This window comes from Streptomyces sp. PsTaAH-124 (genome assembly GCF_000373685.1).
Classification (GTDB): Bacteria; Actinomycetota; Actinomycetes; order Streptomycetales; family Streptomycetaceae; genus Streptomyces; species Streptomyces andamanensis.
Genome location: NZ_KB892157.1, coordinates 172,150 through 514,240 on the forward strand (window position 1 = coordinate 172,150; position 342,091 = coordinate 514,240).

Annotated in this window: 250 protein-coding genes, 1 tRNA gene, 1 rRNA gene, 1 pseudogene, 2 CRISPR repeat arrays and 4 riboswitches (1 of these 259 cut by a window edge); of the genes and pseudogenes, 94 read left to right on the forward strand and 159 right to left on the reverse strand. The window is 73.4% G+C overall.

The genetic code is table 11. The features are described from left to right. The 5 genes in view from B086_RS0100685 to B086_RS0100705 are tightly spaced (at most 4 nt apart) and all read right to left on the reverse strand, a layout consistent with a single transcriptional unit that may run on beyond the window. Positions 1-964 carry the 5' portion of an MCE family protein gene (locus B086_RS0100685; protein ID WP_018564493.1) on the reverse strand. 95 nt of this gene lie to the left of the window's left edge, so the window shows 964 of its 1,059 coding nt (coding positions 1-964); it begins with the start codon at positions 962-964; the stop codon falls past the left edge of the window. Further along, on the reverse strand, positions 961-2,214 hold the full coding sequence (locus B086_RS0100690; RefSeq protein ID WP_018564494.1) for an MCE family protein: 1,254 nt from the start codon (positions 2,212-2,214) through the stop codon (positions 961-963). Before B086_RS0100690 ends, B086_RS0100685 begins: the two co-directional genes overlap by 4 nt. Position 2,215: 1 nt before the next feature. Next, positions 2,216-3,022, reverse strand: a complete 807-nt coding sequence (locus B086_RS0100695; RefSeq protein ID WP_018564495.1) for an MlaE family ABC transporter permease — start codon at positions 3,020-3,022, stop codon at positions 2,216-2,218. A 4-nt stretch (positions 3,023-3,026) separates the two neighbouring features. Continuing rightward, a complete protein-coding gene (locus B086_RS0100700; RefSeq protein WP_018564496.1) occupies positions 3,027-3,791 on the reverse strand; it encodes an MlaE family ABC transporter permease in 765 nt (254 codons plus the stop codon). After that, entirely contained in the window at positions 3,788-4,792 is a 1,005-nt protein-coding gene (locus B086_RS0100705; protein ID WP_018564497.1) for an ABC transporter ATP-binding protein, read from the reverse strand. The genes B086_RS0100700 and B086_RS0100705 overlap by 4 nt, the downstream gene beginning before the upstream one ends. Before the next feature lie 742 nt (positions 4,793-5,534). Between B086_RS0100705 and B086_RS0100710 the strand changes: the two genes are divergently transcribed. From B086_RS0100710 to B086_RS0100725, 4 genes are all read left to right on the forward strand, one after another. Next, positions 5,535-6,167, forward strand: a complete 633-nt coding sequence (locus B086_RS0100710; RefSeq protein WP_018564498.1) for a hypothetical protein — start codon at positions 5,535-5,537, stop codon at positions 6,165-6,167. A gap of 99 nt (positions 6,168-6,266) precedes the next feature. Next, a complete protein-coding gene (locus B086_RS0100715; protein ID WP_018564499.1) occupies positions 6,267-7,874 on the forward strand; it encodes a DUF6801 domain-containing protein in 1,608 nt (535 codons plus the stop codon). 100 nt (positions 7,875-7,974) lie between these two features. Further along, a complete protein-coding gene (locus B086_RS0100720; RefSeq protein WP_018564500.1) occupies positions 7,975-8,928 on the forward strand; it encodes a hypothetical protein in 954 nt (317 codons plus the stop codon). A 217-nt stretch (positions 8,929-9,145) separates the two neighbouring features. Continuing rightward, positions 9,146-10,354 carry a helix-turn-helix domain-containing protein gene (locus B086_RS0100725; protein WP_018564501.1) on the forward strand — a complete coding sequence of 403 codons (1,209 nt, stop codon included), beginning with the start codon at positions 9,146-9,148 and terminating at the stop codon, positions 10,352-10,354. 535 nt (positions 10,355-10,889) lie between these two features. Here the strand turns inward: B086_RS0100725 and mgtA are convergent. Further along, entirely contained in the window at positions 10,890-13,574 is a 2,685-nt protein-coding gene (gene mgtA / locus B086_RS0100730; protein WP_018564502.1) for a magnesium-translocating P-type ATPase, read from the reverse strand. Continuing rightward, positions 13,567-13,929: an ArsR/SmtB family transcription factor gene (locus B086_RS0100735; RefSeq protein ID WP_018564503.1), complete on the reverse strand. Its 363-nt coding sequence runs from the start codon at positions 13,927-13,929 to the stop codon at positions 13,567-13,569. The genes mgtA and B086_RS0100735 overlap by 8 nt, the downstream gene beginning before the upstream one ends. A 335-nt stretch (positions 13,930-14,264) precedes the next feature. Between B086_RS0100735 and B086_RS0100740 the strand changes: the two genes are divergently transcribed. Beyond that, a complete protein-coding gene (locus B086_RS0100740; protein WP_018564504.1) occupies positions 14,265-14,531 on the forward strand; it encodes a GlsB/YeaQ/YmgE family stress response membrane protein in 267 nt (88 codons plus the stop codon). 125 nt (positions 14,532-14,656) lie between these two features. Here B086_RS0100740 and B086_RS0100745 read toward each other — a convergent pair whose 3' ends face one another. Beyond that, positions 14,657-15,379 (reverse strand): lytic polysaccharide monooxygenase, encoded by a 723-nt coding sequence (locus B086_RS0100745; RefSeq protein WP_018564505.1) that lies wholly within the window; start codon positions 15,377-15,379, stop codon positions 14,657-14,659. Between the two features lie 271 nt (positions 15,380-15,650). Between B086_RS0100745 and B086_RS38835 the strand changes: the two genes are divergently transcribed. Genes B086_RS38835 through B086_RS0100760 form a run of 3 tightly spaced genes read left to right on the forward strand, consistent with a single transcriptional unit; the run spans position 15,651 to position 21,084 of the window. After that, entirely contained in the window at positions 15,651-16,493 is an 843-nt protein-coding gene (locus tag B086_RS38835; protein WP_018564506.1) for a TetR/AcrR family transcriptional regulator, read from the forward strand. Beyond that, positions 16,493-19,324 (forward strand): ABC transporter ATP-binding protein/permease, encoded by a 2,832-nt coding sequence (locus B086_RS42335; RefSeq protein WP_018564507.1) that lies wholly within the window; start codon positions 16,493-16,495, stop codon positions 19,322-19,324. The genes B086_RS38835 and B086_RS42335 overlap by 1 nt, the downstream gene beginning before the upstream one ends. Continuing rightward, the gene (locus B086_RS0100760) at positions 19,321-21,084 is read left to right on the forward strand and encodes an ABC transporter ATP-binding protein (RefSeq protein WP_018564508.1); all 1,764 of its coding nucleotides are present in this window, start codon (positions 19,321-19,323) and stop codon (positions 21,082-21,084) included. Before B086_RS42335 ends, B086_RS0100760 begins: the two co-directional genes overlap by 4 nt. A 124-nt stretch (positions 21,085-21,208) precedes the next feature. On the opposite strand, the gene B086_RS0100765 is transcribed toward B086_RS0100760, so the two are convergent. From B086_RS0100765 to B086_RS0100780, 4 genes are all read right to left on the reverse strand, one after another. Further along, positions 21,209-22,750, reverse strand: a complete 1,542-nt coding sequence (locus tag B086_RS0100765) for a DUF4874 domain-containing protein (protein WP_018564509.1) — start codon at positions 22,748-22,750, stop codon at positions 21,209-21,211. A 124-nt stretch (positions 22,751-22,874) separates the two neighbouring features. Next, positions 22,875-24,008 carry a bifunctional 2-methylcitrate synthase/citrate synthase gene (locus B086_RS0100770; protein ID WP_018564510.1) on the reverse strand — a complete coding sequence of 378 codons (1,134 nt, stop codon included), beginning with the start codon at positions 24,006-24,008 and terminating at the stop codon, positions 22,875-22,877. A gap of 15 nt (positions 24,009-24,023) precedes the next feature. Next, entirely contained in the window at positions 24,024-24,929 is a 906-nt protein-coding gene (gene prpB, locus B086_RS0100775) for a methylisocitrate lyase (protein ID WP_026251976.1), read from the reverse strand. 2 nt (positions 24,930-24,931) lie between these two features. Next, a complete protein-coding gene (locus B086_RS0100780) occupies positions 24,932-26,440 on the reverse strand; it encodes an MmgE/PrpD family protein (protein WP_018564512.1) in 1,509 nt (502 codons plus the stop codon). A 177-nt stretch (positions 26,441-26,617) separates the two neighbouring features. Between B086_RS0100780 and B086_RS0100785 the strand changes: the two genes are divergently transcribed. Next, on the forward strand, positions 26,618-28,102 hold the full coding sequence (locus tag B086_RS0100785; RefSeq protein WP_018564513.1) for a short-chain fatty acyl-CoA regulator family protein: 1,485 nt from the start codon (positions 26,618-26,620) through the stop codon (positions 28,100-28,102). Positions 28,103-28,106: 4 nt separating this feature from the next. Beyond that, complete coding sequence (locus B086_RS0100790) at positions 28,107-28,688, forward strand: histidine phosphatase family protein (RefSeq protein ID WP_018564514.1); 582 nt, start codon at positions 28,107-28,109, stop codon at positions 28,686-28,688. A 15-nt stretch (positions 28,689-28,703) separates the two neighbouring features. Here the strand turns inward: B086_RS0100790 and B086_RS45240 are convergent, their stop codons facing one another. The 11 genes from B086_RS45240 to B086_RS0100850 form a co-directional block, all read right to left on the reverse strand. Beyond that, positions 28,704-29,054: a hypothetical protein gene (locus B086_RS45240; RefSeq protein WP_018564515.1), complete on the reverse strand. Its 351-nt coding sequence runs from the start codon at positions 29,052-29,054 to the stop codon at positions 28,704-28,706. Between the two features lie 167 nt (positions 29,055-29,221). Next, positions 29,222-29,974: a CbtA family protein gene (locus tag B086_RS0100800; RefSeq protein WP_026251977.1), complete on the reverse strand. Its 753-nt coding sequence runs from the start codon at positions 29,972-29,974 to the stop codon at positions 29,222-29,224. A gap of 21 nt (positions 29,975-29,995) precedes the next feature. Then, on the reverse strand, positions 29,996-30,217 hold the full coding sequence (locus B086_RS0100805) for a CbtB domain-containing protein (RefSeq protein ID WP_018564517.1): 222 nt from the start codon (positions 30,215-30,217) through the stop codon (positions 29,996-29,998). Positions 30,218-30,279: 62 nt separating this feature from the next. Then, positions 30,280-30,352, reverse strand: a riboswitch (cobalamin riboswitch). A gap of 137 nt (positions 30,353-30,489) precedes the next feature. Then, complete coding sequence (locus B086_RS0100810) at positions 30,490-31,290, reverse strand: enoyl-CoA hydratase (RefSeq protein ID WP_018564518.1); 801 nt, start codon at positions 31,288-31,290, stop codon at positions 30,490-30,492. Next, positions 31,287-32,207, reverse strand: a complete 921-nt coding sequence (mmsB, locus tag B086_RS0100815; protein ID WP_018564519.1) for a 3-hydroxyisobutyrate dehydrogenase — start codon at positions 32,205-32,207, stop codon at positions 31,287-31,289. The genes B086_RS0100810 and mmsB overlap by 4 nt, the downstream gene beginning before the upstream one ends. Next, positions 32,204-33,280 carry an enoyl-CoA hydratase/isomerase family protein gene (locus B086_RS0100820; protein ID WP_018564520.1) on the reverse strand — a complete coding sequence of 359 codons (1,077 nt, stop codon included), beginning with the start codon at positions 33,278-33,280 and terminating at the stop codon, positions 32,204-32,206. The genes mmsB and B086_RS0100820 overlap by 4 nt, the downstream gene beginning before the upstream one ends. After that, entirely contained in the window at positions 33,277-34,425 is a 1,149-nt protein-coding gene (locus tag B086_RS0100825; RefSeq protein ID WP_018564521.1) for an acyl-CoA dehydrogenase family protein, read from the reverse strand. The genes B086_RS0100820 and B086_RS0100825 overlap by 4 nt, the downstream gene beginning before the upstream one ends. 6 nt (positions 34,426-34,431) lie before the next feature. Further along, positions 34,432-35,955 (reverse strand): CoA-acylating methylmalonate-semialdehyde dehydrogenase, encoded by a 1,524-nt coding sequence (locus B086_RS0100830; protein WP_018564522.1) that lies wholly within the window; start codon positions 35,953-35,955, stop codon positions 34,432-34,434. A 264-nt stretch (positions 35,956-36,219) separates the two neighbouring features. Further along, a riboswitch (cobalamin riboswitch) is annotated at positions 36,220-36,348 on the reverse strand. A 160-nt stretch (positions 36,349-36,508) separates the two neighbouring features. After that, entirely contained in the window at positions 36,509-37,051 is a 543-nt protein-coding gene (locus tag B086_RS0100840) for a DUF4430 domain-containing protein (RefSeq protein WP_018564524.1), read from the reverse strand. A 138-nt stretch (positions 37,052-37,189) separates the two neighbouring features. Further along, a riboswitch (cobalamin riboswitch) is annotated at positions 37,190-37,260 on the reverse strand. A 72-nt stretch (positions 37,261-37,332) separates the two neighbouring features. Beyond that, positions 37,333-37,746 (reverse strand): hypothetical protein, encoded by a 414-nt coding sequence (locus B086_RS38840; RefSeq protein WP_086024141.1) that lies wholly within the window; start codon positions 37,744-37,746, stop codon positions 37,333-37,335. A 123-nt stretch (positions 37,747-37,869) separates the two neighbouring features. Continuing rightward, positions 37,870-40,554, reverse strand: a complete 2,685-nt coding sequence (locus B086_RS0100850) for an AfsR/SARP family transcriptional regulator (protein ID WP_018564526.1) — start codon at positions 40,552-40,554, stop codon at positions 37,870-37,872. Between the two features lie 285 nt (positions 40,555-40,839). Here B086_RS0100850 and B086_RS44425 point away from each other — a divergent pair, with 285 nt between their 5' ends. From B086_RS44425 to B086_RS0100865, 3 genes are all read left to right on the forward strand, one after another. After that, positions 40,840-40,986, forward strand: coding sequence for a hypothetical protein (locus B086_RS44425; RefSeq protein ID WP_018564527.1), 147 nt, complete (start codon positions 40,840-40,842; stop codon positions 40,984-40,986). 287 nt (positions 40,987-41,273) lie between these two features. Continuing rightward, complete coding sequence (locus B086_RS0100860) at positions 41,274-42,035, forward strand: hypothetical protein (protein ID WP_018564528.1); 762 nt, start codon at positions 41,274-41,276, stop codon at positions 42,033-42,035. Next, positions 42,032-42,313 (forward strand): helix-turn-helix domain-containing protein, encoded by a 282-nt coding sequence (locus B086_RS0100865; RefSeq protein ID WP_018564529.1) that lies wholly within the window; start codon positions 42,032-42,034, stop codon positions 42,311-42,313. The genes B086_RS0100860 and B086_RS0100865 overlap by 4 nt, the downstream gene beginning before the upstream one ends. 86 nt (positions 42,314-42,399) lie before the next feature. Here B086_RS0100865 and B086_RS38845 read toward each other — a convergent pair whose 3' ends face one another. Then, complete coding sequence (locus B086_RS38845) at positions 42,400-44,526, reverse strand: N-6 DNA methylase (protein ID WP_158690339.1); 2,127 nt, start codon at positions 44,524-44,526, stop codon at positions 42,400-42,402. 121 nt (positions 44,527-44,647) lie between these two features. After that, positions 44,648-45,973, reverse strand: coding sequence for a serine/threonine-protein kinase (locus B086_RS38850; protein WP_018564531.1), 1,326 nt, complete (start codon positions 45,971-45,973; stop codon positions 44,648-44,650). A gap of 109 nt (positions 45,974-46,082) precedes the next feature. Here B086_RS38850 and B086_RS38855 point away from each other — a divergent pair, with 109 nt between their 5' ends. The 25 genes from B086_RS38855 (at position 46,083) to B086_RS0101000 (ending at position 83,629) form a co-directional block, all read left to right on the forward strand. Then, the gene (locus B086_RS38855; protein ID WP_018564532.1) at positions 46,083-47,750 is read left to right on the forward strand and encodes a PD-(D/E)XK nuclease family protein; all 1,668 of its coding nucleotides are present in this window, start codon (positions 46,083-46,085) and stop codon (positions 47,748-47,750) included. Further along, positions 47,747-48,925, forward strand: a complete 1,179-nt coding sequence (locus B086_RS38860; RefSeq protein WP_018564533.1) for an HU-CCDC81 and SPOR domain-containing protein — start codon at positions 47,747-47,749, stop codon at positions 48,923-48,925. The genes B086_RS38855 and B086_RS38860 overlap by 4 nt, the downstream gene beginning before the upstream one ends. Next, a complete protein-coding gene (locus B086_RS0100890; protein WP_018564534.1) occupies positions 48,918-52,502 on the forward strand; it encodes a hypothetical protein in 3,585 nt (1,194 codons plus the stop codon). The genes B086_RS38860 and B086_RS0100890 overlap by 8 nt, the downstream gene beginning before the upstream one ends. 44 nt (positions 52,503-52,546) lie before the next feature. Further along, complete coding sequence (locus tag B086_RS0100895) at positions 52,547-55,483, forward strand: pPIWI_RE module domain-containing protein (RefSeq protein WP_018564535.1); 2,937 nt, start codon at positions 52,547-52,549, stop codon at positions 55,481-55,483. A 468-nt stretch (positions 55,484-55,951) separates the two neighbouring features. After that, complete coding sequence (locus B086_RS0100900; RefSeq protein ID WP_026251979.1) at positions 55,952-57,430, forward strand: sugar transferase; 1,479 nt, start codon at positions 55,952-55,954, stop codon at positions 57,428-57,430. 73 nt (positions 57,431-57,503) lie between these two features. After that, positions 57,504-58,823, forward strand: coding sequence for a nucleotide sugar dehydrogenase (locus B086_RS0100905; RefSeq protein WP_018564537.1), 1,320 nt, complete (start codon positions 57,504-57,506; stop codon positions 58,821-58,823). Continuing rightward, positions 58,813-60,093 carry a glycosyltransferase family 4 protein gene (locus tag B086_RS0100910; protein ID WP_018564538.1) on the forward strand — a complete coding sequence of 427 codons (1,281 nt, stop codon included), beginning with the start codon at positions 58,813-58,815 and terminating at the stop codon, positions 60,091-60,093. Before B086_RS0100905 ends, B086_RS0100910 begins: the two co-directional genes overlap by 11 nt. Beyond that, complete coding sequence (locus tag B086_RS0100915; protein ID WP_018564539.1) at positions 60,090-61,625, forward strand: Wzz/FepE/Etk N-terminal domain-containing protein; 1,536 nt, start codon at positions 60,090-60,092, stop codon at positions 61,623-61,625. Before B086_RS0100910 ends, B086_RS0100915 begins: the two co-directional genes overlap by 4 nt. Continuing rightward, a complete protein-coding gene (locus B086_RS0100920) occupies positions 61,622-63,136 on the forward strand; it encodes a Wzz/FepE/Etk N-terminal domain-containing protein (RefSeq protein WP_018564540.1) in 1,515 nt (504 codons plus the stop codon). Before B086_RS0100915 ends, B086_RS0100920 begins: the two co-directional genes overlap by 4 nt. A gap of 3 nt (positions 63,137-63,139) precedes the next feature. Then, positions 63,140-65,080, forward strand: coding sequence for an asparagine synthase (glutamine-hydrolyzing) (gene asnB, locus B086_RS0100925; RefSeq protein ID WP_018564541.1), 1,941 nt, complete (start codon positions 63,140-63,142; stop codon positions 65,078-65,080). Between the two features lie 33 nt (positions 65,081-65,113). Next, complete coding sequence (locus B086_RS0100930; RefSeq protein ID WP_018564542.1) at positions 65,114-67,309, forward strand: bi-domain-containing oxidoreductase; 2,196 nt, start codon at positions 65,114-65,116, stop codon at positions 67,307-67,309. Further along, the gene (locus tag B086_RS0100935) at positions 67,306-69,261 is read left to right on the forward strand and encodes a heparinase II/III family protein (RefSeq protein WP_018564543.1); all 1,956 of its coding nucleotides are present in this window, start codon (positions 67,306-67,308) and stop codon (positions 69,259-69,261) included. Before B086_RS0100930 ends, B086_RS0100935 begins: the two co-directional genes overlap by 4 nt. 8 nt (positions 69,262-69,269) lie before the next feature. Then, entirely contained in the window at positions 69,270-70,802 is a 1,533-nt protein-coding gene (locus tag B086_RS0100940) for a right-handed parallel beta-helix repeat-containing protein (protein WP_026251980.1), read from the forward strand. Then, the gene (locus B086_RS0100945; RefSeq protein WP_026251981.1) at positions 70,792-72,024 is read left to right on the forward strand and encodes a membrane protein; all 1,233 of its coding nucleotides are present in this window, start codon (positions 70,792-70,794) and stop codon (positions 72,022-72,024) included. The genes B086_RS0100940 and B086_RS0100945 overlap by 11 nt, the downstream gene beginning before the upstream one ends. A 2-nt stretch (positions 72,025-72,026) precedes the next feature. Then, on the forward strand, positions 72,027-73,268 hold the full coding sequence (locus B086_RS0100950; protein ID WP_018564546.1) for a glycosyltransferase: 1,242 nt from the start codon (positions 72,027-72,029) through the stop codon (positions 73,266-73,268). Further along, positions 73,265-74,500, forward strand: coding sequence for a class I SAM-dependent methyltransferase (locus tag B086_RS0100955; protein WP_026251982.1), 1,236 nt, complete (start codon positions 73,265-73,267; stop codon positions 74,498-74,500). The genes B086_RS0100950 and B086_RS0100955 overlap by 4 nt, the downstream gene beginning before the upstream one ends. Continuing rightward, positions 74,497-75,291: a sugar phosphate nucleotidyltransferase gene (locus B086_RS0100960; protein ID WP_018564548.1), complete on the forward strand. Its 795-nt coding sequence runs from the start codon at positions 74,497-74,499 to the stop codon at positions 75,289-75,291. The genes B086_RS0100955 and B086_RS0100960 overlap by 4 nt, the downstream gene beginning before the upstream one ends. Continuing rightward, entirely contained in the window at positions 75,288-75,935 is a 648-nt protein-coding gene (locus B086_RS0100965; protein WP_026251983.1) for a PIG-L deacetylase family protein, read from the forward strand. Before B086_RS0100960 ends, B086_RS0100965 begins: the two co-directional genes overlap by 4 nt. Positions 75,936-75,938: 3 nt before the next feature. Beyond that, on the forward strand, positions 75,939-76,964 hold the full coding sequence (locus B086_RS0100970) for an NAD-dependent epimerase/dehydratase family protein (protein WP_018564550.1): 1,026 nt from the start codon (positions 75,939-75,941) through the stop codon (positions 76,962-76,964). Next, positions 76,952-78,235 carry a DUF4910 domain-containing protein gene (locus tag B086_RS0100975; protein WP_018564551.1) on the forward strand — a complete coding sequence of 428 codons (1,284 nt, stop codon included), beginning with the start codon at positions 76,952-76,954 and terminating at the stop codon, positions 78,233-78,235. Before B086_RS0100970 ends, B086_RS0100975 begins: the two co-directional genes overlap by 13 nt. 5 nt (positions 78,236-78,240) lie before the next feature. Continuing rightward, entirely contained in the window at positions 78,241-79,551 is a 1,311-nt protein-coding gene (locus tag B086_RS0100980; protein WP_018564552.1) for a membrane protein, read from the forward strand. After that, positions 79,548-80,495 (forward strand): glycosyltransferase family 2 protein, encoded by a 948-nt coding sequence (locus B086_RS0100985; RefSeq protein WP_018564553.1) that lies wholly within the window; start codon positions 79,548-79,550, stop codon positions 80,493-80,495. The genes B086_RS0100980 and B086_RS0100985 overlap by 4 nt, the downstream gene beginning before the upstream one ends. Beyond that, positions 80,492-81,721 (forward strand): polysaccharide pyruvyl transferase family protein, encoded by a 1,230-nt coding sequence (locus B086_RS0100990; RefSeq protein WP_018564554.1) that lies wholly within the window; start codon positions 80,492-80,494, stop codon positions 81,719-81,721. The genes B086_RS0100985 and B086_RS0100990 overlap by 4 nt, the downstream gene beginning before the upstream one ends. Then, positions 81,718-82,269: a dTDP-4-dehydrorhamnose 3,5-epimerase family protein gene (locus B086_RS0100995; protein ID WP_018564555.1), complete on the forward strand. Its 552-nt coding sequence runs from the start codon at positions 81,718-81,720 to the stop codon at positions 82,267-82,269. Before B086_RS0100990 ends, B086_RS0100995 begins: the two co-directional genes overlap by 4 nt. 7 nt (positions 82,270-82,276) lie before the next feature. Continuing rightward, a complete protein-coding gene (locus B086_RS0101000; protein WP_018564556.1) occupies positions 82,277-83,629 on the forward strand; it encodes a glutamate-1-semialdehyde 2,1-aminomutase in 1,353 nt (450 codons plus the stop codon). Between the two features lie 63 nt (positions 83,630-83,692). On the opposite strand, the gene B086_RS0101005 is transcribed toward B086_RS0101000, so the two are convergent. The 17 genes from B086_RS0101005 to B086_RS0101095 form a co-directional block, all read right to left on the reverse strand. Continuing rightward, the gene (locus B086_RS0101005; protein WP_018564557.1) at positions 83,693-84,358 is read right to left on the reverse strand and encodes a phosphatase PAP2 family protein; all 666 of its coding nucleotides are present in this window, start codon (positions 84,356-84,358) and stop codon (positions 83,693-83,695) included. 103 nt (positions 84,359-84,461) lie between these two features. After that, positions 84,462-85,481: a hypothetical protein gene (locus B086_RS0101010; RefSeq protein WP_158690340.1), complete on the reverse strand. Its 1,020-nt coding sequence runs from the start codon at positions 85,479-85,481 to the stop codon at positions 84,462-84,464. A 167-nt stretch (positions 85,482-85,648) separates the two neighbouring features. Further along, entirely contained in the window at positions 85,649-86,044 is a 396-nt protein-coding gene (locus B086_RS0101015; RefSeq protein WP_018564558.1) for a Rid family hydrolase, read from the reverse strand. A 20-nt stretch (positions 86,045-86,064) separates the two neighbouring features. After that, positions 86,065-87,732: a bifunctional aspartate transaminase/aspartate 4-decarboxylase gene (locus B086_RS0101020; RefSeq protein WP_018564559.1), complete on the reverse strand. Its 1,668-nt coding sequence runs from the start codon at positions 87,730-87,732 to the stop codon at positions 86,065-86,067. Positions 87,733-87,785: 53 nt separating this feature from the next. Continuing rightward, positions 87,786-89,468: an aspartate-alanine antiporter gene (aspT, locus tag B086_RS0101025; RefSeq protein ID WP_018564560.1), complete on the reverse strand. Its 1,683-nt coding sequence runs from the start codon at positions 89,466-89,468 to the stop codon at positions 87,786-87,788. Positions 89,469-89,898: 430 nt separating this feature from the next. Next, the gene (locus B086_RS0101030; protein WP_018564561.1) at positions 89,899-90,099 is read right to left on the reverse strand and encodes a DUF397 domain-containing protein; all 201 of its coding nucleotides are present in this window, start codon (positions 90,097-90,099) and stop codon (positions 89,899-89,901) included. Continuing rightward, on the reverse strand, positions 90,096-90,962 hold the full coding sequence (locus tag B086_RS0101035) for a helix-turn-helix domain-containing protein (protein WP_018564562.1): 867 nt from the start codon (positions 90,960-90,962) through the stop codon (positions 90,096-90,098). Before B086_RS0101035 ends, B086_RS0101030 begins: the two co-directional genes overlap by 4 nt. Positions 90,963-92,229: 1,267 nt before the next feature. Further along, positions 92,230-92,746: a CRISPR direct-repeat array (repeat unit 29 nt; unit sequence GGGACCATCCCCGCGGGTGCGGGGAGCAG). A gap of 92 nt (positions 92,747-92,838) precedes the next feature. Further along, positions 92,839-93,201 (reverse strand): type I-E CRISPR-associated endoribonuclease Cas2e, encoded by a 363-nt coding sequence (gene cas2e / locus B086_RS0101045; protein ID WP_018564564.1) that lies wholly within the window; start codon positions 93,199-93,201, stop codon positions 92,839-92,841. Then, the gene (gene cas1e / locus B086_RS0101050; RefSeq protein ID WP_018564565.1) at positions 93,198-94,163 is read right to left on the reverse strand and encodes a type I-E CRISPR-associated endonuclease Cas1e; all 966 of its coding nucleotides are present in this window, start codon (positions 94,161-94,163) and stop codon (positions 93,198-93,200) included. Before cas1e ends, cas2e begins: the two co-directional genes overlap by 4 nt. Next, positions 94,160-94,948, reverse strand: a complete 789-nt coding sequence (gene cas6e / locus B086_RS0101055; protein WP_018564566.1) for a type I-E CRISPR-associated protein Cas6/Cse3/CasE — start codon at positions 94,946-94,948, stop codon at positions 94,160-94,162. The genes cas1e and cas6e overlap by 4 nt, the downstream gene beginning before the upstream one ends. Continuing rightward, complete coding sequence (cas5e, locus tag B086_RS0101060; protein WP_018564567.1) at positions 94,948-95,688, reverse strand: type I-E CRISPR-associated protein Cas5/CasD; 741 nt, start codon at positions 95,686-95,688, stop codon at positions 94,948-94,950. Before cas5e ends, cas6e begins: the two co-directional genes overlap by 1 nt. Then, positions 95,685-96,881: a type I-E CRISPR-associated protein Cas7/Cse4/CasC gene (cas7e, locus tag B086_RS0101065; RefSeq protein ID WP_018564568.1), complete on the reverse strand. Its 1,197-nt coding sequence runs from the start codon at positions 96,879-96,881 to the stop codon at positions 95,685-95,687. Before cas7e ends, cas5e begins: the two co-directional genes overlap by 4 nt. 9 nt (positions 96,882-96,890) lie before the next feature. Next, the gene (gene casB / locus B086_RS0101070; RefSeq protein ID WP_026251986.1) at positions 96,891-97,565 is read right to left on the reverse strand and encodes a type I-E CRISPR-associated protein Cse2/CasB; all 675 of its coding nucleotides are present in this window, start codon (positions 97,563-97,565) and stop codon (positions 96,891-96,893) included. Next, positions 97,562-99,313: a type I-E CRISPR-associated protein Cse1/CasA gene (casA, locus tag B086_RS0101075; protein WP_026251987.1), complete on the reverse strand. Its 1,752-nt coding sequence runs from the start codon at positions 99,311-99,313 to the stop codon at positions 97,562-97,564. Before casA ends, casB begins: the two co-directional genes overlap by 4 nt. A 235-nt stretch (positions 99,314-99,548) precedes the next feature. Beyond that, positions 99,549-102,365 (reverse strand): CRISPR-associated helicase Cas3', encoded by a 2,817-nt coding sequence (gene cas3 / locus B086_RS0101085; RefSeq protein ID WP_234029229.1) that lies wholly within the window; start codon positions 102,363-102,365, stop codon positions 99,549-99,551. A gap of 337 nt (positions 102,366-102,702) precedes the next feature. Next, a CRISPR array of direct repeats spans positions 102,703-103,402; the repeat unit is 29 nt; unit sequence CTGCTCCCCGCACGCGCGGGGATGGTCCC. A gap of 402 nt (positions 103,403-103,804) precedes the next feature. Beyond that, a complete protein-coding gene (locus tag B086_RS0101090; RefSeq protein WP_018564573.1) occupies positions 103,805-105,217 on the reverse strand; it encodes a class I SAM-dependent RNA methyltransferase in 1,413 nt (470 codons plus the stop codon). A gap of 104 nt (positions 105,218-105,321) precedes the next feature. After that, positions 105,322-107,400: an APC family permease gene (locus tag B086_RS0101095; RefSeq protein WP_018564574.1), complete on the reverse strand. Its 2,079-nt coding sequence runs from the start codon at positions 107,398-107,400 to the stop codon at positions 105,322-105,324. Between the two features lie 429 nt (positions 107,401-107,829). On the opposite strand from B086_RS0101095, the gene B086_RS0101105 reads away from it, so the two are divergent. Then, positions 107,830-108,501, forward strand: a complete 672-nt coding sequence (locus B086_RS0101105; protein WP_018564576.1) for a potassium channel family protein — start codon at positions 107,830-107,832, stop codon at positions 108,499-108,501. After that, complete coding sequence (locus B086_RS0101110) at positions 108,501-109,181, forward strand: potassium channel family protein (RefSeq protein WP_018564577.1); 681 nt, start codon at positions 108,501-108,503, stop codon at positions 109,179-109,181. Before B086_RS0101105 ends, B086_RS0101110 begins: the two co-directional genes overlap by 1 nt. A 121-nt stretch (positions 109,182-109,302) precedes the next feature. On the opposite strand, the gene B086_RS0101115 is transcribed toward B086_RS0101110, so the two are convergent. The 8 genes from B086_RS0101115 to B086_RS0101150 all read right to left on the reverse strand — a co-directional run bounded on the left by B086_RS0101115 (position 109,303) and on the right by B086_RS0101150 (position 117,108). After that, entirely contained in the window at positions 109,303-110,112 is an 810-nt protein-coding gene (locus B086_RS0101115) for a DUF3159 domain-containing protein (protein ID WP_018564578.1), read from the reverse strand. Positions 110,113-110,115: 3 nt separating this feature from the next. Further along, a complete protein-coding gene (locus B086_RS0101120) occupies positions 110,116-110,514 on the reverse strand; it encodes an OB-fold nucleic acid binding domain-containing protein (RefSeq protein WP_078509722.1) in 399 nt (132 codons plus the stop codon). Between the two features lie 43 nt (positions 110,515-110,557). Then, complete coding sequence (locus B086_RS0101125; RefSeq protein ID WP_018564580.1) at positions 110,558-111,244, reverse strand: response regulator; 687 nt, start codon at positions 111,242-111,244, stop codon at positions 110,558-110,560. After that, positions 111,241-113,961 carry a sensor histidine kinase gene (locus B086_RS0101130; RefSeq protein ID WP_018564581.1) on the reverse strand — a complete coding sequence of 907 codons (2,721 nt, stop codon included), beginning with the start codon at positions 113,959-113,961 and terminating at the stop codon, positions 111,241-111,243. Before B086_RS0101130 ends, B086_RS0101125 begins: the two co-directional genes overlap by 4 nt. A gap of 257 nt (positions 113,962-114,218) precedes the next feature. Continuing rightward, positions 114,219-114,911: an ABC transporter ATP-binding protein gene (locus B086_RS0101135; RefSeq protein WP_018564582.1), complete on the reverse strand. Its 693-nt coding sequence runs from the start codon at positions 114,909-114,911 to the stop codon at positions 114,219-114,221. A 265-nt stretch (positions 114,912-115,176) separates the two neighbouring features. Beyond that, positions 115,177-115,944: a DUF3710 domain-containing protein gene (locus B086_RS0101140; RefSeq protein ID WP_018564583.1), complete on the reverse strand. Its 768-nt coding sequence runs from the start codon at positions 115,942-115,944 to the stop codon at positions 115,177-115,179. A 1-nt stretch (position 115,945) separates the two neighbouring features. Next, positions 115,946-116,527 carry a dUTP diphosphatase gene (dut, locus tag B086_RS0101145; protein WP_018564584.1) on the reverse strand — a complete coding sequence of 194 codons (582 nt, stop codon included), beginning with the start codon at positions 116,525-116,527 and terminating at the stop codon, positions 115,946-115,948. Further along, the gene (locus tag B086_RS0101150; RefSeq protein ID WP_026251991.1) at positions 116,524-117,108 is read right to left on the reverse strand and encodes a PaaI family thioesterase; all 585 of its coding nucleotides are present in this window, start codon (positions 117,106-117,108) and stop codon (positions 116,524-116,526) included. The genes dut and B086_RS0101150 overlap by 4 nt, the downstream gene beginning before the upstream one ends. A 58-nt stretch (positions 117,109-117,166) precedes the next feature. On the opposite strand from B086_RS0101150, the gene B086_RS0101155 reads away from it, so the two are divergent. Further along, a complete protein-coding gene (locus tag B086_RS0101155; protein ID WP_018564586.1) occupies positions 117,167-117,661 on the forward strand; it encodes a DUF3093 domain-containing protein in 495 nt (164 codons plus the stop codon). 328 nt (positions 117,662-117,989) lie between these two features. On the opposite strand, the gene B086_RS0101160 is transcribed toward B086_RS0101155, so the two are convergent. The 4 genes from B086_RS0101160 to B086_RS0101175 form a co-directional block, all read right to left on the reverse strand. Beyond that, positions 117,990-118,943, reverse strand: coding sequence for a hypothetical protein (locus tag B086_RS0101160; protein WP_078509721.1), 954 nt, complete (start codon positions 118,941-118,943; stop codon positions 117,990-117,992). A 13-nt stretch (positions 118,944-118,956) separates the two neighbouring features. Then, the gene (locus tag B086_RS0101165) at positions 118,957-119,253 is read right to left on the reverse strand and encodes a DUF4193 domain-containing protein (RefSeq protein WP_005481602.1); all 297 of its coding nucleotides are present in this window, start codon (positions 119,251-119,253) and stop codon (positions 118,957-118,959) included. Between the two features lie 394 nt (positions 119,254-119,647). Then, entirely contained in the window at positions 119,648-120,880 is a 1,233-nt protein-coding gene (locus B086_RS0101170) for a sensor histidine kinase (RefSeq protein ID WP_018564588.1), read from the reverse strand. Positions 120,881-120,886: 6 nt separating this feature from the next. Beyond that, positions 120,887-121,540 carry a response regulator transcription factor gene (locus tag B086_RS0101175; RefSeq protein WP_018564589.1) on the reverse strand — a complete coding sequence of 218 codons (654 nt, stop codon included), beginning with the start codon at positions 121,538-121,540 and terminating at the stop codon, positions 120,887-120,889. A gap of 415 nt (positions 121,541-121,955) precedes the next feature. Here B086_RS0101175 and B086_RS44895 point away from each other — a divergent pair, with 415 nt between their 5' ends. Further along, entirely contained in the window at positions 121,956-122,129 is a 174-nt protein-coding gene (locus B086_RS44895) for a hypothetical protein (protein ID WP_018564590.1), read from the forward strand. A gap of 73 nt (positions 122,130-122,202) precedes the next feature. Here B086_RS44895 and B086_RS0101185 read toward each other — a convergent pair whose 3' ends face one another. Both B086_RS0101185 and B086_RS0101190 read right to left on the reverse strand, forming a co-directional pair. Next, positions 122,203-123,018: an inositol monophosphatase family protein gene (locus B086_RS0101185; RefSeq protein WP_026251992.1), complete on the reverse strand. Its 816-nt coding sequence runs from the start codon at positions 123,016-123,018 to the stop codon at positions 122,203-122,205. Positions 123,019-123,026: 8 nt separating this feature from the next. Beyond that, positions 123,027-124,154, reverse strand: a complete 1,128-nt coding sequence (locus B086_RS0101190; protein WP_018564592.1) for a ferrochelatase — start codon at positions 124,152-124,154, stop codon at positions 123,027-123,029. A gap of 126 nt (positions 124,155-124,280) precedes the next feature. Between B086_RS0101190 and B086_RS0101195 the strand changes: the two genes are divergently transcribed. Further along, positions 124,281-125,519: an MFS transporter gene (locus B086_RS0101195; RefSeq protein ID WP_018564593.1), complete on the forward strand. Its 1,239-nt coding sequence runs from the start codon at positions 124,281-124,283 to the stop codon at positions 125,517-125,519. Continuing rightward, positions 125,479-126,798, forward strand: coding sequence for a D-arabinono-1,4-lactone oxidase (locus tag B086_RS0101200; RefSeq protein ID WP_026251993.1), 1,320 nt, complete (start codon positions 125,479-125,481; stop codon positions 126,796-126,798). Before B086_RS0101195 ends, B086_RS0101200 begins: the two co-directional genes overlap by 41 nt. On the opposite strand, the gene B086_RS0101205 is transcribed toward B086_RS0101200, so the two are convergent. Next, on the reverse strand, positions 126,722-127,603 hold the full coding sequence (locus tag B086_RS0101205; protein WP_026251994.1) for a hypothetical protein: 882 nt from the start codon (positions 127,601-127,603) through the stop codon (positions 126,722-126,724). The genes B086_RS0101200 and B086_RS0101205 overlap by 77 nt on opposite strands. A gap of 488 nt (positions 127,604-128,091) precedes the next feature. On the opposite strand from B086_RS0101205, the gene sepH reads away from it, so the two are divergent. Then, the gene (gene sepH, locus B086_RS0101210) at positions 128,092-129,132 is read left to right on the forward strand and encodes a septation protein SepH (protein ID WP_018564596.1); all 1,041 of its coding nucleotides are present in this window, start codon (positions 128,092-128,094) and stop codon (positions 129,130-129,132) included. A 70-nt stretch (positions 129,133-129,202) separates the two neighbouring features. On the opposite strand, the gene B086_RS0101215 is transcribed toward sepH, so the two are convergent. After that, entirely contained in the window at positions 129,203-130,054 is an 852-nt protein-coding gene (locus B086_RS0101215; protein WP_018564597.1) for a sulfurtransferase, read from the reverse strand. Positions 130,055-130,297: 243 nt separating this feature from the next. Here B086_RS0101215 and B086_RS38865 point away from each other — a divergent pair, with 243 nt between their 5' ends. Further along, positions 130,298-131,152: a VOC family protein gene (locus B086_RS38865; RefSeq protein ID WP_018564598.1), complete on the forward strand. Its 855-nt coding sequence runs from the start codon at positions 130,298-130,300 to the stop codon at positions 131,150-131,152. 670 nt (positions 131,153-131,822) lie between these two features. Here the strand turns inward: B086_RS38865 and B086_RS0101225 are convergent. The 5 genes from B086_RS0101225 to B086_RS0101250 all read right to left on the reverse strand — a co-directional run bounded on the left by B086_RS0101225 (position 131,823) and on the right by B086_RS0101250 (position 137,811). Beyond that, positions 131,823-133,010 carry a DUF2201 family putative metallopeptidase gene (locus B086_RS0101225; RefSeq protein WP_018564599.1) on the reverse strand — a complete coding sequence of 396 codons (1,188 nt, stop codon included), beginning with the start codon at positions 133,008-133,010 and terminating at the stop codon, positions 131,823-131,825. Between the two features lie 10 nt (positions 133,011-133,020). Then, entirely contained in the window at positions 133,021-134,229 is a 1,209-nt protein-coding gene (locus B086_RS0101230) for a sigma 54-interacting transcriptional regulator (RefSeq protein WP_018564600.1), read from the reverse strand. Then, positions 134,226-136,043 (reverse strand): ankyrin repeat domain-containing protein, encoded by a 1,818-nt coding sequence (locus B086_RS38870; RefSeq protein WP_051115733.1) that lies wholly within the window; start codon positions 136,041-136,043, stop codon positions 134,226-134,228. Before B086_RS38870 ends, B086_RS0101230 begins: the two co-directional genes overlap by 4 nt. After that, positions 136,040-137,176, reverse strand: a complete 1,137-nt coding sequence (locus B086_RS0101240; protein ID WP_018564601.1) for a hypothetical protein — start codon at positions 137,174-137,176, stop codon at positions 136,040-136,042. Before B086_RS0101240 ends, B086_RS38870 begins: the two co-directional genes overlap by 4 nt. Positions 137,177-137,394: 218 nt before the next feature. Then, positions 137,395-137,811: an ATP-binding protein gene (locus B086_RS0101250; RefSeq protein ID WP_018564602.1), complete on the reverse strand. Its 417-nt coding sequence runs from the start codon at positions 137,809-137,811 to the stop codon at positions 137,395-137,397. Between the two features lie 57 nt (positions 137,812-137,868). On the opposite strand from B086_RS0101250, the gene B086_RS0101255 reads away from it, so the two are divergent. After that, positions 137,869-138,630 carry a helix-turn-helix domain-containing protein gene (locus B086_RS0101255; RefSeq protein ID WP_078530945.1) on the forward strand — a complete coding sequence of 254 codons (762 nt, stop codon included), beginning with the start codon at positions 137,869-137,871 and terminating at the stop codon, positions 138,628-138,630. Then, a complete protein-coding gene (locus B086_RS42350; protein WP_018564604.1) occupies positions 138,627-139,151 on the forward strand; it encodes a DUF397 domain-containing protein in 525 nt (174 codons plus the stop codon). The genes B086_RS0101255 and B086_RS42350 overlap by 4 nt, the downstream gene beginning before the upstream one ends. A 34-nt stretch (positions 139,152-139,185) precedes the next feature. Here B086_RS42350 and B086_RS0101265 read toward each other — a convergent pair whose 3' ends face one another. The 4 genes from B086_RS0101265 to B086_RS0101280 form a co-directional block, all read right to left on the reverse strand. Beyond that, the gene (locus B086_RS0101265; RefSeq protein ID WP_018564605.1) at positions 139,186-139,836 is read right to left on the reverse strand and encodes a thymidine kinase; all 651 of its coding nucleotides are present in this window, start codon (positions 139,834-139,836) and stop codon (positions 139,186-139,188) included. A gap of 58 nt (positions 139,837-139,894) precedes the next feature. After that, positions 139,895-141,088 (reverse strand): alkaline phosphatase family protein, encoded by a 1,194-nt coding sequence (locus B086_RS0101270; RefSeq protein WP_018564606.1) that lies wholly within the window; start codon positions 141,086-141,088, stop codon positions 139,895-139,897. Next, positions 141,088-141,684: a DUF5998 family protein gene (locus B086_RS0101275; RefSeq protein WP_018564607.1), complete on the reverse strand. Its 597-nt coding sequence runs from the start codon at positions 141,682-141,684 to the stop codon at positions 141,088-141,090. Before B086_RS0101275 ends, B086_RS0101270 begins: the two co-directional genes overlap by 1 nt. 101 nt (positions 141,685-141,785) lie before the next feature. After that, positions 141,786-144,698 carry a bifunctional GNAT family N-acetyltransferase/acetate--CoA ligase family protein gene (locus B086_RS0101280; protein WP_018564608.1) on the reverse strand — a complete coding sequence of 971 codons (2,913 nt, stop codon included), beginning with the start codon at positions 144,696-144,698 and terminating at the stop codon, positions 141,786-141,788. A gap of 122 nt (positions 144,699-144,820) precedes the next feature. Here B086_RS0101280 and B086_RS0101285 point away from each other — a divergent pair, with 122 nt between their 5' ends. Then, positions 144,821-145,102 (forward strand): HPr family phosphocarrier protein, encoded by a 282-nt coding sequence (locus B086_RS0101285; RefSeq protein ID WP_018564609.1) that lies wholly within the window; start codon positions 144,821-144,823, stop codon positions 145,100-145,102. Positions 145,103-145,282: 180 nt separating this feature from the next. Here the strand turns inward: B086_RS0101285 and B086_RS0101290 are convergent, their stop codons facing one another. From B086_RS0101290 to B086_RS0101305, 4 genes are all read right to left on the reverse strand, one after another. After that, positions 145,283-145,942: a GntR family transcriptional regulator gene (locus tag B086_RS0101290; RefSeq protein ID WP_018564610.1), complete on the reverse strand. Its 660-nt coding sequence runs from the start codon at positions 145,940-145,942 to the stop codon at positions 145,283-145,285. 218 nt (positions 145,943-146,160) lie between these two features. After that, positions 146,161-146,919 carry a M23 family metallopeptidase gene (locus tag B086_RS0101295; RefSeq protein ID WP_018564611.1) on the reverse strand — a complete coding sequence of 253 codons (759 nt, stop codon included), beginning with the start codon at positions 146,917-146,919 and terminating at the stop codon, positions 146,161-146,163. A gap of 12 nt (positions 146,920-146,931) precedes the next feature. Then, positions 146,932-147,093, reverse strand: a riboswitch (cyclic di-AMP (ydaO/yuaA leader). Positions 147,094-147,296: 203 nt separating this feature from the next. Next, positions 147,297-148,685 (reverse strand): M16 family metallopeptidase, encoded by a 1,389-nt coding sequence (locus B086_RS0101300; protein WP_018564612.1) that lies wholly within the window; start codon positions 148,683-148,685, stop codon positions 147,297-147,299. After that, the gene (locus B086_RS0101305) at positions 148,682-150,043 is read right to left on the reverse strand and encodes a M16 family metallopeptidase (RefSeq protein WP_018564613.1); all 1,362 of its coding nucleotides are present in this window, start codon (positions 150,041-150,043) and stop codon (positions 148,682-148,684) included. Before B086_RS0101305 ends, B086_RS0101300 begins: the two co-directional genes overlap by 4 nt. 566 nt (positions 150,044-150,609) lie before the next feature. Between B086_RS0101305 and B086_RS0101310 the strand changes: the two genes are divergently transcribed. Next, on the forward strand, positions 150,610-153,066 hold the full coding sequence (locus B086_RS0101310) for a DNA gyrase/topoisomerase IV subunit A (protein WP_018564614.1): 2,457 nt from the start codon (positions 150,610-150,612) through the stop codon (positions 153,064-153,066). Here B086_RS0101310 and B086_RS0101315 read toward each other — a convergent pair. The 9 genes from B086_RS0101315 to B086_RS0101355 form a co-directional block, all read right to left on the reverse strand. Beyond that, positions 153,063-154,229, reverse strand: a complete 1,167-nt coding sequence (locus B086_RS0101315) for a CobW family GTP-binding protein (protein WP_051115739.1) — start codon at positions 154,227-154,229, stop codon at positions 153,063-153,065. The genes B086_RS0101310 and B086_RS0101315 overlap by 4 nt on opposite strands. A 224-nt stretch (positions 154,230-154,453) precedes the next feature. Next, positions 154,454-155,542 (reverse strand): YncE family protein, encoded by a 1,089-nt coding sequence (locus tag B086_RS0101320; RefSeq protein ID WP_018564616.1) that lies wholly within the window; start codon positions 155,540-155,542, stop codon positions 154,454-154,456. A 71-nt stretch (positions 155,543-155,613) separates the two neighbouring features. Next, entirely contained in the window at positions 155,614-155,874 is a 261-nt protein-coding gene (locus B086_RS38885; RefSeq protein WP_018564617.1) for an MbtH family NRPS accessory protein, read from the reverse strand. Then, positions 155,871-160,100: a non-ribosomal peptide synthetase gene (locus B086_RS0101330; RefSeq protein WP_078530930.1), complete on the reverse strand. Its 4,230-nt coding sequence runs from the start codon at positions 160,098-160,100 to the stop codon at positions 155,871-155,873. Before B086_RS0101330 ends, B086_RS38885 begins: the two co-directional genes overlap by 4 nt. Beyond that, positions 160,097-160,327 carry a phosphopantetheine-binding protein gene (locus B086_RS0101335; RefSeq protein WP_018564619.1) on the reverse strand — a complete coding sequence of 77 codons (231 nt, stop codon included), beginning with the start codon at positions 160,325-160,327 and terminating at the stop codon, positions 160,097-160,099. Before B086_RS0101335 ends, B086_RS0101330 begins: the two co-directional genes overlap by 4 nt. Then, entirely contained in the window at positions 160,324-160,965 is a 642-nt protein-coding gene (locus B086_RS0101340; protein ID WP_018564620.1) for an isochorismatase family protein, read from the reverse strand. The genes B086_RS0101335 and B086_RS0101340 overlap by 4 nt, the downstream gene beginning before the upstream one ends. Before the next feature lie 11 nt (positions 160,966-160,976). Further along, positions 160,977-162,662, reverse strand: coding sequence for a (2,3-dihydroxybenzoyl)adenylate synthase (locus B086_RS0101345; RefSeq protein ID WP_018564621.1), 1,686 nt, complete (start codon positions 162,660-162,662; stop codon positions 160,977-160,979). Beyond that, the gene (dhbC, locus tag B086_RS0101350; protein WP_018564622.1) at positions 162,659-163,858 is read right to left on the reverse strand and encodes an isochorismate synthase DhbC; all 1,200 of its coding nucleotides are present in this window, start codon (positions 163,856-163,858) and stop codon (positions 162,659-162,661) included. The genes B086_RS0101345 and dhbC overlap by 4 nt, the downstream gene beginning before the upstream one ends. Before the next feature lie 419 nt (positions 163,859-164,277). After that, a complete protein-coding gene (locus B086_RS0101355) occupies positions 164,278-164,703 on the reverse strand; it encodes a DUF3291 domain-containing protein (protein WP_018564623.1) in 426 nt (141 codons plus the stop codon). Positions 164,704-164,791: 88 nt separating this feature from the next. On the opposite strand from B086_RS0101355, the gene B086_RS38890 reads away from it, so the two are divergent. Beyond that, positions 164,792-165,499 carry a MerR family transcriptional regulator gene (locus B086_RS38890; RefSeq protein WP_018564624.1) on the forward strand — a complete coding sequence of 236 codons (708 nt, stop codon included), beginning with the start codon at positions 164,792-164,794 and terminating at the stop codon, positions 165,497-165,499. A gap of 168 nt (positions 165,500-165,667) precedes the next feature. Continuing rightward, positions 165,668-166,567, forward strand: coding sequence for an AfsR/SARP family transcriptional regulator (locus B086_RS38895; RefSeq protein WP_018564625.1), 900 nt, complete (start codon positions 165,668-165,670; stop codon positions 166,565-166,567). A 75-nt stretch (positions 166,568-166,642) separates the two neighbouring features. Here B086_RS38895 and B086_RS0101370 read toward each other — a convergent pair whose 3' ends face one another. From B086_RS0101370 to B086_RS0101415, 10 genes are all read right to left on the reverse strand, one after another. Further along, a complete protein-coding gene (locus B086_RS0101370) occupies positions 166,643-167,932 on the reverse strand; it encodes an NAD(P)/FAD-dependent oxidoreductase (protein WP_037872623.1) in 1,290 nt (429 codons plus the stop codon). Between the two features lie 11 nt (positions 167,933-167,943). Beyond that, entirely contained in the window at positions 167,944-168,678 is a 735-nt protein-coding gene (locus tag B086_RS0101375) for a 4'-phosphopantetheinyl transferase family protein (RefSeq protein ID WP_018564627.1), read from the reverse strand. 30 nt (positions 168,679-168,708) lie between these two features. Further along, positions 168,709-170,520, reverse strand: a complete 1,812-nt coding sequence (locus tag B086_RS0101380) for an acyl-CoA dehydrogenase family protein (protein ID WP_018564628.1) — start codon at positions 170,518-170,520, stop codon at positions 168,709-168,711. Between the two features lies 1 nt (position 170,521). Beyond that, positions 170,522-172,219: an acyl-CoA dehydrogenase family protein gene (locus B086_RS0101385; protein WP_018564629.1), complete on the reverse strand. Its 1,698-nt coding sequence runs from the start codon at positions 172,217-172,219 to the stop codon at positions 170,522-170,524. Then, positions 172,216-173,841, reverse strand: a complete 1,626-nt coding sequence (locus tag B086_RS0101390) for a PfaD family polyunsaturated fatty acid/polyketide biosynthesis protein (RefSeq protein WP_018564630.1) — start codon at positions 173,839-173,841, stop codon at positions 172,216-172,218. The genes B086_RS0101385 and B086_RS0101390 overlap by 4 nt, the downstream gene beginning before the upstream one ends. Positions 173,842-174,024: 183 nt before the next feature. After that, on the reverse strand, positions 174,025-181,674 hold the full coding sequence (locus tag B086_RS0101395) for a beta-ketoacyl synthase N-terminal-like domain-containing protein (RefSeq protein WP_018564631.1): 7,650 nt from the start codon (positions 181,672-181,674) through the stop codon (positions 174,025-174,027). Between the two features lie 127 nt (positions 181,675-181,801). Further along, the gene (locus B086_RS0101400) at positions 181,802-188,794 is read right to left on the reverse strand and encodes a type I polyketide synthase (RefSeq protein ID WP_018564632.1); all 6,993 of its coding nucleotides are present in this window, start codon (positions 188,792-188,794) and stop codon (positions 181,802-181,804) included. Positions 188,795-189,590: 796 nt separating this feature from the next. After that, positions 189,591-189,857, reverse strand: a complete 267-nt coding sequence (locus tag B086_RS0101405; protein ID WP_018564633.1) for an acyl carrier protein — start codon at positions 189,855-189,857, stop codon at positions 189,591-189,593. A 323-nt stretch (positions 189,858-190,180) separates the two neighbouring features. Beyond that, positions 190,181-192,718 (reverse strand): BTAD domain-containing putative transcriptional regulator, encoded by a 2,538-nt coding sequence (locus tag B086_RS41785; RefSeq protein WP_078530932.1) that lies wholly within the window; start codon positions 192,716-192,718, stop codon positions 190,181-190,183. A 246-nt stretch (positions 192,719-192,964) separates the two neighbouring features. Then, positions 192,965-194,512, reverse strand: a complete 1,548-nt coding sequence (locus B086_RS0101415; protein WP_037872560.1) for an MFS transporter — start codon at positions 194,510-194,512, stop codon at positions 192,965-192,967. Positions 194,513-194,832: 320 nt separating this feature from the next. Between B086_RS0101415 and B086_RS0101420 the strand changes: the two genes are divergently transcribed. Then, on the forward strand, positions 194,833-195,531 hold the full coding sequence (locus tag B086_RS0101420) for a TetR/AcrR family transcriptional regulator (RefSeq protein WP_018564636.1): 699 nt from the start codon (positions 194,833-194,835) through the stop codon (positions 195,529-195,531). 287 nt (positions 195,532-195,818) lie between these two features. Here B086_RS0101420 and B086_RS0101425 read toward each other — a convergent pair whose 3' ends face one another. Beyond that, positions 195,819-200,957, reverse strand: coding sequence for a type I polyketide synthase (locus B086_RS0101425; RefSeq protein WP_018564637.1), 5,139 nt, complete (start codon positions 200,955-200,957; stop codon positions 195,819-195,821). A gap of 569 nt (positions 200,958-201,526) precedes the next feature. Further along, entirely contained in the window at positions 201,527-202,837 is a 1,311-nt protein-coding gene (locus B086_RS0101430; protein WP_018564638.1) for a phenylacetate--CoA ligase family protein, read from the reverse strand. Between the two features lie 608 nt (positions 202,838-203,445). On the opposite strand from B086_RS0101430, the gene B086_RS0101435 reads away from it, so the two are divergent. The 9 genes from B086_RS0101435 to B086_RS41790 all read left to right on the forward strand — a co-directional run bounded on the left by B086_RS0101435 (position 203,446) and on the right by B086_RS41790 (position 213,719). Further along, on the forward strand, positions 203,446-204,498 hold the full coding sequence (locus tag B086_RS0101435) for a ketoacyl-ACP synthase III family protein (RefSeq protein WP_018564639.1): 1,053 nt from the start codon (positions 203,446-203,448) through the stop codon (positions 204,496-204,498). Continuing rightward, entirely contained in the window at positions 204,491-206,110 is a 1,620-nt protein-coding gene (locus tag B086_RS0101440) for a (2,3-dihydroxybenzoyl)adenylate synthase (RefSeq protein ID WP_018564640.1), read from the forward strand. Before B086_RS0101435 ends, B086_RS0101440 begins: the two co-directional genes overlap by 8 nt. Before the next feature lies 1 nt (position 206,111). Then, positions 206,112-206,381: a phosphopantetheine-binding protein gene (locus B086_RS0101445; RefSeq protein ID WP_018564641.1), complete on the forward strand. Its 270-nt coding sequence runs from the start codon at positions 206,112-206,114 to the stop codon at positions 206,379-206,381. Beyond that, positions 206,381-207,865 (forward strand): amidohydrolase family protein, encoded by a 1,485-nt coding sequence (locus B086_RS0101450; RefSeq protein ID WP_018564642.1) that lies wholly within the window; start codon positions 206,381-206,383, stop codon positions 207,863-207,865. Before B086_RS0101445 ends, B086_RS0101450 begins: the two co-directional genes overlap by 1 nt. Next, complete coding sequence (locus B086_RS0101455) at positions 207,862-208,686, forward strand: 2,3-dihydro-2,3-dihydroxybenzoate dehydrogenase (RefSeq protein ID WP_018564643.1); 825 nt, start codon at positions 207,862-207,864, stop codon at positions 208,684-208,686. The genes B086_RS0101450 and B086_RS0101455 overlap by 4 nt, the downstream gene beginning before the upstream one ends. Before the next feature lie 347 nt (positions 208,687-209,033). After that, entirely contained in the window at positions 209,034-209,726 is a 693-nt protein-coding gene (locus tag B086_RS38905) for an isochorismatase family protein (RefSeq protein ID WP_018564644.1), read from the forward strand. Beyond that, a complete protein-coding gene (locus tag B086_RS0101465; protein ID WP_018564645.1) occupies positions 209,723-211,633 on the forward strand; it encodes an anthranilate synthase family protein in 1,911 nt (636 codons plus the stop codon). The genes B086_RS38905 and B086_RS0101465 overlap by 4 nt, the downstream gene beginning before the upstream one ends. Beyond that, positions 211,630-213,012 (forward strand): 3-deoxy-7-phosphoheptulonate synthase class II, encoded by a 1,383-nt coding sequence (locus tag B086_RS38910; RefSeq protein WP_018564646.1) that lies wholly within the window; start codon positions 211,630-211,632, stop codon positions 213,010-213,012. Before B086_RS0101465 ends, B086_RS38910 begins: the two co-directional genes overlap by 4 nt. Beyond that, positions 213,009-213,719 (forward strand): 4'-phosphopantetheinyl transferase family protein, encoded by a 711-nt coding sequence (locus tag B086_RS41790; RefSeq protein WP_018564647.1) that lies wholly within the window; start codon positions 213,009-213,011, stop codon positions 213,717-213,719. The genes B086_RS38910 and B086_RS41790 overlap by 4 nt, the downstream gene beginning before the upstream one ends. Positions 213,720-213,870: 151 nt before the next feature. Here B086_RS41790 and B086_RS0101480 read toward each other — a convergent pair whose 3' ends face one another. Further along, positions 213,871-214,467 (reverse strand): TetR/AcrR family transcriptional regulator, encoded by a 597-nt coding sequence (locus B086_RS0101480; protein ID WP_018564648.1) that lies wholly within the window; start codon positions 214,465-214,467, stop codon positions 213,871-213,873. Between the two features lie 263 nt (positions 214,468-214,730). Between B086_RS0101480 and B086_RS0101485 the strand changes: the two genes are divergently transcribed. From B086_RS0101485 to B086_RS0101500, 4 genes are all read left to right on the forward strand, one after another. Then, the gene (locus tag B086_RS0101485) at positions 214,731-216,899 is read left to right on the forward strand and encodes an MMPL family transporter (protein ID WP_018564649.1); all 2,169 of its coding nucleotides are present in this window, start codon (positions 214,731-214,733) and stop codon (positions 216,897-216,899) included. 178 nt (positions 216,900-217,077) lie between these two features. Further along, the gene (locus tag B086_RS38920) at positions 217,078-218,904 is read left to right on the forward strand and encodes an ABC transporter ATP-binding protein (protein ID WP_018564650.1); all 1,827 of its coding nucleotides are present in this window, start codon (positions 217,078-217,080) and stop codon (positions 218,902-218,904) included. Then, positions 218,904-220,643, forward strand: coding sequence for an ABC transporter ATP-binding protein (locus B086_RS0101495; RefSeq protein ID WP_018564651.1), 1,740 nt, complete (start codon positions 218,904-218,906; stop codon positions 220,641-220,643). Before B086_RS38920 ends, B086_RS0101495 begins: the two co-directional genes overlap by 1 nt. A gap of 451 nt (positions 220,644-221,094) precedes the next feature. Then, complete coding sequence (locus B086_RS0101500; RefSeq protein WP_158690341.1) at positions 221,095-223,902, forward strand: helix-turn-helix transcriptional regulator; 2,808 nt, start codon at positions 221,095-221,097, stop codon at positions 223,900-223,902. A gap of 124 nt (positions 223,903-224,026) precedes the next feature. On the opposite strand, the gene B086_RS0101505 is transcribed toward B086_RS0101500, so the two are convergent. The 4 genes from B086_RS0101505 to B086_RS0101520 all read right to left on the reverse strand — a co-directional run bounded on the left by B086_RS0101505 (position 224,027) and on the right by B086_RS0101520 (position 228,037). After that, positions 224,027-225,202 carry a thioester reductase domain-containing protein gene (locus B086_RS0101505; RefSeq protein ID WP_078530934.1) on the reverse strand — a complete coding sequence of 392 codons (1,176 nt, stop codon included), beginning with the start codon at positions 225,200-225,202 and terminating at the stop codon, positions 224,027-224,029. 36 nt (positions 225,203-225,238) lie between these two features. Then, on the reverse strand, positions 225,239-226,480 hold the full coding sequence (locus tag B086_RS0101510) for an aspartate aminotransferase family protein (RefSeq protein WP_018564654.1): 1,242 nt from the start codon (positions 226,478-226,480) through the stop codon (positions 225,239-225,241). A 15-nt stretch (positions 226,481-226,495) separates the two neighbouring features. Further along, positions 226,496-226,915 carry a type II toxin-antitoxin system RatA family toxin gene (locus B086_RS0101515; protein WP_063746739.1) on the reverse strand — a complete coding sequence of 140 codons (420 nt, stop codon included), beginning with the start codon at positions 226,913-226,915 and terminating at the stop codon, positions 226,496-226,498. Between the two features lie 120 nt (positions 226,916-227,035). Next, positions 227,036-228,037 carry an AfsR/SARP family transcriptional regulator gene (locus B086_RS0101520; protein WP_018564656.1) on the reverse strand — a complete coding sequence of 334 codons (1,002 nt, stop codon included), beginning with the start codon at positions 228,035-228,037 and terminating at the stop codon, positions 227,036-227,038. 257 nt (positions 228,038-228,294) lie between these two features. Here B086_RS0101520 and B086_RS0101525 point away from each other — a divergent pair, with 257 nt between their 5' ends. Further along, positions 228,295-229,437, forward strand: coding sequence for an FAD-dependent oxidoreductase (locus B086_RS0101525; protein ID WP_026251996.1), 1,143 nt, complete (start codon positions 228,295-228,297; stop codon positions 229,435-229,437). Between the two features lie 79 nt (positions 229,438-229,516). Here the strand turns inward: B086_RS0101525 and B086_RS0101530 are convergent, their stop codons facing one another. Beyond that, positions 229,517-230,359: an SDR family NAD(P)-dependent oxidoreductase gene (locus tag B086_RS0101530; RefSeq protein WP_018564658.1), complete on the reverse strand. Its 843-nt coding sequence runs from the start codon at positions 230,357-230,359 to the stop codon at positions 229,517-229,519. Positions 230,360-230,768: 409 nt separating this feature from the next. On the opposite strand from B086_RS0101530, the gene B086_RS0101535 reads away from it, so the two are divergent. Then, positions 230,769-231,761: a sucrase ferredoxin gene (locus tag B086_RS0101535; RefSeq protein ID WP_018564659.1), complete on the forward strand. Its 993-nt coding sequence runs from the start codon at positions 230,769-230,771 to the stop codon at positions 231,759-231,761. Between the two features lie 64 nt (positions 231,762-231,825). Continuing rightward, entirely contained in the window at positions 231,826-233,454 is a 1,629-nt protein-coding gene (locus B086_RS38925; RefSeq protein ID WP_018564660.1) for an ATP-binding protein, read from the forward strand. A gap of 88 nt (positions 233,455-233,542) precedes the next feature. Here the strand turns inward: B086_RS38925 and B086_RS0101545 are convergent, their stop codons facing one another. The 3 genes from B086_RS0101545 to B086_RS0101555 form a co-directional block, all read right to left on the reverse strand. After that, entirely contained in the window at positions 233,543-234,601 is a 1,059-nt protein-coding gene (locus B086_RS0101545) for an ABC transporter substrate-binding protein (protein ID WP_018564661.1), read from the reverse strand. 96 nt (positions 234,602-234,697) lie between these two features. Continuing rightward, complete coding sequence (locus B086_RS0101550) at positions 234,698-235,561, reverse strand: ABC transporter permease (RefSeq protein WP_018564662.1); 864 nt, start codon at positions 235,559-235,561, stop codon at positions 234,698-234,700. Continuing rightward, the gene (locus B086_RS0101555) at positions 235,551-236,366 is read right to left on the reverse strand and encodes an ABC transporter ATP-binding protein (protein WP_018564663.1); all 816 of its coding nucleotides are present in this window, start codon (positions 236,364-236,366) and stop codon (positions 235,551-235,553) included. The genes B086_RS0101550 and B086_RS0101555 overlap by 11 nt, the downstream gene beginning before the upstream one ends. Before the next feature lie 161 nt (positions 236,367-236,527). Here B086_RS0101555 and B086_RS0101560 point away from each other — a divergent pair, with 161 nt between their 5' ends. Continuing rightward, positions 236,528-237,220: a response regulator gene (locus tag B086_RS0101560; protein WP_018564664.1), complete on the forward strand. Its 693-nt coding sequence runs from the start codon at positions 236,528-236,530 to the stop codon at positions 237,218-237,220. Positions 237,221-237,344: 124 nt separating this feature from the next. On the opposite strand, the gene B086_RS0101565 is transcribed toward B086_RS0101560, so the two are convergent. The 6 genes from B086_RS0101565 to B086_RS0101590 form a co-directional block, all read right to left on the reverse strand. Then, positions 237,345-238,943: a cation acetate symporter gene (locus B086_RS0101565; protein ID WP_018564665.1), complete on the reverse strand. Its 1,599-nt coding sequence runs from the start codon at positions 238,941-238,943 to the stop codon at positions 237,345-237,347. Beyond that, on the reverse strand, positions 238,940-239,539 hold the full coding sequence (locus B086_RS0101570; RefSeq protein WP_018564666.1) for a DUF485 domain-containing protein: 600 nt from the start codon (positions 239,537-239,539) through the stop codon (positions 238,940-238,942). Before B086_RS0101570 ends, B086_RS0101565 begins: the two co-directional genes overlap by 4 nt. Positions 239,540-239,608: 69 nt before the next feature. Then, positions 239,609-240,292 carry a response regulator transcription factor gene (locus tag B086_RS0101575; RefSeq protein WP_018564667.1) on the reverse strand — a complete coding sequence of 228 codons (684 nt, stop codon included), beginning with the start codon at positions 240,290-240,292 and terminating at the stop codon, positions 239,609-239,611. Then, complete coding sequence (locus B086_RS0101580) at positions 240,289-241,440, reverse strand: sensor histidine kinase (RefSeq protein ID WP_018564668.1); 1,152 nt, start codon at positions 241,438-241,440, stop codon at positions 240,289-240,291. Before B086_RS0101580 ends, B086_RS0101575 begins: the two co-directional genes overlap by 4 nt. Next, entirely contained in the window at positions 241,437-241,961 is a 525-nt protein-coding gene (locus B086_RS0101585; protein ID WP_018564669.1) for a CcdC protein domain-containing protein, read from the reverse strand. The genes B086_RS0101580 and B086_RS0101585 overlap by 4 nt, the downstream gene beginning before the upstream one ends. 410 nt (positions 241,962-242,371) lie before the next feature. Continuing rightward, complete coding sequence (locus tag B086_RS0101590; RefSeq protein WP_018564670.1) at positions 242,372-244,495, reverse strand: DNA gyrase/topoisomerase IV subunit B; 2,124 nt, start codon at positions 244,493-244,495, stop codon at positions 242,372-242,374. A 442-nt stretch (positions 244,496-244,937) separates the two neighbouring features. Here B086_RS0101590 and B086_RS0101595 point away from each other — a divergent pair, with 442 nt between their 5' ends. Beyond that, positions 244,938-245,168 carry a DUF7455 domain-containing protein gene (locus B086_RS0101595; RefSeq protein WP_018564671.1) on the forward strand — a complete coding sequence of 77 codons (231 nt, stop codon included), beginning with the start codon at positions 244,938-244,940 and terminating at the stop codon, positions 245,166-245,168. 102 nt (positions 245,169-245,270) lie between these two features. On the opposite strand, the gene B086_RS0101600 is transcribed toward B086_RS0101595, so the two are convergent. The 8 genes from B086_RS0101600 to B086_RS0101635 all read right to left on the reverse strand — a co-directional run bounded on the left by B086_RS0101600 (position 245,271) and on the right by B086_RS0101635 (position 259,448). Then, positions 245,271-246,131: a S1 family serine peptidase gene (locus B086_RS0101600; protein ID WP_018564672.1), complete on the reverse strand. Its 861-nt coding sequence runs from the start codon at positions 246,129-246,131 to the stop codon at positions 245,271-245,273. Between the two features lie 146 nt (positions 246,132-246,277). Then, entirely contained in the window at positions 246,278-247,828 is a 1,551-nt protein-coding gene (locus B086_RS0101605) for an RNA polymerase sigma factor (protein WP_037872632.1), read from the reverse strand. A gap of 658 nt (positions 247,829-248,486) precedes the next feature. After that, positions 248,487-249,374 (reverse strand): FadR/GntR family transcriptional regulator, encoded by an 888-nt coding sequence (locus B086_RS0101610; RefSeq protein WP_078530935.1) that lies wholly within the window; start codon positions 249,372-249,374, stop codon positions 248,487-248,489. A 162-nt stretch (positions 249,375-249,536) separates the two neighbouring features. After that, the gene (locus B086_RS0101615) at positions 249,537-251,903 is read right to left on the reverse strand and encodes an ATP-binding cassette domain-containing protein (protein ID WP_026251997.1); all 2,367 of its coding nucleotides are present in this window, start codon (positions 251,901-251,903) and stop codon (positions 249,537-249,539) included. A gap of 81 nt (positions 251,904-251,984) precedes the next feature. Next, positions 251,985-252,743 carry an NUDIX hydrolase gene (locus tag B086_RS0101620; RefSeq protein WP_018564676.1) on the reverse strand — a complete coding sequence of 253 codons (759 nt, stop codon included), beginning with the start codon at positions 252,741-252,743 and terminating at the stop codon, positions 251,985-251,987. 130 nt (positions 252,744-252,873) lie between these two features. After that, positions 252,874-254,979: a glycogen debranching N-terminal domain-containing protein gene (locus tag B086_RS0101625; RefSeq protein WP_018564677.1), complete on the reverse strand. Its 2,106-nt coding sequence runs from the start codon at positions 254,977-254,979 to the stop codon at positions 252,874-252,876. 315 nt (positions 254,980-255,294) lie between these two features. Continuing rightward, positions 255,295-256,887 (reverse strand): DUF4192 family protein, encoded by a 1,593-nt coding sequence (locus B086_RS0101630; RefSeq protein WP_018564678.1) that lies wholly within the window; start codon positions 256,885-256,887, stop codon positions 255,295-255,297. 401 nt (positions 256,888-257,288) lie between these two features. Then, a complete protein-coding gene (locus B086_RS0101635) occupies positions 257,289-259,448 on the reverse strand; it encodes a RecQ family ATP-dependent DNA helicase (protein ID WP_018564679.1) in 2,160 nt (719 codons plus the stop codon). A gap of 478 nt (positions 259,449-259,926) precedes the next feature. Here B086_RS0101635 and B086_RS0101640 point away from each other — a divergent pair, with 478 nt between their 5' ends. Further along, positions 259,927-260,541, forward strand: a complete 615-nt coding sequence (locus B086_RS0101640; RefSeq protein ID WP_018564680.1) for a hypothetical protein — start codon at positions 259,927-259,929, stop codon at positions 260,539-260,541. Between the two features lie 312 nt (positions 260,542-260,853). Here B086_RS0101640 and B086_RS0101645 read toward each other — a convergent pair whose 3' ends face one another. The 5 genes from B086_RS0101645 to B086_RS38930 form a co-directional block, all read right to left on the reverse strand. Then, complete coding sequence (locus B086_RS0101645; RefSeq protein WP_078509711.1) at positions 260,854-261,483, reverse strand: hypothetical protein; 630 nt, start codon at positions 261,481-261,483, stop codon at positions 260,854-260,856. Positions 261,484-261,551: 68 nt separating this feature from the next. Further along, positions 261,552-262,253, reverse strand: a complete 702-nt coding sequence (locus tag B086_RS0101650) for a ribonuclease HII (RefSeq protein WP_026251999.1) — start codon at positions 262,251-262,253, stop codon at positions 261,552-261,554. Between the two features lie 502 nt (positions 262,254-262,755). After that, entirely contained in the window at positions 262,756-263,664 is a 909-nt protein-coding gene (locus B086_RS0101660) for an ADP-ribosylglycohydrolase family protein (protein ID WP_018564684.1), read from the reverse strand. 34 nt (positions 263,665-263,698) lie between these two features. Continuing rightward, entirely contained in the window at positions 263,699-264,358 is a 660-nt protein-coding gene (locus B086_RS0101665; protein WP_018564685.1) for a histidine phosphatase family protein, read from the reverse strand. Between the two features lie 62 nt (positions 264,359-264,420). Beyond that, positions 264,421-265,026, reverse strand: coding sequence for a YdbC family protein (locus B086_RS38930; RefSeq protein WP_037872563.1), 606 nt, complete (start codon positions 265,024-265,026; stop codon positions 264,421-264,423). Positions 265,027-265,183: 157 nt separating this feature from the next. On the opposite strand from B086_RS38930, the gene B086_RS0101675 reads away from it, so the two are divergent. Then, complete coding sequence (locus tag B086_RS0101675) at positions 265,184-265,714, forward strand: TerD family protein (RefSeq protein WP_018564687.1); 531 nt, start codon at positions 265,184-265,186, stop codon at positions 265,712-265,714. 83 nt (positions 265,715-265,797) lie between these two features. Here B086_RS0101675 and B086_RS0101680 read toward each other — a convergent pair whose 3' ends face one another. Beyond that, positions 265,798-268,686: a vitamin B12-dependent ribonucleotide reductase gene (locus tag B086_RS0101680; RefSeq protein WP_018564688.1), complete on the reverse strand. Its 2,889-nt coding sequence runs from the start codon at positions 268,684-268,686 to the stop codon at positions 265,798-265,800. Positions 268,687-268,850: 164 nt separating this feature from the next. After that, complete coding sequence (gene nrdR / locus B086_RS0101685; RefSeq protein WP_018564689.1) at positions 268,851-269,405, reverse strand: transcriptional regulator NrdR; 555 nt, start codon at positions 269,403-269,405, stop codon at positions 268,851-268,853. 590 nt (positions 269,406-269,995) lie between these two features. Between nrdR and lexA the strand changes: the two genes are divergently transcribed. Continuing rightward, positions 269,996-270,775 carry a transcriptional repressor LexA gene (gene lexA / locus B086_RS0101690; protein WP_018564690.1) on the forward strand — a complete coding sequence of 260 codons (780 nt, stop codon included), beginning with the start codon at positions 269,996-269,998 and terminating at the stop codon, positions 270,773-270,775. A gap of 226 nt (positions 270,776-271,001) precedes the next feature. Here lexA and B086_RS0101695 read toward each other — a convergent pair whose 3' ends face one another. From B086_RS0101695 to B086_RS0101715, 5 genes are all read right to left on the reverse strand, one after another. After that, the gene (locus B086_RS0101695; protein WP_018564691.1) at positions 271,002-272,993 is read right to left on the reverse strand and encodes an ATP-dependent DNA helicase; all 1,992 of its coding nucleotides are present in this window, start codon (positions 272,991-272,993) and stop codon (positions 271,002-271,004) included. Between the two features lie 70 nt (positions 272,994-273,063). After that, a complete protein-coding gene (locus B086_RS0101700) occupies positions 273,064-273,816 on the reverse strand; it encodes a GNAT family N-acetyltransferase (protein WP_018564692.1) in 753 nt (250 codons plus the stop codon). Between the two features lie 64 nt (positions 273,817-273,880). Next, the gene (locus B086_RS0101705; protein ID WP_026252000.1) at positions 273,881-275,923 is read right to left on the reverse strand and encodes an IucA/IucC family protein; all 2,043 of its coding nucleotides are present in this window, start codon (positions 275,921-275,923) and stop codon (positions 273,881-273,883) included. A 185-nt stretch (positions 275,924-276,108) separates the two neighbouring features. Then, positions 276,109-277,593, reverse strand: coding sequence for a diaminobutyrate--2-oxoglutarate transaminase family protein (locus tag B086_RS0101710; protein ID WP_078530946.1), 1,485 nt, complete (start codon positions 277,591-277,593; stop codon positions 276,109-276,111). Positions 277,594-278,030: 437 nt separating this feature from the next. Then, positions 278,031-278,621, reverse strand: a complete 591-nt coding sequence (locus B086_RS0101715; RefSeq protein WP_018564695.1) for an isochorismatase family protein — start codon at positions 278,619-278,621, stop codon at positions 278,031-278,033. Between the two features lie 170 nt (positions 278,622-278,791). Here B086_RS0101715 and B086_RS0101720 point away from each other — a divergent pair, with 170 nt between their 5' ends. The 3 genes from B086_RS0101720 (at position 278,792) to B086_RS0101730 (ending at position 282,634) form a co-directional block, all read left to right on the forward strand. Next, positions 278,792-279,805, forward strand: coding sequence for a GlxA family transcriptional regulator (locus B086_RS0101720; RefSeq protein ID WP_018564696.1), 1,014 nt, complete (start codon positions 278,792-278,794; stop codon positions 279,803-279,805). Positions 279,806-280,039: 234 nt separating this feature from the next. Further along, positions 280,040-281,278: a trypsin-like serine peptidase gene (locus tag B086_RS0101725; RefSeq protein WP_018564697.1), complete on the forward strand. Its 1,239-nt coding sequence runs from the start codon at positions 280,040-280,042 to the stop codon at positions 281,276-281,278. A 144-nt stretch (positions 281,279-281,422) separates the two neighbouring features. Then, positions 281,423-282,634 carry a trypsin-like serine peptidase gene (locus B086_RS0101730; RefSeq protein ID WP_018564698.1) on the forward strand — a complete coding sequence of 404 codons (1,212 nt, stop codon included), beginning with the start codon at positions 281,423-281,425 and terminating at the stop codon, positions 282,632-282,634. 100 nt (positions 282,635-282,734) lie between these two features. On the opposite strand, the gene hflX is transcribed toward B086_RS0101730, so the two are convergent. The 6 genes from hflX to miaA form a co-directional block, all read right to left on the reverse strand. Next, positions 282,735-284,234, reverse strand: a complete 1,500-nt coding sequence (gene hflX / locus B086_RS0101735; RefSeq protein WP_026252001.1) for a GTPase HflX — start codon at positions 284,232-284,234, stop codon at positions 282,735-282,737. Positions 284,235-284,445: 211 nt separating this feature from the next. Then, positions 284,446-285,993 carry a M1 family metallopeptidase gene (locus B086_RS0101740; RefSeq protein ID WP_018564700.1) on the reverse strand — a complete coding sequence of 516 codons (1,548 nt, stop codon included), beginning with the start codon at positions 285,991-285,993 and terminating at the stop codon, positions 284,446-284,448. A 172-nt stretch (positions 285,994-286,165) separates the two neighbouring features. After that, on the reverse strand, positions 286,166-288,334 hold the full coding sequence (locus B086_RS0101745; protein WP_037872566.1) for a RelA/SpoT family protein: 2,169 nt from the start codon (positions 288,332-288,334) through the stop codon (positions 286,166-286,168). A gap of 302 nt (positions 288,335-288,636) precedes the next feature. Next, on the reverse strand, positions 288,637-289,506 hold the full coding sequence (gene dapF / locus B086_RS0101750) for a diaminopimelate epimerase (RefSeq protein WP_018564702.1): 870 nt from the start codon (positions 289,504-289,506) through the stop codon (positions 288,637-288,639). Positions 289,507-289,579: 73 nt separating this feature from the next. Next, a complete protein-coding gene (locus B086_RS0101755) occupies positions 289,580-290,077 on the reverse strand; it encodes a hypothetical protein (RefSeq protein WP_018564703.1) in 498 nt (165 codons plus the stop codon). A gap of 106 nt (positions 290,078-290,183) precedes the next feature. Then, positions 290,184-291,122 carry a tRNA (adenosine(37)-N6)-dimethylallyltransferase MiaA gene (gene miaA, locus B086_RS0101760; RefSeq protein ID WP_018564704.1) on the reverse strand — a complete coding sequence of 313 codons (939 nt, stop codon included), beginning with the start codon at positions 291,120-291,122 and terminating at the stop codon, positions 290,184-290,186. A gap of 183 nt (positions 291,123-291,305) precedes the next feature. Here miaA and B086_RS0101765 point away from each other — a divergent pair, with 183 nt between their 5' ends. Together B086_RS0101765 and B086_RS0101770 are read left to right on the forward strand one after the other, a co-directional pair. Next, positions 291,306-291,626, forward strand: coding sequence for a hypothetical protein (locus B086_RS0101765; protein ID WP_018564705.1), 321 nt, complete (start codon positions 291,306-291,308; stop codon positions 291,624-291,626). 24 nt (positions 291,627-291,650) lie between these two features. Next, positions 291,651-292,001, forward strand: coding sequence for an antitoxin (locus B086_RS0101770; protein ID WP_018564706.1), 351 nt, complete (start codon positions 291,651-291,653; stop codon positions 291,999-292,001). Between the two features lie 149 nt (positions 292,002-292,150). Here the strand turns inward: B086_RS0101770 and B086_RS0101775 are convergent, their stop codons facing one another. Further along, a complete protein-coding gene (locus B086_RS0101775) occupies positions 292,151-292,891 on the reverse strand; it encodes a class III extradiol dioxygenase subunit B-like domain-containing protein (protein WP_026252002.1) in 741 nt (246 codons plus the stop codon). 611 nt (positions 292,892-293,502) lie between these two features. Then, complete coding sequence (miaB, locus tag B086_RS0101780) at positions 293,503-295,023, reverse strand: tRNA (N6-isopentenyl adenosine(37)-C2)-methylthiotransferase MiaB (protein ID WP_026252003.1); 1,521 nt, start codon at positions 295,021-295,023, stop codon at positions 293,503-293,505. 344 nt (positions 295,024-295,367) lie between these two features. On the opposite strand from miaB, the gene B086_RS0101785 reads away from it, so the two are divergent. Beyond that, positions 295,368-296,627, forward strand: coding sequence for a glycosyltransferase family 87 protein (locus B086_RS0101785; RefSeq protein WP_018564709.1), 1,260 nt, complete (start codon positions 295,368-295,370; stop codon positions 296,625-296,627). A 165-nt stretch (positions 296,628-296,792) separates the two neighbouring features. Here the strand turns inward: B086_RS0101785 and B086_RS0101790 are convergent, their stop codons facing one another. Beyond that, a complete protein-coding gene (locus B086_RS0101790; RefSeq protein ID WP_018564710.1) occupies positions 296,793-297,206 on the reverse strand; it encodes a MazG nucleotide pyrophosphohydrolase domain-containing protein in 414 nt (137 codons plus the stop codon). A gap of 143 nt (positions 297,207-297,349) precedes the next feature. On the opposite strand from B086_RS0101790, the gene B086_RS0101795 reads away from it, so the two are divergent. Next, positions 297,350-298,348 (forward strand): TAXI family TRAP transporter solute-binding subunit, encoded by a 999-nt coding sequence (locus B086_RS0101795; protein WP_018564711.1) that lies wholly within the window; start codon positions 297,350-297,352, stop codon positions 298,346-298,348. 43 nt (positions 298,349-298,391) lie between these two features. On the opposite strand, the gene B086_RS0101800 is transcribed toward B086_RS0101795, so the two are convergent. Then, positions 298,392-299,834, reverse strand: coding sequence for a sensor histidine kinase (locus B086_RS0101800; protein WP_018564712.1), 1,443 nt, complete (start codon positions 299,832-299,834; stop codon positions 298,392-298,394). 9 nt (positions 299,835-299,843) lie between these two features. Then, positions 299,844-300,530 (reverse strand): response regulator transcription factor, encoded by a 687-nt coding sequence (locus B086_RS0101805; RefSeq protein ID WP_018564713.1) that lies wholly within the window; start codon positions 300,528-300,530, stop codon positions 299,844-299,846. A 293-nt stretch (positions 300,531-300,823) separates the two neighbouring features. Between B086_RS0101805 and B086_RS0101810 the strand changes: the two genes are divergently transcribed. From B086_RS0101810 to B086_RS0101840, 8 genes are all read left to right on the forward strand, one after another. Next, positions 300,824-301,600 (forward strand): amino acid ABC transporter ATP-binding protein, encoded by a 777-nt coding sequence (locus B086_RS0101810; protein WP_018564714.1) that lies wholly within the window; start codon positions 300,824-300,826, stop codon positions 301,598-301,600. Positions 301,601-301,868: 268 nt separating this feature from the next. Beyond that, a complete protein-coding gene (locus B086_RS0101815) occupies positions 301,869-302,702 on the forward strand; it encodes a glutamate ABC transporter substrate-binding protein (RefSeq protein WP_018564715.1) in 834 nt (277 codons plus the stop codon). Between the two features lie 76 nt (positions 302,703-302,778). After that, positions 302,779-303,444: an amino acid ABC transporter permease gene (locus B086_RS0101820; protein WP_018564716.1), complete on the forward strand. Its 666-nt coding sequence runs from the start codon at positions 302,779-302,781 to the stop codon at positions 303,442-303,444. Next, positions 303,441-304,328, forward strand: coding sequence for an amino acid ABC transporter permease (locus tag B086_RS0101825; RefSeq protein ID WP_018564717.1), 888 nt, complete (start codon positions 303,441-303,443; stop codon positions 304,326-304,328). Before B086_RS0101820 ends, B086_RS0101825 begins: the two co-directional genes overlap by 4 nt. Before the next feature lie 175 nt (positions 304,329-304,503). After that, the gene (locus B086_RS0101830; RefSeq protein ID WP_018564718.1) at positions 304,504-306,102 is read left to right on the forward strand and encodes an FAD-dependent monooxygenase; all 1,599 of its coding nucleotides are present in this window, start codon (positions 304,504-304,506) and stop codon (positions 306,100-306,102) included. Between the two features lie 136 nt (positions 306,103-306,238). After that, positions 306,239-306,310, forward strand: coding sequence for a putative leader peptide (locus B086_RS46045; RefSeq protein ID WP_309544753.1), 72 nt, complete (start codon positions 306,239-306,241; stop codon positions 306,308-306,310). Between the two features lie 77 nt (positions 306,311-306,387). Further along, the gene (locus B086_RS0101835; protein WP_078530947.1) at positions 306,388-307,014 is read left to right on the forward strand and encodes a cysteine dioxygenase; all 627 of its coding nucleotides are present in this window, start codon (positions 306,388-306,390) and stop codon (positions 307,012-307,014) included. Positions 307,015-307,048: 34 nt separating this feature from the next. Then, entirely contained in the window at positions 307,049-307,528 is a 480-nt protein-coding gene (locus tag B086_RS0101840; protein WP_018564720.1) for a rhodanese-like domain-containing protein, read from the forward strand. Positions 307,529-307,556: 28 nt separating this feature from the next. Here the strand turns inward: B086_RS0101840 and recX are convergent, their stop codons facing one another. From recX to B086_RS0101860, 4 genes are all read right to left on the reverse strand, one after another. Then, entirely contained in the window at positions 307,557-308,435 is an 879-nt protein-coding gene (recX, locus tag B086_RS0101845) for a recombination regulator RecX (RefSeq protein ID WP_018564721.1), read from the reverse strand. A gap of 3 nt (positions 308,436-308,438) precedes the next feature. Further along, positions 308,439-309,566, reverse strand: a complete 1,128-nt coding sequence (recA, locus tag B086_RS0101850) for a recombinase RecA (RefSeq protein WP_018564722.1) — start codon at positions 309,564-309,566, stop codon at positions 308,439-308,441. 212 nt (positions 309,567-309,778) lie between these two features. Then, positions 309,779-310,114 (reverse strand): hypothetical protein, encoded by a 336-nt coding sequence (locus B086_RS0101855; protein ID WP_018564723.1) that lies wholly within the window; start codon positions 310,112-310,114, stop codon positions 309,779-309,781. Positions 310,115-310,569: 455 nt separating this feature from the next. Further along, on the reverse strand, positions 310,570-310,929 hold the full coding sequence (locus tag B086_RS0101860) for a hypothetical protein (protein ID WP_018564724.1): 360 nt from the start codon (positions 310,927-310,929) through the stop codon (positions 310,570-310,572). Positions 310,930-311,200: 271 nt separating this feature from the next. Here B086_RS0101860 and B086_RS0101865 point away from each other — a divergent pair, with 271 nt between their 5' ends. Beyond that, on the forward strand, positions 311,201-312,007 hold the full coding sequence (locus B086_RS0101865) for a hypothetical protein (protein WP_018564725.1): 807 nt from the start codon (positions 311,201-311,203) through the stop codon (positions 312,005-312,007). Between the two features lie 40 nt (positions 312,008-312,047). On the opposite strand, the gene B086_RS0101870 is transcribed toward B086_RS0101865, so the two are convergent. Next, positions 312,048-313,376: an AI-2E family transporter gene (locus B086_RS0101870; protein ID WP_018564726.1), complete on the reverse strand. Its 1,329-nt coding sequence runs from the start codon at positions 313,374-313,376 to the stop codon at positions 312,048-312,050. A gap of 60 nt (positions 313,377-313,436) precedes the next feature. Then, a complete protein-coding gene (locus tag B086_RS0101875; protein ID WP_018564727.1) occupies positions 313,437-313,631 on the reverse strand; it encodes a DUF3046 domain-containing protein in 195 nt (64 codons plus the stop codon). Positions 313,632-313,711: 80 nt separating this feature from the next. On the opposite strand from B086_RS0101875, the gene B086_RS0101880 reads away from it, so the two are divergent. After that, positions 313,712-314,680, forward strand: a complete 969-nt coding sequence (locus tag B086_RS0101880; RefSeq protein ID WP_026252007.1) for a hypothetical protein — start codon at positions 313,712-313,714, stop codon at positions 314,678-314,680. A 37-nt stretch (positions 314,681-314,717) separates the two neighbouring features. Here B086_RS0101880 and B086_RS0101885 read toward each other — a convergent pair whose 3' ends face one another. The 3 genes and pseudogenes from B086_RS0101885 to B086_RS0101895 form a co-directional block, all read right to left on the reverse strand. Beyond that, positions 314,718-315,026, reverse strand: coding sequence for an AzlD domain-containing protein (locus B086_RS0101885; protein ID WP_018564729.1), 309 nt, complete (start codon positions 315,024-315,026; stop codon positions 314,718-314,720). Continuing rightward, on the reverse strand, positions 315,023-315,919 hold the full coding sequence (locus tag B086_RS0101890) for an AzlC family ABC transporter permease (RefSeq protein WP_078530938.1): 897 nt from the start codon (positions 315,917-315,919) through the stop codon (positions 315,023-315,025). Before B086_RS0101890 ends, B086_RS0101885 begins: the two co-directional genes overlap by 4 nt. 113 nt (positions 315,920-316,032) lie before the next feature. Next, positions 316,033-316,983 (reverse strand): annotated as a pseudogene (locus B086_RS0101895) (AraC family ligand binding domain-containing protein); the annotation flags it as partial. Here B086_RS0101895 and B086_RS0101900 point away from each other — a divergent pair. Together B086_RS0101900 and B086_RS0101905 are read left to right on the forward strand one after the other, a co-directional pair. Then, entirely contained in the window at positions 316,871-321,916 is a 5,046-nt protein-coding gene (locus tag B086_RS0101900) for an ATP-dependent helicase (protein WP_018564732.1), read from the forward strand. The pseudogene B086_RS0101895 and the gene B086_RS0101900 sit on opposite strands and share 113 nt — an antisense overlap. Positions 321,917-321,969: 53 nt before the next feature. Next, positions 321,970-322,815, forward strand: a complete 846-nt coding sequence (locus B086_RS0101905; RefSeq protein ID WP_018564733.1) for an Fpg/Nei family DNA glycosylase — start codon at positions 321,970-321,972, stop codon at positions 322,813-322,815. 50 nt (positions 322,816-322,865) lie between these two features. Here the strand turns inward: B086_RS0101905 and B086_RS38935 are convergent, their stop codons facing one another. The 9 genes from B086_RS38935 to B086_RS0101950 form a co-directional block, all read right to left on the reverse strand. Further along, entirely contained in the window at positions 322,866-323,312 is a 447-nt protein-coding gene (locus B086_RS38935) for a hypothetical protein (protein ID WP_018564734.1), read from the reverse strand. A gap of 302 nt (positions 323,313-323,614) precedes the next feature. Further along, a complete protein-coding gene (locus B086_RS0101915; RefSeq protein WP_018564735.1) occupies positions 323,615-323,992 on the reverse strand; it encodes a helix-turn-helix domain-containing protein in 378 nt (125 codons plus the stop codon). Between the two features lie 109 nt (positions 323,993-324,101). Further along, positions 324,102-324,647 carry a CinA family protein gene (locus B086_RS0101920; protein WP_018564736.1) on the reverse strand — a complete coding sequence of 182 codons (546 nt, stop codon included), beginning with the start codon at positions 324,645-324,647 and terminating at the stop codon, positions 324,102-324,104. Continuing rightward, positions 324,644-325,408 carry a CDP-diacylglycerol--glycerol-3-phosphate 3-phosphatidyltransferase gene (gene pgsA / locus B086_RS0101925; RefSeq protein ID WP_026252008.1) on the reverse strand — a complete coding sequence of 255 codons (765 nt, stop codon included), beginning with the start codon at positions 325,406-325,408 and terminating at the stop codon, positions 324,644-324,646. The genes B086_RS0101920 and pgsA overlap by 4 nt, the downstream gene beginning before the upstream one ends. After that, a complete protein-coding gene (gene rimO, locus B086_RS0101930; RefSeq protein ID WP_078530939.1) occupies positions 325,405-326,877 on the reverse strand; it encodes a 30S ribosomal protein S12 methylthiotransferase RimO in 1,473 nt (490 codons plus the stop codon). Before rimO ends, pgsA begins: the two co-directional genes overlap by 4 nt. 113 nt (positions 326,878-326,990) lie before the next feature. Continuing rightward, positions 326,991-327,836: a helix-turn-helix domain-containing protein gene (locus B086_RS0101935; protein WP_018564739.1), complete on the reverse strand. Its 846-nt coding sequence runs from the start codon at positions 327,834-327,836 to the stop codon at positions 326,991-326,993. A gap of 333 nt (positions 327,837-328,169) precedes the next feature. Beyond that, positions 328,170-331,022 carry a DNA translocase FtsK gene (locus B086_RS0101940; RefSeq protein ID WP_026252009.1) on the reverse strand — a complete coding sequence of 951 codons (2,853 nt, stop codon included), beginning with the start codon at positions 331,020-331,022 and terminating at the stop codon, positions 328,170-328,172. Positions 331,023-331,203: 181 nt separating this feature from the next. After that, entirely contained in the window at positions 331,204-331,884 is a 681-nt protein-coding gene (locus B086_RS0101945) for a response regulator (RefSeq protein WP_018564742.1), read from the reverse strand. Positions 331,885-332,209: 325 nt separating this feature from the next. Continuing rightward, positions 332,210-337,735, reverse strand: coding sequence for a HAMP domain-containing protein (locus tag B086_RS0101950; RefSeq protein WP_078530940.1), 5,526 nt, complete (start codon positions 337,733-337,735; stop codon positions 332,210-332,212). Between the two features lie 447 nt (positions 337,736-338,182). Between B086_RS0101950 and B086_RS0101955 the strand changes: the two genes are divergently transcribed. Continuing rightward, complete coding sequence (locus B086_RS0101955; RefSeq protein ID WP_026252011.1) at positions 338,183-340,951, forward strand: SpoIIE family protein phosphatase; 2,769 nt, start codon at positions 338,183-338,185, stop codon at positions 340,949-340,951. An 88-nt stretch (positions 340,952-341,039) separates the two neighbouring features. Here B086_RS0101955 and B086_RS0101960 read toward each other — a convergent pair. From B086_RS0101960 to rrf, 3 genes are all read right to left on the reverse strand, one after another. Next, positions 341,040-341,112 (reverse strand) — tRNA-Thr (locus tag B086_RS0101960). A 41-nt stretch (positions 341,113-341,153) separates the two neighbouring features. Beyond that, positions 341,154-341,849 carry a DegT/DnrJ/EryC1/StrS family aminotransferase gene (locus B086_RS0101965; RefSeq protein WP_026252012.1) on the reverse strand — a complete coding sequence of 232 codons (696 nt, stop codon included), beginning with the start codon at positions 341,847-341,849 and terminating at the stop codon, positions 341,154-341,156. A gap of 99 nt (positions 341,850-341,948) precedes the next feature. After that, positions 341,949-342,065: ribosomal RNA gene (gene rrf, locus B086_RS0101970) — 5S ribosomal RNA — on the reverse strand. Between the last annotated feature and the right edge of the window lie 26 nt (positions 342,066-342,091).

Consider the following 342,091-nt stretch of genomic DNA (forward strand, 5'->3'; position numbering starts at 1 on the left):
AGAGGTTGAACCAGGATCCGTAGGAGGACAGCCGGGCCAGGGCGGTCATCTTGGCGGGGCTCTTGGCCAGGAAGTCCTGGATCTGCCCGGTGGCGTCGCCCAGGGTGCCGGAGAGCCGGCCCAGTTCGCGGATGTCCTGCTTGAGGGGGGCGCGTCCGTCCTGGAGGAGTCCGGCGGTGACGGTGGTCAGATCGCCCATGGCGGCGACGGCCCGGCCCAGCGGCTTGCGGTCGTCGTTGAAGCCGCTGACGAGCCGGCGGAGGGTGTCGACGAGGGTGTCGAAGCCTGCCTCGCGTTCGTTGAGGGTGGTCAGCACGGTGTTGAGGTTCTTCACCACGGCGCCGATGACCTGGTCCTTGGCGGCGACGGTGGTGCTGAGCGAGCCGATGTGCCGGATCAGGCTGTCGACGGTGCCGCCCTCACCCTGGAGGACCTGCACGATCGAACCCGCGAGTTCGTTGACGTCCTTCGGGGAGAGCCCTTCGAACAGCGGCTTGAAGCCGTTGAAGAGCAGCGTCAGATCGAGGGCGGGCGCGGTGTGGTCGAGGGCGATGGTGTCGCCGGCCCCGAGGGTGCCGCCGAGGTCGCCGCTGCCCTGGTCGAGGGCGATGTAGCGCTGGCCGACCATGTTGAGGTACTTCACGGCGGCCGTCGTGGAGCGGGGCAGGGTACGGTCGTCGCGGACGCTGAAGGTGATCTGGGCGGTGCGCCGGTTCACCACGCGGATGTCGGTGACCTCGCCGACCTTCACCCCGGAGACACGCACGCTGTCGCCGTCGACGAGTCCGGTGACGTCGGTGAACAGTGCCTTGTAGGAGCGGGTGCCGTCGCCGACGCCCCGGTTGGCGACGCTCAGTCCGAGGACGGTGGTGGCCAGCGCGGTGACCAGGACGAAGACGAGGGACTTCAGCACGGGGCCGGTCAGCGGGCGGCGCCGGGTGTGCGCGCTGCGCGGGGACGTCATTTCAGGGTCACCTCCGCGCCGCGCAGGGCGGGACCGGCGAGCAGGCTGCTCCAGTCCGGCAGGTCGGCGGACGGCTTGCCGGTGGCCGGGGCGAGGAGCTCGTTGACGAGGTCGTTCTCCTGCGGGGAGTTGGCGGGTCCGAGGTCCTGCCGGGCGGTGGCCGCGACCTGTGCGGCGGGCCGCGCGGGGACGCCGAGGTAGGGCACCGGGTAGCAGTGCGGGCCGCCGGAGGCGTCGTAGGAGGGGGTGTCGCGGCCGGGCACGTAGGCGCCGCGCGAGGGGACGGTGGTGACGTCGACGTGCAGGCCGGGCCGGTCGGTGCCCTTCCCGAGGGCCTTGTCCATCCGGGGCACGAAGTCGGCGAGGGTGCGCAGGGTGCACGGGAAGGACGAGGAGTACGCGGAGAGCAGCCGCAGGGTCGGCTTCGAGGTGGCGCTGAGCCGGATGATGTTGTCCTTGTTCTGCCGCAGGAAGGAGGTCAGGTCCTCGGCGGTGCGGGTGGTGGCGCCGAGGGTGCCGGCCAGGTCGGCGTCCTTCTCGGCCAGGGTGCCGGTGGTGGTGGTGAAGTCGGTGAGCGCGGTGACGATGTCCGGGGCGGCGTCGGCGTAGACCTGGCTGACCTTGACGAGTTCCTTCAGGTCGCGGTTGAGGGCGGGCAGTTCCGGGTTGAACTTCTTGAGGTGCGCGTCGAGTTGCGTGAGCGTGTCGCCGAGTTTCGCGCCCCGGCCCTGGAGCGCCTGGGAGACGGCGGACAGGGTGGCGGAGAGTTTCTGCGGCTGGACGGCGGTCAGCATGGGCAGCACGTTGTCCAGCACCTGCTGGAGTTCGACGGCGTTCGCGGAGCGGTCCTGCGGGATGGTCGCTCCGGCGGTCAGCGGGGTGGAGGAGGGGTGCGCGGGCGGGACCAGGGCGACGAACCGGGCGCCGAACAGGGTGGTCGGCAGCATCTGCGCGCTCACGTCGGAGGGGATGTCGCCGAGGGCGCCCGGTCGCAGCGCGAGGGTGAGCCGGGCACCGTGGTCGGTGGGTTCGATGGAGCGGACCTCGCCGACGACGACGCCGCGCAGTTTCACCTCGGCGCCCAGGTGCATCTCGTTGCCGACGCTGCCGGTCTCCACGACGACCGGGTCGGAGTCGGTGAACTGCTTGTCGTAGACGGCGACGGCGAGCCAGATCAGCAGGGCGGGCACCACCAGGAACACCACCCCGGCCAGCCTTCGGCTCAGCGTCTCGGTGCTGGGTCTGCTCATCTCACCCCGCCACCTTCACGGTCGTCGTGGCGCCCCACAGGGCCAGCGAGAGGAAGAAGTCGGTGACGCCGATCAGCACGATGGCGTTGCGCACCGAGCGGCCCACGGCGACGCCGACACCGGCGGGGCCGCCGGTGGCGCGGTAGCCGTAGTAGCAGTGGGCGACGATCACCATCACGCTGAAGATGAGCACCTTCAGCACGGACAGCAGGACGTCCGTGGGCGACAGGAACAGCCCGAAGTAGTGGTCGTAGGTGCCCCGGGACTGGCCCTTGAACAGGACGGTGACGTAGCGGGACGCCAGGTAGGAGGAGAGCAGCCCGATCGCGTAGAGCGGGATGATCGCGACGACCCCGGCGATGATGCGGGTGGTGACCAGGTAGGGCAGGGAGCGGATGCCCATGCCTTCGAGGGCGTCGACCTCCTCGTTGATGCGCATGGCGCCGAGCTGGGCGGTGAAGCCGGCGCCGACCGTCGCGGACAGGGCGAGCCCGGCGACGAGGGGGGCGATCTCGCGGGTGTTGAAGTACGCGGAGACGAACCCGGTGAACGCGGCGGTGCCGATCTGGTCCAGGGCGGCGTAGCCCTGGAGGCCGACGACGGTCCCGGTGAACAGGGTCATCGCGATCATCACGCCGATGGTGCCGCCGATGACGCCGAGGCCGCCGGTGCCGAAGACGACCTCGGCGAGCAGCCGCTGCACCTCCTTGAGGTAGCGGCGCAGGGTGCGCGGGATCCACAGCAGGGAGCGCAGATAGAACAGGAGCTGGTCGCCGGAGCGGTCGAGCCAGACGAGCGGGGAGGCCACGGCCTCAGCCTCCCTTCGGCGGGACGATCTGGAGGTAGACGCCCGTCATCACCATGTTGACGAAGAAGAGCAGGAGGAAGGTGATGACGACGGACTGGTTGACGGCGTCGCCCACGCCCTTGGGGCCGCCGCGCGGGTTGAGTCCGCGGTAGGCGGCGACGATGCCGGCGATGAACCCGAAGACGAGCGCCTTGAGTTCGCTGACATACAGGTCGGGGAGTTGGGCGAGCGAGGAGAAGCTGGACAGGTAGGCGCCGGGGGTGCCGTCCTGGAGGTACACGTTGAAGAAGTAGCCGCCGAGGATGCCGACCACGGAGACCAGTCCGTTGAGCAGGACGGCCACGCCCATGGCGGCCAGCACGCGCGGGACGACCAGGCGCTGCACCGGGGAGACGCCCATGACCTCCATGGCGTCCAGCTCCTCGCGGATGGTGCGCGAGCCGAGGTCGGCGCAGATCGCGGAGCCGCCGGCGCCGGAGATCAGCAGCGCCACGATGAGCGGGCTGGCCTGCTGCACCACGGCGAGCACGCTGGCGCCGCCGGTGAAGGACTGCGCGCCGAGCTGCTGGGTGAGCGAGCCGACCTGGAGCGCGATCACCGCGCCGAACGGGATGGACACGAGCGCGGCGGGCAGGATGGTGACGCTGGCCAGGAACCAGAACTGCTCGATGAACTCGCGGAACTGGAAGGGCCGTCTGAAGATGGCCCGGCCGACCTCCGCCGCGAGTGCGAAGAGCCGGCCGGTCTGCCGCAGGGCACCGGTGATCACGAGCCGCTCCCGCTGGTGGGCAGCGTGAGGCCGGCCGCGCCCGAGGCGGCGTAGGTGCGCTCGATGGCGGCGCGGGCGGCGGGCGGCAGCCGGTCGAGCATGCCCAGGACCCGTTCGCGGCGCCGCATGACGGCGCGGCGCGGCGGCATTCCGGGGGACGGTTCGAGCTGCGGGACGATCTCGCGCGGTCCGGCCGGTTCCGGCAGGGCGGCGGCCTCGGCGGCGAGGGTGGCGGCGTCCTTCTCCTCGGACATGCCGATGGGCCCCTCGCGCCGGGCGGCGAGGAACTGGGCGACCACGGGTTCGTCGCTGGTGAGCAGCACCTCGCGGGGCCCGAAGGTGACCAGTTCGCGCCGGAAGAGCATGCCCATGTTGTCCGGGACGGTGGCGGCGATGTCCAGGTTGTGGGTGACGATCAGCATCGTCGCGTCGATCTGGGCGTTCAGGTCGATCAGCAGTTGCGAGATGTAGGCGGTGCGCACCGGGTCGAGGCCGGAGTCCGGTTCGTCGCACAGGATGATCTGCGGGTCCAGGACGAGCGCGCGGGCCAGTCCGGCACGTTTGCGCATGCCGCCGCTGATCTCGCCGGGCAGCTTGCCCTCCGCGCCGAGCAGGCCGACGACCTCGATCCGCTCCATGACGACGCGGCGGATCTCGGACTCCTTCTTGCGGGTGTGCTCGCGCAGCGGAAAGGCGATGTTGTCGAAGAGGGACATGGAGCCGAAGAGGGCGCCGTCCTGGAACATGAGGCCGAAGAGTTTCCGGGTCTCGAAGATGTCGCGTTCCGGTCCGTTGACCATGTCGACCCCATTGATGAGGACACGGCCGTGCTCCGGCTTGAGGAGCCCGATGAGCGACTTCAGGAAGACGGTCTTTCCGGTTCCGGAGGGCCCCAGCATCACACTGACTTCCCCGGCCGGAAGGGTGAGGGTCACATCCTGCCAGATGTTCTGCTTGCCGAAGGACTTGGTCAGACCCTCGACCACCACTTCGATTCCCATATCACCTCCGACAAGAGTGGGTCAGGTGTGCACCGAGGAGCGCACGTTAAGTCGGTGCACGGTTCACTGACAATAGGCGGGCACCGGGTTCCTGCCGCGCTTCCCGTCTTTGTCACCGCGCAGACAAAAAGCGGCCCGGCACTTGTCTCCGACAGACAGGGCAGGGCCGCGCGCCTCCGGGGGGACTGGATCCGCGGGCCCTGCCTGCGGACGACCGGACCCGAAGGAGGGCAAGGGCCGGAAATCGCCCGTCGTGTCTCCGGGCGGCGGTGGGCCACCGACCTGGAGATCAGCGCCGTACCCGGCACGTTACGGCCCGGTAACCTCGGCAGGCAAGAGCGGATTCTGACTTTTCGACGACATTCTCTTCGGCCATCCCCGGCCTGTCAGACCATCTATAAAAAGAGGCCCCCGATTTATCACCCTGCTGCGTGTCGGACGCCCTGGAAGGCGCTCGGCGCGGCACATTCCGGACTTCTCGCCCGCACTCGCGGGGCGGACCGGGGACGAATCGGCCTTAGCAGCGGATGACTAAGGCCGCGCGCCGACTGCTCACCCACTGGACAGATGATTGCCCTTTTCAAAGAATCATGGTCGGCGGCATTGTTCGGCCAAGTTTCCCGCAAGTAACGTCGGTGCTCGCGATCGAGGTTTCCGATCCCCCGGACCGCACGACTCCCGCTCCATCCGTTCCGCGGCGGTCCGTCTCTGCCGGTCAATCCACGAGGAGAGTCCCAGAGCCATGAAGAAGTCCATCAGAAGGATCGCCGTCGTGGCGGGCGCGGGCGCGGCAGCGTTCGGCATCGCCGTCGCCCCCGCCTCCGCCAACGCGTCCACCGTCTGGACCGTCAGCCCGTCGCCGTCCAACTTCACGGCGACCAACAGCGGGAACATCGTGCTCACCGCCAACATCCCGATGACGTGTACGACGTCGGGCGCGTCGGGCACCATGGCGAGCGCCACCGGCAACCCCGCGTCGGTCGCCGACATCACCGCCATCAACTTCGGCACCACGGCGTCCCCGTGCACCAGCATCCTGGGCGCCGTCACGGCCACCCCGATCGGGACCTGGCACGTCGTCGCGCAGGACTACAACGCCTCGACCGGTGTCACCTCGGGCTACGTCGGCAGCGTCCAGGCGAACGTGGTCGCGGGTGCCTGCCACTTCACCGTGGCGGGCAAGGCGTCCGGCACCTACACCAACTCCACCGGCATCCTGGCGGTCAACAGCGTCTCCGGTGACCTGGCCGTCACCGCGGCCACCGGGTGCGGCACGGTCGTCACCACCGCGACCAAGCCCACCTTCAAGGGCAACTACGCCGTGAAGGTGACCGGCACCAGCACCATCCCGACGATCGTCGGCTCCAACCCGTAAGACGCCCGCCGTTCGCAACCGCCCGTCCGGGACACCCCCGGCCGGGCGGTTGCGGCCGGTTCGGCGCCCCGTCCGTGAACGACCCGAGTGGAGCAGCAGATGACAGGCCCCCGTGCAGCCGAACGGTGGACCCGGCGGGTCCGGGCCCGGGGCGCGACGACCGCCGCGTTCGTCGTGCTCGCCGCCATGGTCCCCGCCGTCGTCGCCGCGGCCGGCACCCAGCAGGTGGACACGGCACTGCCCTATGTCTGCGCCTTCCCGTCCGGGCACCGGCAGCCCGCGACGGTACGGGTCACGGCGGTCTTCCCGGACCGGGCGGCACCGCGCCGCACGATCCGGCCCACGGACGTCACCACCACGGTCGAGCTGCCGCCCGCCGCCGTGGCCGACCTGGGCGCGCCCGAGAACGCCGAGGTGCGGGCCGCGACCCGGCTGAGCGTCGGCGTCGCGCAGAACACCGCCTCGGCACAGGCGACCTGGCGCGGCACCGCGCAGCCCGCCACCGTGCCGGGGTCCGGGCCGCTCACCCTGACCGCCACCGGCGACGTGCCCTCGATGACCGCGCAGAGCGCAGGCGATCTGACGCTGACGGCCCAGGGTCTGGACATCGACCTGGCGGTGTCCCCGGCGGACGCCACGGCCACCGCCCCGCCCCCGGTCACCCTGCGGTGCACCCTGGGCGAGGACGCGCCCGGCAAGGGCCTGCTGGCCACCGTGCCGGTGGACGGCCCGACGGCGGATCCCTCCGGCGCGCCCTCCGGCTCCCCCGGCGGGCCGCCCACCGGGGCCGCCGGATCCGGCGTGCCGTCGGCGCCGTCCTCGGCCGCCGGACGCTCCGCCGCGCCGGACGGGAACCCGCAGAGCGACCGGGCCCCGAAGCTCACCGGCAACCTCTCCGGCGCCACCACCGGCGGCACCGACGCCCCGCCGTGCCGCTTCGACGCCGGGCACCCCGCGGACGAGATGTCGTTGAACGGCTACATCACCGGCTACGCCAACGTACGCAAGCAGAAGGGCGCGTCGCTGATCCCGGTGTCCTGCGCGCTGATCGAGCAGGGCCAGCCGGACTTCCAGTTCCCCGAGGACGGCGGCCCGGCGGTCATCACCCAGCACTCCGACGGTCAGCTCTACCACCAGGGGAAGCAGCAGACCCCGCCGTTCAAGGCCACCTTCCTGACCTTCGACTTCGCCCCGGCGACGGCCACCATGGTGCTGGAGGAGGCGGGTCCGCTGTCCATCGACTCGCGCGGCGAGATGGACATGACGACCTTCTACACCACGATGGACACCTACATCCGGGTCCCGCTGGTGCTCAGGGTCACCTCCCTGACCGTCAACGGCACGCCCCTGGACGTCGGTTCGTCCTGCCGGACCCGCACCTCGCTCAGCTCGGCCGACCCGGACCCGGCCAAGCACCCCGGCGACCACCTGGTGCTGCGCGGCAGGGGCGAGTACGCCCTCGGCGAGCCGGCCACCGGCTACATCCTGCTCTCGGGCGGCCCGCTGACCGGCGAGACGACGATCCCCGCGTTCACCGGCTGCGGCGCGGGCGGCGAGAACCTCGACGGTCTGCTGACGGCCTCGGTCTCCGGGCCGGGCAACTACATCAAACAGATCCAGGGCCAGACGTGCGGCCAGGCCAATCCGGTCGAGGGCCAGTGCACCAAGGACCTCCAGCCGGCCCAGATCCCGGTCCCCGAGCGCTGACCCGCCCTCCGCCGCCGCTCCCCCGACACCCCCGTCTGCCTGAACTCCTCTCCTCCGCTCCTCCGCACTCGTTCCCCGTACTCCCATGGAAGGCCATGCCATGAACCGGTTGTCCCGCCGCACCAGACTCGCCGCCACGACCGTCACCGTGCTCGGCACCGCCCTCGGCTCCTTCGCGGCCATGGGCACGGCCACCGCCGCGACCACCCAGCTCAACGGCGAGTGGGGGCCGTTCACCCGCTGTCCGGTGGGCGCCTCCGCGATGCTCGCCGCCGACGGCCTGGTGCAGACCCCGCAGTGCGTGGTGTCCGCCTCGGCCGGCGGCTCCATCAAGCTGGGCAACACCACGGTGACGACGGGCCGCACCGAACTCCAGATCGGGGTGGTGCAGAACGCGGACGGCACCAGCTCGGTCGTCGCCCCGCCGGCCGGGGCGCTCATCGCCGACTCCGCGACCGTGCCCGGCGGTCTGCTCGGCCTGATGTGCCCGAGCAACATCCCCGCCGTCACGGCCATCTGCAACCAGATCGCCGACAGCAGCCTCAACAAGATCACGGCCACCGTGGAGTCCGTGGGCGCGCCCCACGACTTCAACCAGACCGCGGGCATCCTCACCGACGAGCCGATCGTCGCCATCCCGGTCCGCATCCACCTCCAGAACCCGTTCCTGGGGTCCAACTGCTACATCGGCACCAAGTCCAGCCCGATCGTGCTGCGCCCGCACAACGTGAACCTGCCCGACTTCGGCATGACGTTCTTCAAGGGCGACGGCACCCTCGCCGACGACGGCGACATGAGCCGGATCAACCTCACCGGCGCCACCCAGAACGACAGCACCTTCGCGGTGCCCGGCGCCAGCGGCTGCGGCCTCGGCCTGCTCGGGCTGATCGACGCGGCCGTCAACCTCAAGACCGGGCTGCCCTCGGCCGCCGGGAAGAACAGCGTCACCCTGAACAACGCCCAGACCTACCTGGCCGGTCTGAACGCACCCGGTGCCGCCGCCCCCGACGCGGGCAAGATCCTCTCGCAGAACTGGAACTCCGCCGTCAAGTAATGGCCGTACGGCGGCGATTATCAGCCGTCCCGGCCGGCCGTGCCCGTGCCTCGGCACCAATGTGTGTCCAACCTGTGTACGGATCAAGGAAGTTGATTTAGCTTCACCTTTCACACAGGTCTGCACCTGACCGGCCGCCTGTCACGCTCCGCGACGGCGGGTGACAGGCGGCCGGTCCCCCACCGGGCGCGTCGGAAGAGCAAGGGACGACCAACTCATGCCTTCACCCGTACGGACACCGGAGGTCGGTGAACCGCTCGACCCCCTGCCCAAGGAGTTCGCGGCCTTCATGCGCCCGGAATTACCCGGACTCATGAAGGAGATACGCATCGAGGTCACCCGCGCCTACCCGGTCTACGGCCGGCTGCTCAACGGCCCCAACGCGGACGCCATCCGCCAGGGCGTCGAACAGGCCCTGTCCGCGTTCGTGGACCGGGTCGCCGAGCCCGGCAAGAACTCCGCCCTGCGCGACCAGCTGCTGCGCAAGTTCGGGCGCGTCGAGGCGTACGAGGGACGCGAACTGGACACGCTCCAGGGGGCGTACCGGCTCGGCGCCCGGATCGCGCTGCGCCGGGCCAAGGCCGTGGGCCGCCAGTACAACCTGTCGCCCACGGTCATCCTGGCCTTCGCCGACGCCCTGTTCGCCTACGTGGAGGAGCTGGAGGCGGTCTCCCGCGAGGGCTACGTCGAGGTGCAGTCGCGGGCCTCCTCCGAGGTCTCCGCGCTGCGCAGACAGCTGCTGCACCTGATCCTGGCCGCTCCGCCGCTGCCCCAGTCGACCGTGTCCGGGCTGTGCGAGGCCGCCGCCTGGACGCTGCCCTCCCATGTCACCCTGGTCGCCCTGCGCTCCCCCGCGCCCGACCATGTGGAGGCGGGCCTCGCCGGGGACGTCCTGGCCGATCTGGACATCCCCCAGCCGCATCTGCTCGTCCCGGGCGAACTGACCCCCGAGCGCCTGGCGATGCTCGACTCGGCGCTCGGCGGCACACACGCCGTGGCGGGCCTGACCGTGCCGCTCACCCAGGCCGCCGACTCCATCCGCTGGGCGCGGCGGGTGCTCCAGCTGATCGACGAGGGCGTCGTCGCCGACGCTCCGCTGGTCCGCTGCGAGGACCATCTGGTGACCCTGTGGCTGCTGTCCGACCCGCCGCTCGTCTCCCACCTGGCGGCCAGGGAGCTCGCCCCGCTGGACGGGCTGCCCGCCAGCCGCCGCGACCGGCTCGTGGAGACGCTGCGCGTACACGTCTCCACCCGGGCGCCCGCGGAACAGGTCGGCGAGATCCTCGGCGTGCACGCCCAGACCGTCCGCTACCGGCTGCGGAACCTGGACGCCCGCCTCGGCGACCGCCTGGCCGACCCCGGCCACCGCTTCGCCCTGGAGGCCGCCCTGCGCTCACTGCACCTGCGCGAGGGCGCCAAGGAGTGACGCGGGCGCGGCCGCCCGTACGGCACGGGCGGCCGCGCGCGGTGGGGGCGGTGGGGCGCGGGCGCCCGTGGGCCGTGTCGTACGCCGGGGCCGACTGGGCGGGGACTCACACGCCGTGACGCGCAGCGGGCTCGGCGGGGTGAAGTCCCACGCGCCCGCGCGCACGCGCACCCACCCAACGGGGCGCCGCGCGCCGCCGCGCACACCACGCCCGCCCAGCGGCAAGCCGCGCCCCCTGCGCGCCGGTCCGCCCGGACGGCACGACGGGTACCGCCGCACACCGGGGCCGCCGAGGCGCGGGACGTCCGTCGCCGCGCGCACCGGGGCCGGACGGGCGGAAGACCGGACGCCGTCACGCGCCGGGCCGGAAGGACCCCGCGCACCGCCGTGCGCGCCGGGCCGGGCCGGGGGAATCCCACATGCCCTCGCACACGCCAGGGCCGCCCGGCGGAGAGCCGCGCTCTCGCGCCCGCCCGCGCCCGCCCGCGCCCGCCGCAGCCCAGGACACCCCCCGTCGCGCCCCGATCCGGGACGGTCAGGCAGGAAGACGGGCCGGAGTGGGGTCCGGGCCGCGGGCGTAGCGTGCCCTGGCTGCCAGGAGGGCCGCGGCGTAGAGGGCCAGGACGGCGGTGAGCAGCAGGTAGTACTCGCTCGGCAGGGCGGTCAGGCCGAGCGGCGGGCCCAGCGGGGAGGGCGGCAGGGCCAGGCCGATGGCGGCGAGCGCGCCCGCCGCCCACACGACCGGGCCGGGTCGGCCGGCCCCGGCCGTCCGGCGGCCGACCCGCAGCAGCACCATCACCAGCGCCTGGGTGAGCAGGTTCTCGGTGAACCAGCCGGAGTGGAACACCGCCTCGTCGTCCCCGGTCCCCGGGCCGTGCAGGGTGAGCGCGAGGACGGCGAAGGTCGCCAGGTCGGCGACGGCGTTCAGCGCGCCGAAACCGGTGATGAAGCGCAGCAGGTGCCGCGGGTCCAGCACGGCGGGGCGCCGCAGGACCGCCGGATGCGGCCGGTCGTGGGCGAAGGCGAGCTGGGCCGCGTCGAAGCACAGGTTCTGGATGAGGACCTGCGCGGGGAGCATCGGCAGGAAGGGCAGCAGCAGCCCGGCCGAGAGCATCGCGAGCACATTGCCGAGGTTGGACGACAGGGTGACGCGCAGATAGGTGGCGATGTTGTCGCCCGCGTGCCGCCCGGCGGCGACGGCGTGCGCGACGGCGGTGAGGTCCTTGCGCGCGAGCACCACATCCGCGCTCTCCCGGGCCACGTCGGCGGCGTCCCGGGGCGCGATGCCGACGTCGGCGGCGCGCAGCGCGGGCAGGTCGTTGACGCCGTCGCCGAGGAAGCCCACGGTGTGTCCGGCCCGGCGCAGCGCCCGGGTGATCCGGGCCTTGTGCTCGGGGGTGCAGCGCGCGAAGACGGTCGTACGCCCGGCCGCGGCGGCGAGTTCGCCGTCGGTGAGGGCGTCGACGCGATCGGCGGTGAGCACGGCGTCCGGCTCGACGGGTATCCCGAGGTCGAGGCAGGCGCGCACGGCCGTGCCCGGATGGTCGCCGGTGAGCACCTTGACGGTGACGCCCCGGTCGGTGAGGACCCGCAGCGCGTCGGCGGCGGTGGGCGCCAGCGCGTCGCGCAGGGTGACCAGACCGCGGAAGGTGAGCCCGCGGACGTCGGCGGGCGTGTAGCCGCGCGAGCGGGCCGGGCGTTCGGCGGTGGCGACGGCCAGCACCCGCGCCCCGCGGCCGGCGTGCCGGACGGCGAGGCCGGACAGCTCCGCGCGCTCCTCGTCGTCGAGCGCGCAGCGCTCCAGGACCGCCTGGACGTCGCCCTTGACGACCAGGGTGTGGCGGCCGAGCCGTCCGGGGGTCCGGATGACGGCGGTGGCCAGGCGGTGCACGGGGGCGAAGGCGAGGGCCGCGGTGCCCTCGTACGCGGTGAGCGCGTCCTCGTCGGCCGCGTCGAGGATGGCCTCGTCGAGGGCGTCGGGTTCGGGCAGGTCGGCGAGTTGCAGCGTCCACCAGGCGTTGACGGCGGCCCAGTGCAGCACCTCGGGGTCGTCGCGGCCGTCCGGACCGAGGGCGCGGTCCAGGACCGGGCGGTCCTGGGTCAGGGTGCCGGTCTTGTCCAGGCACAGCACGTCGACGGCGCCGACGTCGTGCAGGGCGGGCAGCCGCTTGACGATCACGCCGTGCGCGCGGGCCAGCCCCGAGGCGCCTCTGGCCAGGCACAGGGTGACGAGCACCGGCAGCATCTCCGGGCTCAGCCCGACCGCCACCGCCACCGCGAACGGCAGGGTCTCCAGGCCGCGTCCGCGCAGCGCCGCGTTGGCGGCCAGCACCAGCGGCGGGGTGAGCAGCATGAAGCGGATGAGGATCCAGGAGATCCCGTGCACGGACCGGTCGAAGGCACTCGCGGCGGGCCGGGCCCCGGCGCGGTCGTGGGCGGCGGCGAAGCGGACGTGCGGGCCGGTCGCGGTGACGACCGCCGTGGCGCCGCCGGAGGCCACGCTGCTGCCCAGGAAGCAGAGCTGGGGCTGCTCCAGCACCCCGCCGCCCGGTTCCGGCGGCAGATCGTCGGCGGTCTTGGCGACGGGCGCGGACTCCCCGGTCAGCGCGGCCTGGTGCACGGTGAGGCCGCTCGATCTCAGCAGCCGTACGTCGGCGGGGACGACGTCGCCGGGCCCGAGCCGGATGATGTCGCCGGGCACCAGCTCGGCCACGGGTGTCTCGCGGGCGGCCGGTGTCCCGGCCCCGGCCCCGTCGCCGTCGTCCCCGTCCCCGCGCCGGACCACCGTGGCGGTGGTGGCGACCAGTTCGCGCAGCGCGGCGGCGGAGCGGTCGGCCCGGTGCTCGCCGGAGGCCCGCAGGGCGCAGCTGACCACGACGAGCAGCAGGATCACCGCGGCGGTGCTCCAGGCGAGGACGGCGGCGGAGACCAGTCCGAGGCAGCCGAGCACGGCGGTGAACGGATCGCGCAGGCTGCGGACGAACAGGCGCGGCCAGGACGCCTCGCGCCGGGCCGGGACGGTGTTCTCGCCCAGCAGCGCCAGCCGCTGCGCGGCCTGGGCCTCGGTCAGCCCGCGCGGGCCGCTGTCCAGCCCGCGCAGCACCTCGAGGACGGTGGGCACCGGACGCCCCGGCGCCCATCCGGGCGGGGCCGCCGTCAGGACCGGCCGCCCCGGGGCCCCGTCCTGCCGCCGGCCCGGCGCCGCGCTGGTCTCAGCCACCGGTCCCGCGCAGCGCGCGCACGGGCGCCGCGGAGGTGCGGGAGCGCGCGGTCAGCTGCCCGACCATCACCCGTACGACGGTGACGACGTCCGGGTCGTCCACGTAGTACACCTGTCTACGGCCCTCGCGGCGCGAGCGCACCAGACCGGCGAGCTTCAGCTTGGCCAGGTGCTGGCTGACCGCGGGCAGCGCGCCGCCCACCCGGTCGGCGAGATGCGTGACGTCGCTCTCGCCCTGGGACAGCGCCCACATCAGGTGCAGCCGCGCCGAGGAGGCGAGCAGCCCGAACGCGGCGGCCGCGGAGGCCAGCACCTCGGCGGGCGGGTCCTCGAAACCCCCGGCGTTCCCCGTCACAGCGCTCTCCCGTCCGCCCGTCACCGTCCGACGCGTATGCGCCCACCAGTGTAGGTGTCCGCCGGGCCGCCGCGGGCCGCCGCTCCCTGAGGGCCCGGTGCGCGGTACGGCGTGCGGGCGGTTCCAGAGTTGCGCAATCCGCGTACCGAGGTGACCGGGCAGGCTCTGTGCGGGCTTGTTCCAGGTGCCTGCCCGGAAGCGCTGTTGGCGGCAGTTCGAGCGTGCCTCTAGGCTTGCGCAATCACGCAAGCAGAACATCTGGAGCGGAACAGCGGACCGTGCGGCCACCGGGCCGGGCGGACCGCCGCGACCCGACTCGTCTGGAGGACGACAACGTGGGCGTCATCAGCTGGATCATCCTCGGCCTGCTCGCCGGGGCGATCGCCAAGATCCTGCTGCCCGGCCGCGACCCGGGCGGCCTGATCGGCACCACCCTCATCGGCATCGCGGGCGCCTTCGTCGGCGGCTGGCTCTCCGCCCGCTTCCTCGACCGGCCGGTGGAGAAGCACTTCTTCGACCTGCCCACCTGGGGTGCCGCGATAGGCGGTTCCCTGGTGCTGCTGGTCCTCTACCGGCTGCTGTTCGGCAACTCGCGGGACTGACCCGGGGGTTCACCGGGCTTCACGGGATTCACCGGGCCGGGGCGCCCGGAACGGTACGACAAGGTGGGGCGGCGCGTGACGCGCCGCCCCACCTTGTCGTGCTCAGGGCCGCCGGGGCCGAGGGCTCACGCCGGGCAGGCGCCCAGGTCCTCCCAGACGCCCCACTGACCGGTGGTGCCGGGCTTGTCGCCGGTCACCCACCACTTGGCGCGCCAGGTGTGGCCGCCGTAGGAGACGCTGTCGCCGCCGTTGTAGACGTGCGCGGCGTCCCAGGCCGGGGCGGTGCAGGTGTCACCGCCACCGGGGTTCCCGGGGTCACCGCCGCCGGGGGTGCCGCCGATGTTGACGTCGACGCAGGAGTAGAAGGCGTTGCCGGTGTCCGCGATGTTCCAGACGGCGAGGACCTTCTGCTTGCCGGTGTAGCTGCCGAAGTTCACCTGCTGGCTGACGTCGGCGGGCGGCTGCTGGCTGTGGCCGTCGAACTCGGCGATCTTCTGGCCGCCGATGAAGTACTGCCAGTTGGCCGTGGCGTGACGGGCGGTGTTGTGCCAGGTGAAGGTCGCCGAGCTGCCGACCGTGGTGACCTTCCAGCCCTTGCTGTCGTCGTCCAGCTCGGCGTACTCGGCGTGCCCGCCGCTGCAACTCTGGAGGCCCTTGGGGCCCTCGACGCTCTGCGGCTCGTACTTGATCTGACCGCAGTCGACGACACCCTCGGCGCACTGCTCCTGACGGCTGGTGGGCAGGGTGACCCAGCCGTGCGCGCTGGCCGAGGCCGCGGGAAGGCTGACGGCGAGCACCGGGGCGACCAGGGCCCCGATCGCGACAGCGACTCGTCTTTTCGTGTTCATGCCACATCACTACCTTCGATGTACGGAACCGGCGCGCCGCCGGAACCGACGCCTGCGAGGCCACGTCGATGTAGGTCTAGACCTACGAAACTTGGTCTAGACCATACTCAGGGACCGGGGCTGGTCAAGGGATCGGGCGATAACCAACTGGCAAAGCACGGAGCCCACTTCACGGACAGCGGCCCGAAAGGTTGCCCTGACCCCGTCCGGCGATTAAGTTAACGCCCTAACTAAGGGCACCCTAAGTTCGACGGGTGTCCGGTGCTCCGGCATGACGGGTGGTGACGGCACGGTGGGCAGCACAGGCCACGCGGGGCGCGAGGGACGGCCCCCGCGCATCTCGACGGCCGACGTGGAGCGGGCCGGACGGGAGATCGGGCTCGCCGGGCTGACCCTGCAAGGGGTCGCCTCCCGGCTCGGCGTCGCCGCCGCCGCGCTCTACCGGTACGTGGACGGCAAGGCGGGCCTCGACCGCCTGGTCGGCGAGAGCCTGCTCGCCGAACTCCGCGTCCCCGACCCGCCGGAGGACGCCGCCGCCCATCTGCTGCGCTTCGCCGTCACCCTGCGGGAGTTCGTCCTCGACCGGCCGGGCATGGCCCGCTACCTCCAGGAACTGTTCCCCCGGGGCGCGTCGGGCGCCCGGCTGCTCGCCGCCGAGATCACGGCCCTGACCGGGCGCGGCTATCCGCCGGACGTCGCGGCGGTCGTCTGCTCGTCGGTGGCCGGGTTCGCCATCGCGCAGGCCGCCGCCCAGGAGCGGCAGACCGCCTATCTGACGGGCGATGCGGGCGGCGCGGGCGGGGCCCGCGGGGAACGCCAACTCGCCGAGTCCCGGGCCCTGCTGTTCTCCGAGGAAGTGCTCGCGCGGGCGCACGCGGGCCTGCCCGAGGTCTCCCCCGCGGACTACTTCCGCCTGGTCGTCACCGCGTACATCCGGGGCCTGGTCGCCGCGGCGCCGCCGGGACGCCCGCTGCGCGAGGTCATGGCCGTGCTGGACGTCGGACCGGGCGCGCCCGCTCCGGCGTCCCCGGCGACCGGCACGACCGAGGCGACCGGCGCGACCGAGGTGTCCGGCATGTCCGCCGTGACCGGCTCGTCCGAGGGGAGGCAGTAGTGGCACGGGGTTTCCAGGGCGCGGTGCTGCGCGGGTTCGGAGCCCGCGACCACGAGGCGCGGGTGGTGGAGAAGGTGCGGCTGGCGCCGCACTTCGTGCGGGTCCGCCTGGTCTCGCCGACGCTGTTCGAGGACGCGGTGGCCGGACCGACCGCCTGGCTGCGGTTCTGGTTCCCCGACCCGGACGGCGGCGACACCGAGCACCAGCGCGCGTACACGATCACCGAGGCGGACCCGGCAACGGGCGCGTTCGCGGTGGACTTCGTGCTGCACGAACCGGCGGGTCCGGCCTCGCGCTGGGCGGCGCTGGCGGAACCGGGGGCGCGGGTGCCGGTGATGTCGCTGGGCTCGTCCCCCTTCGAGGTCCCGGCCGAACCGCCCGCCGGATACCTGCTGTTCGGCGACGCGGCATCGGTCCCGGCGGTCAACTCGATCCTGGGCGTCGTACCGCACGACGTGCCCGTCGAGCTGTATCTGGAGGAGCACGGCGCGGACGACCGGCTGATCCCGCTGGCCGCCCATCCCCGGCTGCGCACCCACCGGGTCCCCCGGGGCGACGGCACACGGCTGGCCGCGGCCGTCGAGGCACGGGACTGGTCGGACTGGTCCGCCTGGATCGCCGCCGAGCAGACCTCGTTCCGGCTGGTCCGCAAGCGGCTGCGCGAGGAGTTCGGGTTCCCCAAGCAGGAGGTGACCGGCCGGGCGTACTGGATCCAGGGCCGGGCCATGGGCAGGCTCCGGGACGGCAAGGAGGGCGAGGCCGTCCCGGTCCCGGAGATCACAGCGGCCCGCCCGCCGACCGCGGCGGAGGCCGCCGCGGCAGGACGCCCGGCCACCGGACCGGCGCAACCGGGAGCACCGAGGCGGCCCGACGAACCGACCGCGGCGGACCGACCGGTTGAGCCCGATGGACCAGAAGGGCCGGAAGGGCCGGAAGGACCGGAAGGACCCGACGCGCCCGGAGGACCCGGCGGGCCGGGCGTGCCGCCGCCCGCCCGGTCCGGGCGGTGGCGGTCGCAGGCGGCGGGCCGGCTGCTCGCCCCGCTGCGCCGGACGCTGCTGCTCGCGGGGGCGCTCCAGGCCGTCGTCACCCTGCTCCAACTGGCGCCGTTCGTCCTGCTGGTGGAGGTGGCCCGGCTGCTGCTCGACGGGGCGCCGTCGTCCCGGCTGCGGGCCGTGGGGACCCTCGCGCTGGTACTGCTCGGCGCCGGTACGGTGCTCGGGGCCGCGCTGACCCTGTGGCTGCACGCGGTGGACGCCCGGTTCGCGCGCGCCCTGCGGACCCGGCTGCTCGACAAGCTCGCCCGGCTGCCGCTCGGCTGGTTCACCGCGCGCGGCTCGGCCGGGACCAAGAAGCTGGTGCAGGACGACACCCTGGCCCTGCACTACCTGGTCACGCACGCCGTGCCGGACGCCGTGGCCGCGGTCGTCGCCCCGGTGGGCGTCCTCGTCTACCTGTTCGGCGTGGACTGGCGGCCGGCCCTGGTGCTGTTCGTGCCGATCCTGGTCCACGTCGTGACGATGTCGGTCATGGTGGTCCGGTCGGGGCCGCGGATCGCGCAGGCGCAGCGGTGGGCCGAGCGGATGGGCGGCGAGGCCGGGGCCTACCTCGAAGGGCAGCCGGTGGTACGGGTGTTCGGCGGTGCGGCGGCCTCCGCGTTCCGCCGCCGCCTGGACGCCTATCTCGCGTTCCTGAGCGACTGGCAGCGGCCGTTCATCGGCAGGAGGACCTTCATGGACCTGGTCACCCGGCCCGCGACCTTCCTGTGGCTGATCACCGCCACCGGGACGCTGCTGATCGTCTCCGGTCGCATGGAACCGGTGGACCTGCTGCCGTTCCTGCTGCTCGGCACGACCTTCGGGACCAGGCTGCTGAGCATCGGCTACGGGCTCGGCGGACTGCGCGAGGGACTGGTCGCGGCCCGCTCCGTGGCGGTGGCGCTCGACGAACGGGAACTGGCGACCCGCCCGGACACCGCGCCGCTCGCCCCCGAAGAGGGTTCCACCGCGGAGGACGCCGGGAATGCGCCGGGCACGGTCGTCTTCGACCGGGTCACCTTCGGCTACCGGCCCGGCGCCCCGGTGGTGCGGGACGTGTCGCTGACGCTGCGGCCGGGGACGGTGACCGCGCTGGTCGGGCCGTCCGGCGCGGGCAAGTCCACGCTCGCCGCGCTGCTCGCCCGCTTCCACGACGTGGACGGCGGCGCGATCCGCGTCGACGGCCGCGACCTGCGCTCGCTCACCTCCGACGAGCTGTACACCCGCGTGGGCTTCGTCCTCCAGGACGTCCAGCTCGTGCACGGCACCGTCCGCGAGAACATCGCCCTGGCCGACCCGGACGCCACCGACGAGCAGATCGAGGCGGCGGCCCGGGACGCCCGGATCCACGAGCGGATCACCCGGCTGCCGGACGGCTACGCCACCGTCCTCGGGGACGCGGCGCACCTGTCGGGCGGCGAGCGGCAGCGCCTCGCCGTGGCCCGCGCGCTGCTCGCCCGCACCCCCGTCCTGGTCCTGGACGAGGCCACCGCCATGGCCGACCCCGAGTCCGAGTACCTGGTGCAGCGGGCCCTGGACCGGCTCACCCGGGACCGTACGGTGCTCGTCATCGCGCACCGGCTGCACACCGTCACCGGCGCCGACCGGATCGTCGTCCTGGAGGACGGCCGGATCGCCGAGTCCGGCACCCACGCCGGGCTGCTCGCGTACGGCGGCCGCTACCGCGACCTGTGGGAGTCCGGCGGCCGCCCCGCCGCACCGCCCGCGGAGACCACCGCAACCGCGGGGACCACGGCCGGTCCCGCGCCCCGCACCGAAGGAGCCGTCTCGTGATCCGCTCGCTGCTGCGGCTGCTGCCCGACGACCGGCGCGGCAGAACCGCCGCCTACGGCGCGCTCTCCCTCTGCTCGGTGCTGCTGCGGGCCGCGGGCGTGGTGCTTCTGGTGCCGCTGGTGCGGGAGTTGTTCGCCGACGACCCGGACGGCGCGCTGCCCCTGCTGCTGGTGCTGACCGCGGTGACCGCCGCCGGGTGGGCGGTCGACACGGTCACCGCGCGGCTCGGCTTCGACCTGGGTTTCGCGCTGCTGGAGCGCGTCCAGCACGAGGTCGCCGACCGGCTGACCCGCGTCCGGCTGAGCTGGCTGACGGCGGGCAACACCGCCACGGCCCGGGGCGCGCTCGCCACCGGAGGACCCGAACTGGTCGGCCTGTTCGCGAATCTGCTCACCCCACTGGCCGGTGCCCTGCTGCTGCCCGCCGCCCTCGCGCTCGCGCTGGTACCGGTCGCCTGGCAGCTCGCCCTGGCCGCCGCCGCGGGTGTGCCGGTGCTGCTCGGCGCGCTGTGGGCCTCCGTACGGATCAGCGCCCGCGCGGACGCGCTGGCCGCCGAGACCAACACCGCGCTGACCGAACGGCTCATCGAGTTCGCCGCCACCCAGCAGGCGCTGCGGGCCGCGCGCCGCGCCGAGCCCGCCCGCAGCCACGTCGGCCGGGCCCTCGCCCGCCAGCACGGGTCGACGATGCGGCTGCTGCTGTTCCAGGTGCCGGGCCAGGTGCTGTTCGCGCTGGCGGGCCAGGTGGCGCTGGTGCTGCTGGCCGGGGTCACCGCCGTACTGACCGTGCGCGACGAGCTGTCGGCGCCGGAGGCGGTCGCGCTGATCGTCGTCATCGCCCGCTATCTGGAGCCGTTCACCACGCTGGCCGAGCTCGCCCCGGCCCTGGAGACCGTCCGCACCGCCCTCGACCGGGTCCGCACGGTCCTCGACGCGCCCACCGCGCCCACCGGCACCGCCGCCCTGTCCGGCGAGGGCCGGGCGCCCCGGATCGAGTTCCAGGACGTCCGTTTCGCCTATCCCGGGGGCGCGCCCGTGCTGGACGGGCTGAACCTCACCCTGGAGGCGGGCACCACCACCGCGATCGTGGGCCCCTCGGGTTCGGGCAAGAGCACGGTGCTCGCCCTGCTGGCCGGGCTGCACGCCCCGACCGGCGGCCGCGTCCTCGTCGACGGCGTGGACGCCTCGACGCTCGACGGCGCCGCCCGGCGGGCGCTGACCAGCATGGTCTTCCAGCACGCGTACCTGTTCGAGGGGACCGTCCGCGAGAACGTGCTCGCTGGTGACCCGGGAGCCGATAAGGCGCGTCTGGCGCGGGCGGTCGCGCTGGCCCGGGTGGACGAGATCACCGGGCGGCTGCCGGAGGGCGCGGACAGCGCCGTGGGCGAGGGCGGTACGGCCCTGTCCGGCGGCGAGCGGCAGCGCGTCGGCATCGCCCGCGCCCTGCTCAAGCCCGCGCCGCTGCTGCTCGTGGACGAGGCGACCAGTTCCCTGGACACGGAGAACGAGACCGCCGTGGCCGACGCCCTGACCGCCGACCGGCACCGGCGCACCCGGGTGATCGTGACCCACCGGCCGGTCACGGTCCGCGGCGCCGACCGGGTGCTGTTCCTGGAGGACGGCGCGGTGGTGGAGGACGGGAGCGTGGACGCGCTGCTGGCGTCCGGCGGGCGCTTCCACGACTTCTGGCGGCACCAGGAGCGCAGCGCATCCTGGCGGCTGCGGGCCGCGGAGACGGCGGGCGATCCGGGCGCACCGTGACCGGGACGCCATGAACAGGCGCCGTGAGCGGCGGGCGGTACGGCACCCGCGCCGCACCGCCCGCCGCCCGGGGCCGCGCGGCCCCAGGGCCTCACGGCCTCACGGCCGGGGCCGTGTTCCCCCCTCAGCGCCCGCCGAACGCCACCTCCCCGAGCACGTTCACCCCGTCGGCCACCGGCACCCCGGCGTTGGCCAGCCGCAGGCCGTATCTCCCGTCCCGGCCCTCGTCGGTGACGAGCAGTCCGAGGCGGTACGTGCCCGGGTGGCGGGGCGCGGGCAGGGTGGCGCGTACCCGGGTGACCGGGACGGTGCGGTCCTCGCCGTCGATCTCGGCGCGGCCGGAGGGCAGCCAGGTCCGCCAGTCCGTGTCCGCGCCGCCGGCGGAGGCGACGCGCCCGGACCGGTCGAGGAGCACGAACCGGACCGGGCGCGGCCGCTTGGGCGCGGCGAACCCGGTGTTGGCCACGTCCAGTTCCACGTCGAGTCCGGCCCCGGAGCGCCGCCAGCGGGCCTGCCGGGCCTCGATGCGGTAGCCGAGGTGGTCGCGGAGGTACTCGAAGGCGGTGCGCTCGACCGCGCGGCCGTCGCGGCGGCGGAAGTAGCCGGTGGCGGCGGGCAGTCCGGCGGCCGCGACCTGCCGCTCGGTGAGGCGGGCGGTGCGCCAGCCCGGGATGGTCACGGTCGCGTTGTGGACCATCGACAGGGTGTCGAAGCGCAGCGTCTGGAGCCGCCGGGCGGCGGCGATCGGGTCGATGACCTCGCTCCAGGCGTACGGGTCGGCGCTCTGCCCCTTGTCCCAGGGCATCTCGCCGTCCACCGGGTGGTTCGGGGACACCGCCAGGTAGTCGGGCCAGCCGGGGTTGCCCGGGACGTAGTAGTCCCACAGCCCCTCGCCGAGGGTGATGTAGTCGTTGTGGTAGCCGATCCGGTCCCGGGTCTGCGGGTCGCCGACCAGCTGGCGCTTCTCGGCGTAGCGCACCTGGGTCTGCACCATCGGCGGCAGCGCCGCGACCAGGCTGCGCATGATCTCGGTGACCGCGTCCGGGTGGTCCTCGTGGTCGTAGTAGCTGCCGTGCCACTCGCCCCAGGCGCCGAGGAAGCCCGCCTGCCAGACGGTGACCACGTCGCTGTACCGGCCGACCAGCGGCGCCAGTTGGCGCAGATGGGCCTGGATGTGCTGGACGGTGTAGCGCCGCCCCTCGCGGACCCCGTCGTCGTAGGCGAAGCGCAGCACGGCCGTGGTGCGGGCCCGGCGCAGGCCCGCGAGGACGCGTTCGATGTTGGCGAGCGCGCTGCCGGGGAGCGCGGTGGTGGCGAAGTCCCAGAGGTAGAAGTACAGCTGGGTGACATGGGCGCCCTCGCCGTACTCGGCGCGCAGGGTGCGCAGCGTCTCCTCGACGTCCGGGCTGTGGTTCTGCTCGTTGGCCCACGGGCTGGTGAGGTCGATCGCGTTGTACGACATCTCGTAGCGGAAGCCGCGGTGCGGGGCGGCCAGGGCATCCCGGCCGCCGGGGTCGTCGGCGCACAGGCCGCGGTAGCGCACCGAGGTCCAGTCGCCGCGGCGGAGCGGGGCGGCGACGGAGGGGGCCGCGAGCACCGGCACGGCCGCCGCGGCGGCGGCACCGGCGAGCAGGGTGCGGCGCGTGATCCTGGAGGGAGGAGTCATGTGCCGCACCCTAGAGAGTGTTCTTTTCTGCTCGCAACGGGTGAGTAGCGATCACTTTTGAGCATTCTTGAGCCGTCGCCGGGCTCACCGGGGCCTTCGTGAGCCGTTCGCGGGCTCACCGGGCCTAGTGCGCGACCGGCACCGGCCGCTGCTCCGGGCCCGCGTAGGCGGCCAGCGGCCGGATCAGGGCGTTGTGGGCGAGCTGTTCGGTGATGTGGGCGGTCCAGCCGGTCACCCGGCTCATCACGAACACCGGGGTGAAGACGGGGGTGTCGAAGCCCATCAGGTGGTAGGCGAGCCCGGCCGGGTAGTCCAGGTTCGGGTGGATGCCCTTGCGGGCCCGCATGGCGCGGCGCAGCGCCGCGTGCAGCGTGGCCAGCCGGGTGACCTCGGGGTCGGCGGCGCGGGCGACCAGCCGGTCCAGGGCGTCCTGCATGATCGGGACGCGGGAGTCGCCGTGCTTGTAGACGCGGTGCCCGAAGCCCATGATCTTCCGCTGGGCGGCCAGCGCCTCGTCCAGCCACTCCTCGGCGCGCGCCGGGTCCCCGATCTCCTCCAGCATGTGCATCACGGCCTCGTTGGCGCCGCCGTGCAGCGGTCCCTTGAGGGCGCCGATGGCGGCGGTGACCGCGCTGTAGAGGTCGGACAGCGTGGAGGTGACCACACGGGCGGTGAACGTCGAGGCGTTGAAGCTGTGTTCGGCGTACAGGACGAGGGAGATCTCGAAGCAGCGGACCACGTCCGGGTCGGGCACTCCGCCGAAGCACATGTGGAAGAAGTTCTCCGCGTACCCGAGGCCGGGGTCGGGCGCGATGGGGTCGAGCCCGCGGCGGCGGCGCTGGTCGGCGGCGACCACGGTGGGCAGCTTCGCCAGCAGGTTCAGGGCCTTGGCGTGGTGGGCGGCCGGGCTGCCGTCGTCCTCGGTGGGGTCCTCGGCGCCGAAGAAGCTGACGGCGGTGCGCAGCACGTCCATCGGGTGGCAGGTCTCGGGCAGCCGGGCCAGCAGTTCGGCGGTGGTGCGGTCCAGCGGGCGCAGGGCGCGCTCGGCGGCCCGGAACTCGGCGAGCCGTCGCGCGTCGGGCAGTTCGCCGTACCAGAGCAGGTGCGCGACCTCCTCGAAGGAGTACCGGGCGGCGAGGTCCTGCACCGGGTAGCCGCGGTAGGTGAGGGAGTTGGTCTCCTGGATGACGGTGGAGATCTCGGTGGTGTCGACGACGACACCGGCGAGTCCGCGGTGGATCTCGGCGCTGGTGGTCATGGGTCTGCCTTCGGGTCAGGTGCCGGGCGGGAGGGTGAAGTCGTAGACGGCCGAGTCGAAGGCCGCGTACTCCTCGTAGCCGAGGAGCTCGTAGAGCCGGGAGCGGGTCTGCATCCGGGGCAGCAGGGACTCCTGGGTGCCCTCGGCCGCCAGGGTGCGCAGGCCGTCCTCGACGGCGCCCATGGCGAGCCGGAGCAGGGTGACCGGGTAGAGCGCGATGTCGTAGCCGAGGTTCGACAGGGTGCGGGCGTCCAGCAGGCGGCTCTTGCCGAACTCGGTCATGTTGGCGAGCAGCGGCACGTCGACCGCCGCGCGGAACGCCTCGAACTCGGCCTCGTCGGCGAGGGCTTCGGGGAAGATCGCGTCGGCGCCCGCGTCGACGTACGCCTTCGCCCGGTCGATCGCCGCGGCCAGGCCCTCGACGGAGCGGGCGTCGGTGCGGGCCATCAGCAGGAAGTCCGGGTCGCGGCGGGCGTCGACGGCGGCCCGGACCCGGCGGGTCATCTCCTCGCGGGGCACGACGGTCTTGCCGTCGAGGTGGCCGCAGCGCTTGGGGTTGACCTGGTCCTCCAGATGGAGCCCGGCCAGTCCCGCGTCCTCCATCAGCTGGACGGTGCGGGCCGCGTTCATCGGCTCGCCGAAGCCGGTGTCGGCGTCGATCAGGACGGGCAGGTCCGTCACCCGGGTGGTCTGCCGGGCGCGGTCCGCGATCTCGGTGGAGGTGGTCAGGCCGATGTCGGGCAGGCCCAGGTCGGCGGCGAGGACGGCACCGGAGAGATAGGCGGCCTCGAAGCCGGTGTCCTGGATCAGCCGGGCGGAGAGCGGGTTCAGCGCGCCCGGCACGGCCAGCAGCCGGCCGCTCGCCAGCCGCTCGCGCAGCGCGCGGCGGCGCCGCTCGGGCGTGGTGCGGGTGTGCAGCAGCATCAGAACAGCCCCTTCGGCAGCCGGGCGTCGTATGCGGCGACGGCCTCGGTGTCGACGGCCGGGAACAGCCCGTCGAGGTCGGCCGGGCCCAGGTCGGCCAGGTGCTCGGCGGCGCTCAGGAAGCGGTCCTGGTCGGCGGGGGCGACGACGCCCTCGGCGAGGGTGCGGAACTTGGCGGCGTAGGCCGGCCGGTCGAAGGGCCGGGCACCGGCCGGGTGGGCGTCGGCGACGGCGAGTTCGTCCTCGACGACCGTGCCGTCCTCCAGGGTGATCACCGCGCGCCCGCCGAAGGCCCGCCGGTCCGGGTCCGGGTCGTGGTAGCGGCGGGTCCACTCCGGGTCCTCGACCGTGCTGATCCTCCGCCACAGCGCGACCGTCTCCGGGCGGGCGGCCCGCTCGGGGGCGTAGGAGCGCTCGTGGTGCCAGGTGCCGTCCTCCAGGGCGACGGCGAAGATGTACGGCACCGAGTGGTCCAGCGTCTCGCGGCTGGCCGCGGGGTCGTACTTCTGCGGGTCGCCCGCGCCGGAGCCGATGACGTGGTGCGTGTGGTGGCTGGTGTGCAGCACGACCGAGCGCACCCGCTCCAGCGGTCCGGCCTTCTCGCGCAGCCGCCGGGCCAGGTCGATGAACGCCTGCGCCTGGTACTCGGCGGAGTGCTCCTTGGTGTAGGTGTCGAGGATCGCGCGGCGCGGCTCGTCCGGCTCGGGCAGCGCCACGGTGTAGTCGGAGTCCGGCCCGTCCAGCATCCAGGCCAGGAAGCCGTCCTCGCCCTCGTAGACCGGCGAGGGGGAGGTCTCGCCGCGCATCGCCCGGTCCACGGCCTCGATCGCGGCCTTCCCGGCGAAGGCGGGCGCGTACGCCTTCCAGCTGGAGATCTCGCCCTTGCGGGACTGCCGGGTCGCGGTCGTGGTGTGCACGGCCTGCTGGACCGCCTGGTACACCGTCTCGGTGGGCAGCCGCAGCAGCGCGCCCAGTCCGCACGCGGTGGCCGCGCTCAGGTGCGCCACGTGGTCGATGCGGTGCGCGTGCAGGCAGATGCCCTTGACCAGGGCGACATGGATCTCGTACGCGGCGACGGTGGCGCGCAGCAGATCGGCGCCGCCGCGCCCGGTGTGCTGGGCGACGGCGAGCAGCGGCGGGATGTTGTCGCCGGGATGGGAGTAGTCGGCGGCCAGATACGTGTCGTGGTAGTCGAGTTCGCGCACGGCGGTGCCGTTGGCCCAGGCCGCCCACTCCGGGGAGACGCGGGCGCGGCTGCCGAAGACGGCGGCGCCCGGGGCGGCCCCGCGGTGGGCGGTGGCCTGGGCGCGGGCGACGGCGACCGGGCGGCGCAGCAGGGAGGCGACGGCGACCGAGGCGTTGTCGATGACCCGGTTGACGGCCATCGCGGCGCTGCCGGGGTCCGGCTCCCCGGTGGCGGTGGCCACCGCCGCGAGCTTCCAGGCGAGCTGCTGCTCGCGCGGGAGCCGGTCGGCGCTGGGACGGACGCGGACGTGGTGCTCGATCACAGGACTCCTCGGAGGGCACGCCGGGACGGACATCCCCAGCCTTCCCGGCGGCGGACCGCCCGGCCACCGCTCCACGCTGTGTAATCCGTACATCCGCGAGCTGCGGATCTGCGGAATCTGCGAATCCTGCGGATGTTATGTTCGCAGCGGGGGCAGTCGGGACCGGGAGGTGCGCGCATGGCCAGGGGACCGGCCGGCCGGAAGATCTACGCCCATGCCAAGCTGCGCAGGCTGCGCCGCGAGCACGGGATGAACCAGGTCGACATGGCCCGCGCGCTGGGCCTGTCCACCAGCTACGCCAACCAGCTCGAACAGAGCACGCGCCCGCTGACGGCGCCGGTGCTGCTGCGCATCGCGGAGGTCTTCGGGGTCGACGCGGAGTTCTTCTCCGAGGCCGCCGAGGACCGGCTCGCCGCCGAGCTGCGGGCCGCGCTCGCCGACGAGGCGTGCGGGGTGCCGCTGCCCGCGCCCGAGGAGTGCGCCGAGGCCGCCCGCGACCATCCGGAGGTGGCCCGCGCCCTGGTCGCCCTGCACCGCCGCTACCGCGACGCCGCCGAGCAGGCCGCCGCCCTGGCCGCGCCCGGCGGCGGCCCGGAGGACCTGCTGCCGCCCGGCGAACCGCACGACGAGGTACGGGACTTCTTCTACGCCCACCACAACCACTTCGAGCCGCTGGACACCGAGGCCGAGCGGCTCGCGGCCGAACTCGGCCTGCGGCCGGGCCGGGCCGCCGACCCGCTCGCCGTCCGGCTGGCCGAGCGGCACGGCGTGCGCGTGGTGCGGGCCGCCGCCGCGGGCCGCTCGGTGGACGCCCGGCGCTACGACCCGGAGACCGGGCTGCTGTTCCTCTCCCCCTGGCTGAGCGACGGGCAGCGCGCCTTCCAACTCGCCACACAGGTCGCGCTCCTCGACCACGGGCCGCTGCTGGACCGCCTCTCCGAGGGCGCCCTGGGCACCGCCTCGGCGGAGTCGGCGGCGCTGGCCCGCATCGGCCTGGCCAACTACTTCGCCGGTGCGCTGCTGATGCCGTACACCGCCTTCCACCGGGCCGCCGAGGAGACCCGCTACGACATCGAGCTGCTGTCCGCCCGCTTCGGCGTCGGCTTCGAGACGGTCTGCCACCGGCTGAGCACCCTCCAGCGCACCGGGCGGCGCGGCGTGCCGTTCTCCTTCCTGCGCGTGGACCGGGCCGGCAACATCTCCAAACGGCAGTCCGCGACCGACTTCCACTTCTCCCGGCTCGGCGGCACCTGCCCGCTGTGGACGGTGTACGAGGCGTTCTCCGCGCCCGGCCGGATACTGACCCAGGTCGCGGAGATGCCCGACGGCAAGCGGTACTTCTGGGTGGCGCGGACCATCACCCGCGGCGGCTCCGGGCACCACGCCCCGCGCGCCGAGTTCGCCGTCGCGCTCGGCTGCGAGCTGCGCCACGCCCACCGGCTCGTCTACGCCGAGGGCATCGCCCTGGACGATCCGCGGGCCGCCACCCCCATCGGCCTGGGCTGCCGGATCTGCGAGCGCCGCGACTGCGCGCAGCGGGCCCGGCCCCCGGCGGGCGGCCGGCTGGCCATCGATCCCGACCGGCGCACGTACGTGCCCTACCCGGTCGAGTCCCGTACGTCCGATCCCGCCCGCGGCCCGTGGGCCGTACCCCAGGAGTGACCGCGTGACCAGCCGGGTCCTGCTCGTCTCCCCCGCCATGAACGCGTCCGTGCGGCAGGCCCGCTTCGACGACGGCGAGCCGCTGGAGGAGGGCGGCGCCGCGGCGGCGCGGTCGGCGGCCGGGTCGCTGCCCGCCGCCGCGCGCGTCCTGGTCTCCCCCGGCGCGCGGTGCCGGGAGACGGCCGACGCGCTGGGCCTGGACGGCGTACGCTCCCCGGCGCCCGCAGGTCTGGACGTGGGCCGCTGGCGGGGCCTCGCGCTGGACGAGGTGGGCGCCGCCGAACCGGAGGCGCTGGCCCGCTGGCTCGGCGATCCCGCGAGCGCGCCGCACGGCGGTGAGTCCGTGGCGGACCTGTGCGGCCGGGTGGCGGAGTGGCTCGCGGAGGTGGCCGGGGCTGAGGGGCGCAGCGTCGCCGTGGTCGAGCCGGAGGTGGTGCGGGCGGCGGTCGTCGCGGCGCTGGGCCTGGACGCCGCCGTCTTCTGGCGGCTGGACGTGGCCCCGCTGACGGTGACCGAGGTCAGCGGCCGGGCGGGGCGCTGGAACCTGCGGCTGGGGCGGCCGCTGACCGCTCCCGCCGCGCCGTAGCGCGCCCCGGGCTGTTCAGGACACCGTGTCCCGGTGGGCGCGCAGCAGGGACTCGACGTCGCCGCACAGGCAGCGGCCGGGGACGTCCTCCGAAGGGGTCTTCGGGGTGGTCCCGTCCTCGGCGCGGTCCGCCGGGGCCGGGCGGGTGTGCCCGGGGCAGCCGGCCCGGTGCGCGGCGATCAGCGCCTCCAGGTCGTCCAGCAGCTGTGCGGCCTGCTTGGCCCGCTGGGCGAGCACCCGGACCCGGGCGCTCTGGCCGCCGATCTGCCGTCGGCTGGCGATCAGTTGGTCGTACTCCTCCACGGTCAGGGCGACCGCCGCGCGGCCGCCGAGGGTGATGTGACGCGGCCGGGGGGCTCTGGCCACTCGGCTCCTCCGCTCCTGGCTGGGGTCCTCCGCACACGGTCGGCGGGCGGCGGTGCCGGGCCGGGCGCGGTGCCGGGCCGGGGCCGCGTGCCGTGCGGGTCGGTGTCCCGGAAAACGTCAGAGGGCCCCCGGTGGTTCCGAAGGGCCCTCTGGTGTCCAAAAAAGCGTCAGCGCGCGGCCGGAACCGCCCGCCCGGGGCCGGATCCGGCCGGTGCGGGGGCCAGCAGCCGCTGGGCCAGCTCGCCGAAGAGCAGGCCGAAGCCGCCCCACAGCACGGACTGGATGGCCAGGGCGGAGAGCCGGAAGCGCCACAGCAGATCGGCCGGGAAGTCCTTCGGCACCTCGTTGATGACCGGCAGGAAGGCGTAGGCCAGGCCGATCACCACGGCGAAGGCGGCGACGGCGGCCACGGTCGCCCACCAGGTGCCCACCGTGGGCGCCAGGCGCTTGCCGAGCAGCGTCGCGGCGACCGCGAGGAGCACACTGAGCACCATCATCAGGAAGTACAGCGAGGTCCGCTTGCCGATGGTGTCGGGGTCGCCGACCGACGGCGGGTTGGCCGGGTACTTCAGGAACGGCACGACGTACACGGCGAGCAGGGCGCAGCCCGACAGCAGCAGCGCGGTCGCCCGGGGGCTGAAGCGGCCCACCCGGCCCAGTGCGAAGCAGAAGGCGAGCGCGGCGATGCCGCCGAAGGCCACCCCGTAGACGAGGACGCCGGTGGCCAGGCCCGCCGTGGACTGGAGCGAGCGGGAGACGACCTCCATCTCGTGCTCGTGGGAGTGGGCGTCCTCGAAGGCGATGGCCTTGTCGACACCGGGCTCACCGAGGAGATAGGCGACGACCAGCGCGAGCACGCCCGCCGCCAGGCCCGCGAGCATGCCGCGGACGAGGAGGTTTCTCACAGTTGCGGAGTTCATGAGTGTGCGGCGTCCCTCGCGTCAGTGGCAGGGGAAGCCGAGCAGGTGGCGGGCGTCGTGCACCCACTCGTGGACGTCCGTGCCGCTGAACACGGAGGTGGCGCCCTGCTCGGCGCCGACGAAGTAGAGCAGGATCAGCATCAGGATGCCGAAGAAGACCGCCCAGGGAGCTATCGCCTTCAGCGGCAGCTTTGCGGGCAGGACAGGTGCGTCGGCGGTCGGCTGGGCGACATGCTGCGCCATGGCAGGGGCCTCCTCTGGGAGTTCGCGTCCCATCTCGGTGGTGCACTGGACGACGGCCACGGGTCTGACTCGCGAGCGGCTCCGGGGAGCCGTCGCACACAGTGGCGCGACCGTGCCGGTTTCCCACCGGCTTCCGTCTCGCCGTCGTCGATATCGAACAGACGGTACCGCGTGCCGCCGCCCCGGCCAAGACCGCGTCCGGGAGGTGATCCCCGAACGTGATCTCCCCTCCCAGCAGGCAGGACCGGGCGCGGCGGCCCGCGGTCCGCCGCTCAGCGGTGGCGGAACTCGGGCGCTCTGCGCTCGACGAAGGCGCCCATGCCCTCCTTCTGGTCCTCGGTCGCGAACACTGCGTGGAAGAGCCGCCGTTCGAAGCGCACGCCTTCGGCGAGCGTCGTCTCGAAGGCCCGTCCGACGGCCTCCTTCGCCATCATCGCCACCGGCAGCGACATGCCCGCGACGGTCTCGGCGACGGCCAGCGCCTCGCCGAGCAGATCGCCGGCGGGCACCACCCGGGAGACCAGCCCGGCCCGCTCGGCCTCCGCCGCGTCCATGGTGCGCCCGGTCAGGCACAGCTCCATGGCCTTGGCCTTGCCGACCGCGCGGGTCAGCCGCTGGGAGCCGCCGATGCCGGGGATCACCCCGAGCTTGATCTCGGGCTGCCCGAAGACGGCGGTGTCGGCGGCGAGCAGGATGTCGCAGAGCATGGCCAGCTCGCAGCCGCCGCCCAGGGCGTAGCCCGCGACGGCGGCCACCGTCGGGGTGCGCAGCTGCCCGAGCCGGTCCCAGGCCGCGAACCAGTCGCTGAGGTACATGTCCAGGTACCCCTGGGGCCGCATCTCCTTGATGTCGGCGCCCGCCGCGAACGCCTTCGCCGACCCGGTGATGACGACGCAGCCGCACTCCGGGTCCCGGTCCAGCGCCTCGGTCGCGGCCACCACCTCGCGCATGACCGTCAGATTCAGGGCGTTGAGGGCCTCGGGCCGGTTGAGGGTGAGCAGGGCGGTGCGGCCCTTGCGTTCGACGAGGATCGTCTCGTACGCGGGAAGCCCGGCGCCGTTCTGCGTGCTCATCGCTTCTCCCCCTCCCCTTCTTGTTCGTGCCGGGTGCCGCGGTCCCGGATGGTGCGGACGATGCCGGAGAAGTCCTCGGTGGCGCCGACGTGTTCGGCGTACTCCTCGTACAACCTGGCCGCCGCGAGGCCCAGTTCGGTGTCCACCCCGCTGTCGCGGGCGGCCCGCGCGGCGAGTCCGAGGTCCTTGGCCATGAGGGAGGCGGCGAAGCCCGGCCGGTAGTCGCGGTTGGCGGGGCTGCCCGGGACCGGCCCGGGGACCGGGCAGTTGACGCTGAGCGCCCAGCACTGCCCGGACGCCGTGGACGCCACGTCGTAGAGGGCCTGGTGGGACAGGCCCAGGCGCTCGCCGAGCACGAACGCCTCGCTGACGGCGATCATGGAGACGCCGAGGATCATGTTGTTGCAGATCTTGGCCGCCTGCCCGGCTCCCGCGCCACCGCAGTGGACGGCCTTCTTGCCCATGGCCTCCAGCAGCGGCCGGGCCTCGGCGAACTCCGCCTCGCCGCCGCCCGCCATGAAGGTGAGCGTGCCGGCCTCGGCGCCGACCACCCCGCCGGAGACGGGGGCGTCCAGCGACCGCATCCCGGCGGCGGCGGCCCGCTCGTGGGCCGTACGGGCGTCGGTGACGTCGATGGTGGAGCAGTCGACGAAGAGGGTGCCGGGCCGGGCCGCCGCCAGGACGGTGCCGTACAGGCCGAGGACGTGTCGTCCGGCGGGCAGCATGGAGACGACGATGTCGGCGTCCGCGACCGCCGAGGCGGCGTCGGCGGCGGGCTCGACGCCCGCGCGGACGGCGCTCTCCAGGGCCTCGGGCACCAGGTCGTGGCCCCGTACGCGATGCCCGGCCCTGACCAGGTTGGCGGCCATGGGCGCGCCCATGTGCCCGAGTCCGATGAACGCGACGGTCAGGCTCACCAGGCCACCTCCACGGTGCTGTCGGATCCGGCGAGCCCCAGTTCGCGGTCGCCGAGCGGGGCGAAGAAGCGGTCCACGTCGGCCGCGGTGACCTCGGCGAGGGTGCCGGGCGACCAGCGGGGCCTGCGGTCCTTGTCGATGACCTGGGCGCGGACGCCCTCGACCAGGTCGGGGGCGGCGAGCGCGGCGCAGGAGACGCGGTACTCCTGGTCGAGGACCGCCTCCAGCGGGCCCAGGTGCCGGGCGCGGCGCAGCGCGGCAAGGGTGACCTTCAGCGCGGTGGGCGACTTGGTGAGCAGGGTCTCGGCCGCCTCCTTCGCGGCGGGCTCGCCGCGGCCGAGGAGGCGGTCCAGGATCTCCTCCACGGTGTCGGCCGCGTAGCAGGCGTCGATCCACTCCCGCTGCCCGGCGAGGTCGCCCGGCGGCGGCGACTGCACATGCCGGGCGAGCGCGTCGTGCACGGACAGCACGGCGAGGTCGGCGGTGAAGGCGCCGAGCGCGGCGGCGGGCACATGGTGGTCGGCGAGCCCGCACAGCAGGGCGTCCCCGGCGCCGGTCTGCGCGCCGGTCAGCGCCAGATGGGTGCCCAGTTCGCCCGGGGCGAGGCCGAGCAGATAGGTGCCGCCGACATCGGGGACGAAGCCGATGCCGGTCTCGGGCATGGCGACGCGCGCGCGTTCGGTGACGACGCGGACGCTGCCGTGGGCGGAGACGCCGACGCCGCCGCCCATGACGATGCCGTCCATGACGGCGACGTACGGCTTGGGGTAGCGGGCGATCCGGGCGTTGAGCCGGTACTCGTCGCGCCAGAACGCGGCCGCTGCGGTGCCGTCGCCGGTCTTGGCGTCGTCGTGGATGGCCCGGATGTCGCCGCCCGCGCACAGGCCGCGCTCGCCCGCGCCGCTGATGACGACGGTGGCCACCGCCGGGTCGTGCTCCCAGGCGGTCAGGGCCGCGTCGATGCGGCGGACCATCTCGTGGGTGAGGGCGTTGAGGGCCCGGGGCCGGTTGAGGACAATGTGGGCGGCCCGCCCGTCGGTGCGCAGGAGGACGGGGTCCTCGGTGCCGGTCACCGGAACGCCTCCGTCAGGCCGCGGGCCACGATGACGCGCATGATCTCGTTGGTTCCTTCCAGGATCTGGTGGACGCGCAGGTCACGGACGATCTTCTCGATGCCGTACTCGCTGAGGTAGCCGTAGCCGCCGTGCAGCTGGAGCGCGCGGTCGGCGACCGTGTACCCGGTGTCGGTGGCGAACCGCTTGGCCATCGCGCACAGGTACGGCGCCTGCGGGTCGCCGGCGTCCAGGGCGCGGGCGGCCTGCTGCACCAGGGCGCGGGCGGCGGCGAGTTCGGTCGCCATGTCGGCCAGCCGGAAGCGCAGCGCCTGCGCGTCGAGCAGCCGCTGCCCGAACGCCTCCCGGTCGGCGAGGTGGGCGAGGCTGCGGTCCAGGGCGCTGCGGGCGCCGCCGAGCGAGCAGGCGGCGATGCCGAGCCGGCCGCCGTTGAGGCCGTTCATGGCGATGCGGAAGCCGTCGCCCTCGCGGCCCAGCAGCCGGTCGGCGGGCAGCCGTACGCCGTCCAGGATCACCTGGCGGGTGGGCTGGGCGTTCCAGCCCATCTTGCGTTCGTTGGGGCCGAAGCCCACCCCGGCGTCGTCCTTGTCGACGACGAAGGCGGAGACGCCGTCCGCTCCGGTGCCGCCGGTGCGGGCCATCACGATGTACAGCTGGGAGGCGCCCGCGCCGGAGATGAACTGCTTGACCCCGTCGAGCACATAGGTGTCGCCGTCGCGGACGGCCCGGCTGGTGAGGGCCGCCGCGTCGGAGCCCGCGCCGGGTTCGGTCAGGCAGTAGCTGGCCAGGTCGTCCATGGCGCACAGCCGGGGCAGCCACCGCTCGCGCTGGGCCGGGTCGCCGTAGCGGTCGATCATCCAGGCGACCATGTTGTGGATGGAGAGGTATCCGGCGATGGCGGGGCAGCCGGAGGCGAGGGTCTCGAAGACGAGGACGCCGTCGGCCCGGCCGAGGCCGGAGCCGCCGGACTCCTCGCGGACGTAGACGCCGCCTAGGCCGAGCCCGGCCGCCTTGCGCAGGACGTCGACCGGGAAGTGCTTGTCGCGGTCCCAGTCCAGGGCGTGCGGTGCCAGGTGGTCCTGGGCGAAGTCGAGGGTGGTCTCCACGAGGGCCTGCTGGTCCTCGGTGAGCAGGGTGTGGGTCATGGTCGCTCAGCCCATCGTGGGAATGGTGAAGCTCGCGCCCTCGCGCAGCCCGGCGGGCCAGCGGGACGTGACGGTCTTGGTACGGGTGTAGAAGCGGACGGCGTCCGGTCCGTGCTGGTTGAGGTCGCCGAAGCCGGAGCGCTTCCAGCCGCCGAAGGTGTGATAGGCGACCGGGACCGGGATGGGCACGTTGACGCCGACCATGCCGGTGTTCACCCGCCGGGTGAAGTCGCGGGCGGTGTCCCCGTCGCGGGTGAAGATCGCCACGCCGTTGCCGAAGGCGTGCTCGCTGGGCAGGCGCAGCGCCTCCTCGTAGTCGGCCGCGCGGACCACGGACAGGACGGGACCGAAGATCTCCTCCTGGTGGATACGCATGTCCGGGGTGACCCGGTCGAAGAGGGAGGCCCCGGCGAAGAAGCCGTTCTCGTGCCCGGGGAGCACGAAGTCCCGTCCATCCACGACGAGTTCGGCGCCCTCCTCCACCCCGAGGTCGACGTAGGACCGTACGCGCTCCACCGCGTCCCGGGCGACCAGCGGGCCGAAGTCGGCCTCGGGGTCGTCGCTGCGGCCGATGCGCAGGGTGCCGATGCGCTCCTTGAGCCGGGCGACCAGGGCGTCGGCGGTCTCCTCGCCGACCGGCACGGCGACCGAGATGGCCATGCAGCGCTCGCCCGCCGAGCCGTACCCGGCGCCGACCAGCGCCTCCACGGCCTGGTCGAGGTCGGCGTCCGGCATCACGATCATGTGGTTCTTGGCGCCGCCGAAGCACTGGGCGCGCTTGCCGTGGGCGGCGGCGGTGGCGTAGACGTGCGCGGCGACCGGGGTGGAGCCGACGAAGCCGAGGGCGGCCACGCGGGGATCCTCCAGCAGGGTGTCGACGGCTTCCCGGGCGCCGTTGACGACATTGAGGACGCCCGGCGGCAGGCCCGCCTCCAGGAAGAGTTCGGCGAGCCGCAGCGGCACCGAGGGTGCCCGCTCGGACGGCTTGAGGACATAGGCGTTTCCGCAGGCCAGGGCGGGGGCGGCCTTCCAGAGCGGGATCATGGCGGGGAAGTTGAACGGGGTGATGCCGGCGACCACGCCGAGCGGCGAGCGCAGCGAGTGCACATCGATGCCGGTGCCCGCGTTGTCGGTGAACTCGCCCTTGAGCAGGTGCGGGATCCCGGCGGCGAACTCGACGACCTCCAGGCCGCGCTGGAGGTCGCCGTGGGCGTCGGCGACGGTCTTGCCGTGCTCGGCGGAGAGCAGCCGGGCCAGGTCGTCCTTCTCCTGCTCGACGAGCTGGAGGAAGCGCAGCATGACCCGGGCGCGGCGCTGCGGGTTCCACTCGCCCCAGGCGCGCTGCGCCTCGGCGGCGACGGTGACCGCCGCCTCGGTCTCGGCCCGGTCCGCCAGCGGTACCCGGGCCTGGACCTCTCCGGTGTTGGGGTCGTACACGTCGCCCAGGGCCCCCGAGGTGCCCGGGACGTTCTCACCGCCGATGAAGTGGGTCAGTTCCCGTACACCGGCGGGGTGGTTCGGACGGATCATGGGTGCCTGCTCTCGTCAGGTGGGGGTGATCCAGGACGGCGCGCGCGACCGGCGCACGGCCCGCTCAGGTACGCGGGCGTGCGCGAGGGTGGTCGGCGCGGAACGCTGAGGACGCCGGACCGTCAGGCCGTCGGGCCGGGGCGGGTGAGGCCGGTGGCGGAATGCGGGGAACCCCCGCGGCGCAGCTCGCCGGGATCGTGGAAACGCACCGGTGCCATGCGTGTCAGCTCCATCCTCGTGGACCACACGGAACATCCCGCGGCCGGTATCCTGACTCCCGGATCAGCGCGCGCCGTCCGCCTTCCCGACATCCAGCTCGTCAGTGGCGTCCTGCTCGACGGCGTACTCCCCGGTCACAGTGGCGGGACCGTGCCGGAATCACACCGGCTTCCCTGCACCGCGGGCCTACGCCCCCAGAATATAGTTGGACGTCCTAGTAAATCCAGTGCCACGGGTGGAGCCGTACCGGATTCCCGCCGGAGCGGGCCTCCGCCGGGGCGCCGGACCGGCCGGAGGAGCGGCGCTCCCCCGGCCGCCGGGCGGCGGGCGTCCGTCAGAAGGCCGTCCAGGTGAACGCCACCGTGTCCCCCGCGTTCAGCTCGAACTGGCAGCCGCCCACCGGGGTGGGTGTGCCGTTGACGGAGATGTTCCAGTACGCCGAGCCGCCGCCGCTGACGTTCTTGATGCTGTCGACCGAGTAGTCGTCGAACGACGCGTACCAGGCGCCGTCCCAGCCGAAGTGCCGCTTGCGGGCGGCGTCGTCGAGGGCGGCGGTGGGCGTCGGCACGGCGGAGGCGTGGGCGCTCCCGTTCGTCCCGTCGCATCTGTGCGTACCGCCCGTCGCCGTGGTGACGTCGTGGCCGCGGGTCCAGACCTTCCCGTGGAACAGCGGCCCGTCGGGGCCCTGCACGGTCAGCGTCACCCTGACCGGGGCGTTCGTGCCGTACGCGCCGTGGGCGCCCGGTGCGCCGTGGGCCTGGGCGGTGGCCGGCGCGGCGGCCAGGGCCACGCCGAGGGCGGCGGAGGCGATGAGCGTACGGCGTATGCGGGTACGGGAGGCGAGCGAGGCGCGTGAGGTGCCGAAGGTGTGCTGCACGGCGGGAGCCTTCCTGGATGTGGGCGGCCCGCAGCCCCGTCACCGAGCGGGCGGGCCGGACACCGCCGCCGCCTCGGGCAGGACTCTCGGCTTCGCGCTGCGGACCATGACAGGGGGAAGCGGTTCACGGCGCGCCCCGGGTGTCCCGACTCGCGGCCCACCGGCCGCACACGGTTGCAGGTCAGCGCCGGACTCCCACCGGCTTCCCCCAGTCACGCGCCCCTATGCAGTTGTCGTACACGCGGTCCATCCGCCGAACGCGCGGGCGAACCGCCGCCATCCTAGGGCCGGTTGAGCCGGCCCGGGGGGCGTTTGCCCACTCCTCGTCCGGGCGGGTCGAACGCGTACAGCTCCAGGATGTCCGGCAGCGGGGCCACCCCCGGGCCACCGGCCCGCACCCAGCCGACGATGTCCTCCGTGGCCTCCGGGTCATTGACCAGCCCCAGCCAGACCGGCCGCGCCCCGGCCGCCCGGCCCGCGGCCGACGGCTGCACGACGACCACATTGGCCTGATCGCACACGTCCAGGCACGCGGAGATCCGCACCGGCACCCCGGCCCGCAGCCGCGCGGTCTGCGCCGCGTGGTCGACGCCGGTCACCTTGGGCGTACCGCAGCAGCAGTCCCGGCAGACCACGACCCGGCACGGCACGGGCACGGGTACCGGCTCCGGCTCCGGCTCCGGCTCCGGCCGCACGGACGACGACCGTGCGCGCGGTATGCCGCCGGACGGGTCCTCGGACACCGCGGTACCTCCCTGATCGGCCGACCGTCGCTCACGCCGGGACCGAGTATGCCTGTTCCCCCGGGGCACAAGCCCTCACCGCAGCTCTTCCAGTCGGTCCCGTACTTCCTGGGTGTCGTGGCCGCCCATCAGTTCGCGCAGCACGAGGACGCGTTCCAGCGCCTCGACGGCCTCGGGTGAGCGGCCTGCCGCCACCAGGACATCGGCACAGAGCCACAGGAGCTTGGCCTCGTCGTGCCAGTGTTCGAGGTCACACAGAATTCCGCAGGCCCGCCGGAGCAGCCTGAGCGCCTCCTCCCCCTCCGACCTGGAGAGGTGGATCTGGGCGAGGGTGTACAGGGCGTCCGCCCCGCACCTCCGGTCCGTCGTCCCCTCCGCGATGCGCAGCGCCTCGCCACAGGCGCGGAGCCCTTCGTCGTACTCCCCGCGGTCGCGGTGGAGGGTACCGATGCCGTTCAGCGCCGCCGCTTCCCCGCTGCGGTCGCCCAGCGCCCGGTACAGCTCCAGGGCTTGCCGGTGATGCTCCTCCGCCGCCGTTCCGTCCCCCTGCTTGCGCAACGTGAGCGCGAGCGTGTGCAGGGAATGCGCCAGGCTCAGTCTGCCGGTCTCGGTGTCGTCCTCCTTGCTCAGCCGGACGGCCCGGAACAGATGGCCCGCCGCCCGCTCGAACTGCTCCTGCCGCCAGTAGGTCCCGGCCAGCATCCGGTGCACCATGGCGCACTGAGCGGGCTCGGCCACCTTCTCCGCCACCTCCCGCGCCAGCGTCAGCCCTCGCAACGCGTCGTCCAGGCGGCGGCGCGACCACTGATAGGTGACGAGAGCCATCGGCAGCAGCCAGACGTAGCGCTCCAGCCCTTTCCGGTGGGCCAGTTGAATACCGAGCTGCACGGTGTCGTACTCGTCGTCCAGCACGGCCAGCGCCTGTTCGAGGTCCACCGGCTCGAACACTCTCACCCCGGCGGGGTCACCCACGGGAAGTGCCCGCTGCTCATGGAGGCGGCGGTCACAGGCGTGGACGTTGTGCAACTGGTGGTCCAGCACCCGCCGTACGGTCGCGTCCTCGAAGTCCTCCGGGACGCCGTCGGCTTCGGGGTCCACCTCGTGGCGTGCGAAGGCGCGCACCAGATCGTGCAGGCTGTAGCGGTCGGCCCGGAGTTCCACCAGGCTGGCCGCCACCAGTTCCTCCAGGGCGTGGTCGGGGCGCAGTGCGTCGCCGGCCGGACCGAGGTCCATCACGGCGTCCCAGCCGGCGCTCGGGCCGGGGTGCACGGCGAGTCGCCGGAGCAGCCGACGGGCGGCCGGGGACAGCGCGCGGATGGAACAGGCCAACGCCATCCGGACGGACAACTCCTCCTCGGGCAGGTGCAGAACACCCAGCTTCTCCTTCTCCTCCCGGAGATCCCGCACAAGGTCGCTCGTGCCCCGGACCGACCGGTTCTCCAGGCGCCGGGCGATCACGGTGAGAGCGAGCGGGTGCCGGCCGCACAGCTCGACCAGGGCACGGATGAGCGGCTCACGGCCTCTCGGGTCGCCCTTCGGGAGCTTCTCCCGGAGGATGGCGGCGGCGGACTCGTCGTCCAGGAGATCGACCTTGCGGAAGTACGGGTCCTGTCCGGCGCCCAGACCCCTGAGCGTGTTACGGCTCGTGACGATCACCGCGCTGGTGCCGTTCCCGGGCAGCAGCGGACGCACCTGGGCCACGTCCACCGCGTCGTCCAGCACGATGAGCACCGACTTGTCCGCCAGGACCGAACGCAGCGCCGCGCTCTTCGCCTCGATTCCCGCCGCTCCCGAATAGGGCGGGAACTCGGCCAGGAATCCGTCCAGGACGTGTTCCGGTTCGGCGGGCCGCACTTCGGCGCCCGCGAACCCGCGGAGGTTCGCGTAGAGGGCGCCGTCCGGGAACCTTTCCCGGAGGACCGCCCCGAGCCGGTACGCCACCAGGCTCTTTCCGACGCCGGCCATTCCGCTGAGCACGATCAGCGTCGGCCTTTCCGCCTCCTGCCGCGTCCGGGCCACCCCGGCGAGTTCATCGATGAGTCCGGCACGCCCGAAAGGACGGTGCTTGCCCGCGGGGAGCTGGTCCGGGACACGACGAAGAGAGGTACCGCGTGAACGCCGCGGGGTGGAACGCAGTTCGTCGACGATCTCCTGGAGTTCCGGGTCCTGTTCCGTCTTCCCGTGGGCCGCCTCCCATTTGTCGATCAGCCTCTCCAGTACCCCTCTCGCCATCGCCTGTCCGTGGGCGATCAGATAGAACCCGAAGATCCGGGACCGTTCCGGCATGCGCTCATACCATTTCTTCGTTTCCATGCGAAGCCATGTGTCTTCGCCGGCCCGCAGTGCGGCCTCCATCCGGTCGCAGACGGCGGCCATCAGCTCCTCCCGCAGCTCGGCCCTGCGTCCGCCGAACGTTTCCTCCGGCAGCCCGCGCAGCGGTTCGTCGTCCTGCCACTCCGCCAGGGCCGTGCACAACTGCGCGAATTTCTCCGGCCACTTGAGGTGAGCGGCCTTCCGCACCCCTTCGCGGAAGCGGAGCAGATCGACACTTCCTTCCGGAAGGTTCATCACACAGACGCTCGATCTCAGATCGGGGAGGACCTCATCCCCCAGCACGCCCCTCAGCAACGAGGCGACCTTGTACACCCGTTCTCGCGGGCACTCCTGGCCGGGCCAGAGGTGCTCGGCGATCTCGTCGGTGGTACAGCGGTACTGCGGCGATGTCACCAGCAGTCCGAACAGCGCGGTCGCCTTCTTCACCCCACAGATCCCCTTTCCGTTCGATCCCCTGACACTGATCAGGCCGAGTACACGCGCCTCCACTGCCTGTCCTCCCTCACGCACCGAAGCAGCAGCCATGACGAGAACACTCCTGCATTCGGGCGCACTTGGGCGCTCGTCGACACGCTCCACCGCTTCAGACCCGCGTCAGGTTTTCGTCAGATCCGGTGCCGCGGCGGACCCCGCCGTCCCGGCACGATGGCGTCAGCCGCTCGCCGGACAGGGCGATACCGGCTCCGTCTTCGTCCGAAAGGATCGATTGCCATGAAGAAACACCTCCCCAGCCACCTCAGGCGGTCCGGCGGCTTCCCGCCCACCCCGCGGCGCACCGGCCGCACCGTGCGGCCCGAGAGCCTCGCGGCGCCGCAGACCGCGGCGCCGCACGAGGCACCACCGGCCAAGACGGACTGAGGCGGTCCGCTCCACAGCCCAGCGGGGCGCCCGCCTGCGGGCGGGCGCCCCGCGCCCGGGAGCACGCCGCCCGTCCTCCGAGCCGGCCCGGTACACGTACGGGCCGGCCGCTCCGCCACTCGGCCGAGGACCCGACACGACAGCACGCGTGTGTAATTCTGAGGCAGGTGGGACTCATGACCGCTTTGCCCCTTTTTCGGGGATGAGCGGTCGGGCGTCCGCGCCCACCACCCGGCCTCTGTTCACCTGGCCCCGGCGTCGGTCCGCGGGCCCAGAGAGGACGTTCCATGGCCCTTATCGCCCCCGGCGGCCTGTTCGCCGCGGTCACCCGGCACTTCGAGAATCCCCGCGCGGCGGAGGAGGCACGTCTGTGTGTCCGCACGGAGGAAGGCGAGGCCCCGGTCCCGCTCTCCCCCGCCGAAGCCCGTGAGGCCCTGTACGGGCCGGCGGCCGTCCCGGCCCTGGCCTCCTCGATCTGGCAGGAGGCCCTGGGCGCGGCGCGCGCCGAGACCGCACCGGGCGGTCCCTGGCGGCTCCTGGTCATCTGGCTGGCCCTGCCGCAGCTCACCGGCACCGTCTGGCGCATCAGCACGCGGCTGGGTGTCGACCGGTCCGACGTGGAGTCCGAGATGGCACTCGCCCTGCTGGAGGGGCTGCGGAGCGGGGAGTCCGGATCACCGCCCCCGCTCCGGGCCTGGCTCGGTGCGGCACGCAGCAGCGGGTGGCGCCTCGCTCGCGCAGGGCTGCGGGAGATTCCCTGCACCCTGCCGGAGAACATCGCGGACGACGACGAGCAGACCGCGCCGGACGGACCGGCGGCGGACCCGTGCGGGCGGGAGGACTTCGCGCTGGAGATCCTCCGTCCGGAACGGGCCGAGCTGCACGCGCCGCTCCGTTTCCGGATCGCCTCGCAGCAGGCGCGGAAGGAGATGCTCGGCAAACTGACCGGGCACCTGGAAGCGCGCCCCGGCTCGTACCGCGGGGCACCGTGCGACCGGAGGCGGCAGATCGGCACCTTGGCGCTCCGGCGCGGGGCGAGGCAGGCATGAAGCAGGCGCTGTCACGTCAGCTCGGCTTCACCGAGATCTTCGAACTGCCGGTCACGGTGGATCTGCGGACGGCCGCACGAGCGCTCGGCATCTGCCGGGGAACCGCGTACCGGCTCGTCTACGAGGGCACGTTCCCCTGCTCCATCATGCGGGTCGGACGCCAGTACCGGATCCCGACGGCCGAGCTGATGCGCCTGCTCGGAATCGACGAACGGCCCATGTACGCCGTGGATCTCGACACCGTCCCGGAGTCACAGCAGAACGCCACCCCGGCATGACCCGGTCCGGTCAGCCGTCCCGCGCGACTCAGCCCTCTCGCGCGACTCAGCCCTCCCGCGCGACTCAGCTCTCTCGCGCGACCGGATCAGTCGTCCGGCGCCGCGAGCTTTCCGTCAATCAGAGCCGCGGTGAAGGCGCGGGCGAGCGCCTGTCCGGCCTCGGCGGTACGCGTCAGCTCCGCCCCCCACCGGTCGAGACCGCGCAGCACGCTGCCCCGGCGGCGTTGCACGTCGACCGGCAGGAGCGGAAGGCGCAGCCGTTTCACGTCGATACGCAGGGCACCGCTCGCGGTGACGGACGGACGCGCGGCTCTCGCCGCGTTGTCGGGGTGGGTGACGGCACCCGCCACGAACCACGGGTCGAGCAGGTCCGGGTCGACGCGTACGGCATGGACGCCGGGGCCGAGCCGGGCCCCGATCTGCTCCTCCGTCGCGACCTTGGCCACCAGGTCTCCGGCGAGCGACGGGACGAGAATGTCGTGGGCCTGTACCCGGGCAGCCGGCTCCGTGCCGGTGCGTACGGGAAGGGATCCGCTCGCGGGTCGTCCGGCGGCGACGTCCTGTCCTGTGAGGGCCGGCTCCAGCCGGTCGGTGCCGGGAGATTCGTGGCCCGCGGCACGGGCCGGATGGCGGTGCAGGGTGAGGGCTCCGGTCCGCGAGAGCTCTCCCAGCGTCGCCGTGGACACGTCCTCCGGCTCGGGCCGAGGAGCGCGGTCCGGCCGGGGCAACGCGACGCGGAGCGCCGCGAGTCTGGCCTCCAGCGCGGCGGGCATCCTCAGCACGGCGTCGAGCGCGTACGCCCCGCCCTGCCCCGGCACATGACGCCGCGGAGTGAGGTCGGCGTCCTCGTCGAGCAGCTCGGCCCGCGGTACGCGTCGGGCGATGACCCCCTCGGTGCCCGATGCCCCGTGCCCGGTGCGGTGACCGGCCCAGAGGTCCCTGACTCGTCGACGGAGCACGTCGAAGGGATCGCCCGGCGACGCGTGCCGGTCTCCGCGCACGGCCTCGCCGGTCACCAGCAGCACCGCCGCGTCCGGGACACCGGCTGCTTCCGGACGTTGCAGTACCCACAGGTGGGCGCCGTTGCTGTTCCCGACCGCCGTCGTCGGGGGCAGTCCGACGACGGCCCGGAGCACACCGCGCCGGACGAGCTCGCCGCGGATCCGGCGCCCCGTGGACCGTCCGGCCACGGCCGCGGGCATGAGCAGGGCGGCCCGGCCGCCGGGCCTGAGGCGCGCCAACACCTGCTGCGTCCAGGCGAGTTCCGGCTCGGAGCGCGGCGGAGGACCCCCGTACAGCCACCGGGAGTCAAGGGCGAACCGGTCCTGGGTCCAGTCCTGGAGGCCGTCCGGCGGAGGACCGCCGACGACGGCGTCGACCGTCTCTTCGGCGAAGGCGTCCTCCGGGAACGGACCGCCCACCCCCAGACGCAGCCGTCCGTCGGCCTCCGGATCGACTCCGGCTCCGGCTCCGGCTCCGGCTCCGGCTCGCGAGCGAAGCAGCAGAAGGCGAAGGAGCGCGATGCGCACGTACTCGGGACGGCGGTCCTGTCCCAGGATCCGTGGTGGGCTGCCGGGCGGACTCCCCTCAAGGGCGGGACGCAGGAACGTACCGGTTCCGCAGGCGCTGTCGAGGACCGAGTCCGCCGGACCGGTGAGGTCCAGCATCAGACCGGCCAGGGCGGTGGGGACGTCCGTCGGCCCTGCCGTGCCCCGGGCCGTCGCGTACCACACGTGGAGGTGCTCCAGGACGCGGACACGATCCTCCTCGTACGCCACCAGCCGGGCGGCTTCCAGGAGTTCCCGCTGGGCCGCCGACCAGACGGCGGGCAGCCCGGTCAGGAGCAGGCCGGCATGCCGGGGCGACACGACCGCCCGTACCGCGTCGCCGAGCCGGGCCGGGGTGGGCGTCTCGGCGGGTGCGGTCAGCAGTGCCAGCCCGGCCAGGGCGAGGGCCTCCGCGGGCCGTCCTGCCGCGCCGAACGTCTCGGCGCACCGGGTGAGGCGGCCGAGCGGTGCGAGGGGGCGGAGCTTTCCCTGCCGGTCGAGCCATTGCTCCACTTCACGCAGGTCGAAGGCGGGACTGGCGGACGTCCCGGCGACCGGCCGGGGGAAGTCCTGGTGGCGGCGGCGCCAGTTGCTCACCGCGGGCCGGCCGACACCGGCGATCCTGGCGATTCCGGTGGCCGTCACCGTGGTCGGTTCTTCTGCCACGCCTGTCTCCCTGCGTCCCGCCGTGTCCCTCGGGGAAGACGTGAAGCGTACCGGCGTTCTGCCGGGCGGCCGGGTCCCGCGCGGTCCGGCGGACACCTCCGCCCGGCTCGGGTCGTCCCGGTCAGTGCGGCCCGCCGTCCTCCGCGCACCGTTCGATGCCGTCGTCGATCTCCCGGACCTCCGGACTCGGCTCCCCGAAGGCCCGTACGGCATCGGGGCGTACCTCGGTGTACGCGGAGTACGCGTCCCGCGGCAGTCCCTCCTCGCGCAGCAGTGCGGCGCGGTCGATGCGCAGCCGTACGACACCCGACTCGATACGGCCGAAGCGGGCCACCGCGCTGTCGAGGCACTGGTCGATCAGCTGGACGGCCCCGCGCAGATCGCCGTCCCTCGCGAAGGTGCCGGCCTCGGCGCGGATGCGGGAGAGGTCGTCCCGCCGCAGTTCCGTGGTGCGCTTCTGGCGGCGTGCCAGGTCGTCGAGGTCGGAGCCCTGCCGACGTCGCACGTCCGACGGGGACGTCTTCGGCAGGGGCGGCGGAGAGCACGGCCGCACCCACGGCAGGGTCGGGTCGTAGTCCCCGAGTCCGGGGCAGCCGGCCGATTCGAGGACCGCCAGGTGCGGCCGGACCAGGTCGAACAGCGCCCGCGCGTCGCCCGGCCGCAGATCCGGGTTCTTGCACAGCAGCCGGTCGACGGTCTCGGCCAGCCACGGCGGTGTCTGCGGGCGTACGTCCGCGATCCTGCGCGGCGGCTCGTCGGCGTGGCAGCGGGCCATCGCGTACGCGGTCTCCGCGGTGAAGAGGTACTCCCCGGTGACGAGTTCGAAGACGATGCAGCCGAGCGAGTAGAGGTCGCTGCGCGGCTCCGCGCGCCCCTCGGTCACCTGCTCGGGGGCCGCATAGGCGACGGTGCCCGGGGCCGCGCCGCCCGTGGTGGTGATACGCGTCCTGAAGGGATCGGTGTGGGCGACGATGCCGAGATCCATCACCTTGACGACGCCGCCCGGCGCGATCATGACGTTGGACGGCTTGAGGTCACGGTGCACGAGTCCGGCGTCGTGCAGCGAGGCGAGGGCGGTGGCGAGCTGGGCCAGGATCGCGATGACGCCGCGGAACGGCAGCGGGTGATGCTGCTCGGCCAGCTCCTCCAGGGTGGGGCCCTCGATGAACTCCATGACGAGGAAGGGCTCGCCCTCGTGCTCGCCGAAGGCGTGCACCTGGGGGAAGTGCCGGGAACGGCCGAGTGTGCCCGTCGTCCTGGCCTCACGTCTGAAGCGGTCCCGGTGACGGCGCTCCTCCCGTTCGACGTTGTTCGGGAGCAGCAGCTTGACCGCCACCTGCCGGGCGAGGTTCAGGTCCTGGGCCAGATACACCTCGCCCATCCCGCCGTACCCCAGCCGGTTCACCAGGTGGTACTGCCCGGCGATGACATCGTTCTGCGAACCCACCTGAGAACCGCCCTGTGCCTGGGATCTGACGGAACGTCCGTACACGGATGGTAGCAGTGAGTAGCATCCCGTGAATGTTGTTCACAGGGGGAACAGATGAGGAGAGAGAGTGACCGACTGGCCGCTGCCCGAAGGACTCACCGGTGACCCCCGCCTGATCAGGGTGTTCGCCGGAGGCGCGAAGGAGGGGGCGGAGGACTGCCCCACGCTGCGCGCCGTCAAGGCCCGGCCCCGTCTCCGAGCCGCGCACCGCACTCCCTACAAGCCGGACGACCTGGAGACGTTCGCCCTCGCCCCCGTGATGCGCAGGCTCGATCTCCTGGAGTTCGGCCGGATCCGCGACGATCCGGCCCGGGTGCGCCCGTCCCACCCGGGCCTGGAGCGCTTCGCCGAGCATGCCGCGGCGCGGTACCTGGCCGCGGCGGAATCGCTGGATCCGGAAGGGCGGTTGCTGCCCGACCACAAATACTGGGTCAGGCAGACGCGTACACCGGCCGGCTCCGGTGGCGGTCGCACGGTGTACGAACTCCGGGCGTGGGGACGGTGCTACGCCGACCGCGAGCGGACGGTGTGCGAGCTGCGGCTCCTCAGGTTCGGGTCGGTGCGCCGCGGGGGACGCCCACGGGCCGGGCGGGATCCGGCGGAGACCGCCATGGCGGCGTACGTCGCCGCCTGCGGCGGCCGTGCGGCGGAGCCCGCCCGGTGGGGGGACGAGCACGAGGTGCAGGACGTCACCGCGCCCCGGCGGATCCGGGTCGTGGAGATCGGGTGCCTGGACGGCTCGGTCGGTGAACCGCTGTTCGACGGGACTCCCGAGGAGGCGGAGGCCGCGTACCGCCGGCTCGCCGCACCCCGGCTGCGGGCCACCGTCGACGCCGTGCACCGGCGACCGGGGCCCGGCTGCGCGGCCTGCCGGCTGACCGCCTCCTGCCCCGACCTGCCGCGTGCCCCCGGCGTCCTCGGCATCACGGATGTCTCCCGCCCCCGCCGCACCCTGTCCGTCACGGATCTGCGCCGGTACGCGAAGTGCCCGGCCCAGGAGCATCTGCGGCGCCTCCATCTGCCGTACGACGAGAACCTCGAGCACGACCGCCACGTGACACGGGGGCACGCCGTGCACGCGTGGCTCCAGCGCCTGCACGAGCGGACGCCCCGGCGCCCCTGCACACCCGCCGACGCGCCCGCCGACCCGACGGACTGGGAGGCCGACGGCTGGCACCTGACCGGCGCCGACGCCGAACTCGGGGCCCGGCTGATCGGCCGCCATGCCGCCGTGTGCCCGCTGCGGCACGCCGATCCGGAGGCGCCGGTGGTCGCGGAACGGCTCATCGCCTTCCAGGACCCGGAGGCCGACGTCGTGCTCGTCGCCAAGCCCGATCTCGTCTACCGCAGCGGCGGAGCGGTGGTGTGGCGGGAGATCAAGAGCACCAGATACCGCGCGCCGCGGGGTGACGAGGACGTCCTGGAGCGGTACCCGCAGGCGGCGCTCGCCCTGGTGCTGCTGGCACAGGGCGTGTTCGGCGGCGACGTGCGCCGCTCGCGCGTCGAGGTGGAGGTCCTGCGGCCGACCGGTTCCGACCTGGAACTCGTCTCGCCCCGCCAGGCCGACCGGGTCGCCACCGCCCGGCGGGTGATCCACGGCCTCGCCGCCCCGTGGCACCGGGACACCGCCTCGGAGCCGAAGCCGGGGAAGCACTGCGCCCGCTGCGAGGTGGCCCGCTGGTGCCCGGCCGTACCACCGTCCTCGGGTGCGGCTGCCTTCGGGGAGCCGCGGTGACGCCCACCGCCGCGGGCGCCGCCCGCTCCCCCCTCGTCCCGCACGACGGACTCACCCTGCTGCGCACCGTGGCGACCGCCGTCCTCGACCTGGACGCCCTGACCGGGCTGGGCACCTTCACCCTCCCGTATCCGGCCGAGGCGCAACGGGCCCTCGACCGCACCGCGCTGGCCTGTCTGCTGCGCGGCGCCGATCCGCCCCTGAGCGTCAGCGACCTGCTCATCTGGTGCCGGCGGCGCCCCGTGACGGAATGGCCGCTCGACCTCCCCGACGGTCTGGCGGCCCCGGAGGACAGACTGATCGACAAGGACGCCTGCGTCCCCACCGACCTGTGCTACGAGTGGGCCGTGGACCGGCCGGACTCGGCCACCGAACAGATCGACCGCGCCCTGATCGCCCTGGCGATGGACCGCTGCCGCCTCGCGAACGCCCCGGTGAGCTATGTCGCCTTCCGGCGCCTGCTCGTCGAACACCCCGTGCTCACCCGGGACAAGGCCGCCGAGATCTCGCTGGAACCGGCCTTCACCCCACTGGACGGGCTCCTCCGGCAGATCTACCTGCCCGCCCCGGTCGGCTGGGTACGGGGCGGCCGGTTCACCTTGTGCCGACGCTGCCGGACCCTGCTCGCGCCGATGCGCGACGGTGGCTGGTGGTGCGAGAACGCGCGCTGCCGGCACAAGGGGGACGCTCCCGTGGGCCACGCGTACGCGGAGGCCGAGGGCGGTGGAGTACTGCTGCTCACCAGGCCGCTGCGCCTGTTCGTCACCGCCCCGGGCTTCGCCGAGCTGCGCCTGGAGCGGGCTCTGACACGCCTCGGCCTCACCCCCGAGCTGTGGCCGGACTACGACGCGTACGACCTGCGGATCACCCTGCCGGACGGACGGGTGTGGGCCGTGGACGTCAAGGACTGGGCGAATCCGGCGCTGCTCGGACGCAACGCCCTGCTCCTGCCGGACAGGCCACCGCACGACCGGGCCTTCCTCGTCGTCCCCGACCACAGGACAGCCCTGCGCCGGGACTACGTGGCCGTGGTCCGCCGCTTCATGGACCCCGGCGTGCGGCGTCGCACGACCGTGGTCAGCCACCGGCAGTTCATGACGAGGGTGCGCGCCGCTCTCGAAGAGGCCCGCGGCGGAGCCGTGGACGACGACCGACCGGAGGACGACCATGCGTGACCGCGAGCAGTGGCGCGGCGATCTCATCCCGGAGTTTCTTCCCCACTTCGCGGACGACGCCGATCCGGAGCTGGGCGCGTCCCGGCTGTGCGAGGTCGAGTTGGGGCTCCACCTGGTGGAGCGCCTGCTGCCGGGCCATCCCGCCCAGGCCGGGTGGACCCTCTTCGGCGGGTATCCCTTCGCCTCGGCGCTCGGCCACGCCCGCACGCCCGAGGAGCAGCGCATGCTGCGGATCGGACGGCATCTGCTGTGGCCCCTGCGGCGGCGCCGGATCTGGGCCCAGTCCCTCGACGCCTATCTGTCCCTCCCGCCCGAGCTGCGCGGATACGACCTCGACAGCGGGGACGCCCCGCCCCGGCGCCGGAACGTGTCGGTCGCGCACGGCCGATGGGCCGTCTACGCCCGCGCGCTCGCCGACGCCCCGCCGTACCGGACACGGACACTGCCACCGGCCGAACCCGGCGGCTGGCGCTTCCTGGAGGGCCAGGCGTGGACCTCGGTGGTGCTCCCCGAGGAACTGCCCGCCGAGGAGAGCGCCGGGCATGCCCTCGGACGAGCCGCGGCCTCGGACGGCAAGCCCCTGGAGGTCCCCTGGGACGAACTCGTCGCGACCGCCGTGCGGATGGAGGAGAAGCTGCGCGGACCCGGGAATCCCGACGGGGGCGACTGGCGCCGCAGGCTGGAGAGGGTCGAACTGTTCGTCCGGGACACCGGATCGGACGACTTCGCGCCGGAGAGGAGGATGCTGCGGATCGACCGGATGCTCCATCTCCTCGGGATGGTCGGGGCCGGGAAGAGCACGCTTCGCGACATCCTCGCGGTCTGGGCCGCCACCCATGACAAGCGGGTCACCCTGGTCGTGGGTGACGTCGCCGAAGCCCTGCACCTGACGTCGCTGTTCTCCGCGCTCGGTCTCCGGGCCGCCCCCGTGCTGGGAGCGACCACACGAGAACAGCATCTCCAGCGCACCCACCGCCGCCTGGCCGCCCAGGACGACGGGACGTCCCTGCTCACCCACGACGCGCTGAGCTTCGACTACCTCAGCACCGCCTGCCCCCTCGACGCACTGCGCGGAGTGGAGGCGGCGGAGCCGCTCGCCCACCGCGACGCGCCCTGCACCCAGCTGTTCCCGCCGAAGCGGCGCCCGCCCCGGCGCCCGCTGACCGCCCTGGCCGTCGACGAGTCGGAGCACGGCCAGACGCCGAACCTGCGCAAGCGCCATGGCTGCCCCCTGTGGAACAGGTGCCCGCGTCATCACGGCACCCGCGAGCTGGTCACGGCGGACATCTGGATCGCCACCCCCGCGGCGCTGGTGCACAGCGCCGTGCCCGCCCACCAGAACGAGGAGCGCGTCCGCTTCCTCGAACTCGCCTGCCGCAGAAGCGATGTGATCATCGTCGACGAGGCCGACCGGGTGCAGATGCAGCTCGACACCATGTTCGCCCCCGCCGCCGTGCTCACGGGGCGCGCGCCCAACTCGTGGCTCGACGAGATCCACCGGCACAAGATCGACGAGCTGGCGCGGGGCGGGCGCATCCAGTTGTCCGACTCCATCGTCATGCAGTGGACCGCCGCCCTGCACACGGTGACGGTCGCCGCCGACCGCATCTATCACATGCTGCTGCGCCACAAGAGCCTGCGCTCATGGGTCGAGTCCGACTACTTCAGCTCCTGGACCCTCCAGTACAAACTGGTCGCGGAATGGTTCGGCAGCCCGTCCGACGCCGACACCGACGCCGCCGACACCCCCGACCGCCCCACCCCCGAATGGGACGAGGAGATCGGCCGGATCGCCGACGAGGACGACGAGGCGGAGGCGGCCGGGGCCCGGAAGCCGGACGTCCCGGGCCCGGAGGGCGCGGCGGGCGGCACGGGCCGCGACGGGGTCGTGACCGTCCTCGACGCGTTCCGGGACGACCCGCTCGGCGACCGGGAGCACGACGACCCCCGGGCCGACGCACTGGTGCGGCTCACCCGCCAGCTCCTGCACACCATGCGCCCCCGCAACGCCCGCCGCCTCGTCGAGCGGGAACTGCTCGCGCTGGCGGGCGATGCCGTGTCCAGGGCGCGGAGCAGCGTCTCGGAGCAGGTGCTGCGCTTCGAGTTCACCCTGCTCCTGTCCGCCCTGCACACCCGGCTCGACCAGCTGACCGAGATGTGGCCGCGGATCGAGGCCGCCCTCAACTTCGAGGCGTCCAGCAACGTCCTGTCCCGGCGTCCGCCGGAGGACTACCGTCCGCTGGTCCCCGAATCCCCCATGGGCAACATCCTCGGCTTCCAGTTCCTCCCCGAGAACGCGGGCCTGGGCCGGCTGCGCAGCGGCGAACTGCGCTTCTTCCGCTGTGCGGGCAGCGGCCGCGAACTGCTCCTGCACCTGCCCGACCTCACCCTCGCCGACGGCCTCCCCGGGCCGAACGTGCTGCTCATGTCGGGGACCAGCTGGGCCGGCCGGTCCACCCGCTTCCATGTGCTCACCGAGGTCGGCGCACTGCTCAAGCCCCCGCCCGCGGAGCGTGAGGCCATCAAGCGGACGGTGTTCCGCACATGTTTCCTGACCGGTCCCGACGGCAGGCCGCTCAGGCTGTCCGGCGCCAAGCCCCATCTGCGTCCCCTCGCTCTCGAACACATGCTGGACCAACTGGCCCGCCGCTCCGCCGACGGCAAGCCCAGTGTGTTCGAGCGGGAACTCGCCGCCCTGGACGACGACGAGCGGCGCGGCCGGCTCCTCGTCCTCACCGGCTCCTACGACGAGGCGCGCCGCGCGGCGGACATCCTCAACCGCATCCCGCGCTGGGCCGGGAAGGTGTGCCGCCTGATCTCCGACGACGCGGAACAGGAGCACGAGTGGCACTCGGGCCCGGACACGGGGCCCGACGGCGGGGCGGTGGTGACCCTGCGCCGCGGTGACGTGGCGAACTTCGCCTCGACCGGGACGCAGATCCTCGTCGCGCCCCTCCTCGCCGTCGAACGCGGCCACAACATCCTCGACCGGGGAGTCGCCGCGATCGGCTCGGTGTTCTTCCTGGCCCGGCCCCACCCGCGCCCCGACGACATCGCCCTGGCCGTGCAGGCCGTGAACGACTGGGTGGCGCGTATGCAACGGGACGGCAGCTTCGCGGAGTTCGTCCGCGCACAGCCGGGTCTTGACGAGGCCGGGGCGGAGTTCCGGACCCGGGCCCGCGCGCGCTGGCGGTATCTCCTCAACCATCCGCCGGCCTGGAGCCGGCTGAACGAGGAGGAGAAGATCTCGTTCACCTGGGACCAGCTCGTCGTCATCTGGCAGGTCATCGGCCGGCTCGTACGCGGCGGTGTCCCGGCCCGGGTCGTCTTCGTGGACGCCCCGTTCGCCACCCGGGCGGCCGCGCGCAAGAAGCTGCCGGACACCTGGCACACCAGTCTGCTCCTCGCCATGCGGCACGTGCTGGACCCGTACCTCGCCCCGTCGCCGGGAGACGCCACCACCGCCGACGGTACTCCGGTGACCGCGCTCGACCGGGCGCTCGTCAAAGCCCTGTACGAGCCCTTGCACGCCGCCCTCACCGGACTCGTCCCCTCCGGCCCGGACCCGCGCGGCTGAGCCGCGGACAGGGCCCGTCACACGAGAACACGAAGGGATTTGCCATGCCCTCCTACTCCACGATCCGGCTCGCGGCCTTCGAACGCGTCCGCGGCGCCGAGTTCGTCCGCCGGCCGTACGGTCTCGCGTTCCCCGCCGCCTGGCGCAGGGAAGTGCTGGACTTCTACCGGATCGGCAGACGCGAACCGCAGAAGATCAACCAGGTACCGGTCCGCCGCCTGAACGAGGTCATCCGCGCGGTGGCTCCCCAACTCCTGTGCGTGGCCCGCAAGGCCACACTGCACGACGACGCCCCCTGGCTGTACGCGTACGACCCGCTGCCGGTTCCCGTCATGCGCCAGTTGATCCACTCCTGGATCCGCGACCTGCACCCGCCCCGCGCACGCGCGGAACATCCGGAGATCACCGAGCGGGCCGTGGAACTCGGCGCGTCGCTGGACGTGGCCAAACTGAGCTGGCAGCCGCAGGAGGTGGACCTCTTCTCGGGCCGTACGACGCCCGGCGGCACCTTCGAACCGGACGCGCTGGTCCACCAGCTCCTGCCGGACGCCCTCGCGCAGGACATCACCCGGCTGGATCCGTACCGCTTCGAGGGCGTCGAGATGGAGTTCCGCATCGCCGCGACCACGCGGGGGGCGGAGCTCGTGTCCTGGCCGCCACGGGACCACCAGGACGACGACGGGACCTGGTGGAAGTTCTCGTTCGTCATCGCGCTCACCGTGCAGACCGTGCCCTTCTCCGACTTCCGCCTCCATGTCGCCACGGGGGTGCGCCGATGGCGTACCGGCGGTCCCGTTCCGATGCCCTTCCGGCGGTCGGTGTCGGCGTATCTGCTCGGCCGGGATCCGTGGTTGGCGCAGGCACCAGGGACCGGTCGCATGGCGGTGAGCCGGATGATCAGCGACCGCCGCACCGACTCGACCGAGTGGGCGCGCGGCGGCCCCGAGGGGATGCTCGGCCGCCTCCGCTTCTCCCACGGGCTGCCGGACGCCGCGACCGTGCGGGAGGACCCTGACGTCTGGATGTCGGGGAAGGACGGCGTCCAGATCGGTGTCGTGCACGCGACGTCCATGGGCGGACACGGCGTCGGAGCCGGCCTCATGCCGCGCGACCGTTCCCCGCTCACCGACTGGGCGGCCGAGGCGTTCGCCCCGCGTCTCACCCGCCTGAACGACTTCACCCGCAGCCGTCACCCCGTCCTGCCGCGGAACCTGCCGAAATCCCCGACGGGCCGGACGAAGGAGGAACGGGCGCTCAAGAAGGAGGAGTTGACGCACGCGCGACGGCAGGACCGGCGCCTCGCCCTGGCACGGACGCTCGGCGGCGCGCCGCTGGTCGTGGAGGCGCGATGGCAGAACCCCCGCACCCGTGACGCGCTGGTCGAGCAGCTGGCGGATCTCCTCGGCCTGGACGGAGCGGGTGGGACGGGAGCGGTGCGCGCGTGGTCGACACCGCACCTGGAGGTGCGTCTGTACCTGGAGGACGCCTCCTTCGTCGCCGCCCGGCTCGACTTCCCGGACGGTCGGCCGCGGCGCAAGCACCTCGCCTCGGCGATCGGCGCACGACGGCGGGAGATCGCCGAGCTGTGCGGGCGGGACGGCCGTCCGGACGTCCAGGCGGTCGTGGTCGAGATCGCCCACCCGGACTCCTACCGGCCCGGCATCGTGGATCCCAAGTTCGCCACGCGCCTCGGCTACGCCGACGCCGGACGGCTGACGAAGTTCATCACCGTGCCCAGCTCGAAGCGGGGCACCGCCACGAGGAAGAACATCGCTCACCGCGCCCGTCAGACCTGGTCGCACGTCTTCCGGCAACTGGGCTCGTGCACCGTCCCGGAGCACAGTGCCGGCGATGTGCCCGACGACCTGGACCACGTCGCGCTGTGGCTGGTGAAGCGCCGCGCCGACGGCCCGACGTACACCCGCCGGACCGTGCCCGTCGCGGTGCGGGTGAGCGCCGCCGACGGTTCGGTCACGGGATGGTATCCGGAGAGCGGGGACTGGATCCCCTACCGGAAGCTGCTGCTCTCCCTGGCCCGCCACGCCGAAGTCCCGGGAACGTACCAGCGGTTCGAGGACATCGATGACACCGACGACGAGGGCCCGGACGCCGACGGGACGGCAGCGGAGGAAGACGGGACGGCAGCGGAGGAGGACAGGGCGGCAGCGGAGGGGGAGGAGACCGAGGACACGGGGATTCCCGCCGCCGGGGCCACGAGCGGCGATGAGCGGCGCACCACGCCCTGGGTCCCCGACCTGGAGGAGCAGCGGGCGCGGACGGCGCAGTTCGTACGGTCGATGCTCTACAGTCTGCGCGACCGGAACGTCCTGCTGCTCTCCCACGCCCAGAACGCGCGGCTGCACTGGCCGTGGCTGACCAACGGCCGGCTGATCCCGGACGCACTTCAGTTCGGAGCCAACCCGGCCCAGCACATCTCCCTGTACGGCGAGCGGCTGTGCCATGTGCGGGTGCGCGACGACATGTCCGACGAGACCCCGCAGTGGTTCGCCCCGGACGACGAGTCCCAAGAGCACGGCTTCGCGAGCGGCCTGTGGCACCGCCCGGACGCCACCGGCGACCACCGCGTCCACTACAGCACCGGCGAGAAGCCCCACACGGCCAAGCACGCCGTGAAGACCGCCTCGAAGATCGCGACCCGGATCCCGGTGCGGAAGAAGCCGGAGGACGGCGACGAGGACCGGGAGCCGGATCCGGTCATCGACACGGGGACCCACGCATGGAACCCCGCGGCGCTGGAGATCGCCGTGCTCGCGGTGCCGGAGGAGGGGACGGCCGAGGCGGGGGCCTGGGCCGCCGTGACCCATCAGCTGCGGCGGGCCCCGGAATACGACGTGACACTGAAGCTCCCGCTCCCCCTCCACCTGGCGAAGAAGACCGCGCAGTACGTCCTGCCGCACGAGGACGACACCGAGGGAGCCGCACCCGAGGGAGCCGCCCCCGAGGAGGAGTCCGGCCGGTGACTTCGGGGCCCCGGTCGGCAGCCGTGACGGCCGGGGCCCCTGAGCCGTCAAGATCCATTTTCAGGCGTTCTCCGGAAAAGATCATTATCGGAACACCAGAACGCCATACCGATCGACGATCATCAAATCTCGCAGCTCACGCACGAATTGCACACACCCTCTCTCCATATCGTTCCCGATGGTCTAGATTGACCGTGCTTCAGCTGTTCGTGCTCGGTACGGCCATTGACGATCAATGGATCCGGCGTCGCGGAAGACCGGCGGCCGTTTCCTCGGTACCAGACGTGAGGTGATCGTTCTCCGGGGCGCGAAAGGAGTCGAACAGCTCTTGAACAGCCGCGATGTGCTGCGGGGGCGGGAGAGGCGGGGGCCTCTCCGGGGGAGGAACAGCGCGGCGCGGGGGGCGGGGGCCTCCCGCGGACAGTGTGCGACGACGACGTCGAACCACTGCGGACCTGGGGGGGTTCTGTGCGGCAAGGGGAATTGGTCAGCCCGTTTCCGTCTGCGCGCGAGCGACTGGCGGACGGGTCACTGGGCCAGTCCGCCATCGACTGGGAACAGCGGTACCGACGTGCCGTGATCGCGGGTGACACCGCGGCCACCGCCTGCGTGGTGGCGGCCATCGGCAACTTCTTCGGGGCCCGGGACGCGGCCAACTGGCACGAGAAATGGGGAATTCTCGCATTCGGCACCGAACTGCTGGTGCTGGGCTCGCTCGCGGTGAGCCGGGCCTGGGCACCGGCGGTTCTCGGCCAGGGAGCCGAGGAATTCCGCCGCCTCGGACGCTCGCTCTTCATGGCGACCGTGGCGCTGGCGCTCGGCGGAATCGCGCTCACCTCGCGCAACATCAAACTCTGGATCTTCGTTGCGATTCCCGCCATCGCGCTGATCACCATGACCGAGCGGTATCTGCTGCGCCTGTGGCTGCACAAGCAGCGCAAGGAAGGGCGCTGCCTGCGGCCGGTCCTGGCCGCCGGAAGCCCCGCCACCGTGCGCGACCTGATCACCCGCACCCGCAAGTTCCCGCACCTGGGCTGGCGGGTGGACGCGGTGTGCACGACTCAGGGCCCCGCACTCGACGGCGACCGGCTGGACGGGGTGCCGGTGGTCGGCCGGCTGGCGGACGTCTCCGGCCATGTCCGGCGCGACGGCTACCGGGTCGTGGCGGTCACCCCGGACCCGCACTGGTCACCGGACCGGCTCCAGCGGCTGGCCTGGAACCTGGAGGGCAGCGACGCCGAGATGGTCGTGGCCCCGGTGCTGATGGAGGTGGCCGGACCACGGCTGCACGTCGACGCGGTGCTCGGGATCCCGCTGCTGCGGGTCAGCATGCCGTCCTTCACCGGCGGGCGGCGCGCGGTCAAGGGCGTCGTGGACCGGCTGGGCGCCGCGGTGCTGCTGCTGCTGTTCGCACCGCTGATGGCGGCCGTCGCACTGCTCGTGCTGGCGGACAGCCGGGGCGGGGCGTTCTACCGGCAGCGCCGGGTCGGCAAGGACGGCCGCGAGTTCACCATCCTGAAGTTCCGCACCATGGTCGCCGGCGCCGACCGCGCACGCGCCGCGCTGGCCGGCCGCAACGAGGGCGCGGGACTGCTGTTCAAGCTGCGCCGGGACCCGCGGGTGACCCGGGTGGGAGCGGTGCTGCGCCGCTACTCGGTCGATGAACTGCCGCAGCTCTTCAACGTGCTCACCGGATCCATGTCGCTCGTCGGCCCGCGCCCGCCGCTCCCGGAGGAGTCCGCCGCGTACGGCCCGGACATCCGGCGTCGGCTGCTGGTCAAGCCGGGTCTCACCGGCCTGTGGCAGATCAGCGGACGCAGCGACCTGTCGTGGGAGGAGGCGGTCCGGCTGGACCTGCGGTACGTGGAGGACTGGTCGCTCGCCCTGGACACGGTGATCTTGTGGAAGACGCTGCGTGCGGTGCTCTACGGGCAGGGGGCCTACTGATGCGCGGCGACCGCCGTCCGGCCGGTGTAGGAGGAGCGGGCCGCCACGGCCTGCCCGGGGGGAGGAACGGGACATGAGGGTCAGCGTTCTCGGGCTCGGCTACGTGGGCTGCGTGTCGGCCGCGTGCCTGGCCCGCATGGGGCACGACGTCATCGGGGTGGACGTGAACCAGGTCAAGGTCGACCTGGTCGCCGACGGCAGGGCCCCGGTGGTCGAGGAGGGGATCGGCGAGCTGGTCGCCGAGGTCGTACGGAGCGGAGCGCTGCGCGCCACCGCCGATGTGCGCGAGGCGGTCCGGGAGAGCGAGGTGTCGCTGGTCTGCGTGGGCACCCCCTCGGAGCCCAACGGCTCCCTGTGCACCACCTATCTGGAGCGGGTCACCGAGGAGATCGGCGCCGCGCTGGCCGAGCGCGGCGGGCGGCACACCGTCGTGTTCCGCAGCACCATGCTCCCGGGCACCTGTCTGAACCTGCTGGTGCCGATCCTGGAGAAGCACCTCGGCGGCACGGCCGGGGTGGACGTCGGGGTCGCGGTCAACCCGGAGTTCCTGCGCGAGGGCACCAGCGTGCGGGACTTCTTCGACCCGCCCAAGACCGTCATCGGCGAACTGGACCCGGCCGCCGGGGACGTGGTGGCGGCGCTCTACGACGGCCTGCCCGGCGAGGTGTTCCGGGTGCCGGTCCCCACGGCCGAGGCCATCAAGTACGCGGACAACGCCTTCCACGGCCTCAAGATCGGCTTCGCCAACGAGTTCGGCGCGGTGTGCCAGGCGCTCGGGGTCGACTCGCACCAGGTGATGGACGTGTTCCTGGCCGACCGCAAGCTGAACATCAGCCCCGCCTATCTGCGGCCCGGCTTCGCCTTCGGCGGCTCCTGCCTGCCCAAGGACCTGCGCAGCCTGGTGCACGCGGCGCGGCGGGCCGATGTCTCGGTGCCCATCCTCGCCCATGTGCTGCCCTCCAACGCCGACCACCTCCAGCGCGCGGTGGAGCTGGTGGAGCGCACCGGCAGACGCCGGGTGGGCCTGTTCGGGCTGTCCTTCAAGCCCGGCACCGACGACCTGCGCGAGAGCCCGCTCGTCGAGCTGGCCGAGCGGCTCTTCGGCAAGGGCTACGACCTGCGGATCCACGACGCCAACGTGAGCCTGTCCCGGCTGCTCGGCGCGAACCGCGAGTACGTGGAGAACCGGCTGCCGCATCTCGCGCAACTGCTCGCGGACTCCGTCGAGGAGGTCCTCGACCACGCCGAGGTGTGCCTGGTCGGCACCAGGGACCCGGCCGTGCTGTCGGCGCTGCCCCGCGGTGGCGGCGGCCCGGTGATCGTCGATCTCGTCCACCTCCCCGACGCCGAAGCGCGCCGGGCCGAACCGGGGTACATGGGCCTTGCCTGGTGACACGTCGTTCGACCACACATCCGCCCACGGCCGGCCGGGGCGGCGCGCGCTGATCCTGGTGGAGAACCTGTCGGTGCCGTTCGACCGGCGGGTGTGGCAGGAGTGCACGACACTGCGCGACGCGGGCTGGGAGGTGCACGTCATCTGCCCCCGGGGCGGCAAGCGGGACACCGAGCCGGAGGCGGTGATCGACGGGGTGCGGATCCACCGCTACCCGCTGCGCGCGGCCACCGGAGGCCCGGCCGGGTATCTGCGGGAGTACGGATCGGCGCTGTGGCACACCTTCCGGCTGGCCCGCAAGGTCGGCCCGGTCCATGTGGTGCACGCCTGCAACCCGCCCGACCTGCTGTTCCTGCCGGCGCTGTGGCTGAAGCGGCGCGGCGCGCGGTTCGTCTTCGACCAGCACGACCTGGTGCCCGAGCTGTATCTGTCCCGGTTCGGCCGCGGCGAGGACCTGCTCCACCGCGCCGTGTGCGCGCTGGAGCGGCTGACCTACCGGGCCGCGGACGTCGTGCTGGCCACCAACGAGAGCTACCGGGACGTCGCGGTGCGCCGGGGCGGCCGGCGACCCTCGGACGTCTTCGTGGTGCGCAGCGCGCCGGACACCGACCGGTTCCGGCCCGTGCCGCCCGAGCCCGAGCTGAAGCGCGGCAAGCCCCATCTGCTGTGCTATCTCGGCGTCATGGGCCCGCAGGACGGCGTCGACTACGCGCTGCGGGCCCTCGCGAAGCTCCGGGACGAGCACGGGCGCACCGACTGGCACGCGGTGTTCGTCGGCGCCGGTGACACCTTCGACGCGATGGTGGAGCTGTCGCGGCGGCTCGGCCTCGCGGACCGGGTGGAGTTCACCGGGCGCGTCCCGGACGCCGATCTGGTGCGCTACCTGTGCACCGCGGACGTGTGCCTCTCCCCCGACCCGCACAACCCGCTCAACGACGTGTCGACCATGAACAAGGTCCTGGAGTACATGGTGATGGGCCGTCCCGTGGTCTCCTTCGACCTCCGGGAGGCACGGGTCTCCGCCGGGGACGCCGCCGTGTACGCGCCCGGCAACGACGAGAGCGAGTTCGCCCGGCTCGTCGCGAAGCTGCTGGACGACCCGGAGAAGCGCGATCTGATGGGCAAGACCGGCCGCGAGCGGATCGACGGGCCGCTGTCCTGGCGGAATTCGCAGGCGGCGCTGCTCGCCGCCTACGCCGCCGCCTGCGAGGGCCGTACCCCGGCGCCGAAGGGCGGCCCGCTCCGGGCGGGGCGGAGGCCGCGCCGTTGAGCGACGACACGATACGCCTGGTCACGGTCGGCCGGATCCTCCGTGGCCGCTGGCGGCTGCTCCTCGTGCTCACCGTGCTGGGCGCGCTCGCCGGTTACGGCGCCTCCCTGCTGTTCCCGCCGCGCTACACGACGTCGGCGTCGGTGCTGCTGCCGGGGGCGTGGGAGGAGCGCGAGCTGCTGACCCAGCAGGAGATCGCGACCAGTTCGGCGGTGACCGACCGGGCCGCCGCCGCGCTGCACTGGTCCGGGGTCGGCGGCAAGGACCTGCGGCGCCGGGTGAGCGCCAGGACCGCCGACGGGAACATCATCACGATCTCGGGCACGGCCTCCACCCCGGAGCGGGCGCAGCAACTGGCCGACCAGGTGGCCCGGCAGTTCGTCGCGTTCGCCGCGCAGGTCGTGAACGCGGGCACCGACTCCGACGCGGCGGCGCAGCTCGACACGCTGCGGCAGATGGTGGTGCAGACCAGCCGCCGTATCACCGAGCTGGCCGACGCGGCCGATCCGGGGCGGACGGTGGAGAGCGTGCAGACCCGCACCGAGCTGGAGAAGCTGCGCACCTCGCTGCGGGAGGCCATCACCAAGCTGGACCAGGCCGACCCGACGGCCGGCAAGGCCACCATGGTCGTCATGGGCCCGGCGGCCCGGCCGTCCGGCGAGGCACCGCCGACCCGGTGGCAGCTCATGGGCGCCGGGGCGCTGCTCCTCCTCCTGCTCGCGGTCCTCGGCCAGCTCGCCGCCGCCCGGATGAGCCGTCGGCTGCGCACCGCGCCGGAGATCGCCGCGGCGCTGGGTTCGCCGCTGCTGGGCACCGTCGACGTACCCGGTGAGCGGTCGGCGCACCGGCCGGGCGGCCGTGGCGCGCGGGCCCGGCTGCGCCGGGTGCTGGGCACCGACGTCCGGTGGGACGTACCGGTGCCGCGGGTCGCCGCCGACGAGGCGGGGCGGCGGATCCGCCATCGGCGGGTGTGGGCCCGTCTCCAGGACCGGCTGACGTCCCCCGGGCGGCTGCTGGTCCTCGTCCCGGACGGCGACGAGATCGCCCGCCGGGCCGCCGGGCTGCTCGCCGCCGAGGCCGGGAGCGGTCCGGCCGCCCCGGATTCCCTGGCTTCCGCGGCTTCCCCGGTGTCCGCGGCTTCTCCGATTTCCGCGGGCTTCAGGGGTTCCTCGGGCCTCACCGGCGCCTCGGGCCTCACAAGCGCCTTGAGCTCCTCGGGCTCCTCGGGCCTCACGGGCCTCACGGGCGGGGACCGCTCCGAGCCGCGGGTGGTGGGGATCTCCGTGTCGCGGCCGCTGGTGCCGGACCGCGACGGCGAGTCGGGCGCCCTGGTCGTGCTCAGCGCGGGCCACTGGACCGCGGACGAGCTGGCGGGCATCGCCGAGGCGTGCGCGGACGCCGAGCACGAGATCGTCGGCGTCGTCCTCGCCGCCCCGGTCCGGTCCCGTCCGGCACGCTCCGCCGGACGTCCTCCGAAGGCCGCCGCGACGGGGTCCGCGACCGGCGACGACGCGAAGGGAAGCCGAGGGTGACGACGAGCAACACCGCGGAGTCGCCGGCCGCCGCTCCGCTGCTGGACCTGCACGCCCTGGTGGTGGCGGTGCGCAGACGGCGCCGCCTGTGGTGCTCCCTGGCGCTGCTGGGACTGCTCGCCGGTGCGGCGGTCGCGGTCCTGCGGCCGCCGCCGCCCACCGCCGTGACCGAGGTGCTGGTCGCGCACCAGGAGGACCAGCCCAACGACCCCGGGACGCTCATCCGTACCGATGTCGCGCTGCTGCACACCACACGGATCGCCGGTGCGGCCCTGAAGTCCCTGCACTCCGCCGAGGCGCCGGAGGACTTCATGCGGGACTACCAGGGGGCCGGTCTGACCAACAACCTGATGCGGATCACCGTGACCGGCGCCAGCGACGCGGAGGCGGTGGCCCGTGCCGGGGCGCTGGCCGACGCGTTCGTCGCCGACCATGTGCGGCGGATCCAGGCGGCCGCGAACGCCGAGGCCAAGGCGCTGCTCGACCAGCGGGACCGGATGCAGGGTGAACTCGCCCAGGTCAACAAGGCGATCGGGGACGGCACGCCGCAGAGCGGGCCGAAGGAGTCGGCCGACCTGGAGTCGCTCTTCGCCCGCCGGGCCGAACTCACCTCGCGGATCACCGACTTCAGCCAGCGCGCCGCCGACGCCCGCATCGGCACGCCCCGGCTCGTCGCCGGTACGCAGATCGTGGACGCGGCGCGTCCGGTGCGGCACTCCCTGCCCCGGGCCGCCGTCACCGACGCCGCGATCGGGCTCGTCCTCGGGCTGGCCCTCGGGCTCGCGGTGGCCGCCGTGGGCGCGGTGGTGGCCGACCGCCCCGTACTGCGCCGGGAGATCGCGGCGCACCTCGGCGCCTCGGTGCTCGCGGAGCTGCCCCACCGCCCCGGACGGCGCCGCAGGACCCGGGCGGCGCACGAACGGCTCACCGCGTTCCTGGCCCGCACCGTGCACGGCTCGCCGGAGCCGGTGTCGCTGCTGGAGCTGGGCTGCGCGCGCACCGCGAGCGCGCTCGCGGTGGACCTCGCCCGCGCGCTGGCGGAGCGGGGGCGGCCGGTGACCGTCGTGGACGGGCTGCCCGGCACCCGGCTCCCGGGCCGCCGCCCGCGCCCGGACGACCCGGCCGTGATCGGCGGCGAGGAGGCCGCCGGACTGCCGCGCCACGAGCGGTGGATCGGCGTGGGCTCGGTGGCGCCCGGCACGGCGTGGACCGACCTGCGCCATCTCGGCACCCGGACCGTGCTCGTCGTACGGGCCGGGCACGCGGGCACCGCCTGGCTGCACACCGTGGCCCGGCACCTCGCCGACCAGCGCGTCCCGGTGCTGGGCGTGGTGCTGGTCGACCCCGATCCGCGCGACCGCACCGACGGCACGCTGTGGGACGGGCCGCACACCGCGCTGCGCGGCGCGGGCGAGCGCACGGCCCGGCTCAACGGAACGGGTCCGCGGTGGACGGAGCTGCCGCCGACGCGGGCGGCACGGGTCCCGGACAGCGATCAGGAGGCGCGGTAGCACATGTGCGGCATCGCAGGCACGTACCGGTGGCCGGACGGCAAGGCCGTCGCCGACCGGCTCACCGAGGTCCTCGCCCACCGCGGTCCGGACGGGGCGGGGCGGTACAGCCACCCCGTGGGGGACGGCGAGGTGCACCTCGGGCACCGCCGGCTGGCCGTCGTGGACCTGTCGCCGACCGGCGCCCAGCCGATGGTCTCCGGCGGCCTGGCCCTGACGTACAACGGCGAGCTGTACAACGCGCCCGAGCTGCGTGCCGAACTGGCCGCCGCCGGGGTGCGCTTCCGCGGCACGTCCGACACCGAGGTGCTGCTGGAGGCGTGGCGGCGCTGGGGCACGGACTGCCTGCCCCGGCTGCGCGGCATGTTCGCGTTCGGGGTGTTCGACGAGCGGACCGGTGATCTGGTGCTCGCCCGCGACCAGTTGGGCATCAAGCCGCTGTTCGTGCTCCGCCGGGGCGAGGGCCTGGTGTTCGCCTCCGAGCTGAAGGCGCTCGCCGCCGTGAGCGGCGGTTCGCTCCAGGTGGACCACGCGGCGCTGGTGGCCTCGCTGCTGTACTACTGGGTGCCGGACTCGCGGTGCGCGTTCCGCGAGGCGGAGAAGCTGCCGCCGGGGAGCTGGCTGAGGTGCCGGGCCGACGGGCGGGTGGAGCGCGGCCGGTACTGGCGGCTGAAGGACGTCGCCGCCGAGGGCGCCGAGCGGGCCCGAAGCGGCGAGCGGCCGGATCTCGCCGCCGTGGTGGAGGAGTCGACGCGGCGCCATCTGCTCTCCGACGTGCCGGTGGCCGCCTTCCTCTCCGGCGGGCTCGACTCCAGCTATCTGACCGCGCTGGCGGCCCGCGAGCGGCCGGGCCTCTCCGCCTACACGATCGGGTTCCGCGCCGAGGACGCCCGGTTCGAGGCGATGCCGGACGACCTGCGCTACGCCCGGCAGGTGGCGGAGCGGTTCGGGGTCGATCTGCACGAGATCGAGATCGCCCCGGACGTGCTCGACCTGCTGCCCCGGATGACGTACCACCTGGACGAGCCGATCGGCGACCCGGCGGCGATCAACACCTTCCTGATCTGCTCGGCCGCCCGCGACGCCGGGGTCAAGGTGATGCTCTCGGGGATGGGCGCCGACGAACTGTTCGCCGGGTACCGCAAGCACCTGGCCAATCTGCTCGCGCTGCGCTACCAGCGCGTGCCCCGGCCGCTGCGGCACGGTCTGTCCCGGGCCGTGGACCGGCTGCCGGTGGCCTCGGCCCGCCGGGGCTACCGGTCGGTGCGCTTCGCCAAGCGGTTCCTGTCCTTCGCCGGGCTGCCGGAGGAGACGGCGTTCCGGCGCAGCTACACCATGTACGACCGGGACGAGCTGCTCGCGCTGGTCGACCCGGACCTGGCCGGGTCGGTCGAGGACGTGCTGACCGAGCACGCGGACGTGTACCGGGACAACACGCTCGACGACTTCGTCAACCGCATGTGCCTGGGCGACGCCCGGATGTTCCTGCCGGGCCTGAACCTCGCCTACACGGACCGGTCGAGCATGGCCGCCTCGACCGAGGTGCGGGTGCCGTACGTGGACGTCGAGGTGGTGAAGGCGGCGTTCGCGGTGCCCGGCGACCGCAAGATCGTCGGGCGGCAGGGCAAGGCCGTCCTCAAGGAGGCGGCGGGCACGGTCCTGCCCAAGGAGATCGTGTACCGGCCCAAGGGCCTGTTCAGCGCCCCGCTGCGGGCCTGGATGAGCCGGGACCTGGCGCCGCTGGTGCGCGAGGTGGTGCACGACGGCGAGCTGGTCCGCTCCGGGTTCCTGCGCCGCGACGCGCTGGCGCGGATGGCCGCCGAGGACGCCGCCGGGCACCGGGACTTCTCCAAGCATCTGTGGCATGTGCTGACCCTCGAACACTGGTATCGCGGCGCGGTCACCGGGACCGGCCCGCACGCTCCTTCGACGTCGACGGCTTAGAGACAGCAGAGACATGAGAGACAAGGGACTTCGGTGAAACAGGTCGTGCAGAACTACCGGAGCGGCGAACTGGCGCTGCTCGACGTGCCGGTGCCCGGGTGCAAGCCGGGCGGAGTGCTGGTGCGGAGCGCCTACTCGCTGATCTCCACCGGGACCGAGCTGATGAAGGTGTCCGAGGCCGGCATGTCGATGCTGGGCAAGGCCCGTTCGCGTCCCGACCAGGTGGCCAAGGTCGTGCAGAGCGTCGCGGCCAACGGGGTGCCGGCCACGTACCGCAAGGTGATGGGCAAGCTGGACTCCTACACGCCGCTGGGCTACTCGCTGTGCGGGGTGGTCGAGCAGGTCGGCGCCGGGATCGACGAGGTGAAGGCCGGTGACCTGGTGGCCTGCGCGGGCAACGAGCACGCGCTGCACGCCGAGCTGAACTGGGTGCCGAAGAACCTCTACGCACCCGTGCCCGACGGCCTCGCGCCCCGGCACGCGGCCTTCGGCACCGTCGGCTCGATCGCGTTGCAGGGCGTGCGCCAGGGCGAGTCGCGGCTCGGCGAGGTGGCCCTGGTCATCGGCCTCGGGCTGATCGGGCAACTGGTGGTGCAGTTGCTGACGGCCTCCGGGGTGCGTGTGGTCGGGGCCGACCCGGATCCGGCGCGCTGCGAACTGGCCGCCCGCCTCGGCGCGGTGGCCTGCGGCGATCCGGCCTCGGCCGCCGTGGAGAACTCCGTCGCCGAGCTGAGCGGCGGCCACGGCGCCGACCAGGTGTATCTGGCCGCGGGCGGCGGCAGCAACCAGCCCGTGGAGCTGGCCGCCCGGCTCGCCCGGGACCGGGGCCGGGTCGTCGACATCGGCAAGTGCCGCCTGGACCTGCCCTGGAACGCGTACTACGAGAAGGAGCTCGACGTCCGGTTCTCCCGCTCCTACGGCCCCGGGCGCTACGACCCGGAGTACGAGCTGGAGGGGCGGGACTATCCGATCGGCCATGTGCGCTGGACCGAGCGGCGCAACCTGGCGTGCTTCCTCGATCTGCTGGCCCGCGGCCGCGTCGACGTGGAGCCGCTGATCTCCCATCTGGCCGACTTCGACGACGCCGTGGAGACGTACCGGCGGCTGGAGGGCGGCGAACTGAAGGCCGTGGCCGTGCTGTTCCGCTATCCGGGGCCGCCCGGGGCGGCCCCGGAGGCGGCGGCGCCGGCGGTGGCCGTGCCCGCCGTGCGGCGCGGCGGCGCGGCGCAGCCACCGGCCCGGCCCGCCGGGACTCCGGTGCGGCTGGCGTTCGTCGGCGCGGGCAACTACGCGACGTCGATGCTGCTGCCGCACCTGGCGGGCCGCGAGGGCGTCGAACTGTCCGCCGTCGTCACCACGACGGCGCTGTCCGCGGCCAACGCCCGGCGCACGTTCGGCTTCGCCCGTGCCACCACCGATCTCGACACGGTGCTCGGCGACCCGTCCGTCGACGCGGTGTTCGTGGTGACCCGCCACCACTCGCACGCCGAGCTGACCCGCAGGGCACTGCTGGCCGGCAAGGCGGTGTTCGTGGAGAAGCCGCTCGCGCTCACCGAGGACGAGCTGTCCGGGGTGCTCGCGGCGGTGGAGGAGTCCGGCAACGACCGGATCCAGGTGGGCTTCAACCGCCGGTTCGCGCCGCTGCTCCAGGAGGCAAGGAAGCTGCTCGGCACCCGGACGGGACCGGCGAGCCTGCGCTACCTGGTCAACGCCGGGCGCCTCGAACACGGCAGCTGGTACCTCCAGCAGGGCACGGAGGGCTCGCGGTTCACCGGTGAGGGCGGGCACTTCATCGACACGGCGAGCTGGCTGCTGGGCGCCGACCCGGTCTCGGTGTACGCCGTCGCCCCGCCCGGCCAGGAGGACCTCCAGGTCGTGCTGTGCTACCCGGACGGCTCCACCGCGACCGTCAGTTACGTCACCGGCGGGGCGCCCGGCTTCCCCAAGGAGACGCTGGACCTGGTCGCGGACGGCAAGGTGCTGCGCCTGGACGACTTCGTCCGGGCCGCCGTCCACGAAGGGCGCCGCAGGCAGTGGGCCGGGTCCCGGCTGCCCCGGGCCCGGGACAAGGGGCAGAACGCCGAACTCGCCGCGTTCGTAAGGGCGGTGCGCACCGGTGGCCCGATGCCGGTGCCGCTGGAGTCGCTGGTCGCGACCACGTCGGCCACCCTCGCCGTGCGGGCCTCGCTGGCGGCCGGCGGGCCGGTGACCCTGGCGGCGGCGCGATGACCATGGGCGCGGGCTGGTACCTGCGGCGGCTGTCCCGGATGGGGCCGCGGGAGATCGGCGGCCGGACGGCCGACGCGGTGCGCAGACGGCGGTGGCGGTCGGCGGCGCCGCCGAGGCGCCCGGAGGTGACCGGCGCCCGGTTCACGGCGGTGCTGCCGGCGGGCACGGCCGCCGCGGTGCCTCCGGACGCCGCCAAGCGCCTGCTGGCCGAGGCGGACCGGCTCATGGCCGGGCACGGCGGCTGGTTCGGGGTGGCCCGCGACGACCTCGCCGACCCGGACTGGTCGTACGACCCGAGGACCGGGCGCCGGGCCCCCGGCGGCTACGCGTTCGACGTGCCGTACCGGGACGAGGACGCGGTCGGGGACATCAAACAGATCTGGGAGCCGTCCCGGCACCAGTACCTCACCGTGCTCGCCGCCGCCCACGCGCTCACCGGCGACGAGCGGTACGCGGAGCGGGTGGCCGCCCTGCTGCGGTCGTGGTGGGCGGCCGAGCCGCCGCTGCGCGGGGTGCACTGGACCAGCGGCATCGAGCTGGGGATCCGGCTGCTGTCGTGGGTGTGGGTCCGACGGCTGCTGGAGGGCTGGCCGGGCGCGGCGGCGCTGTTCGAGGACAACCCGGTGGCGCTGGACCAGATCTGGCACCACCAGCGCTGGCTGGCCGCCTTCCCCAGCCGGGGCTCGTCGGCGAACAACCATGCCGTCGCCGAGGCCGCCGGGCAGTTGGCCGCGTCCTGCGCGTTCGGCTGGTTCCCCTCCTCGCCGCGCTGGCGCGCCGACGCGCTGGCGTCGCTGGAGCGGCACCTGAGGAGCAACACCTTCGGCTCCGGTCTCAACCGCGAACTGGCCACCGAGTACCACGGTCTGGTCCTCGAACTGGGGCTCGCGGCCGTGGCGGAGGCGGACGCCACCGGTGTGCCGGTGCCCGCGGTGGTCCGGCTGGTGCTGCTGCGGATGACGGACGCGCTCGCGGCCGTCGTGGACAACACGCTGCGGCCGCCGCGCCAGGGCGACGCGGACGACGGGCACGGCCTGGTCGTGGACGGCGCGGGCACCGACCGCTGGGGCTCGCTGCTGGCCACCGGGGACGCCGTGTTCGGGCGGCTGGACTGGTGGCCGCAGGTGCCCGGCACCGATGTGCGCACCCCGCTGCTGGCCGCCCTGCTGCGCCCCGGCGCCCCGGCCGCCTCCCGCCCGGCTAGGCGGCCGGACCACTTCGCCGACGCGGGCCTGACCGTGCTGCGGAGTTCTCAGGGAATCTGGTGCCGCTGCGACGGCGGCCCGCACGGCTTCCTGTCCATCGCCGCGCACGCCCACGCGGACGCGCTGTCCGTGGAGGTCCGGCACGACGGGGTCGACGTGCTCGCCGACCCGGGGACGTACTGCTATCACGGGCAGCCCGCGTGGCGGCGGTACTTCCGCTCGACGCTCGGCCACAACACCCTGGAGCTGGACGGCGCCGACCAGTCCGGCTCCGGCGGCCCGTTCCTGTGGACGCGTCAGGCCCGCAGCCGGGTCCTGGCCGCGGACCCGTCCGGCGCCGAGAGCGGGGGGACCGCCCGCTGGTGCGCCGAACACGACGGCTACCGGCCCTCCGTGCACCGCCGCCTGGTGGAACTGGACGGCACCACAGAGGAGTTGCGAGTCGTCGACGAGGTGCGCGGACCGCGCCGCGCCGTACGCCTGGCGTTCCATCTCGGCCCGGCGGTCACCGCGGACCTGGCGGGGCACCGGGCCGTGCTCACCTGGACCCGGGACGGCGAGGACCGCCGTGCGGTGCTGGACCTGCCCGCGCGGCTGGACTGGCGGGCGCACCGCGGCGAGAGCGACCCGCCGCTCGGCTGGTACTCCGCCGGATTCGGCCGCAGGGAGCCCGCCACGACCCTGGTCGGCACCGGATTCACCGACGGCACACAGGAGTTCACCACCGTGCTCGGGTTCGGCGGCTAGGGGGGCGTGTGGGGAACAAGTGGCGGCACCGGAGGCTGCCCGCGGCAGTGCTGGCGCTGGCCCTGTCGGCGGCGGCCGGCTGCGACGGCACGCACACCGCGCGGCCGAAGCCGACCGCCGCGCCGTCCGCGTCCGCGGCCCGGGTGTGCGCCGAGCCCGCGCCCGGTCCCGCGAAGGCACCGGCGGGCGCGGTGACCGTCGACCCCGCCGTCACCGGCGACCTGGCCGCCAAGACCAGGAACAGCCCTCCGCACACCACCTTCTGGCTCCGGCCGGGCACGCACCGGCTCGGCCCGGACCGCTACGCCCAGGTCCTGCCCAAGGAGGGCGACACCTATCTCGGGGCGCCGGGCGCGGTGCTGGACGGCCGGAAGACCAACCAGTACGCGTTCGGCGGCACCGCCCGCGACGTCACCATCCGCTTCCTGACCGTGCGGGGGTTCGCGGCCCCGCAGAACGAGGGCGTCGTCAACCACGACTCGGCCGACGGCTGGGTGATCGAGCACGCCACCATCCGCGACAACTCCGGCGCGGGGCTGATGGCCGGGGCCCGCCAGCAGGTCCGCGCGAGCTGCCTGCGCGGCAACGGCCAGTACGGCATGAACGCCTACAAGGGCACCGGGCGGATCACCGGCCTGGTGCTCGACGGCAACGAGATCACCGGCAACAACACGGGCGACTGGGAGCGGCGCGAACCGGGCTGCGGCTGCACCGGCGGCGTCAAGTTCTGGGACGTCGACGGCGCCGACGTACGCGGCAACTGGGTGCACGACAACCGCGGGGCCGGGCTGTGGGCGGACACCGACAACAACGACTTCCTCGTCGAGAGAAACGTGATCGAGGCCAACGACGGCGCCGCGCTGATCTACGAGACCAGCTACAACGCGGTCGTCCGCGACAACACGATCCGCCGCAACAACCTGGTGGAGGGCCGCCGTTACGCCGACCGCGGCGACACCTTCCCGTTCGCGACCGTCTATGTGTCCGAGTCCGGCGGCGAACCGCGGATCCCGGCCCGCACGGACAAGATCGAGATCTACCGCAACCTCCTGGAGGACAACTGGTCCGGCATCACCCTGTGGGAGAACGCCGACCGGTTCTGCAACAGCCCGGCCAACACCTCCTCCGGCTCCTGCACGCTGCTGGTGAAGGACGCCCGCCGCTGTGCGCGGCCCGCGATCGCCCGCGCGCCGCTCTTCTCCGACTGCCGCTGGAAGACCCAGCGGGTGGACATCCACGACAACCGCTTCGTGCTGGACAAGGCCGCCGTCGGCTGCACGGTGAAGTGCGACCGGATGGCGGTGCTCGCCAACTACGGCACGTACCCGGACTGGTCGCCGTACCAGGGCGAGCGGGTGGCCGAGGCGATCACCCTGGGGCAGCACAACCGCTGGCACGACAACGTCTACGTCGGGCCGTGGACGTTCGTCGCGCACGACCCGAGCCGGACCCTGGACCGGACGCAGTGGCAGGGTGCGCCCTACCACCAGGACGCGGGCAGCACCTTCCCCGCCCAGGGCGGTGACCCGGATGGCGGCTGACCGCACGTCGCGGATCGTCGGGGCGTCCTGGGGCCTGCTGGTCCTCAACACCCTCGGCTCCGCCGGGGCGCGCACCATCGTGCCGCTGCCCCGCTCCCTCATCCAGATGGTCACCATGGGCGCGCTGGTCGCCGCGTTCGCGCTGGCGCTCGCGGTCAACCCCCGGGTGCGGATCCGGCCCGGCGCCTATCTGCTGCTGCTCACCCTGCTGCTGGTGCCGAGCGTGATCTCCAGCGTGCATCTGGCGTCCGGGTTCGGCGCGCTGTTCCGCTGCGGCCGGCTGGCGCTGTTCGTCAGCACGCTGTGGCTGCTCAGCCGCTGGTGGGACGGCGGCACGACGTTCGTACGGCACCACATCCGGATGTATCTGGCGGTGCTCGCCTCGGTGGCCGCCGGTCTGGTCGCCTCGCCGGGCGCGGCCCTGCCCGACCTCTACGGCGGGCGGCTGGTCGGCGCGTGGTGGCCGCTGACCCCGCCGCAGATCGGGCAGTACGCGGCGGTGATCATCGGGCTGACCGTGCTGCTGGTGCTGGGCCGCCGCACCGACCGGACCAGTGCGGCGGTGGTCGTCGTGCCGTCCCTGGTGCTGCTGGCGCTGACCCACACCCGCACGGCCACGCTGGGGCTGCTCGTCGGGCTGGCGGCGGCGATCGGCTCGCTGGTGCTGACCAGCGCCGCCGCCCGCCGGTTCTTCGCCTGGGCCCTGCTGTGCGGCGCGGTGGCCGCGGTGGGCTTCTCCTCGGCGGTGCAGACGTGGTTCCTGCGCGGGCAGAGCCAGGAGAACTTCTCCAGCCTCACCGGCCGCGCCAAGGTGTGGCACGCGCTGCTGACGGCGCCCCGGACGACCACGGAGTACCTGTTCGGCGCGGGCCTGGGCGACAAGTCCTTCGACGGGCTGCCGATCGACAACAGCTGGCTGGCCGTCTACAACGAGCAGGGCGTGCTGGGCGTCGCCCTGGTCGCGGCGGTCATCGCCGTGCTGGGCGGTGTCGCGCTGCTGCGCCCGCCGTCGCTGTCGCGGGCCTGCGCGATCTTCCTGATCACCTACTGCGCCATCGCGTCGTACACCGAGGCCGGGCTGGGCGACGCCTCGCCGTATCTGCTGCATCTGGCCGTGGCCGCCTCGCTGCTGGCGGCGCCCGCCGAGGCCGCCGCGCTCCCGGCGCCCGGCGTACCCCGGCGGCACGTGCCGCGCTGGGCCAAGAGTGGGGAGGTGAGCTGAGCATGCGTGTCCTCGTGGTGCACAACCGCTACGCGTCGGCGCAGCCCAGTGGCGAGAACAAGGTCGTCGACCAGGAGGTGGCGCTGCTGCGCGAGGCCGGGCACCGCATCGAGGTGTTCGAGCGGCGCAGCGACGACATCGCCGCCCGGTCCCTGCCGGGCAAGGCCGCCGTCCCGCTGCTGGTGCCGTGGAACCCGGCGGTCCGCGCGGAACTCGCCGCCCGGCTGCGGACGGCACGGCCGGACGTGGTGCACATCCACAACGTCTTCCCGCTGCTGTCCCCCGCGGTGCTGGCCGCCTGCGCCGACGCCGGGGTGCCCGCCGTCGCCACCCTGCACAACTACACCCAGGTCTGCCCGCCCGGCACGCTGCACCGGGACGGCCGGGCGTGCACCGAGTGCGTCGGGTCCACGCCGCTGCCCGCCGTCCGGCACGGCTGCTACCGCGGCTCCCGGCTGGCGACGGTGCCGCTCGCCCTCAGCCTGGCGGTCAACCGGCGGCGGTGGTGGACGGGCGTGGAGCGGTTCTTCTGCATCTCCGCGGCGCAGCGCGAGGTCCTGGTGCGGGCCGGGATGCCGGCCGAGCGGCTGGCGGTGAAGCACAACTTCGTGCCCGAGCCGGGCGTGCGCCGCGACGGCCCCGGCGAGCATCTGCTGTACCTGGGCCGGCTCGCGGAGACCAAGGGCGTACGGCTGCTGATGGCCGCGTGGGACGAGATCGCGGCCGGCGGCGGTGCGGGTGTGCCGCTGGTGATCGCCGGGGCGGGGCCGCTGGAGCGGGAGGTGACGGCCTGGGCGGCGGGCCGCGACGACGTGCGCTACGCCGGTCTGCTCGACCGGGACGAGTGCCGCCGGGCCGTCGCCCGGTCGGTGGCCGTGGTGGCGCCGTCCACCTGGCTGGAGGCGTTCGGCCTGGTGGTGGTGGAGGCGATGGCGGCGGGCGTCCCGGCCGTCGCCGCCGCACACGGCGCCTTCACCGAACTCGTCGAGGACGGGGTGACCGGGCTGCTGCACCGGCCGGGCGAGGCCGCCTCGCTCGCGTCCTGCCTGCGCCGGATCACCGCCGAGGGGGCGCCGGGCGAGGCGATGGGCCGGGCGGCCCGGCTCCGTTACGAGCAGGGCTTCAGCCCGGCCGTCGGGCTGGAGCGCCTGCTGGAGGGGTACCGCTCCGCGATCGCGGGACGGACGGCACTGGCCCGTGGCGGGGATTCCCGCGCGGGCAGGGGGGATGGGGACAGCGGATGACACGATGCCGACTCTGCGGCTCCGAGGCGATGGCGAGCGTCGTCGACCTGGGGGCGACACCACCGTGCGAGAGCTTCCTCGCCGCGGACCAGCTGGACGAGCCGGAACCGGCGTACCCGCTGCACCTGCGGGTCTGCACCGACTGCTGGCTGGCGCAGCTCCCGCCGCTGATCACACCGGAGGAGACGTTCAAGGAGTACGCGTACTTCTCCTCGTACTCGGCCTCCTGGGTGGAGCACGCGCGCGCGTTCGTCGACGGCGCCGTGCGGCGGCTGGGCCTGGACGAGGACTCCTTCGTGGTCGAGGTCGCCAGCAACGACGGGTATCTGCTGCGGCACGTGGTGGACCGCCAGATCCGCTGCCTGGGCGTCGAGCCGTCGGTGAACGTCGGCGCGGCGGCGCGGGAGGCGGGCGTGCCCACGCTCACCGCGTTCCTCGACCCGGACACCGGAGCGGCCGTCCGCGCCGGGCACGGCCCGGCCGACCTGGTCGTGGCCAACAACGTGTACGCGCACATCCCCGACGTCACCGGCTTCACCCGGGGCCTGCGCGCCCTGGTCGCCGACGACGGCTGGGTCTCCGTCGAGGTGCAGCACCTGCTGACCCTGATCGAGGAGAACCAGTACGACACGATCTACCACGAGCACTTCCAGTACTACACGGTCGCCTCCGCGATCCGCGCGCTGGCCGACGGCGGGCTCGCGCTCGTGGACGTCGAACTGCTGCCCACGCACGGCGGTTCGATCCGGCTGTGGGCCCGGCCCGCCGAGGCGGCCGGTACGCCGTCGCGGCGCGTCGCCGACGTGCTGGCCCGGGAGCGGGCCGCCGGGCTCCAGGAGCTGTCCGGGTACACCGAGTTCTCCGCCCGGGTGGCCAAGGTGCGCCGCGATCTGCTGCGGTTCCTCGTCGAGGCGGCCGACCGCGGCGAGACGGTGGTCGGCTACGGCGCCCCGGGCAAGGGCAACACCCTGCTCAACCACTGCGGCATCCGGCCCGACCTGCTCCCGTACACGGTCGACCGCAACCCGTACAAGCACGGCAGGTTCACCCCCGGCACCCGCATCCCGATCCTGCCGCCCGAGCGGATCGCCGCCGACCGGCCCGACTACGTGCTGGTCCTGCCGTGGAACCTGCGGGCCGAGCTGGTCGAGCAGCTGTCCTATGTGCACGACTGGGGCGGCCGGCTGGTCTTCCCCGTACCGGAACTGAGCATTGTCGAGGTCAGGCCATGAAGGTCGTACTCTTCTGCGGCGGCTACGGGCTGCGCATGCGCAACGGCACCTCCGACGACGTGCCCAAGCCGATGGCGATGGTCGGCCCGCGCCCGCTGATCTGGCACGTGATGCGCTACTACGCGCACTACGGGCACACGGAGTTCATCCTGTGCCTGGGCTACGGGGCCCACCACATCAAGGAGTTCTTCCTCCGCTACGAGGAGACCGCCTCCAACGACTTCGTGCTGCGCGGCGGGCGGACCGAGCTGCTGTCCACCGACATCTCCTCGTGGACGATCACGTTCGTGCAGACGGGCCTGGAGTCGCCGATCGGCGAGCGGCTGCGCCGGGTGCGCCACCATCTGGACGGCGACGAGATGTTCCTCGCCAACTACGCCGACGTGCTCACCGACGCCCCGCTGCCGGAGATGATCGACCGGTTCGCGCGGCGCGACGCGGGCGCCTCGATGATGGTGGTGCCGCCGCAGTCCTCGTTCCACTGCGTGGAGCTGGGCGACGACGGCCTGGTGGGCGGCATCACCGCGGTGAGCGAACTGCCGCTGTGGGAGAACGGCGGCTACTTCGTGCTCCGCCAGGAGGTCTTCGACCACATCCCGGAGGGCGGGGACCTGGTGGCCGACGGCTGCGCCCAACTGGCCAAGCAGGGAAGGCTGACGGCGTACCGGCACCGCGGTTTCTGGAAGCCGACCGACACCGTCAAGGAGCGCGCCGCGCTCGACGAGGCGTACGCCCGGGGCGAGCGGCCGTGGGCCGTGTGGGAGCGGTCCGGCGCCGGGGCGCGGGCGTGATCCGGCTCGGGGCCGGGCCCCTGGACCGGGTCGTCGCGGTCGGCGCGCACTGCGACGACATCGCCATCGGCGCCGGCGGCACCCTGCTGGCGCTCTGCCGCGCCCGGCCCGGCGTCCGCGTCGACGCGCTGGTGCTCTCGGGCGGCGGCGGCGAGCGGGAGCAGGAGGAGCAGGCCGCGCTCGCCGCCTTCTGTCCGGGCGCCGACCTGCGGCTGACCGTGCTCAAACTGCCCGACGGCCGGATCCCGGCGCGCTGGGAGGAGGCCAAGGCGGCGGTCGAGGAGCTGCGCGCGCGCACCGAGCCGGACCTCGTGCTGGCTCCGCGCGCCGACGACGCGCACCAGGACCACCGCACCCTGGCGCGGCTGCTGCCCACCGCGTTCCGCGACCACCTCGTGCTCGGCTACGAGATCGTCAAGTGGGACGGCGACCTCGGCCGTCCGGCGGTGTACCAGCCGCTGTCACCGGAGACCGCCGAGCGGAAGGTGCGGCTGCTCCAGGAGCACTACCCCTCGCAGCGCCACCGGCCCTGGTACGACCGGGAGGCCTTCCTCGGGCTCGCCCGGATCCGCGGCATCGAATGCCACGCGCGCTACGCCGAGGCGTTCGCCGTCACCAAACTCACTCTCGACCTGGGGGAATGAACCTTGCGCGTACTGCTGACCGGCCACCTGGGCTACCTGGGCACCGTGATGGCCCCGGTGCTGACCGCCGCGGGGCACGAGGTCGTCGGGCTGGACGCCGGCCTGTTCGCCGACTGCGTGCTGGGCCCCGTGCCGGACGACCCGCCGGGGCACCGGGTGGACCTGCGCGACGTCACCGCCGAGCAGGTGGCCGGGGTGGACGCCGTGATCCACCTGGCCGCGCTCTCCAACGACCCGCTGGGGTCGCTGGCGCCCGACCTCACCTACGACATCAACCACCGCGCCTCCGTACGGCTCGCCCGGCTGGCCCGCGACGCCGGGGTGCGGCGCTTCCTGTACGCGTCGACGTGCTCCGTGTACGGCGCGGCGGGCGGCGACGACCTGGTGACGGAGGACGCCCCGCTGCGCCCGGTGACGCCGTACGCGGAGTCCAAGGTGCGGGTGGAGGACGATCTGCACGCGCTCGCCGACGGCGACTTCAGCCCGGTGTACCTGCGCAACGCCACCGCGTTCGGCCACTCGCCCCGGCTGCGCGCCGACATCGTGCTGAACAACCTGGTGGGCCACGCGCTGCTGTCCGGGGAGGTGCTGGTGCTCTCCGACGGCACGCCCTGGCGCCCGCTGGTGCACGCCGCCGACATCGCGCGGGCCTTCACGGCGGCGCTGACCGCGCCCCGGGCGGCGGTGCACGACAAGGCGTTCAACATCGGCAGCGAGACCAACAACGTGACCGTCGCCGAGATCGCCGAGCAGGTCGCGGAGGCGGTGGACGGCTCGCGGGTGGTGATCACCGGGGAGACCGGCGCCGACCCGCGCTCGTACCGGGTGGACTTCTCCCGGTTCCGCGCCGCGGTGCCCGGCTTCGACTGCGAGTGGACGGTGAAGCGGGGCGCGCTCGAACTCGCCGACGCCTACCGCGAGCACGGGCTGACCCGGGAGGACTTCGAGCGGCGCTTCACCCGCCTGGCCGTGCTGCGCGCGGCCACCGAGGCGGGCACCGTCGACGACACCCTGCGGTGGCGCCGGTGACCGCCGCGGGCGAGGAGATGTACGCGCTGGTGGAGCGGCTGTACCCGCTGTGCCGGAGCATCACCGGGGACGGGGTGCGCGCCACGCTGGAGATCGTCGGCGAGTACGTCCCGCTGCGCGTGCACGAGGTGCCGACCGGCACGCAGGTGCTCGACTGGACGGTGCCGCAGGAGTGGAACATCCGGGACGCGTACGTCGCCGACGCCTCGGGCCGCCGCGTCGTCGACTTCGCCGCGTCCAGTCTGCATGTGCTCGGCTACAGCGTGCCGGTGGCGGCGACCCTGCCGCTGGCCGAGCTGCGCGAGCACCTGTACACCCTGCCGGAGCATCCGTCCTGGGTGCCGTACCGCACCAGTTACTACGAGCCGAAGTGGGGTTTCTGCCTGGCCCAGGAGACCCTGGACGCGCTGCCCGAGGGCGAGTACGAGGTGCGCGTCGACTCCACCCTGGCCGACGGCCACCTCACCTACGCCGAGCACGTGGTCCCGGGGCAGGTCCCCGACGAGGTGCTCGTCTCCGCCCACGTCTGCCACCCGTCGCTGGCCAACGACAATCTGGCCGGCATCGCGGTGGCGGTGTTCCTCGCGCGGGCGCTGGCTGAGCAACAGCCCTACTACACCTACCGGTTCCTCTTCGCGCCCGGCACCATCGGGGCGATCACCTGGCTGGCCCGCAACGCGGAGCGCGTCGGCCGGGTCAGGCACGGACTGGTGCTGGCCTGTGCGGGCGACCCGGGCCGTCTGACGTACAAGCGGAGCAGGCGCGGCGACGCGGAGATCGACCAGGTGCTGCGCCATGTGCTGACCGGCTCCGGACGGCCGCACGAAATAAGGGAGTTCACCCCGTACGGCTATGACGAGCGGCAGTTCTGCTCGCCCGGGTTCGACCTCGGCGTGGGCTCGCTCAGCCGGACCCCGTACGCCGGATACCCGGAGTACCACACCTCGGCGGACGACCTGGACCTCGTCTCGCCCGAGGCGATGGCGGACACGCTCGCCGTGTGCCGCGAGGCGTTCGCCGTACTGGACCGCAACCGGCGCTACGTCAACCTCAGCCCGTACGGGGAACCGCAGTTGGGCCGCCGCGGTCTGTACGACTCGCTCGGCGGACGCAGCGACGCCAAGGAGGCCCAGCTCGCCATGTTGTGGGTGCTCAGCCTCTCCGACGGCGAGCACAGCCTGCTGGACGTCGCCGAGCGGTCCGGGCTGCCCTTCGACGCCGTGGCCGCCGCCGCCGACGCCCTGCACGGCGCCGGACTGGTCAAGGCGTGAGGCCGATGACCACCGGGGAGGAGCAGACGGCGGCACCGCCGGCCGGGGCCGCGGACGGCGGGCGGTCCGCCAAGCGTGCCCTCGTCGGCAGGCTGTCCTGGGGACTGGCCGACCAGGCGGCCTCCAGCGTCACCAACTTCGTGGTGGGCGCGTATGTGGCGCGCTCGCTGGGGGTGACCGCGTTCGGTGTGTTCAGCCTGGCCTGGGTGACGTACGGCGTGGTGCTCAACGTCTCCCGCGGGCTGGCCACCGACCCGCTCGTGGTGCGCTTCAGCGGCGTACCGCAGGCGTCCTGGCGTGCGGCCGTGGAACGGTCGGCGGGCACCGCGCTCGGCGTCGGCGGCGCCATCGGCGCGGCGTGCCTGGTGGCCGGGCTCGGACTCGGCGGCCGGGTGGGAAGCGCGTTCGCCTGCCTCGGCGTGATGCTGCCGGGGCTGCTGCTCCAGGACTCCTGGCGGTTCGCGTTCTTCGCGGCGGGCGCCGGGCGCAAGGCGTTCGTCAACGACGTCGTGTCCGGTGTCGTGCTCGTCCCGGCCATGGTCGTGGCGGCGCGTGTGGGCAGCGTGGCCGCCTTCGTGCTCGCCTGGGGCGCGGCCGCCACGGTGGCCGCCGGCTACGGCTGCCTCCAGTCCGGCATCCGGCCCCGGCCGGGCCGGGCGCGCGGCTGGCTGCGCGAACAGCGCGACCTCGGCTACCGGTATCTGGTCGAGAACGTCAGCCTCAGCGGCGCCAGCCAGCTGCGGGCGTACGGGCTCGGCGCGATCGCCGGGGTGAGCGCGGTGGGCGCGGTACGCGGCGCCGAACTGCTGCTCGGCCCGTTCCTCGCGGTGCTGATGGGTCTGTCGCTGGTCACCGTCCCGGAGGCGGCCCGGGTGCTGCGCCGGGCCCCGCACCGCCTCGGCTCGTTCTGCCTCGGGCTGGGCGGCGGGCAGGCCGCCGCCGCGCTGCTGTGGGGCGGGGCGCTGCTGCTGATGCCGGACCGGCTCGGCGAGCTGGTGCTCGGCGACGTCTGGCACTCCTCCGCCGTCCTCATCGTGCCGGTCACCCTCAGCGTGGCGGGCGCGGGCCTCGGCACCGGCGCCGCGGCCGGGCTGCGCGCGCTCGGCGCGGCCCGGCGCAGCCTGCGCTGCCAGTTGTTCGCCTCCGCCTGCTACGTCGGCGGCGGCCTCGGCGGCGCCGCCCTCGCCGGGACCGTCGGCTCGGCCTGGGGCGTCGCCGCCGCGACCATCGGCGGCTCGGCCCTGTGGTGGCGGCAGTTGCGCTCCGCCCTGCGCGAGCGGCTCCAGAACCCCGTACCCGAAGTGAGGAACCCATGACCGCCCGTCCCCGGCTGAGCATCGGCCTGCCCGTGTACAACGGCGAGGAGTACCTGGCCGAGTCCTTCGACGCGCTGCTCGGCCAGACCTACGAGGACTTCGAGCTGATCGTCTCCGACAACGCCTCGACCGACGCGACCGAGGACATCTGCCGGACGTACGCCGCGCGGGACCCGCGCGTCCGCTACCTCCGGCTCCCCCGCAACATCGGCGCCACCCCGAACCACAACCGGGTGTTCGCCGAGGCGCGCGGCGAACTGTTCAAGTGGGCCTCCCACGACGACCTGTACGGCCGGGACCTGCTGCTGCGCTGCGTCCAGGCGCTGGACGAACGGCCGGACGTGATCCTCGCGCACACCGGCCAGGCCGTCGTCGACGGCGAGGGACGGCTCAAGGTCCCCTACGAGTACGGGCTCGCCACCGACTCGCCGCACCCGCCGGAGCGCTTCCGCAGCCTGCTGTTCGAGCCGGGCGGCGACGACTTCTACGGGGTGATGCGGGCCGACGTGCTGCGCCGGGTGAAGCCGCTCGACAGCTACCACCACGCCGACCGCACGTTCGTCGCCGAGATCACCCTGCACGGGCGCTTCCACCAGGTGCCGGAGCTGCTGTACTTCCGCCGCGACCACCCGCACCGCGCCGAGCGGGCCAACCCGGGCAAGCGCGCCCGGTGCGTCAATCTGGACCCCCGCCGGGCGGGCCCGCTGCACCCGGTGCCCCGGCTGCTCGCCGAGTACGTCTGGGGCTTCGTCGCGGCGGTCCGGCGGGCGCCGCTGTCCCCGGCCGACCGGCGGGCCTGCTACCGCCATCTGGCCGCGTGGGCGACCAGCCGCATCCGGCCGGGCGCGGGCGAGCGGGTCGAGGACCGCGCCCCGGTCGACCCGGACCGGCTCGACGTGTCGGTGGACGCCCTGGTCGCCGGGCGCGAGGGGAGGCGGGCATGACGTCCGCCGCCCGACGGCCGCCGCGCATCGGGGTGTTCGGCCTGCTCGGCTCCGGCAACCTCGGCAACGACGGCTCGCTCCAGGCCGTCCTCGGCCACCTCGCCACCCGGCACCCGGACGCGGCCGTGGACGCGCTGTGCGGCGGCCCGGAAGCCGTCACGGCCCGGTTCGGCATCCCGGCGACGCGGCTGCACTGGTACCGGGGCGAGTACCGGACCGCGTCGCGCGCGGGCGCGGTCGCCGCCAAGGGCGTCGGCAAACTCGTCGACGTCTTCCGCACCGCCGCCTGGGTGCGCCGCCACGACGTGGTGATCGTGCCGGGCATGGGCGTCCTGGAGGCCACGCTGCCGCTGCGCCCGTGGGGCTTCCCCTACGCGCTGTTCCTGCTCTGCGCGAGCGGCCGGCTGTCCGGCACCCGCGTCGCGCTGGTCGGCGTCGGCGCGGCGCCGATCGGGAACCGGGCGACCCGCGCCCTGGTGCGCTGGTCGGCGCGGCTCGCCGCGTACCGCTCGTACCGCGACGCCCCGTCGCGCGACGCGATCCGGGCGATGGGCGTGGACACCTCGCGCGACCGGGTCCACCCGGACCTCGCGTTCTCCCTGCCGGTGCCGCCGGACGGGCCCGCGGCGGAGCCGGGCCGGGTCTGCGTGGGCGTCATGGACTTCCACGGCGGCGACGACGACCGCGACCGCGCCGACGAGATCCACCGCCGCTACCTCGACGGGACGATCCGCTTCGTCCGCGCGCTGGTGGCGGAGGGCAGGCCGGTCCGGCTCCTCACCGGCGACCGGTGCGACGCGCCGGTGGTCGCCGCGATCCTCGACGCCGTGGACTCCCCGCTGCTCAGCGCCGCCGAGACGGCCTCCCTCGCCGACCTGATGAGGGAGACGGCGGCCGCCGACAGCGTGGTGGCCGTCCGCTACCACAACCTCATCTGCGCGCTGCGGACCGGCACTCCGGCCCTGGCGCTCTGCTACGCGGCCAAGAGCGACGCGCTGATGGCCCAGATGGGGCTCGCCGCGTACTGCCATCCGGCGCGCGAGGTCGACGCCGACCGGCTGCTGGAGCAGTTCCGGTCACTGGAGAAGGAGTCGGCCGGGCTGCGCCGCACCCTCGCCGCACGCAACCGGGACGCCGCCCGGCGCCTGGAGGACCAGTTCGACGCCCTGACCGCGGCCCTGTTCCCGGCGGCCGGCCCCGACCACGCCCTGCGGGAGGCTCCATGAAGGCGATCGACGTACCGGAGATCGACGGCGCGTACCTGTTCGAGCCGACGCCCCACGCCGACGAACGCGGCTTCTTCTGCCGCACCTTCGACGCCGACGTGCTGCGCTCGGTGGGCCTGGACCCGGACGCCTTCGTCCAGGACAGCCTGTCCCGCTCGGCGGGCGGCGTGCTGCGCGGCCTGCACCTGCGCTCCGGCGCGGGCGAGGCCAAGCTGGTGCGGTGCTCGTACGGGAAGGTCTACGACGTCGTCGTGGACCTGCGCCCGCACTCTCCGACCTACCTCGGCCGGGCCTCCTTCGAACTGTCCGGCGAGACCCAGGTGACCCTCTACGTCCCGGCCGGGTGCGCGCACGGCTTCCAGGCCCTCACCGACCCCGCCGACGTCTCGTACCGCATCGACCGCCCGCACGATCCGGCCGAGGACGTGACGATCGCCTTCGACGACCCGGAGCTGGCCATCCCGTGGCCGCTCCCGGTCGCCTCGACGTCCCGGCGCGACCGGGAGGCACCGGGCCTCGCCGAGGCCCTGCGGCAGAAGGAGAGCTGAGGCAGGAGTGCACACCGAGAACACCGAAGGGACCGCGTTCGCAGGGGACTTGGACCTCCCCCGGTCGCGCGCGGCGAACGAACGGCTGCACGCCCTGATCCCGGGCGGCGCGCACACCTACGCCAAGGGCGACGACCAGTACCCCGAGAACCTGGCCCCGGTCATCAGCCACGGCCACGGTGCCCATGTGTGGGACGTGGACGGCAACCGGTACGTCGAGTACGGCTCCGGCCTCCGGTCGGTCAGCCTCGGCCACGCCCACCCGCGCGTGACCGAGGCGGTGCGGCGCCAGCTCGACCGCGGCAGCAACTTCGTCCGGCCGTCCATCGTGGAGGTCGAGGCGGCGGAACGCTTCCTGGCGACGGTGCCGACCGCCGAGATGGTCAAGTTCGCGAAGAACGGCTCCGACGCCACCACGGCGGCGGTGCGCCTGGCCCGCGCCGCCACCGGCCGCCCGAAGGTGGCCGTCTGCGCCGACCACCCCTTCTTCTCCGTCGACGACTGGTTCATCGGCACCACACCGATGAACGCCGGTGTCCCGGCGTCCACCGGCGGCCTCACCCTGGCCTTCCCCTACGGCGACCTGGCCGCCACCGAGGACCTGCTCACCCGGCACCGGGACGAGGTCGCCTGCCTGATCCTCGAACCCGCCACCCACACCGAGCCGCCGCCCGGCTACCTCGCCGGACTGCGCGACCTGACCGACCGGCACGGCTGCGTCCTGGTCTTCGACGAGATGATCACCGGCCTGCGCTGGTCCGAGGCGGGCGCCCAGGGCCTGTACGGCGTCGTCCCCGACCTCTCCACGTTCGGCAAGGCCCTGGGCAACGGGTTCGCCGTCGCCGCGCTGGCCGGCCGCCGCGACCTGATGGAACGCGGCGGACTGCGCCACCCGGGCGACCGGGTGTTCCTGCTGTCCACCACGCACGGCGCGGAGACCCACTCCCTGGCCGCCGCGACGGCCGTGCTCACCACCTACACCGAGGAGGGCATCACCGCCCGACTGCACGCCCTCGGCGAGCAGTTGGCCGCAGGTGTGCGCGCGGCGGCGGCCGCCGCGGGCGTCGCCGATCACGTCGTCGTCCGGGGCCGGGCCAGCAATCTGGTCTTCGCCACCCTCGACGAGAACGGCCGGCCGTCGCAGCGCTATCGCACCCTGTTCCTGCGCGGGCTCCTCGCGGGCGGGGTGCTGGCCCCGTCGTTCGTGGTGAGCAGCGCGCTCGACGACGCCGACATCGCCCAGACCGTCGACGCCGTGTCCGGTGCCTGCGCGGTCTACCGGAAGGCCCTGGACCACGGCGACCCGACCCCGTGGCTCGGCGGGCGCCCGGTGAAACCGGTGTTCCGGCGCTGGGCGTGAACCGGTGTCCCGGCGCTGAGCATGAACCGGGTGTTCCGGCGCCGGACGTGAGGTGATGCCGGATCAGCGCGGCCGACGCCACCGTCCGGCGCCGGCCGCCCGGTCGACCGTCCAGGCGGCGACCGGCACCACCGCCAGCGCGGTGCACCAGCCGCCGAGGGCATCGGTCGGATAGTGCGCGCCCAGCACGACCTCGGCCCACCCCATGACACCCCCGGCGGCCAGCGCGGCGCCCAGCACGAGCGGCACACCGGCCGCCCGGCCGAGCCCGAGCCGACCGGCCACGGTCAGCGCCACCACGAGACCGACGGCGGTGGCGAAGGCGGTGTGCCCGCTCGGATACGAAAGGTTGCCGTCCCCGTGGATGGTCCGCCCCACCACGGACTTGAGCCCCGTGGCCACGGCCACGGCCGCACCCGGCCCGACGACGGCGAGCACCGCCGCCCGCCCGGACCGCAGCAGCCCACACCCCGCGACGGCGGCCAGCACCAGCAGCACCGCCCCGACCGGCTCGCCCAACGCGTCGGCGGCCAGGGCGACATGCCGCCAGGCCGCCCCGGGGCCGTCCACTCCCGCCGTGATCCGCGCGTCCACCGCGGTGGGCCCGCTCTGCCCGGCGTACGCCACCGCGAGCACGACGAGGACCAGCGCCCCGAGAGCGGCGACCGCCCCGAGCGGGGCACGCAGCACCGACGGCAGCACCGGGCCCGCCGTCCCCCGCCCGCTCATGCGACGCATCTCCCCCCGACGCCCCCCGGACTCGCCACACTAGCCAAGAACCCGGCCCTCGGCACCGCCCTCGAGGGCTCCCACGGCCGACCGGCCCGCCCGCTCAGGAAGCCCTGCGGCGACGTCTGCGGGCCACGGCGGCCAGAGCCGCGCCGACGGCGATCGAGGCACCGCCGGCGCCGAGCAGCACGCCGGAGGCGGCGCCGCCTCCGGTCTCGGCCAGCGACGCGCCACCGCCGCCCGCGCCGTCCTGGCCGACGTGGTCGCCGCCGGGGGTGTGAGCGCTTCCGGGCGCGCCGCCGCCAGGTGTCTCCTGGTCGGCGGGCTTCACCTGCTCGACAGGTTTCTTCCCGCCGCCGGGCTTCTCCTGGTCACCGGGCTTCTCCTGGTCGCCAGGTTTCGCACCGTCGCCGGGCTTCGCCTCCCCTCCGCCGGGCTTGCCCTCTCCACCGGGTTTCTGGCCTCCGCCGGGCTTGCCCTCTCCACCGGGCTTCTCGCCTCCGCCGGGCTTCTCCCCGTCGCCCGGCTTCCCGCCGCCCTCCGCGGGGGCGCTGATCTCCGAGCGCACCCAGTAGCCCGGGTCCGACTGGACCTGACCGTCGAAGAGCCGTGGCCCGATGAAGAACTCGACGAGCGGGGCGTCCGCTCCGGCGCGGATGCGGACCGGCACGGTGGTACGCCCCTTCGGCACCGGGAACGATTCCAGCAGCGCGAGATCGAAGTTGCCGAGTCCCGGATCGCTGATGACCCGTGCGTCACGCCACACGCCGTCGACGCGGACCTGGACCCGCAGATCGTCCCCGTACAGCCGAGGGCCGTCCGTGTTGAGACTCATGTCGAGTGTCCAGTTCCCTTCTCCCTCATGGGCGTTGTCGATGACGACGGAGAAGTCCGCCCAGTCGCCGCCCGCCTGGACAGCCTCAGGAGCCCCCTCCAGTCTGAGGTCCGGAGCCGTGTGGGCACGTGCCTGCCCGCCCCGGGGGCCCGGACTTTCCGCCGGGCTCCGGTCGGGCGCCGCCGAGACCGTGCCGGTCGCCTCACCCGCTGCCGCGGGCGCGGCCCCGAGGACCGCCGGAGCCATCGCGGCGGCGGCCGCCACCACGGCCATGTATGTGCTTCTCACTGCCCTACCCCTTGCGTGACGTCGTGCGATGCTGCTGAAGCCAGCTTCCGGTCCGGCGAACCGCCCGAGTAGGACGGTCCGGCCGATGCCGTCATAAAGGGGAGCTATGGGAGTCGGGTCCTCAACGGGCCCGCCGCGAGGGGCAGGAATGCGGCGCCAACGCCGCTTCACCGCACCGCGACGGCCTCGATCTCGATGAGCATGTCGGGGTCGGACAGGGCGCTGACCTCGGCCAGCAGGCTGGCCGGCCGGCACTGCTGAGCCGCGAGTTCGTCCATGAGCACGCCGTAACGCGCCTTGCAGGTGGCGAGGTCGGTGGTGACGACCCGGATCTGCACCACGTCGGCCATCGTCATCCCGGCCTCCGACACGGTCTCACCGAGCCGCCGCAGCGCGAGCCTCATCTGCCCGGCCATGTCCCCGCGGTGGGTGATGTTCCCGTCGTCGTCCCGCGCCTCGTGCCCGGAGACGAACAACATGCTGCGCGGCTCGTCGATCCGGACGGCCCGGTTGTACATCAGCTTTCCGCCCACCGTCCGCGGGCCGATCTCCTCGACACCCATGAGGTTCCTCCTTCTGTTTCTCAGCTCTGTCCCGGACCGTTGCCCCGCGCCTGCCATTCGGCGGCGTAGGCGTCGAAGATGTGCCGCAGATGGTGTCCAATCCGCAGGTAGTCGAGGTCGTCGAGGTTGGCCAGCGACACACGCACCGACCACTCGGGGCCGTCGAAGCCGCCGCCGTTGAGGAGGACCACCCCCGTCCGCTCGGCGAGGCGCAGCAGCGGGTCGATCGGCTCGTAGGTCGTGGTCAGGAACCGGGCGAAGCCGGGGCCGTGTTCGCGTTCCGCCTCGGCGAGCAGGTCGAGTTCGACGTAGTAGCTCGCGCGCCCGGGATCGTGGGAGATCTTCATGTGCGCGCCCTCCAGCAGCAGGGCGAGCCGCCGCCGGACGGTGTCCCGGATCCGGTGCTTGTACTCCTGCCCCTCCTCCAGCAGGCCGAAGAGGGAGAAGAGCACCATCATGACCTGCTGCGGGAGCGAGAGGCCGGCTGTGTGGTTGAGCGCCACCTGACGGGAGTCGGCGACCATGCGGTCGATGAAGCGCATCTTCGCCGGTTCCAGCGTCAGGGTGCCGTACCGCCGCTCCAGCCGGTCCTGTTCCGGCTGCGGCAGCTCCGCGATCATCTCGTCGATCACGTTGTCGTCGTGCAGGCCGATCACACCGAGCCGCCAGCCGGTGGCGCCGTAGTGCTTGGAGTACGAGTAGACCAGCAGCGTGTTGCGGGGCAGATCGGCGGCCAGCGAGCGGAAGCCCTCCACGAAGGTGCCGTAGACGTCGTCGGTGACGATCATCAGCCGCGGGTTCGCGGTCCGCACGATGTCCTTGATCTGCTCCCTGACGCGGTCACTCAGGGCCAGTGACGGCGGATTGGAGGGGTTGACCAGGCAGACCAGCCGGATGGACGGGTCGGCCAGCTTGGCGACCTCCTCGTCCGGGTAGCGCCACTCGCGCACCCCCGTCTCGGCGAACATGTCGGCCTTCACATAGGTGACGTCGAAGCCGTAGGTGTCGAGTTGCGGGATCTCGATGTACGGGGTGAAGACCGGCACCATGAGCGCGATCCGGTCCCCCTGGTGCAACAGGCCGTTCTTCATCAGGGAGTCGAAGATGTAGCACATGGCGGCCGTGCCGCCCTCGGTCGCGAACAGGCTCAGCCGGTCCCCCGTGGGCGCCTGCCCGCCGAGGAGTTCGTCGGCGAGGTAGCCGCGGACGATCTCCTCGGCGTGCGGGAGCATGCGGTCGGGCACCGGATAGTTGTCGGCGACGGCCGAGTCGGCCAGTTCATGGACGAAGGAGTCCTTGTCGAAGCCGAAGCGCTCCAGCGCGTACGACACACAGGTGGCGAGGAGTTCGATGCCGGGCATGCCCGGGTGCTGCCGGACGAACGCGTCGAAGCGGTCCCCGGCGCGCTGCCGCTCCGGCATCCCGCCGAGGTTGTCGGCGGTCCAGACCCGCTTGGACTCGGTGAGGGCGAAGTGGCCGAGGGCGTGGAAGGCCTCGCGCGGTCCGGTCGCCACCCAGTTGGGGTTGCCACGGCCCGCGTTGAGCATCTGCGCCTGCGACTTGCCCTTCTGGCCGGGCTCGTTGAGCTGGGCGTGCTCGGCCAGGCCGATGAAGACGTTCTTCAGCTCGAACGGGGAGAGCCGGGCGTACGCCTTGATCTGCTCGGGGGACAGGCTCACCTCGGTCAACGGTTCCTCCTGGGTGTGCGGGCTGGGGGTGCGGGCGGTGTCCGGCCGTCCGGTCAGGCTCCGAGGACACCGACCAGGAGCGGGCCGGTCAGCGGGAGCAAGAAGTTCGACAGGGTGTAGGTGATGGTGTAGCCGAGCATCGGCACGGAACTGCGGGCGACCTGGGTGATGGAGGTGATCGCCGGGGTGGAGCACTGCTGGCCCGCGATGGCGCCGATCAGCAGGGGCTTCTCGATGTGCAGCAGCTTGCGGCCGACCACGAGCGAGACGGACGCGGGCACGAGCACCATGGCGATCCCGGCGACCGGCAGCAGCGCGCCGTACTGCTTCAGCAGCGGCCACGCCTGCGGGCCCGCGGTCAGGCCGGTGCAGGCGATGAAGACGGCCAGGCCCATGTCCTTCAGCGTCGTCGCGGCCTGCGGCGGAAACGCGCCGAAGGTCTGCCGGCGCGAGCGGAACCAGCCGAACAGCAGCCCGGAGATGAGGCAGCCGCCGCCGGTGCCCAGGGACAACGGGACGTCACCGAGACGGACCACGACCTGGCCCAGCAGGGAGCCGGCCGCGATCCCGAGACCGAGGTAGACGAAGTCGGTGGTGTCGTTCTTGACGAGCGCGCCCAGCTTCGCGGTGATCCGGCTCAGCCCGGAGCGGGCGCCGACCAGCGTCAGTACGTCACCGCGGTGCACGACGGTGTCGGCGGAGGCGGGCAGCCGCAGATCACCGCGCACCACCTCGGTGACGTAGACGCCGTCGCGAGCGAACTCCGGATGGTCTTGGCGCAGCGCGCCCAGGGTGCGGCCGTCCGTGGCCTTCTCGGTGACGGCGACCTGGCTGGTGGCCAGGTGCGTGTCCAGGTCGGGCAGCCCGGCGGTCTCCGGGCCGATGACGCGGCTCGCCTCGATGACGTCGGCGCGGCGTCCGACCAGCAGCACCAGATCGGACAGGGTGAGTGCGAAGCCGGGCGCGGGCGCGGTGAGAAGCTTGCTGCCCCGCCGCACCGCCTCCACCGTGACCCGCCCGTCCAGCTCGCGCTCCAGGGATTCGACGGTACGGCCGTCCGCGTGCGTGACGAAGAAGGTCCGCCCGACCAGCGCGGGCAGAGCCTCCTGCTCGTCCCCCTCAAGCCCGCCACCGCCGCCCCGCATCCGCTCCCACAGGGCACGGGAGGCGTCGGCGAGATCGATCCGCATCAGCATCGGCATCAGCTGGCTGGTGTAGATCACGACGGTGATCAGGCCGAACAGATAGCAGACGGTGTACGCGGTGGCCACATGCCCCTGGTACTGGCTGACCTGGGCCGGGGTGAGCCCGCTCAGCTTGGCGATGGACTCGGTGGCCGTACCGACCACGGCGGACTCGGTGGCCGCCCCCGCCAGGATCCCGGACGCGGTGCCGACGTCCAGCCGGAACGACTTGGCCAGCCCGAAGGCGATCCCGAGCACACAGACCAGCTCGATCAGGCACAAACTGAAATACCGCAGGCTGCGCCGGTTGAGATGAGCGAAGAACTGCGGACCGGCCATGTATCCCAGCGCGAAGATGAAGATCGCGAAGAACACGGTCTTCACATCCTCCGCCACCGCGACCTTCGCCCAGGCCCCCAGCAGCAGCGACACGATCAGCGTGCCGCAGATACCCCCCAGAGTGATCGGCCCCACCCGCAGCTTGCCGAGCAGATAGCCCACGGCGAGACACAGGAACAGCGCGAGCTCCGGGTGATCGCGCAGGACGCCCATCCATCCACCAGCCACTCAGCACACCGAAGGGGTGAAACACGGCAGAACACACAAGAACCGAGCCAGACGCAACAATCAGCAACATATCCGCCGGTGCCCGCTTCCGCACCTGGGGTTACCCCGTCCTCCCGGCGGACGCGGGCCACCGCCGCGCGGGCGGTCCTGCGACTCTCCGCACGGGGCGAAGTCCGGGGCGGTGACGATCCACGGCGTGCCGACCACCGGTAGATTGGTCTCGATCCACGCTGCCCGTCGCCGATCGGACCGTGCGTGGTAGGTCCTCGCGCATGCGGGGTCGTCTCCGACGTCCGCAAAGCATGGCGCGAAAGGGTGCGTCCGCAATCAGAGGTCCAACTTGGTCGCTTGGCTCTGCCCGCCGACGGCCCGATACAGGGATGCCCCCGGTCCGGACCGGGGGCACACCTGCCGCCTACTGAGCGGCGAAGCCGACGAACGTCGTCCAAGCCTCCGCATCAACGGCGAGGCCACTGCGGGCTACGTCCTTGGAGTCGCGTACGTGGACGGCGTGAGGGCCGACGGCGACCTCGATGCATTCGCCGCCCGCCCCACTGCTGTAGCTGCTCTTGAACCACGTGAGACCAGGGCCGGACTGGTCAGGCTTCATCGTCATCTCTCTCCCAGCAGCTTCTCAACGAACGCGAGCGACTCCCGGGGAGTGAGTCCTTGAACGCGGAGAATCCCGTACTGCTCCTCGAACTCGCGCACCGAGCTGCGCTCCGTGTAGAGACGGCTCTCCTTGTGCGCCTCCACGTACGCGATCCTGCGCCCTTCTTTCGTCTCGATCAAGGTGAACGGCCCACCGAGTGAGGCATGTTCCTGGCGTCGAGTCGGCATCACCTGCAATTCGACGTTACGCTGCTGCGCTACCAATAGCACCTGCTCCAGTTGTCCGCGCAGGACACTGTCACCTCCCAATGGACGCCCTAGCGTCGCCTCTTCGATGACGAAGCTGATGGTGGGCATCGGCCTTCGCTCGAAGATGTTCTGCCGAGCCAGCCGAGCCGTCACGCGCTGGGCGATCGTCTCCTCGTCCAGCAGAGGGCGCCACATGCCGAACACCGCCCGCGCGTACTCCTCTGTCTGCAACAAGCCCGGCACCGCCTGATTGGCGTACACATGCAACTCGACCGCCCCCGCCTCCAACCGCGCCGCACCCCGGAAGAACGCCGGATACTGTGCCCGAGCCACCTCCTCCTTCATCTCCTGGAGAACGCCACCCGCGTCCAGCACCTCGTCCGCCTGGTCGATGAACCTCGGGGGCGGCACCCGGCGCCCCTGCTCGTACGCGGCGATGGTCGACACCGAGTACCCCGTCAGCGCGCCGAACTCGGGCCGTTCGAAACCCGCCCGCACCCGAAAGCGCTTCAACTGGCGCCCGAAGACCCGCAGGACACCGGGTCCGGCATCCGCTTCGGGCTCGTCACCGCTCTCGGCGTCGGACACCTCGTCCGCCAGTCCCGCCGGTTCACTCATCGTCGCACCACCTCCCTCGGCCAACGCGTCTCCGCGCCCACCGACACGCCCTGCCCGCCTACACCCGCACACACGTCACCTACAGCAACGCTTCGTGCGCGCGCCGCACATGGTCACGCTAGGACGGCACCGGCAGCGTGGGCCACATGAACACCTGAATCTCCACCCCCCGGGTGCACTCCACCGACACCCGGCCCCTCCACGAGTTCGCGATGGCGTTCACCTCCTCGCCCCGCGGCGCCCGCCTCGCCCGCAGGCTGTTCTCCCAGCGGCTCGCGGCTCGACTCGTGGGGGCATCCGTACGGCGGCCGGGTCAACGACACGCTCAAGCTGATCACGGCCGAACTGCCGGCCAACGCCGTACGTCACGGGCACGTCGCCGAACGGGACTTCCGCGTCCGGCTCACCGAGGCCACCGCCGCCCTGCGCGTCGAGATCACCGACACCCGGCCGGAACGTGTGCCTCCGCCCTCCGGGAGGAACCACCCGGCAACGCGGAGTCCGGCCGGGGCCTGCTGATCGTCGCGGAGCTGGCGACGCGGTGGGCCGCCGCCCCGCGCGAGGGTGCGCCCGGCAAAACGGTCTGAGCGGAACTCCGGCTGCCACGACCCGGCGTGGGCTGCCTCAGCGGTTCGCCACCTGCGGCGGGAGAATCCACCGTATTGCGCTTTCCCGTTGAGATGACGCCGCGTTGCGGCTGCGCAGCACGGCGGTGAGGTCGGCGCATCGCATACGCCATGTCACGCAGCCCCAGATCCGGACGTGCCGTCCAGCACCCCCGCGCCGCCTCCACCGCCCCGGGCAGGACGTCGGCATCAGCCCCCGCCCGCTGATCCCGTGGTCCGCAGAGAGCAAGGACGATTCACCTACTCCTCACGCCCGCTCTATCCGGGGGACTTCAGTCCGTAAAAGCGTTAGCCCTTCACCCTCGGAACACAACTCACGCCAACAACGCCTAGCCGTAACGCCACTGCTGCGGCAAGTCGACCTTTTCGGCAGCATCTACAGTGAGCTCGTCGTCGAGAATGCCGAGGCCGTCCCACTGGGCCTGTCCGAGCTCCCCGGGTACGTGGGGCGCGTGTACGACTACATGGCGTGACACGCAGTCACGGGGATCTCACCGAGTGGACCGACCCGGCCGACCTGCTCCCGCGCCGACGCGCATCGCCGAATGCATGGACCGATACCGAGCAGGAACCAGGACCGCACCACATCGTCGCCACGCCCACAGACACCACGTTGAGGGCCCTATATGACGATCACCTGGCGGACCATCCCCGCAGGTGCGGGGAGCAGCTAGTGTGCGAACTCGTGGAGAACGCGACCCGGGGACCATCCCCGCGGGTGCGGGGAGCAGGATACGTCGACTCCTTGAAGGTGGCGGAGCGCGGGACCATCCCCGCGGGTGCGGGGAGCAGCTTTCCTGGCAAATGCGGCCTCCCGGCCCGGAGGGACCATCCCCGCGGGTGCGGGGAGCAGGAGACGACCGTGCCGTCTCGGATCGTGATGTCGGGACCATCCCCGCGGGTGCGGGGAGCAGACCCCGGGGACCGTGGTGAAGAAGATGCAGGTAGGACCATCCCCGCGGGTGCGGGGAGCAGACAGGCTCTGAAGCGGCTGGTGGACTTCTACGGGGACCATCCCCGCGGGTGCGGGGAGCAGGGATCCCTTTCGGATTCGGATTTCGGAGTCTGGGGACCATCCCCGCGGGTGCGGGGAGCAGGGTTACGACCGGGGAGTGCAGCATGCGGACCAGGGACCATCCCCGCGGGTGCGGGGAGCAGGCTGAATGACCTGCGGTTCTACTGGGACCGGGAGCCGTTTCGGAGTACTTTCCCCGACTCCGGCATACAGGATAAAAGCCTTGCGATGCGCATCACCCTCTCCCGAAGCGTCGTCGTTTGCCGGCCCGGCTCCAGTTGGAAGGTGGTCCGTTTCGGAGATCCGTACCGGCGGGGGGTGCGTTCGGGTCGGGGCGGCGGATCAGGGTGACGCCCTCGTGGTCGGCCGGATGCCAGGTGTGGTCGTGGGTGCGGAAGGTGAAGCCCTGCTCGTTGTTCGTGGTGTGGGCCAGCAGAGCGCGGCCCTGCCCCGCGTACTGCTGGATTTCGCCCCAGAGCACATCGCGGATGCGGGCTGAGGGATTGCCTACGAACACGCCGGCGGAGATCTCCAGCATCCAGCGCGTGAGGAAGCCGCGTAGTCCGGCCGGGCAGTTGGTGAGGACGATGACGGTCACCAGAGCTCGTCCCCGTAGTCGGGCCCGTCGTAATTGACGCCGGAGGCGACCTGGTGGTTGTGATCGCTCTGGAGTGTGACGACGTCCCGGTCGTCGCCGGAGTCCGAGGAAGTGGCCGTCTCTGGCAGCAGGAGGCGTTTGATGTCGTCGACGCACCGGTGCAGCAAGGATGTCTCGGTGATCCGGTCCCGCAGTGCACGCCGGGTGCGGGAGCCGATGTCCTCCTCGCTCTGTGCGGCCACGTCGAAGGCGAGCGGGATGCCGATTTCCGTCTTGTAGAGGTCGGCGATGTCCAGGACGAAGGAGAGTTCGTGGCCGGAGTGGATGAAACCGAGGGCCGGACTACATCCCAGGGAGGTGACGACGGCATGGGCGATGCCGTACATGCACTGGGCTGCGGCGGTGACGGCTTGGTTGACGGCGTCGCCGCTGGTGAAGTCGCCGGGGATGTAGCGGCGGCCCCGCCAGGGGACGCCGGTGCGGGCGGCCTGGGCTCGGTAGCAGTCCTTGAGTCGCCGTCCCTCTCGGCCGAGCAGTTCGTTCCTGGTGAGGCCGGCCGGGTCCTCGTCCGGGAAACGCAGCCGGTACATCTCTCGCGCCACGGCGAGGCGGTTGCGTGGGTTGGCCCACTGCCGGGCCTGGGCCTCCATGAGGTGGGAGGAACGGCTGAGGGGCCGGCCGGAGGCGTAGTAGCGGACGCCGTGTTCGCCGACCCAGCAGACTGCCGCTCCGGTCTCGCCGAGCACGCTCATGGCCTGATGGGTGACGCGTGTTCCGGGGCTCAGGAGGAGGGTGCCGATGGTCGCCGAGGGAATGTGGGTGGTGCCTTCGGCATCCTGGGCGGTGATGGCGTTGGCGTCGCGGTGGACGGTGCAGCGTTCCAGGTAGACGAAGGAGAGCCGTTCGTCGGTGCGGGTGAGCTGACGCGGGGTCAGTGCCGGCCGCTGGGAGGGGGTGCTCATGGCGTGTTCAGGGTGGGATGGGTGAGGGGGGCGAGGGTGAGCAGGCCGCAGCCGTAGGCGCGGGCGCGGCCGACGCCCTGGGTGAGGGTGCGGCGCAGGGCGTCAGGGTCGGTGATCTCCATGCGTCCTTCGAAGGTGACGGTGACGACGGTGACCGGCTTGTCCCGGCGGCCGCCGGCGCTGCGGTTCTTGTCGAAGGCGAGCGACTTCGTGTCTCGTACGGCCAGTTCGAAGCGATCGCCCGGACAGGGGCGCCCCCCGTGGGTGGTGCCCTCGGGCAGTAGCCGGCGGTCGGCAGGCTTCGCGCAGACACGGAAGCCGAGGCGTTCTTGGCGTTTCTCGTCGAGCAGCCATCCCATTTGGTGGATGGGTGTGAGGTGGGCGGTGACCTTGCGGGGTTCGCCTTCTTTGCGGCGGATGGTGTGTACGGGGTTCGCGGTCAGGCGGAATGCCCAGCGGTCACCGGCGGTCAGCCGCTCAAGGAGCGGGGCGTAGGACCGGGTCTGCCAGCCGGGGTTGTCGGGGCCGGCAACGGCGGGCCATCCGGCCTGCTCGACCAGGTGGGTCAGGTCGGGGCGGTCGGGGCTGACGATGTACAGCAGCACCTCGGCGCGGGCTTGCTGGTCCAGGCGCCACAGCACGCGTGGTGCGCCGGGCTGCGGGGTGTCGGAGGGCAGGATGTGCGGGAAGGACGACATGACGGCCGCGTGCATGGCCTGAGGTGAGGACAGCAGGCGGCGGGCGCCGGGCCGCGCGGTGTTGACGCGGAAGCGGGTGATGAACATCAGGCGCTGTCATCCTCCAGCACATCGAGGGCGGCGAACGGATCGTGCGTCTCCTGCGGGCCACCGCCGGCCGGAACGGGGGTGGGCACGGGGGCAGTGGCGACAGTGCGCAGTGTGTGCCGCCGGTGCGCGGCGTCGAAGCTGACCGGCTGGTCGCGCAGGACGTCTGCCGCTGTGACGGGCTCGCCGGGGGCTGCCTCGCGCAGCACCGTCAGGTTCTGCGGGATGGGGCGGCTTCTGCGATACCAGGCGGATGCCTGCCAGGGCAGGTACGTCAGTACCTCCTCCAGGCGGGTGTCCTCGTGCAGTCCGAGGCCGACCGGTTCGGTGGGCGGGCAGGAACGCCGTCCGAGGTAGGGCGGGTACGCAGGGGTGCGCAGGGCATCGTGCAGGCTGGTGAGCAGGGTGTGGTCGCCTTCGAGTGCGGCGACGAAGACGGCGTCGGCGAGGTAGAAGCGTTCGGACAGGGGCATGGACGCGCCGCTGACGCCGTGGTGGGCGGTGTGGAAGTCCCGGATGCGGGTGCCGGGCTGGTCGACGCGGACACCGAAGCGGAGCGCCGCCAGGGGGGCCAGGCGTGTGTCGTCGCCGCGTTCGACACCGGCCACCGCGGCGAGCAGGCCGACGACGCCGCTCTTGGTCGGGGCCGATTCGGTGGTGCGGCGGGTGAAACGGGAGGAGGCGCCCCAGGACTGAAGGGGACCTGCCAGGCGGAGAGCGAGGACGCCCGTGCGGCTCATGCGGGCCTCTCCAGGCGTTCGGCGACGGCCTGGCCGACGGCTGCGGCGAGTTCGCGCTGTGTGCCGGTCTCGGTGCCGAGCTCGGCTAGCTCGTGCGTGGCGGGGCCGACGCGCAGCACCCAGGTGAGGGTGGTCTCGGGGTCGCCGTAGGCACGCTCGACATCGGTGGCGTAGGCGGCGAGCCGGTCGGCTGCCTTGCGCAGGTGGCCGCCGCCCTCGCTGCGGACCGGGTCCTCGAAGGCGGCGACGTAGCTGATCGGCCGCGTGGTGCGAAGCCTGACGACGACGGCGTCCGGCTGGGTGTGGTGCCCGAAGGTGTTGATCTTCCCGGTGGGCAGGGAGGAGACGAAGGCATGGACGAACGCCTCGACGGCGCGGCGTACCGGCTCGGTGCGCGGTTCGTCCTCGCGCAGGCCCTGGCCGAGGTTGGCGGCGAGCTGGTGCACACCGAGGGCGGCGTAGCGGTAGAGGGTCGCGGAGTTGAAGTCGACGGTGCCGATCATTCCGGCGCCGGTTTCCTCGTCCTTGTTCTCGTCGTCGACGGCGGTGTAGTAGTCGGACTCGTTATCCACCCGGTGGACGCTGAGGGCGTGCGCGACCTGCACGGCGGCGTCGACGTTGATGTCGGCGGTGTCGGCGACCATGCGGCCGAACAGGGCGATGTCCACGGAGTGGCGGGTGTCCGCGAGTTCCTTGGCGCGCGCCTTGTTCTCCTTGCTCTTCAGAAAGGCCGTGATGTCGGCGGCACCTTCGAGGGCGTGGCGGGCCAGGCCGTCGAGTTGCCGTGAACTGAGGAAGACCAGGTATTTGCTTTCGGGAGCGGGGAGGGGCCCTGCGTCCTTCTTCGCCTGATCGGCCTTCCGCTTGGGGACTTCGGTCTTGATGCCCGCGGCCTTGATGAGCTCGTCGGCGAGAGTGAGGGCCGTCTCGCGCCCGACGGACGAGTCGAGGCCGGTGATCCGGTCGGCCAGGAGTTCCACGACCTTCTTGGTCCGCACGCCCAGCTCGGCGGGGTCGAGGAGGTGCTCGTCCTTGAAATAGGTGCGGATGGCCCGCTTCCACGCCTGGCTGGAGACGCGCGCGCGGGGGACGCCGCCGTAGACGGCCGTTTTGGGCACGCCCGTGTCGTCCCGGTTGAGGTTGCTGGGCGGGACGGTCTGCAAGGCGTGCACGTCCAGGAAGATGCGGTTCACAAGGCGTCCTTATTCGCTGTCCGGGGTGGTGTTCTCGTCCGGGGCCGGGCGGGGTTGTCGCTGCTCGTGGAAGGAGCGGCCCCACGCGCGGCGGACTGTGCCGGGACCGTCGGGCCACTGCCAGAGGTAGAGCTGGCCGGCGAGGAGGGCGTAGTCGAGCGGGATGTCGTCGCGGCGCAGCAGAGCGACGATGTCGCGCAGCCGCTGGGCGAGCGCGACGAGGTCGGGGGCGGTGCCCGCGCGGACCAGACGCTTGCGGATGGGCTCGTCGGTGCCGTCGGCCGGCATCATGCGCCGGACCGCCGCGCCGAGGCCACCGGGCCGTTCACGGGTGTGCCGGCGGTGCATGGGCGTGCCGCGGGACTGCTGGTGGAATGCCCACAGGGTGCAGGCGGCGTGCAGCGCATTCTCGGCGCGCACCAGCTCCGGCTCGCTCAAGGGCCGGGTGTTGTCGGGCCGGGTGTGCAGCGGGTCGGTGTCGATCAGGCTCCACAGGTCGGGCGTCTGGCCCGCCTCACAGCCTGCGCCGCGGCGCAGGCGGGCAAGGGCCGCCACGGCCTGCGGCCTGTCCTGGAGGTATCCCTGCTGCCAGGGTCCGATGTGCGTGGCGGCAAGGTCTGCGACCCGTCGGTGAACCGGGACCGCGACGGTTGCGGCTGGGGACAGGGGTGTTGCTGGGGTCATGCGTGCACCTCCGGGTCGGTCGCGGCGTGGTCGGCTTCCGGCAGACGGGCGGGCCCCGGCCGGGGCGGACCGTCGCCATCCGGGACGGCGTCGCGTTCGCCGGGGCCCGCAGAGCCGGGCGAGCCGGGGTCCCCGAGCGCTCTGGCCAGGCGTTGCCGGAACCGCACGTCGGCCAGGCCCGCGTTCAGCCAGTGGGTGCCGCCCTTGTCGCCGGTGTGGATCCGGCCCTGCCAGGCCGCGTCGCCCGCGGCGGCGATGAGACGGTCCCCGAGACGGCCCACCGTCTGCCGTACCAGACGCTGCCAGGTGTGGCGGTGCTCGAACGGGTCGCCGACTTCCGCAAGGTCGGACAGCCAGCCGCGGTAGGGATGGTCCAGCGCGTCGAACCCCTCGGCACGGGCTACGGCCTTCGGACCTTCCGGCTCGGCCCCGGTCGCCCGGGCCAGGTCGGCCGCGAGGTCCCCCAGGGCCCGCACCGCCCGGTCGGCGTCCTCGGCGGCGGAGATGGCCTGCCGGGCGTAGGTGGGGTCCTGCCCGTGGAGCAGGACGACCGGCATGACCAAGCGGTCGTCGACGGCCTCGTCGATCACGGACTGCTGGGTCCCGTAGCTGACCCCGGCCACCCGGGCACGGATCAGGAAACGGCGGGGCAGGTGCCCTTCGGTCACCAGCCGGGCGACCCAGTCAAGGATCCGCGGGCGCAGACGCGACGGCCCGTCGGCGCCGCCGGACTCCTCCAGCCGGTCGGCCAGAAGCGCGGCGATCCCCCGCCAGGCCGAGCGGGCCGGGTCGTGCTCCAGGGGCAGGTACACGGGTGACTGCCCCAGCTTCTTCTCCTGAACAGGGCTGCGCCGCCATGCGGTCATCGGCTCACGGCGGTGCATGTTCCGCCAGGCGAGCGGGTCGCCGTAGCCGAGGACGACACCGTGGACACCGTCCGCGTCATGATGCAGCCGCACCCGGCGCGACTGCCAGGTGTACAGGTCGCGCGGGCCGCTCGCAGCACGGCCGTCGGATCCCGGCCCGACCGGCTCACGGCGCCAGGCCGGCCGGTCATCGGCAGAGAGGTCAAGGGCTTCGGTGTCCGCCGCCACCAGGTTGAGCAGCAGCGTCTGGCGCAGCGTCGCGCCCTCCACGAAGACGCCGCCGAGCCCGCCCGCCCAGCCGGTGCCGAGCGGATACACCTTGCCGCCCTTGACCCGGTCGTCGCCCACCATGCCGGTCTTGATGCCGGAGGTGTCGTAGGCGTGGACGTGCACGACCCATCGAGCGGCCTCGGCGAAGGACAGCCGTTCCACGTCCGGCATCCGCGACGTGAAGAACGGCTCCCCGGCGGGCGCGTCGGCCACGATCCGGTTCAGGGAGAACACCTCGTCCTTCGCGGTACGCAGCCCGGCGGCCTGCAGAAACGGCGTGCGTGGATGCAGAAGGTCGAACCGCTCGCGGTGATCGGCCAAGTACGCCTGGACGGAGGCGAAGCAGTCGGGGTCCTCCCACAGCTCCGCCCACTCCTCGGCGCTGCCCGGCCCGTCCAGGGCATCGTGCGCGATGGCCAACAGGAGGCGGATCAGGGCAAATTCCTGCGTGGCGAGGTCGCCTACGATGCGCTGGAGGTCGGCGGCGTGGGCGAAGACCTGAGACAGCGATAACTCGTGTGGAGAACCGTCGCTGTGCAGCACCGGGATCCACGGCTGACGGATCAGGTCGAAGGACAGCGCGCCATCGCTGCTGGAACTGTTCTTAGGCAATGCTCACCTCAAGACAGTGGCTGGGACTGTAGCGGGGACAGAAGCCTGTCAGACCGGTCTGACAATGCCCGCCGCGGAGGCGAGCAGCTGGACGATGCCGGCCGTCCACGCATACCCCTGCAACAGGCGGCCGTTGAGCGCACGGGACATCCGCCCGCCGTCCACCACCGGTGTTCCGTGGGCATGAAGGTGCTTCACTGCTCCCCGCCCGCGTCGGGATGGCTCACCCATGAATTCACCTCGGCGGCTCTTCAGCACGGGTCACCTCCAGACCGTCGCTTGGGCTGTACCGGAGCGAGAATCCTGCCAGCCGGGTCTGACAATTCTCGTCGAGGGCGAGAATGAGCTGGTCGGAAAGCCAAGGGCTGTCATTGCCCTGCCACTTGGGCATGTACAACTGTTCCAGCTCCTGGATGGCTCGGTCCATGGTCTCGCCGGAGAACTGCATGGGGAGCCGCAGGGCGCAGCTCGCGGCCGTACGGGCCGCGAACCGCGTCGGCGTGGCGTCCTGCGGCAGTGCGAGACCGGCTCGTTGCCGCTTCTTGCTGTCCGGCTTGAGCCAGGGCAGGGTGACGAGATGCCCATCGCCACGGCGCTGGACGACGACGACTTCCAGGCTGTCCCGGCTGTCGCGGACCTGGGCACGCCCGGCAGGGGTGTCGTCCGTGTCCCCGACTCCGGCGGCGACCCAGCCGAACAGCGGACGTCCCGGCTTGCCGACGCTCCCGAGCCGGAACACGGCGGCGCGCTCGGTCTGATCGTCGCGGTGCCGCTCGAACTGTTCGCGTGCCCTCTTCATCGCCTCCTGCCAATGGTCCGGCCCGACCGGTGCCTCCCCGTACGCGCTCTGCACGAGCGGGCTGATGTCGGTCGGAAGCCGCACCGGCCGCCCGGACCCGCCGTCGAGGTGGGGAAGGAGCACTGCGGCCGATCGCAGCAGGGTGTACTGCCCGTATACGGCGACCGAGCCTCGCACCGGGGCGGGCACATCGGCCGTCCAGTCGGCTCCCGTGACCAGGCAGCGCGCCGTGCGCAGCCGCCCGGGCCGCTCCTTCTGCCCCGGGCCGCGCTGATGGCGATGCAGACGTCCCATGCGCTGCAACAGCAGGTCGACGGGGCACAGGTCGCTGACCAGCAGGTCGAAGTCGACGTCCAAGGACTGTTCGGCGACCTGGCTGGCCACCACGATATGCCGGCCCGTGGGCCTGTCATCCGTCTTCTCCGGTGGCCCGAACAGGCGCAGCAGCGTGCTGTCCTTGTCCGCCCGGTCGAGGTCGACGAAGCCCGAATGGGCCACGGTCACGTTCTCGGCCCCGAACCTGTCGCGTAGCGCGCGAGCCGTCTCCAGCACCCGCCTGACCGTGTTCCGGATCACCAGGGCGCACCCGCCGTCGGCCAACTCCTGCTCCAGCCGGTCGCCGAGGGAATCCGGGCCGTCGTCGAGGCGTTCCAGGCAGACCGCCGTCGACCGGGCTGACGCCTGCGGGCGGCGGCACAGTGCGGTGCCGCCCGGAGCCACTGCGGTCAGCAGCGGGTACACATCCGATGCGGCCGTCTCCGGCTCGGCATCGGCCCGGCCGGAGTACGCCTGGACGAGTTCCCGCCTGCGGGAAGCCGGCAGGGTCGCTGACAGCACCACCACCGGGACCCGGTAGGACCCCAACCAGGACAGGACCCGGTCCAGGTACACACTCATGTACGTGTCGTAGGCGTGGGCCTCGTCGATGACGATGACCTTCCCCGCCACGGCGAGGTGCCGCAGTGCCAGGTGTCTGCTCTTCAATCCGGCGAACAGCAACTGGTCGATGGTGCCCGCGACGAACGAGGCCAGCATGGCCTTCTTGTGGCCACGCAGCCAGGCGTGCGCCACGAGTTCGGCAGCCGCGCGGTGCTGCGTGTGGTGCCGCTGCCGAGGCGCGGACGCCGCGGACGCCGCTTCGTCCACCCCGACCGCCGCGACCCGCCCGGCACGGGCCATCAGGCCGGCGAAGTCCTCGTTGAGAGCGGCCTTGGAATGCGCCAGATGTACCGAACGGCGAAAGCCGGCCACCCCCGGCAACCGCTCCAGCCAATCCAGAAGGCGCGGGAACATGGCGTTACCGGTCGCCATGGTGGGCAGAGCGAAGAACACGCCTCCCGCCCCCGAACGTGCCGCGAAGATCTCAGCCACGGCAAGCGCCGCTTCCGTCTTCCCCTCCCCCATCGGTGCCTCGACGATCAACAGACCGGGCGTCTCCATTGCCCGGGCGAGTTCCACGGCCGTCTCCTGGACCGGGCGTATCCGCGCTCCCGCCGGCAGTTCGAACCGGGAAGCGAACAACTCCTGCGCACTTCGGCATGATTCCGCGGCCCGCCAGACCCCCGGCAGGTCCAGTCCCTGCCAGGCCGCGGTGAGACGCTCCTGGTCATCGCGGGACGCGCCATCAGGGAAGTACGGGAAAAGATCCGGGTTGCTGGCGATCCAGTCGGAGACGATGACCAGCGCGGTGAGCAGCACCTGCACCGGCTGCGGCAGCTTCACCGCCCGCCATGCCGCGAGCCGTTGTGCCACTCCGAAACGCTCGGCACAGGCGTCGAGCAGCTCTGTCTGCACCTGCCGCCAAACCCGGCCGCTCGCACCGGGAGTACGCAGCAGCTCTTCATGCTCGTACAAGGCTGTGATCTGGGCGTGTTCGGGCGGCACACCGTGGTGCCCGCCCACAGCAACCGTGAACTGCCCGGTCCGGGCGGGCACCCACCCGTGCCGTTCCTCCAGCCACTCCCCCAGCAGCACCTGTCCAGCCAGTCCGTGCGGCGCGATCCGACGGTCCGGCCCCATCGCCCTCGCCGAGCACATCTCCAGCCCATGCTGACGCATCGTCTCGGCAAGCTGGTCCACCTGGCAGGCGAACGCCGGCGTGGCCTTACCGATGTCATGCACACCGGCAAGCCACACAGCGAGGGCACGTGCGTCCGCATCACCCTGCGGCAACGCCCCGGCCACCAGCCTGCGCACCCCTACCGGCAGCCACCGGTCCCACAACAGGCCCGCCACCGCAGCGGCATCCTCCATGTGCCGCCACAACGGCAACCACCCATCGGTATCGCGGTCATACTTGGCCCACACCGACCGGGCGGACCCCCCGATCCGACCCAACAGGCCGGCACAAGCGCTCCCCTCACCACTCATGAGCGATTGATACAGGCACCGACCACCACCTCACACGAAAACAAGCCAATAGAAGCAACTACAGACAAACGGCCACCCCCGTCACATACGATCGTCGGCTTCCCCCTGATCCACCGAGAACCGTCTACGAGACCACTTACCACAAATGCCCCATTGGCCGGAATCTGCGAAAGTTACTGAGATCGTGTCCCTGCGGCAATAGACTCGCAGGTCAGCAAGACTGCTCCCCGCACGCGCGGGGATGGTCCCGAGTCGACCCTGTTCGAGGTCATCCGTCACGACTGCTCCCCGCACGCGCGGGGATGGTCCCCGACAGAGGTGGCGGTGACGGTTGATCCAGGTCTGCTCCCCGCACGCGCGGGGATGGTCCCTACCACCGTGTCCGCGGTCCTGGCCGCCGCCCCTGCTCCCCGCACGCGCGGGGATGGTCCCTCGGCATCCTCGCGTTTGTGTGCCTCGCTCCTCTGCTCCCCGCACGCGCGGGGATGGTCCCCAGAACGTGGACCCGTGGAACACCTTGTTCGGCTGCTCCCCGCACGCGCGGGGATGGTCCCTCGAAGAGGCCGCGGACGTCGTGGGCGAGGTACTGCTCCCCGCACGCGCGGGGATGGTCCCTGGGACGTTCCCCGTGTGGCACAGGGGGAACGCTGCTCCCCGCACGCGCGGGGATGGTCCCGGCACCGCCGACTCGGCGGACCGTTTGCGGCTCTGCTCCCCGCACGCGCGGGGATGGTCCCCGACCCGCTGTTCCCCGGCCTGGTTCTTGAGTCTGCTCCCCGCACGCGCGGGGATGGTCCCCACTTGTTGTCCAGGTAGAGGTCGTAGCCGTTCTGCTCCCCGCACGCGCGGGGATGGTCCCGCCCGGGGGCGTGAAGGTAGTTGGTCAGCCGCCTGCTCCCCGCACGCGCGGGGACGGTCCCAGGCAACTCCTACCGCCGGCCCGGCGGGGACGCTGCTGTCCTGTCTCAGCGCAGTTAGTCGGCGGCGTCGCGTTGACCTGCGAGGGCTGGATTGGGTGAGACGGCTACCCAGCCCCGAACGTCTGAAGGCGAACCACATCCCCTTCAGCGACGCCCCCGGCGACCAGACGTCGCAGGTCACGCCCTGACTGGTCTCGTCCGTGACATCTGATCAGCACGACTCAGCAGGTCTGCGCTCAGCGTCGCCTGCCCTCGGCGCCCCATCGATGCTCGCCCCCTCGACAGGGTCTGACCTGCCCGACAAGGTGCCTGACATGCCATCAGGACGAGCGTCAAATGAGCGTCACGGTATCGCCCGTAACGCCCATAGCGCACATCATGCGCATCGACTAAAGCCGCAGGTCAGCGGCCTTTCCCGACAGGTTCAAGGATCGCCACGCACTCCACATGATGCGTCATGGGAAACAGATCGAACGCCCGAAGCATCCGCACCCGGTACCCGCCCTCCCGGAAGTACCCCAGGTCCCGGGCCAGGGCTGCCGGGTCGCAGGCTACGTAGGCGATGCGGCGGGCCGCGAGGGTGGTGAGGTGGGTGACCGTGGCGCGGCCGGCGCCGGCGCGGGGCGGGTCGAGGACGATGAGGTCGACCTCGGTGATGCCGGTGCGGGGCAGGACGGAGTCGACCTTGCCCTGTTCGATGCGGACGCGGGGGAAGTCGGCGAGGTTGTGGCGGGCGTCCTCGACGGCGCGCTTGCCGGACTCGATGCCGAGGACGGCCCCCTTCTCGCCGATGCGGTCGGCGAGGGCACCGGCGAAGAGGCCGACGCCGCAGTACAGGTCGAGGGCCATGTCGCCCTTGCGGGGCAGCAGGCCCTGCATGACGGCGGTGACGAGGGTGTCGGCCGCCTTGGGGTGGACCTGCCAGAAGCCGCCGCCGCCCACCCGGTGGGTGCGGCCGTCGGCGCGTTCGCGGACGAAGGGGCGGCCGTGGACGCGGTGGACGCCGCCGGTCTTCTCGTCGACGCGCAGGACGGAGACCGGCTTGTCGAGTTCGACCAGCGGGAGGCGGCCGCCGGGACGCGGGGTCAGGACGACCTGACGGTCCTGCGAGCCGGTGGCCGCGATCGCCTCGACCGTCTCCATACCCGTCCAGTCGCGCCGCTCGATGCCCAGCTCGGTCACGCCCGGCGCGGCGATCATGCAGTGGTCGATGTGCTCGACCTCGTGCGAGCGGTGCCTGCGCAGTCCGGCCCGGCCCTCGGCGTCGACGGCGTACTGGACGCGGGTACGCCACTGCGACACCTCGCCCGCGGGCAGCTTGTCGCCCTCGGCGGGCATCACCGTGCCGTCCCAGCCGGCCTCCTCGGGGGTGAGCCCGGCGAGCCGCTTCAGCTGCTCGGCGATCACCTCGCCCTTGAAGCGGCGCTGGGCGCCCGGCTTGGCGTGCTGCCAGTCGCAGCCGCCGCAGCGGCCGGGGCCGGCGTAGGGGCAGGGCGCCTCGATGCGGTCCTTGGACGCCTCCAGGACGCGTACCGCGTCGGCGCGCAGGAAGCGGGCGCCCGTCTCCCCCTCGGTCACCCGGGCCACGACGCGCTCGCCGGGCAGGGTGTGCCGGACGAAGAGGACCTGGCCCTCGGCGGTGCGGGCGATGCAGTGGCCGCCGTGGGCGACCGGGCCGACCTCGACCTCGTACTCCTCGCCGACCAGAGACTGCGCACCGGTCGACGCCTCCGGCTGCGCGGGGCGCTCCCGCTCCCGCTCCCGCTCCCGCTCCTGTTCCCGCCCCACCTGCTTGTTCTTCGGTTCTGCCTGCATGGTGGGGTGTCTCCAGATCGGAAAGCGGGGAACGGCCGGACAACAGCCCACCAGTCTACGTGGGAGTCGTCCGGCCGTTCACCACGAGGCCGGGCCTTCAGCCTTCAGCCCTTGGACGCCGGGGACTCCTTCGGCTCCTTCGGCTCCTTCGACGACTCCTTGCGCACCTGCGCCGGACCGCGCCGCACCGCGCCGGGCGCGCTCCAGTCCTGGCGCCTGCGGGCGCGTACCTTCGCCGCCTCGGAGGAGGCGAGCTGGTAGGGCACCGAGGTGACCATCACACCGGGCGTGAAGAGCAGCCGGCCCTTCAGGCGCAGCGCGCTCTGGTTGTGCAGCAGGTGCTCGTACCAGTGGCCGACGACGTACTCGGGGATGATCACCGAGACCGCGTCGCGCGGGGACTCCTTGCGCAGGTTCTTGACGTACTCGATGACCGGCCGGGTGACCTCGCGGTAGGGCGAGTCGAGGACCTTGAGCGGGACGTCGATGCCGCGCCGCTCCCACTCCGCGCGCAGCGCCTTCGTCTCGGCCGGGTCGACGTTGACGGTGAGCGCCTCCAGGGTGTCCGAGCGCATCAGCTTGGCGTAGGCCAGGGCGCGCAGGGTGGGGCGGTGGATCTTGGAGATCAGGACGACCGAGTGGATGCGGGAGGGGCGCACGAGGTCGTCGCTGGGGCCCTCGGGGGCGGCGATCTCCTCGGAGACGCGGTCGTAGTGCTTGCGGATGGCCGTCATCGTCGCGAAGAAGATGCACATGCCGAGCAGCGCGACCCAGGCGCCGTGGGTGAACTTGGTCAGCAGGACGACGACCAGCACCAGACCGGTGAGGAAGGCACCGAAGGCGTTGATGGCGCGCGAGCGGATCATGTGGCGCCGCTTGGCCTGGTCGCGCTCGGCGGCCAGATGACGGTTCCAGTGCCGGACCATGCCGATCTGGCTGAGCGTGAAGGAGACGAACACCCCGACGATGTAGAGCTGGATCAGCCGCGTCGAGTCGGCGCCGTAGACGACGACCAGGAGCGTCGCCGCGCCCGCGAGCAGGACGATGCCGTTGGAGAAGGCGAGGCGGTCGCCGCGGGTGTGCAGCTGGCGGGGCAGGTAGCGGTCCTGGGCGAGGATGGAGCCGAGGAGCGGGAAGCCGTTGTACGCCGTGTTGGCCGCGAGGAAGAGGACCAGGGCCGTGGCCGCGGCGAGCACGACGAACAGGAAGCTGCCCTTGCCGAAGACGGCCTCGGCGACCTGGGAGATCACCGGGTTCTGGACGTAGCCGGAGCCGAGCGGGTTGCCGTTGTGCAGCAGGTCGGCGGCCGGGTTCTCGGCCATGTGGACCTTGGTCGTCATGGCCAGCACGATGATGCCGCAGAACATGGTCACGGCGAGCAGGCCCATCATCGCGAGCGTGGTCGCCGCGTTCTTGGACTTGGGCTTGCGGAAGGCCGGGACGCCGTTGGAGATGGCCTCGACGCCGGTGAGGGCGGCGCAGCCGGAGGAGAAGGCGCGCAGCAGCAGGAAGACGAGGGCGAAGCCCGCGAGCCCCTGGTGCTCGGCCTTGATGTGGTAGTCGGCCGTCGGTGCCCGCATGGTGTCCCCGAGGGCCAGCCCGCGGAACGCACCCCAGATGATCATGATGAAGACGCCGGCCACGAAGACGTACGTCGGGATGGCGAACAGCGTGCCCGACTCCCGTACGCCGCGCAGGTTCATCACGGTCAGCAGCACGATCACGACCACCGCGCAGAGCACCTTGTGCTCGACGACGAAGGGGATCGCGGAGCCGAGGTTCTCGATGCCGGAGGAGATCGAGACGGCGACGGTCATGACGTAGTCGACCAGCAGGGCGCTGGCGACCGTCAGGCCCGCCTTGGGGCCGAGGTTGGTCGTCGCCACCTCGTAGTCGCCGCCGCCGCTGGGGTAGGCGTGGACGTTCTGCCGGTAGGAGGCGACCACCGTGAACATCAGCACGACGACCGCGAGCGCGATCCAGGGGCTGAAGTGGTACGCCGACACGCCCGCGATGGACAGGACCAGCAGCACCTCGCCGGGAGCGTACGCCACGGACGACAGCGGGTCGGAGGCGAAGACGGGGAGTGCGATGCGCTTGGGCAGGAGGGTCTCCCCCAGCCGGTCGCTGCGCAGTGCGCGCCCGATCAGAATGCGTTTGGGCACGTCGGTCAGTTTGGACACAACAGAGGATCGTAGGCCGTCGAACAGGGGCTCGCCCACCTGCCACCCGAGATCTGCCTCACGAGTGAAAACGGGGACGGCGGAGGCTGCGGATTCCGCAGGTGGGGGCGGGGCCGTGCCTAGATGACTGAATTCGGCCTTCTTCAGCCCCTCTTCGGCCGCCGCCGACCCTCCGGAGGTCCCATGCCCCCGTTCGCGGAGCTGATCGGCGCGGCCCTCGCGCTGCTCGGCCTCGGATTCCTCACCGCGTGCAGCGTGCGCAGCATCACCAGGCGTCCTCCCTCCGAGGTGGAATAGGGGTCCCGGCGCCGCCGTCCGTCCGGCATGCGGCAGGGGGGTGCACACCCCGGACCGCGCATGTGTAGCTTGTCCCTCTGTCTGAGACCCTGATGGGGCTGAGCAGTAGCTGTTGACACCGGAAGGACGGTCGTGCACATCGTCATCATGGGCTGCGGGAGAGTGGGTTCCGCTCTCGCCCAGACCCTGGAGCAACAGGGGCACACGGTCGCCGTGATCGACCAGGACCCCACCGCCTTCCGCCGGCTGGGACCGGGATTCGGCGGCCGCCGGGTCACCGGGATCGGCTTCGACCAGGACACCCTGCGCGAGGCGGGCATCGAGGAGGCCGGTGCCTTCGCGGCGGTCTCCAGCGGCGACAACTCGAACATCATCTCGGCCCGGGTGGCACGCGAGATGTTCGGCGTGCAGAACGTCGCGGCCCGGATCTACGACCCGCGCCGTGCCGAGGTCTACCAGCGCCTCGGCATCCCGACGGTGGCCACGGTCCGCTGGACCGCCGACCAGATGCTGCGCCGGCTGCTGCCCTCGGGCGCGGAGCCGCTGTGGCGCGACCCCACCGGCGGGGTCCAGCTCGCCGAGGTGCACACCTCCCCGCAGTGGGTCGGGCACAAGATCAGCCGGCTCCAGGAGGAGACGGGCGTCCGGGTGGCGTTCCTGACCCGCCTCGGCGAGGCGATGCTGCCCTCCTCGCAGACCGTGCTCCAGGAGGGCGACCTCGTGCACGTGATGATGCGGACGGACGACGTGGACAAGGTCGAGGCGGCGTTCGCCGAGGGCCCCGAAGAGGAGAGCGGTCACTGATGAGGGTCGCCATTGCCGGTGCCGGCGCGGTCGGACGCTCGATCGCGGGCGAGCTGCTGGAGAACGGCCACGAGGTCCTTCTCATCGACAAGGCGCCGACCGCCATCTCGGTCGAGCGCGTCCCGCAGGCCGAGTGGCTGCTCGCCGACGCCTGCGAGATCACGTCCCTGGACGAGGCGGCGCTCCAGCGCTGCAACGTGGTGATCGCCGCGACGGGCGACGACAAGGTCAACCTGGTCGTCTCGCTGCTGGCGAAGACGGAGTACGGCGTGCCGCGCGTCGTCGCCCGGGTGAACAACCCGAAGAACGAGTGGCTGTTCAACGAGGCGTGGGGGGTGGACGTCGCCGTGTCCACGCCGCGGCTGATGTCGGCCCTGGTCGAGGAGGCGGTGAGCGTCGGCGACCTGGTGCGGCTGCTGCGCTTCAGCCACGGCGACGCGAACCTGGTCGAGCTGACGCTGCCGGAGGAATCGGCGCTCGCCGGGATCCAGGTCGGTGACGTGCACTGGCCCGAGGACACCTCCCTGGTGACCATCATCCGCGGCACCCGGGTGCTCACCCCGTCGCAGGAGGACTCGCTGGAGGTCGGTGACGAACTGCTGTTCGTGGCCGCGCAGGCCCGCGAGGAGCAGCTGGAGGACCTGCTGTCGAAGCGGCGGCGCGAGGACGCCGAGGGCTGAGCCCGCCCCGCGTGGGCGGCTGTACGTCGGTGGGGGGTGCCCGGAGATCTCCGGGCACCCCCCACCGACATAAAGGATCGTGCTGCGGCCGTAGAGGATCCTTCCGCGGCCGAGCCGGGTGCTACGCCCCCCGGCGGTGGCGGCCCGCCGCCGGGGACGTGTCGCCCTCGGGGTCCGCCGTCCCGGCCGCCAGGGCGGCCCTGCGCTCCTCCTCGGCCTTTTTCTCGGCCTTCTCGGCCTTCTCTGCCTGCTCCTCCGCCTCCATCTCCGCGAACACGTCGATGGGCGCGGGCGCCTTCGCCAGGAACACCCAGGTCAGCCAGACCGCCAGCAGGAACGGCGGGATCTTCAGGGCGACCAGGATCCAGCCGAGCTGGGTGGTGTCGGCCCACCAGTACAACGGGAAGAGGATCGCGCACTTGGCGAGCAGGATCAGGCCCCAGGCCCAGCTCGCCTTGGTGTACGCCTTCTTGCGGCCGGGGTTGCGGGTGCGCCAGGAGAGGTTCTCCTTGAAGACCGGGCCGAGGATCAGTCCGATCAGCGGCACACCGGCCAGCGCGGTGACGATGTAGGCGAGGCTCAGCCCGAGGGTGTAGAGCATGCCCGGCAGATAGAAGTCCTTGGCGTTGCCGGTCATCATCGCGAAGACGACACCGAAGACCACGCCGAAGACGCCGCTGAAGGCGTGCTTGACGGTGTCCCGCATCACCAGCCGGACGGCGACCAGCACCACGGAGACCGCGAGGGCGGCGATGGCCGACCAGTGCAGGTCCTTGTTGACGGTGAAGATGCTGACGAAGAGCAGGCCGGGCAGCACGGTCTCCACCATGCCCCGGACCCCGCCGAACGCCTCGAACAGCGCGGCCTCCGTCACCGCCCTCGAGTCGTCGGTGGCGGTCGTCTCTTCGGTCGGCTTGTCGAGTGACGTCACGGGCTACTCCCGTCCGAGGGGTCGCAGTTCGTACTTGGGGTTGAACAGCACCCGGCGGCCCCGGCTCATGGAGATCCGGCCCGATGCGATCAGCTTGCGCCCCGGTTCTATACCCACGATGGAACGCCTGCCGAGCCACACCACGTCCAGGGCGGCGGAACCGTCGAACAGCTCCGCCTCCAGGGCGGGGACTCCGGCACGCGGGCGCAGGGTGACCGTGCGCAAGGTACCAGTAACCGTGACGACCTGGCGGTCGTGGCAGTCACCGATGCGGGTGCAGCCGGCGGTCTCGGTGTCCTCGCGCAGCTCCTCGGACTCCAGGTCCTCCTGCGAGGAGGAGAGCCGGTCGAGCATGCGCCGGAACCGGCCCGCGGGCTTCTCGGATCGGGGAACGGCACTCATGTCTGAAGGGTACCGGGGCGGGCCGACAGGACCGTAACCGCGCTCACTTCTCGAAGCGGTAGCCCATGCCCGGCTCGGTGAGGAAGTGCGCGGGGTGCGAGGGGTCGGCCTCCAGCTTGCGGCGCAGCTGGGCCATGTAGACGCGCAGGTAGTTCGTCTCGGTGCCGTAGGAGGGCCCCCACACCTCCTGGAGCAGCTGCTTCTGGCTGACCAGGCGGCCGGTGTTGCGCACCAGCACCTCCAGCAGGTGCCACTCCGTCGGGGTCAGCCGTACGTCCTTGCCGCCCCGGTTGACCTTCTTCGCGGCGAGGTCGACGGTGAACTGCGCGGTCTCCACGGTGGTGACGTCGTCCTCGCCGCCGCCCACGGGCTCGGCCCGGCGGACGGCGGCGCGCAGCCGGGCCAGCAGCTCGTCCATGCCGAAGGGCTTGGTGACGTAGTCGTCGGCGCCCGCGTCCAGCGCCTCGACCTTCTCGTCGGAGGAGTGCCGGGCGGACAGCACCAGGATCGGCACCCGGGTCCAGCCGCGCAGGCCCCGGATCACCTCGACGCCGTCCATGTCGGGCAGGCCCAGGTCGAGGACGACCACGTCGGGGTGGCGGGAGGCGGCGAGGTCGAGGGCGGTACGGCCGTCGGGCGCGGCGTCGACCTCGTACTTGCGCGCCTTGAGGTTGATCACGAGGGCCCGCACGATCTGCGGTTCGTCGTCGACCACCAGCACCCTGGTCATGAAACCTGCCTTTCTGGGTGTACGGGGTCCGGGTGTCCGGGGTCCTGGGGTACGGGGTCCTGGGGTACGGAGCTGCCTGCGCGGGGCGTCCGCTCGGCGCGGCGCGGTCCGGGGTCCGGGGGGCCGGATCCGGTGCCGGGGCCGGATCCTGGTGCGGTGCCGGTGCCGGTGCCGGGTCCGGTGCCGGGCGGGGGCGGCTCGGTGTGCTCCGTCGCGGCGCGGGCCGTCGCCGCGCGCAGGCTGAGGACCATGGTGAGGCCGCCGCCGGGGGTGTCCTCGGCGGCGAGCGTGCCGCCCATGGACTCGGCGAAGCCGCGGGCCACCGCGAGGCCGAGGCCGACGCCCGCGCCGCGCGGGGCGTCGCCGTGCCGCTGGAAGGGCTCGAAGATACGGTCCTTCGCCTCGTCGGGCACGCCGGGGCCGCGGTCGACGACCCGCACCTCGACGCGGTCGGCGATCGCGCTGGCCGACACCAGGACCGGGGTGTGGGCCGGGCTGTACTTCACGGCGTTCTCGACGATGTTGGCCATGGCGCGTTCCAGCAGCCCGGCGTCCACGGCGACCATCGGCAGCGTCTCGGGGACGTCCAGGCCGACGCTGTCCTCGGGCACCCCGCCCAGCGCCATCGGCACCACCTCGTCGAGGTCGATCTCGCGGATGAGGGTGGTGACGGTGCCGGTCTGGAGGCGGGACATGTCCAGCAGGTTGCCCACGAGGTGGTCGAGCCGGTCGGAGCCCTCCTCGATGCCCTCCAGGAGTTCGGCCCGGTCCTCCTCGGACCACTCGACGTCCTCGGAGCGCAGCGAGGTGACGGCGGCCTTGATCCCGGCGAGCGGGGTGCGCAGATCGTGGCTGACGGCGGCCAGCAGCGCGGTGCGGATGCGGTTGCCCTCGGCCAGGGCGCGGGCCTGGTCGGCCTCCTCCTGGAGCCGGCGGCGGTCCAGGACGACGACGGCCTGGGCGGCGAAGGCGGCGAGCACCCGGCGGTCGGAGGCGGGCAGGACGCGCCCGGTCAGCGCGAGCGCCATGTGGTCCCCGACCGGCATGTCCACGTCCGCGTCCTCGGGGCGCTGGAGCGGCCGGTCGGTGCCGACCCGCCCGGCGCAGGTCCAGGGGTCGACGTCGCTCTTGCGTTCGAGGAGTGCCACGGACTCCATGCCGAAGGTCTCGCGCACCCGTTCGAGCAGCGCCTCCAGGCTGGTCTCGCCGCGCAGGACGCTGCCCGCGAGGAAGGACAGTATCTCGGCCTCGGCGCGCAGCCGGGCCGCCTGGTGGGTGCGGCGGGCCGCCAGGTCGACCACGGAGGCGACGGAGACGGCGACGCCGACGAAGATCGCTATGGCGACGATGTTCTTGGGGTCGGCGATGGTCAGCCGGTGCAGCGGCGGTGTGTAGAAGTAGTTCAGCAGGAAGGAGCCGAGGGCCGCGGAGCCGAGCGCGGGCAGCAGGCCGCCGAGCAGAGCCGCGGCCACCGTCAGGGCGAGGAAGAGCAGCATGTCGTTGGCCAGGCCCAGGTCCACGGTGCTGAGCAGCAGCGCGAGGGCCACCGGGCCGACCAGGGCCATCACCCAGCCCCAGGCGATCCGGGCGCGGCCGAGCCGGGCGCCCCTGGCCACGGGCAGGCCGCGGCCCTTGGCGATCTGGCCGTGGGTGACGATGTGCACGTCGAGGTCGGGGCCGGACTCGCGGGCCACCGTGGCGCCGACGCCGGGGCCGAAGACGTACTGCCAGGTCTTGCGGCGGGAGGAGCCCAGCACGATCTGGGTGGCGTTGACCCCGCGCGCGAAGTCCAGCAGGGCGGCCGGTATGTCGTCGCCGACGACGTGGTGGAAGGTGCCGCCCAGGTCCTCCACGAGGGTGCGCTGGACAGCCAGCTCCTTCGGGGAGGCGCCGGTGAGTCCGTCGCTGCGGGCGATGTAGACGGCCATGACCTCGCCGCCCGCGCCCTTCTCGGCCAGCCGGGCGGCGCGGCGGATCAGGGTGCGTCCCTCGGGACCGCCGGTCAGGCCGACCACGATCCGCTCGCGCGAGCCCCAGATCTTGGAGACGCGGTGCTCGCTGCGGTACTGCTGGAGGTATTCGTCGACCCGGTCGGCCACCCAGAGCAGGGCCAGCTCGCGCAGGGCGGTGAGGTTGCCGGGGCGGAAGTAGTTGGACAGGGCCGCGTCGACCTTGTCGGGCTGGTAGATGTTGCCGTGCGCCATCCGGCGGCGCAGCGACTCCGGCGACATGTCGACCAGTTCGATCTGGTCGGCCCGGCGCACCACCTCGTCGGGGACGGTCTCGCGCTGGCGCACTCCGGTGATCGACTCGACGACGTCGCCGAGTGACTCCAGGTGCTGGATGTTGACGGTCGAGACCACGTCGACACCGGCGGCGAGCAGTTCCTCCACGTCCTGCCAGCGCTTGGCGTTGCGGGAGCCGGGGACATTGGTGTGGGCCAGTTCGTCCACCAGGGCGACCGCGGGGGCGCGGCGCAGCACCGCGTCGACGTCCATCTCGGTGAAGGCGGATCCGCGGTGCTCCAGCGTCTGGCGCGGCACCTGCTCCAGGCCGTGCAGCATCACCTCGGTGCGCGGCCGGTCGTGGTGCTCCACGAACGCGACGACGCAGTCGGTGCCCCGCTCCACCCGGCGGTGCGCCTCGGCCAGCATCGCGTAGGTCTTGCCGACGCCCGGTGCCGCACCGAGGTAGATCCGAAGCTTGCCGCGTCCCATGACCTCATTGTCTTCCTGTCACACCGTGCACGCTGCGTCGACCTTACGGCCAAGAATCGCGGCAGGAGGATCCGGGCCGCGGCCCGGGACGGTCCTTGACGCAACTCTGACGCGACCTGGGCGAAGCCCGCGGGGCGCGGGGCCTGGTGCGGGTGTGGCAGGGGGCTGCCGGTGGGGACGGTGGTGACGCTGAGTGAGATACGGGTGAGGCGCGAAGTGAGGCGCGGGGTGGGCGGGCGGCCGGGAGGCCGGTCGGCTCAGTGCTCGACTATCTCGCCGTCGCGCAGTTCCAGGACCCGGTCGGCCAGGTCGAGGAGGGTGAGGTCGTGGGTGGCGACCAGGGCGGTGACCTGCTGGCTGTGCACGACGGCGCGCAGCAGCTCCATCACGGCGAGGCCGGTCTCCGCGTCGAGCTGGCCGGTCGGCTCGTCGGCGATGAGCAGCGCGGGGTCGTTGGCCAGGGCGCGGGCGATGGCGACGCGCTGCTGCTGGCCGCCGGAGAGCTCACCGGGCCGCTGCCCGGCGTGGTCGGCGAGGCCGACGAGGGAGAGCAGCAGTTCCACGCGCTCCTCGCGCTCGCGCGGGTCGGCGCGGCGCATCCGCAGGGGCACGCCCACGTTCTCCGCGGCCGTGAGGATGGGGATGAGGCCGAAGGACTGGAAGACGAAGCCGACGCGGTCCCGGCGCAGCGCGAGCACGCCGTCCTCGCCCAGCTCGGAGAGGTCGCGGCCGTCGACGTGGACCCGGCCGCGGTCCGGTGCGTCGAGGCCGCCCACGATGTTGAGCAGGGTGGTCTTGCCGGAGCCGGAACGGCCCTTGAGCGCGACGAGTTCGCCGCGCGGCACCTCGAAGGAGACCCCGCGCAGGGCGTGCACCGCGGCGGCGGCCTGCCCGTACGACTTGTGGACGTCCTCCACGCGCACCATCGTGTCGGTGGCGACCTGGCTCATGTGCCCTCCCCGCTGTGCTCCCCCGTGGACCGTGCGCCAGTATCACGAGCGGCGGCCGTCCCGATCAATCCCTGAACGGACGGCGTCCCGTATTGGTTTCCGTTCGTTACGGGTTTTCCCAGGGCGCCCTTACGGGTTTCCCCGGGCCGCGAAACCGGTGCTCACGGGCGCGCGGGAGACCGCGGGCGCGCGAAGGGCCGCACCCGGCGGGGTGCGGCCCTCGGTGTCCCGCGATCTCGCGGGGACGCCACTCGCGGGGACGTGGCTAGCGGACCTCGGTGATCTCCGGGCCGCGCTGGAGCTGGCCCATGCCGCCGGAGAAACGGGACTGGCCCTCGTCCTGCTGGACGCCCTCGGGGACCATCTGGGCGTCGTTGGGCAGCTTCAGCACGATCGGGTCGCGGGGCGCCATCGGGCCCTCGCCGCGGACCACGACCGTGTCCCGGAAGATCTGCTCCAGGAGACCGGCGGCCTGCGGCTGCACCGCGCCCTGCCCGGAGATCACTCCGCGCAGGAACCAGCGGGGGCCGTCCACACCGACGAAGCGCACCACCTGGAAGCCGCCCGTGCCGTCCGGCAGCTGCACCGGGACCTGGGCGCGCAGCTCCCAGCCGAGCGGGCCCTCTGTCTCGTCGACGATGCCGCCCTGCTGGGTGATGCCGGTGGCGATCTCCTCGCGCACCTCGCCCCAGATGCCCTCGCGCTTGGGTGCGGCGAAGCCCTGCAACTGGACCGCACTGTCCCCCAGGACGACGGTCGCCGCGACGATCGCGTCGCCCGCGACCTCGACCCGCAGCTCCATGCCGTCCACACCGGGCACGAGCAGACCGCCCAGGTCCACCCGGCCCTCGTCCGGGTCGCTCACCTCGGAGCTGTCCCAGGGGCCGTCGGGGCGGGGCTCGGGTTCGAGCCGCACCCGCTCGCGCTCGGTCTCTTCCTCTTCGTCCGCCTCGGTGCCGACGCTGTCGACGACCTGCTCGGCCTCGCCGGCCGCGTCCTCGGCGGCACCCTTCTTCTTGCGACGTCCGAACACGTCACTGTCCTTCCCGGTCGGATACGACCGAAGCGTATCGATTCCCACCCGCCGGGCCGCTTCTGGCAGCCCGGCCGCTTGTGCCGCTCTCACCGCCCACCGAGGCATGGCCACCGGTGGACCCGAAGCCCCCCTCGGCCCGCGCCGAGCCGGGAAGTTCCGCCACCTCCTGGAAGCGGACCCTCTCGACCTGCTGGACGACCAGTTGGGCGATCCGGTCGAAGCGCTCGAACCGCACGGACTCGCGCGGGTCGAGATTCACCACGATCACCTTGATCTCCCCACGGTACCCGGCATCAACCGTCCCTGGGGCATTCACCAGGGCGACACCGCACCGGGCGGCCAGGCCGGACCGGGGGTGCACGAAGGCCGCGTACCCCTCGGGGAGGGCGATGGACACTCCCGTGGGCAGAACGGCCCGCTCGCCGGGGGCCAGTTCGCACGGGTCCGTGGTGCGCAGATCGGCGCCCGCGTCGCCCGGCTGCGCGTACGCGGGCAGCGGTACGTCGGGGTCGACCCGGCGGATCAGCACGTCCAGGGGCGCACGGCCGGCGGGGTGCGCGGGGGGCGTCGTCCGGTTCACGGGTTCACCTCGAAGGCGCGGGCGCGGCGCATCTGGTCGGGGTCCTCCATGGCGGCCCGGATCTCCTGCGGGCGGCCGTGCTGCGCGAAGTGGTCGATCTTGACCTCGACGAACAGGGCGTCGGCGCGCACGGCGACGGGCCCGTCCGGGCCGCCGACCCGGCCGGTGGCCGTCGAGTAGATCTTCCGGCCGGCCACCGCGACGACCTCGGCCTCCAGGTGGAGCGTCGTGCCGACCGGGACGGGCCGCAGGAAGTCCGTCTCCAGGCGTCCGGTCACGGCGACGGTCCGCAGCAGCCAGTTCAGCGAGCCGAGGGTCTCGTCCAGGGCGGTCGCGAGGACTCCGCCGTGCGCGAGGCCGGGGGCGCCCTGGTGGGCCGCCTGCACGGTGAACTCGGCCGTGATGCGGACGCCTTCCCCGGCGCGTGCCTCCAGGTGCAGTCCGTGCGGCTGGTCGCCGCCGCACCCGAAACACCCGCCGTAGTGCGCGCCGAGGAGTTCTCCGGGCGCGGGGGCGTCGGGATGCCGTACGGGTTTCACCGCGTCGGCGGGGGGCTGAAGGGCTGCGGAACTACCACTCACAGGCGCAGACCTTACCCGCGCGTCGGCGTCGGCAGGGCACCGTGCCAAGCTTGGTTTCATGCAGCTCTCCGCCCAGCCGTACGAAGAACGCCTCACCGCGCCCCGCTCCTGGTGGCTGATCAGCTTCCTGATCGGTGTCTCGTGCGCCCTGATCCTGCTTCCGTTCGGCACCCTGCCGCTGCTCGGCGGCCTGGTCGGCGGCACCGCGGTCGCGGCGGTGGTGGCCAGTTCCTACGGTTCGGTGCGCATCCGGGTCGTGGGCGGCTCGCTGATCGCGGGCGAGGCGAAGGTGCCGGTCACGGCCCTGGGCGAGGCGGAGATCCTGGACGCCGAGGAGGCGCGGGCCTGGCGCACGTACAAGGCGGACACCCGGGCGTTCCTGCTGCTGCGCGCCTACATCCCCACGGCGCTGCGGGTGGAGGTCACCGACCCGGAGGACCCGACGCCCTACCTGTATCTGTCGACGCGGGAGCCACAGCTGCTGACGGAGGCCCTGCGGGCGGCCCGGACGGCCGCGTCCGGTGCGGAGGCCGGGGGGACGACGGCCGCGTAGCGCGCGGAGCGCACGCGGGGGGCGTGTCCCCGGGGGTGCGACCGCGCCTGCGGGCCCGTCCTAGCACGGGGGCGGCGGTGTTCGTCGTCATGGTCGGTGCGACCGCGCCTGCGGGCCCGTCCTGGGCGTCTCGGCGCGGCCCTGGAGCGTCCGGAGCGGTCCCGGGTCGGTGCGGGCCGGGGCTAGCCTCCGAGGGCGTACGAGGCCGGTCTCCGTGCTTTTCTCGGCTTTCCCGGCTTTCCCCGGCTTTTCCGGCGTTCCTCGGCTTCCCCCGTGCCCGTGGGCAGGGCTCCCCCGGCGCGGTGCTCCGCGCGCGTCGGAGGCGTGCTCAGGACTGCTGCTGCTCCGGGCCTTCGTCCAGCGGGAGGGGGCCCTCGGGGGCGTCCAGCGGCGGCAGCGCGGGCAGCCGGTCCCAGGGGACCTGGATCTTGCGCAGGTCGGCGCGGACGAGGGCCGCGAGTCTCTTGGTGTCGCGCCGGTTGATGACGGCGCCGACGGCGGCACCGACCAGGAAGGGCATCAGGTTCGGCAGGTCGCGGACCATGCGTTTCATGATCTGCTGGCGCAGCCGCCGCTTCATCTGGCCGCCGAGGGCCGAATCGACGGTGGACGGCCTGGTGACGTCGATGCCGCGCTCCCCCGACCAGGAGGACAGGTAGGCGGTGCTGCGGACGGCGAGTCCGCCGGGCGGCCGTACGCCGTAGACCTCGTGGAGTTCGGCGATCAGCTTGAGTTCGATCGCGGCGACGCCGGTGATCTCCGCGGCCAGTTCGGTCGGCATGGCGGGCGGTACGGGGAGCATCGCGGCCGCGCCGATGCCGGCGCCCACGGTGGAGGTCGCGTGGGCGGCGCCCGCGACGAGCTTGTCCGCCAGTTCCTCGGGTCCGAGGCCGGGGAACTGCCTGCGGAGCGTGTCGAGGTCGCGGACCGGGACGCGGGGTGCGAGGGCGATGATCCGGTCGGCCAGGTGGGACAGTGCCGCTCTGGCCCGGCTGCCGCTCTTGCGGACGCCGTTCCTCGCGGCCTCGCCGGCCCGGTCGCGGAGCACCGCGATACGGCGGCGGGCGAGCGGCGCGGGCCGTGCCGCCGGGGCGGCCTGATCATCACGTCCGGACACCTGCGCGAGCGAGGCCGATCCCGTCGATGCTGTCGCATCTGTCCGGTCGGACGGACGGGATGGGCCTCGCTCGTGGTCACGCGCGCCGTGGGAGCCGCCGGACGGCTCCGGGTCCGCTCCCCCGTGGGAGAAGCGGCGCTTCCAGGGAGGGGTCGAGCCGGTCACGGCCGACCCTGCCTCAGTCGCAGTCGCGGCAGATCGGCTGACCGTTCTTCTCCCGGGCCAGCTGACTGCGGTGGTGCACCAGGAAGCAGCTCATGCAGGTGAACTCGTCCTGCTGCTTGGGCAGCACCCGGACGGCCAGTTCCTCGTTGGACAGGTCGGCGCCGGGCAGTTCGAGACCTTCGGCGGCCTCGAACTCGTCGACGTCCACAGCGGAGGTCGACTTGTCGTTCCGCCTGGCCTTCAGCTCTTCCAGGCTGTCCGAGTCGACGTCGTCGTCGGTCTTGCGTGGAGTGTCGTAATCGGTTGCCATGTGTCGCTCTCCCCCTCTGGGTGTCTGCGGTGTCTCCAGCGCACGTAACGCGTGAGAGGCCGGACTTGTGCCCGACCTGAGGCGGAGATTTTGCCTCACATCAAGGTCTGTTACTCAATCGACACCCAACCGGACTCCTCAAGAGTGATCGGCTTGGATGGCGATGGGGACCGTACACGGTCCTAATGCCGCACTTCAAAGCGGTCTCACCGTGTACTTCCCGTGATCAGGACCCCTGAAAACCCGGACTTTCCGGACTTTTCACCAGGCTTCATGATCACTGACGGTAGGTGGCCAGAAATCCGCCCATGTGATCGATCACACAGCAAGAGGTCGGTGAGAGCCTCCGGAAATTCCGCGCACAGCGAACATCCTCCGTGCGGAGGTCATGATCTCAGACCGGCAGGGTGACACGCATCACGAGGCCGCCGCCCTCGCGCGGCTGGGCCGCGATGTGCCCGCCGTGCGCCCGTGCCACCGAGCGCACGATGGACAGGCCGAGGCCGACGCCCTTGTCGCTGCCGGTGCGCTCGGTGCGCAGCCGCCGGAACGGCTCGAAGATGTTGTCCACCTCGTAGGCCGGGACGACCGGTCCGGTGTTGGTGACGACCAGGACGGCCTGGCCGTGCTGCACATCCGTGGTGACCTCCACCCAGCCGTCCTCGGCCACGTTGTACCGCACCGCGTTCTGCACGAGGTTCAGCGCGATCCGCTCCAGCAGGACGCCGTTGCCCTGGACGACGGCCGGCTTGCACTCACCGCGCAGCTCCACGCCCCTGTCCTCGGCCTCCGCGTGCACCTGGTCGATCGCCCGGGAGGCGACCTCGGCCAGGTCCACCGGCTTGCGCTCGACGATCTGGTTGTCGCTGCGCGCGAGCAGCAGCAGGCCCTCCACGAGCTGCTCGCTGCGCTCGTTGGTGGCCAGCAGCGTCTTGCCGAGCTGCTGGAGCTCCACGGGCGCCCCGGGGTCGGACAGGTGCACCTCCAGCAGGGTGCGGTTGATCGCCAGCGGGGTGCGCAGCTCGTGCGAGGCGTTGCCCACGAAGCGCTGCTGGGCGGTGAAGGCGCGCTGGAGCCGCTCCAGCATGTCGTCGAAGGTGTCCGCCAGCTCCTTCAGCTCGTCGTCCGGGCCGTCCAGCTCGATCCGCCGGGACAGGTCGGAGCCGGCCACCGCGCGCGCGGTGCGGGTGATCCGGCCCAGCGGGGCCAGCACCCGGCCGGCCATGGCGTAGCCGAAGGCGAAGGCGATCACGGCGAGCCCGAGCAGGGCCAGCAGCGAGCGGCTGAGCAGGTCGTTCAGGGCGTGCTCGCGCTGGAGGTTCACGCAGTCGTTCAGGGCGCGGTTGAGCTCCCCGGCCGGGGCCGAGGACGGGAGGTTGCACGTGTTGCTGGAGACTCCCCCGGAGACGATCTCGAAGGGCAGCTTGCTGCCCACGTTCAGCGCGTTGGCGGCGAGCAGGTAGATGATCGACAGCAGCAGGATCCCGGCGATCAGGAACATGCCGCCGTACAGCAGGGTGAGCCGTATCCGGATGGTGGGGCGCAGCCACGGGAAGGGCGGCTCGGGCCGCCGGGGGTCCCAGGTGGGCTTGGGGGGCGCCTGGGGCGGCGCGGGCGTCGCGGCCACGGCGGATCAGATCCGGTAGCCGGAGCCGGGCACGGTGACGATCACCGGGGGTTCGCCCAGCTTGCGGCGCAGGGTCATCACCGTGACCCGGACCACGTTGGTGAACGGGTCGGTGTTCTCGTCCCAGGCCTTCTCCAGGAGCTGCTCGGCGGAGACGACCGCGCCCTCGCTGCGCATCAGGACCTCCAGCACGGCGAACTCCTTGGGCGCCAGCTGGACCTCCCGGCCGTCGCGGAAGACCTCGCGGCGGTTGGGGTCGAGCTTGATCCCGGCGCGCTCCAGGACGGGCGGCAGGGGCACGCTGGTGCGCCGGCCGAGGGCACGCACGCGTGCCGTCAGCTCGCTGAACGCGAAGGGCTTGGGCAGATAGTCGTCGGCGCCGATCTCCAGGCCCTCGACGCGGTCGCTGACGTCGCCGGAGGCGGTGAGCATCAGTACGCGCGTGGGCATGCCCAGCTCGACGATCCTGCGGCAGACGTCGTCGCCGTGCACCAGCGGGAGGTCGCGGTCCAGGACGACCACGTCGTAGTCGTTGACGCCGATGCGCTCCAGGGCGGCCGCGCCGTCGTACACGACGTCGACGGCCATGGCCTCCCGGCGCAGTCCGGTGGCCACCGCATCGGCGAGCAGCTGCTCGTCCTCGACGACGAGTACGCGCACGTCGCATGTCCTTCCTGTGTCCGCCCGCGCGGCATGGTTCGGGCACACGCGGGCAGGGGTCTTCATGAGTGTGTGCCTCCATCCTGCCCTTTTCGGCCATAAGTCGGCTGTAAGCCGGGGTCCGGGGCGGGACGTACGGGCGGTCGCGGGGCGGGAATCGGGAAGTTTCTCGGGGTGTTGAGGTTTCCGCGGGAGGGAGCGGGGGGAGGACGGCTTTACACCCCGCGATCACGCTCTGCATGTACCGCACCACCATGCGGTACGCCGCGTTCCGCTTCGGCAGAGTGGGCGTGGGTGTCCGGCACGGTCGCCGCCCGGCAGGGCAGCGCTGGGCACCTGATGGAGACGTGATCGCCCCTTCCCGACGGCACACCCCCGTGCCACCGACCCACGACCCAGGACGAGGGGGCGCAGCATGGACGCATTCACCGCAGGACTTCTTCAGCGCATAAAGACGACCGAGTCCGACCTCACGCGGGCCCGCGACGAGGGCGACGACTTCCTCGTCGAGGTGGAGCTGGCCGAACTCGACGACCTGCGCCGCCTCGCCGCCGAGCACGGTGTGGAGGTCGGCATGTCCGGCGTCTGACCGGACCGCACAGCGGAACGGGACCCCGGCGAATCCAGCGCCGGGGTCCCGTTCCGCTGTGCGGGGCCGGTTCTCAGTCGTGCCAGGCGCCGAGGTTCTCCAGATGGCCCTGGAGCGGTCCGAACACTCCGGGGGTGGCGGCCACGGCCAGTTCGCCGGAGACGCGCTGTCCCGGGCGTCCGCCGGTCAGGGCGCCCGCCTCCCGGGCGATCAGGTCGCCGGCCGCGTGGTCCCAGGGGTGCAGTCCGCGCTCGTAGTAGCCGTCGAGGCGGCCCGCGGCCACATCGCACAGGTCGAGCGCGGCCGAGCCGGCCCGCCGGATGTCGCGGACCAGCGGGATCAGCCGCCCGGCGACCTCGGCCTGGTGGCGGCGGACGTCGGTGACGTAGTTGAAGCCGGTGGAGACCAGGGCCCGGTCCAGCGGGGCGTCCGGACGGCAGGTGAGCCGGCGTTCCCCGGCCCAGGATCCGGTGGCCCAGGCGCCGCGGCCCCGCACCGCGCGGAAGGTCTCCGCGCGCATCGGGGCGGTGACGACGCCCACCAGGGTCTCGCCGTCCTGTTCGGCCGCGATGGAGACGGCCCAGGAGGGCAGCCCGTAGAGGTAGTTCACGGTGCCGTCGAGCGGGTCGATGATCCAGCGGATGCCGCTGGTGCCCTCGGTGGCGGCGCCCTCCTCGCCGAGGAAGCCGTCGTCGGGACGCCGGTCGGCGATCAGGCCGGTGATCAGTTTCTCGGCCGCGATGTCCATCTCGGTGACGACGTCGACCGGGCTGGACTTGGTGGCGGCCACCCCGAGGTCGGCGGGGCGGCCGTCCTTGAGCAGCTCACCGGCGCGGGCGGCGGCCTGGAGGGCGAGCTGGAGCAGTTCCGTGTGCAGGGCGTCGGTCACGGTGTTCCTCACGCGTACGGGCTGTCGGCGCCCGCGGCGGCGGGCCGGGCGGTGCGGGCCGGGCAGCAGCCCACCGGGCACAGGTCGTGGCTCGCGCCGAGCGCGCCCAGGGCGCACGGGGTGACGGCCCGGCCGCTCTCGCGGGCGGCCCGCTCCAGGACCAGGTCGCGCACGGCGGCGGCGAAGCGCGGGTCGGCGCCGACGGTGGCCGAGCGGCGCACCGGCAGGCCCAGCTCCGCGGCCTTGGCGGTGGCCTCCGTGTCGAGGTCGTAGAGGACCTCCATGTGGTCGGAGACGAAGCCGATGGGCGCCATGACGACGGCGGGCACCCCGGCGGCGTGCCGCTCCTCCAGGTGGTCGCAGATGTCCGGTTCCAGCCACGGGATGTGCGGGGCGCCGGAGCGGGACTGGTAGACGAGCTGCCAGGGGTGGTCGACGCCGGTGCGCTCGCGGACCGCGTCGGCGATCAGCCGTGCCACGTCCAGATGCTCGCGGACGTAGGCGCCGCCGTCGCCGTGCTCCTCGGCGGGGCCCGAGGTGTCGGCGGCCGCGGTCGGGATGGAGTGGGTGGTGAAGGCGATGTGGGCGCCGGCCCGGACGTCCTCGGGGAGGTCGTCGAGGGAGGCGAGCACACCGTCGGTCATGGGCTCGACGAAGCCGGGGTGGTTGAAGTAGTGCCGCAGCTTGTCGACCCTCGGCGGCTCCAGGCCCTCGGCCTCGAGGGCGGCCAGGGAGTCCGCCAGGTTCTCGCGGTACTGGCGGCAGCCCGAGTAGGAGGCATAGGCGCTGGTGGCCAGGACCAGGACGCGGCGGCGGCCGTCGTGGACCATCTCCCGCAGCGTGTCGGTCAGGTACGGCGCCCAGTTGCGGTTGCCCCAGTAGACCGGCAGGTCCAGGCCGTGCCCGGCGAAGTCCTTGCGCAGGGCGTCCAGCAGGGCGCGGTTCTGGTCGTTGATGGGGCTGACCCCGCCGAACAGGAAGTAGTGCTGCCCCACTTCCTTCAGTCGTTCCTTGGGGATGCCGCGCCCCCGCGTCACGTTCTCCAGGAACGGGACCACGTCGTCCGGCCCTTCCGGACCGCCGAAGGAGAGCAGGAGCAGGGCGTCGTACGGAGTGGGATCCAGCGCGTCTGACATGTCTCGATCCTGCCACCTGGCACCCGCGGCCCGGATTCCGACCCGCATAAGCGGGTGCGTCCCGGGCCGGCGGGGCCGTAAGCTGTATCGGCCACCTACACGCCTTACCGGATACCCGGAGATCCCGTGCCCAGCCCCTACCGCGCCCTGTTCGCCGCTCCCGGCTCCAAGGGCTTCTCCGCCGCGGGGTTCCTCGGCCGGATGCCGCTGTCGATGATGGGCATCGGCGTGGTCACGATGATCTCCCAGCTCACCGGGCGCTACGGGCTCGCGGGCGCGCTGTCGGCCACCATCGCGCTGGCCGCCGCCGTGCTCGGACCGCAGATATCCCGCCTGGTCGACCGGCACGGGCAGCGCCGGGTGCTGCGCCCGGCGACCCTGGTCTCGCTGACCGCCGCGGCCGGGCTGCTGCTGACGGCGTACTTCGGCTGGCCGGACTGGGTGCTGTTCGTGTGCGCGGCCGGGATCGGTTCGGTGCCCTCGCTGGGCGCGATGGTCCGGGCCCGCTGGGCGGCGCTGTACCGGGGGACGCCGCAGCTGCACACCGCGTACTCGTTCGAGTCGGTGGTGGACGAGGTCTGCTTCATCTTCGGGCCGATCGTCTCCATCGGGCTCTCCACGGCCTGGTTCCCGGAGGCCGGGCCGCTGCTGGCCGCCTGCTTCCTGGCGGTGGGCGTCTTCTGGCTCACCTCGCAGCGGGCCACCGAGCCCGCGCCGCACCCGCGCGAGCAGCACGGCGGCGGTTCGGCGCTGCGCTCGCGCGGCCTCCAGGTGCTGGTGGCCACCTTCGTGGCGACCGGGTCGATCTTCGGCGCGGTGGACGTGGTCACCGTGGCCTTCGCCGACGAGCGCGGGCACAAGGGCGCGGCGAGCGTGGTGCTGGCCCTGTACGCGGCCGGGTCGTGCTCGGCGGGTGTGCTCTTCGGGCTGCTGCGCCCGTCCGGGGCGCCCGGCCGCCGCTGGCTGCTGGGCATATGCGCGATGGCCGTGAGTATGATCCCCCTCCTACTGGTCGGAAACCTGCCGTTTCTGGCCGTGGCGCTGTTCGTCGCGGGCCTGTCCGTCGCTCCCACCATGATCACGACGATGGCCCTCGTCGAAGAGCACGTACCCCGCGCACATCTGACCGAGGGCATGACCTGGGTGAGCACCGGGCTCGCGGTGGGGGTGGCGCTCGGTTCGTCGGTGGCCGGCTGGGTGATCGACGCGGCCGGCGCGCGTTCGGGGTACGGGGTTCCGGCGGTGGCCGGGGCCGTCGCGGTCGCGGTCGGTTTCCTCGGGTACCGCCGGCTGAGCAGGCCGGCACCGGGTCGGGGAGGCACCGTTGAGCAGCACAGCGCGCGCGAAGAACGGCATGTGGCGTAACTGGGGCGGAAACGTCCGCTCCCGTCCGGCGCGGGAGGTGACGCCCGCCTCGGTGGCGGAACTGGCCGCCGCCGTGCGCCGGGCCGCCGAGGACGGACTGCCGGTGAAGGCGGTCGGCACCGGTCACTCCTTCACCGCCATCGCCGCCACCGACGGCCTGCTGGTCCGCCCCCAGCTGCTGACCGGCATCCGCGGCATCGACCGCGAGGCCATGACGGTGACCGTGGAGGCGGGCACCCCGCTCAAGCGGCTCAATCTGGCCCTGGCCCGGGAGGGGCTGTCCCTGACCAACATGGGCGACATCATGGAGCAGACGGTGTCCGGGGCGGTCAGCACCGGCACCCACGGCACCGGTCGCGAGTCGGCCTCCATCGCCGCCCAGATCAAGGGGCTGGAGCTGGTCACGGCGGACGGTTCGGTGCTCGCCTGCTCCGAGAAGGAGAACCCCGAGGTCTTCGCGGCGGCCCGGGTGGGGCTCGGCGCGCTCGGCATCATCACGGCGATCACCTTCGCGGTGGAGCCGGTCTTCCTGCTGACCGCCCGCGAGGAGCCGATGCCCCTGGACCGGGTGCTGGCCGAGTTCGACCAGCTCTGGGCGGAGAACGAGCACTTCGAGTTCTACTGGTTCCCGCACACCGGCAGCACCAACACCAAGCGCAACAACCGCAGCGCGGGCCCCGAGGCGCCGGTGGGGCCGGTGGCCGGCTGGTTCGAGGACGAGTTCCTGTCCAACGGCCTCTTCCAGGTGGCCAACTGGGTGGGCCGCGCGGCGCCCGCCGCCGTCCCCGGGATCGCCCGCCTCTCCAGCCGGGCGCTGTCCGCGCGGACCTACACCGACATCCCCTACAAGGTCTTCACCTCGCCGCGCCGGGTGCGCTTCGTGGAGATGGAGTACGCCGTCCCGCGGGCGGCGCTCGCGGACACGCTGCGCGAGCTGAAGACCATGGTCGACCGCTCCGGGCTGCGGGTGAGCTTCCCGGTGGAGGTGCGCACCGCGCCCGCCGACGACATCACCCTGTCCACCGCGTCCGGCCGGGACAGCGCCTATGTGGCGGTCCACATGTTCCGGGGCACCCCCTACCAGCGGTACTTCACCGAGGCCGAGCGCGTCTTCACCGCGCACGAGGGCCGGCCGCACTGGGGGAAGATCCACACCAGGGACGCGGAGTACCTCTCCGGGGTGTATCCGCGCTTCGGCGAGTTCACGGCGCTGCGGGACCGCCTCGATCCGGACCGGCGGTTCCAGAACGACCACCTGCGGCGGGTGCTGGGGCGGTAGACGGGCCGCCGGGCGCCGGGGTGGTGCCGCCACCGGTGCCCGGGGTGCTGTGCGTGCCCTCGCCCGGGGTGCCGCCCGGCTCCGGGCTCGCCCCGTCCGTGCCGCCCGGGTCACCGCTTCCGGTGCCGGTGCTCGCGCCGGGGGTGGGCGTCGGGCTCACGGACGCACCCCCGCCGGGGCCGTCGGACGGGCCGCCGTCACCACCGGGGGTGGCGCCGTCACCCGTTCCGGTACTGCTTCCCGGGGAGCCCGGGGAGCTGGACGGCTCCGGAGTGCCGCCGTCCGGGGGCGAGGAGGGTCCGCGGTGGCGGCCGGTGACGGCGTCACCGACCGTGGTGCCGTGGCCGCCGCTGAAGCTGCTGCCGGAGAGCACCTCGTAGGCGGTGATGCCGCCCATGGTGACGCCGAAGACCAGGGCCGCGGCGACCAGCGGCCGCTTCCAGCTCTTGACCCGGGCCCGGTAGACGGTGCCCTCGGAGAACTCGCCGGGTACCGGGCAGGACGGGAGCGGCGGGGTGCCGGACGGCTCGTCCACCACCGGTCGGACCGGGACGGTCACGGTGCGTATCTGCTCGCCGGTGCGCCGGAAGAAGTGCTGGAAGACCGAGCCGCCGCAGGTGGCGACCACGCTGACCAGGCCGGCTCCGAGGATCGTGCCGTAGACGCCGAAGTACGAGGCGAGTTTCGCGGCCACCACCGCCGCCACGGCGCTGCCCGCGACCTGGGGCACGCTCAGCTCGATCCGCCGCCTCGGCGCCTCCTCCCCCGCGCCCGGCTGACCACCGTTCTCCGGCCTTTCACGCATACCCGGACCTTGCCTCCCTTTCCCGTACGCGACCGAATCTTCGGGATGAGATCGGCCGACTGCACGAGAAAGGGACGTACGGACGAAACCCTTAGTTCCGTTTCTGGTGATTACGTGAAGTACGCCACGTTCATGATCGCGAAAACGGGTCAGGGGCGGCCAAGTCCCGCCTGGCGCCAGAAGTTGGGCGGCGCGGCGATCCACGCACGTGGTCCGAATGGAGTACTGTTGCGAGCCCTGGGTCCGGTCTCCCGCCGGGGTGTCCGAGACCTGCTGGAACGCCGGGAGGGGGCTGGTTGCACAGGGTGACGCGGTTGGTCACTGATCGTTGTGAACAGGTAACCGTGCCATAACGGCGATCCAGGGCCCGCGCCCGACACGCCGGGCAACTCGGCAAGGTTGTGGCAGGCTGCACCCGGGCAGGCCACACTCGACTAGCGGAAGCAGCGACGCACGTGACGTCGGCAGGCACCACCCGGGAGGTCCCCATGCCCGAACTGCGTGTCGTGGCCGTCTCCAATGACGGCACACGGCTGGTGCTGAAGGCTGCGGACAGCACGGAGTACACGCTTCCGATCGACGAACGGCTCCGCGCCGCCGTGCGCGGCGACCGTCCCCGCCTCGGCCAGATCGAGATCGAGGTGGAGAGCCATCTCCGCCCCCGTGACATCCAGGCGCGGATAAGAGCGGGAGCGACCGCGGAAGAGGTCGCCCAGCTCGCCGGCATCCCCGTGGACCGCGTCCGCCGCTTCGAGGGTCCCGTGCTCGCCGAGCGCGCCTTCATGGCCGAGCGCGCCCGCAAGACCCCGGTCCGCCGCCCCGGCGAGAACTCCGGCCCGCTGCTCGGCGAGGCCGTGCAGGAGCGGCTGCTGCTGCGGGGCGCCGAGAAGGACACCGTGCAGTGGGACTCCTGGCGCCGCGACGACGGCACCTGGGAGGTGCTGCTCGTCTACCGGGTCGCGGGCGAACCGCACTCGGCGAGCTGGACGTACGACCCGCCGCGGCGCCTGGTGCAGGCCGTCGACTCGGAGGCACGCGCCCTGATCGGCGAGTCCGACGACCTCGGCACGCCCGAGCCCAGCTTCCCGTTCGTGCCCCGCATCGCCCGGCTGCCCCGCGACCGCCCGCTCGACCGGGAGCGGGACCGCGACCGTCCCGCGCTGCCCGCCCAGGCGCTGGAACCGGCCGCCGAGGAGGCTTCCGGTGAACGCGACTCGCTGACCAGCCTGCTGGAGGCGGTGCCGAGCTTCCGCGGCGACATGGTGGTGCCCGAGCGCACCCCCGAACCCGCCGAGGAGCCCGACCAGGAGCCGGAGGTGGAGGAGCCGCCCGCGCCCGCCGCGTCCGCCGGGGCCGGGTCCGCCTACGCCGATGTGCTCATGCCCCGCTCGGTCGGCAGCCACCGCGACCGCCTCGTCGGAGCGACCGACCGGCAGGCCGAGGCGGACGGCGTCCGGCCGGGCCGCCGGGCCGCCGTCCCGAGCTGGGACGAGATCGTGTTCGGCACCCGGCGCAAGAAGCAGGAGTGACCGCAAGCGTGTACGGGTGAGGGCCGCACCGGAAGGCGCGGCCCTCACCCGTACGCGTACTCCCCGTCGGCTACTGCGGCTCCGCGCCCGTCGCCACCGGGCGGGACGGGTCCGCGGACCACTCCGACCAGGAACCGACGTACAGCGCGGCCGGGATGCCCGCCACGGCCAGGGCCAGTACCTCGTGCGCGCCGGAGACGCCCGAGCCGCAGTACACACCGACGTGGGTGCCGTCCGCGGCGCCCAGCTCCCCGAACCGCTCGCGCAGCCGCCCGGCGGGCAGGAACCGGCCGTCCGGGCCGACGTTCTCGGTCGTCGGCGCGGACACCGCGCCCGGGATGTGGCCGCCGACCCGGTCGATGGGCTCGACCTCGCCCCGGTAGCGCTCCCCGGCGCGCGCGTCGAACAGCAGTCCGGAGCGGGCCAGCTCCCCCGCGCCGTCGGCGTCGAGCAGTTCCAGGGCGCCGGGCTCCGGGACGAAGTCGCCCTCGGCCGGTTCGGGAACCGTCTCCTCCAGCGGGCCGTCCCAGGCCGCCAGGCCCCCGTCGAGCACCCGGACGTCAGGGTGCCCGGTCCAGCGCAGCAGCCACCAGGCGCGCGCCGCCGCCCAGCCCTGCCCGCCGTCGTACACGACGACCGGACGTCCGGAGCCGACCCCGGCACGGCGCATCGCCGCGCCGAACTCGGCGAGGTCGGGCAGCGGATGGCGGCCGTGCGCGCCCGGCGCGGAGGCGAGTTCACGGTCCAGGTCGACGAAGACGGCGCCGGGCAGGTGGCCCGACGCGTAGGCCGCGCGCCCGTCGAAGGGCGGTTCGCCCGCGGCCCTGGCCGTGCTGAGCTGCCAGCGGACGTCGAGCAGGACCGGCGCCCCGGCGCCCCCGAGGGCGGCCGCCAGATCGGATGCGTAGATGATGGCGTTCATGGCCACCATCCTTGCGCACGGGGTGGCCGCGGCGTCCAGGTCCCGCTACTCTGCTCGGCCGGACAGGTCCGGTCACCAGGCGTACGGGATCAGCCACATGCTGTGCAGCCGATCGACATCCGTCGGAAAGCACGCCGAAACGGACAGGACACCGCACACGGGGCATCCTCCGGTCATCGTTCCGAGTCCGGAGAGCGAGCGGAATCGACGCGGCCACCGCGAGGGGCCGAGAAGAGAGTGACGATGACTCAGGCACCGGATCCGGCCGACCGGGACGGCCGGGCGAGCGCCCGGCACACGCCCGGGACACCCTGCTGGGTGAGCCTGATGGTGCACGACATGACCGCGACCCAGGGCTTCTACGGCGAGCTGTTCGGCTGGGAGTTCGAGCCGGGTCCCGCCCAGCTCGGCCCCTATGTCCGGGCCCGGCTGGACGGGCGGCAGGTGGCGGGCATCGGCCTGCTGCCGCCCGACCGCCATCTTCCGGTCGCCTGGACCCCGTATCTCGCCTCGGACGACGTGGATGTGACGGCCGAAACGGTACGGCTGTGCGGGGGCACGGTCGGGGTGGGGCCGCTCGACGCGGGCGAGGTCGGCCGGCTGGTGCTCGGCTCCGACCCCTCCGGGGCGGTCTTCGGTGTCTGGCAGGTGCCCGGGGAGCGCGGGGGCGCCGCCGGTGGCCGGCCAGGGGCGCCGCTCTGGAACGAGCTGCGCACCTTCGAGACCGCGAACGTCGCCAAGTTCTACGCCTCGCTGTTCGGTTACGAGGAGCGGCGCCCGGAGTCCGGCGGTGCCGGAGCGGGCGAGGAGGCCGCCGACCGGGTGACGCTGTGCCTGGACGGCCGGCCGGTCGCCGGGATCCTCGGCGCGGGGCCCGCGCTGCGGCACGACGGGGGTCCGCACTGGCTGACGTACTTCGAGGTCGCCGACACGGACGCGGCGGTGGAGCGGCTGACCGGGCTCGGCGGACGTGTCGTCGCCCCGGCCCACGACACCGCCCGCGGCCGCACCGCCACGGTCACGGACCCGGAGGGCGCCCGCTTCGCGGTGCTCCAGCGCGGCGGCACGGGAGCGGACAGGCGGCGCGCGGGCGGGTGAGGCGAGCGCCGACGGCCCGTGCCCCGGCCCCGGGCGCGGCGGGCCCGCGGCCGGTTCCGCGCGGGGCGCGGGGCCCGGGGCTCTGGGTGCTCCTGCTGCGCTGGTGTCCGTGACGGGGGCGGGACCCGTCGCCGCGGGGGCGGGCTCGGGGCATCGGGCGCGGGCGCCGTGTCCCGGTGCGGATCGAGGCCGTGTGCGTGGTTCAGCGGGGTGGCGGGTGGCCCGGTGGCCGAAGTGGCGGGACGGTAGCGGTCGTTTCGAGCGGCAGCCCTGGAACGGCGGCGGCCACGCCGGGGCCGCAGGCACGGACCGATGACCGCGCCTCGACGGGGCGGCGGGTCGATGGGTCAGCGGGGCGGTGGCCGCGCTGCGGCGGGGCGCAGGGCGGGCCGTCCGTGCCGGGGCGGCGGGCGCGGGCCGGTGGACGCGTCGAGTGGCAGACCTGGACCGGTGGAACACGCCTCGGCGGGCGACGGGACGGTAGCCGTGCTGCGGTGGATCGGCGGGGTGGTGATCGTACGGGGCGGGAGCGCCGGACCCGGGCGCGCGGCGGACAGGCCGTGCCGGGCGGGGGCGGTGGACGCGGGCCCGTGACCGTGTCGGGCGGCAGAACCGGACCCGTGGGCGCGCCCCGGTGGGGCGGCGAGAGGGTGGCCGTGCTGCGGCGGGGTCAGGTGGGTGGGATGCGTATCGTTTCCGCCCAGTGCGGGGGGTGGGGGGCGTCGGGGCCGATCAGGGCGGCTATCAGGCGGCAGGAGGTGGGCTGTTCGGGCCAGGGGGTGAGGCCGTCGGTGAGGACGATGACGATGCCGGGGCGGTCGGGGGCGGTCAGGGCGGCGTCGATGCCGACGCGCAGGTCGGTGCCGCCTCCGCCGCCGAGGACGACCTGTTCGGTGGCCGTCACCCGGGACACGGCCTGCACGTCGGCGTCGCAGGCGAGGACGGTCACGCGGTTGCCGCGCACGCCGACCTCGCGCAGCACGCCCGTCACCTCGCCCAGGGCGGCGGCGAGTTCGGCCTCGCCCATCGAACCGGAGGTGTCGACGACCACGGCCACCCGGGGCAGCGGGCGGCGCAGGCTCGGCAGCACGACTCCGCGCAGCGCCGGGGTGCGGCGCGAGGGGCGGCGGTAGGTGTAGTCGACGGCGCCTCCGGCCCAGGCGGCGGCCTCGCGGACCGCGCCGGACAGCGCCTGGCGCCAGTCGACCGTGGGTTCGAGGATCGCCTCGGCCCAGCGCCGCCAGCCTCCGGGCAGGGTGCCGCGACCGCGCTGGTGGGCGCGCATCGCCTCGGCGGTGTGCCGGCGCAGCGCCTGTGCCTCGGTCTCCCCGAGACGGGCGGGACCGGCGGGGCCGGTGATCTCCCAGGGCACCGGACGGCCATGGGCACCCGATCCGCAGTCGTGTGCCTGGCGGTGGGCGGGCAGCCCCGGCAGATACGCCTCGAACAACTGCCCCTCCGGCAGACCGAAGAGGCGGGGCTCGACACGTCCGGCGGGCAGCCGCAGACCGTCGGCGAGGAGGTCGTCGTTGATCTCGCAGTCCTGGGCGATGTTCACCCGGTGCGCGTCGCGCTGGTCGGCGGCGGGCAGCCGCTCGGCGCGGCCGTGGTGGTCGCGCAGCAGGTGCGCGGCCTCGTGCACCCATACGCCTGCGAGTTCCGCGACCGGGGTCGCCTCGACGAAGGCGGGCGACACGTAGCAGCGCCAGTGCCGGTCCACGCCCATGGTCGGTACCTCGTGGGAGGGGACGACCGTCAGGGCGTACAGGGCCGAGGCGAGATACGGGCGGTCGCTCGCCGCGCGGTAGCGGGCGGCGAGCAGCTTGGTGGTGTCCAGCTCCCGGCGGGCGTCCGTCATCGCCGTGCCCTCACGGGCTGCCGGGCAGGGCCCCGGAGAGCCGGAGCAGGTCGAGGAAGCCGTCGATGCCGGGCGGCACCGGCCAGTCCGGGTGGCGCATCGCCGCGAGGTCGGTGGCGGCGCGGGCGGCCACGTCCGGTACGCCCGCCTCCACGGCCTTGCCCAGCACCGTCCAGCCCGCCTCCCAGCGGGGCCGGGTGAGGTCGCTCCGGACAGCGGCGACCACCGCGATGAGAAAGGCCAGTTGGCGGTCGCCGCGCTCGGGCAGGGCGAACGCGTCGGGGTCGGCGAGGACCCGTTCGGGGTCCGGGAGGTCGAGGTGTTCCAGGTACGACAGCAGTTCGATGCCCGCGCCGTCGCCGACCGCGCCGGTGAGCGCGGCGGCCACCGCCTCGCGCCCGGCGCCGGTCGCGTAGCCGGTGGCGAGCAGCCGCAGCGCCATCTCCCAGGTGCGCGGGGACGGCCAGGAGCGGCCCCTGCTCTCGGCGTCGGCGGGCAGGTGGTGGACCAGTCCCGGCCGGGCGGTGAGGAAGCCGGAGACGGCGCCGCGGGCCCGTGCCACGGCGCCGGGCACCTTGCCCGCGTCGACCGTGGGGACGGCCGCCTCGGGCCAGGTGCCGGCCATGCCGCGGGCGACCGTGCGCGGGTCATGCGTCCAGTCCAGGTGGACGAAGCGGTTGGCCAGCGGCGGGCTGAGGTGCCAGCCGTCGGCGGCGCTGGAGGGCGGGTTGGCGGCGGCGACGATCCGGACGGCGTCGGGCAGGGCGAGGCTGCCGACCCGGCGTTCGAGGACGACGCGCAGCAGTGCCGCCTGGACGGCCGGGGGCGCCGAGGAGAGTTCGTCGAAGAAGAGGAGGCCCTGTCCGGCGCGGGTGAGCCGGACCGCCCAGTCGGGCGGGGCCATCGGCACTCCGGTGACCGCCGGATCGTCGCCGACGATCGGCAGCCCGGCGAAGTCGGAGGGCTCGTGGACGCTGGCGATGACCGTCTCCAGCGGCAGGCCGAGTCCGGCGGCGAGCTGTTCGAGGCCCGCGGACTTGCCGATGCCCGGCTCGCCCCACAGCAGGACGGGCTGATTGGCCGTCACCGCAAGCGCCAGCGCCTCCAGTTGGGTGCTGGTGGCGGGTTCGGTGTGCCGGACGCGCAGCCGGTCGACCAGGTGGTCGGCGGCGGCCAGGGGGCTCGGGGAGTGGGTGCCTGTGGGGCGGGTGGTGCTCACGGGGTCCCGTCCTCGCCGTCGTGGGCGTCGTCGGTGTCGTACTGCTGCTGCTCCCGTTCCTTCTCGTCCAGCCACCGGTCCAGCCAGGCGACGCCGAGGTCCGGATGCTCCGCCCGTACACGCTCGCGCAGGGGGGCCAGGTCGGTCCGCCGGTAGCGGCGGATGATCTGGGCCAGGGAAAAGTCGGACTCGTCGACGACGTCGAGCCGGGCACCGGCGGCGACGAGCGCCTCCACCAGGGCACGGGAGCCGCCGTCGTTGACCGCGGTGAACAGCGGGGTGCGGTCGCGCCGGTCGCGGGCCTCCAGGTCGAGGCCGTGCGCGAGCAGCCGGGGCAGCAGCGTCTCGTGGTCCAGCAGGTGCAGGACGTGCAGCAGGGTGCGTCCGGAGGCGTCCCGCACCCCCGGGTCCATGCCCAGGTCCAGCAGGGCGAGCACCCCGTGGGTGTCGCCGTGCTGGGCGCGCAGGAACAGTTCCCGCCGCTGGGCGCGCAGGGCCCTGGGCAGCCGGCCCTCCCCCGACGTCCAGGTCTGCCGGACGGCGAAGCAGCCGGTGACGGCGCCGCCGAAGGCGCGCAGGGCCTGCTCGCGCCGCTGCTCCTCGTCGCTGTGCGGCATCTGGAGCAGGCCGCCGCCCGGCCGGAAGCCGACCTCGTGCCACGCGCCGCGGCAGCGGACCCGGATGGGTGCGGGGACACCGGGTCCGGGCGGTCCGCCGGGGCCGCCGGTGGCGCGCAGCGCGGGGAACAGGGCGTCGCGGACCAGCGGGTGCAGGTGCTCCGCGGTGATCCCGCCGTCGCGCAGCAGGTCGAGGTCGGGCAGGCGGCGCCAGCGCGCCTCGGCCAGGAACGGCACGCCCTGGGCCTTCGTCCGGTCGACGAGCCGGGCCCTGAGCCCGGTCCCGCCGGACGGGGGCGTCTCCAGCAGGAGGTGGGTGCGGGAGTCGCTGCCGAGGAGGAAGCGGTGTCCGGCGCCCGCCTCGGCCGACCCGCGGACCTCGCGCTCCAGCCGGGTGTGGTCGAGGGCGAACCGGCCGAGGAACGCCTCGGGGTCGGACCGGTACCAGCGGAAGCCCTGCGGTGGCGGGGTCAGGTCGGCGTCGACACCGGCCGCCGCGAGAGCCGCGCGGCGGTCACCGCGCTGGTGCAGCAGGGTGATCCATTCGGCGCGGGCCGCCGGGTCGCCGGGGCCGGGGTCGGCGGTGGGCAGTTCGTCCACGGCACGCGGGGTGCCGTCGGGGCGGAGGAACGGGAGGCGGTCGTGGGCGCCGCCGCAGCGTTCGCGCAGTGCGGCGGTGTGCCGGGCGTCCCACAGGTGCCGGGCGTGCCGCCAGTCCTCGGTCCGGGGTCCGAAGACACCGGGGGCCCGCTCGTCCTCGACCGTCCGGAACCGCAGGGCGACCCGCTGCGGGCCCTCCCGCATCGCGGGGGTGGTGACGTACAGGTACGGGGTCGTGCCGGGGTGTTCGGCCGGGTCCACCGGGCGGTAGCGGGCGAGGACCACGGTCCGGTAGGTGTCCAGGGTGGTCCAGCCGCCGAGCAGCCGGGGCAGATGCCAGTGCAGCAGGTCGGGGACGAGGTGGCGCAGGTCGTCCGTCAGGGCGTCGGCGACGTCCTGGCCGCAGTGGGAGGCGATCTCCGCGAGGTCGAGGGCGAGGTCCACGCGGGCCGCCGCGCACGCGCCGCGCCAGTCGCCGGCCAGGCGGCGCTCGGTGGCCTGTTCGATGGTCGTGCGGGTCACCGCGTGGCGGCGGATCCGCCGCCGGGCCGCCGCCTCCTCGGTGGAGAAGCAGGGCGGTGCGGGGCGCGGGCTCACCGGTAGACGCTCCCTATCGCGCGCAGGTCGGGGTGGGTGCCGGTGCCGGGCCGCAGACGGCGGGTGAAGGACCGCTTGACCTTGCGGGGCAGGCCGGGGCCCAGGCCGACGTACTCCAGCGGCGAGTCGTCCGGTACGGCGGCGAGCAGGGACTTGGCGCCGCGTCCGGTGAGTCCGGTGTGGCGCAGTTCGAGGCGGCGCAGCGGGCTGCCCGGCAGGGCGGCGGCCAGGGCACCGGCGCCTTCGTCGCCGGTGGCGTTGGCGGGGGCGCCCAGGCTCCGTTCGGAGGGCGGGCGGCCCAGGTCGAGCGTCTCGATGCCGGTCAGGGCCTCCGCGAGGGCGCGCGCCCCGGCGGGGCCGATGCCGTTGCCGCCCAGGCCGAGCCGCAGCGGGCGGGCGGGGTCGGCGGCCGCGGCGAGGACGGCGGCGCCCTCGTCGCCGAGGTGGTTGGCGGGCAGGTACAGCTCGCGTACGCCCGCTTCGCGCACGAGCGCGGCCAGCGGTCCGGCGGCGTCGGCGGTCAGGCCGTTGCCGCCGAGGAAGAGGCGTTCGACCGGCTGCGGGCGGTCGGTGAGGGCGTCGAGCAGGGCGCGCAGTCCGGCGGTGGTGAGGCCGGTGTTGACCAGGTCGAGGGTGCGCAGGGCGGTGTTGCGGCGCAGCAGCGCGGCGAGCGCGCGGGCGCCGTCGTCGCCGACCGGGTTGCGCTTGAGCCACAGGGCGCGGACGGTGGTGTCGGCCGCCAGCGCTCCGGCGAGCGCGGTGACGCCGTCCGGTCCGATGCGGTTGCAGCCGAGGTAGAGGGTGTGCAGCCCGTGCGGTCCGGAGCCGACGGCCCGTGCCACCGCGGTCGCGCCCTCGTCCCCGATGGCGTTGGTGCCGAGCAGGAGGTGCCGGGCGTGCGGCGAGGCGGCGGCCACGGGCAGCAGGCGGGCGGCACCGGCCGCGCCGAGTCCCTGCTTGCACAGGTCGATCCGGCCGTCGGCGCGTACGGTGCCGAGCGGGAACGTCTCGTCGTCCGCCACCGGGCGTGCCGAGCCCAGCCGGGCCAGCAGCGGGTCCAGCGCGGCGGGATCGCCGATCGGGATGTCCGGGTGCTCGATCGCCGGGCAGCGCACGGGTGTCGGCTGCGTCATCACCACTCCACCGGTCCGTCGCCGGTGCCCGCCTCGCCGGGGGCGGCACCGCTCCCGGCCGTCCGGGGCCGGACCGACGCCCATCGACTTCCTCCACGACAAGGGTGGCAAGGCTGGTCGGATTCGAACCGACGTCCTCCAGCTTGATGCGGGGGCGCGACGACCACTGCGCTACAGCCTTGCCGTGGAGATCATAGCCATATCCGCCTGGCCGCCTCTCAGTTGACTGCGGGGCCGGGTCCCGCGTACTCGGCCCAGACGGTCTTGCCCGGTCCGTCCGGGCGTGGGTGCCAGCCCCAGCGGGCGGCCAGGTGCGCCACGAGGAGCAGCCCGCGGCCGGACTCCTCGGCACCGGCGGCGCCCTGCGGCGGGCCGGGGCGGCGCGGGAGGCGTTCGCCCCGGGTGTCGGTGACCTCGACGCGGACGGTACGGGCGCCCGCGGCGGCGTGGAGAGCGAGCCGGAAGTCCCGGCCGGGCACATGGCCGTGCCGTACGGCGTTCGCGGCCAGCTCCGCGACGATCAGCACGATCGCGTCGTGCGCGTCGGTGCCGTACGGGATGTCCCACGCGTGCAGGCGGACGGCCGCGAGCCGGCGGGCGAGGCGGGCCCCTCGGGGTGTGGAGGTGAACCTCATCTCGAAGGTGTGGTCCGGCCGCGGCGCGGGGCGGGCGGGGTCGTGGCCGGGCAGACCATGAAGATGCTGCGGCTGCGGGAAGGGCTGGAGCGCGAGGAGTTCGGGCGGCGGCTCGGGTACTCGGCGTCCACGATCGCGTCGTTCGAGCAGGGACGGAGGATTCCGACTCCGCAGACGATCGAGCGGGCGGACGAGGTGCTGGGGGCGGGCGGGTTGCTGTGCCTGTGGCAGGAGCAGGTGGAGCGGGCTCAGTATCCGGCGTTCTTCCGGGGGATGGCGGCGTTGGAGAAGAAGGCGGTCGAACTGGTCTCGTACAGCATGCCCGTGCTCAACGGCCTGCTCCAGACCGAGGAGTACATGAGAGCACTGCTCGCCATGAGGCGCCCTCCCCTCGACCAGGAAACAATCGAGCAGCGCGTGACATCAAGATTGGCTCGGCAGAGCATCTTCGAGCACCAGCCCGCACCCTTCCTGAGCTTCGTGCTCGACGAGTCCCTTCTGCGACGTCCGTATGGCGGCCGGGCAGTGCTGCACGGGCAGTTGGAGCATCTCCTGCTGATCGGACAGAAGCGCAATGTCGAGATCCAGGTCATGCCGCTCGACCGTGAGGACAACGCGGGGGTGAACGGGCCGTTCACGGTCGTCACGCGCAAGGACGGCAAGAAGTTCGTGTACGCCGAGGCGCGGGGTATCGGCTCTCTACAGACCGACTCGGAGCAAGGGGTTCTGGCTGCCGCACTCCATGGGATCATCCGATCACAGGCTCTCAGTCCGCGGGAGTCAACGGAGTTCATCGAAGGGTTGCTGGGAGCGCCATGAACAACGCTGAGTCTTCGACCGTCGTCTCCGGCCTCGCCTGGTTCAAGAGCAGCTACAGCGGAACAGAAGGCGGGGAATGCGTAGAGGTCGCACCCGCCACGACACTCGTACACGTCCGCGACTCGAAAACCGCCACCGGCCCCATGCTCACGGTCTCGCGTGCGGCATGGACGGGCTTCATCGACCTCGCCTGGACCAAGAGCAGCCACAGCGGAACAGAAGGCGGTCAGTGCGTCGAGGTCGCGGCTGCCCCGGCTGCCGTGCACGTCCGCGACTCGAAAGCCACCACCGGACCCAAGCTCACCGTCTCACGCACGGCCTGGGCCGGGTTCGTCGGCCTCACCTGGACCAAAAGCAGCCGCAGCGGAACAGAAGGCGGCGACTGTGTAGAGGTCGCAGCAGCCCCGGCCGCCGTGCACGTCCGCGACTCGAAAGCGACCACCGGACCCAAGCTCACCGTCTCGCGCACGGCCTGGGCCGGGTTCGTCGGGGCTGTCGCCTCGCCGGAGGGGCGGGGCTGACGCTCGTGCGGATGGGGCCGCCCTGTCGGCGGGGTCAGGCCGGGGTGACCGGCAGGACGTCCGGGGACAGGGCCGCCGCGCGGGCCGAGGCCGCGGTCATGCGGCGGCGGTGGTGGCGGCGGCACAGCACCTCGTAGCCGATCTCGTCCGGGGACTGGTCGACGTCGCCCACGACGACCTGGGCGCCCTCCACCACCATGACGCCGCCTACCGTGCGGGCGTTGTGCGTGGCGCGGGCGCCGCACCAGCACAGGGCCTCCACCTGGAGGACCTCCACGCGGTCGGCGAGTTCGACCAGGCGCTGGGAGCCGGGGAACAGCTTGGAGCGGAAGTCGGTGGTGATGCCGAAGGCGTAGACGTCGATCTCCAGGTCGTCCACGACACGGGCGAGCTGGTCGATCTGCTCGGGCGCGAGGAACTGCGCCTCGTCGGCGATCACATAGTCGGCCCGGCCGCCCTGGGAGAGGTGGTCGACCAGGTAGGAGTAGAGGTCGACGCCGTCCTCCACCTCCACGGCGTCGGTGACCAGACCGAGGCGGGAGGACAGCTTGCCCTCGCCCGCCCGGTCGTCGCGGGTGAAGATCAGACCGGCGAGTCCGCGCGCCGAGCGGTTGTGCTCGATCTGGAGAGCCAGTGTCGACTTCCCGCAGTCCATCGTTCCGGAGAAGAACACCAGCTCGGGCATGAGGGGGCGGGCACCTTTCGGCGAGGTCGCGGGTCGGGGAAGGGGCGGGCGGCGAGGGTCAGGGGCGGGCTTCGAGCAGCGGGACGAACTGCTCGGCCGGGGTCATGGAACCGTGGTTGCCGACCATCAGGGACTCCTTGGGCTCCCGCTCCGAGGCGATGAGCAGGACGTCGTCCCGGGCCGCCGCGATCACGTCGCCGAGTCGCTCGTACACCCGGTCGTCGATCCGGGGCCCGAACCAGCCGGCGTCGATCGCCTCGTCCCGCGAGGCCACCCAGAACTGCTCCCCCAGCACCTCGCGCCAGCAGGTCAGCACGTCACCGGCGGCGCCGGGCACCGCGTACACGTGCCGGGCGCGGCCCTCGCCGCCGAGCAGGGCGACACCGGCGCGCAGCTCCCAGTCGGCGTCGAAGTCGATGCGGTGCTCCTCGTCGAAGACGATGTCGACCATGCCGTGGTCGGCGGTGACGTAGAGCGCGCTGCGCGGCGGAAGCTGCTCGGCCAGCCGCTGGGCGAGCCGGTCGACGTGCATCAGCTGGCCGCGCCAGGCGTCGGAGTCCACGCCGAAGCGGTGGCCTGCGCCGTCGAGTTCGGAGTAGTACGTGTAGACGAGGGCGCGGTCGGCCGCGGCGAGCTGCCCGGCCGCCACGTCCATGCGCTCCTCGCCGGTCAGCCGGCCCAGGAAGGTGCCGCCGCTGAGCGCGACCTTGGTGAGCGGGGTGTTCTGGAAGGCCGGGGAGGAGACCTGCGCGGCGTGCACCCCGGCGCGGTGGGCCAGCTCGAAGACGGTGGGGTACGGCTGCCAGGCGCGCGGGTCGGTGTAGGGCTGCCAGCGGAGCTGGTTCATCAGCGCCCCGGTGGCCGGGTCGCGCACCGTGTAGCCGGGCAGTCCGTGCGCGCCCGGGGGCAGGCCGGTGCCGACGGAGGCGAGGGAGGTCGCGGTGGTGGCCGGGTAGCCGGCGGTGAGCGGACGGCCGGTGCCGCCGCGCGAGCTGCCCAGCAGGGAGGTCAGGAAGGGCGCCTCGTCGGGGTGCGCGCGCAGCTGCTCCCAGCCGAGGCCGTCGATCAGGAAGACGCAGGCGCGGTCGGCGGGGGCCAGCTCGGGGATCGCGGCCGTGGTCCCGGGGACGTCCATCCCGGCGGCCAGGGTGGGCAGCAGGTCGGCGAGCGACCCCGATCCGTAGGCGGGGACGGGCGCGGAGGCGACGGCGAGGGGCTCGGGGTGGTCCCAGGCGGTGGGCTGGGCCGGCATCAGCGGGTGACGTCCGCGGTGGCCTCGGAGACCGCCTGGGCGAAGGCGAGCGTCTGGCGCACGGTCTCCGGGCCGTCCCCCGCCTCGCTGACGCGGAGGCTGAGGTCGTCGGCGGTGGAGTTCCCCGTGTAGCCGTGGTCCGCCTCGCAGTTCGGATCGCCGCAGGCGGCGGGCTCCAGGTCGATGCGGGAGACGGCGCCCCAGCCGATGGTGAGGACGACCTCGCGGGGCAGCGTGCCCGGGGTGTACTGCTCCGGGTTGGCGACGACCCGGCTCACCACGACCGACGAGATCCGGCCGAGCTTCACCGATTCGGTGGACGTCGTGGCGTACGGCGTCGGGGAGGTGCTGTCGGCCGCCTGCTCGTCGGTGTGGCTGACGATGAAGCGGTTGGCGGTGAGGACGAGCACGGTGACGTGCCGCCGCACCTCGTTCTGGTCGAAGGTGGTCTCCTGGTGGACCAGGTACGACCGGATGGGCTCGCCGCCCACGGCGGCCTCCACCGCCTCGGCCACGAGAGCCGGGTAGTAGCCGCTGCGTTCGATCGCCGCCCGCAGCCCCTGGGTCGTCGTACTGGTCTTGGCCATGCCGTCCATCCTACGGGGAGGCACTGACTGCCAGGCACCGGTTCGTCGCGGGGAACGTCCGGGCGAACCGGTGGGCGGGCCGTCGGCGGGCGGTCAGTACGCCGGGAGGGTCAGTACGCCGGGAGGGTGCGCGGGCCGAGGTCGTCGCGGACGGGCGGCGGGGCCAGGCGCACGCTCGCGCCGAGGACGCTCACCCCGTGCGGGGCGACGACGACCGGCTCCAGGGTGACGGCGGCGACCTCGGGGTGGTCGTCGACGAGCCGGGAGACGCGCAGCAGCATCTCCTCCAGGGCGGGGGTGTCGACCGGCGCCGAGCCGCGCCAGCCGAACAGCAGGGGGGCGGTGCGGATGGAGCGGATCATGGAGGTGGCCTCCCGGCCGGTGACCGGGACCAGGCGGTGCGCCATGTCGTCGAGGAGCTGGGAGGGGGCTCCGGCGAGGCCGAAGGAGAGCACCGCACCGGCCGCCGGGTCGATGACCGACCGCACGACGGTGTCGACGCCCCGGGGCGCCATGGTCTGCACCACCGGCCGCACCTCCTGCGGGCTGCCGAACAGCTCGGTCAACTCCGCGTAGGAACGGCGCAGTTGCTCCTCGTCGGCGAGGTCGAGGCGGACGCCGCCCAGGTCGGCGCGGTGGCGCAGGTGCGGGGCGGTGGCCTTCAGGGCGACCGGGTAGCCGAGGGTGCGGGCGGCCTCGGCGGCGGCATCGGCGGTGGGCGCGGGGACGGCCCGGCGGACGGGGATGCCGTAGCGGGCGAGCAGCGCGCAGGTGTCCTCGGCGCCGGGCGTGAGGCCCTCCCCGCGGTCCAGGAGGCCGGTGATGAGCGCGGCGGCGCCCTTCTCGTCGATGTCCTCGTACTCCGGCACCTTGCCCGGTTCGGCCGCCTCGCGCCGCCACTGCCCGTAGCGCACCGCCTCGGCGAGCGCCCGCACGGCCCGCTCGGCGGCGGGGTAGGCGGGGATGAGGCGGGGGGCGGGTGTCTCCGGGTCTCCGGGTGTCTCCGGGCCAGGGGGTGTCTCCGGGGCAGGGGGTGTCTCCGGGCCCGGTGGGGTGCTTGTGGCCGCGGTGGCTTCCGCGTCCGGCGGGACGCCGGGGGTACCGGTGACCGCGGAGGCACCCGGGAGCGGAGGCTGCTGCGGAAGGGAGCCGCCGGGCTGGGGGCCCGTGCTGGCCGCCGCCGACAGGGCCTCGGCGAGGCCGCCCAGCTCGACGTGGACGACGAGGACCGGCTTGGCCGGGTTCGCCAGGGCGGCCGAGCGCAGCGCCCCGGCGAGGGCGGCGTCCTGCGCGGCGCCCTCCCCCACGGCCGGGATCGCGGTGACGACGACCGCGTCGCTGCTCTCGTCGGCCAGCGCCCGCGCCAGCGCGGCGCGGAAGTCCTCCGCCGAGGCGGCCGTCGTCAGGTCGTGCGGCGGCTGCGGCCGCAGCCCCTCGGCCAGGCAGCGGTCGTAGGTGAGCACGCCCAGCGACTCGGAGTTGCCGAGGATCGCCACCCGCGCTCCGGCGGGCAGCGGCTGCCGGGCCAGCAGCAGCCCGGTGTCGACCAGTTCGGTGATGGTGTCCACCCGGATCACCCCGGCCTGGCGCAGCAGCGCGGACACCGTCGCGTGCGGCAGCCGGGTCGCGCGCACGGCGTGGCCCTGCGGGGCGCCCGCGGCCTGCACCACCACCAGCGGCTTCACCGCCGCCGTGCGCCGGGCCAGCCGGGTGAACTTGCGCGGGTTGCCGATGGACTCCAGGTACATCAGCGCCACATCGGTGCCGGGGTCGTCGTACCAGTACTGGAGGACGTCGTTGCCCGAGACGTCCGCGCGGTTGCCCGCCGAGACGAAGGTGGAGACGCCGGTCACACCGGTGACCCCGCCGCCGCGCCGGTGCAGCCGGGAGAGCAGGGCGATGCCGATGGCCCCGGACTGGGTGAACATGCCGATCCGGCCGGGCCGCGGCATCTCGGGGGCGAGCGAGGCGTTGAGCCGGACGCCGGGCGCGGTGTTGATGATCCCGAAGGCGTTCGGGCCGATGATCCGCATACCGTACGCGCGTGCCTGCCGGACAAGGGACCGCTGCCGCTCGCGGCCCTCGGGCCCGCTCTCCGCGTACCCGGCGGAGATCACGACGAGCCCCTGCACCCCGTGCTCGCCGCACTCGGCGACCACCTCGGGGACCCGGTCGGCCGGTACGGCGACCACGGCGAGGTCGACCGGCTCCGCGATCTCCCGCACCGAGCGGTGGGCGGGCACCCCGTCGATCTCCGCGCGCTCCGGCTCGAAGGCGCGGTTGACGGCGTACAGCGGGCCGGTGAACCCGGCCTCGCGCAGATGGCCGAGGATGCCGCGGCCCACGCTCGCGGGGCCGCGGCCGACGCCGATCACGGCGACCGAGCCGGGCAGCAGCAGCCGCCGCACCGAGCGCCCCTCCGCGCGCTGCTCCCGCGCGCGCTGCACGGCCAGCGAGCGGTCCGTCGGCTCGATGTCGAACTCCAGTCGGACGACACCGTCCTCGAAGCTGCGCTTCTGGGTGTACCCGGCGTCGGTGAACACCTTGATCATCTTGGTGTTCGCGGGCAGCACCTCGGCGGAGAAGCGGCGGATGCCGCGCTCGCGGGCGACGGCCGCGATGTGCTCCAGCAGGGCGGAGGCGACCCCGCGCCCCTGGTGGGCGTCCTGCACCAGGAAGGCGACCTCGGCCTCGTCGCCGGGCGCCGGGCCGGGCGCTCCGGCGGGGCCGATGCGGTCGTAGCGTACGGTGGCGATGAACTCGCCGCCGACGGTGGCCGCGAGCCCCACCCGGTCCACGAAGTCATGGTGCGTGAAGCGGTGGACGTCCTTGGCGGACAGGCGCGGGTAGGGCGCGAAGAAGCGGTAGTACTTGGACTCGTCCGACACCTGCTCGTAGAAGCTGACCAGCCGGTCGGCGTCCTCGGCGGTGATGGGCCGGATCCGTGCCGTGCCCCCGTCGCGCAGCACCACGTCGGCCTCCCAGTGGGCGGGGTACGCATGCCGGTCCGACGAGGTCTGCATGGGGCCCAGCGTACGGCTCGCCCCCGGGCGGCGGCGCGAGGCGGTGTGTGGCGTACCCACACGGTGCCGCACGTATGGGAAACTGGTCTAGACAACCTGCTACACCTGAAGGGCAGCATCACATGGCTGAGCGCCGCGTCAACGTCGGCTGGGCCGAGGGTCTCCACGCCCGCCCCGCTTCCATCTTCGTCCGGGCCGCCACGGCCGCAGGGGTCCCCGTGACGATCGCCAAGGCCGACGGCAACCCCGTCAACGCGGCCTCCATGCTGGCCGTGCTCGGCCTGGGCGCGCAGGGTGGCGAGGAGGTCGTCCTCGCCTCCGACGCCGAGGGCGCGGAGGCCGCCCTGGAGCGGCTGGCCAAGCTGGTCGCCGAGGGCCTGGAAGAGCTTCCCGAGACCGTCTGAGCGGCCGGAGGGAACACACAGCGCGTCCGGGAACCGCGTCTCCCCCTGCGGGGCGGCGCGGTTTTCGTGTGTCCGCGTGAATTCCCCGTGCCGGGAGCGGAAAGGGGGACGCGGATATCGGGGCAGAATTCCTTGCCGGTCTCTTCCGGTCCTTGCCTGTCCTTTTCTACGGCACGCGTGTTAATTCCGTGCGCTCGATGTGTTGACGGAATGTTTCCGGGCACTCGCACGCTGCGCGGCGGTGATCCGCTCGGTGTGCTGGGCGGTCAGGGCGCGTGCGTGTGCGGCGTCGCCGCGTGCCACCGCGTCGACGATCGCCCCGTGTCCGGCCCAGGTCTCGGCCGGGTCGGCGGGGTCCGGCGCCCCGTACATCCAGGTGATCTTGTGCCGCAGCTGGGCCAGGGCGGCGGTCAGCGCAGGGCTGCCGCAGGACTGGGCCAGGGTCTCGTGGAACCAGGCGGCCAGGGACCGCAGCTCCTCGCCGCCCCCGCCCGCGGCCCGCTCCTGACCGAGCCTGACCAGGCCGCGCAGCACCTTCAGATGGCCCTCGGTGCGCCGCTGGGCGGCCCGCTCGGCGCCCAGCGGCTCCAGCAGCAGGCGCATCTCCAGCAGGTCGGCGCCCTCCTGCTCGGTCGGCTCGGCGACGCACGCGCCCGCGTGCCGCCGGGTCACCACGAAGCCCTCGGCCTCCAGGGTGCGCAGGGCCTCGCGCACCGGGACGCGCGAGACGCCGTAGCGGCGGGCCAGGACCTCCTCGGTGAGCCGGCTGCCGCGCTCGTGCACCCCGGCGACGATGTCGTCCCGGATCGCCGTGCACACCGACTGCGCCGGAACACGCATGTCCGACCTCCGTATCCCGTCCCGTGGCCGTGGTCGTGTCCATGGCCGTGTCCATGGCCGTGGCGCGCCCGTGGCGGACACGCCGCGGACGCGCATTCCGACGACTCTAGAACAATGCGCGGGAATTTCCGACGGCGTGACGGAATCCAGGGATATTTTTTGGACAGCCGGGATGCAGTGCGGCGGAGAAGAATACGGAGCGTGCCCGGAGCCGGAATTCAGACCTGCACGCCGTGCGTGCGGAGGTAGGCGATCGGGTCGACGTCCGAGCCGTACTCCGCGCCGGTGCGCGCCTCGAAGTGCAGATGCGGACCGGTGACGTTGCCCGTGGAGCCCGACACCGCGATCTGCTGGCCCGCGACGACCTGCTGGCCCACCGTGACGCCGATGGACGACAGATGGCCGTACTGGGTGTACATGCCGTCGGCCATCCTGATGACGACCTGGTTGCCGTACGCCCCGCCCCAGCCGGTCTCCACCACGGTGCCGACGCCGACCGCGTGGACGGGGGTTCCGGTCGCGGCGTGGAAGTCGATGCCGGTGTGCGAGCCGGAGGACCACAGCGAGCCGCCGGTCTTGTAGCCGGTGGAGACGTAGGAGCCGGCGATGGGCGGCACGAAGGTGTTGAGGCGCTTGCGCTCGGCCTCGCGGTCGGCCCGCTCCTTGGCCTCGCGCGCCTGCTCGGCGCGCTCGGCGGCCAGCTTGCGCGCGGCCTGCTCGGCCTGCTTCTGCTGGGCGGCCTCCCACTGGGCGGCGGCCTGCGCGTCGACCCGCTCGGCGACGGTGTCGCCGAGGCTGATGACCGGGGTGAGGCCGGTGTCCGCGGGGGCGGGGGTCTCGGCGGCGAGTGCCGGGGAGGCGGCGAGGGTGCCGATGACGCCGGTGGTGGTGAGGGCAGCGACACCCGCCGCGCGGGCGGTGGTGCGCTGCACCCGGCCGGGACGGCGGTGCTTCCCGGTGGCGCGCGTGAACGCCATGTGGTGGCTGGTCCTTTCCTTCCCTCTCGCCTACCGGGTTAGCTGACGGGTTCGGAGCAGGAAGGTCTCCTACGGGTGCCGTGCTCGGCGCACGGTGCCCGATTCACCCCAGGGACTGAGTGGGTCCCCGGCTCCCCTGGCTCGCGCCGTACGGGGACTCGGCGATGACTGTCCGGTGCCGCGGCTGCGGCGCACTGCCCGACGAACAGTCGGACCGACGCTAGACGGAGCCGCGTTCCGCACCCAAACAGATCCGGGATTTTGTAGCGCACGCCACAGGGCAGACAGGGCGCCTCCTGCCCAATACGGACATGCCGGGGCCCCGGTGACACTCCGGTCACCGGGGCCCCACGCGCGCGCGTGCCGCGCGATGCGTCCTACTCGGCGGCGACCACGGTCACCGGGCCGACGCCGAGCGCCTCGACCGGCTCCTTGATCTGCGCCGCGTCCCCGACGAGCACCGTCACCAGGCGGTCCACCGGGAAGGCGCTGACGACCGCGGCGGTCGCCTCCACCGTGCCGGTCTGCGCGAGCTGCTGATAGAGCGTCGCCTGGTAGTCGTCGGGCAGGTGCTGCTCGACCTGGTCGGCGAGTGTGCTCGCCACGGCGGCGGCCGTCTCGTACTTGAGCGGCGCCACCCCCACCAGGTTCTGCACGGCCACGTCCCGCTCGGCCTCGGTGAGCCCCTCGGCGGCGAGCTTGCGCAGCACCGTGAAGAGGTCGTCCAGGGCCGGTCCGGTGTTCGGCGTGTCGACCGAGCCGCTGATGGCGAGCATGGCCGCGCCGGTGCCGTCGGGCGCCGAGCGCAGCACCTGGCCGAAGGACCGCACGCCGTAGGTGTAGCCCTTCTCCTCGCGCAGGACGCGGTCCAGACGGGAGGTCAGGGTGCCGCCCAGGCAGTAGGTGCCGAGCACCTGGGCGGGCCACACGCGGTCGTGCCGGTCGGGTCCGATCCGGCCGATGAGCAGCTGGGTCTGGACGGCGCCGGGACGGTCCACGATCACCACGCGGCCGGTGTCGTCGGCGGTGACCGGCGGCACCGGACGCGGCTCGGCCGGTGAACCGGTCCAGGCGCCCAGGGTCTCGCCGAGCAGCTCGTCGAGGTCGATGCCGGTGAGGTCGCCGACGACCACGGCGGTGGCCGTGGCCGGGCGCACGTGCCGGTCGTAGAAGGCGCGGACCGCGGCGGCGTCGACGGCGGCGACGGTCTCCTCGGTGCCCTGGCGCGGGCGCGACATGCGGGCGGTGGCCGGGAACAGCTGCCGGGACAGCTCCTTGGCGGCCCGGCGGGAGGGGTTGGCCAGCTCGTGCGGGATCTCGTCGAGCCGGTTGCGCACCAGCCGCTCGACCTCGGACCCGGCGAACGCGGGCGCCCGCAGCGCGTCGGAGAGCAGCGCGAGCCCCTTGGCCAGCCGGGAGACCGGGACCTCCAGGCTGAGCCGTACGCCGGGGTGGTCGGCGTGCGCGTCCAGGGTGGCGCCCGCCCGCTCCAGCTCGGCGGCGAAGTCCTCGGCGGAGTGCTTGTCGGTGCCCTCGGAGAAGGCCCGCGCCATGATCGTGGCGACGCCGTCCAGGCCGGCCGGCTCGGCGTCCAGGGGCGCGTCGAGGAGCACCTCGACGGCGACGACCTGCTGGCCGGGGCGGTGGCAGCGCAGCACCGTGATGCCGTTGTCCAGGGTGCCGCGCCCGGGGGCCGGGAACGCCCACGGCCTGGCCTCGCCGGCCTCGGGGCGGGGGTGGAACTCCATGGTGGCCAGCTCGGTCACTTCGCCGTCTCCTCGGTGTCGTCCTGGGCGTCGGGGGTGTCGTCCTGGGCCTCGGGGGCGGTCGGCTCGTAGACGAGGACCGCGCGGTTGTCGGGGCGCAGCCGGGCCTTGGCGACCTCCTGGACCTCCTCGGGCGTCACCTCCAGGACGCGCCGGACGGCGGTGAGGGCGAGCTGCGGGTCGCCGAACAGGACGGCGAAGCGGCACAGTTCGTCGGCGCGGCCCGCGACCGTGCCGAGCCGGTCCAGCCACTCGCGCTCCAGCTGGGCCTGGGCCCGCTCCAGTTCCTCGGCGGTGGGGCCCTCCGCGGCGAAGCGGGCCAGCTCCTCGTCGATGGCGGCCTCGATGACGGGGACCTCCACGTCACCGGAGGTCTTGACGTCGAGCCAGCCCAGGGAGGGCGCGCCCGCCAGCCGCAGCAGGCCGAACCCGGCGGCCACGGCGGTGCGGTCGCGGCGCACCAGCCGGTTGTAGAGCCGGGAGGACTCGCCGCCGCCCAGGACGGTCAGGGCGAGGTCGGCGGCGTCGCACGCGCGCGTGCCGTCGTGCGGGAGGCGGTAGGCGGCCATCAGGGCGCGCGCCGGGACCTCCTCCTCGACGACCTCGCGCAGCTGTTCGCCCATCACCTCGGGCAGCGAGCCGTCGCGGGGCTCGGGCTTGCCGTCGTGGGAGGCGATGGAGCCGAAGTACTTCTCGATCCAGGCGAGCGTCTGCTGCGGGTCGATGTCGCCGACGACCGACAGCACGGCGTTGTTGGGCGCGTAGTACGTGCGGAAGAACGCGCGGGCGTCCTCCAGGGTGGCCGCGTCCAGGTCGGCCATGGACCCGATCGGCGTGTGGTGGTACGGGTGGCCCTCCGGGTAGGCGAGGGCGGTGAGCCGCTCGAAGGCCGTGCCGTAGGGGACGTTGTCGTAGCGCTGGCGGCGCTCGTTCTTGACGACGTCGCGCTGGTTCTCCATCGACTCGTCGTCCAGGGCGGCGAGCAGGGAGCCCATGCGGTCGGCCTCCAGCCAGAGCGCCAGCTCCAGCTGGTGGGCGGGCATGGTCTCGAAGTAGTTGGTGCGCTCGAAGCTGGTGGTGCCGTTCAGCGAGCCGCCGGCGCCCTGCACCAGTTCGAAGTGGCCGTTGCCCGTCACCTGGGCCGAGCCCTGGAACATCAGGTGCTCGAAGAGATGGGCCAGGCCGGTGCGCCCCTTCACCTCGTGGCGGGAGCCGACGTCGTACCAGAGGCACACCGCCGCGACCGGGGTCAGGTGGTCCTCGGAGAGCACCACGCGCAGGCCGTTGGCCAGGCGGTGCTCGGTCGCTGTCAGGCCGCCGGAGCCTGCCTCGGCTGTGGCGGTGTGACCCTTGGGCATGTACGTCCCTTCGATCGCGGTGGCGGTCCGGAATCCGCCCTGTTCCTGCCGGTCCTGCCACTGTATGCAAGCGTGCGAGCCGCTGGCGAAGTTCCCGCTCCCCGTACGCCCTGAGCGAGATCGAACGGGGGACGAGAACGGGGGACGAGGTGAAGCAGGCGGGGCGGGCGGCTCGGCGGCCGCGCGCGGGGCGTACGAGGGCGCGCGGGGTGGGGCGCGGACCGTGCGGGGCGGGCCGGGGCGCGGGCGGGAGCCGCCGTGGCGCCGTGCCGGGGGCCGACACGCGGGCGGCGGGCGGGACTTCGGGGCAGTGGGCGGTGCTTCGGGACGGTGGACGGTGGTTCGAGGGGGGCGGCGCGGTCCGGGCCGGGGGCCGCGGGGCGCTCCGGCGCCTTCCGCCGGGGCCCGGGAAGGGACCCGCGGCCCCTTCCGACGGGCCGGTCCGGGGGCTCCGCGAGGGGTCCGGGGAGGCTCGTGGGGCGGGGTCCGGTCCACGTTGTCAGTCCGGCGGTCCACAATGGTCGGCGTCAGATCCCGTTCCACGCTTCAGCAAGGAGCCGGCAGCGATGGCCCGCCGCAGCACGAAGACCCCGCCGCCCGACGACCCGTACGAGGAGAAGATCCTCGACATCGACGTGGTCGACGAGATGCAGGGCTCCTTCCTCGAGTACGCGTACTCGGTCATCTACTCGCGCGCCCTGCCGGACGCCCGGGACGGACTGAAGCCGGTGCACCGCCGCATCGTCTACCAGATGAACGAGATGGGCCTGCGCCCCGAGCGCGGCTATGTGAAGTGCGCCCGTGTCGTCGGCGAGGTCATGGGCAAGCTCCACCCGCACGGCGACGCGTCCATCTACGACGCGCTGGTGCGGCTGGCCCAGTCCTTCTCGATGCGCGTCCCGCTGGTCGACGGCCACGGCAACTTCGGCTCCCTGGGCAACGACGACCCGCCCGCCGCGATGCGGTACACCGAGTGCCGCATGGCCGAGGCGACCAGCCTGATGACCGAGTCGATCGACGAGGACACGGTCGACTTCGCGCCCAACTACGACGGCCAGGAGCAGGAGCCGGTGGCCCTGCCCGCCGCCTTCCCGAACCTCCTGGTGAACGGCGCGTCGGGCATCGCCGTCGGCATGGCCACGAACATGCCCCCGCACAACCTGGGCGAGGTCGTCGCGGCGGCCCGCCACCTGATCCGCAATCCGAACGCGGACCTGGACGCGCTGATGAAGCACGTCCCGGGTCCCGACCTGCCCACCGGCGGGCGGATCGTGGGCCTGTCCGGGATCCGCGACGCCTACGAGTCGGGGCGCGGCACGTTCAAGATCCGTGCCACGGTCTCGGTGGAGACGGTCAGCGCCCGCCGCAAGGGCCTCGTCGTCACCGAGCTGCCCTTCGCGGTCGGCCCGGAGAAGGTCATCGCGAAGATCAAGGACCTGGTCGGCGCGAAGAAGATCCAGGGCATCGCCGACGTCAAGGACCTCACCGACCGCGAGCACGGGCTGCGCCTGGTCATCGAGATCAAGAACGGCTTCGTGCCGGAGGCCGTCCTCGAACAGCTCTACAAGCTGACGCCGATGGAGGAGTCCTTCGGCATCAACAACGTGGCGCTGGTCGACGGCCAGCCGCTCACACTGGGCCTCAAGGAGCTGCTGGAGGTCTATCTCGACCACCGCTTCGAGGTCGTGCGGCGGCGCAGCGAGTACCGGCGCGGCAAGCGGCGCGACCGGCTGCACCTGGTCGAGGGCCTGCTCACGGCGCTGGTCGACATCGACGAGGTCATCCGGCTGATCCGCTCCTCGGACAACTCCGCCGAGGCCAAGCAGCGCCTGATGGAGCGGTTCTCGCTGAGCGAGGTCCAGACGCAGTACATCCTCGACACGCCGCTGCGCCGGCTGACCAGGTTCGACCGCATCGAGCTGGAGGCGGAGAAGGACCGGCTCACCGCGGAGATCGAGGAGCTGACCCGGATCCTCGACTCGGACGCCGAGCTGCGCAAGCTGGTCTCGGCCGAACTGGCCGCGGTCGCCAAGAAGTTCGCCACCCCGCGGCGCACGGTGCTGCTGGAGGCGGGCGCCGTGCCGGTGGCGGCGGTGCCGCTCCAGGTGGCGGACGCCCCGTGCCGGGTGCTGCTGTCCTCCACCGGGCTGCTGGCCCGTACGGCGGACGACCGGCCGTTCCCGCGCGCGGCGGACGGCAGACGGCACAAGCACGACGTGATCGTCTCGGCGGTGCCGGCCACGGCGCGCGGCGAGGTGGGCGTGGTCACCTCGGCCGGCCGCCTGCTCCGGGTGAACGTGGTCGACCTGCCGCAGCTCCCGGAGACCGACGCGGTGCCGACCCTGTCCGGCGGGGCGCCGATCGCGGAGTTCATCTCTCTGGAGGACGACGAGTCGGTGGTGTGCCTGACCACCCTCGACGAGTCCTCGCCGGGTCTCGCGCTCGGCACCGAGCAGGGCGTCGTCAAGCGGGTGGTGCCCGACTATCCGTCCAACAAGGACGAGTTGGAGGTCATCACCCTCAAGGAGGGCGACCGGATCGTCGGCGCGGCCGAGCTGCGCACCGGCGAGGAGGACCTGGTCTTCATCACGGACGACGCGCAGCTCCTGCGCTACCAGGCGGCCCAGGTCCGGCCGCAGGGCCGCCCGGCCGGGGGCATGGCGGGGATCAAGCTCACCGAGGGCGCCAAGGTCATCTCGTTCACGGCGGTGGATCCGGCCGTGGAGGCGGTGGTGTTCACGGTCGCGGGCTCGCGCGGGACGCTGGACGACTCGGTGCAGACGACGGGCAAGGCGACGCCGTTCGACCAGTTCCCGCGCAAGGGCCGGGCCACCGGCGGGGTGCGCTGCCAGCGGTTCCTGAAGGGCGAGGACTGTCTGTCGTTCGCCTGGGCGGGCCCCACCCCGGCGCGGGCCGCGCAGAAGAACGGCAACCCGGCCGAGCTGCCGGAGATCGACCCGCGCCGCGACGGCTCGGGGCTGTCGCTGCCGAAGACGGTGGGGGTGGTGGCGGGACCCGTCTAGACGGGCGGGTCCTCGATGTCCGGGGCGTCCCCGGGGTCTTCGGCGGCCCCGGGAGCCTCAGGGGCCTCAGGGGCCTCTGCGGCTCCGGGAGCCCCGGCGGGTGCCTCCTCCTGCCCGGGGCCCTGGACGTAGCGCAGGACGCCCCACATGCCGTGCTCGTCGGCGTCCGGGGTGTCCTGCTCGCACCCCTGGAGCTCCCCGGCGAGGGCGGGCATGTCGGTGCCGGATCCGATGAGCACGAGCTGGGTCCGGTGCGGTCCGCCAGGCGGCCAGGGCTCGGGGTAGAAGCGCAGGAACCGGCCCACGGCGTGCACGGCGTAGCGGTTGCGCGGATCGTACGGCCCGAAGCCGACGTAGCCCTTGATCCGGTAGAGGCCGTCGGGGCGGCTGTCCAGGAAGCGCATCAGGCGGCGCGGGTCGAGCGGCACGTCGGAGACGAAGGAGAGGGTGTCGTAGCCGGCGTGCAGATGGCCGGTGTGGCGGGCCCCGCCGGACCCGTCCCCGCCCTCGCCCCCGTGCTCTTCGGCGTCCTCTTCGGCGAGGTGCAGGTCGTCGAAGGAGAGCTGGCCGACGCGTTCCTCACCGGGCCGGCAGTCGAACAGGAACTCGGGGTCCACCCGGCCGTAGGTGGCCGGGACGACGGCCGCCCGGTCGACGAGCGAGCGCACGGTCGCGAGCACCCGTTCGGTGTCGTCCGCGCGGTCGGCCTTGTTGACGACGACGAGGTCCGCGAGGGCGAGGTGCCGGTCGATCTCGGGGTGCCGGGCGCGGGTGCCGTCGAACTCGGCGGCGTCCACGACCTCGACCAGGCCGCCGTAGACGACCCGGGGGTTCTCGCTGGCCAGGACCATGCGGACCAGTTCCTGGGGCTCGGCGAGGCCGCTGGCCTCGACCACGATCACATCGATGCCGGTCCGGGGGCGGGTGAGCCGGTCCAGGTACTGGTCCAGCTCCCCCGCGTCGACGGCGCAGCACAGGCAGCCGTTGCCCAGCGAGACGGTCGAGTCGCCGAGCGCGCCCGCCACCGCCATCGCGTCGATCTCGATGGCCCCGAAGTCGTTGACGATCGCGCCGATACGGCTGCCGCCGCTGTGGTGCAGCAGATGGTTGAGCAGCGTCGTCTTGCCGGACCCGAGGAACCCGGCGAGCACGACGACGGGGATCTGCCCGCCGGGGTGGGCGGGGTCCGCCTCCGGGGCCCGGTCCTGCGGGGCGGTCCCGGACGGGACCGGGTTCGGGGGCGGCTGGTTCACCGTGCGACCTCTCTCCGAGCGCGCCCCGCGCCGGAGCGGCCCCGGACCAGGCGCGCGACCTGACTGCCGCCCCAGGATACGAGCCGCGCAGGGGCCGTTCACCGGCCCCCGGGGACGGTGAACGGCCGCGCGGGTCAGTGGATCGGGTCGATGCGGTGGATGGAGTCCAGGGTGTCGGGGCCGGCCGCCGCCTTGTCGACCACGTAGGCGACGCCGTGGGCGACGGTGACGTGGTCGGTGTTGGCGCCGGTGGCGAGGTCGGCGACGATCGTGCCGGTGCGGGGGTCCAGGACGGTGGTGGTGCCGGCGTCCTTGTTGGCGGCGTAGACCCGGCCGGTGCACAGGTCGGTGGCCACCGCGAGGGTGCCCGCGCCGGTCTTGATCTCCCGGGTCACCTCGCCGCTGGCCAGGTCGACGACGGAGACGGAACCGGCGGCCTGGTTCGCGGTGTAGGCGGTGCGGCCGTCCGCGGACAGGGCGACGTCGATGGTGCCCTCGCCCACGGGCAGGATCCGCGGCCGGTCGGAGCCGGGGCTCACCTCGAACAGGCGGCTCTTGGCCAGGTCGGCGGCGTAGACGTGGCCGGTGAAGGGGTTGACGACCAGTCCGGCGGGCCAGCTGCCCTCGACGGTGACGCGCTTGCGCTCGGCGTGCGTGCGCAGGTCGAACGCGACGATGCTGCCCTCCTCCAGGGCGGTGCACCAGACCAGGCCGCGCGGGATGTCGACGGCGACGTCCCGGGTGTGCTGCACGCCGGGCACCGTCGCCAGGTGCTGGCCGGTGCGCTGGCTGTAGACGGCGAGGGCGTTGTTCAGGGTGGCGGTGACCCACACGGTGTCGTGGACGTCGTCCACGGCGATGCCGTAGACGGCCTCCAGGGTGCCGGTGGCCTCGTCGGTGACCGGCGGGGTGTAGGAGGCCAGCGTCTTGAGCGTCCTCGGGTCCACCTTGAGCAGCCGGGACTGGGTGACCGGCGGGTAGCCGATGGAGCTGGTCACCCACAGCGCGTTGTGGCGGGTGGAGTGGGCCACCTGGTAGAGGCCCTGGGCGAGTTCGGCGGACGTCACGGCGTAGGTCGTCTCCTTGGTGCGGGTGCGGTCGCGGTCGCGGGCCTGGTCGGGGGTGGCGGCGGCGGCCGTACCGGCCGTGCCGAGTACGCCGCCCGCGGCGATCGCCGCGCCGAGCACGGTGCGGCGCTGTATCGGGTTGCGGGAACCGGACATGGTGTTTCCTCCAGAAATCGGGGCGGCGCGGGGCCGGGTGGATCGGGGCGGGGATCCGGAGCCGGGCCGGGTCAGGGCCGTGGCTCCGGGGATCGGGTCGGGTCCGGGGACGCGCGCGGGGACGCGGGCGCGTCGAGCCGGTGCAGGCAGTCGGCGTACGGGGCCGGGCCGTACGCCGTGCTCCAGCCGGGCGGGACGGGCAGCCGGCGCGGCCGGAGCGAGCGACGGCCGGCCGGTCCGGCAAGGACCAGGTGGCCGGGCTCGCCGGATGCGGCCGCGGCGGACGGGTCCATCGGGTCGCACGGGGCGAGCGGGTCGAAGGGCGAGGTCATCCGTCCAGCTCCTTCAGCCGGGCCGCGAGCGTGGCGGCGATCTCGTCCAGCGGGCCGGGCCGGGTCATCTCCGGGTGCAGGCAGTCCAGCCGGTGCTCGTCGAGGGTGCCGGTGAGGTACGGCGCCCAGGCCCGCGGGGTGAGCCAGTGCTCGGCGCGCGGTGCGGCGGCCGTGAAGAACAGCAGGTCGCCGTCGAAGGCGCGGTGCCGCTGGGTGCGCATCAGGCGGGCGTTGTTGGTGACGATGCCGACGACGGCGTCCAGGACCCGTTCGGGCAGGGCCGCCAGCGCGCTGCCCTCCCGGCGCAGCACCGTCAGGACCTCCTGCCGGGTCAGGCCGGTGCCGCCCTCGTACCCGGCCATGCGCAGCAGGGCGTTGAGGGCGTCGGCCTCGGTCGGTCCGGCCAGGTCGCGCCACTGGTCGGAGGGGTAGGCGTCCAGCAGGGCGAGGAGTTCCACGCGTTCGCCCGCCTGCTGGAGACGGACGGCGACGGTGTGGGCGACGACGCCGCCCACGGACCAGCCGAGCAGCCGGTAGGGGCCGTGCGGCTGCACGGTGCGCAGCTGCTCGGCGTAGTCGGCGGCCATCTCGTCCATGGTGGCGGGCAGCTCCTCGCCCGGCCGCAGTCCGCGGGCCTGGAGGCCGTGCACGGGCTGGTCGGGCCCGAGCCGGGACAGCAGGCCCGAGTAGCACCAGCTGATGCCTCCGGCCGGGTGGAACACGAACAGGGGGGTGCGGCGGCCCGTGGCGCGCAGCGGCAGCAGCACGTCGAGCGCGGTGTCCTCGCCGTCGCCGTCGGTGAGCCGGTCGGCGAGGGCGGCGGGGGTGGGCGCCCGGAAGAGGGTGCCGAGCGGGGCGGTGGTGCCGAGCATGTCACGGATGCGGGACATCAGGCGGGCCGCGAGCAGGGAGGTGCCGCCCAGGTCGAAGAAGGCGTCGTCGACGCCGACCCGGTCGACACCGAGGACCTCGGCGAACAGGCGGGTCAGCAGTTCCTCGGTGGGGTTGCGCGGCGGGCGTCCGCCGGTGCCCGCCGCGGCGGCGGGGGCGGGCAGCGCGGTGCGGTCCAGCTTGCCGTTGGGGCTGAGCGGGAAGTCGTCCAGGACGACGAAGGCGGAGGGCACCATGTAGTCGGGCAGGGCGGCGGCGAGGCGGGCGCGCAGGGCGTCCGGGTCGGGGGCGTCGCCGCTGACGTAGGCGACGAGCCGCTGGTCGCCGGGGCGGTCCTCGCGCAGCAGGACGGTGGCGGCGGTGATGCCGTCGGCGGCGGTGAGGTGGGCCTCGATCTCGCCGGGTTCCAGGCGCTGGCCGCGCAGTTTGACCTGGTGGTCGGTGCGGCCGAGGTAGACGGCCTCGCCGTCGGGGGTCCAGCGGGCCAGGTCGCCGGTGCGGTACATGCGCGCCCCGGCGGGGCCGTACGGGTCGGCGACGAACCGAGTGGCGGTCAGGGCGGGGCGGCCGAGGTAGCCGTCGGCGAGCTGGGCGCCCGCGAGGTACAGCTCGCCCGCGACGCCGGGCGGGCAGGGCTTCAGGGCGGCGTCGAGGACGTACAGGCGGGTGTTCCAGACGGGGCGGCCGATGGGCACGGGGCCGGTGGCGCCGGGGACGCAGGTGTGGTGGCTGACGTCGACGGCGGCCTCGGTGGGGCCGTACAGGTTGTGCAGGGCCGCGGAGGACAGCACGCGGTGGAAGTGGTGGGCGGTCTCGCGGGGCAGGGCCTCGCCGCTGGCGAAGACGTGCCGCAGTCCGGTGCAGCGGGCGGCGTCGGGTTCGGCGAGGAACACCTGGAGCATGGAGGGCACGAAGTGGCAGACGGTGACGCCCTGTTCGCGGATGACGCGGGCCAGGTAGGCGGGGTCCTTGTGACCCTCCGGGTCGGCGAGGACGAGGGTGGCGCCCTCGCGGAACGCCCAGAAGAACTCCCATACGGACACGTCGAACCCGGAGGGTGTCTTCTGTAGGACGCGGTCGCCGGGCGCCAGCGGGTAGGTGTGCTGCATCCAGCGCAGGCGGTTGTCGATCGCGGAGTGCGGGACGACGACGCCCTTGGGCAGGCCGGTGGAGCCGGAGGTGTGGATGACGTAGGCGGGGTGCTGCGGGGTGAGGGCGCGCGGCGGGTCGACGGCCGGGAGGTGGCCGAGGCCGGTGCGGTCCAGCAGGACGCGGTGGTGGCCGGTGGCGGGCAGCCGGTCCGCGGTGGCGGTGTCGGTGACGACGCAGACCGGGTCGCCGTCGTCGAGCAGATGGCGGAGCCGGTCGGCCGGGTAGCCGGGGTCGAGCGGCAGATAGGCGGCGCCCGCCTTGAGGACGGCGAGCAGGGCGGTGATCAGCTCGGCGGAGCGGGGCAGGGCGACGCCGACGAGGGTGCCGGGTCCGGCTCCCCGGGTGATCAGGTGGTGGGCGAGCCGGTTGGCCCGGGTGGTGAGTTCGGCGTAGCTGAGGGTGCGCTCGCCGTGGACGAGGGCGGGCGCGTCGGGGGTGCGGCGGGCCTGGGCCTCGATGGGGCCGATGAGGGTGGTGGGCGGCAGATCGCGGGCGGTGGCGTTGAACTCGGTGACCACCTGGTGGTGTTCGGCGTCGGTGGCGATGCCGAGCGCGGCGAGCGGGGTGGTGGGGCGATGGCCGGTGAGCCGGGTGAGCAGGGCGAGGAACCGGTCCTGGTGGGCGGTGAGTTCGGCCCGGGTGTAGAGGGCGGGGTTGGCGTCGTGGTCGATGCGCAGACCCCGGCCGTCGGCGCGGTCGTAGACGTTGACGGTGAGGTCGTCGACGGGTCCGGCGGAGAGGTTGTGCGGGACGGCGGTGGCCCCGGCGAAGGTGAGGTCGTAGTCGAACGGCATGACGTTGACCAGCGGGCCGACGAGCGGGCGGCTCTCGCCGAGCAGACCCAGGTCGCGGCGGATGTCCTCGAAGCGGTAGCGCTGGTGGCGGCGGGCGGCCCGGAGACCGAGGACCACCTGGCGGGTCAGCCCGGCGAGGGTGTCGGCGGGCCGGACGCTGAGGCGCAGCGGCAGGACGTTCATCACCATGCCGGGCACCCGCAGGGCCACGGAGCCCATCCGGCCCATCAGGGGCAGGCCGAGGACGACGTCGTCGCGGCCGGTGGCCCGGGAGACGTACAGGGCCTGCGCGACGACGATCAACTCGGCCCAGGTCGCCTTGAGTCCGCCCGCCAGTTCGCGCAGGGAGGCGGTGGTCGCGTCCGGGACGCGGGCGGTGGCCCGCAGGAAGGTGTGGGAGGGCAGCGCGCTGCGGCCGGCCAGGGCGGGGGCCTCGGGCCGGTCGGCGAGGAGCTGGTTCCAGTGGGCGCGGTCGCGTTCGTACTGTTCGCCCGCGCGGTAGGCGAGGTCGTCGGCCACGAGGTCGTCGAGGCTGCCGAAGGGGCTCTCGGCCGGGGGCAGTCCGGCGGCCAGCGCGGTGTAGATCTCGGCGGTGCGGCGGGCGACCAGGGAGTAGCCGAAGCCGTCCAGGGCGAGGTGGTGGACGCGCTGGTGCCACAGCCAGCGGTGCTCGCCGAGCCGGAGCAGGGCGTGCCGGAACAGCGGTCCGGTGGTGAGGTCGAAGGGCCGGGCGAGGTCGTCGTCGGCCCAGGCGCGGGCGGCGGCGACCGGGTCCGGGGCGTCGCGCAGGTCGGCGGTGTGCAGCGGGAACCCGTCCCCGGGCGGCGGCACCGGGCAGCGGAACTGCCGTGGCCCGTCCGGCGTCCCGGCGACCCGCACACCCAGGGTCTCCGCCTCGCACGCGGTGCGGTACAGGGCCTCGGCGAACAGGTCGGGGCGGAGGTCGCCGTGGATCTCCAGATGTTCGGCGGTGTTCAGCGCGGGACTGTCCGGGTCCAGGGCCTGGGCGTACCACATGCCGCTCTGGGCGGCGGTGAGGGGGAGGCCGGGGGCGGCGGGGGCCGACGCGGGGGCGGGGCCGGGCGCGGCTTCGGGGGCGCGCCCGGCCTCGGGGGCGGGGGCGGGACCGGCCGAGGGGGCGGCTGCGGGCGCGTATTCGGGCGCGGGGGCGCGCCCGGTCCTGGGCGCGGGCGCGGCCTCTGGAGCGGGCGCAGGCCCGGACTCCGGCACGGGCCCCGCCGAAAGGGCGTCCGCAGGCGCGCCTTCAGGGGCGGGCGCATGTCCGGACTCGGGTGCGGGCCCGGCCCCCGGGGCGCGTCCGGCCTCGGGCGAAGGCGTGGGCCCGGTCTCGGCCTCGGGGGCGCGGTCGGCTTCGGGGGCGGTGGTCATTCGCGGGCTCCCAGGAGGGGGGCCCAGGCCTCGATGGCGGGGCGGGTGGCGAGGTCGACGAAGGAGATGTCGGCGGCGTGGTCGCGGCGCCAGCGTTCGACGAGGGTCATCAGCCGTACGGAGTCCAGGCCGTGGTCGGCCAGGTTCTCGTCGACGGGGATGTCCTCGGGGTCCTCCCCCAGGACGTCCGCGACGTCCTCGCGGATGCGTCGCACGGTCAGGCTCATGGCCGGTCCCCCAGGTCGAAGACGGTGTCGGCGGTGGTGACGCGGGCGCAGGCGCGGGCGGCCCAGCGCAGCGCGTCCAGGTGTTCGCGCGGGCCGAAGTCGGCGACCGCGTCGGCGACGACGAACGCCTGCACATCGCGCATCCAGGCGTCGCAGGCGGTCATGTTGACGCCGAGGTGCGCGTAGACGCCGGTGATGACGAGCTGGTCGCGGCCCCGCTCGGTGAGGAGGGCGGCCAGGTCGGTGCGGACGAACGCGCTGTACTTCCACTTGGTGAGCACGGTGTCGCCGTCCCGCGGGGCGACCTCGGCGGCGATGGCCTCGGCGTGGGCGTCGTCGGGCAGCCCCGGTCCCCAGAAGTCCATCTGGAGGCCGCGCAGTTCGGGGCTCTGGCCGCCGGTCTGCGCGGAGTAGACGACGGGGATGCCGAGGGCGCGGGCCCGGTCCGCCAGGCGGGCGGTGGCGGCGAGCAGCCCGGTGAGCGGCTGGGCGCCGGGGGTGAACGCGGACAGGAAGTGGTTCTGGAGGTCGTGCACGAGGAGCACGGCCCGGTCCGGGTCGACGGTCCAGTCCACCCGGTTGGCGGGCAGGTCGGGGCCGGACGGCAGGTCGTACGGCGCGATGGAGGGAAGTCCCATGGTGAGATCGCCTAGTCGTGGGGGCCGTGGGGGGCGCTGGCGGAGTCGGCGGCGGTCGTGCGCAGGTCCCTCTTGCTGACCTTGCCGACGCCGGTGTGCGGGAAGGCGTCGACGAACTCGACGCGGTCGGGCACCTTGTAGGCGGCCAGTCCCCGTTCGCGCACGAACCGCCGCAGGGCGGCGGCGCGCAGCTCGGCGCCGCGGCGCAGGATGACGTAGGCGCAGCTGCGTTCGCCGAGGTAGTCGTCGGGGACGGCGACGACGGAGACGTCGTGGACCGCCGGGTGGCCGAGGATGACGTTCTCGACCTCCTCGGCGGCGATCTTCTCGCCGCCGCGGTTGATCTGGTCCTTGCTGCGTCCTTCGACGACGAGGTGGCCGCTGCCGGTGACCCGGACGAGGTCGCCGGTGCGGTAGAAGCCGTCCGCGGTGAAGGAGCGCGCGTTGTGCTCGGGGGCCCGCCAGTAGCCGCGGATGGTGTAGGGGCCGCGGGTGAGCAGGTGTCCGGTCTCGCCGGGGGCGACGTCGCGGTCGGCGTCGTCCACGACGCGGATCTCGTCGTCCGGGCAGATGGGCCGGCCCTGGGTGGTGACGACGGTCTCCTCGTCGTCGTCCAGCCGGGTGTAGTTGACCAGTCCTTCGGCCATGCCGAAGACCTGTTGCAGGGCGCAGCCGAGGGCGGGCCGGACCCGGCGGGCGGCGGCCTCGCTGAACTTGGCGCCGCCCACCAGCAGCACCCGCAGGCTGCTGAGGTCGTACGGGGTCGCGGCCGCCGCCTCGGTCCACACCAGGGCGAGCGGCGGGACGAGCCCGGTGTGGGTGACGCGTTCGCGTTCGATCAGCGGGAACGCGGTGTCCGGGTCGGGGCGCGGGCAGAGCACGACCCGGCCGCCCGCGGCCAGGGTGCCGAGCGAACCGGGCGAGCTGAGCGGGAAGTTGTGCGCGGCGGGCAGGGCGACGAGGTGGACGCTGTCCTCGTCGACGGCGCAGATCTCGTCGGAGGCGCGCACCGAGTACAGGTAGTCGTCGTGGGTGCGCGGGATGAGTTTGGGTACGCCGGTGCTGCCGCCGGAGAGCTGGAGGAAGGCGAGGTCGCCGGGTGCGGGCTCGTCGTGCGGGACGGGTTCGCGGGGCACCCCGGCCAGCGGGGTGTGCTCTCCGGGGTCGCCGACGACGAACACGTGCCGCAGGGCAGGGGCGTTGGCGCGGACCCGGGTGGCCAGGTCGCGGTAGTCGTAGCCCTCGTGGACGTCGGCGACGACGTAGGCGACGGCCTCGCTGAGCACGCAGAAGTGGGTGATCTCGGTGTCGCGGTGGGCGGGCAGCGCGAAGACGGGCAGGGCGCCGATCCGGAAGAGCGCGAAGAGCACCTCGAAGAACTCGGCGACGTTGGGCAGTTGGAGCACGACGCGGTCGCCGCGGCCGATCCCGGCGGCGAGCAGTCCGGCGGCCGTCCGGTCGGCGCGGCGGTCGAGTTCGGCGTAGGACCAGCGGCGTCCGGCGCCGGCCGGGTCGACGACGGCGGTGCGGTCGGGGTGGCGGGCGGCGCGGGCGCGCAGCATCTGCCCGAAGGTCTCGCCGCGCCAGTAGCCGGCGGCGCGGTAGCGCTCGGCGTACGCGGCGGGCCAGGTGGGGGCGTCGGGCGCGGCGGCGGCTCCGGCGGGGGCCGGTGCGGTGTGCGGGGCCGGTGCGGTCACAGTGCTGCTCCCACGGCGTCCAGGAACGTACGGAACTTGGCGCCGGTCTCGGCGGTCTCGGCGGCGGGGTCGGAGTCGGCGACGACCCCCGCACCGGCGTACAGGCGCAGGTCCTGGCCGCGGGTCTCGGCGCAGCGGATGGTGACCACCCACTCGCCGTCGCCCGCGGCGTCGCCCCAGCCGACGATGCCGGTGTACAGGCCCCGGTCGAAGGGCTCCAGCTCGCCGATGACCCGGCGGGCGTGGGCGGTGGGGGCGCCGCAGACGGCGGGGGTGGGGTGCACGGCGCAGGCCAGGTCCAGCGCGGTGGCGGCCGGGTCGGCGAGGGTGCCGGTGAGGGTGGTGGACAGGTGCCACATCGCGGCGGTCTTCACCAGGGTGGGCCGCCGCGGTACGTGCAGGCCGGCGCAGTACGGGGTGAGGGCGGCGCGCATGGCGTCCACGACGACGGCGTGCTCGTGCAGGTCCTTGGCGGACCGCAGCAGCGCGGCGGCGCGCTGCACGTCCTCGGCGAGGTCCTCGCTGCGCGGGGCGGAACCGGCCAGCGGGTTGGCCACCAGGGCGGTGCCGCGCCGGGAGACGAGGAGTTCGGGGCTGGCGCCGAGCAGGGTGCCGCCGGTGGCGGTGGGCACGGCGAAGGTGTAGCCGTGGGGGTCGCGGCGGGCCAGGCGCTGGAGCATCGCGGACAGGCCGGGCGTCCGGTCGGCGGTGAGGTCCAGGGCGCGGGCGAGGACGACCTTGCCGAACTCGCCGTCCCGCATGCGCCGTACGGCGGCGGCGACGGCCTCGGCGTACCGCTCGGGCGCGGGCACGGGCCGCAGGGTCCAGGCGACGGGTTCGGGCGGGGGCGCGGGCAGGGCGATCAGCGGGTCGGCGGCGAGGGCCGGGGCGCGGTGCAGCGCGGCGGGCACGACGAGTGCGGCGGGCGCGGTCCGGTCGAAGGGGATCGCGCCGATCACCACGGGGTCGGCCGCTCCCTGGGCGGCGGCGGTGCCGAGGGCCTCCCGTACGCGGTCGGTCAGCGGCCGCTCGTCGTGCGCGACCCGGGTGTGCGTGCCCTCGGCGAGGAGGGTGCGGGTCGGGGAGGCGAAGAAGCGGTGGGCGCCGGGCCGGTAGGCGTCAAGGAGAGCGGTCGCCACGCCGACGGCACCGGCTGCGGTCTCGCCCCTGGCGAGCGTCTCGTGGACCGTGGTCACGTTGGTTCTCCGGGTTCTCCGGTACCGGGGTACCGGGGGAAGAGGTGCGGCCGGTGCGGGGTGCGGACTGCGGGATGCGGGTGCGGGATGCGGGAGTGCGTACGGCGGCCGGGTGCGCGCGGGCGGGTCGACATGTCGACCCCGGGTGCCGGAGGCGGCGCCGGGCGCCGGGCTCGTCCGCCGGACGGCCCGGCGTGTGGCCCGGCGGGAAGCGTAATGAGAGTGCGGGCCCCGGGGCCCGCGGGCTGACGGCGCCTGACAGGCGGGGCGAGGGTCACGGCCCCGTTCGGCCAAGGAATGGCAAAGGGCTCAACCCGGGGTGGCGGTGCGCAGGTCCGGGCGGGCGGGGACCCGGCCCGAGGGCGGGGGCGTCCTCGGGCCGGGGGCTCGGGGGACCGGAGACCCGGCGGGCCAAAGGCTCAGTGGGCCGTGCGACCGCCGGCCGCCGCGTCGGCGCGGGCCTTCTCGTCGATGCGGCGCTTGGCGTCCTTCCAGTCGATCGGGAGGCCGGTGACGGGCACCTCCCAGAAGATGAACGTCGAGCGGCGCATGGTGGAGCGCACATTGCCCATGACGCCCTTGTGCGGTTCGGTCCTGGCGTACGTGTACAGCGCCTCGCGGCTCTCCCACGCGCTCAGGGTGAAGAAGGTCCTCTTGAACGGCTGGGCCTCCAGGGACGCCCCGAGCGCTCCGGGCGCCTTGCGCACCTGACCCCAGGCGGCGAGGGACTTCCAGAAGAAGCGGGGGACGTCCTTCAGGGACCGCACCTCGAAGCGGGAGGCCATGACGAAGGCGGTGGTGTCGGGCCGGGCCGGGTTCGGCGTGACCCAGGGAAGAGTGGGCACGGTAGTCTCGCCTCCACGGTTGGTGAGTGACACTATCCATCTTAGACAGTGGCACTACCCAATTGCCAGTGGGAGAGCGGAGAAGCTGATGCGGATCTCGGAACTCAGTCGTCGCAGCGGGGTGCCCAACGCCACGATCAAGTACTACCTGCGCGAGGGCCTGCTGCCGCCGGGCCGGGCGACCGCCGCGACCCAGGCCGAGTACGACGCCACCCACCTCAGGCGGCTGCGCCTGGTCAGGGCGCTGATCGGGGTGCGCGGACTGTCCGTCGCCGCCGCCCGGCAGGTGCTGGACACCGTCTCCGAGCACCAGAGCGACGTGCACGAGGTACTCGGTCTGGCCGTCGGCATAGACCCCTCCGGCAGCGGCGCGCCGGGCGGCGGCGCCGAGGAGGGCCCGGCCGCCGAGGACTGCCACGAGGCGGCCGCCCTGCTCGACGCGCTGGGCTGGTGCGTCTCCGCGTACAACCCGGCCCGGCGCGTCATCGACCAGACCCTGAGCACCCTGCGCTCGCTGGGCATGGAGTACGACTGGCGGCATCTGCTCCCCTACGCCGAGCTGGCCGCCCGCAGCGCCCGCCTCGACCTGGACGAACTCCAGGAGTTCGAGGACCCGTTGGAGAAGGCGGAGCGCGCGGTGCTGCTGACGTTCCTGCTGGAGCCCGCCCTGATGGCGCTGCGCCGCCTGGCACAGGAGGCCGAGTCGGAGCTGCGGCACGGCGAGAGCGCGGCCGCCGAGGACGCCCGGTGCTCCGGGCCCGTCGAAAGCGCCGCGGCGGCGGACGGGCGTGAGTGAGGGCTACTCATGTCCGCCCCGTGCGCACGCCCGCCCCGGCACACCGCGCCCCGTCCCCCGCGCCGCCGCGGCGCCGGAAGGTGAGTGGCCGCGACTCAGGCCCGCGCAATGCCCCGCGTGTTCTTCTCGTGTGCGGAATTCAGTACATCGCGCACGGGAGGCAGGAGAATGCAGTTCCGGATTCTGGGCCCGCCCGATCTCCACGACGAGAACGGCGACCGGAGCGTGCCCCTGAACGCCCCGAAGACTCGGCTGCTGATCGGCGCTCTGCTCGCCCAGCCGAATTTCCCCGTCCCCCGTTCCCTGCTGATCAGGGAACTCTGGGGTGCCACTCCCCCGCGCCAGGCCGCCCATACCCTCAACGCCCATGTCTCCACGCTCAGGAAATCGCTGCTGCGACTGGAACCGGAAGGCGCCGAAGGGCAGCGGCTGAGCGCCCGCGAGGCGGGCTACGCACTGCGCGCCGCCCCTGCCGAGACCGACGCGGGACGCTTCCGCGCGGCCGTGGCGGCGGCCCGCCGCACCGCCGAGCGCGACCCCGGGACCACCTGCACGGGGCTGCGCGCGGCCCTCGCGCTGTGGCGCGGCGACGTGCTGGGCGGCGGCACCCGCGGCCCGGTCTGCACCCCGCTGGCGGCCCGCCTGGAACGCGAGCGCCAGGAGGCCCTGGAGATCTACTTCGACTGCGCGCTGCGCACCGGGCGCCACCAGCAGGTGGTGCCCGAGCTGGAGGCGGCCGTCGCCGCCCACCCGCTGCGCGAACGCTTCCACGACCAGCTCATGCTGGCCCTGTGCCGGTGCGGGCGCGGTCCGGAGGCGATCGGTGTCTACCGGCGTGCCCGGCGCCGGCTGGCCGTCCTCGACGGCGCCGCCACGCCGCTGCTGACGGCCCGCCTGGAGCAGATCAGCGTCTGCTCCCCCGTCCTGACCGACCCGGGCGCCGCCGCGCCGGAGAGGGCCGCCCCGCGCCCCGGCACGGGCGCCGCCCAGGAGCCCGAGGAGCCCTCGGCGCTCTCGGTGGCGGGCTATCTGACCCAGTTGCTCAGCGGCCGGGTCCTCGCCTCCTGACCCCGCCGCGCACCTCGCCCGCACGAAGCGCGCCCCCCGCCGCAGGCGGAGGGCGCGCTTTGCGTCACGGAACGCTCAGAGTTCGGAGATGAGCTGACGCGCCGCCTCCATTCCGGAGGAATATCCGGCCTCGTGCGAACCGATCTGGTCCACGCCGTGCCGCTTGGCGTGGAAGTAGGAGCCGCACAGCTTCACCCGGCTTCCCACATTCACGTCGTAGATGCTCTTCTGCATGTCACGGACGTGAATGTCGATGATCGGGTGGGTGTACGGGAATTCGGCGATGACCGTCTCCGGGTCGACGTCACGCGGATAGTCGAGCGTGACGAAGTAGTCCTTCTCGGAGGTGAATCCGTGGAGCTTGTTCATGTAATAGGCGACATAGGTGCGGGCCTCGCCGTCCACGTCGACCTTGCCGTAGTTCCACGCCTCCCAGCGCTCCCGGTCGGCCGGCATCACGGACGGGTCGGTGTGCAGCACGACCGAGGAGCCGTTGTAGCGGACCTTGGAGAGCACCTCGCGCTGGTGGTCGCCGGCGTTGTCCAGCAGGGCCAGCGCCTCGTCGGCGTGGGCGCCGACCACCACGTAGTCGTAGCGCTCGCTGCCGCGCGCGGTGGTCACCGTGACCCCGTCGTCCTCCTGGTGGATCGCGGTGACCGGGTCGCCGCTGCGGATCTCGGGGCCGATGGCGGCCAGCGCCTTGCGGACGTAGGAGATGGAGCCGCCGCCGACGGTGCGCCAGTCCACCTGGCGCCCGCCCAGGCCGCCCTCGTCGTGGCCCATGAAGAAGGCGATGGCGGTGCTGGCCGGCATCTCCCAGATCAGCTCGGCCGGGATGGACCAGACGGCGGAGCAGAGCAGGATGACGTAGGAGTTGCGGAACGCCTGGCTGTAGCCGCCCCGGTCCAGGTACTCGCCGAGCGGGATGTCGGCCTTCTTGCGGACGAAGTCCTTGCGGCCCTCGGTGTGGAAGCGGCGGGCCTCGCGCCAGATGGTCAGGAACTCCTCCGTGTAGCGCTCGGCCACCTCCTCCTCGGTCAGGGCGAGTTCGGCGGTGCCGTACTCCAGGCCCGAGTCCAGGTCGAAGAAGTTGAAGGCGCCCTGGTGCTCGACCGCCTCGACGCCCAGCTCGTCGAAGAACTCGCACAGGTTGGTGTACGCGGGCCGGTTGAAGACGACGAAGGCCGTGTCGATGCCGAGCGTGCGGCCGTCGTCCTGCACCTCCACCGTGTTGGCGTGGCCGCCGAGGCGGTCCTCCCGCTCGTAGATCGTGATCTGGGCGCGCTCGCGCAGGTGGTAGGCGGCGGAGATGCCGGAGACTCCCGCACCGACGATGGCGACACGCGGGGTGGTGGGTTGCGTCATGGTGATGTCCTTCATGCGGTGGTCAGGGCGGTCAGCGAGAGGTCGGACAGGTCGGTGCGGCGCAGGGCCCCGGGCCGGCCGTGCTCGGTGGCGACGGCGACGACGTGCCGGGGCCCGGCGTGGATCAGGTCGAACCACCAGCGGGCGTCCGCGCCGGGCTGCCGCGGGTCGCGTACGGAGATGCGGTCCCCCGGCCCGTGGACGACGGTGAAGCTCGCCAGGTCCCGGGTGAGCCCGGTGCCCAGCGCCTTCAGATACGCCTCCTTGAGCACCCACAGCTCGCTCGCCAGGGCGGCGCGCGCGCCGGGCGCGGCCCCGGCGAGCCGGGCCCGCTCCTCGGGGCCGAGCCGCCGGGCCAGGTGGCAGGTCAGCTCCGGGGAGGCGGTGACCGGGGCGACGTCCACACCGCAGCCGCGTCCCCGGGTGACGACGCAGGCGATGAGTCCGTCGTGGTGCGAGAGGTTGAACCGGACGCCGTCCGCCGCCGGTTCGGGCTCGGGCCGCCCGTGGGCGCCGTGCGTGAAGCGCCAGCGGTCCACGGGCCGGCCGGTGCGGGCGGTGAGCGCGTAGCGGCACAGCAGCCGCCCGCCGAGGTAGCGGCGGCGCGCGCCCTCGGTGCGCCGCCGGTCCAGCGCGGCCCGCTCCTCGGCGGTCAGCAGGCGGGGACCGCCGAGCGCGGCGGCGAAGGAGGCCACGGCCGGTTCGGGCAGCAGCCACAGGAACGCCCGGTCGTCACTGCGGATCACGCGGCACCTCCCTGGTGGACGGACGGCGGTTCAGCGGCGGGCGGCGGACTCGTCGGTGAGCCGCTTGGCGAGCGGGAACTGCCAGTACGAGAAGAGCCGGTTGTCCTGGTGCAGGCCGCGCAGCACCTCCATCACCTCGTCGACGACCGCCTGCGAGGTGACCTGCTCGTGCGGGAACAGCTGGCGGCGGATCCGCTCCAGCTGGAGCAGCAGCAGGGACGCGCTGGGCAGCGGCGCCTCCATGGCGTCCGCGGAGTGGACGTGGGTGAGCACGCAGGCCGCCGCGGCGTGCACCAGGCAGTACTCCTTGGCCAGTTCGAACAGCTCGGGCGACTGCGCGTAGTCCTTGCCCAGTGCGGCCTTCAGGGCGGCGGCGCGCTCGCGCAGCGGCCCGGCCCGGCCGGTCAGCTCCTCGGCGAGGTCCGCGGCGGCGCGCAGCCGCTCCGCCTCGGTGCCCGCGGCACCCTCGGCACCGTCGGCCTGCTCCGCCAGGGCGCGCAGCCGGGCGATCCCGTCGGGCGCGGCCAGCACCGCGTCGTCCAGGCCGCGGCTGAACAGCTCCTGCTTGACCGGCTCGTACACCGGCAGCTCCCGGTCCAGGCCGTAGAGCACGGCGGCGCGCTCGGCGGCGGCCTCGCGCACCCCCTCGCCGGGCTCGGCGGCCTTGTCGAGCAGACCGGCGAGCTGGTGGCCGAGGTTGCGCAGGTTCACCACGGTGTTGCCGTCGGCGATGTCCGTGATCAGGATGTCGCGGACCATCTTCTGGTGCATGCCGTAGTGCGGGTGGTCGCGCAGGAAGGTGCGCGCGCCCAGGACGACGGTCAGCTGGGACATCGTCTTCTGGAGCAGCGTCGGCACCTGGTACTTGACCACCGACGACCAGACGCTGATCTGCTCGGGCGCGGCCTGGAGGGCGCGGGCGGCGCCGAGGACCATCGCGTCGGCGATCATCAGGTCGGCGAACGCCTCGGTGAGCTGGCGCCGGGTGTAGGGCACATCGCTGATCCGGTCGCCGAACAGCACCCGGCGCTCGGCGAAGTCGAGGGCGAGCCGCAGGCTGGTGTCGACGGCGGACAGCGCCAGGTGCATCAGCACCACGCGGGCGGTCTGGCTGGTCTTGAGCGCGATCTCCAGGCCCTGGCCCTCACGCCCGATCATCGCCGCGTCGGGGACGAACGCGCCGTCCAGGCGGACCCCGCTCAGGTCCAGGGCGCGGGTGCCGTACAGGTCCTCGAAGGGCAGGTCGGCCACCGTGCCGGGCTCGGCCCGCCACTTGTCCAGGACGAACAGCGAGTAGGCGGCCGGGCCGGGGCGCTTGCCGGTGCGGGCGAAGACGACCATCTTGTCGGCGACGGTGGCGTTGCCGATCGGCCACTTCTCGCCGGTGAGCAGCCAGCCGCCCTCGGTCCGCTCGGCCAGCACCTCGTTGGCGACCAGGTCGCTGCCGTGGACGCGCTCGGACAGGCCCCAGGAGACCGAGCTGCCGCGCTTCATGTCCTCGATCAGCGCGCCCTTCTGCTCGGGCGTGCCCAGGATCCAGGCGGGCATGAAACCGAGGCTGTTGAGGGCCAGGCCGACCGCGGTGGACGGGTCGCGCCGGGCGACCAGGCGCATCAGGCTCATCCCGGTCTCGACGTTGCCGGCCAGGCCGCCGTCGCTCGCGGGCAGACAGCGCAGATGCAGGCCCCAGCGGCGCAGCAGGGCGACGAACTGGTACGGGTACTCGCCGCGGACGTCGTGGTCCAGGATCTGTGCGAAGGGCATCCGGCCGGCCGCGTCGTGCGGGTCGCCCAGGTACTCCTCCAGGCTCGCGGCCAGTTCGGTCACGTCGGACTTGGGCATCTCAGGGCTCCTTACGGGGGGTGGCCAGCCGGACGGGCAGGGCGGTGAACAGCCGGTCGCCGGTGTGCAGGGCGCGGACGGCGTCCAGGGCGGGCGCCAGCAGGGCCGCGTCGCGGCGCGGGTCGGTGCCCTCGGCGCGGGCGAGGAGGTAGGCCAGGGCGGCGCCCAGCCAGCCGGTGGCGCCGGGCTCGGCGCCGTACAGGGAGCGGTCGCGGTTCGCCTGCCACAGGTGCAGGCAGCAGGCGGCGGCGTGCAGCCAGGCGTAGCGTTCGGCGGCGTCCACGAGCGCGTTCGGATCGGCGCCGGGGCGCTGCGCGGCCCGGACCAGCTCGCCGAGGTCCGCGACCGCCGCCACCAGGCGCGCGGCCGGCCGGGCCGCCTCGCCGAGGCCGTCGGGCAGTGCGTCGGCGGTGTCCGGCAGCCCGGCCAGGACCGGGTCCTGACCGCGCGCGAACATGTCGAGCCGGGCCGGTTCGTACGGCGGCAGCGGCGCGTCCAGGGAGAAGACGCTGTGCACCGCGTCCTCGTCGGCGGGGGCGGTGCCCTCGGTCAGGGTGGGCAACTGGCCCGCGTAGGAACGGAGGTTGGCCAGGGTGCTCGCGTCGATCACCCGGACCACCTGGGAGTCCCGCTGGAGCTTCTGGAAGAGCCCGGCGCCGGGCGCGCCCTCGCGCAGCACGGAGCGGGTGGCGAGCACGGTGCCCGAGCGGCGGATCAGGTCGTCGGTGGCCTCGGCGACGACGTGCTTGGCGGACAGCGCCCACACGCTGAACGCCTCGGGTACCACGTGCACCCCGCGGGCCGCGCTCAGCGCGACCGCGTCGGCGGCCAGCAGCGCGGCCGCGGCGACCGACAACTCCCGCCTGGACCATGGGGATGCGACCAGCTCGGTGCGTCCGGTGCGGCGGCCGGTGGCGAAGTCGAGGGCGATACGGACGGCGGTGTCGGCGATGCCGAGGCTGCCGGCCATGCTCATCAGCCGGACCGCCTGCTGTGCCTTGACCGCCACCTCCAGGGCCTCGCCGCGCCGGCCGACGAGCGCGTCCTCGGGCACGGGCGTGTCGTGGAAACGCAGGGTGGCCAGGTCGATGCCGCGCATGCCGCCGGTGCGCGGCGCGGGCACCCGCTCCAGGCGGCCCTCGGGGATCCGGTCGGTCTCCAGCAGCACGGCGGAGAAGGCGCCGGGGCCGCGTTCGCCGGTGCGGGCGACGACGTAGACCGCCTCGCCGCGCAGGCCGAGGCCGACCAGCCACTTCTCGCCGGTGAGGGTGGACTCGGGGGTGAGCCGCACCTCGTTGGTGAGCAGTTCGCTGCCGTGCGCGGCCTCGGTGAGCGCGAAGGCGACGGCGCCGCCGGAGCGCAGGATCTCCGCGGCCCGCTGCTGCTGCTCGACGCTGCCGTGCAGTTGCAGACAGGTCGCGGCGATGATGCTGAACATCGTGCCGGGCATGACGTTGACGTCCCGGCGGGCGGCGGAGCGCACCAGGGTGAGGCTGCGGTCGAAGGACTCGAAGGCGCCGCCCCACTCCTTGGGCAGGTAGTTGCGGTGGAACCCGGCGCGCACCAGCTCCGCGCAGAGCTCCTCGGGGAACTCGTCGCGCTCGTCGCGGGCGACGGCGGCGGCGAAGCCGTACGGGTTGCTGTCGTCGGCCGGATCGCCGAGGCGTTCCTCCAGCTCCTCGGGGGTGAGTGTGCTCATCGCAGCCCCACCGAGGAGCCGTGGGCGGGCGTCTCCAGCGGGACGGGCCGGTAGTCGGCGGCGGTCGCGGGGATGTGCACCCCGGCGGTGCGCAGCTGGGCGAGCCGGGTGTGGAAGGCGGCGCCGCGCATCAGGTGGTGGGCGACGTCGGCGACACGGCGGTTGCCGGGGGTCTTCAGATAGCTGCCGGTGACCCAGTCGTTGAAGCTGCCCATGGCCGGGCCGCACCACACCTGGTAGTCCATGGCGCGGCCCTCGTCGCCGGTGACCGCCCAGCGCGAGGACATGCCCAGGTACCAGCGGAAGACGAGGGCCATCCGGCGCTTGGGGCTGCCGGCGGCGCGGGCGAGCTGCTCGGGGTCGCGGCGGGTGAAGTAGCTGACGCACTCCTGCCAGACGTCCTCCAGGGAGCGGCGGAAGATCTGCTGCTCCAGGCGGGCCCGGTCGGCGGGCGGGATGGACTCCAGGCTGTCGCAGCTCTGGTACAGCTCGTACAGGCGCTTGGCCCGCATCGGGAAGAGCGTGCCCTTCTTCAGGACCTGGAGTTCGACGCCCATCTCGAACATGTCGGCGGCCGGGGCCATCTCGCAGTCGGCGATGCCCGCCTCGGCCAGCATCTCCTTGGACTTGGCGGAGGCGCCGGACTCCAGGCAGGACTGGTTGACGGAGCCGGTCACCACATAGGCGGCGCCCATCGCGAAGGCGGCGGCGACCGCGACCGGGGTGCCCAGGCCGCCGCCCGCGCCGACCCGTACCGGCACGGCGTAGCGGAACTCGCGCTGCACGCTGTCGCGCAGCCGCAGGATGGTCGGCAGCAGCGCGGGCAGCGGGCGCCGGTCGGTGTGGCCGCCGGAGTCCGCCTCGACGGTGATGTCGTCGGCGAGCGGGACGTGGTGGGCGAGCGCGGCCTGCTCGGCGGTGATCAGGCCCTGCTCCAGCAGAGCGCTGACCAGGGTGGCCGGGGCCGGGTGCATGAAGCGCTCGGCCGTCTCGGAGCGGGAGATCTTGGCGATCAGCCGGTTGTCGGCGACGACCCGCCCGTCCGGGCCGCGGCGCAGCCCGGCCAGCCGGTAGCGGACCACGTGCGGGGTGAGGTCCATGTACGCGGACGCCTCCACGCAGCGCACCCCGTGGCGCAGGAACAGCTCCACGGCCTCCCGCTCCAGCCGGTCCTCGCTGGGGCTGTGGATGAGGTTGACGGCGTAGGGCAGTCCGGGGATCTCGGCGGCGAACCGGGCGAGGGTGCGCTCGATGGTCTCGGGCAGCAGTCCGGCGGCGCCGAAGGAGGCGAGGAAGCCCTCGCGGGCCAGGGCGATCACCAGGTCGGCGGAGGCGATGCCACCGGCCATGGCACCGGCCATGTACGGCTGGGCGACGCCGTGGGCGGTGCGGAAGGCGGCCGAGCCCAGGCGCTCGGGCGGCAGCGGTTCGGCGGCGGCGAGCAGCGGCAGTCCCTCACCCTCGGCGGAGGCGAAACCGCCGGAGACCGCGCCGATGCCCTCGGGGGTGACGGCGATGAAGCAGGGCTGCTCCAGGTCGGCCAGGACGTGGTAGATCCCGGCGGGGTCCGTGCTGGGGTACCGCTCTCCGTACCAGCGGAGAGGGGTGTCGCGAACGTCCATCGTGAAACGAAGCTCCTTGGCTGAGCGGCGGGTGCGGGCGGGGGCCTGTCGTTCGGATCGGGGGGCGGGGCCCCGGCGGCGCCGTGTCCGCGGGGGCGGGCGGGGTCCGGCGGCCGGCCGCGCGGACGGCCGGCCGCGCCGGACCCCGCGTCCGCGGCGGGGTCCGAACGGCGGGCCCCGGCGTCACCCCTCGGTGGGGCGGACCTCGATGGCCACGTCGGTCAGTTCGTAGATGCGCAGGCCCGGCTTCCACAGGTCGGCGTCGGCGATGACCAGCAGGCGGTCGTCCTCGCGGCGGATCTCCTTGACGTGCACGTCGAAGAAGAGCTCCTTGTCGTGGCGCAGGATCTGGCCGCGGTACTTCCAGGACGTCTCGACCCCGGTGGCCATGGCGAAGCGGGGCCGGGCGTAGCCCTCGGCGAGGTTCTGCTCCAGCACGTACAGCCGCAGCGCCTGGAGGACGGCCTCGACGCCGAGCGAGCCGGGCATCACCGGGTCGCGGTGGAAGTGGCAGTCGAAGTACCACTCGTCGGGGCGGACGGCCCGCTTTCCGTGCAGATAGCCCTTGCCGTGCCGGCCGCCGTCGGTGACCAGGTCGACCCGGTCGACGAGGGCGAACTTCTCGCCGGGCAGATGCAGGTGGCCGCCGTCGGGGTCGGTGAACGCGGGTGCGCCCTCGGGGAGTTCGATGCGGCGGACGCGGTCGGCGGCCGGCTTCTCGGACTCGATCCAGGGGGCCACGTACTGGCCGTTGTCCAGGCCGACCTGGTTGGCGAGGGCGGCGGCGTTGAAGTAGCCGAACAGCGACTCGCCGGTGTAGAAGACCTCGCCGTCGGCGGACAGCTCGTAGCTGAAGTTCTGGAGCACCGCGCCCTGGACGGCGCTGGTCATCAGCAGCTTCGAGTGGTGCTTGATGGTCTTGCCGCGCAGGTCGATGTCCTTGACGAGGGTGGCGCGGCCGTCGAGGTTGCGGATCGCGTACTGCTCCTCGGGGTTCTTCAGGGTGGCGCCGAGGTAGTAGCCGAGGAAGATCGCCGCCTGGAGGGAGGACTCCATGTAGACGGCGTTCGGCATGTGCGGGTGGGAGTTCTGCTCGTAGTACCAGGCGTCGGCCGGGGAGTCGTACTCGGTGACCATCTCCGCGCCGGGCGAGAGGTCGCCGCGGGTGCCCTTGAGGGACATGACGCGGTCGACGAACTGGAAGTCGCCGTTGGGGATGTAGGGGGCGCGGCTGTCGCGGTAGACCTCGAACTCGGGGCCCATCGCCATGTCGAGCAGGCCCTTGGCGGCGTGCGCCAGGTGCAGTTCGTTGATCATCGCCGGTTCGCCGGAGCGGTTGCGGCGGCCGAGGAACTCCGGGAACCCGCCGGCCTCGGGGCGGTAGGGCGAGCCCTCCTTCTCGCGGACCTGGAGGCCGAGGTTCTTCATCCGGATGACCGGCTTGTCGCCGAGGTAGATCAGGACGTCGGCGATGACGGTGGCGCGCGGCAGCAGCGTCAGCTCCATCACCTCGACCTCGTAGCGGATCTCCTCGTGGGCCTGGGTGATCTGGCCGCGGACCTGGACCTCGATGGGGGTGTCCGTGACGCACTGGAAGCGGGCGTCGGGCAGGGTGAGGTGCAGGCCCTGGTGGAGCAGGTAGATCTGGAGGAGCTGGACGGCGCCCTCGGCGACCAGCGAACCGGCCAGCACATGGTCGTCCGGGAAGTGGCAGGTGAAGTACCAGGCGTCGGGCTGGAGCTTCTTGACCGCGCTGAGCGTGCCGAGTCCGCGCGGGCCGCCCTTGCGGTCGATGACGACGTCGTCGACCATGCGCAGCTTCTCGTCGGGCAGCCGCAGCGCCGGGTTGATCCCCGGGTCCTGGGCGTGGTCGGGGCCGAAGACGTCCCCGGGCCTGCCCTGGGCGAGCAGGTCCAGGTCCTCGCGGGTGAGGTGGTTCTTGTCGGTGTAGGCGAGCGGCTTGAAGTAGCCGCGCGGCAGGGCGGCGCGGGCGGCCTTCTCCTTCTCGGTCATCACCACGCCGAGCGGGGTGTCCAGCTCGGCCTGGCTGAAGAACCCGGCGCAGGCGTCGTGGAGTTCGAGGATCAGCTCGCCGTCCGCGTAGCACTTGTAGCTGAAGAAGAAGAGGGTGGTGTCGCCCTGGTGGACGAAGCGGTCGATGGAGATGTCGTAGCGCAGGGTCTGGCCCACCCGGGGCAGGTTGCCGCGGAAGATCAGGGTGCTGTCGAGCAGCCGGTAGACGCGCTCGCCCTTGTTGCGGAAGTCGATGCCGAGATAGCTGACCAGCAGCAGGTCGCACTGGCCCGCCTCGACGGTGACGGCCGGCGGGACCCCGCCGTCCACCGCGTACCAGGCGTCCTCGGGGACGTCGTACTCGGTGGTGATGGTGGCGGGCTTGAACTCGCCGGTGGTGCCCTCGATCGCGGTGACGCGGCTGACGAAGTGGTACGGCGGTGCGGGCAGCCGGACGCGCTTGCCGTAGCCGTCGATCACGCCGAACTCCGGTCCGAAGACCTTGGCGACCGAGCCGACCGCGAACTCCAGCAGGTCCTTCTCGTCCCAGATGACGCCTTCCTTGACCTCCCGGACGGGCTCGGCGGGGGCGGCGGGGGCGGACCCGGCCTGCGCGGGGGCGGGCGCGGGCGGAGCGGCGGGCAGTTCCGGCAGCGGCGCCGGGGCGGGTGCGGCCGGGGCCTCCTGCCGGACGGTCACCTGGGGAGCCTGAGGCCGCGCGGCGTCCCCGTCGAGGAACGCCTCCACCCGGGAGAGGGTGGCCGACTGGAGGATGTGCTGGGTCTCCATCACCACCGAGTGGGTGGCGACCATCTGGCGGCGCATCTCGCGCACGAGGTCGGCGGCGACGGCGGCCGAGGCCGTGCCCTCCTGGTACGCGGTGGGGGCGGCCGGGGCGACGGGCCGCTGCGGCGCGGCCGGCGCCGGGGCGGACGGCTGCTGCTGCTGCGGCGGTGCGGCCGGGGACGTGCCGCCGGGCGCGTGCTGTGCCCAGGGCAGGTACGTGACCGGGGTGCCGTCGAAGGCGATGACCTCGGCGTCGGCGAGGGTCGGGTCTGCGGGCATGAGTGCTGAGTCCTCCGGCGGTACGGGCTGGACGGGGTCGGGGGCGGGGGCCGGCACGGCGGCCGCGGCGTGCGGGGCGGACCCGGCGGCCGACGGGGGTGTGGCACCGGCGCGCGGGCCCGTTCCGGCCGGGCGCGGGGCGGGCGCCGGGGCGGACGGCGGTACGGCGGTGCCGGTGCCCGCGAGGCTCGCGGCGGGAGCGGCGGCGGCCGGAGGGGCGGCGTGCGCGGCGGGTGCCGGAGCGGTGAGCGAGCCCACCGGAGCGGCCGGGGCCGTCGCGTGGGCCGGGCCGGCGGAGACCGCCGCCGGGACCGCGCGGGGTGCCGTGGAGGTGACGGAGACCGCGCCGGGCACGGCCGTCGTCGCGCCGACCGCGGCCGGGACCTGCGGTGCGGCGGCACCGGCCAGTTCGCGGGCGATCCGGGCCGGGGCCGGGTCCGCGCCGCCGACCCGGAACCGGGCGGGGCGGGCCGGCCGGGCCGGGACGCGTTCGGCGGCCGGGCCGAGCAGCGCGGCCAGGTCGAGGTCCAGGCCGTGGGCGGTGAGCCGGGCGGCGAGCTGGGCGATGGACTTGGTGGCGGCGACCCCGCGCCGGTCGACCGGCACCGCGACGTGCTCCGACTCGCCCAGGGTCTCGCGGACCCAGCGCGAGCAGGTGGCGCTCGGCCCGACCTCCAGGAAGTACCGGAAGCCGCGGTCGTGGGCGCCGCGCACCAGGCGCGGGAAGTCGATCGGGGAGCGCAGGGTGTGCGCGATCCGGCGGGCGATCTCCGCGCGGTCCAGGGCGGGCAGCGCCTCGTAGTCGTAGGCGCTGAGCAGTTCGAGGTCGCCGAGGGAACCGGTCGGGTAGTCGTTGAGCCCGGCCAGGCCCTCGGACTCGGCGTCCACCACAGGGCAGTGCATGACCGCGTTGACGGGCGAGCGCGCGGCCGGGCAGCCCAGTTCCTCGATGAGGGCGCGGCACTGGGCCGGGTCTCCGGCGACGACCAGTTCGGCGGGCGTGTTGACATGGGTGAGGTGCACCCGGTCGTAGCGGGGCAGCGCGGCCCGTACGGTGTCGGCGTCGGTGAGCAGGACGTGGCTCGCCCACACCTGGGCGTCCGGGGTGTCCTCGGGCAGTGCCCATGCCTCGCGGACCGTGCGGCGCGGTCCGCACAGCCGGTCCTTGAAGATGGGGGTGTTGCTGATCAGCGCGTCGTCGCGGCCCTCGGGCCGCCAGCCGCCGGTGGCGAACAGCATGCTGGACTCGCCCAGGCTGTAGCCGAAGCCGCCGTGCGCGGTGATGCCGAGGACGTCGCGCACCAGGTCGGTGTAGAGGATCGCGAAGCTGGTGCCGGTGGCCAGCATGAACGGGATGTCCTCGCCGAGTCCGGCCTCCAGGGCCATCAGCTCCCGGCGGCCCGGGGCGGCCTGGCCGCGCGGGTGGAGCGCGGCGGCCCGCAGATGGCGTTCGGGCGCGTCGGCCTGGGACTCGAAGCGTTCGAGCAGCCCGGGGAAGGCCCGGAACAGGTCCTGGCCGAGGCCCGGGTAGGAGTTGAAGGCGCCCGGGTAGACCAGGGCGACCTTGCCCTCGGGGCCGATCGGGCGGGCGGCGAAGCAGCTGCCCGCCGGGGTGGTCCACTCGCCGCCCGAGGCGTGCACGGCGGGCAGGTCCCGGGCGGCCAGGGCGAGCTGGGCGCCCAGTTCGGCGCGGTCGCGGCCGACGAGCACGGCCCGCACGGTGCGGCCGGTCAGCTCCCGGGCCGCGTCGCGGGCCAGGGCGTACGGGTCGGAGCCCGCGTCCAGCAGCTCGCGGTGCCGCTCCACGGCGGTGAGCAGTCCGTCGAAGGTGTCGGCGGACAGCGGCAGGACGACGGGGCCGCCGGCCCGCTGCCAGTCGCCCGGCACCAGCGCGCCCCGGGTGGCCTCGGCGGAGAGCGTGAGGTGCCCGTGGGCGCCGGACGCGCCGATGAAGCCGACGGCCGCGTACCGGCGCGATCCGGCCGTGCGCCGCAGCCAGGGGCGGGAGGCGTCGGGGACGTAGAGCGCGGAGGCGGCGAAGTCGTCGGCGAGCGCGGCGGCCGGGCGGCGCCAGCCGCTGGTGCCGGGCACATAGCCGTGGTGCAGGCAGAGCACGGTGCGGATGAGTCCGGCCATGGTCGCCGCGCAGCCGGTGTCGCCGATCTGCGCCTTGGCGCTGCCGAGCGCGACCCGGCCGGTGCGGCCGACCGGGCCCGTGGGCGCGTCGGGGGCGTCGGCGGCCGGGAACACCCGGGCCAGCGCGGCGATCTCGGCGCGGTCCTGGTCCGGGGTGCCGCCCGCGTGGGCCTCGATGTAGCCGATGTCGTCGGCGGTGACGCCGGCCTCGGTGAGGGCAGCCTCGGCCGCCGCCGCGTAGGTGTCGGCGTCGGCCTCGGGCACCCGGCCGTCCACGGGCGGCGCGTGCCGTACGGCGACCGCGTCGATGCGGGCGTACACGGGTGCGGCGGCCTCGCCGGGCCGGGTGACGACGAGCGCCCCGGCGCCCTCGCCGATGCGGCGGCCGGCCGCGCCCTCGTTGAAGGTGAGCCCGGCCTCGGCGACCACGTCGGGCCGCAGCAGCAGGTTCTCGGCGGAGCCCGCCAGGTCCACGGCGCCGACCAGGACGGCTTCGATGCCCGGGTCGAGCAGCAGCAGCCGGGCGACCTGGAGGGCCTCGGCGGTGGCCGAGCCGTCGGAGGAGACGGTGAAGGAGGGGCCGGTCAGGTTCCACAGCGAGGAGATGCGGCTCGCCATGACGTTGCCGATGTAGCTGAGCACCTCGTTGGCGACGATCGGGTCGACCACCGCGTCCCGGCCCGCCGCGGTCAGCCGGGCGAGTTCCGCCTCGTCGACCTCGATGCCGGCGCGGGCGAACTCCTCGCGTACGAAGGTGCCCAGGCCGTAGCGGGTGATCCGCAGATGGGTGGTGGGCTCGGTCTCCATGCCGACGACGACCGCGATGCGGCGCGGGGCGGGCGCGGACTCGCCCTTGGGCACGGCGCGGCTGTAACCGGCGTCGTGCAGCGCCTCGTCGGCGACCTTGATGGCCAGGGCGTGCTGGAGGTTGTAGGTGCGCAGGTCGGCGGGCGGGATCCGCAGGTCCATCGGGTCGATGCCGAGGCCGTCGACGAACGCGCCGTGCGGCAGCGCGTCCGGGGAGACGCCCGCGCCGTGTTCGAGGGAGCCGCCGCGGGTCTGGTCGAGGCCGCGCCAGCGCCGCTCGGGCAGCGGGCCCAGGGCGTCGCGGCCGGAGTGCACGGCGCGTTCGAAGGCGTCGACGGAGTCGAACGAGCCGAAGTGCGCGCCGAGTCCGGCGATGTCGAGCGCGGGCACGGGCGTCTCGGCGGGCGGCGCGGTGGCGGTGCTGTCGGCGACGGCGGTGCTGTCGGCGACGGCGGCCGGGTCTGCCTGGGAGAGGACGACGTGCGCGTTGGTGCCGCCGAAGCCGAAGGCGGAGACCGCCGCCCGGCGCGGCCCGGTGCCCTCGGGCCAGGCGCGGCCGGTGCGGACGAGGGCGTCCTCGCCGACCCGGCCGTCCTTGGAGCGGACGGGCTGCTCGACGCCGATGGTCGGCGGGATGTGCCCCTCGCCCATGGCGAGGACGACCTTCAGCATGCTGCTGAGCCCGGCGACGGTCAGCAGATGGCCGATGTTGCCCTTCACGGACCCGATCAGCGGGACCCGGCCCGCCGTGCCGAAGAAGTCGGCGACGGACTGGGCCTCGGTGGCGTCCCCGATGGGGGTGCCCGTGGCGTGGCACTCCAGGTAGTCGATGGTGGTGGGGTCGATGCCGGCCTGCTCGTAGGCGAGCCGGTAGGAGCCGAGCTGCCCGGCGCCCTGCGGGACGAGCAGATGGCGGCCGCTGCCGTCGTTGGTCAGGCCGATGCCGTCGACCACGGCGTGGATGCGGTCGCCGTCGCGCAGCGCGTCCTCCAGCCGCCGCACGACGACCATGCCGGCGCCCTGCCCGGTGAGGATGCCGCCGGAGCGGGCGTCGAAGGGCTGGCTGAAGCCGTCGCGCGGATAGGCGTTGAGGTCGCCGAAGGAGAGGTGGATGAGGGTGGGGTCGGGGGCGCAGACACCGCCCGCGAGGACGACGTCGGCCTGCCCGGCGGCGAGGTGGTCGCAGGCCAGCTTGAGCGCGTACAGCGCGGAGGAGCAGGCCGCGTCGAGGGCGTAGCGGGGACCGCCGAGGCCGAGCGCGGCGGCGGCGACCCCGGCCGGGGAGCCGCTGACGCTCAGGTCCTCGGGGTGCAGTCGCTCCCGGTCGATGCGGTCCTCGGCGCGGGCGAGCGCGCCGAGCGCCGGATGCCCGGCCCGGCGCAGCCCCTCCAGCACGGCCTCCTGGACGAGGGGCACGCTGACCTGGGCGGACGTCGGGGTGGGGAAGGAGTAGTTGCCGAGGACGAGGCCGGTGCGGGCCAGGATGTCCGGCCGGCCGGCGTGTCCGCTGTCGCGCAGCGCCTCCCGGGCCACGTGCAGGGACCAGTGGAAGATCCGGTCGAGTCCGGCGAGGTGCTCGGCGTCCAGCAGGTAGCCCTGCGGGTCGAAGTCGAAGTCGGTGACGAAGCCGCCGCGACGGCAGTAGATGTCGTGCTGGGGGTCCAGGTCGCGGGGCTCGGGCGGCTGGCCGAAGACCTCCTCGCCTCCCTCGCGGCGGCTGTCGGCGCCGGAGCGGAGGTTCTGCCAGAACTCGGCGGGCGTCTCCGCTCCCGGGAACAGGCAGGAGAGGCCGACTATGGCGTACTTGCTCATGAGAGCTCTCGGGTCCCTTCTGACGGGCGGCCGGCCCGGACGGCGGCAAGGTGAGGTTCCGTCCGGGCCGGCCCGATCGCTTGCGCTGGCTGTGGCGTGGTGCGGCTTCGCCGCGGCGGGGCGAAGGTCAGCCGCGGATGAACTTGGCCGCCAGTTGCGGGGCCGAGACCACGCGGACGCCGTCGAAGCGGGTCAGTACGGTTCCGTCGGGTGCGCAGGCCGTGATGGTGAGCGACGCGGTGGTGGAGGTGCCGCCCGCGGCGGGCTCCACCACGATCAGGAACGGCTCGCCGTCGGGCAGCGGGTGGTGCAGGTCGACCCGGCCGACGCCGAGCGGCAGGGACGCGGTGCCCTGGACCAGCCGGACCCAGACCAGACCGGCCTGGAGCAGCAGGTCGGCGGTGCCGGGCGCGAACCGGGTGCCGCCGAACGCGCCGCCCTCGGGCCGCAGTTCGGGCAGGGCGCATTCGAGGACGAGCCGCGAGGAGTCCTCGGCGAGCACCCGGCGCACCCCGCGCAGGGCCGGACCGTGGAAGAGGGTGCCGTCGGTGTAGAGACCGGCCGCGTCGCGTCCGCCGCCGAGGGCGGGCAGTCCGGTGACGGTGGCCGGGGCGGGCGCGGTGCCGGGGACGGCCACGGCCGCGTAGTGCGGACGCGGGGCGCCCTTGGCGTCCGTGGAGCGGATGTCGACCTGGACGCCGTCCGCGGCCGTCGTCATGGTCAGCGCGAGCCGGGCGGGCTGGCTGCCGTCGAAGACGATGCCCTTGTGGACGGAGAAGTCCCGCAGCTGCCGGACCTCGGTGCCCGCGGTGCGCTCGACCGCGCCGATCGCCCAGCCCAGGGCGGCGACGGCGGGCAGGACAGGGGCGTCGCCGATGACGTGGTCGGTGACGACGGTCTCGGCGGTGAGGGTGCTCAGGCCGCGCTCGACGGTGACCGGGCCGGTGGCGGCGGGCCGCTCGGGCTCGGACAGCGGGGTCGTCGGACCGAGCACCGTCACCACGTCGGCGGCGCGCGCGGCGTCGAACTGCTCGGTGAACAGCTTCACTCCGGTGTCCACCGGGATCAGGGTGATGCCGCGCTCCTCGAAGACCGCCTTGATCTCCGGGGAGACCATGCCGCTGTCCCAGGCGCCCCAGTTCAGCGAGGTGACGCGGGCGGCGGGGTGGCGCTGCTTGAAGGAGGAGGCCCAGGCGTTCAGGGTCTCGTTGGCCATCGCGTAGTCGGACTGGCCGCGGTTGCCGAAGAACCCGGCGACCGAGGAGAACAGCAGCACGTGGCGCAGCCGTCCGGTGTCCAGGGCGGCGGTGACGCCGCGCAGTCCGGTCAGCTTCGGCGCGAAGACCCGCTCGATCTCGGAGGCCTTCTTGTTGGCGATGAGCTGGTCGGCCAGGACCCCGGCGCCGTGCACCAGGCCGGTCACGCGCTCCTTGTACGGGGCGAGGGCGGCGGTGGTGGCGGCGGCGTCGGTGATGTCGACGGCCAGGTACTCGGCGGTGCTGCCGGCCTCGCGTATCGAGGCGAGGGTCCGGCGGATCTCCCGGGCGCCGGTGACGGCGCGGAAGAGCTGCTCGACGCGCTTGGGGGTGGGCTTCTCGCCCGACGCCTTCAGCTGGGCCGCGGCGGCGGCCTTGAGCCCGGCGTCGTCGACGCCCTCGGCCCAGGCGGGCTCGTCCTCCAGCGGGGTGCGGCCGAGCAGGAGCAGTCCGGGCCGGTGCCGGGCGGCCAGCTCGGTGACGCAGGAGGCGGTGATGCCGCGTCCGCCGCCGGTGACGACGAACAGGTCCTCGGGGCCGACCTCCGGGATGTCGGCGAGCGGGTGCAGCGGCAGCGGCACCTCGGCGACGCCGAGTCCGACCCGGCGGGTGCCGTCGTGTCCGGCCTGGGTGAGGCCGGCGGCGGCGTCCTGCGTCTCGGCCAGCAGCAGCGCGGCGCCGGTCTCCGGGGTGAGCTCCGGGGCCAGGTCGACGGCCCGGCAGAACAGCTTCGGCGCCTCCACGGCCAGCGTCTTGACGAGGCCGGCGACACCGGCGGCCGGGGTGTGCTCCTCGGTGACGCCGGTGAGGCCGAAGGCGCCGTCGAGGCGGGTGGCGGTGACGAAGGCGGCGCGGCCCGTGTCGGCGGCGGTGTTCAGCGCCTCCACCGCGTGCTTGGCGACGAGCAGGGTGTGCGCGAGGCGGCGGGTGCCGTCGGCGAACTCGTCGTGGTGGGCGGCGGAGAGGTCGATGACCAGGCTGATCCGGTCGGCGAGGACGAGCTCCATCCGCTCGGCGAGTTCGGTGACGCCCCAGCCGGACAGGGCGTGGTCCTTGACGCCGCTGATGCGCTGCGGCACGCCGGGCAGCCGCAGGACGTGCACGTGCCGTCCGGACTCGGTCAGCCGGGCCGCGACCGCGGGGGCCAGCTCGGAGCCGTCGTCGACGATCAGCGCGCCGGACCCTTTGGCGTAGGCGCCGACCAGCTGGTCCGGCACGGGCAGTTCGACGAGTGCGGCCTGCGCGCGGCCGATGCCGCCGCGTGGGCCGCCCGTGGCCTCGGGCTCACCGCCGAAAGGGGCGGGGGCGGCGCTCCCTTCCGGGGTGGTGGTGCCGCTCTGGGCGCCGGACATGAAGTCGACGATGTGGCGCAGGGTGCGCAGCTCGGCGAGCTGCTCGGGACCGGCGGCGACACCGCTGCCGAACCGCTCCTGCATGACGCCCATGATCTCGACCCGCTTGATCGAGTCGATTCCCAGGTCCGCCTCGACATCCATGTCGAGATCCAGCATGTCCGCCGGATAACCGGTCTTCTGGCCCACGACCTCCAGCAGCGCACCCTCCACAGCGGCGGCGTCGGCCACCGGCGCGGACACGGCGGCCGGGGCCACGGCGGCGGGCGCCTGCGGGGCGGACGCGGCGGGCGCGGAGGAGGACATGAACTCCACGATGTCGCGCAGCGTGCGCAGCTCGGCCAACTGCTCCGGACCGGCGGCCACTCCGCCGCCGAACCGCTCCTGCATCACACCCATGATCTCGACCCGCTTGATCGAGTCGATCCCCAAGTCCGCCTCGACATCCATGTCCAGTTCGAGCATGTCCGCCGGGTAACCGGTCTTCTGACCGACGACCTCCAGCAGCGCGGCCTCCACGGCGGCGGCGTCCACCGCCGGTGCGGAGGCGGCGGCCGGGGCGGGGGTCTGGGACTGCGGGGCGGGAGCCGAGGCCGCCGAGGAGGCCATGAAGTCGACGATGTCGCGCAGCGTGCGCAGCTCGGCCAACTGCTCCGGACCGGCCGCGACACCGCCGCCGAACCGCTCCTGCATCACACCCATGATCTCGACCCGCTTGATCGAGTCGATCCCCAGATCCGCCTCGACATCCATGTCCAGTTCGAGCATGTCCGCCGGGTAACCGGTCTTCTGACCGACGACGTCCAGCAGCGCGGCCTCGACCGCGGCGGTGTCCGCGACGGGTGCGGCGGGGGCCGGGGCAGGTGCGGCGGCCGGGGCCGGGGCGGCGGGCAGCGGACGGGCGGCGGGCGCGGGGGCCGGGCTGCCGGCCGGGGCGGTGGCCAGGGCCTGCGGGGCCGGGGCGGGCGCCGCGACGGCGGCGGCCGGGCTGGGCAGCGCGGGCTGCGGGGCCGGCTGGGCGGCGGTGACGCGCGGGGCGGCGGGCTGGGCCGGGACCGGGCGGGGCGCCGTGGCCGGGGCGGCGGTGCCCAGCTCGAGGCCGGCCAGGTCGCGCAGGATCTCGTTGGCGCGCAGGTGGCTGCGGCCGATGTCGAGGCCGTGCTCCTTGACGGCGTTGATCCCGGGCAGGACCTGTCCGAGCCGGCCCTGTTCGGCGGCGCGCTCCAGGAGGCCGGTCAGGCGCTCGGCGCTCTGCAACTGGCTGTTCAGATAGTCGTCGTGCAGGGCGAGATGGTCGGCCACGAGATCGGCCAGGCGGTCACTGTCCACGGGAGCTGTCTCCATGACGGTGGGAGCAGAGGCGGGAGCGGGGGTCGGGGCGGGCGCGGTGGCGAGGGACGCGGCGGCCGGGGCCACCTGGCCCGGCGTGCGCACGGCCACCGCGGCGGAGGAGGTCACTCCGGCGGGGACGGGCGCGGCGGACGCCACGGCGGCCGGGACGGGCGCGGGCGCCGGGGCGGGCAGGCGGGTGGGCGCGGCCGGGGTGTGCGCGGGGGCGGCGCCCGGTCCGGCGGCGGCGCCGCGGCCCGCGCCGCCGTCACCGTCGCCGCGAGCGGTGCCGCCGGTCCCGCCGGTGCCGTTCACGGCGGTGCCGGGCAGGGTCGGTACGGCGATCCGGTAGCCGTTCTCGATGGCGTCCCGGTACTTCGCCTTCCGCTCCGGCGAGACGTAGTTGATGCCGTTGAGCAGGATGGACATGCCCTTGGCGGGAGTCTGCTCGGCCACCGGCTCGACATAGCGGTCGGCCGTCGCGAGGGGCAGTCCGTGCACGGCGAGCTGGGCGACGGCCTGCTTGAGGGCGACGTCCGCGTCGCGGCCGGGTCCGGCGTCCAGGGCGATGGCGGTGTGCTCGCGGTCGCCGAGGATGCGCCGTACGAGCTGGGTGAGCACGTTCTTGGGCCCGAACTCCACGAACACCCGGTGCCCGGCCTCGTACAGCTCCTCGACGCGGGTGGCGAAGTCCACCGGGTTGATGAGCTGTTCGGCGAGGACCGCGCGGTTGGCGGCGATGTCGTCGCCGTACGCGGCGCCCGCGGTGTCGGCGAGGACCGTGCCCTCGGGCGCGGTCACCTCGTAGCGCTCCAGGTCGGCGCGGAAGGCGTCCAGGGCGTGGCCGACGAAGGGGGTGTGGAAGGCGGCGGAGACGGGCAGCCTGCTGGCACGCAGTCCGGCGTCGCGGGCGTCGGCGACGAGGCGGTCGATCTCGGCGGTGGGGCCGCCGACGACGATCTGGTCCGGGGCGTTGCGGTTGCAGACCACCACGCCGTCGCGTCCGGCGATGAGTTCGGTGACCTGCGCCTCGGAGACGGACAGGGCGGCCATGGCGCCGGTGTCGGCACCGGTGCCGGCGTCGGCGGGCGGGGCCATCGCCCTGCCGCGGGCGCGGGCCAGCGCGTGGAACGCCTCGTCGGTGAGGGCGCCCGCGGCCCACAGCGCGGTCAGCTCGCCGAAGCTGTGGCCGAGGAAGCCCTCGGCGCGGAAGCCGAGTTCGCTGAGGTAGGTGAACTGCCCGGCGGACAGCGCGCCGATGGCCGGCTGGGCGTACGCGGTGGCCCGCAGCGCGCTCTCCTGCGTGGCGCGCTCCTCCTCGCCGAAGGCGGGCGGCGGGAAGGCGACGCGGGACAGCGGCTCGGCGCCCTCGAAGTGGTGGTTGGCGGCGTCGAAGGCGGCGCGCAGCGGCGGCAGCGCCATCACGGCGGTCCGGCCGGGGTTGACGTACTGGCTGCCCTGTCCGGCGAAGAGCGCGGCGACCTTGCCCTGGGCGGCGGCCGAGCGGCGGAAGTACACGCCCTTGGGGTGGGACCAGGTGTCGGCGTCGGGGCGGGCGCGCAGTTCATCGAGGGCGAGGGCGCGCAGGTCGGCCAGTTCTCCGGCGGTGCGGGCGACGAACGCGACGCGGGCGTGGCCCTCGGGGGCCGGGCCGCCGGTGGCGGGCGTGCCGGAGGCCAGCGCCTCGGTGAGCTGTGCGGTGTCGGGCGCGTGCCACAGGTGCACGGCCGCGACCGGGTAGGAGACGCGCAGGTCGTCGCCGTCGCCGTACTCCTCCATGACCACGTGGAAGTTGGTGCCGCCGAAGCCGAACGAGGAGAGCGCGGCACGGCGCTTGGGCCGCTCCGGGGTGCGGATCCAGGGCCGGGCCTCGGTGTTGACGTAGACCGGGCCCGAGGTGAAGTCGATGGCCGGGTTGGGCTCGTCCACGTTGATGGTGGGCGGCAGCACCTTGTGGTGCAGGGCGAGCGACAGCTTGATCATGCCGGCCGCGCCGGCCGCCGCCTTGGTGTGCCCGATCTGCGACTTGATGCTGCCCAGGGCCGCGTAGCGGCGGTCCTCGGTGGACTCGGAGACGACCGCGGACAGCGCGCTCAGCTCGGTGGCGTCGCCGACGGCGGTGCCGGTGCCGTGCGCCTCGAACAGCTCGATGCTGGACGGCGAGCAGTCGGCGTCCTCGTAGGCGCGGCGCAGCGCGACCATCTGGCCCTCCTTGCGGGGGGCGTAGATCGACTTGAAGCGGCCGTCGCTGGAGGTGCCGATGCCGCGCAGCACGGCGTAGATCTTGTTGCCGTCGCGCTCGGCGTCGGAGAGGCGGCGCAGCGCGAGCATGCCGATGCCCTCGCCGATGAGGGTGCCGTCGGCGTTCTTGTCGAACGGGCGGATGTTCCCGGACTTCGACAGCGCCGGGGTCTTGCTGAAGCACAGGTACATGAAGATCGTGTTCTCGGCGTCGCAGCCGCCGACGAGCATGGTGTCGGCGCGCCGCTCGACCAGTTCGCTGACCGCGGAGCGGACGGCGCCCAGGGAGCTGGCGCAGGCGGCGTCGATCGTCATGTTGATGCCGCCGAGGTCGAGCCGGTTGGCGATGCGGCCGGCGACGACGTTGCCGAGCATGCCGGGGAAGGAGTTTTCCTCCCACGGGGCGTACGCCAGGCGGAACTTGGCGACGATCTCCTCGGCGTCCCGCTGGGACAGGCCGCAGCTGCGCACGACCTCCTTGAGCACCCCGCTCTGGAGGCGGGCGGTGAGCGGCTGGGTGAGCTGGTTGGCGCCGGTGATGCCGAGCACGACTCCGGTGCGCGCCTTGTCGTACCAGCCCTGGTCGGCTCCGGCGTCCTTCAGCAGGTCGCGGGCGACCACCAGGCTGAGCAGCTGGAGGACGTCGGTGACCTCCAGCGTGTTGGGCGGCAGCCCGAACTCCAGCGGGTTGAACGGTGTGTCCGGGATGAAGCCGCCGCGCCGGGCGTACGTCTTGTCCGGCACGGTCGGGTCCGGGTCGTAGTGCTCGTCGACGTCCCAGTGGTCGGCGGGCACGTCGTCGATGCAGTCGGCGGCCGAGACGACGTTCGACCAGAACTCCCGCAGATTGCTGGACTTGGGGAAGAGCGCGGAGAGGCCGACGATGGCGATGGGTTCCCGGGCGAGCCGACGGTCGAGGTCGGATTCCTGCGAAGAGTTCACGGCGAGTCTCTCTGGATCTGGAGCGAACAGGGAGGTCGGGAGCGGCGGGCGGGCGGTCGGTGGTGGTGCGGTGCGGTCGGGTGGCCGCGTGACCGCCCGCGCGGCTCGGTGGCCGGACGGGACGGACCCGTGGCCCCGGTGAGCGAACGGACGGGCCGGTCCCGGTGAGCGGACGGACCGGACGAGGGGCGTGGCCCCGGTGGACGGACGGGTGCTCAGGTGCTCAGGTGCTCTGGCGATCGGGCGGTACGTCGGCGGGACCGGCGGACGGACGGGTGGCCGGCGGCCGGACGGCCTGCGGCCCGGCCGCCGGGGCGGTCGGGTCGGGCGTCCGGCCCCCGGGGTCCGGCTGTCGCGGATCCGGCTGCCGGAGGGCGGGGCCGTGGCTCCGCCCGTCCGCCGGACGGCGGCGGTGGTCCGCCCGCCGGGGGCGGGGCCGGTGCCCGGCGGGCGGACGGTTCGGGGTGGCGGCCGGTCGCCCCGGCCCGGCGACCGCACTCGCGGGCCGGGGCGACTGGCGCCGTCGGGGGCCTGAGGCCGGGCCTCGTACGGTTCCCGCTGACCGGTCCTGTGACCGGTCCCGGTGACCGTCCCGGGGCCCGTAGGCGGTGGCCCGTGGTCTCGTGGCCCGTGGTGTCCGTGACCGGCGTCCCGGTCGGTGGCCCCTCGGATCCCGGGCGGCCGGTGGCGGCCCAGGAGGAGCCGGGGAAGGCCGGGGCAGCGGTACCGGTCCCGCTCCCCCGCCGTCACCCGCGTCCGGCGCGGCGTCCGGTGGCCGTCCGGCGTCCGGTGGACGTCAGACCGCGGCGGTGCGCCGCTCGGACTCCTCGGCGATGTGGGCCGCGAGCGCCTCGATGGTCGGGTGGTACCAGAGGGCCGTGGTGCCCAGCTCGAAGCCGAGCCACTTCTCCATCTCGCCCGCGATGATCAGGGCGGCGGTGCTGTCGAGGTCCAGCTCGTCGAAGTACTGGTCCGGCGGGACCTGGGACGGGTCGGTGCCCAAGCGCTGCGCGATCTCATCGATCAGCCACTTCTGGGCCTCCTCGGCCGTGATTTTCACCATTTCCGATCCTCTCCGAACGGCTTTTCGCGCGTTGCCGGGGGTGGGTGGAATTCCCGGAGGACGCCCCCTGCGGAGGCGCGTAGATTCTTGAGCTAAGAGGGCCACAAGGGGCCGGACGGCGGACCCTGTCCGCGACGTCGAACCTATGACCGCGGACCTCTTCGGGCAACTGCGACCGGCCCCGGGAAAACATTCCGGGGCCGGGAAGAAAGGGCAGCCGTCCGCCGTCCTCCGGTATTCCACGCGCTGAGCTGGGGCGTTCTGCGGAGGCGGGGTAATACTGATACCGATGTCAGCCTGGGGCGCCGCTGTCAGCGCCCGTGTCAGCCCTGACAGCCGAAGACGCGCGGCGTGGCGTCCGCGTTCCGCGCGGCGCCGGGGCGGCGCGGCACGAGCGGCGGCCTGCGGGTGCGGCCGGACCCGGGGCCGGTGCGGACGAGTTCGTCCACCAGGGCCCGCAGGGACAGCCGCGGCTCGGCCGCCAGGCGCACGGCCGCCTCGCGTAACGGCACGGGCAGCGAGCCGCAGACCGCGACGAGTTCGGCGACGGCCCCGGGTTCGGCGGCCGTGCGTTCGGCGCCGAGGCGGGCCTCGACCAGGGCGTGCGCCTCGGCCGGCGACAGCGCGTCCACGGGGATCGGCACGGCGCCCTCGCGGGTCACCAGGTCGGTCAGCGGGGTCCTGCTGGTGACCAGGACGAGGTTGCCGGGCGTGCCGGGCAGCAGGGAGCGGACCTGGGCGGCGTCGGCGGCGTCGTCGAGCAGGACCAGGAAGCGGCGGCCCGCGACCATGCTGCGGAACAGCGCCGCCGCCTCCTCGCAGGTGCCGGGCACCCAGGCGTCGGGGACGCCGAGCGAGCGCAGGAAGCGGGTGAGCACCGTCGCCGCGGGCACCGGCCGGCCGGAGCCGCCCTGGAGGTCGGCGTAGAGCTGGCCGTCCGGGAACGCCTCGTGCCGCTGGTGGGCCCAGCGGACGGCGAGCGCGGTCTTGCCGACCTCGCGGGGGCCGTGCAGGACGCCGATGCTCACCGAGGCGGTGTCCGACTGGCGTCGTGTCAGCAGGGCGTTCAGCGCGCCGAGCTGCTGGTCGCGGCCGACGAACCAGGGGGTGGTCGCGGGCAGTTGCGCGGGGGGCGCGATGACCCGGAGGGGGCCGTGGGACGGCGGCCCGGACGCGGGCTGCGGGCGCGGCCCGGCGGCCGCCTGGGCGGGTGTCCCGGGCGACAGCCGGGCCGGGAAGCCCAGGGGCGGCTGAGGCCCCGGGACCGGGAACGGCGGGGCCACCGGCATGCCCAGGGGCGACGGAGGCGTCCTGTCCCGGGAGCCCGGGGAGGCCGGGGACGACCGGCGCGCAGCGCCCCGGGACGGCTGGGCCGACGGCGTGCCCGGTGCCATCCGGGACGCCGCTCCCGAGGACAGCCGGTCCGGCGCACCGGAGGCCGGGGGCTCCTGCGCGCCCGGGGCCGACGCCTCCCGCGTCCGGCCGGCCGAGCCGTCCTGCGAACGGCCGCCGAACGCCCCCCGCGGCGCTCCCTGTGTCCCTTCGCCCGGGGCGCCCGGCGCCTGCTCGGGCAGTCTGTCCTGCGGGTACGCCGTCAGCGGCTCCCGCGCGGGCCCGCCCGGCGCGCCGTGCGTCCCGGTGCCCGGCGGGCGGTCCCCCGCCGCGGCCGCGGCCCGGAGACCGCGGGGCCCGGCGCCCGGCAGGTTCCGCGGTCCGCCGGGCGCGGCCGGGGGCACGCCCGGCGGGGCGGTCCGGGATCCGGCGGTCGGCTGGCGTCCGATGGCGGAGAGCAGTTTGGGGGCGCGCCGCGGGTGCTGGGGCGGCGGCCAGGCGGCGGGGGCCGCGAGGGCGGCGGCGGGCTGGGGCAGCGGCTCGGGGGTGTCGGCGGCGATGACGGCGTGGCGGGCGCGCCACACCTCGTCGCTCGGTTCGACGCCCAGTTCCTTGCGCAGCCGGGAGCGCAGGTCGGCGAAGAGCCGCAGGGCGGCGGCCCGGCGGCCGGACCCGGCCAGGGCGAGCATCATCCGCGCCTGGAGCCCTTCGTGCAGCGGGTCCTCGTGGGTGGCCGTCACCAGGTGCTCCACCGCGTAGCCGGGGCGGTTCAGGCGCAGCGCCAGGTCGGCGAGGTCGCTGGCCACGTCGATGTGGCGCTGGGCGACGCGGACGACGGCGGGGTGCTGCCACAGCTGCGGCACGTCCTGGAGGATCCGGCCCTGCCGGCCGCGCAGCGCCTGGCCGTACAGTTCGAGCGCGCTGAGCGGGTCGAACCCGGCGGTCCGCGCGGCCCGTGCGACGCGCTCCTCGAACTGGTGCAGGTCCAGCCGGACGCCGGTGCTGTTGAAGACGTAGCCGCCGCGTACGGTGCCGATGCGGCGGCCGCCGCCCCGGCCGCCGGTGCCCTGGCCGAAGACGCGGCGCAGCCGGGCGGCGTAGGTGTGGACCAGTCCGGCGTACCCGGGCGGGGCGTCGCCGGGCCACAGGACGTCGGCGATCTCCTCGTGCCCGACGACCTGGTCGGGCTGGACGGCCAGCAGGCCGAGCAGGGCGCGGAGTTTGGGCGGGGCGGCCACCGGCAGTCCGGCGCGGAACAGGGTCAGCGGCCCGAACAGGCGTATCTCGTAGGGGGCCGCGGCTCGCTCGTCGGGCCCGCCGCGGGGGCGGGGCCCGTGGGCGGCCAGGTCGTACCCGACGACGCGGGCGAGGCGGTCGAGCGAGTCGTGGCGCGGGGTGTGCACCTCGCCGCGCTCGATGTGCCGTACGGTCCTGACACTGATCCCGGCCCGGCGGGCGACCTCTTCCTGGGTCAGTCCCGCCTTGATACGAGCGGCTCGCAGACCGTCTCTCTCGCGCCCCGCAGTCATCCCCCACCCTTCACGTGCATTCTCGAGCACACATCCGGACAACAGAATCTCTACCGCACGCGCGGAGCGTTCGGTGGGCGAAGCGTAAAAGGGAGGGATTCGTCACGCGGAACGTGTCTCCCTGGCAATGAGTGAATCCCAGGGGCATATTTCCGGAACGAATCCCTCCGCTTTAAATCCGGGCTTTCCCGGACGCGTCATACGGGTTTTCCCGACGGTTACGCGGAAAGTCACCGAAACCGTCTGTCACACCGCGGGGACGCCCTCCTCCGACGCCTTGACCCCGGGGGCGCCCGGACGGTCCCCGCCCGGGGCGGGAGTCGCGGCGCCGCGCACCAGGAGCAGCACCAGGGCGCCGGCGACGACGGCCACCAGACCGCCGAGCAGGAAGACCCGGTCGAGACCCGCCGCGTAGGCGTCCTCCACCACGCGCTGCGCCGCCGCGCGGGACTGCGCGGGGAGCGCGCCGAGCACGGCGCCGGACTGCCCGCCGGTGACGAGCTCGGCCGCGGCGTCGGCGTCGGCGAACAGCTTGCTGTCCGTCAGCTTGGCCGCCACGGCGCCGGACAGGATGGTGCCGACGGCCGGGATGCCCAGCGCGAAGCCGAGCTGCCGGAAGGTGTTGGCCGCGCCGCCCGCCATGCCCGCGCGGTCCGGTGGCGCCGCCGCCAGCGCGGCCGAGGCGAGGATGGGCGAGGCGATGCCGACGCCGACACCGGCCACCAGGAAGCCGGCCAGCAGCCCGGTCCAGCCGGAGGTGCCGGAGACGAACATCTCCAGGAACGACCCGGCGCCGATCAGCAGCAGTCCGCCGCCGATCGGGAACTGCGGCGGCACGTTCGCCAGGAACCGGCCGCCCAGTCCTGCGGCGAGGAAGGACACACCGCTGAACGGCATGAGGATCAGTCCGGCCTTGACCGGGCTGAAGCCGAGCACCGACTGGGCCCACACCGACACGAACACCAGGTTGGCGAAGGCGGCGGCGCTGAAGATGACGGCACCGGCCATCAGGGTGGCGAAGGACGGCGTACGCATCAGCCCGAGGTCGAGCATGGGGTCGCGCCGCCCGCGTTCGACCAGCAGGAAGACGACCAGCGCGAGCGCCGAACCGCCGAACAGGGCCAGGGTGTTGCCGGCGCCCCAGCCGTCCTCGCCCGCGCGGATCAGGGCGAAGATCAGCAGCGTGGCGACGAGGGTGAAGCCGACGGTGCCGGGCAGGTCGACGCGGCGGTCGGTCCGGGTCTCCGAGCCAGCCAGGAAGCGGGCGCCGATGTAGAGGGCGACGGCGGCCACGGGCAGGTTGACCAGGAAGATCCAGCGCCAGTTGAGGTGCTCGGTGAGGATGCCGCCCAGGATCGGTCCGGCCGCCGCGGCGGCGCCGTTGACCGCGCCCCACATGCCGAACGCGATACCGCGGTCGCGGCCTTCGTAGTTGCGCGCGATGAGCGCGGTGTTGGTGGCGAACATGGCGGCGGCGCCCAGGCCCTGCACACCGCGCGCGGCGATCAGCGCCTCGCTGCTGGTGGCCAGGCCGCAGGCGAGCGAGGAGAGGGCGAAGACGGTCAGTCCGGCGAGGTAGACCCGCCGGTCGCCGACCAGGTCGGACAGCGAGCCGAGCGCCATCAGCAGGGCGGCGAGGACGAGGACGTAGACATCGACGACCCACTGGAGGGCGGAGAAGGAGGTGTCCAGCGAGTCGGTCATCTGGGGCAGGGCGACGCTCACGATGGTCACGTCGATGAGCAGCATGAAGGTGCCCAGGCACACGGCCAGCAGCGGCATCCATTTGCGCATGGCGTGGAGCCTCTCGGGGAGGGGGGCCGGCGCGGGCGGGGAAGGGATGGACCCGCGCCGGACGCACACAGGGACGGGAAGGGGAAGCAGGAGGCGGGGAGACAGGTCCCGGCCACCGGGCCGCGGCGGGTCGTCCACCCTCCGCGCACAGGTGTGCGCACAGGGCGTCCGAAGAGGCCGGAGGACCTCTCTTAGCCACTGTCTAAGACTCTACACCAGACTCTTAGACAGTGGCTAATAGGTTAGTGTTGACCATGCCTTGCGAGCCGCCTGGCATCCCAGCGCTGACGGAACAGCGCCCCAGTGTGAGGTCTTTCGTCATGTCAGACTCAGCTCCCCGCCGCCGCTCCCGGGCGTCGGCGGGTCTGCCGCCGATCACGGCAGAGAAGATCATCGACGCCGCGGTCGAACTGACCGGGGAACGCGGGCTCGACGGCTGGTCCATCCGGCAGATCGCCACGCGCCTCGACGTCTGGCCGGGGGTGATCGCCCACCACGTCGGGGACCGCGAGGCGGTGGTCATGGGCGTGACCGACCGCGTCATCTCCCGCATACCCGTGCCCGACGACGACGTCCCCTGGCGGGACTGGTTCCGCTCCGTGATGTCGGAGGGCCGCACCGTGCTGCGCGAGTTCCCGGGCGTGGCCCGGCGGCTGTGCGTCGTCGGCCCGAACGTGCCGGCCGCGCTCCCCACCATCGACACGGGCATCCGGGTCCTGCTGAAGGCCGGGTTCGGCGCGCACGCGCCCGAGGTCTACCGCTACCTGTTCAACTGCGCGTTCACGCTGGTCGCGGTCGAGGACGACCGGGGCAGCTTCCCCACGGCACGCGCCGAGATGGGGCGCGCGATGGCCGCCTTCGCCGAGGACGAGACGCATCCGGGCCTCGCCGCGGCCGGTACCACGGCCCGCTCCCGCAGCACCGACCCCGCGGCCGTCGCCGCGCAGGAGACGGAGTTCTTCCGCTTCACGGTCGAACGCTCCCTGGACGGCGCGGAAGCCATGCTGACGTCCCGCTGAAACAACCTGACGGCGCGGCGGGGACGCCCGGACGACCGCCCGTCCCGGCGCCCTGCCCGCGCCCCCCTCGGCGCCCCCTCCGCGCCCGTACGGCCCGCGCCGGGCCGCGCCGCTCGCCCCGCCCCCGGCGCCTCCGCCCTGTACCTCCAGCCGAACGGCCGTACAGCCATGGCGCCACAGCGCCGTACAGCCACACAGCCATATGGACACACAGCCACATGGACATACGGCGGCAGCCCCGGCCCCCCTCGGAAGGGGCCGGGGCTGCCGCCGTCGTATTGGTCGGGTCAGGCCGTGGGCTGGCCCTGGTCGGCGTGGTCGTCGCTGAGGACGGCCGTCAGATAGCCCGCTATCTCGCCCACCGTGGGGTAGTTCCACAGCAGGGTCGCGGGCAGCGCGACACCCAGGTCGCGTTCGAGCGCGACGCGCAGCGCCGCGGCCAGCAGCGAGTCGACGCCGGCCTCGCTCAGCGGGCGGTGGTCGCCCACGGCGGCGGGCTGGACCCCGAGGACGGCGGCCACCCGGGCGCGGACCCCGTCGAGCAGGTACGCGGTCAGTTCGTCACCGCTCAGACCGACCCAGTCGGGCACCTCGGCCGGCTGCCCCGCCTCGCCGAGGGCCAGGTCGGACAGGAGCGCGGGGCGCGGCCCGGTGTGCCCGGGGCGCAGGCCCAGCACGGCGACCAGCGCGCTCGTCGGGTGGCCCACCGTCTGGTCGAAGGCCCGCAGCGCGCGGTCCGGGGCGATGTCGGTGGTGCCGCGGGCGGCGAGTTCGACGTCGGTGGCCTCCGCCGAGGTGGCCATGCCGAGCCCGCGCCAGCTGGTCCAGGCGAGGGACACCGTCTCCCCGTGGCCGCCCGCGCGCCGGTGCGCGGCCAGCACGTCGAGGAACGTGTTGGCGGCGGCGTACGCGCCCTGGCCGGGCAGACCGAGCAGCGGTCCGGCGGAGGAGAACAGGACGAAGAAGTCGGTCGAACCGGGCGGGAACAGCTCGTGCAGGACCAGCGCGCCGTCCGTCTTGGGCCGCATCACGGCCCGCAGGTCGTCCGCCTCGAGACGGTGCAGCAGCGCGCTGTGGACGGTGCCCGCGGCGTGCACGACACCCCGCACCGGGGGCAGTTCGAGCGCGTCGAGCGCCGCGCGGGTCGCGACCGGGTCGGTGATGTCGGCGGCGACCGTGCGGACGGTGACCCCGGCCGCCTCCAGCCGCCGCAGCGCCGCGACGCGCGGATCGTCGTCGGACCACCGCGACCGCGGCGGCACCGGCGTACGGCCCAGCAGCACGATGCGGCGCGCGCCGCGCTCGGCGAGGTGTCCGGCCAGTTCGAGACCGAGCACACCGAGACCGCCGGTGATCAGATAGGTGCCGTCGGGGCGGCAGGCGAACGGCTCACCGTCCGGGGCGAGTTCGGCCGGGGCCAGCCGCGGCACCCGTACGCCCTCGGCGGTGAGCGCGACCACGGGCTCGGCCGGCCGCAGGTGCAGCAGCCCGAACAGCAGCCGGACCGGCAGCTCGGCGGGCGCTCCCGCCGGGAAGTCGACGACTCCGCCCCAGAACTCGGGGTGCTCGCTGGCGGCGACCCGGCCCATGCCCCACAGCGGGGACTGGGCGAGCGCGTCGGCGGCCACGGCCTCGCGCACACCCGAGGTCAGGCACCACAGCAGCGGCCTGCGGCCGGGCAGCGCCGCGATGTCGGCCACCAGGCGCGCGAACTCCACGGCCACGTCCGCCGGTTCGGCGCCCTGGGTGCCGTCCGGCAGACCGGGCGCGAACAGCACGTGGTCGGCCTCGGCCAGGGCCGCCCGGTCGGCGCTCACGGTCACCCCGTGGGCGGCGGCCTCGGGCACCAGCGCGCGGGCCGCCTCGGTGGAGCCGAGCACCAGCACGGTGCGGCCGGTCAGCCGGGTCGGGGCGGCGGCATCCACCGGGAAGGGCTGCCAGACCACGTCGAAGCGCCCGTCGGTGCTCTGCTCCTCGCCGGACAGGTCGCCGTCCAGCTCGCCGTAGTGCAGGCCGCGCAGCGTCAGCAGCGAGCCCGCGTCGTCGCCCTCGCCGCGGATGTCGACGTGCACGGACGTGGGCCGGTCCGCGTCCAGGCGTACGGCGATGAGGGCGCGGCGCGGCGCCGGGCCGGTCCGGGTGACCTGGTCGACATGGGCGGGCATGCGCAGCACGGCCGGGCCGGAGAAGATCACCGAGGCCATGGACAGCGCGGCGTCCAGGATCGCGGCCCAGCTGCGGTCCAGCGGGGCGCTCGCGACGGCGGTGAGGGTGCCCTCGCCGCGGTGCAGGGTGTCGATGGTCCAGGGGTATCCCATGTCGGCGACGCCGAGTTCGGCCAGCCGCTCCACGACATGGCCGGGGTCCAGCTCCTCAGGGCCGCGCACGACCGGGAGCAAGGTCGCCGTCTCCTCGGTGCCGTCGGCGCCGGCGGTGGCGAAGGTGTGCGTGGACCAGGCCGTGTCGGGGGCGCCGAGGCGGCGGGAGACCAGCCGCAGCGCGGTGCCCTCGCGGACGATCTGCACCTCGCGCGTCTCGGTCTGCGGGACCACCACCGGCTGGCGCAGCCTGAGGTCGGACAGGGTGTCGGTGCGGCCCGCGGTGAGGAAGGTGTTGATGAGGACCGCGGCCGGGACGATCTCGGTGCCGAGGACCGGGTGGCGGCGCGGATAGGGGCGGGTGCGCAGGTCGAGCGTGGTCTGCCAGACCCGGGTGCGCGAGCCGTGCACCGCGGTCTCGGTGCCGAGCAGGGTGTCCACCGGGGACTCGGTGCCGGTGCGGGCGTCGACCCAGTGCCGCTCGTGCTGCCAGGCGGCGCTCGGCAGGGCGGTCAGCGTGCCCGCGGGCTGGAGCACCGACCAGTCGACGGGGACGCCGTGGCAGTGCAGCCGGCCCAGCGAGGTGAGCAGCGCGGCCCGCTCGGGCTGGCGGCGGCGCAGGCTGGGGGTGACGAGGGCGCCGGGCAGGTTGGCGACGACCTCGGTGATCGAGTGGCTGACCACCGGGTGTGCGGAGATCTCCAGGAAGAGCCGGTGGCCGTCCTCGACGGCGGCCTGCACGGCCTGGTGGAAGCGGACCGGGTTGCGCAGGTTGGCCGCCCAGTAGCGGGCGTCCTGGCGCTGTCCGGAGCGCGGGTCCTCGACGGCGGTGAGATAGAGCGGCACCTCGGGCGTACGGGGTTCGAGGTCGGCGACGGCCACGGCGAGGTCGGCGGCGGCGCCGTCCATGTGCGGGCTGTGGAAGGCGACGTCGGAGTCGATGCGGCGGACGGTCCAGCCCAGCGACGCCCACTGCTCGGCGGCCTGGTCCACGGCCGGGACGTCACCGGCGACGACCGTGGAGGAGGGCGCGGCGGCGATGGCCGCGCACAGGGTGCCGTCCTCGCCGATGTGCTCGCGGACCTCGTCGAACGGCCGGTCCACCATGATCATGGCGCCCTTGCCCGCGGCCCGGCGCAGCAGCACGGAGCGGCGGCAGACCAGCCGGGCGCCGTCCTCCTCGCTGAGCACCCCGGCGGCGACCGCGGCGGCGATCTCGCCGACCGAGTGGCCGATGACGGCGCCCGGCCGGACGCCGTGGCGGCGCCAGACCTGGGTCAGACCGACCTGCACGGCGAACAGCATGGACTGGATGATGTCCACCGAGCCGAGGTCGTCGCCGGTGAGGACCTCGCGCGGGGTGACGCCCAGCTCCTCGGCGTAGACGGGACCGAGGCGGTCGATCGCGGCGGCGAACACCGGCTCGGTGGCGAGCAGTTCGCGGCCCATGCCGGCCCACTGGGCGCCGTGTCCGGAGAACACCCACACGGGGTGGCGGGCCGGACCCGAGGTCTCGCCGGTGAGGACGGCCGGGTGCGGGCGGCCCTCGGCCAGCGCGGCGAGCCCTTCGGCGAGTTCGTCCCGGCCGGCGGCGACGACGGCCGCGCGGGCGCCCAGGTGGGCGCGGCGGTGGGCGAGGGTGTGGCCGGTGTCGGCGAGGGTGTGGCCGTCGAGCGCGGCGGCGAGGCGGGCGGCCTGGCCGACGATGCCGAGTCCGGTGCCGGAGGAGAGCGGGTACAGGGTCGCCGTCCCGGCCCCGGCGGGCTCCGCCGCGGGCTCGGCGGGAGCGGGCGGCGCCTGTTCGAGGACGACGTGCGCGATGGTGCCGCCGTACCCGTAGCTGGCCACGCCCGCCAGGCGGGCGCGGTCGGAGCCGGGCCAGGCGGTCGCCTCGGTGACCAGGCGCAGTCCGGCGGTCTCCCAGGGGATGTCGCCGCGCGGGCCGCGGGTGGACAGGGTGGGCGGGATGGTGCCGTGCTCCATGGCGAGCGCGGTCTTGATGAGCCCGGCGATACCGGCGGCGGCCTCGCAGTGCCCGATGTTGGACTTCACGGAGCCGATCAGGCACGGCCGGGCGCCCTCGGGCCGGTCGCCGACGACCTCGGCGAGCGCGCTCGCCTCGATGGGGTCGCCGACCCGGGTGCCGGTGCCGTGCGCCTCGACGTAGTCGACGTCGTGCGGGGCGACGCCCGCGGCCTCGTACGCCTTGCGCAGCAGGTGGGCCTGCGCGGTCGGGCTGGGCGCCATGATGCCCTCGGTGCGGCCGTCCTGGTGGACGGCGCTGCCGCGGATCAGGGCCAGCACGCGGTCGCCGTCGCGCCGGGCGTCGGAGAGCCGCTTGAGGACGACGATGCCGCAGCCCTCGCCGCGGCCGTAGCCGTCGGCGGCGTCGTCGAACGCCTTGGAGCGGCCGTCCGGGGAGATGGCGCCCGCCCGGTCCAGGACGGTGGTCAGGCCGGGGCCCGCCATCAGCATGACGCCGCCGGCCAGCGCCACCGGCACCTCACCGGCGCGCAGGCTCGCGCACGCCTGGTGGACGGCGACCAGCGAGGAGGAGCAGGCGGTGTCCACGGCCAGGGAGGGGCCGCGCAGATCGAGGGTGTAGGAGATGCGGTTGGGCACGCCGCACAGCGAGGAGCCGATGCCCGTCCACGCCTCGACGCCGGGCAGGTCCTCCAGCAGGCGGCGGCCGTAGTCGTCGGTGCCGACGCCGACGAACACACCCGTGTCGGTACCGGCCAGGGAGGTGGGCGCGATACCGGCGTGCTCCAGGGCCTCCCAGGCGACCTCCAGCGCGATGCGCTGCTGCGGGTCGAGCTGGCGGGCCTCGGTCGCCGAGATGCCGAAGAAGGCGGCGTCGAAACCGGCGATGTCGCCGAGGAACGACCCGTTCGGGGTGACGCGGGTCAGCACGGCCGCGTTCTCCCGCGACTGCGCGCGCTGCGGCGCCCACCGGTCCTCGGGTACGGGGCCGGACGCGTCCACCGCGTCCATCAGCAGGTCCCACAGCGCCTCGGGCGAGTCGGCGCCGCCGGCGAAGCGGCAGCCGATGCCGATGACGGCGATGGGTTCCGTGGGGCTCGGGGGCAGGGGGGACAGCTCACTCATGGGTTCACCGCTCACGAGTCGGCGCCGTCCGTGGCGGACGGCGTGGGAAGGGAGGCGTCGGGACGGGGCAGGGAGACGGGCGGGCGGACGGACGGGCGGCGGAACGAACGGGACGGGCCCGGCGCCCGGCGTCCCGGCCCGGGACGGGGCGGGCCCGTACGGGCCGGAGGCGGAACAGGGGCGGGCGAGGCATCGGACGCCCCGCCCCGCCCGAGGGCGAGGCGGGCCTGTACCGGGGCCGGGACGGGGCGGGCCCGCCGGTCCCGTCCCGGGCGGACCGGCCCGCGGCGGGCCGGTCCCCGGTTGGACCGGTCCCCGGTTGGACCGGTCCCGGATGGGCCGGTCCCGGATGGGCCGGTCCCGGATGGGCCAGCCCCCGGCGGACCGGCCCCAGGCGGGCTGGTCCCGGGCGGGCTGGTCCCGGGCGGTCCGGCCCCAGACGGTCCGGCGCTGGGCCGGACCCGGGCCGGTCCGGTGGAGGCCGGGTCCGTGCGGGCCGGGCCGTCGCACCGCCCCTCCGCCCGCGCGCCGCCCCCGCCCCCGCGCACCGCCCCTCCGCCCGCGCGGCGTCAGAAGTACATGACCGCCTTGTCCCAGTCCTCGTCCTCCGCGAAGAGATAGCGGGCCTTGAGGATGTCGCGCTGGGCGGTGAGGGCCTCCGCCGGGACGAGGGTGCCCGGGGCGAGGCCGGTGATGCGGTGCGGGACCCCCAGTTCGCGGTCGAGCGCGGCGCCGAGCTCCTTGACGGCCCGCTGCCGTACCGGCTCGGGCGCCTCGAACTCCAGCTCCAGCACGTCCGGGTGGGCCTTGGCCCGCCAGAACATCACCTCGTACGCGGCCGGCAGGGAGAACACCAGCTCCTCCAGCCGCTGCTGGGTGACGGTCGCCGGACCGATCCGGTGACCGGTTCCGGCCCGCCCCAGCACGGTGACCGTGGGCAGCAGCCAGCCGCAGCCGCACGGGTCGGTGGACACCTCGACGTCGTCGGCGAGGTTGTAGCGCAGCAGCGGCATCGCGTCCCGGTACAGCGGGGTGACGACCATCTGGCCGCGGCCCGCCTCGGAGAGCGTGCCGGTCCTCGGGTCGTACACCTCGAAGATCGCCCGGTCCGCCCACAGGTGCATCCGGCCCTCGGGGCACTGCCCGGCGATGGTGCCGGTCTCCGTGGAGCCGTACTCCTCGACGACCGGGATGCCGCCCCAGATCTCGCTGAGCCGGCGGCGCCGCACCTCGGTCAGCGGCTCGGCGGCAGTGAACATGGCCCGCAGGTGCGGGAAGTCCTGATCGGGGCGGAGTCCGGCGGCCTTGGCGGCGGCGGCCAGCATGGTGATCTCGGTCGGGTTGCACCAGGTGAGCGTCACGTCGAGGGTCTTCAGGACGCGCACCATGCGGGAGAGCGGGGTGGCCAGCGAGCGGGCGTCGCCGGGGACGACGGTCGCACCGCGCAGCCGTCCCGCGGCCTGGGCGAGGTGGCCGGTGATGACCAGGCCGTAGGGGGTGCGCACCAGGAAGGTGTCGGAGGGGTGGATGCCGGTCCACTTGCGGGCGAAGCGCTCGGCGAGGTCGGTCCAGTCCTCCTCCGTGTAGTAGGAGGCGGTGGGTTCGCCCGCGGTGCCGCTGGACTCGTGGTAGGTGGCCAGGTGTTCGCGCCCGACCGCGAGCATCCCGAAGGGGTACTGGTCGCGCAGGTCCTGCTTGGCGGTCACCTCGACGCCGGCGAAGTCGTCCGCGGTGCGCGGCGGTGTGGTGCCGCGGTAGCGGGCCGCGTAGAACGGCGAACGGAGTGCCTGCGCGAGGACCCTCGGCAGCTGGGACCGCTGGAGCTCGGCCAGTTCGGCCGGGCTCGACCAGTCACCAAGTTCCGGACGCGAGCGCGACATTGGGATCTCCCTCGTGTGTGCCCTGGGGCCTGTCGTACGGATCAGCCCGGGGCCGCGGGGCCGACGCGCGCCCCGCTCACCGGCGTTCGCCCGGTGCTGTCCTGTGCTCCGCGGAACCCGTGGGCCGCGGATCCGTGGGGATCCGCGGCCGCCGAGAGATCCGGGAGGACAGGCCCCGGCCGCGCGAGGTGTCACGCGGCGGCTGCGCTGAAGGCAGCACATCACCGGGGGCGGGGCGGCAACGCGAGTAGTCGCCACTCAATTCGCCCACCGGGCCCGTCGGGCGGCCCGGGGCCCCGCCGCCGCACGTGGGCGCCCTGCCGCCGCCGTGGCCGGGGCCACCGCGGGCCCGCCGGGTCCGGGCAGCGGCCGGGGACCGGTTGAGTACCGCCTACTCATGAGGGTCCGGCGGCCCCGGTGCTGTGCTTGCGGCCGAGACACCCGGCGGCCACCGGAGCACGCCCGGCACCCGTCCGGCCATCGCCCGGCACCGCCCGCACCGCCGCCGCCACCGGCGCCGCACCACCCGCACCGCCGTACGCCCCCTCCCCCACCTCTTCCCCCACCCATTCGCCAGGACACGCACAGGACATGAAGGAGTCGGCTCGATGAGGACTGCGAACCTGTATCTCGCCGGGATCGGCAGCCACCTGCCGCCCCTGTTCCCGGCCGAGCGGGCGGTCGCGGAGGGGCTGTACGACGAGGAGGCGCGGCAGTCCTCCGGGATGCGCTCGGCCGCCGTCAGCGCCTCGACCCCGGCCCCGCAGATGGCGATCGACGCGGCGCGGGCCGCGCTGGAGTCCTCCGGGCACGACGCGGACGACATCGGCATCCTGCTGCACAGCTACACCCACCACCAGGGCCCCGACGGCTGGTCGGCGGTGCACTACATCCTGAACAACACCGTGGACCGCCCGGTGCCCGCCGTGGAGATCAAGCAGGGCTGCCTCGGCATGCTGGCCTCGCTGGACGTGGCCGCCGCCCGGCTGATCGCCAACCCGACGCACGACGCCGCGCTGATCACCACCGGCGACAACTACTCCACCCCCGGGGTGGAGCGCTGGCGCGCCTCGGGCCTGTTCGTGCTCGCCGACGCGGGCTCGGCCGTGGTGCTCTCACGCCGCGGCGGCTTCGCCGAACTGCTGGCCCTGGACTCGCTGTCGGACTCGTCCATGGAGATCCTGCACCGGGCCGGCGAGGAGCTGTTCCCGCCCGGCGTCACCCGGGGCCGCGGGCTGAACTTCGCCGAGCGCGCCGAGAAGGTCCGCGAGCAGTGGGCGGCCGGCCAGGCCCCGCCGATCAAGAACTTCGGCGACCGGGTCGCGGAGGTCACCGAGCGCGTCCTGAAGCAGGCCGACGTGTCCTGGGACCAGATCGCCAAGGTGTGCCACGTCGGCTTCGGCCGGCCGGCGCTGGAGGCGATGTTCCTGCTGCCGCTGGACGTCCCCGAGGAAAAGACGGTCTGGGAGTACGCCAACACGATCGGGCACACCGGCGCCGCCGACCTCTTCCTGGGCCTTGAGCACGTGTGGCGCACCGGCCAGGTCGGGCCCGGCGACCATGTCCTGCTGATCGGCGCGAGCACCGGCATGGAGGCCGGCGCCGCCGTCGTACGGATCGCCGAGGCCGCTCCCGGCTCCCAGGGGGGCGGCGATGCTTGAGGGTTGCGTCCCCTGGCCCGAGGACATCGCGGCGCGCTACCGCGAGCAGGGCATCTGGCGCGGTGACACGCTCGGCACGGTGCTGCGCGAGGCCGCCCGCCGGTACGGCGAGCGGACCGCGCTGGTGCACGGCGAACGCCGGATCAGCTACGCCGAACTCGACCGCTGGGCCGACCGGCTGGCCGCCGGGTTCGCCGCGCACGGGCTGAGGGCCGGCGACCGGATCGTGGTGCAGCTGCCGAACGTGCCCGAGTTCGTGGCGATCGCCTTCGGGCTGACCCGGCTCGGCGCCAAGCTGGTCTTCTCGCTGCCCGCGCACCGGGCCACCGAGCTGGTCCACCTGGTCGAGCTGAGCGGCGCCGTGGGCTTCCTGGTGCCCGAGTCGCACCGCGGCCACGACCACCGCGAGCTGGCCCGGCAGGTGAAGGCGGAGACCAGCACCCTGGAGACGCTCTTCGTGCTGGGCGCCAAGACCGAGGGGTTCGTCTCGGTCGCCGAGCTGGAGACGGCGGTCCCCGACCCGCGGCCGCTGCCCGAACCCGACGCGTCGGACGTGGCGTTCTTCCTGCTGTCGGGCGGGACCACGGCCCTGCCGAAGCTGATCCCGCGCACCCACGACGACTATGTGTACATGTCGGGCCGGGCCGCGGCGGTGTGCGAGCTGGCCGAGGACGACGTGTATCTGGCCGTGCTGCCCATCGAGTTCAACTTCGCCTTCGGCTGCCCCGGTCTGCTCGGCACGTTCCTGACCGGGGGCACCGCCGTCCTCGCCGACACGCCCAACCCGCTGGACTGCTTCCCGCTGATCGAGAAGCACGGCGTCACCGTCACCGCGATGGTGCCGTCCATCATGACGCTGTGGCTGGAGGCGGCCGAGTGGTCCGGGGAGGACCTGTCGACGCTGCGGCTGGTGCAGGTCGGCGGGGCCCGGATGACCCGCGAGTTCACCGAGCGCATCCAGCCCGTGCTGGGCGCCCGGCTCCAGCAGGTGTTCGGCATGGCCGAGGGCCTGCTCACCTTCAGCCGCCCCGACGACCCGGCCGACGCGGTGCTCACCACGCAGGGCCGGCCGGTCTCCGACGCCGACGAGGTGCTCATCCTCGGCGAGGACGGCACCCCGCTGCCGCCCGGCGGCATCGGCGAGCTGGTCACCCGCGGCCCGTACACGCTGCGCGGCTACTACCGGGTGCCCGAGTACAACCGGCGGGCCTTCACTCCGGACGGCTTCTTCCGCACCGGTGACCTGGCCCGGCTCACCGAGGACGGCGACCTGGTCATCGAGGGCCGGATCAAGGAGACCATCATCCGCGGCGGTGACAAGATCGCCGCCGGTGAGGTCGAGGACCTGCTGCTCACCCACCCGGACATCGCGGCGGCGGCCGTCATCGGCGTACCGGACGAGTTCCTGGGCGAGCGGATCTGCGCGTTCCTGGTGGCCGCGGGCCCCGAGGTCTCCCTCGCCGACCTCAAGCAGGCCGTGCACGCACGGGGCGTGGCCGACTACAAGCTGCCCGATCTCGTGCACTACCTGCCCGAACTCCCCCTGACCCCGCTCGGCAAGGTCGACAAGAAGGCGCTGGCCCGACATGCCGCGTCCGAGCAGGAAGGCTGACGTGGACATCACCGCATTCCCGACCGAAGACGAACTGCGCGCCACCGTGGCGCCCGTACTGGGCCTCGCACCGGAGCGGATCGAGCCGGACGCCAGTCTGGTGCTGCTCGGGCTCAGCTCGCTGGAGATCATGCGGCTGGTCAGCCGCTGGCGCAAGGCGGGTGTCCCGGTGCAGTTCGAGGCGCTGGTCGCGGCGCCGACCCTGAGCGGCTGGCTGGCCCACTTCGACTCGCTGCGCACCTCCGCGCCGACCGCGCCCGGAGCGGCGTGATGGGGGCCCGGCTGATCACCGGCGGCACCGTCTACACCGCCGACGCCCAGGAGTCCGTGCACGCCCGCGGCGCGGTGCTGACCGTGGACGACAAGGTCGTCGCGGTGGGCCCGGCCGTCGAGGTGGAGCAGGCCGTCCAGGCGCTGGACCCGGCCGTGCGCGCGGAGCTGCGCCGCCTGGACGCGAGCCGGATGATGGTGCTGCCCGGCTTCGTGAACGCCCACTGGCACGAGATGTTCGCGATGGGCTTCACCATGCGCGGCGCGCTGCGCCCGCCCTCCGACCGCGCCGACCAGGTCGCGTTCATGGGCGGCGGCGGTGACATGCACCAGATCTCCGCCACCTTCGACCGGTTCGACGGCCTCATCGAGGCGATGACCGAGGACGAGGCGCGGGCCATCGCCGAGTACTCGATGTGGATCCAGTTGCGCGGCGGTGTCACGACGCTCGGCGACATGGGCTCGCTCAACCGGCCGCTGGCCATGGTGGAGGCGGCGCGCCGCCTCGGGATGCGCTTCTCGGCGTCCACCTGGGCGAGCGACGCGGTGCTGGCGCCGGACCGGTCGCGGTTCCTGCGCACCCGGGACGCGGACACGGTGCTCGCCTCCTTCGAGGCGTTGCTCGGTGCGGTCGCCGCCGACCCCACGGGCCGCATCCGGTGCCGCCCGAACGTCTCGTACGTCACCAACATGACGGACGAGCTGGCGCGCGGCATGGCCGAACTCGTCGAGCGGCACGATCTGCCGTTCGCCACGCATGTGGGCGCGCTGCGCAACGAGGCCGACGCGATGCGCGCCTACCACGGGGAGACCGGGGTGCGCCGGCTGGCGGAGGCGGGTCTGGTCGACGAGCGGCTGATGGCCGGGCACAGCGCCTTCCTGGACGACCAGGAGCAGAAGCTGATGCTCGCCGGGCGGGCGCACATCTCCCACTCCCCCGGCAAGTACGGCCCGTCGGGCGAGTCCGCGCTCACCGAGACCGGTGTGGTCCCGGCGCTGCGCCGGGCCGGGCTGGACGTGTCGCTGTCGACCGACGCGGCGGCGCTGCCGGGCGCGGGGATCGCCGAGACGATGCGCGCGGCCTGGCAGATGTACAACGAGATGAGCGCCGACCAGACCGAGGTGCTGCCCACCGACGCGCTGGCGATGGCCACCCGGATCGCGGCGAAGGGCCTGCGCTGGGACGACGCGGTCGGCAGCCTGGAGCCCGGCAAGCAGGCCGACCTGCTGCTGGTGCGCACGGACGACTGGCGCTATCTGCTCAACCCGCGGCCGCTGGAAAGCTTCCTGTGGCTCGCCGGTTCGGCGGACGTGGACACGGTGATCGTCGGCGGCCGGACCCTCGTGGAGGGCGGCCGGGGCGTGGAGGTCGACGAGGCGGCACTGCGCGACCGCTACCTCCAGGCACTGCGCGGTTTCACCACCCGCGCCCTGCGCGTTCCCGCGGAAGCGGTCGACCCGGTACTGGCGGAGGTGGCCCGATGAGCGACACCCTCACGACAACAGGCACGACCGGCACGGCGGCCGCGGCGGGCGCCGAGTGGTCCGGCAGCGCGGTGGTCACCGGCGCGGCCGGCGGCATCGGCGCCGAGATAGCCCGCGCGCTGGCGGCGGCCGGTGTCCCGGTGGCGCTGCTGGACCGTGAGCCGGGGGCGCTGCGCGAGCTGGCGTCGGAGCTGAGCGCGGCCGGCGGCACGGTGCTGGCGGTGGCCGCCGATGTCACCGACAGCGCGGACGTGGACGCCGCCGTCGCCAAGGCGGAGGCCGAACTCGGGCCGGTCGCCTACCTGGTGAACGGCGCCGGGGTGCTGCACAGCGGCCCGGCCGGGGAGTTCTCCGACGAGGACTGGGACCACACGCTCGCGGTCAACGCGGGCGGGGTGTTCCGGGTGAGCCGTGCGGTGGCCCGGCTGATGGTCCCGCGCGGGCGCGGCTCGATCGTGACGATCGCCTCCAACGCGGCGCTCACCCCGCGCACGTCGATGGCGGCGTACGCGGCGTCCAAGGCCGCCTCGGCGATGTTCACCAAGTGCCTCGGTCTGGAGCTGGGGCGGCACGGCATCCGCTGCAACGTGGTGGCGCCCGGTTCGACGCGTACGTCGATGCTCACCGCCCTCCAGGGCGACGCGGCCGTGCGCGCCTCGGTGGACGGGGTGCCCGACGCGTACCGGGTCGGCATCCCGCTGGGCCGGATCGCCGAGCCCGCGCACATCGCCGACGCGGTGCTGTTCCTGCTGTCCGACCGGTCCGCGCACATCACGCTCCAGGACCTGACCGTGGACGGCGGCGCGGCCCTGGGCGTCTGAGGCCCGCCGCGCCCGTCCGCACCGTACCGCCCGCCGTCCCGTACGGCCCTCCCGGACCGGCCCCGCCACGGGCCGTGCGCCCGGACCGACTTCCCCGAGGTCCGGGCCGGGATGCGCCCGGGGCCGAATCCCCCGCGGTCCCGGGCGCACACCTCGTCCCCTCGCTTCTCCCGGCACTCCCTCGCTTCTCCCGACGCGCTCCCCCACGCGCATCCGCCGCCCCACCGGTACTCCCAAGCTCCACCGGCACCACCGGCACCACCGGTTCACCCCCGCCGGGCCCCCGGTCACCGGGGCGCACCCGGCACCGGACGCCGGCCGTTCTCCGACCAGGAAAGGAACCAGACGTGGCGATCGCACCGATCGACCCGTATCCGATGCCACGGACCGCAGAGCTGCCGCCCAACACCGTTTCCTGGCGCGTCGACCCGCACCGGGCGGTGCTGCTGGTGCACGACATGCAGCACTACTTCCTCGCCCCGTTCCGGCACGGCGCGCAGCCGCACACCGACCTGGTCGCGAACGTGGCCCTGCTGCGCGAGCGGTGCGCCGCCGCCGGCGTCCCGGTCGTCTACTCGGCGCAGCCCGGCGACATGACCCCCGCCCAGCGCGGTCTGCTGGCGGACTTCTGGGGCGCGGGCATGTCCGCGGACCCCGAGGACCGGGGCATCCCCGAGGTCCTGGCACCCGGCGAGCGGGACACCGTCCTGGTGAAGTGGCGGGCCAGCGCCTTCCACCGCACCCCGCTCCTCGAACTCCTGCGCGAGCAGGGCCGTGACCAGCTGATCATCTGCGGTGTCTACGCGCAGGTGGGCATCCTGCTGACCGCGTGCGACGCGTTCGCGCACGACATCCAGCCGTTCGTGGTCGCCGACGCGGTCGCCGACTTCACCCCGGACCGCCACCGGATGGCACTGGAGTACGCCGCCTCCCGGTGCGCCGTGGTGGCACAGACCGGGACGGTGCTGAGCGAGCTGGCGGCCCCGGCCGCCGCCTTCGCCGGCGAATTCGCGGGAGATCCCGTGGGAGGCCCCTCATGACACCCCCGTACCGGCCCGGGTCCGTACCCGAGCCGCCGTCCCTGACGGAACTGGCCGCGGGCGGGCAGCCGTTCGCGGTGCTGCACCGGCCGGAGAGCGGCACAGCGGGCCAGGTGGACGTGCTGGTCGGCGACTTCGGCGTGGTCGCGGGGACGGCGGACCTGCCGGTTCCCGAGTCCGGCGAGCCGGGCCGCCACGAGGTGCTGGCCGTGCTGCCCTACCGGGTGATCGGCGAGCGCGGCTACGACCACCACAACGACGGCGAGCCGCTGCTGGTGATGCCGGTGCGCGCGCAGTCTCAACTGCCCGTGGACGAGGTGCTGGACACCGTCCTGGCCTGGCCGTTCGTCACCGGCGAGGGCCGTTTCGACCTCGACGACGAGGAGTACGGCGAGCTGGTGCGCCGGGTCCTGGACGAGGAGATCGGGCACGGCTCCGGCGCCAACTTCGTGCTCAAGCGGACCTTCGTCACCGAGGTCCCGAACTGGTCGGCGCGGACCGCCCTGGCGTTCTGGGGGCGGCTGCTGCGCGGCGAGCCCGGCGCGTACTGGACGTTCCTCATCCACACCGGCAGGCGCACCTTCATCGGGGCCAGCCCGGAGCGCCATGTCAGCCTCGACGACGGTGTGGCCGTGATGACGCCGATCAGCGGCACCCACCGCTATCCGGCGGGCGGCCCGGACGTCGGCCCGGTGCTGGACTTCCTCGCCGACGGCAAGGAGACCAACGAGCTGTACATGGTGCTGGACGAGGAACTGAAGATGATGAGCCGCGTGTGCGACGACGCGCACGTGGTCGGGCCGCTGCTGAAGGAGATGGCCCACCTCGCCCACACCGAGTACCGCATCGTCGGGCACAGCGGCCGGGACGTGCGGGAGATCCTGCGCGAGACGCTGCTGGCCCCGACGGTGACCGGCAGCCCGCTGGAGAGCGCCTCCCAGGTGATCGCCAAGTTCGAGCCGGACGCCCGGGGCTACTACGCCGGGGTGGCGGCGCTGATCGGCCGCGACGAGGCGGGCCGGCGGCGGATGGACTCGGCCATCATGATCAGGACGGCGGACGTCGACGCGGCGGGCCGGGTCCGGATCGGGGTCGGCGCCACGCTGGTGCGCGACTCCGACCCCGCCCGGGAGGCCGCCGAGACCTCGGCGAAGGCCGCGGGGCTGCTCGACGCGCTGCACCGGGTCGCCGACCGGCGCACGCCCGCGGGGCTCGGCGCGGACCCCCGGGTGCGGGCGGCGCTGGCCGCGCGCAACGCGCCGCTGTCGCGCTTCTGGCTGGCGCCGCCGCCCGCCGGGTCCGCCACGCGCGGCAGGATCCTCGTCATCGACGCCGAGGACACCTTCACCGCGATGGGCGCGCTGCAACTGCGCAGCCTGGGCTACGACGTGACGATCCGCCGCTACGACGAGCCGTACCGGCTCACCGGCCACGACCTGGTCCTGCTGGGCCCCGGTCCGGGCGACCCGCGCGAGGTGAACCACGCCAAGATCGCCCATCTGCGGGCGGTCACCGGCAGCCTCCTCAATCTGCGGATCCCGTTCGTCTCGGTGTGCCTGAGCCACCAGGTGCTCGCCTCGCTGCTCGGCCTGGAACTGCGCAGGCTGCACCGCCCGAACCAGGGGGTGCGGCGCACCATCGACCTGTTCGGCGCCGAGCAGCCGGTGTACTTCTACAACACGTTCGCCGCGTACAGCGACAGCGCGCTGCTGGACAGCCCGCACGCGCCCGGTCTGGTCGAGGTCGCCCGCGACCCGGCGAGCGGCGAGGTGCACGCGCTGCGCGGGCCGGGGTTCACCTCGGTGCAGTTCCATCCCGAGTCGGTGATGACCCTGCACGGCGCGGCCATCCTGGACGATCTGGTCACCGGTGCCCTCGCACCTCACCGAGCGGAGCTGACGGCGTGACTTCCCTGCTCGATCCGCCCGCCGCGCACGCGGCGCAGACCAGCTGGCGCCGGCTGCCCGCCGGGCAGCAGCCGTCCTGGCCGGACGCCGCCGCGCTGGACGCGGCGGTCACCGCCCTCGCGTCGGCCCTGCCGCTGGTGACGGCCCGCGAGTGCGATCTGCTGCGGGCCCGGCTAGCCGCCGTCGCGCGCGGGGAGGCGTTCCTGGTCCAGGGCGGCGACTGCGCCGAGGAGCTGGACGCGGTGAACGCGGCGTCCATCGGCCGGACCGCCGGGACCCTCCAGCAACTGGCCGCCGTCCTCGGGTACGCGCGCTCGCTGCCCGTGGTGACGCTGGCCCGGATGGCCGGGCAGTACGCCAAGCCGCGTTCCTCGCCCACCGAGATCCGGGGCGGCGTGGAGCTGCCGGTGTACCGGGGCGACGCGGTCAACGGACACGCCTTCACGGCCGCCGCCCGCACCCCCGACCCGCACCGGCTGGTGCGGGTCCACCACACCTCCGCCGCCACCTTGAACCTGGTCCGGGCGTACGGCGCCGGTGAGCACGCCGGGCCCGGCCAGGTGCTGGCGGCGCTGCGGGAGTTCACCGACGCCTCGCCCGAGCGGGACCGCTACGCGGCGCTCACCGCCGAGATCGAGCGGGCGGGCGGCTTCACCGGCACCGGCGACGGCTGGCACACGCCCGGCGAGCTGTTCATGTCGCACGAGGGGCTGCTGCTGGACTACGAGTCGGCGCTGGTCCGCCTGGACCCGGCCACCGGCGGGGCGTACGCCACCTCGGGGCACCTGCTGTGGATCGGGGAGCGCACGCGCCGCCTGGACGGGGCGCACGTGGAGTTCTTCTCCCGGATCAGCAACCCGGTCGCCGTCAAGATCGGGCCGTCCATCGAGACGGACGACCTGCTGCGCCTCATCGCCCGGCTGTCCCCCGAGGGCGAGCCGGGCCGGCTCACGCTGGTGGTCCGGATGGGCGCCGGGAAGATCCGGGACGTGCTGCCGGGCCTGGTCGAGCGGGTCACCGCCGAGGGGCTGCCGGTGGCCTGGGTGTCGGACCCGATGCACGGCAACACGATCAGCGCGCCCAGCGGGCACAAGACCCGCCGGTTCGACGACGTGCTCGACGAACTGGCCGGATTCTTCGAGGTGCTGACCGGTCTCGGCGCCCATCCCGGCGGTGTCCATCTGGAGCTGACCGGCGACGACGTGACGGAGTGCGTCGGCGGCGGCGACGGGATCGGCTTCGGTGATCTGCCCGCGCGCTACCGGTCGGTGTGCGACCCGCGGCTCAACCGCGGCCAGGCACTGGACCTGGCCTACCGGCTCGCCGAACTCCTCGACACCGCCCGCCCGTCCTCCGGGGCGGTCCGGGAGAGCCGGTGACGACGGAGCTGTGGCTGCTGCCCGAGCCCGCCGCGGCGTCCTTCGTCAGCGGGCTCGGCGGCGAGCGGCTGCTCGACGGGACGGAACAGCGGCGCCTGGCCCGGATGCTGACCCCGCGCCAGCGGGGCCACTTCCTGGCCGGGCGGCTGCTGTGCCGGCACGCGCTCAGCGAACGCACCGGGCATCCGGTCGACGGCTGGCGGTTCCCGGTGAACGCGTACGGGCGGCCCGAACCGTGGCCCGAGCGGTACGGGGTGCGGTTCAGCATCTCGCACACCGACGGGCTCGTGGTCTGCGCCGTGACGGACGGACCGGCGTGCGGGGTGGACGTGGAGGGCCCGCTCTCCGCGGAGTCGGCGGCCCGCGTCGCCCGCTTCCTCGCCCCCTCCGAACAGGCGGAGCTGGCCGCCCTGCCCGCGGCGGAGCGGCCCGAGCGCACCCGGGAGCTCTGGGTGCTCAAGGAGGCGTACCTCAAGGGCCTGGGCACCGGCGTCCGCCGCGACCTCGACACCTTCACCTTCACCCCGCGCGGCACGGCTCCCCCGCGCGTGCGCGACCCCCTGCACGACACCACCTTCTCCTGGCACTTCAGCCTGTTCCGGCCCACCGCGGAGCACACCGTGGCCCTCGCCGTGGAGACGCCGGGACCCGAGCCGGCCCGGCTGCGGCTGCCGGGCGCGGCGGCCGTGACCGGGCCCGCCGCCTGAGCCGCTCACCGGCCCCTCGGTTCCGTGTGCCCCACGGATCCGGGGGGCCGCTGTCATGCCCGCAGAGGTGCGGGCGGGGGGCGCGGCCGGAGCCGCGCGCTTCCCGCCCGCACACACCCGAACGCCACCCGCGCGGCGCCCGCGCGCCCCCTCAGACGGCCCGCCAGCCGGTCACCACGGCGTCCAGCATCCGCTCGTAGGAGTCGGCGATGGGCAGGCCCGGCGGCTCGTTGCCGGACAGCTCCAGGGAGACCAGGCCGTGGGCGGTGGCCCAGCACGCCAGGGCCACGACCTCGGGTTCCAGCGCTTCGGTGAACTGCCCCGCCCGCTGTCCGCGGCGCACCGCGTCGACCAGCGGCTGGTACATCTCCAGCATCTCGCGCTGCCCCTCGGGGGCGGGCTCGAACTGGGCGAGGCTCTCCAGGAAGAGGATCGCGTACAGGTGCGGGTTCGCGAGCGCGTACGCGCGGTAGGCGATGCCGAGCCGGATCACGTCGCGCGCCGGGTCGTCGGTCGAGGGCACACCGGCCAGCCGCACCACGAAGAGGCGGGCGGCCTCCTCGTAGAGGCTGGCCAGCAGCCCGGCCTTGTTGCCGAACAGCGAGTAGACCGCCGTGGTCGAGGTCTTCACGTCCGCCGCGAGCTGTCGAAGGCTCAGCGCCGCGGTGCCCCGGTCGAACACCGTGGCGGCCGCGCGGTTGATGAGCCGCTGCCGGAGCGCTTCGTCATGTGTCTTGAGCCTGGCCATTGTCCCACCGTATTGCAACAGCGTTATGAATGGCCCCTGACATCACGTCAGTCTCATGTCAGAACCGACCACGCCCTCAGGCGCAAGCCCCTGTGAAGAAGTTTTTTCCAGTGAACCCGCAGGTCACAAGGGGTAACCCGGAGTCCTTCCGGTTAGACAGTGTGCAAGAGCCCTGGAAGGGGCATTCAAAACGCTGTTACGGTTGGCGCGGCGCCGGACCCTGGCAGGCCTGCGGCGCCCGCCTACTACCCCTAGGGAGAACCATGTTCGAGGCGCTGGGGCGATTCCTCTTCCGCAGGCGCAAACCGCTCCTTGTCCTGACGTTGCTGTTCGCCGTCCTGTCCGGTGCCTACGGCGTCGGCGTCTTCGGCGACATGAAACCCGGCGGGTTCGAGGACCCCGGATCCGACAGCCGCAAGGCGGCCCAGATCGCCGAGCGGGCGTTCCCGCAGCGGGCGCCGGACGCCCTGGTGGTCTACCGCGACAAGACCCGCACGGTCGACGACCCCGCCTTCCGGAAGTCGGTCACCGAGACGGTGCAGGCCCTGCCGAAGTCCTCGGTCAGCGGCTTCTCCACCTTCTGGATGACCAAGATGCCGGCGCAGGTCAGCCACGACCGGCACGCCACCTATGTGGCGATCAACCTCCAGGGCGCCGACGACAACGCCAAGGAGGTCTCGTACAAGGCGATCAAGGACAAGCTCGCGGCGCCGGGCCTGGAGACCCTGCGCGGCGGTCCGGTCCCCACGGGGCACCAGGCCAGTGACGAGATCGGCAAGGACCTCGGCCTGGCGGAGGGCCTGTCCTTCCCCATCCTCTTCATCCTGCTGGTGATCGTCTTCGGCGGTCTGGCCGCGGCCAGCCTCCCGCTGTTCGTCGGCGGTCTGTCCATCCTGGGCTCGATGGCGGTGCTGCGGGTCATCGCGCAGCTCACCGACGTGTCGGTGTTCGCGATGAGCCTGGTGACGATCCTCGGTCTCGCGGTCGCCATCGACTACGGGCTGCTGATCGTGAGCCGCTACCGCGAGGAGCTGGAGCGCGGCCACACCGGCGAGCAGGCACTGTCCCGCACGGTCGCCACGGCCGGGCGCACGGTGGTGGTCTCCGGCACCACGGTCGCGGTGGCGCTGGCCGGCATGACGTTCTTCCCGTTCGGCTTCCTGAAGTCCATGGCCTACGGCGGTGTGGCCGCGGTCGTGCTGTCCGTCTTCTTCTCGCTGATCGCCCTGCCCGCGGTGCTGGGCGTGCTGGGCACCCGGGTCAACGCCCTGTCGCTGCGCCGGAACAAGGCGCCGCGCCAGGACGGCCAGGGCGGCTGGTACCGCCTGGCGCAGGGCCTGATGCGGCGTCCGGCGATCGTGGCGGTGGGCACGCTGGCCGTGCTGCTGGCGCTCGCGGTGCCCTTCACCCGGATCGAGTTCGGCGCCAACGACGCCCGCCAGCTGCCCAACAGCGCCGAGGGACGGCAGGTCGGCAACGCCCTGGACCGCGACTTCGACAGCGACGCCACCAAGTCCATCGACTCGCTGCTGGTGCTGAAGGGGGACGCCACCTCCCCCCAGCAGGGTGCCGCGCTCAAGTCCTACACCGACCGGCTGGCCGCCACCAAGGGCGCGACCGGCGCGCAGATCAGCGGCGCCACCGGCACGAACGCGCGCATCTCGGTCACCTTCGACGGGCCCGCGGTCTCCACCCCGGCGCGCGACCTGGTGAACCGGCTCAAGGCGGTGCCGCCGCCGCCCGGCGCCCAGGCGTACTTCGGCGGTGAGACGGCGGTCTTCGACGACACGCTGGACGCGCTCGGCGAGACGCTGCCGTGGATGCTGCTGTACATCGCGGTGGCGACCTATCTGCTGCTGTTCCTGGCGTTCGGCTCGCTGCTGCTGCCGCTCAAGGCCATCGTCATGAACCTGCTGTCGCTGTCGGCCACCTTCGGTGTGCTGGTGTGGGTCTTCCAGGACGGCCATCTGGAGGGCCTGATCCGCTTCGACTCGACCGGCAACATCGAGCCGAACATGCCGATCATGCTGTTCGCGCTGATCTTCGGCCTCTCCATGGACTACGAGGTCTTCCTGGTCTCCCGCATCCGCGAGCAGTACGACCTGCTGGGCGACAGCACCGCCGCCGTGGCGTCCGGGCTCCAGAAGATCGGCCGGCTGATCGCGAACGCGGCGCTGCTGATGTGCGTGCCGCTCGCGGCGATCGCGACCAGCGGGGTGCTCACCATGAAGCTGTTCGGCGTCGGCATGGTGTTCGCGATCCTCGCCGACGTGGCGATCGTGCGCATCCTGCTCGTGCCCGCGGCGATGAAGCTGATGGGCCGGGCCGCCTGGTGGGCCCCCGGGCCGCTGGCCAGGTTCTACAGCAAGTACGGCATCAAGGAGTCCGACGAGGCTCCGGAGGTCAAGCGGCCGGTGCCGGTCGCGGGCTGACGCCCCCTCTCGGCGCCGAAGTGCCTTGGCTCGCAAGGCACTTCGGCGCCACTGTTCATCTCCCGCTCACCTTCGGGCACCCTTGCGCGCTTGACATGAAACGCCGGTGGGCGGGTACAGTCGTCCCGGCGTTAGACAGCGTCTAACAGCCGTCCAATCGAAGCGCTTGGAGGCCCGCATGCCCGCGGGAAAGACCGCACTCGGCGCGATTCTCGGCCCGGTCAGGGGAAAGCTGCGCTGGGCGATCGCCGCCCAGGCCGTCTCGGCCGCCGCCGGCGTGGTGCCGTTCATCGCCGTCGCCGAACTGGGCCGGGTGCTGCTCGGCGACGGGGAGGACCGCACCGACCGCGCCTGGACGGTCACCGCGATCGGCGCGGGAGCGCTGCTGGTCCGGCTGATCGTCGCGCTCGTGGCCGGCGGGATCTCCCATCTCGCCGACAACGACCTTCAGATCCACATCCGGCGCAGGCTCGTCGACCGGCTCGGCCGGGTGCCGCTCGGCTGGTTCTCGTCCCGCAACTCCGGCCAGGTCAAACAGGCCGTGCAGGACGACGTCGACGCGATGCACCATCTGATCGCCCACTCGCTGCTGGACATCACCACGGCCACGGTCGTCCCGGCCGCCTCCCTGGCGTATCTGTTCTGGGTGGACTGGCGGATGACCCTGGTGGTGATCGCGCCGCTGCTCATCGGTCTGACGCTGTACAGCGCCACCATGGCGGGCCTGGCGAAGAACCTGCCCGAGTACGACCGGGCGATGGGCCGCATCAACGGCAGCGCGGTGGAGTTCGTGCAGGGCATCGCCGTGGTGAAGACCTTCGGCCAGGCCCGCCGCGCGCACCGCGAGTTCAGCGAGGCGGCCGACGACTTCTCGGAGTTCTTCCTGAAGTGGGTGCGCTCCACCCAGTACTCCAAGGCGGCGGCCGAGATCGTGCTGTCCCCGATCGCGGTGCTGGTGGCCACCCTGGCGGGCGGTGCCCTCTTCGTGACGCGGGGCTGGCTCGACGCCGTGGACCTGCTGCCGTTCGCCCTGCTCGGCATCGGCCTGACCGCGCCGGTGCTGTCCCTGTTCTACGCCGGGTACGAACTGCGCGTGGCCCGCGGCGCGGCCGACCGGGTCGCGGGCATCCTGGACACCCCCGAACTCCCGGTGCCCGAGGCGCCCGGGAGCCCCGAGGGCGACCGGGTCGTCTACCGGGACGTGCGCTTCTCCTACGACGGCGAGCAGGACGCGCTGTCCGGGATCGATCTGGAGCTGGCGCCGGGCACCGTCACCGCGCTGGTCGGGCCCTCCGGTTCCGGCAAGAGCACCCTGGCGGCCCTGCTGCCCCGGTTCTGGGACGTCACCGGCGGCTCGGTCAGCGTCGGCGGCACCGACATCCGGGACATGGCCCTCGACGACCTGTACGGCCGGGTCGCGTTCGTCTTCCAGGATGTGCGCCTGAGCCAGGACACCATTGCGGCCAACATCCGCATGGGCCGCCCGGACGCCGGAGCGGACGAGGTCCGCGCCGCCGCCCGCGCGGCCTGCGTGGACGACGTCATCGAGGCGTTGCCGCGCGGCTACGACTCGGTGATCGGCGAGGACGCGCGGCTCTCCGGCGGCCAGGCGCAGCGGGTGTCCGTGGCGCGGGCGCTGCTCGCCGACGCCCCGGTGATCGTGCTGGACGAGGCCGCCGCGCACGCCGACCCGCACTCCGAGGCGGCCGTGCAGGACGCGCTGTCGGAGCTGACCCGGGGCCGGATCGTGCTGATGATCGCGCACCGGCTGTCCAGCGTCGTCGACGCCGACCAGATCGTGGTGCTGGACGAGGGCCGGATCGTCGAGCGCGGCCGGCACGCGGAACTGGTCGCGGCCGGCGGCCGCTACGCCCGGATGTGGCAGGCCCATGAACGTACGGCCCGCTGGCGCCCGCACGGACCGGGACCGGTGCCCCGGGACCCGGCCGCGGAGTCGGCGGCGGATGTCACGGCGGACGTCGCCGCGACCGGAGGAGTGAGCTGATGATCCGTCGACTCCTGGAGGTGCTGGGGCCCGAGCACGCGCGCCCGGTGCGCCGGATGCTGGTCGCGCTGGTGACGGGCGCGGTGCTCCAGGGCATCGCCTTCGCCCTGCTGGTGCCCGTGCTGGAGGCGCTGTTCGACTCCGACCCGGACGAGGTCTGGCCGTGGCTGTGGACGCTGGTCGCGGTGGCCGTGCTGTACTGCGCGGTCTACTACTGGAGCCTGCTGGCGGGCTTCGAGGCCGGTGCCGGCCTGGCCAGGAGCCTGCGCCAGCGGATCGGCGACCGGGTGGCCGAACTGCCGCTCGGCTGGTTCGCGCCGGAGCGGGTGGGCCAGCTCGGCCAGCTCACCACGAAGAGCGTGATGGACATCATGGGCGTACCGGCGCATCTGCTGCGGCCCCTGGTGACCAGCTTCGTGACGCCCGCGACCGTGACCGTGCTGATGTACCTGTTCGACTGGCGGCTCGCGCTGGCGGCCACGCTCACCGTGCCGGTCATCGTCCTGGTGTACCGGTGGAGCACCGCGCTGAGCCGGCAGGCCGACCGGGAGCGTACGGCGGCGCGGGCCGTGACCGGCGGCCGGGTGGTGGAGTTCGCGCAGCTCCAGCCGGTGCTGCGGGTGTTCGGCCGGGGCGAGGCCCGTTCGGGGGCCCGGCTCGGCGAGGCGCTGCGCACCCAGCGCGAGGCGTCGCGCCGGGTGCTGGTCACCGGGGTGCCCGGACTGATCGGCTTCAGCCTGGTGATCCAGGCCGCGTTCACCGCGGTCCTGCTGACCGGCACCTATCTGGCGCTGCACGGCGGTCTGGACGCGGCGAAGCTGCTGGCGCTGCTGGTCCTGGCGGTGCGGTTCACCGAGCCGATCGCCGAGACCGCGATCCTCGGTTCGACGCTCGGCACGGCGCGCTCCGCGCTGGCCCAGGTCGCCGACCTGCTGGCGCAGCCCACGCTGCCCGCGCCGGTCTCGCCGCGCGTGCCCGAGGGCAACCGGGTCGAGTTCGAGGACGTCACCTTCGGCTACGACGACGGCAGGCCGGTGCTCTCCGGGGTGTCGCTGACGCTGGCCGAGGGCACGATGACCGCGCTCGTCGGCCCGTCCGGCTCCGGCAAGACCACGGTGAGCAAGCTCGTCCCCCGGTTCTGGGACGTGGACGGCGGCGCGGTCCGGGTGGGCGGCGTGGACGTCCGGGAGATCGACCCGGAGGTGCTGATGTCGCGCGTCTCGGCGGTCTTCCAGGACGTGTACCTCTTCGAGGGCACCATCGCGGACAACATCCGGGTCGGGCGTCCCACGGCGACGGACGCGGAGGTCCGCGAGGCGGCCCGGCTCGCCCGGGTGGAGGAGATCGTGCACCGGCTGCCGGACGGCTGGGACGCCCGGGTCGGTGAGGGCGGCGCGCTGCTGTCCGGCGGGGAGCGGCAGCGGGTGTCGATCGCCCGCGCCATCCTGAAGAACGCGCCGATCGTGCTGCTCGACGAGGCGACCGCCTCGCTCGACCCGGAGAACGAGCAGGCGGTGCAGGACGCGCTGAGCGCGCTGACCGCCGGCCGCACCCTGCTGGTGATCGCCCACCGGCTGCGGACGGTCGCCGCCGCCGACCAGATCCTGTTCCTCGACGAGGGCCGGATCGTGGAACGCGGCACGCACGACGAACTCGTCACGGCGGACGGCCGGTACGCGTCGTTCTGGGCCCGGCGCAGCCGGGCACGCGACTGGAGTCTGGCCGGACAGAATTCTTGACGCAAGGCCGGTGAGGGCCTCCACGGGGTAATCCCGGGGAGGCCCTTCGGCGATCCTGGAGCATGGAATAAAACCAGCCGGTCCGCTTTATTCATAGCAGCGCCGACCCGATGTCAGAATTGCCGGTGAGAGCTGCCGCTTACTCGCGAGTTCACCGAACTGCCCAGGCCCCGACCTGGGCATTTAACTTTTTTACTCAATGTTCCGGGAATACAGATTGACCTACGAGCTGCCGGTCTATACTGGCCAAAGTCCAGCGAACAGCCCGCTTGGAACATCTCGGCCTGACGGGATGCGACCGGTTCATGGGCACCCCCGGAAACCTCTCCGGAGGACCGCCTTCACCTCGAATTGATCAAGCGTTCAAATATTCAGGGAAGAACCAAGGCGGCACGTTCAGGACACGCATGGCAACATGGCCGAAATCATTCGACCGCGGGGGCGTAAAAAGATGTCAACGAGTGATTCCTTCGACTGGCCGATAACTGCGCGAGACACCGAACTGCGCACCCTCCGGAACGCCGTGCAGCGCCGTGGCGGCGCGCTGCTCGTCGGTCCGCTGGGCGTCGGCAAGAGCGTTCTGCTGGCCACCGCGCTGCGCCGGGCGGCCGACGAGGGCCGCACGGTCCTGAGCGTCGGCGGCGCGGGCTGGAGCAGTGGCACCCGGATCCGGGGCTTCGGCACGCTGACCGAGTGCCTGGAGGCCGTACGGCCCGCCGCGGCGGACGGCACGGCCGCCGACCGGCCCCTCGTCGCCGTCGACGACGTGCACCTGCTCGACACCGCCGTCAGCGTCCGGCTGCACCGCCTGGTCGCCGCGGGACGCCTCAGCGTCCTGGCCGCGGCCCGCCAGGACGCGCCCACCCCGACCGGCATCGACAAGCTCTGGGTGGAGCGGCTCGTCGAGCACGTCGAGGTGGCACCCTTCGACCGCACCGCGATGGACACCGTGCTGCGGGCCCGGCTCGGCGGCCACACCGACACCGCCACACTGGAACGGCTGTGGGCGGCCACGCACGGCAACGCGCTGATGCTCCGCGAACTCGTCGAACACGCGCTGGAGGACGGCTCCCTGACGTGTGCGGACGGCACCTGGCGCTGGCCCGGCCTGACCCGCCGGCCCGGCAAACGGCTCTCGGACGTCATCCGCGTCGGCCTGCGCGACCTCAGCCACGAGGAGCACGAACTGGTCCAGATGCTCGCCGTCGCCGAACCGCTGGAGGCGGAGATCGTCGCCGCGGCCGGCCTCTCCCGCGCGGCCGAGGCGCTCGACCTGCGCCGCATCGTCACCGTCGAGCGCAGCCGCTCCCGGGTCCGGCTGCGGCTGGCCGTCCCGCTCAGCCGGGTGGTCATCGCCTCCCGGATGTCCGACCTGACCGCCGCCCGGCTGCGCCGCGAGGTCGCCGACTCCCTGGAGCGCACCGGCGCGCGCCGGGAGGACGACATCCTGCGCATCGTCACCCTGCGCACCGAGGCCGGGCTCGTCCCCGAGCGCGAGCAGTTGCTCGGCGCGGCCCGGATCGCCCTCAGGCGGCGGGAGTTCCCGCTCGCGGAGCGCCTGTGCCTGCTCGCCCTCCAGGAGGAGCCGAGCGACCTGGACACGCCCGCGCTGCACGGCCCGGTCCCGGACTCCGCGCTCTTCGGCGCCGATCTGCGCCGTCTGGTTACGCGCGTAGTGCGGGACCCGGAGCAGGCCGTGCCCCGGGTCCGCGCGGCCCTGCTGCTCGGCCAGGTGCTCGTCGGCAGGGACCGGCCCGCCGAGGCGGAGACGGTGCTGAAGGCGGCGCTGGAGTCCGGCGTGGCGGTCCCGCTCGACGAGTACGTCGGCGCCGTGCACACCCGCGTGACCAACCTGGCCTGGAGCCTGCGGCGGGTCCAGGAGGCCGGGGAGCTGCTGGACCACACGGTCGCCGAGGTCGGCGCGGACCGGGCCGGGCTGCTGCACGGCACCCGGGTGCTGATCGCGGTGATGTCGGACCGGCTCCAGGAGGCGGTCGCCCTCGGCGACACCGCGCTCGACGCGACGGCACCCGAACTGCCCCTGGCCCAGTCGGTGGTGCCGACCGTGGCCTTCGCCCGCAGTGAACTGGGCGACCCGGCGGGCGCGCTGAACCTGCTGAACCGCTACCGCGACGTGTGCGACGAGTGGGACACCGACGCCCAGCTCCTCGCCAACTCCGTCTCGGCGCGCTGCTCCTCCCTGCTGGGCCACCTCAGGAGCGCCGCCGAGGCACTCGACGCGGTGCACCGCTACGACCCGGGGCACGGCCGCCCCGTCCTGCTCCAGGCGCTGCTCGACCGCTGCCGGCTGCTGCGCATGCTGGGGCAGTCCGAGCAGGCCGTCGCGCTGCTGCGCGGGGCGATCGCCTCCGAGGCCGCCCACGAGTACCCGGTGACCAGCGCCTGGCCGCTGGCCCAGCTCGCGGGAGCGCTGGCCGAGTCGGGCAACCACTCGGAGGCGCTGCGCACCCTGGTCGAGGTCCGCGCGCTGCGCGGCGAGGTGCTGGGCTTCCCCATCAGCGAGGACGAGATCGCCTACGAGAGCGCCCTCGTGCTCGCCTACACCGGGGACCACTCCAGCGCCGCCGCCCAGGCCGTGGCCCTGGCCGAGCGGGCGGGCGCGGCCGGACGCACGGTCCGCGCCACCAACGCGCTGCTGCTGGCCGCCCGGGTCACCGAGGGCGCCGCGGTCCGCTTCCCGCACCGGGCGCTGCTGCGGGCGGCCCGGACCGCGGGCGGGCTGACCCGGGTGCTGGCCGACTACGCCGAGGCGCTGGCCGACGGCGACGGCGCCGCGCTCACCGACGTCTGCGACCGCCTGGTGGAGATGGGGGCGCTGCCGCTGGCCGGGGAGGCCGCCGCCCAGGCCGCGCGGGCGTTCCGCGCCTCCGGGCAGCACCGCAAGGGCCGTGAGGCCCAGGCCGCCTGCCGGGAGCTGCTGCCCGGCTCCGGTGTGGCGCTGCCGCCGTGGGTGGAGGCGGACACCCGCCCCGAGCGGGACTCGGCCTCGCTCACGCCCCGGGAGCGGGAGGTCGCCGTACTGGCGGCGACCGGGATGTCCAACCGCGACATCGCGGACCGGCTGGTGGTGTCGGTGCGCACCGTGGAGAACCATCTGCACCGCATCTACCACAAGCTCGGCATCACCGCCCGCAACGACCTCCAGCGCGGCCTGGACAAGCTGATCGGCCGCCCGCGGGAGACCAACCGCATGGCACCGCTGCGGCTGTACGAGGGCGGCTCCGAGCACGTGGCGTAGGCGCGTACGGCAGCGCGTACGACGCGTACGGCAACACGTACGGCAGGCGCACACGGCGGTGCCCCGCGAGGTCGGCTCTCGCGGGGCACCGCCGTGTCACGGGGCGTGCTCGGGGGGCGGTCCGTCACTCCTGCGGAGCCGGCAGCACACCGGCCCGCACGAAGTAGGCGATGTAGCCGCCGAACACCTTCTCGTCGATGTCGGGGCAGACGATCCCGGTGTCCTTGAGCAGGTCGCGGGTCAGCTCGTCGGCGAACTCGGCGACCTCGACCTTCTCCGACTCCACGAGGATGCTCAGCAGCGGCGCCATGGAGTTGGTGAGGTCGGCGGCGACGGCCTTCATCCACTTCAGGATGCTGACCTCCTTGAGGTCGTACCCGGCGCCGCGCAGCAGCCGCAGGATCCGCTCGGAGTCCAGCGTGTCCGGGCTGACCTGGTGGTAGGTGCCACCGGTGCCCTCCGGGTGCCGGGAGGCGGCGACGATCACGGCGGACACGTAGTCGACCGGGACCATGTTCATCGCCAGCCGGAACTTGCGCGGGTACAGGCCCACCTGGAGCGAGCCCTTGATGAAGCGCCACACGAAGTCGTTGGGCTGGCAGGCGCCGGTGACCGAGTCGCCCCAGACCTGGCCGGGCCGGTGGATGGTCACCGGCACGCCCCGGCGGGCCGCCTCGCGCACGAGCTGCTCGGCCACCCACTTGCTCTTGGTGTAGCCCAGCGACAGGTTCTCCGGCGGTCCGGTCGGGTCGAGCTCGCCGCGCGGCTCCCGGTCGGCGCCGGGCTCGAACACGCCGGTGGTCGAGACGTGGTGCAGGGTGGCGCCGGCCGCCTGGGCGAACCGCAGCACGCCGTGGGTCGCCTCCACCGTGGACTTGCGCAGCCACTTGTAGATGGTCAGGAAGTTGACCTTGGCGGCGGAGTGGTAGACGGCGCCGACCCGCCCGGCGACCGCGTCGTACTCGTCGCGCTCCATGCCGAGCAGCGGCCGGGTGATGTCCCCGGTGTGCACCTGGACGCGGTCCGGGTCGATGTCGTCGAGCAGTTCGTAGGTGCGCAGGTTCTCCTCCAGCCGGGCACGGGCGGCCAAGGTGTCGGCACCCCGCACCAGGCAGTGCACGACCAGTCCCTGCCGCAGCAGGTCCCTCAGCAGGAACGCGCCGAGGAACCCGGTCGCGCCGGTGAGGAACACCTCGGACACCGCGCCCGGCTCCGGTGCCCGGTAGCCCGTGATGTCGTCGGCCAGCACGACATCGGCGGCGAACTCCTCGGAGATCTCCATGGGTATCGTCGAACTCATCAGTTATCTGTGGTCCTTCCGGAATCCGTGTCCGGGCTAGGCGTCGCCGGCGGCGGCCGTGGCGTCGAAGAGCAGGCTCATCGCCTCCTTGACGTCGGCGTCGGTGGCGACGATCGGGGGCAGCAGGCGGATGGTGGTGGGACGGCTCAGGCAGGGCGAGACGACCAGGCCCCGCTGGGCGAGACCGGTCAGGACGTCGCCGGCCACTTCGGGCGAGCGGAAGTCGACGCCCCACAGCAGACCCCGGCCGCGCGTCCCGACCACCTTGTCCGGCTGTTCGGCGCGCAGCTCGGCCAGACCGTCCTCCATGGCCTGGGCGATCCGCTCGCCGTCCGCCGCGTGCCGTTCGATCAGGTCGAGGGCGACCGGGACGACCGCCGTGGACAGCGGGTGGCCGCTGAAGGTCGCGGTGTGCACCATCGGGTCGGCCAGCAGCGGGGCGAACAGGCGGTCGTTGCTCACCGCGGCCGAGACCGGCAGGACGCCGCCGCCCAGCGGCTTGCCGAGCAGCACCGCGTCCACGTCGAGGCCGTCGGCCAGCGCCACCGACCGTTCGCCGCACCGGCGCAGACCGACCTGGATCTCGTCGGCGATGACGAACGCGCCGTGCTCGTGGGCGTCCCGGCACCAGGTGCGCAGCACCTCGGTGTCGAGGATCCGCACACCGTTCTCGGCCTGGACCGGTTCGAAGACCACGGCGGCGACGTCGTGCTCGCGCAGCGCGTCCGCGACGGCCTGCGGGTCGTCGCCGCTGACCCGGACCACGCCCTGGAGCAGCGGTTCGAGACCGGCCCGGAAGCGGGAGTTGTCGGTCAGCGCGAGGGCGCCGAGGGTCTTGCCGTGGAAGGCGCCGTCGACCGCGACGACGGTGGTGCGGCCGGTCGCCATCCGGGCGAGCTTGACGGACACCTCGACGGCGTCGGCGCCGCCGCAGCCGAAGTAGACCCGGCCGAGGCCGCCGCCCACGTACGCGGCCAGGCGCTCGGCGGCCAGCGGGGCGACGGGCGTCTGCACCGAGCGGGTGGAGGCGGGCATCAGGTCGAGCTGCGCGCGGACGGCGTCCGCGACCTCGGGGTTGCGGTGGCCGAGCAGGGCGACCGCGTAGGAGCCGAAGTCCAGCATGCTCCGGCCGTCCGAGAGGGTCACCCGGGAGCCCTCGGCCGACGCCTCGACGGCGCCCTGCCCGGTGAACTTCCCGGCCACCGCGAGCGCGGGCGAGAAGTGGCGTCTGACCCGCCGGAAGGTCTCCTTGGCGTCGACGGGGTGCGTCTCAGTCATGGTCTGTCCCCGCCCCTACGCGCTCTGCTCGACGATGTCCCGCTGGTAGCGCTCCAGCGCCTTGGCCACCGCCGGGTGGATCATCTCGGCCACCATGGGCAGGCCGACGTCGAACTCCACCTTGAGTTCGAGGGCGACCGTGCCGCCGTCCTCCACAACCTGCCAGTAGCCCTCGTAGTGGGCGAGGTCGCCGTCGCTCTGGCGGAACTCCCAGCGGCGCCGCTCCGGGTCCAGGACGTCCTCCTGGTCCCACTCCATCTCCGAGCCCTTCAGCTCGACGAGCCAGCTGCTGGTGCGGCGGTCGCCGTCCTCGTCCTTGACGGTGACCTCGTTGACGCCCTCCATGAAGTCGGGGAACGCCTCACAGTCCGTGAGCACCTTCCACACGGCGTCCGCGGTACCGGCGCCGGGGCATGTGCTGTGCACTACATGCATGAACTCATCCTCACTCGATCCCTGAATCCCGTGATTCCTTGCGCCGTTTGCGCATCTCGCATCACGTACGTCTCGTGGCCCGCGGCTCCCGGCGGGCCGGGGCCCGCCGGGAGCGGGCTCTCACGCGGAGTCCCGCCGGCGCGCCGGGACCCGCTCCTCCAGCAGCGCCGTCAGGCGTTGCAGCTCCGAGCGGAGCGCGAGCTGCTGGGAGGTCAGCTCCTCCACCCGTACGCGCAGCCGGTGCAGTTCGTGTCCCTGGGTGCCGGGGCCGTCGACGAGGTCCCCCTCGGCGGGCCACCCGGGCGCGGGCTCCATCGTCGCGACGGCCGTGCCGCTCCCGGCCGCGCCCGGCTCCGCCGGGACCGGCTCCGTGGCGCGCAGGCTGCCCGGTTCGCGCAGCACCCGGACGTTGCCGGTACGCACCGGAGTCCGGTCCTCCGCCTGGTGAGCGGCGCCCCGGCGCACCGCGCGCGCCTCGCCCTGCCGTCCGCAGCGCTGGAGCGCGAGCGCCAGCTGGTCGCGGAAGCGCGCGCGGGCCGGATGGGCGACGACCAGTTCCTCCAGCCGGCGGACGACCTCCTCGTGCCTGCCGATGCGCAGCGAGGCGTCGCACAGGTCCTCCAGGGCGGTCAGCCGCTCCTCCTCCAGGCGGGCGGCGGCCGCCGCGCACAGCGGCCCGTGGGAGCCGCCGTCCAGGGCCGGTCCGCGCCACAGCCCGAGCGCCTTGCGCAGCAGCAGCGCGGCGGCCCGCGGGTCGGCGGCCAGCAGGCGCTTGGCCCGGGTCACCTGGAGCCGGAACTGCACGCTGTCCAGCTCCTCGGGGCGCGCCTGGAGCACATAGCCGGGCCCGCGCACCACCAGGCGGGGGGTGTTCGCCCGGGACGGCTCCGCCTCGATCAGCTGCTGGCGCAGCCGCGAGACATGCGCCTGGAGGGCGTTGCCGGCCTTGTCCGGTGCGTTGTTCCCCCACAGTTCACGGATCAGCTCCTCGGTGGGCACCGGGGTCCCCAGGCGCACCAGCAGAGCCCCGAGCAGCGCCCGCTGCTTGGGACTGGTCAGCTGCACGCTGGCACGCCTGACGTCGTCGTAGATCCCTGGGGGTCCCAGTACCCGGAACTGCATCGAAACCTCCACCAGTCGTCGCGGCCCGGACCACGCCGCACTCCGAGGTGATCACGCGCGCCGCCCCGGGCGCATGAGTACTCAGGTACTCCAAACCGGGGCCGCCGCCGGGCCGGGCACGGGGCCGGGCGGCCCCGGCCGGGACCGTGCCGGGGGCGCGCGGGGCAGCGAGCTGAGTGACGGTTACTCATGCGCGGGCGCACGGGGCCGTGTTCGGCTGGCCGGGCACCGTGACACGACCCAGGGAGCAGGCGGACATGACACGTTGGGATGCCGAGACCGCGGTGGTGGGTCTGGGAAGTTGGGGGGCGTCGGCCTTATGGCGGCTGGCGGCCCGGGGCGTGGACGTCATCGGTCTGGAACGCTTCACGCCGGGGCACGCGCTCGGCTCCTCGTCCGGCGGCGCCCGCATGGTCCGCCTGACGGGCGCCGAGCATCCCGGCCTGCTGCCGCTGGCGCGCAGATCGAGGCAGCTGTGGGCGGAGCTGGCCCGCGCCGGGCAGGACGGGCTGTTCACGCCCTGCGGCGGACTGCTGATCGGCCCGGAGAGCGGCCCGCTCGCGGGCGGCGCGCTGCGCACGGCCCGTGCGCACGGCGTCCCGGTGCGCACCTTCACGGCGACCGCGCTGCGCTTCCGCTTCCCGCGCCACACCGGGGTGCCGGCCCACCACATCGGCGTGTGGGAGCCCTCCGCCGGACTGGTGCGGCCGCGGCGCGCGGTACGGGCCGCGGTGGCGCTGGCCGAGCGCGCCGGTGCCCGGGTGCACACCGACTCGCGGGTGGTCCGGGTCGAACGGGTGCCGGGCGGGGTGCGGCTGCACACCGCCACGGGTTCGGTGACCGCGCGCCAGGCGGTGCTGACGGCGGGTGCGTGGCTGCCGGGGCTGGTGCCCGGCCTGCCGGTGCAGCCGGTCCGCGCACCCTTCTCCCGCTTCCGTCCGCTGGACGTGGCGGACAGCGGCTTCGACCTGGAGGGCTTCCCGGTGTTCCGGCGGGAGCTGGACGACGGCCGGATCCTGTGGGGCAGCGGCGCGCAGGGCGGCGACGACGTCGGTCTGGGTCTTGAGGACGGCGGGGCGGCCAAGCCGGTCGACCCCGAGGACACCGACCGCTCGGTGACCGCCGACGACTGGTCGGACCTGGCGCGGGTGCTGCCCGCCAAGGTGCCCGGCCTGGAGACGCTGCCCGTCCGTACGGCGGTGGGCACCCGCACCCGTACTCCGGACGGCCTGTTCGTGTGCGGCCGTCCGGGCGGCGATCCGCGCCTGGTCGTCGCGGGCGGTGGCGGTGCGGACAGCGCGGCGTACGCGCCGGGTGTCGGCGACGCCCTCGCCGACCTGGTGCAGGGCGCGGCGGGCGCCGCCGGGCTGGACTTCCTCTCGCCGGACCGCTTCGGCTGAGCGCCGCACGGCGCCGGGCTGCCGGACCCCGCCCCGTGGGCCGCGCGCGGGGCGGGAGTGTCGGGAACGCACCCGCGCTTCAGCCGGTGAGGCTCTGCGGAGCGGGCGCGGCCGGGCGCGGCGCCGTCCCCAGCACTTTGCGGCAGATCCGTTCGCCGACCCGGGCCACCAGGGTGCGGGGGCGGCGCGGCGTCAGATGCGCCATCAGCGCGTTGCCGAGGCCGGGCGTCACATAGGCACGGTTGCGGTCGAGCGCCGCCAGGGCCGCGCGCACCACCGGCTCGGGCGTGGTGAAGCTGCCCGCCACGGCGGCGTCGCGGGTGCCGAGGACCTCGAAGAACCGCGTCTCGACCGGTCCGGGGCACAGCGCGGTCACCCGCACGCCCCGCCCCCGCACCTCCTCGCGCAGGGCCATCGAGAAGTTCAGCACGAACGTCTTCGAGGCGCTGTAGACCGACAGGTAGGGGCTGGGCTGGTAGCCGGCGGTCGAGCCCACGTTGAGGACCGCGCCGGTGCCGCGCTCCAGCATGCCGGGCAGCAGGGCGTGGGTGAGGTCGACGAGCGCGACGACGTTCACCATCAGCAGGTCGTGGTCGCGTTCCGGCTCGATCTCCTCGAACCGGCCGCCGGTGCCGAAGCCCGCGTTGTTGACCAGCAGGTCGACGCGGATCCCCCGGTCGGCGAGTTCGCGGGCCACCTGCCGTCCGGCGTCGGGCCGGGCCAGGTCCTGCACCACCACGTGGGTCTTGACGCCGTGGACGCGCGCCAGCTCGGCGGCGACCTCCTCCAGCCGGTCCCGGGAGCGGGCCACCAGGACCAGGTCGTGGCCCCGGGCGGCGAGCTGGGCGGCGAACTCCGTGCCGAGCCCGGAGGACGCGCCGGTGACGAGCGCGGTGCTCGGGACGGCGGGGGCAGTGCTCATGGCTGTTCCCTTTCGGCAGGACGGCTGACTCCTCGCACCCTCACGGCGGGCGTGGCCGGCACGTCGTCGATCGTGCGGGGATCGGTCCGCCGCCCCGGTCGCCCCCCTCATCCAAGGAACTCAGCACCACGGCCCACCCCGTGGCGAACGGAACCGACGTGCCGCCCACGCCTGCTCCGTCACCCTAGTGAGACCACCGCGCCGGGGCCCCCGACTCTGACAGGAGCTGACATGTCAGGGCGGACCGGGCCCACCCGGCGGACCTCGGCGGAACGCCCTGTGGACCTCCGGCGGGACCTCGGCGGGCCCTCGGCGGGACGCCCATGGGGGCGCGGGTACCGGGCGCCGGTGCCGGGCGCGGGTGGTGCCGGGCGATCGACGGCCCGCGGGCCGCAGTAGGCTCGCCCCTGTGAGTACGTGCACGACCGTTTCCCGGCAGCTCGGCGAAGCGCAGGGCGCCACCGCGCCCACCGCGACGACCTGGCTGCTGCTGGAACAGCCCGGCCCCTGGGGCGCCAAGGCGCTCACCTCCAGCCATCTGGACCCGGAGCTGGGCCGCGCGCTGGAGCGGGCGGCCGAGGGCACCGGCGTACGGATCGCCCTGGTCCGGCGCCCGGGACGGCACGCCGACTGCCGTACGCAGTCCGTACGACAGGTGTACGCCGCGCACACCCTGCCCGGCAACGGCTGGGTGCGCTCCGCATATACCGCCGCACCGGAGGAGTTGCTGCGTCTCGACTTCGCTGCGCTGGGCAGGGGTGAACACCACACCTTCGACACGGTCCTGCGGGGCGTGCCGCACACCGCGGGCCCGCTCGCCCTCGTCTGCACCAACGGCAAGCGCGACCGCTGCTGCGCCCTGCTGGGCAGGCCGCTGGCCGCGGAACTGGCCGCCGCCGGGGAGCACGGCGTCTGGGAGGTCTCCCACCTCGGCGGCCACCGCTTCTCCCCCACGCTGCTCCTGCTCCCGCACGGCTACGCGTACGGCCGCGCCGAGACCGGCGCGGTCCGCGACGCCCTGCGCGGGCTGCGCGAGGGCCGGATCAGCCTCGACGGCTGCCGGGGCCGCAGCGCGTGGGAGCGGCCCGCGCAGGCCGCCGAGCTGGCCGTGCGCGCCCTGAGCGGCGAGCACGGCGCGGACGCGCTGAGCGTCGTCGGCACCGATGCGCTGCCCGCCCCGGCCGCACCGGGCCCGCACGGCGCACCGGCGGCCGAGGACGGCACGCCGTGCTGGGAGGTGACCGTCGCCCACACCGACGGCCGCCGCTGGCACGTCACCGTGGCGCGCGGCGCCGCCGGGCCGCCCCGCCCGGAGAGCTGCGGCGCCGCGGTCCTGGGCACCCCGGCCCGCATGGACGTCCTGGCCGTCCGCGAACTGTCCCTGCCCCACGCACCCCGCTGAATCCGCCGGATCCGCGGCGCACGACCCCTGGGACGGCCGCGCACCGCACCGTACGGTCGTCGCCATGAGCACCACCGCCCCCGTACGCCGCCGTCGCCTGGGTCTGCCCCGGCGGGCGTTCTCCCAGGTCCTGCTGACGCAACTGGCGATCGCCGCGTCGGTCGCGGTCCTGGCGACCGGCCTGTTCCTGGCCCCGCTCAGCCATCAGCTGGACGACCAGGCGATGCGCCGCGCGCTGGCCATCGCCGAGACCACCGCCGAGAACCCGCAGATCGTCCACGACCTCCTGCACACCGCCCCGAGCGTCAGCGGGCCCGTGCAGCGGCGGGCGGAGGCGATCCGGCGGGCGACGGGCGCCGAGTACGTCGTGGTGATGGACACGGCCGGCACCCGCTGGTCGCACGCCGACCCGGAGCAGATCGGCGAGCCCGTCTCCACCGACCCGAGCGCCGCGCTCACCGGTCGGGAGGTGATGCAGATCGACACCGGCACCCTGGGCCGCTCCGCCCGCGGCAAGGTGCCGCTCTACGACGGTGACCACCGCATCGTCGGCGCGGTCTCGGTCGGCATCGCCTACGACAGCGTGCGCGCCCGGCTGGTGGACGCCATCCCCGGGCTGCTCGCGTACGCGGGCGGCGCGCTCGCGGTCGGGGCGCTGGCCGCCTGGCTGGTCTCGCGCCGGGTGCAGCGGCAGACCCGGGACCTGGCGTTCTCCGACATCGCGGGGCTGCTCGCCGAGCGGGAGGCCATGCTGCACGGGATACGGGAGGGCGTCGTGGCCCTGGACCGGGGCGGGCGGGTCCGGCTGCTCAACGACGAGGCGCGACGGCTGCTCGGCATCGGCGACGAGGCGCTCGGCCGGTCACCGGACGAGGCGCTCGGCGCGGGCCGCACCACCGATGTGCTGGCCGGGCGGGTGACCGGCACGGACCTGCTCACCGTGCGCGGCCAGCGCGTCCTGGTCGCCAACCGCATGCCCACCGACGACGGAGGCGCCGTCGCCACCCTGCGCGACCGCACCGAACTGGAGCAGCTGGGCCGGGAACTGGACTCCACCCATGGTCTGATCGACGCGCTGCGCGCCCAGGACCACGAGCACGCCAACCGGATGCACACCCTGCTCGGCCTGCTGGAGCTGGAGATGTACGACGACGCGGCGGAGTTCATCGGCGAGGTGGTCGGCGACCATCGGGCCACGGCGGAACAGGTCACCGAGAGGATCCAGGACCCGCTGCTCGCCGCGCTGCTGGTCGGCAAGGCGACCGTCGCCGCCGAACGCGGGGTGGCGCTGTGGATCTCGGACCGCACCTGGCTGCCGGACCGGCTGGTCGATCCCCGGGGCCTGGTGACGGTCGTCGGCAACCTGGTGGACAACGCGCTCGACGCCGTGGCGGCGACCCCGCACGCGCGCGTGGAGGTCGAGCTGCGCACCCGCGGGCGCAGCGCCGTCCTCCGGGTCCGCGACACCGGGCCGGGGATCCCGCCCGAGCTGCGCGAATCGGTCTTCACGGAGGGCTGGTCGACCAAGCGGCCCCCGGCGCACGGCAAGCGCGGCATCGGGCTCTCCCTGGTGCGCAGGCTCGCCGAGCGGCAGGGCGGCTCCGCGACGGCGGGCGCGGCGCACGGCGGCGGCGCGGAGTTCACGGTGGTACTGCCCGAGGCGCTGGAGGAGCCCGCGGCCGCCCCGGGCTGAGCCGTGGCGGCCCGCGCCGGTGTGCGGCGCGGGCCGTGTCCTCGCTCGTGCGCCGGTACGGGCCCGGCGCTCTTGTACCGGTACGGGCTCAGCCCGCGGCCTTCTCGACGAACTCGGTGGTGAACGTCCTGCTCAGATCCACGGTGGCGTTCTTGACGGCGGGGTTGAACGCCTTGAGGACCTTCTCCACGGTCTCGGGGCCGTTCGCCGGCATGACGCCGTCCTCGGTGAACATCGGCAGGGTGCTGCGGATCGAGTCGGCGTAGAGCTTCTTGTCCCCCTGGGAGTAGTCGGCGGGCATCTTGGCGGCGATCTCGTCGGCACTGTGGGCGGACATCCAGCGGAGGGTCTTCACGAACGCGTTCGCGAGCTTCTGCACGGTGTCCTTGTGGCCGTCGACCCAGCTGGACTGCATGTAGAGGCTGGACGACGGGTAGGGGCCGCCGAGCGCCTGCCGGGAGCCCTCCGGGGTCCGCATGTCCACGAGGACCCGGCCCGCCTTCTTGGCCAGGATGGTCGCGACGGTCGGGTCGGTGGTCATACCGCCGTCGATGGAGCCCTGCTGGAGCGCGGAGACGAACGTCGGTCCGGCGCCGACGGCGACCGGGGAGAACTCGCCGACGCCGACGCCGTTCTTGACCGCCAGGTACTTGGTGAGGAAGTCGGTGGAGGAGCCGAGCCCGGTGACGCCGAGTTTCTTGCCCTTGAAGTCCTTGGGCGAGGTGATGTCGGCCGCCGCCTTCTCGGAGACCACCTCCACCTCGCCGGGCGCGTGCGAGAACTGCACCACGGACTCGATGTCCTTGCCTTTGACCTGGAGGTCGAGGGTGTGGTCGTAGAAGCCGACGGCGGCCTGGACCTGGCCGGAGACGAGCGCGGTCTCGGCCTGGACCCCGGCGGGTTCGCTCAGCAGTTCCACGTTCAGGCCCTCGGCGGAGAAGTAGCCGAGGCGCTGGGTGAGCATGGCGGGCAGGTAGATGACCTTGTCGAGGCCGCCCACCATGATCTTGACGTGCTCGCCCTTGCCGTCTCCCCCGCCGCCGCTGCCGGACGCCGAGCCGGCCGCGTCGTTGGCGCAGGCGGTGAGGGAGGACAGGGCGAGCAGTCCGGCGGCGGCCGACGCCGCGAGTCTGGTGGTTGTGCGCATGGCGGATTCACGTCCTTGGGGAGGCCGGTACGGCGGCGGGGTGCGGGTGCGTCCGTACGGAGGGGCGAGTACAGGCGGGGTACGGGCGAGGGCGGCTCAGTGACCGGAGTCGGCGGGCTTCCAGCGGAAGATGCGGCGCTCGGCGAAGGTGAGCAGCCCCTCGGCGACCAGGGCGACGGCGGCGAGGATGACCATCGCGGCGTACACACCGGCCGCGTTGAAGGTGCCCTGGGACTGCGCGACGAGCAGCCCGATGCCCTTGGTGGCGCCGATGTACTCGCCGACGATGGCACCGATCAGCGCGAAGCCGAAGCTGACGTGGAGGCTGGTGAAGATCCAGGAGGTGGCGGACGGGATGACCACCTGGAGCGTGACCCTGCGGTCGCTCGCGCCGAGGATCCGCGCGTTGGCGACGAGGTTGCGGTCGACCTCGCGGGCGCCCTGGAAGGCGTTGAAGAACACCGGGAAGAAGACCAGGACGACGGCCGAGGCGATCTTGGAGACCGGGCCGAGCCCGAACCAGATCACGAAGATCGGGGCGAGCACGATCCTCGGGATGGAGTTGAGCACCTTGATGTACGGGCCGAGGACGTCGGCGAGGAAGGCGACGCGCCCGAGCGCGATCCCGAGGACCACACCGGCCACCACGCCGACCACCCAGCCGAGCAGCGCCTCGTAGAGCGTGTACCAGATCTGCTCGCCGAGCGAGCCGAGGGCGGTGCCGTGGGTGATCCAGGTCCAGATCTGGTCCCAGATCTTCGAGGGCATCGAGAAGTTGAACGGGTCGATGGCCTCGGCCCGCGACAGCGCCTCCCACAGGCCGAGCACGGCCACCAGGAGCAGGGCGCGGCCCGCGGTGACGATCACCTTCCGCCTGCGGGCGGCACGGGCCCGGGAGTGCGCCCGGCCGGATGTCTTCGCGGTCTCGGCGACCGGTGTGCTGAGCACCTCAGGCGACATGGGCGGCACCTCTTTCACGGGTGATGCGGACCTCTTCGCCCAGGGACTCCCAGATCTCGCGGTAGATGTCGATGAACTCGCTCCGCAACCGGACCTGCTCGACCTTGCGCGGCCGGGGCAGCCCGATGTCGAAGACCTGCTTCACGGTGGCGGGTCCCGCCGTCATCACGACGACCCGGTCGGCCAGCGCGATGGCCTCCTCCAGGTCGTGGGTGACGAAGACGACCGAGGACCCGGTGCCCTCCCACAGCTCCAGCAGCTCGTCCGACATCAGCGCCCGGGTCTGCACGTCGAGCGCCGAGAACGGCTCGTCCATGAGCAGGATCTCGGGGTCGTTGACGAAGGTCGCGGCGAGCGCGACGCGCTTGCGCTGGCCGCCGGAGAGCTGGTGCGGATAGCGGTCCTCGAACGCGGCGAGCCCGACCCGGGCCAGCCACGCCCGTGCCTTCTCCTTCGCCTCCGCCTTGGGGACGCCGCGGAAGCGCGGCCCGGCCGTGACGTTGGACAGCACTGTGCGCCAGGGGAAGGTGGCGTCCTGCTGGAAGACGAAGCCGACCTTGCCGCCGACACCGGCCACCGGCTCCCCGGCCACCAGCACCTCGCCCTCGGTGGGCTCCTCCAAGCCGCTGACCAGCGTCAGCGTGGTCGACTTGCCGCAGCCGGTCGGACCCACCACGGCGACGAACTCACCGCGCCGCACGGTGAGGTCGAGATCCCTGACCGCGGTGTGCAGGCCCCCCGACGGGGTCCTGAACATCTTGCTCGCGCCCCGCAGCTCGATGGCGGGGCTGGTGTCTGCGCTCATGCCCCGGGACGGTAGGTGTGACCCCCGCCACGGCAGCAGTCTTCTGGGCGCAACCTGTTCTTTTGCTCGCAGGCACCTGTTGTGCTCGTTTTGCTCGCGCTACAACATCGGAGCCGGAACACGGGCTCGACACCGGCCCGGCCTTGACGGAGAGAGGCCCGATGATTGACGTCCTGGTGGTCGACGACGACTTCCGTGTCGCTGAGATCAACGCGAGATACGTGGGGAAGGTTCCCGGATTCCGGGTGACCGCCCGCGCGCACAGTGCCGACCAGGCACTGGCCGCCGTGCAGCGCGGCGGCACCGACCTGGTCCTGCTCGACCACTACCTGCCCGACCGCACCGGCCTCGAACTCGTCCACCGCATGCGCGACCAGGGCCTGCGCACCGACGTCATCATGATCACGGCGGCCGGTGACGTGGCGACCGTGCAGCAGGCGATGCGCCTGGGCGCGCTGCACTACCTGGTCAAGCCCTTCACCTTCGCCGCGCTCCGCGTCCGCCTGGACTCCTACGCCGCCTTGCGCCGCACCGTCGACCGGGTCGGCGGCCGGGGCGTGGCCGGGCAGGAGCAGGTGGACCGGATCTTCGGTGCGCTGCGCACCGCGCCCGCACCGGCCTCGCCCGGCCTGCCCAGTGGCCACTCGGAACCGACGACGGATCTCATCTGCGGTGTGCTGCACGGCGCGGCGCGGCCCCTGTCGGCCCACGAGGTGGCCGCCCGCACCGGTCTGAGCCGCTCCACCGCCCAGCGCTATCTGCGCCACCTGGAACAGGCCGGCCGGCTGCGCCTGTCCCTGAGGTACGGCGACACGGGCCGCCCGGAGCACCGCTACGCCTGGGTGGCGCCGTAGCCGTCGCGGCGGCGGGGGCGGGGGCGGACCGGCGCGTACCCGGGTGCCGACGCGGGCGCAGGGATACGACCGCAGACACAGGGGTACGACCGCGGACCCAGCGGTGCGACGCGTCCGGGGCCGCTCACACGGCGCCCGCCCCGGTCAGCGAGCGCACCTCCGTCTCGGCGTGCCGGGCCTCGTCGGGCGGCTCGGCGGAGGTGACGGTGCCCAGCCAGCCGGCCAGGAAGCCCAGCGGGATGGAGACGATGCCGGGGTTCTGGAGCGGGAAGTACTGGAAGTCCACCCCCGGGAAGAGCGAGTCGGGGCTGCCGGAGACCACCGGGGAGAGCACGACGAGCCCCAGCGCCGGGACCAGCCCGCCGTACACGGCCCAGACCGCGCCCCGGGTGGTGAACCCCCGCCAGAACAGCGAGTACAACAGCACCGGCAGGTTCGCCGAGGCGGCCACGGCGAAGGCGAGACCCACCAGGAAGGCGACATTGAGGTCGCGGGCGAGCAGGCCGAGGGCGATGGCGGCCACACCGACGCCCACGGCGGCGATCCGCGCCACGGCCACCTCGCCCGGCCCCCGTCCACCCCTGCGCCGCAGCGACGCGTACAGGTCGTGGGCGACGGACGCCGAGGAGGCCAGGGTGATCCCGGCGACCACCGCGAGGATGGTGGCGAACGCGACCGCGGCGACCACCGCGAACAGCACCGTGCCGCCCGTGGAGTCCGCGCCGCCGCCCAGATCGAGCGCGAGCAGGGGCACCGCCGTGTTCCCGGCGGCGTTCGCCCCGCGGACCGCCTGCGGGCCCACGATCGCGGCGGCCCCGAAGCCGAGCACGATCGTCATCAGATAGAAGCCGCCGATGAGCCCGATGGACCACAGCGCCGAACGCCGCGCCGCCCGCGCGGTCGGCACCGTGTAGAAGCGCGACAGGATGTGCGGCAGCCCGCCCGTGCCGAGCACCAGCGCGAGTCCGAGGCTGATGAAGTCCAGCCGGGCCGTCCAGTCGCCGCCGTACCTGAGTCCGGGTGCCAGGAAGGCGTCCCCGTGCCCGCTGCGCCCGGCCGCGGCGCGCAGCAACTCGTCGAGGTCCCCGTGGAAGCGGACCATGACGAGCACGGTCAGCACCACGGTCCCGCCCAGCAGGAGGACGGCCTTGACGATCTGGATCCAGGTGGTGGCCCGCATCCCGCCCAGCGACACATAGACCACCATCAGCGCGCCGACGCCGATCACCGTCCAGCCCTGCGCCGCCCCGCCCGCGCCCGTCCTGCCCAGCAGCAGGGCCACCAGGCTGCCCGCGCCCACCATCTGCGCCACCAGGTACAGCACGGACACCATGACCGAGGACGTGCCCGCCGCGATCCGCACCGGCCGCTCGCGCAGCCGCGCCGCCACCACGTCCGCCAGCGTGAACCGCCCGCAGTTGCGCACCAGTTCGGCGACGAGGAACAGCACCACCAGCCAGCCCACGAGGAAGCCCACCACATACAGCACCCCGTCGTAGCCGAACAGCGCGATCAGCCCGGGAACCCCGAGGAAGGAGGCGGCCGACGCGTAGTCCCCCGCGATGGCAAAACCATTCTCCATCGGGGAGAACAGCCGCCCGCCCGCGTAGAACTCCTCCGCCGAGCCGTGCCGCCCGCGGCTCACCCAGGTGGTGATGGCCAGCGTGACGGCCACGAACACGCCGAACAGCACCAGCGCCAGCCTCTGATGATCACCGGTCACGCCCCGCCACCCCCTTGCACCGCGCTCCGCGTCAGCTCCTGTGTCTCCCAGCGCAGTTCGAGTGCGGCCCGGTCCCTGCGCAGCCGAGCGTGCCGCGCGTACGCCCACGCCAGGAGGAACGTGCTGAGGAACTGCCCCGCCCCCGCGACCATCGCCACGTTCACCGCGCCCGCCACCGGCCGCGCCATGAACCCGGGCACGGACGTCGCGGTGACCACGTACGCCAGGTACCAGCCCAGGAAGGCCACCACCGCCGGTACCACGAAGCGCCGGTAGCGGCTGCGCACCTCCTGGAACGCCGCGCTGCGCTGCACCGCGAGATACACCTCGCCCGCCGCCGCACCGTCCCCGTCACCGTCCCGGTCCGACCGGGCCCCGCGCGCCGCCGGCACCCGCACACCACGGGCCCCGGCCCCCTCTCCCTCTCCCCGGCCGGTCCCGGGCTCGTCGGACCACGGGTCGCGCTGCCGCAGATCCTCGGGCGCCGCCCGCTCCCGGTCCTGCCCCGACTCCGGCCGTCCCTGTCCCTGGCCGCTCCCGAACCGGTCCCCGGGACCGCTCCCGCCCCCGCCGGGACGGCCGTTGTTCGACTCCATGCCCCAGCATGGTCAGAACCGCCGGACCCTCCGCCTCGCTTCTCCCCGTGCTTCACCCCATCAGGTGACTCAGCTCGCCGGAGGACGCGCCAGGCCCTTCGTGTACGCGTACCGCACCGCCTGCGCACGGTCCTTCAGCCCCGTCTTGGCGAACAGGTTGTTGATGTGCGTCTTCACAGTCGCCGTGGAGACATGCAGCCGCCGGGCGATCTCCTGGTTGCTCAGCCCTTCGGCGATCAGCACCAGCACCTCGCACTCCCGCGTCGTGAGCCCGTCCGGCGGTTCATCGGCGGACGTGTGGCGGGACTCGGGCTCGGACAGCCGCTCCAGCAGCCGCCGCTGGATGCCGGGCGAGAGCCCCGCGTCCCCGGACAGCACGCTGTGCACCGCCCGGACGATCTCGTCACCCCCCGCGTCCTTGGTCAGATAGCCCCGCGCCCCCGCCCTGAGCGCGGGGAACAGCGACTCGTCGTCCGCGTAGGTCGTGAGGATCACCACCTGTGTCCCCGGGTGCTGCGAGCGGATCCGCCGGGTGGCCTCGACACCGTCGCAGCGCGGCATCCGCAGGTCCATCAGCACCACGTCCGGCGCGACCTCCGCGACGAGCCGCACGGCCTCCTCGCCGTCCCCCGCGGACCCCACCACCTCGACGCCCGGCAGCAGCCCCAGCAGCATCACGATGCCTTCCCGGACCACCGTCTGGTCGTCCGCCACCACCACCCGCGCGGGCTTCCCGACAGCCTCCTCGGTCATACCGGCACCTTCAACGTCACCGCGAACCCCTCCTCGTGCGGCCCTGCCTCCAGCGAGCCGCCCAGCAGCTCGGCGCGCTCACGCATGCCCAGCAGACCGTACCCGCCGCCGGCCCCGGCCAGTTCGCCGGGCGAACCGCCCGAGTCCCGCACGTCCAGCACCACCTGGTCGTCGCGGTAGTCCAGGCTGAGCCTGACCCGGGCGCCCGGAGCGTGCTTGCGGACGTTGGTCAGGGCCTCCTGAGCGACCCTGCGGACGGCCTGGGACGCCTCGGCGGGAAGCCGTCTGCGTTCACCCGAGACGGTGACCTCCGCCCCGTCGTTCGCCGCCACGAGCTGGCCGAGGAAGTCCTCCAGCGGGGTCAGTTCGCCGCGCAGCGCGGACAGCGCCTGCCGGGTCTCGGAGAGGCCGTCGCGGGCCATGCCCCGGGCGGCGACCACCCTCTCCAGGATCTGGTCCCGGTCCGCGCCCCGCTCGACGAGGAGCCGGGCGGCCTCCAGGTGCACGAGCTGGGCGGAGAGGCTGTGGGCCAGCACGTCATGGATCTCCCGCGCGATCCTGGCCCGCTCCCCCAGCGCCGCCGACTCCGCCTCCGCCGCCCGCGCGGCCCGCTCCTGGGCGAGCAGCCGCTGGGCACCGGCGCGGGCCTCGGCGTCGAGCCGCAGGACATAGCCGGCGAGTGCCAGACCGACCGCCGTGACGACGGTGGTGAGCCACCGGTCGTCGTTGGACGTGGCGAACGCGCCGAGCGCGATCCCCGTCAGCGGGGTGGCCACCGCGAGCGGCAGTCTCTCCAGCGCGGCGACCGCGCAGGCGCACCAGATGACGAGGGCGGGATCGTGGAAGCTCCCCGCCTGGGCGGCGGCGCCGACTCCGAGGAGCAGCGAGAAGAGCGCCAGGGACGGTCCGAGCCGGTGGGCGAGCGTGGTCCGGAAGAAGGCCCAGGACGCGCCTGCGGCCACCAGCACGCCCGCCGCGGCCGCCGCGGCTCCCCAGGCGTGGACGTGGCTGTTGCGGAAGGCGCCCCACAGCAGGATGGCGGCCAGCAGCAGCCGCACCCCCCAGCCCAGGAGGCGCCGGGGCCGTGAGATGCCCTCGCGGCCGAGCGCTTCCGGGGAGGGCCAGCGCGTCCAGACGTTCTCCGTCATGCGTGTTCCTTCCACGCGGGCCGGGGCCTGCCGTCACCGTACGCCGCGGTCCGGTCGTCCGCCGCCGCCAGGGCGCCGGTGCGCTGGACCAGGACTCCCGAGCGCACCAGCAGCGTGGCGGCGAGCGCGAGCATCAGCGCCGGGCTGCCCTGGCGCACACCGAGCAGCTCGCCCAGTCCGAACAGACCGGCGCGCAGGACGATGCCTCCGGTCCAGACGGCGATCCCCGCCTTGGTCGTCCTGGTCCAGACGGCGCCGTCCGCCTCCACCCATATCCGGGAGGTCCAGGCCCAGCCGGCTCCGATCCCCAGGCCGATGATCAGCTCGGCGACGAGCAGCGCGACGGCCTCGCCCTGATGGTGGGCGTCGATCAGGTGCGGGTCGCGCAGGGCGACGACGGCGAGGATCGCGGGCAGCAGCCACCAGCGCCGGTCCGCGTCGACCCGGCGGGCGCGGAACTGCCTGGAGATCACGAGCGCGGCGACCGCGACGATCACCAGCACGTTGACGAGCCCGGACATCAGAGCCTCCATGAGCGGGAAGGAGAGGCCGGCGGCGAGAACCGCCGACGCCTTCGACGCTACGGAAAATCACGGGCGGACTGATCGGACCGGGGGTGGATCGAGGGTGGATCCCCGGCGCCGGAATTCTCCACCCACGGGTGGACAACCGGGCCCCCGGCCCCGGCCCCCGTGCACCAGACTCCGGGCACCAGACTCCGGCCTCCGGCCCCCGGGCCCCCGGACCTCGTCGGCGTCCCACCGCCGTGCCCGCCGGGGGCACCCGCCCCGACGGCACAACGGCGTCGTGGCCGCGACCGCGACCACGACCGCGGCACGGTCCGGCGACCGCAGCCACAGCCACAGCCACAGCCACAGCCACAGCCACAGCCACAGCCACAGCCAGGGTGCCGTGAAGCCCCTGCCGACCGCTACGCGTCGATGCGCGAGCGGTCCAGCGTCGCGGCCGAGCTGGCGATGAACTCCTTGCGGGGGGCCACGTCGTTGCCCATGAGCAGGTCGAACACGCCCTCCGCAGCCTCCAGGTCGGAGAGGTTGATCCGGCGCAGGGTGCGGTGGCGCGGGTCCATCGTGGTCTCGGCCAGCTGGTCGGCGTCCATCTCGCCGAGGCCCTTGTACCGCTGGATCGAATCCTTGTACCGGATGTTCTTGCTCTGGAACTCCAGCAGCCTGTCCCGCAGCTCGCGGTCCGAGTACGTGTAGACGTACTTGTCCTGGCCCTTCTTCGGCTGGACCAGTTCGACCCGGTGCAGCGGCGGCACGGCGGCGAAGACCCGGCCCGCCTCGACCATGGGCCGCATGTAGCGGTGGAAGAGAGTGAGGAGCAGGGTGCGGATGTGGGAGCCGTCCACATCGGCGTCGGTCATCATGATGATCTTGCCGTAGCGTGCCGCGTCCAGATCGAAGGTCCGGCCGGAGCCCGCTCCTATCACCTGGATGATCGCGCCGCACTCGGCGTTCTTCAGCATGTCCGTGACGGACGACTTCTGGACGTTGAGGATCTTGCCGCGGATCGGCAGCAGCGCCTGGAACTCGGAGTTCCGGGCGAGCTTGGCGGTGCCGAGCGCGGAGTCCCCCTCGACGATGAACAGCTCGCTGCGGTCGACGTCGTCGCTGCGGCAGTCGGCGAGCTTGGCGGGCAGCGAGGAGGATTCCAGAGCGGTCTTGCGGCGCTGGGCGTCCTTGTGCTGGCGCGCCGCGATGCGGGTGCGGGCGGCGGCGACGGCCTTCTCCAGGACGACGCGGGCCTGCTGTGCGGCGTCCCGCTTGGTGGAGGTCAGGAACGCCTTGAGTTCCTTGGTGATCACGTTGTTCACGATGCGGCGGGCCGCCGAGGTGCCGAGGACCTCCTTGGTCTGCCCCTCGAACTGCGGTTCCGCCAGGCGGACCGTGACGACGGCGGTGAGGCCCTCCAGGGCGTCGTCCTTGACGATGTCGTCCTCGGCGACGCGCAGCATCTTCTTGGCCCGCAGCACCTCGTTCATCGTCTTGGTCACGGCCTGCTCGAAGCCGGCGACATGGGTGCCGCCCTTGGGCGTGGCGATGATGTTGACGAAGGACCGCAGCGTGGTGTCGTAGCCGGTCCCCCAGCGCAGGGCGACGTCCACGCCGAGGTCACGGGTGACCTCGGTGGGCGTCATCTGGCCGTGCTCGTCCAGGACGGGGACCGTCTCCTTGAAGGTGCCCTGGCCGCTGAGGCGGAGGACGTCGCAGACGGGCCTGTCGCTCGCCAGGTACTCGCAGAACTCGCTGATGCCGCCGTCGAAGCGGAAGGACTCCTCGCCCTTGCTGCCGCCCTCGCCCAGGCCGTACTCGTCGCGCACGACGATGGTCAGGCCGGGCACCAGGAAGGCGGTCTGCCGGGCGCGCTGGTGCAGGTTCTCCAGGGAGAGCTTCGCGTCCTTGAGGAAGATCTGGCGGTCGGCCCAGTAGCGCACGCGCGTACCGGTGCGCGACTTGGGGATCTTCTTGGCCTTGCGCAGCCCGCTGCCGGCCTCGAACTTGGCGTCGGGGCCGTTGCCCGTGAACGCCCCGGGCACACCGCGCCGGAAGCTGATCGCGTGCGTGTGGCCGCCGCGGTCGACCTCGACGTCCAGCCGGGCGGACAGCGCGTTGACGACGGAGGCGCCGACGCCGTGCAGACCGCCGGAGGCGGCGTAGGAGCCGCCGCCGAACTTGCCTCCGGCGTGCAGCTTGGTCATGACGACCTCGACACCGGACAGGCCGGTCCTGGGCTCGACGTCGACCGGGATGCCGCGGCCGTTGTCGCGGACCTCCACGGAGCCGTCGTCGTGCAGGACGACCTCGATGTGGTCGCAGACGCCCGCCAGGGCCTCGTCCACGGAGTTGTCGATGATCTCCCACAGGCAGTGCATGAGACCGCGGCTGTCGGTCGACCCGATGTACATGCCGGGGCGCTTGCGCACGGCCTCGAGTCCCTCGAGGACGAGCAGGTGCCGCGCGGTGTAGTTGGAGCCGTCACGGTCTGCTCCTGCCAGCAGCGCTGTGGACGGCACGGACGTATCGGCGGTCACGCGGTTCGCTCCTCGCTGAATTTCAGGTGAGGCCCTGATGGGTAAGGGCGCGGCTTGGGTTGCCGCTCAGAGGGTACCGAGCCCTGGTAGAGCCCTTGTAACGCAACCCTCGGCGGCGCTTCAGACTAGTCGAGGCGTCGCATGTACGTTCGATCCCTCGATGGAGTGAAGCACATATCACGTTCCCTTCGGGGCATGAACCATTTAGGCTCCGGGCACGTCCTCATGAACAACCGGCAAGCCGGCCGGGGAGGACCGACCATGACCGACAGCGCGAACCCGTAAGACACACAGAAACGTAATACGGCACATTCGCCGCCAAACCGGCAACGGACAGCCACCTCGGGAAGATTTTTCGAGGAAAAGCCGCGAGCGGGAACGTTTGGGGCTGGTTGGATGTTGACCCTGGTACGACAGCTCGTCGAGCTAGAGAAGAGGCGACGTGACTACTGTTCTGACCCCCGCGAGCCCGCTGACGGCCGCTGATCGCTGCGACCGCTGCGGCGCCCAGGCATACCTGCGCGTCGTCCTGCTGAGCGGCGGAGAACTGCTCTTCTGCGCCCACCACGGTCGCAAGTTCGAGCCGGAACTCAAGAAGATCGCCGCTGAGATACAGGATGAGACGGAGCGCCTCACCTCCGTGCCTGCGACCACGCCCGACGAAGAGCGCTGACCATCTCGCACGACGAGCCAGCTCCGGCACAGGCCGGCGAAACGGGCGGCCACTCCTGATCCACAGGAGCGACCGCCCGTCGTCATGTCCGCCCGAGACCGCTCAGGCCCCGTCCACGGACTGCCGCAGGCCCTTGGACCCCCGCGCGGCACGCAGCGTCCGCACCACATCGGACACCCGCGTGTAGACGCCTGGACTCCCCGCCTCCCCGCAGCCGTCCCCCCAGGAGACCAGCCCGATGAGGCGCCCCTGTGCCACCAGCGGTCCCCCGCTGTCGCCCTGACAGGCGTCCCGCCCCCCGGCGCTCTCGCCCGCGCACAGCATGGTCCCGGGCACGTACGTGCCGTTCGCACTGCCCGGATACGCCCGCTCGCACTGGGCGTCGGGCAGCACATGCACCCGCGCCGCGTGCAGGCTGTGCGGGTAGGCCGCGCCGCCGGTCGTGTCGCCCCAGCCGTAGACGAGGGCACCGGTCCCCGGCGCGTACGCGGGGTCGCCCGCGCCCGCCATCGGGATGACGGCGCTGCGGGGCAGCGGCTCGGCCAGCGTGAGCACCGCGAAGTCGCCCGAGTTGGTCGCCCGGTCGTAGCGCGGATTGACCCAGGTGGCGCGTACGCGGATCTCCTTGCCCTGTCCGGACAGCAGGTCCGTACGCCCTTCGATGATCTTCAGATCCCGTGTCGGCGGCGCACCGACCACCTCACCGGACAGGCAGTGCGCGGCGGTCAGCACGGCGTTGCGGGCGACGGCCACGGCCCCGCAGAACTGTCCCGCGCGCGTACCTCCGAACCGGTCACGGCTGGACAGCGCCACGGTCCACGGGCTCTGGGCCACATCGACGGGGAAACCCCCGACGACAACGCTGTCAGCGGCGGCGGGGGCGGCGTTCATCAGCGGTATCGCGGCCCCGGTGGCCGCCAGCACCAGCGGCCCGGCCAGGGCGCGGGCAATACGGCGTCGCATACGCACTCCTCACTCTGTGGTGATCATCGAACACCCAGAGTCGGGCACAGGGGCGCGCGCCGCAGCACGAAGGCCCGGTTCCCCCACGGGGAGAACCGGGCCTCACGGTGTCGCGCGGGTCCTGGCGAGTCGTCCTACGAGTCGTCCTAGTCGAGGTAGTCGCGCAGCACCTGCGAGCGCGACGGGTGGCGCAGCTTCGACATGGTCTTGGACTCGATCTGGCGGATCCGCTCACGCGTGACGCCGTAGACCTTGCCGATCTCGTCGAGGGTCTTGGGCTGGCCGTCGGTGAGACCGAAGCGCATGGAGACGACACCCGCCTCGCGCTCGGACAGGGTGTCGAGCACCGAGTGCAGCTGCTCCTGGAGCAGCGTGAAGCTCACCGCGTCGGCCGGGACGACCGCCTCGGAGTCCTCGATGAGGTCACCGAACTCGCTGTCGCCGTCCTCGCCCAGCGGGGTGTGCAGCGAGATGGGCTCGCGACCGTACTTCTGGACCTCGATGACCTTCTCCGGGGTCATGTCGAGTTCCTTGGCCAGCTCCTCCGGGGTGGGCTCGCGGCCCAGGTCCTGGAGCATCTGGCGCTGCACGCGCGCGAGCTTGTTGATGACCTCGACCATGTGCACCGGGATACGGATGGTGCGGGCCTGGTCGGCCATGGCGCGGGTGATCGCCTGCCGGATCCACCAGGTGGCGTACGTGGAGAACTTGTAGCCCTTGGTGTAGTCGAACTTCTCGACCGCGCGGATCAGACCGAGGTTGCCCTCCTGGATGAGGTCCAGGAAGAGCATGCCGCGGCCGGTGTAGCGCTTGGCCAGGGAGACCACCAGACGGAGGTTGGCCTCCAGGAGGTGGTTCTTGGCGCGGCGGCCGTCCTCGGCGATGATCTCCAGCTCGCGCTTGAGCTTCGGCGCCAGCTTGTCGGAGTTGGCCAGCTTGTCCTCGGCGAAGAGACCCGCCTCGATGCGCTTGGCCAGTTCGACTTCCTGCTCGGCGTTGAGCAGGGGGACCTTGCCGATCTGCTTGAGGTAGTCCTTGACCGGGTCGGCGGTGGCTCCGGCCGCGGCGACCTGCTGGGCGGGGGCGTCGTCCTCGTCCTCGTCGGAGAGCACGAAACCGGCGCTCTCCGCGCCCTCCGGCTCCTCCGTCGCGCCCTTGGGGTCCTCCAGCACCTCGTCCTCGAGGAGCTCGGCGTCGTCCTTCTTGCCCGCGGTCTTCTTGGCCGTCGTCTTCTTGGCGGCGGCGGTCGTCTTCTTCGCCGCCGTCTTCTTGGCGGCGGCGGTCGTCTTCTTGGCGGCGGCCTTCTTGGCGGGAGCGTCGTCCTCGACCGGCGTGTCGGCGGCGGGCGGCGCCGTCGGAGTGGCGGTGGCGGTGGCCTTCCTGGTGGTCACCGCCTTCGCCGCGACCGTCTTGGTGGCGGTGCGCTTGGCCGGGCTCTTCGCTGCGACGCTCTTTCGGGTGCGCTTGTTTGGCTCCGCGGCACTGACCATCAGCGTCACACCCTCTTCCTCGAGGATCTGGTTGAGGCTGCGCAGTACGTTCTTCCACTGAGTGGCCGGGATCTGGTCAGCTTCGAAGGCCCGACGCACATCGTCGCCGGCGATCTGCCCCTCAGCCTTTCCCCGCTCAATGAGCGCCATGACAGAGACGGACTCGGCGATCTCCGGCGGGAGCGTACGGGATGTGCTGGCCGACACGAACAACCTCTCGGAACGTTGGAAAACGGCTTCCGGCCCCGTCCTCGGATGGACAGGAGCCGACCACCGGCCTGGGGATTGGGCCGACGGGACGGGCGGGGGCCGGGGAGATGCACAGCGCCATGAACGGCGTCCGTATTCCCTCCGCGGCTGTCACCTCTTAGGTCATCGCGTTGTTCCCATGAGCGTTACGCCCAATCCGCGTGGCCCGAGTCACACCCCGTAAGCGCTTAAAAACGGTCAGAAGTGGACACATGAGATCAGTCGGGGTGGATAGGCTCTCACACGGCGCCGCCCGCCCGTCGAGCGACTCCGCCGGGCACGGGACGGCGGAGACGGAAGGTCCGGCCGGGTCCCCGCCGGGGCCACACGTCCGCCGGGGCCACACGTCCGCCGGGGCCACTCGTCCGCCGGGGGCCGCTCGCCGGCCGGGGCGCCGGGAGGACGGCACGAGGACAGCACGAGCGCGACCGCCTGGACAACACAGGACGAGCGGGACTACGACGGGACTACGACCGGACGGCGAGAGGACGACGAGAGGACGGCGGAGGGACGGACTGGAGCGGCGGAGCGGAGGGAAGCGGGCCGCGGTCCAGGGGCACGGGAGGGCGGCAGGACTCCGGCCGTGCCGCCCGCGCCCCGGCGCGTCGCCCGCGGCTCAGTGCTCGCGCGGCGCGGGCACCACTCGCTCGATCTCGGGGTGCACCGTGAGGAGCTGGCGCATGGCGCCCTCCGCCGCGGCGCCGTCGCCGGCCGCGAGCGCGTCGACGATCCGGGCGTGCTGTCCCACCGAGGTGTCGTTCGGCCGGTCGCAGCCCGTGACGGGGCCGCCCGACACATGCAGGGCGGACGAGACGATCCCGGAGAGGTGCTCCAGCATCCGGTTGCCCGCGACCTGGATGAGCAGGCCGTGGAACTCCGTGTCGGCCCGGGAGAAGGTCAGCGCATCACCCTGCGCAAGGGCATGGCCCATGATCTCGACCATGTCGACGAGGCGCTGCTGGACGTCCTCGCGTCCGTGTCCCGCGGCGAGGCGCGCGGCGAGCGGTTCGATCGTCCAGCGCAGCTCGCTCAGCTCACGGCGCTGGTCGTCGCGCTGCGGCCCGAAGGCCCGCCACTCGATGATGTCGGGATCGAGGAGGTTCCAGTCGCTGACCGGGCGCACCCGCGTGCCGACGTTGGGACGTGCGCTGACCAGGCCCTTGGCCTCCAGCACGCGGAGCGACTCCCGGACGACGGTGCGGGAGACCTCGAAGCGCTGGCCGATCTCCTCGGGAACCAGCGGGCGGTCGGCGCCCAGGTCGCCCGAGACGATCATCTGACCGAGCTGCTGGACGAGTTGGCCGTGCAGGCCGCGGCCGCGGCTGCCGGCGGCGCGCCGGCCGACACGCCCCAGCTCGGGGTCCGCGCCCTCCCAGGCAGGACTTCCGACGCGGTCGGGGACGGGTGCCTCGGCGTAGGGGTAGCGGTCGAGTCCGCCCGGTCCGGCCAGACCGGAGTCGGTGGAGCGGGCGGCGGTCATCATGGTGTGCGCAAGGGTACTCACGGATCCTTTGTCGGCGCTGCCTTCAACTCCCTTGAGGTCTTTGGTGAAAAGCACACGAAAGGGTGATCGCTCACTCCGTCGCAATTGACGCCTTATCGGAAAGAAATGTGCTTTCCGCGGGGAGTTGCGCCCGATGCGCGATCGAATGAGCGCGAACCCTGCTCACCGGACCCTGCCGCGCAGGACCGTCAGCAGATACCCGCCGAGCAGCGCGGCGAGCGACAACACCAGTGCGCTGCCCACCGGTTGGGCGACCACACGGGCCGCGGCGGCGAGCCAGCGGTCCCCGCCGAAGGGCCACGGCAGCAGGAACGTCTCGTGCAGTCGCGCGGGCAGTCCGGCGGCGTCCCAGTCGGCCCCGCCCAGCGCCTCCTGCACCAGCGGTACGCCGACGACCGGCACGGCGAGCACCGCGGCCAGCCCCGCGGTCGCGGACCGGAACACCCCCGACGCCAGCACCCCGGTCCAGCCGCAGCCGATCACGAGGCCGGTCCAACTCGCGGCCGGGGTGAGCCAGTCACCGGGGACCTGTGTCAGCTCTCCTCCGTAGACGAGGTACAGCAACTCGGCGTCGCAGCCGATGGTGAGGAAGGCCAGCAGCGCCGCCGTGGCCGTGGCGACGAGGAGCTTGGCGGCGAGCAGTCCGAGGCGGCGGGGCACGGTGCCCCGGTCCGCCGCCAGCGCGGGGTGCCGGAACTCGTCTCCGAAGGCGAGCGCTCCGAGCAGTCCCGCGCCGAGTGCCGCCGGTGGCAGCGGCAACTGCTGCGGCCACGCCGCCAGCAACCGGGGCTGCGGCGTATGGCCGATGTGCCCCATGACCAGGGCCGTGAGGGCGGAGACGACCAGAACGGCCGCGCAGACGGCGAATCCGGTGCCGATGCCCAGGGCGCGGCGCAGTTCGTAGCGCAGGGGGCGCAACGGTCCCGCGCCGGGGCGGACCGCGATGGGGGGCGGCAACGGCGACGAGGCGTCCGCCGTGACCACCTCGGCGGGGCGGGGCGTGGGGATCGAGGGCTGCGCGGTGGCCGGGTGCGTGGTTGCCGGGTGCGTGGTGGATGCCTGCGGGCTCGGCGCCCGAGCTGTCCCCTGCGGCTGGGGGTCCGGGTGCGGGCCGGGGCGCCGTCGCGCCGAGGACCGCGCACCGGGAGGGCCGTCCGGGGACTGCTCCGGTGCGTCGGCGCGGTCCCCGTGGCCGGTGCGGGACGCGTCGCCGGAACGGGCCCGTACGCCACCGACGTGCGGGCGTGCCGCCGTGGGCACGCTGTCGACGTGTGCGGCGGCGGCCGTCGAGCCGTCTGGGTGCGCGGCGACGGAGACGGCCGCGGGGCGGCCGTGGTCGAGGAGAGCGGCGGCGACCGTCTCCTCGGCCTCCTTCCGGGGCGTGGTGCCGGACCCGCCCGGAGCGGTGGCGGCGACGTTTCCGCCCCGGTCCGCCGCGGCACGTGTGTTCCCGCCGGGCGCGCCGACCGCTCCACCGTCGTCGCGCACCACGGAGGCGGAGGGAACGGAGGTGACGGTCCCCGGCCCCGGGGCCTGTCCCGAAGCCGGAGCAGCCGAAGTCTCTCCGGCGGCGGGGACGCCGGGCTCCCCGGCGTGCCCCCGCTCGGCGACCGGGTGCTCCGCGGTGGCATGCTCGGTCCCGGCTCCGGCTCCGGCACCCATGTCGCCCACCTCGTCGGCGAGTTGATGGACGAGGATGCCGTGGCGGAACGCGGTCTCCCCGACGTCGGCGCACGTACTGCCGTAGACGGACAGGCGATTGCCGTCCTCCCGTACGACCTCCACGGAGCGCTGGGCGGTGCGGGCCTCCTTGGCCAGCAGGGCGGCGAGGCGGGCGGCGTGCGGGCTGAGGACCGCGACGCGCGGGCGCAGCCGGTGGCGGGCGAAGTCCGTCGCCGCCTGGTCGGCCACGACGCTGCCGCGCTCCAGCGTGACGACCCGGTCTGCGGTGCGCGCGGCCTCTTTGGGGTCGTCCGTGGCGAACAGCACCGTGCCGCCCCGGCCAGCGTGGGCCCGCAGCATGCCGTGCAGCCAGCGGCCCTCCCGCGGGGAGACGCCGCCCGCCGGATGGTCGAGCACCAGCGTGTGCGGGTCGGACAGCAGGACGCACGCCAGGCCGAGCCGCCGGTCCATGCCGCGCGACAGCATGCCCAGACGCTCGTCGCGGAAGCTGACGAGTCCGACCGCCTCCAGCACTTCGTCGGCCCGCCGGGCCGGAAGTCCCGCCGCCGCGCACAGCATCCGCAGATGACCCCGGACCGAGCGGGAGGGATGGCCGGGCACATCACCCAGGAGCACACCGACCTCACGCGCCGGATGGGCGATGCGATGCAGGGGCCGCCCTTTGAAGTAGGTGATTCCCCGGCCCTGTTGGAGTTCGAGCATGAGTCTGAGCGTGGTCGTCTTGCCCGCGCCCGCGGTCCCCAGGAGCGCGGTGACACACCCCGAGTGCGCCTCGAAGGAGACGTCGTCGACGGCGGGCGAACGGCCCTTGCGGGAGTCGCTGGTCAATCCGAAGGCCTGGATCACCCGCAGCAAGATAGCCGTTATGTACCTTTTTCCCGGTTTGCAACGCGCGTACGGCCGACACCGCCGCCCTCGGTTCCCGTGTCAGACCTCCGGGCGCAGCATGGGCGGATTGAGCAACGTGGCCCCGCCCGCCCGGAACAGCTGGGCGGGCCGGCCACCCTGCCGCGTGGTCGTGCCCCCGGTCGGCACCAGGAAGCCCGGCGTCCCCGTCACCTTGCGATGGAAGTTGCGCGGGTCGAGCGCCACTCCCCACACCGCCTCGTAGACGCGCCGCAGTTCACCGACGGTGAATTCCGGCGGGCAGAACGCGGTCGCCAGCGACGAGTACTCGATCTTCGACCGGGCCCGCTCGACCCCGTCGGCCAGGATCCGGGCGTGGTCGAAGGCGAGCGGGGCCACCGCTTCGCCGTCCCGGCCGTAGCCGTCCTGCTGGAGCAGCTCCGCCACGGACGCCCAGCGGGCGTCACCGGCGTCGCCACCGGGCCGGGGCGCGGGCAGATCGGGCGCGAGGGCGAGGTGGGCGACGCTGACGACGCGCATCCGCGGATCACGGCCCGGGTCGCCGTAGGTCGCGAGCTGCTCCAGGTGCGCGCCGTTGTCCTGGACCGGTGCGGCGGGATCATGGACGCACAGGCCCGCTTCCTCCTCCAGTTCACGCGCCGCGGCCTGCGCCAGATCCTCGTCCTCCCGCACGAAACCGCCGGGAAGCGCCCACCGCCCCTGGAACGGGGGCTCTCCCCTGCGCACCGCCAGCGCGCACAGGGCGTGGCGGCGCACGGTCAGCACGACCAGGTCCACGGTGACAGCGAAGGGCGGAAAGGCTGACGGGTCGTAGGGCATGCCGTGATCATAGTCGTCTGCCTGACGATAAACACTCCCTTCGCCGGTCGCAGCGACGAGCGGTCCGCACGGCCGCGCCGGACTCCCCGCGCTCGCGTCGCGGCCGTTCCCCGCACCATGTCGTACGAGGTCATACCCCCAGTTGCAGCCCGTCGGCAGCCTCCTCGACCAGGGCGAGACCGAGCCGGCTGACCCGTACCGAGAAGGGGGCGCCCGCGACCCGCAGCCCGGTGAGGCCGATCTCTCCGAGCGGCGCCGCACGCACCGGCCGCAGCGTGACCGTCCCGGCGGGGGCGTCGGGCCGGATGCCGACGAGCGCGGTCAGCAGCAGGACCGCGGCGGACGCGGCCGTCGCCGAGGGACGGCAGGCCGCCGGGTGCGGAACGGGCGCGCCGCCGTCCGTGCGCTGCTCTCCGGCGAACATCTCGGGCAGCCGGTGTCCGAAGGCCCCGGCCGCCGCCAGGATGCCCCGCAGCAGGCCACCGGCCTCCTCCTCGTGGCCCGCTGCCGCCAGGCCCGCGACGGCGACGGCCGTCTCGGCCACCCGCACCGCCCCGGCGCGGTGCCCGAAGGGGTTGTAGCCGGCCTCCCTGGCGGCGAGCCCGCGCAGTCCCCAGCCCGAGTCCATCGTGGGCCCGCGCAGCAGCCGGGCGAGCTGACCGGTCCGCGCCTCGTCGAGCAGTCCGGGTGCCTGCCGTCCGCCGCCCAGCAGGCCGGTGTCGAGCAGGTGCACGGCGGAGGCGTCGAGGTGCGTGAGCAGCCGCCCGTCGGGGGCCCGGCCGGCCGCGGGTCTGCCGCCGCCGCGGTCGTCGACCCAGAAGTCGTCCCGGAACGCCGTGCGCAGATGCTGGGCCCACTGCCGCAGTTCGGCCGCGCCCGGTCTGCCGTACGCGTCGAGCAGGTCCGCTCCGAGCAGCGCCGCCCGGTGGGCGTGCGCCTGGATCTCGCAGCGCACGGGTCTGCCGGGCAGGTGATCGCACAGATATGTGCCGTCTCCCACGGCAGCACGCAGCCAGGTGAGGCAGCCCTCGGCCGCGGGCAGCAGGTCCTCCGCCTCCCGCTCGGGAAGGCCCCAGCGGCGGGCTTCGGCGAGCAGCGCGGGGAAGAGCAGGGTCGCCTCCGTGCCGGTGCAGCCGGGCGGCAGGTGGGGGCCCGCGTCGCGGCGCGGTCCGGGGACCATCCCGGTCTGCCGCCCCGGTCCGGTGTGCTGGGTGCGGGCCAGGGTGCGCAGGGTGCTCACAGCCAGCCGGGTCCCCAGGGGCAGCGCCATCCGGGCGGCGACCAGCGCCTCGGCCGGGGCCAGGCCGCACCGCCATGGGGCCCCGGCCGCCAGGTGCAGGTCGGACGGGGAGGCCGGGTCGCGCAGCAGCAGGGCGTGCAGGTCGTCGATGCCGGTGCGCAGCAGTTCCGCCACCCCGGGGGTGTCGCCGGTGGCCTGCGCGGGCGCCAGCGGACTCGTGGCGGTGCGGCCCACGGCCCGCAGGGGTCCCGCGCCGTCCTGCCGCACCCGCAGTTCCACGGTGGCCGTGCCGCCCGGGGACAGCTCGAACTCCCAGCGCAGCAGGCCCGCGGAGGCCAGTGCCTCGGCGGGCGGCGGGTCCGCGGTGACCGACGCGCTGGTGGCACCGCGGGACCAGCGCAGCCCCGAGCCACGCACGCTCGCGGGCCGTTCCTCGCCCGCGCCTCCACGGGCGATCTGGCCGAGGTCCGCGAGGTCGGTGCCGAGAGCCACCTCCACGGGGAGCCGCAACGGGCGCGGCGAGGTGCTGCGCAGGGTGATCCGCTCTGTACCGTCCGCGTCCCGTACGCGCTCCACCAGCACGTCGGGGTCCGGGCCCGTGCCCGGAGAGGCGCGCAGGGTGCCGACGAAGCGGACCCGGTCGGCGGCGGTCATCAGGGCCTGGACGCCGAGCGGTTCACGTCCAGCGACGCGCACCTGGCAGCGGGAGAGGAGGCGCCGTCCGGAGCGGTAGAAGCCCTCCAGGCCGCGCCCGCTCAACTGCCCCTGGGCGGAGGAGATCGCCAGCCCGGGGAGGGCCACGCAGATCATGGCGTCATGGGCTGCGGGCAGTTCCGCGGGACTGCCGGGGAGCGAGCGCGGCGCCCGGGTCCGGGAGTCACCCGGCGCGAGCGCGGCGTACCGCGCGGGCGCGGCCGGGCGCTGCCCCACGGGGCTCACGGGCGTACTGAAGACCGTGGCGCCGCCGGTGGGGCAGGGCGGAGTCGGCTGGTGCATGGGACGGCTTCCTCTGCGCTCTGGGGGCCTCGGCGTGTACGGCGCCCGACACCGGCGGCGGCTCCGAAGCGACCTGGGGTGGCGGGGTGGCCTGGGCAGGTGTTCCGCCACTCAGGTGAACGGCGCGGAGCGGGGCCGGGTCACGCCCGGGACCGGTGAAGCCGACCGAATGGCGGCGGTACGGAGGGTCGAGAGGCGAGACGAGAGAAGTGGGAGAGGTGGGAGAGGTGGAGGCGCGCGAGGTGAGAGGAGTGGGAGGAGTGGGAGGAGTGGGAGGAGTGCTAGAGGTGCGACGGTTCGGGACAGACGGGGGGTTCATGCGTCGTCTCCGGAGAGGTCGGGCTGTGGCTCATGGGTCGGCCGGCGCCGGGCGCGGCGGCCCGGGTCCGTCGCGCCCGTCGCCCCCGTGGCACGCGGGCGGGTGCGGCCGGGCGGCCTGGCGGGGCCGGGGCCGGACGCCGCCGCGGTGCCTCGTACGCGACGCCGACGACCGGACGGGGCCGCCACCACCGCCGGTGCGCACCTGCTGCGGGGGCCGGGCGCCGGATGCCGCTCCGCGCCGGTACCGGGCGCCACGCCCTCCGGGGCCTCCGGGCCCTTTGCGCTCTTTACGTCCTTTGCGCCCTGCGCTTCCGCTTCCGCTTCCGGGCCGTTCTGCTCGCCGGACGATCGCGGGGCAGCCGTCTCGGGCGGCTCCTCGCCGGTTTCTGCTTCCTGCTCGGCCGGGTGCAGGCGTCCCGTGCGCTCCGCGCGGAGGCAGCGGCGGACCGATTCCGGGTCCAGTCCCTCGTTGCACGCCTGGTGGAGGAGGCGGGCGAAGAGGTAGTCGGGGTCCGCGCCCAGCGCCATGGCGAGGGCTTCACGGGCCTCCAGGCCGTCGCCCGAGGACCAGGCGACCCAGCCCGCGAGGGTGAGCGGCGCGGCCGCGTGTTCTCCGTAGGGGCCGACACAGCGGCGGGCCAGGGCCCGCCAGAGGCGGAGCGCAGGGGCCGCTTCGTCCCCCTCCATCCACTCGGCCGCGCGGTCACGCGTCGTGCGGTCCTGTAGGCCGAGGATCAGCGAGGCCGCTTCCCCGTCGTCCAAGAGCCGGTCGTCGCGGAGGTCGGCGGCGACCGCGCCGGAGACGGCGGGTGCGTCGGCGAAGCGGCCCAGGACGCGCCCGGCGAGTTCCAGTGTCTCCTCGGCGACTCCGGCACGGCTCACCTCGTCGAGGATCCTCGGCACCAGGGCCCGGCCCGCCGCGTCCAGCGCGGATTCCTGCGCGCGTGCCGCCGAGGTCTCCCAGGGGAGCAGCCTGGCCCGCAGCTCCTTCAGGCTGCCGCGCACCTGAAGTCCGGCGTACGCCGCCGCCGCGGCCAGTACCGACGTGCCGGGCAGACCCATGGGCCAGCCCTCGTCGGGGCAGCATCGGTCGGTCGGGCAGCAGTAGGACCAGAAGCGGCCGTCGGAGATGCACAGGGCCTCGATCACCGGGACGTCGAGGAAGCCGCACTCCTCGCGCAGCGTCTGGGCCAGTGGCTGCAACCGCCGCGCGACCTCCCGCGCCGTCTCGCCGTTCGCCGGCTCCTGGCAGAGGAAGGCGACCAGTTGCTCGGGCATCACTCCCCTGCGCTCGCTGCCCCTGATCAGTCCCCGCGCCAACTGCCGGGCCGCCTCCGGCCAGTCGTCGCGGTCCGCCGGGATGCCGACCCTGGCCCTGCCGCCGAACCTGCCGCGGCTGTCCCGGTCGTGCAGGGCGACCAGGACGATGCTGTCCTCGGGGCGGTAGCCGAGGAGATACGGCAGGGCGTCGGCCAGTTCGGCCGGGGTGCGCAGGGTGATCTGGTGGTTCGGTCCGGTTCCGTCGTACGTGATGTCACCGGAGCCGAGGGACCCGCTTCCGAAGGGCTCGGTCCCGGAAGGGCCCACCCCGAAGGTCTCCCCACCGAAAGGTCCGCTTCCGAAAGAAGGTCCGCTTCCGTGCGATCCAGTCGTTTCGCCGTGATTCGTCATGCCCCGACGATCTCGCGGAATCCAGCATTTCGCTTTCACCTGTGGATAAGTCGGGCCAGGGACACGTCAACCCAACCCGTTTCACCCCGGCCGGACCTCGCCGGACCTCGCCGAACCGCGCCGAGGCCGCCGGGAGCGGGGCGCCACCCGACACCGCCATCCCCACGCCCACGCCCCTGCCCCTGCCCCTGCCCCTGCCCCTGCCCCGTCAACTCCTCTCCCGCCGCCTCCCCTCCCGCGTGGCTCGTGGCGTAGAGGTGGAGGCGCGTCGCCCGACCCGGGAACCGGGCGGCGAGGTCCAGGTCCCCGCCGCCGGATCAGCCCGCCGTCGCGAGGACCAGCGGCAGGACCGGTCCGCTGCCCGCCCGGCGCAGCAGGCGGGCGGCGACCGCCAGGGTCCAGCCGGAGTCGGTGCTGTCGTCCACGAGCAGGACGGGACCGGGAGAGCGGCTCAGGGCGTCCGCCAGTTCCCCGGAGACGGTGAACGCCTGGGACAGCGCCTTGAGGCGCTGTGCGGAGTTGCTGCGGCGCACCGCGCGGCCGCCGTCCGGTCCGGTGTACGTCAGGGTGCCGAGGAAGGGCAGGCGGCCCACGGTCGCGATGCCCTCGGCGAGGGAGCCGACGAGCCGCGGGCGGGTCGTGGACGGAATCGCGACGACGCCCGCCGGGCGGGCCGGGGCGTCCGGTGCGCCTGTCGCCCAGCCGCCCGGAGAGCGCGCCCAGTCCGCGAGGACCGCGACGGCGGCCCGCAGGACATCGTCGGGGACCGCGCCGTCCGGCGCGTTCTCCGCGAGCAGGGGGCGCAGCCGGTTGCCCCAGCCGATGTCGGACAGCCGTCCCAGGGCGCGCCCGGCCGAGCACTGCTCGCCGGGCGGGATGCGGCCCTTGAGGTCGACGCCCAGCGCGGGCATGCCCGTCGGCCACATCCGGCGCGGCTCGATGTCGGCACCGGGGCGGTCCAGCTCCTGCGCGGCGGTCGTCAGCGACTGGTCGGAGACGGAGATGTCGGCCCACGGTCCCGCGCAGTTGTCGCAGCGGCCGCACGGAGCCGCTCCCTCGTCGTCCAGTTGCTGCCGCAGGAACTCCAGGCGGCAGCCCGACGTGCTCACGTAGTCGCGCATGGCCTGCTGCTCGGCCGCCCGCTGCCGTGCCACCCAGGCGTACCGCTCGGCGTCGTAGCTCCACGGCTCGCCGGTGGAGATCCAGCCGCCCTTGACCCGCTTGACCGCGCCGTCCACGTCCAGCACCTTGAGCATGGTCTCCAGTCGGCTGCGCCGCAGGTCCACCACCGCCTCCAGCGCCGGGACGGACAGCGGGCGCCCCGCGTCGGCGAGGGCTGTGAGCGTCTGGCGGACCTGGGCCTCGGGCGGGAAGGCGGTGTCGGCGAAGTACCGCCAGATCGCCTCGTCCTCCTTGCCCGGCAGCAGCAGTACGTCGGCGTGTGCCACACCGCGCCCCGCACGCCCGACCTGCTGGTAGTAGGCGATCGGGGAGAACGGCGAACCGAGATGGAGCACGAAGCCCAGGTCCGGCTTGTCGAAGCCCATGCCGAGCGCGGAGGTCGCCACCAGTGCCTTGACCCGGTTGGCGAGCAGGTCCTCCTCGGCCTGGAGGCGGTCGGCGTTCTCCGTACGACCGGTGTAGGAGGCGACCGTGAAGCCGCGCTGGCGCAGATGGGCGGCGGCCTCCTCGGCCGCGGCGACCGTGAGGGTGTAGATGATCCCGGAGCCCGGCAGCTCCTCCAGATGCTCCGCCAGCCAGGCGAGGCGGTGCGCGGCGTCCGGCAGCCGGACCACGCCCAGCCGCAGGCTCTCCCGCTCCAGGGAGCCGCGCAGCACCAGGGCCTCGCCCGCGCCGGTGCCCAGTTGCTCGGCCACGTCCGCGGTGACGCGCGCGTTGGCCGTCGCGGTGGTGGCCAGGACGGGCACGTCGGGGGCGAGCCCGGCGAGCACCGACCGCAGCCGCCGGTAGTCCGGGCGGAAGTCGTGTCCCCAGTCGGAGATGCAGTGCGCCTCGTCGACCACCAGCAGACCGGTCGTGGCCGCCAGCTTGGGCAGCACCTGCTCGCGGAAGTCCACCGAGTTCAGCCGCTCCGGGCTGACCAGGAGGACGTCGGTCTCGCCGCGCTCGACCTCCCCGTAGATCGTGTCCCACTCCTCCGGGTTGGCGGAGTTGATGGTGCGCGCCCGGATGCCGGCCCGCGACGCGGACTCGACCTGGTTGCGCATCAGCGCCAGCAGCGGCGAGACGATCACCGTCGGACCGGCGCCGCGTCTGCGCAGCAGAGCGGTGGCCACGAAATACACCGCCGACTTGCCCCAGCCGGTGCGCTGCACCACGAGGGCACGGCGCCGATCCTCCACCAGGGCCGCCACAGCCTGCCACTGGTCTTCCCGCAGCCGCGCCGCACCGCCCGGATCGCCGACCAGCTCGGCGAGGACGGCATCGGCTTCGGCGCGGAGGTCCAGTTGTTCCATGCCTCCATGCAACCCGATGCCACTGACAACGGGCCACTTCACCCACCGGGACCGGCCGGACCCGCACGGTAGCCGCGCCGACGACCGGCGGCCGCGGAGGGCCTGGCAGGAGGCGTGGCACGGGCGTGGCGAGGGGTGCACCCGCGCGAGGACGGCGGTGGACACGCGAGGACGGCGGTGGAGAGATGGCGGGCGGATGACGGGAAGACGACAGTGATGACGGGAAGACGACAGTAAGGTGTCCGACCGGCCTCCCCGGGCGTCACGCGGTGGACCGCTGGGTAGGGATATAAGGCGCGGGTCAGCCGAAAAGGGTCGGCGGCCTCAATTGCTCGTTGCCGCATTCCAGTTCGACAGGAAGAATTGAAGTCCGCTCCCCGCTCGGCTCGGCCGTGACCCCGGCAGTGCTCTGCTGCGGTGTGCGCTCTCCTGCATCCGCCCCGCCCGCAGTCATGGGCGCGTAGCCGAAGGGAGGAACGTGACCTTCGGATTCGCTCTGTCCTCGGCGGCCTCGCTGTCGACGTCCCCTGCCTCCGCCCATCGCGTGCTCGAACCCGCGGAGTGGGCCGCCGCGGGAATCCCCCTGCTGCGCAACCCCCGTGAGGTCGTCAGCGGACTCCACGCCCGGCACCGCCCCGGGCCGGCCACCGCCGTGGTCGCCGTGCTCGATCCGGACGAGCGGCTGCGCGCCAGCGCCTCGTTCGTGCGCCGTGCCACGCCCGCCGACGGCTGGATGTTCCGCAACGCCCTGCTCGCCCAGCTCCGCCGCGTGATACCGCACGACCTGCGGCGCCGCACCCCGGTGCGCACCGCTGTGCTGCTCTACTGCCGTGAGGGCGACGCACGGTGGACGGAGGAGGACGGCGCCTGGATGTGGGGGCTGCGTGACGCGTGCACCCTGCACGGGCTGCGCTGCGGCGCGTACATCACGCTGACCCGGGACGGGTGGCAGGTGCTCGGCGAGGGTCGCGGCGGCCGCAGACCGAGCGCCGTCTCGGCGCCCGAGGCTCTCGGTACGACGGAGAGCCGGCCGCCGTCGCCACGCACCGGGGGCCCGGCCTCCGAGGTGCTGAGCCGCGCGGCGGCCCGCTGACGCCCGCAGCCGCTCCCGGCACCGCCCTTGAGCGGACCGGGCCGCCCGGGATCCGTCCCGCCCGCACGTCCGCTCGGCTCGCGCACGCCCGCGTTCGCCCACGCACGCCCCGCACGCCCCGCACGCCCCGCACGCCCCGCACGCCCCCAGACACCTACCCCCGGACGCCCATGCGGCGCCCACGCGGCCTCCGGGTACGCCGAAACAGCCGTCGTGCGATGTTCCGCAACGACGGCTGTCGCCCTGCGCTCCCCCCTGCGTCCCCCGTGATCAGGACGTCCTGGCCGACGCGTGCGCCGGGGACAGGACGTCTCAGACGCCGACGCCCAGCACCGAGTTGATCTGCTGCGGGTCACCGCAGACGATCAGCAGGGCACCGGCCCGTGCGTGGGCCAGCGGCAGTGCGGTGGCGACGCCGTCACCGGTGCCGCCGTTGACGGCGACCACGACGACGGCACGGGACGCGGCGCGGGAGGTTCCGGCGGCGTCCGTGTAGAAGACGTCGTCGCCCGCGTCGTGCTGCGCCCAGTAGGACGTCTCACCGAAGGTGAGCTCGTGGGTGGCCCACGGGTGCGGGTCACCGGTGGTGATCACCAGCACCTCCCCGGGGGCACGACCCGACTCCAGGAGCAGGTCGACCGCTTCCTCGGCGGCGTCGAGCGCTCCCTCGGCCGAGGCGGGGATCAGCTGGATCTGCGGAGCCGCCGGGGCGGCGGGGACAGCCGGCCCCGAAGGGGCGGGCTTGGTGGCGGCCGTGTCCCGCGGCGTGCGCTGCGCCGGCGGAGCGGGCCGCACGGGGCCGGGACGACCGGGACGCGGCGGAGCCGCGGGACGGGGGCCGGGTACGGGACGAGGGGTCGGCGCGGTGCGGCCGGTGGCCGGAGTGACGCGGGGACCCTGGGCACTCTCGTGAATCTGAGGCTCCTCGGGAATGAGAGGCATGAGCTGATATCTATCAAACGTCGGTGCGGCCCGCGGCGGCGGGTGGCACCTCCGGGCGGGCGGTCCCGTCAGAAGTCGAAGCCGAGCTGGCCCTCGATCTCCGGAACGCTTCCGTCCGCCCAGATCCGGGCCTTCTTGAGGTGCTGCCAACGCGGCAGCGCATCAAGATACGCCCACGACAGCCGGTGGTACGGGGTGGGCCCCCGCTCCTCCAGCGCGGCCTTGTGCACAGGCGACGGATAGCCGGCGTTGGCCGCAAATCCGAAGTCTGCATGGTCGGCACCCAGTTCGGCCATCATTTTGTCGCGACGCACCTTGGCGATCACCGAGGCCGCCGCGACGGCCACACAGGACCGGTCGCCCTTGATGACCGTACGGACCCGCCAGGGCGTGCCGAGATAGTCGTGCTTGCCGTCGAGGATGACCGCGTCCGGACGGACCGGCAGGTCCTGGAGCGCGCGGCCGGCGGCGAGCCGCAGTGCCGCCGTCATCCCCAGCTCGTCGATCTCCTCGGGCGAGGCGTGCCCGAGGGCGTAGGCCGTCACCCACTTCTCCAGCACCACGGCGAGTTCGGTCCGCCGCTTGACGGTGAGGAGTTTGGAGTCGGTGAGACCGGCGGGAGGCCGGCGCAGTCCGGTGACCGCGGCGCAGACGGTGACGGGCCCGGCCCACGCGCCGCGCCCCACCTCGTCGACACCTGCGATGACCTTCGCTCCGGTCGTGGCGCGAAGGGAGCGCTCGACGGTGTGAGTGGGTGGTTCGTACGGCATGGCGCCCTTAGCGTACGCCGCCCGGAACCCGGTGCGACACCCCGGTTTCCCCCGGCGCCCGCACCGCCGCCGCGGACGCCCCGCCGAGGCCCGGCGCAGCGGACCGGCGGGGCCGTCGCCATGGCATCCGGGGGCGCGCGGTGGAGGCCGCCGTCTTCACATACGCGCACAGCTGTGCAACCGGCGTACGCCTGCGCTCCGGACGCACACCCCCCACTCACCGCAGGACCGATGCACCGTCAGGCCGGGGCGCGACCGAGAGCGACACCGACAGCAGCACCGGGAGCAGCACCGGGAGCAGCACCGGGAGCAGCACCGGGCCGGAACGTCGCCGGGGTACGGCGGGCGACGCCCCCGCAGCCCGCCGTCCGGCACCGCAGCACCTCCCGCTCCGGCCCGCACCCCACCCCCACCCCCACCCCCCTGGATCGCATTCGTGAATCGCTGCGCGAAGGAACGCGAAGGAAGGCGCGAAGGAAAGTGCGAGGTCCGGCAGTCCCGCTCAGGCGGGCACCGGCAGCCAGCCCGGCAGCGCCTCCGTGCCGTGGATCCACTCGGCGGGCGGGCGTCCGGGCTCCGCCGCGGCGAGGATCCCGCCGACGATGGCGCAGGTGGTGTCCACGTCACCGCCGGCCTGGGCGGTCCGCCAGAACGCCTCCTCGAAGTCGCCGAGGCACCGCGCGGCCGACCAGAGCGCGAAGGGCACCGTGTCGTGCGCCGTCGTACGCCGCCCACAGCCGAGGACGGCGGCGACCGTGTTCGCGTCGTCGTAGTCGAGCATGTCGCGGGCGCGGCGCAGTCCGGCGCCGACGGCGCTGCGCGCGGGCACCAGGGCGATCACACCGTCCAGCAGCGCCTCGGGCCGCGGTGGTCCGCCGGGCGCCGCGGCCAGGGCCGCCGCGGCGGCGACCGCCATGGCGCCCACGACGGCCTCGCGGTGCTGATGCGTCGGGTAGGCGGAGATCTCGGCCTGATGGGTGGCCTGCTCGGGATCGTCGGCGTACCAGGCGCCCAGGGGGGCGATGCGCATCGCGGCGCCGTTGCCCCAGGACCCCTGGCCGTTGAAGAGGGACGAGGCCAGTTCGCGCCAGTCGCCGCCCTCGCGGACGAGGCGCAGCAGGCGGTTCACGGCGGGGCCGTAGCCGCGGTCGAAGTCGTGGTGCCGGGCGAAGGACTCGGCCAGGGCGTCCTGGTCGACGCGGTGGTGTGCGGTGAGCACGGCCACCACGGAGCAGGCCATCTCCGTGTCGTCGGTCCACTGCCAGGGGCCGGGGGGCAGCTCCCTGCGGTGCAGGAGCGGATAGACGGCCGGTACGAAGAACTGCGAGCCGAGCGCGTCACCGACCGAGAGTCCGCGCAGACTGGCGAGGGCGCGCTCCAGGCGCCCGGGGAAAGAGGAGTCAGAGGTCATCGTCCGGCCACTCTATCCGGAGATGCCGTACGGTCTATCCGGATATGCCGTACGGTTCCGGGTCCCGCCAGCGCTCGAAGGGCCGGTCCATGGTGTAGCGGCCGTCGTCCCCGAGGACGAGCATCCGCGTCTCGCCGTTGCCGGGGTTGGACAGGGCCTCGAACTCGGCCACGGTCCAGTGGAACCACCGCATGCAGAACAGCCGCATGGCCAGGCCGTGGGTCACCAGGAGGACGTTGGGCGGGTGGTCGGGGGCCTCGAAGCTGCGGAAGAGGCTCTCCAGGAAGCCGCCGACCCGGTCGTAGACGTCGGCTCCGGACTCGCCCTGGGCAAAGCGGTAGAAGAAGTGGCCGTAGGCGTCCCGGTAGGACTTCTGGAGGCGTACGTCGTCGCGGTCCTGCCAGTTCCCCCAGTCCTGCTCGCGCAGCCGCGGCTCCTCGCGGACCCGGATGAGGCCGGGATCGAGGTGGAAGGCGCGGAGGGTCTCGTGGGTGCGCCGGTAGGGCGAGACGTACACGCTGACGTGTTCCCGTCCGAACAGGTCGCGCAGCTCCTTGCCGGTCTCCTCCGCCTCCTGCCGGCCCCGCTCGGTCAGCGCGAGCGCGTGGTCGGGCTCGCGCTCGTAGACGGAGTCATCGACATTGCCCGTCGACTCTCCGTGCCGGACAAGAACGATGCGCCGTGGTCGTGCCATGCCAAAACACTAGATCGGAGGAGGGCGGACCGGAGAATCGAGCGGCCCTCGTACGACGGGGGTCACACGGTCCAGGCGGGTTCCAGCTCCACGATGTCACCGGTCATGGCGGCCACGTCGGCCTCCGTCTGGGCGCGCAGGGCGAGGCGCTCCACCCGTTCGGTGCGGTACTTCCCGTGCTCGGCGGCCGACTGCCACATGGACAGCACCAGGAACTCGCTGCCGGGCGCCTCGCCGAACAGCCCGCGGGTCATGCCGGGCGAGCCGGCCATCGCCGGGTTCCAGACCTTCTCCTGCATCAGGGTGAAGTGCTCGGCGCGCTCCTCGTGGACCCGGCAGAGCGCCACCCGCACCAGGTCGGCGTCGGTGAAGCGCGGCTCGAAGCCCGTCTTCACATCGAACCGGTGATCGAAGAGCCGGACCTGCATGTCCTTGAAGGTCCCGGCCTGGGCGGCGGCGAGCCGGTCGTAGGACCGGGCCATGAAGGAGTCGTAGAAGGCGCGGCTCTCCCAGAAGGCGAAGATGTGCGCCACCCCCTGCCGTCCCCGGCTCCAGCCACCCCCCTGCCCCCGAAACCCCGGCTCCCCCAGAAGCCCCGCCCATTTCCGCTGCCCGCGCTCGAACCCACGGCGGTCGACCACGGTGCAGCGAATCCACTTGACCAGCACCGCGCCATGGTACGGCCCTGGGGCGTGGCGCCGGTCACTCTCGCGCGGACAGCGCCCGCGCGTGCGCCCCCGACTCCGTGGCACGATGGACAACGAGCGTGCGCAGTCCGGTGGTTGGGACAGTCAGGGCGCACGGTGACGGGGAAGGGGAGGTCCGGTGAGCGGGCTCAGCAAGGGGATCCGCAAGGTCGAGGTCGCGCTGAAGTGGGATCCGAGTCCCACGGGGCAGCCGCCCACCGATCTGGACATAGTGGCGGGCACCTACCTGGCGGGCGATCCGTACGGCGCTCCGGACTATCTGGTGCATTTCGACAGCCGGTCGCCCGACGGCACGATCACTCTCAACCGGGACAGCACGGACGGCAAGGGCTTCGGCTGGGACGAGGTGATGACCCTGGAGCTGGACCGGCTCTCCGAGCGCTACGCGCGCGTGGTGGTCGGTGTGGTCATCCAGCAGACGGGTGCGCACCGGCCCTTCGCCGATGTGCTCGACCCGGGGCTGCGTATCCGCGAGGGCTACACCGTGCTCGCCGAGGACGACTTCGGCGGTGTCCTGGGCGCGACCGCGGCCGTCGTCGCGGAGTTCGCCCGCGACGGCTCCGGAAGCTGGCAGTTCCGTCCCGGGATCCGCGGCTACGAGGGCGACCCGGCGCGGTTCACCGCCGTGATGGGCGCGGACCGGCCGTAGCCAGGCGGCACGGGCACATGTGTAAGGGGCGCCGGCCAATGGCCGGCGCCCCTTACACTTCACCTCATGGTGCGGTTGTCGGCTCAGCTACAGCCGCTCGTCGAGCCGCAGCCCTCGCAGATGTAGCAGGAGCCGGCCCGCTGCATCTTGGTGCCGCAGGAGAAGCAGAGCGGGGCGTCCGCCTGGATGCCCAGCTGCATCTCGACCAGCTCGGCGCTGGTGTGCGCCTGCTGCGGGGCGGGCAGGGCCGCCTCGGCCGCGGCCTTCGGCGTGGCGACGGCCTTCAGGTCGGTCTGGCGCGGCGCCGACTGGGCCAGGCCCTCGACGTCGACGTCCTCGTCGATCGGCTCGTAGGAACCGGTCTCCAGGTGGCGCTGACGCTCCTCGGCGGAGTGGATGCCGAGCGCCGAGCGCGTCTCGAACGGCAGGAAGTCCAGCGCCAGGCGGCGGAAGATGTAGTCGACGATCGACTGCGCCATCCGCACGTCCGGGTCGTCGGTCATACCGGCCGGCTCGAAGCGCATGTTGGTGAACTTCGAGACGTAGGTCTCCAGCGGCACGCCGTACTGGAGGCCGACGGAGACCGCGATGGAGAAGGCGTCCATCATGCCCGCCAGGGTCGAGCCCTGCTTGGACATCTTGAGGAAGACCTCGCCGAGACCGTCGTCCGGGTAGGAGTTGGCGGTCATGTAGCCCTCGGCGCCGCCGACGGTGAAGGAGGTGGTGATGCCGGGACGGCCCTTCGGGAGGCGCTTGCGGACCGGGCGGTACTCCACGACCTTCTCGACCTTGGGCTGCGCGTCCACGGCGGCCTCGGTCTTCTTGCCGGAGTCCTTGGTCTTGGCGGAGAGCGGCTGGCCGACCTTGCAGTTGTCGCGGTAGATCGCGAGCGCCTTGACGCCCAGCTTCCACGCCTCGTAGTAGATCTCCTCGACCTCCTCGACGGTAGCCGACTCCGGCATGTTGACCGTCTTGGAGATGGCTCCGGAGATCCACGGCTGGATCGCGGCCATCATGCGGACGTGGCCCATCGGGGAGATGGCGCGCTCGCCCATGGCGCAGTCGAACACCTCGTAGTGCTCCTGCTTGAGACCGGGGGCGTCGATCACATTGCCGTTCTCAGCGATGTGGGCGACGACCGCCTCGATCTGCTCCTCCTGGTAGCCCAGGCGGCGCAGGGCCTGCGGGACGGTGCCGTTGACGATCTGCATCGAGCCGCCGCCGACCAGCTTCTTGAACTTGACCAGGGCGAGGTCGGGCTCGACACCGGTGGTGTCGCAGGACATGGCCAGGCCGATGGTGCCGGTCGGCGCGAGCACCGACGCCTGGGAGTTGCGGAAGCCGTGCTTCTCACCGAGGCGCAGCACGTCCTGCCAGGCCTCCGTGGCGGCGGCCCACACCGGGGTGTCCAGGTCGTCCATGCGCACGGCGGTGCCGTTGGCGTCGGCGTGCTGCTTCATGACGCGCTGGTGCGGCTGCGCGTTGCGGGCGTAGCCGTCGTACGGGCCGACGACCGCGGCCAGCTCGGCGGAGCGCTTGTAGGCGGTGCCGGTCATCAGGGAGGTGATGGCACCGGCGAGCGCGCGGCCGCCGTCGGAGTCGTAGGCGTGGCCGGTCGCCATCAGCAGGGCGCCGAGGTTGGCGTAGCCGATGCCGAGCTGACGGAAGGCGCGGGTGTTCTCGCCGATCTTCTGGGTCGGGAAGTCCGCGAAGCAGATCGAGATGTCCATCGCGGTGATGACCAGCTCGACGACCTTGGCGAAGCGCTCGGACTGGAAGGACTGGTTGCCCTTGCCGTCGTCCTTGAGGAACTTCATCAGGTTCAGCGAGGCGAGGTTGCAGGACGTGTTGTCCAGGTGCATGTACTCGCTGCACGGGTTCGAGCCGTTGATCCGGCCGGACTCCGGGCAGGTGTGCCAGTGGTTGATCGTGTCGTCGTACTGGATGCCCGGGTCGGCGCAGGCCCAGGCGGCCTGGGCCATCTTGCGGAACAGCGACTTGGCCTCGACCTCCTCGATGACCTCGCCGGTCATCCGGGCGCGCAGACCGAACTTCCCGCCCTGCTCGACCGCCTTCATGAACTCGTCGTTCACCCGGACCGAGTTGTTGGCGTTCTGGTACTGGACGGACGTGATGTCGTCGCCGCCCAGGTCCATGTCGAAGCCCGCGTCGCGCAGGGCGCGGATCTTCTCCTCCTCCTTCACCTTGGTCTCGATGAAGTCCTCCACGTCGGGGTGGTCGACGTCGAGGATGACCATCTTGGCGGCGCGGCGGGTGGCGCCACCGGACTTGATGGTGCCGGCGGAGGCGTCGGCGCCGCGCATGAAGGAGACCGGTCCCGAGGCGTTGCCGCCGGAGGACAGCAGTTCCTTGGAGGAGCGGATGCGGGAGAGGTTCAGGCCGGCCCCGGAGCCGCCCTTGAAGATCATGCCCTCTTCCTTGTACCAGTCGAGGATCGACTCCATGGAGTCGTCGACGGACAGGATGAAGCAGGCGGAGACCTGCTGGGGCTGCGGGGTGCCCACGTTGAACCAGACGGGGCTGTTGAAGCTGAAGACCTGGTGCAGGAGGGCGTACGCCAGCTCGTGCTCGAAGATCTCGGCGTCGGCGGGCGAGGCGAAGTACTTGTGGTCCTCACCGGCCTTCCGGTACGTCTTCACGATGCGGTCGATCAGCTGCCTGAGGCTGGTCTCGCGCTGCGGGGTGCCCACGGCGCCCCGGAAGTACTTGCTGGTGACGATGTTGACCGCGTTCACCGACCAGAAGTCGGGGAACTCGACGCCACGCTGCTCGAAGTTGACCGAGCCGTCGCGCCAGTTGGTCATGACGACGTCACGGCGCTCCCAGCTCACCTCGTCGTACGGGTGCACGCCGGGGGTGGTGTGGATGCGCTCGATGTGCAGTCCCTTGTTCCCCGCCTTGCCGCCCTTGGCGCGGGAACCTCGTGCCGGACCGCTCGCCGTCTCTGTCATGCCGCCTCCCTGATACGGGCGAAAACGCCCAGAAGTGCCCCGAATGTTCCGAGACACGGTGTTCTGTCCGGTGCCGCGGGCACGTGTGTCGCCGCCGCCCGCAGCCGTCTTCCTCGCCGCCGCCCGGCCGGGTCCGGACGCGCGGTCCGGACCGGGCCCGCCGATCAGTCGGCGGCGCGCGCGGGCAGGGGGACCTCAGCCGTCCCACCGCGCCCGCGATCGTCTTCCTGGCCCCCCGTGACGGCGCCGTCGCCGTCCTCCGCGCCGGGGGGGCGCGCGTCTTCCCTCAGCTCCGCGATGGCCGACTCGAAGTCGTCCAGCGAGTCGAACGCCCGGTACACGGACGCGAACCGCAGGTAGGCCACGAGATCGAGGTCCCGCAGGGGGCCGAGTATGGCGAGCCCCACCTCGTGGGCGGCCACCTCGGCGCTCCCGCTGGCCCGGATCGCCTCCTCCACCCGCTGGCCGAGCTGGGCCAGCGCGTCCTCGGTGACCGGGCGGCCCTGGCACGCCTTGCGCACGCCGTTGATGACCTTGGTGCGGCTGAAGGGCTCGGTGACCCCCGACCGCTTGACCACCATGAGCGAGCACGTCTCCACGGTCGTGAACCGGCGAGAGCAGTCGGGGCACTGGCGGCGCCTGCGGATCGACGTGCCGTCGTCCGTCGTACGGCTGTCGACCACACGGCTGTCGGGGTGCCTGCAGAAGGGGCAGTGCATGGGCTCCAACCCTCCTCACAGCAGACTCGATGGCCTCGCCGGGCCTCATGGGCCCCGCCGAAGCAGCCCCCAGCATAGGCGATGACGAGAGGGTCCAAGACCCGGGGCACCACAACTTCTGGGCTGCTGTAGCTATCCAACCACTAGATGTAGGGATCGGCCCGTACGGGCTGCGAAATACGCGCGTGTCGCACGGCCGCCACGGGAGCGCTGCCGGGACACGGTCACGCACCGTACGTCCGCACACGCGGAACGGGACACTCCGGTGCTCGCCCGTGCCCGCCGCGGGGGTACGGAGATACCGTGAACGCCGCACGGAGGACGCGTGGGACTCCCGGGCGGAAGAGGGATCGGCGCCCTGCGGGCGGGCCGTCCGGTGGCAGACTGGGGCCGCGCCGCCACGGGCCCGCGCCCCGGCGGTGAAGAGTACAGCAATAGGCCCTTTTGTCTGCCGGACACCGCACCACCCATACACCGACACACATGATCAAGTCACGCCATCCTCGTTTTTTCACTCGAACGTGTGTTTGGCGCAACCTTTCGAAAGCAATTACCGTTGTGCCGGAGGGAGACCATCGAGAGGGGCCGACGTGACCACCACCGCAGACAGTGCCACCATCACCGCCCAGGACCGCTCCCAGGGCCGACTCGAGCCGGTGCATGCGATGAACGAAGCCGCGAATCCCGAGGCACACAAGCGCTCTCTGCCCGGCCGACCTCCAGGCATCCGGGCGGACAGTTCGGGACTCACCGAGCGGCAGCGCCGAGTGATCGAAGTCATCAGGGACTCCGTGCAGCGGCGCGGCTACCCGCCGTCCATGCGGGAGATCGGCCAGGCCGTGGGGCTGTCCAGCACCTCCTCGGTGGCGCATCAGCTGATGGCCCTGGAGCGCAAGGGCTTCCTGCGGCGCGACCCGCACCGCCCGCGCGCGTACGAGGTCCGCGGATCCGACCAGGCGGCCACGCTCCAGCCCACGGACACCGTCGGCAAGCCGGCCGCGTCGTACGTCCCGCTCGTCGGGCGGATCGCGGCCGGTGGCCCGATCCTCGCCGAGGAGTCCGTCGAGGACGTCTTCCCGCTGCCCCGGCAGCTGGTCGGCGACGGTGAGCTGTTCGTCCTCAAGGTCGTCGGCGACTCGATGATCGAGGCCGCGATCTGCGACGGCGACTGGGTGACGGTCCGCCGCCAGCAGGTCGCCGAGAACGGCGACATCGTGGCCGCCATGATCGACGGGGAGGCCACCGTCAAGCGCTTCAAGCGCGAGGACGGCCATGTGTGGCTGCTGCCGCACAACGCCGCGTACGAGCCGATCCCCGGTGACGACGCGACCATCCTCGGCAAGGTGGTCGCGGTGCTGCGGCGCGTCTGAGACCGCCGCCGGGCGGGCTCACCTCCCGCCCCCTGACCGGGCCCCGGAACCTCTGCGCCGGTTCCGGGGCCCTGTGCTGTCCCGGCACGGGCGCGGGCGCGGTGCGGGGCGATGCCCCGCGCGACTGGGCTCGCTCACAGGGGCGGCGTCCATACAGGCACCGCCCGCCCGCGTGCCGCTCACGCGTGGAGCGGCACGGGCCGGAGGCCGGGCCTCCGGCCCGGGATCACTCCGCCGCGGCCCGCTCCGTCTCCGCGGCCTGCGCCGCCGCGTCGATGGCCGTGAGCGACTTGCGCACCTGGTTGCGGTCGGTGGTGTACCAGAAGTCCGGCAGCGACGCCTTCAGATAGTTGCCGTAGCGCGCGGTCGCCAGCCGCGGATCCAGTACGGCGACCACGCCCCGGTCCCCGGAGGCGCGGACCAGACGCCCGGCGCCCTGGGCCATCAGCAGGGCCGCGTGCGTCGCCGCGACCGCCATGAAGCCGTTGCCCCCGGCCTCCTCGACCGCCTTCTGGCGGGCGCTCATCAGCGGATCGTCGGGACGCGGGAAGGGGATCTTGTCCATCACGACCAGCTGGCAACTGGCGCCCGGGACGTCGACACCCTGCCAGAGCGAGAGGGTGCCGAACAGGCACGTCCTCGGGTCGGCCGAGAAGTTCTTGATCAGCTCGCCGAGGGTCTCCTCGCCCTGGAGCAGGATCGGGAACTCCGGCATGCGCGAGCGCAGCTCCTCGGCGGCGAGCTGGGCGGCCCGCATCGAGGAGAACAGGCCCAGTGTCCGGCCGCCCGCCGCCCGGATCAGCTCCGTCAGCTCGTCGAGCATGTCCGTGCGGTCGCCGTCGCGCGCGGGCCGCGCCAGGTGCTTGGCGACGTACAGGATGCCCTGCCTGCGGTAGTCGAAGGGGGAACCGACGTCCACGCCCTTCCACTGCGGCACGTCCTCGCCCTCCGTGCCCTCCGGGGCCAGGCCCAGCGACGCCCCGACGCCGTTGAAGTCGCCGCCCAGCTTCAGCGTCGCCGAGGTGAGCACCACGGAGCGGTCGGTGAAGAGCTTCTCCCGCAGCAGGCCCGACACCGACATGGGGGCCACCCGCAGCGAGGCGCCGAAGCGGTCGTGGCGCTCGTACCAGACGACGTCCCACTCGGAGCCGTTGGTGATCCGCTCAGCCACGTCGTGCACGGATTCCACGGAGGCCAGGGCCTGCTTGCGGACGGCGTCCTCGTCCTGGACCGACTTGTCGCGGGTCGCGCCGATCCCCGAGATGACGTTGCGCGCCGCGTCCCGCAGCGCCAGCAGCGCGTAGCCGAGGTCCTCCGGGACCTCCTCCAGGCGGCCGGGCAGGGCCAGCTCCATCAGCCGCTCGAAGCCCTCGGCGGCGGTCTGGAGCTGGTCGGCCGTCTTCTCGTCGACCAGCTTCGCGGCGCGGCGCACCGCGCGGTTGACCTGGCCGGGGGTCAGCTCGCCGGTGGCCACACCGGTCACCCGGGAGACCAGTTCGTGGGCCTCGTCGACGATCAGGACCTCGTGCTGCGGCAGGACCGGCGCGCCCTCGATGGCGTCGATCGCGAGCAGCGCGTGATTGGTGACGACGACCTCGGCCAGCTTGGCGCGCTCGCGGGCCGTCTCGGCGAAGCACTCCGCACCGTAGGCGCACTTCGAGGCGCCCAGGCATTCCCGGGAGGAGACCGACACCTGCGCCCAGGCCCGGTCCGACACACCCGGGGTGAGGTCGTCGCGGTCCCCTGACTCGGTCTCGTCCGACCAGTCGCGCAGCCGCAGCAGGTCCTGTCCCAGCTTGCTGGTGGGCGCCGCCGCCTCGAACTGGTCGAACAGGCCCTCCTCCTCGTCCTGCGGGACGCCCTCGTGCAGCCGGTGCAGGCACAGGTAGTTCGACCGGCCCTTGAGCATCGCGAAGTCCGGGCGGCGGCGCAGCAGCGGGTGCAGCGCGTCCACCGTGCGCGGCAGGTCGCGCTCGACGAGCTGGCGCTGGAGGGCGAGGGTGGCCGTCGCCACCACGACCCGCTCCCCGTGCGCGAGCGCGGGCACGAGGTAGCCGAGGGACTTGCCGGTGCCGGTGCCGGCCTGGACCAGCAGGTGTGAGCCGTCGTCGATCGCGTCGCCGACGGCTTGGGCCATGGTCACCTGGCCGGGGCGCTCCGTACCGCCGACGGCTGCGACGGCGGCATGCAGGAGTTCGGGGAGTGAGGGCTTCGTCATAGCGCGACCACCCTACGGGGCGGCACTGACAGCCGGTGCCCCGAAGCCGGACACCGGCGTCGGTCCGCGGTCATCGCGGCCGCTGCGGGAACCGGTCCCGCACCATGAGGGCGGCCCGCTTGCCGGGCAGCTCCACCTCGGCCGCCTGCCGGAATCCCGCGCGCAGGAAGGCGGCCACCGAGGAGGCGTTGCGCAGGTCGGGTTCGGCGACGACGCGGGCGCAGGCCGGGCGCCGGGCGAGGACCAGCGCGGCCACCGCCCGCAGCAGCGCGCCGCCGGTCCCCCGGCCGCGGTCGGCGGCGGCGCCGATGAGGAGATGGAGGCCCGTGTCGTGCGGCCGTGCGCAGTAGTGGCGGGCCAGCGGGTCGAGATCGGCCCGGTAGATCTCCCAGTAGCTCATCGGCATGCCGTCCAGCAGACCGATGCAGGGGACGCTGCGTCCGTCGCCGTCCACCTGGGCGCACAGGTGTTCCTCGGTCGCGCTCGGTGGCCCGGCGAGCTGCCAGAACGCGTCGACCGCGGGGTCGTTCATCCAGCGGCTGACGACCGGCAGGTCCCGTTCGATCCGGACGGGCACCAGGCGGAAGGTCCCCACGGGGGTGTCGACGGGGCCCCAGTCGCCCACCCCGTCCAGGAGGTCGGCCGGGCCGCCGGTGGCGGTGGGAGCGGTCCCGGCGGGGTCGGCGAAGAGCGCGACGAATTCCTCCGGCAGCCGCAGGTCGAGCGTGTCCTCGCCGTCGCTGCCCGCCTCGGCGGGCGCCCCTGCGGCGGGGGTCCGGTCGGGGGCGGGGCTCGGGGCGGTGCCGGTGTCGGCGGACGGCATGGGCGGTCCTCTCGGAGGGATCCGTGGCACTCGGGAGCGGCCGGGGGGCCGGAGCGTCAGGGCGTCAGGAGTGGAGGGGGTTGGCGACGGTGACGTAGACGGACTGGGTGTCGACCGGACCGGCCAGTTCGTCCAGGCCGCGCAGCCGGGTCAGCAGATTGGCCTTGCAGCGCAGGACCGGCGCGTCCAGCAGGCGGGCGGGCAGCGTGGAGCGCAGGCGTCCGGGCCCGGTCGCCGCGGTGGCCAGGAAGCGGCGGAAGGCGGCCAGCAGCAACCGTTCGTCGGCGAGCCGCTGGGAGCCGAGGGCGCCGACGAGGCCGCACACGTTGTTGAGGGCGAGGTAGTACGCGAAGCGCTCATCGGCGACCTCGTCGGGGACGAAGGTGTCGCTGCGGGCGCCGATCCCGGGCAGTGCCGCGTCGAGTTCCGCGTGCCGGGAGGCCCGGAAGTAGTACCCCTGGTTGTCGCGGTAGCGTCCGCCCGCCGGCCAGCCCGCCGGGTCCAGCAGGACCAGGGTGTTCTGCTGGTGCGCCTCCAGGGCGATGCCCGCCTCGCCGTCCAGCCACAGCACGGGACGGATCACCTGTTCGAGGTAGCGCAGGAACCACTCGGCGGCGACGGCGCCCACCGGCCGGGCGCTGCGGGCGGCGAGCCGCGTGACGATCTCCGCGAGGCGGGAGCGCGTGATCCGGCCGCTGTCCGTCCGGGGACGGCCGCCGTCCGGGTCGTACGCCGGGCTCGCGGTCGAGTCGTGCGCCGCGCTCCCGGCCGGGCCGTACGGTGCGGGTGCGCCGTCTGCCGGGGTGTGGGGCGCGCCGCCGGGGCTCGGCCGGGGAGCGACCAGTCCGGCGACGCAGGCGACATCGTCCGCCGGGGCGAACGGGTTGTGCCGGATCATCACATCGAGGCCGGGCACGGGACCGCCGTCCGGGTCGTCGACGGCCAGCCAGGCCGGGTCGCGCACGATGTCGAAGCCGGGGTGGGCGGCCCGCCACCGTGCGCCGAGTCCGGCCCGCAGCAGCCGGTGCACCTCCACTCCGCGGTGGAGTTCCTTGCGGAGGTTCTCCCGGCGCGAGTTGGTGATGCGCAGGGCGAGGGACAGTTTGAGCATGGCGGGCGCGCCGCCGCGGTGGACGGTGCGTACGGAGGAGGTCGGGTGCCAGGACGGGCCGTGCGGTCCGAGGTCGCGCAGCAGTCCCGCGTCGAGGAGCGCGGCCGTGCCGGGGCGGTGCCGCACCTCGCGCGCCTGCCACGGGTGCAGCGGCAGTGCCGCGTACCCCTCGGGCAGGGGCAGTCCCGGGCCCGCGAGCCGGGCCGTGATCCGGTCGGCCGGGACGCGGCGGCCGCCCTCGGTCCACGCGGAGTCGGTGGCGAGCACGGCGGGGGCGACGGCCATCCAGTGCAGCGGGAAGGCGCCGCGGGATTCGGGCGAGTACGGCCGTGCCTCGGCCTCCGACAGGCCCTCGCGGCTCTTGGGCGCCGGATGCAGGGGGTGTCCGAGCATGAGGGCCTGCTCGGCGGAGAGGAAGCGGTCGGGGCGGTCGGCCGGGTCCGCGCGGCGGTCGGCGAGGAAGAGCGCGGTGCGCCGGACCGAGTCGGCGACGCGCGCCACCAGGTCGACCGCGTCGGCCCCGGCCGTGGCGTCCACCGGGCCGGAGCCGCCGCGGGATTCGGCTCCGCCGCCGGGCCCGGAGCCGCTGGTGCCGTCGCTGTCGGCGGCCGGAACCGCGGCTTCGCGGGCGAGCAGCGCGGCGACCGTGACGGCGTCGGCCGGTGGGGCGGACTCCGGGGCACCGGCCAGGCGCGGCGGGCCGAAGCGGTGCCAGCCGGTCGGCGACCAGTGGCGGACTGGTACCAGGAGGGCCGTTCCGCTGCTCGGCAGGGGGACGCGGAGGGTGCCGTCGCCGGGGCCCTGCATGCCGGTCTCGCGGACCCAGCAGCGCAGCAGGTTCTCGACACCGGCGATCTGGGCGGCCGTGTGCGGGTCGGGGTGGTCGAGCGGGTCGGCCGACGTGGACACCGCGTCGGCCGGGGACTGACGCGGGTCCGGTGACCGGTGGGCGGGCAGGGCGCCCGTCTGGCGGGAGACGGTGGGGGTGGCGTTCACGGCGGTTCCTCGGCGTGGGGGCGAAGCGTGGGCGTCTGCGGGGTCCGTGACGTCCGGTACGTGGACGACGTCCGGTACGGGGACGACGTCCGGTACGTCGACCGAGGCGTCCGGGGGCTGCGGCGTCGTCCCGGGCGGTCGGCCGTCCGGCCGCCGACCGGGCACGGCGGCGGGCTCCGGCCCGGTCATTCCGCGCCCCCCGCTCCTCGCACCGGCCCGGCGGCGCGGCGCCCCTGTCCGGGCGGCCCGGACCGCTCGCCCACGCGCGCGGGACGCCCACCGGCCACCGCGTCGACCGCCTCGACCGCGTCGGCCAGCCGGTCGAGCACGGCGGTGGACTGCTCGTCGGTGAGGGTCAGCGGCGGAAGCAGCCGGACGACGCTGCCGTGGCGGCCGCCGAGTTCGACGATGAGGCCCCGCCGCAGGCATTCCCGCTGCACGGCGGTGGCCAGGGCGGGAGCGGCGGGGGGTGGACGGCGCCCGGGAGCGGCGAGCGGCGCGGCCCCCGCCCCGGACCCCGCCCCCGTCCCGGACCCCGCCTCCGTCCCGGCCCCGGACGCCGTCTCAGGCTCCGTCTCGGTCTCCGCCGCGGCCTCCGGATCGACCAGTTCCAGGCCGAGCATCAGCCCGCGCCCCCGCACGTCGCCCACACAGGCGTACCGCTCGCGCAGCTCGCCCAGCCGGCGCAGCATGCGGGCGCCGAGATCGGCGGCGTGCTCGGCGAGCCGGTTCTCACGGACGTACGCCAGGGTGGCGGTCCCGGCGGCCATGGCGAGCTGGTTGCCGCGGAAGGTGCCCGCGTGGGCGCCTGGTGCCCAGACGTCGAGGTCGTCCCGGTACACGACGACGGCCAGCGGCAGGCTGCCGCCGATGGCCTTCGACAGCACCATCACGTCCGGTGTGATGCCGCTGTGGTCCACCGCCCAGAAGGCGCCGGTGCGGCCGACGCCGGTCTGGACCTCGTCGGCGATCAGGGGCACGGACCTGTCCTCGGTGAGCCGCCGGACGCGGCGCGTCCACTCGTCCGGCGCGGGGATCACCCCGCCCTCGCCCTGGAAGGGTTCGAGGATCAGCCCGGCGGGCAGCGGCACCCCGGACTTGGGGTCGTCCAGCAGGGACTCGGTCCAGCGGGCGGCGAGTTCGGCGCCGAGCGGGCCGCCGACGCCGAAGGGGCAGCGGTAGTCCTGCGGGTAGGGCAGCCGGGTGACGCGTACGTCCTGGGCGTGCCCGGAGGCGGCGAGCGCCGCGTCGGTCATCCCGTGGTAGGCCCCGGTGAACGCCATGATGCCGGTGCGTCCGGTGGCGGCCCGGACGAGCTTGAAGGCGGCCTCGACCGCGTCCGTCCCGGCCGGACCGCAGAACTGCACGCGCGCGCGTGCGGCCAGTCCGGCGGGCAGGGTGCGGAACAGCTCGGTGACGAACGCGTCCTTGACGGGCGTGGCCAGGTCGAGGGCGTGCAGCGGCGCGCCCGAGTCGAGGACCTTGCGGACGGCCTCCAGGACGACGGGGTGGTTGTGGCCGAGGGCGAGGGTGCCCGCACCGGAGAGGCAGTCCAGGTAGCGGCGGCCGTCCGCGCCCTCGATGGTGAGGCCGCGCGCCCGGACCGGCACGATCGGCAGGGCGCGCGCGTAGGTGCGGGCCGCCGACTCGCGCGCGCCCTGGCGTCGCAGGATGCCCTCGTGAAGGGCGTGCGCGCCGTCCTCCGCACACCTCTCCTGCTCCCGCGCGCGTCCCTCGCGCTCCTCGCGCTCCCCCTGCTCCGCGGAGGTCCCGGCTTCCCCGTGCGTCCCGTACCCCCCGTGCGCGGCCACCGTCACGGCTCCCTGCCCTCCCGCTGTCCCGAGGCGGCGGCCTCCTCCGAAGGGAGGGGCCGCGTTCCGGGGCCCCTGCGGCATGGTGTCGCTCGCCCGTGGTCTGCCCGGCCGGGGCGCGTGGGCCTGGCCGTGGGCAGCGGGAACCCCACCGGTACAACCGCTGGTGATCCGTACGGTTACGGGCCGCCCGGAGGGAGTTTCCGGCGGCCCGGCGCCGGCCGCCGGGGAACAGCCGGGGATCCGGCGGAGAACAGCCGCGGCCCCGCCCGGAACAGCCGGGAGCGTCTCAGTCCTCAGCCCAGCTCCTCCCCCGACGCGACGACGACCCCGTACAGATCCCCGACCGTCGCCAGCGCGGCGGCGTGGATCTGGCCGGCGTCCAGCAGCGTGCCCCCGGACGGGAGCGGACGCGTCGCGCACGCGTCGGCGACGACCGTGGGCCGGTTGCCGCGCAGGAAGGCGCCCTCGGCGGTGAACTGCACGCACATGTGCGTCATGAAGCCGATCACGACGACGTCCTGGTGCCCGGCCGCGTCGACCAGGTCGCCCAGTTCGGTGCCGACGAACGCATTCGGCGCCTGCTTCACCACGACGGCCTCGCCCTCGGCCGGGGCCACGCTCGGGTGGACGGCGCCGATCTCCTCCCTGATGTCGTACGCGCTGCCGGGTCCGCCGTCGTGGACGACATGGATGACCGTGGCCCCGGCTCGCCGGGCCCGCGCCAGCAGGGCGGCGGCGGAGTCGAGCGCGGCCCGCCAGCCCGTCAGCTCCATCACTCCGCCGACGTAGGTGTTCTGGTAGTCGACCAGGATCAGGGTCGCGTCCGCGAGCGAGGCCGGGGTGTCGTCGAGTCCGTTGAGCGCGCGCAGCGTCGTCGTGGTCATGGGTTCCCCTCGGGAGAAGCACCGGGCCGTGTGCCCGGAGTCGTCGTGCGTGGGCCGCCGGTGCGGTGGCCGGCCCGGATACGAACGTACGATCATGCTCTGCGTGTCGGCAATGTCGCCCAGCCCGCAGATCCGGACATCGCCTGCCCTGCCGAACGGACGGAGATCCCTTGAGCGCCGCCACCGGACGCCTCGTCGTCGTCGTGCTCTTCGAGGGCGTCGACCTGCTCGACGTCACCGGCCCGCCCGAGGTGTTCTCCCTGGTGCGGCGGGAGCTGGCGGACCCGGGCTGCTACCGGGTCGTCCTGGCGGCGGAGACCATGGATCCCGTCACCACCTCCGCCGGGGTGCGGGTGGTGCCCGACACCACTTTCGAGGAGCTGTCGGACAGCCGTGTCGACACCCTCCTGGTGCCCGGCTCGGTCGAGACGGACGGCCCCGGGCGGGTCCGGGCGCTCGCGGAGCCCGCCGTGGTCGGCCGGGTGCGGGATCTCGCGGGACGGGCCCGCCGGACCGCCTCCGTCTGCGTCGGCGCGCACATCCTGGCCGCCGCCGGGCTGCTGGACGGCAGGCGTGCCACCACCCACTGGTCGACGGCGCGGCAACTCGCCGACGAGCACCCGGCGGTGCAGGTCGACGCCGATCCGATCTTCATCCGGGAGGGCGACACCTGGACCGGTGCGGGGATCAGCGCCTGCCTCGACCTCTCGCTCGCCCTGGTCGCCGAGGACCACGGCGAGACGGTGGCGCTGCGGGTCGCCCGGCAGCTGGTGATGTATCTGAAACGGCCCAGTGGACAGAGCCAGTTCAGCGTGCCGCTGGAACCGGTCTCCGGGACGCGCCGCGTGGAGGAGCTGCGCCATCACATCCTGGACCGTCTCGGCGAGCGGCTGACCGTGGCGGACCTGGCCGCGCACGCCCATCTCAGCGAACGGCAGCTGACCCGCGTCTTCCGGTCCGAACTCGGCATGACGCCCAGCGCCTATGTGGAGGCCGCCCGCGTCGAACGGGCGCGCGCCCGGCTGGAGTCCACCGACGCCACCCTCGAACGGATCGTCACGGAGTGCGGGTTCGGCACGGTGGACACGCTGGTGCGCGCCTTCCGCCGTCGGCTCGGCACGACCCCCACGGAGTACCGGCGCCGCTTCCGCCCGTCCGGCGCCGAACCGTCCGTGAGCCCGTAGACCGCCGGACGGTTGTCCAGGTCAGGCGGCTTGTAGCCGAACCGTTGCCGTTCCGTGGGCAGTCCCCCACAGCGAGCGCATAGTGTGTGGTGCCGTTCCAGCAGCCGCGCCACGCGGCCGGCACCGGTCCGCCGACGCTCCGTCACCGGTCCGTCACCGGTCCGCCGTCCGCCCGTGTCCGGCGCCGGAACGCAGCGCGTCAGCACGTCCGTTCACCACAGGGGGAACCGAAGCATGCGATCCATACGCCCGTCCACCACCGCTCACCGGGGAGGGCGCTCCCGGCGCACGGCCGGCCCCGTACTGGCCACCGTCGCCCTGGTGTCGACGCTGGCACTCACCGCCACCGGCTGCAACGGCGACGACACCGACGCGAGCGACCGGCCCACCGCCGCCGCGCAGACCGGCGGCGCGGGAGCCACGGGCGACGGAAAGATCACGATCCCGGACGACATCCGCAAGAAGCTCAAAGAGCACGGGATCGACATCGACAAGTGGAAGAACGGCGCCTGGAAGAACTGGGACAAGAGCGACTGGCTGCGCGAGGCCAACGACTTCGTCAACCCGATCATCCAGGGGCTGTGGGACCCGGACCGGATGCGCCGCGCCAACGACCCGGACAAGGGCGTGGACGACAACGACATCTCCGGTGACCAGGGCGTCACCGACCCGACCCCGGTGCCCGTGCGCGCCGCGAAGGTGGCGCCGCCGTACCACACGGGCGCCGCGACGGCGGGCAAGGTCTTCTTCGACTCCCCCGAGGGCACGATGGTCTGCTCGGCCACGGTCGTCGAGGACCCGGCCCACCCCGGCAAGTCCAACATCGTCTGGACGGCGGGCCACTGCGTGCACGCGGGCAAGAAGGGCGGCTGGTACCGCAACATCGCGTTCGTGCCGTCGTACAACGACGCGGGCAGCAGCGCCGCCCAGCTCCAGGGTGCCACCCGGGAGCAGATCGCCCCGTACGGGGTGTGGTGGGGCGACTGGGCGCAGACCTCCGACCAGTGGATCGAGCAGGGCGGCTCCACCGGCGGGCAGGGCGCGAGCTACGACTTCGCCGTCATCCATGTGACGCCGGAGAAGGGCGGGAACGGCAAGTCGCTGGAGGAGACCGTCGGTTCGGCGCTCCCGGTGAACTTCAACGCCCCCGCGGTGCCGAAGGTCCGGAGCATCACCGCGACCGGCTACCCGGCCGCGCCGCCCTACGACGGGCAGCTCCTCTACCAGTGCCAGGACAAGCCGGGCCGGCTGTCGGTGGCGTCCGCCGACCCGACGATGTACCGCATCGGGTGCAGCATGACCGGCGGTTCCTCCGGCGGCGGCTGGGTCGAGCAGGGCGCCGACGGCAAGCCGGCGCTGGTCTCCAACACCTCGATCGGCCCGGTCACCTCGGGCTGGCTGGCCGGTCCGCGGCTGGGCACGGTCGCCAAGGGCGTGTACGACTCCGTCAGCAAGAAGTTCGCCGGGCGCTGAGCGCGGCTCCGCGCACCCGCTGAACCGGGCGGCGGCGGGGTGACCGGCACGCCCGCCACCCCGCCGCCGCCCGCAACCGATCCCCGCCGGTGAGCACCGCCGGCCGGGCAGCCCAGACACGAACCAACGGGGGTTCCTCGCACCATGCGTTCACTGCGTACGTCCCAGACGCCCCGGCGCGCACGCCGGCGCACCGCACTCGCCGCCACCGGTCTCGCGGCGGCCCTGACGCTCACCGCCACCGCCTGCGGCGGCTCGGACTCCGACGCCGCGAGCGGCACGCCGTCCGCCGCCGCCTCCCAGAACGCGGGCAGCGGCGGCGACGGGAAGGCCAAGATCCCGGCCGGTCTCGCGGACAAGCTGAAGGAACACGGCATCGACGCCGACCGGTGGCGCGACGGCGGCTGGAAGAACTGGGACAAGGACAAGTGGCTCAGCGCCGCCAAGGACTTCGTCAACCCGGTGATCAAGGGCCTCTGGAAGCCTGAGCGGATGAAGTCCGCCAAGGAGGCCAACAAGACGGTCACCACCCAGGACGCCGCCGGCCAGGGGGTCAGCGACCCGGCGCCGCGCGCGGTCCCGGCGCAGGCCGAGAAGACCCCGTACCACCAGCACGCGGCCCCGGTCGGCAAGGTCTTCTTCGACTCGCCCCAGGGTGCGATGGTCTGCTCGGGCACGGTCGTCAAGGACGTCAACCACCCGGGCCGGTCCAACCTGGTGTGGACGGCCGGGCACTGCGTGCACGCCGGTCAGGGCGGCGGCTGGTACCGCAACATCGCCTTCGTGCCCGCCTACAACGACCTGGGCAAGTCCGCTGACCAGCTGAGCCAGGCCGCTCCCGCCGAGGTCGCCCCCTACGGCGCCTGGTGGGCGGACTGGGCGTCCACCTCGGGCCAGTGGATCCAGGGCGGCTCGGAGACGGGCGGCGCGGGCGCCACGTACGACTACGCGGTGCTGCACGTGAAGCCGGAGGCCGGGACGAAGTCGCTGGAGGAGACGGTCGGGGCCGCCCTCGACGTGGACTTCTCCGCGCCGCAGGCACCCCAGGTCGCGACCATGGGCGCGTGGGGCTACCCGGCGGCGCCGCCGTACAGCGGGCTCCGGATGTTCCGGTGCCTGGACCGGCCCGGCCGGCTGTCGCTCAGCCCGTCCCTGCCGACGATGTACCGGATCGGCTGCACCATGACCGGCGGCTCGTCCGGCGGCGGCTGGTTCCGCGTGGTGGGCGGGAAGACCGTCCTGGTGTCCAACACCTCGATCGGCCCGTCCGACAACACCTGGCTCGCGGGCCCGCAGCTCGGCCGGGGCGCCGAGGCGCTGTACCAGAACATGAGCCGGACCTACGGCGGCCGGTGACCTCCGCGCCGCTCCCGGCACGACGGCGGGCCCGTCCCCTTCCGCGGAAGGGGACGGGCCCGCTGTGCCGTGTGCACCTGCCGTGCACCCGGCGCGGAGGTCAGAGCGCGGGAACCGGTGCGTACGGCGCCAGCTCCGCGGCCAGCTCTTCGTGCACCAGGGCCTTGAGCAGGGTGCCCTCCGCGGTGTGCTCCTCGGAGATCACCTCGCCCTCGGTGTGGGCGCGGGCGACCAGCTTGCCGTGGGTGTACGGCACCAGCGCCTCGACCTGCACCGCGGGCCGGGGCAGCTCGGCGTCGATCATGGCGAGCAGTGTGTCGATGCCCTGACCGGTCCGGGCGGAGACCGCGATCGAGTGCTTCTCCCGGCGCAGCAGCCGCTGGAGCACCAGCGGGTCCGCCGCGTCCGCCTTGTTGACCACGACGATCTCGGGCACGTCGGTGGCGCCGACCTCCCTGATCACCTCGCGCACGGCGGCGAGCTGCTCCTCCGGGTCGGGGTGCGAACCGTCCACGACGTGCAGGATCAGGTCGGAGTCGCCGACCTCCTCCATGGTGGAGCGGAACGCCTCGACCAGGTGATGCGGCAGGTGCCGGACGAAGCCGACGGTGTCCGCCAGCGTGTACAGCCGCCCGCTCGGGGTCTCGGCCCGGCGCACGGTCGGGTCCAGGGTCGCGAACAGCGCGTTCTCGACCAGGACGCCCGCGCCGGTGAGCCGGTTGAGCAGGGAGGACTTCCCGGCGTTGGTGTAGCCCGCGATGGCGACGGAGGGCACCTTGTGGCGGCGCCGCTCCTGGCGCTTGATCTCGCGGCCGGTCTTCATGGCCGCGATCTCCCGGCGCATCTTGGCCATCTTCTCGCGGATGCGGCGCCGGTCGGTCTCGATCTTGGTCTCACCGGGACCGCGCGTCGCCAGACCGCCGCTGCCGCCGCCCATCTGCCGGGACAGCGACTGGCCCCAGCCGCGCAGCCGCGGCAGCATGTACTGCATCTGCGCGAGCGCGACCTGCGCCTTGCCCTCGCGGGACTTGGCGTGCTGGGCGAAGATGTCCAGGATCACGGCCGTACGGTCGATGACCTTGACCTTGACGACGTCCTCGAGGTGGATGAGCTGGCCGGGGCTCAGCTCACCGTCGCAGACGACGGTGTCGGCGCCCGTCTCCAGGACGATGTCCCGCAGCTCGCCGGCCTTGCCGGAACCGATGTAGGTGGCCGCGTCGGGCTTGTCGCGGCGCTGGATCACGCCGTCCAGGACGACCGCGCCCGCGGTCTCCGCGAGGGCGGCCAGCTCGGCGAGGGAGTTCTCCGCGTCGTGCACGGTCCCCGAGGTCCAGACGCCGACGAGCACCACGCGCTCCAGGCGGAGCTGCCGGTACTCGACCTCGGTGACGTCCTCGAGCTCGGTGGAGAGACCCACGACGCGGCGCAGGGCCGCGCGCTCGGAGCGGTCGAACTGGTCGCCGTCCCGCTCTCCGTCGATCTCGTGGCTCCAGGCGACGTCCTCTTCCATCAGGGCATCGGCCCGAAGTCCATCGGGGTGGGTGTGCGCGAGGCGCTTGGTGGCCTGGGAGGAGGAAGAAGAGCCGGAAGAGGAGGTCATTGGGTCCTTACGTCGTCGGGAATCCGTGGTGCGGCGACGGGGCCGCGCCGGTGACGGCGGGGCTCCAGCACTTCTGCCACAGCCTTTCCGTCACCTGTGACAACGCACGGGTACCCGGGGAGATTCCCGTGCACCGCGCCGCGCCGACCCGACGATGGTCGCACGGCACGGCCCGTCTCGTCACGGCGTTATTCGCGCCCCGTCCGCTCGCTCAGCCCCGGGCCGTCGCCGCCCCGGCCGGCCGCGCGGACGCCGCCGCCTTCACGGTCCGGCCCGCCTTGTCCGCGGCGGGCGGCGGCGCCTGCTTCCAGTCGGGGTGGCCGGGCATGGGCGGGGTCTTCTCGCCGTAGAGCCACGCCTGGAAGAAGGCGCTCAGATCGCGTCCGGCGACGGTGGAGGCCAGGTGCTCGAAGTCGGCCGTGGCCGCCGTGGAGTCCCGGTGGTCATGGACCCAGGCGCGCTCCACGCGCTCGAAGGCGTCCTTGCCGATCTCCTGGCGCAGCGCGTACAGCACCAGGGCGGCGCCGTCGTAGACGTTCGCGCGGAAGATGCCGACCTTCTGCCCGGCCTTGGGCGGCTTGGGCAGCGCGGGCGGGCCGCCGGCCGCACGCCAGCCGTCGGAGGCGCCGTAGGCGGCCTTCATGCGCGCGTCCATGGACTTGTGCGCCGTCTCGTCGGCGTACAGCGCCTCGTACCAGGTCGCGTGGCCCTCGTTGAGCCAGAGGTCCGACCAGGAGCGGGGGCTGACGCTGTCGCCGAACCACTGGTGGGACAGCTCGTGCACCATGACGGACTCGACGTACCACTGGGGCCAGGCGGGGTCGGTGAACAGTTCCTTCTCGAAGAGGGAGAGGGTCTGCGTCTCCAGTTCGAAGCCGGTGGTGGCGGACGCCATCAGCAGGCCGTACGTCTCGAAGGGGTAGGGCCCGACCTTGCTCTCCATCCAGGCGATCTGGCCGGGCGTCCTGGCCAGCCACGGTTCGAGCGCCTTGGCATCGGCGGCGGGCACGACGTCGCGCACGGGCAGGCCGTGCGGTCCGGTGCGGCGCAGCACGGCCGAGCGCCCGATGGAGACCTGCGCCAGCTCGGTGGCCATCGGGTGCCGGGTGCGGTACGTCCAGGTGGCCGAGCCGCCGGTGCGGGTGACCCCGGCGGGCAGGCCGTTGGCGACCGCCGTGTATCCCTCGGGCGCGGTGATGTGGAAGGTGTACATCGCCTTGTCGGAGGGGTGGTCGTTGCACGGGAACACCAGGTGGGCGGCGTCCGCCTGGTTGGCCATGGCGAGGCCGTCCGCGGTGCGCACCCAGCCGCCGTCGCGGCCCTTCTCGGACACCGGGTCGCTGGTGTGGTGCACGGTGACACGCACCCAGCTCTGCTCGGGCAGCGGGATCCGCGGGGTGACCACCAGGTCCTCCCCGGCACTGGCGAAGTCGGCCGGCAACCCGTCGACCTGCACGGAGTCGACCGTGCCGTGCGTGAAGTCCAGGTTGATGCGGTCCAGGTCCCGGGTCGTCCGGGCGTCGATGGTGGTGACGGCCCGCAGCGGCTTGCTGTTGTCCCCGGCGTAGGTCAGGGAGAGGTCGTACGACGTCACGTCGTACCCGGGGTTGCCCAGGGTCGGGTAGAGCCGGTCGCCGAGGCCGAGCGCAGCGGGCGGTGCGCTCGCGGCGAGCAGGCAGACGGAGACGGCGGAGGCGAGCAGGGTCCCGGTGAGGGCCCTGCGACGGCGCGGGAGGCGGGATCGGAGGGTGCGCGGCATGCACCACGGCTATCAGCGCGCGGGCCCGCCGCGGCGGCGGCGCGCGCCCGGCCCACCCGAACGGGGCTCTCGGGAGGGCGCGCTGCCGGAGGAGGCGGGACGCGCGCGGGCGCGCGCCGGGGCGGCACGCTCTGCGCCGACCCGCGCGGGCGCCACCGGGCGCTACCGGGCGCTACCGGGCGCGGCTCACGTCGTACACGCCGGGCACGTTGCGCATGGCCCGCATCAGGGCGGGCAGGCGCGCGGCGTCGGGCAGTTGCAGGGTGTACGTGTGGTGGACGCGCTGCTGGGCGGGCGGGGCGACGGTGGCCGAGACGATCTCGACGCCCTCCAGGGCGATGGCCTCGGTCAGATCGGCCAGCAGATGGGGGCGGCCGAACGATTCGGCGAGCAGGGTGACCCGGCACGCGGCGTTGTCGCCCCAGCGCACGTCGAGCTCCGCGCGCCCCGTGCTCTTCATCCGCACGACCGCCGCGCACTCGACGCGGTGCACGGTCACCGCTCCCCCGCGCACGGCGAAGGCGGTGATGCGGTCGGGCGGCACGGGGGTGCAGCAGCCCGCGAGCCGTACGGTGGCGCCGGGTCGGTCGGCGGCCACGGCCGCCGCCGGGCCGGGACGGCCCGCGGCGGTGTCGGGCGAGCCGGCGGGGACCGCCGAGGAGACCGGGTGCGTGTCGGGGGCGTCCTCGCGGGTCTCGGGCGCGTCGTCGGCCGGGGCGGGGTGTGCGGTGAGCCACCGCTGGATGGCGATGCGCGCGGCGGGCGTACGGGCGTGCTCCAGCCACTCCCTGGACGGCTCGGAGGCGGGGTCCTGGCCCATCAGGAGCTGGACGGTGTCGCCGTCCTTCAGGACGGTGCTCAGCCGGGCCAGGCGGCCGTTGACGCGGGCGCCGATGCACGCGTGCGCGTCCTCGCCGTACTGGGCGTAGGCGGCGTCGATGCAGCTGGCACCGGCGGGCAGGCCGAGGGTGCCGCCGCCGGGGCGGAAGACGGTGATCTCCCGGTCCTGGGCGAGGTCCTCGCGCAGGGTGGACCAGAAGGTGTCCGGGTCGGGTGCCGCCTGCTGCCAGTCGAGCAGGCGGGAGAGCCAGCCGGGCCGGGTCGGGTCGACGCGCTCGCCGTCGCCCGCCGCCGGGTCCTCGGCGGGCGGGGCGTAGGGGTTGCCGAGCGCGACGACCCCGGCCTCGGCGGTCTTGTGCATCTGGTGGGTGCGGATGAGGACTTCGACGATCTGGCCGTCCGCCTGCGCGTCCTCGGACGTGTCCGGCCGGGCCGCGGGCAGGGCGACCGCGGTATGCAGCGACTGGTACAGGTTGAACTTGGGTACGGCGATGAAGTCCTTGAACTCCGAGACGGCCGGCGTCATACAGGTGTGCAGTTCGCCGAGGACGGCGTAACAGTCGGCGTCCTCGTGGACCAGCACCAGGAGGCGGCCGAAGTCGCAGCCGCGCAGCCGGCCGCGTTTGCGGGACGCCCGGTGCAGGGAGACGAAGTGCCGTGGCCGGACGAGGACTTCGGCCGGGATACCGGCCTCGCGGAGCACGCCGCGCACCTGTTCGGCGACCTCGGTGAGCGGGTCGTGCGGGCGGCTCGCGTTCTGTGCGATCAGCTCGCGGGTGTGCGCGTACTCCTCGGGGTGGAGGATGGCGAAGACCAGGTCCTCCAGCTCGGTCTTGAGCGCCTGCACCCCGAGGCGTTCGGCGAGCGGGATGAGCACGTCCCGGGTCACCTTGGCGATGCGGGCCTGTTTCTCGGGGCGCATGACGCCGAGCGTGCGCATGTTGTGCAGCCGGTCGGCGAGCTTGATGGACATGACCCGCACGTCGTTGCCGGTGGCGACGAGCATCTTGCGGAAGGTCTCCGGTTCGGCGGCGGCGCCGTAGTCGACCTTCTCCAGTTTGGTGACGCCGTCGACGAGATAGCGGACCTCCGCGCCGAACTCCTCGCCCACCTGGTCGAGGGTCACCTCGGTGTCCTCGACCGTGTCGTGCAGCAGGGAGGCCGTCAACGTGGTGGTCTCGGCGCCGAGTTCGGCGAGGATGAGGGTGACGGCGAGCGGGTGCGTGATGTACGGCTCGCCGCTCTTGCGCATCTGGCCGCGGTGCGAGGACTCGGCCAGCAGGTAGGCGCGGCGCAGCGGTTCGAGGTCGGCGTCGGGGAAGTGGGCGCGGTGCGCCTCGGCGACATGGCCGATGGCGTCCGGGAGCCGGTCCCGGGCGGTGGGGCCGAGCAGGGCGGCCCGGCCCAGACGGCGCAGGTCGATCCGCGGGCGGGCTCTGCGCCGGGGCGCCGACGGCGCCACCGGGCCCGGGGCCGCAGGGTTTGTGGCATCCGCACTCATGGGCACCTCCGGCTGTCTCGACCGGTGGACGGGGGTGCCCCAGGGCGTACGCGGCTCAGGGGTTGGCGTCGGATCCCCCGTCCGGGCCGGTGCTTGATGCTACCGAGCCCAGCACACCGAGCCGACCGCCTCTCGGAGAGCGTGAAACGGATCACCCCATCGAGCGACGGCGTGTCAGGTTTACGGTTTTCGGTCATGGGACAGGCGGGCGGCCGTGGATTCCCACCCGCACCGGTCCCGACGACGTGGATCCTGGCCGGTCGCGACGGCTTGCGGCCTGCGATGTCCGGGCGGTCCCGCAGTCAACCTGCCGCTGTTTCCAGCCATTCCCGGTCGATCTCGCCCTCGGCGACGATCACCGCGGGGCCCGTCATCTCGATCTCCCCGTCCGCCCGCTCGGTGATGACGAGGGTGCCGCCGAGCACATCGACCCGGTACGTCACCGGGGTGCCGGTGACGGCCGGGTCGGCGCCGTCGCGGCGGGCCGCCGCCACGGCGACGGCGCACGCGCCCGTGCCGCACGAGCGGGTCTCGCCGGACCCGCGCTCGTGCACGCGCATGGCGACGTGACCGGGGCCCCGGTCGACGACGAACTCGACGTTGACCCCGTCCGGGTAGGCGGCGGCCGGGTGGAACGGCGGCGCGGAGAGCAGGTCACCGGCGTCCGCCAGGTCGTCGACGAAGGCGACCGCGTGCGGATTGCCCATGTTGACGTTGCGCGCGGGCCACACATGGGGGCCGACGCTCACCGCGACGTCGCCCTCGGGGAGCCGGGCCCTGCCCATGCCGACGGTGATGTCGCCGTCCTTGGCGATGTGCACGCTCTTGACGCCGCCCCGGGTGGCGACGGCGAGGTCGCCCTCGGCCACGAGCCCGGCGTGCCGGAGGTAGCGCGCGAACACCCGTACGCCGTTGCCGCACATCTCGGCGACCGAGCCGTCGCCGTTGCGGTAGTCCATGAACCACTCGGCGTCGGCGGCCATCGCACGGGCCTCCGGGTGTGCGGCCGAGCGCACGACGTGCAGCACGCCGTCGCCGCCGAGGCCCGCGCGGCGGTCGCACAGGGCGGCGACGGCTGCCGGGGACAGCTCCACGGCGTTCTCCGGGTCGGGGACGATCACGAAGTCGTTCTCCGTGCCGTGACCCTTGAGGAAGGCGATACCGGTGCTCATGCCTCGATCGTACGGGGTGGGTCCGACATCCTCGCGGGGCCGCTCGGCGCAGCCTCGTCCTCGCGGGGGCCGCTCAGCGGAGCTTCGCGACCCGCCAGACGGCGAGGACGACGACCACGGCGACGAGCAGGACGTACGCGGCGACGAGCCGCCAGGCGGGCCGCCGTCCCGAGCCGCGCGGCGGCAGTCCCGGCCAGGTGTAGCCGACACGGCGGGCGGCCATCGTGCCCCAGCCGGCCGCGCAGAAGCAGATCAGCAGCCCCAGCATGGCGATCATCGCACCGCTGTCGCCGTCGAAGGCCAGCGGGAAGGCGAACATCAGGGAGCCGACCGCCGCCAGGCCCACGATGGGCGCGAGCTGCCAGATGCGCAGCCGCCGCTGCGGGCGCAGCTCGACCTCCACCTCGGGCCCAGCGAACATCTCCTCGGGCTCCGGTCCGTCGGCGGTCACACCGCCCTCGGACTCGTCGGGGCCGTCGGGGCTCAGCGAGTCCTCCTCGGGCTCCGGATCGGTGCCCTGCACGGTGATGCTCTCGGTGCCTTGTGCGGTGTCGCGAGGGCCGGCCTCCATCGCCACGCGCCCTCCCAACTAGGACTCACTTGTCGATCAGAGCTCGATGATGGCACGGCGCCGAAGGCCCGGATGACGGCCTGAGCTTCCCGATGCCATCACGTGATCAGGCTGTAACCGGTCGTTCCACCAACGCCAGCGCCAGGTCCGGAAGTTCCGCGAGGTCCGCGGCGGCTCCGCTCAGCCAGTGCACGCGCGGGTCGCGCCGGAACCAGGAGTCCTGACGGCGCGCGAAGCGCTTGGTGGCGCGCACGGTCTCCGTGCGCGCCTCTTCGAGCGTGCACTCCCCCGCGAGCGCCGTGAGCACCTGTTGGTAGCCGAGCGCCCGGGACGCCGTACGCCCGGAGCGCAGGCCGTGCGCCTCCAGCGCGCGCACCTCCTCCACGAGCCCCGCCTCCCACATCCGGTCGACCCGGCGCGCGATGCGCTCGTCCAGCTCGGGGCGCGCGACGTCGACCCCGATCTGCACCGTGTCGTAGACGGAGTCGTGGCCGGGCAGATTGGCCGTGAAGGGCTGGCCGGTGATCTCGATCACCTCCAGCGCGCGGACGATGCGGCGGCCGTTGCCGGGCAGGATGGCGCGCGCGGCCTCCGGGTCGGCGGCGGCGAGCCGCGCGTGCAGCGCGCCGGAGCCGCGCAGCGTCAGCTCCTCCTCCAGCCGGGCCCGCACCACGGGGTCGGTGCCGGGGAACCGGAGGTCGTCGACCGCCCCGCGCACATAGAGCCCGGAGCCGCCGACCAGGACCGGCCAGCGCCCCTCGGCGAGCAGGGCGTCGATGCGCTCCCGGGCGAGCCGCTGATACTCGGCGACGGAGGCGGTGACGGTCACGTCCCAGACGTCCAGCAGATGGTGCGGCACGCCGCCGCGCTCCTCGGGCGTCAGTTTGGCCGTGCCGATGTCCATCCCTCGGTAGAGCTGCATGGAGTCGGCGTTGACGACCTCACCGCCGAGGCGTTGGGCCAGGAATACGCCCAGATCGGACTTTCCGGCCGCGGTGGGGCCGACGACGGCGATGACGCGGGGGGCGGGGGGTGCGCTGCTCACCGCACCAGTCTCGCAAACCTCCGGCGGCCGCCTCGAACGAGTTACGTGACGGCGTGCGCGCCGGGTCGTTGCCCGTTGCGAGGTTCCCGCGGCCGGACGCCGGCGGGCGGTGGTACGGGGCGCCGCGAGCGGAACACCGGGCTACGCGGGATGCCGCCCGCACGAGTAACGTATGGAGTTGACATGGGCGTTTTTGCGCGACTTCTCCGGAGGTCGAAGGCCACCGAGGAGACGTCGTCCGCGGCGGAGCCGGCCGGTGCGGCCCAGGCGGCGCAAGCCGCCCCCGGGACGGACGGCGACGCGGCCGGGAGCGGCGGCGACAACAGCGCGGTCGGCACGGCGGAGCCGGCGGACACGCCGTCGGCGCGGACGCCGGACGCCGGATCCGGGAGCGCCGCCGACGAGGAGGCGGCGGAGGCCGCCGCCGAGGGCGTCGGCATCCCCGAGCAGCAGTCCGCCGACGAGGCGGCCGAGCACACGGCCGGCGAGGGCGCCCGCAGGTAACTGCCCCGCCAGGGAAGGTGAACCATGGGTCTGCTGGACAACGTGAGGGCCAGGCTCGGCCCGGCCAGGGACAAGGTGTCGGACCTCGCGCAGCGGCACGGGGGCTCGATCGAGCAGGGGCTCGACAAGGCCGCGAAGATGGTCGACGAGAAGACCAAGGGCAAGTACAGCGACAAGATCCACGCGGGTACGGGCAAGGCGAAGGAGGCCGTGGACCGGCTCGCCCACCCGGGCGGCGCGGACACCGGTGCTCCCGCGTCCGAACCGGCCGCTCCGGCTCAGGAACCTCCGGGGACGGCCCCGGGTTCCGGCTCCGGCACGGACCGGACACCGCCCCCGCAGACACCGCCGCAGGGGCCGCCGCCCGCGTCGTGACGCGGAACAGCGCGCGGAAGTACACGGACAGTGCGCAAAGCGCACACGCGGGGGGCGGGGGCCGGGAGACGTACGCTCCCGGCCCCCGCGCCCCGCGTGTGCGCGCCCGTACCGCGCCGCGCACGCGGCGCTCGCGCCGGTGCGGTCGCTCAGGACCAGGCCGCCACGAAGTAGCCCACGCCGTACGGTGCCTCGTCGTACAGCAGCGTCCCGGCGAGCCCGGCGCCCTGGGCCGCGCCCGCGAGCACCTGCCACGGGGCCCGGCCGGACACCTTGAGCGCGTACGCCATCTCGGCGTCGAGGGAGGTCAGGGCCTGAACGTCCGCCGCGCCGAGCGCGCGGGCGGCCGCCGCGTCGAAGGGCTCGGCCCGCTCGTCCAGGTACCCCGGCGCCTTGAGCGAGCGGCAGGCGCTGCCGTCGCCCATCACCAGGAGGGCGACCCGCGCGGACCGCGCGGCCAGATCGCGGCCCGCCGCGACGCACCGCTCGGGCGCCAGGGGCTCTCCCACCCCCAGCCCCTCGACCGGGCAGTCGGACCAGCCGGTCCGCTCCAGCAGCCACGCGCCCACGGCTAGCGACGGCGGCAGCGCACGCTCGGGCGCGCCGGTGCCCGTGCCCTCGCCGGTGCCCTCACCCCGGTCCAAGCCGAGCCGGACGTCCAGGTCCACGCCGAAGCCCCGGAAGGAGCCGCGGGCACTTTCGGGGTGCGGGCCCCGGCCGGACCGCTCGGCGGGGCCCACGACCACGAGCAGGTCGGGCCGGGCGGCGGCGAGCACGCCCAGCGCGTCCGTGCACGCGGCGCGCGCGGCAGCCAGCTCGGGCGCGGCTCCCTGTGCGACCGCGGGGACGAGGAGGGGCGGACAGGGGCAGACTGCGGCGGCGACAAGCATGCCCGGCAGCGTAACGCGCGGCACCGGGCGCCGGACGGCCGTCCCCGCCAGGTCGGGATGCGCGCGCTCCGGGTGGGGACGGGAACCGGCCACGGCCGGTCCGGGGCGGCTCGGTGCCGCTCCCGCAGCCCGTTCCGGACGGTCGATCCCGCCCACCGGCTCGGACCGGTCCGGGCCGGGGTGGCGGCCCGCAGCCCACGCGGCGCGCCTCTGGCCGGAAAGCCGGAACGGCCCGCAGCGTGCCGGGAGGCCCGGGAGCAGCCCCAGAAGCAGGCGCCCGGGAGCAGGCGCCCGGGAGCGGAGCGGGGCCACGGACCGTCCCGGAAGCCGCCAGGGACCCACTCGGGCTCGACCAGGGCGCGCAAGGCAGAACCGCGCCCGCTCGGCGCGCCCCGGTGGGACACGCTCGCGCGCCGCCCTGGAGCAGGTCCGTCCGGACATGCTCCGAGCACACCCCGGACGCGATCGGGACCAGCCGGGCCCCGTCCGCGGCCCGCCCGTCCAGGACGGCCCCGGGACCGGTCACGAACCCGGTCCGGGCCGAGCCAGGGGTCAGGACGGTCACCGGGCCCGTCGCGACAGGCCGACGGCCCCCGCGGCCGGTCTCCGGGTCAGTCGCAGCCGCAGCCGCTGTTCGCGGCGACCGGCAGCGGTTCCGGGACGCCGATCTTCGGCAGGCCCAGCATCACACCGGCGGGCTCGGCGGCCGCCCCGGCGGTGCGCTTCTCCCAGGCGTCTCCCGCGCGGGTGCGGCGCACGTCCAGCACAGGGCCCTCGGCGAGCAGGTGGTGCGGGGCCGCGTAGGTGATCTCGACCGTGACCACGTCACCGGGGCGGACGTCCTGGTCCGGCTTGGTGAAGTGGACCAGGCGGCTGTCGGGGGCGCGGCCGGAGAGCCGGTGGGTGGCGCCGTCCTTGCGGCCCTCGCCCTCGGCGACCATCAGCTCCAGGGTGCGGCCGACCTGCTTCTTGTTCTCCTCCCAGGAGATCTCCTCCTGGAGGGCGACAAGACGCTCGTAGCGCGCCTGGACGACCGCCTTGGGGATCTGGTCCGCCATCTCGGCGGCCGGGGTGCCGGGGCGCTTGGAGTACTGGAAGGTGAACGCCTGCGCGAACCGCGCCTCGCGCACCACGTGCAGCGTCTGCTCGAAGTCCTCCTCGGTCTCGCCGGGGAAGCCCACGATGATGTCGGTGGTGATCGCGGCGTGCGGGATGGCGGCGCGCACCTTCTCGATGATCCCGAGGTAACGCTCCTGGCGGTAGGAGCGACGCATCGCCTTCAAAACCGTGTCCGAACCGGACTGGAGGGGCATGTGCAGCTGCGGCATCACGTTGGGCGTCTCGGCCATGGCCGCGATCACGTCGTCGGTGAAGTCGCGCGGGTGCGGGGAGGTGAAGCGGACCCGCTCCAGGCCGTCGATCGCGCCGCAGGCCCGCAGCAGCTTGCTGAACGCCTCGCGGTCGCCGATGTCGGAGCCGTACGCGTTGACGTTCTGGCCGAGCAGGGTGATCTCCGAGACGCCCTCGGCGACCAGGGCCTCGACCTCGGCGAGGATGTCGCCGGGGCGGCGGTCCTTCTCCTTGCCGCGCAGCGCGGGGACGATGCAGAAGGTGCAGGTGTTGTTGCAGCCGACCGAGATGGACACCCAGGCCGCGTACGCGCTCTCGCGCCGGGTGGGCAGCGTGGAGGGGAAGGCCTCCAGGGACTCGGCGATCTCGACCTGGGCCTCCTCCTGGACGCGGGCGCGCTCCAGCAGGACGGGCAGCTTGCCGATGTTGTGCGTGCCGAAGACGACGTCCACCCAGGGCGCCTTCTTGACGATGGTGTCGCGGTCCTTCTGCGCCAGGCAGCCGCCGACCGCGATCTGCATCCCGGGGCGCGCGGCCTTCTTCGGCGCGAGGTGGCCGAGGTTGCCGTAGAGGCGGTTGTCGGCGTTCTCCCGGACGGCGCAGGTGTTGAAGACGACGACGTCCGCGTCGCCGTCCGCCCCCTCGGGGGCCCGCACGTACCCCGCGTCCTCCAGCAGCCCGGCCAGCCGCTCGGAGTCGTGGACGTTCATCTGGCATCCGTAGGTGCGGATCTCGTAGCTGCGCGTGACGCCCACTTCTCGGCTCCGGTCGATGCTGCTCATGCCCCTAAGGGTAGGCGCTCGCGGAAGTACACCCGGACGGCCGATCGGGCGGCGCGGGCCGAGGGGCGCACGGCACGCTGCACGGCGCGTGCGCGGCCTGTGCGCCGCCGCCGCGCGGCGCGACACAAGCGGCGCGCGGGCGGCCGGTGGCTCCGGGACGGCGACGGCGGACCCAGAATGGGCCGAACCCAGCCAGCCGAACCCACCCATAGGCCCCCAGAAACGCCCAGAGACGCCCATCGGTTCCTCGCGGTTCCTCCCGGTTCCTACCGGTTCCACCGGGAGGAACCGGGTTTCTCCGGGCCGTCCGGCTCGTGGCGGCCTCTCCCGGACAGGTACCAGTGATGCAGCTTCGTGACGCCCCGCGGACCTCCGCCCCCGACCCGGCCCCGGTCCCGGCCGCCGCACCACGGGCCTGGCTGCTGCGTCCGGCCGGTGCGGTGTGGTTCGTCCTGCTCGCCGCGGTTCTGGCGGCCCGCGCCGCGCACGTGGCGGTGGCGGACGCCCAGGGCGGCATGGACAACGCCTTCGTCGTCCACGCCGGGCAGGTGTGGCTGCACGGCGGCGCCCCGTACGGCGACCGGCGCTTCCTCTATCTGCCGAGCGCGGTGCTGTTCGCGGCCGGGCAGGCGCTGCTGCCCGCCGCCGTGCTGCGGGTCGCCGCTCCGGTGGTGTGCGTGGGGCTGGTCGCGGCGGGCTGGTGGTGCGCGCTGCGGCTGTTCCGGGTACCGGCGCGCAGCCGGTTCGCGGTACTGGGGCTGCTCGGTCTCGTCCTGTGCTGGGCTCCGGTCGGCCATCTGATCGACCTCGGCAACTGGACGGCGGTCGGCGCGCTGGCGCTGCCGCTGGCGCTGCTGCTGGCCGACCGCGGGCGCTGGGGTGCCGCCGGTGTGGTCCTCGGGCTCTCCGTGGCGGTGAAACCGCTGCTGGTGCCCGTCGCCCTCCTGCTGGTCCTGGCCCGGCAGTGGCGCGCCCTCGCCTGGACGGTGGCGCTGCCGCTGGCGCTGTCCGCGGGCATGGCGCTGGTCATGCCGGATCCGGGCGGGTTCTTCACCCGCACCCTGCCCTTCCTGCTCAGGGGCGGTGACGCGCTGATGCGGCCCTTCGACTGCTCCCTGCCCGCGGTGCTGCCCCGGCTCGGGGTGCCGCGGACGGCGGCCGAGGCGGTGGCGCTCGCGGCCGCCGCGGCCGGGGTGGTGTGTGCCGGGCGGCGCTGGCGGCGCGCGGATCCCGGTCCGGCCCGGCTCGCGGACACCGCTGCCATGCTCATGCTCGCGTCGTACCTGGTGTCCCGGCCGTCCTACGAGCACTATCTGGTGGTCGTGGTGCCGCTGCTGGTCGCCGGGGTGTTCGAGGCCGGTGCGGCGGCGCGCTCGCCGTGGTTCTGGGCCGCGCTGATGCCGCAGGCGCCGGGGTTCGCCTTCCCCGGCCTGGAGGCGTCGACCCGGCGGGCGTTCAAGGACGTGGTGAGCCTGTGCGGGCTGGCGCTGGTGCTGGCGCTGCGGTGCGTACGCCCGTGGCCCGGCGAGCGCGTGTCCGGGGCCGCCGGGGCCGGGGGTCCGGCGGCGGCCGAGCCCGCGCGCCTCGGCACGGGTCGTCGCTGATCGCCGCGGGCCCGCGCCGGGCCCGCGCCGAGCGCGCGGCGGGCCGCTCCGGATCGCTGCGGGCCGCTCGCACCGGCCGACCGGCCCGCCCGGTCCCCCGGCGGTCCGGCCAGCCCCGACTCGACTCGACTCGGCCCATCAGCCCCGGTCGCTCGACTCGGCCGGTCAGTCCCGGTCGTCGGCCTCGGGGTCCCAGCCCTGGGCGCGCAGGACGGCCGCGACGTCCGGCGCGCGGTAGTGCTCGCCCTTGAGCACCTTGCCGTCGGCCCGGCGGGCGACCTGTCCGTCGGGGCCCAGCTTGCTCATGTTCGCGCGGTGGATCTCGGCGATCACCTCGTCGAGGTCGATGCCGTGCACCAGGGCGGTGCCGTACGCCACGTAGACCACGTCGGCCAGTTCGTGCGCCAGGTGGTCCAGCGGTCCCCCGACGGAGACCTCGGCGACCTCGGCCGCCTCCTCGGCGAGCAGTTCGCCCCGGTGGGCCGCCAGCTGCGGCGGGACCTGGGCGGGAGTGCTGCGGACGTCGAGCCCGAAGGCCCGGTGGAACTGTCGGACGAGGGCGGCGGGCGAAGAACTCATACGGCGACTCTAACCGGCACCTGTGACAGCGCCCGCGCCGAGCGTGTCCGGTGGGCGCCCCCGCCGCCGCGCGTCCGTCCCGCACCACGGGAACGGCGGACCGGCCCTGGTCAGGGCGGCGCCCGGCTGGCAGGATCGCGCGCATGCCCAAGCTGTTCTCCTCCACCCGCAGGCGCCGCGGCCTCATGGGCGCGGCCGCCGGTGCCGTGGTCCTCGGGCTGCTGCTGTGGTGGCTGATGCCGCTGGGGGACGGCCCGCCGAGGGGGACGATCGCCTTCAGCACCGGGACCACCCGCGGTGTCTACCAGGAGTACGGCGTACGGCTGCGCGCCGCGTTCGCCAAGGACATGCCGGACCTGAAGGTGCGGCTGCTGACCAGCGACGGTTCGCAGGAGAACGTCACGCGCGTGGCGACCGGCAAGGCCGACTTCACCATCGCCGCCGCCGACGCCGTGGAGACGTACGTCCTGGACCACGGTCCGGGCGCGTCCGACCTGCGCGGTGTCGCCCGGCTCTACGACGACTACGTGCAGCTCGTGGTGGCCCGTGACTCGCCGATACGTTCGGTCGCGGACCTGCGGGGCAAGCGGGTCGCGGTCGGGCCCCCGGAGTCGGGTGTGCGGCTGATCGCGAACCGGGTGCTGGCCGCCGCCGGGATCGATCCGCAGCACGGCATCGAGCCCGTGGCCGACGGCATCGACACCGGCCCCGGACGGCTGCGTACGCACGCGATCGACGCGTTCTTCTGGTCGGGCGGGCTGCCCACGGACGGGCTCACGCAGCTCGCCTCGAAGTTCGCCTTCCGGTTCGTGCCGATCGACGCCGGTCTGGTGGGGCGGCTGCACGCGGAGGGCGGCGCCACGCGCTACTACCGCGCGACCAACATGCCGGAGTCGGCGTACCCGGCGGTCCAGGACGGTGCGACCGTGCCGACCATCGCCGTGTCCAACCTGCTGATGACCCGCGCGGACGTGGACCCGCGGCTCACCGAGTGGCTGACCCGGACCGTGATCGACAGCCGCGACCGCATCGGCGCGCATGTGCACTCCGCCCAGCTCGTCGATCTGCGCACCGCGATCTACACCGATCCGCTGGTGCTGCACGAGGGCGCCCGGCGCTACTACCGGTCCGTCAAGCCCTGAGGCCCGCAGCCGCGTTCGCCTCCGCCGCGAGCCCCGTGTCTCCTCAGGTCGCCGCCGCTCCGGAGCGGGGCCGGGCGGCCGGTTCGGTCCTCGGTACGGTCACCGTCACCCTCAGTCCGCGCGGCTCCTCGGCGCGGTGGGCCGCGTAGCCGATGGAGCCGCCGCCCGCGGCGAGCAGCGCGCGGGAGATGGACAGGCCGAGACCGGAGCCCTTGATGTTCTGGTGGCGGCCGCTGCGCCAGAACCGGTCGCCGACGCGGGCCAGTTCCTCGTCGGTGAGGCCGGGGCCACGGTCGGCGACGACGATCGTGGAGGTGGCGCCGCCGCCGGAGACCGCCACGTCGACGCGCTCTCCCGCCGGGGTGAACTTCAGCGCGTTGTCGATCACCGCGTCCAGCGCGGAGGACAGCGCCACCGGGTCGGCCCAGGCGGTGGTGGCCGGGCACTCCCCCACCAGCCGCACCCCCTTGGCCTCGGCGGTCGGCGCCCAGGCGGCCACCCGCTCCCCGGTCAGCGCGCCGATGTCGATGAGCCGCAGATCCGCCTCGGCGTGCTCGGCGAGCGCCAGGTCCAGCAGGTCGTCCAGAACCTGGGCGAGGCGCTTGCCCTCGGTGCGGACGGAGGCGATCTCCTCGTTGTCCTCGGGCAGTTCGAGGGCGAGCAGTTCGATGCGCAGCAGGAGGGCGGCCAGCGGGTTGCGCAGTTGGTGGGAGGCGTCGGCGACGAAGGCGCGCTGCTGCTCCAGCACGTCCTGGACGTGGTCGGCCATCTCGTTGAACGACCGGGCGAGGCGCCGGAGTTCCGGCGGACCGCCGGCCACCGCCACCCGGGACTTGAGCCGTCCGGTGGCGATGTCGTGGGTGGTGGCGTCGAGCACCCGTACCGGACGCAGCACCCAGCCGGTCAGCCGCAGCGCCGCGCCGACGGCGACCAGCATGGCGGCGGTCTCGCCCGCGCCGAGGATCAGCCAGTCCCGCAGGGTCCGTGAACGGGTCTGCCCGGTCGGCGAGTCGGTGACGACGACCGCGACGACGTCGCCGTCGCGGATGACGGGCGAGGCGACGACGAGCCGGGTGCGCTGCCAGGGCCAGACCTGCGCGGGGTCGTGGCTGCGGCGGCTCAGCTTGGCCTCGTCGAAGGCCTCGCGCACCTCGCCCCCGGCGGGCAGGGCCCAGTCGGCGGGGGCGCTGGCCATGGGCATGCCGGTGCGGTAGAAGACACCGGCCCGGATGCCGTACACCTCGTGGTAGCTGGCGAGTTCGCGGCGGAGCGTCTCCAGGCGCTCGTCGGGGACGGTGCGGCGGGAGCCGGTGGGCGGGTCGGTGACGAACTGGGCGAGCGCGGCGAAGCGCGCCGTGTCGTCGATGCGGTCGACGACGGCCTTCTGCTGTTCGCCAGCGGCGAGGCTGACGGCGAGCGGGAAGCCGAGGGCGAGCAGCACCGCCGCCATCAGGACGATCAGCAGCGGCAGCAGCCGGGTGCGCACCGGTGCCCGCTACGCGGCCGGGGCGACGAGGCGGTAGCCGACGCCGCGGACGGTCTCGATCAGGGCCGGCATCCGCAGTTTGGAGCGCAGCGAGGCGACGTGCACCTCCAGGGTGCGGCCGGTCCCCTCCCAGCTGGTGCGCCACACCTCGCTGATGATCTGCTCGCGGCGGAAGACCACGCCGGGGCGCTGGGCGAGCAGCGCGAGCAGGTCGAACTCCTTGCGGGTGAGCTGGACGGCCGTACCGTCCACGCTGACCTGCCGGGTGGGCAGTTCGATGTGGACCGGGCCGAGCCGCAGGTCGCCCTCACCGCCGCCGCCCGTGTCCTCGTGGGCGGTGCGGCGGCTGACGGCGTGGATCCGGGCGAGCAGTTCCCCGGTGTCGTAGGGCTTGACGACGTAGTCGTCGGCGCCGAGGTTGAGGCCGTGGATGCGGGAGCGGACGTCGGCGCGGGCGGTGACCATGATGACCGGGGTGCTGGTGCGCTTGCGGATCTTGCCGCAGACCTCGTAGCCGTCCTGGTCGGGCAGGCCGAGGTCGAGCAGGACCACGCCGAAGCAGGTCCCCTCGGGGACGAGCGCCTGGAGGGCCTCCTCGCCGCTGCGGGCGTGGGTGACGTCGAAGCCGTGCCGGGCCAGGATGGCGGACAGCGCGGCCGCGACGTGGTTGTCGTCCTCGACCAGGAGCAGTCTCAACCCGGCCCCTCCCGTTCATCGTGTGGTCGTCCCGCGTCGGTCGCGGCGAAACGGTGTGCACGCGCGCGTGGGTGCACCATGGCAGTGACGCCGATGGACGAGGACCCCGTCAAGGGGCTGCCGGACGCGGGTGCCGGTCGTTATCCAGCCGGTACGCGTCCCGTGGGGCGTGCTACGACGCGTGTCCGATTGCTATCGGATCGTGATGCTCAGATGTACCTCAGATGTAATGACGCTGGTCGCGCGGCGTGGCTACTGTCCTGCGAAACCGATGAGGACGGAGCCTGAAAGCGATGACCGAAGTATCGGTGGCCAAGGAAGACGTGGCCGCGACCGGCGATCTGGTCGTCCTGAAGAGCGTCAACAAGCACTTCGGCGCGTTGCACGTGCTCCAGGACATCGAGCTGACGATCTCCCGCGGCGAGGTCGTCGTGGTCATCGGGCCCTCCGGGTCCGGGAAGTCGACCCTGTGCCGCACCATCAACCGGCTGGAGACCATCGACTCCGGCACGATCACGATCGACGGCAAGCCGCTGCCCCCCGAGGGCAAGGAGCTGGCCCGGCTGCGCGCCGACGTCGGCATGGTCTTCCAGTCCTTCAACCTCTTCGCGCACAAGACCGTGCTGGAGAACGTGACGCTGGGCCAGGTCAAGGTCCGCCGCACGGACAAGCAGGCGGCCGAGGAGCGGGCACGGGCCCTGCTGGACCGGGTCGGCGTGGGGGCGCAGGCGGACAAGTACCCGGCGCAGCTCTCCGGCGGCCAGCAGCAGCGCGTGGCGATCGCGCGGGCGCTGGCGATGGAGCCGAAGGTCATGCTGTTCGACGAGCCGACCTCCGCGCTGGACCCCGAGATGATCAACGAGGTGCTGGAGGTCATGCAGCAGCTCGCCCGGGACGGTATGACGATGATCGTCGTCACCCATGAGATGGGATTCGCCCGATCGGCTGCCAACCGGGTGGTCTTCATGGCGGACGGCCGGATCATCGAGCAGGCTGCGCCCGACCAGTTCTTCAGCAATCCGCGCAGCGACCGGGCCAAGGACTTCCTCTCGAAGATCCTGCACCACTGACGTCCGTACCACCGCAGCACCACGCGACACCGCAGCACCGTGCGGCCGGTCCTGCCCCGGGCGTCCCGCACGTCCCATCGCCGGGCGGTGCGCCGTCGGCCGGTCCCGGTGCGGACGACGCGGCCGGCGCCCGGCCCGCGCCGGCACCCGCGCCGTCCGTCGCCGCCGGTCGCACCGGCCCTGTACCTGCCCCCGCGGCACCGCAGACCACCGCCGGGGCCCCGGCTCCGCGCCGGGTCCCCGCGTCTTTCAGCAAAGGAAGTTCAGCATGAAGCTCCGCAAGGTCACCGCCGCCTCGGCCGTCGTGCTCGCCCTCGCCGTCTCGGCGACGGCGTGCGGTTCGGACAAGAAGGACGGCGGGTCGTCGGGCGACGGCAAGAAGATCGCCATCGGCATCAAGTACGACCAGCCGGGCCTCGGCCAGAAGACGCCGCAGGGCTACTCCGGTTTCGACGTGGACGTGGCCAAGTACGTCGCCAAGAAGCTCGGTTACAACGAGGACCAGATCGAGTGGAAGGAGTCGAAGAGCGCCGACCGCGAGACCATGCTGGCCCGCGGTGACGTGCAGTTCATCGCCGCCACCTACTCGATCACCCCGGAGCGCGAGAAGAAGGTCGACTTCGCCGGCCCGTACCTGCTCGCCCACCAGGACGTCCTGCTCCGCGCCGACGACACCTCGATCAAGTCGGCGGGCGACCTGAACAGCAAGAAGCTGTGTTCGGTGACCGGTTCGACCTCGGCGCAGAACGTCAAGGAGAAGCTGGCCCCGCAGGCGAACCTGCTGAAGTACCCGACGTACTCGGCCTGCCTGAACGGTCTACAGAACAAGGCGATCGACGCGCTGACCACCGACGACTCGATCCTCGCCGGTTACGCCTCGCAGCCCCAGTTCAAGGGCAAGTTCAAGCTGGGCGGCCTGAAGATGACCAACGAGAACTACGGCATCGGCGTCAAGAAGGGCAGCGACCTCAAGGCCAAGATCAACAAGGCTCTCGAGGAGATGGTCTCGGACGGTTCCTGGGAGAAGGCCGTGAAGGCCAACTTCGGCCCGGCCAACTACCAGTACGAGCAGGCGCCGAAGATCGGCGACATCAAGAGCTGAGCCAGCGCCCGCCCGGTGCGCCGCTCCTTCGCGGGCGGCGCACCGGGGTCCACCACACGCGGAAGCACGGGAGATCGTGTTCGACTTTCTTGAAGGCTACGACCTGCTGGGGGCCTTCTGGGTGACCGTGCAGCTCACCCTGCTCTCGGCCGTCGGCTCCCTCGTCTGGGGCACCCTGCTGGCCGCCATGCGCGTCGGCCCGGTCCCGCTCATGCGCGGCTTCGGCACCGCGTACGTCAACACCGTGCGGAACATCCCGCTGACGGTGATCATCCTCTTCACCTCGCTGGGCCTGAACCAGACCCTCGGTGTCCGCCTCGGCTCCGAGAACTTCGACACCATCAACTTCCGGCTCGCCGTGCTCGGACTGATCGCCTACACCTCGGCGTTCGTCTGCGAGGCGCTGCGCTCCGGCATCAACACGGTGCCGGTCGGCCAGGCGGAGGCGGCCCGCGCGCTCGGGCTGAACTTCACCCAGGTGCTGACCCTGGTGGTGCTGCCGCAGGCGTTCCGCTCGGTCGTCGGCCCGCTCACCAACGTACTGATCGCGCTCACCAAGAACACCACGGTGGCCGCCGCGATCGGTGTGGCCGAGGCGGCGCTGCTGATGAAGGACATCCTGGAGAACGAGGCACAGCTCCTGCTGACCGCGGCGGTGTTCGCGTTCGGCTTCGTGTGCCTGACGCTGCCGACCGGTCTGCTCCTCGGCTGGGTCAGCAAGAAGGTGGCGGTGAAGCGATGAGCTCCTCGGTGCTGTACGACGCGCAGGGCCCGAGGGCCAAACGGCGCAACATCGTCTACTCGATCGTGTTCGTCGTCGCGGTCGCCGCGCTCGTGTGGTGGGTCTACCAGGGCCTGAACGACAAGGGGCAGCTCGACTGGGAGAAGTGGAAGCCGTTCTTCGCCGGTTCCGAGGCATGGACCACGTACATCCTGCCGGGCCTGAAGAACACGCTGATCGCCGCCGCCCTTTCGATGGTCATCGCGCTGCCGCTGGGCGCCGTCCTCGGGATCGCGCGGCTCTCCGACCACGCCTGGATCCGGGTACCGGCCGCCGTGATCGTGGAGTTCTTCCGCGCCATCCCGGTGCTGATGCTGATGATCTTCGGGGTGGCGCTGTTCTCCCAGTACACCGATGTCAGCTCGGACGACCGCCCGCTGTACGCCGTCGTCACCGGCCTGGTCCTCTACAACGCCTCGGTCCTCGCGGAGATCGTCCGGGCGGGCATCCTGTCCCTGCCCAAGGGGCAGGCGGAGGCCGGTCAGGCCATCGGCCTGCGCAAGACCCAGATCATGACGTCGATCCTGCTGCCGCAGGCGGTCACCGCGATGCTCCCGGCGATCGTCAGCCAGCTGGTGGTGATCGTGAAGGACACCGCGCTCGGCGGCGCGATCCTCACCTTCCCCGAACTGCTGGCGTCGGTCTCCCCGATGAGTTCGTACTACGGTGCGAACACCATCGCGAGCTTCACCGTGGTCGCCGTCATCTACATCGTGCTGAACTTCAGCCTCACCAGCTTCGCGAGCTGGCTGGAACGCCGGCTGCGGCGCGCCAAGAAGTCCACCGGCGCGGTGCTTCCGCCGACCGCGGTGGCGGGCGCGGAGACGACGGGGATCGCCGCCTGACGGACGGTCACCGGCCGGGCGCGACACGGGGGCAGCGGAGTGATCACCGCTGCCCCCGTCACTTGACGCAAGCAGCGGCAATAGGTTGCATACGTTCTGTGATCGTGCACCCTGCTCCAACCGTCTGTTCACGTCTGTCCGTCAGGACACCGCTGCGGGCAGGGGGCGCCGCGCCGTGGATCCGGTGATCGTCGTCGGAGCGGGGCCCGTCGGGCTCACGCTCGCCCTGGCGCTGGCGCGTCAGGAGGTGCCGTCCGTCGTCCTCGACGAGACTCCGGGCACCGACCCGGCGCGGGCCGCGCGCACCGTCGTGCTGCGCGAGGACACCGCGGCCCTCGTGGAGCGGCTGGCCGGTGCCCCGCTCGGCCGGGCCGGGCTGCGCTGGGCCGGATGGTGGGCGATGCGGCGCAAACAGGTGACGGCCGAGGTCGCCTTCGGCGAGAGCGAACCGGCGCCGCTGCACATCGCCCAGCACGTCCTGACCGGCGCCCTGCGCGCCGCCGTGGCCCGCGAACCGCTGATCGAACTGGCCGCCGACAGCCGCCTCGACGCCCTGGAGCAGGAGGCGGCGGGCGTGAGCGCCCACACCCGCGGCCCGGACGGCACCTGGTGGCGCGGCAGCCATCTCGTCGGCTGCGACGGACCGCGCTCGACCGTGCGCAAACTCCAGGACATCCGCTTCCCCGGCCGCACCGCCGTCGAGCGGTACGCCGTGGCCGCGCTGCGCACCGGACTGCCCCGGCCCGAGGAAGCGTTCCTCCATCGCACGCCCCCCTGGCGCACCTCCGGCCCCTTCGCCGGGGAGATCACCGCGCGCCCGCTGCCGGACGACGTGTGGCGCCTGGACTGGCTGCTGCCGCCCGGCAAGGACCTGATCACGCCCGAACTGCTGATCGCCCGCATCCGCGAGACCCTCACCGGCTGGACCGACGAGAGCGCACCGGCCTACGAGCTCCTGGACACCGGTGTGCACACGGTCCACCACCGGGTGGCGCGGCGCTGGCGCAACGGGCGCGTGTTCCTCGCCGGGGACGCGGCACATCTGCTCGGCGCGTTCGGCACGCAGGGACTCGACGAGGGGCTGCGGGACGCCGACAACCTCGCCTGGAAACTGGCCCTGACCTGGCATCACGGCCCGCACGAGGCCCTGCTCGACAGCTATCAGAGCGAGCGGCGCGCGGTGGTCGCCGCCCGGCTGCGCGCCGCCGACCAGCTGCTGCCGGTGCTGCGCGGCGGCGGGCTGCGCTCGTACGTCCCCGGGGCCGCGCGCGGCCACGACCTGGCGCTCATCGAGGGCCACCTGGGGCGCGGCGCACTGGGCGCGCCGGGGACGTACGCCGGCTCGCCGCTCGCCCCCGGGCCCTTCGACGCGGAGGCACCTGTGGACACGCCCGTCGGAGCACCGGTGGAGGACGTGGTGGTGACGGCGGAGGACGGCTCGTTCGTCCCGCTGCGGGACCGGCTGGGCCGCGGTGTGCTGCTGGCCGTGCTGGTCGCGCCGGGTACGGGGGTGTGGGAGCGGCGGCACTGGGTCAGCGCCGGGATCATGCCCCGGCTGGCCGCCGCGGTGACCGCGCTGCCGCACCCGGCCGAGCTGCTGGTCGCCGAGAGCTATCCGGGCGCCGCCCCCCACACCGTGCTGCTGGTGCGGCCGGACGGGCACCTGGTCACCGCCCTGAGCGGGGTGCGCCCCGCCGACCTCTACTCGGCGGCCGAGGCCGCCCTCGGCGGTACGGCGGCGACCGGGGCGCACGCCGAGGCGGGCGCGCACTGACCGCACGCCGTCACGCGCCACGCCGTCACGCGTAACGCGCCGCTCGGGTACTCACCGTCACCACCGTCCGGATGGTGTCGGTGAGTTGACCGTCTCCGGCCCTCATGGTGTACTCCCGATCGTGACCGACACCGATGTGCGCCTGTGGCGGAGGGTCCATATGGACCTCGTCCGCTATGCGGGCTGCGTGTGTCGTCCGTCCTGCTGAATTCGCCTCTCCCTTTTCCCGCGCGCGCCGCAGCCGTGTCCGTCGTGCTGTTCCGTTCCGCACCCGTGCTCATGCTCATGGGTGCCGCCGCGCGCGCTCCGCGAACGCTCTCCAGGACGGTGCCCGTGTCTGCTTCTGCCTCCGCTGCCTCCGCGTCGGCTCCCGCCGCCCCCGCCTCCCCCGCCCCGGTCCCCTCCGCCGCTTCCACCGCGCCGCCCACCGAGGCGGAGCTGCTCGACTTCGTCCGGCGCGCCGCCGCCGACACGGAGCTGATCGCCTCGCTGCCGCTCGATCCCGAGGGCCGCACCTGGATCCGTCTGGACGGGCCCGGGGGCAGCGAGGCCTGGCTGATCGGCTGGCCGCCCGGCACCGGCACCGGCTGGCACGACCACGCCGACTCGATCGGTGCCTTCGTCACCGCCGCCGGCGAACTGGCGGAGAGCTCGCTCGCCGCCCGGCTGCCCACCGACGGCTGGCAGACCCTGGAACTCACCGAGGGCGTGGACCGGGAGCGACGGCTGCCCGCCGGCCGGGGCCGCGCCTTCGGCCGCCACCATGTCCACGAGGTGCGCAACGAGTCCGCTGCCGTGCACGCTGTCTCTGTGCACGCCTACCACCCGCCGCTGCCGCGGATCCGCCGCTACAGCCGCTCCGGGCAGACCCTGCGGCTGGAGCAGGTCGAGCGCCCCGAGGACTGGCAGTGAGCCGCCCGCACCGCACGAGAGGACCGGCAGCGACGTGAACGACCTGAACCACCCGAGCGGCACGGATGTGCACCACGCGAGCGGGGCGGGGGAAGAACCGCCGACCGGGATCGACGAGCTGCTGGAGCGGGTGCGCCGGGGCTATGTGCGCGTCGGACCGCGGGAGGCGTACGACGCCGCCCGCGAGGGCGACGGCCTGCTGGTCGACATCCGCTACGCCGCGCTGCGGGAGCGGGACGGGCTGATCCCGGGCGCCGTCGTCGTCGAACGCAACGAGCTGGAGTGGCGGCTCGACCCCCGGGGCAGCCACCACCTGCCCGAGGCCACCGGTCACGATCTGCGGGTCGTCGTCATCTGCAACGAGGGCTATGCGTCGAGTCTCGCGGCCGTCTCCCTGCACCGGCTCGGCCTGCGCCGGGCGACCGATCTGATCGGCGGGTTCCAGGCGTGGCGGTCGGCCGGGCTTCCTGTGGCGGCGGCGCCGTCCGTCCCGGCGGAGGCGCGCGAGGCGTAGGCACCGCGCTTCGTCCCCCGGGAGGACGTCAGTCCCCGTCCTCCAGGAACCCGGTGTCCTCGCCCTCCTCCTCCAGGGCCTGCCGCACCAGCCGCAGGGCCAGGCCCTGGGAGTAGCCCTTGCGGGCGAGCATGCCGGCCAGCCTGCGCAGCCGCTTGTCGCGGTCGAGGCCCCGGGTGGAGCGCAGCTTGCGGGCGATCAGCTCGCGGGCGGTGGCCTCCTCCTGCTCGGCGTCGAGCCGTCCGACGGCCTCGTCGATCAGTGCGGTGTCGACGCCCTTGGTGCGCAGCTCCTGGGCGAGCGCGCGCCGGGCCAGTCCGCGTCCGTGGTGCCGGGACTCCACCCAGGCGTCCGCGAACGCTCCGTCGTCGATCAGTCCGACCTCCTCGAACCGGGACAGCACCTCCTCGGCCACCTCGTCCGGGATCTCCCGCTTGCGCAGGGCGTCCGCCAGCTGTCTGCGGGTGCGCGGGGTCCCGGTGAGCTGGCGCAGGCAGATCGCCCGCGCCCGCTCCACCGGGTCCCCCGGAGACTCCCCCTGTTCGGCCCTCGGCGAGGAGATGTCTCCGTCCGCCACGGGTGCCCCGCCGGAACCCCTCCGGCGACGCCCGCGCCCGCCGTACGGTCCGCCGTCACGCGAACCGCCCCGGCGTGCGCCCCCCGTACGGGAGCCGGTCACGGTGCCCTGCCCGTCTCCGCCGTCCGTGTCCGGTCCGTACAGGCCGTACGGCTCGTACGGCCCGGTGTCCGTCTGAAGGCCGGGGTCCGGACCCGGGTCCGGGAACGCGCCGGTGCCGTAGCGGTCCCCGGTGCCCCTCCCTCGTGGGGCACCGGAAGCCGTGTCCGGGTGTCCGGCGTACCCGTCCTCGTGCTCGGAGTACTCGGGCCAGTCCGTTCGCCGTGTCACGGATCAGCTCTTGGCTGCGGCGGCCTTGGGCTTGGTGGCCTTGGCGGTCGCCGGGGCCGGCACCGTCTTGGCCGCGTCACCCGTGGCGGCGGGGGCGGCGGCGCCCGCGGCGGGCTCGGCGGCGGGCTCCTCCGGACGCACGCCGACGCCCAGCTTCACCTTGATCTTCTTCTCGATCTCGTTGGCCAGGTCGGGGTTGTCCTTCAGGAAGTTGCGGGCGTTCTCCTTGCCCTGCCCGAGCTGGTCGCCCTCGTACGTGTACCAGGCACCGGCCTTGCGGACGAAGCCGTGCTCCACGCCCATGTCGATCAGGCCGCCCTCGCGGCTGATGCCCTGGCCGTAGAGGATGTCGAACTCCGCCTGCTTGAAGGGCGGCGCGACCTTGTTCTTGACGACCTTGCAGCGGGTGCGGTTGCCGACCGCCTCGGTGCCGTCCTTCAGGGTCTCGATGCGGCGGATGTCGATGCGCACGGAGGCGTAGAACTTCAGCGCGCGGCCACCGGTCGTGGTCTCCGGGGAGCCGAACATCACGCCGATCTTCTCGCGCAGCTGGTTGATGAAGATCGCGGTGGTCTTCGACTGGTTGAGCGCGCTGGTGATCTTGCGCAGGGCCTGGCTCATCAGGCGGGCCTGGAGACCCACGTGCGAGTCGCCCATCTCGCCCTCGATCTCCGCGCGCGGCACGAGGGCTGCGACCGAGTCGATGACGATGAGGTCGAGCGCGCCGGAGCGGACCAGCATGTCCACGATCTCCAGCGCCTGCTCGCCGTTGTCCGGCTGGGAGAGGATGAGGTTGTCGATGTCGACGCCGAGCTTCTTCGCGTACTCGGGGTCGAGGGCGTGCTCCGCGTCCACGAAGGCGACCTGACCGCCGGCCTTCTGCGCGTTGGCCACGGCGTGCAGGGTCAGGGTCGTCTTGCCGGAGGACTCCGGGCCGTAGATCTCCACGACTCGGCCGCGCGGCAGGCCGCCGACGCCGAGGGCCACGTCGAGCGCGGTCGACCCGGTCGGGATGACCTCGATGGGCTCCATCGACCGCTCGCCCATGCGCATGACCGCGCCCTTGCCGAATTGCCGTTCAATCTGTGCGAGCGCGGCGTCGAGCGCCTTCTCGCGGTCGGTTCCTGCCATGGGTTCCACCCGATTTGCTTGAGTCGATCGCTTCACGTCAAAGACGCTAACGCCTGCCACTGACAATGCGCCTCGACGCACGTCCGGCCTGTGGATAACCAGGGGGCCAACTACCGCATACCCGGGCGAAAACCCCTCGGTCGCGCCCTGCCGGAGCCTCCATAAGAATGGATGTTCGATTTTCGTGTCAAGCGCACCACGCGGCACCCGGGTCAGGGCCAGGCGCTCAGCGCCCAGGCCGCCGGGACGAGGCAGAACACCAGCTGAACCGTCCCGAGACCCCGGTGTCCGAGCCGCAGCAGCATGGCACCCGTCACACAGACGGCCAGGCTCAGCGTGCCGAAGCACAGCACGGGTGCCCAGTCCGCGGGTGGTCGGCCGGCCGCTGTCCGCGCGGAGTCCGTGGCTCGGCTCATCCCACGCGCCACGAGCAGGACGAGGCTCAGCAGACCGGCCGCCACGTCCGCCACCAGGACGAGCAGCAGGAGACAACCCGAAGTGAAGGCGCTGTTCACGCTGGAGGACCGCTTGCCGACAGGTTCACGCATGCCCGTACGGTCACACGGAACACCTCCCTCCGGACGGACCGTCACCGATCCGCGACCCGGGCACACTCCGCTCTCGACGAAGCCGCCCGGTCCCGCGCCCGAGGTGCCGTCCGGCAGGGTCACCGGTCTCCCGCAGATCAGCCTCGGTCTCCACCCCTCGGACATCGCCCGCTACCCCGCGGCCGGTATCCGGCTGACAGCGACGGAGTGCCGCTTCGGATCGGCGCCATGACGGGAGAGTCCGCGCGCATCGACGCCCTCATCGTCAACGTCTCCTCGCCCGACCCGGTCGCCGGGCAGCAGCGCATCGAGACACTGGGCGGGCGCAGGCTGGACGGGTACGCCGACGGCGAAGGGCCTCCCCTCCGGGCCCGGACGCGGATGCGGTGCCGGTTGCGGAGGGAAGGCCCGGTGCGGCGGTGGCCGTGGGCGCGAGCCGTGGCCGTCGTGCCGCCTCAGCAGGCGACGACGTACCAGACCGGGGTCCAGTTGACCGTGCGGGACTCGTACGCCTTGGAGGTGAACAGGAGCTTGTGGTTCTTGTCGTAGAACTTCGCCACCGTGCCGGGCGTCTGGTTGTTGACGAGCGGCCCGGAGCCGACCAGGTCGGGCAGCTGGAAGGTGAAGTTGCAGGTGGTGTACTGGAACCAGCTGCCGTTGGCGGCCTGGCCGCAGACGGAGTAGTACGGACAGCTCAGCTGGGCTCGGGCGGGAGCGGGCTGTTCGGCGGCGGAGGACGCCGCCGCCCCCGCCAGCGATCCGCCCAGCAGTGCTCCGGTGGCGAGCACGGTCGCCGCCAGTTCGCGCAGTGCCATGGTTCTTCCCCCTTGAAGGTGCTCCGGTGAAGGTGCTCCGAAGGTTCTTGCGCACGGTCCTGTGACCGGCCGGGCCGAGGACGTCGGCCCTTCCTCAGCGTGCCGGGCGGCGCACCGGCTCCGCCACGCTCTTCGGGCAGGACCGAAAACCCCAGGTCGAGGTGCGTTCGCGGGAAGCCCGCTCCGCCTGCTCCGCCTACTCCGCGCGGCGTACGGAAGATGCCTTCACTCGGACGACGCCGGAGCGGGGCCCGGTCGCGAGGGTGGTGCCATGGCAGTCTCCGCTCCCTCGTCGCGCCCGGCGCGCCCGTCCGCCCCGTCCCTGGCGGCGCGCGCCCGCGCGCTGCGCCCCGTCGAACGGCTGTGCCACATCACGGGGCTTCTCCTCGTCGTGTCGGGCCTCGTCCATCTGCTGGTCCTCGCGGTCGACGGCGGCCCGTGGGACGGGCCCGTGTCCTGGCGCAAGCCCATCACCTTCGGGCTGTCCTTCGGGCTGACGCTGATCGCGCTCACCTGGGTGACGTCGTACCTGCGCGTGCCGGACCGGCGGCGCGCCGCGCTGCTCGCCGTCCTCGCCGCCGACTGCGTCGTCGAGGTGGGCGGCATCACCCTCCAGGCGTGGCGCCGGGTGCCCTCGCACCTGAACATGGAGACCCCCTTCGACACGGCGGTGTCGATGACGCTCGCCGTGGGCGGCGGGGTGCTCGTGGTCCTGCTGACCGTGTTCGCCGTGGCGTCCTTCCGGCACCGTCCGGCGGGGCCCGCCGGGATGCCGCTCGCGCTGCGCTCCGGGTTCGCGGTGCTGCTCGTCGCGCTCGCCTCGGGCGCGGCGATGATCGCGCGCGGGGTGGTGCTCACCCGCACGGGGCACCAGCAGGCGGCGTACCACTCGACGGCTCCGCTCAAGCCGCTGCACGGGGTCAGCCTGCACGCGGTACTGGTACTGCCCGCGCTGGCCCTGCTGCTGTCCCGCACCTCCTGGGAGGAGCGGACGCGCCGGCGAATCGTGGCCGCGGCGGTCGTCTGCTACGCCGTCGCGGTGGCCGGGGCCGGGGTCTGGGCCGCCGTACGCCTGTGAGCGGCGCGCGGACGGGCACCCGGCGCCGCGCGGCTCCGGATCACTCGGCGGCTGAGCCCTCCTCCGCCACCACGGCACCACGGGTGCCCGCCGCCGCCCCGGGCCCGTCCGCGGCGGTGTCCGGCGTCCGCGCCGTCCCCGGCCCGGCCTGCGGCTGCCGCACCAGCCGCCGTATGCGCGCGAGCGTCCCCGGCGCCGGGACCCGGGTGCGGTGGCCCTGGACACGGGGGTCGTCGGTGACGTCGTACCGCTTCACGTACGCCCCGAGGAACGCCTGGAGCGTGGCGACCGCCGGGATGGCGATCAGCGCGCCGACGGCGCCGAGCAGCGCGGTGCCCGCGATGACCGAGCCGAAGGCGACCGCGGGGTGGATGTCGACGGTCTTCGCGGTCAGCTTGGGTTGCAGCATGTAGTTCTCGAACTGCTGGTAGACCACGACGAACGCCAGCACCCACAGCGCGTACCACGGGTTGACGGTGAACGCGATCAGCATGGGCAGGGCGCCCGCGAGATAGGTGCCGATGGTGGGGATGAACTGCGACACCAGGCCCACCCACACACCGAGCACGGGCGCGTACGGCACGCCGAGGGCCTGGAGCAGGATGTAGTGGGCGATTCCCGAGACGAGCGCCATCAGGCTGCGCGAGTACAGATAGCCGCCGGTCTTGTCGACGGCGATCTCCCACGCGCGCAGCACCTCGGCCTGGCGGGCGGGCGGCAGCACCGAGCACAGGGCACGGCGCAGCCGGGGTCCGTCGGCCGCGAAGTAGAACGAGAACAGCGCGACCGTCAGGATCCGGAACAGGCCGCCGAGCACCTGGGCGGAGACGTCGAGCACACCGGCGGCGCTGTTCTGCGCGTACTTGCGCAGCCAGTCGGAGTGCAGGAGCCCCTCCTGGATGTCGACACGCCGCAGCTCGGTGTGGAACGTGGTGTTGATCCAGTGGATGACCGAGTCCAGATACTCCGGGAAGCTCTCGATCATCTTGATGATCTGCCCGGCGAGCATGGACCCGAGCAGGGTGACGAAGCCCGCCGTGGCGATCGTCAGCCCCAGGAAGACCAGGAAGGTCGCGAAGCCCCGGCGCATGCCGCGCGCCGCCATACGGCTGACCGCGGGCTCGATGGCGAGCGCCAGGAAGAACGCTATGAGGACGTTGATCAGCAGGCCGGTCACCTGGTGGAAGGCCCAGCTGCCGAACTGGAAGGCGGCGACCAGCGCGAGGGCGAGCACCATGGCGCGCGGCAGCCAGCGCGGCATGCGGGCGGCCGGCCCGGCAGCGCCCGCGGCGGGCGGCCGGGCGGGCGGTGTCGTACCGGTCGGGGCGGTGTGCGGGGCCGTCGGCCCGGACTCGTCAGTGGGTGCCACGGTGCAAGTGTCGCCGATGCCACCGACAGTCCCGCACAGCCCGGTGCGCACGGTGCCCGGTCACCGGCGTTCCCCCGGGACGTCCATCACCTGGCAGACCACGCGCCAGACGTCCTTGGCGTCCCAGCCGGCCGCCAGCGCCTCCTGCACCGTGCGCCCGTCCAGCTCGGACATCACGTGATCGCGTGCGAAGGTTTCGGCGTACCCGGCACCGAAGTGCTCCGCCATCCGCTCCCAGAAGACCGTCAACCGCATGCCCCCAGTATCCAGCCCCTGGGAGTGAGACCAGCCCGGGAGCGCCTGCCGGGACCGCGGGGCGCCCTACGGTCTGATCCATGGCCGAGACACGATCTTCCCCCGCTCCCGCGCCGCCCTCGGCGGCCTCCCCGCTCTTCCGTGCCGAACGCTTCGTGTGGCTCACCGCGCGCGTGCTGGAGCAGCGGCTCTTCGCGCACCTCTTCCTGAACGGCGCCGCCGACCCGGTGGAGAGCGCGCTGGACGCCTACGGCAACGACGACGGCGGGTACGGCCACGCCCTGGAGCCGGATCTGCGGGGACCGGTCAGCCAGCCGTTGCACACCGCGTACGCGCTCCGTGTCCTGGACCGGGCCGGGCGCTGCGGCGGCCGCCGGGTGGAGCGCGTGTGCCGCTATCTGACCTCCGTCTCCACCCCGGACGGCGCGCTGCCCGCGGTCCGTCCCGCCCAGCGCGGCTGTCCCACGGCGCCCTTCGTGCCGGTGCTGGACGATCCCCCGGGCGACCTCCTGGCCACCGGGCCGGTGGTCGGTCTGCTGCACCGCAACGAGGTGTGGCACGCGTGGCTGTTCAGGGCGGGCGACTTCTGCTGGCAGCGGATCGAGTCGCTGGAGGCGTCCCACCCGCACGAGGTGCGGGCCGCCGTCGCCTTCCTGGACCATGTGCCGGACCGCACGCGCGCGCGTGCCGCCGCCGACTGGCTGGGCCGCCTGGTCCGCGAGCAGCGGCTGGCGGTCCTGGACCCGGACCGCCGGGAGGACCGGCCGGTCGCCCCCGGCCACGCGCCCGGCGAGCACCGCTTCCCGCACGACTTCCCGCAGCACTTCCCGCACGACTTCGCGCGCACGCCCGGCTCGCTGGCGCGCGCGTGGTTCACCGACGAGGAGATGGCCCGCTCGCTGGACTTCCTCGCGGACGGGCAGCAGGAGGACGGCGGCTGGCCGGTCACCCGGCGCGACTGGTCCCCGGCGGCCGTGCTGGAGGCGCGGCCCATGGTGACGATCGAGGCGCTGCTCACCCTGAGGGCGTACGGCCGCGTCATCGGCTGAGCGTCCGCCGCGGGCGGTCCTCCCGAAGGAGGTGCGCTCAGCCGCCCAGGGCCCGCACCCCGGCTGTCACCGCCACGGCCGCCGCGACGACGAGCAGGAAGGGCGCCCGCAGCACCAGCGCCACGGCGGCCGCCGCGAGACCGGCCGCCCTGGCGTCCAGGACGAGCACGCGCCCGTCGGCGAACGTCTGCTGGGCGGTGAGGGCGGCGAGCAGGGCCACCGGGAGCAGCGCGGCGAGCCGTCGCACCAGCGGCCGTTCCAGGGCGCCCGCCGGGACGAGCAGCCCGGCCAGCTTGACGGCGTAGCAGCCGAGTGCGGTCGCTACGACCGCGGTCCAGGTGTTCACCGGTCTGCCTCTTCTTCTCGCGTCTTGTCTTCTCGCGTCTTGTCTTCTCGCGCCGTGTCCTGTTGTGCCTCGGCGCGTACGTCCTGGGTCTCGTCCCGCACAGGGTCCGGGGCACCGTCCCGTACGTCGTCCTGTACGTCGTCCCGGGTGCCGCCCCGGCGGCGGCCCTCCAGGTACAGCACGGCCGGCGCGGCGAAGGCGGCGGCGAGCACGGGCACCCCGGCCGGCAGGACGGGCAGCAGCCCCAGCCCGAGGAGCACCGCGAGCGCGGCGGCGGTCCGCTCGGTGGTGCTCCGCAGCATGGGGGCGAGCAGCGCCAGGAAGACGGCGGGCCCGGCCGCGTCCAGGCCCCAGGCGTCGGTGTCGCCGATGGCCTCGGCGCCGAGCGCGCCGAGCAGCGTGGTGAGGTTCCACAGCACGTAGAGAGTGACCCCGGTGACCGTGAAGCCGATCCGCGCCGCGCGCCGGGTGGGCTGCGCCAGTGCCACGGCGGTGGTCTCGTCGATGACCCACTGGGCGGCGAACGGCCGGCTCCTGCGCGGCAGGGCCAGCACCTGGGACAGCCGCAGCCCGTAGAACGCGTTGCGCACCCCCAGGAAGAAGGCACCGGCCGCCGCCGTGAGCGGGTTGCCCCCGGCGGCCAGCGCCCCGACCAGCGCGAACTGGGAGGCGCCGGTGAACACCAGGAGGCTGAGCGCGCAGGTCTGCCAGAGGGTGAGCCCGCTGCCCGCCGAGGTCACCCCGAAGGCGAACCCGGAAAGGCCGACGGCGACCCCGACCCCGAGGGCGTCCCGGACGACGGCGGCGTCCGGTTTCCCGCCGCCGTCCCCTCCCGCGCCCGCCGCTGCTGCGCGTCCGGCGCGCGTGTCTGCGAGAGCTGTCTCTTCTGCCACACCCCGGACGGTAGGAGCAGCGGTGACCGCGCGTCTTGTACGTTCTTGCGCTCCCGCTGGTACGCGCCCGGCGGCACGCCCACGATCCGGGAGAAGTGCCTGCTGAGGTGCGACTGGTCGGTGAAGCCCACGGCGGCGGCCGCGGCGGCGGGCGCGGTGCCCTCGTCCAGCAGCCGTCTGGCCCGGCGCACCCGGGCGTCGGTCAGCCAGGTGTGCGGCGGCATCCCGTAGGCGCTGCGGAAGGCGCGCAGCAGTGCGAACGGGCTCGTCCCGAGGTCCGCCGCCAGGCGTTCCAGGGTGGGCGGCTCGGCGATCCGGTCCTCCAGCACGGCACGCGCGCGTGCCGCGACGCCGTGTCCCGCCGTGCGGGCCGCCCGTTGCGGCAGCACGCCGCCGTTGCGCCGCAGCAGCCGGGTCACGGCGATCCGCAGCAGGGTGTCGGCGGCGAGCGCGTTGCCCTCGTCGGCCGCGCGCAGCACCTGGTGCACCAGGCGGGCGGCGCCGGGGTCGTCGAGGACCGGGCTGACGAAGCCCGGTGTCCCCCGCAGGGTGGTGGTCTCGGCGGCGATCTCGGCCACCAGATCGGGCGAGGGGTACACGGCGCCGTACCGCCAGCCCTCGGGGACACCGGCCCGGCCCGTGTGCGGGGTGTCCGGACTGACCAGCGCGAGGGTGCCCGGTCCGGCGTACTGGTCGGCCCCGCGGTGGTGGAAGACCTCGAGTCCCTCCGCGATGGCGGCGATCACGAAGTGCTCGTGCGTGTGACGCACGAACTCCTTGCGGACGTACCGGGCGCGCAGCAGATCGACACCGGGCAGTTCGTCGTACCGCCAGTGCCGTGCCCGCTCCTCGCCGGATGCCGCCATACGTCGATTCTCCGCCGCTCCCGGTCCTCCCCGCGCACCGGGCGGGCCGGACCCCGTTGTCAGTGGCCGGGTGCAGGATGGACGCATGGTCAGCGACGCACACCGGGCCCTCGACGGCTTCTCCCCCGCGACCCGCGGCTGGTTCACGGGGGCGTTCTCCGCGCCCACCGCGGCCCAGGCGGGCGCGTGGCGGGCCATCGGCGCGGGCTCGGACGTGCTGGTCGTGGCCCCGACCGGGTCCGGCAAGACGCTGGCCGCCTTTCTCGCCGCCCTGGACCAGCTGGCCTCGACACCGCCGCCGGCCGACCCGAAGAAGCGCTGCCGGGTGCTCTACGTCTCCCCGCTCAAGGCGCTCGCCGTCGACGTGGAGCGCAATCTGCGCAGTCCGCTCACCGGCATCCGGCAGGAGTCCGTCCGGCTGGGCCTGCCCGAGCCCGAGGTGAAGGTCGGCATCCGCTCGGGCGACACCCCGCCCGCCGAGCGCCGCGCCCTGTCCACCCGCCCGCCGGACATCCTGATCACCACCCCCGAGTCGCTGTTCCTGATGCTCACCTCGGCCGCCCGCGACGCGCTGACCGGCGTCGAGACGGTGATCCTGGACGAGGTGCACGCCGTGGCGGGCACCAAGCGCGGCACCCATCTCGCACTGACCCTGGAGCGCCTGGACGAGCTGCTGCCGAAGCCCGCCCGCCGGATCGGGCTGTCCGCGACCGTCCGCCCGGTCGACGAGATCGCCCGCTATCTGTCCCCGCGCGGCAAGGTGGAGACCGTCCAGCCCGCGTCCGGCAAGGAGTTCGACCTGTCGGTGGTCGTCCCGGTGGAGGACCTGGGCGAGCTGGGCGCCTCCCCGGCCGCCGACGGCGACGACGGCGCGGAGCGCCCCTCGATCTGGCCGCATGTGGAGGAGCGCATCACCGACCTGGTGCAGGCGCACCGCTCCACCATCGTCTTCGCCAACTCCCGCCGCCTCGCCGAGCGCCTGTGCAACCGCCTCAACGAGATCGCCTACGAGCGGGCGACCGGCGAGCCCCTGGACGAGCACCACTCCCCGGCCGAGCTGATGGGCGGCTCGGGCGCGGCCCAGGGCGCGCCCCCGGTGATCGCCCGCGCCCACCACGGCTCGGTCTCCAAGGAGCAGCGTGCCCTGGTCGAGGAGGATCTGAAGGCGGGCCGCCTCCCGGCGGTGGTCGCCACCTCCAGCCTGGAGCTGGGCATCGACATGGGCGCCGTCGACCTCGTCGTGCAGGTCGAGTCGCCGCCGTCCGTCGCCTCCGGGCTCCAGCGTGTGGGCCGCGCGGGGCACCAGGTGGGCGCCGTCTCCACCGGCGTGGTCTTCCCGAAGTACCGCGGCGACCTGGTGCAGGCCGCGGTGGTGACCGAGCGGATGCGCACCGGTGCCATCGAGTCCCTGCGGGTGCCCGCCAACCCGCTGGACGTCCTCGCCCAGCAGCTCGTCGCGATGACGGCCCTGGACACCTGGCAGGTCGACGACCTGCTGGCCGTGGTGCGCCGGGCGGCGCCGTTCGCCTCGCTGCCCGAGTCGGCGTTCACCGCCGTGCTCGACATGCTCGCCGGGCGCTATCCCTCGGACGCGTTCGCCGAGCTGCGCCCGCGCGTGGTGTGGGACCGGGTCGCGGGCACCGTCACCGGTCGGCCCGGCGCGCAGCGCCTCGCCGTCACCTCCGGCGGCACGATCCCCGACCGCGGGCTCTTCGGTGTCTTCCTCGCCGGTTCCGACCCCAAGAAGGGCGGCGGCCGGGTCGGCGAGCTGGACGAGGAGATGGTCTACGAGTCCCGGGTGGGCGACGTCTTCACCCTGGGCACGAGTTCCTGGCGCATCGAGGACATCACCCGCGACCGGGTCCTGGTCTCGCCCGCGCCGGGCGTGCCGGGCCGGCTGCCCTTCTGGAAGGGCGACCAGCTGGGCCGCCCGCTGGAGCTGGGCCGCGCGGTCGGCGCGTTCCTGCGCGAGGTCGGCTCGCTGCCGCAGGAGGACGCGCGGCTGCGGCTGCTCGCCGCCGGTCTCGACGCGTGGGCCGCGGACAATGTGCTGTCGTATCTGGCCGAGCAGCGCGAGGCCTGCGGGCATGTCCCCGACGACCGGACCATCGTCGTGGAGCGCTTCCGCGACGAGCTGGGCGACTGGCGGGTCGTCGTGCACTCCCCCTTCGGCGCCCAGGTGCACGCCCCGTGGGCCCTGGCGCTCGGTGCCCGCCTGGCCGAGCGGTACGGCATGGACGCGCAGGTCATGCACGCGGACGACGGCATCGTGCTGCGCCTGCCCGACGCCGACCTCATGGGCCTGGACCTGCTCGACCAGGAGCCGTCGAAGGCCGGTACGGAGTACGACGCGGAGCAGGCACCGGTGGGCGCGGCGGACGTCGCCTTCGACAAGGGCGAGGTCGACCAGGTCGTCACCGACCAGGTCGGCGGCTCGGCCCTGTTCGCCGCCCGCTTCCGCGAGTGCGCCGCCCGCGCGCTGCTGCTGCCCCGCCGCAACCCGGGCCGGCGCACCCCGCTGTGGCAGCAGCGCCAGCGCGCCGCCCAGCTGCTCCAGGTGGCGAGCGAGTTCGGCTCGTTCCCGATCGTCCTGGAGGCCGTCCGCGAGTGCCTCCAGGACGTCTTCGACGTGCCGGGGCTGGTCGAGCTGATGGGGGACATCGAGTCCCGCAAGGTCCGGCTGGTCGAGGTGACCACCCCCGAGCCGTCTCCCTTCGCCCGGTCCCTGCTCTTCGGCTATGTCGCCCAGTTCCTGTACGAGGGCGACTCGCCACTGGCCGAGCGCCGCGCCGCCGCGCTCTCCCTTGACTCCCGGCTGCTGGCCGAGCTGCTCGGCCAGGCGGAGCTGCGCGAGCTGCTGGACGCCGACGTGCTGGCCGAGCTGGAGCGGGAGGTGCAGTGGCTGACCGAGGACCGCCGGATCAAGGACATCGAGGGCGTCGCGGACCTGCTGCGGCTGCTCGGACCGCTGACCGACGAGGAGCTGGCCGAGCGCGGCGCGGAGCCGGGCTGGGCCGAGGAGCTGGCCGCCCGGCGCCGCGCCATCCGGGTCAGGATCGCGGGCACCCCGCAGTGGGCCGCGGTCGAGGACGCCGGGCGGCTGCGCGACGCGCTGGGCACGGCGCTGCCGGTCGGCGTCCCGGAGGCGTTCACCGAGCCGGTCAAGGATCCGCTGGGCGACCTCCTCGCGCGCTACGCCCGCACCCACGGCCCGTTCACCTCGGCGACCGCCGCGGCCCGTTTCGGTCTGGGGACGGCGGTCACCGAGGGCGCGTTGCAGCGGCTGGCCGCCGGGGGCCGGGTGGTCCAGGGCGAGTTCCATCCGGCGGGCATCGGGCAGGAGTGGTGCGACGCGACGGTGCTGCGGCGGCTGCGGCGCCGCTCGCTGGCCGCGCTGCGGCACGAGCTGGAGCCGGTCCCGCCGCCCGCCCTCGCCCAGTTCCTGCCGCAGTGGCAGCACATCGGCAGGGGGCACGGCCTGCGGGGCACCGACGGACTGGTCCGCGCGGTCGAACAGCTCCAGGGCGCCTCCGTACCGGCGTCCGCCCTGGAGAAGCTCGTCCTGCCGTCCCGGGTCGGCGACTACGCCCCGGCGATGCTCGACGAGCTCACCGCGGCGGGCGAGCTGGTGTGGGCGGGCGCCGGGGCGCTGCCCGGCAAGGACGGCTGGGTCTCGCTCTATCTGGCGGACGCGGCGCCGCTGCTCCTGCCGCCGCCGCACCCGCTGGAGCAGACAGCGCTGCACACCTCCGTCCTGGACGCCCTCTCGGGCGGGTACGGCCTGTTCTTCCGCCAGATCGCCGACCGGGTCCGCGCCACCACCCACCCGGAGGCCACCGACCCCGAACTGGCCGACGCGCTCTGGGACCTCGTCTGGTCCGGCCGGCTCACCAACGACACCCTGGCCCCGATGCGCGCCCTGCTCGGCTCGGGCCGTACGGCCGGTTCCACCGCCCACCGTGCCAAGCGGGCCGTCCCGCGCGGGCGCTACGGCTCCCTGACCGCGGCGGCCCGCGCCGCCTCGCGCACCGGGCCGCCGACCGTGGCCGGCCGCTGGTCGCTGCTGCCCGCCCACGAGCCGGATCCGACCGTGCGCGCCCACGCGCTGGCCCGCACCCTGCTCGACCGGCACGGCGTGGTCACCCGGGGCGCGGTCGCCGCGGAGGGCGTCGAGGGCGGCTTCTCGGCGGTGTACCGGATCTTGTCCGCCTTCGAGGACAGCGGGCAGGCGCGCCGCGGGTACGTGGTCGAGGGCCTGGGCGCCGCCCAGTTCGCGATGGACGGCGCCGTGGACCGGCTGCGCGCGGTGGCGAACGCCCGCGAGCGCGGCGAGGGACTGCCCGGCGCCCGTTCCGGGGACGGTGTCCCGGACGCTTTCGGCCCGGCCGCACCGGCACCCTCCGGCGCAGCCGGGCGAACCCCCGGCGGCCGGGCGCCCGCCGACGGCTCCCCGGCGACCGTCGCCGACCGGACGTCCGCCTCCGACTGGACGTCCGCTCCCGACTGGGCGACCGACGTCGACTGGCCGCCCGCCGATCCCGCCGCTTCCGCCCCGACCCCCTTCTCCTCCGACGCCTACGCTTCCCCGGCCGATCTCGCCGCACCCGGCGTCGGCGGCCCGCGCGGCGGCGACCGGAGAGGCGGCGGCCCCTCCTTCCCGTACGGTCCGGGGTCCGGCGGACGGCGGGGCGGCGGGCGGCAGGACACCCCCGGCTCCCGCGCCGTCGTGCTCGCCGCCGCCGACCCCGCGAACGCCTACGGCGCCGCCCTGCCCTGGCCCGAGCCGCCGACCGGCGCCGGGCACAAGCCGGGACGCAAGGCCGGTTCCCTGGTGGTCCTCGTGGACGGCGAGCTGACGCTGTACATGGAGCGCGGCGGCAAGACCGTGCTGGCGTGGCCCGCCGACCCGCACACCTCGGACGCCTCGGACATCTCGGACACCGCGCTCCTCGACGACCCGCGTCTGACGGCGGCGGCCGAGGGACTGGCCGCGGCGGCGCGCGCGGGCTCCCTCGGCACCGTCACGGTGGAGCGGATCAACGGCGCCCCCGCCCTGACCTCCCCCTTCGGCACCCTGCTGGAGACGGCGGGCTTCATCGCGACCCCGCGCGGACTGCGGCTGCGCGCCTGATGCGGGCGCGGGCCACCGGAGCCGCGCGCCCGGCACCGTGTCACCCTTGACGCATGCCCGAGGGTGACACGGTCTGGCAGGCCGCGAAGCGCTTGCACGACGCGCTCGCGGGCCAGGTGCTGGTCCGCAGCGACTTCCGGGTGCCGCGCTACGCCACCGCCGATCTGTCCGGCCGTAGGGTGCTGGACACCATCGCCCGGGGCAAGCACCTGCTCACCCGGTTCGAGGGCGGTCTGACGCTGCACTCGCATCTGCGGATGGAGGGTGCCTGGAAGGTGTTCGGCAGCGGCGAGCGCTGGAAGGGCGGCCCCGGGCACCAGATCCGCGTCGTCCTCGCCACCGCCGAGCGGTCTGCGGTCGGCTACCGCCTGCCCGTGCTGGAGCTGCTGCGCAGCACCGAGGAGGAACGCGTCGTCGGCCACCTCGGCCCGGATCTGCTCGGCCCCGACTGGGACGCCGAGCTGGCCCTGTCGCATCTCCTCGCCGACCCGGCCCGCCCGCTCGGCGAGGCCCTGCTCGACCAGCGCAACCTCGCCGGGATCGGCAATGTCTACAAGAGCGAGCTGTGCTTCCTGCTCGGCGTGACACCGTGGCTGCCCGTGGGCGCCCTGCCCGCCGACCGCGCGGCGAAGCTGCCCACCCTCGCCCGGCGGCTCCTGGAGGCCAACCGCGAGCGCGTGGTCCGGCAGACCACGGGCCTGCGCGGTCAGGACCTGTTCGTCTACGGCCGTGCGCCCCGCCCCTGTCTGCGCTGCGGCACCTCGGTCCGGGTCGCCGACCAGGGCGACGGCTCCCAGGAACGTCCCACCTACTGGTGCCCGTCCTGCCAGGCCGGACCCGCTCCGCCGCCCGGTTCCCCGCAGCGGTGGCGCGACCGCTACCACCGCACGCCCCGCTGACGCGCCGTCAGCCCGAGGTCCGGACGCGGCCGGACCACCGCCGCCGCCGCTCACTCAGCCGGACAGCGCCCCGACCCGTCCTCCGGCCGCTCAAGCCCTGGGCCCGCACCCGTCCCCGCCGCCGGACCGCCGCCCTCGCCGGACGTCGGCCACCCGCCCCCGGAGGACAGCGCTCCCCCGCCGTGCCCGTACGGCCAGCCGCCGGCCTCGGCCCACGGCGAACCGCCCAGATCCTGGGGTGCGGCGAACCGCTCACCCCCGAACCGCTCACCGCCGAACCGCTCACCTCCGTCGGCGCGGTCCGGGCCGGGAGACGCGGACGGCGCCCCCACGCAGTGCAGCGGCAGCACGCTCAGGCCCCAGCCGCCCGCCGCGACCGCCGCCTCCAGCACCCCCGCACCGTCCGTCAGCACCAGGCGCAGCACCGCCCACCACCACAAGGCTCCGAGCGCCAGGGCGGCGCCCCAGCGCAGTACCTGCCCCGCCGTCGCACCCACGCGCCCACCTCCAGCCCGACGCTAGAACGCCGCCCTCGCCCGCAGGAGGGCGCACCGGAGCACGCGGAGGTGCTCCTCCCGCTCCCTTGCGCCGGTCGACCGGACATCGGTCCGTTCTCCACCCTCACCGGAGCGCAGCGCCCCGGCAAACGCGAGCGCCCCTCGCCCACGCCTCCGGGGACGGCCGCCTTCCGCGCGGCCCGGAGCACGCGAAAGGCCCCGGCCGCTGCCTCCCCGGTCTCCCGGAGACGCCCCGGCCGGGGCCTCACGACGTCTTACGTCAGTTCACGCGCACAGAGCCGTCACGCGGCGACCACGTCCACCGCCTCGGCGGCGGGCGCCTTGATCGTCACCCGTTCCGGTGGCACGCCGGTCACCGACACGGAACCCAGCATCGGGCGAACCGGCGTGGGCACGGTATCGGTGGCCGCAGCGGACTGGGCCAGCTCGGCAAGGGCGAGTTCGTCGCTCACTTCCCGCATGAGCTCGGACATCCGTACGTCCAGCGCGTCGCAGATGGCGGAGAGCAGCTCGGAGGAAGCCTCCTTCTGCCCCCGCTCCACCTCGGAGAGATAGCCGAGCGAGACTCGGGCGGACGAGGAGACTTCGCGCAGAGTACGGCCCTGGCGTTGGCGCTGCCGACGCAGCACGTCACCCAGCAGGCGACGGAGCAGAATCATCGGTGGCTCCCTCCTCGGACCGCGTAGCCGCATCCTTCACGCCCCACCGTACCGCCTCGCGACGCGGCCGTGCGGGGAGCGATGTCGTGTTCACTCAGGGCTGTAAACATCAGAACCCCCCGTTCCGTTCCGTATCCTGTGCCCGCTCGTTTCCGGTGTGTTCGCCCGCTGTCCGCTCCAGGAGCAGGGCGAGTACGCTCCGTACACTCTCCATACGAATGTCCGCCCGGTCGCCGTTCAACCGCAGTGCGGCTGTTTTCCCGCCACCCGTCGCGCCGTCCTCGGCGTGCAGCGGGCCCGCCACGGCCACGTAGACCGTGCCGACGGGCTGTCCGTCCTGGGGCTCGGGTCCGGCGACGCCCGTGGTCGCGATGCCCCAGTCCGCACCCAGCGCCTCGCGCACTCCGGCCGCCATCTGGGCCGCGACCTGCGGATCCACCGCCCCGCGCTGCGCCAGCAGAGTGGCGTCCACGCCGAGCAGGCGGTGCTTGAGGTCCGTGGCGTAGGCGGTGACCGAACCCCGGAAGACCTTGGAGGCCCCGGGGACCGAGGTGATGTCCGCCGCGACGAGGCCACCGGTCAGCGACTCCGCCACTGCGAGCGTCTCACCCCTCACGGTCAGTAGTTCCACCACGTCGGTGGCGTACGAACTCACGCTTCCGGTTCCTTCAACGCCGCCCTGCGCTCGGCGATTCCCTGCCTGCGCAGCACAATGGCCTGTTTCACATAGTCCAGGCCGGTCACCACGGTCAGCACCACGGCCGCGGCCATCACCCAGAACCTCAGGGTGGCCAGCCAGCCGGTCAGCGCCAGCACGTACATCCCGACGGCCACGCCCTGGGTGAGGGTCTTGAGCTTGCCGCCGCGGCTCGCGGGGATGACGCCGTAGCGGATGACCAGGAAGCGCAGCAGGGTGATGCCGAGTTCCCGGCCGAGGATCACGGCGGTCACCCACCAGGGCAGGTCGCCGAGGGCGGAGAGACAGATGAGCGCCGCCCCCATGATCGCCTTGTCGGCGATGGGGTCGGCGATCTTCCCGAAGTCGGTGACGAGGTCGTACGTACGGGCCAGATGACCGTCGAACAGGTCGGTGATCATCGCGACGGCGAACGCCGCCCAGGCGAACGAGCGCCACGCCGGGTCGTAGCCCCCGTCGGCCAGCATCAGGGCCACGAAGGCGGGCACCAGCAGCAGCCGCAGCATGGTCAGCAGATTGGCGACGTTCCACACGCTCGCCTGGTTGACGGCGGCGGCGGTGATCTTCCCGCCGCGCGCGGGCCTGCCGGCGTCCTGCTCCCGTTCCGCGTCCTCGGCCCCCTGCCCTGCGGCGCCGGGGACCATGGCGGCGGACACCTGCTGGGCCGTGGGCCGCGCCCCGGGGGCGCCGCCCGCAGCGGATGCCGGGACTCCCGTCATCTGCCCGCCTCCTCACTCCACCCGAGCGGATCCGCCAGCGGCTCGGCGACCAGGTCGACGCCCTCGGTGCCGACCACCTTCGCCTCGACCATACGGCCGACGGCCAGGCCCGTGCCGCCGGTGAGCAGCACCTGGCCGTCGGTCTCGGGCGCCTGGTGCTCGGCCCGGCCGTACACCCCTTCCTCGGGGTCGACGGACTCGACGAGTACCCGCACGGTCTCGCCGACGCGCTCCTCGGCGCGCTGGGAGACCAGTTCCTCGGCCAGCCGGGAGACCCGGGCCAGCCGCTCGGCGACGACGTCCCCGTCGAGCTTGTTCTCGTAGGTGGCGGCCTCGGTGCCGTCCTCGTCGGAGTAGCCGAAGACGCCGATGGCGTCGAGCCGGGCGCCGGTGAGGAACCGCTCCAGCTCGGCGAGGTCGGCCGCCGACTCGCCGGGGAAGCCGACGATGAAGTTGGAGCGCACCCCGGCCTGGGGCGCCTTGGAGCGGATGGTGTCCAGCAGTTCCAGGAAGCGGTCGGTGTCGCCGAAGCGGCGCATGGCGCGCAGCACGCCGGGCGCGGAGTGCTGGAAGGAGAGGTCGAAGTAGGGGGCGACCTTCGGGGTGGAGGTGAGGACGTCGATCAGTCCGGGCCGCATCTCGGCGGGCTGGAGGTAGCTGACCCGCACCCGCTCCAGGCCGTCGACCTCCGCCAGCTCGGGCAGCAGGGACTCCAGCAGGCGGATGTCGCCGAGGTCCTTGCCGTAGGACGTGTTGTTCTCGGAGACCAGCATGATCTCCTTGACGCCCTGTTCGGCCAGCCACCGCGTCTCGTTCAGCACGTCGCTGGGGCGGCGGGAGATGAAGGAGCCGCGGAAGGAGGGGATGGCGCAGAAGGAGCAGCGGCGGTCGCAGCCGGAGGCGAGCTTGACGGAGGCGACCGGGGCGCCGTCCAGCCGGCGGCGCAGCGGTGCGCGCGGCCCGGAGGCGGGTGCGACGCCCTCGGGCAGGTCGGCGGGGCCGTGCCCCGGGATGGCGACCTCGGTGCCCGCGTCCTGGCGCTGGGCCGGGCTGATGGGCAGCAGCTTGCGGCGGTCACGGGGGGTGTGGGCGGCGTGGATGCCGCCGCTCAGGATGGTCTGGAGGCGGTCGGAGATGTCGGCGTAGTCGTCGAAGCCGAGCACGCCGTCGGCCTCGGGAAGGGCCTCGGCGAGTTCCTTGCCGTACCGCTCGGCCATGCAGCCGACGGCGACCACGGCCTGGGTTCTGCCGTGGTCCTTGAGGTCGTTGGCCTCCAGGAGGGCGTCGACGGAGTCCTTCTTGGCGGCTTCCACGAAGCCACAGGTGTTGACGACGGCGACATCGGCGTCCGCGGCGTCCTCCACGAGCTGCCAGCCGTCCGCCTCCAAACGGCCTGCGAGCTCCTCCGAGTCCACCTCGTTACGGGCGCAGCCGAGAGTGACGAGTGCGACGGTACGGCGTTCAGGCATGGGCTCAAGACTACTTTGTCCCGCCGACACCCCACGTCGAAGGGGTTGGCCGAGTACGGCCGGCCTCTTGTTCTCCTGCCTGGCGGGACCGCGGTCACGGGCAGGTCGCGATGTCACCCGACCTGGGGGTCGCCCTTGGTGTACGTGAGGCGTTCCACCGCGCCCGACTGGAACTGGTCCTCGATCTTCTTGCCGTTGACGTAGAGCTGGACCGCCCCGGCGTCGCCCAGGATCAGGTTGATCTTGGTGCTGTCCTGGAAGGTCTTGGACTCGCCCTTGCTCAGCAGGCCGTCGAAGAGCATGCGGCCGTTGTGGTCCTTGGCCGAGACCCAGCTGCGGCCGTTGGGCGCGCTGACCTGGACGGTCACCTTGTCCTGGGGCGCGGCGGCGATGGCGCTGTCCGAGGGCGCGGGCTTGGGACCGGCGGGCTTGGTGTGCTTGGGGGCGGGCGAGGGCGGGGTGCTCGTGGAGGCGGTGGAGCCCTCGGCGGCCTGCGCCTTGGCACTGGCGTCGCCGTCGTCGCCGCCCTTGAAGGCGGTGAAGCCGACGAAGCCGACGACCACGACGATCGCGGCGACCATGGCGGCGGTCCAGTTGGGTCCGCGGCGCTCGGGGCGGATGCGTTCCGCCTCGAAGAGCGGGGCGGCCGGGGTCGGCGCCGGGCGTCCGCCGTGTCCGGCGTCGAACCGGGCGAGCAGCGGGGCGGGGTCGAGGCCCACCTCGCGTGCCAGGGTCCTGATGTGTCCCCGGGCGTAGACGTCCCCGCCGCACGGGGCGAAGTCGTCGGCCTCGATGGCGTGCACGATGGCGATACGGACGCGGGTGGCGGTGCTGACCTCGTCGACGGTGAGCCCGGCGGCGAGCCGGGCGTCCTTGAGGGATCGGCCGACGGAGGGGCCGGCCTCCTCGGATACGTCTTCGAACGGACGCTCGTCTTCAGGGGAGTTGCCGATGGACACGGGGGCGCCTTTCGAGCGTGTAGCCGCCTGTGCTGGAGGTTCAGTCTAGGGGTGTGCCGAAGGGTGGAGCGACCCGGCGGCGGTACTTTGTACGCCATCGGAATGGCCGGACAATCCGATGGTGGGACGGGTGCGGAGCCGCTGGCGGGACCCGCATCCGGTGTCCTGCCCACGTTGACGTACGGCCAGGCGAAACGGTTGCCCGGCGCCGGCTAACGGGTGGATCACGGACGGGTGGCCCGAGTCGGCCGGAGCACCGGGCGGCCCGGCCGCCGCCCGCTCGCGGCACCGGTGTCCGCCGGGCGGCCGTCGGCCCCGGCGGACTCCTTGCGCCTACCCCTCGCTCTCGCCCCGAATCACGGCCAGCACGCCGTCGAGCTCGTCGGCCTTCACCAGCACGTCGCGCGCCTTGGACCCCTCGCTGGGCCCGACGATGTTCCGCGACTCCATCAGGTCCATCAGCCGCCCGGCCTTGGCGAAGCCGACGCGCAGCTTGCGCTGGAGCATGGACGTCGACCCGAACTGCGTGGAGACCACCAGCTCGGCCGCCTGGCACAGCAGGTCGAGGTCGTCGCCGATGTCCTCGTCGATCTCCTTCTTCTGCTTGCTGCCGACGACGACGTCGTCCCGGAACACCGGCGTCATCTGGTCCTTGCAGTGCTGGACGACCACCCCGACCTCGGCCTCGGTGACGAAGGCGCCCTGTAGCCGGGTCGGCTTGCTCGCTCCCATCGGCAGGAACAGCCCGTCGCCCTTGCCGATCAGCTTCTCGGCGCCGGGCTGGTCGAGGATGACCCGGCTGTCGGCGAGCGAGGAGGTGGCGAAGGCCAGCCGGGACGGCACGTTCGCCTTGATCAGACCGGTGACGACGTCGACCGAGGGCCGCTGGGTGGCGAGCACCAGGTGGATGCCGGCCGCGCGCGCGAGCTGCGTGATGCGCACGATCGCGTCCTCGACGTCGCGGGGCGCGACCATCATCAGGTCGGCCAGCTCGTCCACGATCACCAGCAGGTACGGATACGGCTGGAGCTCGCGCTCGCTGCCCTCCGGGGACTTCACCTTGCCGCTGCGCACGGCCGCGTTGAAGTCGTCGATGTGCCGGAAGCCGTACGCGGCCAGGTCGTCGTAGCGCAGGTCCATCTCGCGCACGACCCACTGGAGCGCCTCGGCGGCCCGCTTGGGGTTGGTGATGATCGGCGTGATCAGGTGCGGGATGCCCTCGTACGCGGTCAGCTCGACGCGCTTGGGGTCGACCAGGACCATACGGACGTCCTCCGGGGTCGCCCGCATCATGATCGAGGTGATCAGGCAGTTGATGCAGGACGACTTGCCGGAGCCGGTGGCACCGGCCACCAGGATGTGCGGCATCTTCGCGATGTTGGCCATCACATAGCCGCCCTCGACGTCCTTGCCGAGCGCGACGAGCATCGGGTGGTCGTCCTCGGCCGCGGCCGCCAGGCGCAGCACGTCACCGAGGTTGACCATCTCCCGGTCGGTGTTGGGGATCTCGATGCCGACCGCCGACTTCCCGGGGATCGGGCTGATGATCCGCACGTCCGGGCTGGCGACGGCGTAGGCGATGTTCTTGGCCAGCGCGGTGATCCGCTCGACCTTCACGGCCGGGCCGAGTTCGACCTCGTAGCGGGTGACCGTCGGGCCGCGGGTGAAGCCGGTGACGCGCGCGTCGACCTTGAACTCGGTGAAGACGGTGGTCAGCGCGTCCACTATGGCGTCGTTCGCGGCGCTGCGCGCCTTGCCGGGGCCGCCCCGCTCCAGCAGGTCCAGGGACGGCCGGGCGTAGGTGATGTCGCCGGAGAGCTGGAGCTGTTCGGCGCGCGGCGGCAGGTCGTGGGTCTCGGCGGGCGGCGTCTTGGTGAGGTCGGGGACCCCGGCGGAGGGCTTCCCGGCCGCCGGGCGCGCCGGGGCGCCCGCTCCGGTGGCACTGGCCGTGGCACCGCTCGGCGCCGGTTCGCTCCGGGGGGGCGCGGCGGGCGCGTCCTGTTCGGGGCGGGCGGCCGGGACCGGGGTCGGCGTGGGGGTGGGGGTCTCGGCGCGGTCGCCGACGGTGACGCCCTGGGTGAGGTCGGCCACCACCGGGGAGGGCGGCATGCCGTGCAGGACGGCGCCGTCGAGCGCGGCGGCGGCAGCGGCGGCCACGTCCACCGCGTCCATCTGCCGTTCCATGTCGGGCTGCGGCACGGCGGAGCGCCGGGGCCTGCCGCGCCGCTTGGCGAGCGCCTCCTGCTCGGCGGTCTCGGGGTCGTAGCCCTGGTCCTGGGGGGCGCTGCGGCGCTTGCGGGGGCGCGCGGGCAGGGATTCGCGCCACTGCTCGTCGTAGCGCGCGTCGTCCTCGGTGTACTCGGTGTACTCGCCGTACCCGGCGTCCTCGTAGTCCTCGGGGTCGGGCAGCAGGCCCAGCTTCACACCGAGCAGCCGCAGCCGCTGCGGGATGGCGTTGACGGGGGTGGCGGTGACGACCAGCAGGCCGAACACGGTCAGCAGCACCAGCAGCGGTACGGCCAGCACCTCGCCCATGGCGTACGTCAGCGGGGTCGCCGCGCCCCAGCCGATGAGACCTCCGGCGTCCCTTATCGCCTGCATGCCCTCGCTGCGGGCGGGCGAGCCGCAGGCGATGTGCACCTGGCCGAGCACCCCGAGGACGAGCGCCGACAGACCGATCACGATCCGGCCGTTGGCCTCGGGTTTCTCCGGGTGCCGGATGAAGCGGACGGCGATGATCCCGACCAGGATCGGCACCAGCAGGTCGAGCCGCCCGAAGGCGCCGGTGACCAGGATCTCGACCAGGTCGCCCACGGGGCCGCGCAGATCGGCCCAGGTGCCGGCGGCGACGATCAGCGCGACGGCGAGCAGCAGCAGGGCGATGCCGTCCTTGCGGTGCGCGGGGTCGAGGTTCTTCGCGCCCTGCCCTATGCCGCGGAAGACGGCGCCGACGGCGTGCGCGAGGCCGAGCCAGAGGGCGCGCACGACACGGAGCACGCCGCCGGTGGGGTTCGGCGCCGGCCGGGGCGCGGGCCTGGCCGCGGCGGCTTTCCTGGCGGGTGCCTTCTTCGCGGGAGCCTTCTTGGCCGGGGCTTTTTTCGCGGCGGCCTTCTTCGCCGGAGCCTTCGCGGAAGCGGCCGCCTTCTTCGCGGGCGGCTTGTTGGCTGCGGAGGGACGTGAGGCCATAGGTGCGAGATTACCGCCGGAGGCGGCGCCGGACACGTGTGCCCTCTGCTTCACCCGTTCGTGTCGTGGCTGTCCTTGCGGCAGTTGACCAGGGCTCACATGGCCTGCGGCCGCGCCCCGGACGTCCGGCGGGCGCGGCGACCGACTCCGCCGGGCGGCCCCAACACGCCGCCGGTGGACGTCAGTTCTGCGACGGGAGCGAGGAGGCGCTGCCCGTGCCCGGCTCCAGCGCGTCCAGTGCGCGGCGCAGACCGGTGAGCTTGCGCTCCAGATGGGCCGCCGTCGCCACCGCCGCGGCGTCCGCCGAGTCGTCGTCGAGCTGCTTGGACAGCGCCTCCGCCTGCTCCTCGACCGCGGCCAGGCGCGCGGACAGCTCGGCGAGCAGTCCGGCCGCCTCCTTGCCGTCGCCGACGGCGCCCCGGCCGCCGCCCTCCAGCTGGAGCCGCAGCAGTGCCGCCTGCTCCTTCAGCTGGCAGTTCTTCATGTACAGATCGACGAAGACGGAGACCTTCGCGCGCAGCACCCAGGGGTCGAACGGCTTGGAGATGTAGTCCACCGCGCCCGCCGCGTAGCCGCGGAAGGTGTGGTGCGGCCCGTGGTTGATGGCGGTGAGGAAGATGATCGGGATGTCCCGGGTCCGCTCCCGCCGCTTGATGTGCGCGGCCGTCTCGAAACCGTCCATGCCCGGCATCTGGACGTCCAGCAGAATGACCGCGAAGTCGTCCGTGAGCAGCGCTTTGAGCGCTTCCTCCCCGGACGATGCCCGCACCAGCGTCTGATCGAGCGCGGAGAGGATGGCCTCCAGCGCCAGCAGATTCTCCGGCCGGTCATCGACCAGGAGGATCTTGGCCTTCTGCACCATGGCCCGCCCTCCTCGCCCCGGCTTGGGGCCGCCCCTGTCCGCAGGAATCGGGGCAGCACCGGTGAGTGCCGCCCCAGGGGACGACTTCCTTGCGCCGCCCGTCCTTGTGCCGGTCATCGTAGCCGCACCCCGCCTGTCACCACACCCTGTCACCGTGATGTCACAGTGCACGCAGCGGAAACGCGACGCGAGACCAGAAGGTTCCCCGAATCCCGTGTCCCTACACGGCATCGGGCACCCGGAACCGACAACTCCCGGCCCTCCGGGAAAGTTCCCGGAACCGGAACCCGGATCACCGCGGGCCCCGCGACCGTGTCACTCCTCGTCACTCCTCGCCCATCCAGTGCCGCATCACGCCCAGCAGATGATCGGGATCGACCGGTTTGGTCACATAGTCGGAGGCACCCGACTCGATCGCCTTCTCCCGGTCGCCCTTCATGGCCTTCGCGGTCAGCGCGATGATCGGCAGCCCCGCGAACTGCGGCATCCTGCGGATCGCCGTGGTCGTCGCGTACCCGTCCATCTCGGGCATCATGATGTCCATCAGCACCACCGCCACGTCGTCGTGCTGCTCCAGGACCTCGATGCCCTCCCGGCCGTTCTCGGCGTACAGCACCGACAGACCGTGCTGCTCCAGGACGCTGGTCAGCGCGAAGACGTTGCGGATGTCGTCGTCGACGATGAGCACCTTCTCGCCGCCGAACCGCACGTCCCGGTTCTGCTGCGGCGCCCCGGACGGCTCCGCGATCTGCGGCGACCACTGCTCCGGCCCGTCCTCGGACCCCTGCTGCCCGGCGGCGGGCAGCGCCCTGCGGCGGCGGCGGAACAGCGCGGCGGCGCCGTTCTGCGTCTCCTGGTACGACTTCACCTCGGCCGGCGTCTCGACCTGGGCCGCCGTCAGCTCGGAGGCGTGCGACACGCCGGGCAGCTCGGTCAGCCGCGGCCCGCCGGCCTCCACCAGGTCGTCGGTGTCCAGGGCGGACACCGGCTGCTGGTAGCCGTGCGGCGGCAGGTCCCCCGGGTGCAGCGGCAGATAGAGCGTGAAGGTGGAGCCGCGGCCCGGCTCGCTCTGGGCGTAGATCTCGCCGCCCAGCAGCTGCGCGATCTCCCGCGAGATGGACAGCCCCAGTCCCGTACCGCCGTACTTGCGGCTGGTGGTGCCGTCGGCCTGCTTGAACGCCTCGAAGATCACACCCATCTTGCTGGCCGCGATGCCGATACCGGTGTCGGTCACCGAGAACGCGATCATCTCCGTGTCCGGATCGGTCAGCGAGCCGGCCTCCAGCAGTTGTTCCCGGATCGCCTGCGGCACATCACCGCGCGCGGGCCGGATGACGAGCTCGACGGAGCCCGAGTCGGTGAACTTCACCGCGTTGGACAGCAGATTGCGCAGCACCTGGAGCAGCCGCTGCTCGTCGGTGTGCAGCGTGGCCGGCAGCTCCGGCGACACCCGCACCGACAGATCCAGGCCCTTCTCCGCGGTCAGCGGCCGGAAGGTGGCCTCCACGTAGTCGATCAGCTCGACGAGGGCGATACGCGTCGGGGAGACGTCCATCTTGCCCGCCTCGACCTTCGCCAGGTCCAGGATGTCGTTGATCAGCTGGAGCAGGTCCGAGCCCGCGCCGTGGATCGTCTCGGCGAACTCCACCTGCTTCGGGGAGAGGTTGCCCTCCGCGTTGTCGGCGAGCAGCTTGGCCAGGATCAGCAGCGAGTTCAGCGGCGTACGCAGCTCGTGCGACATGTTGGCCAGGAACTCGCTGCGGTAGCGCATGGACACCGCGAGCTGCTCGGCGCGCTCCTCCAGAACCTGCCGGGCCTCCTCGATCTCGGAGTTCTTCGCCTCGATGTCGCGGTTCTGCTGGGCCAGCAGCTCGGCCTTCTCCTCCAGTTCGGCGTTGGACGCCTGGAGCGCCTTCTGCCGCTGCTCCAGCTCCTCGGAGCGCAGCCGCAGTTGCTCGGTCAGCTCCTGGGACTGCTTGAGCAGCTGCTCGGTCTTGGTGTTGACGGAGATGGTGTTGACGCTGGTCGCGATCATCTCCGCGATCTGGTTGAGGAAGTCCTTCTGGATGTGCGTGAACGGCGTGAACGACGCCAGCTCGATCACGCCCAGCACCTTGCCCTCGAACAGCACCGGCAGCACGATCACCTGCGCGGGCGGCGCCTCGCCGAGCCCGGAGGAGATCTTCAGATAGCCGTTGGGCGCCCGCTCCACCAGGATCGTGCGCTTCTCCTCGGCGGCCGTCCCGATCAGCGCCTCACCGGGCCGGAACGAGGTCGGCATGGAGCCCATCGAGTAGCCGTAGGAGCCGAGCATCCGGAGCTCGTAGGCGTCCTCCTGGTCACCGGCGAGGTCCTTGTCGTCGGCGAGCGGCATGGCGACGAAGAAGGCGCCGTGCTGCGCGGAGACCACCGGCGTCAGCTCGCTCATGATCAGCGAGGCCACGTCCACCAGGTCGCGGCGGCCCTGCATCAGCGCGGAGATCCGGGCCAGATTGCCCTTGAGCCAGTCCTGCTCCTTGTTGGCGATCGTGGTGTCGCGCAGATTGGCGATCATCTTGTTGATCGAGTCCTGGACCTCCTGGATCTCCCCGGAGGCGTCCACGTCGATCTTCAGGTTGAGGTCGCCGCGGGTCACGGCGGTCGCCACGCGCGCGATGGCGCGCACCTGCCGGGTCAGGTTCCCGGCCATCTCGTTCACCGACTCGGTCAGGTCCCGCCAGGTGCCGTCGACGTCCCGCACCCGCGCCTGGCCGCCGAGCTGCCCCTCGGTGCCCACCTCCCGGGCCACGCGCGAGACCTCCTCGGCGAAGCTGGACAGCTGGTCGACCATCGTGTTGATGGTCGTCTTCAGCTCCAGGATCTCCCCGCGCGCGTCGATGTCGATCTTCTTGGTGAGATCGCCCTTGGCGATGGCCGTGGTCACCATGGCGATGTTGCGCACCTGACCGGTCAGGTTGGACGCCATCTGGTTCACCGACTCGGTGAGGTCCTTCCAGGTCCCCGCCACACCCGGCACGTACGCCTGCCCGCCCAGGATGCCGTCGGTGCCCACCTCGCGGGCCACCTTGGTCACCTGGTCGGCGAAGGAACTCAGCGTCTTCACCATGGTGTTGAAGGTGTCGGCGAGCTGCGCGACCTCGCCGCGCGCCTCGATCGTCACCGTCCGCGTCAGGTCGCCGTTGGCGACCGCCGCCGCGACCTGGGAGATGTTGCGCACCTGCATGGTCAGGTTGTTGGCCATCAGGTTGACGTTGTCGCTGAGGTCCTTCCAGATGCCGACGACACCCCGCACGTGCGCCTGGCCGCCGAGGATGCCTTCCGTGCCCACCTCGCGGGCGACCCGCGTGACCTGCTCGGCGAAGGACGACAGCTGGTCGACCATCGTGTTCACCGTGGTGACGAGTTCGAGGATCTCGCCCTTGGCGTCGACGGTGATCTTCTTCGACAGGTCGCCCTTGGCGACGGCGGTGGTGACCTCGGCGATGTTGCGGACCTGGATGGTCAGGTTGTTCGCCATGAAGTTCACCGACTGGGTGAGGTCCTTCCAGGTGCCCGCCACGCCCTGCACCTCGGCCTGGCCGCCCAGGATGCCCTCCGTGCCCACCTCGCGGGCCACCCGGGTGACCTCCTGGGCGAACGAGGAGAGCTGGTCCACCATCGTGTTCAGGGTGTTCTTCAGCTCCTGGATCTCCCCGCGGGCGTCCACGGTGATCTTCTGGGAGAGGTCACCGCGGGCCACGGCGGTGGCGACCTGCGCGATGTTGCGCACCTGCGAGGTCAGATTGCCCGCCATGCCGTTCACGGAGTCGGTCAGGTCCCGCCACACCCCGGCGACGCCGGGCACCTGCGCCTGGCCGCCGAGCCGCCCCTCGGTGCCCACCTCGCGCGCCACCTTGGTCACCTGGTCGGCGAAGGCGGACAGCTGGTCGACCATCGTGTTGATGGTGTTCTTCAGCTCCAGGATCTCGCCGCGCGCGTCCACGTCGATCTTCTGCGAGAGATCACCGCGGGCCACCGCCGTCGTCACCTGGGCGATGTTGCGCACCTGGCCCGTCAGGTTGGACGCCATGGAGTTGACGGAGTCCGTCAGCTCCTTCCACGTACCCGACACGCCGTCCACCCGCGCCTGGCCGCCCAGGCGCCCCTCGGTGCCCACGTCACGGGCCATCCGGGTCACCTGGTCGGCGAACGAGGACAGCTGGTCCACCATGGTGTTCACGGTGTTCTTCAGCTGGAGCATCTCGCCGGAGACGTCCACGGTGACCTTCTGGGAAAGGTCGCCGTTGGCCACCGCCGTCGTCACCTGGGCGATGTTGCGCACCTGGCCGGTGAGGTTGCGGAACGCGGTGTTGACGGAGTCCGTCAGGTCCTTCCAGGTGCCCGCCGCGCCCGGCACCTGCGCCTGGCCGCCCAGCTCGCCCTCGACGCCGATCTCCCGCGCGACCCGGGTGACCTCGGCGCCGAACGCCGACAGCTGGTCGACCATCGTGTTGACGGTGTTCTTCAGCTCCAGCATCTCGCCGGCCACGTCCACGGTGACCTTCTGCGACAGGTCACCGCTGGCCACCGCCGTCGTCACCGCGGCGATGTCCCGCACCTGCGTGGTCAGGTTCCGGAACACCGTGTTGACGGAGTCCGTCAGGTCCTTCCACGTCCCGGCCACGCCCGGCACGATCGCCTGCCCGCCGAGCCTGCCCTCCGCGCCGACCTCGTTGGCCACCCGGGTGACCTCGTCCGCGAAGATCCGCAGCGTCTCGGTCATCTGGTTGATCGTCTCGGCAAGCCGCGCGACCTCGCCGCGCGCCGGAACGGTCACCTTCTGCGACAGATCGCCGTTGGCGACCGCGGTGGTGACCTGCGCGATCCCGCGCACCTGGGCCGTCAGGTTCCCGGCCATCAGGTTCACCGAGTCGGTGAGCTCCTTCCAGGTGCCGTCGACACCCGGCACATGCGCCTGGCCGCCCAGGATGCCGTCCGTGCCCACCTCGCGGGCGACGCGCGTCACCTCCGAGGAGAACGCCGACAGCTGGTCCACCATCGTGTTGACGGTGTTCTTCAGCTCCAGCATCTCCCCGGCCACGTCCACCGTGACCTTCCGCGACAGATCGCCCCTGGCCACCGCCGTGGTCACCAGCGCGATGTCCCGCACCTGCGCCGTCAGCCGGGACGCCATGGTGTTCACGGAGTCCGTGAGGTCCTTCCAGGAACCCGACAGACCGCGCACCCGCGCCTGACCGCCCAGCTTGCCCTCGGTGCCCACCTCGCTGGCCACGCGCGTGACCTCGTCGGTGAACGCGGACAACTGGTCGACCAGGTTGTTGACGGTCCGGCCCACCTTCAGGAACTCGCCCCGCAGCGGATGCCCGGCCCCCTCCGGCGCCTGCGTGCGCAGCTCCATGCGCGGCGACAGATCGCCCTCGGCGACCGCCGACAGCACCCGGCCGACCTCGGAGACGGGCCGTACGAGATCGTCGACCAGCGCGTTGGAGTGGTCGATCGCGGCGGCCCAGGACCCCTCGCAGGCGCCCGTCTCCAGCCGCTCCGTGAGCTTTCCCTCACGTCCCACCACGCGCCGTACCCGCGACAGCTCACCGGTCAGGTGCAGATTGCGGTCGGCCACCTCGTTGAAGACCGCGGCGATCTCCGACATCACGCCGTCCCCGGACACCGTGAGGCGCTTGCGGAAGTTCCCGTCCCGCATCCCCACCAGCGCGGCCAGCAGCCGGTTCAGGGCGGCCGTGTCGACCGTCGTCGTCGCACCCCTCGGCGTGCGCCGACTGCTCAGGGACTGCCCGGACTGACCGCCTTTCGCGCGCGTCTTCGTGCCCCGCGTCGCTGCGCCAGACTCCACTGTGTCCCTCCCGCAGGGGTCGACCGTCACTGCTGTGCTCCGGATACTGCTGCCGGTCCTGCCGATCCGATGACGCCGCGCCGGTACGACTGATCCGTCGCCCCGGCCCGCGCCCTCGTCACTGCCGCGCCGCTTCCGCCCCGGTACGACCGGGCCGCACCCGGGGTCACAGCCCCACCAGGGGTTGCTGCCCCGCATACGGGGACCGCACTCGGCCCGTCCGCACCGTCAACAGAAGCCTGCCCAGTGTTTCACCCCTGCGGAACCAGGCCATAACAGTTCGGCAGCTTCGCACACCGTCCGCACACCCTCCGGGCGAAAACACCGGTGACCGGCATCCGCACGGACGGCGAAGGTAAGTAACCTTGCATGCGGCTGTCCAGCCACGGTCCGTCCGGCCTGGACGGTGGCAGGGAGACCAGCGGGCATCGGAGGGCATCCGCACACATGACCACCGGAGTGATCCCCGGGGAACAGCCCCCGGAGCCACGGCCGACGGGGCCGAACGCTCCCCAGCTGCCGGAGCAGCGGGGCGAACCGGGCGGCCGCGGGGGCCGGGATGCCGACGACCGGACGAGGAGTTCTGTGATCACCGCGCGCGCGGCCGCCAGCTTCGAGCCACTGGGGCGATCGGTCGCGACCGCCCGCTCCTTCGTCCGCGACACCCTCCAAGGGTGGGGCTTCGGCGACATCGTCGACGACGCCGTGGTCCTCACCAGCGAGCTGGTCACCAACGCCGTCGTCCACGCGGGCACCGCGGCGGACGTGCTGTGCCTGCGCAGCGACCACGGGGTGCGCATCGAGGTCGCCGACCGCTACCCCGAGCGCGAGGTCCCACTCCAGAGCGCCGCCGTCTCCATGGGCAGCCCCGACCGCGAGGGCGGACGCGGACTCCAGCTGTGCGCGGCCCTCGCCGGCCGCTGGGGCGTGGAGTACACGCCCACGCACAAGAACGTCTGGTTCCGCCTCGACCTGCCCGAACGCCCGGTCGGCACCCGCACCGCCGGTCCCTCCCTGCCCGCCGAGATGCTCCCGCTCGCCGACGGCCGGGTCCGCGTCGCCGTCGTCCAGATCGACCGCGGCGGCACCATCACCGCCTGGAACGACGACGCCGAGGAACTCTTCGGCTACTCCGCCGAACAGGTGACCGGCAAGCCCCTCACCGACCTCGCGGCCTGGCCGCACACCCCCGGCACCGGCACCGGCATCGCCGAGGCGCTGCGCCTGTCCCGCTGGGAGGGCAGCTACGGCATCCGCGGTGCCCACGGCCGGGTCATCCCGGTCTACGCCTCCCATCTGCGCGTCCGCGACACCGGCGGCGAACCCTCGACGGTCTGCCTGCTCGTCCGCGACCACGAGCGCGCCGTGCTCCAGACCCCGGTCCGCGCCGCCTCCTCCGGCGACACCAAGTCCGGCTCGGCGGACGGCAGCGGCACCGACCCCTTCGAGGTCTTCATCGGCTCCCCCGCCCCCGACGACCTCGACGGCCTCCTCCAGCGCACGGTGGAACGCGCCCGCGACATGCTCGACGGCGACGCCGCCTTCCTGCTCCTGGCCACCGACGACGAGACGGAACTGGAGGTCCGCGCCTCCACCGGACTGCCCTCCGCCCGCCAGCGCTTCGCCCGCGTCCCCGTCGAGGCCGGACCCGGCCGCTACGGCTCGGCCCGGATGCCCGCCGTCCACGACGACCTGACCGCCGCCCCCGGCGCCGTGCCCCTGCTCGGCGGTACGGGCATGCGCTCCGTCGTCACGGTCCCGCTGAAGGTCGAGGGCCGCCTCACCGGCTCCCTCGGCGTCGCCGCCGAGGCCGCCGGCAGATACTCCAACGAGGAGGCGCTGCGCCTCCAGTTCGCCGCCGACCGCATCGCCCTGGCCGTCGAATCGGCCCGCCTCGGCGAGCTGGAACGGCTGCGCCGCGGCTCGCTGAGCTTCCTCGTCGAGGCGTCCGACCTGCTGGCCGGCACCCTGGACCGCGACCAGACCCTCGCCCTGATGGCCCAGATGACGGTCCCCACCCTGGCCACCTGGTGCGCCGTCTACACGATCGCCGACCAGGCGTCCGAGCCCTACCTGTCCTACGTCCTGCACGAGGACGAGGAACTGATCGACGGCATCAAGTCCCTGCTGTCGAAGATCGCCCCGCCCGATCCGGTGCCGACCCCCGGCGCCCGCGTCTGGTCCGCGCCCGGCGAGGCGGCCCACCAGGCGGCCCTGCGCACCTCCATGCGCAGCCTCAGCCTGGGCGACTCGCACCACCGCATCGGGACGACCATCGGCCCGACCCTCGCCACCGCCGCGGCGGTCGGCGGCGAGACGGTCGTCCTGCCCCTGGTCGCCCGCAACCGCGTCATCGGCATGCTGACCCTCGGCAAGCCCACCGACGAGCACTTCCGCCAGGAGATCCTCGAACTGGCCGAGGACCTCAGCCGCCGCGCCGCGCTCGCCCTGGACAACGCCCGGCTCTACTCCGAGCGCACCGCCATCAGCCAGTCCCTCCAGCGCAGCCTGCTGCCGCCCGGCCTGCCCCAGATCGACGGCGTGGAGGTCGACGTCATCTACCGCGCGGCCGGTGAGGGCAACGAGGTCGGCGGCGACTTCTACGACCTCTTCCCCATCCGCGACGGCGCCTACGGCTTCGCCATCGGCGACGTCTGCGGCACGGGCCCGGAGGCGGCGGCCGTCACCGGCCTCGCCCGGCACGCCCTGCGCCTGCTGGCCCGCGAGGGCTACGGCGGCCCCGCGGTGCTGGAGCGCCTGAACTCCGCGATCCTCGACGAGGGCGCACGCAGCCGCTTCCTGACACTCCTCTACGGCGAGCTGTGGCCCCAGGAGGACGGCAGCGCCCAGTTGAAGGTGGTCTGCGCCGGCCATCCCCTGCCGCTGCGCCTGCGCCAGGACGGCACGGTCGAACCGGCCGCCGAACCGCAGCCGCTGCTCGGCGTCATGGAGGACCTGGAGCTGTACGAGCAGTCGGTCACGCTCGATCCCGGCGACGTCCTGCTCTGCGTCACCGACGGCGTCACCGAACGCCGCGAGGGCACCCGCATGCTGGGCGACGACGGCCTCGCGGACGTCCTCACGACGTGCACGGGGCTGACGGCCGGCGCGGTCGCCGCCCGCATCATGCGGGCCGTGGAGCGCTTCGCGTCGGACGCGCCGTCCGACGACATGGCGATCCTGGCCATGCGCGTCCCCGAGGTGCTCAACTCCTGACCCCGGCGGGTCCCCCACCGGGGGACCCGCACCCGCACCTCGGAAACGCGAAAGACCCCGCCCGAAAGGGCGGGGTCTTTCCTGTCGGAGCCCCCAAACGGAATCGAACCGTTGACCTTCTCCTTACCATGGAGACGCTCTGCCGACTGAGCTATGGGGGCCTGTCGCCTTTTCGGGGTTTCCCCCTCGGCAACGGAATAGATCATACCCCGAACACAGCCGTGCTCCCAACCACGACCGGTCCGCCGAGCGCATTGCACGCGGTAACGATCCGCTGCATCTCCCGCCGCGTCAGAGCGGCGTCCACCGGCAGCGCCAGCGTCTCCTCCGCGGCCCGCTCCGTCTCCGGCAGCGACACGCAGCGGCGGAACTCGGGCAGCCGGTGCACGGGCGTCTTCACGGGGACCCGGCAGTCGACTCCCTTGGCGCGTACGGCCCGTGCGAACGCGTCCCGGTCCGGCCGTCCGTTCCCCGGTACCCGCACCACGTACTGCTGGTAGATGTGCCCGTCGCCCCCGTCGGGCGTCCGTACGCCCCGCAGCCGCGCGTCCAGATAGGCGGCTCGCTCCCGGCGCCGTGCCGTCTCCTCGTGCGGTGCCTCGGACTCGCCGTGCTCCAGCACCAGCAGCCCGTGCCGCTGTCCGGCCGCGTGCAGCCGCGCCCGGTCCGCCGACCGCCCGAAGCGGTGCACGACGACCACGGCCGCCGTACGCGCGGTCACGGCCGCCTCGACCGCCGACGCGTCGAGGCAGTACGTCACGGGGTCTATGTCGGCGAACACCGGCAGCGCACCGGCCTGGACGACCGCTTCCGCGACCTCCACGTTCCCGAACGCCGGCACGACGACCTCGTCACCGACTCCGACGCCGGCGGCCCTGAGCAGTGCAGCAGTACCCATGCCGCGGATGCTTGCGTGGCCATGTGAACACCAAGTGGCCGGAAACAAAAAAGGGTTGGACCCTGAACCGAAGTTCGGGGTCCAACCCTTTGAATGATTGTTCGGCGGTGTCCTACTCTCCCACAGGGTCCCCCCTGCAGTACCATCGGCGCTGTAAGGCTTAGCTTCCGGGTTCGGAATGTAACCGGGCGTTTCCCTCACGCTATGACCACCGAAACACTATGAAACAATCAACCGCACCA

Bases quoted from the DNA above. Each gene is read 5' to 3' on its own strand.
- B086_RS0100690 (WP_018564494.1), bottom strand. From the start codon at position 2,214: ATGAGCAGACCCAGCACCGAGACGCTGAGCCGAAGGCTGGCCGGGGTG.
- B086_RS0100705 (WP_018564497.1), bottom strand. From the start codon at position 4,792: ATGGGAATCGAAGTGGTGGTCGAGGGTCTGACCAAGTCCTTCGGCAAG.
- B086_RS0100710 (WP_018564498.1), top strand. From the start codon at position 5,535: ATGAAGAAGTCCATCAGAAGGATCGCCGTCGTGGCGGGCGCGGGCGCG.
- B086_RS0100715 (WP_018564499.1), top strand. From the start codon at position 6,267: ATGACAGGCCCCCGTGCAGCCGAACGGTGGACCCGGCGGGTCCGGGCC.
- B086_RS0100720 (WP_018564500.1), top strand. From the start codon at position 7,975: ATGAACCGGTTGTCCCGCCGCACCAGACTCGCCGCCACGACCGTCACC.
- B086_RS0100725 (WP_018564501.1), top strand. From the start codon at position 9,146: ATGCCTTCACCCGTACGGACACCGGAGGTCGGTGAACCGCTCGACCCC.
- B086_RS0100745 (WP_018564505.1), bottom strand. From the start codon at position 15,379: ATGAACACGAAAAGACGAGTCGCTGTCGCGATCGGGGCCCTGGTCGCC.
- B086_RS38835 (WP_018564506.1), top strand. From the start codon at position 15,651: ATGACGGGTGGTGACGGCACGGTGGGCAGCACAGGCCACGCGGGGCGC.
- B086_RS0100765 (WP_018564509.1), bottom strand. From the start codon at position 22,750: ATGACTCCTCCCTCCAGGATCACGCGCCGCACCCTGCTCGCCGGTGCC.
- B086_RS0100770 (WP_018564510.1), bottom strand. From the start codon at position 24,008: ATGACCACCAGCGCCGAGATCCACCGCGGACTCGCCGGTGTCGTCGTC.
- B086_RS0100785 (WP_018564513.1), top strand. From the start codon at position 26,618: ATGGCCAGGGGACCGGCCGGCCGGAAGATCTACGCCCATGCCAAGCTG.
- B086_RS0100800 (WP_026251977.1), bottom strand. From the start codon at position 29,974: ATGAACTCCGCAACTGTGAGAAACCTCCTCGTCCGCGGCATGCTCGCG.
- B086_RS0100805 (WP_018564517.1), bottom strand. From the start codon at position 30,217: ATGGCGCAGCATGTCGCCCAGCCGACCGCCGACGCACCTGTCCTGCCC.
- B086_RS0100810 (WP_018564518.1), bottom strand. From the start codon at position 31,290: ATGAGCACGCAGAACGGCGCCGGGCTTCCCGCGTACGAGACGATCCTC.
- B086_RS0100825 (WP_018564521.1), bottom strand. From the start codon at position 34,425: ATGACCCACACCCTGCTCACCGAGGACCAGCAGGCCCTCGTGGAGACC.
- B086_RS0100830 (WP_018564522.1), bottom strand. From the start codon at position 35,955: ATGATCCGTCCGAACCACCCCGCCGGTGTACGGGAACTGACCCACTTC.
- B086_RS44425 (WP_018564527.1), top strand. From the start codon at position 40,840: ATGAAGAAACACCTCCCCAGCCACCTCAGGCGGTCCGGCGGCTTCCCG.
- B086_RS0100860 (WP_018564528.1), top strand. From the start codon at position 41,274: ATGGCCCTTATCGCCCCCGGCGGCCTGTTCGCCGCGGTCACCCGGCAC.
- B086_RS0100865 (WP_018564529.1), top strand. From the start codon at position 42,032: ATGAAGCAGGCGCTGTCACGTCAGCTCGGCTTCACCGAGATCTTCGAA.
- B086_RS0100890 (WP_018564534.1), top strand. From the start codon at position 48,918: ATGCGTGACCGCGAGCAGTGGCGCGGCGATCTCATCCCGGAGTTTCTT.
- B086_RS0100895 (WP_018564535.1), top strand. From the start codon at position 52,547: ATGCCCTCCTACTCCACGATCCGGCTCGCGGCCTTCGAACGCGTCCGC.
- B086_RS0100905 (WP_018564537.1), top strand. From the start codon at position 57,504: ATGAGGGTCAGCGTTCTCGGGCTCGGCTACGTGGGCTGCGTGTCGGCC.
- asnB (WP_018564541.1), top strand. From the start codon at position 63,140: ATGTGCGGCATCGCAGGCACGTACCGGTGGCCGGACGGCAAGGCCGTC.
- B086_RS0100935 (WP_018564543.1), top strand. From the start codon at position 67,306: ATGACCATGGGCGCGGGCTGGTACCTGCGGCGGCTGTCCCGGATGGGG.
- B086_RS0100945 (WP_026251981.1), top strand. From the start codon at position 70,792: ATGGCGGCTGACCGCACGTCGCGGATCGTCGGGGCGTCCTGGGGCCTG.
- B086_RS0100950 (WP_018564546.1), top strand. From the start codon at position 72,027: ATGCGTGTCCTCGTGGTGCACAACCGCTACGCGTCGGCGCAGCCCAGT.
- B086_RS0100955 (WP_026251982.1), top strand. From the start codon at position 73,265: ATGACACGATGCCGACTCTGCGGCTCCGAGGCGATGGCGAGCGTCGTC.
- B086_RS0100960 (WP_018564548.1), top strand. From the start codon at position 74,497: ATGAAGGTCGTACTCTTCTGCGGCGGCTACGGGCTGCGCATGCGCAAC.
- B086_RS0100980 (WP_018564552.1), top strand. From the start codon at position 78,241: ATGACCACCGGGGAGGAGCAGACGGCGGCACCGCCGGCCGGGGCCGCG.
- B086_RS0100985 (WP_018564553.1), top strand. From the start codon at position 79,548: ATGACCGCCCGTCCCCGGCTGAGCATCGGCCTGCCCGTGTACAACGGC.
- B086_RS0100990 (WP_018564554.1), top strand. From the start codon at position 80,492: ATGACGTCCGCCGCCCGACGGCCGCCGCGCATCGGGGTGTTCGGCCTG.
- B086_RS0100995 (WP_018564555.1), top strand. From the start codon at position 81,718: ATGAAGGCGATCGACGTACCGGAGATCGACGGCGCGTACCTGTTCGAG.
- B086_RS0101005 (WP_018564557.1), bottom strand. From the start codon at position 84,358: ATGAGCGGGCGGGGGACGGCGGGCCCGGTGCTGCCGTCGGTGCTGCGT.
- B086_RS0101015 (WP_018564558.1), bottom strand. From the start codon at position 86,044: ATGGGTGTCGAGGAGATCGGCCCGCGGACGGTGGGCGGAAAGCTGATG.
- aspT (WP_018564560.1), bottom strand. From the start codon at position 89,468: ATGGGCGTCCTGCGCGATCACCCGGAGCTCGCGCTGTTCCTGTGTCTC.
- B086_RS0101030 (WP_018564561.1), bottom strand. From the start codon at position 90,099: ATGACGATGAAGCCTGACCAGTCCGGCCCTGGTCTCACGTGGTTCAAG.
- B086_RS0101035 (WP_018564562.1), bottom strand. From the start codon at position 90,962: ATGAGTGAACCGGCGGGACTGGCGGACGAGGTGTCCGACGCCGAGAGC.
- cas1e (WP_018564565.1), bottom strand. From the start codon at position 94,163: ATGAGCACCCCCTCCCAGCGGCCGGCACTGACCCCGCGTCAGCTCACC.
- cas6e (WP_018564566.1), bottom strand. From the start codon at position 94,948: ATGTTCATCACCCGCTTCCGCGTCAACACCGCGCGGCCCGGCGCCCGC.
- cas5e (WP_018564567.1), bottom strand. From the start codon at position 95,688: ATGAGCCGCACGGGCGTCCTCGCTCTCCGCCTGGCAGGTCCCCTTCAG.
- casB (WP_026251986.1), bottom strand. From the start codon at position 97,565: ATGACCCCAGCAACACCCCTGTCCCCAGCCGCAACCGTCGCGGTCCCG.
- cas3 (WP_234029229.1), bottom strand. From the start codon at position 102,365: ATGGAGGATGCCGCTGCGGTGGCGGGCCTGTTGTGGGACCGGTGGCTG.
- B086_RS0101090 (WP_018564573.1), bottom strand. From the start codon at position 105,217: ATGCAGGCAGAACCGAAGAACAAGCAGGTGGGGCGGGAACAGGAGCGG.
- B086_RS0101110 (WP_018564577.1), top strand. From the start codon at position 108,501: ATGAGGGTCGCCATTGCCGGTGCCGGCGCGGTCGGACGCTCGATCGCG.
- B086_RS0101120 (WP_078509722.1), bottom strand. From the start codon at position 110,514: ATGAGTGCCGTTCCCCGATCCGAGAAGCCCGCGGGCCGGTTCCGGCGC.
- B086_RS0101125 (WP_018564580.1), bottom strand. From the start codon at position 111,244: ATGACCAGGGTGCTGGTGGTCGACGACGAACCGCAGATCGTGCGGGCC.
- B086_RS0101130 (WP_018564581.1), bottom strand. From the start codon at position 113,961: ATGGGACGCGGCAAGCTTCGGATCTACCTCGGTGCGGCACCGGGCGTC.
- B086_RS0101135 (WP_018564582.1), bottom strand. From the start codon at position 114,911: ATGAGCCAGGTCGCCACCGACACGATGGTGCGCGTGGAGGACGTCCAC.
- B086_RS0101155 (WP_018564586.1), top strand. From the start codon at position 117,167: ATGCAGCTCTCCGCCCAGCCGTACGAAGAACGCCTCACCGCGCCCCGC.
- B086_RS0101165 (WP_005481602.1), bottom strand. From the start codon at position 119,253: ATGGCAACCGATTACGACACTCCACGCAAGACCGACGACGACGTCGAC.
- B086_RS44895 (WP_018564590.1), top strand. From the start codon at position 121,956: ATGGACGCATTCACCGCAGGACTTCTTCAGCGCATAAAGACGACCGAG.
- B086_RS0101190 (WP_018564592.1), bottom strand. From the start codon at position 124,154: ATGTCAGACGCGCTGGATCCCACTCCGTACGACGCCCTGCTCCTGCTC.
- B086_RS0101205 (WP_026251994.1), bottom strand. From the start codon at position 127,603: ATGCGTGAAAGGCCGGAGAACGGTGGTCAGCCGGGCGCGGGGGAGGAG.
- sepH (WP_018564596.1), top strand. From the start codon at position 128,092: ATGCCCGAACTGCGTGTCGTGGCCGTCTCCAATGACGGCACACGGCTG.
- B086_RS0101215 (WP_018564597.1), bottom strand. From the start codon at position 130,054: ATGAACGCCATCATCTACGCATCCGATCTGGCGGCCGCCCTCGGGGGC.
- B086_RS38865 (WP_018564598.1), top strand. From the start codon at position 130,298: ATGACTCAGGCACCGGATCCGGCCGACCGGGACGGCCGGGCGAGCGCC.
- B086_RS0101225 (WP_018564599.1), bottom strand. From the start codon at position 133,010: ATGACGGACGCCCGCCGGGAGCTGGACACCACCAAGCTGCTCGCCGCC.
- B086_RS0101240 (WP_018564601.1), bottom strand. From the start codon at position 137,176: ATGACGCAGCCGACACCCGTGCGCTGCCCGGCGATCGAGCACCCGGAC.
- B086_RS0101250 (WP_018564602.1), bottom strand. From the start codon at position 137,811: ATGAGGTTCACCTCCACACCCCGAGGGGCCCGCCTCGCCCGCCGGCTC.
- B086_RS0101255 (WP_078530945.1), top strand. From the start codon at position 137,869: ATGAAGATGCTGCGGCTGCGGGAAGGGCTGGAGCGCGAGGAGTTCGGG.
- B086_RS42350 (WP_018564604.1), top strand. From the start codon at position 138,627: ATGAACAACGCTGAGTCTTCGACCGTCGTCTCCGGCCTCGCCTGGTTC.
- B086_RS0101265 (WP_018564605.1), bottom strand. From the start codon at position 139,836: ATGCCCGAGCTGGTGTTCTTCTCCGGAACGATGGACTGCGGGAAGTCG.
- B086_RS0101270 (WP_018564606.1), bottom strand. From the start codon at position 141,088: ATGCCGGCCCAGCCCACCGCCTGGGACCACCCCGAGCCCCTCGCCGTC.
- B086_RS0101275 (WP_018564607.1), bottom strand. From the start codon at position 141,684: ATGGACGGCATGGCCAAGACCAGTACGACGACCCAGGGGCTGCGGGCG.
- B086_RS0101280 (WP_018564608.1), bottom strand. From the start codon at position 144,698: ATGCAGACCTCGTCGGACCGGCATGCGTACCCCGCCCACTGGGAGGCC.
- B086_RS0101285 (WP_018564609.1), top strand. From the start codon at position 144,821: ATGGCTGAGCGCCGCGTCAACGTCGGCTGGGCCGAGGGTCTCCACGCC.
- B086_RS0101290 (WP_018564610.1), bottom strand. From the start codon at position 145,942: ATGCGTGTTCCGGCGCAGTCGGTGTGCACGGCGATCCGGGACGACATC.
- B086_RS0101295 (WP_018564611.1), bottom strand. From the start codon at position 146,919: ATGGCGTTCACGCGCGCCACCGGGAAGCACCGCCGTCCCGGCCGGGTG.
- B086_RS0101305 (WP_018564613.1), bottom strand. From the start codon at position 150,043: ATGCCCAAGGGTCACACCGCCACAGCCGAGGCAGGCTCCGGCGGCCTG.
- B086_RS0101310 (WP_018564614.1), top strand. From the start codon at position 150,610: ATGGCCCGCCGCAGCACGAAGACCCCGCCGCCCGACGACCCGTACGAG.
- B086_RS0101320 (WP_018564616.1), bottom strand. From the start codon at position 155,542: ATGTCCGGTTCCCGCAACCCGATACAGCGCCGCACCGTGCTCGGCGCG.
- B086_RS38885 (WP_018564617.1), bottom strand. From the start codon at position 155,874: ATGACCTCGCCCTTCGACCCGCTCGCCCCGTGCGACCCGATGGACCCG.
- B086_RS0101330 (WP_078530930.1), bottom strand. From the start codon at position 160,100: ATGACCACCGCCCCCGAAGCCGACCGCGCCCCCGAGGCCGAGACCGGG.
- B086_RS0101335 (WP_018564619.1), bottom strand. From the start codon at position 160,327: ATGAGCCTGACCGTGCGACGCATCCGCGAGGACGTCGCGGACGTCCTG.
- B086_RS0101340 (WP_018564620.1), bottom strand. From the start codon at position 160,965: ATGGGACTTCCCTCCATCGCGCCGTACGACCTGCCGTCCGGCCCCGAC.
- B086_RS38890 (WP_018564624.1), top strand. From the start codon at position 164,792: ATGCGGATCTCGGAACTCAGTCGTCGCAGCGGGGTGCCCAACGCCACG.
- B086_RS38895 (WP_018564625.1), top strand. From the start codon at position 165,668: ATGCAGTTCCGGATTCTGGGCCCGCCCGATCTCCACGACGAGAACGGC.
- B086_RS0101370 (WP_037872623.1), bottom strand. From the start codon at position 167,932: ATGACGCAACCCACCACCCCGCGTGTCGCCATCGTCGGTGCGGGAGTC.
- B086_RS0101380 (WP_018564628.1), bottom strand. From the start codon at position 170,520: ATGCCCAAGTCCGACGTGACCGAACTGGCCGCGAGCCTGGAGGAGTAC.
- B086_RS0101385 (WP_018564629.1), bottom strand. From the start codon at position 172,219: ATGAGCACACTCACCCCCGAGGAGCTGGAGGAACGCCTCGGCGATCCG.
- B086_RS0101390 (WP_018564630.1), bottom strand. From the start codon at position 173,841: ATGGACGTTCGCGACACCCCTCTCCGCTGGTACGGAGAGCGGTACCCC.
- B086_RS0101395 (WP_018564631.1), bottom strand. From the start codon at position 181,674: ATGAGCAAGTACGCCATAGTCGGCCTCTCCTGCCTGTTCCCGGGAGCG.
- B086_RS0101405 (WP_018564633.1), bottom strand. From the start codon at position 189,857: ATGGTGAAAATCACGGCCGAGGAGGCCCAGAAGTGGCTGATCGATGAG.
- B086_RS41785 (WP_078530932.1), bottom strand. From the start codon at position 192,718: ATGACTGCGGGGCGCGAGAGAGACGGTCTGCGAGCCGCTCGTATCAAG.
- B086_RS0101415 (WP_037872560.1), bottom strand. From the start codon at position 194,512: ATGCGCAAATGGATGCCGCTGCTGGCCGTGTGCCTGGGCACCTTCATG.
- B086_RS0101420 (WP_018564636.1), top strand. From the start codon at position 194,833: ATGTCAGACTCAGCTCCCCGCCGCCGCTCCCGGGCGTCGGCGGGTCTG.
- B086_RS0101425 (WP_018564637.1), bottom strand. From the start codon at position 200,957: ATGAGTGAGCTGTCCCCCCTGCCCCCGAGCCCCACGGAACCCATCGCC.
- B086_RS0101430 (WP_018564638.1), bottom strand. From the start codon at position 202,837: ATGTCGCGCTCGCGTCCGGAACTTGGTGACTGGTCGAGCCCGGCCGAA.
- B086_RS0101435 (WP_018564639.1), top strand. From the start codon at position 203,446: ATGAGGACTGCGAACCTGTATCTCGCCGGGATCGGCAGCCACCTGCCG.
- B086_RS0101440 (WP_018564640.1), top strand. From the start codon at position 204,491: ATGCTTGAGGGTTGCGTCCCCTGGCCCGAGGACATCGCGGCGCGCTAC.
- B086_RS0101450 (WP_018564642.1), top strand. From the start codon at position 206,381: ATGGGGGCCCGGCTGATCACCGGCGGCACCGTCTACACCGCCGACGCC.
- B086_RS0101455 (WP_018564643.1), top strand. From the start codon at position 207,862: ATGAGCGACACCCTCACGACAACAGGCACGACCGGCACGGCGGCCGCG.
- B086_RS0101465 (WP_018564645.1), top strand. From the start codon at position 209,723: ATGACACCCCCGTACCGGCCCGGGTCCGTACCCGAGCCGCCGTCCCTG.
- B086_RS0101480 (WP_018564648.1), bottom strand. From the start codon at position 214,467: ATGGCCAGGCTCAAGACACATGACGAAGCGCTCCGGCAGCGGCTCATC.
- B086_RS0101485 (WP_018564649.1), top strand. From the start codon at position 214,731: ATGTTCGAGGCGCTGGGGCGATTCCTCTTCCGCAGGCGCAAACCGCTC.
- B086_RS38920 (WP_018564650.1), top strand. From the start codon at position 217,078: ATGCCCGCGGGAAAGACCGCACTCGGCGCGATTCTCGGCCCGGTCAGG.
- B086_RS0101495 (WP_018564651.1), top strand. From the start codon at position 218,904: ATGATCCGTCGACTCCTGGAGGTGCTGGGGCCCGAGCACGCGCGCCCG.
- B086_RS0101500 (WP_158690341.1), top strand. From the start codon at position 221,095: ATGTCAACGAGTGATTCCTTCGACTGGCCGATAACTGCGCGAGACACC.
- B086_RS0101505 (WP_078530934.1), bottom strand. From the start codon at position 225,202: ATGAGTTCGACGATACCCATGGAGATCTCCGAGGAGTTCGCCGCCGAT.
- B086_RS0101510 (WP_018564654.1), bottom strand. From the start codon at position 226,480: ATGACTGAGACGCACCCCGTCGACGCCAAGGAGACCTTCCGGCGGGTC.
- B086_RS0101515 (WP_063746739.1), bottom strand. From the start codon at position 226,915: ATGCATGTAGTGCACAGCACATGCCCCGGCGCCGGTACCGCGGACGCC.
- B086_RS0101520 (WP_018564656.1), bottom strand. From the start codon at position 228,037: ATGCAGTTCCGGGTACTGGGACCCCCAGGGATCTACGACGACGTCAGG.
- B086_RS0101525 (WP_026251996.1), top strand. From the start codon at position 228,295: ATGACACGTTGGGATGCCGAGACCGCGGTGGTGGGTCTGGGAAGTTGG.
- B086_RS0101530 (WP_018564658.1), bottom strand. From the start codon at position 230,359: ATGAGCACTGCCCCCGCCGTCCCGAGCACCGCGCTCGTCACCGGCGCG.
- B086_RS38925 (WP_018564660.1), top strand. From the start codon at position 231,826: ATGAGCACCACCGCCCCCGTACGCCGCCGTCGCCTGGGTCTGCCCCGG.
- B086_RS0101545 (WP_018564661.1), bottom strand. From the start codon at position 234,601: ATGCGCACAACCACCAGACTCGCGGCGTCGGCCGCCGCCGGACTGCTC.
- B086_RS0101550 (WP_018564662.1), bottom strand. From the start codon at position 235,561: ATGTCGCCTGAGGTGCTCAGCACACCGGTCGCCGAGACCGCGAAGACA.
- B086_RS0101555 (WP_018564663.1), bottom strand. From the start codon at position 236,366: ATGAGCGCAGACACCAGCCCCGCCATCGAGCTGCGGGGCGCGAGCAAG.
- B086_RS0101560 (WP_018564664.1), top strand. From the start codon at position 236,528: ATGATTGACGTCCTGGTGGTCGACGACGACTTCCGTGTCGCTGAGATC.
- B086_RS0101570 (WP_018564666.1), bottom strand. From the start codon at position 239,539: ATGGAGTCGAACAACGGCCGTCCCGGCGGGGGCGGGAGCGGTCCCGGG.
- B086_RS0101575 (WP_018564667.1), bottom strand. From the start codon at position 240,292: ATGACCGAGGAGGCTGTCGGGAAGCCCGCGCGGGTGGTGGTGGCGGAC.
- B086_RS0101580 (WP_018564668.1), bottom strand. From the start codon at position 241,440: ATGACGGAGAACGTCTGGACGCGCTGGCCCTCCCCGGAAGCGCTCGGC.
- B086_RS0101585 (WP_018564669.1), bottom strand. From the start codon at position 241,961: ATGTCCGGGCTCGTCAACGTGCTGGTGATCGTCGCGGTCGCCGCGCTC.
- B086_RS0101600 (WP_018564672.1), bottom strand. From the start codon at position 246,131: ATGCGACGCCGTATTGCCCGCGCCCTGGCCGGGCCGCTGGTGCTGGCG.
- B086_RS0101620 (WP_018564676.1), bottom strand. From the start codon at position 252,743: ATGCCCTACGACCCGTCAGCCTTTCCGCCCTTCGCTGTCACCGTGGAC.
- B086_RS0101625 (WP_018564677.1), bottom strand. From the start codon at position 254,979: ATGCACCAGCCGACTCCGCCCTGCCCCACCGGCGGCGCCACGGTCTTC.
- B086_RS0101635 (WP_018564679.1), bottom strand. From the start codon at position 259,448: ATGGAACAACTGGACCTCCGCGCCGAAGCCGATGCCGTCCTCGCCGAG.
- B086_RS0101645 (WP_078509711.1), bottom strand. From the start codon at position 261,483: ATGCCTCTCATTCCCGAGGAGCCTCAGATTCACGAGAGTGCCCAGGGT.
- B086_RS0101650 (WP_026251999.1), bottom strand. From the start codon at position 262,253: ATGCCGTACGAACCACCCACTCACACCGTCGAGCGCTCCCTTCGCGCC.
- B086_RS0101660 (WP_018564684.1), bottom strand. From the start codon at position 263,664: ATGACCTCTGACTCCTCTTTCCCCGGGCGCCTGGAGCGCGCCCTCGCC.
- B086_RS0101665 (WP_018564685.1), bottom strand. From the start codon at position 264,358: ATGGCACGACCACGGCGCATCGTTCTTGTCCGGCACGGAGAGTCGACG.
- B086_RS0101680 (WP_018564688.1), bottom strand. From the start codon at position 268,686: ATGACAGAGACGGCGAGCGGTCCGGCACGAGGTTCCCGCGCCAAGGGC.
- nrdR (WP_018564689.1), bottom strand. From the start codon at position 269,405: ATGCACTGCCCCTTCTGCAGGCACCCCGACAGCCGTGTGGTCGACAGC.
- B086_RS0101695 (WP_018564691.1), bottom strand. From the start codon at position 272,993: ATGACGAAGCCCTCACTCCCCGAACTCCTGCATGCCGCCGTCGCAGCC.
- B086_RS0101700 (WP_018564692.1), bottom strand. From the start codon at position 273,816: ATGCCGTCCGCCGACACCGGCACCGCCCCGAGCCCCGCCCCCGACCGG.
- B086_RS0101715 (WP_018564695.1), bottom strand. From the start codon at position 278,621: ATGACCACGACGACGCTGCGCGCGCTCAACGGACTCGACGACACCCCG.
- B086_RS0101725 (WP_018564697.1), top strand. From the start codon at position 280,040: ATGCGATCCATACGCCCGTCCACCACCGCTCACCGGGGAGGGCGCTCC.
- B086_RS0101730 (WP_018564698.1), top strand. From the start codon at position 281,423: ATGCGTTCACTGCGTACGTCCCAGACGCCCCGGCGCGCACGCCGGCGC.
- hflX (WP_026252001.1), bottom strand. From the start codon at position 284,234: ATGACCTCCTCTTCCGGCTCTTCTTCCTCCTCCCAGGCCACCAAGCGC.
- B086_RS0101740 (WP_018564700.1), bottom strand. From the start codon at position 285,993: ATGCCGCGCACCCTCCGATCCCGCCTCCCGCGCCGTCGCAGGGCCCTC.
- B086_RS0101745 (WP_037872566.1), bottom strand. From the start codon at position 288,334: ATGAGTGCGGATGCCACAAACCCTGCGGCCCCGGGCCCGGTGGCGCCG.
- dapF (WP_018564702.1), bottom strand. From the start codon at position 289,506: ATGAGCACCGGTATCGCCTTCCTCAAGGGTCACGGCACGGAGAACGAC.
- B086_RS0101755 (WP_018564703.1), bottom strand. From the start codon at position 290,077: ATGGAGGCCGGCCCTCGCGACACCGCACAAGGCACCGAGAGCATCACC.
- B086_RS0101765 (WP_018564705.1), top strand. From the start codon at position 291,306: ATGGGCGTTTTTGCGCGACTTCTCCGGAGGTCGAAGGCCACCGAGGAG.
- B086_RS0101770 (WP_018564706.1), top strand. From the start codon at position 291,651: ATGGGTCTGCTGGACAACGTGAGGGCCAGGCTCGGCCCGGCCAGGGAC.
- B086_RS0101775 (WP_026252002.1), bottom strand. From the start codon at position 292,891: ATGCTTGTCGCCGCCGCAGTCTGCCCCTGTCCGCCCCTCCTCGTCCCC.
- miaB (WP_026252003.1), bottom strand. From the start codon at position 295,023: ATGAGCAGCATCGACCGGAGCCGAGAAGTGGGCGTCACGCGCAGCTAC.
- B086_RS0101785 (WP_018564709.1), top strand. From the start codon at position 295,368: ATGCAGCTTCGTGACGCCCCGCGGACCTCCGCCCCCGACCCGGCCCCG.
- B086_RS0101790 (WP_018564710.1), bottom strand. From the start codon at position 297,206: ATGAGTTCTTCGCCCGCCGCCCTCGTCCGACAGTTCCACCGGGCCTTC.
- B086_RS0101795 (WP_018564711.1), top strand. From the start codon at position 297,350: ATGCCCAAGCTGTTCTCCTCCACCCGCAGGCGCCGCGGCCTCATGGGC.
- B086_RS0101810 (WP_018564714.1), top strand. From the start codon at position 300,824: ATGACCGAAGTATCGGTGGCCAAGGAAGACGTGGCCGCGACCGGCGAT.
- B086_RS0101815 (WP_018564715.1), top strand. From the start codon at position 301,869: ATGAAGCTCCGCAAGGTCACCGCCGCCTCGGCCGTCGTGCTCGCCCTC.
- B086_RS0101825 (WP_018564717.1), top strand. From the start codon at position 303,441: ATGAGCTCCTCGGTGCTGTACGACGCGCAGGGCCCGAGGGCCAAACGG.
- B086_RS0101835 (WP_078530947.1), top strand. From the start codon at position 306,388: ATGGGTGCCGCCGCGCGCGCTCCGCGAACGCTCTCCAGGACGGTGCCC.
- recA (WP_018564722.1), bottom strand. From the start codon at position 309,566: ATGGCAGGAACCGACCGCGAGAAGGCGCTCGACGCCGCGCTCGCACAG.
- B086_RS0101855 (WP_018564723.1), bottom strand. From the start codon at position 310,114: ATGCGTGAACCTGTCGGCAAGCGGTCCTCCAGCGTGAACAGCGCCTTC.
- B086_RS0101860 (WP_018564724.1), bottom strand. From the start codon at position 310,929: ATGGCACTGCGCGAACTGGCGGCGACCGTGCTCGCCACCGGAGCACTG.
- B086_RS0101865 (WP_018564725.1), top strand. From the start codon at position 311,201: ATGGCAGTCTCCGCTCCCTCGTCGCGCCCGGCGCGCCCGTCCGCCCCG.
- B086_RS0101875 (WP_018564727.1), bottom strand. From the start codon at position 313,631: ATGCGGTTGACGGTCTTCTGGGAGCGGATGGCGGAGCACTTCGGTGCC.
- B086_RS0101880 (WP_026252007.1), top strand. From the start codon at position 313,712: ATGGCCGAGACACGATCTTCCCCCGCTCCCGCGCCGCCCTCGGCGGCC.
- B086_RS0101900 (WP_018564732.1), top strand. From the start codon at position 316,871: ATGGTCAGCGACGCACACCGGGCCCTCGACGGCTTCTCCCCCGCGACC.
- B086_RS0101905 (WP_018564733.1), top strand. From the start codon at position 321,970: ATGCCCGAGGGTGACACGGTCTGGCAGGCCGCGAAGCGCTTGCACGAC.
- B086_RS0101915 (WP_018564735.1), bottom strand. From the start codon at position 323,992: ATGATTCTGCTCCGTCGCCTGCTGGGTGACGTGCTGCGTCGGCAGCGC.
- pgsA (WP_026252008.1), bottom strand. From the start codon at position 325,408: ATGACGGGAGTCCCGGCATCCGCTGCGGGCGGCGCCCCCGGGGCGCGG.
- rimO (WP_078530939.1), bottom strand. From the start codon at position 326,877: ATGCCTGAACGCCGTACCGTCGCACTCGTCACTCTCGGCTGCGCCCGT.
- B086_RS0101940 (WP_026252009.1), bottom strand. From the start codon at position 331,022: ATGGCCTCACGTCCCTCCGCAGCCAACAAGCCGCCCGCGAAGAAGGCG.
- B086_RS0101945 (WP_018564742.1), bottom strand. From the start codon at position 331,884: ATGGTGCAGAAGGCCAAGATCCTCCTGGTCGATGACCGGCCGGAGAAT.
- B086_RS0101955 (WP_026252011.1), top strand. From the start codon at position 338,183: ATGACCACCGGAGTGATCCCCGGGGAACAGCCCCCGGAGCCACGGCCG.
- B086_RS0101965 (WP_026252012.1), bottom strand. From the start codon at position 341,849: ATGGGTACTGCTGCACTGCTCAGGGCCGCCGGCGTCGGAGTCGGTGAC.